At 59.2% G+C, this 461,373-nt stretch carries 348 protein-coding genes and 2 pseudogenes (2 of these 350 only partly in view); 173 read left to right on the plus strand and 177 right to left on the minus strand.

Features of this window, described 5'->3' with window-relative positions; genetic code table 11:
• From TERRO_RS13180 to TERRO_RS13195, 4 genes are all read left to right on the plus strand, one after another.
• Positions 1-633 carry the 3' portion of a HEAT repeat domain-containing protein gene (locus TERRO_RS13180; RefSeq protein ID WP_014786186.1) on the plus strand. 300 nt of this gene lie to the left of the window's left edge, so only the last 633 of its 933 coding nucleotides appear in the window; its start codon lies beyond the left edge, outside the window; it ends in the stop codon at positions 631-633.
• Entirely contained in the window at positions 630-983 is a 354-nt protein-coding gene (locus TERRO_RS13185) for an MmcQ/YjbR family DNA-binding protein (protein WP_014786187.1), read from the plus strand. Before TERRO_RS13180 ends, TERRO_RS13185 begins: the two co-directional genes overlap by 4 nt.
• A gap of 52 nt (positions 984-1,035) precedes the next feature.
• Positions 1,036-2,466, plus strand: a complete 1,431-nt coding sequence (locus tag TERRO_RS13190) for an L-serine ammonia-lyase (RefSeq protein ID WP_014786188.1) — start codon at positions 1,036-1,038, stop codon at positions 2,464-2,466.
• Positions 2,467-3,065: 599 nt separating this feature from the next.
• Complete coding sequence (locus TERRO_RS13195; protein ID WP_014786189.1) at positions 3,066-3,785, plus strand: RsmE family RNA methyltransferase; 720 nt, start codon at positions 3,066-3,068, stop codon at positions 3,783-3,785.
• 52 nt (positions 3,786-3,837) lie between these two features.
• On the opposite strand, the gene TERRO_RS13200 is transcribed toward TERRO_RS13195, so the two are convergent.
• The 6 genes from TERRO_RS13200 to TERRO_RS13225 form a co-directional block, all read right to left on the minus strand.
• Complete coding sequence (locus tag TERRO_RS13200) at positions 3,838-4,038, minus strand: hypothetical protein (protein WP_014786190.1); 201 nt, start codon at positions 4,036-4,038, stop codon at positions 3,838-3,840.
• Positions 4,039-4,043: 5 nt separating this feature from the next.
• On the minus strand, positions 4,044-5,207 hold the full coding sequence (gene dnaJ / locus TERRO_RS13205; protein ID WP_014786191.1) for a molecular chaperone DnaJ: 1,164 nt from the start codon (positions 5,205-5,207) through the stop codon (positions 4,044-4,046).
• A gap of 154 nt (positions 5,208-5,361) precedes the next feature.
• Positions 5,362-5,931, minus strand: coding sequence for a nucleotide exchange factor GrpE (locus TERRO_RS13210; RefSeq protein WP_041593280.1), 570 nt, complete (start codon positions 5,929-5,931; stop codon positions 5,362-5,364).
• A gap of 93 nt (positions 5,932-6,024) precedes the next feature.
• Entirely contained in the window at positions 6,025-7,116 is a 1,092-nt protein-coding gene (gene hrcA / locus TERRO_RS13215; RefSeq protein WP_014786193.1) for a heat-inducible transcriptional repressor HrcA, read from the minus strand.
• A 74-nt stretch (positions 7,117-7,190) separates the two neighbouring features.
• Positions 7,191-8,021: an Mrp/NBP35 family ATP-binding protein gene (locus TERRO_RS13220; protein WP_014786194.1), complete on the minus strand. Its 831-nt coding sequence runs from the start codon at positions 8,019-8,021 to the stop codon at positions 7,191-7,193.
• 110 nt (positions 8,022-8,131) lie between these two features.
• Entirely contained in the window at positions 8,132-8,650 is a 519-nt protein-coding gene (locus tag TERRO_RS13225; protein WP_014786195.1) for an acyl-CoA thioesterase, read from the minus strand.
• Between the two features lie 62 nt (positions 8,651-8,712).
• On the opposite strand from TERRO_RS13225, the gene TERRO_RS13230 reads away from it, so the two are divergent.
• The 6 genes from TERRO_RS13230 to TERRO_RS13255 all read left to right on the plus strand — a co-directional run bounded on the left by TERRO_RS13230 (position 8,713) and on the right by TERRO_RS13255 (position 16,396).
• Positions 8,713-9,024 (plus strand): tetratricopeptide repeat protein, encoded by a 312-nt coding sequence (locus TERRO_RS13230; RefSeq protein WP_041592577.1) that lies wholly within the window; start codon positions 8,713-8,715, stop codon positions 9,022-9,024.
• A gap of 48 nt (positions 9,025-9,072) precedes the next feature.
• Positions 9,073-10,131, plus strand: coding sequence for a hypothetical protein (locus tag TERRO_RS13235; protein WP_014786197.1), 1,059 nt, complete (start codon positions 9,073-9,075; stop codon positions 10,129-10,131).
• 66 nt (positions 10,132-10,197) lie between these two features.
• On the plus strand, positions 10,198-11,724 hold the full coding sequence (locus TERRO_RS13240; protein WP_014786198.1) for a magnesium chelatase: 1,527 nt from the start codon (positions 10,198-10,200) through the stop codon (positions 11,722-11,724).
• A 154-nt stretch (positions 11,725-11,878) separates the two neighbouring features.
• Positions 11,879-13,129 (plus strand): vWA domain-containing protein, encoded by a 1,251-nt coding sequence (locus TERRO_RS13245; RefSeq protein ID WP_014786199.1) that lies wholly within the window; start codon positions 11,879-11,881, stop codon positions 13,127-13,129.
• A gap of 183 nt (positions 13,130-13,312) precedes the next feature.
• Positions 13,313-14,152, plus strand: a complete 840-nt coding sequence (locus tag TERRO_RS13250; protein WP_157178343.1) for a hypothetical protein — start codon at positions 13,313-13,315, stop codon at positions 14,150-14,152.
• 120 nt (positions 14,153-14,272) lie between these two features.
• Positions 14,273-16,396, plus strand: a complete 2,124-nt coding sequence (locus tag TERRO_RS13255) for a catalase (protein ID WP_014786201.1) — start codon at positions 14,273-14,275, stop codon at positions 16,394-16,396.
• A 91-nt stretch (positions 16,397-16,487) separates the two neighbouring features.
• On the opposite strand, the gene TERRO_RS13260 is transcribed toward TERRO_RS13255, so the two are convergent.
• The 4 genes from TERRO_RS13260 to TERRO_RS13275 all read right to left on the minus strand — a co-directional run bounded on the left by TERRO_RS13260 (position 16,488) and on the right by TERRO_RS13275 (position 20,504).
• The gene (locus tag TERRO_RS13260) at positions 16,488-17,048 is read right to left on the minus strand and encodes an NUDIX domain-containing protein (protein ID WP_014786202.1); all 561 of its coding nucleotides are present in this window, start codon (positions 17,046-17,048) and stop codon (positions 16,488-16,490) included.
• A 53-nt stretch (positions 17,049-17,101) separates the two neighbouring features.
• Positions 17,102-17,842: a 3-oxoacyl-ACP reductase family protein gene (locus tag TERRO_RS13265; protein ID WP_014786203.1), complete on the minus strand. Its 741-nt coding sequence runs from the start codon at positions 17,840-17,842 to the stop codon at positions 17,102-17,104.
• A 547-nt stretch (positions 17,843-18,389) separates the two neighbouring features.
• Entirely contained in the window at positions 18,390-19,808 is a 1,419-nt protein-coding gene (locus tag TERRO_RS13270; RefSeq protein WP_014786204.1) for an ATP-binding protein, read from the minus strand.
• Complete coding sequence (locus TERRO_RS13275) at positions 19,809-20,504, minus strand: response regulator transcription factor (protein ID WP_014786205.1); 696 nt, start codon at positions 20,502-20,504, stop codon at positions 19,809-19,811. It lies immediately after the preceding gene.
• A 146-nt stretch (positions 20,505-20,650) separates the two neighbouring features.
• On the opposite strand from TERRO_RS13275, the gene TERRO_RS13280 reads away from it, so the two are divergent.
• The 6 genes from TERRO_RS13280 to TERRO_RS23940 all read left to right on the plus strand — a co-directional run bounded on the left by TERRO_RS13280 (position 20,651) and on the right by TERRO_RS23940 (position 28,295).
• Positions 20,651-21,409, plus strand: coding sequence for a hypothetical protein (locus TERRO_RS13280; protein WP_041592578.1), 759 nt, complete (start codon positions 20,651-20,653; stop codon positions 21,407-21,409).
• On the plus strand, positions 21,409-22,710 hold the full coding sequence (locus TERRO_RS13285; protein ID WP_014786207.1) for a TolC family protein: 1,302 nt from the start codon (positions 21,409-21,411) through the stop codon (positions 22,708-22,710). Before TERRO_RS13280 ends, TERRO_RS13285 begins: the two co-directional genes overlap by 1 nt.
• An 11-nt stretch (positions 22,711-22,721) precedes the next feature.
• Positions 22,722-23,930, plus strand: coding sequence for an efflux RND transporter periplasmic adaptor subunit (locus TERRO_RS13290; RefSeq protein WP_014786208.1), 1,209 nt, complete (start codon positions 22,722-22,724; stop codon positions 23,928-23,930).
• A 33-nt stretch (positions 23,931-23,963) separates the two neighbouring features.
• A complete protein-coding gene (locus TERRO_RS13295; RefSeq protein ID WP_014786209.1) occupies positions 23,964-27,134 on the plus strand; it encodes an efflux RND transporter permease subunit in 3,171 nt (1,056 codons plus the stop codon).
• A gap of 173 nt (positions 27,135-27,307) precedes the next feature.
• Complete coding sequence (locus tag TERRO_RS13300; RefSeq protein ID WP_281047875.1) at positions 27,308-28,030, plus strand: tyrosine-type recombinase/integrase; 723 nt, start codon at positions 27,308-27,310, stop codon at positions 28,028-28,030.
• Positions 27,924-28,295 (plus strand): tyrosine-type recombinase/integrase, encoded by a 372-nt coding sequence (locus TERRO_RS23940; protein WP_425358503.1) that lies wholly within the window; start codon positions 27,924-27,926, stop codon positions 28,293-28,295. Before TERRO_RS13300 ends, TERRO_RS23940 begins: the two co-directional genes overlap by 107 nt.
• A 127-nt stretch (positions 28,296-28,422) precedes the next feature.
• Here the strand turns inward: TERRO_RS23940 and TERRO_RS13305 are convergent, their stop codons facing one another.
• From TERRO_RS13305 to TERRO_RS13320, 4 genes are all read right to left on the minus strand, one after another.
• Entirely contained in the window at positions 28,423-28,839 is a 417-nt protein-coding gene (locus tag TERRO_RS13305; RefSeq protein WP_014786210.1) for a nuclear transport factor 2 family protein, read from the minus strand.
• Positions 28,840-28,931: 92 nt separating this feature from the next.
• Entirely contained in the window at positions 28,932-29,579 is a 648-nt protein-coding gene (locus tag TERRO_RS13310) for an NADPH-dependent F420 reductase (protein WP_281047899.1), read from the minus strand.
• 46 nt (positions 29,580-29,625) lie between these two features.
• Positions 29,626-30,360, minus strand: coding sequence for an SDR family NAD(P)-dependent oxidoreductase (locus tag TERRO_RS13315; protein WP_014786212.1), 735 nt, complete (start codon positions 30,358-30,360; stop codon positions 29,626-29,628).
• A gap of 93 nt (positions 30,361-30,453) precedes the next feature.
• Complete coding sequence (locus TERRO_RS13320) at positions 30,454-31,185, minus strand: SDR family NAD(P)-dependent oxidoreductase (protein ID WP_014786213.1); 732 nt, start codon at positions 31,183-31,185, stop codon at positions 30,454-30,456.
• A gap of 116 nt (positions 31,186-31,301) precedes the next feature.
• On the opposite strand from TERRO_RS13320, the gene TERRO_RS13325 reads away from it, so the two are divergent.
• Positions 31,302-32,264: an AraC family transcriptional regulator gene (locus TERRO_RS13325; RefSeq protein ID WP_014786214.1), complete on the plus strand. Its 963-nt coding sequence runs from the start codon at positions 31,302-31,304 to the stop codon at positions 32,262-32,264.
• Positions 32,265-32,578: 314 nt separating this feature from the next.
• On the opposite strand, the gene TERRO_RS13330 is transcribed toward TERRO_RS13325, so the two are convergent.
• The 5 genes from TERRO_RS13330 to TERRO_RS13355 form a co-directional block, all read right to left on the minus strand.
• Positions 32,579-33,490: a TIGR03435 family protein gene (locus TERRO_RS13330; RefSeq protein ID WP_081490635.1), complete on the minus strand. Its 912-nt coding sequence runs from the start codon at positions 33,488-33,490 to the stop codon at positions 32,579-32,581.
• 285 nt (positions 33,491-33,775) lie between these two features.
• Positions 33,776-35,716 carry a CocE/NonD family hydrolase gene (locus tag TERRO_RS13340; protein WP_014786216.1) on the minus strand — a complete coding sequence of 647 codons (1,941 nt, stop codon included), beginning with the start codon at positions 35,714-35,716 and terminating at the stop codon, positions 33,776-33,778.
• A gap of 40 nt (positions 35,717-35,756) precedes the next feature.
• Positions 35,757-36,002, minus strand: a complete 246-nt coding sequence (locus TERRO_RS13345) for a CDGSH iron-sulfur domain-containing protein (protein WP_014786217.1) — start codon at positions 36,000-36,002, stop codon at positions 35,757-35,759.
• Positions 36,003-36,103: 101 nt separating this feature from the next.
• Positions 36,104-36,676, minus strand: coding sequence for a hypothetical protein (locus TERRO_RS13350; RefSeq protein WP_014786218.1), 573 nt, complete (start codon positions 36,674-36,676; stop codon positions 36,104-36,106).
• Between the two features lie 103 nt (positions 36,677-36,779).
• Entirely contained in the window at positions 36,780-38,405 is a 1,626-nt protein-coding gene (locus TERRO_RS13355; protein ID WP_014786219.1) for a sigma-54-dependent transcriptional regulator, read from the minus strand.
• Positions 38,406-38,567: 162 nt separating this feature from the next.
• On the opposite strand from TERRO_RS13355, the gene rph reads away from it, so the two are divergent.
• The 3 genes from rph to TERRO_RS13370 all read left to right on the plus strand — a co-directional run bounded on the left by rph (position 38,568) and on the right by TERRO_RS13370 (position 41,781).
• Positions 38,568-39,323: a ribonuclease PH gene (gene rph / locus TERRO_RS13360; protein ID WP_014786220.1), complete on the plus strand. Its 756-nt coding sequence runs from the start codon at positions 38,568-38,570 to the stop codon at positions 39,321-39,323.
• A 128-nt stretch (positions 39,324-39,451) separates the two neighbouring features.
• The gene (locus tag TERRO_RS13365) at positions 39,452-40,459 is read left to right on the plus strand and encodes a tagatose 1,6-diphosphate aldolase (RefSeq protein WP_014786221.1); all 1,008 of its coding nucleotides are present in this window, start codon (positions 39,452-39,454) and stop codon (positions 40,457-40,459) included.
• 125 nt (positions 40,460-40,584) lie between these two features.
• Positions 40,585-41,781 carry a hypothetical protein gene (locus TERRO_RS13370; protein WP_014786222.1) on the plus strand — a complete coding sequence of 399 codons (1,197 nt, stop codon included), beginning with the start codon at positions 40,585-40,587 and terminating at the stop codon, positions 41,779-41,781.
• 16 nt (positions 41,782-41,797) lie between these two features.
• On the opposite strand, the gene guaA is transcribed toward TERRO_RS13370, so the two are convergent.
• The 7 genes from guaA to TERRO_RS13400 all read right to left on the minus strand — a co-directional run bounded on the left by guaA (position 41,798) and on the right by TERRO_RS13400 (position 50,672).
• On the minus strand, positions 41,798-43,381 hold the full coding sequence (guaA, locus tag TERRO_RS13375; protein WP_014786223.1) for a glutamine-hydrolyzing GMP synthase: 1,584 nt from the start codon (positions 43,379-43,381) through the stop codon (positions 41,798-41,800).
• 89 nt (positions 43,382-43,470) lie between these two features.
• Complete coding sequence (locus TERRO_RS23420) at positions 43,471-43,644, minus strand: hypothetical protein (protein ID WP_014786224.1); 174 nt, start codon at positions 43,642-43,644, stop codon at positions 43,471-43,473.
• 63 nt (positions 43,645-43,707) lie between these two features.
• The gene (locus TERRO_RS13380) at positions 43,708-44,655 is read right to left on the minus strand and encodes a hypothetical protein (protein ID WP_014786225.1); all 948 of its coding nucleotides are present in this window, start codon (positions 44,653-44,655) and stop codon (positions 43,708-43,710) included.
• Complete coding sequence (gene leuS, locus TERRO_RS13385) at positions 44,655-47,195, minus strand: leucine--tRNA ligase (RefSeq protein ID WP_014786226.1); 2,541 nt, start codon at positions 47,193-47,195, stop codon at positions 44,655-44,657. Before leuS ends, TERRO_RS13380 begins: the two co-directional genes overlap by 1 nt.
• Positions 47,196-47,861: 666 nt before the next feature.
• Positions 47,862-48,311, minus strand: a complete 450-nt coding sequence (tnpA, locus tag TERRO_RS13390; RefSeq protein WP_014786227.1) for an IS200/IS605 family transposase — start codon at positions 48,309-48,311, stop codon at positions 47,862-47,864.
• A gap of 245 nt (positions 48,312-48,556) precedes the next feature.
• Positions 48,557-50,089, minus strand: coding sequence for a fumarate hydratase (locus TERRO_RS13395; protein ID WP_014786228.1), 1,533 nt, complete (start codon positions 50,087-50,089; stop codon positions 48,557-48,559).
• A 49-nt stretch (positions 50,090-50,138) separates the two neighbouring features.
• Positions 50,139-50,672, minus strand: coding sequence for a Uma2 family endonuclease (locus TERRO_RS13400; RefSeq protein ID WP_014786229.1), 534 nt, complete (start codon positions 50,670-50,672; stop codon positions 50,139-50,141).
• A gap of 53 nt (positions 50,673-50,725) precedes the next feature.
• On the opposite strand from TERRO_RS13400, the gene TERRO_RS13405 reads away from it, so the two are divergent.
• Positions 50,726-52,060 (plus strand): amidase, encoded by a 1,335-nt coding sequence (locus TERRO_RS13405; RefSeq protein ID WP_014786230.1) that lies wholly within the window; start codon positions 50,726-50,728, stop codon positions 52,058-52,060.
• Positions 52,061-52,160: 100 nt separating this feature from the next.
• Here TERRO_RS13405 and TERRO_RS13410 read toward each other — a convergent pair whose 3' ends face one another.
• Positions 52,161-52,607, minus strand: coding sequence for a carboxypeptidase-like regulatory domain-containing protein (locus TERRO_RS13410; RefSeq protein WP_157178344.1), 447 nt, complete (start codon positions 52,605-52,607; stop codon positions 52,161-52,163).
• A 59-nt stretch (positions 52,608-52,666) separates the two neighbouring features.
• Here TERRO_RS13410 and TERRO_RS13415 point away from each other — a divergent pair, with 59 nt between their 5' ends.
• Positions 52,667-54,079 carry an aspartate ammonia-lyase gene (locus tag TERRO_RS13415; RefSeq protein WP_014786232.1) on the plus strand — a complete coding sequence of 471 codons (1,413 nt, stop codon included), beginning with the start codon at positions 52,667-52,669 and terminating at the stop codon, positions 54,077-54,079.
• Positions 54,080-54,135: 56 nt separating this feature from the next.
• On the opposite strand, the gene TERRO_RS13420 is transcribed toward TERRO_RS13415, so the two are convergent.
• Positions 54,136-54,846, minus strand: a complete 711-nt coding sequence (locus TERRO_RS13420) for a DUF481 domain-containing protein (protein WP_014786233.1) — start codon at positions 54,844-54,846, stop codon at positions 54,136-54,138.
• 179 nt (positions 54,847-55,025) lie between these two features.
• Here TERRO_RS13420 and TERRO_RS13425 point away from each other — a divergent pair, with 179 nt between their 5' ends.
• Positions 55,026-55,631 (plus strand): c-type cytochrome, encoded by a 606-nt coding sequence (locus TERRO_RS13425; protein WP_014786234.1) that lies wholly within the window; start codon positions 55,026-55,028, stop codon positions 55,629-55,631.
• 254 nt (positions 55,632-55,885) lie between these two features.
• Here the strand turns inward: TERRO_RS13425 and TERRO_RS13430 are convergent, their stop codons facing one another.
• The gene (locus TERRO_RS13430) at positions 55,886-57,070 is read right to left on the minus strand and encodes a DUF481 domain-containing protein (protein WP_041592582.1); all 1,185 of its coding nucleotides are present in this window, start codon (positions 57,068-57,070) and stop codon (positions 55,886-55,888) included.
• 46 nt (positions 57,071-57,116) lie between these two features.
• Between TERRO_RS13430 and TERRO_RS13435 the strand changes: the two genes are divergently transcribed.
• Positions 57,117-57,824 carry a trimeric intracellular cation channel family protein gene (locus TERRO_RS13435; RefSeq protein ID WP_014786236.1) on the plus strand — a complete coding sequence of 236 codons (708 nt, stop codon included), beginning with the start codon at positions 57,117-57,119 and terminating at the stop codon, positions 57,822-57,824.
• A 222-nt stretch (positions 57,825-58,046) separates the two neighbouring features.
• Complete coding sequence (locus TERRO_RS13440) at positions 58,047-58,787, plus strand: GvpL/GvpF family gas vesicle protein (RefSeq protein WP_014786237.1); 741 nt, start codon at positions 58,047-58,049, stop codon at positions 58,785-58,787.
• A gap of 102 nt (positions 58,788-58,889) precedes the next feature.
• Here the strand turns inward: TERRO_RS13440 and TERRO_RS13445 are convergent, their stop codons facing one another.
• From TERRO_RS13445 to TERRO_RS13455, 3 genes are read right to left on the minus strand one after another with little or no spacing between them, the layout of a single operon-like run.
• Complete coding sequence (locus tag TERRO_RS13445; protein ID WP_014786238.1) at positions 58,890-60,515, minus strand: rhamnogalacturonidase; 1,626 nt, start codon at positions 60,513-60,515, stop codon at positions 58,890-58,892.
• Between the two features lie 60 nt (positions 60,516-60,575).
• Positions 60,576-60,806: an exodeoxyribonuclease VII small subunit gene (xseB, locus tag TERRO_RS13450; protein ID WP_014786239.1), complete on the minus strand. Its 231-nt coding sequence runs from the start codon at positions 60,804-60,806 to the stop codon at positions 60,576-60,578.
• Positions 60,807-60,827: 21 nt separating this feature from the next.
• The gene (locus TERRO_RS13455) at positions 60,828-62,699 is read right to left on the minus strand and encodes a bifunctional homocysteine S-methyltransferase/methylenetetrahydrofolate reductase (RefSeq protein WP_014786240.1); all 1,872 of its coding nucleotides are present in this window, start codon (positions 62,697-62,699) and stop codon (positions 60,828-60,830) included.
• A gap of 123 nt (positions 62,700-62,822) precedes the next feature.
• Here TERRO_RS13455 and TERRO_RS13460 point away from each other — a divergent pair, with 123 nt between their 5' ends.
• Positions 62,823-64,319, plus strand: a complete 1,497-nt coding sequence (locus TERRO_RS13460; RefSeq protein WP_014786241.1) for a hypothetical protein — start codon at positions 62,823-62,825, stop codon at positions 64,317-64,319.
• A 47-nt stretch (positions 64,320-64,366) separates the two neighbouring features.
• Here TERRO_RS13460 and TERRO_RS13465 read toward each other — a convergent pair whose 3' ends face one another.
• From TERRO_RS13465 to TERRO_RS13485, 5 genes are all read right to left on the minus strand, one after another.
• Positions 64,367-65,068, minus strand: coding sequence for a hypothetical protein (locus tag TERRO_RS13465; protein WP_014786242.1), 702 nt, complete (start codon positions 65,066-65,068; stop codon positions 64,367-64,369).
• A 2-nt stretch (positions 65,069-65,070) separates the two neighbouring features.
• Positions 65,071-65,991, minus strand: coding sequence for a UDP-3-O-(3-hydroxymyristoyl)glucosamine N-acyltransferase (locus TERRO_RS13470; RefSeq protein WP_014786243.1), 921 nt, complete (start codon positions 65,989-65,991; stop codon positions 65,071-65,073).
• Positions 65,992-65,993: 2 nt separating this feature from the next.
• Positions 65,994-67,010: a lysophospholipid acyltransferase family protein gene (locus TERRO_RS13475; RefSeq protein WP_245536093.1), complete on the minus strand. Its 1,017-nt coding sequence runs from the start codon at positions 67,008-67,010 to the stop codon at positions 65,994-65,996.
• Positions 67,011-67,084: 74 nt separating this feature from the next.
• Complete coding sequence (locus tag TERRO_RS13480; protein WP_041593287.1) at positions 67,085-67,774, minus strand: lipid-binding SYLF domain-containing protein; 690 nt, start codon at positions 67,772-67,774, stop codon at positions 67,085-67,087.
• 311 nt (positions 67,775-68,085) lie between these two features.
• Positions 68,086-68,751, minus strand: coding sequence for an energy transducer TonB (locus TERRO_RS13485; RefSeq protein WP_014786246.1), 666 nt, complete (start codon positions 68,749-68,751; stop codon positions 68,086-68,088).
• Positions 68,752-68,826: 75 nt separating this feature from the next.
• Between TERRO_RS13485 and TERRO_RS13490 the strand changes: the two genes are divergently transcribed.
• Complete coding sequence (locus tag TERRO_RS13490) at positions 68,827-69,372, plus strand: hypothetical protein (RefSeq protein ID WP_014786247.1); 546 nt, start codon at positions 68,827-68,829, stop codon at positions 69,370-69,372.
• Here TERRO_RS13490 and TERRO_RS13495 read toward each other — a convergent pair.
• Both TERRO_RS13495 and dcd read right to left on the minus strand, forming a co-directional pair.
• Positions 69,369-70,016, minus strand: coding sequence for a response regulator transcription factor (locus TERRO_RS13495; protein WP_014786248.1), 648 nt, complete (start codon positions 70,014-70,016; stop codon positions 69,369-69,371). The genes TERRO_RS13490 and TERRO_RS13495 overlap by 4 nt on opposite strands.
• A gap of 6 nt (positions 70,017-70,022) precedes the next feature.
• Entirely contained in the window at positions 70,023-70,577 is a 555-nt protein-coding gene (dcd, locus tag TERRO_RS13500; RefSeq protein ID WP_014786249.1) for a dCTP deaminase, read from the minus strand.
• Between the two features lie 189 nt (positions 70,578-70,766).
• Here dcd and TERRO_RS13505 point away from each other — a divergent pair, with 189 nt between their 5' ends.
• The gene (locus TERRO_RS13505; RefSeq protein WP_014786250.1) at positions 70,767-71,048 is read left to right on the plus strand and encodes an HU family DNA-binding protein; all 282 of its coding nucleotides are present in this window, start codon (positions 70,767-70,769) and stop codon (positions 71,046-71,048) included.
• Between the two features lie 8 nt (positions 71,049-71,056).
• On the opposite strand, the gene priA is transcribed toward TERRO_RS13505, so the two are convergent.
• Both priA and TERRO_RS13515 read right to left on the minus strand, forming a co-directional pair.
• Positions 71,057-73,540, minus strand: coding sequence for a replication restart helicase PriA (gene priA, locus TERRO_RS13510; protein ID WP_014786251.1), 2,484 nt, complete (start codon positions 73,538-73,540; stop codon positions 71,057-71,059).
• Between the two features lie 31 nt (positions 73,541-73,571).
• The gene (locus TERRO_RS13515) at positions 73,572-74,060 is read right to left on the minus strand and encodes a GNAT family N-acetyltransferase (protein WP_014786252.1); all 489 of its coding nucleotides are present in this window, start codon (positions 74,058-74,060) and stop codon (positions 73,572-73,574) included.
• An 82-nt stretch (positions 74,061-74,142) separates the two neighbouring features.
• Here TERRO_RS13515 and TERRO_RS13520 point away from each other — a divergent pair, with 82 nt between their 5' ends.
• Positions 74,143-75,042 carry a LysR substrate-binding domain-containing protein gene (locus TERRO_RS13520; protein WP_014786253.1) on the plus strand — a complete coding sequence of 300 codons (900 nt, stop codon included), beginning with the start codon at positions 74,143-74,145 and terminating at the stop codon, positions 75,040-75,042.
• Between the two features lie 4 nt (positions 75,043-75,046).
• Here TERRO_RS13520 and TERRO_RS13525 read toward each other — a convergent pair whose 3' ends face one another.
• The 9 genes from TERRO_RS13525 to TERRO_RS13565 form a co-directional block, all read right to left on the minus strand.
• The gene (locus tag TERRO_RS13525; RefSeq protein WP_014786254.1) at positions 75,047-76,087 is read right to left on the minus strand and encodes a uracil-DNA glycosylase; all 1,041 of its coding nucleotides are present in this window, start codon (positions 76,085-76,087) and stop codon (positions 75,047-75,049) included.
• Positions 76,088-76,176: 89 nt separating this feature from the next.
• Positions 76,177-76,416, minus strand: coding sequence for a DNA-directed RNA polymerase subunit omega (gene rpoZ / locus TERRO_RS13530; protein ID WP_014786255.1), 240 nt, complete (start codon positions 76,414-76,416; stop codon positions 76,177-76,179).
• A gap of 86 nt (positions 76,417-76,502) precedes the next feature.
• Positions 76,503-77,180 carry a guanylate kinase gene (gene gmk, locus TERRO_RS13535; protein ID WP_014786256.1) on the minus strand — a complete coding sequence of 226 codons (678 nt, stop codon included), beginning with the start codon at positions 77,178-77,180 and terminating at the stop codon, positions 76,503-76,505.
• A gap of 36 nt (positions 77,181-77,216) precedes the next feature.
• Positions 77,217-79,106: an ABC transporter ATP-binding protein gene (locus TERRO_RS13540; RefSeq protein WP_014786257.1), complete on the minus strand. Its 1,890-nt coding sequence runs from the start codon at positions 79,104-79,106 to the stop codon at positions 77,217-77,219.
• A gap of 93 nt (positions 79,107-79,199) precedes the next feature.
• Positions 79,200-80,168: an RNase adapter RapZ gene (gene rapZ / locus TERRO_RS13545; protein ID WP_014786258.1), complete on the minus strand. Its 969-nt coding sequence runs from the start codon at positions 80,166-80,168 to the stop codon at positions 79,200-79,202.
• Between the two features lie 100 nt (positions 80,169-80,268).
• Positions 80,269-80,748, minus strand: a complete 480-nt coding sequence (hpf, locus tag TERRO_RS13550; RefSeq protein WP_014786259.1) for a ribosome hibernation-promoting factor, HPF/YfiA family — start codon at positions 80,746-80,748, stop codon at positions 80,269-80,271.
• Positions 80,749-80,920: 172 nt separating this feature from the next.
• Positions 80,921-82,486, minus strand: coding sequence for an RNA polymerase factor sigma-54 (locus TERRO_RS13555; RefSeq protein ID WP_014786260.1), 1,566 nt, complete (start codon positions 82,484-82,486; stop codon positions 80,921-80,923).
• Between the two features lie 297 nt (positions 82,487-82,783).
• Positions 82,784-83,554 carry an LPS export ABC transporter ATP-binding protein gene (lptB, locus tag TERRO_RS13560; RefSeq protein WP_014786261.1) on the minus strand — a complete coding sequence of 257 codons (771 nt, stop codon included), beginning with the start codon at positions 83,552-83,554 and terminating at the stop codon, positions 82,784-82,786.
• Positions 83,555-83,722: 168 nt separating this feature from the next.
• On the minus strand, positions 83,723-86,233 hold the full coding sequence (locus TERRO_RS13565) for an LptA/OstA family protein (protein ID WP_157178346.1): 2,511 nt from the start codon (positions 86,231-86,233) through the stop codon (positions 83,723-83,725).
• A gap of 81 nt (positions 86,234-86,314) precedes the next feature.
• Here TERRO_RS13565 and TERRO_RS13570 point away from each other — a divergent pair, with 81 nt between their 5' ends.
• Positions 86,315-86,944, plus strand: a complete 630-nt coding sequence (locus TERRO_RS13570) for a hypothetical protein (RefSeq protein WP_014786263.1) — start codon at positions 86,315-86,317, stop codon at positions 86,942-86,944.
• A gap of 15 nt (positions 86,945-86,959) precedes the next feature.
• On the plus strand, positions 86,960-87,739 hold the full coding sequence (locus TERRO_RS13575) for an SDR family NAD(P)-dependent oxidoreductase (protein ID WP_014786264.1): 780 nt from the start codon (positions 86,960-86,962) through the stop codon (positions 87,737-87,739).
• 45 nt (positions 87,740-87,784) lie between these two features.
• On the opposite strand, the gene glyS is transcribed toward TERRO_RS13575, so the two are convergent.
• The 3 genes from glyS to TERRO_RS13590 all read right to left on the minus strand — a co-directional run bounded on the left by glyS (position 87,785) and on the right by TERRO_RS13590 (position 91,290).
• Positions 87,785-89,911: a glycine--tRNA ligase subunit beta gene (glyS, locus tag TERRO_RS13580; RefSeq protein ID WP_014786265.1), complete on the minus strand. Its 2,127-nt coding sequence runs from the start codon at positions 89,909-89,911 to the stop codon at positions 87,785-87,787.
• Positions 89,911-90,900, minus strand: coding sequence for a glycine--tRNA ligase subunit alpha (locus tag TERRO_RS13585; RefSeq protein ID WP_014786266.1), 990 nt, complete (start codon positions 90,898-90,900; stop codon positions 89,911-89,913). Before TERRO_RS13585 ends, glyS begins: the two co-directional genes overlap by 1 nt.
• A gap of 141 nt (positions 90,901-91,041) precedes the next feature.
• The gene (locus tag TERRO_RS13590) at positions 91,042-91,290 is read right to left on the minus strand and encodes a hypothetical protein (protein ID WP_157178347.1); all 249 of its coding nucleotides are present in this window, start codon (positions 91,288-91,290) and stop codon (positions 91,042-91,044) included.
• A 200-nt stretch (positions 91,291-91,490) separates the two neighbouring features.
• On the opposite strand from TERRO_RS13590, the gene TERRO_RS13595 reads away from it, so the two are divergent.
• The 5 genes from TERRO_RS13595 to TERRO_RS13615 all read left to right on the plus strand — a co-directional run bounded on the left by TERRO_RS13595 (position 91,491) and on the right by TERRO_RS13615 (position 98,632).
• On the plus strand, positions 91,491-94,787 hold the full coding sequence (locus TERRO_RS13595; protein WP_014786268.1) for an efflux RND transporter permease subunit: 3,297 nt from the start codon (positions 91,491-91,493) through the stop codon (positions 94,785-94,787).
• Positions 94,788-94,847: 60 nt separating this feature from the next.
• The gene (locus TERRO_RS13600; protein WP_014786269.1) at positions 94,848-96,098 is read left to right on the plus strand and encodes an efflux RND transporter periplasmic adaptor subunit; all 1,251 of its coding nucleotides are present in this window, start codon (positions 94,848-94,850) and stop codon (positions 96,096-96,098) included.
• 35 nt (positions 96,099-96,133) lie between these two features.
• Positions 96,134-97,093 (plus strand): ABC transporter ATP-binding protein, encoded by a 960-nt coding sequence (locus tag TERRO_RS13605; RefSeq protein WP_014786270.1) that lies wholly within the window; start codon positions 96,134-96,136, stop codon positions 97,091-97,093.
• 123 nt (positions 97,094-97,216) lie between these two features.
• Positions 97,217-98,062: an ABC transporter permease gene (locus tag TERRO_RS13610; RefSeq protein ID WP_041593293.1), complete on the plus strand. Its 846-nt coding sequence runs from the start codon at positions 97,217-97,219 to the stop codon at positions 98,060-98,062.
• Positions 98,063-98,071: 9 nt separating this feature from the next.
• Complete coding sequence (locus TERRO_RS13615) at positions 98,072-98,632, plus strand: DUF2059 domain-containing protein (RefSeq protein ID WP_014786272.1); 561 nt, start codon at positions 98,072-98,074, stop codon at positions 98,630-98,632.
• A 1-nt stretch (position 98,633) separates the two neighbouring features.
• On the opposite strand, the gene TERRO_RS22140 is transcribed toward TERRO_RS13615, so the two are convergent.
• Both TERRO_RS22140 and TERRO_RS13625 read right to left on the minus strand, forming a co-directional pair.
• Positions 98,634-100,529 carry a sensor histidine kinase gene (locus TERRO_RS22140; protein ID WP_014786273.1) on the minus strand — a complete coding sequence of 632 codons (1,896 nt, stop codon included), beginning with the start codon at positions 100,527-100,529 and terminating at the stop codon, positions 98,634-98,636.
• Between the two features lie 30 nt (positions 100,530-100,559).
• On the minus strand, positions 100,560-101,585 hold the full coding sequence (locus TERRO_RS13625; protein ID WP_157178348.1) for a YpdA family putative bacillithiol disulfide reductase: 1,026 nt from the start codon (positions 101,583-101,585) through the stop codon (positions 100,560-100,562).
• Positions 101,586-101,750: 165 nt separating this feature from the next.
• Here TERRO_RS13625 and TERRO_RS13630 point away from each other — a divergent pair, with 165 nt between their 5' ends.
• Positions 101,751-102,365: a nitroreductase family protein gene (locus TERRO_RS13630; protein ID WP_014786275.1), complete on the plus strand. Its 615-nt coding sequence runs from the start codon at positions 101,751-101,753 to the stop codon at positions 102,363-102,365.
• A 73-nt stretch (positions 102,366-102,438) separates the two neighbouring features.
• Here TERRO_RS13630 and trxA read toward each other — a convergent pair whose 3' ends face one another.
• Complete coding sequence (trxA, locus tag TERRO_RS13635; protein ID WP_014786276.1) at positions 102,439-102,771, minus strand: thioredoxin; 333 nt, start codon at positions 102,769-102,771, stop codon at positions 102,439-102,441.
• 186 nt (positions 102,772-102,957) lie between these two features.
• On the opposite strand from trxA, the gene TERRO_RS13640 reads away from it, so the two are divergent.
• From TERRO_RS13640 to TERRO_RS13650, 3 genes are all read left to right on the plus strand, one after another.
• Positions 102,958-103,671 (plus strand): HAD family hydrolase, encoded by a 714-nt coding sequence (locus TERRO_RS13640; protein ID WP_014786277.1) that lies wholly within the window; start codon positions 102,958-102,960, stop codon positions 103,669-103,671.
• A gap of 215 nt (positions 103,672-103,886) precedes the next feature.
• Positions 103,887-104,378 carry a (deoxy)nucleoside triphosphate pyrophosphohydrolase gene (locus TERRO_RS13645; RefSeq protein ID WP_014786278.1) on the plus strand — a complete coding sequence of 164 codons (492 nt, stop codon included), beginning with the start codon at positions 103,887-103,889 and terminating at the stop codon, positions 104,376-104,378.
• A 492-nt stretch (positions 104,379-104,870) separates the two neighbouring features.
• On the plus strand, positions 104,871-106,202 hold the full coding sequence (locus TERRO_RS13650) for a M48 family metallopeptidase (protein WP_014786279.1): 1,332 nt from the start codon (positions 104,871-104,873) through the stop codon (positions 106,200-106,202).
• A gap of 764 nt (positions 106,203-106,966) precedes the next feature.
• Here the strand turns inward: TERRO_RS13650 and TERRO_RS13655 are convergent.
• The 3 genes from TERRO_RS13655 to TERRO_RS13665 are packed head-to-tail and all read right to left on the minus strand — an operon-like array spanning position 106,967 to position 110,539.
• Positions 106,967-108,217, minus strand: a complete 1,251-nt coding sequence (locus TERRO_RS13655; RefSeq protein WP_014786280.1) for an Nramp family divalent metal transporter — start codon at positions 108,215-108,217, stop codon at positions 106,967-106,969.
• The gene (locus tag TERRO_RS13660) at positions 108,214-109,263 is read right to left on the minus strand and encodes a CgeB family protein (protein ID WP_014786281.1); all 1,050 of its coding nucleotides are present in this window, start codon (positions 109,261-109,263) and stop codon (positions 108,214-108,216) included. The genes TERRO_RS13655 and TERRO_RS13660 overlap by 4 nt, the downstream gene beginning before the upstream one ends.
• Before the next feature lie 4 nt (positions 109,264-109,267).
• Positions 109,268-110,539: a magnesium transporter MgtE N-terminal domain-containing protein gene (locus TERRO_RS13665; RefSeq protein ID WP_014786282.1), complete on the minus strand. Its 1,272-nt coding sequence runs from the start codon at positions 110,537-110,539 to the stop codon at positions 109,268-109,270.
• A 216-nt stretch (positions 110,540-110,755) separates the two neighbouring features.
• Here TERRO_RS13665 and TERRO_RS13670 point away from each other — a divergent pair, with 216 nt between their 5' ends.
• Positions 110,756-111,196, plus strand: coding sequence for an ATP-binding protein (locus tag TERRO_RS13670; protein ID WP_041592585.1), 441 nt, complete (start codon positions 110,756-110,758; stop codon positions 111,194-111,196).
• A 58-nt stretch (positions 111,197-111,254) separates the two neighbouring features.
• Positions 111,255-111,602: an STAS domain-containing protein gene (locus TERRO_RS13675; RefSeq protein ID WP_014786284.1), complete on the plus strand. Its 348-nt coding sequence runs from the start codon at positions 111,255-111,257 to the stop codon at positions 111,600-111,602.
• Between the two features lie 72 nt (positions 111,603-111,674).
• On the opposite strand, the gene pgsA is transcribed toward TERRO_RS13675, so the two are convergent.
• Entirely contained in the window at positions 111,675-112,361 is a 687-nt protein-coding gene (pgsA, locus tag TERRO_RS13680) for a CDP-diacylglycerol--glycerol-3-phosphate 3-phosphatidyltransferase (protein WP_052313469.1), read from the minus strand.
• Positions 112,362-112,565: 204 nt separating this feature from the next.
• Positions 112,566-113,861 carry a Glu/Leu/Phe/Val family dehydrogenase gene (locus tag TERRO_RS13685; protein WP_014786287.1) on the minus strand — a complete coding sequence of 432 codons (1,296 nt, stop codon included), beginning with the start codon at positions 113,859-113,861 and terminating at the stop codon, positions 112,566-112,568.
• A 718-nt stretch (positions 113,862-114,579) separates the two neighbouring features.
• Here TERRO_RS13685 and TERRO_RS13690 point away from each other — a divergent pair.
• The 13 genes from TERRO_RS13690 (at position 114,580) to TERRO_RS13755 (ending at position 133,515) form a co-directional block, all read left to right on the plus strand.
• Positions 114,580-117,822, plus strand: coding sequence for a carboxypeptidase-like regulatory domain-containing protein (locus TERRO_RS13690; RefSeq protein WP_245536094.1), 3,243 nt, complete (start codon positions 114,580-114,582; stop codon positions 117,820-117,822).
• A 182-nt stretch (positions 117,823-118,004) separates the two neighbouring features.
• Positions 118,005-119,957 (plus strand): YjhG/YagF family D-xylonate dehydratase, encoded by a 1,953-nt coding sequence (locus tag TERRO_RS13695; RefSeq protein WP_014786289.1) that lies wholly within the window; start codon positions 118,005-118,007, stop codon positions 119,955-119,957.
• A 10-nt stretch (positions 119,958-119,967) separates the two neighbouring features.
• Positions 119,968-120,801, plus strand: coding sequence for a fumarylacetoacetate hydrolase family protein (locus TERRO_RS13700; RefSeq protein WP_086011970.1), 834 nt, complete (start codon positions 119,968-119,970; stop codon positions 120,799-120,801).
• A 229-nt stretch (positions 120,802-121,030) separates the two neighbouring features.
• Positions 121,031-121,885, plus strand: a complete 855-nt coding sequence (locus TERRO_RS13710; RefSeq protein ID WP_014786291.1) for a c-type cytochrome — start codon at positions 121,031-121,033, stop codon at positions 121,883-121,885.
• Positions 121,886-121,894: 9 nt separating this feature from the next.
• Positions 121,895-123,505, plus strand: coding sequence for an acido-empty-quinoprotein group A (locus tag TERRO_RS13715; protein WP_014786292.1), 1,611 nt, complete (start codon positions 121,895-121,897; stop codon positions 123,503-123,505).
• A gap of 31 nt (positions 123,506-123,536) precedes the next feature.
• A complete protein-coding gene (locus TERRO_RS13720; protein WP_014786293.1) occupies positions 123,537-124,571 on the plus strand; it encodes a ThuA domain-containing protein in 1,035 nt (344 codons plus the stop codon).
• A gap of 54 nt (positions 124,572-124,625) precedes the next feature.
• Positions 124,626-125,693, plus strand: a complete 1,068-nt coding sequence (locus TERRO_RS13725) for a sugar phosphate isomerase/epimerase family protein (RefSeq protein ID WP_014786294.1) — start codon at positions 124,626-124,628, stop codon at positions 125,691-125,693.
• Complete coding sequence (locus TERRO_RS13730) at positions 125,690-126,844, plus strand: Gfo/Idh/MocA family protein (RefSeq protein ID WP_014786295.1); 1,155 nt, start codon at positions 125,690-125,692, stop codon at positions 126,842-126,844. The genes TERRO_RS13725 and TERRO_RS13730 overlap by 4 nt, the downstream gene beginning before the upstream one ends.
• A gap of 125 nt (positions 126,845-126,969) precedes the next feature.
• On the plus strand, positions 126,970-128,241 hold the full coding sequence (locus tag TERRO_RS13735; RefSeq protein WP_014786296.1) for an ROK family protein: 1,272 nt from the start codon (positions 126,970-126,972) through the stop codon (positions 128,239-128,241).
• A gap of 229 nt (positions 128,242-128,470) precedes the next feature.
• Entirely contained in the window at positions 128,471-129,982 is a 1,512-nt protein-coding gene (gene xylB, locus TERRO_RS13740; RefSeq protein ID WP_014786297.1) for a xylulokinase, read from the plus strand.
• Between the two features lie 65 nt (positions 129,983-130,047).
• Positions 130,048-131,370: a xylose isomerase gene (gene xylA / locus TERRO_RS13745; RefSeq protein ID WP_014786298.1), complete on the plus strand. Its 1,323-nt coding sequence runs from the start codon at positions 130,048-130,050 to the stop codon at positions 131,368-131,370.
• A 124-nt stretch (positions 131,371-131,494) separates the two neighbouring features.
• Entirely contained in the window at positions 131,495-133,234 is a 1,740-nt protein-coding gene (locus TERRO_RS13750) for a sodium:solute symporter family protein (RefSeq protein ID WP_014786299.1), read from the plus strand.
• A gap of 50 nt (positions 133,235-133,284) precedes the next feature.
• The gene (locus tag TERRO_RS13755) at positions 133,285-133,515 is read left to right on the plus strand and encodes a hypothetical protein (RefSeq protein ID WP_014786300.1); all 231 of its coding nucleotides are present in this window, start codon (positions 133,285-133,287) and stop codon (positions 133,513-133,515) included.
• Between the two features lie 218 nt (positions 133,516-133,733).
• On the opposite strand, the gene TERRO_RS13760 is transcribed toward TERRO_RS13755, so the two are convergent.
• Positions 133,734-134,909 carry a sugar isomerase gene (locus tag TERRO_RS13760; protein ID WP_014786301.1) on the minus strand — a complete coding sequence of 392 codons (1,176 nt, stop codon included), beginning with the start codon at positions 134,907-134,909 and terminating at the stop codon, positions 133,734-133,736.
• A gap of 169 nt (positions 134,910-135,078) precedes the next feature.
• Between TERRO_RS13760 and TERRO_RS13765 the strand changes: the two genes are divergently transcribed.
• Together TERRO_RS13765 and TERRO_RS13770 are read left to right on the plus strand one after the other, a co-directional pair.
• Positions 135,079-136,221: an L-rhamnose/proton symporter RhaT gene (locus TERRO_RS13765; RefSeq protein ID WP_014786302.1), complete on the plus strand. Its 1,143-nt coding sequence runs from the start codon at positions 135,079-135,081 to the stop codon at positions 136,219-136,221.
• 20 nt (positions 136,222-136,241) lie between these two features.
• Positions 136,242-137,333 carry a substrate-binding domain-containing protein gene (locus TERRO_RS13770; protein WP_014786303.1) on the plus strand — a complete coding sequence of 364 codons (1,092 nt, stop codon included), beginning with the start codon at positions 136,242-136,244 and terminating at the stop codon, positions 137,331-137,333.
• A gap of 76 nt (positions 137,334-137,409) precedes the next feature.
• Here the strand turns inward: TERRO_RS13770 and TERRO_RS13775 are convergent, their stop codons facing one another.
• Positions 137,410-138,636, minus strand: a complete 1,227-nt coding sequence (locus TERRO_RS13775) for a PQQ-dependent sugar dehydrogenase (RefSeq protein ID WP_014786304.1) — start codon at positions 138,634-138,636, stop codon at positions 137,410-137,412.
• Between the two features lie 229 nt (positions 138,637-138,865).
• On the opposite strand from TERRO_RS13775, the gene TERRO_RS13780 reads away from it, so the two are divergent.
• From TERRO_RS13780 to TERRO_RS13800, 5 genes are all read left to right on the plus strand, one after another.
• Positions 138,866-139,756, plus strand: coding sequence for an SMP-30/gluconolactonase/LRE family protein (locus TERRO_RS13780; protein ID WP_041593303.1), 891 nt, complete (start codon positions 138,866-138,868; stop codon positions 139,754-139,756).
• Between the two features lie 338 nt (positions 139,757-140,094).
• The gene (locus TERRO_RS13785; RefSeq protein ID WP_014786306.1) at positions 140,095-141,195 is read left to right on the plus strand and encodes a GNAT family protein; all 1,101 of its coding nucleotides are present in this window, start codon (positions 140,095-140,097) and stop codon (positions 141,193-141,195) included.
• Positions 141,192-142,256 carry a glycosyltransferase family 2 protein gene (locus tag TERRO_RS22145; protein WP_014786307.1) on the plus strand — a complete coding sequence of 355 codons (1,065 nt, stop codon included), beginning with the start codon at positions 141,192-141,194 and terminating at the stop codon, positions 142,254-142,256. The genes TERRO_RS13785 and TERRO_RS22145 overlap by 4 nt, the downstream gene beginning before the upstream one ends.
• A 92-nt stretch (positions 142,257-142,348) precedes the next feature.
• A complete protein-coding gene (locus TERRO_RS13795; RefSeq protein ID WP_014786308.1) occupies positions 142,349-143,347 on the plus strand; it encodes a polysaccharide deacetylase family protein in 999 nt (332 codons plus the stop codon).
• Positions 143,348-143,457: 110 nt separating this feature from the next.
• Positions 143,458-143,859, plus strand: coding sequence for a hypothetical protein (locus tag TERRO_RS13800; protein ID WP_014786309.1), 402 nt, complete (start codon positions 143,458-143,460; stop codon positions 143,857-143,859).
• A gap of 61 nt (positions 143,860-143,920) precedes the next feature.
• Here TERRO_RS13800 and TERRO_RS13805 read toward each other — a convergent pair whose 3' ends face one another.
• Positions 143,921-144,955: a hypothetical protein gene (locus tag TERRO_RS13805; RefSeq protein ID WP_041592587.1), complete on the minus strand. Its 1,035-nt coding sequence runs from the start codon at positions 144,953-144,955 to the stop codon at positions 143,921-143,923.
• Positions 144,956-145,214: 259 nt separating this feature from the next.
• Here TERRO_RS13805 and TERRO_RS13810 point away from each other — a divergent pair, with 259 nt between their 5' ends.
• The 3 genes from TERRO_RS13810 to TERRO_RS13820 are packed head-to-tail and all read left to right on the plus strand — an operon-like array spanning position 145,215 to position 149,549.
• Positions 145,215-146,729: an ArnT family glycosyltransferase gene (locus TERRO_RS13810; RefSeq protein ID WP_014786311.1), complete on the plus strand. Its 1,515-nt coding sequence runs from the start codon at positions 145,215-145,217 to the stop codon at positions 146,727-146,729.
• 37 nt (positions 146,730-146,766) lie between these two features.
• Entirely contained in the window at positions 146,767-148,062 is a 1,296-nt protein-coding gene (locus tag TERRO_RS13815; RefSeq protein ID WP_014786312.1) for a glycosyltransferase, read from the plus strand.
• Positions 148,063-148,094: 32 nt separating this feature from the next.
• Positions 148,095-149,549 (plus strand): O-antigen ligase family protein, encoded by a 1,455-nt coding sequence (locus tag TERRO_RS13820; protein WP_014786313.1) that lies wholly within the window; start codon positions 148,095-148,097, stop codon positions 149,547-149,549.
• Between the two features lies 1 nt (position 149,550).
• Here the strand turns inward: TERRO_RS13820 and TERRO_RS13825 are convergent, their stop codons facing one another.
• On the minus strand, positions 149,551-150,600 hold the full coding sequence (locus TERRO_RS13825) for a hypothetical protein (RefSeq protein ID WP_014786314.1): 1,050 nt from the start codon (positions 150,598-150,600) through the stop codon (positions 149,551-149,553).
• A 130-nt stretch (positions 150,601-150,730) separates the two neighbouring features.
• On the opposite strand from TERRO_RS13825, the gene TERRO_RS23825 reads away from it, so the two are divergent.
• Together TERRO_RS23825 and TERRO_RS13835 are read left to right on the plus strand one after the other, a co-directional pair.
• Positions 150,731-151,501, plus strand: a complete 771-nt coding sequence (locus TERRO_RS23825; protein ID WP_014786315.1) for a PEP-CTERM sorting domain-containing protein — start codon at positions 150,731-150,733, stop codon at positions 151,499-151,501.
• Between the two features lie 260 nt (positions 151,502-151,761).
• The gene (locus TERRO_RS13835) at positions 151,762-152,004 is read left to right on the plus strand and encodes a hypothetical protein (RefSeq protein ID WP_041592589.1); all 243 of its coding nucleotides are present in this window, start codon (positions 151,762-151,764) and stop codon (positions 152,002-152,004) included.
• A 31-nt stretch (positions 152,005-152,035) separates the two neighbouring features.
• Here TERRO_RS13835 and TERRO_RS13840 read toward each other — a convergent pair whose 3' ends face one another.
• The 4 genes from TERRO_RS13840 to TERRO_RS13870 form a co-directional block, all read right to left on the minus strand.
• On the minus strand, positions 152,036-153,580 hold the full coding sequence (locus TERRO_RS13840; RefSeq protein WP_014786317.1) for an oligosaccharide flippase family protein: 1,545 nt from the start codon (positions 153,578-153,580) through the stop codon (positions 152,036-152,038).
• 42 nt (positions 153,581-153,622) lie between these two features.
• Positions 153,623-155,812 carry a tetratricopeptide repeat protein gene (locus TERRO_RS22150; protein ID WP_014786318.1) on the minus strand — a complete coding sequence of 730 codons (2,190 nt, stop codon included), beginning with the start codon at positions 155,810-155,812 and terminating at the stop codon, positions 153,623-153,625.
• A gap of 151 nt (positions 155,813-155,963) precedes the next feature.
• Positions 155,964-156,614 carry an exosortase C-terminal domain/associated protein EpsI gene (locus tag TERRO_RS13865; protein ID WP_014786319.1) on the minus strand — a complete coding sequence of 217 codons (651 nt, stop codon included), beginning with the start codon at positions 156,612-156,614 and terminating at the stop codon, positions 155,964-155,966.
• Positions 156,611-157,510, minus strand: a complete 900-nt coding sequence (locus TERRO_RS13870) for an exosortase/archaeosortase family protein (protein WP_014786320.1) — start codon at positions 157,508-157,510, stop codon at positions 156,611-156,613. The genes TERRO_RS13865 and TERRO_RS13870 overlap by 4 nt, the downstream gene beginning before the upstream one ends.
• 150 nt (positions 157,511-157,660) lie before the next feature.
• Between TERRO_RS13870 and TERRO_RS13875 the strand changes: the two genes are divergently transcribed.
• From TERRO_RS13875 to TERRO_RS13905, 7 genes are read left to right on the plus strand one after another with little or no spacing between them, the layout of a single operon-like run.
• Positions 157,661-158,287, plus strand: a complete 627-nt coding sequence (locus TERRO_RS13875; protein ID WP_014786321.1) for a polysaccharide biosynthesis/export family protein — start codon at positions 157,661-157,663, stop codon at positions 158,285-158,287.
• 14 nt (positions 158,288-158,301) lie between these two features.
• A complete protein-coding gene (locus TERRO_RS13880) occupies positions 158,302-159,591 on the plus strand; it encodes a hypothetical protein (RefSeq protein WP_014786322.1) in 1,290 nt (429 codons plus the stop codon).
• Positions 159,592-159,600: 9 nt separating this feature from the next.
• Positions 159,601-161,112, plus strand: coding sequence for a GNVR domain-containing protein (locus tag TERRO_RS13885; RefSeq protein ID WP_014786323.1), 1,512 nt, complete (start codon positions 159,601-159,603; stop codon positions 161,110-161,112).
• A 3-nt stretch (positions 161,113-161,115) separates the two neighbouring features.
• The gene (locus tag TERRO_RS13890) at positions 161,116-162,015 is read left to right on the plus strand and encodes an ExeA family protein (RefSeq protein ID WP_014786324.1); all 900 of its coding nucleotides are present in this window, start codon (positions 161,116-161,118) and stop codon (positions 162,013-162,015) included.
• On the plus strand, positions 162,012-162,947 hold the full coding sequence (locus TERRO_RS13895) for a tyrosine-protein kinase family protein (protein ID WP_014786325.1): 936 nt from the start codon (positions 162,012-162,014) through the stop codon (positions 162,945-162,947). Before TERRO_RS13890 ends, TERRO_RS13895 begins: the two co-directional genes overlap by 4 nt.
• Positions 162,948-164,312 (plus strand): TIGR03013 family XrtA/PEP-CTERM system glycosyltransferase, encoded by a 1,365-nt coding sequence (locus TERRO_RS13900; RefSeq protein WP_014786326.1) that lies wholly within the window; start codon positions 162,948-162,950, stop codon positions 164,310-164,312.
• Positions 164,309-165,463: a glycosyltransferase gene (locus TERRO_RS13905; RefSeq protein WP_014786327.1), complete on the plus strand. Its 1,155-nt coding sequence runs from the start codon at positions 164,309-164,311 to the stop codon at positions 165,461-165,463. The genes TERRO_RS13900 and TERRO_RS13905 overlap by 4 nt, the downstream gene beginning before the upstream one ends.
• On the opposite strand, the gene TERRO_RS13910 is transcribed toward TERRO_RS13905, so the two are convergent.
• On the minus strand, positions 165,460-166,554 hold the full coding sequence (locus TERRO_RS13910) for a glycosyltransferase family 4 protein (protein WP_014786328.1): 1,095 nt from the start codon (positions 166,552-166,554) through the stop codon (positions 165,460-165,462). The genes TERRO_RS13905 and TERRO_RS13910 overlap by 4 nt on opposite strands.
• 48 nt (positions 166,555-166,602) lie before the next feature.
• Here TERRO_RS13910 and TERRO_RS13915 point away from each other — a divergent pair, with 48 nt between their 5' ends.
• On the plus strand, positions 166,603-167,679 hold the full coding sequence (locus TERRO_RS13915; RefSeq protein ID WP_014786329.1) for a hypothetical protein: 1,077 nt from the start codon (positions 166,603-166,605) through the stop codon (positions 167,677-167,679).
• Here the strand turns inward: TERRO_RS13915 and TERRO_RS13920 are convergent.
• Entirely contained in the window at positions 167,633-168,898 is a 1,266-nt protein-coding gene (locus TERRO_RS13920) for a UDP-glucose dehydrogenase family protein (RefSeq protein WP_245536291.1), read from the minus strand. The genes TERRO_RS13915 and TERRO_RS13920 overlap by 47 nt on opposite strands.
• A gap of 117 nt (positions 168,899-169,015) precedes the next feature.
• Between TERRO_RS13920 and TERRO_RS13925 the strand changes: the two genes are divergently transcribed.
• Together TERRO_RS13925 and TERRO_RS13930 are read left to right on the plus strand one after the other, a co-directional pair.
• Entirely contained in the window at positions 169,016-170,209 is a 1,194-nt protein-coding gene (locus tag TERRO_RS13925; protein WP_014786331.1) for a glycosyltransferase family 4 protein, read from the plus strand.
• A 17-nt stretch (positions 170,210-170,226) separates the two neighbouring features.
• Positions 170,227-171,408 carry a glycosyltransferase gene (locus TERRO_RS13930; protein WP_014786332.1) on the plus strand — a complete coding sequence of 394 codons (1,182 nt, stop codon included), beginning with the start codon at positions 170,227-170,229 and terminating at the stop codon, positions 171,406-171,408.
• A gap of 15 nt (positions 171,409-171,423) precedes the next feature.
• Here TERRO_RS13930 and TERRO_RS13935 read toward each other — a convergent pair whose 3' ends face one another.
• Positions 171,424-172,473, minus strand: coding sequence for a sigma-54-dependent transcriptional regulator (locus TERRO_RS13935; protein WP_014786333.1), 1,050 nt, complete (start codon positions 172,471-172,473; stop codon positions 171,424-171,426).
• Between the two features lie 339 nt (positions 172,474-172,812).
• Between TERRO_RS13935 and TERRO_RS13940 the strand changes: the two genes are divergently transcribed.
• The gene (locus TERRO_RS13940) at positions 172,813-174,279 is read left to right on the plus strand and encodes a sigma-54 dependent transcriptional regulator (protein ID WP_014786334.1); all 1,467 of its coding nucleotides are present in this window, start codon (positions 172,813-172,815) and stop codon (positions 174,277-174,279) included.
• Complete coding sequence (locus TERRO_RS13945; RefSeq protein ID WP_014786335.1) at positions 174,279-174,737, plus strand: DUF6982 domain-containing protein; 459 nt, start codon at positions 174,279-174,281, stop codon at positions 174,735-174,737. The genes TERRO_RS13940 and TERRO_RS13945 overlap by 1 nt, the downstream gene beginning before the upstream one ends.
• Here TERRO_RS13945 and TERRO_RS13950 read toward each other — a convergent pair.
• Entirely contained in the window at positions 174,734-175,660 is a 927-nt protein-coding gene (locus TERRO_RS13950; protein ID WP_014786336.1) for an SDR family oxidoreductase, read from the minus strand. The two genes, TERRO_RS13945 and TERRO_RS13950, sit on opposite strands and share 4 nt — an antisense overlap.
• Before the next feature lie 111 nt (positions 175,661-175,771).
• On the opposite strand from TERRO_RS13950, the gene TERRO_RS13955 reads away from it, so the two are divergent.
• Positions 175,772-176,653, plus strand: coding sequence for a glycosyltransferase family 2 protein (locus tag TERRO_RS13955; protein ID WP_014786337.1), 882 nt, complete (start codon positions 175,772-175,774; stop codon positions 176,651-176,653).
• On the opposite strand, the gene TERRO_RS13960 is transcribed toward TERRO_RS13955, so the two are convergent.
• Genes TERRO_RS13960 through TERRO_RS13970 form a run of 3 tightly spaced genes read right to left on the minus strand, consistent with a single transcriptional unit; the run spans position 176,650 to position 179,448 of the window.
• On the minus strand, positions 176,650-177,675 hold the full coding sequence (locus TERRO_RS13960; RefSeq protein ID WP_217164352.1) for a hypothetical protein: 1,026 nt from the start codon (positions 177,673-177,675) through the stop codon (positions 176,650-176,652). The genes TERRO_RS13955 and TERRO_RS13960 overlap by 4 nt on opposite strands.
• An 11-nt stretch (positions 177,676-177,686) precedes the next feature.
• Positions 177,687-178,922 (minus strand): GGDEF domain-containing protein, encoded by a 1,236-nt coding sequence (locus TERRO_RS13965; RefSeq protein ID WP_157178352.1) that lies wholly within the window; start codon positions 178,920-178,922, stop codon positions 177,687-177,689.
• 49 nt (positions 178,923-178,971) lie between these two features.
• On the minus strand, positions 178,972-179,448 hold the full coding sequence (locus TERRO_RS13970) for a CYCXC family (seleno)protein (protein WP_014786340.1): 477 nt from the start codon (positions 179,446-179,448) through the stop codon (positions 178,972-178,974).
• Positions 179,449-179,515: 67 nt separating this feature from the next.
• Between TERRO_RS13970 and TERRO_RS13975 the strand changes: the two genes are divergently transcribed.
• The 3 genes from TERRO_RS13975 to TERRO_RS13990 are packed head-to-tail and all read left to right on the plus strand — an operon-like array spanning position 179,516 to position 183,595.
• A complete protein-coding gene (locus TERRO_RS13975; protein ID WP_014786341.1) occupies positions 179,516-180,067 on the plus strand; it encodes a hypothetical protein in 552 nt (183 codons plus the stop codon).
• A 57-nt stretch (positions 180,068-180,124) separates the two neighbouring features.
• Positions 180,125-182,587 carry a DegT/DnrJ/EryC1/StrS family aminotransferase gene (locus TERRO_RS22155; protein ID WP_014786342.1) on the plus strand — a complete coding sequence of 821 codons (2,463 nt, stop codon included), beginning with the start codon at positions 180,125-180,127 and terminating at the stop codon, positions 182,585-182,587.
• Positions 182,588-182,647: 60 nt separating this feature from the next.
• On the plus strand, positions 182,648-183,595 hold the full coding sequence (locus tag TERRO_RS13990) for a glycosyltransferase family 2 protein (protein WP_014786343.1): 948 nt from the start codon (positions 182,648-182,650) through the stop codon (positions 183,593-183,595).
• Position 183,596: 1 nt separating this feature from the next.
• Here TERRO_RS13990 and TERRO_RS13995 read toward each other — a convergent pair whose 3' ends face one another.
• The 7 genes from TERRO_RS13995 to TERRO_RS14030 form a co-directional block, all read right to left on the minus strand.
• Positions 183,597-184,148: a hypothetical protein gene (locus tag TERRO_RS13995; protein WP_014786344.1), complete on the minus strand. Its 552-nt coding sequence runs from the start codon at positions 184,146-184,148 to the stop codon at positions 183,597-183,599.
• On the minus strand, positions 184,138-184,683 hold the full coding sequence (locus TERRO_RS14000; RefSeq protein WP_169315307.1) for an HD-GYP domain-containing protein: 546 nt from the start codon (positions 184,681-184,683) through the stop codon (positions 184,138-184,140). Before TERRO_RS14000 ends, TERRO_RS13995 begins: the two co-directional genes overlap by 11 nt.
• Before the next feature lie 1,094 nt (positions 184,684-185,777).
• Positions 185,778-186,929 (minus strand): sugar phosphate isomerase/epimerase family protein, encoded by a 1,152-nt coding sequence (locus TERRO_RS14010; RefSeq protein WP_014786345.1) that lies wholly within the window; start codon positions 186,927-186,929, stop codon positions 185,778-185,780.
• A 42-nt stretch (positions 186,930-186,971) separates the two neighbouring features.
• Positions 186,972-187,811: a sugar phosphate isomerase/epimerase family protein gene (locus TERRO_RS14015; RefSeq protein WP_014786346.1), complete on the minus strand. Its 840-nt coding sequence runs from the start codon at positions 187,809-187,811 to the stop codon at positions 186,972-186,974.
• Positions 187,802-188,779 (minus strand): Gfo/Idh/MocA family protein, encoded by a 978-nt coding sequence (locus TERRO_RS22160; RefSeq protein ID WP_014786347.1) that lies wholly within the window; start codon positions 188,777-188,779, stop codon positions 187,802-187,804. Before TERRO_RS22160 ends, TERRO_RS14015 begins: the two co-directional genes overlap by 10 nt.
• Before the next feature lie 21 nt (positions 188,780-188,800).
• Positions 188,801-190,342 (minus strand): M81 family metallopeptidase, encoded by a 1,542-nt coding sequence (locus TERRO_RS14025; protein ID WP_014786348.1) that lies wholly within the window; start codon positions 190,340-190,342, stop codon positions 188,801-188,803.
• A 102-nt stretch (positions 190,343-190,444) separates the two neighbouring features.
• A complete protein-coding gene (locus TERRO_RS14030) occupies positions 190,445-193,837 on the minus strand; it encodes a TonB-dependent receptor (RefSeq protein ID WP_014786349.1) in 3,393 nt (1,130 codons plus the stop codon).
• A gap of 387 nt (positions 193,838-194,224) precedes the next feature.
• Here TERRO_RS14030 and TERRO_RS14035 point away from each other — a divergent pair, with 387 nt between their 5' ends.
• The 3 genes from TERRO_RS14035 (at position 194,225) to TERRO_RS14045 (ending at position 197,720) form a co-directional block, all read left to right on the plus strand.
• Positions 194,225-195,361 (plus strand): ROK family protein, encoded by a 1,137-nt coding sequence (locus tag TERRO_RS14035; protein ID WP_245536095.1) that lies wholly within the window; start codon positions 194,225-194,227, stop codon positions 195,359-195,361.
• A gap of 76 nt (positions 195,362-195,437) precedes the next feature.
• Positions 195,438-196,433 (plus strand): sugar phosphate isomerase/epimerase family protein, encoded by a 996-nt coding sequence (locus TERRO_RS14040; protein ID WP_157178353.1) that lies wholly within the window; start codon positions 195,438-195,440, stop codon positions 196,431-196,433.
• A gap of 18 nt (positions 196,434-196,451) precedes the next feature.
• The gene (locus TERRO_RS14045; protein ID WP_014786352.1) at positions 196,452-197,720 is read left to right on the plus strand and encodes a Gfo/Idh/MocA family protein; all 1,269 of its coding nucleotides are present in this window, start codon (positions 196,452-196,454) and stop codon (positions 197,718-197,720) included.
• A 44-nt stretch (positions 197,721-197,764) separates the two neighbouring features.
• Here TERRO_RS14045 and TERRO_RS14050 read toward each other — a convergent pair whose 3' ends face one another.
• Positions 197,765-198,550, minus strand: coding sequence for a DeoR/GlpR family DNA-binding transcription regulator (locus TERRO_RS14050; RefSeq protein ID WP_014786353.1), 786 nt, complete (start codon positions 198,548-198,550; stop codon positions 197,765-197,767).
• 123 nt (positions 198,551-198,673) lie between these two features.
• On the opposite strand from TERRO_RS14050, the gene TERRO_RS14055 reads away from it, so the two are divergent.
• The 3 genes from TERRO_RS14055 (at position 198,674) to TERRO_RS14065 (ending at position 202,259) form a co-directional block, all read left to right on the plus strand.
• Positions 198,674-199,714: an oxidoreductase gene (locus TERRO_RS14055; RefSeq protein WP_014786354.1), complete on the plus strand. Its 1,041-nt coding sequence runs from the start codon at positions 198,674-198,676 to the stop codon at positions 199,712-199,714.
• A 62-nt stretch (positions 199,715-199,776) separates the two neighbouring features.
• Complete coding sequence (locus TERRO_RS14060; protein ID WP_014786355.1) at positions 199,777-201,048, plus strand: sugar MFS transporter; 1,272 nt, start codon at positions 199,777-199,779, stop codon at positions 201,046-201,048.
• Positions 201,049-201,122: 74 nt separating this feature from the next.
• Complete coding sequence (locus TERRO_RS14065) at positions 201,123-202,259, plus strand: SIS domain-containing protein (protein WP_014786356.1); 1,137 nt, start codon at positions 201,123-201,125, stop codon at positions 202,257-202,259.
• A 3-nt stretch (positions 202,260-202,262) separates the two neighbouring features.
• Here TERRO_RS14065 and TERRO_RS14070 read toward each other — a convergent pair whose 3' ends face one another.
• The 4 genes from TERRO_RS14070 to TERRO_RS14085 form a co-directional block, all read right to left on the minus strand.
• Positions 202,263-203,243, minus strand: coding sequence for a Gfo/Idh/MocA family protein (locus TERRO_RS14070; RefSeq protein ID WP_014786357.1), 981 nt, complete (start codon positions 203,241-203,243; stop codon positions 202,263-202,265).
• Between the two features lie 593 nt (positions 203,244-203,836).
• Positions 203,837-205,519, minus strand: coding sequence for an acido-empty-quinoprotein group A (locus tag TERRO_RS14075; protein ID WP_014786358.1), 1,683 nt, complete (start codon positions 205,517-205,519; stop codon positions 203,837-203,839).
• Positions 205,519-206,367 carry a c-type cytochrome gene (locus TERRO_RS14080; protein ID WP_014786359.1) on the minus strand — a complete coding sequence of 283 codons (849 nt, stop codon included), beginning with the start codon at positions 206,365-206,367 and terminating at the stop codon, positions 205,519-205,521. Before TERRO_RS14080 ends, TERRO_RS14075 begins: the two co-directional genes overlap by 1 nt.
• 71 nt (positions 206,368-206,438) lie before the next feature.
• Positions 206,439-207,188 (minus strand): 3-keto-disaccharide hydrolase, encoded by a 750-nt coding sequence (locus tag TERRO_RS14085; protein WP_014786360.1) that lies wholly within the window; start codon positions 207,186-207,188, stop codon positions 206,439-206,441.
• Positions 207,189-207,426: 238 nt separating this feature from the next.
• On the opposite strand from TERRO_RS14085, the gene TERRO_RS14090 reads away from it, so the two are divergent.
• Positions 207,427-208,407 carry an N-acetylglucosamine kinase gene (locus TERRO_RS14090; protein ID WP_014786361.1) on the plus strand — a complete coding sequence of 327 codons (981 nt, stop codon included), beginning with the start codon at positions 207,427-207,429 and terminating at the stop codon, positions 208,405-208,407.
• Positions 208,388-210,568, plus strand: a complete 2,181-nt coding sequence (locus TERRO_RS14095) for a pyrroloquinoline quinone-dependent dehydrogenase (protein ID WP_014786362.1) — start codon at positions 208,388-208,390, stop codon at positions 210,566-210,568. The genes TERRO_RS14090 and TERRO_RS14095 overlap by 20 nt, the downstream gene beginning before the upstream one ends.
• 10 nt (positions 210,569-210,578) lie before the next feature.
• On the opposite strand, the gene TERRO_RS14100 is transcribed toward TERRO_RS14095, so the two are convergent.
• The 6 genes from TERRO_RS14100 to TERRO_RS14125 form a co-directional block, all read right to left on the minus strand.
• Positions 210,579-211,361: a copper homeostasis protein CutC gene (locus tag TERRO_RS14100; RefSeq protein ID WP_014786363.1), complete on the minus strand. Its 783-nt coding sequence runs from the start codon at positions 211,359-211,361 to the stop codon at positions 210,579-210,581.
• Positions 211,362-211,372: 11 nt separating this feature from the next.
• Positions 211,373-212,389 (minus strand): metallophosphoesterase, encoded by a 1,017-nt coding sequence (locus TERRO_RS14105; protein ID WP_014786364.1) that lies wholly within the window; start codon positions 212,387-212,389, stop codon positions 211,373-211,375.
• Positions 212,390-212,491: 102 nt separating this feature from the next.
• Positions 212,492-215,278: a TonB-dependent receptor gene (locus TERRO_RS14110; protein ID WP_014786365.1), complete on the minus strand. Its 2,787-nt coding sequence runs from the start codon at positions 215,276-215,278 to the stop codon at positions 212,492-212,494.
• 198 nt (positions 215,279-215,476) lie between these two features.
• The gene (locus tag TERRO_RS14115; RefSeq protein WP_014786366.1) at positions 215,477-216,259 is read right to left on the minus strand and encodes a hypothetical protein; all 783 of its coding nucleotides are present in this window, start codon (positions 216,257-216,259) and stop codon (positions 215,477-215,479) included.
• A 100-nt stretch (positions 216,260-216,359) separates the two neighbouring features.
• On the minus strand, positions 216,360-218,402 hold the full coding sequence (locus TERRO_RS14120; RefSeq protein ID WP_014786367.1) for a M56 family metallopeptidase: 2,043 nt from the start codon (positions 218,400-218,402) through the stop codon (positions 216,360-216,362).
• A gap of 16 nt (positions 218,403-218,418) precedes the next feature.
• A complete protein-coding gene (locus tag TERRO_RS14125) occupies positions 218,419-218,802 on the minus strand; it encodes a BlaI/MecI/CopY family transcriptional regulator (RefSeq protein WP_014786368.1) in 384 nt (127 codons plus the stop codon).
• Between the two features lie 267 nt (positions 218,803-219,069).
• Here TERRO_RS14125 and TERRO_RS14130 point away from each other — a divergent pair, with 267 nt between their 5' ends.
• The 5 genes from TERRO_RS14130 to TERRO_RS14150 all read left to right on the plus strand — a co-directional run bounded on the left by TERRO_RS14130 (position 219,070) and on the right by TERRO_RS14150 (position 230,175).
• Positions 219,070-219,876, plus strand: a complete 807-nt coding sequence (locus TERRO_RS14130) for an alpha/beta fold hydrolase (protein ID WP_014786369.1) — start codon at positions 219,070-219,072, stop codon at positions 219,874-219,876.
• Positions 219,873-222,323, plus strand: a complete 2,451-nt coding sequence (locus TERRO_RS14135) for a sensor domain-containing protein (protein WP_014786370.1) — start codon at positions 219,873-219,875, stop codon at positions 222,321-222,323. Before TERRO_RS14130 ends, TERRO_RS14135 begins: the two co-directional genes overlap by 4 nt.
• A 110-nt stretch (positions 222,324-222,433) precedes the next feature.
• The gene (locus TERRO_RS14140) at positions 222,434-223,807 is read left to right on the plus strand and encodes a glucoamylase family protein (protein ID WP_157178354.1); all 1,374 of its coding nucleotides are present in this window, start codon (positions 222,434-222,436) and stop codon (positions 223,805-223,807) included.
• Between the two features lie 109 nt (positions 223,808-223,916).
• Positions 223,917-225,734, plus strand: a complete 1,818-nt coding sequence (locus tag TERRO_RS14145) for an ABC transporter ATP-binding protein (protein ID WP_014786372.1) — start codon at positions 223,917-223,919, stop codon at positions 225,732-225,734.
• Between the two features lie 25 nt (positions 225,735-225,759).
• Entirely contained in the window at positions 225,760-230,175 is a 4,416-nt protein-coding gene (locus TERRO_RS14150) for a glucoamylase family protein (RefSeq protein WP_014786373.1), read from the plus strand.
• An 18-nt stretch (positions 230,176-230,193) separates the two neighbouring features.
• Here TERRO_RS14150 and TERRO_RS14155 read toward each other — a convergent pair whose 3' ends face one another.
• The 7 genes from TERRO_RS14155 to TERRO_RS14185 form a co-directional block, all read right to left on the minus strand.
• Complete coding sequence (locus TERRO_RS14155) at positions 230,194-232,839, minus strand: hypothetical protein (protein ID WP_014786374.1); 2,646 nt, start codon at positions 232,837-232,839, stop codon at positions 230,194-230,196.
• Between the two features lie 130 nt (positions 232,840-232,969).
• Positions 232,970-234,214, minus strand: a complete 1,245-nt coding sequence (coaBC, locus tag TERRO_RS14160; RefSeq protein ID WP_014786375.1) for a bifunctional phosphopantothenoylcysteine decarboxylase/phosphopantothenate--cysteine ligase CoaBC — start codon at positions 234,212-234,214, stop codon at positions 232,970-232,972.
• Positions 234,211-235,077 (minus strand): pantoate--beta-alanine ligase, encoded by an 867-nt coding sequence (gene panC, locus TERRO_RS14165; RefSeq protein WP_014786376.1) that lies wholly within the window; start codon positions 235,075-235,077, stop codon positions 234,211-234,213. The genes coaBC and panC overlap by 4 nt, the downstream gene beginning before the upstream one ends.
• Positions 235,068-235,982: a 3-methyl-2-oxobutanoate hydroxymethyltransferase gene (gene panB, locus TERRO_RS14170; protein ID WP_014786377.1), complete on the minus strand. Its 915-nt coding sequence runs from the start codon at positions 235,980-235,982 to the stop codon at positions 235,068-235,070. The genes panC and panB overlap by 10 nt, the downstream gene beginning before the upstream one ends.
• A 108-nt stretch (positions 235,983-236,090) precedes the next feature.
• A complete protein-coding gene (locus TERRO_RS14175) occupies positions 236,091-236,738 on the minus strand; it encodes a Crp/Fnr family transcriptional regulator (RefSeq protein WP_014786378.1) in 648 nt (215 codons plus the stop codon).
• Between the two features lie 194 nt (positions 236,739-236,932).
• Complete coding sequence (locus TERRO_RS14180) at positions 236,933-238,723, minus strand: Ig-like domain-containing protein (protein WP_014786379.1); 1,791 nt, start codon at positions 238,721-238,723, stop codon at positions 236,933-236,935.
• Between the two features lie 124 nt (positions 238,724-238,847).
• Positions 238,848-242,312: an Ig-like domain-containing protein gene (locus tag TERRO_RS14185; protein ID WP_169315309.1), complete on the minus strand. Its 3,465-nt coding sequence runs from the start codon at positions 242,310-242,312 to the stop codon at positions 238,848-238,850.
• Between the two features lie 739 nt (positions 242,313-243,051).
• Here TERRO_RS14185 and TERRO_RS14190 point away from each other — a divergent pair.
• The gene (locus TERRO_RS14190; RefSeq protein ID WP_014786381.1) at positions 243,052-243,594 is read left to right on the plus strand and encodes a DsbA family protein; all 543 of its coding nucleotides are present in this window, start codon (positions 243,052-243,054) and stop codon (positions 243,592-243,594) included.
• Positions 243,595-243,708: 114 nt separating this feature from the next.
• A complete protein-coding gene (locus tag TERRO_RS14195) occupies positions 243,709-244,482 on the plus strand; it encodes a Crp/Fnr family transcriptional regulator (RefSeq protein WP_014786382.1) in 774 nt (257 codons plus the stop codon).
• Positions 244,483-244,555: 73 nt separating this feature from the next.
• Here the strand turns inward: TERRO_RS14195 and TERRO_RS14200 are convergent, their stop codons facing one another.
• From TERRO_RS14200 to TERRO_RS14210, 3 genes are all read right to left on the minus strand, one after another.
• Positions 244,556-248,062 carry a TonB-dependent receptor gene (locus tag TERRO_RS14200; protein ID WP_157178355.1) on the minus strand — a complete coding sequence of 1,169 codons (3,507 nt, stop codon included), beginning with the start codon at positions 248,060-248,062 and terminating at the stop codon, positions 244,556-244,558.
• Positions 248,063-248,283: 221 nt separating this feature from the next.
• A complete protein-coding gene (locus TERRO_RS14205; RefSeq protein WP_014786384.1) occupies positions 248,284-249,930 on the minus strand; it encodes an FAD-dependent oxidoreductase in 1,647 nt (548 codons plus the stop codon).
• Between the two features lie 83 nt (positions 249,931-250,013).
• Positions 250,014-251,330: a helix-turn-helix domain-containing protein gene (locus TERRO_RS14210; protein WP_014786385.1), complete on the minus strand. Its 1,317-nt coding sequence runs from the start codon at positions 251,328-251,330 to the stop codon at positions 250,014-250,016.
• Positions 251,331-251,496: 166 nt separating this feature from the next.
• Here TERRO_RS14210 and TERRO_RS14215 point away from each other — a divergent pair, with 166 nt between their 5' ends.
• The 3 genes from TERRO_RS14215 (at position 251,497) to dinB (ending at position 255,684) form a co-directional block, all read left to right on the plus strand.
• Entirely contained in the window at positions 251,497-252,177 is a 681-nt protein-coding gene (locus TERRO_RS14215) for an SGNH/GDSL hydrolase family protein (RefSeq protein ID WP_041592599.1), read from the plus strand.
• A gap of 94 nt (positions 252,178-252,271) precedes the next feature.
• Positions 252,272-254,464 (plus strand): alpha-galactosidase, encoded by a 2,193-nt coding sequence (locus tag TERRO_RS14220; protein WP_014786387.1) that lies wholly within the window; start codon positions 252,272-252,274, stop codon positions 254,462-254,464.
• Between the two features lie 107 nt (positions 254,465-254,571).
• Entirely contained in the window at positions 254,572-255,684 is a 1,113-nt protein-coding gene (gene dinB, locus TERRO_RS14225) for a DNA polymerase IV (RefSeq protein ID WP_014786388.1), read from the plus strand.
• Here dinB and TERRO_RS14230 read toward each other — a convergent pair.
• The 5 genes from TERRO_RS14230 to TERRO_RS14255 form a co-directional block, all read right to left on the minus strand.
• A complete protein-coding gene (locus TERRO_RS14230; RefSeq protein WP_014786389.1) occupies positions 255,681-257,801 on the minus strand; it encodes a phosphocholine-specific phospholipase C in 2,121 nt (706 codons plus the stop codon). The genes dinB and TERRO_RS14230 overlap by 4 nt on opposite strands.
• A gap of 79 nt (positions 257,802-257,880) precedes the next feature.
• Positions 257,881-261,366, minus strand: a complete 3,486-nt coding sequence (locus TERRO_RS14235; protein WP_014786390.1) for a TonB-dependent receptor — start codon at positions 261,364-261,366, stop codon at positions 257,881-257,883.
• Between the two features lie 265 nt (positions 261,367-261,631).
• Entirely contained in the window at positions 261,632-263,521 is a 1,890-nt protein-coding gene (gene htpG / locus TERRO_RS14240; RefSeq protein WP_014786391.1) for a molecular chaperone HtpG, read from the minus strand.
• A 250-nt stretch (positions 263,522-263,771) separates the two neighbouring features.
• A complete protein-coding gene (locus tag TERRO_RS14250) occupies positions 263,772-265,109 on the minus strand; it encodes an alkaline phosphatase family protein (protein WP_014786392.1) in 1,338 nt (445 codons plus the stop codon).
• A 33-nt stretch (positions 265,110-265,142) separates the two neighbouring features.
• On the minus strand, positions 265,143-268,100 hold the full coding sequence (locus tag TERRO_RS14255) for an outer membrane beta-barrel protein (RefSeq protein ID WP_014786393.1): 2,958 nt from the start codon (positions 268,098-268,100) through the stop codon (positions 265,143-265,145).
• 319 nt (positions 268,101-268,419) lie between these two features.
• Here TERRO_RS14255 and TERRO_RS14260 point away from each other — a divergent pair, with 319 nt between their 5' ends.
• The 5 genes from TERRO_RS14260 (at position 268,420) to TERRO_RS14280 (ending at position 273,566) form a co-directional block, all read left to right on the plus strand.
• Positions 268,420-269,238: a GntR family transcriptional regulator gene (locus TERRO_RS14260; RefSeq protein ID WP_014786394.1), complete on the plus strand. Its 819-nt coding sequence runs from the start codon at positions 268,420-268,422 to the stop codon at positions 269,236-269,238.
• On the plus strand, positions 269,235-270,149 hold the full coding sequence (locus tag TERRO_RS14265; RefSeq protein ID WP_014786395.1) for a carbohydrate kinase family protein: 915 nt from the start codon (positions 269,235-269,237) through the stop codon (positions 270,147-270,149). Before TERRO_RS14260 ends, TERRO_RS14265 begins: the two co-directional genes overlap by 4 nt.
• 186 nt (positions 270,150-270,335) lie before the next feature.
• Positions 270,336-271,220, plus strand: coding sequence for a hydroxypyruvate isomerase family protein (locus TERRO_RS14270; RefSeq protein WP_014786396.1), 885 nt, complete (start codon positions 270,336-270,338; stop codon positions 271,218-271,220).
• Positions 271,221-271,290: 70 nt separating this feature from the next.
• Positions 271,291-271,878, plus strand: coding sequence for a gluconate 2-dehydrogenase subunit 3 family protein (locus tag TERRO_RS14275; protein ID WP_169315310.1), 588 nt, complete (start codon positions 271,291-271,293; stop codon positions 271,876-271,878).
• Positions 271,875-273,566: a GMC oxidoreductase gene (locus TERRO_RS14280; RefSeq protein WP_014786398.1), complete on the plus strand. Its 1,692-nt coding sequence runs from the start codon at positions 271,875-271,877 to the stop codon at positions 273,564-273,566. The genes TERRO_RS14275 and TERRO_RS14280 overlap by 4 nt, the downstream gene beginning before the upstream one ends.
• A 66-nt stretch (positions 273,567-273,632) precedes the next feature.
• Here the strand turns inward: TERRO_RS14280 and TERRO_RS14285 are convergent, their stop codons facing one another.
• Together TERRO_RS14285 and TERRO_RS14290 are read right to left on the minus strand one after the other, a co-directional pair.
• Complete coding sequence (locus tag TERRO_RS14285; protein WP_014786399.1) at positions 273,633-274,049, minus strand: c-type cytochrome; 417 nt, start codon at positions 274,047-274,049, stop codon at positions 273,633-273,635.
• Between the two features lie 6 nt (positions 274,050-274,055).
• A complete protein-coding gene (locus TERRO_RS14290; RefSeq protein WP_245536096.1) occupies positions 274,056-276,230 on the minus strand; it encodes a tetratricopeptide repeat protein in 2,175 nt (724 codons plus the stop codon).
• Between the two features lie 275 nt (positions 276,231-276,505).
• Here TERRO_RS14290 and TERRO_RS14295 point away from each other — a divergent pair, with 275 nt between their 5' ends.
• The gene (locus tag TERRO_RS14295; RefSeq protein WP_014786401.1) at positions 276,506-278,353 is read left to right on the plus strand and encodes a CRTAC1 family protein; all 1,848 of its coding nucleotides are present in this window, start codon (positions 276,506-276,508) and stop codon (positions 278,351-278,353) included.
• An 11-nt stretch (positions 278,354-278,364) separates the two neighbouring features.
• On the opposite strand, the gene TERRO_RS14300 is transcribed toward TERRO_RS14295, so the two are convergent.
• The 5 genes from TERRO_RS14300 to TERRO_RS14320 all read right to left on the minus strand — a co-directional run bounded on the left by TERRO_RS14300 (position 278,365) and on the right by TERRO_RS14320 (position 286,595).
• The gene (locus tag TERRO_RS14300) at positions 278,365-278,877 is read right to left on the minus strand and encodes a hypothetical protein (protein WP_014786402.1); all 513 of its coding nucleotides are present in this window, start codon (positions 278,875-278,877) and stop codon (positions 278,365-278,367) included.
• Between the two features lie 41 nt (positions 278,878-278,918).
• Entirely contained in the window at positions 278,919-280,043 is a 1,125-nt protein-coding gene (locus TERRO_RS14305; RefSeq protein ID WP_245536097.1) for a hypothetical protein, read from the minus strand.
• An 83-nt stretch (positions 280,044-280,126) separates the two neighbouring features.
• A complete protein-coding gene (locus tag TERRO_RS14310) occupies positions 280,127-281,305 on the minus strand; it encodes an alkaline phosphatase family protein (RefSeq protein WP_014786404.1) in 1,179 nt (392 codons plus the stop codon).
• Positions 281,306-281,314: 9 nt separating this feature from the next.
• A complete protein-coding gene (locus TERRO_RS14315) occupies positions 281,315-282,739 on the minus strand; it encodes a tetratricopeptide repeat protein (protein WP_014786405.1) in 1,425 nt (474 codons plus the stop codon).
• Positions 282,740-282,860: 121 nt separating this feature from the next.
• On the minus strand, positions 282,861-286,595 hold the full coding sequence (locus tag TERRO_RS14320) for a TonB-dependent receptor (protein ID WP_245536098.1): 3,735 nt from the start codon (positions 286,593-286,595) through the stop codon (positions 282,861-282,863).
• 323 nt (positions 286,596-286,918) lie between these two features.
• Between TERRO_RS14320 and TERRO_RS14325 the strand changes: the two genes are divergently transcribed.
• Entirely contained in the window at positions 286,919-290,779 is a 3,861-nt protein-coding gene (locus tag TERRO_RS14325) for an FG-GAP-like repeat-containing protein (RefSeq protein WP_014786407.1), read from the plus strand.
• A 41-nt stretch (positions 290,780-290,820) separates the two neighbouring features.
• Positions 290,821-292,608 carry a CRTAC1 family protein gene (locus TERRO_RS14330; RefSeq protein ID WP_014786408.1) on the plus strand — a complete coding sequence of 596 codons (1,788 nt, stop codon included), beginning with the start codon at positions 290,821-290,823 and terminating at the stop codon, positions 292,606-292,608.
• Positions 292,609-292,619: 11 nt separating this feature from the next.
• On the opposite strand, the gene TERRO_RS14335 is transcribed toward TERRO_RS14330, so the two are convergent.
• On the minus strand, positions 292,620-294,212 hold the full coding sequence (locus TERRO_RS14335) for a tetratricopeptide repeat protein (RefSeq protein WP_014786409.1): 1,593 nt from the start codon (positions 294,210-294,212) through the stop codon (positions 292,620-292,622).
• A 150-nt stretch (positions 294,213-294,362) separates the two neighbouring features.
• Here TERRO_RS14335 and TERRO_RS14340 point away from each other — a divergent pair, with 150 nt between their 5' ends.
• The 4 genes from TERRO_RS14340 (at position 294,363) to TERRO_RS14355 (ending at position 299,075) form a co-directional block, all read left to right on the plus strand.
• The gene (locus TERRO_RS14340) at positions 294,363-297,434 is read left to right on the plus strand and encodes a sensor histidine kinase (protein WP_014786410.1); all 3,072 of its coding nucleotides are present in this window, start codon (positions 294,363-294,365) and stop codon (positions 297,432-297,434) included.
• The gene (locus TERRO_RS14345; RefSeq protein WP_014786411.1) at positions 297,434-298,084 is read left to right on the plus strand and encodes a response regulator; all 651 of its coding nucleotides are present in this window, start codon (positions 297,434-297,436) and stop codon (positions 298,082-298,084) included. The genes TERRO_RS14340 and TERRO_RS14345 overlap by 1 nt, the downstream gene beginning before the upstream one ends.
• Positions 298,068-298,649: a hypothetical protein gene (locus tag TERRO_RS14350; protein WP_157178356.1), complete on the plus strand. Its 582-nt coding sequence runs from the start codon at positions 298,068-298,070 to the stop codon at positions 298,647-298,649. The genes TERRO_RS14345 and TERRO_RS14350 overlap by 17 nt, the downstream gene beginning before the upstream one ends.
• An 87-nt stretch (positions 298,650-298,736) precedes the next feature.
• Entirely contained in the window at positions 298,737-299,075 is a 339-nt protein-coding gene (locus TERRO_RS14355) for an L-rhamnose mutarotase (protein WP_014786413.1), read from the plus strand.
• A 29-nt stretch (positions 299,076-299,104) separates the two neighbouring features.
• On the opposite strand, the gene TERRO_RS14360 is transcribed toward TERRO_RS14355, so the two are convergent.
• The 7 genes from TERRO_RS14360 to TERRO_RS14390 form a co-directional block, all read right to left on the minus strand.
• A complete protein-coding gene (locus TERRO_RS14360) occupies positions 299,105-299,914 on the minus strand; it encodes an SDR family oxidoreductase (RefSeq protein ID WP_014786414.1) in 810 nt (269 codons plus the stop codon).
• A 24-nt stretch (positions 299,915-299,938) separates the two neighbouring features.
• Positions 299,939-300,697, minus strand: coding sequence for an SDR family NAD(P)-dependent oxidoreductase (locus TERRO_RS14365; protein WP_014786415.1), 759 nt, complete (start codon positions 300,695-300,697; stop codon positions 299,939-299,941).
• A 9-nt stretch (positions 300,698-300,706) separates the two neighbouring features.
• On the minus strand, positions 300,707-302,038 hold the full coding sequence (locus TERRO_RS14370) for an enolase C-terminal domain-like protein (protein WP_014786416.1): 1,332 nt from the start codon (positions 302,036-302,038) through the stop codon (positions 300,707-300,709).
• Positions 302,039-302,133: 95 nt separating this feature from the next.
• Positions 302,134-303,465, minus strand: a complete 1,332-nt coding sequence (gene fucP / locus TERRO_RS14375) for an L-fucose:H+ symporter permease (protein ID WP_014786417.1) — start codon at positions 303,463-303,465, stop codon at positions 302,134-302,136.
• A gap of 11 nt (positions 303,466-303,476) precedes the next feature.
• Positions 303,477-304,484, minus strand: coding sequence for a zinc-binding alcohol dehydrogenase family protein (locus TERRO_RS14380; protein ID WP_014786418.1), 1,008 nt, complete (start codon positions 304,482-304,484; stop codon positions 303,477-303,479).
• Positions 304,481-305,353 (minus strand): amidohydrolase family protein, encoded by an 873-nt coding sequence (locus tag TERRO_RS14385; RefSeq protein WP_014786419.1) that lies wholly within the window; start codon positions 305,351-305,353, stop codon positions 304,481-304,483. The genes TERRO_RS14380 and TERRO_RS14385 overlap by 4 nt, the downstream gene beginning before the upstream one ends.
• Before the next feature lie 30 nt (positions 305,354-305,383).
• Positions 305,384-307,897, minus strand: coding sequence for a glycoside hydrolase family 95 protein (locus TERRO_RS14390; RefSeq protein WP_014786420.1), 2,514 nt, complete (start codon positions 307,895-307,897; stop codon positions 305,384-305,386).
• A 173-nt stretch (positions 307,898-308,070) separates the two neighbouring features.
• Here TERRO_RS14390 and TERRO_RS14395 point away from each other — a divergent pair, with 173 nt between their 5' ends.
• Positions 308,071-309,072, plus strand: coding sequence for a LacI family DNA-binding transcriptional regulator (locus tag TERRO_RS14395; protein WP_014786421.1), 1,002 nt, complete (start codon positions 308,071-308,073; stop codon positions 309,070-309,072).
• Positions 309,073-309,277: 205 nt separating this feature from the next.
• On the opposite strand, the gene TERRO_RS14400 is transcribed toward TERRO_RS14395, so the two are convergent.
• The 6 genes from TERRO_RS14400 to TERRO_RS22165 all read right to left on the minus strand — a co-directional run bounded on the left by TERRO_RS14400 (position 309,278) and on the right by TERRO_RS22165 (position 322,737).
• Entirely contained in the window at positions 309,278-312,649 is a 3,372-nt protein-coding gene (locus TERRO_RS14400) for a TonB-dependent receptor (protein ID WP_245536099.1), read from the minus strand.
• 439 nt (positions 312,650-313,088) lie between these two features.
• Positions 313,089-315,563: a glycoside hydrolase family 95 protein gene (locus tag TERRO_RS14405; protein WP_014786423.1), complete on the minus strand. Its 2,475-nt coding sequence runs from the start codon at positions 315,561-315,563 to the stop codon at positions 313,089-313,091.
• Positions 315,564-315,626: 63 nt separating this feature from the next.
• Positions 315,627-318,911, minus strand: a complete 3,285-nt coding sequence (locus tag TERRO_RS14410) for an outer membrane beta-barrel protein (RefSeq protein ID WP_014786424.1) — start codon at positions 318,909-318,911, stop codon at positions 315,627-315,629.
• A 188-nt stretch (positions 318,912-319,099) separates the two neighbouring features.
• A complete protein-coding gene (locus tag TERRO_RS14415) occupies positions 319,100-320,113 on the minus strand; it encodes a LacI family DNA-binding transcriptional regulator (RefSeq protein ID WP_014786425.1) in 1,014 nt (337 codons plus the stop codon).
• Positions 320,114-320,319: 206 nt separating this feature from the next.
• Entirely contained in the window at positions 320,320-321,870 is a 1,551-nt protein-coding gene (locus TERRO_RS14420; protein WP_245536100.1) for a Gfo/Idh/MocA family protein, read from the minus strand.
• Positions 321,871-322,017: 147 nt separating this feature from the next.
• Entirely contained in the window at positions 322,018-322,737 is a 720-nt protein-coding gene (locus tag TERRO_RS22165; protein WP_157178358.1) for a helix-turn-helix domain-containing protein, read from the minus strand.
• Positions 322,738-323,035: 298 nt separating this feature from the next.
• On the opposite strand from TERRO_RS22165, the gene TERRO_RS14430 reads away from it, so the two are divergent.
• A complete protein-coding gene (locus TERRO_RS14430) occupies positions 323,036-323,791 on the plus strand; it encodes an SDR family oxidoreductase (RefSeq protein WP_014786428.1) in 756 nt (251 codons plus the stop codon).
• Between the two features lie 448 nt (positions 323,792-324,239).
• Here TERRO_RS14430 and TERRO_RS14440 read toward each other — a convergent pair whose 3' ends face one another.
• Complete coding sequence (locus tag TERRO_RS14440) at positions 324,240-325,520, minus strand: DUF2254 family protein (RefSeq protein ID WP_081490642.1); 1,281 nt, start codon at positions 325,518-325,520, stop codon at positions 324,240-324,242.
• Between TERRO_RS14440 and TERRO_RS14445 the strand changes: the two genes are divergently transcribed.
• The 3 genes from TERRO_RS14445 to TERRO_RS14455 are packed head-to-tail and all read left to right on the plus strand — an operon-like array spanning position 325,519 to position 327,118.
• Positions 325,519-325,764, plus strand: a complete 246-nt coding sequence (locus TERRO_RS14445) for a hypothetical protein (protein WP_014786431.1) — start codon at positions 325,519-325,521, stop codon at positions 325,762-325,764. The genes TERRO_RS14440 and TERRO_RS14445 overlap by 2 nt on opposite strands.
• Positions 325,765-325,807: 43 nt before the next feature.
• Positions 325,808-326,539, plus strand: coding sequence for a hypothetical protein (locus tag TERRO_RS14450; RefSeq protein ID WP_014786432.1), 732 nt, complete (start codon positions 325,808-325,810; stop codon positions 326,537-326,539).
• Between the two features lie 48 nt (positions 326,540-326,587).
• Positions 326,588-327,118, plus strand: coding sequence for a hypothetical protein (locus TERRO_RS14455; protein WP_014786433.1), 531 nt, complete (start codon positions 326,588-326,590; stop codon positions 327,116-327,118).
• 220 nt (positions 327,119-327,338) lie between these two features.
• Here TERRO_RS14455 and TERRO_RS14460 read toward each other — a convergent pair whose 3' ends face one another.
• The 7 genes from TERRO_RS14460 to TERRO_RS14490 form a co-directional block, all read right to left on the minus strand.
• Positions 327,339-327,689, minus strand: coding sequence for a hypothetical protein (locus TERRO_RS14460; RefSeq protein WP_157178359.1), 351 nt, complete (start codon positions 327,687-327,689; stop codon positions 327,339-327,341).
• Between the two features lie 183 nt (positions 327,690-327,872).
• Positions 327,873-329,396, minus strand: coding sequence for a di-heme oxidoredictase family protein (locus TERRO_RS14465; protein ID WP_014786435.1), 1,524 nt, complete (start codon positions 329,394-329,396; stop codon positions 327,873-327,875).
• 262 nt (positions 329,397-329,658) lie between these two features.
• Positions 329,659-332,013, minus strand: a complete 2,355-nt coding sequence (locus tag TERRO_RS14470) for a winged helix-turn-helix domain-containing protein (RefSeq protein ID WP_014786436.1) — start codon at positions 332,011-332,013, stop codon at positions 329,659-329,661.
• Between the two features lie 435 nt (positions 332,014-332,448).
• A complete protein-coding gene (locus TERRO_RS22170; protein WP_014786437.1) occupies positions 332,449-335,196 on the minus strand; it encodes a PD40 domain-containing protein in 2,748 nt (915 codons plus the stop codon).
• A gap of 538 nt (positions 335,197-335,734) precedes the next feature.
• Positions 335,735-337,228, minus strand: coding sequence for a GH39 family glycosyl hydrolase (locus TERRO_RS14480; protein ID WP_014786438.1), 1,494 nt, complete (start codon positions 337,226-337,228; stop codon positions 335,735-335,737).
• 53 nt (positions 337,229-337,281) lie between these two features.
• Positions 337,282-338,718, minus strand: coding sequence for an arabinose isomerase (locus TERRO_RS14485; RefSeq protein ID WP_041593338.1), 1,437 nt, complete (start codon positions 338,716-338,718; stop codon positions 337,282-337,284).
• A 165-nt stretch (positions 338,719-338,883) separates the two neighbouring features.
• Positions 338,884-342,156, minus strand: coding sequence for a TonB-dependent receptor (locus TERRO_RS14490; RefSeq protein WP_245536101.1), 3,273 nt, complete (start codon positions 342,154-342,156; stop codon positions 338,884-338,886).
• Between the two features lie 309 nt (positions 342,157-342,465).
• Here TERRO_RS14490 and TERRO_RS14495 point away from each other — a divergent pair, with 309 nt between their 5' ends.
• The 7 genes from TERRO_RS14495 (at position 342,466) to TERRO_RS14525 (ending at position 352,071) form a co-directional block, all read left to right on the plus strand.
• A complete protein-coding gene (locus tag TERRO_RS14495) occupies positions 342,466-343,629 on the plus strand; it encodes a substrate-binding domain-containing protein (RefSeq protein WP_157178360.1) in 1,164 nt (387 codons plus the stop codon).
• A gap of 135 nt (positions 343,630-343,764) precedes the next feature.
• Positions 343,765-345,288, plus strand: a complete 1,524-nt coding sequence (locus tag TERRO_RS14500) for a sialate O-acetylesterase (protein ID WP_014786442.1) — start codon at positions 343,765-343,767, stop codon at positions 345,286-345,288.
• Positions 345,289-345,530: 242 nt separating this feature from the next.
• Positions 345,531-347,066 carry an FAD-binding oxidoreductase gene (locus TERRO_RS14505; protein ID WP_014786443.1) on the plus strand — a complete coding sequence of 512 codons (1,536 nt, stop codon included), beginning with the start codon at positions 345,531-345,533 and terminating at the stop codon, positions 347,064-347,066.
• An 80-nt stretch (positions 347,067-347,146) separates the two neighbouring features.
• Entirely contained in the window at positions 347,147-348,718 is a 1,572-nt protein-coding gene (locus TERRO_RS14510) for an alpha-L-fucosidase (protein WP_245536102.1), read from the plus strand.
• A 91-nt stretch (positions 348,719-348,809) separates the two neighbouring features.
• Complete coding sequence (locus TERRO_RS14515) at positions 348,810-350,210, plus strand: L-seryl-tRNA selenium transferase (protein ID WP_014786445.1); 1,401 nt, start codon at positions 348,810-348,812, stop codon at positions 350,208-350,210.
• Positions 350,211-350,341: 131 nt separating this feature from the next.
• Complete coding sequence (locus TERRO_RS14520; protein WP_014786446.1) at positions 350,342-351,037, plus strand: beta-propeller fold lactonase family protein; 696 nt, start codon at positions 350,342-350,344, stop codon at positions 351,035-351,037.
• A gap of 62 nt (positions 351,038-351,099) precedes the next feature.
• Complete coding sequence (locus TERRO_RS14525; protein ID WP_014786447.1) at positions 351,100-352,071, plus strand: hypothetical protein; 972 nt, start codon at positions 351,100-351,102, stop codon at positions 352,069-352,071.
• A gap of 326 nt (positions 352,072-352,397) precedes the next feature.
• Here the strand turns inward: TERRO_RS14525 and TERRO_RS14530 are convergent, their stop codons facing one another.
• A complete protein-coding gene (locus TERRO_RS14530; protein WP_014786448.1) occupies positions 352,398-355,814 on the minus strand; it encodes a TonB-dependent receptor in 3,417 nt (1,138 codons plus the stop codon).
• A 656-nt stretch (positions 355,815-356,470) separates the two neighbouring features.
• Between TERRO_RS14530 and TERRO_RS14535 the strand changes: the two genes are divergently transcribed.
• The 4 genes from TERRO_RS14535 to TERRO_RS14550 are packed head-to-tail and all read left to right on the plus strand — an operon-like array spanning position 356,471 to position 362,247.
• A complete protein-coding gene (locus TERRO_RS14535) occupies positions 356,471-357,949 on the plus strand; it encodes a sodium:solute symporter family protein (protein ID WP_014786449.1) in 1,479 nt (492 codons plus the stop codon).
• A gap of 41 nt (positions 357,950-357,990) precedes the next feature.
• Complete coding sequence (locus TERRO_RS14540) at positions 357,991-358,755, plus strand: 6-phosphogluconolactonase (RefSeq protein ID WP_014786450.1); 765 nt, start codon at positions 357,991-357,993, stop codon at positions 358,753-358,755.
• Positions 358,752-359,918, plus strand: a complete 1,167-nt coding sequence (locus tag TERRO_RS14545; protein ID WP_014786451.1) for an N-acetylglucosamine-6-phosphate deacetylase — start codon at positions 358,752-358,754, stop codon at positions 359,916-359,918. Before TERRO_RS14540 ends, TERRO_RS14545 begins: the two co-directional genes overlap by 4 nt.
• 34 nt (positions 359,919-359,952) lie before the next feature.
• A complete protein-coding gene (locus tag TERRO_RS14550) occupies positions 359,953-362,247 on the plus strand; it encodes a family 20 glycosylhydrolase (RefSeq protein ID WP_014786452.1) in 2,295 nt (764 codons plus the stop codon).
• A 41-nt stretch (positions 362,248-362,288) separates the two neighbouring features.
• On the opposite strand, the gene TERRO_RS22175 is transcribed toward TERRO_RS14550, so the two are convergent.
• Positions 362,289-363,104: a GntR family transcriptional regulator gene (locus TERRO_RS22175; protein ID WP_014786453.1), complete on the minus strand. Its 816-nt coding sequence runs from the start codon at positions 363,102-363,104 to the stop codon at positions 362,289-362,291.
• A 130-nt stretch (positions 363,105-363,234) separates the two neighbouring features.
• On the opposite strand from TERRO_RS22175, the gene TERRO_RS14560 reads away from it, so the two are divergent.
• Both TERRO_RS14560 and TERRO_RS14565 read left to right on the plus strand, forming a co-directional pair.
• Positions 363,235-366,507 (plus strand): TonB-dependent receptor, encoded by a 3,273-nt coding sequence (locus TERRO_RS14560; RefSeq protein WP_014786454.1) that lies wholly within the window; start codon positions 363,235-363,237, stop codon positions 366,505-366,507.
• Between the two features lie 9 nt (positions 366,508-366,516).
• Positions 366,517-367,506 carry a Gfo/Idh/MocA family oxidoreductase gene (locus TERRO_RS14565; protein WP_014786455.1) on the plus strand — a complete coding sequence of 330 codons (990 nt, stop codon included), beginning with the start codon at positions 366,517-366,519 and terminating at the stop codon, positions 367,504-367,506.
• Between the two features lie 344 nt (positions 367,507-367,850).
• Here the strand turns inward: TERRO_RS14565 and TERRO_RS14570 are convergent, their stop codons facing one another.
• Positions 367,851-368,654, minus strand: a complete 804-nt coding sequence (locus TERRO_RS14570) for an ROK family protein (RefSeq protein WP_245536103.1) — start codon at positions 368,652-368,654, stop codon at positions 367,851-367,853.
• Positions 368,655-368,911: 257 nt separating this feature from the next.
• Between TERRO_RS14570 and TERRO_RS23190 the strand changes: the two genes are divergently transcribed.
• Complete coding sequence (locus tag TERRO_RS23190) at positions 368,912-369,055, plus strand: DUF3738 domain-containing protein (protein ID WP_157178362.1); 144 nt, start codon at positions 368,912-368,914, stop codon at positions 369,053-369,055.
• Positions 369,056-369,904: 849 nt separating this feature from the next.
• On the opposite strand, the gene TERRO_RS14585 is transcribed toward TERRO_RS23190, so the two are convergent.
• Together TERRO_RS14585 and TERRO_RS14595 are read right to left on the minus strand one after the other, a co-directional pair.
• Positions 369,905-370,801, minus strand: coding sequence for a S53 family peptidase (locus TERRO_RS14585; RefSeq protein WP_052313348.1), 897 nt, complete (start codon positions 370,799-370,801; stop codon positions 369,905-369,907).
• Positions 370,802-371,928: 1,127 nt separating this feature from the next.
• On the minus strand, positions 371,929-372,321 hold the full coding sequence (locus TERRO_RS14595) for a hypothetical protein (protein WP_014786459.1): 393 nt from the start codon (positions 372,319-372,321) through the stop codon (positions 371,929-371,931).
• Positions 372,322-373,367: 1,046 nt separating this feature from the next.
• On the opposite strand from TERRO_RS14595, the gene TERRO_RS14600 reads away from it, so the two are divergent.
• Positions 373,368-376,826, plus strand: coding sequence for a TonB-dependent receptor (locus TERRO_RS14600; RefSeq protein WP_014786460.1), 3,459 nt, complete (start codon positions 373,368-373,370; stop codon positions 376,824-376,826).
• Positions 376,827-377,673: 847 nt separating this feature from the next.
• On the opposite strand, the gene TERRO_RS14605 is transcribed toward TERRO_RS14600, so the two are convergent.
• Entirely contained in the window at positions 377,674-378,156 is a 483-nt protein-coding gene (locus TERRO_RS14605; protein WP_041592609.1) for a hypothetical protein, read from the minus strand.
• Between the two features lie 141 nt (positions 378,157-378,297).
• On the opposite strand from TERRO_RS14605, the gene TERRO_RS14610 reads away from it, so the two are divergent.
• The 4 genes from TERRO_RS14610 to TERRO_RS14625 all read left to right on the plus strand — a co-directional run bounded on the left by TERRO_RS14610 (position 378,298) and on the right by TERRO_RS14625 (position 383,286).
• On the plus strand, positions 378,298-379,581 hold the full coding sequence (locus tag TERRO_RS14610; protein ID WP_157178363.1) for a Gfo/Idh/MocA family protein: 1,284 nt from the start codon (positions 378,298-378,300) through the stop codon (positions 379,579-379,581).
• 1,853 nt (positions 379,582-381,434) lie between these two features.
• On the plus strand, positions 381,435-381,569 hold the full coding sequence (locus tag TERRO_RS23830) for a hypothetical protein (RefSeq protein WP_281047876.1): 135 nt from the start codon (positions 381,435-381,437) through the stop codon (positions 381,567-381,569).
• Positions 381,570-381,584: 15 nt separating this feature from the next.
• Complete coding sequence (locus tag TERRO_RS22180; RefSeq protein ID WP_014786464.1) at positions 381,585-382,685, plus strand: GGDEF domain-containing protein; 1,101 nt, start codon at positions 381,585-381,587, stop codon at positions 382,683-382,685.
• Positions 382,686-382,992: 307 nt separating this feature from the next.
• Positions 382,993-383,286 carry a hypothetical protein gene (locus TERRO_RS14625; protein ID WP_014786465.1) on the plus strand — a complete coding sequence of 98 codons (294 nt, stop codon included), beginning with the start codon at positions 382,993-382,995 and terminating at the stop codon, positions 383,284-383,286.
• Positions 383,287-383,806: 520 nt separating this feature from the next.
• Here the strand turns inward: TERRO_RS14625 and TERRO_RS14635 are convergent.
• The 6 genes from TERRO_RS14635 to TERRO_RS14660 all read right to left on the minus strand — a co-directional run bounded on the left by TERRO_RS14635 (position 383,807) and on the right by TERRO_RS14660 (position 392,774).
• The gene (locus TERRO_RS14635) at positions 383,807-384,520 is read right to left on the minus strand and encodes a PAS domain-containing protein (RefSeq protein ID WP_014786467.1); all 714 of its coding nucleotides are present in this window, start codon (positions 384,518-384,520) and stop codon (positions 383,807-383,809) included.
• A 912-nt stretch (positions 384,521-385,432) separates the two neighbouring features.
• Positions 385,433-385,756, minus strand: coding sequence for a hypothetical protein (locus TERRO_RS14640; RefSeq protein WP_014786468.1), 324 nt, complete (start codon positions 385,754-385,756; stop codon positions 385,433-385,435).
• Positions 385,757-386,073: 317 nt separating this feature from the next.
• A complete protein-coding gene (locus TERRO_RS14645; protein WP_157178364.1) occupies positions 386,074-387,924 on the minus strand; it encodes a jacalin-like lectin in 1,851 nt (616 codons plus the stop codon).
• A gap of 117 nt (positions 387,925-388,041) precedes the next feature.
• Positions 388,042-390,270, minus strand: coding sequence for a jacalin-like lectin (locus tag TERRO_RS14650; protein ID WP_014786470.1), 2,229 nt, complete (start codon positions 390,268-390,270; stop codon positions 388,042-388,044).
• 277 nt (positions 390,271-390,547) lie between these two features.
• A complete protein-coding gene (locus TERRO_RS14655; protein WP_014786471.1) occupies positions 390,548-390,838 on the minus strand; it encodes a hypothetical protein in 291 nt (96 codons plus the stop codon).
• Between the two features lie 244 nt (positions 390,839-391,082).
• The gene (locus tag TERRO_RS14660; RefSeq protein WP_041592613.1) at positions 391,083-392,774 is read right to left on the minus strand and encodes a CotH kinase family protein; all 1,692 of its coding nucleotides are present in this window, start codon (positions 392,772-392,774) and stop codon (positions 391,083-391,085) included.
• Between the two features lie 155 nt (positions 392,775-392,929).
• Here TERRO_RS14660 and TERRO_RS14665 point away from each other — a divergent pair, with 155 nt between their 5' ends.
• Complete coding sequence (locus TERRO_RS14665) at positions 392,930-393,931, plus strand: metallophosphoesterase (protein WP_014786473.1); 1,002 nt, start codon at positions 392,930-392,932, stop codon at positions 393,929-393,931.
• 226 nt (positions 393,932-394,157) lie between these two features.
• Here TERRO_RS14665 and TERRO_RS14670 read toward each other — a convergent pair whose 3' ends face one another.
• Positions 394,158-395,192: a VWA domain-containing protein gene (locus TERRO_RS14670; protein ID WP_014786474.1), complete on the minus strand. Its 1,035-nt coding sequence runs from the start codon at positions 395,190-395,192 to the stop codon at positions 394,158-394,160.
• 225 nt (positions 395,193-395,417) lie between these two features.
• On the opposite strand from TERRO_RS14670, the gene TERRO_RS23195 reads away from it, so the two are divergent.
• Complete coding sequence (locus TERRO_RS23195; RefSeq protein ID WP_157178365.1) at positions 395,418-395,660, plus strand: hypothetical protein; 243 nt, start codon at positions 395,418-395,420, stop codon at positions 395,658-395,660.
• A gap of 434 nt (positions 395,661-396,094) precedes the next feature.
• On the opposite strand, the gene TERRO_RS14680 is transcribed toward TERRO_RS23195, so the two are convergent.
• Together TERRO_RS14680 and TERRO_RS14690 are read right to left on the minus strand one after the other, a co-directional pair.
• Positions 396,095-397,300, minus strand: a complete 1,206-nt coding sequence (locus tag TERRO_RS14680) for an MFS transporter (RefSeq protein ID WP_014786475.1) — start codon at positions 397,298-397,300, stop codon at positions 396,095-396,097.
• A 1,251-nt stretch (positions 397,301-398,551) separates the two neighbouring features.
• Entirely contained in the window at positions 398,552-399,301 is a 750-nt protein-coding gene (locus tag TERRO_RS14690) for a DUF2130 domain-containing protein (RefSeq protein WP_245536104.1), read from the minus strand.
• A 154-nt stretch (positions 399,302-399,455) separates the two neighbouring features.
• Between TERRO_RS14690 and TERRO_RS23945 the strand changes: the two are divergent.
• The 3 genes and pseudogenes from TERRO_RS23945 to TERRO_RS14700 form a co-directional block, all read left to right on the plus strand.
• Positions 399,456-399,841 (plus strand): annotated as a pseudogene (locus TERRO_RS23945) (RepB family DNA primase); the annotation flags it as partial.
• Positions 399,842-399,964: 123 nt separating this feature from the next.
• Complete coding sequence (locus tag TERRO_RS23950) at positions 399,965-400,192, plus strand: hypothetical protein (RefSeq protein WP_014786478.1); 228 nt, start codon at positions 399,965-399,967, stop codon at positions 400,190-400,192.
• Positions 400,193-400,514: 322 nt separating this feature from the next.
• Positions 400,515-400,943: a single-stranded DNA-binding protein gene (locus tag TERRO_RS14700; RefSeq protein WP_014786479.1), complete on the plus strand. Its 429-nt coding sequence runs from the start codon at positions 400,515-400,517 to the stop codon at positions 400,941-400,943.
• A gap of 48 nt (positions 400,944-400,991) precedes the next feature.
• Here TERRO_RS14700 and TERRO_RS14705 read toward each other — a convergent pair whose 3' ends face one another.
• Complete coding sequence (locus TERRO_RS14705) at positions 400,992-401,300, minus strand: hypothetical protein (protein WP_014786480.1); 309 nt, start codon at positions 401,298-401,300, stop codon at positions 400,992-400,994.
• A gap of 264 nt (positions 401,301-401,564) precedes the next feature.
• Between TERRO_RS14705 and TERRO_RS14710 the strand changes: the two genes are divergently transcribed.
• Positions 401,565-401,831: a hypothetical protein gene (locus TERRO_RS14710; RefSeq protein ID WP_157178367.1), complete on the plus strand. Its 267-nt coding sequence runs from the start codon at positions 401,565-401,567 to the stop codon at positions 401,829-401,831.
• Between the two features lie 71 nt (positions 401,832-401,902).
• Here TERRO_RS14710 and TERRO_RS22185 read toward each other — a convergent pair whose 3' ends face one another.
• Entirely contained in the window at positions 401,903-402,349 is a 447-nt protein-coding gene (locus TERRO_RS22185) for a MarR family winged helix-turn-helix transcriptional regulator (RefSeq protein ID WP_014786482.1), read from the minus strand.
• 112 nt (positions 402,350-402,461) lie between these two features.
• Between TERRO_RS22185 and TERRO_RS23710 the strand changes: the two genes are divergently transcribed.
• From TERRO_RS23710 to TERRO_RS14735, 4 genes are all read left to right on the plus strand, one after another.
• A complete protein-coding gene (locus TERRO_RS23710) occupies positions 402,462-403,382 on the plus strand; it encodes an FMN-dependent NADH-azoreductase (RefSeq protein ID WP_014786483.1) in 921 nt (306 codons plus the stop codon).
• 14 nt (positions 403,383-403,396) lie between these two features.
• A complete protein-coding gene (locus TERRO_RS14725) occupies positions 403,397-403,804 on the plus strand; it encodes a hypothetical protein (RefSeq protein ID WP_157178368.1) in 408 nt (135 codons plus the stop codon).
• A gap of 163 nt (positions 403,805-403,967) precedes the next feature.
• On the plus strand, positions 403,968-404,201 hold the full coding sequence (locus TERRO_RS22740; protein ID WP_157178369.1) for a hypothetical protein: 234 nt from the start codon (positions 403,968-403,970) through the stop codon (positions 404,199-404,201).
• Between the two features lie 89 nt (positions 404,202-404,290).
• A complete protein-coding gene (locus TERRO_RS14735; RefSeq protein WP_014786485.1) occupies positions 404,291-404,803 on the plus strand; it encodes a hypothetical protein in 513 nt (170 codons plus the stop codon).
• A 731-nt stretch (positions 404,804-405,534) separates the two neighbouring features.
• On the opposite strand, the gene TERRO_RS14740 is transcribed toward TERRO_RS14735, so the two are convergent.
• Complete coding sequence (locus TERRO_RS14740) at positions 405,535-405,948, minus strand: hypothetical protein (protein WP_014786486.1); 414 nt, start codon at positions 405,946-405,948, stop codon at positions 405,535-405,537.
• 68 nt (positions 405,949-406,016) lie between these two features.
• Positions 406,017-406,304, minus strand: coding sequence for a DUF6980 family protein (locus TERRO_RS14745; RefSeq protein WP_014786487.1), 288 nt, complete (start codon positions 406,302-406,304; stop codon positions 406,017-406,019).
• Between the two features lie 278 nt (positions 406,305-406,582).
• Between TERRO_RS14745 and TERRO_RS23510 the strand changes: the two genes are divergently transcribed.
• Positions 406,583-408,436 (plus strand): DUF6438 domain-containing protein, encoded by a 1,854-nt coding sequence (locus tag TERRO_RS23510; protein ID WP_281047900.1) that lies wholly within the window; start codon positions 406,583-406,585, stop codon positions 408,434-408,436.
• Positions 408,433-408,876 (plus strand): hypothetical protein, encoded by a 444-nt coding sequence (locus tag TERRO_RS14755; RefSeq protein ID WP_014786489.1) that lies wholly within the window; start codon positions 408,433-408,435, stop codon positions 408,874-408,876. The genes TERRO_RS23510 and TERRO_RS14755 overlap by 4 nt, the downstream gene beginning before the upstream one ends.
• Before the next feature lie 73 nt (positions 408,877-408,949).
• Here the strand turns inward: TERRO_RS14755 and TERRO_RS14760 are convergent, their stop codons facing one another.
• From TERRO_RS14760 to TERRO_RS14770, 3 genes are all read right to left on the minus strand, one after another.
• On the minus strand, positions 408,950-409,327 hold the full coding sequence (locus TERRO_RS14760) for a hypothetical protein (protein ID WP_014786490.1): 378 nt from the start codon (positions 409,325-409,327) through the stop codon (positions 408,950-408,952).
• Positions 409,328-409,425: 98 nt separating this feature from the next.
• Positions 409,426-409,737: a hypothetical protein gene (locus TERRO_RS14765; RefSeq protein WP_014786491.1), complete on the minus strand. Its 312-nt coding sequence runs from the start codon at positions 409,735-409,737 to the stop codon at positions 409,426-409,428.
• A 62-nt stretch (positions 409,738-409,799) separates the two neighbouring features.
• On the minus strand, positions 409,800-410,138 hold the full coding sequence (locus TERRO_RS14770; RefSeq protein WP_014786492.1) for a low molecular weight protein tyrosine phosphatase family protein: 339 nt from the start codon (positions 410,136-410,138) through the stop codon (positions 409,800-409,802).
• 1,460 nt (positions 410,139-411,598) lie between these two features.
• Here TERRO_RS14770 and TERRO_RS23955 point away from each other — a divergent pair.
• Both TERRO_RS23955 and TERRO_RS14785 read left to right on the plus strand, forming a co-directional pair.
• Entirely contained in the window at positions 411,599-412,285 is a 687-nt protein-coding gene (locus TERRO_RS23955; protein ID WP_014786494.1) for a Crp/Fnr family transcriptional regulator, read from the plus strand.
• Between the two features lie 855 nt (positions 412,286-413,140).
• A complete protein-coding gene (locus TERRO_RS14785; RefSeq protein ID WP_014786495.1) occupies positions 413,141-413,953 on the plus strand; it encodes a TIGR03435 family protein in 813 nt (270 codons plus the stop codon).
• A gap of 314 nt (positions 413,954-414,267) precedes the next feature.
• On the opposite strand, the gene TERRO_RS14790 is transcribed toward TERRO_RS14785, so the two are convergent.
• Positions 414,268-414,999 (minus strand): hypothetical protein, encoded by a 732-nt coding sequence (locus TERRO_RS14790; RefSeq protein WP_014786496.1) that lies wholly within the window; start codon positions 414,997-414,999, stop codon positions 414,268-414,270.
• A 137-nt stretch (positions 415,000-415,136) separates the two neighbouring features.
• Here TERRO_RS14790 and TERRO_RS14795 point away from each other — a divergent pair, with 137 nt between their 5' ends.
• Positions 415,137-415,631, plus strand: coding sequence for a hypothetical protein (locus tag TERRO_RS14795; protein WP_157178372.1), 495 nt, complete (start codon positions 415,137-415,139; stop codon positions 415,629-415,631).
• 179 nt (positions 415,632-415,810) lie between these two features.
• Complete coding sequence (locus TERRO_RS14800) at positions 415,811-416,128, plus strand: hypothetical protein (RefSeq protein WP_157178373.1); 318 nt, start codon at positions 415,811-415,813, stop codon at positions 416,126-416,128.
• A gap of 193 nt (positions 416,129-416,321) precedes the next feature.
• On the opposite strand, the gene TERRO_RS14805 is transcribed toward TERRO_RS14800, so the two are convergent.
• Positions 416,322-416,894 (minus strand): hypothetical protein, encoded by a 573-nt coding sequence (locus TERRO_RS14805; RefSeq protein WP_014786499.1) that lies wholly within the window; start codon positions 416,892-416,894, stop codon positions 416,322-416,324.
• Positions 416,895-417,325: 431 nt separating this feature from the next.
• On the opposite strand from TERRO_RS14805, the gene TERRO_RS14810 reads away from it, so the two are divergent.
• The 4 genes from TERRO_RS14810 (at position 417,326) to TERRO_RS22195 (ending at position 421,048) form a co-directional block, all read left to right on the plus strand.
• A complete protein-coding gene (locus TERRO_RS14810; RefSeq protein WP_157178374.1) occupies positions 417,326-418,165 on the plus strand; it encodes a TIGR03435 family protein in 840 nt (279 codons plus the stop codon).
• A 214-nt stretch (positions 418,166-418,379) separates the two neighbouring features.
• Positions 418,380-419,234, plus strand: coding sequence for a TIGR03435 family protein (locus tag TERRO_RS14815; protein WP_014786501.1), 855 nt, complete (start codon positions 418,380-418,382; stop codon positions 419,232-419,234).
• A 240-nt stretch (positions 419,235-419,474) separates the two neighbouring features.
• Entirely contained in the window at positions 419,475-420,215 is a 741-nt protein-coding gene (locus TERRO_RS14820; RefSeq protein ID WP_052313351.1) for a hypothetical protein, read from the plus strand.
• Between the two features lie 287 nt (positions 420,216-420,502).
• Entirely contained in the window at positions 420,503-421,048 is a 546-nt protein-coding gene (locus TERRO_RS22195; protein ID WP_157178376.1) for a hypothetical protein, read from the plus strand.
• A gap of 154 nt (positions 421,049-421,202) precedes the next feature.
• On the opposite strand, the gene TERRO_RS14830 is transcribed toward TERRO_RS22195, so the two are convergent.
• A complete protein-coding gene (locus TERRO_RS14830; protein WP_014786504.1) occupies positions 421,203-422,198 on the minus strand; it encodes an alpha/beta fold hydrolase in 996 nt (331 codons plus the stop codon).
• 563 nt (positions 422,199-422,761) lie between these two features.
• On the opposite strand from TERRO_RS14830, the gene TERRO_RS23960 reads away from it, so the two are divergent.
• Both TERRO_RS23960 and TERRO_RS22200 read left to right on the plus strand, forming a co-directional pair.
• A complete protein-coding gene (locus TERRO_RS23960; protein WP_014786505.1) occupies positions 422,762-423,481 on the plus strand; it encodes an RNA polymerase sigma factor in 720 nt (239 codons plus the stop codon).
• A gap of 857 nt (positions 423,482-424,338) precedes the next feature.
• Positions 424,339-424,914 carry an OmpH/Skp family outer membrane protein gene (locus TERRO_RS22200; RefSeq protein WP_014786507.1) on the plus strand — a complete coding sequence of 192 codons (576 nt, stop codon included), beginning with the start codon at positions 424,339-424,341 and terminating at the stop codon, positions 424,912-424,914.
• A 12-nt stretch (positions 424,915-424,926) separates the two neighbouring features.
• Here TERRO_RS22200 and TERRO_RS14840 read toward each other — a convergent pair whose 3' ends face one another.
• Positions 424,927-425,895 carry a serine hydrolase domain-containing protein gene (locus TERRO_RS14840; protein ID WP_052313352.1) on the minus strand — a complete coding sequence of 323 codons (969 nt, stop codon included), beginning with the start codon at positions 425,893-425,895 and terminating at the stop codon, positions 424,927-424,929.
• Between the two features lie 310 nt (positions 425,896-426,205).
• Between TERRO_RS14840 and TERRO_RS14845 the strand changes: the two genes are divergently transcribed.
• The 3 genes from TERRO_RS14845 (at position 426,206) to TERRO_RS14855 (ending at position 429,491) form a co-directional block, all read left to right on the plus strand.
• Positions 426,206-427,096, plus strand: coding sequence for an alpha/beta hydrolase (locus tag TERRO_RS14845; RefSeq protein WP_014786509.1), 891 nt, complete (start codon positions 426,206-426,208; stop codon positions 427,094-427,096).
• Positions 427,097-427,176: 80 nt separating this feature from the next.
• Entirely contained in the window at positions 427,177-427,947 is a 771-nt protein-coding gene (locus TERRO_RS14850) for a TIGR03435 family protein (protein ID WP_281047901.1), read from the plus strand.
• 722 nt (positions 427,948-428,669) lie between these two features.
• Positions 428,670-429,491, plus strand: coding sequence for an acetamidase/formamidase family protein (locus tag TERRO_RS14855; protein WP_245536107.1), 822 nt, complete (start codon positions 428,670-428,672; stop codon positions 429,489-429,491).
• Between the two features lie 175 nt (positions 429,492-429,666).
• On the opposite strand, the gene TERRO_RS22205 is transcribed toward TERRO_RS14855, so the two are convergent.
• The 4 genes from TERRO_RS22205 to TERRO_RS14875 all read right to left on the minus strand — a co-directional run bounded on the left by TERRO_RS22205 (position 429,667) and on the right by TERRO_RS14875 (position 433,691).
• Entirely contained in the window at positions 429,667-430,632 is a 966-nt protein-coding gene (locus TERRO_RS22205) for a TIGR03435 family protein (RefSeq protein ID WP_014786512.1), read from the minus strand.
• A gap of 250 nt (positions 430,633-430,882) precedes the next feature.
• Complete coding sequence (locus TERRO_RS14865; protein WP_014786513.1) at positions 430,883-431,923, minus strand: hypothetical protein; 1,041 nt, start codon at positions 431,921-431,923, stop codon at positions 430,883-430,885.
• On the minus strand, positions 431,908-432,639 hold the full coding sequence (locus tag TERRO_RS14870; RefSeq protein ID WP_014786514.1) for an ABC transporter ATP-binding protein: 732 nt from the start codon (positions 432,637-432,639) through the stop codon (positions 431,908-431,910). Before TERRO_RS14870 ends, TERRO_RS14865 begins: the two co-directional genes overlap by 16 nt.
• 245 nt (positions 432,640-432,884) lie before the next feature.
• Complete coding sequence (locus tag TERRO_RS14875) at positions 432,885-433,691, minus strand: TIGR03435 family protein (protein WP_157178378.1); 807 nt, start codon at positions 433,689-433,691, stop codon at positions 432,885-432,887.
• A gap of 276 nt (positions 433,692-433,967) precedes the next feature.
• Between TERRO_RS14875 and TERRO_RS14880 the strand changes: the two genes are divergently transcribed.
• The 3 genes from TERRO_RS14880 (at position 433,968) to TERRO_RS14890 (ending at position 437,082) form a co-directional block, all read left to right on the plus strand.
• On the plus strand, positions 433,968-434,354 hold the full coding sequence (locus TERRO_RS14880) for a BlaI/MecI/CopY family transcriptional regulator (protein ID WP_014786516.1): 387 nt from the start codon (positions 433,968-433,970) through the stop codon (positions 434,352-434,354).
• On the plus strand, positions 434,351-436,165 hold the full coding sequence (locus TERRO_RS22745) for a M56 family metallopeptidase (RefSeq protein WP_014786517.1): 1,815 nt from the start codon (positions 434,351-434,353) through the stop codon (positions 436,163-436,165). The genes TERRO_RS14880 and TERRO_RS22745 overlap by 4 nt, the downstream gene beginning before the upstream one ends.
• Positions 436,166-436,410: 245 nt before the next feature.
• On the plus strand, positions 436,411-437,082 hold the full coding sequence (locus TERRO_RS14890) for an MOSC domain-containing protein (RefSeq protein ID WP_014786518.1): 672 nt from the start codon (positions 436,411-436,413) through the stop codon (positions 437,080-437,082).
• Between the two features lie 68 nt (positions 437,083-437,150).
• Here TERRO_RS14890 and TERRO_RS14895 read toward each other — a convergent pair whose 3' ends face one another.
• Positions 437,151-437,954 carry a methyltransferase domain-containing protein gene (locus TERRO_RS14895; RefSeq protein ID WP_245536108.1) on the minus strand — a complete coding sequence of 268 codons (804 nt, stop codon included), beginning with the start codon at positions 437,952-437,954 and terminating at the stop codon, positions 437,151-437,153.
• A 160-nt stretch (positions 437,955-438,114) separates the two neighbouring features.
• Here TERRO_RS14895 and TERRO_RS22750 point away from each other — a divergent pair, with 160 nt between their 5' ends.
• The 3 genes from TERRO_RS22750 (at position 438,115) to TERRO_RS14910 (ending at position 442,575) form a co-directional block, all read left to right on the plus strand.
• Positions 438,115-439,365 carry a lactonase family protein gene (locus tag TERRO_RS22750; RefSeq protein WP_081490649.1) on the plus strand — a complete coding sequence of 417 codons (1,251 nt, stop codon included), beginning with the start codon at positions 438,115-438,117 and terminating at the stop codon, positions 439,363-439,365.
• 226 nt (positions 439,366-439,591) lie between these two features.
• On the plus strand, positions 439,592-439,936 hold the full coding sequence (locus tag TERRO_RS14905) for a PadR family transcriptional regulator (RefSeq protein ID WP_014786521.1): 345 nt from the start codon (positions 439,592-439,594) through the stop codon (positions 439,934-439,936).
• A complete protein-coding gene (locus TERRO_RS14910) occupies positions 439,933-442,575 on the plus strand; it encodes an ABC transporter permease (RefSeq protein ID WP_014786522.1) in 2,643 nt (880 codons plus the stop codon). Before TERRO_RS14905 ends, TERRO_RS14910 begins: the two co-directional genes overlap by 4 nt.
• Positions 442,576-442,812: 237 nt before the next feature.
• On the opposite strand, the gene TERRO_RS14915 is transcribed toward TERRO_RS14910, so the two are convergent.
• The 6 genes and pseudogenes from TERRO_RS14915 to TERRO_RS14935 form a co-directional block, all read right to left on the minus strand.
• Positions 442,813-444,030 (minus strand): hypothetical protein, encoded by a 1,218-nt coding sequence (locus tag TERRO_RS14915; protein WP_014786523.1) that lies wholly within the window; start codon positions 444,028-444,030, stop codon positions 442,813-442,815.
• Positions 444,031-445,622: 1,592 nt separating this feature from the next.
• Complete coding sequence (locus TERRO_RS14920) at positions 445,623-448,982, minus strand: hypothetical protein (protein ID WP_041592622.1); 3,360 nt, start codon at positions 448,980-448,982, stop codon at positions 445,623-445,625.
• A 376-nt stretch (positions 448,983-449,358) separates the two neighbouring features.
• Positions 449,359-450,705: a tetratricopeptide repeat protein gene (locus TERRO_RS14925; protein WP_245536109.1), complete on the minus strand. Its 1,347-nt coding sequence runs from the start codon at positions 450,703-450,705 to the stop codon at positions 449,359-449,361.
• Between the two features lie 57 nt (positions 450,706-450,762).
• A pseudogene (locus TERRO_RS23965) lies at positions 450,763-451,035 on the minus strand (winged helix-turn-helix domain-containing protein); the annotation flags it as partial.
• Positions 451,036-451,519: 484 nt separating this feature from the next.
• On the minus strand, positions 451,520-451,936 hold the full coding sequence (locus TERRO_RS22755; protein ID WP_014786527.1) for an HNH endonuclease: 417 nt from the start codon (positions 451,934-451,936) through the stop codon (positions 451,520-451,522).
• Positions 451,937-451,985: 49 nt separating this feature from the next.
• Positions 451,986-452,315, minus strand: a complete 330-nt coding sequence (locus tag TERRO_RS14935; protein ID WP_014786528.1) for a hypothetical protein — start codon at positions 452,313-452,315, stop codon at positions 451,986-451,988.
• A 238-nt stretch (positions 452,316-452,553) separates the two neighbouring features.
• Here TERRO_RS14935 and TERRO_RS14940 point away from each other — a divergent pair, with 238 nt between their 5' ends.
• Positions 452,554-453,042, plus strand: a complete 489-nt coding sequence (locus tag TERRO_RS14940) for an NUDIX hydrolase (protein ID WP_014786529.1) — start codon at positions 452,554-452,556, stop codon at positions 453,040-453,042.
• A 16-nt stretch (positions 453,043-453,058) separates the two neighbouring features.
• Here the strand turns inward: TERRO_RS14940 and TERRO_RS14945 are convergent, their stop codons facing one another.
• Positions 453,059-454,234 carry an FAD-dependent oxidoreductase gene (locus TERRO_RS14945; protein WP_014786530.1) on the minus strand — a complete coding sequence of 392 codons (1,176 nt, stop codon included), beginning with the start codon at positions 454,232-454,234 and terminating at the stop codon, positions 453,059-453,061.
• A 293-nt stretch (positions 454,235-454,527) separates the two neighbouring features.
• On the opposite strand from TERRO_RS14945, the gene TERRO_RS14950 reads away from it, so the two are divergent.
• Positions 454,528-455,130 (plus strand): nucleotidyltransferase domain-containing protein, encoded by a 603-nt coding sequence (locus TERRO_RS14950; RefSeq protein ID WP_041593354.1) that lies wholly within the window; start codon positions 454,528-454,530, stop codon positions 455,128-455,130.
• Positions 455,131-455,203: 73 nt separating this feature from the next.
• Positions 455,204-455,581, plus strand: a complete 378-nt coding sequence (locus TERRO_RS14955) for a hypothetical protein (protein WP_041592625.1) — start codon at positions 455,204-455,206, stop codon at positions 455,579-455,581.
• Between the two features lie 138 nt (positions 455,582-455,719).
• Here the strand turns inward: TERRO_RS14955 and TERRO_RS14960 are convergent, their stop codons facing one another.
• Complete coding sequence (locus tag TERRO_RS14960; RefSeq protein ID WP_014786533.1) at positions 455,720-459,262, minus strand: TonB-dependent receptor; 3,543 nt, start codon at positions 459,260-459,262, stop codon at positions 455,720-455,722.
• Positions 459,263-459,421: 159 nt separating this feature from the next.
• On the opposite strand from TERRO_RS14960, the gene TERRO_RS14965 reads away from it, so the two are divergent.
• Both TERRO_RS14965 and TERRO_RS14970 read left to right on the plus strand, forming a co-directional pair.
• The gene (locus TERRO_RS14965; RefSeq protein WP_014786534.1) at positions 459,422-460,504 is read left to right on the plus strand and encodes a LacI family DNA-binding transcriptional regulator; all 1,083 of its coding nucleotides are present in this window, start codon (positions 459,422-459,424) and stop codon (positions 460,502-460,504) included.
• A 62-nt stretch (positions 460,505-460,566) separates the two neighbouring features.
• Positions 460,567-461,373, plus strand: the 5' portion of a protein-coding gene (locus TERRO_RS14970) for a glycoside hydrolase family 2 protein (RefSeq protein ID WP_014786535.1). It continues 1,818 nt past the right edge of the window; only the first 807 of its 2,625 coding nucleotides appear in the window; the start codon lies at positions 460,567-460,569; the stop codon falls past the right edge of the window.

The following is a 461,373-nucleotide window of genomic DNA, read 5'->3' on the forward strand; positions in this document are numbered from 1 at the left end:
GCCATCGTCGCTGCGGGTGAGATGGCAAAGAACGGATCGCGCAGCTTCCCCTCCGAGATACGCGATCAGTTGAACGATCCCGATCCCAAGGTCGCCTTCACCGCCGCAAGCACGCTGTGGAAGCTGGACGATCCCTCCGGCGAAGACATTCTGCTTGCCGTTGCTGAGGGTGAGCGCTCCGGCGACTACAACTTCTGGAAGGGCAGCAAGCACAACGCGAACCGCACGCTGCACAGCCCTGCAGCCCTGGCCAAGATCGCCGCACAGCAGAGCATGGTCATCCTTGTGCCGCCCGTCGGCATGGGCATGGGCGCCTACGGCTACCTGAAGAGCACCGGGGGCACATCCCCGCAGGTGACGGCCATCACGCAGATCGCCAACGAACACACCGGGCCATCGCAGACCGCGCTGATCGAAGCCACAAAGACCAAGGACGCCGGCGCACGCCTGGTTGCAGCCGAAGCTCTCGCAACCTATCGCGGAGATGCGGTGCGCGAAGCTCTTCGCGCCCTGCTGACCGACAGCAAGGACAACGTCCGCTTCACCGCGAGCGCCGCTTACATTCGCAATGTCGACGCGGCTGGCGGCGCTGCAAAGAAGTCGCCAGCCACCGCTACCAAGAAGAAGCAATGACAAACACGGAAGCGATCGAACGCTTCCGTCGCATCGCCCTCGGCCTGCCCGGTGCAGCCGAGGGCAGTCACGCCGGTGCTGCTGACTTTCGCGTGAACGATCGCATCTTCGTCACACTCGCATACGCCGCTCGCAACCAGGGCACTCTCAAACTCACACTCAAGCAGCAGGCCGACTTCCTCGCGGAGCGCAGCGACATCTTCGAAGCAGTCCACGGCGGATGGGGTCGCATGGGCATGACCCTCATCCGCCTCGACGCAGACGAAGACATCCTCAGCGGCGCCATCACCACGGCATACCGAAACGTCGTAAGCAAGGCAGCGACAAAGAGGCGCGCCGCAAAGAAGTAACAGCCGCCGCTCGGCCTCCCCTGTCCTTCCGCAGAAGCCTAGAATCACATCTGTGACAAGCCTCTTCGAACTCTTCAAGATCGGCATCGGCCCATCCAGCTCGCACACCGTCGCTCCCATGCGCGCAGCGCTCGCCTTCCTTCGCGGCGTGCAGCGCGGCAACGTCCTTGACCGCGTCGCACGCGTCCGCATCGATCTCTATGGCTCGCTCGCACTCACCGGCATCGGACACGGCACGGACTCAGCCGTGCTGACCGGCCTCTCCGGGGAGACACCCGATACCATTGAGCCCACGCGTCACGACGCGATCCTCGCTGAAGCCGCAGCTGGCTCACTCACACTCAATGGCACACGACAGGTCTCCTTCCAGCGCGATCGCGATCTTCTCTTCCACAAAGACCAGATGTATCCCGATGCGGACACGCCGACACATCCCAACGGCGTGCGTTTCAGCGCCTTCGACGATGCAGGCGAGACGCTCGCAGAAGAGGTCTTCTACTCCATCGGCGGCGGCTTCATCATCACGGCAGAACGCTTCTCCACCAGCGGCGCCGCCACGCCGGAGTCATCGCGTGTGATCCCCTTCGCCTTCCGCAGCGCAGCGCAGTTGCTTGAAGTCGCAGCCGCCAACAACATCACCATCGCTGACCTTGTCCTCGCAAACGAGATCGCGATGATGGCAGACGAGAAGATCCTGCGACCGCGCATTGCGAAGACCGGCGACGCCCGTACCGATGTGCGCAACGGCGTCATGGCGTTGTGGGCCGTGATGAACGACTCCATCGAACGCGGCAAGCGCAACGACGGCATCCTGCCCGGCGGCCTGCACGTGCGGCGACGCGCACCGCGTCTGACGGCGCGCCTCGGCGACAAGCCATCCGGCGATCCGCTCGCACCACTCGACTGGGTAACTGTCTTCGCGATGGCTGTGAATGAAGAGAACGCAGCCGGTGGCCGCGTCGTCACATCCCCCACCAACGGAGCAGCCGGTGTGGTACCCGCAGTCGCACGCTACTATCGCGACTTCATCACGGACGCGGATGACGAAGGACTTCTCCGTTACTTCCTCACAGCCGCCGCGATTGGCATCCTCTATAAGGAGAACGCATCCATCAGCGGCGCAGAGGTTGGCTGCCAGGGTGAAGTCGGCGTCGCCTGCAGCATGGCTGCGGGTGGTCTCGTCGCTGCGCTTGGCGGGACGAATCTGCAGGTGGAACACGCCGCCGAAATCGGCATGGAGCATAACCTCGGCATGACCTGCGATCCCATCGGTGGCCTTGTGCAAATCCCCTGCATCGAACGCAACGCGATGGGCGCAGTGAAGGCCGTGAACGCAACGCGCATGGCGATGAACGAAACCGACGAACACAAGGTGTCGCTCGACCAGGTCATCAAGACGATGTACCAGACCGGCCTCGACATGCAGTCGCGCTACAAGGAAACGTCGCTCGCCGGCCTCGCACTCAACGTCATCGAATGCTGACAAAACCCTCATGGATACTGGCGATGCGCGTGAACGCTGACGCGCACCGCACGCGTCCGTAGCCACTTCAACGTGATGGCACTTCTCTTCGCGCATGCAGTGCGAGACGATCGGCCGCATGCGTCACGCGCAGCGCAGCACGCGTCGCATGAAGAAATAGACTCACGCATGATGATGCACGCACACTTTTTTGTTGACACTCTTCTCACGTGCTTCTATACATTCGTTAGCTGCAACAACACGTTGCGGCGCGCATGTCTTCTCACTCAGGGAGAGTAGAGCGACGGCACAAGGCAAAGCGGTGGCAAAGGCCGCGATGCAACAAGGCAAAGCAAGTCATAGCGGGGAGCGCGCAAGCGCTCCCCGCGTTGCGTTCACAGACAACACATCCACTCACCTGAACTTGCTCCGGTAAGAATGTTGGTGGTCCGGAAGGGCACAGCTTCAGCTGTGCCCTCAAACCTCCGCACGCTCGGCTTTAGCCGCTGAGGTTTAGCTTTCTCTCATATGAGAGAAGGCGATATCGACATAGAAGCTCCGACCGGTCGATCCAACTGACTTTCTATCCGACTGCCCACACTCTCGATACACTGCTACTGATGACGCGCCGCAGATGGATCGCAGATAAGTGGAACAGCAACCGCACCCAGGCCTCGCTCACGGGCGACCAGGCGTCGCACCTTGCGCGTGTTCTGCGCGCGCAACCCGGACAGATCTTTGACGTCGTCGCCGATGGCTTCCTGCATCGCGCAGAGGTGACCAGTGTTCACGAAGATGAGGTGGTCTTCACACTGCATGAAGAGCATGAGGCAGACTCTGCCCTGCCCGTTCGCCTGCTGCTCGCCGTCTTCAAGTTCGATCATCTGGAGTGGGGCATCGAGAAGGCGACGGAGCTCGGCGCGGCACGCATCACACCGGTCCTCGCGCGTCGAACGGAGAAGCACCTTGCGCTCGCCGCAGCCAAGCGTGTCGAACGGTGGCGCCGCATCGTTCGCGAGGCATCGCAACAGTCGCGCCGCAGTGACGTTCCGACCGTCGACGATCCCGCAACGCTGAAGCAGCTACTGCAAACGATCGACGAGCCGGTGAAGCTGCTGCTCGCCGAGACCGAAGAAGAGAACACACTACGCGCGGCGCTCGAAGCTGCCCCGCAGAACAGCTCCATCGCGCTCGCCATCGGCCCGGAAGGTGGATGGACGCCCGATGAGATGCAACTCTTCGTTGACAACGGCTGGCAGCAGGTCACGCTGGGCCCACGCATCCTGCGCGCGGAGACAGCCGCGATCGCAGCGCTCGCCATCACCTCGGCACTGCGCTAAAGCAAAAAGCCTCCGGAATCTCCGGAGGCTTTTCATGAAGCAAATCGCAACGCTACTCTTCGTGGACGAAGATCAGGCCCATCGCAACCACCAGGCATAGAACACCGCCGGCAAGCGGCATGGTGTGAAACGTCCAGTGCGGTGGATGGCCGAAGGTACTCTCGCCCCATCCCGGCTCACGCACCGCACCGAACCGCAGCAGCAACACCATGCCCAGCAGTGCCAATGCGAGTTGTCCGATGCGCAGCGCCATAACCGTTAGCTGAAGATGTCCTTAACGCGATCCATAATGCCATGCGAGTGTGGTGCGTTGTCCACCTTCATGGTGTCGGCTAGTTCGCGCAGCAACTCCTTCTGCTTCTTCGAAAGCTTGCCCGGCGTCTGTACACGTACTTCCACGACCAGGTCACCCTTGCCGTGGCTGTTCAGGTGCGGCACCCCCTTGCCCTTGATGCGGAAGCTCTTGCCGCTCTGCGTGCCCTCCGGCACCTTCAGCAAGGCAGAACCTTCCAGCGTCTCAATCTCCAACTCGTCGCCGAGCGCCGCCTGAGGGAAGCTGACCGGCACCACACAGTGCAGATCGTCTCCATCACGCTGGAAGAACTTATGCTCCTTGACGCTGAGCACCACGTACAGGTCGCCGCCAGGACCGCCCAGCTTACCGGCCTCGCCCTCACCCTGGTAACGGATGCGCGTGCCATCTTCCACACCCGCCGGCACCTTCACCGTAATGGTGTGCTCACGCTGCACGCGGCTCTCGCCATGGCAGGTCTTGCAGGGATCGGTGATGGTGACACCGCTGCCCTCGCACTTGGGGCAGGCGCGCGCCACGGAGAAGAAGCCCTGCTGATACCGCACTTGGCCGGCGCCGCGGCACTGCGAACACGTCGCAGGCTGCTTGCCGTTGGCCGAGCCCGTGCCGTTGCAGTCGTCGCACGTCTCGCTGCGCTTGATGCGGATCTCCTGCTCCTTGCCGAAGACCGCTTCCTCAAACTCCAGCGACATGTCGTAGCGCAGATCGCGTCCACGCTGTGCGCGGCTGCCCTTGCGAGCGCCGCCACCACCGCCGCCGAACATCTCGCCAAAGATATCGCCGAAGATATCGCCAAGGTCCTGCGGATCGCCGGAGAAGCCGCCGAAGCCACCCGGGAATCCACCGCCCTGCGGCGCACCGCGGCCGCCGCCGCCAAACGCGTCGTGACCATAGCGGTCATACGCTGCGCGCTTCTGCGGATCGCTCAGGACGCCATAGGCCTCCGAGCATTCCTTGAACTTGTCTTCCGCGGACTTGTCGCCGGGGTTGCGATCGGGGTGGAACTGCATGGCCAGCTTGCGATACGCGGTCTTGATCTCCGCATCGGAAGAGGTCTTCGTGACCTGCAGAATCTCGTAGTAGTCAGCCTTCACCGTGGCTCCTGCCAAAGCTATCTCCTCAGCTTGCGACGCGGTTCGTGCCGGCGCATGTTGCACATACTCTTCTCTTCCTCATCGCTCACCGAAAGGAGAACAACGAGGAAGAGATCTCGCGGCCTGGCCGCAGACATGGCATGGCCATGCCGGGGAGGCCGCACATCCTCTAAGCCTGATGCGTACTGTTGTTTACCGCGACACGCACCAAAGCGGGGCGCAGCAAACGCTCCTTGATGCGATAGCCGCGACGCACTTCATCCACCACGGCGTCATCCGGAAACTCTGTCGTCTCAACCGATCCAAGCGCCTCCATCGAGCGCGGATCAAACTGCTGACCCGTCGTCTCCACGGGCACAACACCCAGGTTCCGCACGGCATCGTCAAACTGCTTGGCGATCAGTTCGATACCCGCGCGAAACTGCTCCGGCGATCCCTGCGACTTCAGCGCCAACTGAAAGTTGTCCAGCACACCAAGAAACGACTCCGCTGCGTTACCGACGGCATAGTCGCGGAAGTCCGCGCGCTCCTTCGCCTCACGCTTGCGAGCGTTGTCGAACTCCGCCTGCAGACGTGCCATGCGATCAATCAACTGATCGCGCTCGCCCTTGACCTGGTCGAACTCGGCCTGCGACACAGTCGCAACATCGGCATCGCTGGCCGCAATCGTCTCATCGGCCTCAGCAGCCGTCATCATCTCGGCGTCGGTCGCCGCTTCTGTCTGTTCCGTTCCGTTCATGCCCATCCACTTCCTGTAACGATCTGAAATCATGTCCTGCCTTGCCCTGCTCCGCCAAACGCTGCAAAAGTCCACGCCGGCCTAACCCAACACTTAAGACTGTCCAGCGCCGTCCGCGGATTCGCCGCCCACCGACTGTGCGAACAACTGCGCCACATACCCCACTGCGTTGATCGTGTTCTCGTAGTGCATGCGTTGCGTGCCGATCACGCCCACCGTGCCGCGTCGCGAACCATCGATCATCGCCGGCGCCGCAATCAGCACCAGCCCCTGCATCTCCGGCGCGCGCTCTTCCATATCGAAGACCACACGCACGCTACGCTCATGCGAATCCACATACGCCGTCAACAGCGTCACGATGCGTTCCTTCGCTTCCAGCGCCGCCAGCATCTCGCGCAGACGCACACGGTCCGTATCGGTTCCGCCCAGCAGGTTAGATACACCTTCGACATAAAGCGTCTGCTCCGAACCACGATCGTCCGGCACCACGCGCGACCAAAGCTCCTCAGCCGACTGCAACATTCGCTGGTATTCGCTGCGCTCGCGCTCGGCGCGGGAGAGTATCTCCGACCGCACGCGCTCCACACTCCATCCACGGAAATTCTCGTTCAGATAGCGCGCGGCACTCTCAAGTTCATTTGTTGCCAAGTCGTTCGCAAGCAGCAGCACCCGATCCCGCACAGCGCCGCTGCGTGTGACGACCACCGCAAGCACCTTACGCTGTGCCAGCCGCTGAAAGTGCACATGCTCCAACTGATCCCCGGCCTGCACCGTCGCCAGCGCAACGCCCACACCGCTCGATAACAGAGCCAGCACCTGCGACGTGCGCTCCAGGAAGGCATCCGCACCCGCTACGCCAAACAGATACGCATCGATCTGCGTGCGCGACTGCTCCGGCAGCAGCCGTGGCCCAATCCGGTTCGCACCGCGAATCTGCTCTACATGCAGCCGAAACGCGCGCGCCGTCGGGATACGTCCCGCCGAGGTATGCGGCTGCTCCAGCATGCCCGCGTCCGCCAGCTCTGCCATGGTGTTGCGCACCGTCGCCGAACTCAGACCGCTGACACTGGCAATCGCCTGTGATGCCACGGGCTCGCCCGTCTGCACATACAGCTCAATCGCCGCAGAAAGAATCGCCCGCTGCCGCGCATGTAACTCCCAGCCGGTCTCGCGCAGATCTGCCATACAAATATTCTAACGCCGTCCCGCGCAAGATGTGAGTCCCGGAGACGCAGATATCGGCCTTCCGCCGTCGAAATCTACGAAATCTCCACAACGTCCTTCGACTCTTCCAGCACATCCTCCGCGCGATCAATGACTTCCTTCGCAATGTCGAAGTACGCCTTTGCGCGCGCATCTTCCGGTCCACCCAGAGCCACCGGCAGACCACGATCGCCACCCTGACGAATCGCCGGATCTAGATCGACCGCGCCCAGGAACGGCAGGTTGTACTGACGAGCCGTCGCAGCCGTCCCCCCCGCACCGAAGACGTCGATCACTTCGCCGTTCGGCAGGCGCATCTGCGACATGTTCTCGACCAGACCCAGCACTTCCACGTTCACCTGGTGGAACATCTCCAGAGCCTTGCGTGCGTCCTGCAGCGCAACACCACTGCCGGTCGAAACCACGACCGCACCCGTCAGCGGCACCGTCTGCACCAGCGAGATCACAACATCGCCCGTACCCGGAGGCAGATCGACGATCAGGTAATCCAGCTCGCCCCACTTCACCTGCTGCAGGAACTGCCGGATGATCTGGTGCAGCATCGGTCCACGCATCACCAGCGGCTTATCGCCGGGCGAGATCAGCCCCACCGAGATGAACTTCACGCCAAAGCTCTCCAGCGGCTCCATCATGCTGTCATCGGTAACCGAAGGCTGACGCGTCTGCCCCATCATCATCGGCACATTCGGTCCGTAGATGTCCGCATCGATCAAGCCAACGCGATGCCCCAGCTTCGCCAGCGCAATCGACAGATTGACCGCAACCGTCGTCTTACCAACGCCACCCTTGCCACTGCCCACAGCAATCACTGCACGAATTCCCGGAAGTGCCTGCGGCCCCTGCTGAGCCTGTCCTGCCTGTGCCATAACCTTTTACCTTCTCGTCTTCCAGATGCCGGGCGCGGGCCCGGCATCTCTCAAATCTTTACGTCAGTACGAACCACGTCGCAAAGCGACGTCGAGAACGGCACGAAATGCTACGTGTGCCAATCCATCGTCAATACCTTGCGCAACTCACGCTTCCGCGCCGTCTCTTCCGCACGATTCTCACGCCGCCGCTGCGCATCGTTATACCGCCGCTTCTGGTGCTCCGTCTCCGGCACCACCGGCTCCACAGGCACAGGCGTTCCCGACTGGTCGACAGCGACATAGGTCACGTAAGCCGTCGACACATGACGCAACTGCCGCGTCTTCGGATCCTCCACCATCGCCTTCACGCCCACTTCCATGCTCGTCTTAAAGGCGCGATTCACGCTCGCCTTCAAAATCAGCAGATCGCCAACATGCACCGGCGCAACAAAGTCCAGGTGATCCATGCTCGCCGTGACCACGGCCGTCGACCGCGCATGACGATACGCAGCAACCGCACCCACCAAGTCGATGAACTGCATCAACCGGCCGCCAAACAGGTTACCCAGCGAGTTTGAATCGCCGGGAAAGATCACCTCGCTGCGTTCCGCCTGCGACGCGAAAACCGTACTGTGCTGTTCATCCATCGCTTTCAGTGTACTTCCGACCCCATTTGCCTTGTAGCGGCATTCCAGCGTCCAATAGCCCCATGGACAAGATCGCGATGCTCACCGAAATCCTCGCCGCAAACCCGGCAGACAGCTTTGCCCGCTACGGCCTGGCCATGGAGCACCTGTCACAGGGCAACAACGACGCCGCACTCGCCGAGTTCGCAGCCACCACTGAGCACAATCCCGACTACGTTCCCGCCTACCAGATGAGCGGTCAGACGCTGGCCAAACTCCATCGCAACGACGAAGCCGTCGCGCGCCTTCAGGACGGTCTCGCCGCCGCAACCCGCACCCGCAACACCCACGCTGCCTCGGAGATGCAGGCACTGCTGGACGAACTGGAAGCATAAGGGGGCCGCCGCTGGCTCCGGTCTCTCGTGAAATACTCCCCTGAGATCATGCCAAGTCAATCAGCGCTCCGCAAAAACCTCCTGGCGATTCTTACCTGGGTGACGTACATCCTGGGCACGTTGCAGGTGGTGCGCTTCTACATGGCATCCATCCCCGGCATCGATCTCGACGCGTACCTTCACGGGACCGCGCCGCTCCCCTTTCAGAAGCGGTATCTACCAGCCATCATCATCCGGTACATGCTGCAGATCCCGCCGCTGGTGCGTTTCCTTCTGAAGCATCACATCGTGCTCTCGCCACCCGCACGCGGCTGCTCGTTGATCCTCAGCACCATCGCCCTCGGCATCACTGGCTATCTCGCCGTGCGACTCTATCGAGCGGTCTCGCCGCAGGGGCGCATGGCAGCGTTCGTCTATCCCCTGCTGCTGCTCTGCACGCTGCTCTCCTACGCGGTGCACGTCGAACAAAACACCTACCTGCCCTACGACCTGCCAAGCCTCGCCTTCTTCACCGGCGGACTGCTCTGTATCTACACGCGCCGCTTCTGGCCGCTGGTCGCTGTCGTTCTGATTGGCACGCTCAACCGGGAGACGACGCTCTTCCTCATCTGCCTCTTCCTGATCGATGCGGCAAGCGTGCCGGAGGGCGAGGCCATCACACGCTGGCGAGATCGCTTCCGCTTGGCACGGGTCTCATGGCTGCGGCTGCTGCTGCTCTGCGTCGCCTGGCTCGTCCCGGAACTCGTACTCTCACGCATGTTTGCCGGCAACGATCGCAGCCAGAACTACCTGCGCGTCGTAGAAAACCTGCACAGCCTGTACCCCGCTGCATGGCCTGCGCTTTTAAATATCTGCGGCTACATGCTGCCGTTCGTTCTGCTGTTACACCCCAGCATCCGGCCGCGACGCTTCGGCAACTACGCTCTCGTCGCCCTTCCATGGTTCATCACCATGTTCGCCTGGGGTGTCCTGTCCGAAACACGCATCTATGGCGAACTCGTTTCCTTGACCACCGTCGCGGCGATCCTCCTGATCGAACAGCACATGGCGCACGGAGCAGCCGGAACGGCCATTGTGGACGCGCCGAAACCGGCCGCAGTCGTCTGATAGGCCCGCGAAAGGCAAAGCAGCCTGCGACCAAACGGCCCCTCGACGACTCCTATACTGATACCGATGGCAAACAAGCATTCGCTCCCGTCTGATCTGCCGCAAACACTGGGTGAACTCCGCACCTCCGAGTGGACCTTTGAGCGTGTCACGCGCTCCGTGAAAGACGAGCTGCGAGAAAACCTCATCGCCAAGCTGCGTGCGAAGGAGACCATCTTCCCCGGCGTCGTCGGATATGAAGACACGGTCATCCCGCAGATCGTGAATGCCGTACTCTCCCGCCACAACTTCATCCTGCTGGGCCTGCGCGGTCAGGCAAAGAGCCGCATCCTGCGCGGCCTCACCACGCTGCTCGATGCCGTGGTTCCCTACATCGCAGGCTCCGAGATTCGCGACAATCCGTACAAGCCGCTCTCGCAGTACTCGCGCGACCTGATCGCAGCCAAGGGTGACGCAACCCCTATCGCATGGCTCACGCCCGATGAACGTTACGTCGAAAAGCTCGCAACGCCCGACGTCACCGTGGCCGACCTCATCGGCGATGTCGACCCCATCAAGGCGGCACGCAGCGGCGAGCAGCTCTCAAGCGAACTCACCATGCACTACGGCCTGCTGCCCCGCGCCAACCGCGGCATCTTCGCCATCAATGAAGCGCCCGATCTCGCCGGCAAGATCCAGGTCGCACTTTTCAACATCATGCAGGAAGGCGACGTGCAGATTAAGGGCTACCCCGTCCGCCTGCAGCTCGATGTCGCCATCACCTTCTCCGCAAACCCCGAGGACTACACGGCCCGCGGCAAGATCGTGACACCGCTCAAGGACCGCATCGGCTCCGAGATCCGCACACACTACCTCGACTCCATTGAGCAGGCCATCGCCGTCACCGAGCAGGAAGCCTGGTCCACCCGCTCCGCACTCGACATCGACGTTCCCCGCTACATCCGCGAGACCGTCGAGCAGATCGCCTTCGTCGCACGCGAAGACAAGCGCGTCGACAAGCGCAGCGGCGTCTCGCAGCGCCTGCCCATCTCCGTCATGGAACTCGTCATCTCCAACGCAGAACGCCGCGCCCTCACCCACGGCGAGACCGTCGCCGTGCCCCGCATCGGCGACATCTACACCTCGCTGCCCGGCATCACCGGCAAGATAGAACTCGAGTACGAAGGCGAGATGCGCGGCGCCGACACCGTCGTCCGCGACATCATCCTCACCGCAGTCAAGCGCACCTTCGACGGCTACTTCGCCGAGGCCAACACGCAGCAGATCGAACAGTGGTTCAACCTGGGCGGCACCGTGCAACTCTCGGACGCAGTCTCTGCCGAACAGTCGCTCAAAGAACTGCAGCAGATCCAGGGACTCTTCGATAAGCTGAAGCCGCTGTCACTCGAAAAGCGCGCAGGCAACGAAGCCCTCGTCTCCGCAGCAGAGTTCCTCCTCGAAGGCATGACCGCACACAAGCGCATCAGCCGCAACGAAGAACGCAGCTTCAGCGCAAGCGAAAAGCAGACACGCAAGGAGCGAGCACAGAACTTCGGCGAAGACCTCCGCGAACGAGACGACTACCGCAACCGATCCAAGCGAGGCTTCAACTAAAGTCGATGAGCCGGGTGCCCCACCTTCGCGAAGCTAAGGTGGGGATTCGCGCCACAGGCGCGAACCAAGCAGGAGCAACTGCCACCACGAACCTTGTCGAAACCGAACGCCCTGACCCCACGCGCGGAGCGCGTCGAGAACGGCACGAAGTGCTATGAAGCGCACACGCTACACAAAATTCAACGGCAACTTCGCAGATGGCATCGGCCTCGATGACCTGATGGAAGCGCTCAGCGACTTCATGCTCGACAGTGGCTTCCAGGACCCGCTCTCGCGCTTCCAGGAACTCAACGGCGAACACACCCTCGACAACCTGCGCGAAGCCCTGAAGCAGGTGATGGAGTCCGGCGACTTCCTCGACGAAGAAGCCCAGCAGCAGTACGACGACATGAACGAGCAGCAGCGCGAACAGATGCTCGATGACCTCGTCGAACGCATGCAGTCCGGTGACTACATCCAGCAGCAGGCCGGCGAAGCGTCGGACATGCAGGGCAAGACCGACACCGGCGAGATCGCGCAGCCCGCGCCACCACAGGGTGAAGCCCGCTTCCATGTCACCGACAAGAGCATGGACTTCCTCAGCTACAAGTCCCTGCGCCATCTGCTCGGCGGCATGGGCCGCAGCGTCAGCGGCCGGCACGATACCAACTACGAAGCCAGCGGCATCGAGTCCAGCGGCAGCACCAAGCCCTATGAGTTCGGCGACGTCATGAACCTCGACGTCAACGCCACCCTCTCAAGCGCTATGCAGCGCGAAGGCCTCACCCTCCCGCTCAACGTCGAGTACAGCGACCTCATCATCAACCAGTCCGAGTACCAGTCATCCTGCGCGACAGTAGTCATGTTGGATTGCTCGCACTCGATGATCCTCTATGGCGAAGACCGCTTCACACCCGCCAAGCGCGTCGCCATGGCGCTCTCACACCTCATCCGCACGCAGTTTCCCGGCGACTCCCTGCACCTCGTCCTCTTCCACGACTCCGCAGAAGAGCTACCCATCCAGCAGGTAGCCCGCGTCAAGGTCGGCCCGTACTACACCAACACCCGTGAAGGCCTGCGCCTCGCCCGCCGCATCCTCTCGCGCAGCAATAAAGACATGAAGCAGATCGTCATGATCACGGACGGCAAGCCCTCCGCCCTAACCCTCGACGACGGTCGCATCTACCGCAACGCCTTCGGCCTCGACCCCATGGTCATCGCCGAAACGCTCGAAGAAGTAAGCCGCTGCAAGCGAGCCAACATCGTCATCAACACCTTCATGCTCGCGCAGGACTTCGCACTGATGCAGTTCGTGCAAAAAGTAAGCGCCATGTGCAAAGGCAAAGCCTACTTCACCAGCCCCGACAAACTAGGCAGTTACGTCCTGCAAGACTTCATGAACCGCCGAATGAAGACGATCCACTAAGTTATGACGACCGTTATCAAGCTCCTCGCCTGCAGTCTTGTCCTGTCTTCGTCTCTCTGCTCCGGGCAACATACAGCCAGGAAGCTTTGGACGGTCTCGTTGCAGAATGCGAGCGACTCCGCCGGCAGCACACAATCAACATTTGAGGGAACACGTCACGTTGCCATACTCGGCGATCGAGTCGTGGCCTTGACGGTTCCGCGCTTTGGCACAGGCTTGCCTGCGCAGCTCTACTCGTTGGCGATCGAGTCAGGCAAGACTGTTACTACGGTCGATATTCCTTCGAAGGGCAATCCTCTTCTCTTCACAACAGCCAATGACAGAGTGATTGTCGGCCATTACGATTTGCAGCAATTCACCAATGATTTGAAGAAAACGGCCGTCGCCTTCTCCGAGCCCGGCCATGGCCGCACGGTTACCATTTCTCCCGACGGCACTACTCTTGTTCGAGAAATCGCACCTGGAAACGAGTTCATAGATACTGAAACTCTCCTAAACATAGGCGAGCGACTACCGATTTTCGTGCCTGTATCGGCAGGGGCAAATTTTCTAATAACAGATAATGTTCATTGGATTAGCGATTACCCGAAGGACAGATCGTTCGTTACTCTCTTGGACGCCGAAGGTCGTCAGCATCTTCTTTACCACGGCGATTGCGCTGGCCGTCCGTCGGTCTTGAACAACGACCGTATTCTATTTACGGGCTGCGGCAACGTCACGGTGCTAGATACCAGTGGCAAACGAATCTTCGAAAAGCAGATGAGCTGCAAGACGGGAGAGTTCGCAGGTGTATCACGAAGCGGTAGCCGGTTCGCGATTGCTTGCGAACGGACCAGGGGATTCGACCCCTCCTACGTCTCCTCGGAAACTTTTGACATCTATGACGCTCTTACGGGAGCTGTGATGGCCACGATTAAGAGTGAGGCTGTGCCAGAGCAACGCTCTTGGACAGCATTTTCAAGTGATGGCAAGCAATTTGTGTGTGGAACGCCTTCGTCGCTCTCACTGTACGAGATTCAGTGACGCAAGCTCGCTTAAGTCTGGCATCAGCCACAACCCGCACATTCAACGCCATTTCATCCAGACGACCACCATTCTCTTGCTCACCCGGCATCCTACCTCCTGCATCCCCCAGGAGAATCAATGCTGAAGTCCGATACAGACAAGAAGGTAACGCCCACCACCGCCGCCGTCCTCGAGAGCAACACCATCGGCCATGAAGTCGGCGACGGTGGCGAGCTGCACCAGGTAGCCGGTGGCACCCATCCCGCCATGCGCACCCAGGGCGGCGTCATCATTCACGATGACGAGAACCAGCTCAAAGCCGGCGAGCGCGGACCCTCCCTCGCCGAGGACCATTTCTATCTCGAGAAGACCCAGCACTTCGATCACGAGCGCATTCCTGAGCGCATCGTCCACGCTCGCGGCTACGGCGCACGCGGCTACTTTGAACTGACCGACTCACTGGCCGGCATCACCAAGGCCAAGATCTTCAACGAGACCGGCACCAAAACGCCCGTCTTCACGCGCTTCTCCACCGTCGCCGGCAACATGGGCTCCTTCGACGCCGCACGCGATGTCCGCGGCTTCGCCGTCAAGTTCTACACCTCCGAAGGCAACTGGGATCTCGTCGGCAATAACATCCCCGTCTTCTTCATCCAGGACGCGATCAAGTTCACCGACCTCATCCACTCCGTCAAGCAGGAGCCCGACCGCGGCTTCCCGCAGGCCGCCTCCGCACACGACACCTTCTGGGACTTCGCCTCGCTCACACCCGAGTCCACCCACATGCTCATGTGGGTCATGAGCGACCGCGGCATCCCCCGCTCCTTCCGCATGATGGAAGGCTTCGGCATTCACACCTTCCGCCTGATCAACGACGCGGGCGAGTCCACCTATGTGAAGTTCCACTGGCGCCCCAAGCTCGGCACACAGTCGCTCATCTGGGATGAAGCCGTGAAGATCAACGGCGCCGACCCCGACTTCCACCGTCGCGATCTCTGGGAGTCCATCGAAGCCGGCAACTTCCCCGAATGGGAACTCGCGGTCCAGCTCTTCGACCAGGCCTTCGCGGACAAGTTTGACTTCGACATCCTCGACTCGACCAAGCTCATCCCGGAAGAGATCCTGCCGCTGCGCGTCATCGGCCGCATGGTCCTCGATCGCAACGTCGACAACTACTTCGCAGAGACCGAGCAGGTCGCCTTCTGCGTCCGCGACGTCGTCCCCGGCATCGACTTCACCAACGATCCCCTGCTGCAGGGCCGCATCCTTAGCTACGTCGACACGCAGATCTCGCGCCTCGGCGGCCCCAACTACAAGCAGATCCCGGTCAACCAGCCCAAGGGCATCGGCTGCCCGGTCCTCAACATGCAGCGTGACGGTGCACACACCATCGCACCGCAGAAGGGTCGCGTCTCCTACTCACCCAGCTCCCTCGAAGTGGACAGCCCGCGTCAGGATCCCAGCGCAAACTCCACCTTCCACGAGACCATGACCGGCGATAAGCGCCGCGTCCGCGCAGAGAGCTTCGGCGATCACTTCTCGCAGGCGTTGCAGTTCTTCAACTCGCAGACGGAGACGGAGCAGAACCACATCATCGCCGCCTTCATCTTCGAGCTGTCCAAGGTCGAGACGCTGCCCGTCCGCGAGCGCGTGGTCTCGCAACTCGCCAACGTCGATCAGACCATTGCAGACCGCGTGGCCGCAGGCCTCGGTATGAAGTCGACACCCGCAGCCTTCCCCACCGGAGTAGCTGCGCGCACCGACCTCAAGCCCTCGCCCGCACTCAGCATCCTTGCCAAGGCACCGGCAACGCTCAAGGGCCGCAAGGTAGGCTGCCTCGTCGCCGACGGCACCGACCTCGAGATGGTCAAGTCGCTCAAGGCAGCAGCCAAGCGCCTCGGCGCTGACTTCGCCGTGATCGCACCCAAGGTCGGCGGCGCCACCAGCGCCGACGGCAAGACCATCGAAGGCGACTTCCAGCTCGCTGGCGGCCCCTCCGTGCTCTTCGACACCGTCTTCCTCGCACTTAGCGAAGACGGCGCCAAGGCACTCGCCAAGGAGTCCGGTGCCGTCGCATGGGTCTCCGACGCCTTCGCCCACCTCAAGGTCATCGGCACAACCGCAGGCGCACAACCGCTCCTCACCCGCGCCGGCGTAACACCCGATGCAGGCCTCATCACCGACGACGCAGACGCCTACCTGAAAGCAGCCGCAGCAGGCCGCACCTGGGACCGCGAACCCAACGTCCGCACCATTTACTAACCAGCACCACCGCAGCAAACAAAAGAGCCTCCCGCAAGGGAGGCTCTTTTGCATGCCATGAAGCAGGCCGTCTCAAACGGCGACGAAGGCCTTACCGCCCGCGCGACCAAACAAGATAAATCCCCCACGCAGCCAGCGTGCAGTTATCCTCCACGCGCCCATCGAAGATCATCCGCTCAAACTCCTCAACGCTCACGCGATGCGCCGTCAACCCATGCTCCTCCGCCTCCAGCGCCGTCTCACCCTGCGTTAGCTCCTCGGCCAGCCACACATGGTGCCGCTGACGCATCGCACCATACGCAATCCAGTTCGCATGCAGCTTAGTCAGCTTGCCCGCACTCAGGCCCGTCTCCTCACGCAACTCCCCACGAGCGAGCGCCTCCACATCGACATCCTCGCCCTGCTCCCAGCCACCCTGCGGAAACTCGTAAAAGCTTCCCTCAACGCAATAGCGATACTGGTGAACCAGCGTCAGAAAGTCGCCGTCAGCAGTCCGCTCCAGCGGAATCACAATGCACGCCGGATCCTTGTCCAGCACGCCATACAAACCGCGCACACCGTCCGTACGCTCAATTACGTCCTCGCGCACACGCGACCACTTGTTCTGGTACACCGTGCGACTGCTGATGGTCTTGATTGGAGGAGCTTCCATAAGTCTTCACATTGTAAGCAGAAGACCGCGAAGCCCCGGTTATAGCCGCCGCACTAGGCAGCAAAACCGCCATCGATCAGCAGGCTTGCCCCGGTGATATACCCGGCCTCAGGTCCCACAAGATAGCTCACCATCCCGGCGATCTCCTCAGCCTTCCCATACCGTTTCAGAGCCATCAGCCCAAGCAGCGTCTCGGCAAACGGGCCACTCGCAGGATTGCCTTCCGTATCCACCGGACCCGGCTGAATATTATTCACGGTGATGTTACGCGGACCCAGGTCGCGAGCCAGTCCCTTCGTAAAGCTGAAGATCGCGCCCTTCGTCAACGCATAGACCGAACCACCCACAAAGGGCATCCGCTCACTGTTCACTGAGCCAATGTGAACGATGCGTCCACCGTCCGGCATGTGGTGCAGTACCTCCTGCGTCGCCGTGAAGACACTGTGCACGTTGACCGAGAGAATGCGCTGAAAGTCAGCCTCTTTGATCTCGTCGATCGAGCCAAGAACGATGATCCCCGCATTGTTCACCAGGATGTCGATCTTGCCGAACTGCTTCGCCGTCTCGCGCACCGCAGCCCGCACAGCCTCCTGGTCCGCCGCATCCGCCTTGATGGCGATCGCTTTACCACCAGCCGCCGCAACCTTCTCAACCAGGCTGTTCGCCTGCTCACTCGACGAGCTGTAGGTAAAGGCCACGCTCGCGCCCTCGCTCGCCAGCCGCAACACAATCGCAGCCCCAATCCCGCGGGAGCCACCCGTAACCAAAGCCGCCTTACCTGCCAGAACTGCCATCAAATCGCCTCCTGAAAGTGACTGCGTGAGTTGTGGCAACATCCTACCGCGCCCAACAGGCCCAGCTGGTCACGGACTTGCAAAAATCATCCTCGGAAGCCCAAGACCAAAACTTAAACTTCCACATATGTCTAACGACGGGACGGCCCCGACAAGTTAACTGCCCGGCAGCCATTGGCTTGTGACGAGGAGCATTCATGAAGACAGATCCGCTTCAATAAGTGCATTGACCTGAATGCGTCAACTGAGATTTCAATGCACGAAAAATCAAGCAATACTAAGGCGAGTTCCCCGCGACCGAGGTGAATTCCAGTGCCCGATTCCGGAAGGGATGTCGCTCTCAGCCGATGGGACAGGCACCTGCGTACGAGAGACGCTCGACTTGGTGCAATATGCTGCGCGACGGACTGTGGCGTGTATAGCGGTCCCACAAGCTGTCTGCGGTCCGCCGCTTCCATTCGCGCTCAGGCCGATGGGAACCGGCGGTGCGCAATCTCAATGAAGAACATGGTCTACACCAGCTTCCGCTACTTTCTGCCGTAGTCTTTTAGTCGGCGTAAGCGGGAAGTCGGATGATGCAGCGAGCCCCAGCAGTCGCGGTCTTATCGAATCGGATCGTGCCGCCACTGCGTTCGATGATGAGTCGCGCGATGGGCAGCCCCAGACCAGTGCCGTTTTCACCCTGGCGAGGTTGCTGATGCCCACGAAAAAAACGCTCGAAGATCCTTTCGTGTTCGGACGGATCGATGCCGGGGCCCTCGTCTTCCACGACCAACTGAACACAATCTTCTGCAGACAGGTGGTGATAGGTGATCCTGAGCGCGGCATCTTCGGCTGAGAATTTCAGCGCGTTGTGCAAGACATTCATCAGGGCTACGCGCAACAGACCGCGACTGGCCCTGACCCTGGTTCGGCTCTCGTACACACCCGCAGTTTCGATTCGGATACGCCGGTCCTCCAGCAGCACACCCAGAAGGTTCAGGATTTCGCGGACCGGTTCGCCGATGGCGAAGACCTCCGCATCCTCTGTGCCGAAGTTTGCTTCGGTGCGGGCCAGTAGTAGCAGGCTGTCGACTGTTTCATTCAGCCGGTTGGTCTCCTCAAGAATGCTGCTCAGCGCCTCGCGATAGCTCTCAATGTTTTCTTCCTTTTGGAGCGCGACTTCACCCACGGCACGCAAGGATGCAAGCGGCGTCCGCAACTCATGAGCAGCATCTGCAGTGAAGCGTTGCAGTTGCTGAAACGACTGTTCCAACCTCTCCAGCAGGTGGTTGAAGACGAGGGCCATATGGCCTAGTTCATCTTCGGCATTTTGAATGACAAGGCGGTCACTGAGATTGTGGGCCGTGATGCTGGCTGCCCGGGCGCTCATCAGTTCCAGCGGCAGTAGCGCCCGCTTTGCAATGAATTGCCCCGCCGCTGCTGCTGCCGCGAGTACGAGCGAGAAAGCGATGAGCAGGATAAAGAGGAACTGCACCATGCGATCGCGAAGTGGCGCCAGGCTATAACCCAAACGGATGAGTACCATCCGCCCGCCCATGCCGTGAACATGGCTGATGACGAAGGCGTAACTCCCGTCCGCCAGACGCGTAATGTGTTCGTTGAAGCCGGCATCACCTTCGTTGGGCTGGCTCGGTCCTCCCAATGACAGACCGCGCAGTGTTGGGCTGCTGTAGAGGGTGTTCCCCGAAAGATCTCGCACTTCCATCATGCGATCGACCAAGAGGTGTGACTGCGGCCGCGAGTAATAGTCCTGCCGAAGCTGCAAGGTGCCATGCCCATCGAAGTAGAGGAGGCCTTCGACAGTCACAATGTCCTGCACTTCATCATGGAAGATCTGGTTGGTGAGTGTCGCGTACTGGAAAACAAAGACGATGACCGCATAGACCAGCAGCATCGCAGCCAGAACACCGACATACCAGAACGTAAGTCGGGCACGGATGCTTGCAGGTCGGCCGAGGCGCACTTATGGCTCCCTCAGGCTGAAGCCAATGCCACGCACCGTCTGGAGAAGTTTGACCTCGAATGGATCGTCGATCTTGCGGCGAAGGCGCGCCATCTGGACGTCGATGACATTGTCGAGCGGTGTGTATCGTGAAGTTTCCTGCCAGACATCGCGAGCCAGCATCTCGCGCGAAACCGTTCTGCCATTGCTCTCTGCCAAGTAGAGCAGTAGATCGAATTCACGGGCAGTAAGTTCCAGCTTTGCATCGCTGCGAGTGGCGGCTCTGGCGCGGACATCCAGCGTCAGATCCCCGACGACTAATTTCTGCGGCGGTGACGGTGGCAGCACGCGGCGAAGCAACGCCTCGATACGAGCGATTAACTCAGGAAAAGAAAACGGCTTGCCCATGTAGTCATCGGCGCCCGTTCTTAACCCAGCAACACGATCGTCAATGGTGTTATGCGAGGTGAGGATCAGCACACGAACGTCGAGGCCTTCCTGCCGTATTTGCTGTAGTACTTCCAGACCGTTGCGATTAGGGAGGGTCAGGTCCAGCAAAAGCAGGTCAGGCTGTAGACGGTGCAGGAGGAAAAAACCCTCTTCGGCAGAGGCGGCAGCGCTTACCTCGTAACCGGCGGCCTCAATGCCCGACACCAGTGCGGAGGACAGCTTCCGATCGTCCTCAACCACCAGAATCTTCGAGCGAGCCTGTACCATGCATGTTCCTCTGTCCCTACCTATGATTTCGCACCGCGCCACAGGGTACAAGCGGCCCGGTTCTCTTGTCAGATTCTTGTAAGGGAGTGTAAGGCGTAGCGATGGTCAACTTCGGGCTAGCAGGCTCCCCTGACCCGGAGGTCACCATGTCCCGCATCCTCGCTCTCCCGTCGTTACTACTGTTTTCGCCGCTGGCCGTTCTTGCGCAGGCTCCTTCGTTGGCCGCATCCACCACCCTGCCCATCACCTTCACGCGCGCCGTCGACGCGAACCACGCCAAGGCCGGGGACATCGTGGAGGCAAAGACCTTCCAACAGGTTAAGCTTTCCAGCGGTGCCGTGATCCCTTCCGGCGCGCACGTTACAGGTCACGTCGTTGAGGCGGCGGGGTACATCTTCGATAAAACGCCGTACGCAAAGCAGACTACATCACGGCTTTCCATCCACTTCGACAGCGTACAGAACGGCACAGTCTCCATTCCGCTGAACGTCACGGTTCGCGCGATGGCTGATTCGATCACCAGCATCAACGCTTACGCACCGCTGTCGAATGATCTGGACTCGCGCAGTACACGCACCCTTGTAGGTGGCGACCAGTTGTACGCCTCGCAGGATGGCATCGAGGACAAAGATGGCGATGTAGTCGCTTACAACCGTCGCGATGGTGTCTATGCGCACCTGATCTCGAACGGACGTTGCGATGGTGGATCGACGGAAGTTTCCATGGGCATCTACTCCGCCTCGGCCTGCGGCGTGTACGGCTTTACGGGCATGCGTGCGGTGGAAACGGGATCCGTCGCGCAACCCTCCACGCTGACCTTCGTCTCCGCACGACGTACCGCGGAAGTGCCGAAGCACTCCACGGCACTGCTGGAGGTTTTGCCGGTCCAGCAGGCCAGCCGTTAATGGCGAACGTTCGCGCCTCTTACATTGCGATATTCCTGCTGGCCGCGGCCGTCCGAGCGGGTGGGCAGACGGCTATAGCGCCGGCTCTTACCCTCGACCAGGCAGAGACGACCGCTATCGCCCGCCAACCGCAGTTGCTGGCCGCGCAACTGCGTGCCCGCGCCTCCTCACAGCGTATCCGCGAGGCTAGGTCCGGCTTGTTTCCGACGGTGAACTTCAACGCAACGGGAGCACTGGTCGCTGACACGGGTACATCAACTGCTGCAGGCAACGTCACTACGTCTGCCGTCTCCGACCGGTTTGCCTACGGCGGAAATCTTACGCAACTGGTAACAGATTTCGGCCGAACGAACGCCCTTGTTGGCAGCGCAAAATTTCAGTCCGCCGCACAGGCTGACATGGCAACGTTGACGAAGGCGCAGGTCCGCCTGAATGTGCGCGAAGCGTACTTCGGCGTGCTGGGCGCGGAGGCTGTATTGCGAGCCGCGCAGGCCGCACAGGCCAACCGTCATCTCATCTCGCGACAGTTGTCCGCACTGGCGCAGAGCGAGTTGCGCTCCACGCTGGATGTGAACTTCGCGAATGTGTTGGAGAGCGAAGCGGACCTTGCGGTGGTGCAGGCGCAGAGCGTAGTAGCGCAGGACCGCTCACGCCTGGCAACAGCGATGGGACAAGGGAAGCCCGTCACCGAAGCTCTGACGGAGCCGGCAACCATCGCCGACACATTGCCACCCGCGCCCGATGCGTTGCAGCAGCAGGCACAGACGCAGCGTGCCGATCTAAGTGCGGCACAGGCATCGCAGCAAGCCGCGCATGAAATGGCTCTCGCCGAGAAGCGGTTGAGCTATCCCTCGCTCAACGTGCTGGGGGCAGCCGGTCAGATCCCTTTCCACGACCACACGCTGCATGACCGCTACGCTGCTGCTGGCTTCAACCTAAACATCCCCATCTTCAACGGCAACCTGTTCGCCGCACGGCACGCTGAGGCGGAGCTTGAGGCCACCGCTCGTCAGCGAGATGTCGAGCAGGTACAGCTCCAGGTGAATGAGCAGGTGCGTGACGCCTGGTATCGCGCCGATGAGGCCTATCGAAGCCTGAGCGTCACCGCCCGACTCGTCGCTCAGAGCAAGGAAGCATTGCGACTGGCGCAGGACCGGTACGACGCGGGCCTGGGCAGCATTGTGGAGTTGAACGAAGCGCAGCTCAACGAGACGTCCGCAGAGATTACTTCAGCGGGTGCAACTTACACCTATCTGTCACGACGCGCAGAGCTCGACTTTGCAGCAGGACTTTTGAACTAAGGGAGCCGGCTTTGGTTGCTATCAAGAAGGTATTAACCGCGAGTGCGATCGCTGGTATCGCGGTCCTGCAGGGCTGCAAGGCGCCGGCACCGACTGCGGCTCCAGTGGTAACGGTGCCGGTTGCAACGGCCGAGGCAGCAAGCCTCGAAAACAATCTCGTTCTCTCTGCAGAGTTTCGCCCATTTCAGGAAGTGGACGTGATGGCGAAGGTCGCTGGCTACGTTCGGGCGATCAACGTCGACATCGGGAGCCACGTACAGCAGAATGCTGTACTCGCTACGTTGGAAGTGCCGGAGATTCAGGACGACGTTGCGAAGGCCAGGGCAGGCGTTGCCGCTGCCGAGGCCAATGTGATCACGGCCCAGGCCGCCATTCAGCGCGCGCAGGCTGGGGCCAATATTGCCTCGCTATCGTTCCAGCGCATCAAGGACGTGGCCGCACGCGACCAGGGCCTGGTGCCACGTCAGGAGATCGATGTCGCGCAGTCCAAGCAGTTGGAATCATCCGCCCAGCTTGCCGGTGCGAACTCGTCCCTGAGGGCCGCGGAGCAGCAGAAGCTACAAGCCGAATCGGAGTACGCACGGACCGTCACGATGATGCAGTACGCTACCATTCGTGCGCCCTTCACAGGTGTGGTCACCAAGCGCTTTGCAAACACCGGCTCCATGATCCAGGCCGGTACCTCCTCGCAGACGCAGGCAATGCCGGTGGTCACACTCGCACAGAATGACCGTCTGCGCCTCACGCTGCCCATCCCGGTCAACGCAGTCTCAGACGTGCGTGACGGACAAACAGTCGACGTGGAGGTGGGCAGCCTGCACCGCACCCTGCAGGGCAAGGTCTCGCGCACCGCCGACTCCATCCAGATGGCAACGCGCACCATGAACACCGAAGTCGATGTGCCCAATCCTGATGGATCACTTGTGCCCGGCATGTATGCCGAAGTGCATTTGCATCTTGCCAATCGTCCTGCGGCACTCAGCGTTCCGTTGGATGCAGTGGATGGCCTCGGCACGAGTGTGCAGCAGGTTTACACGGTACGCGATGGCGTGATCCATCAGGTCTCCGTGAAGGTTGGTCTGCAGACAGCGAATCGCGTTGAGATTCTTTCCGGTCTGAACACCGGTGACAAGGTCATAGTTGGCCGCCACACCGGTCTGTCGGACGGGCAAAAGGTGGATCCGCAGCCTGCTGCTTACGAGTCCGCAACAAGCCATTAAGCACCACAGCCCCAGAGAGGAAACGCTCAAAGCATGTCGGGATTTTCCATCCGCAACCCCTATCTGATCGTGGTGCTGTGCCTGGTCGTGATGATCCTTGGCACGGTCAGCGTTGGCAGTATGCCTGTTGACATGTTTCCACCGGTGAATTTGCCGGTGGTTGCTGTCGCTACCTTCTACTCCGGCATGCCGCCGCAGCAGATTGAAACCAACATCACCTATCACCTGGAGCGACAGTTCACGCTGGCGGCCGGCATCGATCACATGGAATCGCGCTCGCTGCCCGGTGTGTCGCTGATCAAGGTGTACTTCCGTGCAGGCACTGATCCGGATGCAGATGCTGCAAGCATCTCTTCACTGGCGAGCAGCGATCTTCGTGACATGCCGCCGGGCACCTATCCGCCCATCGTGCTCAAGCAGGATGCTGCAAGCACGCCCGTTGCGCTCGTGACTCTCAGTGGCTCCGGCTTGAACGAGAGCACGTTAAAAGACGTGGGACAGAACTTCGTCCGCAACCAGCTTGCGAGTGTGCAGGGTGCGTCTGTCACGCAGCCATTCGGTGGCCGCTGGCGGCAGATCATGCTGTATGCCGACCCGTACAAGCTGGAGGCCAATCAGCTTAGCCCCATGGACGTGGTGCGTGCAGTCAATGATGCCAATGTGATTCTGCCCGCAGGCGACGTACAGATCGGTCGCTACGACTACAACATCTACACCAACTCCATGCTGGGTGGCGCCGCAGACATCGCGCAGGTGCCGCTCAAGATGGTTGGCCAATCCCCCGTCCGCGTAGGCGATGTCGCAACGCCGCAGGACTCCTTCGGCCTGCAGTACAACATCGTCCGCGTCAACGGTCAGCGTGGCGTGTATCTGCCCATCTTCAAACAGGGTGGTGATTCGAACACCATCGCCATCGTGAACGGCGTCAAGGACACGCTGAAAACTCTGGTGGATGTACCCAGCTCTTTGAAGACGGACGTGGAGTTCGATCAATCCCGCTTCGTCAAGGTGGCCATCACAACGCTGGTGCATGAGGGCGGCGTAGGCCTCTTCCTCACCTGCCTCATGATCCTGATCTTCCTGGGCAGCATGCGTGCAACGGTCGCGGTCTTCTTCTCGATTCCGCTATCGCTGCTGTCAACATTCTTCATCTTGAAGATGACGGGAAGCTCCATCAACAGCATGGTGCTTGGCGGCCTTGCACTCGCGCTCTCGCGCCTGATCGATAACTCCGTCGTCGTGCTGGAGAACATCTTTCGGCACATGGAAGAGGGCGAATCGCCAGTCGTCGCAGCCGAAAACGGCGGCAAGGAGGTCGCACTGCCCGTGCTGGCCGGCACGCTCACCACAGTGGTCGTCTTCTTCCCCGTGACAATGCTCTACGGCGTCAGCAGGTTCCTCTTCTCCGCTCTCGCACTCGCAGTCGTCATCTCGCTCTTCGCCTCTTACTTCGTCGCACTCACCGTAGTGCCGCTCTTCTGCGCACGCTTTATCAAGAGCCCGCACGGCGAAGTCATTCATGAGTCGGCTGAGGACGAGCAGCCAATCTCAGCAGATCCAGCGAGTACGCATCACGGTCTGTGGGCCCGTTTCAATGCCAGCTTTACGCGCGGCTTTGATGGTCTCCTGCATCGTTACGATCGGGCAGTCGCATGGGTCCTTGAACGTCCATGGCAGACGCTCGGCGCTGCAGGCGCCCTGTTTGCTGTGTCGCTGCTGCTCTTCCCGTTCATGGGCCTGTCCTTCTTCCCGCGTACGGATGCCGGTCAGTTCGTCATCAGCTTCAAGGCGCCCTCAGGCACCAACCTGCAGGCCACGGAAGGGGAAGCAACCAGGATCGAAGCCATCGTCAAGCGCGTTGTGTCGAAGCATGATCTCGGCATTGTCGTCACGAACATCGGTGTCGACCCAGGCTTCTCTGCGCTCTTCTCGCCGAACGCTGCCATGCACACAGGCTTCACGCAGGTTGCGCTCAGCGAAGATCACAAGGCGAGCAGCTTCCACTACATCGATGAAGTGAAGGCTGCAATCGCGAAAGAGATTCCCGAGGTACAGACGTTCTACTCCTCCGGTAGCCTGGTTGACGGCGTCCTGAACATGGGCGCTCCGGCTCCCATCGATGTGCGCATCACCGGCAATGACGTCAACGCGGACTATGCTCTCGCGCAGAAGATCGCCGGCAAGATCCGCGGTGTGCATGGTGTTGCGGATGTCTATATCCCGCAGGACATTGACTATCCTTCGCTACGCATCTCGGTCGATCGCACGCGCGCCAGTCAGTTACGCCTCACGGAAAAGGAGGTTGTGTCAAACATCATCACGGCACTCACTTCCAACCAGATGATTGCACCCTCGATCTGGATCGATCCGAAGAGCGGCAACAACTACTTTCTGACGGTGATGTACAAGGAAGGCCAGGTAAAGTCCATTGAAGACCTGAAGGCCATCCCGCTGCACGGCGCGAACATCACACAGCCCACACGGCTCGATATGGTTGCGAAGATCGAGCAGTTCAACGCGCCAACCGAACTCGACCACACGCAGATTCGTCGCAATCTTGATGTCTATGTCCGTCCTCAGGAGGAAGACCTGGGCACGCTGACCAAGCAGATCAAGGCGATCGTGGACCAGTCCAATCCGCCGCACGGCATCAGCGTTGCACTCACCGGCAGCGTCAAGTCGATGAACGAATCCTTCCGCAGCTTTGCCATCGGTCTCACGCTCTCGATCGTTCTTCTCTTTCTCATCCTCGTCGCGCAGTTCCGCTCGTTTGTTGACCCGTTCATCATCCTGCTGGCCCTGCCGCCGGGCATCACCGGTGTCATCGTGGCGCTGCTGCTCTGGGGCACAACGCTCAATGTAATGTCGCTCATGGGCGTCGTCATGCTCGCGGGTATCGCGCTTTCGAACAGCATCCTGATCGTAGAGTTCGCCCATCACCTGCTGAGCCTGGGGCACAGCGTGCGCGAAGCGATCACCACCTCATGCCGGGTACGTCTGCGGCCCATCCTGATGACGTCCCTCGCAACGCTGATCGGCCTGCTGCCCATGGCGCTGAAACTCGGCGAAGGGAGTGAGTCCTACGCGCCGCTTGCCCAGGCGCTCATCGGAGGCCTTACCCTGTCCGTCGCGTTGACGATCTTCCTGGTACCCGCGGGCTTTTATCTTGCCTACCGGAGTCGGAATGAAAGCAGTGCGGCCTGAGGGCTTCAGCGGCCCCTCTCTCAAGCAACAATATAAGACCGGCAGAGCTTGGCAGAGGTGTTGCTTCTGAGAAAAGCCGTGGCTGTAGGAATCGCTTGGAGTGGTGCGAAACGCCTGTGTGTTTGTCCTGCCGACCAACCCTGAGCTCTTGGCAGGCGCGTAGAGTGTTGGGCATGTCTGCGGCAGAGGAGGCCGCCAGTATGCTCAAGAGGTCCAAAAAACATGTTGTGCGGAAGACGGTTCTTCGCCTGCCAGATCTCGATCACGCGAAGACCTCAGTATTGAACAGCTTGAGCTCCCCGCGTTCGCGGCGCAACTACAAGTTTGCGATGGAGCAGTTCATCGACTGGTACTGTTCAGAACCTAGACTAGCCCTGAACCGGACAGTCGTGCTCCGCTTCCGCCTACACCTCGAATCGCTCGGATTAGCCGCAGGGACGATCAATCAGAGGCTTGCGGCGGTCAGAAGGCTGGCCTACGAAGCGGCAGACTCGGGTCTGCTGAGTCCGGAACTTGCTGCGGGCATACGGCGCGTTAAAGGCGTCAAGCAACTTGGATGCCGTGCGGGCAACTGGCTCAATCAGGATCAGGCTCGGTTGCTTCTTGAGAAAGCGAATGGCCAAGGGCTACGCCACATTCGGGATGTCGCTATGATCGCGATCCTGCTCGGTCGCGGTTTGCGCCGAGCAGAGTTGTCTGCACTTCGCAGAGAAGACATACAAATCCGACAGGGCCATTGGGCGATCGTTGATTTAGTTGGCAAAGGGCAACCACGTCCGCACCGTTCCCATGCCCGGCTGGGTAAAGAATGCCATAGACAGATGGCTGACAGCTGCATCCGCCGCGACGGGACGAGTGTTCAGGGCAGTCAGTCGTCACGGAACCGTCTGGGGTAACGGTATATCCGAAAACGTCGTCTGGTACGTAGTCCGGAGCTGTGCGATGCGCCTAGAGCTCGACCACCTCGCGCCTCACGACCTTCGGCGAACCTGCGCAAAACTCTGCCATGTGAGTGGCGGCGAACTGGAGCAAATACAATTTCTTCTCGGGCACGCCTCCGTTCTTACGACCGAGCGTTATCTCGGTTGCAAGCAGAACCTGGAAGAGCCGGTAAATGACCGCTTCGGCTGCCTGTTCACTGGAGCTCTCGAAGCGCGATAAGACCTGTTTTCGCCAACCGAGAACGCCTCGGCGGATTTGGTTCTGAGAAGCCGGCCTCGGGATACTTATCGTGTCTGAGTGAGTGCATCGGCAAGATGCACTCACAAGCATTCGCCACCTGCGATGGCTAATGCGCCGATCTGGTGGCCGGCTCGGAGGCACGCGCAAGCGCTTGGGTATCGATGTACTCCTGAATCCTCGTCACCTTGCCATTTCGGACGGTTATGTCGAAGATCCACTCGTCCTTGAATGGCTTCCTGGTGGCCCTGATCTTTCCCGTAGCGACGCCGATGGCCAGAACCCGGTCTCCCTGCGCAACGAACTCCGGGGGCTTCGGGTACGACATCTCGACCGTCTGGTTGGCCTTTTCAAGTGCCTCCTGCAACCCCGCGTGTCCGCGGTAGGTTCCGGCCAGCGGCCAGTCCTCACCTGGAACGATCCACTCAAGATCTTCGGAGACCAGCGCCAGCAGGGCCTGCTTATCGCGCTGACCGATCGCGGCGAAAAAACTCTTCACAACTGTGACGTTCTCGTGTGTGCTCATCGCACTTCCTCCCATTCTGTTATGCCGGTGCATGGCTGAGGTGACCCTCCATGCAGGAGGGGTACTTTTCGGAGCCAATGACAGTCGATGGACTACTGCTGCTTCCTGAACAAGTCCTGGAAGATGAGTGGCCCCCAGGTGCGACCTCGTGCGTGCACGAGGGCACCGCCCTCGTTAAGCCTGCCCAGTTTCACGGGTGCGTACCCGAGCTGTTTGGCAAGATCCGCCACGGGAGCGACTGCGTCTTCGTCGTCGCTCGACAGAAAGACCACACGGTAGCCGCCCTCGACCACTGGATTCGTTGCGAGCGTGGCAGCAATCAGGTGATTGAAGCCTTTCACCAGCCTGGCGCCATTGAAGGCCTTCGCAAGGAACGCGGAGGACGGCAGGCCGTCCAGTTCCTCAGGCGGGACAGGGAACGAGTTCGTCGTGTCAATGATCGTCTTGCCCTTCCAGCTCGGCAAGGCCTTCGCAACGGCACTATGCTCGCCGAACGGGACCGCGAGGAAGATCGTGTCCGCCTTGAGAGCTTCCTGCAGCGACCTGGCAACGACCGTAGGTCCGATGGCCCGAGCCTGCGAGGCCAGTTCCTCGGGCGGCCGACGGCTTGCGACGGTCACGTCGATGTTCTTACGCGCGAACGCTTGTGCGAGCGCCTGGCCTATCTTGCCGAATCCAACAATTGCATAGCTCATAGTTTTCTCCGATACCTGTTGGTGTTGCTCTCCCGCTGATGGAATCCGGTGAGTGCGTTAGCGAACCGCCACTCACCGGGGGCCGCCGATCTTAAACGGCCGTCATGCCACCATCGACGAACAACTCCACCCCGTTCACGTAGCTGGAATCGTCAGAAGCGAGGAACAACGCGACCGTCGCAATCTCTTCAGGCTGTCCCATCTTGCCGCGCGGAATGAGCGACTCGAAGAACTCCCGCGCCTCCTTGCTGAGGACCTCTTCCTGCATCGGCGAGGTGACAGCCCCCGGAACCAGCAGGTTCACACGGATATGTCTGCCCTTCAGTTCGTTGACCCACGTGCGTGCGAAGGAGCGTAACGCCAACTTGCTCGCGGCATAGACACCGAAACCGGGGAAGCCTTTTGCGGAAGCATTGGAGCCGGTCATGATGATCGATGCGCCATCACTCAACAGCGGCAACGCCTTCTGAACCGTGAAGAGGGTGCCGCGCACATTGAGGTCAAAGGCCGCGTCGAAGTGCTCCTCAGTGATCTGGCCCAGTGGCAGTGGTTCCCCTTTGCCGGCACTTGCGAACAGGATGTCGATCTTGCCCTTTTCGCGCTTGACCGTATCGAAGAGGCGGTCCAGATCGTCCAGATTGGCTGCGTCACCGCGCACGCCCGTTACATTCCGGCCAATCGTCTTGAGCGCCTCATCCAGTTGCTCCTGCCGACGGCCGGTGATGAAGACATAGGCACCTTCTTCCACGAAGCGCTTCGCGCTCGCCAGGGCCATGCCGCTCGATCCACCCGTGATGACTGCTACTTTTCCTTCAAGCTTTCCCATAATTTCCCTTCAGTTTGCCGTGCGATATTTCGTTGGATAAAGTTCCTTCTTGGTGGTTCGGGAGATCAACCACCTTTGGCGATGCGGCACGACTCAGACCGCTGAGAAGCCGCCGTCGACCGCAAAATCCATGCCGTTCACATAGCTCGAATCGTCGGAAGCCAGGAACAGCGCTGCCGCTGCAATCTCCTCAGGACGACCCATCTTTCCGCGGGGGATCAAGGACTCGAACATCTCCCTCGTTGCCTGGTCCAGACGCTGAGAATCCGGTGTGTCCACCTGCCCCGGGCTCAGCACGTTCACGCGGATCTTTCTGCCCTTCAGTTCGTTGAGCCACGTGCGTGCAAAGGAGCGCAAGGCTGCCTTGCTAGCCGCGTAGACGCCGTAGCCAGGAAATCCTTTGACCGATGCGACCGATCCGGTCAGGATGATCGATCCGCCGTCATTGATCAGCGGCAACGCCTTCTGCGCCGTGAACAGCGTTCCGCGTACAATCAGGCCGAACTCACTATCGAAATGCTGTTCCGTAATCTCGCCCAGCACTGCGGCTTCGCCTTTGCCGGCACTCGCGAAGAGAATGTCGATTTTGCCCTTTTGCTTCTTGACCGTATCGAAGAGGCGGTCCAGATCGTCCAGATTGGCTGCGTCTCCGCGCACGCCCGTCACGTTCCGGCCGATCAGCTTTACGGCCTCATCGAGCGCCTGCTGCCTGCGGCCCGTGATGAAGACGTAGGCACCTTCTTCAACGAACAGCTTGGCGCTCTCCAGGGCCAAACCGCTCGACCCTCCCGTGATAACTGCAACCTTACCTTCAAGCTTTCCCATACTTGCTCCTTTGCGTGCCGTAACATTCGTACACAGGAGTAGATTCATCTTGCGATGGACGAGAACTGTTCAGAAGTCCAAAACTTTTGTCTATTCGTCCAAACACGGAGGTTTCATTGGACCCGATATCAGATGTCTTCCGAACGCTGCACGTAACTGCATTCGGTCAGCACAGGCTGGAGGCTACCGCCCCTTGGGGACTCAAAGGGGGAGGAGCGGAGAGCGAACAGAGAGAGCCGGATGCTGACAAAAGCAGCTCACCGACAGACCTGGCGCACTTCGCCATGCTTTCGCGCGGCAACTGCTGGCTCAATGTCGAGGGCATTACGGAGCCGATACCACTGACGGGTGGTGACTGCATGTTGCTGACCCGTGACACTCCGATCATCATGCGCGATAGCCCTCGAACGCATCCGAAGTTGAGTTTCCGCGACATTGCGGCCCGGGCTGAGAGCAACGTCGGTCATTGTGGAGGTGGCGGCGCGCCGACGACGATCGTCTGCGGCTCTCTTAGTTTCGACCGCGCAAGTCTGAAACCGATCACCCAGCTATTGCCGAGCTTCATTCTGATCAGGGCTGATCAGGCACGCACGTTTGCTCTTCAGAACACGATGCAGGCGCTGGCGTCGGAGATGGCAGACCAGGTGCCGGGGTCTGGGATTGTTGCGACACGCCTGGCCGAGGTTCTATTCATCCAGGTACTGCGGGCGTACATTGCGTCGGACCCGGGACGCAACAAGGGATGGCTTCGTGCCGTGTTCGATCCTCAAATCGGCAGCGCCCTGACTGCTTTTCACGATCGTGTGGGTGCGCCCTGGACAGTGGAGTCTCTGTCCGAAGCGGCGGGCGTGTCACGCTCCGCATTCGCAGTGCGCTTCAAAGAACTGCTGGGACAAACACCGCTGGAATATGTGACGGAGTGGCGAATGCAGAAGGCGATGCATTTACTCGAACAGAAGGACAGGAAACTCGTCGACATTGCCCGGTCGGTCGGTTACGAATCGGATGCTGCCTTCAGTAAGGCGTTCAAGCGTGTGGTTGGAACCAGTCCAGGGGAATACCTCAAACGTGGGGAGTAAACCACGATCGCTCCCCGTGACCGTGCTTCTCGTCAGCGGGAGACTACTCGACGAGTGAAAATCGCCAATGCGCTCATCGAAGTAGGACGATACAAAACACCGGTCAACCACAGTGGCAGTCTCTGCCGATAACTTTCGCCTCTGAGTCGCAATCTTCCTCGGCGCCTGGCCCACCCGCCCACAGCGGAAGTCGCTTGACACCCCGCGATACATCAAGACAGCGAATGAGGAGGGCCAACTTGCCCTCCGTTCTTACTCTGTGCCAATGCGCATAAATACGGATCAACCATCCGAATTGGCGAGTCGTTAGAGATCTAATTCGGTGACGGTCGCTCGATGTGGTCGATGATCAGGCACTCCACTTTGTCCTTATCGGAAGTCAGCTTCAACCCAAGCTCTGCCTGCAACGACGAGAACACCGAGGGTCCGATATCCGCTGAGTTATCCGCGGCGAGTCCGGCCTGCCCCAGGTCAAGCGCCATGTCATAGATCCCGGTGAGCCCCGTCTTGTCCACCACGGGGCGTCCCGCGGGTCCGGACAACAGCAACGCCAGCGTGCCTATGGTGGCGCCGTAGATTTCGATGTGCCCGTTGGCCGGGTCGCGAACGAAAAATCCGCTACCACCGGGAACCGCCACTGCACCGGGATGCATGACCCGGGCTTGCTCCCCATCGCCGGATTTGGCGGGCTTCAGCTTCGGTCCATTCTTCGCAATTCGCAATGCGAAGATCGGCTTGTCTGTCATCTCGCGATGGACCACCAACTTGAATCTCTCGGCCAGCAGCGTCTGCATCATCGCGTGCAGCATCCTTGTCCGCTCCACCGGATCTCGCCAGGCCTCGGCGTCCGAATCGCCAATATGAGCGTCGATGTTATAGCGCTCCTGCGATAGCTCTCGCGGCATCGCTAATATGCGGTCCTGCACCAGGTATCCCAGCGGATCGCCCGATCTCGGGATATGGGCCGCGCCGACTACCACCAGGAGCGGGCAGTTCGTCATATGAATTCCATTGCGCGTCGGCTGCACCTGGTCTGGACTACAGGTGCCGGTGTTGCTTACGTTCTGGCGGATGGAAGCCACATCGAAGCTCATTGGCCGCCCCGCTGTCTGGGCGCTCACGGGCACCGCCACGAAGACAACCAAAGCAGCCGCCAAGGACTTCGCAACGAACCAGCAGCGCTTCACTTGAAAGCCGTCCATGCCCGCAATAGACCGGCATGGCATCGAAAAGTTTCAAACGCTTCGAGATTCTGCGCGCGCCCAGCGCTCCAGGAGCGGATCATGACCGCGAAGCCGAGGATAAAGAAACCGAAAGCCCTTGACACCCGCGATACAATAAAGACAGCGAAACGGGAGGGCCCAGTGGCCCTCCCGTTCTTCTTTTGAATCGCTAAGTCCTTTGAAATCTAATTTTTGCGTGTAACTCCAATGGAATCTAATTTTTGCAAAAACGGGAATCGTCAACTTGTTTCGAATCTGATATTTACGAGAAACAGGGGGAGGGTACCCTCAGTTGGAACCGCTCACCGGTTCAGAGGAACCCGTCCTCGCCTCGACCGTCACGTCCGCATCCGGCCGCAGTACGTCCAGGTGCGAAGGATATTTCGGCGTCGCGTAAACCGTAATCGTCGCAGGCTTGTAACTGCTCAACGGAGCAGACATGATGTTCGGCACAAACGTCTGCGGATTCCGGTCATACAGCGGGAACCACGTCGACTGCACCTGCACCATCATCTTGTGGCCCTTAAGGAAGGTGTGATCCGCACCGTGCAGGCTCCACTTGTACTCCTGCACCTCGCCCGCTTTGATCGCCTCAGGCTTCTCGAAGCTCTTGCGATAACGGCCACGGAAGATCTCATCCACAATCATCAACTGGTAGCCGCCCATGCCCCCCGGCGCATCGTCCGGATAGACATCGATCAGCTTCACCACCCAGTCACCATCGGTGCCTGAGGTCGCAGCAAAGATGTCCGCAACAATGTCCCCGGTCACAGTCGTATCGCGATCCAGCGCAGGAGATGTAAAGCTCGCCTGATCCTTGCGCGATGTTACAAATCGCTGATCGCTCACAAGCCACGTACGCCAGGTCGACTTATCACCGTAAGTGGACTGAATCGGGCGCTCGCGGTAAGGAATCGGGTTCGAAGGATCGGAGACATACTTCGCCATGTAGCTCGCCTTCGGCGCGCTGAAACCAAGCGTGTTGTTCTCACCCAGGTAAAGCTTCGCCGGCTTGAACCCAACCTTCGGCGGCCACTGCGCGTAATGCTGCCACTGGTTCGATCCCGTCCGGAAGCTCGCCGTATCTTCCAGATCGAAGCCCTTCTTGTCCTTCAGGTGCAGCTCGAAGAACGGTGCCTCGATCGTCTTCCGATACTCGACGCCCGTCGGCTGCCCAAAGTCGATCGCGCCCAGCTTGTTGCTGCTTGATCCCCAACCGCCGTGATTCCACGGTCCCAGCGCCAGGTAGACCTTGTGCTTCGGATCGCTGGAGTCCTCATGCGCGTGCAGCGCAGCGTACTCCGCCTGCGTACCCCACATGTCCTCCTGGTCCCACCAGCCGCCCGTCTCCAGCGTCGGAACTTCAGGTTTTTGCAGATGTGTCTGAACCGCCATCGCCTTCCAGAACGGCGAGTACTCCGGCTCAGCCAGGAAGCGCTTCGCCGTCGGCAGCTCCGTCATCTTCGCGTCAGCCGCAGCGTTGGCAAAGTTACCCTGCTTCAGGAAGTACTCATACGTGTCGCCGTTGTAGCTGACACGCTGATCATCCTTCGCACGCTCCAGCTGCAGCACATAGTCATATCCGTAGGTCTGTCGGAACGCACCATTGTGGAAGAAGTCATCACCCATCCAGATGTCCGTCATCGGAGCCTGCGGCGAGATGGCCTTCACCGACGGATGGTGATCAAGTCCAGCCATCATCGCCAGAAATCCCGGATAGGAAACACCCAGCACTCCAACTCGACCGTTGTTGTTCGGCAGGTTCTTCAGCATCCACTCCACAGTGTCGTAGGTGTCGCTGCTCTCATCAACCAGCTTGGGATCGGTACGATTTCCCGGCACGTGCAGCAAAGGCCGATTCATCACGAACTGGCCCTCGCTGCCGTACTTGCCGCGGATGTCCGCGTAGACGAAGATGTAGCCGCTCTGCGCCAGCTCCGGCTTGCTGCCGTTGACGCCCTCGCTGCTGCCACGCGCGCCGTACGGTGTGCGCGACATCAGGATCGGCAGCGGCTCTCCACTCGTCTCAGAGCCTTCGGGACGCACGATCACCAGGTGCAGCTTCACACCATCACGCACCGGCACCATGGCCTCAGTACGCGTATACGGTCGTGCCGCCACTTCCGTACTGCCCGCTCGCTGCGCAGGCTGCTGTGCCGCGGCCTGGACGATGGAAGGAAGCAAACAAGACACAGCAACGGCGGCGACAGCGAGCGAGCGGTAAGCCATGAAGGAAGCAGCTCCTGGTGAGATTCGTACAGCGATCAAACTACTGACCGGTCAGATTGCCCGGTGACGTCATGCACTGAAAGCCCACGCGATTGTGTGCGCCGTCGCAGAACGGACGCTTCTCGCTTGCGCCGCAGCGGCACAGTGAAATGGCCGGCTTGCCGGTCAGATCCCACTCTTTGCCATCGGCGTCAGTCAGCAGGATGTGACCTTCCACGCGCAGTGGTCCATTGGGTTTAACGGTGATCTTGACGGGTGCGACGGGTGCGGGCGTTGCGATGTCCATACTGCTCCTGGGGCCGAACCACAAGGTGGACGCGTGCCAGACAAACGCACGTTCCCGCCTCGCGATTGGGTGTTTTGGGCAGCATAGCAGACGCCGATTCATCACGGCACCATCCCGCTCTGTCCATAAGTGGGCGAAGGCAGCCGCGCAGCCCGTGGCGGCGGCGGCACGTTCCCACCGTCGCCGGAGCGGAGGCGCTCACGCAGCGAAGTTGCAAGCTCCTTCATCAGCCGCGCCTTATCTGCCACCGCAGGTGTCAGGAATTTCTCGCGAAGGATGAGATCGCTCTGCAACAACAGCCCCGTAATCGTGGACTGCAGTTCACGCGATACCGCCGCCGTGGCCTCTCGTCGGCCCACCGCCTCGGCCTGTTCGCGACCATCCAGCAGGCTTCGAAGCAGGCGCACCACACCGTTCGCACCCAGGTTCGCAAGGTTGATCTCCAAAGGCACAGCACCCTCGGCGTTCTGCCACACCATCTCTGATGTGGTGATCTCCGCCTCGGATAAAGATGTATCCAAAAGGACAGCCGTTACACGGTCGCGTCGCAATCTCGCCAGTGCCGCTCGGCGGCTGCGGGCAATCTCAACTACGGCATCTGCCTCCCGCGAGAGAGCACGTGCCAGGTTCTCGGCGCCGTCAATCGCGGTCACGATCAGTACAGTCTTCTCCATATTTCCGCCTCACTGCTCGACGGTTCACAGAAATCGGGAAGTTACCTTGGGGATTCACTTACAAGACAAGTTCTACAAACTGTCGCCTTAATCTCGCAACTCGTTAAGAGTCAGAGATGCCGTACTCTTTCAGCTTCCGGTAAAGCGTCGTTTTTCCGATGCCAAGTAATTTGGCCGCCATCAACTTATCGCCATGTAACTGGCGGATCGTGTTCAGAATTGCTTCACGTTCCAACTCTGCGATCGACACAATCGCCGGCGCACCTCCTTCCGCACGAGACTTGCTCTCGGCGTTTCGCCGTTCATCCACCCTCAGAACGTTCGCGGCCAAAACATCGATTGCCGCCATACTCTGCATCTGCGTGGGCAGGTCTCCCATGTGAAGCACGGGCCCGCTGGACAACGCGCAAGCACGCTCTACCGCGCCTTCCAACTCCCGCACATTTCCGGGCCAGCCATACCCGGACATCACCCGCATCGCATCGGCAGAAAACTGATAAGCAACTGCACTCTCCCGGCGCATGCGCTCCAGAAAGTGTTCCGCCAGAAGCGGAATATCCTCAGGGCGTTCCCGCAGCGGAGGCATGTGCAGACCCACGACGTTCAACCGGTAATAGAGATCCTTGCGAAACAATCCCTGGTCCACCAGCGACGACAGGTTGCGGCTGCTGCCGGCCAGGATCCGCACCGTCAACGGCACTCCCTGCCTTGAACCGGCCGCTCGCACCTCTTTATCCTGCAGCGCGCGCAGTAGCTTCGCCTGCAGGTCCAGCGGCATCTCGCTCACTTGGTCCAGGAAGAGCGTGCCGCCCTCCTCGGACGTCAGCAGCGCATCCTTACTGCGGTCAAAGCCGGTATACGCACTACGCGAGTAGCCGAAGAGTTCACTCTCCAGCACGGCCGGCGCCAATTGGCCGCATTCCACCACCGCGAAGCGTCGGCTGCCGTTCGGCCCGCTCGTATGAATCGTGCGGGCAACCGTCTCCTTGCCCGTCCCGCTCTCGCCCAGTATCAAGACGGGGTGCGTCGACAGCGCGACCTTCGCCACAATCCGGTAGAGCTTCTCCATCGCAGGCGAAGAGCCGATCAACCGTCCATGGCCGTTTTGCCCGCGCAGATGCTGTTGCACCCGCCGACTCTCAAGTTCAAAGCTGCGCCGCTGCCCCGCTCGCTCCAGAACGCCAGTCAGCTCATCCATAGCGAACGGCTTGGTCAGGTAGTCACTCGCGCCTAGGCGGATCGCCTCCACCGCTGATGAGACCGTCGCAAAGGCGGTCATCACTACGATCGAAGACCGCGGACGTCGCATACGGATCTCTTCCAGCAGAGACAAGCCACCCGCCGGCATCTTCAGATCCATCAGCACCACGTCAAGCGCATGTACTCGGACCGCCTCGCGTGCCTCTTCCGCCGAATTGGCTGCGTGCACGGCAAAGCCCATTCCCGATGCAATCTCGCAACAAGCCTTCAATACCGGAGGATCGTCATCCAACACCAGCAGTTGCACCTTGGCCATATCGTGCTTCCGTATCGGGTTCTCAGCCGCATGAGGACGCAACAGCTCCAGGCCATGGACCCCACCATTGCGACTCACATGGTGAGAATCGCCGTTCGGGTTTGATTCCAGCAATTGCCAATCTCGTAGTGGCGTAACCAGTTCCGGGCGGAAATCTTCCGCTAACGTCCCAGCTTTGCCGACAATGCGCACGCTTTTTTTGGTATCTGACATTCGTTCGTGTGTTACCTATAATCCGGTTTCGCGACGCAATAGTAATTCTGAAAAGTAACCTAAATGCGGATCGCAGACGATTGTGCAGGTCACACATCGCCAATACGAGTTTCCCAAAATGGAACTGATCCCCATCGCTCGTCCGTGCGAGATACTGGTACCGTGACTTCTTCCACCGAATTTCCTCAGACCGTCTTCCGTTCCGGTGGCCGGGCCGCTACTGCGCTCCGCCCTACCCGCCTGGTACCGAACTTCGTCGCAACCGCCGAAGGTTCGGTGCTGATCGAAGCCGGGAACACAAGAGTTTTGTGCAACGCAACTGTAGAGCCCAGTGTGCCGGGTTGGCTACGTAATAGCGGCAAAGGCTGGGTTACGGCGGAATATAGCATGTTGCCGCGTGCCACGCTAACGCGCACACCCCGTGAGAGCGAGCGAGGCAAAATCGGCGGACGCACCCACGAGATCCAGCGCCTCATCGGTCGCTCGCTGCGCAGCGTCGTCGACCTGAAGGCCCTTGGCGAGCGCTCCATCATCCTCGACTGCGATGTCCTCCAGGCAGATGGTGGCACGCGAACCGCCGCCATCACAGGTGCCTGCGCTGCATTAGCTCTTGCACTCAATCGTCTGGTTACCGCGGGCACACTACCCAAGTCCCCGATGAAAGAACTCGTCGCCGCGACATCTGTGGGCATCGTCGACGGAAACGTGCTGCTCGACCTCGCCTATGAAGAAGACTCCCAGGCCGACGTCGACATGAATGTCGTCATGACTGCCTCCGGTGGACTGGTCGAAACACAGGCCACGGCCGAACGCGAGCCCTACACTCGCGCCCAGCTCGGCCTGATGCTCGACTATGCAGAGGCCGGCATCAAAGAACTAGTCCTTCTGCAGCAACAACTTCTGCAGGGTCCCGCCTAATACCGCAGGGACCGGTCATGTTCGATTAACAGTACAAGCCGTCGTTTATCGCGAATTCTTCTTACCCATGCGAAACGTACGCTGTCTAGAATGAGGGGGTCGAATCCCCGGAAGGAACTGCCATTCTCATGAAGCCAACTCCAGGAAAACTTGCCGGTCTTAAGGCCGTATCTGACTCCCGCGGCGTGGTCGCGGCCGCAGCCATGGACCAGCGCGGCTCCTTGCAGAAGTCCATCGGCGCCAACCGCGGCGGTGAAGCTACCGGCGACGATCTGGTCGTCTTTAAGGAACTCGTCACCAAGGTCCTGACCCGCTACGCATCGGCCATCCTCCTCGATCCGGAATACGGCCTGCCTGCATCGCGCATGCGCAATGACGCGGGACTCCTCCTTGCCTATGAGAAGACCGGCTATGATGCCAACACGGCTGGTCGGCTGCCCGATCTTCTGGACGTATGGAGCGTTCGCCGCCTCAAGGAAGCCGGCGCCGACTGCGTCAAAATCCTGCTCTACTACACCCCCTACGAAGACGCTCGCGTCAACGATCTGAAGCACGCCTGGATTGAGCGCATCGGCGACGAGTGCCGCTACCACGACATCCCCTTCTTTATGGAGCCCATCGGCTACGACGAAAACGGCAAGGGCGAAAAAACGCTTGAGTACGCCCGCAAGAAGCCATCCGTCGTCACCAAGACCATGGAGGAGTTCGGCAAGGAGCGCTACGGCATCGACATCCTGAAGGTCGAAGTTCCTGTCGAAATGGGCTTCGTCTCCGGCACAACCTCCTTCAAGGGCGAAGCCGCCTACACGCGCGAGCAGGCCGCACAGCTCTTCCGCGATGCCGAGTCCGCCACCGACAAGCCCTTTATCTATCTCTCGGCTGGCGTCACCAACCCGGTCTTCATTGAGACCCTGGCGCTCGCCGGCGAAAGCGGCACCAAGTTCAGCGGCGTCCTCTGCGGCCGCGCCACCTGGTTCGATGGCATCAAGATCTATGCACAACAGGGTGCACCCGCCTTCGAAGCGTGGTTGAACACGGTCGGCGTAGAGAACATCAAGAACGTCAACGAAGCCCTCAAGGTCGCGACGCCCTGGTACAAGAAGATGGGCTTCAACTCCATGGAAGAACTCGGTTAGAAAGCACCGACAACAGCAACGAGAAAGAGCCCAGGATTTCGGGGCTCTTTTTCGTTGCGTGCTGTAGACTTCTCTTCGAAAAGAACAAGCCGTGCATCGGAAGATGTTTCCGACGGGGATACTCGATGGTGACTCGGGAAAAGGGCGTATGGATCGCTGTCGGAACCGCCGCGGCCCTGCTCCTGGCTTTTGCGCTGTGGTGGAAGTTTTCGCCCCAGCCACTGCCTGATCCAGTCACCAGCAATACTTTCTCCGGCTTCGATGATCTACAAAGTCAACTGGCAACACGTGTCCACCAGTACCTTGATCCGAAGAACAGTGCTCCAGACTTCGACGTCGTAGTATCCGGCGCAAGCATGGACGAAGGCACCATCCTTCGACCCTCAACCACGCTTGCCGTAAGCTATGACGACTGCCTGCCGACGAGCGGAAAAGTGCGGGAGTTTTCCGCTCCCAATCTGTTTCCCGTCTACCACCTGACCCGAGACGTCGCAGTCAAGGCCGGCTTTGATGACAGTCGACTGGCCAAACTAAACCTGAACGTCGGTAGATCGACAGACGTTCTCTTCTCCATCGCAGACGTAAAGTTACGGATGCTGGACGACAATGCCATCGATACGGTCACCGGCACCGGCGCATGCCTGCAAGACATTACCAAGTCGGGGCTGGTCTGGTATGTGAAGGGCTATATCTCAGGCAAACGCACCTTTCGAACTGCGGTGCAGAATGCAGGATCGTTGAGCGAACAGGGCGGCCCGTACAAGATCCAGGTGGATGGCAGCCCGCAAAACCAGAGCCTTAGCATTACCGATTCGGAAGGTCAGCCTTTCTTGGCGCTCATCTCGGTGGTCCCCAGAAATCGTGACGGCAAGCTGAAAACGGTATCGAGCGCACCCGCTGTAGCCGCAGACTCGCCCAAAAAGGTCGAGGTTGGGATAACTCACGTACTTCCGCACAGTCCCGTGAGTGCGGCACCACCGCCAGTCGCAGCGCCGCCCCCGCTCGCCCCGACTGGAGCCGCAAAGGGACGAATCTTTGTCCAACAGGACCAGGCGGATGCGGCGGGCGCCGGGGCAGTGATTGTTGAAGCACTTCGTAGAGGCGGCTATGATCCGATCTCACAGGTGGAGAAGGTGCCGTCGAGGAAGATGCCGAGCGTAGCGCAGATCCGCTACTTCAACGATGGCCCGGATGAAGCGACTGCACGATCCCTGCAGAGAATCCTCGTCGCCACTTATCCCAGCGCCAGGATCGTCCGAGTCGGTGTGCCTTCACCGCAGGGGCAATTTGAAGTGTGGCTTCCGAGAGCAGCAAACCACTGATCGCTGCAACTTTCTTCTATTCCCACTCAATCGTGCCCGGCGGCTTCGACGTGATGTCGTAGACAACCCGGTTGATCCCGCGGACTTCATTCACGATCCGGCTGCTGATGGTCTTCAGCACCTCGTACGGAAGCGGCACCCAGTCGGCGGTCATGCCGTCTTCACTATGCACCGCACGGATCGCGCAGGTGTAGGCATAGGTGCGCTGGTCGCCCATCACACCGACGGACTTCACAGGCAGCAGCACCGCAAAGCTCTGCCAGATCTTCTTGTACAGGCCCGCCTTCTTGATCTCAAAGACAACGATGTCATCCGCGTTCTGCAGGATCTCCACACGCTCCGGCGTGATCTCACCCACGATGCGTACAGCAAGGCCCGGTCCTGGGAAGGGCTGACGATCCAGCACATCGTCCGGCATGCCCAGGTCGCGGCCAACGCGGCGCACTTCATCCTTGAAGAGGTCGCGCAGCGGCTCGATCAACTTCAGCTTCATGTTCTCGGGCAGACCACCAACATTGTGGTGGCTCTTAATCGTCTGCGACGGCCCCTTGACGCTCGATGACTCGATCACATCGGGATACAGCGTTCCCTGCACCAGCCACGCGATCTCATTGCCCTTCGCGTCCTGCTGCAGTTCGCCGTGCTTCTCCTGCTCTTTCAGGATGCGCGCAGCCTCGTCGTCGAACACCGTGATGAACTCACGACCGATGATCTTGCGCTTCGTCTCCGGATCGGTAATGCCGCCAAGCTGCTGCAGGAAGCGCTTCGATGCATCGACCGCAACCACCTTCAGACCCAGCTTCTCGCGCATGTTCGCCTGCACCTGTGCGAACTCGTTCTTACGCAGCACGCCGTTGTTCACGAAGATGCAGGTCAGACGATCACCAATGGCCTTCGCAACCAGGACGGCCGCAACGGCCGAATCCACACCACCCGACAGCGCACAGATTGCATGCCCGGTACCCACCTGCTTGCGGATGGCATCGACGGTTGTCTCGATGAAGTGCGCGGGAGTCCAGTTCGCCTGCGCGCCGCAGATGTTCAGGACGAAGTTCTTCAGCAGCGCTGTTCCCTGCTTGCTATGCGCAACTTCCGGGTGCCACTGTACGGCGTACATGCGCGTCGCTTCATTCGCAATGGAGGCGAGTGCGTTGTGCGTCTTCGCTGCTATATTGAAGCCCGTCGGCAGGTCTACGACGCTGTCGCCGTGCGACATCCAGACCTGCAGCTCAACGGGCAGACCCGCGAAGAGCTTGTTCGTCTGCACGACCTCGACCACGGCATCGCCGTACTCGCGCTTATCCGACGGCACGACCTTGCCACCCAGATGGTGCGCCATGAACTGCATGCCATAGCAGATGCCCAGCACGGGCAATCCCAGGTCCAGCACGGCGGCATCGGCCTTGGGAGCGTCTGCGTCATAGACAGAGCTGGGGCCGCCTGAGAGCACAATGCCAATCGGATTGAGCGCTGTTATGGCGTCAAGCGGGGCGGTGCAAGGCAGAACCACGGAGAAAACATTGAACTCACGGATGCGACGCGCAATAAGCTGCGTGTACTGCGCACCGAAATCGAGGATTACTACGGTTGAGCTGTCCACTCTGCGATTGTAACGGTGCGCAGACCACACAGCATCTGTGGAAGCGCGGCTATCGGCCGATGCCTCAAGCCGCGCTTAACCTCAGCACCCTATTCGGACTTGTCTTTGGTGCGTGTGTTCGTCACACCCGTCACGATACCCGCACCAACCATTACAACGACCAGGCCGATGATCCACTGCTGGGGAACGTGTGCAAGATGCAGCAGAAACGCAGCACCAACGATGACGATGACATAGCCAAAAACATAGAGACCAAACGACATGGAAATACCTCAGCGTGCGAGAGTGAAGCAACAGACGCTGTGATGCATTTCATGCGATGGAAGTCACTCGGCGAGAACGCCTTCTTTACGCACAGTCTCCGACGAAGCCTGCCACAGCCGAAGGTAGCTGCTCACCCGGGCAACATGAAAGAAATCGGAAGCCAGGAAATACCAGATCGCCACCGCAAAGTTCCACCAGAACAGGAACTCATCGGTGATCTCCGTCTGAAACGGCAGCGGGCAAGCCGAGAAGACCAGCGCCAGTACCAGCAGAGCAATCTTCACAATGCTCAACACCATGTTGATCTCGACAAGACCGCCACGCATGCGTCCCACGTGCAGCGAATCACGCAGACTCGCCATCGGTCCCTGCCCTTTGATGGCTGAGAGCAGCGGAGCCAGGCTGAAGACCCACCCCACGGCAGCCGTCACCACGAATAGTCCCAGTGACAGCACGATCACGCCGCCCACGTAGGCCATCATCGCCGGCTCGCCACCGGCTGCAATCGGCTGCAGAATCGCCCACGCCGCCAGCGCCCGCACGCCCGCCCACCACACTCCAAACGACAGAGCCAGCGGCAGCACACGCAGCAACTGCAGCAACATCAGCGTCCCGGCGTTCGGCCGCAGCGACCGATCCATACGCTTCAGCAGCACAGTCCGGCCAAGCCCCGAAACAACCGCCCAGACCACCAACAGCAACGGAGCGAGCCAGATCGCCGACCGGTACAGCCCCGGCCCAACCACCTGAGCAAACGCCGCAATCGTCGTTGAGGCCTTCATCGGATCAGTGAGCAACTGGTTCACCGTCACCGCTTCCACACCCGTGGAGCGCCACGGCACCGCCGCGAAGACCTTCACCACCTCGCGATAGATCAGCAGCAGCGCGGGCACGCCGAAGATCCAACGCCACGCAACCTCAATCGCTGTCAGCGAGGGACGCGCACGCACCCATGATAGGTTCTCGACGAATCCCTGTGTCGCACGCTGCTGCGTTGCCGTCGCCACCATTACCCCTTCACGACAAAGTTCACGAGCTTGCCCGGTACCGCGACAACCTTCACGATCTGCTTGTCTGCAAGGCGTGCAGCCACCTTCTCATTCGCGTGCGCCGCAGCCTTGATCGCTTCGACATCCGCTTCTGCAGCGATCTTGATCACAGCCACCAGCTTGCCGTTTACCTGCACCGGAATCTCGATCTCGTTCTCACGAGCGAGTTCCGCATCGGCCTTCGGCCACGGCTGCCGGAAGACAACACCGTCATGCCCCAGCTCCGTCCACAACTCCTGCGCCAGGAATGGCGCAAACGGCGCCAGCATCAGCGTCAGCACACGGAAGACCTCTCGCTGCGTCGCCGGCGAGATGTCGCCGTTATCCATTGCAGCTTCATTGGTCACGATCTCGTTGACCAGGATCATGATGCTTGCGATGCACGTGTTGAAGTGCCAACGGCCGCTGAAGTCCTGCGTCAGCTTTGCGATCGTCTGGTGCACTGTGCGCAACAGCTTCTGCCCATCGGTCGACAAGCCTTCCATCGTCACCGTGTGCTCGCCCGCACGCATCGCCGGCGCATACTTCGTGGCCAGCCGATGGATGCGCGACAGGAAGCGGTACACACCTGCCACACCTTCCTCCTGCCACTCCAGATCACGATCCGGTGGTGCCGCGAAGAGTGAGTACATGCGTGTTGCGTCTGCACCGTACTTCGCGATCATGTCGTCAGGCGAGACCACGTTGCCCTTGCTCTTCGACATCTTCGCGCCGTTCTTGATCACCATGCCCTGCGTGAACAAACGCTTCGCAGGCTCGCTGTTGTTGATCAATCCGATGTCGCGCATCACCTTCGTCCAGTAACGCGAATAGATCAGGTGCAGGATCGCGTGCTCAACACCGCCAATGTACTGATCAATCGGAAACCAGTAGTTCGCAGCCTCACTCGCAAACGGCGCCTTGTCGTTCTTCGCATCGGTATAGCGATAGAAGTACCAGCTCGAATCCACGAAGGTATCCATCGTGTCCGTCTCGCGGCGAGCAGGTCCATCGCACTGCGGACAGGTCGTATTTACAAACTCCGGCACACGGCCCAGCGGCGATCCATCCACATCCGCAAGATCGATGTTGTCCGGCAGCAGCACCGGCAACTGATCCTCAGGCACCGGCTGCATGCCGCACTTGTCGCAATACACCACAGGAATCGGCGTGCCCCAATACCGCTGGCGCGACACGCCCCAGTCCTTCAGGCGATACGTCGTCGTAGCCTTGCCAAACCCGTTGGCCTCGGCATACTTCGCCATCTTCTCCTGCGCCTCAAGCGCAGCCTCGCCCGTCCACTCACCACTGTCGATCAGCACGGCCTCAGCCTTGCCCGTATACGGCAATGCGAGATCATCGGTGTCAAGATTCGGCGCAACCACGCGCTTGATCGGCAGGTCGTACTTCGTCGCAAACTCAAAGTCGCGCTCATCATGCGCAGGCACTGACATGATCGCGCCCGTACCGTAGTCGGCCAGGATGTAGTTCGCGCACCAGATCGGCATCTGCTCGCCCGTGAACGGGTTCGTCGCATACTTGCCGGTGAAGACACCATGCTTCGGCAGCTCGCCCAGCATGTCCGTATCGCGAGCCGTCTTCTGCTCGGCCACCATCGCATCCAGAGCTTCGCCCAATTGCGCGTCGCCCGCTGCAAACACCTTGGCCAGCGCATGCTCCGGCGCCAACTGAATCGACGTTGCGCCAAAGATCGTATCGATGCGCGTCGTAAAGACGGTGATCGTATCCTGCGTGCCGGTGACGTGGAACTGGACCTCCGCGCCTTCGCTGCGGCCGATCCAGTTGCGCTGCATCGTCCGAACCTTGTCAGGCCAGCCCTCCATCGAGTCCAGGCCGTCCAGCAACTCATCCGCATACTTCGTGATGCGGAAGAACCACTGCGTCAGGTCGCGCTGCTCCACGAGCACGTCTTCATGACGCCAGCAACAGCCGCTGACCACCTGCTCATTGGCAAGGACGGTGTTGCAACTCGGGCACCAGTTCACCTTGCTCTTCCGCCGGAAGGCCAGGTCGCGCTTCAGCATCTCCAGGAAGATCCACTGGTTCCAGCGGTAGTACTCCGGCAGACACGTCGTAACCTCGCGAGCCCAGTCATAGCTCAGGCCCATGCGCTGCATCTGCTTGCGCATCTCCGCGATGTTGTTCAGTGTCCACTCGCGCGGAGCGGTCTTGTTCTTGATCGCGGCATTCTCAGCCGGCAGGCCGAACGAATCCCAGCCCATGGGATGCAGCACATTGAAGCCGTTCATCCACTGGTAACGAGCCAGCGCATCGCCAATGCTGTAGTTGCGCACATGTCCCATATGCAGCTTGCCCGAGGGATACGGCAGCATCTCCAGCACGTAGTACTTCGGCTTGCCGCTGCTATGCGGCTCCGCGGCATAAAGCGCAGGATCAGCGTCCCACGCAGCCTGCCACTTGGGCTCAATCTCGTGCGGCGCGTAGCGCTTCGGTTCATCGGTCTGGGAGGCAGAAATAATTTCGTCGGGCATCACGATCATTGTATGGTTCGCTCTCGGTGGCATGGAACTGGGAGGGGGTACCCCTCCCTCCAGAAACGCTAAAAATCAGATTCCAAAGGAGTTGACGTCTCCCGAAACGGCAAAAATTAGATTCGAAAGGGCTTACACGCAAAAAACAGAAAACAAAGGAGTTACCAGCTAAAAAGAAAGCGGCAGGGCGTTTGCCCTCCCGCTGATCTACAGAGTTAGTTTATCGCGGCTGTCAAGCGTTTTCTGCGTGGAGGCGTGCCCTTTGGGCCGCTCAGGACGCACAGGCCGCACGGACGCACAGGCCGCACGGACGCACGGGACTCACAGGACGCACAGGACGCACGGGACGCACAGGCCGCACGGACGCACGGGACTCACAGGACGCACAGGACGCACGAGGACGCACAGGACGCACAGGACGCACAGGACGCACAGGACGCACAGGATCAGAGGGCTGAAGGCCCGCGACATGTCAGCTCAAGGCGAAGCACTTATTTCCGCACCAACAGATCTGCGGGCTAGAGGTCGCACGCTAACAGCTCATGAGAAGACCGCAAGATCTCCACCTCGCATGAGATCAGCGCGCTGTAGGCGCGCGACTTCCCAGTCCAGGGCAACGCCCTGGGTCACCGCTCGCCAGCAGGATGATCGGGCTGAAGGCACGCGACAAAATGCTCACGACCAAACGAATCTCTCGTCGAAGTCCACATCGTAGGCTGCGAACAACGCGCGCATCTCCGCCTGAAAATCACGCCGCACGTGATGCGTCGCCTGGTTATCGATGTATTCGATCAAGGCCGCCTTGTCCCGTAACCCAACAGAGAACACGGCATAGCCCTTCTGCCATGCGAAGGTTGAGAACTGCGGATCTCTCGCCTTGATCCATTTTGAGGACGAGACCTTCAGGCGCTCGACCAGCTTGGCAACCGATTCAGTTCTCGATAGGAAGATGGCGAGATGCACATGGTCCGCCACTCCACCGACGCGCAGCAGAACATTGTCAGACTGTACGGCGCCCACCAGATAGGCATGCATTTCCAAACGGATCGAATCGTCTAGCCAGGGGCAACGATCCTTCGTACTGAAGACGATGTGAACCAACACCCGCGCGAGAGACTGCGACATGGCGGCAGTCTAGCCAGGGCCTTCACCACCTTCATCCTGTTGGAGAACCTAGGGCGGGAGGCATTTTGTCGCGCGCCTTCAGCCCGCTCGATTTATGGCCGATTTTGACCCAGGGCTTCGCCCTGGGCTAGGAAGTCGCGCGCCTACAGCGCGCTGGTCCATGCGGAGACGCTGGCCCTGGGCTTTAACGTTCTTCTACCCTCGCAACATGCATTCAAGGGTTCGAAGCGTCGCGGACTGAGCGTCTACTGCAGGATCGGTACGCCCGCCAAACTCCCACCACCGGCAATCCGCGCCGACCACTCCGCTGGGCCCGTCGTGTGTACGCTGGTTCCATCGGCGCTGACGGCCACCGTTACCGGCATATCGACCACCTCAAACTCATAGATGGCCTCCATTCCCAGATCCTCAAACGCGAGCACTCGAGAAGCCTTGATCGCCTTCGACACCAGGTAAGCCGCGCCGCCCACCGCCATCAGGTACACCGCGCCGTTGTCGCGAATCGCATCAATCGCCTCCGGCCCGCGCTCACTCTTGCCCACCATGCCCAACAGATGCGTCGTCTCCAGCATCTGCCGCGTGAACTTGTCCATACGAGTGGCGGTCGTGGGACCGGCGGGGCCGACGACCTCTTCCCGGACAGGATCGACCGGCCCGACGTAGTAGATAAAGCGATTCGTGAAGTCCACCGGCAGCTTCTCGCCGCGGTTTAGCATGTCGATCATCCGCTTGTGCGCGGCGTCGCGGCCCGTCAGCAGCTTGCCGTTCAACAGGACGACCTCGCCCGCCTTCCAAGTCGCCACTTCTTCCCGAGTGACCGTGTCCAGGTTCACGCGGCGCGCATTCAGCGGGTTATAGGTCAGCTCTGGCCAGTCGGCCAGTGATGGCGCCTCCAGCTTCGCGGGCCCGCTGCCATCCAGGTGAAAGTGCGCATGACGCGTGGCTGCACAGTTCGGAATCATCGCTACCGGCAGGTTCGCCGCATGGGTCGGCGCATCCAGAATCTTGATGTCCAGCACCGTCGTCAGGCCGCCCAGCCCCTGCGCTCCAATGCCCAGCGAATTGACCTTGCGATACAGCTCAATCCGCAACTCTTCGATCTTTGAGGCAGGCCCGCGCGCAATCAACTCCTGCATGTCGATGGGGTCCATCAGCGCCTTCTTGGCCAGCAGCATCGCTTTCTCGGCCGTGCCGCCAATGCCGATGCCCAACATGCCCGGCGGGCACCAGCCCGCACCCATCTGCGGCACCATCTTCATCACCCAGTCTGTGACTGAGTCGGACGGGTTCAACATCGCAAACTTGCTCTTCGCCTCGCTGCCGCCACCCTTCGCCGCGACGATCACGTCCACACCGTCGCCCGCAACCAGCTCCGTCACCACGCACGACGGCGTGTTGTCCTTCGTGTTCTTGCGGCTGAACGCCGGGTCCGCCAGCACCGACGCACGCAAAGGATTGTCCTTATCGCCATACGCCCGGCGAACACCCTCGTCGCACATGCCCTGAATATCCAGCGTGGCATCGGCAAACTGCACGCCCATGCCAATCTTCAGGAAAATCGTCACAATGCCGGTGTCCTGGCAGATGGGCCGGTGGCCCTCCGCGCACATACGGCTGTTGATCAGGATCTGCGCAATCGCATCCTTGGCCGCAACCGACTCCTCCAGCTCATACGCACGAGCCAGATTCCTGATGTAATCCGCCGGATGGTAGAAGCTGATGTACTGCAGCGCGTCCGCCACGCTGCTAATAAAGTCTTCCTGCTTAATCTGGGTCATCGCAGATCTATTGTATTTCCTTGGAAATACAAGGAGCGCGTGTCACGGTTCAGGCCACGTCCAAGGTGGCGAAGATCGACCGGATGTCGAGATGCAGTGGGACCCCCTGCAGTTCAAGCGTCCCCTCCGAACGTTCCAGGAAGCCACCCGCATTCATCACGAACACCACACGAGCCTGGGGGTCAACGATCCAGACCTCTGGCACACCCATCCGCAGATAGTCTTCACAACGGCGGCGCATACCCATGACCGTATCGCGCGGCGACAGTACCTCGACGCACAGGCGCGGCGCCTCGCGGATGATCTGCGTCTTCTTCCAGCCTTTGGGCAGGAGACATACGTCAGGGACGCGGAACCGGGTGGCCGAAACCTGGACCCGAGTCTCCATACTGGAGCGAAAGCCTTCAGACCGCAGGCCCTCGAGGACCTGCATGATCGCGAATTGGATATCCGCGTGATCGAATTCCCCCACGTTCCGTTCCTCCAGAACACCATCCACGTAGTCGACGTCCGGCCGGTAGACCGATCCGAGGTACTCGCCAACCGGGATGTGGGGAACCGAAACTGCCGCAGTTGCAGCCATGACTGCCTCCGTGACCACAGCCTACACCTGCCCAGTGCCTAGAATGAAGCTCTATGACACCCATCGGACAGCTTCTGGACCAGCTTCAAGCGCGCACAACCACCAGCGTCGAAATCACCGAGCGACACCTGAATGCTGCGGAAGATACGTCCGGCGAAGGCGCACGCGTCTTTACGCACATCGATGCCGACCAGGCGCTTCGCGAAGCCGCAAGGACGGACCATCTCCGCGAATCCGGCACAGACCAGCCGCTTCTGGGCCTCCCCGTCTCGGTCAAAGATCTCTTCGATGTCGCAGGCGAAGTCACCACCGCCGGCTCCGTCGTCCTTGCCAACGCAGCACCTGCGGCAAAGGACTCTTCTGTCGTCGCACGCCTCCGCGCCGCGGGGGCGGTCCTTATCGGCCGCACCAACATGACGGAGTTCGCCTACAGCGGCCTTGGCCTCAATCCGCACTACGGCACACCCGCCAATCCGTGGGATCGTGCCAACCGGCGCATCCCCGGCGGTTCGTCTTCGGGAGCTGCCGTCTCCGTCACGGACCTGATGGCCGCCGCGGCCATCGGCACCGACACCGGCGGCTCCGTCCGCATCCCCGCGGCACTCTGCGGCCTCGTCGGCTTCAAACCCACTGCCAGACGCGTCCCCATGGACGGCATCGTCCCACTCGCGCGTTCCCTCGACTCAGTCGGCCCGATCGCGCCCACGGTCGAATGCTGCGCACGGCTCGACGCGGTCCTTAGCGGCGACTTCTATCGGCCGCTCGAAACAAAGCCACTCACCCGCATGCGTTTCGGCATCCTGCAGGGCTACGTCCTCGAAGGTCTCGATGAACCAACCGCCTTCGCCTTCCAGGAGGCGCTGCTCGCCATCCAGTCAGCCGGAGCCCACACCGACCCCGTACATTTCGACGCCCTCAACCGCATCCCCGCCAGCAACCAGACCGCAGCGGCAGAGGCCTTCGCCTGGCATCGCAACCTGCTCGAATCCAGCGGTCATCGCTACGACCCGCACGTCTCCGCCCGCATCCTGCACGGCGCAGGCATGCTCGCCGCAGACTTTCTCGACCTGATGCAGGCACGCCGCGAGATCATCGCCGAAGCCGAAAATCTCTTCGCTCCCTACGACGCCATCCTGCTGCCTACAACGCCATGGATCGCGCCGCCAATCGCCGAGCTCGAAGCAAGCGATGACGCCTACTTCCACGCCAACGGAGCCATGCTGCGCAACACCAGCATCTTCAACTTTCTCGACGGCTGCGCCCTCTCCATCCCAATCCACCGGCCAGGCACAGCCCCCGTCGGACTCATGCTCGCGAACAGCGCGGGACTCGACCGCCAGGTCCTGGAAGCAGGAGCAGCAATCGAAGCCATCATGAACCAACGCTAGAAGCACCTCAAAACAGATATGCCCGGCGCGAAGCCGGGCTACCCATACCTCTCACATCAGCAAGAACTCGTGCGAAGCACGTCGAGAACGGCACGAAGTGCTATTCGACTTTTAGGTCTCGGGTTACTTCTGTCTTGGTGTCGAACGAGCTGATGACCTTCTCCGGGCTCTTCTTGTCGGCGGCCTGCGCCCACAGCTTGAAGTCGTCTTTCAGAGGCACCTGCACAAAGCGGAACTTGCCCGTCTCGTCGACAGAGACGCTCTGCAGCTTGGACGTGCGTTCATTCTTCAGGTAGACCATCGCACCCTTGATGACCTCGCCCTTGCTGTTCTGCACAACGCCCTGCACCGCACGCATCGTCGGCGGCGGCAGATACTTCTCGTTGCCGGAAACACCACCGCGACCAAGACCCCAACTGGTGCCACCGGTTGGCGGTCCCACCTGCTGCGCCATGCCTGCGCTACCTGCAACCGACAACACTACCAAACCGGCAGCCAGAGCCAGACGTACAGGGTGGCCGCAAACTATGCGAAAGGGGGTCTTCATGCAATCAAGTTTAGCGCCAATTCCAGCCGCGCACATCTAACTTTCCAGTGAGGCAGACCGTGTCCGGATTCACAGGAGCAACACGCCAGGAAAAAGACTCCCTTGGCTTCGTCGAAGTGCCCGCAGAAGCCCTCTACGGCGCGCAGACCGCCCGCGCCATCGTCAACTTCCCGATCAGCGGCCTGCGAGCCAGCCCCTTCCTCATCCGCGCCATCGTGATGGTCAAATACGCCGCCGCCAAGGCAAACGGCGATCTCGGCCTCATCACACGCCCGCAGGCCGACGCCATTATGAAGGCCGCGCAGGAGATCCTCGACGGCCAGCACCTTGACCAGTTCGTCGTCGACGTATTTCAGGCCGGCGCCGGTGTCAGCTTCCACATGAACACCAACGAAGTCCTCGCCAACCGCGCCTCGCAGATTCTCGGCGGCACCCTCGGCGAGTACCAGCACGTCCACCCAAACGACCACGTCAACTACGGGCAGAGCACCAACGACGTCTTCCCCACCGCCATGCGTCTCTCCGCCTCGCTCGCCCTGCAGCAGCTCGACCCCGTGCTGCACTCGCTGGCGAAGGGCCTTGAAGGCAAGGCGAAAGAGTTCGACGGCATTCTGAAGTCCGGCCGCACCCACATGCAGGACGCGGTCCCCATCCGCCTCGGCCAGGAGTTCGCCGCCTATACCGTCACCATCTGCCGCGCGAAGGACAATCTGCAATACGCCGACTCAACGCTGTGGGAGGTAGGCCTCGGCGGATCGGCCGTCGGCACCGGCATCAACACGCATCCCGAGTATCGAGAACTGGCCATCCACTATCTGAAACAGATCAGCCACGTGCCCGTCTGGCCCGCCGACGATATGCGTTACGCCATGCAGTCCTGCGCGCCCATGGCCACAGTCTCCAGCGCACTCCGCACCCTCGCGCTCGAAGTCATCCGCATCTCCAACGACCTCCGCCTGCTCTCCTCCGGCCCCAACACCGGCTTCCGCGAGATCGACCTTCCCGGCCTGCAGCCCGGCTCCTCCATCATGCCCGGCAAGGTCAATCCGGTCCTGCCCGAACTCGCAGCCATGGTCGGCTTCCAGGTCATCGGCAACGACGCTGCAGTCGCCATGGCCGTCCAGGGCGGCCAGCTTGAACTCAACGTGATGATGCCCACCATGGCTCACAACGTTCTGCAGTCCATCACCATCCTCACCAACAGTCTGCGCGAGCTAGACCACCGCTGCATCCGCGGCATCACCGCCAATGCCGACCGCTGCGCCTTCTACGCGCAATCCACCGTCTCGCTCGCCACCGCACTCAATCCCTACATCGGCTACGCCCGCGCCGCCCAGGTCGTGAAAGAGTCCATCGCCACCGGCAGGTCCATCATCGACATCGTGCGCGAAGAAAAGCTCCTCACCGAAGACCAGATCGCAACCATCCTCGACGCTCGTGCCATGACCGAACCGCGCCCGAAAGAAGCCTGACCGCAACAGAAAAGGGCCTCGCATCAGCGAGGCCCTTTCCTAAATTCCCAGCAACCTTACTTCTGCCGTCCGAACCGGTACACCAGGCCCACATTGACGCCCAGGTTGTTCTGAACGGTGTTGCCAAAGGTCGTGCCCAGGTACGTCGGCTGCACGCGCAGGGCAAAGTTGTTGTAGATGTTGTAGTCCATCATCGCGCTCACTGAGAACGCAACCTTCGCGTTTGAATCGGGCCACATGCCCAGATCCTCAGACTTCAGGCCCTTGGCATCGCCGCCAAACTTGCTCAGCGCAACGCCCACGCCCGCCGTCGCGCTCAACGAGTACTTCTCGCGCGTCATGAAGCGGTACTGCGGACCAGCCGTCAGCGTGTATTCGCTGACCTGCGGGCTGAACACACCGTTCTTCACCTGCAGGTTGTTGATCTTCGCGTCGCCGTACATGCCGCGAACATCCACCGCCACCGACAACGTCGGGCTCAGGTTGTAGGTCGGCGTCACGAAAAAGTTGATCTGGTTGATCCGCTGCTGGTCTTGGCCCGTGCGGAAACGCAGGAAGCCGCCGCCGCCGGCGATTTCCCAGCGGTGCGTGTAGGCATCCTCAATGTTCCGCTGGATGCGCGCCCGGCGATTCGCGTTCACGCGACGGCTGCGGCCGGGTGCGGGCGTGCCATTGGGCGCGGCCTGGGCAAAGGCTGCGGTGCTGACGAAGAAAAGTGCGGCAGTGGCCAAAAGCGCGCGCGGCGCAGGTTCGGTGAAACGGAACATCAACCAATACTCCTCAAGTGGCCCGCGGGCTTGGTACGTTGATTCCAGTGCGTTCTGTTTAGACGCAGGCGCCAACGCTTTCTGCGCGGGCATCGGTCCCGCCAGACCACAAACCCCATTAGAACATCCGGGCGCGGCAGGTGCACGCTTCTGCGCCCGAACGAAGACAGAGGAATCACTTGGCAAAGCAGACCAGACCACCGGCAAGAGGTGCGCGACGCAGCAACAACAGCGGCGGCGCGGGCAAATTGCTGCTCGGCATGGTCATCGGCGCAGTCCTGACACTCGCCTGCATCGCCGCCTACATGCGCTTCGGCAACCCGCCCGTCGGCACCACCGACGCCAATGCCCTCTGGGAGCCGCTCGTCGCCTCCGTCCCGCTGAACGCGCGAGCACACGCCGAGGCGAAGTCCGCACCGTTCCCCGCCGATGAGGATGTCTTCGAAGGCGCCGCGCACACCTACCATGCACAGTGCGCCAACTGCCACGGCGCACCCGGCCACGACGCCCCGCTCGGCCGCTCCATGGTCCCGCACGCACCGCAATTCTTCGCACCGCGCGACGCCCACACGACTGCCGCACAGTCCCCCGGCGAACTCTACTGGAAGACCGCGCACGGAGCCCGCCGCAGTGGCATGCCCGCCTACGCCAAAACCCTCACCGACACCCAGCTCTGGCAGCTCGCCCTGCTGCTCCACAGCACCCGCGACGAACTACCCGACCCGGTCCGCCGCATCCTCACCGAAGGCATCCCGGCCCCGCAACCAACCGTAGTCAAACCCTGACGCACATCGACTCGCACGCGTCTGGCGGACTGAGGCGCCCATCTAGCCCACTGAGGCGACCTGTCTAGCCCACTGAGCCGGCGCGTCCAGCGGACTGAAGGTCCGCGACTTCCTAGCCCAGGGCGCAGCCCTGGGTTGGCGAACGCAGAAAGATCCCGCGGGCTGAAGGCACGCGACAAAATCTCTCAGCGAAGACGCAAACACGCGCAAGAGAACGAAAGGCCCGCCCCATCTCCCAGGCGGGCCCACAATCCCTACCGCAGCGAATAAGTAAGCCCAGTCGAAAAGGTAAAACTATTCTTCTGATACCCAGACGTCGGGTTATTGATGAAGCTGTCCGTCGCGGTCACATTCATCCCCAGACGCCGAAAGACGGGCGCCAGCAGCGTCGTCGTCCCGTTCGCCGAATACGCATTCAGGTTGTTCCACGCAGGCAGGATCGCCGCCTGCTCCGTGAACGTCATCTTCAGCGGTAGCGTCCGGCGATAGCTCTCCGTAAACGTCGATCCGATCAGGTTCTGATTGATCGACCGATCGAAGAACTGCTGCTTCTCGTAATGCACATCGGCCTTCAGATCCAACTGCTGCACGGCGGTGTTGAATGCCGTCCATCCAAAGCCGCCACCGTAGATCTGCTGAAGATCCATGCTCTGCGAGTAGTTGTGATCGAACGATGTCGCTGCCAGCACATAAAACGTCTTCGTGAAGTACTCATCACGCTCTGCGTCTGCATGCATGATGCTGGTCTTCGACTGGGCATCGGTCGTCGTCCCCGCCAGCGCAGCCGGCGTTGTCAGAACGCCATAGTTCTCCTGAAAGTTCAGGATCGTCTTATTGCGCGCGCGGAAGAACGTCAGCACCGGCACCTGCCGTATCAGCGAAAATCCACCGGCGAGCGAACCGCCATGGATCGTCGACTGCGAGAAGGTCGTTCCCAGATTGACCGTCCCGCCCCAGCCCTGCCACGGACTCACCGTGTGTGCCAGGTCGCGCTCAAAGGTCTGCGCGTCGATCAGGTAAGCAACATCCTTCACGGGCACGCTCGCGCCGGTGTTCCCGTCATTCGTCACCACGGACACATCGGTGCCGTTCATCACAATCTTCCCGGGCACCACCTTTTGCGATACCGCAACCGGATCATTGTGTTTTAGAACAGCAAACGCACCCTGCGTCCGCAGTTCCTTGATCTTCGAAAGAGGTACCGTGATCTCGCCGGTCATGTCGCTTTTGAATACCACGTTGTCGCCGGCGCTCCGCTGCAGCGTCCCACTCAGCTGGTCACCGTTGGTGAACACCAGCACATCCTTCGCGGGCGGCGGTGCCTCCGTTGTCGCCTGTGCGACAGCCATCGTAGTGCCGCCAGACAGCACCGCGAGAAAAACTGCGCACACAACACTCCGCCGCAAAACTTCGTCTCCAAAAAACATCTTGTTACCCATGGTAGGTAGCATAGCTGGGGGACCTCCCAAATCCTTCTATAACGCCATGGCACTCGTCAGCACAATCATCGGCCAGTTCCCGCAGATCGTCGAGCGGATTCCGCTGCCCCCGCGCGCCATCATCTCGCAGGTCTTCTTCCACTACTTCGAGATCGCGGCCATCTCTCTCGGCGCACTTGGTGGAGCGTTATCCCTGCGCCGCGATCGCAGTTCGACCTACGATGTCATCGGTCTTCTCGGGCTTGGCTTGCTCAGTGGCGTGGGCGGCGGCATTATCCGCGATGTGCTCCTCGGCGACGGTCCACCGCTGGCCCTGCAACATCCCTCTTACCTCGCCTACGCGCTCTGTGGCGCCACCATCGCCATCGTCTTCGGCCATACGGTCGGGCCCCGCATGCTGGCATTCATGAACATCGTCGACGCGCTTGCGCTCGGACTCTTCACTGTCGCCGGCAGCACTCGAGCCATGAACGCAGGACTGGGCTTCCTGCCCTGCCTCATGCTCGGCGTCGCCACCGCCGTCGGTGGCGGATCGCTGCGCGATCTCTTCAGCGGCCGCTCGCCAGCCATCTTTCAGGAGGGCGAACTCTACGCTCTCGTCGCCACCTTCTCCGCAGCAGCTTTCCTGGGCGTGCAGCGTATCGGTGTCCCGGTCAATCGCGCCGCAGGCATCGGGACACTCGTCGGTTTCGGCCTGCGACTCCTCGCCATTCGTTACGGCTGGCGCACCCGCGCCGTGCGCATTCTCGAATAAGCTTCCACATCGAAGAGAAAACGTTTTCACGGCTTTCTAAGAAAAGCGAAGCTCCCCGGAAATTCCGGGTAGAAGACGCTTGCCAACCGTTGTTTTGTGCGCTTACTATTCGCTTCGTTCAGGGTATGACAGCAATCGCCTGGAACTCCCCAGGACCGGGATGGTCCTACGTATGTGCGGCCGACCCGCACAACGTGTTGTGCATTTGGGAGAGTTACGCAGATGTCGTGGTACGCATATTGCATCGCGGAAAGGTCATCCTTTCCAGAGCTTCTTCGCCACCGTCGCCCCATGCCGCTCACGGGGATATCCGGACTATTCGGCAACCAGACCTTTGTCTTCCCCGCCAGTGACCTCGCTGTAGTCGTATCCGAGCACACCCACGAAGATAACGCCCGCATGGATCAGCAGGCACAGCGCGATCATGCGCGCGTCATCGCTGAGTGTTTCCGTCACTCCACCGTTCTCCCCTTCCGTTTCGGCACACACTTCGACGACGACGACGCCCTCCGCCGCTCTGTCCGCTCAAACCACCGCCACTTCATCCATAACGTGGAAAGACTGCGCGGCAAGGCCGAAATGCACCTCAAAGTTCTCGTTGACGACACCTGCCCGGAGACACACAAAGTCCTCTCCGGCACCGTCGGCAAGGAATACCTCGCAAGCCTCCGCGAAAACGCCAGCGCCCAGCGCGAACGTCAGAGCAAGGCACGCGCCCTGCAGCTCCAGATGCACCGCATGTTCCTGCCCGACGCCGAAGAAGTCACCTGCAAGCGCGCCGGCGAAGGCAAGATGCTCCTTGACATCGCACACCTCGTCGATCGCAAGCACGTCGAGCGCTACCAGAATAAGTACACGTCAGCCACCGACCTCCTAAAGGACTGCCAGATGCAGCTCTCAGGCCCCTGGCCGCCCTACCACTTTGTGCAAAGGCAACAGCCCGCGCACCACCCCACCAACTAAATCTAGTTGGTCCTTAGCAACAGAGAAGCCCGCTCAAACGAGCGGGCTTTTCTGTTTCCACGAATCAACACGCCTTCGGAGAGCGGCCTCTGCTGTGCCTAACTACAACATCCGCCCTGCCGCATCCGCAATCACAGCATCCTTCGTCGCCCTGCTCCATCCCACCCGCACATCCTTCACATGCCGCAGATCAAACGCGTTCGGCGTGGGCGCGGTTACCGCGAAGAAGTCCGCTCGGGTCACGTCCTCCAGGACAAACGAAGGCCGCGCATCGTTCGACATGGGCTGGATCTCTACATGACTCATCTCAAGATGGCGCACATGCCGCAGGAAGAAACCACCCGCAGGCATCGGCCCAAACATCGCCGGATCGGGATACTTCTCGACCTCTTCCGGCGGCATGATCCTTGCCTTCTCGGCGGAAGCGCCACCCTTGTGCTGCATGTAGAAGTTACTGATCTTGATATCTTCGATCGGGAAATCGGGAATACCCGACAGGATGTTACACAGCGTCGCGTCCGAGTTATACGAGGTGATGTTCTGCACCACGATGCGGCGCAGCGTTCCCACCTTCGTCTCGGGCTTGGGACCGCGCAGACGAGCGCCCAGACGGAAGAACAACGGCCCGGAGATCAGATCGCGCATCGTGATGTTGCTGATGGCAATGTCCTCACACAGCGCGCCATCCTCGCTCTCGAGCGAGAGGCTGTTGCAGCCGTCGAAGACGCAGTTACTGATACTGATGTTCTTGAAGCCGCCATTCGACTCTGTGCCGCACTTGATTCGGCCGGTGCGATAGACCATCGGCGCATCTGCCGCAAAATGCTTGTAGGTTCCATCCAGCACGGTGCCCAGCATGTAATTGCCGCTGACCGTGCAGCCCGTAATCGTGACATTCTCCGTCGCCCGCGCGTAACCCAGCGCATAACTCGACTTCGGACAGATACCGTCATCCCACGGCGAATTCACCGTGCAGTTCGACACGTGCACGTTCTTGCAACAGTCGATATCCATGCCGTCACGATCCGTGTCGATCAGCAGCCCATCAATCACCAGGTTATCGACGCCCGTCAGGAGCAGGCCGAAGTGTCCGCCCTTCAGCAGACGGAACTCCTTGAACGTAACGTTGCGGCAGTTCTTCATCGCAATCGCCTTGTTGCCCACGCCCGCCTGCTCCGCGCGGTACACCGGATAGTCCCCGCGAGGTGCGCGGGCCGCACCATAGGAAAGGCCCTTGCCATAGATCAGCCCCGGCCCGGTGATCGAGACATTCTCAATCCCCTCGCCCCAGATCAGCGAGTTGTGCCAGTGGTTATGTCCGTAGTCCTGATAGGCGTCGTAGCTCGTCACCGGCTCGGCCGCGTCATAGACGCCGCCCATCTGCCCGGTAGTCTCGCCGGGCTTCGGCGACTCCGCCGCCAGGATCACCGCGCCCTGCGACAGGTACAGATGCACATTGCTCTTCAGCCGAATCGAGAAACAAAGGTACGTCCCGGCCGGGAAGACCACCGTGCCGCCACCCGCAGCGCTGGCCGCAGCAATCGCCGCGTTAACACCAGGCGTGTCCAGCGACTTCCCGGTTCCCGTCGCACCGTAGGTCCGCACGTCGAAGAACATCGGCGAGGCCACCGGCGGCGCCCCCGAAGTCTGCCCGGTAGCGAGACTTGGAATGAAGGCTGCAAGGGCGAGCGGGGAGAATTTCAGGAGGTCGCGACGCTGGTTGTTCATAGCGCGAGAATCGTAGCAGAATCAGGCACTGAATCGATTCAACTGCGCGCGGGAACGGCGCTATTCGTCCTCTTCCAGCACCAGTGCTTCCGCCTCGCGCTGCTCGCCGCGGCCGCGCTGCAACAGCACTTCCACGCGTCCTTCCGCCGCCTCCAGCTCCTTCTTGCAGGCATCCGAAAGCTTAACGCCCTGCTCAAAAAGCGCAAGCGATTCTTCAAGCGCCAGATCACCCTTTTCCAGGCGTTCCACCACTGTTTCCAACGTCTTCAACTGTTCTTCAAAGGTAGCCATCGTCGTCCCTGATCTTACGCGCTACAGCATCGCTTCCAGCACTTCCGCAGCAGCGGCATAGCGCGCGAACGGCGCACTCACCTGCACACCCTGCACCATCCCCTGCGCCTCCGCCAACATCTCCTGCGCAATGCGAATTCCCTCAGCACGCGAATGCTCCGGCGATGCAGCGTTTGCAGCCATCCGCGACAGAATCTCGTCCGGCATGCTCACCTTCAAATCGTTCTTCATGAACTCCGCATTCTTCACACTGGTAAGCGGCCAGATGCCCGCAACAATGGGAATGCGGAAGCCTTCGATGCGCTTCAGAAAGGTCTCCAGCAGGCGCATGTCGAAGACCGGCTGTGTGATGCCAAACTCCGCACCAGCCTCAACCTTTGCCGCAAAGCGCCGCACCTCAGCGTCCAGATCCGGAACGCCCGGATTGGCCGCAACGGCAATGACAAAGCCCGTGCTTGAGCCGATGGATGCGCCACCAATATCGAGCCCGTGATTCATATCCCGCACGATGCGCGTCAGTCCCACGGCATCGACATCGAAGACCGCCGTTGCATCCGGGTAGCTGCCCATCTTCGGCGGATCGCCCGTCAGGCAAAGAATGTTGCGCAATCCAAGGGACGACGCGCCCAGCAGATCGCTCTGAATGCCAAGCAGATTCCGATCGCGGCACGTGTAGTGAATGACCGCCTCAATGCCGACCTTCTGCTCGATCTGCAGGCACATGCTGCCCGCGCTCATGCGAGTGCTCGCACGCGGGCTGTCGGGAACATTGATCGCGTGCACGCCCAGCTGCTTCAGCATCCGCGCGCCTTCGAGTTCACGCGTTGCGTCGATGCCCTTCGGCGGCACAATCTCCACCATGCTGACAAACTCACCGCGCGCAATTCGTGCACCGATCAGCGAACGCTCTGCAAGCGGCGGCGGCGCAATCTCGCTTGCCGTTGGCTTCGCACCAGCAGACAGCACACCCTCCGCCTGGGCCTGGATCGCCTTCACGCTGGAGCGCATGGCTTTGATATGTTTCGGCGTCGTACCGCAGCAGCCACCGATCAGGGTTGCGCCCAGGCGCATCGCCTTCCGCGCAAAGCTGGCGAGGTACTCCGGCGACGAAAGATAGATGCTGCGGCCGTCCACGCAGTTCGGCAGACCAGCATTCGGCATCGCTGCAATCGGTAACTTCGTTACTTTGCGCATGCGTTCGATCGTGTCCAGCACCTGCATCGGCCCATCGCTGCAGTTGCAGCCGACGGCCCGCGCGCCCCACTCCTCAAACAGACGTGCAGCGTCCTCCGGCGACGTCCCATCCGCGACGATGCCGGCATCCGTAACGGTCACCATCGCGATCACCGGCAGATCCGGCGCGGCATCGCGTGCCGCCTGGATCGCCGCCTTCGCCTGCGCCATCGACGTCACCGTCTCCACGACAAACAAGTCGACACCCGCAGCCACCAGCGCATCGACCTGCTCACGGTAGGCGGCCAGCATCATCGCCGGATCCGCGTCTTTCTTGTCGAATCCGAGCGAGCCCAGCGCACCCGCTACAAAGGCCTGATGCGCATGCTTCTCCCGAACGCCATCCACGGCGGCGCGTGCGATGCGGACCGCCGCGGTGTTGATCTCCGCAACCTTGCCCTCCAGCCCGAAGCGCTTCAAACGGACGGCGTTGGCGCCGAAGGTGTTGGTCTCGATCACCTCTGCACCCGCTACGAGGTATTCCTCGTGCAGATCCCGCACCATCTGCGGGTCAGTCAGGTTCAGTTCATCGAAGCAGCGGTTGATGAAGATGCCGCGCGCGTAAAACATTGTGCCCATCGCACCGTCACACAGGACGGGTGCAGGACCGAAGAGTCGTTCTACATCATGGGTCTGGGGCTGTGTTTTGGTCTCGGACATGTCTGGTCGCTATCCTTCATCCTACTGCGTCATACACATGTTCCCCATCGGCTCCGGTCTGCTTTGGTATACTTCGGCAGGGCGCGGCAAGGGAGAATTCCCGCAGCACCGTTGAGGTTTCCGTTGAAAAGTGTTTCCGTTGCGCGGTCTGCAACCGCCCTTCTATTTGCTACCGCTGTCACATTGCTGACGGGTTGTGGATACCGCCCTTACAAGACCACTGAGAATCAGTTCGCCGGCCGGCCTGTTCCGCCCTCGAGACTGACCCAGCGCGTGATGGTCGCTATCTCTCAAAACAGTGCGCTCTCCGGCGCGCTGCAGATTCTTGACGCCAAGCGCGACATCCGTTCAAACGTCTACGTGGCGAACAGCACCACGACGATCTCGGCGTTTAGCGGCCAGGCGCAGTCGATCATTAACTACCCAGAGCAGACTCGCGGCTTCGTCTACAGCAGCGACGGCAATGTCAACACCATCAACTACTCCACGGAAGCTGGCCTTGGGCCGACGACCACGAGTACGGGTGTGGTGTCGTCGTACTTCGTTCCGCTGGACACCCAGTCGGTCTACACGGCGACAGAGCGCACCGGCACGGTGAACATCTCCACGCCCGCGACTGCCTCTGCCACGGTCAATTCGATCAATACAAACCTCAGCTTTGCTGTCCCGAGCGTCTATCGCATCGTCGCGAATCCTTCACATACCGTGATCTTGATGATGCTGCGGAACTCCAACATGGTCTATCGCCTGTTGCAGTTGAACGCCGACCAGGTGGCGCCGCCGAATGCGCTGACCTGTCAGCCCGTGAACAAGCCCACCTACTGCGTGGTCCCTGTAGGCGCCACGCAGAGCGACGGCAGTGTTCGTGAGCCCTCGTTCCACCGCCCGGTCAACGCCTACTTCTCGCCCGATGGCACACAGGTCTACTTTCTGAGCTGCGGTCGTGAGTGCGGCGGAACTGCCGCCACGGGTGACGACGTCCCCGGCGTAAACTTCGCCAACCTCGCCAACCTGCGCGTCGACTATTACCCGCCCAGCGCCGCATACACCTCGCCGGTTGTCAGCACGACGAACGTACCCGGCGGTGTGACCGCTGCGCTCTCGGACGGCAACACGCTGTATGTCGCAGGCCAGTCGCTGCAATCGGATGGTTTTTTCGCCGGCAATCTGTCGGTCATTCCGCTGTCGACCAAGACGGTCTCACAGACCTTCTCGATCTCCGACGGTGAGCACACCAAGATGCTCTTCGCCGATAACAACACGCTCTGGATCGGCTCCAACAACTGTGCCAGCGGTGAGCGTTATCACCTGGGACAGAACTACAACTGCCTGACCCGCTACGACATCACGAATAGGGCTGCCGCCATCGTGCCGGCCGTAACGCCCAACGGCGCCACTCGTGTTCCCTATCCCAACGAGAACCTGGACCAGTACTACTACGGCAGCCTGACTGGCCTGTGCTGGGTCGAGAGCCTGAACAAGGTCTACACGGCCTACGGCGGTCAGGTCCATGCCTTCAACACCGTCGATGGCTCCGAGATCGACAACACCAACATCACAGTCCAGGGCACGGCGAACGACGTTGCATACATTGACGCATCGACCAACGTTGCCAACTAAGAACTGCTGTCGCTTCAAAGAAGAGCCGCCCATCCGGGCGGCTCTTCTCATTTGGAATTTGCGGTCGGCTCTTCAGCGGCGGGTTTAGTCTTGCGGAGGTGCAACATCTTGGTCGCTGATATCTCCGGGCGGAGCGGTGACATTCTGGCGATGAGCCACGCCTCAGCATCGCTGCCCAGAGCGTCCTCGCGCAGTTCGAAGACAGGCTTCCCCTGATAGACCGCCGGCGCGATCCCCTGCCATTTTGCTCTCTTCAGATCTGTGCCATTCGGCACAAACAGAGCATCTGCTCGATCCAGATATCGCAGCGCCGACGGCTTGAAGTCGGCGACCGTTGGATCCAGCACCGCAAGGTAGAGATCGGGCCGAAGGAACCGCAGGATGCTGTTGGACTCCACCAGCATGTTCTCCGCCTTTGCAATCTCCTTACGCAGGCGCGGCATTGCTTCGCTCAAGGAACCTGCCGCCAGGTCGCCCTGTTGCGTGCGCACCCACAGGACACGCACAGCGCCGGCAACCAGCATGCGAGAGGTGTCCGTACCGCTGATGCGGCTTCGCTCCTCGCTGAACGCAATCGAGTGGTCAGCGGTCGCGCAATCGCACGCTTCACCATTGGCAGAGCAGACACCATGGCCGTACTGCGTGATCTTCATAGCAGTCCAGCGCATCTCTGGGAACGCGCCGAGAACCTGAGTCGACAGCGTCGTCTTGCCGATGTTCCGCGTGTGTCCACCGACGACGACCAGCATCTCTAGTTTCCTCGGCTAAGCCGCGCAAGATCGCGCAGGTACTGCTTCAGCGGACGCGCCGGCCGGCCCCAGAAGACCTGGCCCGCACCATAGAGCTTCTTATTGCTGAGCACTCCAGCACCGCCGCCCAGTATGACGCCGGGTCCGACGATCGCATGCTCTCCCATACCAACCTGACCGCCAAGAATCGCGCCATCTTCCACGACGCTGGACCCGCTGATGCCCGTCTGCGCCGCGATGATGACATTGCGGCCCAGACGAACGTTGTGGCCGATGTGGACCAGGTTGTCAATCTTCGTGCCCGCGCCGATGCGTGTTTCACCCAGCGCCCCGCGGTCGATGGTGCTGTTCGCACCAATCTCAACATCGTCCTCGATGACCAGGGCGCCCTGCTGCGGAAAGAGGAGATAGCTACCATCGGGCCGACGCGCATAGCCGAAGCCGCGCGCCCCCAGCACGACGCCAGCCTGCACCTGCACGCGCTCGCCAAGTACGACGCCGTCCTCGATCACAACGCGCGCTCCAATGCGACTCTCGCGGCCGACGCACACGCCCCGCCCAATTACCGACCCCGGACCAATCGACACACCTTCCGCGATGGTTGCCGTGTCTGCGACGCTCGCTGTCGGATCGATCTCCGCAACCTCTCGCGGGCGCAATCGATCTGCCACGATCGCAAAGGCAAGGCGCGCATCCGGAACTCGCAGCATGCGCGAATTGTTCTTATCCGCGGCAATCTTCGTATTCACCAGCACCAAGCCAGCGGTCGACGCCAGCGCGTCCGTCAGTGCAGCAGCTGATGTCGCGAAGACAACGGCGTCAGGCCCGGCAGACTCCGGCGCGGCGACACGCTCAATCTCAGCGTCGGCGACACCTTCGGCTGGAACGTCAAGCCACTCCGCGATCTCGTGTGTCTTCGCCATTGCTACCGTGTCTCCGTCGAAATGCCAAGCATCTTGTCGTCCGTGTCCGCCTTCGCAGGCCCAACATTTGCGGCCCGACCATAGATGGGCGGTTCGCCCGGCGGCCGTGTCTTCCAGCGGCGATGCAGCCACAGCCACTGCTCCGGGAAGCGCCGAATGTAGGCCTCGGTGGTCGCTACAAAGAGAGCTGTATTTGCAAGCGCGTCCGCTTCATTGTCCGCCGTGTGCTGTAGCTTGAGTTCCTCACCAAAGTGAAGCACGTAGCGATTTTCTTCCTCAGACCACAGAAGAAAACCGGGTACAACAGCCGCCCCCGTCTTACGGGCGACCCGCGCGAGGCCGCTGGCCGTGCAGGCCGGCACGCCGAAGAAGGGCACAAACACGCCTTGCGGCGGCGTCATGTTGGTGTCCATCAGGATGCCCACCGTCTCGCCCTTGTGCATGGCGCTGATCAGGCCGCGGGCAAAGTCATCTTTATGCAGAACGCGGTTGCCATGCTGGCAGCGGATCGCGTTCACCATGTTGTCCACCAGTGGATTATCCAACCGACGGATCACCATCCCCATCGGATGTCCCAGCAGCGAGTGCACGAAGCTGGAGAGCTCCCAAGCTCCGAGGTGGCCGGTCAGTACCAGGACGCCTTTGCCACGCGCCTCGGCCGCCAGGAAGTTTTCCAGGCCTTCATAGCGCATGACGTGCTCGCGAACGAATTCCGGGGTGTACTTCGACATCTGGCAGAACTCCGCCAACTGCCAGCCCAACGACCGAAACGTCCCACGCAGCACAGCGCTTCGTTCCGCCGGAGACAGCTTCGGAAAGGCCAACTGGAGGTTACGATCACCCGTGCCCGAAAGCCGTCCTGCAAGAGCACCCGCTGCTCCGCCAATCGCTGCACCCAACGAACGAGCCAGACCGCGAGGGAGGAAACGCAACAGCGAGACGGCGCCCAGCACGGCTGCATATTCCAGACGCTGGCGTGCGGTCACGGTTTTTCCCGTCGATGATTGCGTCAGGCTCAAGGCTCCAGTGTAATTCGTCAGCAATAGCAAAGGGCCCCGCGAACGGGGCCCTCCAATGCTCGGTCCGTCACAACCTACTGGCGGCTTGAAACGAAGTACTTTGCCACGGTGCCAACGAACGGCTTCGCATCAGGCGGAGTCGGTACGTTACCGGCCAGAACCGTGCGGAACGGCAGAGCCGAACCGTAGAAGGTGCGCGTATCGTCCTGGTTCTGCGAGAGAACAGTTCCGTCCAGATCGATACCGGCGAACAGGCCCTTCGAACGCGAGTAGGTGAGGAACTCAGCATTCAGCTTCCAGTCGGTACCAGCCTGTGCGTTGCGGCCAACTGGGCCGGCCGAAGCAGCAGCGTCGCCGCCAATCTTGAACTTGTTCTTCAGCATGTGCTGCAGACCGTTCTGGTTCATCGCAACGAGTACCAGGTCCGTGGACTGTCCACCAATCTGGAAGCCGAAGCTTCCGCCGGCGAGCTGCACGAACACAGGTGCGCTCCAGCCATGACCGGTGCGGCACGTCGCCACACCCTGACCGTACTGTGCGCCGACAACGAATGCGCCCTTCTTGAAGGCCGGGATCACGACGACACAGTTTGCGCCACTAAGAATCTGGCTGGGGATCGACTTGTCAGGCGTACCCATGATTTCGTGCAAAATGTTCTGCGAATCGGTCAGGCGCTCATCGAGCTTTGCCTTGTCGGCAGCCATGGCAGGGAGTGCGGTCGCTACAAGCGTCAACGCACACAGTGCAGCTTTGATACGGTTCATCGTCATCACCTTTTCTGCGGCACCTTCAGGCAGGCGCACACATCACTTCCTCAGATGGAAGTGAGGCGGGTCAAGTTGTATGCGATCGAAATCGCTCCAACAGCAACGAACAAATTGGTCTGCTGGAAACCAGACATAACAAAAAAATGGGGGCTGCAGTTTGGGTTCTCACCCTCGCCGACAGCCCCTCTTCTCCCAGGTCTGTGTTACGTAGGTATACGATGCGGTGTCCGGAAGTAACGTGCAAGTTACGGAGGTCTGTGGACTGACAGCGGCACCGAAGTCCCATTTCGCGTCACTGGAACGCGTTCCTATTCTTCCAGCGCGAAGCACTCCCATCCGCAGTCCGCGTCGCGACGGCGGTCGAAGTGAAAACGCAGCTCCCGCTCACTGCGGACTGCGATGCCGTTGCGAAGAGCTTGATGAAAGACCCAGCGCTCTACGGTAGCGACGACCAGATCATCGATCTGCGCTCCCATTCCGCGGCGCGCGTGTACCTGGGCTACGTGCCCGGTATCGTCAATCTCGACGTCGACAATCACGTCTCCCGTTACCCCTGCGCCGGATAGATCCGGCTTTTGACCCGGGAATGCCTGTACGTACAACAGACTGACGGTCCCGCTTCCAAGCGCATCGTTTCCCTGCACCGTCGGCGCTGCGTTCGCATCCTGGGGCATGGCGGGAGTAGGAGTCGTCTTCGGATATTGAGAGTGAGTCGTCACGCGATGAGGAACTGGCGGAGCCGGCTTGCCGGGGTTGTAGGTCACCATGACATGCTGCCCGGTACTTGTGCCCGCAGGTTTAAGACGCGGAGCACTCAGCCACCAGGCATTCACCAGCACGAACACCGCACCCAGGTGGAGAAGAGCGGATAACGTCTTCGGAAAGGAAGTGATCGTCCACTGCCTGCCACTCGAACGCATCCACGCAGCCGTGCCCGGGACAGCAGGACGTTGGGTATCGGTGACGCGTGGCATGCGGCCCATCCTATCCCAACGGCACAAGACAACGCTGCTCGCCTGCGATTGCGGCGGTTGAGTAGACTGCTCCGCATGAGATCGTCTCTACTTCTTGTCGCGCTGGCTCTGCCGCCAGCCTTGCTTTCGCAACAATCAACCCACAGTACCCGTGGGGCGGCCACCACCACGCTTCCTGCGTTCTCCGGCACCTGGGTGCTGAACCCCACGCGCAGCAAGGTGGTTCAACGTTCGAATGGTGAGAGCCGCGCCATCATTCAGTACGACGGCAAGACCTGGCACCACATCCACACGCATCAGGCAGACGAAGAGGGTAAGCCGGACGCGTGGCAGACCACGCTCATCGTCGACTCACCCACACCGCACGTCGTGCAGGGTGAGGACATCACCTTCCGCTCACGCATTCAGCGCGTCGGCACCGCCATGTTGCTGACGGAGACCGGCACCACACTGAATGGTCAGAAGACCACAAACAGTGTGCGCTACACGCTGGAAGATGGCGGCAAGACGCTGGTGGAAACGGAGACAGCCGTGGGTCCGCTGGGCAAGCAGGTCAATATCTACGTCCTGGAGCGTGAGGGCTCCGGTGCCACCGGCGAGCATGACAAGAAGGTCGACTAGGTTGCGGATCCGCCGTCGATCTGCATCTCGATGGCGCGAACGGTTAGCGCAACCCGGTTCGCAACGCCGAACTTCTGAAGCAGCCGGCCCACATGCGATTTCACCGTCTTCGTCTCAACGCCCAGTGTTGAGGCGATCTCGCGATTGGCGCGACCGTCAATCAAGAGGTCAATCACCTCGCGTTCGCGTGGTGTCAGCTTAATATCCGGCGGTCGCGGTTCATCCGGCGCAATTGTGTCGATCAGGCTGGCTAAAACCTTCCGCGGCGCCCAGATGGAACCGTCCGCAACTACTTCTACAGCCATCGTGATCTCACGCGGGCTGGCCGTGTACTGCAGATAGCCCTTGGCGCCACCCGCCACGACACGCTGAATGAACGATGGATCGGTGCGGCTGCCGAGAACGATCAGCCGCAGGCCCGGCCTCGCACGCCGGAAGGCAGCCATCATCGGGAACAGGTCTTCCTCGCGCGTGTCGATCAGGACCATCGACAGGTCACCCTCGCGAAGAGTATCTGGCGCGGTCAGTTGCAACAGTTCACAATTTTCGGACAGCAGCGCACGCAACCCCTCAACGCGGAGTGGATCGCTTGACAACACGCCCACACGAAGTCGCGTCCTCGTCTTTTCTGCCGTTGCGTTCATGCGCCCCTAAAGTTTCGGCAGGACGATTCCCTGCTGCTTTTGATATTTGCCGTTACGGTCAGCGTAACTGGTCTCGCACACTTCGTCCGACTGGAAAAACAGAATCTGGCACAGGCCTTCATTGGCATAAATCTTCGCAGGCAGCGGCGTTGTGTTTGAGATCTCCAGCGTAACGAAACCCTCCCACTCTGGCTCAAACGGGGTCACGTTCACGATGATGCCGCAACGCGCGTAGGTGCTTTTTCCAACGCAGATCGTCAGCACATCGCGCGGAATGCGAAAGTACTCGATCGATCGCGCCAGTGCAAATGAATTCGGAGGGACGATGACGCTCTCTGCTTCCACGCTGACGAACGAGCGCTCATCAAACGCCTTCGGATCAATGATGGCGCTGTTTACATTGGTGAAGATCTTGAACTCACGCGAGACGCGAAGGTCATATCCGTAGGACGACAGACCATACGAGATGCAGCCTGCGCTTACCTGCTTCTCACTGAACGGTTCGATCATGCCGTGCTTGACGGCTTGTTCGCGGATCCACTTATCGGCCTTGATCGACATGCAACTCCCTGCCACTAATACACGCGTGGCGTATGCTTTTCGTTTCGTGTCATCTTACGACAACTACAGCTTCCATCTTCCCACGTGGAACTCTCCGCTCGACAATGGTTGACACCAGCGTCCGTCGTTCCTAACATCGGACGAAGCGCCCAGTGATAGCGGCCGCGAGAGCCGGAAAGGGACAGCAACGTGATCAAGCAGGACCTGATCCAACGAGTAGTCGATCGCACCGGTCTACCTCGCACACGCGCCGAGCAGGCCGTCGAAGAGATTCTGAAGGGCATGAAGAAGGCGCTCACCAATGGGGAACGCATCGAGCTTCGTGGCTTCGGAGTCTTCACCGTCAAGCCTCGCAAGACAGGCATCGGCCGCAACCCGCGCACTGGGACGGAAGTCGATATCGAACCAGGCCGCGCCGTCCGCTTCAAGCCAGGCAAGGATCTTCAGGTCCTCGACAAGCCCACGACGTAGCCGCCGCTTTACATCAGACTGATCGCGTCCACATCCACCACAAGCGCCTTGCGGGGAATTCCCTGAGCCTCTGCGTGCTGCAGCATGGCACGCAGACCCGCCTGCAGGTCACTGCGCCTCTGCGCCTTCAGCAACAGGTGGAAGCGGTAGATGCGCTTTAAACGCGCCACAGGCGCTGCCGCAGGACCCAGAACGCGCACGCCTTGCACCGTTCGCCCCGCGAACCAGCGGCCAAGCTGCCCGCTCCAGGCCAGCGCCTCATTCAGCTCCTGCGACTGCACCAGCACGTTCGCCAGCACGCCGAACGGCGGGTAAAAGAACGGCCTGCGAAACTGCATCTCGCGCCGCGCAAAGCCCAGGTAGTCATGCTCTGCCGCCATGCGGACGGCGTAGTGATCGGGATGGTAGCTCTGCACCAGCACCTTACCCGGCAGATCGCCACGGCCGGCACGTCCACTTACCTGCGTCAGCAGTTGAAAGACACGCTCGGCCGCGCGGAAGTCCGGCATGCCCAGCGCATGATCGCAGCCGACGACACCGACCGTCGTCACGCCGTGAATATCGTGTCCCTTGGCGATCATCTGGGTACCCACCAGCAGGTTTATCTCTCCCGAGTGAAGGCGTTGCAACAGGCGTTCCATGTCGCCGCGGCCCCGCACCGTGTCGCGATCCATGCGGCCGATACGCGCCGCGGGAAAGATCTCCTGCAGCCGCTCTTCCCCCTGCTGCGAGCCGGCGCCCATGTAGTACAGGTGTTCGCTCTGGCACTTCGGGCATGTCTTTGGCACGGTGCGACGGTAGCCGCAGTAGTGACACTCCAGCCGCTCGCCCGGTTCCGCGTGTAAGTCGGAGTCCACGACCGGCTTGTGGAAGGTCATGGCGATGGCGCAGTTCTCGCACTCAATCTTGTCGCCGCACGCACGGCACATCACCACGTAGCTGTAGCCGCGACGGTTCAGCAGGATGATCGCCTGCTCGCCGCGGTCCAGCGTCGCCTGCGTCTCTTCAATCAATCGTCGGCTGAAGATATTCTCCGCGCCGGTCTGCGCAAACTCCGCACGCATGTCCACCAGTTCCACCGCGGGCAGCGGACGATCCATCACGCGCTGCTCCATCTTCAGTAGTGCGTAGCGGCCATTCTGCGCGTTGTTCCAGCTCTCCAGCGACGGCGTCGCCGAGCCCAGCACAACCGGGATGCCGAGCAGCTTCGCACGCATCACCGCAACATCGCGACCGTTGTAGCGCGGCGTCTCTTCCTGCTTGTAGCTGCCGTCGTGCTCTTCGTCGACGATGATCAAACCCAGCGCGGGCACAGGCGCAAAGACCGCAGAGCGTGTCCCTACGACAATGCGCGCCTCTCCCCGACGAATGCGGTGCCACTGCTCTGCGCGCTCGTCCGGCGACAGTTGCGAGTGCAGCAGTGCGACCTCATCGCTGAAGGCAGCGTGCATCTGCCCGGCCATGGCGGGCGTCAGGCCGATCTCCGGCACCAGCAGGAGCGACGCTTTGCCTGCGTCCAGCATGCGGCGCATCGCTGCGAAGTAGACGGCGGTCTTGCCGCTGCCGGTGATGCCGTAGAGCAGGTGGGGCTTGAAGCCGCCTTCGCTCATGGCTGCGGCGATGCCTGCGAGCGCTTCGGTTTGCGTTTCGTTGAGTGCATGTTCGTGCGCATGTTTCTTGCCGGGTGCGTGCACGCCGCCTAAATGAAACGATTCAGTCGCTTCTTCCACGCGCACCAGGCCGCGCTTCACCAAAGTTGCCAGTGTGGACTGCGGAACACCGAACGAACGCAGATCCTGCACACGCAGCCGACCGCCCACCGCGCTTAACTCCACCATGATCTTCATCTGGTTGTCGTTCAGCTTTGGCAGACGAACGTCGTCCACCAGCACGGCGATCTTCTCCAGCCGACGGGCGTCGCGCTCATCCGCTTCTACCTCGCGAGTGAGCCAGCGCTTCTTTACCATGCCCTCGAGCAGCGCCTTGTTCGCACCGGTGGAGCTGCGGAGTGACGTCAGTTTGACGGCGCCACCGCTTTCGAGCGCGTTGAGGACGGCATACTCTTTGTTCTGATCTTCCGGCGTTAGCTTTGAGCGGCGCGACGAGCCTTTGGCAGCGCCCTCGTAGAGCACGCGGCGACCCTGCTCGGCGATGCGGTAGAGCAGCGTGCGACGGATCTCTGCATTCAGCGGCAGCATGCCGCGCAGCACCTCGCCCAGTGGGGCGACGTAGTACTGCGCGATCCACTCGGCCAGCTTCATCAGTTCATCGGGCAGCAGTGCCGCGTCGTCCAGCACCTGCTGTACCGGCTTGATCTCAAAGCCATCGGTGGGCTGGACGCTATGGACGCGAATCACAACGCCCATCAGTCGCTGCCCGCTGAACGGCACCAGCACGCGCGCGCCCACGGCAGGCGCGTCCGCGCCATTCACCGAGTAGGTAAAGGCCCGCTCCAGCGGCACAGGTAACGCAACATCGACAAACAGGGGCACAGCTCTAGTTTAGGTCGTTTGCGGGTCCGCGCTAAATGAGGTCGATCTTCATGAAGACATCGGCGCGGTCGTACTTCATCTCCGGCAGCTCACTCGGCAGTACGTGCCGGAAGCCCAGAGATTCGTAGAGGTGCACGGCGTTCTTCAGCTTCGTGCTGCTGCCCAGGAAGACCGTGTGAGCCCCCAGGTCGCGCGCCTGCTCCAGCATGTACGTGAGCAGTCTGCGTCCGACGCCCTGGCCGCGTGTCTCCGGCGCCACGGCCATCTTCGACAGCTCATAGATGCCGTCGCCGAAGCGGATGAGTGCCGCCGTCCCAAGAACCCGTTCGCCGTCTACAGCCACGTAGACCTGGCCGCCGGTCGCGACGATCTTGCCCTGTGGATCGCCTAGGGTGGCGGCATCCTTTGCTTCAATCCGGAACCACTTCGAGATCCACTCTTCATTCAGCGTGCGAAAGGCTTCGGCATCCGCTGCGGTTGCCATGGGGCGCATCGTCAGTTCGATCGTGGTCGTGGTCATTGCGAACTCCTGTTGCTCAAATCTAGCGTCGCTGATGGTGGGCGTCCAATATCTTGATCGTCTTGATTGATACTCTGCAGATATGAATGCAGACATCGAGTTACGACACCTGCGTTACTTCACAGCGGTAGCGGAAGAGCTCCATTTCGGCCGTGCCGCGCTGCGGCTGCACCTGGCGCAGCCCGCGCTATCACAGCAGATTCGCAAGCTGGAGGAGATCATCGGTGCTCCGCTCTTCCTGCGGACCTCGCGCTCCGTAGCCCTGACCGCCGCGGGTGAAATCTTCCTGCAGCGCACGCGCCGCACCCTGCGCGGCGTGCAGCACGATGTGGAAGAGGCGCGCAGCATCGGCCGAGGCGAAAGCGGATCACTGAACGTCGGCTTCATCGGATCCGGCATGCTGGGCAGTCTGCCCGCGGTGCTAAAGGGCTATCGCGCCGCCTATCCACGCGTCCAGTTGCAACTGCATGAGTCCTTTACCTCGCGCGTGGTTGCGGGACTGACCAGCGGAACGCTTGACGCGGGGCTGCTGCGCGACAGCGATCCGCATCCCGATCTGCACACGGAAGTGCTGTTCTCCGAGCGATTCATCGCCGTAGTGCCCGCGGATCATCCGCGCGCAAAACAGCGCAGCATCGCCGCAACGGCCCTGCGCAACGAGCCATTCGTCTTCCACGCGAAATCTGCGGGCACGCTGGCATGGGATAAGCCCCTCAGCCTGTGCGGCGAAGCCGGCTTCCGCCCACGCGTCGTCCAGGAGGCGTCGAACTGGGTGAGCATCCTGGCGCTCATCTCCGTTGGCTTCGGGGTGTCGATCGCGCCGGAGTGCGTGAGCAGTGTCGCGATGGACGGCGTCGTTTGCCTGCCGTTGCGCGGCGCGACCGAGGTCAGCCAGGTGGAGCTGGCCTATCGCAGGGGCGAGACGCGGCCCATCGTGCAGGGCTTCGCGCAGATCGCCCGCACGATTGCAGGACAGCGATGAGTTTCTAGGCGCGCGCCGGCGGCTTTAGATCGAGTTCGACCATCACGCGCTGCAGATCCTTCCACGCCTCGCCCTTCTGCCGCGGATCGCGCAACAGAAACGCCGGGTGATAGGTGACCGCGCACTTTGCACCGCGGACGTCGTGCCACTGACCACGCAGACCGGCCAGCGGCTGCTTCAGGCCCAGCAGGTACGTCGCTGCCGTCGCACCCAGCGCCACGATGACCTTTGGCTGCACGATGTCGATCTGCTGCAGCAGGAATGGTGAGCAGGTATTCGCCTCCACCGGCTCCGGCACACGGTTCTTCGGCGGCCGGCACTTCACGATGTTCGCAATGTAGACCTGTTCGCGCTTGAGTCCCATCGCGTTAATCATGTTGTTCAACAGCTGGCCGGCCTTGCCGACAAAAGGAATACCACTCTCATCCTCATCGGCGCCGGGTCCTTCCCCGACAAACATCAACTGGGCGTTCGGATCGCCGTCTGCAAAGACGATGCTGTGACGACCGGCGTAGGCCAGCGGGCAGCGTGTGCAGTCGCCGATGATGTCGCGAACCGACTGCAGCGCGGCTGCCTTGTCCTGGGGTGTAATGCGAGACGCCGGAAGAGGGGCGAGCTGGTTGAAGCTGACAAGCGGCATGGATGGCGGAGCGAAGGGTCCAGTCTCTGGGATGAAATCGTCGAAGGGCGCGGAGGTCGGCGGCGCAATGGCCGGCGCTTCCGCACGCATGGGCGCTGCCGACGCTGGTGCTGCGATGACAATGTCCGGTCCCGCTCCGGGCCGTGACGCGGGCGTCGCAGGACGCACGGGTGCAGGCCGTTGCGGAGCTGCGGGTGCGGACGGACGGCTGAGGGGCGGCGCAGCGGCGCGAGGTGCAGCCACCGGCGCTGCGGTCGCGCCTGCAGCGACAGCAGGCGCAAGGGTCTTGAGCCAGGTTTGCAGTTCAGAACTGTCCGCCGGGTCGCCCTGGCGGTACATGTCATAGACGCCCATGTCGCGCAGGTAATCGATGTAGCCGCGAAGAGCCTCTGCACTCAGATCCATATGCTGATTCTAAGACCGCAGAAGGTTACGCCGCCCGCAGCGGGTGTTGCAGGAGAGGAAAACGCAGCCGCAATCAGGCTGCGAGCGGATTACAGCGCTGAGAGTGCGATCGCCTTGGGCGAGGGCATGACGACGAAACGCACGTGACCTGTGCGGATCTCATCCTGGGCCACGCGGCAGGCCTTCATGCTGGTAGTCGCCATCAGCGGCAAAGCACCGGACTGCAACTGGCGTGCACGACGTGCAGCGCCCTTTACCAGGCTGTATTTGTTGTGGAGTGCATCGGGACCGAACATTGCATCGTGACCGCTCAAAGCATCGTGGCTCATCACTTGCCTCCGTACCGCATAGGCAAATGTAACGCAGAATTGACGCAAACTGGCGCAGACACGAAGTTTTATCAGAAGTAGCAGTTTCAAACTGGGAAATCGGTCGCCGCGAACTCGTCCAGCACCCGTTGTAACCGTGCCGGCGAGGACGATGTGCGGCAGCACTGCGAGAGCGTGACGGCAGACTCATCGGTATCGCCACGTGCCTGCAGAACGATTGCGCGTAGCTCGGCGGCCGCCGTATCGAGCACATCGTTCACGATCGCGAACTCGTACCTGTCCACGTACTCCAGTTCGCTGCGTGCCTGTTGGAGACGCCGCTCGATCACTGCCTCGTCCGTCATGTGCTCGGCTGCGCTGCGATTGCGCAGGCGGGTTTCCAGCACGCGCGGGCCGGGCGGCATGATGAAGATCGACACGGCTGCGGGCATGCGCTCCATCACCTGCATGGCACCCTGCACATCGATGTCCAGCAGCAGGTCACGGCCATGCTCCGCGGCCAGCGCCAGCGCGGAACGGGCCGTGCCGTAGTAGTTGCCGAAGACCTCGGCCCACTCCAGGAACGAGTCGGTCGCGATCATCTGCTCAAAACGTTCGCGCGTTGTGAAGTGGTACTCGCGACCGTCCTCTTCACTGCCCCGCGGAGAACGTGTGGTGTAGCTTACGGAGAACTCGAGGCCCTCAACGTACTTGCGGAGTTCGCCCACCAGGGTGGATTTACCCGATCCACTGGGCGCCGAGATGATGAAGAGAATGCCAGCCATGATGATTGATTGAATGCAGTTTATACGCCCGCGGCGTTACAGCGCAGGCGAAGCGGCAATTGCGTTCAAAGCATCGCCTGCTTCCATGCTGGCGGCGTCCTCTGCCGCGTCCGCAAACTGCATGGAATACAGCCGGTGATAGACGCCGCCCTTCGCCAGCAACTCGGCATGCGAACCCGTCTCGGCAATGCGTCCGCGTTCGATGACAATGATGCGATCCGCACGGCGAACGGTCGACAGACGGTGCGCGATGACCAGCACGGTGCGGTGTGTCATCAGGTTGCTCAGGGCCTCCTGCACCAGCGACTCGCTCTCAGCATCCAGCGCCGAGGTCGCTTCATCCAGGATGAGGATTGGAGCATCTTTCAGGATGGCGCGCGCAATTGCCAGCCGCTGCCGCTCGCCGCCGGAGAGACGGAAGCCCTTCTCGCCGATGACGGTGTTGTAGCCGTCGGGCATGCGCAGGATGAAGTCATGTGCCAGGGCGGCACGGGCCGCGGCTTCGACGCGCTCCATCGGCACATCCGGCTGGCCATACGCGATGTTGTTGCGGACCGTGTCGTTGAAGAGCACGGTCTCCTGCGTCACGGTGCCGATCAGTTTGCGAAGGCTGGCCACCTGCACATCGCGCAGGTCGGCGCCGTCGATGGTGATGGTTCCATCCGTCGGATCGAAGAAGCGTGGGATCAGGTTGACCAGCGTCGACTTGCCGCCGCCGCTGGGACCGACCAGCGCAACGACCTCGCCACGCTGCACGTAGAGGCTCAGGCTGTGCAGCACCTGGTGGAAGTCCTGCGCATCCTCTTCATCGCGATAACCGAAGCTGACTTCGCTGAAGCGGATGCCCTCCTGAAATGCAACGAGAGGGACAGCATCCTTCTTCTCCGGCACTTCATCTTCTTCGTCCAGGAACTGAAAGATCTTCTCGCTGGCGCCCAGCGCCTGCTGAAAGTTGTTGTAGTACATCGCGAACTTGCGAACCGGGTCGTACAGCGTGAAGACCGCAATCAGGAAGGTGATGAAGCTGCCGGCCGTCATGCGGTGATGCACGATGCGGTCGCGACCGACGAGCAGCAGCAGCGCAATGGCAACGGATCCGAGCGCGTCCATCAACGGCGACGAGATGGCACTGACCCCGATGGCACGCATGTTCGCGCGCAAGAGACGGCGAGCGGCGCGACGGAAGCGGTTCATCTCCCACATCTCCATACCGAAGGCCTTGACGATGCGATTGCCCGTCAGGGTCTCATGCAGGATGTGCTGGATGTCCGAGAGCTTGTCTTGTCCGCCACGCGTGGTGCGGCGCACGCCCCGACCGATTCTGCGCGCGGAGAGGAAGATGACGAGCGTGAAGCCGAGCAGTACCCAGGCCAGTTGTCCGCCTGCGATGATGACCACGACCGCCGTGAAGACGAGCGTAAAGAACTGCTGAAGAAAATCGCTCAGCACGGTCGACATCGCGACCTGCACGCGTTCGATGTCGTTGATCAGCGTGCTTAGCAACGAGCCTGTCGTGTACCGCTGAAAGAAGGCGACGGAGCGCCGCAGCACGGCGTTGTACAGATCGTTGCGCAGATCCGTGATCATGCCGAAGCCGGCATAGTTCACCAGGTACGTGCCCGTGTAATCGCAGACGGACTTCACGGCCGCCGAGACCACCAGGGCAAAGGCGACGATCGTCCAGGCGTTGTGAAAGTGGTGCGGCACAAAGCGCTGCAGGTTGATGACCCAACCCAGGTGCGGCACGGTGAAGATCAGGATGTTGACCGGCTGCGCGTCGGCGCTGAGCACGTTGTCCAGGATGGGCTTGACGAGCAGGATGCGAAGCGCGGCCATCGCTCCGACTACGGCCATGAGAAAGACAGACAGGAGCGTCGGCAACAGGTACGGACGCAGGTAGCGAAGAAGGCGCAGGATACGTCTCATCGAGCGCTCCGCGTCGTCTGTGGCTGAAATGGCACGATCTTCATCTTATCGTTTCGACAAGATTGTTGTCGCAGTCTTTAGAAGCCGAGCGAGCTAGCGCGGCATATCGCGATGACTTACCTTGGCGCGATACCCGGCCTCGGTGAGCCGCTTCTTCATCTCTTCTGCAAGCGCAACCGACCGATGCTGGCCGCCGGTGCAGCCGAAGGCGATGGTCAGGTAGCTCTTCCCTTCTGCGACGTAGTGCGGCAGCAGAAACTTGAGCATGTCCGTGGTGCGATCCAGAAACTCTTTGGTCTGTGGGAAGCCCATCACGTACGCGGACACCTCCGCATCGCGGCCGGTCAACGGACGGAACTCTGGAATGAAGTGCGGGTTCGGCAGGAAGCGCACATCGAAGACCAGGTCCGCTTCGGGCGGCACACCGTTCTTGAAGCCGAAGCTCATGGTCGAAAGCAGCAGCGTCTGCTCGCCCTTCTTGCGGCTGAACTGTGCGTTGATGTGTGCGCGCAGCTCATGCACATTGAAGCGCGACGTATCGAGCAGCACATCGGCCACGTTGCGGATGGGCTCCATGCGCTTGCGTTCCGCGGCGATGGATTCGCTGACCAGTTCGTCACGTCGCAGCGGGTGCGGGCGGCGGGTCTCCGAGTAGCGCCGCACCAGGACGTCGTCCGATGCTTCCAGGAAGACGACGGACGTCGGCAGCACCTTGCGAACCTGCTGCAGGATGGCTGGAAATTTGTCGATCAGGCCCTCGCGTACGTCGACGCCGAGGACAGCGCGCTTGATCTCGTTGGAGCCCCGCACCAGGTCTGCGAACTGCGGGATCAACTCCAGCGGCAGGTTGTCGACCGCGTAGAAGCCGAGATCTTCGAAGGTCTTGAGGGCGGAGAGCTTGCCCGCGCCGGACAGGCCCGTCAGTACTACGAGTTCGCCCTTGGCAGCGGCGGCCCGCTTCACGGCTGCTTTGCCGGCTGGCTGCGGAATGTTCACGGATGTAGTTTCAGCAGATGCCTTGACCGCCGACTTCTTCACAGAGGGTTTCGCAGGCTTCGCCATGCGGAAATGCTAGCACTGCCGCACGGCTGCTCCATCACTCCCGCAAAAGAAGAGCGCCCGCGAAGTGGATTCTCCGCGGGCGCGTTCGGTACTCGGTTCCTTATGCGGCTTCGACATCCTGCTCGTCGCCGAACTCGCCATCATCGATGGCCGCAATGGCCTTGCCGACGCCGGTCTTGCTCTGCGCCAGGCGCTTGGATTCGGGATCTGTCTTGCTTTTCACTGTGTTCGTCTCGTCCGAATCGGAGGTCTGGAGACGGATCGAGCCTGTGGCGGTGTGCTCCGGATGGTGACTGTTGGTGATGACCTTCTTGCGGGCCTTCACCGCTTGCGCTTCCACCTTATCGATGGCTTCCTTCAGCGCGATATCGACATCCTTGGCAGAGGTGCGTGAAGAGTAGTCGCCCAGGGTGTTGCGGACGGTTACTTCCACCTCGCATCGGTTCTTCTCGCAGCTAAGCACTACCTTGGCCACACACTTCGGTCCAAGTATCTTTTCGATTCGTGCCAGGCCCTCTTCTGCCTGCTGCCGTAGTTTCGCCGTGACTTGCGTGCCTCTACCGGTGATCTCAAGATCCATCCTGATACCTCCTTACACCTGTCCGTAGGATGCCGTGGGTTGTCCTTCATGAGGCCTGTGAACACCACATGAAAGCGACACCTCGGAGAGATGTTTTTAGTCCTCCCGGGCGGACGAGTCAAATTGGAAGGACCATCCAAGTGCCAAGGTCGTTTCCCCTGGCAAGATGGCGTTACTGACGCTGGCGACGCTGGTGCGTGCTTGGGATGTTCATGTCCTCGCGGTACTTTGCTACCGTCCGGCGCGTGACCTGGATGCCCTGGCGTTGCAGCTCTGCGGCCAACGCGTCATCGGTCAAAGGCTTGCGCGGATCCTCATCGTCGATCAGCTTGCGCACCTTTTTCTTCAGCAGGGGCAGCGGCAGATCGCCACCCTCGGGTCCGTTGACGCCTTCGGCGAAGAAGAAGCGTAACTCGTAGACGCCCTGGGGCGTGTGGACGTACTTGTTCGCTACCGCACGGCTGACCGTAGAGGGATGGACGCCGATCTCCTCGGCGACTTCCTTGATCATCATGGGCCGCATGGCATCGACGCCACGTTCCAGGAAGTCGCCCTGCCGGCGGACGATGCATTCGCAGGTGCGAACGATGGTGTTCTTGCGCTGCTCGATGTTGCGCAAAAGCTGGATCGCGGAGCGGTAGCGTTCCTTGACGTACTCCTTGACTTCGCGCTCCGTCTCTTTCTGACGCATCATCTTGCGATAGCCGGAGTTCAACCGCAGCGCGGGCAGGTCTTCCTCGTTCATCACGACGGTCCAATCATCTCCGCGCTTCACGAAGGCGACGTCCGGCTCGATGAGCCGCGTCTCGGAGACGTTGTAGCGCAGGCCGGGCCGTGGGTCGAGCTGCCGGATGCACTCGATGGCCGAGGTCACAGCATCCGCATGGGAGGCGAGCAGCCGCATGAGTTCGCGCAGATCGCGTTTCTGCAATAGCAGCAGGTGGTCGACGATGATGCGGCAGGCGAGCTTCAACTGCACGCGACGCGCCTCAAGGGCAGGCAATGGCGAAAGATCCTGGGCGCTCTCATCCTCGCCGGTTTGCAGGGTGTGGCGCCGCGCTCGGACGATAGCTGCCTCTACCTCGCGCAGCCCCGCCTGCACCTGTAGAAGAAGACACTCACGCAGGTCTGCCGCACCTACTCCAGTGGGATCCAGAGACTGGATAACCGCCCGGGCCTCTGCCAGCAGTTCCGGCGTGGCGATACCGCGCGTGTCGTGCGATGCCAGTTCCTCGTCGCTGACGAGCAGGTAACCATTCTCCTCAAGGTTGCCGATGATGACTTCCGTAGCCGCCCGCAACTCCGGTCGCAGGGACATGCTGCCGATCTGCCACATCAGGTGATCGCTTAACGTGCTGGGCTTGGAAAGGAAGTTTTCAAACGACGGCGCGTCGACATCTTCGAACGAAGGTCCGGCAACCCGGAAGCCGGGATCGAGGTACTCCTGGAAGTATTCGCCCATGTCGATCTCGTCGAAGGGATCCTTCTCGACGCGTTCGGTTTCGGTCTGTTGCTGCTCCGCGCTTAACTCGCGGTCGCCCTCGCGCCCAGCCTGCTCTTCGTACGTCTGTGCGTTCTCCTCGATCTCTTCAAGGACGGGATTTTCAACGACTTCTGCGTTGATCATCTCCTTTAACTCAAGTTTGTTCAGAGCGAGGACGCTCACCATCTGCACCAGGCCGGGGGTGAGCACCTGACGCTGTGAGACTCGCAGATTCAACTTGGGTTGCAACAACAAAACGTACCTCTCCCTGGGCGCCGGGCGTGCGACCCCGCGGGGCAAATGCCTCGCGAAGCCGAATCGGCGAATACCCGCAGTCTACTCCGGAAAGAAGCGCCACGCACAAACGATGGCACGCTACGTGCATACGAAAGTTTCCCCATTTGTCCCAAATGGGGATTGCCACGGAGAACGGTCTTTGCTTATGCGTTGGAGATGTGGACGGAACCCTTGCAGAATCAAGGTTTACAGGAACTTCTCGAAGCGGCCGAAGACCGCTTGAACAGGTGCCCCGGGACCCAGGACTGGCCTGCGCTACATCCGGAAACTCTCGCCCAGGTAGATCCGCTTCACCTCAGCATCGCGTCCCAGTTCCCCGGGGGTGCCGTGGCGGAAGATCCGGCCTTCCGTGATGATGTACGCGCGGTCCGTCACGCTCAGCGTCTCGCGCACGTTGTGATCGGTGATCAGGACGCCGATGCCGCTGTTCTTCAAGCCGTGGATGATCTCCTGAAGATCCAGCACGGCGATGGGATCGATGCCGCTGAAGGGCTCGTCCAGCAGGATGAACTTGGGATCGATGCAGAGGCATCGAGCGATCTCCACGCGACGGCGTTCGCCGCCGCTCAGCGCATAGCCCTGTGTCTTGCGCACGTGCCCCAGGTTGAGCTGCTCGATCAGGGAAGACGTACGGTTGCGGCGCGCCTCCCAACTGAGCGGCTGCGTCTCCAGGATGGCGAGAATGTTCTCCTCGACCGTCAACTTCCGAAACACACTGGGTTCCTGCGGCAGATAGCTGATGCCGAAGTTGCGGGCTCGCAGGTACATCGGGACGCGGCTGATGTCCTCGCCGGCGATCAGCACCTGTCCGCTATCGGGCCGGACCAGGCCCACAATCATGTAAAAGGTCGTCGTCTTGCCGGCGCCGTTGGGGCCGAGCAGACCGACCACCTCACCCTGCGAGATGGTGAGGTTCACGCCGCGAACGACCTCACGGCCGCTGTAGCTCTTGGCGATATTGTCCGTCGACAGCGTCAGACGTTGCCGGACGGGGGCCGGCGAAAGTGCATCCGCAGAGGTGCTCATGGGTTCCACTACTTCGACGGCCGATGGGACGGGAGGGTTCACAGTTTCTCTTGCTTGTTCGGAATCAGTGCTGCAAACCGGGATTGCCGGCGTAGCAGTGTTGTGATGCTTTGTGACGGATGTCAGCTTCAAAAGTGCGGAAGCCAGTGCTGCAATCGTAAAGGAAGGTCACTTCCCCTTCGCCGGTCGCGCAACTTCCGTTTCCGTGCGGACGCGATGGCCATCCTGACCGGAGACCTCGACACTGTCATCCGCACCATGAAAGATCACACTCGTGCCGCTCAGCGTTCCCCGCTGGCTGTCGATCACCTTTGGCGGAACCGCCGCGGTACCCGTGAGTTCATACCGCTGGTCAGCCGCCGTGTAGACCAGCCGTTCGCCCGTACCGCTGCGCCCCGGCTGCTGCAGATGCACATCCCCCGTCGCCGTCACCGTCTGGAGGTTGCCCGACGGCAGCGCAGTGGCAGCCGAACCGCCGCCCTGCAAGGGCGTCGCCGCAAGCGTTGCAACGGCGGACCGCGCCGTGAGTTGCGAGCCCGGATTGTCCATGCGAACGCCGCCGCCGATGTCTGCATGAGCAGGGCCGCGTGCATCCGCGGGGGTGTAGACCAGCGTGCCACCCGTGATGCGCAACGCACCAGTCGGAGCCAGCGACGACTTGCCAGCACCAGCCTGCACGGGCAGCAACATACGAACGGTACCGGCAGAGGCATCGCCCGCCGCGGCGTGCGCGAAGAGTTTGCCGCTGGCACGGTCCGTCTCGATCACCGGCGCTTCGATCTGTGCCGTGGAGCTCCACATACGCGCCAGCTTGCCCGCCGTGCCGAAGAGCTTGGCAGCCGAGCCGCCTCCGGCTACCGTGGCGTGGTCAGCCAGCAGATGCACCGGATCGGCCGGGCGCTTCTCCTCTGCCTTACCCGTAGCGCCGGACGCAACGTAGACGCCACGCACAGCGCCAAAGGCCTCTGCATCGCCGCTGCCCTGGTGCAGCACAATGCGGTCAGCCGCAAGCTGCAGTCCCGGCGATGTGACCTGCGGCGAGCCCGTCAGAATCAGACCGCCCGTCGCGTCATCAAACTCCGCGCGCGCAGCCGTCGCCCGCGTCTCACCCGCAGTCTGCGTTCCCTTCGCAGGCGAACGCTGCGTCACCACCACGTGCCCTACCTGCACCGCCGTCTGCACTTGGCCCGTGGGCGATTTCGCTTTGTCCTTCGCAGAAGAGCCCGGCGCGAAGAGCGTCGCATGCAGCTCGTCACCCGAACTGGTGCGGACCGTGCCGGCGCCGTCGTCCTGCACCAGTTGCGTGTTGCCGGTCCCAGTAATTTCCGAGACGTACGTCACGCCACCGCGTTGCGCCGTAACCGCGCGCAGCGAAGTACCGCGCAGAGTCGAAACGTGGATGGTCGAAGGTCCCCCCGTCTTGGCGGGCGCGGAGACAGCCGTCCGCACCATCGCGGGCCCCGACGCGGTAGCCTCACGCATCTGCATGCGGCCTGCGGCGTCTGGCGCCATCGCGGTCACAAGCCGTTCCGCCGTCAAGGACCGCTCGACACCGGGCGCCACCTGGTCTAGACGAACGTGCCCGTCGAAGTTCGCCGAGGTAGCAACGCCCGCAAGGTTGAAGTGAACCTCCGCCCGCGCCGCGCTGCCAGTCGATCCGGCGGTATTCGCAAACTGCACGCCACCCTGCATCAACACGTCGTGCAGCTTGCCAGCATCGCCCATCTGCGCGTCCATCTTCGGTGACTGCGCCGTCATGCCGCCCTTACCCTCGAGCGTGGCGTGGCCTTCCGAGTGAATGCGATCGATGCCGCCGCTCGTGGCGAGCGTAATGAGCATCAGGTCACCCGATGCCCGGTTGTCGTCTGTAGCGATCCGTCCAGCGTGAAGTGTGGCCCGTTGCGACGCGCGATCCAGTTCGGCCGCAGCCGCGCGTACATGGATGACCTGCCGATTCTGCATGCCATTCATCTCGACCGCGCTGTGTAGCTTCAGCGTGCCCGTATCGCTCTCATAATCCGCACCGGTGGCCGAGCCGCGCATGTCGCCATAGACGATGTGCAACGGCTGGTCGGTCGCAGCGATGCCCAGCTTCTGCAGGAAGGTCAGGCCGCTCGTCGTGACCTGGATGCGCTTGGATCCATTCCCCGGCGGGCTGTCGGGCTTCGACGGGGCAGCGTCCGAGGTGGCCGCATTCTTCGCCGAAACCTCCGACTTCACATCCCCAACCGAATTCACAGAAGGCGTAGGCGCCGCCAGGTCCAGGTAGACATCGCCCGCGGCGCGCACCACGCCATTGGGCTGGTCGTATTCAAACTCTGCGCCACGGATGCTGTCGGTGCGATTCGAACCGGGCGCACCGTACATGGTGATCGCAACATCGTGCAGCGTGGTCTTGCCGTTCTCACGCTGGATCGCCTTGGCTGCGTGGATCGTGAAGATGGTGTGGCCCTTGACCGACTGCGACCAGGTAAAGCCGTTGGTCTCGCTCTTGATATCGGCGCCCAGGCGGTGCGGCAGATCCATCAACAGCTTGCGCGTCTTCCAGCGCGTGTAGCCGATCAGGCCGGCCAGCACCAGCAGCAGCGTGATCACGCCGGCCAGCAGCCATCGCCGCACGCGAGTCACCGAGATACTGCCTGCCTTGCCCCGCCTGCCGCCCATCGCCATCGTTGTCACTATCTTCTCAGAGGGACACACCAGCCGGGGCTGCAAACACTTACAGGAAGCCAAACCTCCCCCCGCGCATCCAATCTCTCTATGGCAGATCAGCTCTATCTCAGCCTCTGGTTCCCAAACTTCCGTTTCGCTTCCCTGCCGGAGAAGCTCATCGCCGTCCTGCAGCAGTTCGGCAAGGTCAGCGGCAACTATCGCGTCAGCGTCGCGTCCGCCATCCCGCTGGGATGGAATGAGTCGCCCGTCTTCCAGCGCATCTTCGTGCTCGACGACCGTTCCGAACCCAGCGAAGAGTCCCTGGCACAGAACGCCGTCGCCGAAGCGACCGAAGGCCTGCACGACGACTCCGCCTACGAGTTTGAGGTGAAGTGGCAGCTGTGGCAGCCCGTCGTCGCCGGCGAAGGCCTGGACGCTACCTGGAAGCTGGAGCCCGCAACGGTCAAGATCACCGGCTTCGGCCCGGAGTTCGACGACGCGACCTTCGAGCAAAACGGCCACATCCGCGTCGACTTCGGCCTGGACACACCCTTCGTGCAGGAAGAAAACGACCTTGACGAAGACGGCAAAAAGCGTCTCGCGCAGAACATCGAGATCCTGCTCGCCTTCGTCCTCAGTGTGGAGAAGCACTGCGGCATCTCGTCGCGCCTGTTGTGGACGGAGAGCGGCGAACCGCTTGCCGAGAAGCTCATCGCACGCCTGCAGCGCGTCAACTAACGAAAGGATCTCTCCATGGACCTGGGTCTTCGCGGCAAGCGTGCTCTTGTAACGGGATCGACCGCCGGCATCGGTCTGGCGATCGCAAAGTCACTCGCAGCAGAGGGTGCAACGGTCTACGTCAACGGCCGCACCCAGGAACGCGTCGATGCGGCGGTGCGTGAGGTCGGCAATGACTCCCAGGGCATCGTTGCGGATCTGGCAACGGCCGCTGGCTGCGACACGCTCTTCGCCTCGCTGGCAGAGATCGACATCCTCGTGAATAACCTCGGCATCTTCGAGACGAAGCCTTTCCTTGAGATCAACGACGAGGAGTGGCTTCGCTTCTTTGAGAGCAATGTCCTGAGCGGTGTGCGTGTCACGCGGCAATACTTGAAGGGCATGCTCGACCGCAAATGGGGCCGCGTGATCTTCATCTCGAGCGAAAGCGGCGTGCAGATTCCCGAAGAGATGGTGCACTACGGCGTCACCAAGGCAGCACAGATCGCGCTTGCACGCGGCATCGCCGAGTCCATTCCGGCAAGCGGTGTAACGGTCAACAGTCTTCTGCCCGGCCCGACCGAGAGTGAAGGCGTCAACACGATGATCGCGAAGATGGCAAAAGAAAAAGGCGTCTCAGCCGCGCAGGTCGAGAACGACTTCATCCGCGACGCACGGCCGTCGAGCCTGATCAAGCGGCTGGCAAAGGTGGAAGAGGTAGCAGCCATGGCGACGTACCTGTGCAGCGAACAGGCCAGTGCGACCAACGGCTCGCCCATACGCGTGGATGGCGGCGTTGTGAAGAGCGCTTACTAGATCCAAAGAGAAAGAGGGCGGCTCCTGGGAGCCGCCCTTCTCTGTTTATCCCGCGATCACGATCTCCGAGAAGTCCGCGACCTTGCCGTAATCCATCAGGATGCGTTGCAGCAGGCCAAGCCGGGCAGCGCGCAGTGACGGTTCCGGAGCCATCACCATCACCTTCTCAAAGAACTGATCGACAAACGGTCGAAGTTCTGCGATCGTCGCGAGCGCCAGCTTGTAGTCACCGTCCTTGCGCAGGCCCTCGACCCAAGCGGCACGGCGACCGCTCTCCTCTGCCAGCGTGCGTTCCACCGGCTCCGTCAGGAACTCGCGGTGTGCGCTCGGCGTAAAGACTTCGCCCTTCGCCTTCGCCTGGTCGACCAGGTTCTTCATGCGTTTGAAGGCTGCCGCAATCGCGGCAAAGTCTTCGCTGCTGCGCGCTGCGCTGACGGCGTCGACGCGTGCGATGGCATCGCGCACATCGTCTGGGTTGGCAGCCATGACAGCCTTCACCACGTCGTAAGCCGTGCCGCGCACCTCGCGCAGATACCACTCCAACCGCTCAACCAGGAACGCCTTTACGTTGCCGCAGAGTGCCTCATCGGCGCCGGTCGCAGCCGTCGCAACCTCACCCAGCGTGAGCGGCAGCGTGCTCTCCGCCAGCATCTTCACGATGCCGTTGGCAGCGCGCCGCAGCGCGAAGGGATCCTTCGATCCAGTGGGCTGCAGACCCAGGCCGAACATGCCGCTGATGGTGTCCACCTTATCGGCGATGGCAAGCAGCAGACCCTCGTTCGTGGACGGAATCGCATCGTCCATGCCGACGGGCTGGTAGTGCGCGTAGATCGCATCGGCGACCACGGTGCTGTGGCCCTGCGCCTTGGCATAGAGTCCCCCGACAACGCCCTGGAGCTCGGTGAACTCCTTCACAAGTTCGGTCGTCAGATCGGTCTTCGACAGCCGCGCCGCGGTGTCGAGCGCTTCCAGATCCAGTTGATTGCCTACGGACTTCGTCGCCGGCTTCGTCAGCCAGTGTTCTTTCGCGGTGATACCAAGCTTCGCTGCAACCGCGCGCACGCGTTCGGACTTGGCTGCATAGCTGCCGAGCTCCTTCTGGAAGGTGACGTTCTCCAGCAGCGCGACGCGTTCCGCCAGCGGCATGCGCTGATCGAACTCATAGAAGAAGCGGGCATCGTTGAAGCGGGCGCGCAGCACGCGCTCGTTGCCGTGACGGATGATCTCCGTCGCCTTCTCGCTTGGCTCGGTGTTCAGGACGGCGAGGAAGTAGGGCGCAAGCTTCCCTGCTGCGTCTTCCACAGCGAAATAGTTCTGGTGGTCGCGCATCACGGTGACCAGCACTTCCTGGGGCAGCGGCAGGAACTCTGCCTCGAAGCCGCCAAGGATGATGCTCGGCCATTCGGTCAGGTGCGTGACCTTGTCGACCAGCGGATGATCTTCGCGCCAGCGCGCTCCTTCGACCTGCCGCATCACTTTGTCGAGCGCCTTGCGGATCCGTTCGCGGCGATGCTCGACGTTGACCATCACCTTCGCTTCGTAGAGCTTGTGCGCGTACTCCACCGGTGAGGCGATCGTGATGGGCGCGTAGCCATACAGCACGCGGTGTCCATAGGTCACAGCGCCCGCGGTCGTGCCGGCCCATTCGACCGGAATGACCGCAGCATCGAGCAGCGCCAGCATCCACTGAATGGGCCGCACAAAACGCTCGGGCTGGCCCGGACGCCAGCGCATATTCTTCGCCCAGTAGAGACCGGCGATCTCTTTCGGCAGTTCGGCCGTGATGACCTCGGCAAAGCTGCGTCCGGCACGCTTCGCCGTCGCGGCGAGATACTCGCCCTTGGCGTTGGTGATCGTGCGCAGAGCATCGACGGCAACGCCGGCCTTCTCTGCGAAAGCCTCGGCAGCCTTCGTCGGCTTGCCATCCTTGTACGCAGCCTTCACTGGCGGTCCAAGCAGCTCTTCTTCGACATCCGCCTGGCCTGCAAGCACGCCATTAACAACCACGGCGATGCGCCGCGGCGAGGAGTAACTCTCCGTCGTGCTGCCCTCCGCAACCAGGCGTTCGCGCGTCAGCAGATCCGTCACACGCTTCGCAAGCTCAGCCTGCGCACCCGGCAACATCCGTGCGGGTACCTCTTCCAAACCAATCTCAAAGAGAAAATCAGCCATTACGCACCTGCCTTGTCGTTCAAGGCCGCCACACGATCGCCCTGCTCTGCAAACGCCTTCGCGACGCCGACGATCAGCGTACGAATGCGAGCCATGACGCCCACGCGTTCCGTGACGCTGATCGCGCCACGCGCATCCAGCGTGTTGAACAGGTGCGAGCACTTCAACGCAAGCTCATACGCACCCAGCACCGGGAAGCGCTTCAGCCGGGTGGCATCCGCATCTTCCGGCATCGCCTTCGCCGCTTCCAGCAGGCCCAGGCACTCTGCCTCGTACAGACCCAGATGCTCCCACAGCTTGCTCACGTCAGCGTGGTCGAAGCTGTAGGCCGAAAGCTGCTGCTCTTCAAACAGACGCACGTCGCCATACGTGGTGATGTTGCCGGTGTCCGGCTCCTTCGCCCACTCAATGTCGTAGATGGATTCCTTGTCCTGCAGGAACTGCGTCAGGCGCTCAAGACCATAGGTGATCTCGCCGCTGATGGGGTCCAGATCCAGACCGCCGCACTGCTGGAAGTAAGTGAACTGCGTGATCTCCTGGCCGTCCATCATGACCTGCCAGCCAACGCCCCACGCACCGCCAACCGGCCACTCCCAGTTGTCTTCCTCAAACTTGATGTCGTGATCGGCCAGCACAATCCCGATCGCCTCCAGGCTCTGCAGGTACAGCTCCTGGATGTTGAGCGGTGGTGGTTTCAGGATCACCTGGAACTGTGTGTGCTTGTAGAGGCGGTTCGGGTTCTCGCCATACCGTCCGTCCGCTGGGCGGCGCGAGGGCTGCGCGTATGCAATGCGAACCGGCTTCGGTCCCAGCACCCGCAGAAACGTATCCGGAGACATGGTCCCGGCGCCCACCTCAACGTCATAGGGCTGCTGCAGAACGCAACCGCGCTCCGCCCAGAAACGCTGCAGGGCAAACAGCGTCTCCTGAAAGGTCATTGCGGCGGGCAATTTCGAGGGGGACTCAGCGACTTCTGCAACGGCAGACATGGTGGTTTCGAGCTCCTAACGGTGTCTCACCAGTCTACCGTGCGCAGACAGGAGATAACCGTGAGCAAGAACACAGAGGCGCACGAAGCGGCACCCCCGCCAAGCCCTGAACCGAATCCGACGATCGAAGCGCCAACGCGACTAGATGTGGATGCCCCAGCTAAGTTCGCTGATCTGCGTCTCAATCTCGAGCAGCGCGGCTTCCAGTGCAGAACGGCGGTGCGGGCTGGAAGTACGCTCGCTCAAAATCCGTTCGCGCTGCAGATTCAAGCCCTGCAGCTTGCGCTGGCGATCACGTTCCGTGATGCGGTTCTCGTCTGCCGTTGCGACCTTTTGAGCCTCAGTTTGTTCCGGCAGATCGACGTCTTCTTTTTCCCAGCCTCGAGCCATAATGCCCATTCTACGCCTCGTCGCCGCGGACCGCTGCAAGCTTTGTCGCGAAAGAACATGCGCACACAGAGCGTTTATCGACGGATTGGGCCAACACTATCCGCCGACTGCCCCGCAGATCGTCCGACATTTGGCACAATGGACTGCACGGCATTTCGCCGTGCCTTCAAATGCAACCGTAGCTTCGGAGCCCGTCCGCCATGTGGATCGTCCGCCTCGCCCTTCGACGCCCCTACACCTTCGTGGTGATGGCCGTGCTGATCCTCGTCCTGGGCGTGGTCTCCATTGAGACGATGTCCACCGACATCTTCCCCTCGATCGACATCCCCGTCGTCACGGTCATCTGGCAGTACAACGGCACCAGCCCGGACGAGATGGAAAAGCGCTTCACCACCATCAGTGAGCGCGCCATGACGACGACCGTCAACGACATCGAACACATCGAGTCGCAGTCCGTCTCCGGCATCTCTGTCATCAAGATCTTCTTCCAGCCCGGCGTGAAGATCGAAGCCGCCGTGGCCCAGGTCACCGCCGTCAACCAGACGATCCTGCGCGTTTTGCCCACCGGCACCACGCCGCCGTTCATCCTGCAGTTCTCCGCATCGAACGTGCCCATCCTTCAGGCCGTCATGTCATCCGACCGCCTCTCGGAGACGGACCTCTACGATCTAGGAGCGCAGTTCGTTCGTACGCAGCTCGCAACGGTTCAGGGCGCACAGGTGCCCAACCCCTACGGCGGCAAGGCGCGTCAGGTCTCCGTCGATCTTGACCCCGGCGCCATGCAGGCCAAGGGCGTCTCCCCGTCGGATGTCGTCACCGCGCTCACCGCACAGAACCTGATCCTGCCCGCAGGTGACGCCCGCATCGGCGACCGCGACTACCTCGTCCGCACCAACGCCTCGCCACTGATCGCCGCACAGCTCAACGACATCCCGATCAAGCAGGTGAACGGCGCCACCATCTACATGCGCGACGTTGCCCAGGTGCATGAGGGCAGCGCCGTCCAGCTCTCCATCGTCCGTGCGGACGGTCGGCGCGCCGTGCTGCTCACCATCCTCAAAGCCTCCTCGGCCTCCACGCTCGACATCGTCAAGCGCGTGAAAGCCGTCCTGCCGAAGATCCTCGCGAACCTGCCACCGCCCGCGCCTGACATCAAGATCCTCTTCGATCAGTCGATCTTCGTGCAGGCCGCGCTGACCGGCGTGGTTAAGGAAGCTGCCATCGCCGCCGGCCTGACTGCCGTCATGATCCTGCTCTTCCTCGGATCCTGGCGCTCCACCGTCATCATCGCCGTCTCCATCCCGCTGTCGATCCTCGTCTCCATCATCATCATGAAGGCGCTCGGCCAGACGCTGAACACCATGACGCTCGGCGGCCTCGGACTCGCCGTCGGCATCCTCGTCGACGACGCCACCGTCGAAATCGAAAACATCCATCGCAACCTTGGTCTCGGCAAAGAGATCGAGCCCGCCATCCTCGACGGCGCCGCGCAGATCGCCGTCCCCGCCTTCGTCTCAACGCTTGCGATTTGTATCGTCTTCGTCCCGGTCGTCTTCCTCTCCGGAGCAGCGCGCAGTCTCTTCACACCGCTTGGCATGGCAGTCGTCTTCGCCATGATGGCCTCGTACTTCCTCTCGCGCACCCTTGTGCCGACGATGGTGAAGTTCCTGCTCGCCGCCGAAGTTGAGGTCTATGCCCTCGCCGAGGCCGAGCACGGCGACCACCCGCTGACACCCACCGAAAAGGCGGAGATCGAGGAGAAGCGCCGCGGCCTGGGTGCCATCTGGCGCACGCACTTCGCCTTCAATCGCGTCTTCGAGGCCATCCGCGCACGGTACCAGCGCTTCCTCGACTGGGCCCTGGCTCACACCACCTTTACCCTCGGCTGCTTCGGCCTCTTCATCCTCATCTCGTTCTGCACCATCCCGTTCATCGGCCGCGACTTCTTCCCGGATGTGGACGCAGGCAGCTTCCGTCTGCATGTACGCTGCCCACCCGGCACACGGCTTGAGCGTACAGAAGAGATCTTCGGCCAGGTCGACCAGACCATCCGCGACATTATCCCCAAGGAAGAACTGGGCGGCATTCTCGACAACATGGGCGTGCCCCAGGGCTTTAACCTGGCCTTCGGCGACGGCTCACTGACCGACGTGCAGGACGGCGAAATCCTCGTCAGTCTGAATGCGGAACACCACAAGCCCACCGCCGGCTACCGCGCGAAGCTGCGCGAAGTCCTGCGCAAGAAGTTTCCGGAAGAGGTCTTCTACTTCCAGGCCTCAGACATCGTCAATCAGATCCTGAACTTCGGTCTGCCCGCGCCGATCGACATCCAGATCAGCGGCCGACTCGCCCAGGCAAACTACGCCACCGCACAGCAGATCGCCAAGGCCGTCTCGCAGGTACCCGGCGCCGTCGACGTACACGTCCACCAGATCATGTACGCCCCGGAGCTTCGCGTAAACGTCGACCGTACGCGCGCCCAGCAGGTCAACCTTACCGAGGCCAGCGTCGCCAACAGCATGCTGACCGCGCTCTCCGGCTCAGGCCAGGCCGCGCCCAACTACTGGCTGAACCCGACCAACGGCGTCAACTACCAGGTCGTCGTGCAGGTGCCGCTCTCCCAGATCAACTCGGTCGCCAGCCTCAACAGTCTGCCCATCACATCCGGCGTCTCAACAGGCACACCTCCACAGTTCAACGGCGGCACACCAACGCCCAGCAACACGCAACTGCTCTCAAACCTGGCACAGATCCAGCACTCCGCCAGCCCCGGCATCACGAACCACTACAACGTGCAGCCGGTGTACGACGTCTTCGTCAACAAGCAGGGCCGCGACCTGGGCGCTGTGGCGACGGACGTCAACAAGGTGCTGAAGAGCTTCGAGCCGAAGTTGTCCAAGGGCGCCACCATGACCGTGCGCGGACAAGTCAAGAGCATGCAGGACAGCTTCACCGGCCTCGGCCTCGGCATGATCTTTGCCGTTCTGCTGGTCTACCTGTTGATGGTCATCAACTTCCAAAGCTGGCTCGACCCCTTCATCATCCTCATGGCGCTGCCCGGCGCAGCCTGCGGCATCCTGTGGATGCTCTTCCTCACGGGCACAACGTTCTCAGTGCCGTCACTGATGGGAGCCATCATGACCGTCGGCGTGGCCACGGCAAACTCCATCCTGATGGTGACCTTCGCAAACGATCAGCGGTCGCTCGGCCTCAACAGTCTGCAGGCAGCATCGGCCGCGGGTTTCACGCGCCTGCGCCCCGTCATGATGACAGCGCTGGCCATGATTCTGGGCATGCTGCCCATGTCGCTGGGCATGGGCGAAGGTGGCGAGCAGAATGCGCCGCTGGGCCGCGCGGTCATTGGCGGCCTGCTTGTCGCAACGGCCACCACGCTTGTGATCGTCCCTATCTTCTACTCGCTGCTGCGCAAGGCGCCGCCGCTGGGTATGCAGGTTGACGCCAATACCGAGCAGGAGGAGTACTTTGAGCATGCATAGCCAGACGCCTTCCCTGCCCACTTCAATGAATTCCGTACGACTCCAAGGAGCCGCGTAAGCATGGCGCAGAACTTTACCGACGCACCGGCCACCGCCGGCGAACACAGCCCCTTGAACACCCCTACGACACCCGAGCCCGTGGGTCGCGGCGCAATCATTGCGGCAGGTGCCTTCTTCCTGCTGCTGATCGTGGTCGGCATCGCCTTCCTGCTGCCGAAGCTCCGCCATAAGGAGACGCTGCAGGAAGATGTGCGTGCCAACGCAGGCCCGCCGCCCGTTGCCGTGACTAAGGTCGCCCTGGGCCAGGCCACCAACGTGCTCGATCTGCCCGGCAGCGTGCAGGCCTTCTCGCAGACGCCCATCTACGCCCGTACCAACGGCTACATCACCAAGCGCTTCGTCGACATCGGCGACCACGTCAAGGCGGGCCAGCTACTTGCCATCATTGAAGATCCGCAGACGGAACAGCAGCTGCGCCAGGCGCGCGCAACCGTGCTGCAGCTCAAGGCGCAGGCGGTGCAGGCACAGGCCAACGCCAAGCTCTCAACGCTGAACAACGTGCGGAACCAGCAATTGCAGAAGGAAGGCGTCATCTCGCAGGCCTCTGCCGATACCTTCACTGCGCAGGCCGGCGCGAACGACGCCACCGTGAACGCCGCCTTGGCCAACATCGCCGCAGGCGAGGCGAACGTGCGGTCACTCGAAGAACAGGCGAGCTTCTCGCGCGTTACCGCACCCTTCACGGGCGTCATCCTTTCGCGCGGCATCGATGTCGGATCGCTGATCACTTCAGGCTCCGCCAACTCCGTCACGCAGCTCTTCACCGTCGGCCAGTCGGGCACGGTGCGTGTCTTCGTCAACGTGCCGCAGGCCAACGCCCCTGACGTGCTCAGCACCGCGACCGCAAAGGTCACCTTCCGCGAACTGCCCGGTCAGGCTTTCAGCGGCAAGGTCACGCGTTCGGCCAGCTCCATCGACATCGCGTCACGCACCATGCTGACCGAGATCGATCTGCCTAACCCGAAGAACCTGATCCTTCCGGGTATGTTCGCGACCGTCAGCTTCAACACGCGCGACGCGAAGCCACCCGTACTGATCCCGGCGAATGCGCTCTTCGTCCGCACCGCCGGTCCGCAGACCTTCGTGGTCGATGCCAACAACATCACGCATCTCCGCAGCCTGACGCTTGGCCGGGATTATGGCAGCTTCACGCAGGTCCTCACCGGCCTGAAACCGGGTGATACCGTTGTGCTGTCGCCATCCGATGCCGTCGTCGATAACATCAAGGTCGATCCGCAGCTATTGAAGTAAAGCCTTCAGCATCCCCGCTGAAACCCAGGAGCAGTGTGAGCAGCGACATTCAATCCCCAGGCATCGTCAGCCTGCGTGGCCTGCGCAAGGTCTACGACGGCAAGCCCCCCGTAGTCGCCGTCGATGGTATCGACCTCGATGTTCGTGAGGGCGAAATCTACGGACTGCTGGGCCCCAACGGCGCCGGTAAGACGACGACCATCTCCGTCTGCACCACGCGCGTTCTGCCCACGGCAGGCACCGCGCACATCGCAGGCATCGACGTCGTACGCAACCCGAGCGAGGCGCGCCGCTTTATGGGCGTGGTGCCCCAGTACAACACGCTCGAACGCGCCTGCACCGTTGCGGAGAACATCCAGTTCCACTGCCTCTACTTCGGCTTCTCAAAGGCAGAAGCGAAGGCCCGCACCGCGGAACTGCTCGACCAGTTCCATCTCTCAGAGCGCGCTGGATCGTATCCCGCGCAACTCTCCGGTGGCTTGGCGCAGCGTGTACAGATCGCCCGTGCCATCGCCCATCGGCCGCGCGTTCTCTTCCTCGACGAGCCCTCTGCAGGCCTCGATCCGCAGAGCCGCATCGCCATGTGGGAGGCCGTGCAGCGCCTGCACACCGAAGGCATTACCGTCGTCCTGACCACGCACTACATGGAGGAGGCCGATGAACTCTGCGACCGGCTCTCCATCGTCGACAATGGCCGCGTCCTCGTCGAAGACACACCGCAGGCGCTGAAGAACTCCGTGGGAGCCAGCACGCTGTATGAACTGGATCTGCGCGAGCCGACGGAATCGCTCGTACCGCTGCTCAAAGCGCTGCCGCACGTCACCGGTGTTGAGACAACGCCCAAGGGCTTGCGTGTGATGGCTGGCAACGCCGATGGCCTGCTGCCGCAGGTTGTCACCGCGGCGACGCCGTATGGACTCAAAGATCTCAGCATCACCGAACCGACACTGGAGACCGTCTTCATCCGACTGACAGGCCGCGATCTAAGAGAGTAAGCGGTCTGAGGAAGTGATCGGCTGCCGTCTGAGGGGCAGCGCTTTCGGAGGGGCATGGCCTAAGCCATGCCATACAGCACCATCAAGTTACGGGCATTAGCCCCCGAGGGATTCAAGCGCGCCATGACGACCATTAGCAAAACGACCTCGCCGGCAACGCAATACCTCCGCGCCTTCCTGGGCATGTTCCTCCGCGACCTGCACGTGCTGCGCCGCGAGATCTTCCCGTTCATCATCCGCATCGTGATGAACCCGCTACTCTTCCTCTTTGTCTTCACCTACATCATGCCGCACATGAGCAACGGTGCCGCGATGAATCCGACGCAGGGCATGGCCGCCAATGCGGGCGCCAACTTCTCCACGGTACTGCTGCCGGGCTTGATGGCTGTCGCCATCATGTTCAGTGGTATCGCCGCCGTGGCCCTGCCACTTGCCGTTGACTTCGGCTCCACACGCGAGATCGACGACCGCGTCATGTGCCCGCTGCCCACCGCAATGGTTGCTATCGAGAAGATCATCTTCTCCGCGCTGCAGTCCGTGATCGCTGCCGCCATCGTCTTTCCGCTGGCGTACTACATTCCGTCTACGCCTGTGTACGCGCACGTGACGAGCTGGCCCTTCCTCATCGCTGTGGTCGTGCTGGCATCGCTGGTCGCCGGAGCGCTCGGCCTGACCATCGGCACCAGCGTGAAACCCGCACAGATCGGCCTCATCTTCGGCGTCGTCGTCATGCCCATCACCTTCCTGGGCTGCGTCTACTACCCCTGGAAAGCACTGGGCGCCATCAAGTGGCTGCAGATGGGCGTTCTCTTCAATCCCATCGTCTACATGAGCGAAGGTCTGCGCGCGGCACTGACGCCTTCCCTGCCGCACATGCATCCCGCGCTGATCCTGCTGATGCTGACATTCTTCCTCTGCCTGCTCACATGGATCGGGACACGAGGCTTTCTGCGCAGGGTGATTGGATAGTTAAGACATATGCCGAAAACACGTTTGCGCACGCTCTTGTTTGGCTCAGTTCTGTTGCCAACCCTCGCTCTTAGCGGCGTCCACATCGCCCACGCCGCAACAGGGGTGTTCCAGAATCCCACCGCCGCGCAAAACCATGATGCTGCCGTGCAGTTCGTAGCGGTCATAGGGGCCCGAGCCGCCCTGCTCGGAGTCAAAGAGAATGCCGTCGAACAAGGCAAGCTGGCGATGCGACAGAACTATCCGAAGTATGATCCGCAGTTTATCGAGGAGTGGGGCAAGCGTTCCCTCGCTCGCTACAACGTGGACGACTACCTCAAAGTGATCGTTGGGGTGTATGAGAAGTACTTCACCACGGAAGAACTGAACGAACTGAGTGCGGCGAGCAAAGCCCCCGGCGGGATTGCCGGTGCCAAGCTCGCTCAACCGCTACGAGATAAGCTCGCGGCGAACACGACGTCGATTCAGAGCGAAATCATTGGCGGCTGTACGCAGGTCGGCGCAAAACTAGGCGGAGAGATTGGGATAGAGATCGGCAAGGAACATCCTGAGTGGATCAAGCCGAACTAATCTAGACCAGGTGATCCGCCAGCGCATGCGCCGCGCTATGCACGATCCGCGGTCCGCGAGGCACACCATCCCACGGCAGATAGATCGAGAAGACCGTGCCGGATGAGCGGTCATTCTCAAACCGTGCCCGTCTGCTGCGCACCAGTACCGCGGCGTGGTGACGGTCCAGGATCTCCTCGCTGGCCCACAATCCGAGCCCGGTGCCTGTGTTCTCTTTCGTCGTGAAGAAGGGCTCAAAGATCCGCTCACGCACCGTATCCGACATGCCGACACCGGTATCCGCAACAGTGATACGAACACCCCGCCGGCCGTCGACCCATGCAGGCCTCGCACGAAGATATAGCGACCCGCCGTTCGGCATCGCATCAATTGCATTGCCTACCAGGTTCGCAAACAACTGCCGCAGCTCGCCTGCAAAGCCGAAGAGCATGATGTTGTCCGCAAAGCGCTGATGGATCTCGATCTTCGGCGACTGCATCCGCGCATTGTGCAGCACCAGCACGCTCCGCAGAACATCGACAACGCTCACATCAGAAGGCTGGTTCGACTGCCGGTAGAACCGCAGCGTCTGCTGCGTGATCTCGCCGACACGCGACAACTCCTGCTGCGCCATCGCCGCATACTCCATCACCAGGGCTGAACTCGCACCGCTGGTGCGGATCAGATACAGCAGGTTACTGACGGCCTCCAACGGATTGTTGATCTCATGCGCAATCGAAGCCGCAAGCCGCCCAGCCGCTGCCTGCTTCTCGCTGCGGCGCATCGACTCCTCCGCCTGCACGCGCTGTGTCACTTCACTCGCGATCACGCCAACCCAGCGGATCTCGTCGTTGACCATCACCGGAAAGTAGCTGACGAGCCACGACCGCGAAGACTCATCGCCCGGCATCACGCCCGTCAACAGATGCTCGGCGACCGGCTCTCCGGTCCGGAAGACACTCTCCACCAGCAGCTCCACCTGGTCTGCCAGACGAGTCGATCCACCCCGCGGAATCAGATCCCGAAGCCGCTTGCCAAGGTGCTGCTCCGCAGACATTCCATGCATCTTCGCCAGCCGATCGTTGATGCGCACATAGCGCAACTGGCGATCATAAAAAGCAAAGCCAATGGGCGCGCCCGTCAGCATCGCGTCCAGCAGATTCAGCGTCTCTTGCGTTCCCCGTCGCTGCCGCGCGATCTCGTTGACCATCGCGTTGAAGCTGGCCGTAAGAGCACCCGCCTCATTGCGAGCAACCACCTTCAGCGGAAAGGCCGAAAGATCATTCGGATCGTTCTGCACCTGCAGCGTCGCCAGGCTCAACTGCCGCAGCGGACGCGTCATCGTCGGCGCCAGCAGGTACACCAGGAACAAATTGCCAAAGAGCGCACACGCCGCGTAGATCAGCAGGCTCTGCAACACCGTCACCGGCGTCTGAGTCACCACACCATTGTCCTGCGTCATCCACACGATGCCACGCACAACGCCCGCCGTTACAACGGGCTGCACGCCCTCATCGTCGCCGTCATCCTGCCGCATCCGCACATAATGCGCGTCGCGATTGAGCAGGGGCAGCAGAGCCCGTTCGCGCGGCGTCAGCTCCGAAGGCATATCGGCACCGCTGATGCGCAGTGTCTTGCCCTGCGCATCCGTAATGCGTGCGGCCCGGATCGTTGACGTCAGATTCACCGCACGAACAACATGATCCAGCAGATCCGTATCGTTGTCCGTCAGCGGCTCAACCAGCAGCCCCGCAATGATGCCCGTCTGGCTCTGCAGACGATTTCGATCATGTGTCTTACCATCACGAAATTGCTGCCGCACGCTGAAGAACAGGAAGATGCTGAAGACCAGCAACTGCACGATCACGGTGCCGCCGATCAACTGGCCCATGATGCTGCGCGGCGCCCTCAGTCTCATCAGTTCTCTGCCCTCATTAGCGTTACTGCCTCAAGCCTGCTGAAACTTCGCCGTCAGATCACGTGCAATCAGCTCGCCGTGGAAACGTCCGTTCTCAATAAAGATCTTGTTCGTGCGTTCCCCGGCAACGACCACGCCCGCCATGTAAATGCCCTTCACGTTGGACTCCAGCGTCGTCGGATCGCACTGTGGACACCGATCATTCTCCGCATCCAGGTGAACGCCCATCCGCTCCAGAAAATCAAAGTCCGGGTGATACCCCGTCAACGCAAAGACGAAGTCGTTCGCAATTGTGCGATCGCCTTCCGGCGTACTCAGCGTCACGGTATCTTCCGTAATCTGTTTCACCGTGGACGAGAAGTAAGCCGTGATCTCGCCGTTCTTCACACGATTATTAATGTCCGGCAGGATCCAATACTTCACATGGCGGTGCATGGCGTCGCCACGATGTACCAGCGTCACCTTCGCTCCATGGCGCCACAGATCCAGAGCAGCAATCGCAGCCGAATTCTTCCCACCAATGACCAGAACGTTCAGCCCGAAATAAGGGTGCGGCTCGTTATAGTAGTGCTGCACCTTGCTCAGGTTCTCACCCGGAATCCCAAGATAGTTCGGCAGATCGTAATACCCGGTCGAGACGATCAGCTTCTTCGCCTTGAAGACCTGCAACCGACCGAACCGATCCGTCGTATGCACACTGAAGTTCCCATCGGAACCACTGATGTGGCCCACCAGGTGGTACTGCCGCACGTCCAGCGCGAAATGCTCAGCAACCTTGCGGTAGTACTCCAAAGCCTCGCTGCGCGTCGGCTTCTGGTTCGGACTGCTGAAGGGCATGTTGCCAATCTCGAGCAGCTCCGGCGTTGTAAAGAATGTCATGTGCGCCGGGTAGTGAAACAGGCTGTTACACAGGCAGCCCTTGTCCACCAGCACCACGCTCAGGCCTGCATTCTGCGCATCAATGGCGCAAGCCAGGCCCGTAGGTCCGGCACCAATCACCAACACATCAAACGCAACGGTCTCCTGCGCGACAGTTCCCTTCGAGATCTCTTCCATAACCCTCAATTGAAGCACGCATCCTAACGATGCAGGATATTGAGCGTACGACATTCCGAGCCCCCGCCGGATGTACAGCATCGCAAACGCTCCGATATCCGGCCATCCGGCATCGCCGTTCCACCTCGCGACATCTCAATCGAAATACCACTGAGGAGTTCTCCCATGCCCGACACAAACGCCCTCGAGCAAGCGAAACGCGGCACCGCCGACGCACCCGTGCACGACCTCATCCTCAGCCGCTGGAGCCCCCGCTCCTTCGCCGACAAGCCCGTCTCCGATGCCGATCTCAAGACCATCTTCTCCGCGGCCGCATGGGCCGCATCCAGCTATAACGAGCAGCCGTGGCGCTTCCTCGTCGGTCGCAAAGGCGACGAAACCTACACCAAGATCTTCAACTCGCTGGCGCCGCCAAACCAGGCATGGGCAGGGTCAGCGCCTGTCCTCTACTGTTCCTTCGGCAAGAAGACCTTCAGCGCCAACGGCCAGCCCAACGGCTATGGCCTGCACGACACCGGTGCCGCCTCCGCAACCATCTCGTTGCAGGCACAGGAACTAGGCCTGCACACGCACGGCATGGGCGGTTTCGATAAGGAAACGCTGCGGGCCTTCTTCGGCGTACCCAGCGACTTCGACGCAGGCGCATGCTGGGCCCTCGGCTACCTCGGCGATCCACAGAACGTCCCGGAAGACTTCAAAGCAGCCGAACTCGCACCACGCACCCGTAAACCCCTCTCAGAGTTCGTCTTCAGCGACTGGGAAAAGCCGGCCGCCCTCTAACCCGAAAAGATTCACCCAGACGCAGAAAGGCCCGGAGTCTCCTCCGGGCCTTCTCCTGCAACTTCGTGAAAACTTATGCCAGGACCTTGATGATGGTCTTGTCGATGGTGTCCTTGGGGACGAAGCCGACGATCTGCTCAGCAACCTTGCCGTCCTTGAACAGCAGCAGTGCGGGAATACCGCGAATGCCGTAGCGGCCAGGCGTGGCGTTGTTGCGATCCACGTCCATCTTCATGACCTTAATCTGGCCGTTGTACTCGGTGGCAACCTGGTCCACGACGGGTGCCAGTGCGCGGCAAGGACCACACCAGGTGGCCCAGAAGTCCACCAGAACGGGTGTGGAGCTCTTCAGCACTTGCTCATCGAAATCAGCATCGTTAACTTCGGTTACAAACTGTCCTGCCATGGTATCCGCCTTCTCTCAGGATTTCGCTTGACCAGAACGCTGCATTGTGTGCAGCCTTGCGATCATCCACTTAAATAGATGCAAGCCCGCAGAAAGAGTTTCATATCCGTCAAAGTGACGTCTTTCGCGCATGCGAAAGCACGACGTCCCTTGGCCGGTTATCGCTGGGCTGCGATCATAGAAAGTATGACTTCCACAGTACCTGCGCGCACCCTTTCCAGCCAGCAGTTTCTTGACGCTGTCCGCGCCGGCCAGCCTCGCACGGCCGTATTCGACTTCGACGGCACCCTCTGGCCCGGCGATGCAGGCTCCGGCTTCCTGCACTGGACCATCGCGACCGGCCTTCTGCCGGAATCCGCCACACGCCAGATCCTCGACCGTCACGCCATGTATCACCGCGGTGAAGTCGACGAAATCACCATCTGCGGCGAGATGACCTCCATCTACAGCGGCCTCAGTCAGAAGGCCATCCGCGCCAGCGCCGCGCGCTACTTCACGGACCACGTCAGACCGCGCCTCTTCCCCGTTATGGTCGGCCTCGTACACGAACTACAGGACGCCGGCGTCGAGGTCTGGGCCGTCTCCTCCACGAACAACTGGATGATCGAAGAAGGCGTCCGCGAACTGCGTATCCCCGCCGAGCGTGTCCTCGCCGCCGCCGTCGCCGTCGACGACGATCTCGTCACCTCCACCATCGTGGATATCCCCAGCGACGAAGGCAAGGCAGCATCGCTCCGCCGCGTTGGCCTCACGCACCCCGACGCCGTCTTCGGCAACAGCGTGCACGACTTCCACATGCTGGAGATGGCAGGCATGCCCTTCCCCATCAACCCCTCCCCTGCCCTCGCCTTAAAGGCCGCCGAACTCGGATGGCCCGTCTTCTATCCGGACGAGGCATAGGTAAGACCGCTCTAGTACCTATCTCTTTGGCCGACAATCGCTTGAGGGCATGTCGTACAGCATGTCCTCAGGCGATGGAAGAGCGTGCCTTCGCGGATGCGCGGTGATGCATGCTATGCCGTGCAGGCCACGCCTGCATCTACACTGCTGTGACGGTAACTGTGCAGACTTCACGCAGCGAGCCGCACGGTCAGGACTTTGGGGACGGCTGAGGGTTGAAGAAGAAAGAGGCAATCCGCAGGCTCGACGCACGCCGCAACGGCGCAGCAGGCCCGCGCCCGCCCAAGGCCCTGCGCATGGTCGTCGCCGCACTCATCCTCCGCACGGATGAAAATGGCTGCGAAGAAGTCCTCATCTGTCAGCGCAAGGCCGACCAACCCATGGCACTCAAGTGGGAGTTTCCCGGCGGCAAGATCGAAGCCGGTGAAGGCCCGGAAGAGGCGCTCCACCGCGAACTAAATGAAGAACTCGGCATCTTCGCCGAGATCGGACCGCCGCTCACCCGCATCCGCCACAACTACCGCAACGGCGGCGCGGTCGACCTGCAGTTCTTCATCGTCCGCAGCTTTACCGGCGCACTGGAAAATCGCATCTTCCGCCAGATCCTCTGGTCCGGCTTCGGTGCCCTGCCCGAATACGACTTCCTCGCAGCCGACCTCGGCCTAATCCGCGACCTCGCCGACGGCAAACTAAAAGTCTCCGACTAATCTCTGACGCGACGAAGCTTGGGTGCCCCATTCTTTCGCGGCTCTATCGCGAAAGGGTGGGTGATTCGCGCAAAGCGCGAACCAGCGGAAGCATGGACAAGCCACTGAACCGAATGTCAGCAAATGAAGTATGCACCCTGATCGAAGCTCAGGATCGCGACGAAGCTTGGGTGCCCCATTCTTTCGCGGCTCTATCGCGAAAGGGTGGGTTATTCGCGCAAAGCGCGAACCAGCGAAAGCATGGACAAGCCACTGCACCGAATGTCAGCAAATGAAGTATGCACACTGATCGAAGCTCAGGATCGCGACGGAGCTTGGGTGCCCCACCCTTTCGCGGCTCTATCGCGAAGGGGGGTGATTCGCGCAAAGCGCGAACCGCAGAGCCTCGAACATGCACCGAGTTCAGCTGCTCAGCGACAAGCGCCAAAGGCGCGCCCCATCACGACCCCAAAAATCAAAGCAACCAAACCACACGCTCTGCTATAAGAGCGCATGCGCCGCCTCCTGCTCTGCCTCGTTCTCCTGTTCGCCGCGACGACCCTGCACGCCTCCACGACACCTGCGGAGAAGCTCGCAAACGACGCCGCCCAGCACGAACTCGACAGCTCGCCCTGCGACGGCAACATCCCCTCCTACAGCCTCACGCCTGAGAATCTCGCGAAGGGCCAGCACCTGGAGCACGTCGGCAACCTGATGCACTTTGGCGGTGCCATCTGGGGCATCGTCTACCTCGTCCTTCTGCTCTCCACCGGCGTCGTCGGCGCCCTGCAGAGTGAGGTCACGAGCCGCTTCCGCAACCGCTGGCTGCAGTGCTTCTACTTCCTCCTGCTCTTCGGCATCATCACGTCGGTGCTCGATCTGCCGCTGGCTCTCTACGGCCACTGGCTGCGGCTGCACTACGGCCTCTCCGTGCAGGGCTGGGGCAGCTGGATCGGCGATCAGTTAAAGAGCTCCGCAATCGGCTGGTTCATCGGCGGCCTGTTGACCATGCTGCTCTTCCTCATCATTCGGAAGCTGCCGCGCTCCTGGTGGTTCGCCTTCTGGCTCTGCTCCATCCCCATCATCCTCGCCGGCATCTTCGTCACGCCCTACGTGATCGATCCCGTCTTCAACAAGTTCGAACCGCTCTCGCAGTCACACCCCGAACTCGTTCAGCGGCTGGAACAAGTCGTACACCGGGGCAACATGGACATCCCGCCCGAGCGCATGTTCCTCATGAAGGCATCGGCAAAGGTCACCACACTCAACGCCTACGTCACCGGCTTCGGCGCCTCGAAGCGCGTGGTCGTCTGGGACACCTCCATCACCAAGGGCACACCCGACGAGATCATGTTCATCTTCGGACATGAAAGCGGGCACTACGTCCTGAACCACATCGTGCAGGGCCTGCTATTCTCCATCGTGATCCTGCTGCTGGCGTTCTACCTCGGCTATCGTTTCGTCACGTGGGCCATCCGCCGCTTCGGTCCGTCGTGGGGCATCGCCTCGCAGGTCGAATGGGGCATGCTGCCCATCTTTCTCCTGGCCTTCTCCCTCTTCAGCCTCGTGCTTGAGCCGATCACCTCGACCGCCACACGCAGCCGCGAACACGACGCCGACGTCTACGGCCAGGAAGCCATTCACGGCCTCGTCGCTGATCCTCAAGCGGTCGCACGCGGCGCCTTCCAGGTCCTTGGCGAGACCAGCTTCGACGACCCCAATCCCTCGCAGTTCATCGAGTTCTGGACCTACGGCCACCCCAGCATCGGCCGCCGCGCAGCCTTCGCCACACACTACAATCCCTGGGCCGCAGGCATGCAGCCGAAGTACTTCCAAAAGCCGTAGGCGCCGCAAAACCTGTCAACCCCCTAAACCACTCATCTCCCTCATTTCAAAGGAGATTGAGTTGGCGGGCTATTTCGCGGGAATCACTACAATAGAGATAGAGGAAATCACGGACAAGATCGAGAAGTAGAGGGTTCCTGCGGACCAGATCGAAGCAGCCAACGGAAGCAGCGGACCAGATCGAAGCAGTCGACGGAAGTAGCGGACGAGACCGAAGCAGTTGACGGAAGTAGCGGACGAGATCGAAGCAGTCGACGGAAGTAGCGGACGAGATCGAAGCAGTCGACGGAAGTAGCGGACGAGATCGAAGCAGTTGACGGAAGTCGCGACCAAACCGGGAAGAGGTCGATGGGACGACCGGGGCAAGCCCGATTCTAGAGAACCGGAGAATACCTCCGACCGGAAGGGCACAGCTTCAGCTGGGCCACCCACGACACCTTGCGAATGGGCTTTAGCCCCTGAGGTTTAGCTTTCCTTCGATCGCTGGGCCTCAACGAAGCAAAATATCTCTGCCCGGAAGGGCACAGCTTCAGCTGTGCCAACCACTAGGCCCGTGCAATGGGCTTTAGCCCTGAGGTTTAGCTTTCCCGCGGAAGTCGAGCATTTCAGCCTCCCCGAAAGTCGGATGGACAACACTCCGGGACCTAAGTCCAATGGAATCTAATTTTTGCGCGTAACTCCAATGGAATCTAATTTTTAGCGGAAACCCAAAAACTCAACTCCTTTGTTTTCTAATTTTTACGAAAAATACCGGGGGGGGAGGGTCATCCCCGCAACGACTGCCAGACCAGCACCAGCGAAAGCCCTGTCACGATCGCAGCTGTGCCCCAGGCGATGATGTTGAACCAGAGACGGTTGTGGTACTCGCCCATCAGTTCCTTGTTGTTGATCAATCGCAGCATGAAGTACATGACCACCGGCAACAGCAGGCCGTTCAACACCTGCGACAAAATCGCCATGCTGACCAGTGGGAAGTTGGGGATCAACACCACCGCTGCACCCGCAACGATAAGTCCCGTGTAGAGCCAGTAAAAGACCGGCGCCTGCTTCCACGTTCGGTTCAGGCCACTCTCGAAGCCAAGGCCCTCGCAGACTGTGTACGCAGTCGACAGCGGCAGGATCGAAGCAGCGAACAGCGAAGCATTGAAGAGTCCAGCAGCGAACAGCAGGAACGCGTAGTCACCCGCAATCGGTCGCAGAGCCTCCGCAGCGTCGGCAGGCACGTTGATCTGTCGCACGCCATGAACGAACAGCGTCGCGGCACACACCACCACGATGAACCACGCCACCACGTCCGTGAAGATGGACCCGATGATCACGTCGAGCCGCGTGGCCTTGTACTGCCGAACCGTCACGCCCTTCTCCACGATGGACGACTGCAGATAGAACTGCATCCACGGTGTGATCGTCGTTCCGATGACACCGACCGTCATGTAGACGTAGTTGCGATCCTTCCACGCCGAGCGGCTCGGCAGCTTGACCGTCTCGACCATCGCAGCATGCCAGTCCGGGCGGCCAAGCACGCCGGCAACGATGTAAGCCAGATACACCACCGAAGCGAAGAGAAAGATCTTCTCCACGCTCTTGTAATCGCCCTTTACCACCATCGCCCACACCAGCGCAGCAGCCGCCGGCACAGCGATGTACTTACTCACGTGGAACAACTGCATCGATCCGGCAATGCCCGTGAACTCCGCGATCACGTTGCCGAAGTTCACCACTACCAGCAGCATCATGACCACAAACGTCATGCGCAACCCGAACTCCTCACGGATCAGGTCGCTCAGTCCCTTGCCAGTGACCGCGCCCATACGAGCGCACATCTCCTGCACCACGATCAGCGCAAGCGTGATCGGAATCATCGTCCAAAGCAGCGAGTAGCCATACTGCGCACCCGCCTGCGAGTAGGTCAGGATGCCACCCGCATCGTTGTCCACGTTCGCGGTAATGAATCCCGGCCCAAGCGCCGCTAGGAAGAAGAGGATTCTGACTTTCCAGCTCTTCAGCATCTTCATGCGGCACGTCCCTGGCGCCCAACACGGATCGTCTGCACACGCTCCAGGATCCGCTTCACCTGGGTGTCGTTGTCATACCCGCTCGACCACGCGCGCCGCAACCCTGCAAGCGCAATGCGATTCCGCGCCGCCTCGTCCGGCAGGTACTTTCGCACCTTCGCTGCCAGTTCGTCGTAGCCGGTAAAGAAGACCGCCTCCTCATCCTCGACGAAGCGTTCGCTATGTCCCGGCGACCGCTCCGCCAGCAGAAAGCCACCACACGCAGCGATCTCAAAGCTCTTGTGCACAAACTCGTCCTGGTTTCCATGCGTCAGAAAGCTGAGGTTGATCTGCGACCGCCAGATCGCCTCCCGGTAACGCTCGCGGAACAACTCACCCTCGCGATACAGCGTGTCATACAAGCCTCCAAGCGGACCGCGCCAGTGCTGCGGACCACCTGAGATCACCACAGGAAGCCCCTCCGCGTGCAGCCGCATCAGCGTCTGTGCGCGGTCGTCATACGACGTGCCAATGAATGAGACACCACGATCGCGCCGTGCGTCCGTATAAGGCGGGTCCGCCGGAAACTGCATCGTCGGCTCATACGCCGTCTGGATCTTGATCACGTCGCGAGCGCCCGCGTCACGGTAGCTCACCACGTTTACGTCACGCTGCGTGCAGTGCAGGTCGTAGTGAGGAATGGTCTTCGCATACAGCCGCCAGCCCGGATCGCGCCGCGGCCCGAAGTAGTTGTCAATCATGTACGAGACGGTCGTGATGCCTCGGGCACGCAACGCGTCCAGCGTCGCCGGCCGCATCCACAGCACCTTGTCAGCCCACACCATCTCCGGCTGAAAGCGCTCTGCCTCCGCGAGGATGTCGTGATTCAACCGGCTCACGTCCGGACCGATCGAGGCACGGAACTCAAGCTTGCGCAGCAGCGGATGCTTCGCGCGATACGAAATGGTGTCGATCGCCGACACGTCATGGCCTGCGCGCACGAGTGCCGCGCGCCGATACTCGGCAGTGTCGTTCGGAGAGAGCTGTGCAACGTACAGTATCCGCATCGTGTCAGCGCCCCGCCCTTAGCAGCGCGATCACATGCTCTGGATAGATCACACCGGCGAGCTGCCGGTCATGCTCCAGCACGGCCAGCGAACGCAGGTTGTATTTGTCGAACTGTTCCGCGATCTGGCGACTGCCCGCGTCGATGGAGCACGTATGCATGCGTGGCTCCCGGATGGCCTTCAGAGGTGTCGAACGCTCGGAGAGCATCATGCGCGCAAGCGTAACGACCCCCGTCAGATGCTGCTGCTCGTCCAGCAGGAAGATCTCATTCACCGTTTCCAGATCCCCCTCGAAGATGCGCAGAGCATCCACGGCATGCTGCACATCGGCAGTGTCCAGCAGCGCGACGTAGTCAGTCGTCATGCGTCCGGCAGCCCAGTCCTCAGGGAATTCCAGGAGCTCCTCGACGTGCGCACGCTCTTCCGGCTCCATCTCGTGCAGGATCGCCTCAGAGCGCTCTTCGGGCAGCTCGGCCAGCAGGTCGGCCGCAGCTCCCGGATCCATCTCTTCGACGATGTCGGCAACGCGGCTGGACTCCATGCCCTCAAGCAGCGACCGCTGCAACTTTGGATCGATCTCCTCCAGAGCCTCGGCAGCAATCTCCTCGTCCAGCGAGGTGAAAACTGCCTCACGCTCTGCCGGCGCCAGTTCCGCGAGGATGTCAGCGATGTCTGACGGATGCATGTTCGACAGCCGATCGCCCTCGATCTTCAGGCGGACGCGACGCGCCGGATCGCGGTCGATCAGATCCACGAACTCCCAAGGAATGACCCGGGCCTGAAAGCGATGCGCCAGCGACTCGATCAGCCCCTGCGGCAAGCCCTTCAGCAGCCGTCGCACGGCGCCGCGCATCCCCACCTCAACCTCGGCGATGCGGAGCTTGCAGACGGAGTCCGCTTCGACCTCCCAAACCAGGGCCACGTCGTTGACGCGCACGACCTTGTGGCCGTGAACGTCGATGATCTGCTGGTCCAGCAGATCACGCTCCAACAGCACTGAAGATGGTGTCAGCTCCATAAGCGTCTGCTCGGTCGTGGAGCGGATACGGATCTCTCCGGCGTGACTGAACGTGAGGTCTTTCAGCGGCACGCTGTAGACCTGCTTGTCGCGCACCTTGCCTGAGGCTGAGAGCACAAGGCAACTGACATGTGTCCCTGCTTCCTCGGACTTCAGGAGGAACTCAGCGATGCGGCCCCTGGAATTACCCTCCGCATCGAAGACGCGGGTGCCCATCATGGAAGACAGGGTGGTTCGACGGATCGTCTGTTCAGTCATCGATCTCGCCTCCCTGTCCTCAGAAATTTGGGTTCCACTTCGCAGTCTACCCAAGCCTTCGCATCCGGGCGAATACACGCAGAGAATGCGCTCGACGCAGTGGCCGTCCCGCCTTTCCGACGCATCCGAATCTGTATGTTTCTTGACTTTCCTCGCCGCGGGAAGCACACTGCGAGGGAAGACCGGACATTCGCACAACCGCTGTACCGGAGACCGTTGCCGAACACGCCCACAACCCGCACCAGCCTCACCCTGGCGTCGACGCTGGAGACAGTGGACCGCGTGGAGCACGAAGCGGAGAGCTTCGCTGCCCGCTTCGGGTTCAACGAGGACGACGTATCGAGCATCGCCATGGCCGTGCGCGAAGCCACGGTGAACGCCGTGATTCATGGCAACGCTTACAGCCAGGACAAGCAGGTCACCGCAAGTTTTGAGGCTACAGAAAACGAGCTGGTCTTCCGCATCAGCGATCAAGGAACGGGCTTCAACGAGGAGAGTATTCCCGATCCCCTCTCGCCAGAAAACATCCTCCGCGGTTCAGGGCGTGGGGTCTTCCTGATGAAGGCATTCATGGATGAGGTACACTTTCGCCAGCTATCGCCGGGTACCGAACTTACGCTGATTAAGCATCGAACGCCCGAGCAACACGCAGCCTGAATCTTTCAATTCAGTAAAATGCAATACATTTCGCCGATCCTTTCGGCAGGAGAGCACGATGAGCATGAAGGTAAGCACGCGCCAAGTTGACGGCGTAACGATTCTGGACCTGAGCGGTCGCATCACCCTTGGCGAAGGCTCCGTTACCCTGCGCGACGCCGTGCGCGATCTCGTCGCCAAGGGCGACAAGAACATCCTGCTGAACCTGGGCGACGTCAGCTACATCGATAGCTCGGGCATCGGGGAGCTCGTCAGTGCCTTCACCAGCGTCAAGAACTCCGGCGGCGAACTGAAGCTGCTGAATCTGACCAAGAAGGTCCACGACCTGCTGCAGATCACCAAGCTGTACACCGTGTTCGATGTCAAGGATGACGAGACCTCGGCCGTGGGTTCGTTCACCCGCTAAGCATCAGCTCTTCCGTAACTGAGAAAGGCCGTCGCTCAAGCGACGGCCTTTCAGCTTCTACGAAGGTTGCTCCTAGACTCCACCAGCGGTAGGGCCAACGGTCACGACACTCTTCTTCCGGCTGAGCACACTCGCGCGCTTACGGCGGTTCTTCGCACTGGCGTGGTCGATCTTTCCCCAGAAGCCCACAAAGTAGTCGATCGCGCTGATGATCGACACCGCCGTCATCCAGTAGATAGCCGTCACCGCAATCACATGCACCGGAACGAAGAACCATCCAGTGTCATGTTGCCAGCCGGGACCGATCCACCAGGCATTCCAGCCATGATCGAGAATCGCGGCAACGACCGATACGATCTGAATCACCGTCTTCAGCTTGCCGATCTCGCTGGCGTCGATGGTGAAACCCTCATTCGCCGCGATGGATCGCAAGCCGCTGACGAGAAACTCACGGCCGATCACCAGCACCGCGATCCATGGAGGGACGATGCGTGGGTTGAAGCTGATCAGGCAGACATAGCCCGCCGTCACAAGCAGCTTGTCGGCCAAGGGGTCCAGCAACATACCCATGGTTGTGATCTGGCCGCGGCGCCGCGCCAGGTAGCCATCCAGCCCGTCCGTGATGGACGCGGCAATGAAGAGCGTCGAAGCGATGATCTCCTGTTCGTGACCATGCGCAGGGAAGCTGCTGGACAACAGCCAGATGAGTAGAGGCACGCATGCAATGCGGCTCATCGTCATGGAATTGGGAAGATTCACCGGGTACCCGAACGCCTTCATCAGGCCCCATGCCTGAAGTCCACGTCAAGATGATTCTTGCACATGGCCGTGTCTTCCTTATACTCGCCGGCATGGACAGCCTCCTGGTCAGAGCGCGTTTGCTCAGACGACAGGCTGCGGCTCCCCAGACGCAGGATGCGCGATGCCTGAGGCATTCGCGCACCCTGTTCACTCTGTAGAGCCTTACGCGTAGATACCGCGCTGTTTGGTCGTGTAGGCCACGCGGTCGATCGCGAGCATGTACGCAGCAATGCGGTTATTCACACCGTGGTCTTCTGCGTAACGAATGACGTCAATGAAACTCTGCACCATCAGACGATCGAGGCGGTCGTTGACCTCCTCTTCCGTCCAGAAGTAGCCCATGCGATCCTGCACCCACTCGAAGTAGCTCGCGGTCACGCCGCCGGCGTTCGCAAGGATGTCCGGTACGACAAAGACTCCACTCTTCTCGAGGATCACGTCGGCAGCAGGCGTGGTCGGTCCGTTAGCACCCTCGACAAGGATCTTCGCCTTCACTGCGCCAGCGTTGCGGCTGGTGATGACATTTTCGTGCGCGGCAGGGATCAGGATCTCGCAGGCGGTGGTCAGCAGTTCGTCGCTAATCGCTTCAGTAGCGCCGGCGAATCCGCGAATGCTGCCGGACTTTTTCCGGTGCTCGGCGAGCGCCGGAATGTCAATGCCATCCGCGTTGAAGAGACCACCGTCCCATTCCGCAATGCCGATGACGCTGTAGCCCTTTTGTCTAAGGAGCAGCGCAGCGTTGGAGCCTACATTGCCGAAGCCCTGAATGATCACGCGGCAGTCTGCAGGCTTCATTCCCAGGTAGTTCAGTGCCTGGTCGCAGGCGATGGAGACGCCGCGGCCGGTAGCGGCGCTGCGGCCGCGCGATCCGCCGATGTTGATGGGCTTACCGGTCACCACGCTGGTCACCGTCTGCCGCATGTGCATGGAGTAGGTATCCATGATCCATGCCATCGTCTGTTCGTTGGTGTTGACGTCCGGAGCGGGCACGTCCTTCTCCGGTCCGAAGACTTCGATCATCTCGGCGGTGTAGCGCCGCGTCATGCGCTCGAGCTCGCCCTGGCTCATCTTTTTCGGATCGCAGATGACGCCGCCCTTGGCGCCGCCGAACGGGATGTTGACCACGGCGCACTTCCAGGTCATCCAGCTTGCGAGCGCGCGGATCTCGTCGAGGTTGACGTCGGGCGCGTATCGGATGCCACCTTTTGCGGGGCCGCGGGCTACGCTGTGCTGCACACGGAAGCCGGTGAAGACCTCGATGCGGCCGTCGTCCATCATGACTGGAAAGTGCACGATGATCTCGCGTGCAGGCTGGCTCAGGACCTTCCAGATGCCGGTGTCGAGGTCGAGTTTCTTTGCTGCGAAATCAAAGCGGGCGGCTTGCGCCTCCCAAGGGTTCAGTTCTTTTTCGAGCGCGGTTTCTGCTTTGGTTTGTTCGACTTCCACGAGTGCTGCCATGCTTCTGCCTTCTCTTTCTTCTACCCGCGGTGTTGGTCGCGGGCTACTTCTGTTGGACGTCTTCCGGGGCACGATGATGCGTGAAACATCTGCAAATCCGGCATAAATGCCGGACTCTGTGTACCCGAAAGGGACATGGTCTGCCCTGTCCAAACCGGCCGAGTATAGGCCTGTGCTGCGGGCAGTGGCAACCGCGCGGAAGTGTCATTCCGGGTGCTTTCCGACACACTTCCTGCCAGGAATGAATCGTCTCAGTCGCGTTTTTCCAAGATGTATCGACGCGTGGCCTTAGGAAAGGCCCGAAGCGTGGACCGAGGTCGGCGGCTGGCCTTAGATCGTTCTGAGACGAACAAATAAATTCGAGCGTCGTCCGAGGTCTGCGCTGGTGCGACCACTGTCGATCCTTCCTTGTCCTTGCTTCGGGGATGACTCCGCTTTTGGATGTACTGATCTTTGATTCGCCGTGAAAACTATTGCAGGAAACGCTTGACAGTCATTGGCTCGACTCTTATATAGTTTGCGCCGCGTACAAAAGAGCGAATGTCCGGGCGTGAGCTGTTCTCCATGACCTGCAAACCTATCCCGCGGCCTGCACGTTGGCCTCACGGAAGAAGACTCTGATGTTCGCGTTTGGAAAGTTGCAGTTTGAAGTTTGTTAGGGGGTCGTATGAAGCGCGCAATAATCAGTTCTCTCGTCTTAGCCTGTGTGTCCACTTGCGTGGCAGGTGCCCAGGCGACGGATCGTCAGTTAATCAGTGGAATCGTCACGGATCCGAGCGGAGCCTCAGTCCCCAATGCGGAGATCACCGTCACGAATACCGCAACTGGCGTCAGTCGCTCGGTGACCAGCAATTCGGACGGAAACTTCACCGTTTTGAATCTGACGGTCGGAACCTATGACATCACCACCACGGTGCAGGGTTTCAAGAAGTCGGTGATTACCGGCGTCAACGTTGACGTTGGCGGCAAGCCGTCTGTGCCTGTAGCCCTTGAGCTCGGTCAGGTTGGCGAGTCCGTGCAAGTCACGTCCGATTCGGTCATGATCCAGACCACCACCTCGGAGATCGGCGGCGTTGTTACGAGCCAGGAAGCAACGCAGATCCAGTTGAACGGCCGTAACTACGTTCAGCTCCTAACGCTGCAGCCCGGTGTGTCGCAGACGGTAGCCAGCGGCTTTGCCATCTTCGGTACCTATGGTGTTAACGGCAACTCGCAGTCGGTCAACGGTATCCGTACGGACGCCGCGAACTTCTTCATCGACGGCGTGGACAACAAGGACAACGGCGGCGGCGGCAACAACTTCGTCAACATTTCGCCGGACTCCTTGCAGCAGTTCCGTAACGTGGCATCGAGCTACGACGCAAGCTATGGCGGTACGTCGGGCGCTACAGTGTCCGTGGCCATCAAGAGCGGCGGTCGTGACTTCCATGGCAGCGCTTACGAGTACATCCGTAACAGTGCTGTTCAGGCATTCCCCTTCCGTGCTCTCTCCACCGGAACGCAGGCACCGATCAAGGCGCCCCTGCGCTACAACGACTTCGGTTACACGATCGGCGGTCCGATTTTCATTCCTGGTCACTTCAACCGGAACCGGGACAAACTGTTCTTCTTCGCGGCCCAGGAGTACAAGCGTCTGCGCACCTCAACGGTGACGAACGCAAGCGTCCTGACGCCTGCCGCTATTGCGAATGCCATCGCTACGGGCCCATCGACAGCTACCGGCCGCGCTCTCGCAGCCGCGACACTGCAGGATCCAAGCGGCAACTTCCGCTATCTGAGCCTTGGCAATAACAATCAGTCGGAGTACCTGGTCAAGGTCGATTACAACCTGAACGAGAAGAACCAGATCAGCGGTCGTTTTGTCCATGACAACGTGCTCAACGTTGGTAACCCGACCAACTTTGTTATCTATGACCGTACGATTCCCGGCCTGACGACATCCGTGAACTGGACGCACACGTTCAACTCGCGGATGGTGAACTCGGCCGTCGGATCTTACTCGGGCAATATCATCAACGAGGGCGGCAACATTCGTGCGAATCCACAGTTTGGCAAGTCGATCAATCGTGCTGACTACGGCCTGACGTACGGTACGCTTTACAACGCTTCACCGATCATTCCGCAGATCACGATCTCCGGTCTTGGTAATCCTGGCGTCTCACCGCGGCAGTTTGATAACTCGCAGCGCATCTACGCAATGAAGGATGACTTGTCGATCGTTCTGGGGAACCACTCGTTGAAGACGGGTGCTTACTTCTGGCGCGCTCGTAAGAACCAGACGGCTCCGCCACAGTTGAACGGCGCGTTCACGTTTGCAAACGTGGCTGGCCTTGTAGCTGGTAACTTCACGAACTACACCGAGGGCAGCAGCATTCCGCAGGTGCAGGCCAGGTTCTCACAGTTTGAGACGTATGTGCAGGACGACTGGACGGTAAGCCGCCGGCTGACCGTGAACCTGGGTCTTCGCTGGCAGTACATGCCGCCGATCTCGAGCTGGCCAAACAACACGGCCTTCTTCGACCCGTCGTTGTACGATCCGACAAAGGCAGCGACGGTCAGCACAGCGAACGGCACCATCACCAACAATCCTGCCCCTTACAACGGTCTTGTACTGCCCGGCACCGGCTTCTCTGATAAGGCGAAGCAGGTCGTATCGCCGGCTGTTTACAACAACCCTGCCGTACAGGCGCTTTTCCGCGGCAAGCCAGGCGGAATCGTTCCGACCAAGTACAACACCTTCGCTCCACGTGTTGGATTTGCGTATGACCTGACCGGCAAGGGTGAGACTGTGCTTCATGGCGGCTACGGCATGTCCTACGAGCGCGTCGAGGGTAACTACATTTACGGCGCCGTCTCTCAGGTCCCGTTTGTGGCTGTGGCCTCGTTCGCGAGCGCGGGCAGCGCCGATGGCCTGGCAGCGCTCAGCTCTTCCCCGCTGCCGCAGACGATCAGCAACTCTGCTGATCCGAACCTGGCACCGCCGCGTATTCACAACTACAGTGTTGGCGTGCAGCACAGGCTGTTCAGCAACACTTCGCTGGAAATGAACTATGTTGGCTCCCGTTCGACCAACCTGACGTACCGGAAGAATATCAACCAGGCGGCGGCAGGCTTTGAGCAGGCGACCACGGGAGCATCGGCACAGCGCAATGCCTTCCGTCCTTACAAGGGGTACGGTGAAATCTACCAGTACACCAACGGTGCCCACTCCAACTACAACTCGCTGCAGGTTCGTATGCAGACGCGCTTCAGTAAGGGTGGCCTGGTTACGTTGTCTTACACCTGGTCCAAGGCTCTCACCATGGGATCTGCCTTCGATTACCAGCCGCAGGACAGCTATAACCTGGCAGCAGACTACGGCCCAGCAAGCTACAACCAGCCGAAGATCTTCGTTGCGAGCTATGTGTATCCGCTGCCCTTCTGGCAGCATGAGCACACCTGGTACAAGCAGGCGCTCGGCGGCTGGCAGCTTTCGGGCATCACCCGCATTGCCAATGGCCTGCCCATCAACGTGGTTCAACCGTCGGGCCTTTCTGTTGCCGGCAACCTGGTCACGACGTCCGCTGTCGCGCAGCGTCCGGATCGTGTCCCCGGTGTGAGCCCCTACGCAAAAAACGGCAAGCAGTACTTGAATGTCGCGGCATTCCGTGCGCCCGCGCCCGGAACCTACGGCAATCAGAAGTATGACGACATCATGGGACCGCTGTTCAATAACTGGGACGCGGCCGTGCAGAAGAACATCACCTTCCACGAGGGAATCGGCATGGAACTTCGCGTCGAGATGTTCAATGTTCCGAATCACCTCTCGTTCTTCAATGTGAACGGCACACTTGGTGCACAGCAGCCGAATGGCTCTTATCAACAGAACTTCAACGGCAACACGTTCCAGAACTCGTTTGGACAGGTTACAGGCACGACCGATCCGCGGACGCTGGAAGGTGTGGTTCGCTTCCACTTCTAAAGCAATTTACAACCGAGGAGGAGCGGGCCTGGCTAACGTCCAGGCCCGCTTTTTCTTTGCCAAGGGTAGAGGTAGAATCCACTCGTCGGTAATCGTTTACCCAAACGTCTTCCCTTACGAGTTCTGCATATACGCTTGACCTGCCGAACGTCAGTTCGAGCCCAAGAGATTTGAGACAACCGTTGACACTGCAAGACCTGATGAATGGCGGCGAAGACTGGTCGGCGCTGCGTACGCATGATCGCGGACCCGAGGGCATGCTACCCATTACGCCGGAGATGCTGATCCAGCAGCCATCCGGCAACCTGTTTGGCCTGTCGCAGAACGCTGGCATGGGTTGGGACGTGGCGCGGCTGCGTGATCCTGAGTACCTGATCCTGAGCACGCATGGTGGTGTGCGCGCGGAGGACGGCACGCCCATTGCGCTTGGGTTTCATACAGGCCACTGGGAAGTCGGCCTGCTGGTCGCGGAGGCCGCGCGCACGCTGCGCAATCAGCATGCGATTCCGTTTGCCGGCGCCGTGACCGATCCGTGCGATGGCCGGACGCAGGGCACTGCCGGCATGCTGGATTCCCTGCCCTATCGCAACGATGCAGCGATGGTGCTGCGCCGGTTGATGCGGTCGCTGCCGACGCGGAAGGGTGTGATTGGTGTGGCGACCTGCGACAAGGGACTGCCCGCGATGATGATGGCGCTGGCCTCATCGGGCGCGTATCCCAGCATCCTGGTACCGGGCGGCGTGACGCTGCTGCCGGATGAGGGTGAGGACGCGGGCAAGGTGCAGACGATTGGCGCACGTTTTGCGCAGGGGCAGATCTCGCTGGATTATGCGGCGGAGATGGGCTGCAAGGCGTGCGCATCGCCGGGCGGCGGATGCCAGTTCCTGGGGACTGCTGCGACGGCGCAGGTGGTTGCAGAGGCCATGGGCATGTCGCTGCCGCATACAGCGCTGGCGCCCTCAGGGCAGCCAGTCTGGCTGCGCGCTGCGAAGCAGTCTGCCATGGCGATGCTGCGGATGACGGCGATGGGGATGGGCACGCGGGATGTGTTGACCGATGCTGCGATCCGCAATGCGATGGTGGTGCACGCGGCCTTTGGTGGATCGACGAATCTGTTGCTGCACATTCCTGCCGTGGCGCATGCCGCGGGATTGAAGCGGCCGACGGCGCAGGACTGGATCGCGGTGAATCGCGCTGTGCCTCGGCTGGTGGATGCGTTGCCGAATGGGCCGCAGGGCTATGCAACGGTGCAGGTGTTCCTGGCGGGTGCGGTGCCGGAGGTGATGCTGCATCTGCGTCGTGCGGGGCTGCTGGATACGTCGGTGAAGACCGTGAGCGGCGAGACGCTGGATGCCAACCTGGACTGGTGGGAGACGAGCGAGCGACGCACACAGATGCGCGAGCGCCTGATGGCCCTGGACGGCATCGATGCGGGCGATGTGATCTTCTCGCCCGATGGGGCGCGTGCGCGTGGACTGACGCCGACAGTGTGCTTCCCTGTTGGCAACCTGGCACCGGATGGATCGGTGATCAAGAGCACGTCGATCGATCCGTCGCTGATCAATGCGGATGGAGTGTACCGGCACACGGGTCCGGCGCGTGTGTTCATCACAGAGGCGGCTGCGATCCATGCGATCAAGGACGGCAAGGTGTCGCACGGCGATGTGATGGTGCTGATCTGCGGCGGGCCGATTGGCGCGGGGATGCAGGAGGTCTACCAGATCACGTCGGCGTTGAAGAACCTGCCGTTCTGCAAGCATGTGGCCGTGCTGACGGATGCTCGGTTTAGCGGTGTTTCGACCGGTGCGTGCATTGGACACATCTCGCCGGAGGCTCTGGCCGGTGGACCGGTGGGCCGCATCGTCGATGGCGACACCATCAGCATCATGGTGGATCGGAACAGCCTGCATGCAACGGTGGATCTGCTGGGCGAGGGTGATGAGACATTCAGCGCAGAAGAGGGAGCGAAACGGCTGGCAGCACGCGCGCCACGCGCCGATCTGCAGTCGCACCCGGATATGACAGACGACACACGCCTGTGGGCTGCGCTGGTGCAGGCCAGCGGCGGTGTCTGGGGCGGATGCGTGTATGACGCGGACGCGATCACGAAGAGACTTCACACGGCACACGACTAACAAAGGGAGCATGGCATTGAAACTCTTTCGGACGACACAGGGCTTCTTCGTTGAAACCGATGGCACGGCCTACAAGATTGAGGCTGAGAACTGGGATGAGCTGCTGAACAGTACAGAGCTGATGGAGCGGGCAGCGGCTGCGACGAGTGGCTCGGCTGTGATGCTGGACGCTTCCACGATCCTGGCGCCGGTTACCTCGCAGGAGGTATGGGCCTCCGGCGTGACGTACTACCGCAGCCGCGATGCGCGCATGGAAGAGAGCAAGGCCGCGGGCGGCGGGGACTTTTATGACCGCGTGTATGTTGCGGAGCGTCCCGAGTTGTTCTTTAAGAGCGCCGGCTGGCGCTCTGTGGGGCCCGGGGACGATGTTCGCATCCGCACGGATGCTACGTGGTCGATCCCGGAGCCGGAGCTGGTGCTGGTGGCGAATGCGCGTGGTGAGCAGATTGGCCTGACGATCGGCAATGACATGAGTTCGCGCGATATTGAGGGCGAGAACCCGCTATATCTGCCGCAGGCGAAGGTCTACAACGGTAGCTGTGCGATTGGTCCCTGCATCCTGCTGACGGCAGGTGCACCGCTGGACCGGTCGATGAAGATCCTGCTGGAAATTATTCGCGGAGGCCATGATGTCGTGACCGGGAGCACCACTCTGGCGGAGCTGAAGCGCGAGCCTGCAGAGTTGCTGGAGTATTTGTTCCGCGAGTTGAGCTTCCCGTTTGGCGCGCTGTTGTTTACCGGTACTGGCATTGTGCCGCCGAACGAGTTCACACTGCAGCCGGGCGATGTGGTGCGTATCAGCATCGACGGCATTGGCACGCTGGAGAATACCGTCAGCGCTTGATGCTGGCGGTTTTCACTGCGTGCGGCGTCGATGCTGCGCACAGAGTTTCCGCGGAAGTTTGGCGGCATAACGAGCGAGGCTTTGTGGAGCTTGCGTGTGCCGTGGTTTGCTTGACAGAGTTTGAAGCCGCTGCATATAGTCTTCGCCAACAACTAAATCAGATCTTGCACGTTTTGCAGCAAAGCCCGGCGTTTGTCTCGGGATTATGAAGCACAGGAAGTGGATTGCAATGAATCTCTTGTCTAAGACGACGCTGGCCGCGCTGGCGATCTCCGCGGCGGCCGCGCTGCCCTTCCTGCCTGGAGTTTCGGCACAGAATGCGACACCGGTTCCGGCCGGTCCGCCGCGTACGCCGGTCACGGTTGGTTCGCAGGGACCGCCGCCCGAACATGCGAAGTTTACGGCTACGCAGATCGATGCGGGCGGCAGCCTGTTCATCCAGAACTGCGCCTTCTGCCACGGCAAGGATGCGGGCGGCGGTGAGAGCGGGCCGGACCTGACGCGGTCAAAGGTCGTGAGCGGCGACAAGAATGGCGAAGGCATTGGCGCGGTGATCCGCAACGGTCGCCAGGAGAAGGGTATGCCGCGCTTCAGCCTGCCGGATGCGCAGATCATGGAGTTGGTGGCGTTTGTGCACTCGCAGCAGGACAAGGCGATGTCGCAGACGGGCGTTCGTAAGGGCGTGGAAGATTCCGACCTGCTGACGGGCAATGTGGCGGCGGGCAAGAAGTACTTCGAGACGACGGGAAACTGCGTGAGTTGCCACTCGGCTACGGGTGATCTTGCACATGTGGCGAAGAAGTTTACGGGTCTGCGACTGGAGCAGGAGATGCTTTCGCCTCGCGATGCGAAGACGAAGGTGACTGTGAAGACTCGCACGGGCGTGACGCTGACGGGCATCGAGACGTACAAGGATGAGTTCGTGATCGGGATGACGGACACGTTTGGCGTGTATCACTCGTGGCCTGTGACGGCGGTGACGTTTAAGGAAGAGAGCCCGGTCGATGCGCACGTTGCGCTCTTCAGCAAGTACACCGATGAAGACGTTCACAACCTCTACGCGTACATCAACACCCTGAAGTAAGTGCAGACGATGACACTGATGAAAGCCGGTTTTTCCATGACCTTCCTGCACTCTGTGCGCGCCTTTGCTCTTGCCGCCGTGGCTGTAACTTCTGTCTCTGCAACTGCGCAGGGCGTGACCGATGCGATTCTTAAGAACCCTCCGCGTGATAGCTGGCCTGGTTTTCACGGGGATTACAGTGGGCAGCGGCACAGCCCGTTGACCGAGATCTCGCCCGCGAACGTGTCGCAGATGACGCTGGCGTGGACATTCCAGACGGGTCTGGGTGGCGGCGGGAACACTATGAAGTCGACGCCGATCCTGGTGGATGGGGTTCTGTACTTCACGATGCCGGACCATGTGTGGGCGGTGGATGCTCGCACTGGTCATACGATCTGGCACTATGCTGCGCCGCCGAACAAGGCGTTCCACATTGGTCAGCGTGGCGTGAGCATGTTGAAGGACAAGCTGTATTACATGACCAGCGACGCGCATGTGGAGGCACTGGATGCCAAGACAGGCAAGGTGCTTTGGGATGTGATGGTGGCGGACTCGAACAAGGGTCAGTGGTCGACGATGTCTCCGCTGATTGTTGGCAACCATGTGATGGTGGGCGCTTCGGGCGACTTCGATAACCTGCAGGGTTTCCTGCGGTCGCTGGATCCTGAGACGGGTAAGACGCAGTGGCAGTGGGATGCTACGCCTCCGGTTGGAACGCCGAAGATGACCAGCGGCGGCAATATCTGGATGACGGGCACTTACGATCCGGAGCAGAATCTGATGTTCTGGGGTACGGGCAATCCGACGCCGGTGTTGAACGGTACGGTACGTCCTGGCGACAATCTTTATACGTGCAGCATTGTTGCGCTCGATCCGGAGACGGGCAAGTTGAAGTGGGCCTTCCAGCCTTCGCCGCACGATACGCATGACTGGGATGCGGTTGAGATCCCGGTGCTGGCGGATGTGACTGTCGAGGGCAAGCCGCGCAAGGTGCTGATGCAGGCTTCGCGTAACGGTCACTTCTTCGTGATCGATCGCGTTACAGGCAAGAGCATTCTCACGACGACCTTTGGGCCGGTGAACTGGACACTTGGCATCGACAAGGAAGGTCGTCCGATCCCGAATCCGGCGAAGGAGCCTGCGCAGGATGGCCGGCTGATCGCACCGGACGAGGGCGGCCTGACGAACTATCGTTCACCCAGCTTCGATCCGAAGACCGGCCTGTTCATTGTGAGTGCATCGCCGAGCTACAGTCTTTACTTTGCGAAGCCCGCCGACGGCACGTATGGATGGGCTGGTGCTGATTACAGCCTTTGGTCCAAGGGCGAGCTAATTGCGATCGACTATCGCACGGGCAAGCCGCGCTGGACGCATCCACTGGGCCGTCGTGCCGGATCTGGTGTGATGACGACTGCGTCCGGCCTGACCTTCTCGGGCGATGCTTCGGGTAACTTCCTGGCGCTGGATACGGCGACCGGCAAGACGCTGTGGCATGCGGGCACGGGCGGGAACATCGCATCGACACCGATCACGTATGAGCTGGACGGCCACCAGGTGGTTCTGTTGAGCAGCGGCAGCATCCTGTATGCCTTTACCCTGCCGGAGCATCACGCGGCGGCAGTGAAGACGGCGAAGAAGTAAGTAAGAGCATTCGTACGATCCGGGGGCGGTTATGAAGCGTTTTGCGTTGGCAGTTACAGGTGGCATGTTGTTTCTGCAGAGTGCGAGCGCGATGGCCGCGCCCCGTATCCACGTCCTTCTGCTCGATGGTGAGAGCGCGGCTCCGTACCATAACTGGGCCGCGATCACGCCGATCCTGAAGAAGGAGCTGGACGAGACGGGCCTGTTCGACACCGAGGTGATGACTGCTCCGCCGAAGGATGGCGACTTTTCGCAGTTTCATCCGGCCTGGAGCAAGTACCAGGTGGTGGTGTTGAACTACGACGCTCCGGACGAACGCTGGGGCGCGGATGTGAAGGAAGGCTTCGAGACGTTCATGAAGAACGGCGGCGGGCTGGTCACCGTCCATGCTGCGGACAATGCCTTCCCGAAGTGGAAGGCCTTCAACGAGATGATCGGGGTCGGTGGCTGGCGCGGTCGCGATGAGAAGTCCGGACCGCACTGGTACTACCAGAACGGTAAGCTGGTCTCCGACGATAAGCCGGGCCGGGCTGGCATGCATGGCCCGCGTGCTCCCTTCAAAGTGACGGTGCAGGACACGACAAACAATCCCATCCTGAAGGGTCTGCCGAAGACCTGGATGCATCAGGGCGACGAACTGTACGCGAATCTGCGCGGACCGGGCGGCATGACGGTACTGGCGACGGCTTACTCCGATCCCACGAATCGTGGAACGGGCTTTGAAGAGCCGATGGTGATGGTCTCGCAGTTTGGCAAGGGTCGCGTCGTTCATGCGGCCTGGGGACACGATGGTGTCGCACTCAGCTCTGTCGATGCCGTGACGATCTTTCAGCGTGGTGTGGAGTGGGCTGCGACCGGCAAGGTGACGCAGCCGGTGCCTTCGAACTTCCCTACCGCGAATACGGTGAGCTATCGCGCGGACCTGGAGGCGATGGATCCGAATGCGAAGAAGGGCCTGAATCCGCTGGATATGACGATGCCTGCACCGCCTGCCCGGCCTGGCTTTGCTCCCGTTTCGGGCGCTGGCGCCCCTCCCGTGACACGCCCAGTGGGTCCGACGCAGTAAGATGTCCCGCGGGAGACACATCGTGACTCCACTCGCACCAACGCAAGGATAGACATGAAGACGATCAAGGGACCAGGTATCTTCCTGGCGCAGTTTGCCGGCGATGTTGCGCCGTTTAACACGCTGGATAACATTTGCCACTGGGCCGCATCGCTCGGCTATAAGGGCGTTCAGATCCCGAGCTGGGACAAGCGTCTGTTCGATCTGCAGAAGGCTGCAGAGAGCAAGACCTACTGCGACGAGCTGCTGGGTACTGTAGCCTCACACGGGCTTGCGATCACGGAGCTTTCGACGCACCTGCAGGGACAATTGGTCGCCGTGCATCCGGCGTACGATCTGCTGTTCGACAACTTTGCACCGGCCTCCGTCCACAACGCACCGGCGGCACGGACCGCATGGGCGGTGGAGCAGTTGCACTTCGCCGCGCGCGCCTCAAAGAACCTGGGCCTGAAGCAGCATGCGACCTTCTCTGGCGCGCTGGCGTGGCCTTATCTCTACCCGTGGCCGCAGCGTCCTGATGGTCTCGTCGAGACGGCGTTCCGTGAGTTGGCTAATCGCTGGCTGCCGATCCTGGATGTCTTTGACGAGAATGATGTGGACCTTTGCTACGAGGTGCATCCGGGCGAAGACCTGCATGACGGCGCGTCGTTCGAGATGTTCCTGGATCTGGTGGATGAGCACGCGCGTTGCAACCTGCTCTACGATCCGAGCCATTTCGTGCTGCAGCAGCTGGACTACCTGGAGTACATCGACCTGTATCACGACCGGATCAAGATGTTCCATGTGAAGGATGCAGAGTTCCGGCCGACGGGACGGCAGGGTGTGTACGGCGGATTCCAGTCGTGGGCAAACCGCGCGGGACGTTTCCGTTCGCTGGGTGATGGCCAGGTGGACTTCGGGGCGATCTTCTCAAAGCTGACGCAGTACGGGTTCGATGGCTGGGCGAATATGGAGTGGGAGTGCTGCATCAAGAGCAGCGAACAGGGTGCTCGTGAGGGTGCGCCGTTCATTGCGAAGCACATCATCCAGACCGCAGATAAGGCCTTCGATGATTTCGCGGATGCGACGACGGATCACAGCGTTCTGCGCCAGTTGCTGGGATTGAAGGAAGAAAAAGCATGAGCACGAAGCTAAATCGCAGACTGCGGCTTGGCATGGTGGGCGGTGGTCCCGGAGCCTTTATCGGCGCCGTCCACCGCGCCGCTGCGCGACTGGACGACCGCTTTGAGCTGGTGGCAGCGGCGCTGTCGTCCGATGCGGAGAAGTCACGCGCTTACGCGAGCGAGCTGCGTATCCCTCGTGTGTACAGCAGCTTTCAGGAGATGGCGGATGCCGAGGCAAAGCATCCGGAACCGATCGATGTGGTCGCCATCGTGACACCAAATCACATGCACCATCCGATTGCGAAGGCGTTTCTCGCTGCGGGTATTCACGTAATGTGTGACAAGCCGCTGACGACGAACCTGACCGATGCGGATGACCTGGCCGCGGCGGTTGCGTCGACCGGATTGATTTTCGGTGTGACGCAGAGCTACTCGGGTTATCCGATGGTTCGGCAGATGCGCGAGATCGTGACGACTGGCGGCATTGGCGCGGTGCGGATGATCCAGGCGGAGTACGCGCAGGGCTGGCTGGCAACGAAGCTGGAAGACACCGGAGCAAAGCAGGCTGCGTGGCGCACCGATCCTGCGAAGAGCGGACCGGCGGGCTGCCTGGGCGATATTGCGACGCATGCCTTCCATACCGCGTGCTTCATCACGGGATTGAAGCCGAAGGAAGTTGCTGCGGATCTTTCCACGTTTGTGGAGGGGCGACGACTGGATGACAATGTCCAGGCGATGCTGCACTTCGAGGGTGGAGCGAAGGCGAGCCTTTGGTCGTCGCAGATTGCGATTGGTGAAGAGAACAATCTGAACATACGGGTGTACGGCGAGAAGGGTTCGCTGACGTGGCACCAGGAGAATCCCAACTACGTGCAGCATGCACCGCTGGGCGAGCCGACGCGGATCCTGACGCGTGGCGGCGCTGGCGTTACGGCTTCGCCGGCTGCCGGGACACGGTTGCCGACGGGACATCCTGAGGGTTACTTCGAAGCTTTTGCGACGCTGTACAGCGATATTGCGGAGCAGATTGTGGCGAGGCTTGAAGGGCGCGAGGCGGATGCTTCATCGCGGCTGCTGCCGACCGTTGCCGATGGTGTTGCGGGTGTTCGGTTTATTGAGGCGGTGCTGAAGTCATCAGCGAATGCCTCTGCCTGGACTCCACTTTCGTAGTTTCAGCATTCACTGACGCTTCGAATGAAATCGCGTATCGTTGCGCGCAGGGTTGACGAGGTCGCCGCGGTAGTCTCCACTTCGCGGCGGTCTTGTCGTACCATTGGCGAGAGTTAGCCACAACGATGAGCGAACGAACACACGAGCCATCCCGCAACGACCGAACGCGTGGCATTCGCCGGATCGACCTCGCTTCTGTTCAGCCTGTGTCCAGCGATATTGCGCGGGACATCAATCGCGACATCATTCTTGAGCTGATCCGTTTCAACCAGCCGCTGGCCCGCGCGGATCTTTCGCGCCTGTCCGGTCTGCGGCCGAGCACTGTCTCCGCCATTGTCGAACAGCTTATCCAGGAGAACTGGGTGCGCGAAGGTGCTGTCATCAAGGCAGCGCGCGGACGCCCGTCGACGATGCTGTCTGTGAACAGTGCGATGGTGACGTTTGCGCTGGACCTGCGGCCGGACCGGGCGATCCTGGCCGTGGTGGACCTGAGTGGCCGCTTCCTTTCCCGCGAGATTATTCCCAGCTCCAGCGATCTGCGGCGGACGGTATCGCAGATCGGTAAGCGGATGCGTGCGCTGCGTGCGGAGCATGCTGGCAAGTCGTTTGAGGGTGTGGGCGTGAGCATCCAGGGCCGCGTGCATCCGGTGACGCAGCGCGTGTTGCTGGCGCCGAATATGAAGTGGCAGGACTTTGACCTGAGGGCTGCGCTGGAGCGCGAGTCAGAGCTGCAGGTGGAGCTGGACAACGATGCGAACGTCTGCCTGCTGTCTGAGCTTTGGTATGGCCGTCTGCATGGTGCGAAGAACGTTGTGCTGGTTGCGGTGGCCGAGGGCGTTGGAACGGCGATTTTGGCGGGTGGTGTGATGCAGTCCGGCTTCAACGGCCTGGCGGGTGAGTTCGGCCATGTGTCAGTGGATCCTGCGGGTCCGCTGTGCCAGTGCGGGCAGAAGGGTTGCTGGGAGATGGTGGCGTCGTCGCGTGCGCCGATTCGCAACTTTAATGCAGCGGGCCGGCGCAAGGTGGGGGACATCTACGAGCTGATGCGGCTGGCGGAGGATGGCGACGCGACTGCGATCAAGGCCATTACCGAGCAGGCAGTTGCACTGGGGCGTGGTCTGCGGATGATTACGGCGGCGCTGTCGCCGGAACTGATCCTGGTGGTGGGCGATATTACTGCCGCATGGGAGCGTTGTGGGCCGATTGTGTGGAAGGAGCTTGCTTCGTCGATGCTGGCGGGTGAGGCTCCTCGTCTGCACGCCGCGGGCGATGCGGAGCTGGCTCGGCTGAGTGGTTCCGCTGCCATGCTGATGCAGCGCCATGCGAGTTATCACCGGTCGACTCACGATGAGTCGAGTCCTCGGCCTTCAATGATTGCGGCATCGCACTCGTCCTGACGCGCTGCCCTGTTTCGATTCGTTACTGTCGGTAAATCCTGCTGAAGTATTGTGGCTAATACCGTGCCGCAGTATGGCGGGTTGTCACGGCTACAGATCACGCCTGTTTGCATTGACAGCCGCACATCGCAGCAATATAGTTTGGGCCATAAACTTAATGCCGTTTGCGAATCATCTGAAGCGCAAAAAGCACCACGCAGGCGACGGCTGCCGATGCATAGGACATGGAATGATGAAGCCCGATCTGTACCTGGGTATTGATTGTGGGACCCAGGGTACGAAGGCACTCCTGATCGGCGACGATGGCACGGCCCATGGCCGCGGCTATGCCAAGCATGACCTGATCGAACGCGCGAACGGCGCCCGGGAACAGCAGCCGCAGTGGTGGGTGGATGCGTTGCGCACGACTGTGCTGCAGGCTGCCGGGAATGATGGCGCACAGGTAAAGGCGATCGGCGTGTCAGGCCAGCAGCATGGGCTGGTTGTGCTGGACGAGAACAAAGAAGTCATCCGTCCTGCAAAGCTGTGGAATGACACAGAGACTGCGCCGCAGAATGCCGAGCTGGTGAAGTTGCTGGGCGGGAAGAGCGAGGCGATCCGTCGCTTTGGGATTCTGCCGTTGACGGGTTACACGGTGTCGAAGCTGCTTTGGTTGCGGGAGATGGAGCCTGAGAACTTTGCGCGGGTTCGGCATATCCTGCTGCCGCATGAGTATCTGAACTTCTGGCTGACTGGCGAGATCTTTGCGGAGTACGGCGATGCTTCCGGCACGGCGTTCTTCGATGTGCGGACACGCGGCTGGATCGGCGAGATTCTGGACCTGATCGACGGTGGTACGGGGCAGTTGAAGGCTGCGTTGCCGCCCTTGTTGACGGTGGATCAGATCGTCGGCAAGGTGAAGGCTGATGTAGCTGCGGAGCTGGGATTGTCGACCGATTGCGCTGTTTCGAGCGGCGGTGGAGACAACATGATGGGCGCCATCGGCACGGGCAATGTGCGCGAGGGTGTGGTGACGCTGAGCCTGGGTACGTCATCAACGGTCTACTCGTTCCGCGAGGCGCCGTTGCAGCACCCGGATAGTAGCGTGGCTCCGTTCTGTTCGTCATCGGGTGGGTGGTTGCCGCTGGTGTGCACGATGAATGCGACGAACGTTGTGACGCAGACTCTGCACCTGCTGGGATGGACCGTCGACCAGATCGATCCGACGCTGGAAGATACGGTGCCGGGCGCCGAAGGTATTACTTTCCTGCCGTTCCTGAATGGCGAGCGGACGCCGGATCTGCCGGGCGCTCGCGGCAGCATCGTTGGGCTGAATGCAACGAACTTTACGCCAGCAAACCTGGTGCGCAGTGCGATTGAGGGCGTGACGTTCGGCATTCTGAATGGGCTGGACCTGATCCTGGAGGGCAAGGCTGCGACGAAGATCCTGGTGATCGGCGGCGGTGCGCGGTCGAGCGGTTGGCGCCAGATGCTGGCGGATGCTACGGGCGCGACCATCCAGGTGCCTCTCGAAGAAGAGGCGGGCTGCCTGGGCGCGGCGATCCAGGCGATGTATGCCTTTGGGCAGCAGAGCGGCCGTGCGACGACCTTTGCAGAGTTGACCGAGCGGCTGGTGCAGGTGGATGAGACTAAGTCCGCCAGCGGCCGGCCGGAATTTTTAGCGCTTTATCAAGCAGCGCGGCAGACGTATAACGCCGTTCTGCACGACCAATACCCCGAACTTCGCCTGGCCACGACTTAGCGTCACGTCAATCCTTCCCCGGCCCGGCACCGAATTCACTTCACGCAAGATTTGGAGAACTTACATTGGCTAACACTGTTTTCAGCAACTTTCCGGCAGTGAAGTTTGAGGGCGCGGACAGCGCCAATCCCCTGGCTTACCAGTATTACGACGCAGAGCGCGTTGTAATGGGCAAGCCGCTGGGCGAGCATCTGCGCTTTGCCGTCGCTTACTGGCACAGCTTCGCGATGTCCGGCAGCGACCCGTTTGGTGGAGCGACGATCGATCGGCCGTGGATGGCTGCGGGCGACCCGATTGCGCTGGCAAAGGTGAAGGCGGATGCTGCGTTCGACTTCTTCCGCGTGCTTGGACTTCCCTTCTTCTGCTTCCACGATGCGGACATTGCGCCGGGCGGCGAGACGTTGAAGGAGACGCTGGGGAACTTTCATACCATCGTCGATTACCTGGAAGAGAAGATGGCGAGCAGCAGCACGAAGCTGCTGTGGGGCACGGCGAACCTGTTCTCGCACCCGCGATTCATGGCCGGTGCTTCCACGAACCCCGATCCGGATGTCTTTGCGTGGTGCGCGGCGACCGTGAAGCATTGCATGGATGCGACGAAGCAGCTCGGCGGATCGAACTATGTTCTGTGGGGCGGTCGTGAGGGCTACGAGACGCTGCTGAACACCAACATGAAGCAGGAGCTGGACCAGATGGGCCGCTTCCTGTCGCTGGTGGTGGACTACAAGCACAAGATCGGTTTCGATGGTCAGATCCTGATCGAGCCGAAGCCGAAGGAGCCGACGGCGCACCAATATGACTTCGATACGGCGACGGTGTATGGCTTCCTGAAGAAGTACGGCCTGGAGAACGAGGTTCGCGTGAACCTTGAGGCGAACCATGCGACGCTGGCTGGTCACAGCTTCGAGCATGAGATTGCAACGGCGGGAGCGCTTGGCATCCTGGGTTCGCTGGATATCAACCGTGGCGATGCGCTGCTGGGCTGGGATACCGACCAGTTCCCGAACGACCTGTGGACGATGACGATGTCGATGTATCACGTCATCAAGGCGGGCGGCCTGGGCAAGGGTGGCTGCAACTTTGACGCGAAGGTTCGTCGTCAGAGCTTTACCGAGGAAGACCTGGTTGCCGCTCATGTGGGCGGTGTGGACATGTGCGCTCGTGCTTTCCTTTCGGCTGCGAAGCTGGTTGAAGAGGGCAAGTACGATGCCCTGCTGGATGACCGGTATGCGGGCTGGAAGACGCCTGAGGCTCAGGCGATGCTGACCGGCAAGGTGTCGTTGGATGAGATCGCAGCGAAGGCGGAGTCTTCGGCGATCAATCCGCAGCCACGCAGTGGCAAGCAGGAGCAGATTGAGAATATGCTTGCGCGCAGGATCTACTCGTAGTTCGAACTGTTGTGAAATGAGGCGCTGTTCCCGGCAATGGGGGCAGCGCCTTGCATTACCCATGCCGCCCGGAATCGCGGTCATGTAGATACCTTTTCGTAGATACCTTCTTTAAGGGCCAACCATGCCGCTGCCGTTTCTGTTTTTCGCCCTGCCCGAACGGGCTTCCCTGACGCATCTCGCACCGCTCGACATCCTGATCCTGGTGCTGTACTTCTGCGTCGTGGTGTTTGTCGGCTTCTATGTGAAGGGCTCGACGAATACCAGCGAAGAGTTCTTCCTGGCCGGTCGCGAGATGACGGCGTGGATCGCGGGACTGAGTTTCGTTTCAGCGAACCTTGGTTCACTGGAACTAATGGGCTGGGCCGGATCGGCTTACCAGTACGGCATCCTGGCGATGCATTGGTACTGGGTTGGCGCCATCCCCGCGATGCTGTTCCTGGGCATCGTGATGATGCCGTTCTATTACATCTCCAAGACGCACTCGGTTCCCGGATATCTGAAGCTGCGCTTTGGTGAGGGTGCTCGCGGCCTGGCTGCTGCCAGCTTTGGCATGATGACGATTCTGATGTCGGGCGTGAACATGTATGCCATGGCCGTGGTGATGCATACGGTGCTGGGCTGGAACATGACGTTCTCAATCTGGGTGGGTGCTGCGACGGTTGCGCTGTACGTCATGCTGGGCGGTCTACGTTCCGCCATCATCAACGAGGTGCTGCAGTTCGTACTGATCTGGGCGGGTGCCGGACTTATCCCCATCCTTGGCCTGATCGAGGCGGGTGGGTGGACGAACCTGAAGGCGCAGATTGCGCGCAACGTTGGATCGACCGACTACACGCACATGTGGTCGACACTGGGTCACTTCAATACCAACCCGATGGGCATTCACTGGACGGGCATCGTCTTCGGCCTGATGGGTGTAATCAGTTTCGGTTACTGGACGACCGACTTCCTCGTCGTCCAGCGCGTGCTGTCCGCGAAGGATCTGCGTGCGGCAAAGATGGCCCCGGTGATCGGTGCTGCGTTCAAGATGGCAGTGCCTTTGATCGTCATCATCCCCGGCCTGATCGCGCTGGCCGTATTGAAGAATGGCGATGGATCGCTGATGCACCTGGTGCCTTCGGACGTGGCTGCAGCGCACCCCGGCATGCATGCCTATGACGAAGTGCTGCCGCTAATGCTGGTTCGCTACTGCGGACCGGGATTGCTGGGGCTTGGCATTACGGCGCTGGTCGCGGGCTTTATGAGCGGCATGGCCGGCAACGTGTCTGCCTTCTCGACGGTGTGGACGTACGACCTGTACGGCGCGTACATGAACAAGAAGGCCAGCGACAAGCAACTGGTGTCGATGGGCCGTATGTCGACGGTGGTCGGCATGCTTGTCTCGATCGGTACGGCGTACCTGGTGGCGCACGCGAGTTCGATCATGGACTACGTTCAGGCTCTGTTCAGCTTCTTTATCGCGCCCCTGTTCGGCACGGTGATCCTGGGCATGCTGTGGAAGCGTGCGACGGCTGCGGGCGGCTTCTGGGGCCTGCTGGCCGGCACGCTCAGCTCGATCGGCATGTTTGCGTACGTGCAGACGGGCGGCCGTGCTGCGCTGGCACACATTGCACTCTCTGCCGATGCGCAGCCGATGGCCGAGAACATGTATCGCGCACTGTGGAGCTGGTTGATCTGTGTGCTGGTCACGGTTGTGGTCAGCCTGATGACGAAGCCGAAGTCTGAGGCGGAGCTGAACGGCCTGGTCTACGGTGCGACTGTGATTCCCGATGATGGTGCGCGCGGCCTGATGCAGAAGCCGGTGTTCTGGGCCTGCGTCGTGATGGTTGCGCTGATCGCCTTCAACATCTACCTGTTCTAACGTCGCGGCGTTTCATTCGCAGCATGCAATAAGGCCGAAGGAGGCCGCACATGGCAGAAGGTACAGGCAGGGGCGAGGCACTAAGCATATGGTTCTTCGTGGGCATCATGACGCTTGCGTATGGGCTGGCGCTGGTCCCGTATGGAGTCTGGGCGTGGATGACCGGCAACGAGGCACCGACCGTTTTGCATGAATTGCACCCCACGGTTTGGTGGGGTCTTCTGCTCACGGTGTTTGGTGGGTTTTATACGATCAAGTATCGGCCTGGTTCCGGGAAGTAATTTCCCGGGCTTGTGGCGTTCGTGCTTCGCGCGAACACTTTTGCTTCATTGCCCCCATTGTGAATGCTTTGGTGGGCCGGCACACATGCAGATCCCTCCGCTTCGCTGCGGGATGACAAGTTTGAGAGGGGTGCGGATGCCACCCTCAAGACAGTCCAAGTAAGAAAGGAAGGCAGCGCTGTAGCGCTGCCTTCCTTTTTCTCTCTATCCGTAGCCGATCAGGCGTAGCTGGAAACGCTGCCTGCGTTCTTTGCTCCGCGGGCGGCAGCTGCCTTCTCGACGTAGCCGCTTTCCTTCAGGGAGAGGAGCGGGCTGGCGGGCAGACCGCGGTCTTCGCGCCAAGCCTTTACGGCGGGGCGGACATCGGTCCAGAAGGCGTCGCGGAAGCATTCTTCGGCTTCGACGAGGGCGCAGTTGTCCTGCAGGGTTGCGAGCGTTGCGCGGTCGACTAATGCGGCACGTGCAAAGAGCTCCTGGGCGGTGACGACGCTCTGCACCATTGCTTCCATCTTGCCCTTCAGGTTGTGGCTTTGGTCGATCATGTAGGCAACGCCCTCGGTTGCTGCTGCGGGTGCGCTGAGGATCTCGTGAAAGATTCGGAAGACCTGGTAGGGATCGATGGAGCCGATCGTCAGGTCATCGTCCGCGTACTTGCGGTCGTTGAAGTGGAAGCCTCCGAGCGCGTCGACGTGCAGCAGCCAGGCGACGATCTGTTCGATGTTGGTACCGAGTGCGTGGTGGCCAGTGTCGACGAGCACCTTGGCGCGTGGGCCAGCTTTCCGAGCGAGGTGCAATGCCATACCCCAATCGGCGATGTCCGTGTGATAGAAGGCGGGCTCGAAGGGCTTGTATTCGATCAGCAGGCGTTGGTCTTCGCTGGTGGCTTCGTGAGCGGTGACGAGGATCTCCTCAAGCCACTCGATGCGGCGCTTGATGGATTGCGTGCCGGGGTAGTTGGAGCCGTCGGCGTCCCAGATGGAGATGTCGCGTGAGCCGAGCGCCTTTGCGATCTCAATGGACTCAAGCAGGTGATCGAGTGCGTGGCGGCGGATCGCCGGGTCCGGGTTCGACATGGAGCCGAACTTGTACTCCTGCGCCTGGAAGAGATTGGGATTGATGGAGCCGGCCTTCACGCCGTAACGCTGCTCCAGTTCGCGGATCTTAGGCACGTCGGCGACGCCGTTCGGCATGTCCCACAGGACGTGGAGCGCAACCGTCGGGCTGGCGCCAGTGAGCGCGTGGACCTGGCCTGCGTCGGCGAACTTCTCTTCGATGGATGTGGCGGCCGCGGCCTGCGCGAACTTGCCGAAGCGCGTACCCGTGTTGGCGAAGCCCCAGGAAGGCACCTCGATACGGAAGCCGTCCAATGCCGTGGTCAGTGCCTGCGATGCCATGTACGTCACCAATTCCCTTCGATGGGCGACCGCTACGGGACGCCCATCACACTGTACCGAAGCTGCATGACGAAGTTCAATAGAGAGTTATTTTCCTATTTGGATTGCGGTGCGGTAGAGTGGGACGCATCCGGCCGGCATTCGGCACACTGCACCAACGCGAGGCATTATGGGCTCCAATCCTTTTATCGGCATTCTTTATCACTGGATCGGCGGCTTCGCGTCGGCTACGAATTTCATCCCGTTCCGTGGTATCAAGCGCTGGTCGTGGGAGATCTACTGGATTGTGCAGGGCGTTGCCGCGTGGATCATTGCTCCGTTGGTGATCGCTTCCCTGTTCGTACCGCACTTTCTGTCGATCATCCAGGCCGCGCCGCATCGTTCGATCGGCTTTGCCGTGCTCTTCGGGATGCTGTGGGGTGTTGGTGGACTTACCTTTGGGTTGTCGATCCGGTATCTCGGTATTGCGCTTGGGTACGCGGTTTCTCTGGGGCTGTGCACGGCCTTCGGCACATTGATTCCGCCGATTTATGCGGGCGAGATGCACACGATCCTGAGCGAGCGTTCCGGACAGGTGATCCTGCTGGGCATCCTGGTGTGTCTGATTGCAGTTGCGATCAACGGCGCAGCAGGCTGGTCGAAGGAAAACGAGATCACCGAAGAAGAGAAAGCTGAAGCGGGTGAGACGGATTTCTCACTGGGCCGAGGTCTGCTGGTGGCCGTGTTTGCGGGCATCATGAGTTCGTTCTTTGCGTTTGGTCTCGCGGCGGGTGCGCCGATTGCTGCGATTGCGAAGGAGCGGCTATTGGCCGAGGGTCACCTGGACCTGTGGCAGAACCTGCCGGTGCTGGTGGTGGTGCTGTGGGGCGGCTTTGTGACGAACTTTGTGTGGTCGGTGGTGCTGATCCTTCGTAACAAGTCCGCACGGCAGTTTACCGGTGCGACGGGCGTCAATCCCATGCAGGCTGCGCAGCATGCCGGGAGCATGGCGGATGCGGACACAGTGGACGGACGACTGACCGCATCGCGGCTGGCAAAGAACTACTTGTTCGCAGCGCTTGCGGGCGTGGTGTGGTACTTCCAGTTCTTCTTCTACTCGCTGGGCCAGACGAAGATGGGCAAGTATGACTTCTCATCCTGGACGCTGCATATGGCTTCGATCATTATCTTTGCTACGTTGTGGGGCATCTTCCTGAAGGAATGGACGGGCACGTCACGCCGTACGAAGACGCTGGTGGCGCTGGGCCTGACGTTGCTGATTGGATCGACATTGATCGTGGGCTATGGCAACTACCTGAAGTCGATTCAGTAGGCGGATCACTCGGAGCGACCGTGGCGAAGGCACAGAAAAATCTCTACCTGATCCCTGTGCTCTCAAAGAGCCTGGACATTCTGGAGTTGTTGCAGGCGGAGTCGCGTGCGATGACGCTGGACGAGGTGCATCGGCGGACCGGGACTTCGAAGGCGACCGTCTATCGCGCGCTGAATACGTTGGTGCATCGCGGGTACCTGGCGAAGACGTCGGAGGGCGCCTATCGGCATGTGGCGCGGCCGAGCAAGCTGACGTTTGGATTTGGATCGCAGAGTGAAGAGCTGCAGTTTTCGAATGAGGTGAAGAAGAGCCTGGTGGCAGCGGCTGCGAGTGCGGGCGTGAACCTGGTGATTTTAGATAACAAGTATGACGGCGCTACGGCGGTCCACAACGCGGAGACGTTCGTTGAGAAGCGCGTGGACCTGGTGATCGAGTTCCAGGTGGAGCATGAGGTCGCGGCGATCATCGGCGACAGGATTGCGGCGGCCGAGATTCCGTTTATTGCAATTGATATTCCTCATCCGAATGCTACGTTCTTTGGCGTGGATAACTACCGCGTCGGCATGGCTGCGGGTGACCTGCTGGTGAGTTATGCGACCGACGTGTGGGGCGGAAAAGTAGAGGCGGTGCTGGGGCTGGATCTGCCGGAGGCTGGGCAGTTGGTGCAAGGGCGGATCCTGGGTGCGTTTGAGGCGATCCGCGCGCAGTGGCCGGACCTTCCGCAGGAGGCGTATGCGCGCATGGATGGTCGTGGCCTGCGCGAACGGAGCGACCGCCTGGTGACTGCTTATCTTGAGAAGAATGCGAAGCTGCGGCACATACTGATCGCTGCGGCGACGGATGCGAGTGCGCTGGGTGCGATCGATGCGGCGCGGCGGCTGAAGCGGGAGCGGCATATCGCGATTGCCGGACAGGATTGCATTCCCGATGCGGTGACGGAGATGAAGCGGCGGACGTCGCCGATGGTGGGGTCTGTATCGCATGAGCCGGCGAGCTATGGCCCTGCGCTGATCAGCCTGGGGATGGCACTGCTGCGCGGGCAGACGGTGGCTCCGTATAACTATGTGAATCATCGCGTGGTGACACGGGCTTCGCTGCTGCGTAAGGATTAGGCATTGGTGGTTTGCAACAAGCGAAGGCCCTGACGCATTGTCAGGGCCTTCGCTGTTGCTTGTTGCATAGGACGACTCACTTGGGAGTTACGCGATAGACGCCGCCGGGGTTGGCGTCTTCGAGGATCCACAGAGCGCCGTCGGGTGCCTGCTCTACGTCGCGGGCGCGTAGCTTGCCGAGGTCGTAACGTTCGGCCGGCGTTGCGCCGCCCTTGCCGTCGAAGGTGATGCGATTAAGCGTATGGGTGGCCATGCCGCCCATGAGTGCGGAACCCTTCCACGCCGGGAACATGCTGCCGGTGTAGAACATGATGTTGCCGGGCGCGATGATGGGCGTCCAGTAGATGACGGGCTTCACGAGGTCCGGGCGGGTGTCCGGGCTGGGGATGGGCACGCCGTTGTAGTTGGTGGCGTAGGAGGCGAGGGGCCAGCCGTAGTTCTTGCCGGGCTGGATGAGGTTAAGTTCATCGCCACCCTTGGGGCCGTGCTCGACCTCCCACAGCTTGCCGTCGGGCGAGAAGGCCAGGCCGTAGGGCGTGCGGTGTCCCATGCTCCAGGTCTCAGAGGGCGTCATGTTGGCCCCGGGGAAAGTGTAGGTGCGGACGACCGCTGCGGTCTTGGCTGCTTCGGTGTCAGAGGGCGGGTCGATGACGGGAACGGTGGGTGTTCCCTTCTTGCCTGCCATGGGGTTGCCGGGAGCGGGCTTGCCGTCCAGCGTGAGGCGGAGGATCTTGCCGAGGGGCTGGTTCGGGTCCTGCGCGGGCGTGAAGCGCTGGCGATCGCCGGAGGTGAGGTAGAGGTACTTGCCGTCGGGCGAGAAGGCTACGGCTGCGCCGAACTGGCCGCCGAGGCCGCGTTCACCGTCGCGCCAGATGACTTTGAGGTCGTCGAGGCTTGCGGTGCCGTTGCCGAGCGTGAGCTTGGCACGGGCTAGAGCGAGGCTGGAGCCGCTGGGTTCGCCGGGTTCAGAGTAGGCGAGGTAGACGGAATGATCGGTAGCGTACTTCGGCGAGAGATAGACGCCGAGCATGCCGCCCTGTCCCTTGGCGAGAACCGCGGGGACGTTGGCAACGGCGGTCTTTTCGCCCTGCTGCGTGACAAGCCAGACGGGGCCGACTTTTTCCGTGATCAGCATGCGGCCGTCGGGCAGGAAGGCGATGCGCCAGGGCAGATTCAGCGTGGTGACCTGCGTCATCGTGAACGGCAGGTTGGCGTCGGACTTCTGCTCGCCTGCATTGATCTGCGCGTGTGCCTGTGTGGCGGCCATGGCCACAAACAGACCCGCGATCATCATGTGCTTCATCTTTGTCTCTCCCTTGGTCGGTGCTTTCTTTTACGTTATCTCGCTTTGATATCGGTGCGCACATCGTTACGTGCGTCGATAGGCGAAATCCCGTATCGGCAATGGCGATGCAGAAAAGTTGGATGCGCTGCAACGCATGATGCCGCGCGTAAATTACTATGGCTTCCGTTCCTGCAACGGTGTAACAACGCGGTCTGAAGAAGCGACTTTGGTCGCCAAGGGGATGTGCATGGTTATCGCAACTGTTCGGCGTGTTGGAGTCTGTGTCGCGCTGCTGGTCGGCATGGGGCAATCTGTGCTGATGGCGCAGATTCTGATCGGCGATGCGAAGTCGCAGCCGGAGAGCCTAACGGTTGCGCCGGGCGGTGTGTTGCTGGTGGGCAGCGCGAGTTCTCCCTTTGTCTATAAGGTTCCTGCAGGCGGGACGGCTGCGGAGAAGTTTGTGGATGCTACCGCGGACGGCCCGGGTACGTTCTTCCTTGGCATGCTTGCCGATCCTTCGAGCAAGACGCTGTGGGCGTGTGAGCTGGCGCCTGTGCCGCAGAGCACGCCTGCGAAGCGTCATTCGGCTCTGCGTGGTTATGACCTGACGACTGGCGCGCCAAAGCTGCGGTGGGATCTGCCGGGCGAAAACACGACCTGCAATGACTTTGCGCTTGGTGCCGATAAGGCGCTTTACATAACCGACACGGCGATGGGCCGCATCTATCGGCTGCCTGCGGGCGCATCAGCGGCAGAGTTGTTCCTGGAGCACCGTGTCCTGGTGGGCGTGGATGGCATTACGTTCCTGGATGGGGTGCTGTACGTGAACAATGTCATCTTCAACAAGCTGTATCGGATTCCGGTGGATGCTGCGGGCAAGCCTGGGCAGCCGGTGGACATCTGGATGGATCAGCCAGTGAAGGGCGTGGATGGTATGCGCGCGGCGAGTGGCAAGCTGTTCGTTGCTGAGAACGGCAGCGGCAAGATCTCGGCACTTACTGTGAACGGTGAGAGAGCCAGTGTGACGGTGCTGAAGGAAGGGCTGAAGACGCCGACCGCAGTGGAGCCTGCAGGTGATGTGCTCTGGATCGCGGAGCGCGGCGCGGGGAATGCGGTATCGATCCCGATGCCGAAGTAGCTTGTTGCAGTACTTTATAAATCTCGCAGCTTATGGCAGCCAACTTGCTTCTTGATCCCGCGTGACTTACAGCATTTTCCGATCGGGCGGGGAGAAATAAGACTTAGTGTGAACGCCGATCAGTGCCATTGCGTGGTCTGATCGTTTGCGGCGATGCATACTGAGTACATTCCATGAGTTCAGCGCAGAGATTCCGGGTGATCAGTACCCCGTTTGTAGAATCGTGCCAAAGAGCAGCCTCGGCTGCTGGTCGCTGCTTTGCGCCTTGCGAAGGCGCGCTCGTTGATCGGGAATCCGCGTTTCGACATCATGCCGATCCTGAGGCCAGACACTAGGCCATGCTTCCGACGACAGCGAGTATCCGCGGTATTTCTACGCGAGTGGATGATGCATGGCGTGCAGTGGAGGCAGATACCCTCCGCTCCGGTACACTTTTGCCGCTGTGGCATCGCGCGGCGTGGGCGGCGACTCAGCCGCAGAATTCCTCTTTCCTTGTCGATGTACCAACACCCACTGGTCCGAAGACATCGGTGGTGGTGCAGCGGGATAGCAGCCGCAGCCTGCCCGGCCACGTGTTGCTGCGCGTGCAGCGTTTCGGTCACGGCTGGCCGACAGACACTTGGGAGTCGACGATCCGTCAACTCTCTGAGATTGCACGATCTGACAAGAGCGTCCTGCGCCTGAACCTGGAGATCTTTCTTCGGGGTGATCAGGAGTCGATGCGGGAGATCCTGCGGGCAAAGGGTTTCGTACCGGCACCGCCGCGCAGCTATCACCACACGTTGACGCTGCCGGTCGATCAGTCGGACGAGGTCCTGCTGTCAACGCGGAAGTCGTTGCGCAAGCGTTTGCGCGATGGGGAGAAGTTTGGCGTGGTGGTTCGTGCACTGACCGACACCCAGTTCGCAGGGGCGCTGACGGCATTGCAGCAGAAGGCCATGGAGCGGAGTGGAGGAAGTTTCCGCATACCCGACTGGCCGGCGATCCTGAAGTTTTCCGTTGAGAATCCGGCGCTTTCGCGCGTGATTGGTCTATTTCCCTCGGCCGAAGAAGTTGAGGCGCAGAACATGCTGGGCTTCGCGTGGGGATGCATGCACGGCGACCATGCGGAGTACCGTGCGGCGGGATCGGCTGACCTACGCCCGGAGCACCGCAGTCTCTCGATCAGCCACCCGCTGCTGTGGGATCTGGTTCGGTGGACACGCGACAGCGGCGGGACCTGGTTCGATATGGGTGGCGTTACGGTGAGCGAGGGCGGAGACGATCCTTTGGCGGGTATCTCTGCGACCAAACGGATCCTGAGCGACACCGTGGAAGAAGTCGGTGAGGAGTGGATGCTGGAACCGCAGGTGTGGAAGAGCCGGCTGGCAAAGAGCCTTGGCAGCCTGGCAGGCAAGGCTGCGTCACTGGCCAGGCCGCGAACGGGGAGCGCCCGATGAGCGGACAACTGGTGAGCATCCTGGTACCGACGTACAACCGTGCGGATTGCCTGCTGGAGACGCTTGATTGCGTGCTCGCGCAAACGCACAAGGACTGGGAACTCATCCTCATCGATGACGGCTCGACCGACGGGACAGGCGACCTGGTGGCAGCTCACTTCCACGGCGACACCCGGTTGCGTTACATCTACCAGCAGAACGCCGGCGTTTCGCACGCGAGAAATACGGGATTACGCGCAGCCAAGGGCGACTTCATTACGTTCCTGGATTCTGACGATCTTTGGATGCCCTGGAAGCTGGAGGCACAGCTCGCCTGCATGGCCGCACGGCCAGAGGTCGGCATGGTGTGGACGGACATGGAAGCCATCGATCACGAGGGCCATCTGCTGGAATCCAGGCACCTGCGCACGATGTATAGCGCCTATCGCTATCACCACATGGAGACGCTGTTCGAAGGCAATCTGCCTGCAGCCGCTGTACCAGGGATGCCTGCGGCAGCGTACCAGCAGGAGACGCCCGTGCGCCTCTACTTTGGGGACATCTTCGCGCCGATGATCCTTGGCAGCCTGGTGCACACGTCGACTGTGATGCTGCGGCGGGAGCGTGCCCTGCTTGTTGCTGGCTTCGACGAGACACTCAAGCGCTCGGGTGAGGATTATGACTTCCACTTGCGCACCTGCAAGGAAGGCCCGGTCGCGCTACTGGACGCGCCTGCCATTCGGTACCGTAAGGGCCGAGCGGATCGCCTGACCCGCCACACGGACGCCAGCGCGATCAACTTTCTGGCTACCGTTGAAAAGGCAGTGGCAAGCGATACGGAAGGCCGCCTGCGCAAGCAGGATGTGGAGCTGGTACGGCGCGAGGCGAATGAGTGGATCGCTGAAGAGAAGTTCAAGCTGCGCGATGGCCGAGGTGTTCGTCAACACGTGTTCCGGGCGCTCCGGCGCAATCCGCGGAAGCGCCGTCTGGTCGTTCTGGTGGTGTTGAGTTACATCCCGCCGGCGTTGCTCGACCTGGTGCTGCGGAGCTATCGCTCCGCAAAGGCCAAACTGCGAGGCTAAATTCGCTGGTAATTGCCGGGTTCTGTCGTATGCTGGCCAACAGTGGTCACCTTCTGGCTGCACTATGGTCACCTGCTGGCTGCACTACGCCCATGTCCAAACGCCTGTTGCTGTCACGCATTCTGAAGAGGTCGGGTGTCTTCGCCCTTCTTGACGCCCTGCCGTCTCGTCCGGGTGTCATCGTGCTGAATCACCATCGGATCGGCGATGCCAGCAAGACCCGTTATGACCGGGGCGTCTTCAGCCAGACGGCCGAGGGGCTCGGGGAACAGGTCCGTTTCCTGCAGAAGCGTATGCCGATCGTTGCGGGCGAGGAGCTGGAAGAGTTGCTGACCGGTAAGCGCCCGCTGGACCGCACCTACGCGGCGATTACCTTTGATGACGGCTACCTGGACAACTACACCAACGCCTTTCCTGTCCTGCGGAGTCTGGGTGCTCCCGGCATCTTCTTTCCCGTGATTGAATACGCAGGAAGCGATGCCGTTCCATGGTGGGATGAGATCGCCTATCTGGTGCGGAACACGGACCGCCCGGTGCTGGAAGTAAGTACGCCCGTTCCCTTGCGGGTGCAGGTGGGATCAGACCGTGAGGCCGCGATCCGCCCCTTCCTTCGCCACTACAAGAGGCCGGAGAACCAGGACAGCGCCCGGTTCCTGCAGGAGCTGCGTGAGAGTGCCGGTTGCAGCCTGCCCGAGCCAGGACGCAGGTTCCTGAACTGGGGCGAGGCACGCGAGATGGTGGCGGCAGGCATGGAATTTGGCTCACACACCTGCTCCCACACGATTCTGAGCCAGCAGAGCGCGGAGCAGCAGCGTTGGGAGCTGACGGAGTCTCGCCGCATTCTGGAGAAAGAGCTTGGCCTGCGGATTCATTCGCTCGCCTACCCGGTCGGTTCCTCGAGCGCATTCACCGATGAGACGGAGAAGATCGCGATCGATGCTGGATTCTCGTTAGCGTTTGCGTTTCAGGGCGGGTGGAATCGGTCAGGGTCGATCCGTCCGTCCCATGTGCAGCGTATTTCTCCTGCGCCGATGATGGTGTCACTGGAATCCCAGGTCTTCGGTTTGACGAGGGCAATTTGGACGCCTTAATCACACGAAAGTTGTGGCATTAAATTACCACTATGTTCTAGACAAGTACCAATGCTGGTCCTAGGATCACGGTAATCCCTCCTATAGCAAGGATGGATACGAGGTCCCCAATGCGCCAAGCGATTGTCTGTGCTGCCACGATCCTGTTCTCTCTTTCCGCTGTTGCCCAGACCAAGGTCTGCATGGGCGGCAATCTCGATTCGATGTCGAGCACAGAACGTCATTCCTGCGAAAAGCAGGTGCAAATGACGCGTGAAGCCGCGGTAGATGCGAAGGTGTCGGGCGATTGGCACTTTGTAGTGGTCTGCGGCGAGGACGGATGGAAAGACTACATGGCCTTCTCGCAGCAGGGTGAGGCTCCGCTTCGCACTGCCACCTCGGATACGGATGTTGCAGCCAAGACCATATACCTTCGCGGGACACGGCTGGAGTCTGCGGATGCGGCTGTGCAAATTATTGCGAACTCTTTGCGCAAACCAGCTGGCGACGACATTGTGCTCGCCCGGAACTAACGGCTTCGAAAGAAAGACGGGCCACCCTCGATCCGGGTGGCCCTTTCCATTGCGGGTGAGGCTACTTCAGCTTTGCGTCGGGGTCGACCTTGCCGGAGTTCGGCACATATTCGAGATCGGCGATGGCGCTCATGCTGACGACCTCAAAGTCGGTGAAGGTGACCTTGCCGAGATTGTGGAGGTCGTCATCATCCCAGCGCACATCAGGCGTTCCCGAGAGGAAGAGCGGAGAGCCGTTGTCGGCAAGGATGGCTCCGTACGTTTTCAGCGCGTTCAGGATCGCCTGGTTCTTCTGCGAGTAGCCAGCGGTGTTGAAGCTGGCCTTGAGGCGGATACGTGCGCCCATGGGCAGCAGGGTGTTGCTGGCGTTGCTGCTGGCGTAGTGACGCGCGGGCCATACGAAGGCCGAGCGGGTGACGGGAAGAGTGAAACGAAGCGCATGGTTGATCTGCCCGGAGGCGGCTTCGTCATAGCGGACGAGGGCAGGCATGATCTCGAGGCCGGCCGCGTCGGCAGAGTTCAGACCCATCGGCGAGTTGGGCGGAAGCGCGCGCAGCTGGTTGCTGGTGAGGTCGACGTAATTGCCCGAGTACGCCTGGATAGTGCCGTTCGACTTGCGACCCACTGTGCCACCGGAAGTGATGGGGCTGACGTTGTACATCTCGTAGAGCACGCACTTGGGAGCGGAGACTACGGTGAGGAAGTGGTGATCATCGCCGGACTTTGGATTCGGTCCACCCTCGACGAGCGCATTGGCGCTGGAGCCTACGGGATACGGTCCTTTGTCGCTGTCATCCTTGTCTTCGAAGGTGGTCTTGACCTTGGTGGCCTTGCCGTCGACGACGTTGATGGGCATGCCGTTGGAGGCTTCGCGGCCGAAGTCGGGGTGCAGGGCGTAGCCCTTACCAATGGTGTTGATGAAGACAGCGGAGTCCTGATCGACCGGAAGGCCGTTGATGGGAGTGTTCCAGATATTGTCAGCGGGATAGATCATGCAGCCGCCAACCATGCGAGCCTGGGCGGGCGTGAGTGTCTGAGCCTGGAGCGCGCCGGCAACGGCCAGCGACGCAAGGGCAAGGGCAAGAAGCTGTTTCATAATCACCTGCGAAAATGGGTAGGGCCTGGAGAGAGCCGAACTGGTCTGGGGATGAGAGAGCGTAACAAGATGCAATGCGCATGTTTTTGCGGACTTTCTTGCCGACTCAAGGCGAATATTCGACTTGAAATCGTCATCCCAATCTGCTGTTACGGCGCCGCGCGGAAGATAGTACATAACTGGGCAGAACGTTCCCGGTAGAACGAGTGCCTGACTTTCAGTGGAGCGCTTGCTGCCGCTGGCCACCTGGAGATTTTTGTTGAGCTTTGCATCTGCCGTAGACACATCGACTGGAACGAACGACCACCGCACCACTTCCTTATTCAAGAACTGGAAGTGGCTGCTGCTCGCCGTGCTGACCCTGCTGGTGCAGGTGCTGCCTTACCTGTCCCACCGCTGGGTTACGGACGAGAGCTGGTATACGGGGCCGGGCTTTTCGATTGCACATGGGCATGGCGTTGCGGATCCGGCGATTGGTCCGAACGACATTGAGAATCACTTCGACGCGAGGCCACCCGGCACAGCGCTGGTGATCTCCGGCTTCTTCCGCGCCTTTGGTACGGGGCAGGTGCAGGCTCGCATGGGGTCTGTGGTTGCTGCGGCGATCGTGCTGCTTGCCGTGTACTGGATTGGGATGGAGGTACTGGGCAGGCGTGGCGCGGTGGTTGCCGTGCTGGTTGCTGCTACTGATAATTTCCTGGTGGCGAGTGCGCGCACTGCGCGACCCGAAGCGCTGACGACGATGGCGGTGGTGCTGAGTCTATGGGCGATGGTTCGGTATGCGCGGGCCCCGGGGCGCGTGACCTGGGCCGTGGCGTCGGGACTGCTGATTGCGCTCGCTGCGATGTTCCACATTACCGTGCTCGGATTTGTGATTTCGTTTGGGCTGCTGGCTATCGTGATCGATCGCCGCAGTGGCCGCTTTCCTCTGCGGGGCGCGCTGCTTTACACGGTTGGTTTTGTGGCGGGACTGGTTCCCTTTGCGGTCTGGATCCTGACGAATCCGTTGGGCAAGACGGGCTTCCGTGCGGAGTATCTTGCGCGTACGCATGAAGCGCTGGCGATGAAGCTGGTGCATGAAGGTAAGCGTTACGGTGACATGCTGGGCTTGCATCAATTGCACGGGCATGGGCTGGAGTGGGTGCCGGTTCGACTGGTAATTCCTGCATGCTTTGCGATCGCAACGTTCCTGCTATGGCGGTATCGGCGGTCGTGGCTTTGGCTGGAACTGCTGCTGGTGGTTCCGACGATCTTTTGGTTTATCGAGACTGCGAATAAGTCGTCTCGCTACTTTGCGCTTGCGGCGCCTTTCATTGCGCTGACGGTCGGTGCCTGCGCGGCTGCGACGGTGGATCGACCGCGCTGGCGCAAGGCGGTGGTGTGTGGCATTTCGCTCTTGGTGGTGATGCAGTTTGCCTCGAACCTTGTTCTGCTGCGCGCGGCCAGCCGTGCCGACTACAACAAAGTAGCCGATGAGTTGAACAGTGTGGTGCCTGCGGGCGAGCCTGTTTACGGCACGATTACCTTCTGGCTGGCGATGCATCAGCATCCGTATCTCTCGTATGAGCGGACGACACCGCGGATGGCGCAGGAGCGGTTTGGTGTGCGTTACTTTGTGCTCGGTGACCGGATGATGACGCAGGGTGAGCCGTGGGATGCTGAGTTCTACGCGGACATGAACCAGTACCTGGCGGACCTTGTGCATCGAAGCACGTTGGTCGGTCATTTCCCTGATCCTTACTACGGGGATCTGACTGTTTACCGGACGCGATAGGAGCGATCGATGGCCAGGAGAGCGTGGATGAGGGTGCATGATCGCAAGGCTTAGGATCGAGGCGGAGGACTTCCTCCGCTACAACCCCGTCGTCCGTAATTCTCTTGCCCGGTACAAGATTCTGCGCGCGGCGAAGGCTGATGCGAGCAGCACTGGGGCGGCTGTCGATGTGTTGCGCGAGCTTTGCGCGGCGGCGCGGCTTGCGAGCGATGATGCGCTTGTTATGCGTGCTGAGGCTGAGATTGCGCGCGTTTTGAATCGAATCAATCCATCGGAGGTTCGCTGGGAGACGCTTTTGCCGGATCCGACCTCGCGGCGGATCACCAAGGGCATTATTTTGAAGCCCTATGTCAGCGATCGGGAGAAGGGTGTCGTCTTCGTCTCGTTCGAAAACCAGATGGCGCGGATGGCGTTGGCGACGGACCTGGCACGGTTTGCGAGCCGGTACACGCTGGTGGTGTCGCCTTCGTGGTGCCCGCCGCATTCGGTTTTTACGTACCTGTTCCCGCGGGTGTACCCGGACAAGATCATTTCGCTGATCAGTAACCGGAAGGATCTGATGTACTTTCCGCGGATGGACTCGAAGTACAGCATGGTGCCGTTGTATGCCTCGAACTGGGTGGACGATCATGAGTTCCGGCCGGTGCCGAAGGCTGAGAAGACGATCGACATCTTTATGCTGGCGAACTTTGCGAAGTACAAGCGGCATCATGCTTTCTTCCGGGCGCTGCAAGATGTGCCGCGGAACTTTCGCATTGTGCTGAATGGGCAGAGTGAGCCGGGGCGGTCTCGCGAGACGATTTTGAATGAGGCGGGTGCTTATGGTGTTCGCGACCGCTTTGAGTTGCGCGAGAATGTGACAGACCAGGAGTTGCACGACAACCTGGTGGGAGCGAAGACGAGCGTGATCCTGTCGGTGCGGGAAGGGTCGTGCGTGGCGGTGGTGGAGGCGATGTTTGCGAATACGCCGGTGGGGATGCTGGAAGATGCCGAGATCGGGTCGCGCGTCTTCATTACGCCGCAGACCGGGCGGCTGCTGCGGCATGCTGGGCTTGGAGCGCAGATTACGGATTTCGTGAACAACGCGCACACCTATGAGCCGCGGCGCTGGGTGGAAGACAACGGTGTGGGATGTGTGGCCAGTTCTGCCGTGCTGAATGATGCTTTGAAGGAAGAGGCTTTGGTCGCGGGGCGCGATTGGACCGAAGACATTGCGACGTTGCGGTGGCGTCCGAATCCGCAGTACTACCGGCCGGAGGATGCGGCACGGATGCAGGAGGCGCACGCGGATATTGCAGCTTGCGGACTGCTGATGGGACTCGAGGCCCGATGACCGCCTTACCCAGAGATTGGTGGAGCTGAGCCTTGGCCTTTTTCTTTACGCTGCTCTATATCTTGACGGCGTTTGTCAGCCCGCCTGTGCTCTTCGGCGACTTGCATGTCTATCACATTGAGCTGATCGTGGCACTGCTGGCGCTGGCCACTACCCTGCCCGGTGTCGGGCCGTCGAAGTTGTTTCAACAGCCGCAAACATGGGCGATCTTTGCGCTATGGATCCTGATCGGCGTTTCTGTCGGCATCAACGCGTCCATCCGTGAGGGCGCTACGGCGTTCTATGGATTTCTGCCGGTGATGTTCGCGTACTTTCTGACTGCGGTGAATTGCAGGTCGAAGCGGCACCTGCAACTGATGTTCCTGGCGCTTTTCCTGGGCAGCTTTTACTTCATCGTGCATGGCTTCCTGGACCTGCGCGCGAATGTTTCGCCGAGTCTTTATCTGTATGGCGAGGGCGCTCTTCGCCGGTTGCGCGGTCTTGGGCTGATCAACGATCCCAATGACTTCTCGCAGATGATGGTGAGCTTGATCCCGTGCGTCTTCCTGTTCCGACGCCGGAGTGCTTTCCTAAACATTTTTGTGATCGGGATCCCGGTGGCGGCGCTGGTGACGGGCCTCTACCTGGCGCACTCGCGTGGTGCGGCGGTTGGGTTGATGGCGATTGTGATCCTGTCAGCGCGGCGCAAGATCGGAACGGTGCCGGCGATTGTGGTGGCGGGCGCGCTGTTTGCGGGATCGCTGGCGTTTGGCTGGTCGGGCGGTCGCGATGTCTCTGTGGAGGCGGGTGCTGACCGGCTGGATGCTTGGGTGATGGGCATCGAGTTCATCAAGACGCATCCGCTGCTTGGAATCGGGAACGACCGGTTCGGCGAGTTGAATTACATTACCGCGCACAACTCGATCATTCAGTGTGCTGCGGAGGATGGTTTCGTTGGATTCACCTGCTGGGTGATGTTCATCTTCGTGAGTATGCGGACGGCCGTCCGTTTGAGTTCCGCGGGGAGTGGCTCGGGTGAGGATGAAGATGAGCCGGCCGTCGCGGCTGCTGCTGTGCCCGCCTCGCCGAAGGACGCCTGGGCCATGATGCTGGCTCGAGCGAAGGAGCCAGCGGCGGAGAGCGTCAGTGCTCGCCCGGCCGTTGCGGCTCCCTCACTTGGTACCGGCGCCGCCCTCCGTTGGGGAGCGGTCAACCAAGGTATCGACATGGTTGGCGATCCGCGGGAGATCCAGACGATGGCTCGGCTGCTGCTGCTGGCGCTGACGGGATTTCTGACGGCAGGCTGGTTCCTTTCGCGGGCCCTGTCGCCATGGATGTTCATGTATGGCGGCCTGCTGTTCGCGCTGGAGCGCATGGCCGCGAGCCGGCAGATTGTCCTGAAGAAGGACCCCTTCTCCTTTGTGCTGAAGTGGTCCGTCATCATTGGGCTTTCGCTGCTGACGCTGGTCTATATCACCCTGAAGGTCCGGTCGAAGATGGGTCAGTAGGCTACCGTGTCGATGCCGAGAGTGGATCGGCGCGGGCAGAGTCATCGAGCATCTGCAGGCTGGTCTCGTCCACGGCTTCGAAGTCGGAGGCCTTGATGTTGGTGAGTTTGTGCAGCTCGTCGTCGTTCCAGCGCTTGTCCGGGACACCACTGATGAACATGTCGCCACCGTTGTCGGCGAGAAGCATGCCGTACTTTTTCAAGGCGGTGATGATGACCTTGTCGGCCGCGGGGTAGCCGGAGGCGTCGAAGTCTGCGCGGAGACGGAAGCGTTCGCCCATGGGCGGGAAGTTGGCGTCCCGATGCGGTGAGGCGAAGTGCCTGGCAGGCCAGACGTACGCTGCCTGGGTGCGTGTGGTGGTGAAGCGCAGCGCGTGCCGGATCTCTCCGGACGCTACCTCTTCATAGCGGACGAGGCCCGGAAGGATGGGAAGTCCTGCGGCGTCTGCCGAGGTCTTGTCGAGCGGGCGGAGCGAGTTACTTTCCAGATCCATGCGGATGCCCGAGGCCGCCTTCCACTTCCCATCCGACAGCTTCTTTGCGGAGAAGAGCTCGTAGAGCATGCACCGCTGTGCTTCGATCACGATTACGTGGCGGTCTCCGTCGTCTTTCGGGTGTGCGCCGCCCTCGATGGGTGCGTCTGGCGGAATCGGGTAATTCCCGAGGTCACTGTCATCGTGATATTCAAAGTCGATGGGGATGCGGCGTGTCGTGGGAGGCACCACCGTGAAGGGAATGCCGTAAGAAGAATCGGTCCCGAAGTCGGGGTGCAGACGGCTGATGGGGCGCATGACTTCAAGATAGGCGGCTGAGCGGGGATCCTTTGGTAACGCGTCGATGGGCGTGTTCCAGACATTGGAGGCAGGAAATACCGGACAGCCGTCGATGGTGGGGCCGGTGGCTTCCCTGCCGGATTGCTTCTGAGCCAGCACGATTGAGCCGTGGTCACCCATCTCAAACGGGGGAAGTTTGCGTTGCAGGAGGAAATAGAGGGCCACTACGGCCGCGAGGCCGAGGACGAAAGTTTGGCTGGAACTCAGTTTCGATGGCAACGGTGCTGCACCTCAATGGCTTTACTGAAGGATAGAATGCAAATGCGATTTCGCACACCGCATTTGGGCATCTGGATGACTGATTGGCCACTTGATTGCAAACATAACCGTAGTATAAGAAGAGGTCTACATGCGTAATCCCGCCTTGATCACCGCAGTACTATTCATCGCCGTCGGCGGTTGTGCGGAGAGCATCTCCAATTCGCCGGAGTGCGAGCGGTGGATTGCCGATTACAGCCATAAGCTGGCCGAGTCGCAGCCGGTTCAGGAGATCACCCGGCAGAAGCGGACGATTAAGCAGTATGTCCACCGCACGATTGGTACAGTAAGTCCAAAGCCAAAGATGGTGCGGACGGTATCCCCGATCGATCCGCTGCGCCCGGGACTGACGCCGAAGCAGATGATGCGCCGTTTCCAGGTGCTGTGTGGCGATCTGCCGCCGGTTGCCACGGCCATGTTGCTTCCGCCCGTGACGCCTCCCGCACCGGCCACGCCTGCGATGATCCCCGGCACGTTTGTACCGAGTACCCCTGCTTCCACTCCCCCCCTGACACCAGCGACACCAGGTAGCCCGATTATTCCTGGTGGGACCGGCCCCGGTTCGCCGACCAACCCAGGTGGCGGCATACCGCCGACTCCCTCTACGCCTACTACTCCGACGACTCCTACCACTCCGACGACACCCACTACACCCACTACGCCGACGACACCCACGACGCCGACGACCCCGACGACGCCAACCACTCCTACGGAGCCCACTCCGCCTGAGTTGCCCCCGACGACTCCGCCGGAGGGTCCGCCCGCACCGCCGGTGCCCGAGCCTGCGACGTTGACGCTGATGCTGTCTGGTTCATTGGTCGCAATCGGTTACGCCGTCCGCCGTAGAGCCCTAACCGCGTAAAAAGTTTGCCATAGGTGGTAATGTTTTGCCCTATACGGAGGGCGAACATTGCCGCCTTCTTTTTGGCCTACCGATCCGAGCTCGGATCCGGGTGAAATTTTCCCAAATCGGGTCATTTCTTCCATGCCTAACATAGCCCGCGTGCAGAATATGCAGAGATTTGCACTGTGCGCAGCTAAATCGCTTGGATTTTTTCGAGCTTTGGTCACGCAAGTGCAATGACATAGACGAACGCGAGTGTCGCGTTCGTGGAGACCACAATGTTGAATAAATGGACGATGGCCGTAACGCTCGCAACTTGCTCGATCGCACCTGCTGTCGCACAGCAGCATGTCCGTTCGGCTGTTACGGCACCGGCAGTCGCAGTACGTTCTGCCAATCCAATGACGAGTGAGACCAGTGCAGTCTTCTCTCGCAATCCTGAGTTTGGCATGCTGCTTTGCCTTGGCGCTGTCTTTGTTGGATCTGCAGCTCTCTTCTCGGCGCGTCGCTCCGAGCTGTAACCAAATCCGGCTGACGCCGGCGTCCCCTCCCTTAGGGCAGTTCTTCCACAATGGTGACGCGGCGCAGCAGCCAGGAATAGGTCATTTGGACCGGAGCGGCAAGGACGGTAGGACTCGCGTCCACCAGAACCTTGAGCCGCTCAAGATCTTCCCTCTCTAACCAGCGAAATAGCCAGGCGCAGCCCAATAGGAGCACGCCTGCTACTCCTGTTCCCGCAAGTAATCCGGGCAGCGGCGGCAACACGCGTGCGACCGCGTAGGCGCAGATTGCAGCAAAAGTGCTGCCGATCGTTACCTTACCCAAAAACAGCCAAGGCATGCGGATGCGGTAGCGCGAGATGGCCAGCGCCCAAAGTGCCGTGACTGCAATGAGTTGCGCAACGCCGCTACCGATGGTGGCTCCGACGGCGCCGTGTTGCGGGATGAGCCACCATGCGACGGCCACATCGACCACGGATGCGAAGAGTGTGGCCCAAATGAAGTATTTCTGCCGTTCGACTGCCTCAAAGAGCGTTTGTACAGGTGTCAGGAATGCCTTGGGCAGGCAGGTAAGCGGCGCCATGGTGGCGACGAGGATCGCGCCGCGGTACTGATCGCCATACATGGCAACAAGTAACGACCCGGCCAGCGCGGTGGTAACGATGTGGAGCGGCAGGGACGTGAGTCCGAGGTAACGAGCGGACGACGCGGTCATGGCCGGGATGCGGCTGCGGTCCCGGCCGTATTGTGCGAAGACCGTGGCGCCGGTGGCGGAGGCGAAGACGGTCGGGAAGATCAGGAGCTTCTCGGCGAGGCTAAAGGCTACGGAGTAGAAGGCGATCTGCCGTACGTCCGGCGACATGTGCTTGAGAAGAAAGATCTCAGACCGATCCCAGACGATGAGCGTGAGCATCATGCCGGTGATGCTTTGCCATGCGAAGTGGAACATGCGCGGGCGGAGATCAGGCGGGAGCGAGACGTTGTCTGAGGGCCAGCTTCGCACTTTGCGGACGGTCGGGAAGAAGCGGACGGCGAAGTCGACGATGCGCATGCCAAGCATGGCCGAGGCGATGCCGACGACGCCCCAGTGGAGGACGACGGCCAGAACGGTAAGGACGAAGAAGGTCGCGGTGCTGGCGACGGAGGCGGGGAGGTTCGCGGAGAGATCTTCCGAGGCGACGTTGGCCTGCGCGGAGATGAAGTTGACCATGGACGGCCAGACGCCGATGACGAGCAGGAGCGCGGCGAGGCGAAACTCAGTGGGCGAGTTCCAGAGCACCCAGACGATGGAGGCCGCAGTCATGACGGTGGCCATGCCGATCTGGATGTAGAGCGTGCGGAAGTAGATGAAGCGGGCGGTGGACTGCTGGCCCGATCCCAGGTATTCCGCCATGTATTTGCGAGTCGTGGCCGGGATGCCGATGCTGCCAAAGCTGCTGGCGATGTTGGCCATCCACATCACGTAAATGATGTAGCCCATGCGGGATGGGCCGAGCGCCCGCGCAACGAGGACCGAGGTGATCAGCGACGCCAGGAAACTGATGAGGTTTTCGAGACCGTACCAGAGCGTGTTGCGAAGAATGGTTTTGCTGTTCACCGCGCCTGCGTCACTTGCTGAAAGAAACCCATGGAGTCCATGTTAGATGCCTTTACCGGAGAGTTTTGCCAGGGATTGCTGCGCCTGGAGGGAGAGTGGAGTGCCGGGCGCGAGGGTGGCCACGCGGTTGAGGTGGACGGCGGCTTCGGCCTGTCGGCCGAGCGAGGCCAGGACGACACCGAGGTGGTACTGAACGGAGGCGTCCGAGTCGTCGAGCGCTGCGGCCTCCTGGAGGGGTTGAAGGCCGGAGGCGGGCAGGCCTTTGCGGTAGTAGATCCAGCCAAGAGCGTCTGCGGCGGCGACGGATGCCGGCCGGGCACGGTAGGCGGCCTGAGCGGTGGAGAGGGCGACGTCGAGATTGCCGCCGGCCTCCGCGGTCAGGGCCGCGATGCTGGCGGAGACTTCGGGCTGGTCGGCCTTGAGATTCAGTGACTTGCGATAGAAGTCGAGCGCTGCCTTGTTGTCTCCAGAGGACTCGTACAACATGCCGAGGGCGGCGGGTGCCTGGGGATCGGTGGGGTGTGCTGCGGCCCAGCGGTTCCAGAGATCGACCGCGGGCGCCAGTTGGCCAGTGCCGAGGATTACGCTTGTGAAGGTCTGGGCGGCGCTGCGGTTGTCGGGGTCGAGTTCGGTGGCGCGCTTTGCACTCGCTAGGGCTGAGGATGTGTCCGCGGCGGCGAGCTGCGCCTGTGCGAGCTGGTCGTAGAGTTCGGCGGAGGCGGGCGCGCGCTGGAGCTGCTGCCGAACACGCTGGACGGCGGCGGCGGGCTGATGGGCGCGGACGTCGAGGGTTGTGAGTTCGGCGATGGCGGCGGGATCGGGCGAGAGCTGGAGCGCGTGTTCGAAGGCTTCCCTCGCCTTTGCTGCATTTCCCTGGGCAGCCTGCGCGCGGCCGAGTTGGACCAGCGCGAAGCCGTTGGCTGGCTTGAGCTTGAGGGCCATTTCGAGGTCGGCGATGGCGGCTGCGCTGGCATTGGACTGGAGGTTTGCGACGCCTCGCCAGAGATAGCCGTCGGCGAGATTGGGGTGGGCGAGGAGCATCTGCCGCGCGGACTCTTTCATGTCGGCGGCGTCGCCGCGGCGGTAGGCGAGGTCGGCCAGGCCGGACTGGGCTTCGAGGTTGGAGCGGTCGCTGCGCAGGACTTTGCGGTAGGTGTCTGCGGCCTTCTGCTGGTCGCCGAGGCGGTCCTGCGCCCTTGCGAGGAGAATGCCGAGGTCGACGCTGTCAGGCTCGTTCTTGCTGGCGGTTTGCAGCAGTTGCAGGGCGGCTTCGTTCTTGCCGTCGTGCATGAGGAGGTAGGCGTTGAGGAGGATTACGCCGGGGTCGGTCTCGTGCTGCTGGACGAGGTCCTCGATCATGGGGCGGGCGCGGTCGAGGCTGCCGGCGTCGATGAGGACTCGGATATAAGTGAGCTTCAGGGAGAGGCTGCCCGGGTGACGCTGGACGAGCGCGGCGTAGGTCTGCTGCGCCTGGGCCGTGTTGCCGGTTTCTTTGTAGAAGCGCTCGAGAAGGGGCGCGGCGGCTGGGTCGTTTGAGAGGTCGTCGGTTGCCTTTTGCAGGGTGGCTTCGGCCTTGGCGCGGTCGCCGGCATGGATGTAGAGGGCGGCGAGGTCAGCGCGGGCTGGGACGCTCTGCGGGACGAGGAGGATGGCTTCCTGCATCTGCTGCTCTGCGCCCTTGATGTCGCCTCGGCGTTCGAGGATACTTGCGAGACTGAAGCGGGCGCTTACGTCTTTTGAATTGAGCAGGATGGCCTGTTGAAGTTCACGCATTGCTTCGGGCTGTTTTGAGGGGTCGGCTGCGAGGAGCTGGCCGAGGGCAGTGTGGAAGTCTGCACGGTTTGGTGCGAGGGCTAGTGCTGCCTGGATTGCCTGCATGGCGGCGGACCGGTTGCCGGAGGCTGCGGAAGAGGCGGAGAGAAGGGCTTGGGCGTCTGCGTTGGTTGGCTGCTTGTAGACGACCCAGCGAGCCTGCGCGGCTGCGGCTTCGGTCTGGCCGGTCTGCAGGAGGAGCCTTCCGACGTCGACGCGGGCGTTCATGTTGGCGGGCGCGAGTTGAAGGACCTGGCCGAGTTCGTAGATGGCGAGCTGGATGGAGCCGCTCTCCTGGTAGGCCTTGCTGAGTTCGTAGTGGCCGTCAACGGAAGAGGCGTTGAGGCGGATCGCGTTCGAGAACTGGATGGCGGCTTCGCGCGGTTTGCCTTCGCGCTCGTACTGGCGACCGCTCTCCATGTAGGCGAGTTCACGGCTCTTTGCGCTACGGCAGCCGCCCAGGAGCGACAGCGATAACAGCAGAGCTGCGGCGGCGCTTCTTCGGCTTGTACGTGCGATCGGCAGGAGGTGACCTCGTTATGGGGATGCGCTCGCGGCGCGAGCGAGTTTCTCAGTCTGGTAGATAGGTTGAAAGTAACGGGTTAAGGCTCGCGGTGAAGCTTACAGCACGGGCTCGAGCGGCGGACTGCGGTTCGCCGGGGGCGATGGGTGTCATGATGCGCAGGAGTGCACCGTCTGTCCGGCGGTCGCGGATGGATTGGAGCAGGAGGTAGCCCTTGGCGGCGTAGTCGCTTGCGATGTCGCGGCCCTGGCTGCGGTACCAGTAGAGGACTTCGTACCTTGCGGTGCCGTTGGTGACGACGTACTCGGCGACGTGGTGGGGCTTGCCGGTGGTATCGGTGAGATCGAGTTGGCCACCGGCTTCAAAGGTCCAGCCGGCGCCGGGGAGGCAGTTTTGTGGCGAGTGAATGCTCTGGCCGCTGCGTTGGGTGGGAAAGTAAGCGATGAGAAGGTCGATGGGCGGGGCCGCCGTTGCGGCTTCGCGGTAGTTGCGGTTGAGGAAGCTGCCGTCGCCGAGGACCTGCAGGACGTCTGGCGCCATGGGCAGATCGGTTCCCTGCCATTTGCCGATTGTTGTTGAGAGATCCTGCAGCGGCGTGGCGGGGATCACCAGATCGCCCTCGCCCCGGATGCGGAGTGTGAGGGCGGTGGCTGCGAGGAGCAGGACGAGGGTGGTTGCCTTCCAGTTCACGCGGCTCATGTGGGGCGGCTCGCGCGGGCAGATATTACGGAGTGCAGGACCAGCAGCAGCAGCAGCGAGAAAACGAACATGAGCAGGCCGGAGAACTCGTGGAAGAAGCCCAGTGCCGTCTCTGGGCCGCTGTGCTGGACGAGCAGGCCAGTGCCGACGATACGGAGCATGTTGGCGCAGACGGCGACGGGAACGCTGCAGGCGATCACGAGCCAACGTCGGGCGGGGCTGCGTTCCGCAAAGTAGCTGTAGAGGACCGCGAGGGTGAAGAGGCTCATGAGCGAGCGGATGCCGCTGCATGCCTCGGCGACCTCGAGGGAGATGGCGGGCAGTCGGATGATGTTGCCCTCGCGGAGGACCGGCACGTGGAAGAGCGGCAGGATGAAGCCGGCCGCGGCGGAGGCGAGGAGTTGGAGCGGCAGCGCGATCTGGTTGAAGAGGACCTGCGGGATGGGGATGGCGAGCAGGCTGACAGCGAGCGGGAGGCGGAGGTGCAGAAGCATCTGGCGGCCGCAGAGGAACCAGATGATGCCGGCGGCGACGAAGAGGAACGAGATGCGGGCGAGAAAGAGCTCGGAACCGAGAACGCCGAGGAGCAGAAGTGCCAGACCGGGGAGAAGCAGCCAGAGTCCCGACCAGGAGGGAGCCGGGACGATCTGCCGAAGTTCCGTTTTACGGGACCATACGAGGTAAGTAATGAAAAACGGGATCAGGAAGCCGTGCGAGAAGTCTGGAAGGATGTACCAGTCGTGGACGAGCTTAACCAGAACGCTGAAGTAGAGGCTGGCGAGTAGAAAGAGTGTCAGGGCGGCGAGTGCCTTATCCGGAGTCGACAGCGCACCGATGCTCTCCGCAGACGCTATGGCCGGGGCGTTAAGAGGTAAATATTTGCCTTTTCCGAGCATCTTGAGTATTAATTCCCGCAACTTACTTTTTATCAGCCCTTACTCGTTGCAAACGATTGCATTACGTATTTGAGATGAACTTACACGTTCCTTTGGCATTCGCATTGCTCTAAAACAAGATGCGCACGAACAAGGAGCGCACAGGATCTCATGAAGTATTTTCACTTTCTGCCGTGCATTTCGCTTTCCATCGCTGTTGGCCTAGCCACAGCGCAGCAGGTCCAACCCGTGGTACCGGCGCGTCCGCATGACGCAGCGGTGGCCCCCGTCACAAGCGCTGCGGTCGTTGTTCCTCCTGCGGGCTACCGCATCGGGAACGAGGATGCGCTGCAGGTCAGCGTCTGGAAAGAGCCGACGCTGTCCGGTCCTTTGCCGGTTCGGCCGGACGGGATGATCTCGCTGCCGCTGGTTGGCGATATCGCCGCTGCTGGCAAGACGCCGCAGGAACTGTCGGAGGCGATCCAGGACCGGCTGAAGAAGTACATCCAGGATCCGCTGGTGACCGTAGTGGTTACGGCTGCGAACAGCCAGAAGATCTACGTGCTGGGCGAGGTGCTACACGTGGGCCAGGTACCGCTGACAAACGGGCTTTCCGTATTGCAGGCGATTGCCGCCTCGGGCGGGCTTACCGCCTACGCCAATGCAAAGAAGATGTATATTCTGCGGACCGAAGCTGGTAAGCAGGTCAAGATCCCCTTTGACTACCGGAAGGTCGTCAAGGGCGAGGGTGGCCCACCCCCTTCGCTGCTGGCCGGCGACACGATCGTGGTGCCGTAGTGATAAAGACCACGATGCTTCTTCCCACAATTCTTTCCCTTACCTGTGTGACCGCGATGCACGCACAGGCGGCACCGAGCGTTACGCCCACGATCTCTGCTCCTGGTACCGTGCCGAGCCTTTCCACAGCTCCCATTGCCGGCGAGTTCTCGTACTCGCTGACGGGATCCGAGTCGTACGTCACGGGCTACCAGGGCACTTCGAACTCAGGATCCTCTACCAACATTTCGGGCCAGGCGACGTATGTCTCGAACAGCGAGACGCATCCCCTGAGCCTGATCTACTCCGGCGGTTACTTCTTCGGGAATGGCGGCGACCTGAACTCGTCTTCGTATCAGAACGTTGGCGTGTCTCAGCTTTTGATTTCGCGCCGCTGGCGACTGGGCATTGCGGATACGATCACGTTCCTGCCGTCGTCGCCGCTGTACGGCGTCTCCGGTGTTCCCTTCTCGGGCGATATCGGCACGACGCCGATCACGACGGGCGGAATCCCGACGCAGTCGATCCTGACGAACTATGGCCAGCAGGTGAGCAACACGGTCAGCGGCAGTGTCTCCCGTGACATTACGGGCAAGACGTTTGTCGAAGGTTTCGGTTCGTACACCGTGCAGCGTTTTTTGCAGACGGGTCTGAACAACAACAGCGTGGGTGCTTCCGCTTCGCTGGGTCACCACTTCAGCGCGCGGGACACGGTGTCGGGCAGCTACACGTATGCGAAGTACAGCTTCTCGACGCCCGTCTCCGGCTTCAACAACTTTGCTTTTTCGTCGAACGGCGTCAGCGCGAGCTACAGCCACGCATTCAATCGCAAGCTGAGTCTGCAACTGTCGGCGGGTCCGCAGTGGATCAGCAGCAATCAGCCGGCGCTGATCCCGGATCGCGTCCTGTTCGCGAGCGCTGTTTCGATCGGCTACCAGGGCGAGCGGACGCGCACGACCATCAGTTACAACCGGTCGCCGAACATTGGATCGGGCGTATTGCTGGGCGCGCTTTCGGACAATATCAACGTGACAGCGCAGCGTAACTTCTCGCGTAACTGGACGGGCGGCATCACGGCGAACTATGGCCGCGCCTCCGGCCTGGCGGCAGTGCCGGGAGAGAACATCCAGACCAAGAGTTTTTATGGCGGCGTGCAGGCGACGCGGCGACTGGGTGAGAACTTCTCCGCCTTCGGTAGTTACAGTGCAGCCACGCAGTCTTCATCCGGCCAGGCAATCGCCCGCAACGCTTTTGATGGGACGGCTCACATTGTGACGGTTGGCCTTACCTTTGCGCCGCGCTCCATGCGCTTCGGCCGTCCCTAAGGAAACAGAATGCTTGGACATCGCCCCCTGAAGTTGGAAGATTACGTAGCGATCGTGAAGCGTCGCGCGCTGTTGATTGCAGCGCCGGCGATTCTTCTGCCGATCCTTGCGTTGTTGGTCTCTGCGACGATCCCGCCGCAGTTCGTATCGCAGACGCTGGTGCTGATCGAACAGCAGAAGGTGCCGGATGAGTATGTGAAGCCGGTGGTTTCATCGGACCTGGATCAGCGGCTGGCCTCGATGAAGGAGCAGATCCTGAGCCGCTCGCGTATTGAGCCGATCATTCAGCGGTTCAATCTGTTCCCGGGCGCGACCGCTGACGATCGTCTGGACCATGTACGGAAGAACATCGAGATCAAGCCGATCAAGTCAGAGATTGCTGGTGCGGGTGCTCTGCCGGGCTTCTTCATCTCGTACCGCGCATCCGATGCGCACACGGCACAGCAGGTGTGCGGTGAGATCACCTCGCTGTTTGTGAATGAGAACCTGCGTGCTCGGGAACAGTCGGCGCAGGGCACAACTTCATTCATTGAGAGCCAGCTTGCAACAGCGAAGGCCAATCTGGATCAACAGGATGCAAAGCTCGCAGATTTCCAGCGTAAGTTCATTGGCCGGCTGCCGGGTGAAGAGAACACGAACCTGAACATGTTGAACAGTGTGAACTCGCAGCTGGCGGCGGCGACGCAGGCGTTGTCACAGTTACAGCAGCAGAAGGCTTACCAGGAATCGATGCTGACGCAGATGACGCATGACGTGTCGCTGACTGCGCCGGTCGCGAGCAAAGCCGCACCGGATGAGCGTCAGACACAGTTGAATGCATTGCAGGCACAGGCAGATGACCTGAGCACGCGTTACACGCCGGACTATCCCGATTTGATCGCGGTGCGCCGCAAGATTGCGGATTTGCGCCGCGAGATCGGCCGGTCCCCTGCTTCGGCAGCGAGCGCGGCGGGACGTGTTGCGGACCCGGCGGGTGTGCAGCAGCTTCGTGCACAGATCCAGGCGACGAACCAGGGCATCAGCGCGAAGCAGTCGGAACAGGCACAGTTGCAGGGCGCGATCAATGGCTACCAGGGACGCCTGCAGGCTTCGCCACAGGTGGAAGAACAGTACAAGGCACTGACCCGCGATTATCAGACCGCACAGAAGTTTTATGACGAACTGCTGGCGAAGATGAACCAGTCCAAGATGGCGACGGACCTGGAGCATCGTCAGCAGGGCGAGCAGTTCCGCGTGATGGATGAGCCGAATCTGCCGAACAGCCCGGAGTATCCGAAGCGCAGCCGCTTCCTGCTGGTTGGATTGGCAGCGGGACTGTTGCTGGGTCTTGGCGTGTCGGCTCTGCTGGAGTATCGCGATACCGCAATCCAAACGGAAGACGATGTCTTTGCTTTTACAAAGCTGCCCACGCTTGCCGTCATCGCGCGGTCCGATAGTGCCGCGGATGCGGACGAGGTGAAGATCCCCGCGTGGAAGTTCTGGATTAATCAGAATGCCCCGTTGCCGGAAAAGAGGGGCTGACGCATGTATCGCGATTTCTTTCAGCTTGAGAAGTTTCCGTTCAATAACAACCCGGACCCCAGCTTTCTTTGCATGTTGCCGCATGCGCGCGAAGCGCTCGCCTGCCTGGAGTATGGCGTCGCTGCGCGCAAGGGTTTCCTTGTGTTGCTGGGCGAAGTTGGTACGGGTAAGACGACGCTGCTGCGTAGTGCGTTGAATACGCTGCGTGGCACGGCGGTGCACACGTCGTTCATCTTTAATCCGCGGCTGGAGACACTGGAATTTCTGCAGTTCATGCTGTCGGACTTCGGCCTGACTCCTGTCAACGATACGAAGGCCGGGATGCTGCTGCAGTTGAATCGCTGGCTTGTGGAGCGGTTCGCTGCAGGCGATACGTGCGTGCTGATTGTGGATGAGGCGCAGTCGCTTTCGTCGGAGTTGCTGGAAGAGATCCGGTTGTTGACGAACCTGGAGACGGACACGCAGAAGCTGTTGCAGATTGTGCTGTCTGGTCAGCCGGAGTTGGAGACGAAGCTGCGCGAGCCGGGTCTGCGGCAGTTGCGGCAACGCATCTCGCTGTGGTGCAGGACGCAGGCGTTGTCGCAGGAACAGACGGGCGAGTATATCGAGCAGCGCCTATCGATTGCGGGCGCGAAGGAAACGATCTTTCTGCCGGACACGATCAAGACGATCTATGAGTTCAGCCGCGGTATTCCCCGCCTGGTGAACCTGCTGTGCGAACACTCGTTGATTCTGGCCTATGTAGAGAAGCTGAAGCAGGTACCGGCATCGCTGGTGTTTGCGGTTGCTGTGGATCTGGATCTGGATAATGGACTGGGGGCCGCGGCAGGGATTACTGCCGGGTCAAGGCGTAGCGAAGTGCCTGTGGTGGCTTCATCGCCCGAAGGAAAGGGGCGCGAATGAGCAAGATTTATGAGGCGCTGCTGCGTGCGGAGTTAGAGCGACTTACTCCGGAAGAGCAGGCAGAGTACGAGCGCGATCCCGAATCGTTTCCGAGCATTGCTTCCATCCTGGGACGCGCGCAGGAGCCGTCGGCTATCGACTCGCTGCGCGAAGAAGCGAACGTGGTGCGCGAGCACAATCGTGCGTTGCGTGAACTGGGTGAGGTTAAGCGGACGACGTGGAGTCCTGATCTGGAGAAGCTGCCGGCGCTACAGAGTCGCAGTGCGTTCACGGAGCAGTTCCGCAGCCTGCGTTCGCGGCTCTATGAGTATCGCGGCTTCAACAAGCTGAAGACGATCCTGGTGAGCAGCGGCATGCCGAAGGAAGGCAAGACGTTTGTGGCCGCGAACCTTGCGCTGAGCCTGGCGCGGTACAAGAACAATCGCGTTCTGCTGATCGACGCGGATTTGCGCCGTAACTCGCTGCATACGTTACTGGGTTGTTCTGCATCGCCGGGTCTGTCGACTTACCTGACCGGCAATGCGACGGCGCTTGAAGTGATGCAGCGGTCTGACCTGGAGCCGGATCCGAATGCCGAGCATCCGCCGGTGTTGAACAACATCACGTTTATCGCGGGTGGCGCGGGCGGTGAAGCTGCGGCTGATCTTTCCGGCAACTCGCGCTTTGCCGAGTTGATTCGCTATGTGTCGCCGCACTTCGACTGGATCATCGTCGACTCATCGCCGGTGAATGTTGTTTCGGACGCAGTGAATCTGGCACCGGCTTGCGATGGTGTTTTGCTGGTAGTTCGTGGCGGTCAGACGCCGTACGAGAGTGCACAGCGCGCGCAGAAGGAATTCGCTACGGCCAATCTGCTGGGCGTTGTTTTGAACGGTGTTGTGGATGTGCCGCACCAGGCCTACTACGGGTATGGAACGGAGCCCGAGAAGTAAATGATCCGGTTCCTGAACGTCTACTACCCCACACGCTCGGTGCTTCAGTTATTGTCTGAGGCTTTCATCATCTGCTGCTGCTACCTGGCGGCGGCGGGACTGGTGCTGCGTTCCGACACGGTTAAGGTTCTGACGTATGAGCATAACCTGGCGAAGGTGTTTGGGCTGACGCTGGTCACTGTTGCTATTGCCTACTACTGCGATCTGTATGAACCGCAGATGATCTCAGGGCCTGGTGAAACCCACTTCCGCATCCTGCTGGTGCTGGGGCTTGTCAGCTTTCTGGCGTCGGCGGTGCTGTATCTGTTCCCTTCGTTCGGGATTGCGCGTTACATCACTTCGGCCGGAATCATCCTGATTGCCGTTGCGCTGATCGTCTGGCGGCAGGTCTTTGAGTGGATGCAGGAACGGGAGATGTTCCGCGAGCGCGTGGTGATCTTTGGCAGTGGCACGTATGCGCAGGGATTGGCAAACCTGATCAATAGCCGCCGCGATGTTGGCATGGAACTGCTGCGACCGATGGACGCGGATGGAAATCCGTTGAGCGCAGGCGCGATCGTCGATTGGATCGAGGCCTATCCAGAGCCGATTCATCGCATTATTGTTGCGATGGAAGATCGTCGTGGCGGGCTGCCTGTGGATGAGTTGCTGGCGGTTCGTTTTCGCGGGATCCAGGTGGAAGAGGCGAGTGCGCTGTTTGAGCGGCTCTCCGGCAAGATTGAGTTGAGCAGTTTGCGGCCCAGTAGCTTTTTGTACAGCGAAGGCTTCCGGATTCAGCCGTCGCAACTGGTGACCCGGCGACTTGCCTCCGTGCTGGCCGCGGGTCTGGGACTTCTGACGTTCGCTCCCTTCTTTCCGCTGGTCGCACTGCTGGTCAAACTGACCTCGCCCGGTCCTCTCTTCTTCAAGCAGATACGGGTTGGCGAGGGAGGAAAGCCGTTCAACGTGTACAAGTTTCGCAGCATGCGGACGGATGCGGAGAAGGGTGGCGCGCGCTTTGCGAGCAAGAACGATCCTCGCGTGACGAAGATCGGCATGTTCATGCGGAAGACGCGCATCGACGAAGTGCCGCAGCTATGGAATGTGCTGCGCGGTGACATGGGTTTTGTGGGACCGCGGCCTGAGCGGCCGGAGTTTGTGCCGTGGCTTGCGGAGCAGTTGCCGTACTACAATTTGCGGCACCTGATTCGTCCGGGGCTGACTGGCTGGGCGCAGGTTCGCTACGGCTATGGCGCGACGCTGGAAGAGAGCCGCGAGAAGCTGCAGTACGACCTCTACTATGTGAAGCACTCATCCCTGGGGCTTGATCTGCTGATCATGTTCGAGACGATCAAGATCATTCTGCGTCGCCGGGGAGCTCAGTGAGAACGCTGTTCTTCGTCTCGCTCGCGATGGTGGTCTACACCTACGCGGGCTATCCCCTGCTCATTGCACTGATGGCGCGACTGCGGCCCAAGCCGTGGATTCACGGAGGGGACACGCGTTCTGCGAGTGTGATTCTGCCGGTGCATAACGGGCTACGGTTGCTGCCGTGGAAGATTAACAGCCTGCTGGCGATGGACCCCGCTGTCATCAAAGAAGTCATCGTTGTGCTGGACGGCTGCACCGACGACTCCGCGGCATGGCTTGCGACGTTGAACGATCCGCGTCTTCGGCCGGTAGTGATGACGGAGCATGGGGGCAAGGCTGCTGCGCTGCGTCGCGGTATGTCTGTGGCGACCGCTGAGCTGTTGCTGTTCGTGGACATTCGTCCGGAGGTTACGGAGGAGTCGGTGCGGCAACTGTTTCAGAACTTTGCCGATCCTGCCGTGGGTTGCGCTGCGGGTGAGTTAAGGATTCGCGTGGATGCGGGCCACGCACAGGCAGCCTCTGCCGTGGGTGGACTGTACTGGAAGTATGAGCAGTGGATCCGTAACTCGGAGGCTGCGTATGACTCGCCGGTGGGGGTCTATGGCGGCTTCTATGCGATTCGCCGTGAGCTGGCATGTGATCCGCCGAATGGTCTGATCCTGGACGATATGTTCCAGCCGCTGAACATCATCCGGCAGGGCTATCGCAGTGTGGTGGATCGCGAGGCGCTGGTCTACGATCGTTGGCCGGCGACTGCGACCGGAGAGTTTCAGCGCAAGGTGCGTACGCTGGCCGGGAATTTTCAACTGGTTGCTGAGAATTCGTGGACGCTGTCTGCGAAGAACCGTGTGCTGTTCCAACTGATCTCGCACAAGCTGATGCGGCTGGTAGTTCCCTACTGCCTGCTGGCGATGCTTCTGAGTGCGGGCAGCCTTGCGATGCACTCCGCGGGATGGGCCTTCGTCGCGATCGCCGAGGCTGCGCTGCTGCTGGTTGCGTTGCTGGGACTTCGGATGCGCCTGCCGCTCGTCGGCAAGGTCTCAGCGGCGCTCAGCGCCCTGCTGTTGCTCAATGCGGCCGCCGTGCAGGCATTGTGGACATACGCATTCACGCGCGGGCCGCTCTGGAAGATATGGAACGCGACAGCGATCCCGGACCAGCGCTAGGGCCTCTCGTCGTCCGTAAGAGGGCGCCGGCCGGAGCGATAGAGCCTCGCGTAGGCGGATTCCATCTGTTCCAGCGTAAATTCGGTGCGGTAGGTCTCGCTGGCATTGGTGCCGAGTTGTGCTCGCAGAACGGGATCTTCGATTAAGCGGAGGATCGATCCTGCCATGGTGGCTGGATCGCCCACCGGCGACATCAAGCCGCCGCCGGAGAGATCGACGATCTCCTTCATGCCGCCGACTGCGGTTACAACAGCCGGCAGTCCGAGCGACATGCCCTGCAGTAGGGACATGGGCAGACCTTCCGAGGTGGAGGACATCGCTACGGCGTCAGCCGCGTTGAAGAAGCGCTCCGTCTGCATCTGCTCGCCCCAGAAGGTGACGACATCCGACAGGTGCAAGTCGCGCGCGATGGACTCCAGGGAGGCGCGTACGGGACCGTCTCCGACGATCCAGAGGCGAAGGCGCGGTTCCTTCGTGTGGGCGATGGAGACGGCCTTCAGCAGTGTGCCGAGGTCCTTGATGGCGGCGACGCGGCCAACGAAGAGCAGGGTGAAGAAGTTGTCGTCGCGCAGGACGGAGGCGGAGGTCTGCACGGGGGCTGCGCCGTTGTAGACGCGGACGATTTGATCGAGGCGAGCGAGCGGTGCTCCACGAAGGTTGTTGCAGGTGATGTCGCAGATGCCGACGATCCAGTCGAGGCATCGCGCGACGAGGTTGAACTTGATCTCGGCCGCAGTGTCGTAGGGAGGCGAGACGAGGCTGTGACGCGTTGCCAGGACACACGAGGCGCCTGCGAGGCGGGCACCCAGCGCCGCCTGCAGTGTCGGTGCGGGATTGTGGCAGTGCACTACATCCGGTCGCATCTTGCGGAAGAGCCGAAGGTATCGTAAGACTGTCTTTGCGGGATGCGCCTCACCCATGACATGGGTGTTGATGCCATCCTCAATGAGTCGTTCACCGAGGATTCCGAGCTTGCTGTAGGCGCATACTGTTACATCGTGGCCTTTTTTTTGCTGAAGGCGGCTTAGCTGCGCAACCAGCATCTCTGCTCCGCCCATCTCCATGCTGTAGACAACGTGCACGATCTTCATCGGTAGTCTTGACGATACGCGAGCGAGACGACGCCAATGGATGAGTGAATGAAACTTCCGAAGCATGCCGAGCTGTGGCTTGCGCCGTATCTGCGAAATCGTTTGGAACACGCTTTGAACCGCACGCCGGCGAAGCGGTTGTGGGTTGCTCTGACGGACCACTGGGAACCGTGGGGCGGCAAGGCCAGCGAGGCAACCGCGACTGCGCGCGTGAAGGCGTGGACGGATCATTGGCCGCAGATCGCGTGGGGGGCGCCGCCGGACGATACGGGACGGCCTCCCTGCTACACCTTCTTCTACCCGCAGGAGGAGTATCACCCAAAGACGCTCAGCGCGCTGGAGCCCATGGTTGCAGATGGTGTTGGAGATGTGGAAGTACACATCCACCACGAGCACGATACGGCCGAGACCTTCACCGAGAAAATCGTCCACTACTGCAAGCAGCTACGGTATGAACACAACATGCTGCGCGAGCGGGATGGCCGGATCATCTTTGGCTTCATCCACGGCAACTGGGCGCTGGACAACTCTTACCCCGACGGACGGCTGTGCGGCGTGAATGGTGAGATCTCCGTGCTGTCGAAGCTGGGCTGCTATGCCGACTTCACCATGCCTTCCCTGCCGTCGGTGACGCAGGGTCGCATCGTGAATGAGGTCTACTGGGCCACGGGATCGCCTGACCGCAGCAAGAGCTACGATCGTGGCGTTCGCGCGACAGTTGGAGGCGGGCGGCAGGGAGAGCTGATGCTGGTGACGGGGCCGCTGGGCATCCGGTATCGCGGACGGGTGATGCCTCGGCTCGAGACCGGCGAGATCGCGGTCTACGACCCGCCAACGGCGTACCGCGTCGAGCGTTGGCTGGACCTGGCTCCGCGCATTGGCGAGGACATCTTCCTGAAGCTGCACGGGCATGGCGCGCGCGAGGATAACGCTCGCGCGCTGCTGGGCACGGCCGGCCTTGCACCGATGTTCCGGTGGTTGAGGCAGGCCGCTGACCGCCGCGGCATTGAGCTGCGATGGGCCAGCGCCTTTGAGATGGCCTCAGCGGTGGAGCGGCTCACGAACGCCGCTCCTACTGCTAATTCGCCGCTTGTGGACGTGCCGGCTTCAACGAGAGCTTTGTAAGATCCAGCACGGGTAGACCGCTGTTGCGGATGGCCGCGGCGGTCTCTGCCGTGGGCTTCTGCGCGATCACGATGGCATTGACGCCAGCGAGGAGATCGCTGAGCGAGCGTTCCATGAGGCGACCGATGTGCGGCAACGCTGAGACTACGAAGCTAAGGTTGCTGCCGTAGATCTCATCGAGGCGGATGTGCGGATCGAATATGCGCGTCTCGCGGCCCTTGCCCAGCAGGTGCTCGACGATGGTGATGACGGGGCTCTCTCGGAGATCGTCGGTGTCTTCCTTAAATGCGAGACCGAAGATACCGATGCGCTTGCCTGGCAGCGCGAAGATATCGCGGATGCTGCGGCGAAGATGCTCATCATTCGCCGGCAGGACGGACTCCAGCATAGGTAGCTTCACATCCAGGCGCGATGCACGGAAGGTAAGTGCTCGCAGGTCCTTCGGAAGGCATGAGCCGCCGAAGGCAAACCCGGGCTTCATGTAGGCGGGCGAGATATTCAGTTTCACGTCCCTGCACATGGTTTCCATGACCTGCATAGGATCCACGCCAAGTTCCGAGGCCAGCGATCCGATCTCGTTGGCAAAACCGATCTTCACGGCGTGGAAGGCGTTGCAGGCGTACTTGATCATCTCTGCCGTACGGAGTGAGACTACAGCGCCTTCGATGGGCAGACTGTCATAGAGACCCGCTACGAGCTGTGCGGCGGCCTCTGTGGTGCCTCCAACGACGAGCAGTGAGGGTTCCAGGAAGTCCTTGACCGCCGTGCCCTCGCGCAGGAACTCAGGGTTCGAAGCGACGGCAACGTTCGCGTGCGACGCGAAGATGGTCTCCTGCAGGCTTTCGCATGTGCCGGGGAAGACGGTGCTGCGCACTGTGACGACGAGCGGACGATCGCGCGGCTGCATGAGCTCAGCGATTTCGGCGCAGACGCGGCGCAGTTGGCTGAGATCGATGTTGCCGTTCGCCTGCGAGGGTGTACCGACGCAGAGCAGAACTACGTCAGCGTCTGCGATCGCCTGGGCATCGAGCGAGCCCGCGCGGAGGCGACCTGCTGCTACATTCTGCTGAATGAGCTCTTCGAGACCGGGCTCGTAGAAAGGTGAACGCTGCTGATTGATGGTGGAGACTTTGTATTGGTCACGGTCAACACCAAGGACCTTATGACCAAGTGATGCGAGACACGCCGAGCTGACGCAGCCAACATAACCAAGTCCCATCACGATTACATTTTTAGGTGAAGCGCTTTCCATGAACATCCTTGCTGCGGCCGCATAAGCAGCGAACGCACGTAAGTGTTATACGTAAAAAGGTTTGAAGGAGTTGTGCCGTCAGTTATGAAGATCCTCTGGGTCAGTCCCTTCTTCCTTCATCCCACAGATCGCGGCGGGCAGATCAGGACCTTAGGCACTCTTAAAGAGTTGCACAAACGCCATGAGGTCCATTTCTGCGCGCTCAACGCGTCGAGCAATACTGAGGGTCCAGCACGCGCGGTTGAGTACTCCACACGCTCCTTTGTTGTTCCGCACGATCCTGTTCCACGAACATCGTTTCGGATCATTCCTCAGGTCCTGCAGGCAATTCTTTCGCCATTGCCACTGGCTGTGTCACGTTACCGTTCCGTTGCCTTGCAAAAGCTTATTTCGCAAAGGCTGAAGAATGAGCGGTATGACTCGATTGTCTGTGACTTTCTAGCGTGTGCGCCGAACTTTTCAGAGATGGCGCCCGTCGTGCTATTTCAGCACAATGTGGAAACAACCATATGGCAACGCCACGCGGAACAAAGCACTTCTTTTCTGCGCAAGCGCTTCTTTGCCATGCAGGCAAAGAAGATGGCCGCCTATGAGGCCGAGACATGCCGACGGTCGCGGTTTGTGATCGCGGTGTCGGGTATGGATGCGCGTCGCATGCGGGAGGACTTCTCGGTTGAGCGCGTTGCCAGCGTTTCCACGGGTGTCGATGTCGAGAGCCTGGCACCGCCGCCCCATGCGGAAGCCGTTGGGGACCTGATCTTCTCCGGGTCGATGGACTGGCTGCCGAACATCGATGCCATGGAATACTTCCTTCGCGAGATCCTGCCCTTGATACGGGAAGAGTTGCCAGCGACCACGCTGACGATCGCAGGCCGAGCGCCTGACCCGCGAGTGGTGCGGGCGGCACAGGGTATGGAAGGCATCACCATCACGGGCAGCGTTCCAGATATGCGTCCGTATTTATGGGGATCGAAGGTTTCGATCATTCCACTTCGCATTGGCGGCGGAACCCGCCTGAAGGTGTACGAGAGCATGGCTTCGGGCGTGCCAATTGTATCGACGAGTATTGGAGCTGAGGGCTTGTCGTATACGCCCGGGCATGACCTGCTGGTTGGCGATACACCGCGCGAGTTTGCGCAGCAGTGCGTGCGGATGCTGCGCGATGCGCAGGACCGAAAGGCTGTGGCGGACCATGCGATGAAGCTGGTCCGCGACAACTTCTCGTGGGCTGCTGTAACCGAAGGATTTGAAGCGATCCTGCAGGACAACCGCCTGTGAGAGAGGAAAACCTAGGCATGAAGGAATCGACGCGGCGGAAGCTGCGAGTCGCGGTGATCACGGACTACTTCCCTACATCTGTACAGCCCTGGGCTGGGCACTCTGCCTACCAGACGTTGCTGGAGTTGGCTCATCGCTGCGAGATTGAGGTCTTCTATCCCGAGTCGGTGTACCCGAAGATGCTGACGCCGCGCAGCCGCACCTACTCGTCGATGGACCGAACGTATGAGCCGCCGGGGATCAAGACGCACTACCTCCCTTTCTGGGCGATGCCGGTTATATCGCGGCCTTTGAATGGATGGCTTGCTGCACGTGCAATACGGAGGAGTGTCGCCGCCTATCAGCCGGATGTGATCCTGAGCTACATCGTGTACCCTGCCGGCTTTGCGGCGGTTCGTGTCGGCAGGCACATTGGTGTGCCTGCGGTGCTGACTGCGATTGGGTCGGACCTGAACCGGATCAGCGGTTCTGTCGTTCGACGCATGACGCGGTATGCTCTGCGCCATGCTGCGGGCGTGGTGACGGTAAGCCGCGATCTGCTGCGGACTGCGCTGATGCTGGGCGCTCGCGCGGATCGTAGTGTCGCAATCCTGAACGGATGTGACACAAAGAAGTTCCGGCCACGGGATCGCATTGCTGCACGCGGGATGCTGGATGTTCCCCTGCAACAGGAGATCGTGCTGTACGTTGGCCGACTGGACCTGCGAAAGGGCCTGATCGAGCTGGTCGAAGCGGTGGCTCTGCTGCGTCAGCGTCGTCCGAAGGTGCATTGCTACATCGTGGGTGAGGGATCGGACCGCACCGTTCTGAACGATTGCGTTGCGCGGTGTGGCATGGAGTCACACATCACGTTTGTGCCGTCGTGCGCTACGGAGCGTGTGGCGACATGGATTGCTGCCTCGGATTTGCTTACGCTTCCTTCTTATAAGGAAGGGTGTCCTAATGTGATTCTGGAGAGTCTTTGCTCTGGGCGGCCGGTGGTTGCAACGGATGTTGGCGGGATTCCGGAGTTGATGGATGAGGCGAGCGGTAAGCTGGTTAAGCCTAAGAATGTAGAGGAGTTAAGCCGGGCTTTGGACGAGGTGCTGTCGCGGCGATGGAATGCGGATTCGCTTGCGGACAAGCATCACCGGAGCTGGCAGGACGTCAGCGACGACCTATACGAGGTGCTGGCGAGGGCTGCCGATTCCAATTCCTGAGGGAAATGAATCGATTCAGTAGTTTGCAGCGCGCAGTGCGCTCGAAGGTATGGTGTGGACCTTGGACTGGTTGTCCTGGGCCGCACCGAAGTCGCTGAGCTTGTAGAGCAGCGACCGGTAGCTGATGCTGAGCCACTTGGCGGTCTTCTGGCGGTTCCAGCCGTTTGCCTGCAGCACTTTGAGGATGATCTGGCGTTCCAGGTCCTGGGTGACCTGCCGGGTGATCTCTTTGAGTGCGACGGGGTGGCTGACGTCCACTTCATCGAGGGCCCAATTGCGTGTGACACCATTTCTGGAGTCCATGAGTTCGCGGGTGATGACCTCTTCCGAGCCCATGATGACGAAGTTGCGGAGCAGGTTATCCATCTGCCGGATGTTGCCGGGCCAGTAGTAGCCCTCCATCATCTGCAACACGTCCTGGGACAGCAGCGGCCGGGAACGCATGGCTTCACGGGAGTGCTTTTCCAGGAAGAACTCGACGAGGCCCAGGATATCTTCGGAACGTTCGCGCAGGGGCGGCAACATCACCTTGACGGCGTTGATGCGGTAGAGGAGGTCGATGCGGAACTTTCCGGCATCGATCAGGCCCTGCAGATCGACCGTGGTGGTTGAGATGACGCGGACAAATGTGCCACCGACAGAGCCCGTGTCGTACTGCTTGAGGACGATCAGGAGCTTGGACTGGGACGGAAGGTCGAGTTCGTGGATGCCATCGAGCAGGAGGGTGCCCCCCTCGCGAAGGAGCGTTGCGAGTTCGGACTCTACCGCGTCGCCTTCGAGGAGACCGTCGAGGAGGCTATCGAGCACGGAGGTAATTTCTTCCGGTGAGACACAGCTGAGCTTGGCAAGACGGCCCGGGTTGCGGGACTGGAGATGAAGCAGCTCTGCCACTACATCTTTTCCCGTCCCGCACTCTCCCTCGAGCAGCACGGGGAGGTCTGTCTGCGCCAAAAGCTCAAGATTCCGCCGGATCTGCTGCATGTGCAGGGTCCTGCCGAAAAATGAGCTCGCGAACGTAGACGAGGGCGAAAGAAATGGCCGCTTTGCGGGATTCAATAGTGTCATCGTTACTGCCTAAAAACTGTTGTGCACATGAACAGCCATTCGCGCTGAAGTGCAAAGACGGCGTCACAAACCGCCAATTTGCGCATTAGACTAGGATGATTAGTGCTACCTGACTTCCCATTTTGCCGACTTAGGGTAAAAAGTTACCCTTTTGGTGATTATTTGCCCCCTTCGATGCATCTGTCAGGGATTTTTGAGCATTGACCTTTCGAGGCGGTGAACAGGCTCTTTTGTGCAACGCATTGCAGGTATTGAATATCTAAGAATTAGGCGGTACTTTGTGAACACTCGACGCCGCCCGTAGCGATCCATTTACCACTTCTCTTCCCCGGAGTTACCTTGTCCACATCCGCACTGCTCCCGCAGACCCGACGGTCACCCGTACTCGCTCAGATCGTTGTGTTTGATCCCAACGTTCTGTTGCTGGAGTACATTCGCGAAACGCTTGGCGACGCCTACAATTTGCATCTTTTCTCGGAAAAAACTTCCCTGTGGCGAGAATTGACGTCGGACCGCAAGCCGGACATGCTGATGTTCTCCTGGGATAGTTCGCACCGTTCTCTGCCCATGCTGCAGCAGGTGATGGGCCAGGCCGGATCGGTGCCGGTGCTTGTGCTCGCATGTACTCCCGATGCACACGAGATGCGCCTGATGATGACGATGGGCGTTCGCGCGGTGGTTCTGAAGCCGTTTGACCAGGAAGATCTTCAGCAGGTGATCGAGAAGCATCTGCGTCCGGCCGGTCCGGAGACGCCGTACCTGATGTCGCAGCAGAAAGACGTTGAGATCGCCCTGGGCGACGACCGCTACTTTGTCCGCTCAAGTCCTGCAATGCGTGCGCTTGAACAGCAGGCCATGGTTATCGGTGGCTCGGATATCCCGGTGCTCGTGCTTGGAGAGAGCGGTACTGGTAAAGAAGTGCTGGCGCTCTTCCTTCATAAGAGTTCCCTACGCAGCAAGCAGACCTTTCTGAAGGTGAACTGCGCGGCCATGCCTGCGGACTTGTTGGAGAGCGAACTGTTTGGCTACGAGCAGGGCGCGTTTACCGGCGCAGCGAAGGCCAAGCCCGGCAAGTTCGAGATCTGCAATGGCGGCACGATCTTTCTGGATGAGATTGGTGAGATGCCTGCATCCCTGCAGGCTAAGTTGCTGCATGTGCTGCAGGACGGCACGTTCACACGGCTGGGTGGCAAGACACCGCAGAAGGTGGATGTTCGTGTCATCGCAGCGACCAACATCAATATCAAACAATCGATTGCAGAGAAGAGCTTCCGCGAAGATCTGTATTACCGCCTGAATGGCTTCTCACTGACGCTGCCGCCGCTGCGCGAGCGTAGAGAAGAGATCCAGTTGCTGTCCGACTACTTCATGCGGCGGGCTGCTGCGAAGTACAGCCGTGCCACGCTGCCGTTCACGGAGCGCATGAAGCAGGCGATGACGGAGTATTCGTGGCCGGGCAATCTGCGTGAGTTAGAAAACATTGTTTCTCGCTACCTGATCCTCGGCGACGAGGCTTCCATCCTGTCTGAGTTGCAGCCGATCGCTTCGGTGCCGCACGTCCATGCACTGCCCCAAGTGGTTGAGGTTGCTGCACCTGTCGTTGAGGTGCCACGTACAACGCATACTCCCGGCGAAGGCCTGAAGAGCCTGGTGAAGAGTCTGAAGGGTGATGCGGAGGCGATGGCCATACTGGAAGCTCTTGAAGCGAATCGCTGGAACCGGAAGGCAGCGGCGAAGAATCTGCAGATCAGCTATAAGGCGCTGTTGTATAAGATCAAGAACTACAACCTTGGTGCAACGAAGTAATGGCAGAGCCTAACAAGATCGTAATTAAGTTACCTGACGGACCTGTCAAAGGTTATCTAGCAGAAGATTCACTCCAGAGCCTGCGTGCTGCTTCGGAAGAGCCCGACGTGGTGACAGTTCAACTCGCTGAGAACGGCGATGCCCTGGAAGTTTCCCTGCAGGACGCGAAGGGAATTTTCTTCGTGAAGGATTTTGATGGCAGGGTCGATCATGCGGATCTGCGCTTTCACGATTCGACGACTCCCGCACAGTTTCTCTGGGTGCGGTTGACGTTCCTAGATGGCGAGGTCCTGGAAGGCATGATCCAGAATGCCTGCTCCTACGTCATTTCGAAGGGCATCTGGATCACGCCGACCGATCCGACCGGCAACAACCTGCTGATCTACGCTTCGAAGTCCCACTTACGTCACTTCGAAGTGCTAGGTCTTCGCCAGAAGTCGCACCGCAGGGCTACTTAGCCCTTGCGGAGCATCTTTCCGAGACCATCCTCAAAGCTTACGGTGACGCGATAGCCCAGTTCGTCCTGCGCGCGTGCGATGTCCGCCACGGAGTGGCGGATGTCGCCTTCGCGCTCGGGCTGGTACTGTGGTTTGCCCTCGAAGCCCATGATGCGGCCGATGGTTGCGAAGGCATGATTCAGAGTCACGCGGTGCCCCGTGGCAACGTTGTAGACGCGGCCTGAGACATGGGCCGGAGCGCTGGCTGCGAGCAGGTTCGCCTGCACGACGTTGTCGACGTGAGTGAAGTCGCGACTGGTCTCACCATCGCCAAAGATGGTTGGGCATTCGTTCTTCGCCATGAGCGAGATGAAGCGAGCGAGGACACCCGAGTACTGGCTGGTCGGATCCTGCCGCACGCCGAAGATATTGAAGTACCGCAGTGCAACTGTCTGAAGACCGAAGACCTGCGCATAGCTACCCATGTAGAGCTCGCTGGCGACCTTCTGCACGGCGTAGGGCGAGACCGGCTCCGGGATCATATCTTCGCGCTTGGGGAGCACGGGATTGTTGCCATATGCGGCGGAGGATGCGGCGAAGATGAAACGCTTGACGCCTGCTTTGCGTGCGGACTCCAGCATTTGAAGGGTGCCGCGCAGGTTTGGGCTGTCTGTGCCCAAGGGATCCGCTACCGACTTCGGGACCGATGGTATGGCTCCTTCGTGGAAGACGTAGTCTACATCGCGGCAGGCTGCTGCCGTTGCTTCTGCATCCTGCACGTCACCCTGGATGAACTCAATGCGGTCGCGCACAGCTGCGAGGTTTTCCATGTTGCCTGAGCTGAGATTGTCGAATGCTCGAACCTGCGCACCCTCTTCTACAAAGCGATGGACCAGATGCGAACCGATGAATCCGGCCCCACCCGTAATCAACACACGTGACATCTTGCTCCTGTCGTTCCCATTGTTCGGAAGCTCAAAACCAAATACCGGATCACGATACCATTTACGTGCGGTACGGCAGAATGCCGCGTCCGGGGCATGGAGGGAGCATCTTTGGGCGTCAGCGTCGTGATACCGGCTTACAACGCAGAGCCTTACCTGGAGGATTGCCTGCGCAGCGTTCTTTCGCAGACGCACCCAGTTGAGGAAGTGCTTGTCGTTGATGATGGCTCCACAGATGGCACCAAGCGCATCGTTGAGTCGTTTGGATCTCCGGTACGTTTGCTGGAACAGAAACAGGGCGGGCCAGCGCGCGCGCGGAACCTGGCAGTGAGCCAGGCGCGTGGCGAATGGATTGCGTTTCTGGATGCCGACGACATGTGGGTTCCGGAGAAGGTGCAAAAACAACTGGACGCACTGGCTGCGAATCCTGACGCTGTGTTTTGCTATACGGGCCTGCTGGCCCTGAAGCTGGACGGATCGCGAGTGCCGGTGCCGCCGCCGGCGCTGGCACACGTTGATGCCATGCTGTCGCTTACGAATGTTGGGATACCACCGTCTGCCGTGATGCTACGTCGCGAGACCTTGTTGCAGGTCGGCGGCTTCAACGAGATACAGCGTGGCTGCGAAGATTGGGACCTTTGGTTTCGACTGCGTAAGCTGGGAACGTTTTGCGAGGTTCCGGAGGCGCTGACGGTTTACCGTGAGTCGCTGGGTGGGCTTAGCTCAAATGCCGAGCACATGTACCAGGATTTCCTGCGGATGCTGGATCGCGTTCTGCTGGCAGACAAACACGGGTGGAAGCGTTCGCTGTGGCGTCGCAGGATCATGAGCTACCAGCAGTACAAGGCTGCGATGACGGCACGGCACGCCGGGCAGACGGCGGTGGAGCGGAAGTTTCTGGCCGCGTCCCTGCAAACGTGGCCATCGCCGCTGTGGCATCCAGAGCGGTTTGCTGCTTCGCTGGTCCATCTTCGGCGATCGTTGTCGTCCTAGCGGGTGAAGCCGCCAGGATTGACGCGGCCGGAGTCTGGGAGCAGGCGCAATGCTGACTCATCGACTGCTTCGAAGTCTTCAGCCTTGATCTGCGAGAGCTTATGCAGATCGTCGTCGCTCCAGCGTGAGTCGGGGACGCCGCTGAGATAGAGCGCGCCACCGTTGTCGGCTAGGATCATGCCGTATTGCTTGAGCGCCGTAGCGATGACGCGCGCCTGCGGCGGCAGCCGCTGTACATCGAAGCTGGAGCGTAGACGGAATCGCTGACCGAGTGGCGCGTAGTTGGTTGAGACAAGCTTCGAAGCAACGTGGCGTGCGGGCCAGACGTAGGCTGCCTGCGTCTGCGGCAGGGTGAAGCGGATGGCGTGGCGTATCTCGCCAGTGGATAGTTCGTCGTAACGCACAAGGCCGGGCAGGATGGGCAAGCCTGCAGCGTCCGCAGAGGTCTTGTGCTCGGGACGCAGGGCGTTGCTGGTCATATCAACGACGATGCCGGAGCCTGCCTTCCATCCATCCCCCTTTCGCTGCGCCGCGAAGATTTCATAGAGGACACAGCGGCTCTCATCGACAAGAAGTATGTGGCGGTCACCCATACCCTGCAGGCCGCCTTCAATGCGCGGATCTGCGGGAATGGGATAGGGCACATTGTCACTCTCTTCCGCGTAGTCGAAGGTGACGGTCTGGCCCACGGTGCCTGCGGGGATCGGCGTGACAGGGATGCCGCTGATGTCTGAGGTGCCGAAGTCCGGATGCACGCTGTGCAGTGGGCCGATGCTGTCGATGTAGGACTGCGACAGTGGTGCCCTTGGTAGTTTGTCGATGCGGGTGTTCCAGACGTTGTCGGCAGGAAGCACAGGGCAGGAGCCAAACATCGGGCCGCCTGCAGCGGCTGTGTACTGCACGGAACCTGTGGGGGTGGTGGTGCGTGTGACAGATTTCGGCTGGAGGAGCACGTAGACCAACAGGAGGACGGCAGCGATGACGCCGAGGCCGATCCAGTTCATCTTTCGCTGTGATGTCATGCTCTCTTGTATCAGGCTGCGGTCAGGATGCAGTTACGTCCAGCTTCTTTCGCTGCGTAGAGCGCGCGATCAGCACGGTCGAACATGTCCTCGATGGTATCTTCTCCACCGCGATAGCTTGTGATGCCCAGGCTGACTGTGATGCGGCAAAGCTTCTCTTCGCCACGCACCTTCAACTTGATGGGTTCCTCGATGTTCCTGCGGATGCGTTCCGCGACGAGTTCCGCGGCGTCGACCGTGGCGCGCGGAAGAAGTGCGACGAACTCTTCCCCGCCCCAGCGGCCAAGGACGTCGATGCCTCGGACGGAGTCCTGCATGCGCTCAACGCAGACGCGGATGACTTCATCCCCGGCGTTATGCCCCATGGTGTCATTCACCCGTTTGAAGTGGTCGAGATCGACGATCAGCAACGAAAACGGAACGCCGGTACGGAGGCTTCGAAGATGCTCCCGTTGCATCCATTCGCGGAAGACGCGGCGGTTGGCGAGGCGTGTGAGCGGATCGGTGCCGGCCATGTTCTCCAGCTTCGATGTGAGCTGCAACGTCGTAAGCCAGAAGAAGCCGGAGATCACCCAGAGAGAACACAGCAGATAGCAGAAGAGCGAGATGTTGTCATACCAGTTGCCGGTGAGCGGGCTGCGCGGCACCCAGTAGTGCACCATGATGACGATCTTGACCGCCTGAAAGACGGCAGACAGAAACATGCCGACCAGGGTGAATCGCAGGACATGACGCAGGTGCAGCTTCTTGAGACTCCAGAGGAGCCACGCATTGCGGCTGATCTGCGCCAACATCATGGCGCTAAGGAAGGTCGCCCTCAGGCGGTAGTCGGCATGTTCGTAAGTGACAAAGGGCAGCGCCAGCATGCTGAGCGCGACGATGGCCAGGTTGAACTTTGGTATGCGGGCTTCGTTTTCGAGCAGTTCGATGAGCGATAGCTCGATGAGAACGTTTGAGAGCAGTTTGAGTTCGCCCGCAAGTACGACGGAGAGAATGAGCGGCAGCGGGCCATAGCAGGCACTGAGAAAGAGGCCACCACCGCTGAGCGCGGCAGCGCCGGAGAGCCATCCGAGGCCGCGCAGGGACGAACTACTGAGTCGAACGGCGAGCAGCCACAAGCTGCCGCTTAGCAGCAGGATCGCGGCGAAGATAAACAACACCCGCATCTCAATTTGGGGGCCGGAGCCAAAGATCAGTTGATAAATGTCAGACCTGCCTGGGAACGGACACCCTGGAACCATATTCATGCAGACCCGTGTCTTCTTCTCATGACACGAGAGGGTCAGCTCGATGTAACTAAGGTTGGAGTGGCTCGAGCATCTCGTCATTCACGGCAGCGAGATCCACTTCCTGCCAATCGCCACGTTCAATGCCGGAACGGATCTGTGCAATGGTCTTGCCTGCGCGATGCTGCTGGTAGGCGTATGCCGCCTCAGACATACAGGTGGTGCATACGGCGGCGTGGGAGCCCTCAAAGCACGAGTGAAGGCTTTTGTGCCCCATGGCGCGATCACAACGGCAGTAGCAGGGCATCTGATAGAGGACTTCGGGAATGGCGTCGGCCATCTTGTAGCTGGCGGTCTGGTAGGGACGCGAGAAGTAGACGCCATTACGCTCGGCGTCTGCAAAGAGTTTCGGCATAGGGCTGCGTGATGGATTGGCGTGGTAGGCGGGGATGTCGGGCTTTGCCCACTGCGCTGTTGCGGCAAGCGTCAACAGGGCGAGCGATGCAACGCCGAATCCTCGGTAGATATGGTCTTTACTGAATCGCATACTGGCCTCGCCCTTATCTTGCATTTTGACAGCCAATTGGCCAGTTAGCTGCATACTGAATGGTTGTATGAATGGGAACTCAAACTCCGCTAATCCTGAAACCCAGATGTATTCTGCCGAGCGTTTACAGGCGGATCCATTCGAGCGAGCTCAGGCCGGCCTGCGGACGATACTTGCGGCGCATTTCCACGCGAACCGGCGTCAGTGGGGCCTTACGACGCTCTGCCGTCAACGTATTGTGATCTCGCCAAAAGAGAGCACCATTTGCGATATCTGCATCCTTGGACCGGATGCCCCACTGGAGCGCGTTGTGCGTTCTCCGCCTATGATTTGCATTGACGTCATGTCGGAAGAGCCGCTGGCGCTGGTCCAGTCGCGTGCGGATCTGTATGAGAGTATGGGCGTCAAGCATATCTGGTTGCTGGATCCAGCTTATCGTGCGGCATGGCGGGCTACGTCTGCAGGTCTGTTTCAGGTTCGGGATGATCAAATGATGATCTCCGGCACTTCGATCGGGTTCCGACTCAGCGGGGTTTTTGATGAGCTGGAAGAGCTTTTGCGTCCACCGCAAAGGCTATCAGTATCATCAGCGATTGAACGGACACGCAACCGATCGTAAAAGTGTTTTCGGATATGATTTCTTAAATTTGCGCAAACAGGGAAAACTGTTTCCAATATGAGCAAGAGTTTTTCCTTTCAGCTTGGCATAGTCGGTGCTGGACCTGGAGGTCTTGCACCTCTCTTTGCCGCCGCACGGTACGGGAGACTCGCCGAACTGCTGTTGGGCGGAGTTCTGATCGTTGAAAAGGCGTCTGCCATTGGTGCAGGACGGCTGGATGGGTACACGATCCCATCGGACAGCCCCGCCGAAGCGTTTCTGGATGCGGTCGAAAAGTCTGCCGAGCCGGAGTTGCGCGAACTGCTGGAAGATCCGACGGCCAGGGCGCTGGCTGAGCTGCGCGGGCAGACGGTACCGCTCCGAATGGCGGCGGAGTTCCTGTCTGTCGCTTCGCAGCGGCTTTGCTCGTTGGTTGCGCGGTCTCCGGGGAGCGCTGTCCTGCTGGAGCACGAGGTCGTTTCCGTCCAGCAGAGCGGCGACCGCTTGTGGAAGGTCTGCGTGCGCGACTTGCAGACTGGCCGCGAGCAGGTGTTCCGGTGCCGTTCCGTCCATATGGCTACCGGAGCTCATCAGCCTGCCGATCGTCTGTATACCGAGCCGGTAGGCGATGCGCCTCTGTCGCCTCGCTTTTCGGACAAGCTGATGCAGTCGGGCGTGTTGTTTTCGCCGCGTGGCATGGAAGAGGTGCGGGAGCGGCTACGCGAAGCGGAGAGTCCGCAGATCGTGATCGTCGGCGGCTCGACGAGCGCGGGAGCGGCGGCCGTGCAGCTTCTGCGGCAGGATGCCGTTCCACTGCAGGCTGGGAGCGTCGCATTGCTGCATCGCAGTCCCCTGCGGCTGTTTTATGCGTCGGCTGAGGATGCAATCGCCGATGGCTACTCCGACTTTGAGCCAGAGGACGTCTGTCACATCAGCGGTCGCGTCTTTCGGTTGTCGGGCTTTCGATTTGAAGCGAAGGACCTGTTCCGCGGTGCACTTGGACTGCCGGGGCGCACGCCTGACCCACGGCTGAAGCTGATCGCATTGAAGAGCGAAAGAGCGACGGCGGAAGAGGCTCTTGAGCGAGCGGACCTGATCATTGCGGCGATGGGATACCGTCCGCGCATGTGTTCCGTGCTGGATGGCGATGGCATGCAGATCCCGCTGCACGAGCCTGTCTCAGGCGACTGGGCAACGGTGGATCAGCGTTGCCGGGTGCTGAACGTGGACAAGAAGCCATTGGCCGGGCTCACGGCGATGGGCCTTGCCGTGGGACCAGCGGCGAGCCATGCGCTTGGTGGCGAGGCCAACTATCGCGGCCAGGTGAACAGCCTCTGGCTATGGCAGAACACGCTTGGGCTGCGGGTGGTGGAAGAGGTTCTGAAGCGGACGACTGCGACGACTTTGCCGCTGATGCGTCCGTACGTCCCTACTCTCAGCCGGCACCTGACCGAGTTGCAGGCGATCGAGGAGTCAGGGACCTATTCCAACTTCGGTCCGGTGAACACACGCTTTGAGCAACAGATTGTGTCTTCTCTCTTCGATGGCGAAGGTCATTGCCTGACGGCTTGCAACGCTACGCTGGCACTGATGCTGGCGATAAAGAATGCGATCGGCGAGGCATCGCCCGCAAAGCGCTACGCACTGATGCCGTCGTTCACCTTCGCCGCGGCCGCGCAGGCTGCACTGTGGTGCGGTCTGACTCCGCTGTACTGCGATATCGAGCCGGGAACGTGGCTGCCCTCCCGCGAGAGTGAGATGTCGTTGCTTCAGGAATACGCGGGAGAGATTGCTGTCATTGTGCCGAATGCGACGTTTGGCAACAACCTGAGCCTGGAGCATTACGAAGCGATCTCAGAGAGCACGGGCATTCCGATCGTGGTCGATGCGGCTGCTTCCCTTGGCTCGCTCAACTGCCGTGGCGAGGCATTTGGCAAGGGGTCTTCCTTTCCCATCGTGTTCTCAATGCATGCGACCAAGAGCTTTGCGACGGGCGAAGGCGGACTGCTGTATTGCTCGCAGGCGAGCACCATTGAGCGGCTGCGCACGATGGCCTCGTTCGGTTTTGGAGAGCGCCGCACCGCCACCATGCCCGGCCTGAACGCAAAGATGTCCGAGGTTGCTGCGCTGACGGCTTCGCTGCAGTTGCAGGCATTCCCAGAGCTAATGCTGGAGCGTGAGGCGATCTCGCGGCGGTACGCGACGGAATTACAGGGCCGTGTGGAACGCCAGGTCACGTGTGGAAAGCGACAGGCGAGAACCTTCGAGAGCGTTTTGCTGCCGCAGCACCTGGCGCCCTTCCGGTCGCAGATCATGTCACTGCTGCAGGAGCAGGGCGTGATGACCGGATCGTACTTCTGCCCGCACCTTGCGCAGCAGGTCTACCTGCGGGAACGGTCCGTGTGCCCGCCGCTGCCAGTCAGTGACGATATCGCCTCTCGTGTCCTGTCCCTGCCGCTGCTGCATGGAATGACGGCGATGGATGTGGGCGCGGTGGTGGAGACCCTGTTTCAGGCTATCGATACCTTCGCTTGGACGTGAAGCGCGTGTGCCGCACGCATGACAGAGGATGTAGTCTGAGGCCCTGAGGCGAAGGAAGACATGACGTCGTTCGAGACCGGTGGAGTGCGCACAGCAACGCTAGCGATCGTGATCCCTGTCTATAACGGCAGGAAGCATCTTGAAGAGACGCTGCGGAGCTGCCTGGACCAGGTGTGCACGGCCGATGAAATCATTGTGGTCGAGGATGGATCGCCGATGCCGTCGCGCGACATCGTGGAGAAGATGCCGGGCGTGCGGTATGTTCTGCAGGCAAACGGAGGCGTTTCAAGCGCGAGAAACCATGGGGCATCTTTGGCAACGGCCGACTGGATCTGCTTTCTGGATCAGGATGATGTCCTATCACCGGATCATCTGGAACAGTTCTCGCAGGCGATTCAGGCAGGTGTGAAGGCGGATCTGTTTTACGCGCCGCGGCTGGTGCTTTCCTGCACCGACGGTGTCTGGACAACGCGTCCCGCTTCCGCCCCGACGACACCGGCGGAGCTGTCGCGGGTGTTGCCGACTCGTTGCCCCTTTCCACCGAGCGGGATCTGTGTCCGCAAAGCAATCTTTGACGATGCGGGTGGATTCCGGTCACGATACGACCTTGCCGAGGATTGGGAGTTCTGGCTGCGGCTGACCGCTTTTGGAGCCAGGTTTCATCTGCTGCCGAATGCGACTGTCTGTTACCGCGTCCACCTGGAAAGCAACAGTCACAGGCCGATCCCGATCCTGACCGCAAACCTGCGTGTGATCCGGGAGCAGATTGTTCCGAATCTTTCCTTCTGGAAGAAGCTTTGGATGGGGAGGCGCCTGATCAGTGCGCAGGAGGCAGATGCAGCGATCCTGTTGCGGCAGATGCGCCAGAAAGGCGCGACACGACTGCTGGTGCAATCGATTGTGCGCTTCCCGACCGGCGGCTGGCGCCGCTACAAGATTGCGACTCATATGATTACGCGCAATGTCGAAGGGATGCTGCGACGCAGGAGTCGGAGGGCTCGCGCCTGACTTACTTTGCTGCAGCCGCCTTCAGATGGATGTGAAGGGCCTGCAGCTTGTTCGTCAGAGCTTCCGTGTCGATGAACGATTCATCGGGCGTGCCGATGTTGGTGATGTTTCCTGAGCCGAAGTGAATGCTGTAGTCGGACGGATGGTATTCACCGTTTCGCTGTATTGAGAATGCGGGCGCGACGCCATGAAGCGTGACACTCTTCTCCCCAGCGCTGATCGACGCCTGCACTACGCCGAGTGTGGCGATCAGGTGAAGATCTTCTTCCGGTTGCTTGCTCTTTACCTTACGCGCCAGCGTGATGTCTAGCTGCGCCGCGCCTAGATTGATCGCGATGGTTGGGTGCAGTGGCACGGCGATCCGGAAGCGTTCGCCCGGTTCGAGTGTGAGGACACCTGACGCGTCCAGATCCTTCTCCGCCGGTGCTGCTGCGTCGGCCTTGTTCGTGTTTTCAGCCGGCCTGGCCGGTGATACCTGCGCGGCGAGCGAACTGCAGCCAATACAGAGGAGCAGAGCGAAGGCACTTGTGTAACTGTGTCGATCAATTCGCAATGAGAGCTCCCGACATTTCCAGCTTCAGAAATCGTTGTGCGCTAAATGCAAGTTCTGCCACGCCCTCCGCGAAGACTCCGAAGAGCGGCCCGTCGAGCTCTGATGTCATGACACTCATGATTTCAAGCGGTCTTCGGGGACTGGGTCTGTAGCTTCGTTCTTCAATCAGCGCGGAGAATACGTCACACAGTGTCACCATTCGGACAAGCCTGCCAATCTTCTCTGCGTGAAATCTGTGAGGATATCCTGACCCGTCCAGCCTCTCATGGTGGAGGTGAACGAGTTCCAGTATTGCAGGGTCCCAGCCATCTTCCTTGAGTAGCCGATACCCAAACTCTGGATGTCGTTCCAGTTCGATGCGCTCGGCAGAGGTGAGGGGGCCATTTTTTTGAAGGATAAGTCTATCGATCAAGACCTTGCCGACATCGTGGAGAAGCGCGCCGGTAACGAGGAGTAGCTCGTCCCCTGTCGACAGAGAGACCGAACGGGCAAAGACGGACGCGATTGCGCCTGCAAGCAGGCTGTGCTGGAACAATTGCAGATCATGCGACTGCATTTTGTTGAGCCAGTACTCGATGCGCGGAGTCTGCCTCGTTTTCTGGAAGAGACACAGCCCCAGTTCTAGCTCGCAAGACATATAGAGAAATGGTTGCACGTTCCTGGAAGAAAAAGAGCAATTTTGTTTCTGTTGTGTCGAAAATTATCGTCACTATGTCGGGAATAATGCATTGTGGAAACTTTGCGTGAAGTTTCGCACAGGTGCTGGTCACCCGCAGGATGAAAATGCCTGCGGATTGCTGATGGGATTTACCGGCGTTCCGCCGCTTAGTAAGAGACAGTCTGCGTATCCGGAGCGCGCTACCGCGGGGCGCAGAAGCACGCACACCGGGCCCGACATCCTGAGATGTGGCCAGTCGTTAGGAAAATACGTGGTGACTTTTCCGGGCGCAGTCGATGAGCCGATACAGCAATGCCCCCTTGCGGGGAATGCGCGACAGTGACCGATCTGGCATTTCTGGCTTTGTTTGAGATGGATGGACTACCGGATTGCGGCGAGGGGCTTTGGCTCCTGAAGCAGTGGGTCCAGAGCGACGGGATTCGGCTTCCGTTGCTGTGAGTCATCCTGGCGGCTGAAGCCGCGTGGGCTGGAAGGCTGTGATTTTATCTCGGCGGCTGAAGCCGTGGCTTTGGAACTTGGCTTTCTATCTCGGCGGCTGAAGCCGCTTGATCGGCGAAGATTGAGAGCCATCCCGGTCTGCTATCTCGGCGGCTGAAGCCGCTTGATCGGCGAAGATTGGGAGCTATCCCGGTCTGCTATCTCGGCGGCGAGGCCTGGTCCTTTCCGGGCACCCTACAGATTCTGCTGCCGCGGCCTGAATGGCTGAACGTGGGAACGTTGCGCCGCAAAGGTAATCCTGTATTCCTAAAGTTCCTGGAGCACACAGTGTCGAGTGCTGACTGCAACCGCGTGTCGATGCAGTTCCCTGAGCCACCGCCAACGAAGCGGGTGCCGTTGGTGTTTGGGCCCAGAGTCTGATCCGTTCGACCGGGGCGCACGCAGCAAAAGTAATGGGCAGGCCAGCGAAGAATTCGCATGAGCCTGCCCATGACCTGTTTGAGACTAAGTGCTTAGAGCGCTGCCATGACCTCGCGGTAGAGGTACTGTGCGCCTTCGATGCCGTCCCACGGACCGTCTTCATACTCGAGCGCGAAGACACCTTCGTAGCCGCTGTTGAGCATGATGCGGACGTTGCGCTGGACGTCCGGGTTCTCCCAGCGATCCCAGAACTTTGCGTGGCAGGTGGTGTGTGCGTAGGGAGCCAGGTCTGCGAGTGCGTGGTACAGCAGGTACTTATGCTCCCAGTTGCAGAAGTCTGGCGAGGCTTCGCAGTACGGGTTGTTGACTTCGTCGACGATGATCTTAATGTTGATCGGGTTTGCCGTCAGGCCCCAGTGGTTTTCGAGGGTGACCTTCACGCCGAGTTTCGCTCCGTATTCCGCCATCTCCTGGAAGGACTCGATGCACTTGGTGAGGTATTCCTCGATCTTGGGGTTCTTGGGATAGCTGGTCTCGTTGGGTTCCGGCCACGGCGCAATGCGCGGGCCGCCGCTGTTTACACGCATGCTCTTTGCACCGATGATGGCAGCGCCGTCGAGCCACTTCTTGGCGACTTCAACGCCGGCACGACGCTTTGTCTCATCCAGTTCGCAGATGTCGCGCGGTGCGTTGTTGGAGATGTGATGACAGAAGACACCTTCCGCCTTCTGCTTTGCCGCCATGCGCTCGAGCCATTTGCGGGAGTTCGGCTTGGAGGGATCAAACTCTGTGATGTCGCGCGGCTTGCCGTCGTACCCGTAGATGGTCGACTTTACATACTGGCTTTCATCGTTGGCGTCACCGAAGAGGCTGGACCACATATCCATCTTGGTGACGCCTTCGAAGGTCTTCTTGGTGAAGGCAGGAAAGTCGAGCATGGTGATGCTGCCGTACTTTGCCTGCATCTTGTCGACGGTGGGCTTGTCGCCGACGTTGCCACGGTTCTTGAAGATCCAGCGAATGGGATAGCTGTTCGACGCGATGCGGGCGACCTTCTCGCGGTCGCTGAGTGCACGCTTTACACCGGCGTGCGTGATGGGCTCAGGCGTGCCGCCCTTCGGCAAGTTCTGCGCTGCTGCTTCTGCCGCGGTACCGGCGAGCAGAGTGGCTGCAACTGCGCCACCTGCTCCCCGAAGAAAGTTACGGCGGTCGAGGCCGTTCGTCATCTCAGTGCGTGAACTCATGTGTTTCTCCCTTGCCAGATCGTTCATTTGGGTACCACGCGTTTAGGCGAGTGCTTGTTTCCACTCGCGGAGCCGCTTCACTCCGAGCTCGATGTCCGCCTTCCGCTTTGCAGCATCTGGCTCCTCACGCTCGATGGTCAGCAGGCCCGTATAGTTCATTCTCTTGAGAAGTTTTAAGAAGCCCGGGAAGTCGACTTCGCCTTCGCCGAGGGCAACTTCGTTACCGAGTTCGCCCGCGGCCTTGGGTGAGCGGCCGTCCTTGCAATGCACGGAGAGTACGTGTTCCTGCAACATCTCGAGCGCCTGCAACGGATCGTCGAGGCCGTAGAGGATGATGTTTGCGGGATCGAAGTTTACCTTGATGTTCGGACGCTGCACGTCGCTTAGGAAGTGCAGCAGTGCGGCTGCGCTCTCCTGGCCTGTCTCGAGTACGAAGTCCTGTCCGTTGGCTGCGCACGCGTCGCACAGCTCTCGAGCGATGCCGATGAGTTCGTCGTAGATGGGTGACGATGCGTCTTCGGGGATAAATCCGATGTGGCAGGAGAGCGCCGTGAGGCCTAGTTCCTTTGCGAAGGCAGAGACCTGCTTCGTGCGAGCGATGCGTTCCTTTGCATAGCCCGGTGCGGTGAAGCCTACTGTCTTGTGCACCTGCGCGAGGTTGGCGTAGTCCTCGCCTTCGTATGAGGCGACCGCGCTGCTGCAGAAGACACCTGCGTCTGCGATTGCCTTCTTCCACGCGCTTGCCGATGCCTTGCAGTCCATGCCGGGCGGCACGCCGAGTTGGCATGCGTTCAGGCCGAAGCCCTTCAACTCATTCAGGTGTGTTGCCGGATCTTTCTCTGCCCAGAACACAAGTCCAAGCTCCATTGCTTCTACTGCCATGACAATTCCCTTCCGTTCTCATCCCTGGACTGCTCCAACAGGAGCGCCAGTTGCACTGCCTTTGCCGACTCAGCCGGCAGACACATTGTGGGTAGCTCTGCCTTGCGGCAGCACTGTACAAAGTAGGCGATTTCATCGAAGTAGGCATCCTGTTCGGGCTGCTCGACTTCGTGGGTTTCGCCGTTACGTGTCAGATGCAACTTGCCGTCTGCGAAGGTGAGCTTGCTGTCCTTCGCCTCGATGGTGAAGCTTGCAGAAAAGGCGACTTCGGGTTGCATCCATCCGCCCTCGACCACAACATGCAGGCCACCGGAGTAGTTCATGGAGGCACGCATGGTGTCGACTTCGCCGATGGAGATTGCGCTCACGGTCATGGGGTTGCCGAACCACTGCAGCGCTTGATCGAGATCGTGACTGAGGAGATCGAGGACGGCGCCGCCGCTGACCTCTCGCTTGCCGAGCCATTGGCTCCACTGCGGATAGCCTGTGCTGCGCTGTAGGGTGCAGGCGGTGACGTCTTCCCTGCCCACGGTGCGTACGAACTCGAACGCGTACTGATACGGGAACATCCAGCGCAGGACCTGGGCGATCATGAACGTCCGGCCAGACTTCTCAGCGAGGGCCAGAAGCTCTGCGCAATCGGCGGGGGTGAGGGCCATGGGCTTTTCGCATAGGACATGCTTGCCGTTGGCAAAGGCACGCTCGATCACCTGCTTGTGCAGGTGCGTTGGCAGGCAGATATCGATGGCGTCGATCGTTGGATCGTCGACGATCTCCTGCCATTCCGGTGTCCAATGCACTGAGTCAGGCAGGGGGCCTGCCTTGAGATCGAGATTGCCGCGCACTGGACCGTCTTCGGACGGACGAGTTCTTGATGCAACTGCAGCTAACGTGACACCCGGTATCTGCCCAATGGCAGCGGCATGTGCGCCGCCCATGAAGCCGTAACCGATCAAACCAATCTTCATTCGAAACCTATTTCTTTGTTGCTACGCGTGATGTGGCGCGCGAATCGAAGTGTAGACCTTTGGTGTAAAGGTCAGATCATCCACGAAGGGGAAAGTCGGTGGACGGTACTTGTTTTTCGGCAGATGGACGATGTCCTGGGGGATCGCGCCATCGGTCAGAGCCATGATGTTATTGCCGTTTGCGAGCTGCTTGATCTGTGGCTCCAGGTAGCCGGACTTTACGACGACGATCTTCGCGGCCTTGGGGTCGATGCCGAGTTTCGTGAAGTCGACGATCTCATGATACGGACGGCGGTAGGCGCTGAGGATTAGCGTGATGCCGTCGATCTGCACGGCGGCCTCGCGCTTTGCGGGATCCACGTTCTGGAGTAATGCTTTCACCTTTGCCGTGACCTTGACCGGCTTGCTGGCATAGGGGTCCAGGGTGGCGCCGATGGTAAGCGGGATGGTCGCGCCGACGCCGGCCTTGTAACAGGCCTCGGTAGCGGGGCGGTCGGCGATGCCGCCGAAGACGACATCCTTGGCGTTTGCCTTGATGAGAGCTTCCAACACGGTTGCCTGGTCACCGTTGCCACCGCCGGTGGGGTTGTCGCCGGAGTCCGCGAGGACCAGCGGATGCTTCGGGGACTTCATTGCTTTCACAATGCATGCGTCCAGGTCACAGACTTCGTCGCCAAAGGCGAACTGTCGGCGCGCGTCCCAGTACTGTTGCGCTAGGTTCTTCGCAACCTTCGCTTCGTTTGTGGGGTTTGTGCCGGTGACGACGACGGATGCGCCGCCTCGGGGTTCATCCGCCCAGACATAACCGACGAGCATGGAGACGTCCATGACGCCGGGAGTCTTGTTCAACGCGGGCAGTTGTGCCCACAGATGCTTTGCCGGCTCCCAGCCAGTGCTGCTGCGCTCGCCCGGCATCATCACCGGGATGGTGGCCCACAGGAGCGTCGGGCGAATCTTCTGCTGGATGCAGTTGACGAGCATGTCCGTGGCGCGCAGCATCGTCTCGTCGCGATCGATGTGGGGCGCAGTGCGGTAGGCCGAGAGGCAGTCCAGCGCGTCGATGATGCGTTTGCTGATGTTGCCGTGGAGGTCGTAGCTGGCGGACATGATGCAGTCGGGTCCGACGAGTTTGCGCGCGGCTTCGTACCAGTCGGCCTCGGCATCCTGCATGCCGTCGACAAACATCGCACCGTGCATGGGCAGGTAGAGACCGTCGAGAGGCAGAAGCGCCTTCAGGCGATCGAGAAACTCTGCCTTGATCTTGTCGTACGCATCGCGCGCGATGGGGCCGCCGGGAACGGCAGTGGCCACCAGCGTCGGCATGAAAGGTACATCGGGGTAATGCTTCTTCAGAGGCAGGAAGCGAGGGCTGTTATCTGCTTCTTTGCCGCGCAGGATGGTGAACTCGTCGTAGCGTGTCCGGATGTGACCGTAGGTGCTGCTCTCAATGCTGATACCGCCGTAGGCGATGCGTGGCACCTTTGCTGCTGCGAGCGAAGACCGCGTGGCAACGGTGGCAAGAACAGCCATGGAACCGGCCTTGAGGAACGAGCGACGCTGCATAACGATCTCCTGCGGTGCGGTAGTGCTGAGCGATGCGGTGGATGCTTCCAAAAGAAAAGTTGGGCGGCTCACGAATGAGCCGCCCAACGGTTGAGGTGAAGGTTAGAACTTCAACCTTGCCGCGAACTGAATGAGACGCGGGTTGTAGGCGTTGGCTGTGCTGGTGATGGTGCCGAAGGTGCTTACCGGAGTGAAGCCAGCGACCGGATAGCCGTTGCAGTTCACGTTGGTGGCGCCGCCACAAGCTTGCAGCTGAAGCGTGGAGTTGGGGTTGACGAACTGAGCTGTGTTCATCACGTTGAATGCTTCCGTGCGGAACTCAAGCTTTACGCGCTCGTAGATGTCAAAGTTCTTGAACAGCGACAGATCCACGCGCTGAAGGCCAGGTCCGTACAGCTGGTTGCGGTGCTGGTTGCTAACCGTACCGGTGGGCTGGAAGGCGAAGTCATTGGTATCGAACCAGCGACCAATCGTTGCATGACCGACCTTACCGTCGCCGATCATGTTTGCACGATCACCACTGCCCACTGTCGGACGGGTGCCGCTGCGATTCACGTTGTTGGTGACGGAGAAGGGCATGCCGGTGTTCCACACCACAAGCCCGTTCGCCTGCCATCCCTTGATCAGGAAGCTCTTGATGCCATGCGAAGCTTCACCGAATGGCAGCAGGTAATTGAACGTTGTCGTTACACGGTGACGAACGTCGAGATTACCGTTGCCGTACTCCAGAGTTGGGATCAGGTCCACGTTGGAACCATAGCCGTTGCCACCGTTGTTGCTGATGGACTCCGAGTTATCCAGCAGGTGGGCCAGGTTATAGGAGACCTGCAGATCCAGTCCCTTGCTGAAGCGGCGCTTCAAAACGGCCTGGAATGCGTGGTAGCTGCTTGCGCCCGTGCTGCGATAGAGCGGGATGGAGGTGACGTTCGGCGCAGTGGCGACGAACTTGCGGCGCGTGTTGAAGTCCGTGGTCGTTGCCGGTGTGTTGGTGGTGGTATCCCCTGGCGTTACGAATGAACGTGCGCCATTGGCAACCGAGATCGTGTTGAAGTCGGAGAGATAGTAGCCGTTGTGCCGACCGAGTTCACCGACATAGGAGAGCGTGCCAACGAAGCCAGCGAACTCACGCTCTGCTGTCAGGTTGAACTGCTCAATGTAGGTAGAACGGAAGTTCGGATCGAGCGCCGCCGTGATGCTACCGCTAGGGTTGGTGGCACTGTTCGGTGCGGGAGTGGGGAGGCCGCCCGCGAACTTCGCATATTGGCCTGGGTTAGCCAGGCCGATTGTCGTAGCCTGAGCGACAGCTTGCGCTGGCGTGTACGCGCCCCATGTTGCCGTGAAGGGCTGATTCACCAGTGCTGACCCGGAGGTCGTGTTTTCCGGAGCAAAGGTCAGGCCAAAACCACCGCGAATAACGGTCTTCGCAAGCGGTGTGTAGGCAAAGCCGAAGCGCGGTGCGATGTTGCTGTAATCCGTCCGAACATTGCCGTGCTTATCGACACCGGTCGTACCCGCAACAACGATCCGTCCGACGTTGATGTCGAAGTTAGACAGGATGTTGTTCGTTTCGGTGTAGGGCGTGAACAAGTCGTAACGAACGCCCAGGTTGATTGTGAGGTTCGACGTCAAGTGGTAATCATCCTGGATGAAGCCATGGGGTTCCCAGGTGCGGTTGCGTGGCGTGTACAGAATCGAGTTACGGCCACCGCTCAGATAATCGCCCGACAGCAGCGTGGCAAAGGTTGCGAAGCTCCAGTTACCGTTGGCGGTATCGGTTTGTGTGGTCGCGTCCTGACGACGGATAACACCTGCACCGATCTTGATCGTCTGTTTGCCGTGGATGTAGTTAAGAATGCCCTCATACTGCCAGGTGTTCTCGTGATAGATGATCGGAGGTCGGTTGCCCAGCGTGGAGGCAGTTCCTTCGTTCACGGTGATCGCGGAGAGTTCCGTGCTGCGCGTGTCGGTGTTAATGTTCGGGTGTCCGAACTTGGAGTTAATCGCGTTGCCGTAGTTCAGTGGCAGCTGGGAGTTATCCAGCACCGTGAAGCCAGCCTTCAATTCCACCAGAACATTGGGCGTGAAGGTGTGGATGTAGTTCAGGTGGGCCTGGTGTGCGCGCGTGACTGCCGGACCGGGGTAGTTGGCAAGGTTGCCACCCGGCTCGACGATGCCAGCCGCAGCCGTGTTCACAGCCGGGAAGAGCGTACCGATCTTGGTGTCGACTGCGTTGTAGGTGTAACGCATGAAGAACAGATCGCCGTTGCCGAAGTGGTGATCGAGACGACCATCGCCCGTCTTGTTGTACTGCGAGTCGGCACGAGCACCCACGTAGTTACCGGAGGTGAGATTGTTCGTTGGCAGCGGGTACAGATTGAAGTACTGAAGGCCAATCCTGTCGAACGATCCAGCAGGGCTGGCAGCGACTGTCGCGCGCTGTGCCAGTGTCGGAACCGTGGTGGTCGTGGGGTTCTGGTTCTTGATGATGTTCAGGCCTTCGTAGTCAGCGAAGAAGAAGGTCTTGTTCCGGAAGATGGGGCCGCCGAGGCTGCCGCCGAACTGATTCTGGCGATACTTCGGCTTCGGGATGTTTGCGCCGAACTTGAACGGATTTGCATTCAGCTTGTCGTTACGGAAGAACTCATACGCCGAACCGTGGAACTGGTTGGAACCGGACTTCGTGATGACGTTGATGATGGCGCCGGCTGCGCGGCCTACTTCCGCCGTGAAGACGTTGGTCTGAACGCTGACTTCCTGGATGGCATCGACCGAAGGACGGACACCGATGGAGCCGATGACGCGCTCGTTGTTGTCGATACCGTCGATCGTCTGGTTGTTGATCATGTCAGCCTGACCGTTCACCGACACGGACGAGGTCTGACGGCGATCGTCAGGACGGTTACCGGAAGCAAGGCCATTGTTCAGACCCTCTGTTGCGCCGGGCGTCACCTGGACGAGGTTCATGAAGTTACGGCCGTTCAGCGGCAGTTCCTGCGTTGCCTTCTCGGTGACGGTCGTGATCATTGCGGCGGAGTCGGTACGCAGCGCCGGCGTGGTCGCCTCGACGTTGACCGTCTCACCTTCCGAGCCGGCAGAGAGATGCGCATCTTCACGAGCGCGATCACCTGCGGAGAGGTTGAACGATGAGATCTGGAAGCCCTTGAAGCCTGGAGCCGTGGCCGATAGCGAGTAGGTGCTGGGCTTCAGAAGGGTGAAGGTGAATTCACCGCCCGAACCGGACTTGAGTGTGCGCTGCTCGTGCGTGTTGACGTCTGTCAGCACCACGACGGCATTCGGAATGACCGCACCCGTGGGATCCGTTACGGTACCCACGACGTCAGCAGTGGTGTTCTGCGCCAGCATGGACGTGGTTGCCATGGCTGTGAATGCGCTCGCAAATGCGAGATTGCGCAGTGAACTCTTCAGGACCGGCGACAGGCCGGTACCGGTGTGGAACTTGCCTTGCGGCTTACAGCGCTTCGAATGATCTTCCATTGTCCGCCTCCAAAATGTGTGTGCAGCGTGATGTTTGTTCCGTACGCGTGTGCTTGTGCAGCGTTGCCCCGCTTGCCGTGGACGGCAGCGGGTTCTGGAAAGGAACCGGTGGAAAGCAGATGCAGCTCTCCTCAATACAGGGTGCGAACAACGGGGCGCAACCATGAGCATCGTGTTTCGATGTCTCTTGCCCCCTTTATTTCACCGCGTGAAAGAAATAGAGCTAGGATTGGTGCGGCTGTTGTAGTATTTCCAGGACATCCGGTCAACAATGTTTTGGTAGGTGGATGATATCCACGGACCCTTGGCTGGTCAAGCAAGGATTTACAAGAAGTTCATCCCACTGTCTTAAAGACGCCCTGACTACCAGATGGAGAACGCTTGAAGGTGTCTTTTCGTTCCGCGAAAACTGCGGTTATCGCGGCACTGCTGCAGAACGATCAGCTATCGCGCCTGGAGCTCAGCGAGCGGGCGTCGGTGAGTCCTGCCGCGATCACGGAAGTCACGCAAGGCCTGTTGAAACAAGGACTTCTGCTGGAGACGCCAGCTGCCACCATGGACAAACGGCGTGGCAGGCCGGCGGTACAGCTCTCGCTGCAGGCTTCTCACTCTTGCTTTGTTGGGGTGAGCCTTGGGGAAGAACAGACACAGTTGGCGATAACGGATCTGCGCGGCGAAGTTCTGGCCAGCGAAAGCTTCGCGCCGTGCCTGACACCTGCGGACATTCCGGACGTGGTTCGCGATAGTTTTCAGAAGGCCCTGCGCAAGGCAGGCATTGCACGCACACGCGTGCGTGGTGTGGGGATCGCAGTCGCCGGCATTGTGGATGCGGACGCAGGCATCTGCCGCTACTCGGCTGGTCTGGACTGGCGCGATGTGCCTGTTGCGTCCATGGTGGGCAAGGCGCTGCGGCTGCCTGCGTGGGCGGATAATGATGCGAACGCAATTGCGATGGGCGACAAGATCTTTGGTCGTGCACGCGAGTACGACAACTTCTCAAGCATCGTCCTCGGCAGCACGATCGGTTCGGCCCATTACATGAACGGCATGCTGTATCGCGGACACGACGGCAGCGCGGGCGAGATTGGCCACATCACCGTCAATCCTGATGGACTGCTCTGCCGGTGCGGTCGCAACGGATGCCTGGATACGGTGGCTGGAGGCTTCGCGCTGCGTCAGGAGGCGAAGGCCAAGGGCATTGCCGTCGCCGGCATGCGTGAACTTGAGGCGCTTGCCGTACAGGGCAATGCCACAGCGATCCAGATGTTGCGCACCGCAGGCAAAGCACTGGGCAGCGCTATTGCAACACTGGTACACCTGAATAATCCCAAGGCCGTGGTCTTCACCGATATGGAGGGCTTTGAGAACGGCATCTTTCGCACGGCGACGCGGCAGGCGATTGAGAACGGCATTCTGCCACGTTTTTTGGGATCGACTGAGATCGTCTTTGGTGATGTGGAACCCGAGGCCTTGCCGTGCAGTGCAGCATCCATTGCAGCTTTCAATTACCTGATGACGCTTTAGCAGGCGTCGTCTGACTTTGCAGATTCTGTAACCCATCGGTGATTGCCGGTGCATACCAACAGCAGGGGGAATGACGATGCGACATAAGCAGGAGCAAACAGGAGATGCCGTCAACCAGGGACGGCGTGATCTGTTGAAGTACGCTGCACAGACAGCAGTGGCCGCGGGACTTGCCGGCACGGGTGCTTTCACAGGCCTTGGCTATGCGCAGGCGAAGAAGCAGCCCTCACACGCGCCCATGGCACTGGGACTGCTGATCAAGCCCTTCCCGGATCCGGAAGCTCGTATCAAGCTGGTGCACGATCTTGGATTCAAGACGTGCTTCCTCTCGCTCGACGGCTTTATCGGTAAGTTCACGCCCGCGCTGGCAAAGCAGTTTGGCGACCTGCTGGATAAGTACCAGGTGACCGCAACGACGGCCGAAGTTGTGAATCCGCAGCCGCTGAAGTGGAACTTCATCGAAGGTCCTGCGACGATCGGACTGGTGCCGCGTGCGTATCGTCAGGCACGTATGGATGCTTTGAAGCAGACTTCCGACTTCGCCAAGATGCTTGGCATCGGGCAGATTCAGACACACTGCGGCTTCATTCCGGAAGATCCGAAGGACGAGCTGTATCAGGAGACGGTCGTCGCGATTCGCCAGCTTACCGAGCACTGCGCCGCCAATGGTCAGAGCTTTCTGATGGAGACGGGGCAGGAGACACCCATCACCATGCTGCGCATGATTAAGGATGTGAACAATCCTGCGATCGGCGTTGGTCTTGATACGGCGAATGTCATTCTTTACGGCAAGGCCAATCCAGTCGATGCGTTGAAGGTGCTTGGACCGTACGTCAAGGCCATGCATGCCAAGGATGGCAAGTGGCCCACGGATCCAGCGAAGCTGGGCGAAGAAGTGATGATTGGCAAGGGTGATGTGGACTTCACTGCGGTCTTCAAGGGACTGCACGCAGCGGGTTACAAGGGCGCGGTCACCATCGAGCGCGAGACCTCAGGACCGCAGCAGGTTGCGGATGTGAAGGCAGAGAAGATTTATCTCGAACGCATTTTGAACCAGGTCAACCACGCGTAGGGGAAACGGAGAGCACCGATGGATCGCAGGAAATTTCTACTGGGTAGTGCAGGTGCCTGCGGGCTCCTGTTTGTGAAGCCGAGCACCGCCTTTGGCTATGCTGCGAACTCTGCGGTGCGCTATGGCCTGCTGGGTTGCGGCAAGCGTGGCACGTCTGTGGCTACGTCGTTCGCGAAGAATACGGATGCACGCATCGTCGCGCTGGGTGACATCTTCCCGGATCAGCTAGCGAAGGGTAAGACGCACTTCGATGAAGTGAATAAGGGACTTGGCTTTTCTGCCATCGATCCGAAGCTGACCTTCCACGGCCATGACGCGTACAAGGCGATGGCAGCAAACCCGAACATCGATGCGGTGCAGATCTCCACGCCACCGTTCTTTCACGTGGAGCACATGGATGTTCTGACCGCCGGCGGCAAGCATGTGTACTGCGAAAAACCCGTGGGCGTGGATGTTCCGCAGACGCGCCGTGCGCTTGAGATTGCGAAGCGCATCGACGGCAAGGTGAGTGTGGCGGTCGGCTTCCAGATCCGTAAGGCACCGCCATTTGTTGAGATTGCACGCCGCATCCAGGCAGGCCAGATCGGCAAGATTGCATCGCTGAGCGGATACTACAACGCACCGCCTGCTACCTATCCCGACCGCGGCAACATGCCGAAGGACGAACAGCGCCTGCGCAACTGGCTGTGGGACAAGACACTTTCCGGCGACATTCTGTTGGAACAGAATATTCACGTCATCGACGTCTGTAACTGGATCATGGGAGCGCATCCCATCAAGGCCGATGCGCGCGCGAGCCGTAAGGTGATTCAGAACTTCGGCAACATCAATGACAACTACGAGGTCATCTTCACCTATCCCGGTGGCGTTGAGTTTGTCTTCAACTCCACACAGTTCAACCAGAATGGCTTCTTCGACGTCGCAGAGCACTTCTTCGGCAGCGAAGGCCTGGCAGAGGCGCCTTATAAGGGACCGCTGCGCATCCTGGGCAAACAGCCGTGGGCCTGGACGAACAGTGCAGAGCCCGCTGCAAAGGACACGAAGTTTGCGGCTGATGGAGCCTTCACCGATAACCTTGCCGATGCCGACAAGATGAAGGATCGCGACTTCATCGACAGCATCACCGGCCACAAGTATCAGAATCAGATTGAGACGGGTGTGCAGACGGCGCGTAGCTGCATGCTGGGCCGCAAGTCTGCTGAGCTTGGCCGTGTTGTTACGTGGGACGAGATTGAGAGCGATCGCGAGGAGTACCACCTCGGCATCGACATCTCAAAGTTCGTCTAAGTCCATGGGCGGTCCGGAGAGTAATCTTCGGACCGCTTCAACTTCTAACAACAGATCACCTGCACGCCGCGCCTCTCGAACTGTTTTCGCTTCACAGCGGAGAGCCCAGTGTCGGTGACGAGTACATGCACGTGGTCAAGCGGGCAGATGATGCTTGGGCCGGACTTCCCGATCTTCGAGGAGTCGGCTACCACGATCACCTGTTTGGACTGTTCCAGCATCTTGCGGGAGACGATGGCTTCTTCTATCTCAAGTGTGGTCGCACCTCGCTCCAGGCTGAAGCCTGTGACGCTGAGGAAGACCTTGTCGAGACAGATGTCTTCGAGTGTCCGCAGTGCTTGCGGACCCGCCAATGCGAAGGCCCACGCCCAGGCGAGTGTGCCGCCGGTCAGCGTGGTCTTGATGGAGGGCTGGTTGCACAACTCCATGCCGATGTTGATGGCGTTCGTGACGACGTGGACACCGGCGCGATGCCGCAGTGAACGACCGACCTGCGTTGTCGTCGTACCCGCACTGATGCCAATCGTCTCGTGCTGCTGGATGAGTTCCGCGGCGGCGACACCGATGCGTCGTTTCTCGTCTGCGTGCCGCGTCTCGCGCGCCTGGAAGGATGTGTCGTGGCGGAAGGGTTCATACAGCAGCGGCTCGACGAGCGCGGCGCCGCCATGGGTACGCAGGATCAGTCCACGCTGTTCCAGACGCGTGAGGTCGCGCCGGATGCTGGGCGCGGAACAACGCGTCTGTTCCACCAGGTCTTCCACTGAGACAGTGCCTTTGCGCAGCAGCACCTTCATGATCTGGTCGGAGCGTGCCTCAGTTTTTGTCGACATGATCTCCTGCGAACCGGTGGCTCAGCGGCACTCGATGAGCGCTCACGCGATCAGGATACAACGATGCATTTTGCTCGCCGGCGCCTGTAGCATGACGAGACCTAACCCTGTTGGAGATAGAGCTTGAGTCGTACCTTGAAACCCGTTCGCGTTGCACTGCTTGGCTATGGCTATGTGGGCAAGACCTTTCACGCGCCGCTGATTCAGGCGGTCGATGGACTGGAACTTAGCCTGGTCGGTTCCAGCAGACCTGAAGCAGTGCATGAGCGCATCCCCGGTGTGCGTGTCGCCGCGGTTGCTGACGCAGCGATCGATGCCGATGTGGATCTTGTCGTTATCGCAACGCCGAATGACTCGCACTTCCCTCTTGCTGCGGCGGCGCTTCGTGCGGGGAAGCACGTAGTCATCGACAAGCCATTCACCATCACACTGCAAGAGGCGGAGGATTTGGCTGCTATTGCGCAGGAGCATGGCAGGCTGCTTTCGGTGTTTCACAATCGCAGGTGGGATAGTGAGATTCTTGCGACGGAGCAGGTGCTGCAGTCCGGCGTTCTCGGCGAGGTGACTCACTTCGAGTGCCACATGGATCGCTACCGGCCTAATGTGCGGCAACGCTGGCGTGAAGATCCTGGCCCCGGCGCGGGGTTGTGGTTCGACCTTGGACCGCACATGATCGATCAGGCTTTGCACCTGTTCGGCATGCCGCTGTCTGTGCAGGGCTCACTGGCTACGCTGCGGCGCGGCGGGCAGACGGACGACTGGGGCCATGCCATTCTCTTCTACCCGCATATGCGCGTAGTGCTTCATGCTTCGCTGCTGGTATCGGGTGGCGGGCCGCGGACGCAGATGCATGGCACGCTTGGGAGCTGGGCGAAGTTTGGCGCGGACACCCAAGAACCGCAGCTGCAGAGGGGTATGAGTCCGCTTGATCCTGAGTTTGGGATAGATCCGGATGAGGGCGTTTTTTACGAGGGGGCGAGTGGCGCGCAAACTCGAACACCGAGTCCGCGAGGCTGTCAGCAGCGCTTTTACGAGGGCATGCGGGACGCGATCACATCTGGCGGTCCTCTGCCGATCGGTACGCAGGAGGCTGTGGCCGTGATGAAGGTCTTGGAAGGTTTCTATGTTTCAGCACGTGAAGGTCGCGTGGTGGAGTTTGCTTGAACGTTGATCGTCCCGTAACGGATCGATCCGAACTGCGATAAGCTGCACCGACAGAGGTATTCATGGCACTGGGAAGCACGGAACAGGCACAGCCGGCGGTATCGGCCAAGGGAGGCAGCTACGCGCTGCCGCTGGCATTAATTGTGGCGTTGTACTTTGGCATTGGCTTTATCACCGCCATGAACGATGTCCTGGTGCCGCACTTCAAGGACCTGTTCCAGCTTACGAACGTGCGTGCCCTGCTGGTGCAGTTCGCATTTTTCGGGGCGTACTTTCTGCTGTCGATTCCTTCCGGAAAGATCGTCGGGCGGATTGGTTATAAGAACGGTATTGTTGCTGCGCTCGCGACCATTGGTGTTGGGCTTCTGCTGTTCCTCCCGGCGTCCATCGTGATTGCGTATCCGCTGTTCCTGTTTGCGCTGTTCCTTGTTGGTTGCGGGCTTGCACTACTGCAGGTTGCGGTGAATCCGTATATCAGTGCGCTGGGTGATCCGAATAAGGCTGCGTCACGACTGAACCTTGCGGGCGGATTTAACTCCGTGGCCGGCACTCTGGCGCCGCGTGTGGGTGCGATCTTTATCTTCGTTGCGGCTGGAGCGACGACTGCGGAACTGGCGCACTCGGTGCGCATGCCCTATGTCGTGCTGTCGATGCTGGCGTTTGCACTTGCTTTGATCACCAAGGTGATGCACCTGCCTGACTTGATTCCGCAGCGCGATCCGAGTGAAAAGGGCGGCGGCAGCGCATGGGATTTTCGGCATGTGCGTTATGGCGCGTTTGCGATTTTCTCCTATGTTGGTGCTGAGGTTTCGATTGGCAGCTTGTTGATTAACTATCTTGGCCAGCCTTCGATGGGCGGACTTAGTCATGCAGACGCTGCGAAGTATGTATCGCTTTACTGGGGCGGTGCGATGGTTGGGCGCTTTATCGGCGCCTGGGCGCAGCGGTATGTGGCGCAGGCTCGGGCGCTTACTTTTGTGGCTTCGCTGGGTTGTGTCTTTGTTGCCGTGGCGGTGTTTGGACATGGTCCGATTGCGCTTTGGGCCATTGTTTCCTGCGGTTTATTCAATTCCGTGATGTGGCCGTGCATCTTCCCGATGTCGATTGAAGGTGTGGGTAAGTACACGAGCCAGGCGTCCGGAATCCTGGTGACGATGGTGGTTGGTGGTGCGGTTGTGCCGGAGATTCAGGGTTTCCTGGCGGATCATTATGGGTATCAGCCGAGCTTTTTGATTGTGTTGCTCTGCTATGCGTATGTGCTGTTTTTTGCCCTGTATGGCCACCGTCCGATGCGTGTGAATGGTGCGCCAATCCTGCCTCCGGCGGTGGTTTAGTGCAGATTTGAATCGTCTCAGTCCGTTATGATTGATTCAGGCCCAAACGATCAGAAATTGAGGTAAGTGTCTCCATGTCCGACACCGCAACACCTGCTCCCTTCCCCCACTGGATGCTCCGCGAGATCCACGAACAGCCGGAGACCCTGGCTGCAACCCTGGCGACCTTCGCCACCGCAGATGGTTTTGTTGAGGAGGCGTGTGCGCCAGTGCGGCAGTGGCTGCGCGACGCGAAGGGCGAGATCGTGATTGCGGCCAGCGGTTCCAGCCGTCACGCGAGTCTTGTGGCCGAACTCTTGATTGAAGATCGCAGCGGCATTGCGGTCGATGTGGAATATGCGAGCGAGTACAGCTACCGGTCAGAGCACGCGCTGAAGAGCGCTTCTGTCCTGGTGGTTTCGCAGTCGGGCGAGACGGTGGATACGTTGCTGGCGCTGCGCAAGGCGAACAAGGCCGGTCACCAGACGATGGCGATCACCAATGTTGCCGGATCGACGATGGCGCGTGAGGCGACGGTGTCGATGCCGACCGCTGCGGGTCGCGAGCGTGCGATCCCTGCGACGAAGAGCTTCACGGCGCAGTTGCTGAACCTGTATGTGCTTTCGTTGCTGGCTGCCGAAGAGCGCAAGGCTCTGACCGAGGCGGACCGTGCGCGTCTGCTGGCTGAGGCTGCTGCCCTGCCCGAGTCGGTGCGCCGTCAGTTGCCGATCTGGGAGAGCACCGTTCGCAGCATTGCGGAGACGTTGCACAAGGCTCGTACGTTCCTGTTTGTGGGTCGCAGTGTTCACTATCCCATTGCCCGCGAGGGTGCGCTTAAGCTGAAGGAGTCGTCGTACCTGCACGCCGAGGGATATCCGAGCGGTGAGCTGAAGCATGGGCCGAATGCCCTGGTCAGCAAGGAGTCTCCGCTGGTCATGATCGCGACCGTCGATCGCTCGGATAGTGAGTCCGTCGAGCGCTATGAGAAAGTCGTGCAGTTGATGAGCGACATGCGGACGCAGGGCGCGATGATCGTGGCGATTGCCAACACGGGCGATACGGCCGTGGCTGAGCTTGCCGATCACGTCATCCCCGTCGACGAGGCCACCGAGGCGTTGCTGACGATCTGCGAAGTGATTCCGTTGCAAATCTTCTCGTACTGCATGGCGATTCAGAACGGCATCGACGTGGACAACCCGCGCAACCTGAATAAGGCTGTTCTGGCGGAGTAATCGCTAGCGCTCCGCTGCGAAGCGTACGCCGATCTGGCTGCGCGCCTGGTCGAGGATCGCCATGGTTGCACGCGAGTGCGCATGCGAGATCACGGGGCTTTCGGTCGCACCGGAGCGCAGCAGATCGCAGAAGTGTTCGGTCTCATATTGGAAGCCACTGCCTACGGCAGGTTCGTGCAATTCGACGAGCCTGCCGTCGTTGTATGTGAGGGTGATGGTGTCCGGTCGCCACCATGGTCCGGGCATGGTGATGGTGGCGTGCTCGGCGGTGATGGTGGCGCCCGCTGAGGCGTCGCGGTCGAGGCCGCTGAACCATTCTGCGTTTGCCTGTTTGTGCTTTGTTTGCACGGTGGCGAAAGCGTCCACGCCGCTCTGGCCCACGATCCCCGCAGCCTGGACCGCGTCTGCCGGGCCGAGCCAGTCGATGGAGAGGAAGGCGTGATAGGCGCCGATACCCATCAGGCTGCCTCCTGCGGTTTCCAGACGCCACGAAGGATGGTGCGATTGGGTCGCCGTTGCGAAGCCTGATTGGACGTCGGTGATGTGGCCGATGGGATCGCGCCGCAGGTGCTCGCGCAGCTTGCGATAGACGGGAAAGAATGGGGGCTTCATGGCTTCCATGAAGAGTTGTCGCTGCTGTTGCGCGAGGGTGAGGATTGCCTCGAGTTCCCTGCTGTTTGCGGTGACTGGCTTTTCGCAGAGGACTGCTTTGCTTACCGCTAGCGCTGCCGTCGCTATGGCTGCGTGGGAGTCGGGTAGCGTGGCGATGTAGATCGCATCGATTGCGGGATCTTGCAGGAGATGGTCGAGTGCCGAGGCCTGCGTTGCTCCGCAGGATTTTGCCAGGGTGGCGGATGTCTCAGGGTTGCGTCCCCAAACGGCAGCTACGGATGCGTCCGGCACGTGAGGGATGGCTTGTGCGAAGCGGTTCGCGGCGTCGCCGGAACCGGCGATACCCCAGCGGATTGTCTGTGTGTTGGGCATCTGTGTCTCTACGTTGGGGATGATGACGGGTGTGGGGCGGTTGTTCCGTTACGAAGATATCCAATTCGTGGCTACCTCGGTGGCGGTATTTGTATTTTGTCGCGGGCCTTCAGCCCGCGATCTCTTGATCGTTTACGGGACCCAGGGCTGCGCCCTGGGCTAGGAAGTCGCGGACCTTCAGTCCGCCTTTCTTACGCGATGGGAGAACTCGTACCTGCGCTGGATTGCGGGTCGCGCTTTGCGCGATAACCCACCCTTTGCTTCGCAAAGAATGGGGCACCCGGCTTCACTTGGGCCTGGGATGCCGCGGGCCTTCAGCCCGCGATCTCTTGATCGTTTACGGGACCCAGGGCTTTGCCCTGGGCTAGGGAGTCGCGGACCTTCAGTCCGCCTCTCTTACGCTGGGAGAACTCGTACCTGCGCTGAATTCCGGGTCGCGCTTTGCGCGATAACCCACCCTTTGCTCCGCAAAGAATGGGGCACCCGGTTCTCGTGGCTTGGATGAAGGGGCTGCTCGAAGGTCAGCAGAAGCAAAATCGGAGAGCCGGAGTGCCGGGCTCTCCGATTGTTGTTTGGGGTTGATGTGGTGCGGGTTAGTAGAGCAAGAAGGAGTAGAGGGTGTCTCCGACTGCGGCGAGGATGTACTGCTTGCCGTCGAGCATGTAGGTCTGGGGCGGGTTGCTAACGTTGCCGATGCGTGCACCCCAGAGGGCTTTGCCGGTGGCTGCGTCGAAGGCTGCGAGGTTTCCTGCGCCGTCGCCGCTGAAGACGAGGCCGCCAGCGGTGGCGAGGAGACCACCGCCGCCGAAGCCCTGAGTGTAGAGCTTGTGGCGCCAGCGAGCCTTGCCTGTCTTGTAGTCGATACCGATCAGGTAGCTGCCATTCGTGCCGATGGACAGTTCGTCCTTGCCGCCGAGGCCCATGGACCCGCGAGGATCGGGATCGGTAAGGTAGGCCATCGAGAAGGTGTCTGCTGCGTACTGGTAAAGGAGACCCGTCTGCGGGGAGTATGCCGGTGGCTGCCAGTTCACGGTGCCGCCCGAGTTTGGCGAGATGAGTGTGCCGCCGATGGCCGCATCCTTTTCAGGATTGGTTTTGGGGCCGCCATGGGGTGTGAGACCCTCTGCCCAGTTGGTGGTCTGTCCGTACTTGCTGGTGAGCAGGTGCTCGCCAGTGATGCGGTCGACGACGAAGAAGTAGCCGTTGCGCGATGCGGTGAGAGCCATCTTGCGTGGGCGACCGTTGAAGATGCCGTCAACGAGGACGGGAACCTGCGACGAGTCGTAATCGTGCGTGTCGTGGGGCGAGGTGGAGAAGTACCACTTCAGCTTGCCGGTATCGACGTCGAGTGCGACGAGCGAACAGGTGTAGAGGTTGTCACCATCGCCGCGCTGGCCGGTCTGCCACGAGGGAGTCGGATTACCGGTACCGGTAATGTAGAGGTTGGTCTGCGGATCGTAGGCGCCGGGCATCCAGATGTTGCCGCCGCCGTGGCGTGCTGCATCGAGGCTCTTCCAGGTGTCGAGACCGGGATCGCCTTCTTTCTGCGGTGTGACGTAGAACGTCCACTGCAGGTCGCCGGTCTCTGGATCATAGGACTTCAGGAAAGCCGGTGCATCGATGTCGTTGCCGGTGCCTGCGAGAACGTGATCCTTCACGATCATAGGTGCGGGTGTGGAGAAGTAGCCGCCCTCTACCTTGGCGATCTCGCGGTGCCAGCGTTCCTTGCCGGTCTTGGCATCGAGTGAGACGAGATAGTTATCGGGCGTCTCGAAGAAAAGGTAGTCATGCCAGAGGCCGACACCGCGGCTGGCGATGTGGGTGCCGCCGCGTGCCTTCCAGTAGTAATGCCAGAGGGTCTCACCGCTACGCGCATCCACGGCCCAGACGTTGTCGGGCATGGAGGCGTAGAGGATGCCGTCGACCTCAAGCATGGTGGCCTTGATGGAGCCGCCGGAGGAGTTGAAGCCGGTGGGGCTCTCGCCGCCGGTGTTCGAGCCGGGACGCACGCGGCTGTAACCGGTGAGCGCAACAGGGTTTTCGCCCTGCGTCATCTTTGCGGTCCAGGCCGGCGTGAGGTTCTTCACCGTGAGGCGGTTGACCGCAGTGAGCGAACTGTAACGCCGTGCGGTGTAGTCGCCGCTGTGGGAATACCAGGATTCGCCGAGCGGCTTGAGGAGGTCCTGCTGGGTTACGTTCTGGGCAGGTGCAATGGGCGTAAGGGCAAGGGGAGCCAGCACCATTGCAGCAGCGAGAGAGAGAATCCTATGCGCCATCACTTCAGGGTCACCAGATAAGCCGTTATGTCGTGAATGTCGTTGTCGGCGAGGACGGGCCAGAGATTGCGGTGCGCTTCGAGCGGGTCTTTTACGACGACCTTTGGGATGTCACCGTTGCGGCGAATGGTCTTGACGCTGCCGTCCGGCAGCTGCAGGGTAACGAGGAAGTCATCGACGTGGATGAGTGTGCCTTCCACGGGCTTGGCACCCGTCTGCGTCACCGTGACCTTAATGGTCGGCTGGGGTACGCCGAGGTGATTACCGCGTAGCCATGCTGCCTGCATGGTCTTAGGGTCAGAGACCTTTTTCGCGTAACCCTTCAAGTCGCCTTCTGCCGAGTGGCAGCTTGCGCATTTGGCTTCAAAGTACTGCTTGCCGTGTTCGGCGTTGCCGACGACGACGTTGAGCTTCTGTGTGCCATCACCCGGTGCACGTCCCTGGCTGCCGATCAGGGCGAGGTTACTGCGGATGAATGCCGCCACCGCTGCCGAGTCGTCGTTGCTGATGGCGTACTTGTGATTTGGGAACATCTTGTCCTGGCCCTGGATGATGGCGGTGATGTTCTCACCATTCTTGTCGGTCAGGGCTCCCTGGGATCGCAGGATGCTGGGTCCGGGACCACCGCGCAGATCGGCCGCATGGCAGGACTGGCAGTTGGCCTCATAGGCCTTTTTGCCGCGTGCGACGGCCTTGGGATCTTCCTTAGGCCGCAACGGACTGGAGTTGAAGGTCGAAGTTTCGATGTGCTGAGCGAGGCCGCGCAGGGCGAAGCCGGCCGGCAGCATAAAGACTGCAGCCGCAGCGACGCGTAAGCGAAGGCTGCGGCTTGTGTTCCATCCACGCATGAAGAGGTCCTATGGTGCGAGGTAAGTACGGTTGGCGCGCATCTGAGCCGCGCCGCAAGACGTGAGATGCATTAACGCTTGGAAAGGTCTCGGATCCAGATGTCCTTGAACTGCATGTTGCCATCACCACCGGCGTGCAATTGAAGTGCGATGGTACCGTCTGGTGCGCCGGGCTTCGGGTCGGTGAAATCGACCATCGGGACGCCATTCAGGCGGGAACGGTAACGGTTGCCGACGACCTCGACGAGGTAGTCGTTCCATTCGCCCTTGCGGACGACGCCTTCGTTTTCCGGCGAGGGCCAGACGACCCAGCCGCGGCCGTCCTCGGCGTAGACGCCGGCGGTGTGATGCATCATGCTGCAATCGATCTCAAACTGGAAGCCCTGGGTCGCATCGACTCCCTGGAAGCCGGTGTGGAAGAAGACGCCGCTGTTGCCGTCGCCGCCGCACTTGAAGCGGAGCGAGAGCTGGAAGTCCTTGTAGTTCTTGTTTGTCTGCAGATAGCCGTAGGCCTTGGTGAGGCCCTTGCCGTGAAGGATGCCGTCGCCTTCGACGGTCCAGCTCTCAGCACCGACGGGGCTCCAGCCGGCGAGATCCTTCTCGTTGAAGAGCTGAATCCAGTCGTTGCCCGGGGTCTTGGGATTGATCGGTACGGGGGCGTTAAGAGCTGCGGCGGACTTTTGCTGTTGCGCGGGCAGGACGGAGATGGAAAGCAAGGCCGCGAGGGCGATGCCGCCCGCCACGAACATTTGCCGGAACCGGTTCGCGGTGGACACAGAAGGTGTAGCAGCGGCGGTCGCTAGAGGTGCCGGTTGGTTCATGGGAGAAATCTCCTGGCTCTGAAGTTCCCACAGAATACATGGCAAACCAGCGATGACGGCGGGGAAAGTGATCGTTTCGCCACCAGGCAATCAGAATTGGAGAGGCCGGTGCGTTTTGACGTTTGCGCACCCTGAAGAGGTGGGCTGTTCCAAGGTGGGCGGGAATCGACGCCCTGCAATGATGACGATGGACGCCATATCGTTCGGGCAACTTACGTCCCGCACAGTAAAGTGACACATGGCTTATTTTTTGGCGATCGATGCAGGCGGTACAAAGACCGACTTTGTGCTGGCTGATGAGATGCGCGTCCTTGCCCGGCATCGGACCGGCACGATCAAGCGTCTTCGGACAGATACAGACACTGCGCTACTCAACCTGGATATGGGGCTGGCGGAGTTGACCAAGGCGAGCGGCGTTCCCATGTCGGCGGTGCTGCGCACGTGCCTGGGCACGGCGGGCGAGAGCGTGCCGCTGGTGGCGGACTGGCTTCGGCAGACGGTGGCAGAGCGCGTGGGCGGCAGCCTGCTGCTGCTGGGCGATGTAGAGATTGCGCTGGACGCGGCGTTTCAGGGCGGGCCGGGTGTGCTGGTGCTGGCGGGTACAGGATCGAACGTGGCCGGACGCACGCCTTCTGGCGCCCTGGCGACATGCGGCGGATGGGGACCGATGCTGGCCGATCAGGGATCGGGTCATGCGATTGGCGCGCATGCGTTGCGTGCGATCTTCCTGGCGATTGATGAAGGACGGACGACCGATCTGCAGGATGCGGTGCTGGCGTTCTGGGATCTGGGTTCGACCGACCTGCTGGTGGAACATGCGAACCGCACGCCGACTCCTGATGTTTCGCGGCTGACGCACCTGGTGGTGGAGTGCGCTGCCAAAGGTGATGTCGTGGCGCAAGAGGTTCTGAAGGCCGAGGGTGAGGCACTTGCTTACCTGGTGCGGCTGTTGATTCGCCGTTTGCGCACGCTGCAGGGCGATGCGACGTTTGTGCCGAAGCTGGCCTTTGCGGGCAGCATTATGGAGCGCGTGGCGCCGGTTCGCGAGGCGATGCTGGCTTCGCTGCGGGAGGAGTTTCCGCAGTTGCAGGCGAGCGAAGGTGTCGTGGATCCGATTGAGGGTGCTCTTTGGCGTGCGCGGGATGAGCAGGCGTTTGCTGCTCGCGCGAGTGCCGTTGCACAGGAAGCCAAGGGGACGTATGCCGAACAGGCTGTTTAGTGGTGTGGCTCGGGCGCTGGTGGGCTGCTCGCTTGCATTAGCAGCGGTTGGGTCTGCGCAGGTGGCGGGCGATGGCACGCACATGGGCTGGTCGGCCTATGGCGGTGCCGAGGATGGCTCGCAGTATTCGGCGCTGAAGCAGATCAATCGTGCGAATGTGAAGTCGCTGCGGCAGGTGTGGAGCGTTCCTACAGGCGATGCTCGGCTGTATGCGTTCAATCCGCTGGTGATTGGCGAGACGATGTATGTGCTGGCGCAGGACTACAGCGTGGTCGCGCTGCATGCGGCGACAGGCGCGCAGATCTGGGCGCATCCGCTAAAGCCGAAGACGCCGCTGGTGACGAATCGCGGATTGAGTTACTGGCAGAGCGCGGATGGTAAGGATCGCCGGCTGATTTTGGCGGTCGATAACCATCTGGAAGAGATCGATGCCGCTACCGGTAAGTCCATTACGAGCTTTGGCAAGGATGGGCTGGTGGATCTGCGCGAGGGACTGGGGCGCGATGTGCAGCGGCTGACGCTGGTGCAGTCCTACAACCCCGGTCGTGTGTTCCATGATGTGATCATCTTTGGCTCGGCGACGAACGAGGAGTATGACTCGGGGCCTGGCGATATTCGGGCGTTTGATATTCGTACCGGGCGGCCTGCGTGGACGTTCCACACGATTCCGCATCCGGGCGAGTTTGGCTATGACACGTGGCCGAAGGATGCGTGGAAGACGGTGGGCGGTGCGAATGCCTGGAGCGGCATGGCGCTGGATGAGAAGCGTGGCATTGTGTATGTGCCGACGGCGAGCCCGAAGTACAACTTCTACGGTGGTAATCGTGCGGGCAACAACCTGTTCGGCGATTCCCTGCTGGCGCTGGATGCAAACACGGGCAAGCTGCTGTGGCACTTCCAGATGGTGCATCACGATATCTGGGATTACGACAATCCCAACACGCCGATGCTGGCTACGGTGAAGCACAACGGAAAGCTGGTCGACATCGTCGCGCAGACGAGTAAGACGGGTTATCTGTGGGTGTTCGATCGCGTGACGGGCAAGCCGTTGTGGCCGGTGGAAGAGCGCGCGGTGCCGAAGTCTCCGATGGCCGGCGAGGTGACGTCGCCGACGCAGCCGGTGCCGACGAAGCCGGTGCCCTTTGCGCGGCAGACGTTTACATCGAAGGATCTGAGTCCGTATCTGGAACCGGAAGAGCATGAGCGGCTGAAGAAGCAGATCGATTCTGCTCGCAATGAAGGTTTGTTCACGCCACCTTCGACGGACGACACGGTGGAGATGCCGGGCAATAATGGTGGCGCAAACTTTGGCGGTACGGCGATCGATCCGGCGCATGGGTATCTGTACGTTGTGTCGAAGGATCTGCCGGCGATGTTGAAGCTGCAGTTGCCGCCCGCGGCTCCTGCGGGCAACACGGCGGAGGCTCGCGGCGCTGCTGTCTATGCGAATACGTGCAGCCTGTGCCATGGCATCAATCGCGAGGGTAAGTTGCCGGTCATTCCGACGCTGGTTGATATCCACAGCCGGTTGTCCGAGACACAGATTCGCGAGACGGTTCGTTATGGCAAGGGCATGATGCCGTCGTTCGGCAGTCTGCCGCCTGCGCAGGTGGATGACCTGATGAAGTTCCTGAAGAACCCGGGCCTGCCCATGACACAGACGACGACTACGGCTTCAAGCACGGCGGATCCGAAGACGCTGCGGTATCGCAGCGGCTTTGGTTTCATGTTTGCCGAGAGCGGTCTGCCGGTGATTGCTCCACCGTGGACGACGATCACTGCGTACGACCTGAACACCGGCGATGTGCAGTGGAAGGCGCCGCTGGGCGACGTGCCGGAGCTTGCCGAGAAAGGCATCACCGGGACGGGATCACACTTCCCCAAGGTGGCCCCCGTGGTCACGGCGGGTGGGCTGATCTTTACCGGGACGCGTGACCGCAAGGTGCGCGCGCTGGATGCGAGCAACGGCAAGGTGTTGTGGGAGGCAGAGGTGCCCTCAGCGATCGAAGGCATGCCTGCGATCTACCAGGTGGCCGGCAAGCAGTATGTTGTCTTCTGCGTGTCGGCCCGCGCGACGACGCGCACCCATGCCGTGCCAGGGCATCCGGCTTCGGTGGATCCGGTCCATGGATCGTATGTTGCGTTCGCGTTGCCGAACTAAGCGATCGCTCTTAGACCGTGTGGACGATGTGGCTAAGCGTTCGTACGTCTTCGACTGAGATTTTGCCTGTGGGCGGTTGCCAGAGGACATCGCCCACGACTGGTGCGGCCTTGGGGCGCAGCGATGCGTGCAAGTCGAGGCCTGCGATGGGTGCAAGTTGCGGTGCGGTCTGCAGCGTGACGCCGCCGCCTGCTGCGATGCGGATGCGTCCCCCGGCCTGCTCCACAAGACGGGCGAGTGCATTGCGGCCTTCGGTGACGGTGGGCTTACCGCCGGAGGTGAGGATGCGATTGCAGCCGAGATCGATCAGCACTTCGAGCGATGTTGCGAGATCGTTCGCCTGATCGAAGGCGCGGTGGAAGGTGACGGACTTCCCTGCTGCTCGTTGCATGACTTCTGACATCTGGACACGGTTGACCTGGCGTTCTGCCGTCAGCATGCCGACGACGATGCCTGCAGCACCGGCGTCGATGGCTGCGTCGATGTCCGTGCAGATCATGCGGAACTCTGCGTCGGAGTAGAGGAAGTCACCGCTGCGTGGGCGGATGAGCACGTGGATGGGCAGCGCGATGGATGCCAACGCCTCGCGAAGGAAGCCAGCGCCGGGTGTTACGCCGCCCTCTGAGAGCGCTGCGCACAGCTCGATGCGATCGGCTCCGCCTTCCACTGCAGCCTGGCAGGCCTGCAACGTCTCCACACAGATTTCCAGTTCACGCTTCATCGGCACGGTGCAGCTTCCCTCTTGTTCGAGCTTTGCGGTCTCTTCCACACTACCGCACCGTGCCAACGGCATTCCGTATTCGCTTATGCGCTTTTCAGGATCTGCATTTTGCCGTCCGGCGTCTTGGTAAGGGCGTGGATGATGCGGCCCTGTGCGTCCACGTGACGCAGGGTGAGTGTCTTGTCCGTGACCGAAAGATGGCTGAAGCCGTAGACCTTTTGCGCATACGGTCCGCGTGCCTTGGGATCGATGGCGAGATCGTAGAGGTCTGCGCCACCGCCGCCGGAGAGGAAGTGTGTGGTGGGATGCCCTTCGAACTCGAGGTGCTGCAGATCGTGATCATGGCCTGCCAGGTAAGCGTGCACACCATGCTTCTGGAAGAGCGGATCCCAGTCGCGGATGAGCGTGGCGTGGTCGCCGTGTGGGCCGTCGGTGTAGACGGGATGGTGTGCCATGACGATGGTGAAGGGCGTCAGCCGCGGCTTCGCGAGTTCTGCTTCCAGCCATTGCAGTTGCGCGACGCGCTCGTCTTCCGTCAGCGTGAAGTTACGGTTGGGTGTGCCGTCGCGGTTGGGAGCGATGGGGTGTGGCATGTTGCTGTCGAGCGCGATGAAGTGGATGAGCGGCTTCTTCTTCGGGAAGTCAAAGCTGTACCACTTCGCCGGCATCGTCCAGCGCGAGTGGCCGCGGCGTGCGTACTCCAGCTCTACGTCTACCTTGCTCATGGGGAACATCTGGTAGTCATGATTCCCGAGCACGGCGTACGCCGGCCCGGGGAAGACGCTGGCCGGATACATGTCTTCAAAGCCGGTCTTCCAGCGCGGGGAGTCGACGCCGCCGGGCAGTTCTTCATACCAGTTGTCGCCGAGCATCAGCAGGGCCTGCGACTTTACACGGTTCGTGCGAGCGTACTGAACCATGCTGGCGGCGACGATCGTCTGGTCTGCGGGGCGATGGTAGCCCCAGTCGCCGACCATGAGCAGTTCGGCATCGCCGTGAGCGCCGACGGCACCAAAGGTCGGGAGCGGCGCGATGGCGGCCGCTGCGCTGAAGGCGACACTCTGCCGCAGAAAGCTGCGGCGGCTGATCTGTTCCGGCATGAAATCTCTCATCAAGCCGCGTTATAACACCCGGCTGATGAATATTTGATCGCAATGGGCCGGGATCTTTACGAATTCGGTAAGTCACCGGCCCGGTTGTCCTTAGAAGCCGTAACGAATGCCGCCTTCGACGCGGCGACCGTTGTCCCCCTGATAGGGCCGCCCGAACTGTGGGGAGCCGACGATATTGCCGACCGCGGTGACATTGAGATGATTCAGCGCGTTGGAGCTGCGGATGTTGGCCGTGAGCGTTTGTGCGTGCTCAGCCTTTGGGTTGCGTGTGAGCCGGAAGCTTCGCTGCAGGTTGGTGTCGAGGTAGACGGTCCAGGGCTGAATGCCGGCGTTGCGATTGAGTGTTGCGCCTGTGCCAGTTGGTGAGAGCAGGCCGAACTGCGTGGCGTAGGCACAGTTGTTTGTTACGGCCGTGGAGCAGACGGTAGCACCGGAGGGCGCCAGCCGGGGCCGGTCCGTGAAGTTGCCGTCGCCATTGTTGTCGAAGCCCGTGGTGATGTTGTACGGCCGATCACCCTGCGCGTTCAGTGACCCGCTGAACTGCATGGCCCAGGGCAGCTTTGCGGTCGCATTGCCGAAGACACTCCACAGCGCATTCCCTGCGCGGCGGGCGTATTCCCCGACATTGGTGCCGGTCGTCTGCGGCGCTGTGAACGGGTCGTCGTTGTTCGTGTCGACGATGGCCTGGCGGGTGCTGCCCACGGTGAACTGCAGGCGTTTGAGCGACTGATTGCTGACGCTCATCGAGATCAAGTTGCCATAGCCGCGCCCGCTGGAGTTCCACTGCTGGATGTTCAGGTTGGGCGCAAGGGGACGTGGCCCGAGTGGCTGGCCATTCGTGGGTGCGTTAATGTTTTCCGTACGGGTGTAATGCCACATCTGCGCGAGGTTATAGTCCGCGGAGACGGTCCAGCCTTTGCCGATGGTATGACTGAAGCCGATGTTCTGGATGCTGTAGAAGAGGTTCGGAAGATGCGGCTGGATGGTGCGAATGGATTGGAGCGGCGTGGCTCCTGTGAAGGGGTTGCAGGTGTTGGGATCGAAGCTGCCGGGGCATGATGGCGAGTAGATGAGGCTGGTGACGCGGTTGGTGCCGTCCATGCCAAGGAGTTGGGCGTAACTGTGCGCGCCGAAGCGACCGGAGAAGAGGCCGGCGTGCGCGTGCAGCGTCCACTTCGAGTTTTTGTCGGGCGCCCAGGAGACGCCGAAGCGCGGGTTGAAGTTGTTGTGCACCATGGGCTTGCTCTGCGTGTAGTAGCGCAGACCAATGGCGATGTGCAGGCGCGGGAGAACCTTCCAGTCGTCCTGGAAGAAGAGGGCAAGACGGTACTGCGTGAGGTTGAGCGTGGGGTTTCCGCTGACGTTGAAGTACTGGGTTGGTGCGCCGCCCGCATAGCCATTGAGCGCACGCACATACTGCTGCACACCCGTGATGGTCTCCTTTGCGGAGGTGGGTTGGTGGTTCGCGTCGAGGACGGGCGCGGTGCCGCCGCCAAAGAGCCATGTGCCGTTGAAGTTATTGGTGTAGCGGAAGCGCTCGCGGAGGTACTCCGATTGCAAACCCACCTTGATGAGGTGCTTCGACAGGCTGATGATCGCGTCGTCTTCGAAGGTGGCATCGATCTCATGATCGCGCTGGGCACCACTTGTGTTTCCGCCGGTGGTGAACGCGCCTGCGACCTGGACCTGGGGCGCAAAGGAATTCGGGAGGACGTCGCGACCGTCGAACTCGATCCCCAGACGTGCTTCATGCATGACCTTTGCAGAGATGGTGGTCACGTCGGTGAAGCGCAATTCGTTGTCGTAGGACACATTATTAAAGCCGCCCTGGAGCAGCGTGTTGCCGCCTGTGCCAACGTTCATCCTATGGTTGTGCCATGCATTGAAGCTTGCGATGAACGTGTTCTTGGGGCCAAGCTGCCAGTCGACCTTCGCCATGCCGATCCACATGCGTTGTGGCGACGGTACGTTTTGAAGGATTGGTGTCTGGACACCAGCGGCGTCGACACCGACGGCGTTGACGGTGGCGAAGTTATCGATGGAACGATGCTCGAGATTGAGAAGAAAGTCGGACCCTTTTTTCAAGATGGGCCCGGTGAGTTCAAAGCCGTAGCGCTGCTTACCGATGGCTGCACGTGTGACGGAGAAGGGATCGCGTGCATTCATCCACTGGCTTGAGTTGGTCGCAAAGAGGGCGCCGTGGAAGGTGGGCTGTCCAGCCTTTGTGTAGACCTGGATCTGGCCACCACCGAAGGGCGGGTTACGGAACTCGGCGGAGAAGAGGTCGGGGTTGACCTTGATATACGCGATGGAGGATTTGGGTGGCAGCGTTGTGTTGTTATCGCCACCCTGGAAGCCATCGACCGAGATGGCCGCACTGGATGGACTGCCACCCCCGGCTGCGGCCATCTGCTGGAGTTGGCGAAGTAGATCGTCCGGATCGTCCGCGAGCGTTTGCAGACGACCCGCGGTGAGGGTCTGCGAGGGACCCGTTGAGACGGGAGAGTTTTCCGCGACGGTGTTGTCGTCGTTATCGCTCACGTCGACGGTGGTGGCGACCTCCGCCGGCACCATGCTGACGGTGATGTCCGTCGATGTTGGAGCTTTGACTTCCAGGCTAAGCGGTGCGAAGCCATCGAAAGTAACATGCAGCGTGTGGCGGCCAGCCGGTACGCAGGCGATGCGGAAACGTCCGGAGGAGTCGCCGAGGATGGCGGCGGTGGAATCGAGCTGAATCGATGCGCCGGGAATGATGGCTGACGTTGCATCATGGACGATACCTGTGAGTGGTGTGCAGCCGGTTTGCGCTGCTGCAGACGCACTGAAGACGAGCGCGGGCGCAACGCCCGCAGCGAGGGCATATCGAGGTCGTTTCACGGCTTACTCCTGGAACTTTGGCTACAGGTCGTTCGATCTACAGGCGAAGATCTGCCCAGGCTTCTTCATGAGGCGTGACGATGAGTACGCAGACTGGGTGGAGTTGGTTCCTGTCGCTGAATACGAATGCGTGGCGCCGTAGGAATGCAAAATTTGGCAGAGATACAGCGAGGTGCGCGGCGGGGCCGCGCCTCCTGTTTACTCTTCGAGCTTGAAGATCTTGATCTTGATGAGTTTTGCGAGTGTGAGGTCGTTGAGGCCACGAGCTCGCATGCGTTCGACGAAGGGCCGGTCGATCTTGAAGATGGACATCTGGATGAGTTCCGACTCGTTGGGCTGAAAGCCCATGGCTTTGGCGTCGCGTACTTTATCGGGTGTGACGCCGACGGCCTTCATCTCAGTGAGTTTGCCGGCGCGCAATTCCGGGTAGCCTGCGGCAGCCATCGCATGGATGTAGTCGGCATCGACGTGCAGCGCGCGCAGGCCGGTCAGTTTATTGGTCGAGAGTTCGGTCACGCCGAGCGACTGCATGGACTTCGCCCAGGCGGGTGTGACGTCGATCATGAGAAACGCGAGCTGTTTGTGCGGTGTAATACCGTCGAAGCCCATGGCGGCCATGGCGCCTGCGAACGACGGGCTGGCGTTGAAGCGGAAGCGGCCGGAGAGTACACCATCGTGCACGATACCGTCGCACGCCAGGTCGCCGGAATCGCCTGTGACGTGTGCGGATGCCTTGGCCCCATCCGCCTGGAGAGTTTGCGGTGAGAGGCCGCTCAGACGCTGCCAGTCGAGACTTTGATTCGACATCTCCATGCAGTTGCCGGAGTTCTTGTCGCAGTTACTTTCAGACAACATGACCTGCGCGGTGGATGGCTTCTCCGTATGTTGCGATGCCGAGACCATGCAGAGGCCCGTCATGGTTTGTGCGACGCAGGTAAGTGGCGAAGCGAAGACAAGGAGCGAGAGTAGAAAGCGGTTCATCGTGTCACCTCGTGTATTTCGTTGCATTAGAAAAATGGACGCAGGTGTCCTTCTGCGCGCCGGGGTGCGCAGGGACTCTTTAGGGACTTTGCTTGTGTGGTTAGTTCAGCAGGCCGGAGATCTTCAGCTTGGTGAGTTTGTCCAGGCTGGCGCTGTTGAAGCCGTTGGCCTTGGCCTTTGCGATGAAGTCTGCATCGATGTGGAAGGCCGTTGCCTGACGGATGGCGTGGCTGTCCGCGTCGGGGAAGGTCGACTTGAGCCACTTGGCGTATTCGGGCGTCATGCCCTGCGCACGCATGGAGATCAGCTCATGCGAGTTCATGCCGGAGAAGCCTGCCGCTGCCATGGACCGGGCGTACTCCGGTGTGACTCCGACGGACTTCATGCTGACGGCTTCGTGCAGATCCGCTGGAGGGATGCCACTTGCCTTCAGTGTTGCGATGTACTCAGGCGTTACGCCGACGGACTTCATGCTGACGACGTCATGCAGGGAGGGTTTGCCGAGGCCCAGCGACTCGAGTGACTTTGCGTAGTCCGGGGTGATGCCGAGTGACTTGACGGTGATTGCTTCGTGCAGGTTCGTTGGGGCAATCGCAGAGCCCTTGAGGCCGGCGAGATACTCCGGCGTGATGCCCATCGACTTGAGTGCGATGAGGTCGTGCAGCGAAGGTGTGCCAAGGCCTGTCTGCGCCATGCTCTTTGCGTACTCGGGTGTGACGCCGACGGAACGGAGCGCGACGATCTGCTTGAGGTCCTTATCCAGATCCAGCGGATAGCCGGCTTCGCGCATCCGCTGCAGATACTGGAGGCCGCCGCCCTGCTGTGCTGCGTCCGCAGAAGGTTGCGGATTCGGATTGGGTTGCGGGTTGGGATTGGGTTGCGGATTCGGATTCGGATTCGGGTTTGGTTGCGGGTTCGGGTTTGGGTTTGGGTTTGGCAACGGCTCTACGGGCGAGACTGGCGATGGCTGCGGTGCCACTGCAGCGATTGCAGCAGGCCGTGGTTCGGCTACGGGAGCGACGGCTGCTACCGGTGCCGCTACGGCGGTGTCAGCTAGCGTCGGCACTGCAGCAATCTGTTGGTGATCTGTCTTCAGGCCGTGGGCCAGGTGCGGTGCTGCGTAGAGTCCTGCAAGGATCATGCTGACTGCTGCCATGCGGATACCACTCATTGATTTCTGCTCCATCGCTTTTTCTCCCATCACTCTGCGGACTCGGTTCAGAAGCGTTCCACCATCGCCGTGCAGCGCCATGGCTAAGTTGAAGTGTTGTGCTCGCTGCTCTTCCAGGTTCAGCAGCGCCTCGGCGTACACGACGGGATCGGCGCATGCCTTCGCTGCAATCTCGTCGCAGCAGACCTCGCGGAAGTCGCGTGCCCGGTGACTGACCCACCACATGGCCGGCTGAAAGAAGAAGAGACATTCGACCGAGGTCTGCAGCAGGTTGCAGAGGTAATCCCAGCGGCCGACGTGGGCGAGTTCGTGCGCAAGCACCGCCTCCAGTTGCTCGGGCGTCAGGGACATCGCTGCGCTGAGCGGCATCAGCACCACCGTTCGCCAGATGCCGAAGACCATGGGCGAGACGGCTTCGTTTGAGACACGCAACACCACGCGGCGGCTGAGCCGGAAGCGCACCGAAAGGCTTTCGAAGCTGTCCCGCAGATGTTGCGGGATCTTCTCCTGGGCTCGCATGCGGAGACCGCGCAACTGCCACCAGCCACCGACGGCGCGGAGCGCGAAGACCAGCACGCCCGCGAGCCAGAGTGCATCCATCCAGGGCAGCAGCAGGCTGGCGTGTTCCGCGATCCATAGCTCACTGTTCCCCACTGCCGGTGCTGCCATCGGTAGCTGTTGCATCAGTGCGGCGTGCATGGTGCCCAGTTGCGAGACGGCGAACTGTTGCTGATTCTGTACCGTGTGTGCGACAAGCTGTTCCTGCTCGAGGAAGGTAGCCGCGGCGACGAGTGGCATCAATGCAAGCGCACCAAGAGCGATGCCGTAGCGCACGCTTGCGGCTGCGCGCGTGGTGCAGCGGTCGACGAGTGCGTAGACGATGGCGATGGCAGTGCTCTGCCAGCAGAAGTGCAGCAGCGTCCAGCCCAGCGCGACGACCTCGCCCGAATGAAACGCGTTCAGAACGCCCATCCCGTGCCTCCCTCTCTTAGGAACGCTTCTTTGCGATCAGCTTGCGAATTTCATCAAGCTCTTCTTCGCTTGCCTGCTCCATCTCCAACGCACGCAGTGCGAGCTGGCCGGCGCTGCCTGCGAAGAAGCGGTTGCTGAGTTCGCGCATGAAACGCTGCTCTGTTTCTTCTTTGGCGACGGCCGGGCGATAGACGTGCGCCCGCTCGGTTGCGTCGCGTGCCAGCAGTCCCTTGTCCAGCATGATCTGCATCAACTTCTGGACGCCGGTGTAGACGACCGGCCGGTGTTTGTTCACTTCCACAAACACGTCACGCACGGTGGCGGGGCCACGATCCCACAGAATGGAGAGTAGCTCCAATTCCCCCTCCGTCGGCTTCGGAATTTCATTCGAGTTCTTCATGAGCCTGACAATATCCGAAGGTCTTCGTAGGTGTCAACGAAAATCTTCGTACGATGATTGTCGGTGATATCGGCCAGGCGATTCACGAACAAGTCGTCTGCCCGGGGTGCGATCCTCCTTGACCGGGCTATCAGGCCCAACGCGATTACTGGACTGCGCCGCAAATTGAACAATTCGCATCATTTGCGCCCAATCTTGACACGTTCGGGGGAGTGCGGTTGCCGGTGGTGGAGCATAGGCTGAATTTGCAAAGAAGCGAAGGTTTCATTGAAAAAGGAAGCATCCATCACGGTCCAGAACAATGTGCACGAGACGGGAGCGGGAGAGCCGATCCTGTTTGCGCATGGGTATGGTTGCGACCAGCAGGTCTGGCGGTTCGTCACACCAGGGTTCTCGGACCACCGGACGATTCTCTTCGATCACGTCGGCGCCGGTGCATCCGATGCGGCAGCGTTCAATCGCTACAAGTACAGAAACCTTGACGGTTATGCCGATGACATTCTTACGCTGTGCGATGAACTGGAATTGGAAAAAGTCACGTTCGTGGGTCACTCCGTGAGTGCGATCGTCGGGATGCTTGCGGTGATCAAACGGCCTGAGATCTTCTCGCGACTGGTGATGGTTGCGCCGTCGCCCTGTTACATCAATCAGGCTGGTTACGTGGGTGGATTTACGCGGCCAGACATCGACGCGCTGCTGGAGCTGCTGGACACCAATCACCTTGGCTGGTCGGCGGCGATGGCACCCGTAATCATGGGCAACGCGGAACGGCCGGAGTTGAGCGACGAACTGGCTGGATCGTTCTGCCGGATGAATCCGACGATCGCACGGCATTTCGCACGGGTAACTTTCCTATCCAACAATCTGGAAGACCTGCCGAAGGTTGCGATCCCAACGCTGATTCTGCAGTGCGCTGACGACTCCATCGCGCCTGCCACTGTAGGCGAATACATGCATGGCGTGATGCCGGAAAGCCAGCTTGTAATGATGCAGGCAACTGGTCACTGCCCTCACCTTAGCGCCCCAAGGGAGACGATCGCCAAGATCCGATCCTTTCTGAATCAGGCTGTATGAGGGCCGTACCGAACGGTCTGACCCGCGAGGAAGCGGTTGCTCTCTATGAGGGTGCGCCCTGCGCTTACGTATCGACCGATCTGGACGGCAAACTACTTCGTGTGAACAACACCTTTGCCAAATGGCTGGGCCATAGCAAGGCAAGTCTGCTTTCGATGCGTCTGCAGGATGTGCTGACACCCGCCAGCAAGATTCTGTATGAGACGCACTACCGGCCGCTGCTGCAACTGCGGGGCGCGGTTAGCGATATCGCATTAGAGTTTGCGAGGTCCAGCGGAGATACGATGCCGGTCATCATGACGTCCGTGGTAAAGGACGCAATGCTGACGCAGGCCGCGCACGTGACGACCACATTTGTCGACATTACCGAGCGAAAGCACTATGAACGCGAGACGCTGGAGCTAAAGCGCAAAGCGGACAGCCTGGCGGATGTGGTGCGTTTTTCTGACCAGGCGATTCTCACGACTTCGTTCGACCTGTCCGTTGAGACCTGGAATGCTGCGGCGATTGCCCTCTTCGGTGACAGGCTCGATTACGGTACGCACCTTGAAGCATTGATGCCTGCAGAGAATGTGAAGCTCCTGCGGGCGGCCCTGGCTGCGTCTGCTCCCGTTACCTTCGAGATCACCGCCCCCCCAGACCAACTGTGGGAGGTGAAGGCCTATCCCGTGTCGGAGGGGCTTGCGGTTTTCTTTTCCGACATCACGAAGGAACGAACGTCGCAGCTGGAACTGCAACGAGCGAACGAACGATTCAGCCTGGCGACGATGGCGACGACAGAGGGCATATGGGATCTGGATTGCTGCAGCGGCAGCGTCTATTATTCAGGGCGTTTCCGTTCGATCCTGGGCCTGCCCGAAGAGGAGTTTACAGGCACCATGGCGGACTGGATGGAGCTTCTCCATCCGGCAGACGTGGAGCGCGCCCAGAACGCATGGCATGAGTTACAAGGGAACAACACGGCCACACTTGAAATCGAACTCCGACACCGGCATGAGGATGGATCGTGGCGCTGGATCCTGTGCCGCAGTCTTTGCCAACGAGACGAAACCGGAAAGCCGACGCGGCTGACCGGGTCGATCAGCGATATCACCGCTCGGAAGATTGTGGATCCGTTGACGAATCTGCATAACCGTTTGTCGCTGCTGGAGCAGTTGCAGTGGCGGATCGAGCGTGAGGAACATCACGATCGCTGCTATGCCCTGCTGTTCATCGATCTGGATCTGTTCAAGCGCATCAACGATAGCCTGGGGCATCTGAAGGGCGACGCCCTACTGGTAGAGGTCGGCCGGCGACTTGAGGAGACGGTTCAGATGGTGCCGGGCAGCATTGTCTCGCGGCTGGGTGGCGACGAGTTTGTGGTGCTGCTGGGCGATGTGACACATGAAGAAGATGCGCTTACGTACGCGTCCATGCTGGAGTATCTGCTTGAGGTTCCGATCGACTGCCATGGACAGGAGGTCTTCATCTCGGCAAGCATCGGCGTTGCGGTTGGGCACCCGGGGTCCTATACGAAGGCGGAGCAGGTGCTGGAGGACGCCGATGTCGCGATGTATGCAGCGAAGGCCAACGGCAAGGCACAGTCTGCCACCTTTACGCAGAAGATGCGTGCGCGGGCGACAACACGACTGGCCGATGAGGCCGACCTGCGAACGGCTGTTGCGGAGCATCAGTTTGAGCTGTACTACCAGCCAAGCGTGGACCTGAAATCTGGAGCGATCCTGGGTTTCGAGGCGCTGACTCGGTGGAACCATCCCACTCGGGGCCTTGTCTCACCGGCGTTTTTCATTCCGCTTGCGGAAGAGACGGGATTCGTCCTGCAGATGGGGCGGTGGGCGCTGGAGACAGCGATTCAGCAGTTGGCGGAGTGGCGACGTGACGGGTTGGTGCCGCCGACGGCGACGATGGCAGTAAATCTTTCGGCACGGCAGTTGAACGATTGCCATCTGGTCGGAAGTATTTGCGGTTTGCTGAAGGCCGCCGGTCTACCGTCAGAGTGTCTGGTGCTCGAGGTTACGGAGAGCATGCTGATGGATAATGCCGAGGGTGCAGTGGCAGCGCTGCAGGCCATTGCGAAGGAAGGGATCCGCCTGTACATGGACGACTTCGGGACGGGGTATTCCTCACTAAGCTATCTGCACCGTTATCCGTTTCAATGTCTGAAGATCGATCGGTCGTTCATCGAACGCATGGATGATGATCCGCAGAGCATCAAACTCGTTTCGGCAATCATGGCACTGGGCACTACGCTTGGTATGTCGGTGATTGCAGAGGGTATTGAGACGGAAGCGCAGCGCGGTCACCTGGTCCATATGGGATGCGAGCAGGCACAGGGCTTCCTGTTCTCGCCTGCGGTGCAGGCCCATGCGATTGTAAGAATGGTTTCGCAGGGTCCCTTCCCTTTTCCAGCGGACCGATCTGCTCTTGCACTGCCCGCCGTCGACTGATCGCGCGCTGAGGTCACCTTTCAGAAAATGTCGTGTGCACTTTTCAATAATGTGCGCGCAGAGACCAATCTGTGGAGACGTTACCTCAGTCCGAAGCATCTGTAGTTTGAGTGAACAGGCGGCAGGCTCTTCGGACAATCGGCAAACTCTCAGCGTCTGCGGCGTTTGCCGGGCCGTTGCTGGATGCGTCCGGTGAAGGCAAGGCTGCCAAGGGGCCCAAGCTTCAGCCGGAGCGGCGCACCCCGACGGCGCATAATCCCGTCGCCAATCAGCCCACGAACTTTGATCCGGAGAGCACGCGGCTGCTGGAAGAGTTGCGGGAGCGTGCCTCTCACTTCTTTCTGGAGCAGGCCGATCCTTCAACCGGCCTCGTCTACGATCGCGCGCGTGCCGACGGCAGCGCAACGTTGCGAACGCAACCGCTGGCGTCGATCGCGGCGACGGGCTTCGGTCTGAGCGCATTATCAATCGCGATTTCCCACGGGTATCTGCCGGAGGATCAGTGCGCACAGCGGATTATGCTGACGCTGCAGGTTGCCGCGAACAAGATACCGCACAAAAATGGCTTCCTGCCGCACTATCTGAATGCACGCACGTTCGAGGTGCTCAGTCCGCAGGAGTTTTCCTCGATCGATACTTCGCTCTTCCTTGCGGGTGCGCTGCACGCCGCGCGTGGGATGAATTCGGCGCGCGCCGATGCTCTGGTGAAAAAGATTTATGACCGCGTGGATTGGCGATGGATGACCAATCACGAGGAGACGCTCACCATGGGCTGGGAACCCGGGCGGGGCTTCCAGACGGTGCGTTGGAACTCCTATTCGGAATGCCTGCTGATGTATCTGCTGGCGATCGGTTCCTCAACACACCCCATTCCCGCGTCGAGCTGGGACGCGGTCACACGCAATACCTATGACTTCGGCGGCATCCGGTTCATCTCGAGCTTTGGCGCGCTGTTCATCCATCAGTACCCGCACATCTGGCTCGATCTTCGTTCGACGCGCGACCACTACGCGAACTATTTTCAGAATTCGATTGCGGCGATGCGTGCCCATAAAACGTGGTGCATGCTACAGCACGGTCGATTTGACTGGGTGGATGAGCGGATTTGGGGATTTTCCGCGTCGGACAATCCTCGCGGGTCTTACTCCGCGTGGGGTGCACCCCCCGTTGTGGGCGACTGGGATGGGACTTTGAGCCCGCATGCCGCGGCTGGCGGTTTGGTTCTTCTGCCTGAGGAGTGTATCGTCGCCCTCAAGACGTTTCGCACACTCTATCCCCGCTCCTGGGAGAGATACGGGTTTGTGAATGCGTTCAACCCCGGCAGCCCCGATGGTGGATGGTACGATCCCGACATTATCTCGATTGATCTTGGCCTTGGCATGTTGATGGTGGAGAACCTTCTCACCGGCAGTGTCTGGGCAGCTTGCCGGCAGATCCCCGAGCTGGCACGATCCATGAAAGCTGTCGGATTTATTCCGGCGTAAGGCTCACTGGTCGAGTCTGCGGGGATTGATTTCACTTCCCACGCGGTCAGTTGCGCAAAACCCGCATCCAACCTTTCAATCTCATCAACAGCGGAGTGCACTGGTCGCAATGACAGAAGACACAGACACAGGGCAGCCTTGGCGCGAGCGCATTGTCGCGTTACGCAACGTCCCCCTTGTCCTTAAGATCCTTTGGGAATCAAGTCACACGGCGGTCATCTGGGGCGTACTGCTCCGCATCGTCGTTGCTGTGCTGCCCTTTGCTGCGGCAAAGATCGTGCAGTACATCATTAATGACATTGCCGAACGCGTACACGGCAAAGCTCTCGATCCCCTCTTCTGGTACTGGGTTGGCGGCGAAATCGGCCTGAACGTCGCCATCGGTCTGCTGATGCGGGCAATCGACTACAGCGACTCGATCCTGGCGAACAGCTATACGCACTACGCTTCCGTAAAGGTGATGGAACAGGCGGCCCGGCTTGACCTGACCACCTACGAGAACCCCGCCTTCTATGACAGGCTCGAACGCGCACGCGTCCAAGCAACCGATCGACTCGTGATGATTCAGCAGATCGGACGGCTGATGCAGCAGTCCATCACGACGCTCGTCTTCTCGGTTGCGCTGATGTTTGCCTCCCCGTGGCTGGTGCTGCTGATGCTCGTCGGCGTGCTGCCGTCCTTCCTGGGTGAGACGCACTTCGCCTTCCTCGGCTATGCGAAGAACTTCCGCCAGACACCGGCGAAGCGGCAGATGGATTATCTGCGAACCGTTGCAGGTAGCCGCGATGGTGCGAAGGAGATCAAGCTCTTCGGCCTGAGTGCCTACTTCACATCCCGCTTCCAGGCGCTGGCAAGCCAGATCTTCCGTGAAGACATGGCGCTGTCGCGCAAGAAGCTGATGCTGGGTGGCCTGCTCGGCATTATCAGCACCATGGGCTATTACAGCGCCTACCTGTTCGTCATCATGCGCACCATCCATGGCGACTACAGCATTGGTTACTTCACCTTCCTGACGGCCTCGATCCAGCAGGCTAACTCGAATCTGCAGCAGGTATTCTCCACTGCATCCGGTATCGCGGATCAGGCGCTCTTCCTGACGGATCTGATTGAGTTCTTCAAGATGGAGCCAACGGTCTTCTCGAAGCCGGACGGCCTGTCCGCGCCGCGGCCGATCCGTGAGGGCTTTGAGTTTCGCAATGTGTCCTTCACTTATCCGGGAACCAATCGCACGGTGTTGAAGAACTTCACGTTCACGCTGAAGCCTGGCGAGCGTGTTGCACTGATTGGTGAGAACGGGCAGGGCAAGACGACCATCGTCAAGCTGATCACACGCCTCTATGACCCCACCGAAGGCCAGATCCTGCTGGATGGGAAGGACCTGCGTGAGTACCGTCTGGACGATCTGCACCGCGAGATCGGTGTGATCTTTCAGGACTTCATGCGTTACGAGATGACTGCGCGGGAGAACATCGCCGTCGGTCGCATCGATCATGAGAACCAGCAGGATGATATTGAAGATGCTGCTCACCGGAGCCTGGCAGATACCGTAATTGCAAAGCTCGGAGGCGGTTACGACCAGATACTTGGGCGTCGTTTCGAGGGCGGTGTTGAGCTCTCAGGCGGTGAGTGGCAACGTGTCGCGCTTGCACGTGCCTACCTGCGCAATGCTCAGTTGCTGATCCTGGACGAGCCGACTGCCGCGCTGGACGCACGCAGCGAGCTTGAAGTCTTCGAACGCTTCGCTGAGTTAACGCAAGGCAAGATGGCACTACTGATTTCGCATCGCTTTTCGACGGTCCGTATGGCGGATCGCATTGTTGTCCTTGGTGGAGGACGCCTGATCGAGGAAGGCAGTCATGCCGAACTTATGAATCGGGCTGGAGTGTATGCCGAGATGTTCGAGCTGCAGGCAGCGAGTTATCGCTGACAACCATGGATCGAGAGAGATTGTGATGCCGGAAGTGCAGGGCGAGGCCCCTTTTCATCAACCTGAGTTTATTGCCGAGACACATGAGACCGCCGGCATCCCGGAGGAGCCGAGCGTGTCGGAAGACGCGTTTCGCCTTACGGCCAGCGAGCTGGTCTCTGCGTGGCAGGGTGCGGGAAAGCTGGAGAAGACAGGTGCGGACATCGGTCACCGCATGCAGAAGCTGCAGACGCGGCTGACCTCTCGTCTGGCAGAGTGCAAGAAGATCGCAACGCCGAATGTGTTGACGCCGCAGCTTGAGCTGCTGGAAAGCACGCGTATGCTGCAGAACGTGCTGGAAGGCGCGCGGGATGAAGAGAAGCCCTTCCGCCAGTTGACCGCAATGGACACGCGCGAGGGCGATCGTGTGCCACGCGTGATGCGCGTAACAGAAGAGTATCTCGACACGGCCGGTGGCATCTGGTCGATGGAATCTCTCGCAGTCTTTCTGCGCGCTGTGCAGGAGCGGGAAGCGTTGCACCTGAGTGAGATCCGCTCGCTCCCGGTCTTTCTCAAACTCGCGCAGCTTGAGTTCATTCTTGACCGGGCCGACGAGACGTTCGCCAAAGAAGTTCCGCCGATCGAAGCTTCCCCCTTCTCTGCCCCGCTGCATTCGCTTCGCAGGCTGAATCAGTTTGAATGGCCGGAAGCGCTCGAACAATTTGTCGCCTTCTCCTCCGTACTAGCTGGTGATCCGGACGGCGTGTTTCCAAGAATGGAAGAGGAGACCCGCGGACGTTACATGACGCGCGTATCGCAGTTAGCCAAGCATTCACGCCTGTCTGAGTACGACGTCGCGCTGACCGCCATCGAGCTTTCAATCAAGGCGTACGAAGAATCAGGTGAGGATCCGCGGTTAGTCCGTAGACGGTCGCATGTTGGGTATTACCTCTTCGAAGAGGGCCTGCCCAATCTCTCCGCCAGGATCGGATACCACGCACCGTTGCGAGAACATCTGCGCCTTGGCATGAAGCGCTACGCCGACGATGTTTACATCGTGAGTATCTTCTTCCTCACAGCGCTCACTGTTGCGGCACTTACACTGCCGCTGGTCCCCCACCATGCATTTCAGTGGACGATGACCGCGCTGTTTCTTGCGCTGCTGCCTGTGACGCAGGGCGCCATCGACATCGTCAACAACATCGTGACGTCGCTGCTGGAACCGCAGCCGCTGCCGAAGCTGGACTACACCACTGGCATCCCGCAGTCTGAGAGCACCTTCGTAGTGGTACCGACGCTGCTGCTCAGTGAAGTGCAGGTGCTGGAACTGTTTGAGGAGCTTGAGGCACGATGGCTCGCAAACACCGATCCCCATCTGCACTTTGGCCTATTGACCGACCTGCCGGATTCAGTAACACGTCCTCTCTCGGAAGATAGAAACGATCTGGTCGATCTTGCGGTTCGATTGACCGATGAGTTGAACGCGAAGTACTCCCATGAGGGTGGTGGTGCGTTCCTGCTGCTGCATCGTCATCGCGTCTTCAACCAGCGCCAGGGCGCATGGATGGGTTGGGAGCGTAAGCGCGGCAAGCTGCTGGATCTGAACAAGCTGCTCTTCGGCGAGTTCGATAGTTTCCCTGTCAAGGCGGGGCCTACCCATCTGCTGCGCGAAATTCGTTACGTCATCACGCTGGATTCCGACACGCAGTTACCGAAGAACACGGCCGCTCGCATGGTCGGCACGATGGCGCATCCCCTGAATCAGGGCATCGTCGATCCACAGCTACGCGTTGTGACGAAGGGTTACGGAATCCTTCAGCCTCGTGTTGCAGTCAGCGTCGCTTCGGCTTCGCGCTCACGGCTAGCGGCTATCTATTCCGGTGAGACTGGCTTCGATATCTATACGCGCGCTGTCAGTGATGTGTACCAGGACTTGTTCGGCGAAGGTATCTTCACGGGTAAGGGCATCTACGAAGCAGGGATCCTGCACGAGGTGTTGAACAAGCGCTTTCCGCAGGATGTGTTGTTGTCCCACGACCTGATCGAAGGCGCCTACGCGCGAGCCGGTCTGGTCACGGATATTGAAGTTGTCGACGATTACCCGTCGCACTATTCCGCCTACAACCGGCGAAAACACCGCTGGGTACGCGGCGATTGGCAGATTGCACGATGGCTGCGCAACCGTGTCCCGGATGAGTCGAACAGGCTGGGTGCGAATCCGATCAGCCTCATCTCACAGTGGAAGATACTCGACAACCTGCGACGCAGCCTAGTGGAGCCAATCACATTCCTCCTGATCGTATGCGGTTGGCTTCTGCTGCCCGGCGGTCCGAAATATTGGACCATTGCGACGCTCGTATTGATCCTGTTCCCTGTCGTCGTGCAGTTAGTATTTAAGTTGCTGCGCGCTGCGGTGAATACAAGCTGGGATGGGTGTGTCGATGCGGTAGAGACCTTCTATCGCTCGCTTGGATTTCAATTACTGAACCTCGCATTCCTCCCGCACCAGACGATGCTGTCCGTGGACGCCATCGTCCGATCGTTAGTGCGCACCATGGTCACCGGCAGAAAGCTGCTGGAGTGGGAGACCGCGGCACAGGCAGAGACGGTGCGGACACGCAGCGCCCTGGATGTTTACCTGCAAGCTTCACCGTTGCTTGCGTTCGCCATCGGCGGCTTGATTGCCCTGCGGGAGCCGGGCAATCTGCGTTGGACAGCACCCATCCTCTTCCTCTGGATCATCGCTCCATTCGTAACGGGATGGCTAAACTCGCCGCCGCGAAAGCTGGAAGGTCCGCTGGATGCCTCTGACCGGAGATTCGTGCAGAAGCATGCGCTCTTGATCTGGCGCTTCTTCGCGGAGTTCGGTGGTGAGGAAAACCATTGGCTGATTCCGGACAACGTGGAAGAGCAGAATCTTCACCAGGTGCATACTCTCTCACCGACGAACCTGGGTATGTTACTCAATGCGCGACAGGCCGCGCTGACGCTGGGGTTCATCTCACTGCCGGAGTTCACGCGCGCCACGCTGGGCACGCTGGACACTTACTCTCGGTTAGAGAAAGTGAACGGCCATATCTATAACTGGATCGACATCCAGACGCTCGAGGCGAAGCCGCCATTCACCATCTCGACGGTCGATAGCGGCAACCTGCTGGCCAGCTTCTATGCCCTGCACGGTGGCGTGCTGGACACGATGAAGAAGCCTTTCCTTACGGAAGATCCGTTCGTGGCGCTGCACGCAATGATGCAGGCTGAGGGTGGTTCCCTGCCCTCTGATCTGCGCGGTGCGGTGAAGTGGCTCTTCCATCTGGATCCCGTACGACCGAACGGCGACTGGATGATGGAAGAGGCTGAGCGCCGACGAGTCGCACTGCGAATCTACGTGGAGCAATACCTACCATGGCTGCTGCCTCGCTTTGAGCCGCTACTGTCTTTGGATCATTTCCGGCATCCGGAAAACGATGTCATTCCCACCTTGAACTGCGCAGTGGACTATATCCGTGCCTGCGCCCAAAGGATCGACGGGTTCGCTCGTGCCGCAACTGGCAGCGATGAAGAGCTGACACTGGAACTCCGCACGTTGCTCTCAACCGCCGAGGCAAACGCGGTCAACCTTCTATCGCAGATGACAGCGATATCGGAGCTGAGCGAACGCTATGCCAACGAAATGCACTTCGGATTTCTGTTGGTCAAGGCGCGTCAACTGCTCTCAATCGGTTATGACGGCAAGACGCAGGAACTACACTCGGCTTGCTACGACCTGCTCGCGTCCGAGGCTCGAATCGCAACCTTCCTCGCGATTGCAAAGGGCGATGTTCCGCAGCGAGTGTGGTTCCGTCTGGGTCGCGCACATGTGCTGGTTAAGGGCCGCGCAACGTTGTTGTCGTGGACCGGAACCATGTTTGAATACCTGATGCCGACGCTTTGGATGCGGCACTACCATGACACGTTGATGTCGCGGGCGATCGACTCTGCCGTCGTGATCCAGCGAAATCATGTGAAGCGCATTCCGTGGGGCATCTCAGAGAGCGGCATGGCGCGCAAGGATGCTGCAGGTCGCTTCGGGTATCAGGCCTACGGCATTCCGTCGCTGGCGTTAAAGTACGGAGCGGAAGACGGCCCGGTGATCTCGCCTTACTCGACGTTTCTTGCTTTGCCGTTCCTGCGACAGGGTGCCATTAAGAATCTGCGCAAGATGGAGAAGATGGGCTGGGTCGGAAGCCACGGCTTCTTCGAGGCAGCCGACTTTACCTCTGGCAATAAGCAGCCTGAGTTAGTACGAAGCTGGATGGCTCATCACCACGGCATGTCGCTGCTTGCAGCAACGAATCTGCTGTCAAAGAACGCAGTGCAAAGCTGGTTCCATGCAAACCCACGCGTGCGCGCTGCAGAGCTTCTTCTGCACGAACGCCCATTGGGCCGCGCTGCTCTTCGCAAACTCGAGAAGACCACCGCCTAACAAGCGGTGGCCAGCCACCTACGGATTGGCCGGGGCAGCGGACTTGTCTGCTGGTGCGGGCACAGGTGTCACCGGTGCTGGGGTTTGCGGGACTGCCGGTGCCGGTGTCGCCGACGCGGGCGTCTCGGGAGCAGCCGGTGCTGGAGTCGGCGGAGGAACTGGTACGGCAGCTTCGGGTGCAGCAGCGGGCTTGGGCATCGGCGTAGGCAGTGTGATCGATGCTACGGATGCGGGGTCGTCGCGCAGCTTCAGATAAAGCGTCGTGCCGTCTGCGGGAGCCGGCGCGGTGAAGCTTGCGTCGGAGAATCCGGTGGGCACATCGGCCGGCTTGCTGAACTCTTTGTCTCCACTGAACGACTGCACCAGGAAGAGGCTCTTGCCGTCGAGCTTGCAGGTGTTGGTGGGCGCCGGCGTGCACTGGATCGCAGTGATCTGCGGCACACGCACCAGCGTGCCGAGTGGAGCCCATTCCCCCGTAGTGCCATCGCCTGCAACCGGACGCATCTGCAGCTTGCCAAAGGCCGAGGGCCCGAAGGCCTTGAGCGGTTCAATCGTCGCAATAGCCGTGTGATCGTCCTGCAGGACAAGGTGTGCGTCCGCGAGTGACAGCATCGTCTTCGCTGCGCCATTCACTGTTGCGACTTCGATCTTCTCAGCGTGGTCGAAGGCATCGCGTGTCTGTATGACAAAGTTCAGTGTGCCCTGCAGCGCGATCTGATCCTTACCGCTGAGCGTTACCGGGATCGTGCCCTCTCCCTGCAAGGGCGTCGCCTTCATGGACAGCAGCGTCAACGTGGGACGGGCCGCGGCAAGCGAAACCTTCACCGGCATGGTGCGACCGTCCTTCAGCTTCGCGGTCGCCTCGGTACCGTCCTTGGGCGAGACACCAGCCTTGCCTTCCAGGTTGAGCAGCTTGTCTGTGTTGCCGCTGGCAGCGGGCGTGAAAGCCTGATCGGCAATCTGCACGGACGCGATGTTATTTACACCGTCGCCGGTGAGTGTGGCGATCTTATCGCCAGCGTGGATCGTCACGGCTTCGAGACGGATGTCCCCGGCGTACGCGACCAGTGGAACCTTGTCCGGCGTCGGTGCGCCGAACTGTTGCACGACAAGCGAGTAGTCGCCGGCCTTTGTCTGCTTTGCCGGGACGTTGAGGTCAAGGGTGTCCTTGCCTCTGTCGCCCTCAGCAGGCTTAAAGCTTACGTCGACGTCCTTGTCCTTACCGGTCGTGAGCGCAATCTTCTGAATGCAAGCGGTGCCGTTTCCTTGCAACGACAGGTGTGACTCCTGGCCTGCGATGACCTGTGTGTTGCCGACCACCTTCCAGTTCTTGCCATCGACCTGCTGCAGCGTCAATGTTGGTCCATCGAAGGAGTCGAAGCCCCACAATCCACGCACGGTGCCTGTTACGGTCAAGTCTGTCGCGGCGGCCGGCTTTGCTTCCGCTTTGCTCGGCTCACTGGCAGTTGCGTTGAGCTTGATGTCGTTGAGAGGTTTGCGACCTCCATCATCTTTCACGACGACCAGGCCACCTTCAAAGGCATCCGGCTTCAGCGGCAGATCCGTTGGTGCGCCGGTCCGATTCAGGTGCAGCATAAGGTCATGCGCATAGCTGGTGGAGTAAACAAGCGGCGCGCCATCCAGCAGCAACGTCAGGTTGGGCTGCAGCAGGCACGCCACCTGATTCGCTGCATGCGCATGTAGCGGCGGCGGGACTGCCTTCTGGATCGCCGGCAACCCGACGACCATTACAGACTTCGGATTCACGAAGGACGGCGGAGAATTCAGCTTGAGGTTAAGCGTCTCCGCATCCGGAAAACTAAGTGCGGGAATGTACTGGTATTGCGCGGTGTGCAACGTGCTCACCAGATGCACAAGGTCGACGACCGCGCCCACATACGCGGAGTACACACCGGCACCTGCAGCCTGCGTTGCAGAGGCCGCATTGACAAAGTCAGACGACGGCCCAGTCGAGAGCGCTTCCGCTACGGTCTGCCCGTGTCCATCGCTCAGGATCAGCGGAGCGCTCGTCACTGTCAGGCAGTTCAACTGCTGTTCCACCGGCTGTTTGTAGCAGTCAGCATTCGGCTTCAGCGCAAGCGTCGATGCAAGCTTCGCAGAACGCTCCTGCACAGCCTTGGGATCGTTCGCAGGAACGTTCTTCATCGCAGCAAGATAGCGATCGGTGCGTTGCTGCTCAAAGGACGCCTGGTTCAGATCCGAGTCCGCGCGGATGAACTGCCCGGGCTTGCCCTTCACGGCAGAGCGCAATGTCTCGAAGTCGCCACCGGTCTCAGGCGCTATGAAAAGGAGCGCCTGCTCCGCGCCCTCGGGCACCTCGACCGTTGTCCCCTCTGCGGACTTCTTATCCCAGGTCTCAATCTTCGTGAACCACTTGTCCGGCGGCTCGTTGGTAGTGCCACGCAGAAAGGCAACAATCAGCAGTAAGTGGTTCGACTGAGTGGGCGGCAGGTTCGCCTTGACCCATAACTTATCGCCCGTCATCAGGTTTGGCACCTGGCTGATCGGGAGCGTCTTCCCCCCGCGTGTCACACGCACACTGATCTTCGGCCCAGCCAGATCAAATCGTGCTGCGTCGTCTGCGTGAAGGGCGAGTGGAGCAACAGCAGCGAGAGCGCAAGCAGTGGTACGCAGAAGTTTCATCACTTGCGTTGGACGCAATCGACTGAAGGCGTGTTGCGGGCCGTAGGTAAGAAACGGCAAGAAATGACGTAATACCCACTTACAGCGACGCCACTCTACCGCGAAGGTTGTAGGCACACTGTCGGCGTGACTACTTTGCAGAACCCGCGAGTTCTGCTTTCCCTCGTAACTGTCGAGCGATGGACGTTGCGGAGTTGAGAATTCGCTCTGCCATTTCCCGTTTGGTGGAGAGAGGAATCACCTGCTGCCCTGCCTCAAAGATCAGCGTGCCAGCATTGTGATCGGCATCAAAACCACTGCCTGCCCGCGAGACGTCATTCGCAACAATCAGATCGGCACCCTTTTCGCGAAGCTTGCGTCTTCCCTCTTCAACAACGTGCTCTGTCTCCGCAGCGAAGCCAACGACAACGGTGCCCGCACGGCGTTGCTGAACGATCTGTCGAAGTATGTCCGGGGTCCGCGTCAGTTCGAGCGTGAGCGTCTCGGTCTTCTTGATCTTCTGCGCAGACGGTGACAGCACCTGGTAGTCCGAAACAGCAGCAGCCATAATGACCATAGATGCTCGCGGCAGCTCTGCGAGCGCTGTCTGCTCCATCTGCGCGCCTGTGGTCACGCGGATGTGAGTGCAGCCGGCGGGCACCGGCAGCGTCGTCGATGCGCTGATGAGAATCACTTCGGCTCCGCGTGCGCGTGCCGCCGCAGCGAGCGCGAATCCCATCTTGCCGCTGGAGCGATTGCCGATGAAGCGCACCGCATCGATCGGCTCGCGCGTACCGCCCGCCGTGATGAGTACTGTCTCTCCCATCAGATCCGTTCCCTGTTGTGCGATCTGGAAGACGCGATTCGCGATCTCAATCGGCTCTGCCAGCCTGCCAGCACCCATCATGCCGCATGCAAGTTCACCGCTGCCCGGTTCGATGATCTGCACATTGCGCTGGCGCAGTGTTTCCAGGTTTGCCTGTGTCGCAGGATGCGCCCACATGTTGCTGTTCATTGCGGGCGCAATCACGATCGGAAGCGTTGTCGCGAGAGAGACAGCAGAGAGAAGGTCGTTCGCAAAGCCGTGAGCCAGCGTTGCGATGAAGTTGGCTGTGGCCGGTGCGATCACCAGCACGTCTGCATCCTGCCCAACGTGAATGTGCTCAATGTCGAAGGTGCCTGACTCGTCTGCAGCAACATCACTGTTGATTGGCTGCCACAACGATGTCATCACCTGGTTGCCGCTGAGCGCCGCGAAGGTAAGCGGAGTCACGAAGCGCTCGGCGTTCGCCGTCATGATGACCTGCACGGTCGCGCCGCCACGTCGAAATTCGCGGGTCAGCTCTGCTGCCTTATACGCTGCAATACCGCCACACACGCCCAGCAGGATCTTCATGCGCGCGATCCTTCCACAACTACGAGAGCGTTATCAATCAGCCGTGTCGTGCCCACCCACGCAGCTACCGCTACCAGCGCCTGTTCCGGTAGTTCCGTCACGCTCTCCAGTGTGTCCGGATTCACAATCTCGGCGTAGTCAACGCGCAACGCACTGGAACGAGTCAGCTCTGCGATCAACGTCTCACGCAGGTCTACGATACTGCGCTCTCCGCCTGCGATGGCGCTCTCAACCGCACGAAGCGATCGCGAAAGAGCCAGAGCTTCCGTGCGCTCTGCACCTGTCAAATATCGATTCCTCGAACTCATCGCAAGGCCATCCGCCTCGCGGACCGTAGGACAGACGACGAGTTCCAGGTCGAAATTAAGATCACGCACCATCGCGCGAAGCACTGCGACCTGGGCTGCGTCCTTCTGACCGAAGAAGGCGCAGTCCGGCTGCACAATTTGAAAGAGCTTGCAGACGACCGTCGCGACGCCACGGAAGTGTCCCTCGCGCGAAGCGCCATCAAGCCGCGCGCCGATCACCGGCACATCGACCAGCGTCTGCATCGGCGTCGGATACATCTCGTCCGGACTGGGCGCGAAGAGGATGTCAACGCCCGACTTCTCAAGCAGCAGGCGGTCCTGATCGAACGTTCGCGGATAGCGTGTGAAGTCTTCATTGGGTCCAAACTGCAGCGGGTTCACGAAGATCGTCGCAACGGTGCGATCACACGACGAACGAGATGCACGTATCAGTGAGAGGTGCCCCTCGTGCAATGCACCCATCGTCGGCACTAATCCAATTGTCCGTTGCGTCGATCCTCGCTGATAGATCCTTGCTGCGGAACGCATCTCGCTGGGCGAGGTGATCAGGCGCATGAGACAGCGACCTCCTTGGTTTCTGTAACTGTGCTCTCTACGGCGAGCGAGACTCCGCTGGGCATGTGATAGCTCTCTGCGTCATTCGGAAAGCTTCGTCCGGTCACTGCATCGCGAAAGCTCTGTAGACCTTGCTCCATCAATTCGCGCACATCGCCGAAGCTCCGCACAAATTTGGCCTGCTTCGTGAACGAGAGTGAGAAGAGATCATGGAAGACCAGGATCTGCCCATCGCACTCCGGGCCTGCTCCAATGCCAATGGTCGGGATCGTCAACAGTCCGGTGATCTGCTCCGCCAGCTCACGTGGAATGCCTTCCAGAACGAGCGCGATCGCGCCTGCATCTTCAAGAGCCAAAGCATCGTCACGCAACTGCGCCGCTGCAGCCTCTGACCGGCCCTGCACGCGGTAGCCGCCCATGCGATACAGCGACTGCGGCGTCAGTCCGATGTGGCCCACCACGGGTATCTCCGCCTCAGTAAGTGCGCGCACACGCGACGCCTGCGAGGCTCCGCCTTCAAGCTTCACGGCTTCGCTCCCCGCTTCCTTTACGAAACGTAGAGCGTTGCGCAGTGTCTCTTCGACCGAGACCTGGTAGCTGCCAAAGGGCATGTCCACTACGAGCATGGCCCGCCGCGTTCCACGCCGCACAGCGCGCGCGTGATGCAGCATATCTTCCATCGTGACGCTCAGCGTATTGTCATACCCGAGCACCGCCATACCCAGCGAATCACCTACGAGGAGCAGGTCGATACCGGCCTCGTCGACGAGACGAGCCGTAGGGTAGTCATACGCAGTCAGTGCTGTGATGGGGGTGCGGGCTTGCTTGCTTTGCAGCAGCGTTTGAGGGGTGACCTTTGCCACACCCATGGGACGCACGGCGTCCCGAACTTCCGTCATACTCATCGTCTTCTCCAGTGCCACTCCGGCGTGAAGCCGGATGCAGCCCGTCTAGGAGAGTATAGACAAATTCAACGAAGAGTGACGTGCCGCGGTGGCCCGCATGCACTCGACCTACTCATGCAGGACGACGTTCAACAGCGACTTATGCACGGTGATGCGACCGTCATATTCGATGAAACCAAGCTTGCGAAAACGATTCATGAAGAAGCTGACGCGTGAGCGCGTCGTTCCAACCATCTCAGCCAGCGTCTCCTGCGTAATCTGTGGGATCAGCATCTCCTGCTCATCTGGCTTGCCGAACTCTGCCATCAGTAGCAGGATTCGCGCCAGGCGTTTTTCGCTTGAGTTGAAGAGATGGTCTACCAGATCCGCCTGGGTACGCATGCTTCGAATCAGCAGAAGCGCCAGGAACTTATCCGACAGTGTCGGCTGCTCATGCAACGCGCGGATCATCTCCTGCCGTTGAATCTTCATCACCGTGCAGGAACTCAACGCGGTCGCGGTTGCCAGGCGACGCCCCGGGATCGAGACGAGTGACTCTTCGCCGATAAACTCCTGCGCACCAATCAGGGTAACCGTTGCTTCCTTACCCGCAGTGGAAACAACGGTGATCTTGATGCGGCCATGCTGCACATAGAAGATGCTGTCGGCCGCATCTCCCTGCGTGAAGAAAGGCTGCCCTGTCTTGAATTGCAACAGCTTCCTGCCGACACCCGCAGTCGCCAGAAATGAATCGGCATCGAAAACCAAAGTGGCCATTGCAGTAGTCCCCTCGAACCGTGGAACTCCAGCACGTGGCGTCGCGAGACGTCGACAAAAAGTCGGCGCACACTGTCCGAGACTGACCGCTGTGTTGTATCTGGAGAGAGAAGCAGGGCGGTTGGGCATCTCTGTGCGTTCCGCCCTGCCATTCCATCGATTTGATTCTCGCTACCGAATGCTGGTTGCTTACACTATCGACGCGCCTTCCGCAACATCTTGCGCTGTCCAGGACGCTGCTCACTCAGCAGTGTCATGGAGTCAGACGCGTTGAACGGATACTGACGGACCGAGTGCTGGTTTGTTGTGCTAAGGGTCACGTCGACCCGGCGATTGCTGGCAAGGATGACCGTCTTCATGTTCTGCAGCAAGCGATTCCGCGCATCTTCGCTCAGCTCCGGTGTGCGAGTGATCGCCTCGCGAACCTGTGCGTCGCTCAGGTTCTGCTGATCGCCGCGCGCCTTCACTTCGATACTCTCCGCACCAACGCCATGCTCCACAAGATACTGCTTGGTCAACCCGACACGCAGTTCGGAGAGCTTCTGGTTGTACTCTGCAGATCCTCTCGGATCGGCATGGCCTTCCAGAATCAGCTTCGCCTGCGGCTCAGTCTTCAGATACTGGCTGAAGTCTGCTGCAAGTGAAAGCAGTGTCTTATGCTGACTTGGCAGCAAACCACGCTCCGGCTTCGCAACCGTGGGCTCTGCCGTTGGGAAGTAAACGCTGCGCAGCGAAAGCCGCTCCTCCAGCTTCACAAACTCCGGCGAGCGCTGCGCGCTGAAGTTCACCGAGCAGTCCGATGTGCCTCCACGTCCATCCGTGACACGCACGCCCACTGAGTATCCGGCGTTGCCTGCAGGACTTGTCTGCAAAGTCACGGCCGGTCCATCGCCGCGCAACATGCCTGCGTTCGTCGTCCACGTGTACTGCAGCGGATCGCCGTCCGCATCGGTGGCGTTTGCCATCAGGTGCGCAGTCTGTCCCGCCTCCAGGACGTGCTCTGCAATCGAGCAGGTCAGCATCGGCGAATGATTTGGCGCCATGGCGATCATCACTTCTGCAGAGCAGTCGGAGGATCCTCCACGGCCGTCATCCACCTTCACATTGATGGTGTGCGAGCCAACTGCACCACCGGCCAGATCCCACTGCACGTCGGAACCTGTGCCCTGGACCTGTCCGTCACCGGCCATCCATGCATAGCGCAGCGGATCATTGTCAGCATCCAGCGCCTTTGCATGAACGGAAACAATCGAACTGCCACCGGCGTAGATGACCGGCTTATCGACCGAACAGACCGACACCGGTGCGCGATTCGCCATGGCCACGGCAGCATGGCCGCCAAAACGGAAGACCAGGCCGGCAGACAGGCGCAGATCGTTTTGCATACGACGGTTGCCAGTCGTGGTGTCCGCAAAACGAGTCATCAGGTACTCTGCCTGCACAGCGCGCAGAGCGACGTGCTTCGAGAGCTTCACATCCAGGCCACCACCGGCCGTCATCGCAAAGGTGCCCTGCTCCGGAATTGCCGTGCAGGCCGTGGTGCAATTCTTCAGCGTGACTGCCGTCGCATAGGCGCCACCGGCCAATACCTGCGCAAACGGTGTAAAGCGCTCATGCGCACGATACGAGAAGCGCGGTCCGAAGAGGAAAGTGTAGACCGAACCCGACGAGTCCACGATGCGCGTCGGCACAGCGCCCGGGCCAGACAAACGCAGCTCGGAATCACGATACCCGGCAAAGTCTGTGACCAGTCCGAAGTAACGGTTTACGTTATAAGCGATCGAAGCATTGCCGCCGTTGAGCATCACCAGGCGGTTTCCATCGGCAAGCGTCGGTGCAGCACGCAGGTGGGAGTAACCGATAAACAATTCAGACTTTGGGTAGTCCTTCTTATCCTTGTCCTGGATCTGCGCAAAAGAAGCTGCGGGTAAAACAATACCGGCGGCGAGTGCTAAGCCTGCCGAAACTTGAAATTTGTAATTCATGCTGTGTCTCCTGGACTGCACGTTGCAACGGTCGTCAATCAATTCACTGCTTCGTTCCGAGGGGGCGGGAAGACTGCCAGGTGCGTACGGCTGCCGAAGCTTCAGCAGCCGTCGCACCCGGCCGTTACGGAGCAGGGACGTTGATGACGGTGTTGACGAGGGTGACCGGCCCGGTAAGTACCAGAGCTCTGCCGTTGATGGTGGTAACTGCCGCAACACCTGCCGTCGAGACCGACACGCCGGACTGCGAGATCACCGTACCGCTCAAGGTGCCTCCGCCGACAATGCCGTTGATCGTTGCTGCTGTTCCCACCTGCCAGAACACGTTCTTGGCCTGTGCTCCGTTGACAAGCAACACGCTTCGCGGCGTCTGTGGCGTACCCACGGTGAACGTCGTCGACATCTGGAAGACCCAGAACGCATTCGGGTCGCCCTTGGCATCCAGGGTCAGATCACCCTGCGTGATGCCGTAGCTACCCGGTGCGGAAGCGTAGATACCAGGTGCCAGTGTGCGGTTGCCAAGTTCGCCGGCAGATCCACCACCGCAACCCGCGCAAACCGAAACATCCAGTCCGTTGGGAAAGGCGACCAAGGCGTCATAGGCTGTCTTCGCATCCAGTGCGGCCTGCGCGGCAACTGCTGCCGTGATGGCCGTACCTTCATTCGGGCAGCCCACAGTGGGTGGCGGTGCCGACGTTACGATGCTGCCATTCACCAGACCTACGTTCAGCGGAGTCTCCGTGTAGATGCAGTTCGGAGTGTTGTCATGGAAGCCAGTGATCAGTGTGGAGACACCGGTCGTGCCGATGTTTCCGTTGATGACCGTCAGCGTTCCATCGTTCGTCATACCCGCGCCGCCACCGAAACCACCGAAGAGCGATGCGGTTCCCAGGTTGACCGGCGGTACGACAACAACAGCGCTGGTTGAGAAGTTCCATGGATTCGCGAGTGTGCCCGCGGCCAGTGAGTTCCCTGCCAGATCCTTCGCACCAGTCGTGACCGTAGCGACGTAGGACGTACCCGCAGTCAGCGGAGCCGAAGGTGTCAGCGTTGCGATGAAGGTCACCGCGTTGTAAGCAACTGTGCCTGCAACGTTGGTCCCGCCACCCGTAGCAACAGTGAACGTGGCTGTCGTGATGGTCAGCGGATCCATCGCTTCACTGAAGGTTGCGCTGATCGCCTGCGAGAGCGGCACGGCCGTTGCGCCGTTTGCAGGATTGGTCAGCGTGACGGTGGGCGCCGTCGTGTCAGGCGCTGCGCCTGTCGTGAACGTCCACACATAGTTTGCAGCGAGTGTGTTGCCGGCAAGGTCCGTTACACCCGTCGTGATGGTCGCCGTGAACAGTGTTCCCGGAGTCAGCGCAGCGGTCGGTGTAAACGTGGCCGTGTTGCCCACCGCAGCGTACGTCACCAGACCGGCGACCGGCGTGATGCCAGGACCCGTAACTGTGAACGTGGTTGCTGTGAACTTCGTCGGATCCATCGCTTCACTGAAGACAGCGCTGATCGCCTGGTTGAAGGGCACGTTCGTCGCACCGTTCGCGGGAATCGTTGAGATCACCGTCGGTTTCGTCGTGTCCGGAGCCGCACCCGTTGTGAAGGTCCAGGTGTAGTTGTTTACCAGCGCCACACCCAGAAGGTCCTTTGCTCCTGTGGTGATCGTCCCGACATACGTCGTGCTGGCAGCAAGAGCAGCCGTTGGCGCGAAGGTAGCCGTCGATCCGGTAGCAACATAAGTCACCGTACCGGCAACAGCAACACCACCCGGTGCAGTCACCGTGAACGTCGTTTCGTCGATCGTCGCCGAATTCATCGCCTCACTGAACGTCGCAGTCACCTGCTGGTTGAATGGGACACCGGCTGCCTTGTTCGCAGGGCTCGTTGAGATAATCGTGGGCGGCGTTGGCGCCGGCACAGTGCGGAAGCTCCAGACATAGTTCCCACCAAGCGCTGTTCCCGTTGTGTCCTGGGCGCCAGTCGTGATGGTCGCTACGTACGTCGCGCTGGGCAGCAGGGCCGCCGATGGCGCAAACGTCGCTGTGTTGGTCCCCGACGCATACGCAACCGTTCCCGCCACAGCAACACCAGAAGGACCGGTAACTGTGAAGGTGGTCGCAGTAAGCGTTGCAGCATTCATCGGTTTGCTGAATACCGCGCTCAACGTCTGCGTCAACGGCACGCCAGTAGCGTTGTTCACCGGCACGGTCGAAACCACAACCGGCGGTACAGCACCGGCAACCGTCGTGAACGTCCACGCATAGTTGCTTGCCAAGGCAGTACCCGCCACGTTCTGTGCGCCCGTCGTGATGGTGGCAACATACGTGGTGTTTACAGCAAGCGCAGCGGTCGGCGTGAAGCTGGCCACAATACCGGAGTAACTAACAGCACCGGAGACCGATGTTCCGCCGGGAGCGGTCAACAGGAAGGTAGTGTTGTTAATCGTTGCGGCATTCATCGCAGTACTGAACGTCGCCGACAGCACCTGTGCCACCGGTACACCAGCAGCATTGTTCGCAGGAACCGTGGAGAGAACCGTGGGCGCTACCGGCGGTGTCGCCGCAGCCGCCGTCGTGAACGACCACGTGTAGTTATTCGCAAGCGCCGCACCCGCAGTGCTCTGTGCACCGGTCGTGATCGTCGCCACATACGTTGTGTTGGTTGCAAGAGCAGCCGACGGCGTGAACGTTGCAATCACACCCGCGTAGCCAACGGTTCCAGCAACTGCGGCTCCACCGGGAGCCGCAAGACGGAACGTCGTCGTGTTAATCGTCGTGGGATTCATCGTTGTGCTGAACGTTGCCGCCAGCGTCGCTCCGGTCGCCACGTTCGCAGCACCATTCGCAGGAACCGTCGTGAGAACCGTCGGTGCAACGGGCGGTGTCGGCGTAGCTGCCGTAGTAAACGACCACGTGTAGTTGCCGGTAAGCGGAGCGCCCGCAGTGCTCTGTGCGCCAGTGGTGATGGTCGCCACATAGGTCGTGCTGGTCGCCAGCGCCGCAGAAGGTGTGAAGGTCGCACTGAGACCGGCATATCCAACGGTTCCAGCCACTGCAACTCCACCAGGAGCTGCAACGCGGAACGTCGTCGCATTGATCGTCGCGGGATTCATCGCGGTGCTGAACGTAGCCGACAGGCTCGAGCCAGTGGGGACATTCGCAGCGCCATTCAACGGGCTCGTCAGCGTCACCACGGGGCTCACAGGCGCGATCGTCGCGGCCGTCGTGAACGTCCAAACATAGTCCGCAAGCAGCGAGTTCGCCGGGCTAGCGGTATCTGTCACGCCGCTCGTAATCGTCGCCGTGTAGGTCGTGCTCGTTGCAAGGTTTGCGGAAGGTATGAAGGTAGCGGTGTTAGTGCCCGCCGTGTAAGACACAGCGCCTGCAACAGCGACGCCGCCCGGACCAGCTACGCGGAAGGTCGTTCCGCTGATCGAGGCCGATGCCATTGCCTTGCTAAAGGTTGCGGTGAGTGGTGAACTCACTGCGACACCCGTGGCGCCCTGCGCCGGAGTCACAGCTATCACGGTTGGGCGGGTGCTGTCAGGAACAAAGACAGTCTCTTGCCCGCAACCAATTACAAACAGCATCATGAAGACCGCTGTAAGTATGGCAATGCTATTCCTACACTTATTCATATTGACCTCGAGCCCGCCGAAGCTGTGCCTGGATAAACTCATCTGGCGCATGGGGGACGGCTCTTACCTATCTCAGGAACTTAAAGAACTCGAGGAAGTCGATCTGTGCACTTTTGATCAGTCTTGATTAATTCTTTTGCGGGCATCGAATGACTTTGAAACTAGTCGTCACGGCCTATCGGGCTTGAATCCGAAACAATCCATGACGGCGTGGCGAGCCCGACCTCAGGCTACCTACACGCACGAAAGTCAGTATCCATAGGACTTTCGACTCATGCGCTGCATAGTGAGCCGACTGCGCCACCGCGCAGTCCGAGCGCCGCAAATCCTGCGCTTTCCTGGCGAACCAAACCCCAAACTTATCCCGAAATACTGTGACGCAGGGTGCGAACAATAGTGTTATCCAGATAACACGAAAGGGTTATTGATAACAGATCGCCATCTGCGCATTGCTGAATAATCCTTGTTATGGAACGGCAGTAACAGCGCAACCATCCCGTTCTAAAAACATCGAATTAATTCCGACAATAGCGCCCGTGTGAGCAAACCGATACAGCATTCACTTTCAAACACGGCGATCCTCAACGGATGGCACACACAGGCCTAAGTAGCCGCTGTGTGCCATCCGCGGTTCCCGACTTATACCGCTATGGGTGCACTGAAGGTTTGCGGTACGGAAGAACAAGAGGCATAGATGAGCAAATTAAAGCTCGCTGTAACGTCGAACGATCATAGGAAGGGCGCAGTGGATGCGCCGTGTTGTCTCGTGGAATACGGTGACTATCAGTGCCGTTCGTGCGGCGCCGCGCAACTGATGCTCCGCGATCTGCAGATGCACTTTGGCGAACGCCTCGCAATTGTCTTCCGCAACTTTCCGCTCAGCCAGCTGCACCTGCAGGCAGAACCTGCCGCAGAGACCGCAGAGTTCGCTGCAGTCCATGGCAAATTCTGGAAGATGCACGATCTCCTCTTCGACCACCAGGAGCATCTTGGTGACGAACTTTTCCACGACCTCTCAGAAAGGTTAGGACTGAGCGATCCCGAATTGCAGATTGCCTTGGACCATCGGTCGTTCATCGAGCGCATCGAGGCTGATCTTGCAGGTGGCATCCGCAGTGGTGTCCAGGGCACCCCGGCATTCTTCATCAATGGCGTCCGCTTCGATGGCGCGAATGATTACGACTCGATGGTCAAGGCAATCGAGCAGACGCTCCTCCACATATCTCCGCTAACTTAGGGATCCGTATCAGGAGCTCCCTTTAGAAGCACTGGATCAACAAAGCGGAAGTGGCGTGAGCAAAACAGCACACCTCAGCCGGACTGTCTGCCCTATCTTTGGCATAGGTGGTCGATGCCCGGATCCAAGATCATCAAATTCGATCCAACCAGGTATTTTTCCGCAGCGTCGCTCACACAAAAGCGCGTTCATATCCAGGCGGATCACACCTTCTATGTGCAGGGTGACCGTGCGGACTCGATCTATTACCTCGAGACTGGAAGAGCAAGACTCATCGTCGTCTCAAAACGCGGCAAAGAAGCTACGATCGCCCTGATCGTTGCGCATGACTTTCTTGGTGAGGAATCGCTGGCCGGCGCCGCAGCGCTACACCCTGCCACCGCCATGGCGATCATCGCCTGCACAGCGCTAAGGTTCGATCGCAGGGAAATGCTGACGCTCCTGCGTCAGGAACATGAGTTCTCCGACCTGTTCCTCAAGTTCGTTCTCATGCGCGCCGCCCGTACGCAGGAAGATCTCGTCGATCAACTCTTCAACAACAGCGAGAAACGGCTCGCCAGAACGCTCCTCTTGATGGCGCAGTTCGGTGACTCCAGCGCGCCACAGACGCTCATCCCACCCATCACCCAGGAAGCACTGGCGGAGATGATCGGAACAACCCGCTCCCGCGTCAGCTATTTCATGAACCGGTTCCGGAAGCTTGGCTACATCGAATACAACGGACGCATCCACGTGCATAAGTCGCTGCTCAACGTGGTGCTGAACGACCGCCTGCCAGAGCAACGCACCAGCCGGCCAGTCGTGCTCGATCAGAAGCGGACGGAGGTCGAAAAGAGACCGCGTGCAAAGCCAGACCTCGGCGTCAGTTCTACCAACGCCATATATTAGCGAATAAGGAAGACCCACAAAAAGAAGGCCGCAGCCAGAATCGGCTGCGGCTTCCCTGCTCGTGTAGACAACGTTAGAAGTTAAGCTTCAAAGCCACCTGCACATTCCGCGGCAGATTGTACTGCTGCGTAATCTGCCCGAAGGTCGCGGAGTTGAACTGCTGATTCGGCAATCCAAACCAAACCTTGTTCATGAAGTTGAACGCCTCCAGTCGGAACTGCAGCGCAATCGTGTCGTGGATCGGAAACTCCTTGATGGCAGAGATATCGTCTTGGAATCCGAAGGGTCCACGAAGCTGACCGGAGACGCGCGGCACGTTGCCCAGCTCAAAGGCCTGCGCCAGTCGGAAGCCCGCGGGATTGAAGTAACCCTGCGTCTGACCCACCGCGGAACCGCCACCCAGTCGCTGGCGAACGCCACCGGCAGTCAGCGGGCTCACACCCGGCACAAAGCTCGGACGGCTGCCTGAATACGCTGCACCGCCTGTCTGCGTCACGCCAAGCGCATACCCACTCTGGATGTAACCGATGAAGTTCAGCTTCCATCCACCCACAGCCTGATTCGCCCAGCCTGGCAGGTTACCGCCGAACCGTTGGCCGCGGCCAAAGGGCAGCGTGTAATTCAGGTTGCCGACAACGCGATGCGGAATGTCCGTCGGTTGCACGGAACGCTCCAGATCGTAGCGGTAGAAGTTCTGCACGCCCGGCGTACCGTTCGCATTGAAAGCACCCGTCGTGACATCGACCGTGTTACCCAGCAGCTTCGACCATGTATAACTCACAATCGCTGACAGGTTCGAGGTCTTCATCGTCATGAAGGCCTGGAATGCGTGATAGGTCGACGATGCAATATTGTATTGACCCACATTGAGTGAGCCGTTCGTAAGGCCAGTATTCGGACCATACTGCGGATAAGCTGCCAGCAACTGCTGGCGCTGCACCGTCGGCGATGCCAGGTTCCCACTGACTCCGGGCTGGCCGTACAGCGGGTTTGCGACCTGTGCCGTCAGGTATGCCGACTGCACATTGCCGGGATCACCAACAGCTCCCCAGTAACGCGGCTGCAGATCGTTCGGACGATATCCAATCGGCAGATGCGTTCCCTTGCTCCCCGCGTAGTTCAGGTGCAGCACAACGTGGCTTGAGATCTGCTGCTCCACACCGAAGTTCCACTGCGAGTAGTAAGGCAAGGGGTTCTTGTAAAGCAGACCGGAGACGCTCGTACCGGCGCCAACCTGCACACCCGCAGCCGATCCAGCCGGCAGCAGTACGCCACCCGGAAGCGGATTATCGATCAGCGTCGTAGGCCGCTGCGTATAGGTATAGGTCTGCTGCGTCGTCTGCGAAAAGCCCAGCGTACCGCCGCTATAGATGCGCTGTGTCGACGGCAGATACAGCAGGTCATAGCCGCCGCGCACGACGGTCGAAGGATTCGGGTTATAAGCAAAGCCCACGCGAGGACCGAACTTGTTGTAGTTATTCCAGAAGTTACGCGGGTTCCCGTTCACGCCAACGTACTGTGCTCCGCCCGTAAACGGCAGCGCAGCGCTCGAGAGCGGGTTCGCCGCTTGCAGATCCAGTGCGGCCCATGCGTTGTGACGATCCGTGAAACCTTGGTCGCGATCGTAGCGAAGACCCAGGTTCAGCGTCAGGTTGTTGCGAATACGCCAGTCATCCTGCACGTAGATCGCGTGATACCACTGCTGCAACGCGAGCGTCGACTGGCGCTGAATCGCTGCAGTCGTAGGTGTGCCCAACAGCATTGCCGCAACCGTAGCGAACTGTGCGGGAATGCCCGACACGCCATTCGCCGCGTTCGCACCACGCGTCAACGTAGAGTCGAACGTCATGTTGCCCAGCGGATTGCCGAAGCCCTGTTCCATCTCATTGACCAGGCGGCCTTCGTATCCAATGGTCATGCTGTGCTTGCCAAGCTGCCACACCAGAAACGGCACAAGGGTGTGCGTGTAGTGGTTCCACTGGTTGGAGTTTGCGGCGGTGCCAATCTGCTGAAAGCCATTCAGCGCAACCACGGGGGTGCCCGTCGTCTGCTGCTCGGACTGGTAATTCGCTGAGAAGCCGAACTCACTCGCAGGGATGGTAAAGTTGCCCGGCAATTGAACGTTCCGCTGCGCTGCAAAGCCGTACGTTATCTGCAGCAGCATCGTCGGTGAGATCGTCCAGCTATCGCTCAGTGCGAACAGGCTGCCGGAGATCTGCTGGTGAATGCTGTTCGTGCCGCTATACGCACCCGTAAACAGATCGTTTTCGTTGTGTACGTTCGTGCCGCGTGTGCCGCGCATGAACGCACGGTTCGAAGCCGAGAAGTTGTGATCGATGCGGAAGTTGAACTGGTCGTCCTTGTCGCTGGTCGGCTGCGCAATCGTATAGTTGTTCGTCAGTCCCGGCTGGTTTGGCAGCGGATACAGAGCAATCAGCTTTGCCGCAAGCGGGTTCAGCGTGGTGACACCCTGCCCCGCACCGAAGCAACCGCTCGCGTTGCAACCGGCTGGCAGCGGGGTCCGGACGTAGTTATTCCCGACCTGCGTTGTGCTGTACGGGTCATAGACCAGGTTCCCGGTATTCTCCGTGAAGATACCCTTCCGCATCAGGGCGGTCGGCACCGTCAGCGTCTGCGCCGCGTACGTCACGTTGCGCTGGCCTTCATAGCCAAAGGTGAAGAAGGTCTTGTCCGTATGGGGGTAGAGCTTGGGGATGAAGACAGGTCCACTTACAAATCCACCGTACTGGTTGTAACGATGCGGGTAGCGGAAGTCCTTCCGCGACGCGATGGGATAGACACCCGAACGCTTCTGGAAGTAGTTCGCCGCATCCAGCTTGTCGTTCCGCAGGAAGTCGTACAGCGTGCCGTGCAGCCGGTTCGTTCCGGTCTTCGTCACGATGTTCAGGAAGCCGCCGCTCGAACGTCCGAACTGGGCACCCGGGTTGGAAGTGATCACCTTGAACTGGTCGACCACCTCCGCACTGGGCGTAAGTGCAGGCTGCCCCTGGCAGCACAGTGTCACGGAGATACCGTCGATCAGGATCTCGTTGTTGCCGGAGACACCACCGTTCGATGAGAAGTTGTTCGTCGCCGCCGCAACCAGCGCGCCACGCGTCGTGCTGACACCCGTACCGAAGCTGCCGCCGGGGTTGATGCCGGGACTCAGCTGGGCCAGCGCATAAGGGTTACGGCCGTTCAGGGGTAGTTCACTCACCTGTCGCGCGCCCACCGTATAGCTCAGGGTCGAGTTGTCCGTGTTGAGCTGCTCCGCGGACGAAGCCTGCACGGTCACCGACTCCGCGCTGCTGCCAATCTCCAGCGCAATGTTCAACTGCGCGGTCTGACCCACCGCAAGCGTCACCGTCGACTCTGACTTCTTAAAGCCGGGAAGGATCGCCGTCAGCTTGTACGTTCCCGTCTGCAACGCCGGGAAGATGTAGATGCCGTCCCCGTTCGCACGGGTCTGCTGCGTTATGCCTGTCTCTGTCTTGGTGATGCTCACTTCGGCATTCGGCACGACCGCGCCCGCGCTGTCCGTAAGCTGACCCGTAACGGATCCGTTTGCAATCTGTGCCACGGCAGGCATGCAAGCCACCGCGATCAGGAGGAGAAATAGGAGTTTCTTTGCTGCGTGTCTCATGGAAGGCCTCGAAATCAAAACAGGGGAGGACAATTCAGCGCGCGTAACACTGCCGCTGGATCTGAGCAGCGAGTCTCGTCACCCGTAACAGCAACGTCCAGTTCCAAGCTGTTACGTTACTGTTACGGATGAGCGGAATCAGCTACTTACAGCTCTATCTATGGTTCTGGGTGGATCTTGGAGATGGCGTGATGGGCCTGCTGATCGAAATGCAGGATGCTGCCGTCCTTCCGTAGGAGCTCCTGCAAACGCTCCACCGGCACCTGCTGGACCGGCACCTTGCTCTGAATCGCAAGGGCGGCGGTCACACCGGCGGCCTGCCCGATCATCATGTACTGTGGCTCCATCCGAACGGACGAATAAGCCACGTGCGACGCAGACAGGCACACCGGCACCAGCAGATTCGTCACTTCATCCTGCTTGGGCAGCATGGCACCGAAGCTGATCTCATACGGCTGCACCGCGACCTGCACGTCGCCTTCATTAAAGACAGAGCCATCCGGCATGGCGACCCGCTGCACGTTGTGCGAGTCGCTGTTGTAGCTCCCCATCGCGATCGAATCCGGCTTCGTCCGGTCCGTCTGCAGGTCCGCCTGGTGCATGACATAGACGCCGCTCATCCGCCGGCCCTCACGGATGTAGAGCTGGCGCGGCCACCCCTTGGTGTCCGTAAACTCATCCTTCGCCCGTCCCCAGGTATTCGTGTCGTCACGTAGCGACTTCGGGACCGAAGGGTCCGTGGCCAGGAAGTAGAAGAACGCCTCCGTATATCGCTGATGCTCCGCCCAGATCCGCTGACGCTCCACGTAGCTGGCATCGGGGTACGTCCAGCTCTTCCCGATGTAGTCGGTCGAGAACGGACCGTTGTTGTTGAAGTCGCATTTGTGGTTCGCGAAGCAGACGGGGTTGGTCACCGAGCGCAAAACCGGGTCCTTTCCGGTGTGCTCTTTGTAGCTTTTCAGGTAGCGCGTCAGGAGTGCGAACTGAGACGATTCATATCCTGCCGGTTTCGTCCACGGAAGACGGTTGGAAGGGTCATTTGTGAGGATCAAACGGAAGTTATAGGCCTGCACTTTCTTGTCCGCGCTCTCCGCCGGTCCAAGCGGTCCAGGGTCCACCAGCGGCATCAATTTGCCGCTCTCATCCATGGGACTGACCTTCCAGAGGAACTGGTGCTTCGGCGTATCCGGCCGCACGCCCGCAAGACTTTCGTCGAAGGCCTCGCGCCCCTCACGCCCCACCACATAGGTGACGTGAGCCTCCGCCATGGCGTCCCCTTCATAGCTGCAATCCGCGAAAACACGGCCTTCCCAGCGCTTTCCATCCTCAGTAACCAGCGCGGAAACCTCCTTGCCGCGCATCTCCACACCGCCCTTTTCCCTCAGCCGCTCACCCAGCCGAACATCGACCTTCGCGTCCTTCAACCAGCGATTGAAGATGGCTTCACCCACTTTCGGCTCCGAAAGCCAGTCCGTCGGATGGTCGAGATCCTGCTGCCCATAGGTCGCCGCAGCCTGCTTGTAGAACTCCCGCGTGTAGCCGCCAATGATCGGGAAGTAAGCATAGTCCGTAGCCGACAACCCACCAGTGACCATGCCACCAAGGTGCCTCGTCGGCTCCAGAAGAACAACGTGAAGTCCCTGCCGTGCCGCTGCATACGCAGTCATGACACCGGAAGCAGTGCCTCCATAGACCACAAGATCAGCCGGCGCGCCGGCAATTTTCGGGCGGGGCGTGACTGCAAATGCAGAAGCGGTGATGGACAGAAGAAGGGTGGGAACGAAGTAACGAGGGAATGCCGTCATGGCTTACCATCCTGCCACCTGACGCGGTCGATTGTAAGTTTCGGGGGGTATGTTACGGGCGGTTACGCCGTCGAATGAACAACTTAAAGACCCTTCGAAGGTGGCGCCTTGGTGTAAGCGTGCAGGGTGACCGGCCAGCTGCGGATAGGCTTGTTCCCTTCCAACTCGGTCATCGTAACCATCTCGAAGAACTTCGGCGACCCGTGGGCGCGCCACAGACGCTCTACCGCATTAGAACCCGCGTTCGACGACAGCAAAGACACCATGCCGCTGGTATCGCGCGACTCCAGCATCAATACCTTGAGCCCCGGGGCGCGGCCGGGCAGCAGAGCGATAATCGATGGCTCCACATGCCTTACCGAAGAACTCACGTACTTCGGACTGCCCTGAATGACTCGCCAGTAGGCAGCGTCCTCGCCCTTCTCCGGATGGGTATTGATCACCTTCTCCTCACCCGGTGTCATGACGAAGTTCATGCTCTCGATGTACTCCTGCATGGAGCGGAGGGTGTTGTCGGTGCCCAGCACGATGACGTTGGACTGCTCCAACGAGAGCAGCGACGAGTCGCGGGTGACCTCGAATGAGACACGCTTCGACTGGCCAATGCTGTCGAGGTACCGCGAGATCTGGATGCCCGCCAGCGTATCCCAGGTGACCGTGTAGGACTGCTCAAGGCCGATGGGCCCGAGCTTTGCGGCGAGCGCTTTCAGGTCGGGGTCGCGCGCAACCTCATCGAATGCGTTCACCTTTGTAGATCGCACCTTGAGCCAGGGATGGTCCGGAAAGTTGAAGAAGACCGGCGTTGGCAAGACGATCTTCACCGGCGCATCGCCCTCAAGAAAACTGCGCCAGAAGCTGTTCGGCTCAGAAGGCTGCCGCAGTGCGTTTAGCTTCAACTGCCGGCCCTGCCAGAATGCCAACGCAGCCGTCGCAAGCAGCAGCGTCACCAACAAGCCGCACAGGCCGCCCAGGACAGCCACACTATGCAGACGCAGCCAACCGCCTACACCCAGCGGTGCAATTGCCAACTCAGGAACAGGCTCTGGCTTTGCAAGCACTGAAGTCTGGGCGATCAACTGATGCGTTCCCGTGGGGATGACCAGCAACTCCGGTTCGCCGGTCTCGACGTAATAGTCCTTCAGCTTGCGGCGAAGACGGGAGATGTGGACACGGATGCTTGCGTCGGTATTCGGATCGAAGTGGCTGTTGCGGCCAAGGGCATCCGTTGCGATGGCGTACTCGCTCAGCGACAGGTGCCGATTGAGCCACAAATATTGCAGCAGCTTGCGCTGTGTCTCCGCTCGGGCAAACTGTGGGCTGTTCAGGACGCGCTGCACCGCCTCTTCAACGGAGCGGTCAGTCTCGTGCTCCGTCTCGGGAGGTAGAAGTGCAACAGCCATGCGGTGGATTCTACAGAAGCTGAAATTGGACTCACAAGGCGCAGCCCACCCTAAAGGTGCCGTTAGAGTAGTGGCGGATGGCGCAGAAACAGTTTCGTAACGGTCTGAGACTGGACGGACGCAAGTGCGAGCCTGCACCATGCAGGGGAGATGCGGGTGATCCGAGATGTTCCGATGGTTTTCGCTGTGCCTTATCGCCATGCTCTTCACGCAGCAGTCCAGCAGCATCACTCGAGTGGTTAACGGAGGCATCCCCGGGCAGACGACCGCTGAGATCGACGAGCGCGTGGACGTCGGACTCAGGACCGACTCCCCACGCGTGGTCGTCCTCTTCGCCGGCATGAATGACGCCGTCAATGACAAGAAGTTCCTGTCGCCACAGGTTTCCCGCATGCACCTGGCGAGCATCATCCGGAAATGCCGGCAGAGCGGCGCACGTGTGCTGCTGGTGACGGTGCACCAGCCCGACAGCGTGCGATTGATGCAGAGACACAGCCGTGAAGCCTATGGCGATCGGCCCCCGCAGCAACGTATCCGCGACCTGAACGCAGAGATTCAATCCTTGGCGGCCGCCGAACACGTCCCCATCGTGGACTTCGCACAGGCTTTGGAAGGCCATGGCGGTGCAACGGCTGAGTGGAGCACCGACGGGGTCCATCTCACCGCGAAGGGCTATGTACTGCTAGCGGGCGTGGTTTCCGAAGGTCTGCACAAGATGGGCGGCGATCTCCAGGGTGTGCTCTGCCTGGGAGACAGCCTCACCTTCGGTATTGGAGTGCGCCAGCCAGGTGCGCCTGATAACAACGAGACCTATCCCAGCATTCTCTCGATACGACTCGAGCAGTGACCTGTCTCTGACGAGTGAATGCCGTCTCGGCGGCAGCTCTTGTCCGGATCGGGAGTATGGAAAGCTGTGGCGAGACTGATATTGTGGTCACGCCATGCACATCCGCCAACTCTCGATTTGCCTGCTTCCCTTCGCATTCGCCGCTACCCACCTATCCGCCCAGGTACGCGCTGTGCCCGACCGCCAGCAGTGGTATCTGACTGCGGGAGAGAGCACCTATGTCGTTGGTGTGGATGAGCAGAAGATGGTCGAGAGTCTGTACTGGGGCCCGGCACTCACGCCGAATACTCTCCTGCCCGCCGCGCACAGTGCCAGGGAACGCGCATCCTTCGACGGCCCGGTGAACACGACGCCGCTGGAGTATCCGGGGTGGGGTGCCGGACTCCATCTGGAACCCTCCCTGAAGATCGACAGTCCGAATGGTGACCGCACACTTGTGTTGCAGTACGAATCAGCCAAGGCCGATGCAGACCATCTGGAGATTGTCCTCAAGGACGCATCGCAGCCGCTACGCGTCCATCTGCACTACCAGGTCTTCCCTGAGGGTGTACTGGCACGCTGGTCGACGGTGGAGAATATCGGAACGAAGGCCTTTCATATCGAGCAGGCAGCATCCGGTACGCTCAATCTGCCTGCAAACACCGATTACACCCTGAGCCGACTGACGGGGATGTGGGCCGGCGAATATCAGCTCCACACCGATGCACTGCCCTTTGGTGCCCAGCAGATTGAGAGCCGACGCGGCAGCACCGGCCATCAGGCGAACCCGTGGTTCAGCATTGGCCGGGAAGCAAAGACGACCGAGACCGCGGGGCCAGTCTGGTTCGGAGAACTGGGCTGGTCTGGATCGTGGCGCCTTGACGTTGAGCGCACGCCGCTGAATCTCGTGCGGATCACGGCTGGTTATAACCCATTCGACTTTGGCTACAACCTCGCTCCAGGGAAGTCGCTCGATACGCCTCACCTTTACACCGGGTACACGAACGCGGGCAATGGGGAGGCCTCTCGTATTCTGCACCGCTTCCAGCTTGCCCACATCCTGCCGATGGGCCCCGATCCGAAGCCACGTCCCATCATCTTCAACTCATGGGAGGCAACAGAATTCCATGTCAGTGAAGAGGGCCAGGTCGCACTTGCGGAGAAGGCTGCGAAGATTGGCGTCGAGCGCTTTGTGATGGATGATGGCTGGTTTGGCAAGCGCAAGGACGACCATGCCGGGCTGGGTGACTGGTATGTCGATAAAGACAAGTTCCCCAACGGCCTGAAGCCACTGATCGATCGCGTGCATGGACTCGGCATGAGCTTTGGCCTGTGGGTAGAGCCGGAGATGGTGAACCCGAACTCCGATCTCTATCGCAAGCACCCGGACTGGGCGATGCACTTCCCGGATCGTCAGCGTACCGAACAGCGCAACCAGCTGCTGCTGAACCTGGCCAAGCCTGAGGTGAAGGCATACGTGCTGGACTGGCTGGACAAGCTCGTTAGTGAGAACGACATCGCCTTCCTCAAATGGGACTACAACCGCAACTGGAGCGAAGCCGGTTGGGACGGTGCACCCGCAGGCGCCGACGAGAAGCAGATCTACATCGCTTATGTGCAGAACCTCTACGACATCCTGGAAAAGCTGCGCGCGAAGCATCCGAAGTTGGAGATTGAGTCCTGCTCCGGCGGGGGAGGCCGCGTCGATCTCGGCATCCTGCGCTACACGGATGAGGTCTGGCCGTCCGACAACACCGATGCCTTTGATCGCCTGAGCATTCAGGACGGCTTCTCCCACGCCTACACACCGCAGGTGATGGTCGCCTGGGTGACGGACGTTCCAAACTCGCTCAACCGCCGCACGGTGCCGCTGCAGTATCGCTTCCTGGTCGCGATGCAAGGAGCACTCGGCATCGGCAACGACCTGAACAAATTCAGCGATGCCGACATGGCACTCGCCACGAAGCTGACTGCGCTCTATAAGGATGTTCGGACGACCGTGCAGCACGGCAACCTGTACCGGCTGCAAACGCCGCCGTCGAATGCGACGCAGGTGCAGTATGTAAGCCGCGACGGTGGGCAAGCGGTGTTGCTCGCCTACCTGCATTCTCAGCAGCTTGGCCTGGCACAGCCGCGCGTCCAGCTGCAGGGTCTGGATCCGAATGCGACATATAAGCTGCAGCCATTGGACGCCGCGAAGTTTCGCGGTGAACTGACAGCCACGGGTGCTCAGTTGATGGGTCAAGGCCTGGATCTGCACCTGACAGGAGACTTCGACAGCACCGCGGTCGTCCTCACGCGCCAGTAGGGGTGCGCCGGATACCTGTTCTAGTACGTTGAAGCGATTAGGCGAACATTTGGCGAATATGGCACACTGTTTCTGTGAGTGCTTCTGAAGTTGTGCACACTCCCGGGATGTCACTCCTCGGAACGCGCAAGATCGTTCACGTGGACATGGATGCTTTCTACGCGTCTGTGGAGCAGCGTGACGATCCAGCGTTGCGTGGGCGTCCCGTGGTGGTTGCGTGGAAGGGCCCCCGGTCCGTGGTGTGCGCTGCCTCGTATGAGGCGAGGCGCTTTGGGATCCGTTCCGCGATGCCCGCGGTGCGCGCCGAAAGGCTCTGTCCCGAGGCCGTATTTGTGCCGCCGGACTTCACTCGTTACAAAGCGGTGTCCCATGCAGTTCGCGCGATCTTCGAGCGGCATACCGATGCCATCGAACCGCTATCGCTCGATGAGGCCTATCTCGATGTCACAACGAACAAGACCAGCCTGCCGACGGCGACTCTCATCGCGAAGAGCATCCGGCAGCAAATCTATGACGAGCTAAACCTGACCGCGTCAGCGGGCATTGCTCCGAATAAGTTCCTGGCGAAGATCGCGTCCGATTGGCGCAAGCCGAATGGGCAGTTTGTGATTCAGCCACACGAAGCAGAGGAGTTCCTGCGGACATTGCCTGTCGGTAGGATTCCCGGCGTCGGCAAGGTGACGGAGGCACGGATGGCGGAGGCTGGCATCAAGCTGGTGGGTGACATCTACGCCATGAGCCTTGCGACGTTGGAGCAGCACTTCGGAAGCTATAGCCTCCGACTTCACGAACTGGCGCGGGGCATCGATCACAACCCGGTCGTTTCGAACCGGGTGAGGAAGCAGGTTTCAGCCGAGGACACTTTCCCGGAAGACCTTCCGCTGACCGAACTTGAGGCGCATGTGTGCCGCCTGGCGGAGAAGGTGTGGAAGGCATCAGAGGGTAATGCCCGCCGCGCAAAGACGGTTGTGCTGAAGCTGAAGACGAAAGAGTTCAACTCGCTCACAAGAAGCCTGACGCCTCGCACGCCAGTCTCAACGTGTGAGGATCTCATCAGCACAGCCCTGGGGCTCCGCGACCGGGTCGACCTTCCGGCGCAGCAGCTTTATCGACTGGTCGGCGTAGGCCTGACCAACTTTGAGTTGAGGGACGATTCCGTGGCGGATTCGGAGCCGGCCGAAGCGGTAGAGCCGATCGAGTTTCTCCTTCGGCCGGTTTAAGCCTGCGAGAAGAAGGGATCGCTGTGGCTGTGCTCGCCGTTCTCAATGCGACCAGCGTAGCGACGAAAGACGGACGGCTGTTGATTGAGTGCGCCGATCTCGATCGAGAGATCGTACCAGCCTCCGGAAGTGCTCACATCGACGGGAAGGCTCATGTTCGCTCCGACGTCGACGCTCTGGGCCTTTGTGAATTTTGTATAAGACTCACTCAGCTTCAAGTGTTGTCCAGCCGCATCCTTGCTAACCACCGACACCTGCAGCGATCGATTTGCGTCGGCTGCGACGGTGACCACAGGTAAGCTGGTGTGCGCGATGCCGGCCTGATGCGCCAGGAAACCGCCGGGGCCGTACGCGGCAAGGTCGTATCGATGACCGTCGGGCACCATCCAGAAGTCCTTGAGCGTGTCCCCTCCCGCTACCGTGTATCGCCTTGGAGGAGCGTCCGCATCCGTGCGGTCATAGACGTAGAAGGCGGCACCTGCCTTCCCGCGGTTTGCGAGTTCGAGCCAGACACGATCGGCTTCAACATGGCAATTGACGGTCAACGCGTACGGCAGGGCCCGTGATGGACGTGTGCCTGTCTCTTGGACCGGCATGACCTGATCCTTCGGAACGGAGTAGGGCTCATGCAGCGAGACGATCGGCTTCGGCGCGGGAAAGGACTGATGCTTCTCGCGGCCCGGGTTGGAAAAGTCGAAGGCGGAGGTCAGGTCGCCGCAGACCGCGCGACGCCATGCGCTGATGTTGGGCTCGTCGACGCGGAAGCGCTTCTCCAGGAACTGCAGGACCGATGTGTGATCGAAGACCTGCGAGTTCACCCATCCACCGCTGCTCCATGGCGAGACCACGAAGAGAGGCACGCGGGGACCGAGGCCTATGGGCTGCCGCCCCCCAGGATCGGCGCCGGGCACCAGTGGATGACTCTTGTCGGTGAGGCGATCGACATCAACAAACTCGTCCTGCAGGCTTGCGTGCAGGCTTTCGGAGACCATGCCGCGCGATCCGGGCTGGAGGCTGGACGGTGGCATGGGCGGCACGACGTGATCGAAGAGGCCATCATTCTCGTCGTAGTTGATGAGGAAGACGGTCTTGCTCCAGACCTCGGGGTTCTCTGTCAGCGCGTCCATCACCAACGACAGGTAGTAGGCACCGTCGGTCGGCGATGCTTCCGGGTGTTCGGAGTACTTGTAGGGAGGCACGATCCATGAGACCTGCGACAGCTGGCCCTTGCGAATGTCTTCGCGAAACTCACGCAGCGTATGGTCGGTCACACCGTTTCGTACGAGGCGACCATTCGGGTCGGCGCCCTCTTTGACCTGATAGTTCGCGAAGAACTCGAGCGAGTTATCGGTGTAGTTGTCGACCGGCTCGCCGGGGACTCCGGAGCCGCCCTGGTAGAGCTTCCAGGAGACACCGGCCTTCTCCAGCCGCTCAGGATACGTGGACCAGGTATAGCCGTTGACGTGGTGCCGTTCTTCCAGGCCGGGGCCATTCTTGCGCTTGCCGTACGCGTTTGCGGCGTCGATCGTGCCCGACCAGAGATACACACGGTTCGGCGCCGTATTCCCATGCACTGAGCAAAAGTAACTGTCGCAGAGCGTGAAGGCATCGGCGAGGGCGTAGTGGTAGCCAAGATCCTGGCGGCGCAGGTGGCCCATGGTGAGGACATCCTGCTTCTGGTTGATCCACTGATCCCAGCGGCCTTCGTTCCATGCCAGGTGACCGGAACTCCAACCGTGATCGGTGCCCGCTTGAAACTCCGTGGTGCGCTGCGGATTGATGTAGAACGGCAGCACGTGCTTCGCGTCCGGATGCAGGCCGCGATCCTTGTATTTCTTTGTATGCACGCCTGCGACGGGCTGGTGCCATACCGGCTTGCTATTGGGCAGCAGCGCCGGGCGAGGATCGCCGAAGCCGCGCACACCGCGCATGGTGCCGAAGTAATGGTCGAACGAGCGGTTCTCCTGCATGAGGATCACGACGTGCTCCACGTCGCGGATGGTTCCCGTGCGATGGCTGGGAAGGATCTGCATCGCACGAGCGATGCTCGGCGGTACCAGAGATGCGCTGGCAGCCGTGGCGGCCATGGTGCGGAGAAAGTCGCGGCGTGTCGTCATAAGAAGAGCTTCATCCCAAATATTAGACGCGGCAGCCGGTATCGTTGGCCGGCTGCCGCGTGTGGTGAACAGAACCAGGCTAGAACTGAATGCGTGCGGAAACCTGTCCAGTACGCGCCCCGCCAAAGTCGCCATCTACGGACTTCGTAATCTGACCGAAGGCAGCGCTCGACAGATTCATGTTGGGGTACGTCAGGTTTGCCTTGTTGAGGATGTTGGTGAACGTACCCTCCATGCGCAGACCGACCCGTTCCGTGATGGCAAAGTTCTTGCTGAGACCGGCTGACAGATTCACCAGACCTGGGCCGACCAGGGAGTTGTTCTGCAGGTTGCCGAAGCGTCCGATGGGAGCGAGATCGCCCGCACGTCCGCGGCCCGTGTTGCACTGCGAGCCCGGTGTCCATGTGGGATTGCCGGGGCAGGTGAAGGCGCCGGCATTGAACCAGTGCGCTGCACTGCGGCTGACAGGCACAGGGCTTACACCGACGACACGATCCACCTTCTGCTGGCGTCCCGGCAGTGCGCCGCCAACCGCGGAGCTGCTGAGACCCGAGCCGGTTCCCGAGGGATCGCCCTGACCGCTGGGGAAGTATGGCGAGAGGAACGGACCCGTCTGCCATACGAAAATGCTGCTCAACTGCCAGCCGCCGATCGCGAGGTCGGTAAGACGGTTCATGTTGGCACCGAACTGCTTGCCACGACCCACCGGCAGGGCATACAGCAGCGTGGTATTCCAGCGATGACGACGCGTGCCTGCAGCCTGACCGAAGTCAACATCCGGGCTGCCACCCCAGCTTGCGCGCGAACCGCCACTCTCGCCCGCGAAGGTGTTCGAGTTCGGTCCCTGGTTGTTGCCCAGGTTCTTCGCGAAGGTATACGTCGTGTCAAAGGTCAACCCGCCGCCCACCGCGTGATGAAAGTCCACCTGGCCTGAGTGGTAGGTCGACGACGCGCCAGTCGAGCGAGTGTTGATGACGCCCCAGTTGGGGAACGGACGCGCCGACAGCGGCTGGTTGTAGGCCGAGACGGTGTTTGAGTACGGCATGTCATTCAGGTTTGGCGCCCAGACCAGGTGCTTCGTGGTCATGCCGATGTACGACACGCGCAGGCCGTATCCCTTGCCCATGTCACGCTCCACCGAGAGCGAGAACTGATGCGAGTACGGATCCTTCCAGTTAATGTCGTTCGCTGTACCGAAGTAAGCCTGGCCAAAGCCCGCACCGCCCGTGGAACCGGCACCTGCGAAGATCTGCGGCCATGCGTACGACGCGCCTGCGGCCGTCTTAGTGTTGCTGTACTGCACCGTGTTCGCCTGCAGCGTTCCGGTAAGCGAGTAGAAGTTAGAGCCGAGCAGCGTGATGTTGTACAGACCGTAGCCGCCGCGCAGTACCGTGCGATTGTTGCCCAGCGGACGCCATGCAAAGCCAAACCGCGGGGCGAACCGCAGCTTGACCGCCGTGCGCAGACCATCAGGCAGGCCGGCCTGTGAGTTATCAACGGTCGGCGTGCATGCTGCGCCGTTGGCAGCGGCAACGCCTGAGCTCGCTCCCAGGCCGCAGGAGTTAAAGCTCGCAAGATATGGCTGCGACACGAGCGCGCCCTTGCCCGTGGGGTAGACGACGCGGCCTGACTTCGCCACAGACGGATCAAAGTTACCGATGTTACCGCTGGGATCGTGATATGCGGGATGGTACTCGTAGCGAAGGCCGTAGCTCAGCGTCAGTTGATCGGAGACGTGCCACTGATCCTGCGCATAGAAGTGATAGTGCTTGGCGCGGCCGTCGTTATCGGACTGCACGACGTCGTAGAAGGTCGTGTTCGGTGTGCCGATCAGGAAGTCTGCGAACTCGTTGCCGGTAAAAAGCGCCTGCGAGTAGTCGAAGGTGCCGTAGTTGTCGGCACCGTTGAAACCGAGCGGCGTGACCGCCTGCATGCGCCGGATATCCAGGCCAAACTTCATGCTGTGGCGACCCTTGACCCACGTCAGGTTATCCACGAAGACGTGTGTGCGTGACTTGGTCTGCGACGTAAGGCGCGCCGCATCCAGGCTTGTCAGGTTGCCGAAGTTCAGCTGCGAAATGCCGTTGTAAAAGAGGTTTTGCAGACCCTGCAGCCCTGTCCCGTCGGTGAAGCCGCGGCCGTCGAAGCCGTTGGTGTTGCCGTTCGTGTCAAAGGTAAAGCCATAGCGGAACTCGTTCACAAGGTTGGGTGTGAAGTTGTAGTTCCCTGCCACCAGGAAGATGCGGTCCTGGAATGTCTGTTTGCTGGACTGCACGGCAAGCGGCTGCGGCTGATTCTGCTCGTAGTTCTTCCAGGTAAAGCGCGCAAAGACCAGCGCCTTCTGTCCGAAGTACTGATCGCCGCGCACGTCAAACTGGTTCGAGAAGAGCGACTGATCCTTGTTGGTGCTGTAGTCGATCTGGCCGGGGACGAAGGTGCTGGTGTCTCCGAGATTTGGATCCGGGAAGAACTGCAGAAACTTCTGCGAGACGGCATTGATCGGCACCGCGTTCAGAGGGTATCTACCGCCGGTCGGCGTGGTCAGATTGGATGTGCCGAAGACGCGTGTGAAGTCGCCGCGCTTCATCGCCGCAGTAGGTACTGTCGCCGTGTAAGGCTGCGTGCGTGGGCTGCGATAGCCCTCATACGTTCCAAAGAAGAAGGTGCGGTTGTGTCCGTTGTATAGATGCGGGATGACAACCGGTCCACCGAGTGTGGCGCCATAGTCATTCGTCACCAGCTTCGGCTTATTGAGTGAACCCCAGGGCGTTGCGTTGAGAGCCGAGTCCTGGTGATACCAGAAGATGGCGCCATGAAGCGCGTTGGTACCGCTCTTCGTGGTGGTCGTCACTTCACCGGGTTGACCAAACTCGGCCGGGTTCAGCACGCCGTCCACACGCATCTCTGAGATAGAGTCGCCAGAAGGAAAGGCGTTCTGAAGCGGTGTGTTTCCACCGGTTGCGCTGCGCGTTGTAATGCCGTCTACAGTGACGTCTGTCTGAAAAGGAAGACCACCCTGCACAGAGAATTGGCCGTTCGTATCACTCTGCACGCCGGGCAGCGTCTGGATCATGTTGAGAGGGCTGGTGCCGTTTGAACTGGCACGATAGTTTGCGGGAAGGTCACGGACTTCGGTCGCGGAGAGCGTTGCGTCGATCGACGCAGAATCTACTTCAATGGTGCCGGCCGCATTCGCATCGACAGTCGTCTCCTGCTGCAACGAGCCGATGGAGAGCGTGGCATCGGCACGCAACGATTGCCGTGCCGTCAGCCGGAGATTCTTCAAGACCTGTGGGCTAAACCCTGCGGCCGAGATCTCGACCTGGTACTTACCGGCGCTAATGTTGATGAATTGGAACTCGCCGGAGCTTCCTGAAACGTCGGTACTGGTGGCGCCGGTCTCCGTATTGGTGAGACGAACGGTGGCTCCGCTGACTGCGGCGCCACTGGGATCTCTTACGGAACCGAGCAGCGAGCCCTGCGTGGACTGGGCGTAACTTGAAAGCACAGAAACAGACGACATCACAGCGATGGCCGCTAACGAACGCGAGTATCTAAAACTCATGACTCTCCAAATAAGTTCAGCAAAAGATGCCCCGCTCATAGGGGTGAGCGGAACACAAGCAAAGGGGGCTGCCCGAGCGGGCAGCGGGGATGCATTTTGCAAAGCTTAGGTGGAGCAGGCGAGAGAGCGGAGAAGGGGCAGTTAAAAGGCGGTTAACGGGAACGCCAAATTCAGCCGGGTTCTCGGCAGATCGGAGGCGCGATCACCGGACATCGGGCAAAACGCAAGCGCCTCCCTTACAGGAGGCGCTTGCGTTTGGTGAGCCCTAGATGGACTGGTTAAGAACACGGTTCAGGCGTTGTACGAAGACGGCGGGGTCCTTCAGTGGCACACCTTCGAGCAGAAGTGCCTGGTCGAAGAGAAGCCATGCAGCATCTTCGACCCTGCTGTTGCTGGGGTCCGTCAGCAGCTTGCGGATGATCTCGTGATCCGGGTTGATCTCAAGGGTTGGCATCGGCTCGGGCAGCTCTTTCTGGCCCATGGCGCGCATCATCTGACGCATGCGGGCGCTGGGTTCGTCCTCGTCCGACACGATGACGGAAGGACTGTCCGCGAGACGCGACGATGCCCGGACATCCTTGACAGCGTCGCCGAGCATTGCCTTGATCTTTTCAAGCAGCGGCTTCAACTCCTCGGATTTCTCAGGTGCGGTCTCGTCCTTTAGGTCTTCAGAGGCCGTGGCAGAGTTGACTGCCTTCAGATCAAGATCGCCATACTTGGGAACAGACGAGAAGACGATCTCGTCGATGTCATCGTCCAACAGGAGTACTTCAATTCCCTTCTTCTTGTAGATCTCCAGCAGCGGCGAGTTGCGCAGCATACTCTCCGACCCACCCGTGATGAAGTACAGCGCCTTCTGATCGGGCTGCATGCGGCCTTTCACCTCGGCGAGTGAGGTGAGGCCATCCGCTTTAGTGGTCTTGAAGCGGACGAGGTCGAGCAAGGCATCGCGGTTCGCAAAGTCTCCGTAGATACCTTCCTTCAAGGGCCGGTTGTACTCCGCGATGAACGGCGCGTACTTCTCCGGATCGTTCGAGGCGATGGTCTTCAGCTCAGAGAGGATCTTCTTGACGCTGGCGGTCTTGATGCTGGTGAGCACCTTGTTCTGCTGCAGGATCTCGCGCGATACGTTGAGCGGCAGGTCCTCCGAATCGATGATGCCGCGTACGAAGCGGAGGTAAGGCGGCAGCAACTCTTTCGAGTCATCCATGATGAAGACACGCTTCACATAGAGCTTGATGCCGCCCTTGTAATCGGCCTGGTAGAGGTCCATCGGGGCCTTGGACGGGATGTAGAAGAGCGTCGTGTATTCGAGCGTGCCCTCGGCCCGTGTGTGGAACCAGAAGAGCGGATCTTCCCAGTCTCCTGTGATGGACTTGTAGAACTCTTTGTAGTCCTCATCCGTCAGCTCTGAGCGGGAGCGCTGCCACATGGCGCTGGCGGCGTTGACCTGTTCGGTGACGCGAGACTTCTCTGATTCTTTCTTCTCGGCATTCCAGTCGCTCTTCTCGTAGGTGAGGAAGATGGGGAACGCGATGTGGTTGGAGTATTTCTTGACAATCTCCTGCAGGCGATAGCCGCTGGCGTATTGCGCGCCCTCTTCATTCAGATGAATGAGGACTGTGGTGCCGGCGGTGGGGCGGGCATCGTCGCCTGTTGCTTCTTCGAGTTCGAAGCCGGTCTTACCGTCTGAGGTCCACTTGAACGTCTTGTCTTCGCCGGCTTTGCGCGAGAGAACCTCGACCTTGTCCGAGACCATGAAAACGGAGTAGAAGCCGACGCCGAACTGGCCGATCAGGTTGGAATCCTTCTTCGCATCTCCGGAGAGTTGCGCGAGGAAGTTCTTGGTACCGGAACGTGCAATGGTGCCGAGGTGCGCGACGAGGTCTTCCTCGTTCATGCCGATGCCGGTATCCGAGATCGTGAGCGTCTTGTTCTCTTCGTCGAGCGTTAGATCAATGCGCGGCGCATCGATGCCATTGCCGACGAGGCTCTTCAGCTTGTCGTCGGTGAGCGTCAGGTGCCGCAGCTTGTCGAGCGCATCGGACGAGTTGGAGATCAGCTCGCGGAGGAAGATCTCTGGGTGCGAGTAAAGCGAATGGACGATCAGCTGCAGGAGCTGACTAACTTCGGTCTGAAACTGTTGCTTAGACATGGCACCTCTATTATTGCCAAGAATCGCGGCGAGGTGAAGACAGATTGCGTCCTCGCCATCATTGCCAGCTCAAAGGCCCGCAGGATGAACCGGCAAAGGAACAAAGCGCTTAAGAGTGTGGCGCATTCCGGATGGCAAGTCTTCAGAGAAAAGGCTGGCTGTCGGGCGGAACAATCCGCAACAGCCAGCCAGCAGGCCTGCCCCGTTCAAGAAATCAGCGACGAACGAATCCTTGCCTTCAGGGGGCAGCTTAGCGAACCCTAAGTGCAGGCATCTTGGCCGTAGGCAGCTTGATCGAGAGGATCTGCGCGAGGGTTGGGGCGATCTGACGCATATCGACGACGCCGAGATTGCGCCCAGCCGCGATGCCCTCCCCCTGGATCAGGAACGCAGACTGCATCGCGGGCCGTGATGGCAGGTAGCCGTGCATGCCGGTCGATGGAGCATCCTGAACCACATCTCCACTGAAGGCGTTGCCGGGGTCGAAGCCGTCCGCGTAGTCCACCAGGAAGGTTGCGTTCGGGAAGCCCCCACGCGCGACGATCTCGTCGTGAGTGAGAACGGCTTCGATGCCATTGGCGGGGTCAGCCTTGGCAGCGTCGAGCGCATGCTTCACCTTCGCGACGAGCGCTGCATCCTTCGGGTTCTTAAGGATGATGGCGTTCGATCCGCCCGCGGGCCATGCCTCGGCCTGCCAGTCGGTGATGGTGGGCTTGGTTGAGCCGGCCTTGGGCTCACCGAGTTGGATGAGGCCAGCCTTCGCCAAGAGCACATTCAGGTTTACGCGGTGATCGACGCGGAGGAAGCCGTGATCTGAGACCACGACAACGATTGCGTGCGGATCGGCCGCGAGAGCCGCGTCGCGGATCTGACCGATCTGGCCATCGAGCACTTCCAGCGCAGCGTTTGCCTCTGCACTGAAGGGGCTGTGTTCGTGTTCCTGATGATCCATATCGGTCAGGTGAACGAGTGTGAGGTTGGGCTTGTACTTATGCAGGATCGCGACGGTCTCCGCAGTCTTCGTGACGTCCTGATCGATCTCTTTCGAAGGATGGACGCCGATCTGATCGAGGATATCGGCGGGGTGGTAGGGAGACCCGGAGGGACGATCCGTATGTTCGGACTGGGTGCCTTCCGCGATGTTGTAGTCGATGGGCGCACCGACCGTTACGGGCCAGCCTACGTTGGCGGTCTTCAGCCCGGCGGCGTCGGCAGCCGTGTAGAGCGTTGGCACTTTGATGTCTGCGAAGTCCCAGTACCAAGTGTTGGGATGCTGCTGCATCGGGTCGAAGACAGTGTTATCCAACACACCGTGTTCTGTGGGCCACACACCAGTGACCATGGTGGTGTGGCTGGGATAGGTGACGGTGGGAACGACGCCGATGACACCCTTGGCGTACGTTCCCTGCTTGAGGAAGCTGCGCAACACGGGCACGCGCAGGTGGTGCGCATCGGCCTGTGTTATGTACTCAGGCTTCATGCCGTCGATTGAGATGAGGACCACCGTCGCCGGTCGGGCCTGGGCGCATAAGCTACCCGCCACCAGGCATGTACCGGTGATGAACGTTGCTAAAAACGAAGTTCGCATGTGTTCTCCCTGAAGTTCCAACAGCGTGTGGTGTTAGCGGGTAAAGCGAATTCCCAACTGGAACTGGCGGGCGGTTTCGGCGGATGTTGCCGTGTTGAAGGTGGCGTTCGGTGTCGCGCCGGGACCGTAGGTCTTGTTGACATTGGTTACGTTGAGTTTGTTCGGCGCATTGAAGACTTCTGCGATGAACTGGACCGTGCTCCGATCGCGAACACGGAAATCACGTGCGAGCCGGAAGTCGAGTTCCGCATACGAGGGCAGACGGTAGGCGTTGTAGGTAGAGCCGACGGGGCGGTCGTTGAAGAGCAAGTCTCCGTTGTTATCCTGACCGGTGAGCGCAGAGAACGGCAGCCCGGATTGGGCCACCATGCGCGACGTCACTGTCCAGCCGTTGGCAAGTAACGCAGTCGCACGATTTGCAAAGGAGAAGTGCGTGTCGTAGACGGCAGTCAGCGTGAAGCGGTGCGGCTGGCTGAAGTCGCCAGGGCCCACATCCTGCGAAGGGTTTGCGGGGTTGGAGGGTGTTGTGAGGACACCGAAGTTGGTGAAGGCGTTGGACGAGTTGAGGTAGGACAGGCCCTTCACGTTCTGGTAGTTGTATGCGGCCTGGAAGCTGAGGCCGCCACGGGCGCGCTGCGTCAACACGGCGACAAAGCCGTTGTAGTTCTGGTAGCCCGCAGAGGTTGCCGTGTAGATATTGCCAAAAGCCGGGTTGGGACGATTGGTGGTGCCGCCGTAGAGCGGTCCGCCGTTCGGCGCGGTTCCTGTGACGGCGAGATTGGATGGGGTCGAGTAAGGCAGGCTCTGTGCACGGTTGCCAAAGTAAGACAACGCAAGCGACTGACTCTTCATGAGCTGGCGCTCGATCGTTGCGAAGTAGCTGTGCACCATGGGATCGCGGAACTCTGATGCGAAGGTGTAGAGGTCCGAAGGCAGAAGTGCCGCATTGCCGGTGATGGACACAGGACCGGTGGTGAAGGCAGGTGCGCCAGCCTGTGTGGGTGTGACCGTCAGATTGCGCACAGCAACGCCGTTACCCCGACGGAAGGTGTTGAAGGTCTGCGCTACGGTGGTGTTGTAGTAGATGCCGTAGCCGGCACGCAGTACGGTCTTGCCGTCGCCTGTGGGATCGAAGGCTACTGCGAGACGAGGCGCCCAGTTGTTGTAGTCCTGCGGGATGTTGCCGGTTGCAGGGTACGCCGGGTTCGCGACGCCGTCGGGACGCAGGAAGAGTTCATAGCGCATGCCGTAGGTCAGCTTCAGGCGGCTGTTGATGCGCCAGTCGTCCTGCAGGAAGTAACCCTGGTTGACGACGCGCGATGTGGTGAACTCCTGACCCGTGGCACGCGTGTACTGGGTGTACGTGTAAGGGCGACCGGTTGCAGGGTCGATGGTGCCTGACTGCGCATTGATGGCCTGCTGCAGCGGCGTGACCGCGGCCCGCGTGCCGTTCGCGGTCAGACCGGTGAAGGTGAAGGTGCCGTTCAGATTGCGCGTACGTTCCTTGAACGATGCGGGCAGAATCTCGATGCCAGCCTTGATCGCGTGATTGCCGCGGTTCCAGGTGAAGTTATCGACGATCTGATACCCCGACTCGTACGAAACGAATGTGCCGTCCTGGTTGCCGTTGTAGCTGCCGACACCAGAGATGGTGATCTGCGGCGTCAGCGGGCTGATGACGCCGTTTGAGATGTCGCGCTTGATGCCGAGGAAGCGGAACTCATTCAGCTTGTTTGCACCGAAGGTCGTTACGAGCTGCGCGGTGCCGGACTGCGGACTTTCGTCGAAGCGGCTGGCTACCTGACGGGTGATTTGACCGCTGCCCAATGGGCTTTCGCGATCACGATAGTAGTTGTAGCGAAGCACCAGGCGGTTGGACTGGTTGAGGACGAAGTCAGACTTCACCGTGATGGTGTGGGCGCGGAAGCTGCCGTTGAACGACGCGATGTCCTCAGGGGCAATGCCCAACTGGGCTGCTGCAGAGGCCTGCGCTGTGCCGCCGAAGGTGGAGACCTGCGGCGCATCCTGCTGCCAACGTTCATAGCTGCCGAAGATGAAGCCCTTGTCCTTGCGGATGGGGCCGCTTGCCGTGCCGCCGTAGTTATAGCGCGAGAACTGCGGTGTCGGGGTGGCGTCGGACAAGAGGAAGGGGCGCGAGGAGAGTGCCTTGTTCCGAGCGAAGAGGAAGCCGCCGAAATGCACATCGTTTGTTCCGGACTTTGACACGGCATTGAGTAGCAGTGCTGCCTGGCGGCCAAACTCTGCCGAGTAGTTGGTGACGACCTGGACTTCGCTTAATGCGTCTTCGCTGATGACGAGGTTACGAGCGCCGCCCTGGACGTTGTTGCTGACACCGTCGACGTTGATCTGCCGGAAGCCGAGACCGCCGAAGGAGACCGAGGGTGTGCCTGTGCCGGATCCACCCGTGGAGAGTGGCGGCGCGTTGACGACGGGGTTGACCACGAAGAGATCGAGAAAGCTACGGCCCGGGACGGGGATGTTCTGGACTTCGCGCGCGGTGTAGATGTTGTTGTAGGCGTTGGTGCGACCGGTTTCGATCACGGGCGTGTCCGCGGTGACATCGACGGTGGTTGCAACGGAACCGACGGGCAGTGCGACACGCAGCGTCTGTACCTGACCGGCCGCGAGGGCGATGCCGGTCTGCTGCTGCGGCGAGAAGCCATCTTTCGCTGTTAGTACGGAGTACGTACCGGGCGGCAGGATTTGAACGCGGAAGTAGCCGTCGTCATCGGCGGTTGCTTCGCGCACGAGGCCGGTCTGCGTGTTCTGCACACGTACCGACGCGCCGGCGAGAGCGTTGCCGTCCATGGCGCGGACGTAGCCTTCAATGTTGCCGTCGATTGCCTGGCTTTGTGCATACATTGCCGGCGCCGGAACACAGACGGCAGCGACGAGGCTTAGTGCGGGTAGCAATACGGTGCGTGAGGAAGCGGAGAAGAAGAGACGAGAGAGAGGGACTGACTTGTTCATACGTTGGCACTCCTGGCCGTGTTCCCTAGGGCTGGTGAAGTCAGCGGTGCAGAGCGGCTCCGATCCCCAGGGGCTTCGAAAGCAGTATGTTGGGCGCACTGCAGCGACCTCCGAAGTGCAATGCTCCGGTGGCACGTCTCCGGCAAGGGTTTTCAGATTGCCGGCCGCTGAATTGATATGCAGCGACGCTACGGCGTGAAGATGAACGGCTCGTCACAAAAGGGTGAGTCAAAGATGAATCGCGTCAGACGTCAGACCTCTGACATCTAACGACCGATTTCATTTGGGCGGGAAGCGTTGCGTACCGTACTCTGGCACCATGCCTCCCCGCAGCATCGATCCCAGTGCAAGTGCAACCCTCAACGACCGTATCTGGAGCGGCATGCCGCGTGAGAACCTTGCGACGCGTGTGGCGAATGCCATTCGGGAGCAGGTGCAGCAGGGCGCACTGCAGCGTGGATCACAACTGCGGAGCGAGGTAGAGCTTTCGCGCGACCTGGGCGTGAGCCGGCAGACGCTGCGCGAGGCTACGCGCATGCTGACGCTTGAAGGCTTACTCACGATCCGGCATGGCATGGGCACGTTTGTGACGGATCCGCCCGTCACACTGAGCAGTCCGCTGAACTCGATGCATTCGATGTCTGCGTTGATTCGCGCGAACGGCGGGGAACCAAGCATTCGAGAGCTAAAGGTGCGACGCCTGACCGCGACAGCAGAGGTTGCAACCGCGTTGCAGATATCAGCCAGCTCGCCGGTAGCAGAGATTCTTCGCGTGCGGTTGATCAGCGGGAAGCCACTGGCGGTTGCGTACGACTACATCGCTTTGCAGGAGAGGCCGGAGGAGACGCTGCAGCTGATACAGAGCTTCGACGGCGGATCCATCTATGACTTCATGCGGACCAAGCTGCAGATGCCATTGCTTTCCAGCGAAGCGTCGTTGACGGCCGTAGCAGCCGGCAAACGCCATGCCGACCTGCTGAAAGTGAAGCAGGGATTTCCCTTGCTGCTGGTGCGTGAGATTCATATGACTGGCAAGCAGAGTCACGGCCTGTACAGCACGGTCTTTCATAATTCCACACTGATGGAGTTCACGCTCGTTCGTCCGGGAAGTCCCGGCAACCACGTCAGCAAGGTATGAGCGACCACCCTGCGGTGTTCGGGAACTTTGCGATAGACGATTTGGTCTTTGCAGACGGCAGCACGCGATGGGGCGTGCCCGGTGGCACTGCGGCCTATGCGGCGCTGGGGGCAGCGTTGTGGACGGGTGGCGCAACGGCAGTCGCACCGCTTGGGGGGGACTATCCCCAGTCCCTGCTGACGCGTGTCGACTGCTCACGCTGCCGGATCATTCCTCACACGATGCGCAACTGGGGCCTGTACGAGGACGATGGCACACGACATTTCGTCAGCCGCAACCGCGATCGCGACTGGTCAGGCTTCTGCCCTACGAGCGAAGATGCTGCGACCGGAACGCAATCGACCGCGCATCTTGCAGCGATGCCTCTGTTGCGAACCCAGTCGCTTATCGCGCATTTGAGGCAGCAGGGCGCGAGCACACTCTCACTCGATGTAGACAATCACGACCTGCAACAGGATGGTTCGTCGGCGCAGGCGCATATCGATCTGATACGGCTTGTCGATCTGTATCTGCCCAGTCAGCAGGATGTCGCGAGACTGTTGCCGGGACTGCCGCCCACGGTTGCGTTACGGAGGCTGCGCGATTACGCACCCAACACCTCGCTGATCGCGATCAAGATGGGCGAGGCGGGCGTGCTTGCACACGTTGCCGGTAGCGATGATTGCATCCGCTTACCGAGTGTTGCGCGCGCCGTTGTCGATACTACCGGGGCGGGCGACGCGTTCTGTGGAGGTGCGCTTGCTGCTTACGCCGAGGGTCTTGGGCCGCTGGACGCGATCGTTCAAGGCTCCGTCTCAGCAGCGCTCTGCGTGGAGGGCTGGGGATGGGAGGGCCTGCTGCAGGTATCTGAGGACGTCAAACGTGAGCGGTCAGCAGACGCCAGAAGCCGCGTCGCAAAAACAACGTTTTAGAAATGTTGACGCTGCGGCACGTAATGCTCTTTGCCTCCAATCGCCTTGTGCATCGTGTCTGGCGACAGCTAAGATGCAGGCCAACGATCTCTTCATCGTCCGCCTGCAATAGCGGTCAAGATGGAGTACCGAAGCCGCCATTTAAGCGCGCTTTATTCACCGAAACTGCCTGCACAGGAGTCACCCATGCCAACTATCTCGCGCCGCGCCATGCTACAGCGGAGCCTTGCCGGCGCAGCCTTTGCAGCGAGTCCCGCATTGTTGCCTGGCCAGAAGCAGGACGCCGCAGAATCGGGTGCTCCGCTTGCTCGCAAGGGCAGGATCAAGCAGTCCGTATGCAAGGGACCCTATCCAGAACTCAGCGTGGATGAGCTGTGCCGCTACGGCGCTCACATCGGCCTGAAGGCCATTGATCTTTTACAGCCGGAGGACTTTGAGACCCCGAAGAAATATGGACTGACGTGTGCCATGGGTTACGCCGGTGCAGGCACGATCAAGGATGGCCTTAACAATCCGGCGAACCACGCATCGATCGAAGCAGCCCTGCGGAAGACGTTACCCGCGGCGGTGAAGGCGGGGGTTCCGAACCTGATCACATTTTCCGGCAACCGCAATGGCATGTCCGATGAAGAGGGTGCGAAGAACACCATTGTCGGCCTGAACCGTATGAAGCGAATGATGGAAGATGCCGGTGTAACGCTTTGTATCGAATTGCTGAACAGCAAGGTGAATCACAAGGACTACATGGCAGACCACACGGAGTGGGGCGTCCAGGTGTTGAAGGAGGTTGGCTCCTCTCATGTGAAGCTGCTCTACGACATCTACCACATGCAAATTATGGAAGGTGATCTGATCAACACCATCCAGAAGAACATTGCGTACATCGGCCACTTCCACACGGGCGGCGTTCCGGGGCGGAATGACTTGAATGATAATCAGGAAGTTCAGTGGGATGGCGTGATGCGTGGTATCGCTGCGACCGGCTTTCAGGGTTATGTAGCGCACGAGTTCAAGCCGCTTGGCGATCCACGTGCAGCCCTGCTGCAGGCGGTGAATCGTTGCGATGTGTAATGCAGGAGAACGGCTGGCGTTGCTTATCGGCCGCGTTTGAATCCGTCAACGGAGGACAAGGAATATGAACATGCAACGACGTGACGTCCTGCGACTGCTGGCCTCTACCGCCGTGATCTCGGCCCTGCCGGTTGAGTTGATGCAGTCGCTTCAGCAAGCACGGGCGCAGAGCGGTCCTGGGGGCAGCCTGCGTACGCTGAATGCGCACCAGAACCTGACCATCACAACCATGAGCGACATCATCATTCCCGAGACCACAACGCCGGGAGCGAAGGGTGCGAAGGTCAACGAGTTCATCGACCTGTTGCTCACCGAGTGGTACGACAAGCCGGACACGGATCACTTTCTACAAGGCATTGCCGAGGCGGACGCGACGAGCCGCAAACGATTTGGCAAAGCCTTTGTCGACTGCACCACTGCACAGCAGGTGCAGTTGATGAAGACCTGGGACGATGAGGCCATGCAGTATGCCCGGGCGTTGAAGGCGAAACCGACGGGGCAGATGCTGCCTCCACCGGCGAATTTCTTCTACACCGTAAAGCGCCTGACGCTGGTGGGTTACTACACCTCAGAGGTCGGCTTCTCAAAGGAACTTGGAAAAACCATCATTCCCATGAAGCATGCGGGTTGTGCACCGCTGTCGGAGGCGCGCTCGTGAACATCCTTACGAATAAGTCCAACACATTCGACGCGATCATTATCGGCTCGGGCATGAGCGGTGGCTGGGCTGCCAAGGAACTAACCGAGAAGGGCATGCAGACGCTTGTGCTCGAGGCCGGCCAGAGCATCATTCCAGAGCGCGACTACGTGGAGCATGTGCCGGTCTGGGATATGAAGTTCCGCGGCTTACGCGATCGCAAGTACGAACAGGCTTTCCAGCCCAATCAGCGACATATCGGTGATGAGTGGAACTCCAAGTTCTTCGTCAACGACGTGGATAATCCGTATACGACACCGCCGGACACGCCATACCTTTTTCTACGCGGGCGCCATGTGGGCGGTCGTTCCGTGATGTGGGGCCGTCAATCCTATCGCTTCAGCGAAATGGACTTTGAAGCGAACCACAAGGACGGCCATGGTGTTGACTGGCCGATTCGCTACAAGGACATGGCTCCCTGGTACGACTACGTCGAAGACTTCATTGGCGTGAGCGGACAGGCGGAAGGTCTGCCGCAACTGCCCGATGGCAAGTTTTTGCCGCCGTTTGAGATGAATTGCGCAGAGATCGCGATGAAGCATGCGGTCGAAGCAAAGTTTCCGCAACGCAGGGTGACGATCGGCCGCACCGCGATTCTTACGGTCGACCATAAGGGCCGCTATGCCTGCCACCAGTGCGGTCCGTGCGATCGAGGATGCATCACGCGGTCGTATTTCAGCAGCGTCAATTCGACGCTGCCGGCTGCGCAGCTTACGGGCAAGATGACACTTCGGCCGATGAGCGTGGTGCACAGCCTGATCTTCGATTCGGCGACACGTCGCGTCACGGGTGTTCGGGTGATCGATGCTGACTCACGGCAGACGATGGAGTATCACGCTAAGGTGATCTTCCTGTGCGCATCGACACTGGAGTCCGCACGCATCCTGATGAATTCTGCCACCAGCGAGTTTCCGAACGGGCTTGCCAATTCAAGCGGTGAACTGGGCCACAACTTGATGGACCACATCTTTCACGCTGGCGCCAGCGGCACGATGCCGGGCTTTGAAGATCACGTTCAACTGGGTAACCGCCCGAACGGCATCTATATTCCCCGCTTCCGCAACGTCCATGACAAGTCGCCCGACTTTGTGCGTGGCTATGGCTTCCAGGGCAGCGCATCTCGCGAAACCTGGGGACGCGGAACGGAGATGGCCGGGTTTGGTGCGGATTTCAAGAACGCGCTGCGCGAGCCGGGTCCATGGCGCATCTCCATTGGCGCGTGGGGCGAGTGTCTGCCGAACCATGACAACTACATGGAGCTGAATCACGACAAGGTAGACGCATGGGGCGTTCCCACGATCAAGATCAATCACAAGTGGCGCGCCAATGAATTAGCCATCTTCAAGGATGCGCAGGTGACTGCTGCCGAGATGCTGGAAGCGGCAGGTGTCAAGGACATCTCGATGTCGACGGTGCCGTCTATACCGGGCGAATGCATTCATGAGATGGGAAGTGCCCGCATGGGGCGCGATCCAAAGACATCCGTCCTGAACGCACACAACCAGGCGCACGATGTTCTGAACCTGTTTGTGACGGATGGATCTTCGATGGCGTCTTCCGCGTGCCAGAACCCTTCCCTCACCTACATGGCGTTGACCGCAAGAGCCTGCGACTATGCCGTGAGCCAGATGAAGAAGGGCGAACTCTAAACGCCGTAGAACAACTACTCTCCGTCTTTAGCCGAAGCCTCGCAGCGAACTCGCTCGAGGCTTTTGCTATTTCGATGGTTCTGGTGAGGCAAGGAGAGTCCAACCATCTTCGGCACGCAGGAACAGAATGAGGGAGCGGATTTCGTTCTCTGTGAGCGCATCCGCGAAGGGCGGCATCATTTTGCCGCCGTCGTGGATCTGGTGGAAGATCTCTTCGTCGGTCTTCCGTTTGCGCACTTCGCGCAGGTTTGGCGCTTTATCTGTGCCGAAGCCTTGCGGGCCGTGGCAGAAGGGGCATCCCGATGCCTTGAAGAGGGCGGCACCGTCTTTCGCGGAAGGTGGAGTTACCTGGTCTGACGGGGCGGCAGATGCCTGCCCTTCAAGGGGAATGCTCGACGTACATCCGGCAACGATCAAGGCGGCGCAAGCAGTGAGCGCTCGCAGATTGCATACGTACTGCTGCTTAATTTTTTTCGGGGACATGACTCTTTACGGCGTCTGCTGTGATGGCAACATACCCTCAGTCAGCGTGGTGTTGGCGATTGTCTTTCCTTGCGCATCCAAGTCATGGATGTGCCAGGGGACGGACTCCTGCGCGATCTCACCGTGCTTCCGCAGATAGTCGAGCGCGTAGGTGCTGGCGGTGGGGTCGTCTTTCTGATCCGCGAAGTAGGCAGCCTGCTTCGTTGCCTGTTCCTTCATGCCGAGGCGGCGATACAGGATTGCGAGGTTGTAGTGTGCGGCGAGATCATCGGGATCAATGCTCTGCACCTTCTCGTATTCCTCGCGGGCTTCGTCATAGCGGTGTTGCTGGTAGTAGCTGAAACCAAGCTCGCGGTGGGCATCGCGCGAACGCGGGAACTGCTCTTCCACCTTCTTTAGATTCGCAATGGCTTCGCTGACCTGTCCCTCGTTCCGCTCGATCAGCGCGAGATAATAAAGGGCTCTCGCGTTATTGGGAGCAAGTGACAGCGCCTTGTTCAAGCTTGGCAGTGCATCCTCATACTTCTCCCACTGAATGTTCGCGATGCCGATGTTGGTGAAGGCGTCGGCGTAATCCGGACGCAGCCTCGCAACCTGCTGGAAGGCGTGGACACTTGCCGCATACTGCTGCGCATCCAGCAGCGCAACGCCGTAGTTGTTCCAACGCATCCACTCGGGATTCTCGTCTTTCAGCGGCTGCACCGAGGGGTTCTCGCCGAGGCTGAAGATGCGCGTGGTGCTGACCATGTCGACGATGGGCTGGTTGTAGCCGGGCTTCAGCGCGAAGTTGATGAAGTGCTGATCGAAGCGACGGTAACGCACGGTCGCCGTGACGCTCAGCGGTCCCTTGGTGCCTGCGGGCATCGTGAAGCAATAGCGGACTACCTGGGAACGTCCGCTTTGCAGACCGTTGTTGTAGGCGACCACGCGATTGTTCCAGACCTGGTGGAGATCGTTCAGCGTGCTGGTGTTGTTGACGAGTCGGTTGGTGAAGCTGTGCGCGGCCGGATCGAGGTCGCCGCCCGGTTCGATCTCGCCGCTTTGCTTCACGATCTTGCCGTCCGCGGTGCTGACGGTGAACTGCACCCAGCTCTCGTACATGTCGCGCTGTTCCGGCACATGCGAGTGAGCGATGCCCTTGTTCTGGATGACGACGGACACTGTGACGCGCTCGCCCCCCTTGAGGCGGAAGGGCTTGCGTCCCAGTGGTGCGATCTGCGGCTGGCCATCGACATCAAGCGCGAAGAGATCGACGTTGAAGACGCCATTCTCGAGGAACTCTTTTACGCGCCGAAGCTGCTCAGGATAGTTGTAGTACGTCGGGATCAGCGTGTTGGCGCCCAGCCATCGGTGGCTAGCAAGCTTGCCTTCCTTCGCACCGGGGTCGCGGCCGGTAAGTGCCTCGCGCGGCATGTGGCAGGTTCCGCAGTTTGATACCGCGGGCTTGACGTAGAACGGCAGTGGGGACTCTTTGGCAAAGGACGAGTTCTGCCATTCGTCATACGGCGTCATTGCTCGCTGCCACTTATAGTCATTCAGCTCGTGTGGGAGCGCAGCCTTATGGCAGGCTGCACACATTTCGCTGGTGCGGTAGAACGGCTTCATTACCGCTGCTTTATGCCGGTCCAGATGTGACAGGATCTCGATGTCAGAAACCTTCCGGTGAATGGGCTGACCATCTTCGTCGAGCAGAACTGCTGCGGGCGCTAAAACGTAACTGCCCGTGCCTCGGGCATCTACTTTTTGAATGCTGTGACAGACGGAGCAAGTTACTCCGTCCTGGTCATAGGGGCGCTTCTTGGTTCCGCCCTGCGTCAGCACGCCGGCTGTCATAGCGATGGGGTCGTGGCAGCCTTCGCAGTGCCGCGAGAACTCGATGCCCTTACTGTCATTCAGAAGGTTGACGTTCTTGAGATACCACGGCGCGCGATTGGCGTTTGAGTGTGCCGATTCGCGCCACTGCTGGTGCGCTTCCTGGTGACAGTGCCCGCAATATTGTGCGGTGGGAAAGTCTTTTGGATCGATGAACTGGCCGTTGTCCGTCGTCATGTTAGACGGCATAAAAGGAAGGTCTTTTCCGTAGCGGAAGTTATAGGTCGCGGCGATCTTATCCGTGTAAGTCTTACGCGCCTGTGCGTGAGTCTCTTCGTCCGTAGCCGCCATGGCCGCGGCTGGACGCAAAACATGATGCGTTGTGTACAAGCCTACAAGTAAGACGGCTCCAGCAACCATAGACGCGAGGAAGCGGCTCGCACTTTGATCGATATGCACTGGAAGATATCTCATGACGCTCAGGACCTATTGGGTTTCGGCGGGGGAATCGTAACGCATTTGTAGAGTCATGTCACTCAGAGAAATTGAGCGGATCGCGCAGTTCCGTAACAGGAAACGTGCGAAGAAATCCTCGACCGAAACGACGTCGCAGTATAAGGTGGTTTCTCGATAGAGGGTCTAACGTGTCACGCTCGTCCATCGTCTGCACCGTACTGTTGTCTGTCTTGCTGGGCGCACCGGCAAGGGGTCAAAGCGCATTGGAGTCGCACACTCCTGGCCCACAGGAGGGAGCGCAATCCCCTGCTCGCGGTGGCTCGTCTACGGCGGGTGTCTTCAAGCCAAATTACGACAGCAGCAATCGGCCGATCACGGCCGGCGGCACGGTGAAGAGCGGGCCGCATGTCTTTCAGAACGTTGCGACTGTAGCAGGCCTGAGCACCTGGAAGCACGTCATGGGTGCGCCGGATAAGCCTTATCTGCTGGATACCATTGGCTCTGGTGTGGCGTTGCTCGACTTCGATGGCGATGGCTGGATCGACATCTACCTGGTGAACGGATCGACCCGCGATGCCATGGCCGGGAAGTCTCACGCTCCACATGCTGCGCTCTTCCGGAACAATCACGACGGCACCTTCACCGACGTAACAGCGAAAGCTGGCGTGACGAACGATCGCTGGGGTTTCGGCGCGGTTGTCGGCGACTTTGACAATGACGGGCATCCCGACATCTACGTGTCTAACTTCGGACAGAATCGCCTGTATCGGAATAATGGCAATGGTACGTTTACCGACGTTGCGGAGAAGGCCGGCGTGTTGCTGGGTAACTGGTCTACCGGCGCGACGTGGGGAGACTACGACGGTGACGGACGTCTTGACCTGTTCGTGCCGGGCTATGTGCACTGGGATGAAAAGGATCTTCCCAACTCCGGGATGGGTGGTGTGACGTACAGCTTTTGCACCTATCGCGGCGTGCGCGTCCTGTGTGGGCCGCATGGTCTTCATGGCGAGAAAGACCACCTGTTCCACAACAATGGCGACGGCACGTTTAGCGACGTCAGCGAGAAAGCCGGCGTCGGGGATAAACCTGGCTACTATGGCCTGTCCTCCGTGTTTGTAGACATCAACAACGATGGCAAGCCGGATCTTCTGGTTGCGAACGATTCGACGCCTAACTACCTTTATCTGAACCGCGGCGACGGCACCTTTGAGGATGCCAGCTATGCATCCGGCTACGCGCTCAACAAAGAGGGTCGAGAGACTGCGGCGATGGGTATTGCAATTGGAGACCAGCGCCACACGGGTAACCTGGACGTCTTTCACACGACCTTTTCCGACGACTACAAGCCGCTGTATGAGAACGACGGGAAGGCAAACTTTACCGACATCAGCTACGACGCAGCGTATGCCGAACTGACGATTCCCTTTCTTGGTTGGGGTACCGCCTTTATCGACTTCGATAACGATGGCTGGCAGGATCTGCTGACGGTCAACGGACACGTCTATCGCAATGCGGACACGAATCGCTGGGGAACCTCGTGGGCAGAGCGCCCGCTTCTCTTCCGTAATGACGATGGCAAGAAGCTTGAGCCGGTGGCGGCGGTCGATGGGACGGCACTGGCTGAGGTGTTCACAGCGCGTGGTCTTGCGGTGGGCGACCTGTTCAACGATGGCCGCGTCGATGCCGTAATCAACAACATGGACGGTGCACCTGCCCTGCTTCGCAACACTGCGAAGCCCAATGGCAACTGGCTTGGCGTGGTTCTCGTCGGCCGCTCGCCGGACAACGCCGATGGGATCGGGGCGTCAGTCTATCTGACGGTGTCGGGTAGCCGGCAACGTGTCGATCGTTTTGCCGGTGGCAGCTTTGCTTCCAGCAGCGACCCGCGCCTTCACTTCGGACTTGGCTCTGCAAGCAAGGTGGACCAGCTTGAAGTCCACTGGCCAAGCGGCAAGATCGAACACTTCCCGGTCGCCTCAATCAACGCCTACGTCACCTTGCGTGAAGGCACCGGCACACCCGCAGCGCAATAGCGCTGCTAGGTTTAGCGCGTGCGCTGCAGAGTGACGAAGTCACGACCGACGTAGAGCTTCAGTCCGTCCGCGTTGGCACCTGGCATCATCTGTAACGGCCGCGGCCGCGTCATTGCTGCCTCGCGCGTAATCGGCACTTGGAATAGCTCATTGCCGCCGAGGTCCAGGACGATGAATCCCTTCTCCGGCAAGAATCCACAGCCGTATGCGCCCGGAGCGATGCGCTTGCCGCCCGCTTCGAGCGGGACGTCTGTCAACAAGTAGAACTGATAGGTTTCGCGCTGTGCGGTGGAGTAGCCGCTGGTGTCCACAATGCCCGCGAGTGTCACCATGCCGTCGCTGTAGCGGAATGCTGCACTGTTGCGAATCTGCACAGTGGCCGATTGACTACGGAAGAAAACCTGCGAAGGCATCAGCCTCTCCACTTCCGCAGGTGGTTGCACGCCCGGTGCCGGGGCTGTCTGGCCGTAGGAGGCTGCCGGGATCACGCACACGGCCAGCACCAGACGCATCATCAATCGCATAGATCTCCCTACCTCAACCTGCGAGGCCGCACTGCTCACAACTATCCTAAGGAATGACGAAGCAAGGTTCCCAGATCCATGCGCGATCTGGACTCGACGCCGCGCGGCATGACGGGGCCCACGGCGATCGCCGTACTGTGACCCTCGAACCAGGCGATGAAGACAGACCTGTCCGCGGCAGGCAATCGCTGCTGATCGATCCACTGGTAGTAAGCGCCCATGTCCGCGTCAATTAACGAGCCGAGTGGGTCTACTGAGTCGTCGCCCGGCTTGTCTGAGAGCAGTTCATGCATGGGTCTCTGCCGCTGCCGCGGCGCATAACGCACCAGCAAGCTGACTGCCTGTGCGCGGCGCAGGACTTCGCGAGCCGTCCACTGGGCGAACGTGGTGCTGAAGATCTGTGTTCCGGATCCTTCCGTCAGCAACTTGATCTGAAAACGATTCAGGACGGGGTCGCCCTTCATTCCCAGATTCTCCGGCTGCAGCCGTATCAGGTTCGAGCGGAGCTGTTCCGGGCCCATTCCCGGCTGGCTGACCTGCTGCGCGATGTATTGCAGCAGTGTCCGACGCGCTGGACGCAGCTCCGCATACGAGACCGAGACCACGTCAGGGCTGTGCTGCGCAGTCACGCCACCATCGACATACCAATGACCATAGGGCTCTGCATGGGTAGCGGCCCGCGCAGAGAATGCGTCCAAAATCTGCTGGAGCCCATTGGCAGGATCCAGACCGCTGAAGAGCGTACCGTGAGGGCGCAGCCTCTCGAAAAAGCGGCCCTCATAGTTTTCGACACCTTGCCCGATGACAGCGACACCAAGTCTGGGTATTGGTGGTGCACTGATCGATTTCCGGGTTGCTTGCATACGCGTGCCGAAGGCCTGTGCGGTCTCGCGGAAGCGATCCATCTGATGGGACGACCAGAGGTAGCTCGACAGACTTTCCAGAAAGTGGGCCGGCTGGTTGACCCAGTCTTCCTGTTCCAGGGCTGCCGTGATCCGTATCTGTGCGAATGCGTGGAACCATTCCTGAAGCTGGTTCGCGGAGAGGCTCGCCAGCGTACTGAGCTCCCGTTCGATCTCTGTGCGCTCTGCAGGAAAGCCGTAGTCGTACTCGATGATCTCTCGCAACAGGCTTGAGAGGTAACTCAGCGGCAGTTGCTGCAGCAATGCCAGATGCTGCAAGCACAGAGCCCGCGCCTGCTCTGGATATCGAGTGAAGGAATCCGGTTTGAGTTCGGATGGAAGCATGGCTATAGCAACTCTCGGATAAGGCTGCCATTGGAAAGGCCCGCAGAGAAACCCATCATGGCTCCAAGGGTCGGAACGAGATCGATGGACTGCACGGGCCGGTCGTAGACGACGCCATGCCTTACGCCCGCGCCGAGCGCCATCATCCACGTTGTGCGTGATGCGGCCCCGCCCGTGCGGTGGTGCTGGAAGCCATTGGCTCCGGCGTCCGTATCTGCATCTCGACCGAAGTCGGGCAGGATCAGCAACGTCGTGTTGCCTGCGTATTCCGGATCCTTCTGAACGCTGTCCCACAAGTCCGCGCAGAGCCGGTCTGTCCGTCGGATCGCATCGACGTAGAGCGAGTAGGCGCCGGAGTGAGCTATATCGATGTCATGCAGGGTGATCCACAACAGGCTTGGAGATTCCTCTCGCATCAGCTGTTTCACGATGTACATGGAGAGTTCATCCGGGCTGGATGCCGTACGCGCGTGTGCCGTGAAATCGCTGACCGAAAGTTTGAGGATTCGGTCGAGCTGTTGCAGTTCGACCTCGCTGCCGCCCAGTCGAGCGGCGTTAAAAGGGTTCTCGTAGTTGTCCTGCAGCAGGTGCGCGAAGTCTCCCGTGCGGCCTGCGGATGCTGCCTCCAGCAGATGCTTCGGCAGGATGACACCTGCGCCATGTCCCGGGCCGAAGGAACGGCTGTTGCTTTCGCCGATCCGGTTGAAACCATTGCTCGGCGCGACAACCCACGTGTCGCTGCTGGGCCGCTTCAGGTCCTTTCGAAAGTACTCGAAGACGGTGGGATGTTCGGGCGGCGTGACGGCGAAGTTGTTCAGTGTTTCGTAGACGCCGGTGGTGAGGCTGGCGGTCGCGACATAGTGCCCGAGAATGCCGGCGTTTGTGACGTGCGTAAAGAAGCTCGATTGGGGTGCCAGCATCTGCAACATATTGGGGATGTTGTGCTGGCCCTCTGGTGCGAAGGTCTCCTGGTCGCGAGCGCCGCCGCCGAAGGTGACAACAATCACTTTGCGCTTCTTCTGCGTGGCCTGACCGTAGAGAAAGGGACTGCCGCTGACCAGCGCCGAGCCGAGCGCGACACCTGCGACATCGCGCAAGAAGTCCCGGCGCGTGCGACCGATGTAGCGTGCCAGTTCCGGCCCATTCGGTACAGGTGCGATCTGGTGTGCGCGATGAATCATGCGTCGCTCCTAGGGCTGCGCCGGGCCGGCGGGACTGCCACTGACGACAAACTGCTGCACGTCTGCCTTGGCCTTGTCTTCGGCTGCATGATTTTGCGCCTGCAGACGTTTGAATTGGTCAAACTCATTCTCCGCCTTGTCCTTTAAACCAGCGTGCAGGTAATACCGGCCCATTCGAAAGTGAGCGTCGGACGAGAGCGGGTCAAGTTGCAGGGCTCGCTCATACTGCGGCAGTGCTTTCTCATACTCACGCTGCTCGGTGTAGAGGATGCCGAGCTGCAGATGTGCGTCCGCAAGTTTGTCATTGAGCGTGGTTGCTTTTTGAAGCAGAGCCTCCACGGCCGGGTAGTCCACACCTGTGGTCCCTTGCCGGTTGCCCTTCCAGAGACTCATTCCGTAGTAGAACTGGGCGAGTCCATTGCGCGGCTCGAGTTCGGCATAGCGGCGAAAGTGTTCGATCGCGGCTTCGGCCTGACTGGGGGCGCTCAGGTAGGCCTTGGACAGGTAGAGGTAGCAGCGTGCATCCGAGGGACTGGCGTCGGCACCGCGCAGCAGCACGCGCACTGACTCCTCGAAGTCTCCGCGGGCATAGAGAGACATGCCAAGACCGACGAGAATCCGAGAGGAGTCAGGGTAGCGCTGAGCACCGGACCGGAAGACCTCGATCGCTGCAACATAGGTTCGGTGCGCAAGAAGCTCCGTACCCCATGCGAAGAGGTTCTCCTCACTTGGATCCTGATGTGCCGCAGCCGCGAACTCATTGACTGCATCGATGAATCGGCCCTGCTTCTCGGCGATCTGCCCGGCCAGGTTATGAAGATCGCCAGATGGCCGCTTCCGCAATAACGTCTCCGTCAACCGCTGCGATGCGACAACCTGGCCGCTCATGAGATACGCCAGTGCCAGGTCGTAGCCTGTGTCGTAGTCGTCCGGGTGGAGCTTCTGCGCAGTTTGCAGCAGCGGAATCGCTGAGTCGATTCGGCCCGATTGCAGATAGAGGCCTGCGAGGTGACGAGCAGCGTCGTAGTTGGTCCGATCAAGCTCGAGCGCTCGTTTGTACTCCGGCTCTGCTGCCTCAGGCTGGCCGGCGTGAACGAGGCTGGTTGCGAGGTTGGCATGGGCGAGTGCAGATGCGGGATTCAAGGCAACCGCCAATCGCAACTGTTTTAGAGCGTCCGGCGTGCGGGACTGCGCCGCGTAGGCGAGACCGAGCATCTCATGCGCTTCAAAATTCCGTGGTGCTTTTACGATTATCTTTTCAAGAACTACGGATGCTTCTCGATAGTCGCCTTTGTCGTAGGCGGCGGAGGCAGCACGGAGCTCGGCGGTTGCCGTGTCGTTGGAGCGTGTCTTTGCCGGCTGCGCATTGGCAGCCATGGCACAGCCGACGAGCAGGATGCGAATGACTGCGAACGACCTTTGCTTCTGATTCACGCTACGCCTGCGCTGAGGACTTGCATTTCTAGTAGCCTGGACGACTTTCTCTGTTGCTCGAAAATGAACTTGGAGCGTGCCGGGATCGACACGCTCCAAGAGTACCCGCCAGCGATGCTGGTTAGTAGTAGAACTTCAGTGCAAATTGGATCTGGCGAGGATCATAGGGAGCGTCGCGCGTGGAACCAATCTCACCGAAGGTGGAGCTATTGAAGTTGAGCGAGTTACCCACCGCGACGACACCGTTACCACCGAAGCCCGGCGCGTTGAAGTTGGGGTGGTTCAGGATGTTGAAGAACTCCGAGCGGAACTGGAGCGAGTACCGGTCTGTGAACTGGAAGTTCTTGAAGAGTGAGAGGTCGAAGCGCTTGAATGGCGGTCCAAAGGTGGTGGAAGGACCAGCGCCGAGGATCTGACCTCCGGTAAGCGGGATGCAACCAGCCGGCGAGTTCGGGATGGGACCGTTGAAGCCGAGGACGCAGGGCTGCTGGAAGGCTGCCGGATTTCCGAACCAGCTCAGCTTCTTGTTGCTGTCGAGATGCAGACCCAGCTTCTGGGATTGTCCTGCGACGTTGACCGAGTTGCAGTTGGTGCCGGAGGTCGTGGATGTCGGGCAGCTAATCGAAACTGGCTGGCCACCCTGCAGCGTCACGATGTACTGGACGGTCCATCCGCCGACTGCGGTATTCATGGCACGACCTGCTTGCGCGAGGAACATCTTGTTCTTGCCGAAGGGCAGTTCATAGGAACCGCTGCCGTGGAAGACGTTACGGATGTCGAAGGCCGCAAGACCCCAGTCGATGCGTGTCCCAAGTCCAGGGACATACGGTGCCCGGAAGCCGTTGACGCTGCCGCCATTCAACAGATCGGGGGAGTTGGTCATCGTCTTGGAGTACGTATAGGTCAGCAGGAAGGAGAAGCCGTGCGCGAAGCGCTCTTCCAACTTTGTTTGCAGGCCGTTATACACACTGGCGCCGAGTGTCTGCTGATAGCTACCGCCACGACCGAAGTCAGGGAATGGCACGTAGTTACGGTTCGTTGGAGACTCCGGCAGTGAGTTGTTCCGCGTAAGGGAGGTGTTCGCAGGGATCAGCTGCGACACGCGGTTGTTGCCGATGCCCACTTGAAGATGGCTTGCGTGGGTGTAGACGTATGCGACGGTCGCGGACATGTTATGTGTCACCGCGTACTGCAGACTCAGGTTCGAGCTAATGGTATTCGGTGTCTTGAAGTCGAACTGCAGACCCTGCAAGCCGAGACCGGAGGCGTTGACTGCGAGCGGTGTGAAGGCTCCGCAGGAAAGGCCCGATCCGATGGTCGCACTGCCACCCGGTCCTGCGGTCGCGCAGGTTCCGTAGGGATTCGATCCGGAACTGAACGGAGCAGAGTCCGAACCGTTGTTCTGGAAGTTGAAGTTGTAGACGAAGGGATAGTTTTCGCCGATGTTCGGACCGTATCCCGCGTTCTGGAAGGCGTTGAAGAAGAGCCCGATACCGGAGCGGACTACGAACTTGGGTGTCGCCTCCCACGCGAAGCCGAAGCGTGGTGCAAAGTTGTTCTTTTGCGTCTGCACGAGCGCCTTACCGTAGGCATCCGTCTGCAGTAGCGCGATGCCATCCTTGGCCAGCAGGTCAAGGAAGCCATTGCCATTCAGTCCTGGGTTGTTTGCGGTCGACGACAGGGCGCGGTTTGCCTTACCGGTCGCAGGCAGAATATAGGTCGGTGTGCCGTTCGGCGGTCCACCCTGCACGAAGTTTGCCTGGGCGCCGTTCGCCTCGGAGATGGGGCTGAAGTAATCCCACCGCAGACCCATGTTCAGTGTCAGGCCCGGAGTGACTTTGAAGTCATCCTGGAAGTAGCCGGCCCAGTAGCTGCGAACGTCGTAGGTCTTACTGATGTTCGACATCTGTACCTGGTTCGCGCCACCGATAAAGCTGACGCCATTCGGCACCGTGGTAGCCCGCGGCGTTACGAGGAACTGCGCGCGGCCCGTCTGATCGCCGCCCTGATTTGGTACACCGGCAAAGTTCCCGGTGAACTGGAAGTCACCGCGAGAGTAGGCGGGCTGCAGCGTGTTGAAGTGAACGTTCTGATACTCGAAGCCGGCTTTGAAGCTATGCCGACCGTAGACTTTTGTGAAGTCATCGACCACCTGCAGCGTCTGGCTTACTTCATCGGAGGGAAGGAAGTCGTTGCTGCCCAGGTTGCTAAGGCCGGAGATGCTGATCGACGGCAGGCCGCCGTTCAGATTGCCTTGGGGAACGCCCTGGATGCCGTACTGCGCGGGTATGCCCTCGACTGCACCCACCGGACCGGTCCGCGTGGTGTGCAGGTGATTAAAGCCGATGCGCGCCACGTTGATGGTGCTGGGCGTGAAGACATGAGTGAAGGCCAACACCGACTGTTGAGACTTTGCCGTCTGATTGCCCTGCTGGAAGCCACCGCCATCAGCGACACCGCCGAAGATGCCGGGGATGAAATTCGGATCGTCTACGTAGCTGAAGCGACCGAAGATCTGGTTTTTGTCAGATGGGTTGTAGTCCACACGAACGTCGAAGGCGTTACGGCGCTCATAGAGAGCGGGGCTGTTCGTGTAGTTCGAGGTAAACGACGAATTCAGCGGAGTTGGGTAGAGGTTCATCAGCTTGACCGCGTTCGGATCGAGCCGTCCTGCAGGGATCTGGTTCAGGTTGCAATTCGCTAGGGTGAAAGTTGCCGTGGAGGGTCCGCAGGAGCCGAAGGGATCGCGGACGAAGACGGCACTGGAGCTGTTATTCGTTCGTCCCGAGACCGGATCGACCGCCCCCGCCGCCACAGAGCGCGTCGTTGCAGGGTCCAGGATTGTGCCGTAGGGGATGCTGCGGCCGACGCCGTCGATGCGCGCCGCGCCGGACTGGCCCGTGATGAGATCCGAGAGGTTGGTATAGCCGCTGTTCCGTTCGGTCAGTGTCGGTACGCTACCCGTTAAGACCGTTCCCTGCACGCGGCGCAGTCCCTCATAGTCTCCGAAGAAGAACGCCTTGTTTTTCCAGATGGGACCGCCGGCGGCAGCGCCGAACTGGTTCTGACGCAGCTTGCCCTTCTTAATTCCATTGTTGTTTTCAAACCAATCGGCGGCGTCGAGTTTGTCGTTGCGGAAGAACTCCCAGATGGCGCCGTGCAGCGAGTTTGTGCCCGACTTGACGGTTGCGTTCAAGACCGCACCAGCCGAACGGCCAAGTTCGGCGCTGAAGTCTGCGGTCTGAACCTTGAACTCCTGGATAGCGTCCACGGGCGGCAGGATGACGAAGTTTGTGCCGTTCAGGAAGTCTGCTGCGTTGGAGTTGTTGTCGATACCGTCGAGCAGGTAGTTGTTTTGCGAAGGTTGCAGCCCGTTGGCGGTAAAGGCGCCGGAAGCAGCGTTACCGCGTGTGTCTGCCTGCGAGGTATTCACGCCGGCGCTTAACTGTGCAAGGAAGGTAAAGTTACGGCCATTCAGCGGAAGACTCTTGATGGTTCGTTCATCGATGACCTGTCCAACCGACGACTCATCGGACTGCAGTTGCGGCGGAGCAGTGGTGACGGTCACCGTCTCATTGGTGGAACCGGTCTTCAATTGAACGACAACCTTCAGATCCTGACCAACCGCCACTGTCATGTTCTGCTGAGTCGTACTGGAAAATCCCGGTGCGGCGACCGTGATGGTGTAATGACCGATTCTGACTGGCGAGAAGGTGTAGGTACCACTGCTGCTTGAACGCGTCTCCAGCGTGATGCCCTGATCCGTGTTTCGCAGCGTCACCTGCGCATCCGCGACAGCGGCTCCAGTCGTATCCAAGACCGTCCCGGAGATGGAGCCCTGATCGACCTGGGCCATTGCAGGCGCGGCTACAGAGAGACTGAGCGCCGCAACGGCAAAGCACCGACAGAGCGAGAACTGATGTCGTGAATCGCGAAAGAATGGCATCCGAAAGATCCTCCGCATTTCCTGACCAGAGTCAGATACATGTCCTGACACTTGAAGACAGGGAACGCTTGAATGGGCTATCCGAAGAACGCGGCAACATTAGTGCAAGGAGGAGCGCGGTGTCAACCGAAAGTTTGAGATATCCATAATCGCTTATTATGGCCGCTACCAGGTCCAGGGAAGGTTGTCGGCGATGCCCGCGTACTGTACGCTACCGATTCAAGCCCTCTGACATGGCCTCAAAGCCCCCAACGCTCGACGCCCTACCTCCACTGTGGAACAGACGAGCGGTCCTGAAGCAGCTTGGACTGACGCCGCTGCTGCTGCATGCATGGCCAGCCTTTGGTGCAGAGGCCTTCGAAGCCCCGGCGGGCGGCTTCGCGCCTGCCAACCTCTCGTTCAGCGAGCCGCGCCTGCTTCCCCACTATCCGTCGCGTTCTCCATTGGAGGACGTCCTCCGCCGGGTGCGCCCGGGCACAGACGAATTCGTGACGGAGGGTCATGCCTTCGAGATTCAGGGAGAACTTGATCGGTGGGCAGGAAGCTTTCGTAGCGCGCGATGGGCGGACCTGAAGCTTACCCTGCACACCTCCGTGCAGGCTTCGTCCTTCACCCCGCATCAGGAGACGAAGCTGCGGCAGGACACCATAAGGACTAGCAGGCGGGAGTATTCGCCGTCGCTGCAAAGCAGCGGGCCGGAACAGGTCATACGTGCTCTGCAAGCCGCGTATGGCGTGGGCAAGAGCATCGACCGTGCGAGCTTCGAGATCACGGCAATTCAAGAGATCAGCCAGGCGCCGCTTACGGTCGCGGTGGCGGTCCGCCACGACGTCCTCCTGGTTTCTTCGAGCGAGCGGGAGCAGCGTGTCGGCACTTGGGCGATGACTTGGTCCCGCGAAGGGACTGCATGGACGGTCCGTCAGTGGCGCGCAGAGAGCGAGACCGTGAGCACCGTTGGCGGGCCGGGCTATGTCGATGTCACACAGGCGGCCTTCTCCAAGGCGCCATCGTACGAAGCCCAGTTGCGATACGGCTCGGACCATTGGCGCAGCGTGCTGGACGGTGCCTGTGGCATCGATGTCTATGGCAACAACGGCGTCGCAGCGGGCGATTTCGACGGCGACGGTCATGACGACCTGTACGTCTGCCAGCCGGCGGGATTGCCGAACCGGCTCTACCGCAATCGTGGCGATGGCACCTTCGAAGATGTCACGGGGAAGGCAGGCGTCGGTGTACTCGACAACACGAGTTGTGCACTCTTTGCCGACTTCCGTAACAACGGCCTGCAGGACCTGCTGGTGGTCTGCGGCGGCGGGCCGTTGCTCTTCCTGAATCAGGGCGATGGATCGTTCCGTCAGAAGCCAGATGCATTCCAGTTCGCGCGAACGCCGGAGGGTACCTTCACGCACGCGGCCATTGCCGACTACGACCGGGACGGGCGACTGGACATCTACTTCTGCCTGTACAGCTACTATCTGGGCCTGGATCAGTACCACTACCCGGTCCCTTATTTCGACGCACGCAATGGACCGCCGAATTTTCTGTTGCACAACGAAGGCGATGGACGCTTTGTCGATCGCACCGAAGCCGCCGGCCTGAATGTCGACAACGATCGCTATAGCTTTGCGTGCTCGTGGTCTGAGTCGCCGACGAATAACTTTCCTGACCTGTATGTCGTGAACGACTTCGGGCGCAACGTGCTCTACCGCAGCCAGGGAAATGGCACATTCAAGGCAGCGTCTACCGACTCAAAGGTCGAGGATGTGGGCGCGGGTATGAGCGCCGCCTGGACGGACATCAACAACGACGGCAAGCCAGACCTGTACGCAGCAGATATGTGGTCTGCAGCCGGCCAACGCGTGTCGCAGCAACCGCAGTTTCAACCCGGTGCTTCGGATGCCATTCGCTCTCTATACCGCAAGCATGCGGAGGGGAACGCGCTCTATGAAGGGACAGCGGATGGTGTCTTTCGCAATGCGAGTCTGCGGGCAAATGTCAGCATGGGACGCTGGGCTTGGGGATCGGACTTCTGGGACTTTGACCACGACGGCTACGCGGATCTGTATGTTACCAACGGTTACATCACGGCTGCGGAAAGTTCAGGAATCAACGACGATCTGGGTAGCTTCTTCTGGCGCCAGGTCGTGGGGAAGTCACCGAACGATTCCACACCGCTGCTCGCGTATGAGCACGGCTGGAATGCGCTGAATGAACTCATTCGATCCGATCGTTCGTGGAGTGGTTCAGAACGAAACGTGATGTACGCAAACAATCGCGACGGGACGTTTACCGAGGTTTCTGGCGTGCTCGGCATGGACCTTCTCGAGGATGGACGCTCCTTCGCCTTGGCCGACTTCGATGGGGACGGACGCCTCGAGGTGGTCGTCAAGAATCGCAACGCACCGCAGCTACGGATCGTCCACAACGCCATGCAGGATATCGGCGACTCTATCGTTTTCCGCTTGCGTGGAACGAAGAGCAATCGTGACGGCATCGGGACTTCGGTCACGGTCGAGACGGGCGGTCTTCGTCAGACGAAGTATCTGCAAGCCGGCAGTGGGTTTCTCTCACAACATTCGAAGGAGTTGTTCTTCGGTCTCGGCCGATCACCAGCGGCGATCCGCGCGGTTGTTCGCTGGCCCAGCGGCCTGACGCAGCACTTTGAGAACCTGCGGGCCAACCACCGCATTCAATTGGAAGAAGGCTCGGAAGCATTCACGAGTGTGCCGGTCGCCGCTGCGTCTGCCGCGTACGCCCACGCCGGTGCACCCGAGCGTGTTGCCGCGCAAGAAACTCCCTCCAGTGATATACAGACGTGGTTGCTGGATCCGCTCAAGGCACCATCGTTCACCGTGCCCGACCTTTCGGGTAAAGCGGTAAAGCTGGATCAAGCCGATGGAAGAATCTCGCTGGTTGTGTTCTGGGCGACCACATCGCCCGGCAGTCTGAAGCTGCTGACGCATCTGCAACAGCGCCATGGTGGTCTGCTCTCGAGTCGGATTGAGGTCTTCGCGGTCAATCTGGATTCGCCGAGCGATGCTGCCGCTGCACGCGCTGCCGCACAGAAGCTGAACCTGCCGTTCTCGGTGCTCCTCGCGACGGAGGAGGTCGCTGGCACTTACAACATCCTGTACCGCTATCTGTTCGACCGCCGTCGGGATCTGCCGATTCCCTGCTCGTTCCTGGTTGACCCAACTGGCATGGTGGTCAAGCTCTATCAAGGCGATTTCACCGCGGAGCAGGTAAGAGCTGATGCGCAGGGTATCCCCCCGGACGCGGCGGCGCGCTTGAAGAAAGCGCTGCCCTTCGCGGGGACGCCGTATCTTGCCGACTTTCACCGCAATGACTTCACCTACGGCGTTGCCATGTTCCAGCATGGCTACCTGGAGGCGGCGGCGCTGTACTTTCAACAGGTCGTCACGGCCAGGCCAAATGATGCAGAGGCTTATTACAATCTGGGCACGTTGCATCTGCGGCGGAACGAGTTTGTCGAAGCTCGCGCAAACTTGAAGACGTCCCTTCGACTGCGGCCTGACTACCCGGAGGCCTGGAACAACCTGGGCATGATGGCAGCGCAGGAGGGACGTAACGAGGAGGCCGCGCAGAACTTTCTGCAGTCGCTCCAGTTGCGGCCAGGCTACGCGATCGCTCTCCTTAACCTTGGCAACGTGTATCGCCGCCAGGGAGATGCTGCCAAAGCATCGGATGCCCTGAATCGTGCGCTGGCGTTGCAGCCGGACGATCCGGAGGCCAACTACGGCCTCGGGATGCTGGCGGCTCAGCAGAACCGAGTAAGCGTTGCCGAGGGCTACCTTCGCAAAGCGATCGCGCTTCGTGCGGATTATCCGGAGGCGCTGAATAATCTTGGCGTGCTGCTGGTGCGGAAGCAGGACTACGATGGCGCGGCCCAGCAGTTTCAGACGTGTATCCGCCTCGTTCCCACCTTCGAACAGTCTTACTTCAATCTTGCTCGCGTGTCCCTGCTGCAGCACGACAAGGCGAAGGCGAGATCAGTTCTGGAGGATCTGCTCCGGCTGCGGCCCGACAGCGCCGCAGGACGCCAGGCGCTGCAGACTCTCGACGCGGCCCCTTGATACTCCACGACGACACATCGGATTCGGTATAGTCCCTGCATATGTTTCTGCCGCGCAGACGCTTTCTTGGAACTTCGGCCCTCCTACTCGGCAGTGCGCTTACGGAAGCGCTCGCGGAGCCGCTGTGGCGATGGGATTCCGAGACGCTGCAGGCTGCCGGTATTCCCGCGGCCGCAAAGTCTGATGCATCCTCTGTTCAGTTCGTCGATGTTGCAGAGCAGGCCGGCCTGAACGTCACCAATGTATGGGGCGGCGTCGATCACAAGCGTTCGATTCTCGAGGCGAAGGGCAGCGGCATCGCCTTCTTTGATTACGACCACGATGGCTGGCTGGATATCTACCTGACCAACGGCGATCGACTGGATACGAACTGGCCTGCGGGAAAAGCTCCAACATCGCACCTGTACAAGAACAACCGCGACGGTACCTTTACTGACGTGACGGAAAAGTCAGGTCTGGGTGTGACGGGATGGCAGACCGGCGTGTGCGTTGGCGATTACAACAACGACGGCTGGGATGATCTCTTCTGCTGCTTCTGGGGCCACAATCGCCTCTTCCACAACAACGGCAATGGCACCTTCACCGATGTTACGAAGAAGGCCGGCCTATGGCAGGACAAGCATCGTTGGGGTTCGGGATGCACCTTTCTCGACTACAACCGCGATGGCCATCTCGACCTGTTTGTCTGTAACTACATCCATCTCGAGCCGCAGGATATCCCGAGCCCGATGGATCAGCATTTCTGCCAGTGGAAGGGTATTCCGATTCTTTGTGGCCCGCGGGGTCTGCCGGGCGGCGTCAATATCCTTTATCGCAACAATGGCGATGGCACCTTCACGGATGTCTCCGAGACGTCGGGCATTCTGAAGCCCGGCCCACGTTATTCAATCACGCCTGTCTCTTATGACTTCGACAACGACGGTTGGCCCGACATCTATGTTGCTGTCGATTCGCAGCCGAGCATTCTCTTCAAGAACAACCATGACGGCACCTTCACCGACATCGCGCTGGAGGCTGGTTGCGCCTACAGCGATGCCGGGCATGAGCAGGCCGGCATGGGCCTTGCCGTTGCTGACTACGACTGCAATGGCTGGTTCGACATTTACAAGACGAACTTCGCCGACGACGTCGTGAACCTCTACAAGAGCAATGGCGACGGGACTTTTACGGATGTGGTCTTCGAAGCGGGGCTTGGAGGCAACAGTCAATTCGTCGCATGGGGTTGCGGGTTTCTGGACTATGACAACGACGGATGGCAGGACGTTCTGCAGGTCAATGGCCACGTCTATCCCGAGATCGATGCTCATAAGTTCGGGCAGACGTTCAAGAGCCAGCGGCTGCTGTACCGCAATCTTGGCAATGGCCGCTTCAAGGATGTGTCATCGCAAGCGGGTGCAGGTATCAGTGAGCACTACTCCAGTCGCGGCGCTGCGTTTGGCGATTACGACAATGATGGCGGCGTGGATGTGCTGGTTTTGAATATGAATGATCGGCCTTCTTTGTTGCGGAATAGTAGTGCGAATCGGTTGAACTGGATCAAGTTGAAGCTGATTGGGACGCACTGTAACCGGACTGCGATTGGGGCTCGGGTGCGGGTTACTACTGGCAAACATACGCAGATGGATGAGGTTCACAGCGGCGGCAGCGTGATGTCGCAGAGTGATCTGCGGCTGCATTTTGGGGTTGGCAAAGTCGATCTGATTGACGTGATTGAGGTGACCTGGCCGACGACGCGGAAGGTGGAGACCTTCCGGCAAGTCAAGGTGAATCAGATACTTACCATTCGTGAGGGTGATGGGATTTTGCCGCCTACTAAGGCGAAGGGCTGATCGCTGCCACCCTATTTTAGGTTGGGTGTTTCCTGCAGGACTACGAGGAATTGCTTGACGCTGCGGCGTTCCTGTTCGGTTTGTTCGGCTCTTTTTTGTTCGATTGCTTCGTGTTGCGCGCGCTCCTGTTTTGCTTCGGCGGGCTTGCCGGTGCGCTCGTAGAGGACGGCTAAACGGAAGTGCGCTTCGCCCAATTCGGGGTCGGATTGGATCGCTTCCTGATAGAGATGAATCGTCTCAGTCACGTTTTTCTTCGTTGCGGCGATTTTGCCGAGTTCCAGGTAGGCTTCGGCGTATTTCGGGTCGAGTATGACCGTCTGTTGCAGCAGGGTTTGGGCTCGCTCGGAGGTCGCCGGATCGCCGCGTCGCAGAAGCGCCGTGGCGAGCAGGTAGCTTGCATGCGGGTTCCTGGGTTGCAGTTTGAGGAAGCGTTCGAGTCTCTCGAGGACACCGGGCAGAGGGACGGGCGAGGCTCCGTCGGCCTTGCCTAATGCCAGATAAGGTTCCGGCTCGTTCGGCTGCAGGTCCGAGGCTTCGCAGAGGCGCTGGGCCGCTTCTTCGTACCGCGCTTCGGAGAAGAGGGCCGAGCCCCAGCCGGTGCGGAGGCGCGCGGATGCAGGGTGGAGGGCTGCGCCGCGTGCGAAGATCTGGCCGGCCTGCAGGATGGCGCGATGCAGCAGGAGTTCGGAGCCCCAGGTGAAGTAGTTCGCTTCGCTTGGGTCGAGTTGCGCGGCTTGCGCCATCTGACGCACGGCAGAGAAGGGGTCGCCGGATGCCTCATCGAGTTCGCCGGCGAGCCGGTGGTAGTCCGCCCGGTCGGCTGACTTGAGGGCGCGCGCGATGTGGGCCTTTGCGGACGGGATATCGCGCAGGCCTCGGCATGCGAGTGCCAGATCGTACTCGACCTCCGGTTGTCCGCTGCCGGCGGTGGAGGCTACCTGCAGCGTCTTCTCGGCTTGTGTGTAGTTCGAGGTGTGGAGGTAGTACTCGCCCAGGGCGAGGTTTGCGGCGTAGCTCTTTGGGGCGGCCTGGACGGCCTTTTGCAGGCGCTGCTCCGCTTCCCTATCGCCGCCGTTGGTTCGCTCCATCGCGTGCAGTGCTGCCGTCGTGCGCGCGAGGTCTTCGCTGGTTCTGAGCGTTGCATCGGAGCCGTGGCCGCCTACGGCCGTCCAGTCTGTGACGCCGGCCACGGTGAAATTGGGGGCGTCCGAGAAGCCCATGTCGTCGCCGGGTGACTTTGCCGACGATGCTTCCGCGAGGACGAGTGTGATGGGCGTGGAAGGGATTTGCGGCACCGTGAGCGTGGAGGCGCGCTTGCCGCGCAGCTCCGCTGTGATCTGGAAGGGGCCGTTTCCCGCGGCGTGGAAGGAGAAGGAACCGGACGCGTCGGTATTGCTCTGCATGTCGGTCTGCGTGTGAAGCTTCACGGTGACACCCGGCAGCGGCCGTCCTGCGCTGTCGACGACTTTGCCTGTGATGGTCTTCGCGTTCTCTGCGGCCTGGCTAAGCGGTTGCGCTGCCGCGAAGGACGAGGCGGGCACGGTACAGCACGCGCAGGCGAGTACGCATAGGAGACGGATTTGCTTTACGGGCCGAGGGCTCATGGACGATGCGGCAAGTATAAGGCGGCAAGTATAGGGCCGCGCTTGAACCCTTTGCGAGAAAAGGTGAACTGGTATGGGTAGCTGTGAAAGTATGAAGCCGGCATGATGAGTTCTCGTTGGAGTCTTTCCCGGATACCAAAACTCATCTGCATGGTGCTTGCCCTTCTGCCGGGCGCGGCTTGCGGTCTGAGTCCGACGTCTTCCCCGCAGAGGTATTCGGTACAGGGTTGGAACACCGAGAGCGGTCTGCCACAGAACTCAGTCCATGCCATGCTGCAGACCACGGACGGGTATCTATGGATGGCAACGGAGAACGGGCTGGCCCGTTTCAACGGGTATCAGTACCGCGTCTTCGGTCGTGAGACGCAGCCGCAGCTTGCCGGCAACGACATACGCGCGCTCTTCGAGGATCGGCAACGCGCGTTGTGGGTTGGGACTGCTACGGGACTGACGCGGCTGAGCGATGGTGTCGCTCACTCTTATACGACGCGTGAGGGTCTGCCCTCTGACGCGGTGCGGTCGGTCCTTCAGACGAAGGACGGGAAGATATGGGTACTTACGTCCGCGGGCGTGGCGACGATCGCAGAGCCCGCGACGACCGATGCGGGTAAGCTGCACTTTCAGACCGTAGCCACCGGGCCGGCTGCAGTACAGACGATCGCCGAGGCGCCGGAGGGTGGCGTGTGGGCCGCGACCGATCGTGGCATCGTGCGCATCGCCGATGGTCGTGTGCAGCCGGAGATGCGGGGCGCATCGCATGCACCTGTGCAGGCGCTTACGTGCGCGCTTAACGGAGACTGCGCCTTTGCTTCGACTGACGGTGTCTTTCTCCTGCGCCATGGCGCGTTGCAGCAACTCGCGCTGCACGCTGCGCTGCCGGCTGGCGGCGTCCGTTCGCTGCTGATAACACCGGACGGCGTGTGGGCTGCGGGCGAGAGCGCATTGCTGCTGTTGCAGCCGCACCGCAGTCGAGTGTTTAAGGCGGGAGCGGACTTACCGGGACGGCAGATCGAGTCGCTCTTCGCAGACAACAGAGGCGCGGTATGGATCGGCACGGATGATGGCGTGGCGCGGTGGTGGGGCGAACGGATGGAGTCAACCGGCGTGGGCAATGCTTCGGCGGTGCTGTCGTTCTATGAAGATCGCGATGGCGATCTTTGGCTAGGGACGGAGACGACCGGCGTCTTCGAGTTGCGCGATCGTCCGTTCGATCTGATTGGGCGGGCGCAGGACCTGGGCGATGGGTCCGCAACATCCGTCACTGCTGCGGGGCCAGGTTCGTTGTGGGTGGGCACGAGTGCAGGCGGTCTAAACCGTGTGGACGGTCAGGCGATTGCGCAGCACGTGCTTACGCTGAAGGAAGGATTGGCGAGCAACACGGTGCTGTCGCTTGCGACGAGCCCGAAGGATTCGTCCGATGTGTGGATCGGAACGCCGGACGGGCTTAGCCACTGGGAGAAGGGGCACCTGACGAACTACACCGTGAAGGATGGACTGACCGACGACTTCGTTCGTTCGCTGCTGGTAGCGAATGATGGGAGTACATGGATCGGCACACGGCACGGCGTGACCCGTTGGCGGAACAAATCTGCTGCGACCTGGACGACGAAGCAAGGGCTTGGCAGCGACCTGATCGGTGCGATGGCGGAGGACGCTGCCGGTGATCTATGGGTGGGTACGCGCGGCGGACTTGCACTGTTCCATAACAATTCTGTACACAACTACACCGTCGCCGATGGCTTGCCCAGCGACACCATTACTTCGCTTTCGTTCTCAAAGGGTGGTGATCTTTGGATTGGCACGAACGGGAGCGGGCTGGGCGTACGGAGCGGGCGCAGCTTCTTTGTCTTCCCTGCTTCGGCAGGTCTGCCGAAGGCGATCTTCGCGATCCTGGAAGATGATGCGGGCTTTCTGTGGTTGAGTTCGGAGTACGGTCTGGATCGCGTTGCGCTGACGGACCTGGCGGCATACCGTTCCGGCAGCAGCCGTGTTCTTGCGGTGACGCACTTTGGAGCGGCTGACGGACTGGAATCGTCGGAGGGTTCGGCGACGGGTCATCCTTCCGCGGTGCGCCTGGCGGATGGACGACTCTGCTTTGTGTCTCGTCGTGGTGTGCTCACGGTCGATCCTGCGCTGCTGCCTGTCACTCGGTCTGCGCCGCCGATTGTGATTGAAGAGATGACGGCGGATGACCGTGATGTGACACCGGAGGAGCTGGCATCGCTACCACCGGGCGTCTCTCATCTCTCGATCAGTTTTGCAGGCATTCACCTGACTGCACCGCAGCGTCTGCATTACCGCTACATGCTGGAGGGATTCGATCGGAACTGGATCGACGCAGGGACACAGCGGACGGCGTTCTATACAAACCTGCCTCCGGGGAGCTATCGCTTCCGCGTGAATGTGCGGTCTGCGGGTGGACCATGGAGCGAGCAGGGCATGAGCAGCATCACGGTGGGACTGCGGCCGCGCTATTACCAGACGGGATGGTTCCGGGCGCTGCTGCTGTGCGCCTTTGCGCTTGGGTTGCTTGGTCTGTATCGCATGAGACTGCGGGCCCTGAACGCGCGCTTCCAGGCAGTTGCCGAGGAGCGCAGCCGCCTGGCACGCGAGATCCATGACACGCTGGCACAGGGATTTGTCGCGGTGAGCGTGCGACTGGAGATGCTGTCTCGCATCCTGCATGGTGAACGGCTGGAGGAGTGCCGGCAGGAACTGAATGAGACACGAACGCTGGTGCAGGAGGGACTTGCGGAGGCGCGTCGATCGATCTGGAATCTGCGTGCGGAGGATGCGGATCGTGTGACGCTGCCAGCGCACCTGGAGCGGATAGTGAAGGACACGATTGAACGCGGTGTGGACGCGGAGTTGGAGATCACCGGAGCGTATCGCGCACTGCCATCCACGGTTGAGGCAGAGCTAATCCGGATGACGCAGGAGGCCGTGTCCAACGCCTTGCGGCATGCCGATCCGTGTACGATCTTAGTCCGGTTGCTTTACACACCACGCAGGCTGCGACTTGAGATCCAGGACGATGGTTGCGGCTTCGATGTTGCGAAAGCACCATCGAAAGAGAGTGGACACTATGGACTGACAGGACTGCGCGAACGGGCGCAGAAGATAGGGGCCACGTTCATGCTGGAAAGTTCGCCGGGAAATGGAACGGCAATTCGTATTGAGACCGCGATCGTAAAGGATCGTGAAAAGGGATCGAGGTCCTGATGGCAGCACCGATCCGATTGCTACTGGTCGATGATCATCACGTGGTGCGTCGCGGCTTTGCGGCACTGCTTCGTACGGAAGCAGGCTTTGAAGTTGTTGCGGAGGCGAGCGATGGCGAAGAGGCCGTGACGCTGTTCCAGCAGCATCAGCCCGACGTGACGTTGATGGACCTGCGTCTGCCTGGCATGAGCGGCGTGGATGCGATCAACAAGATCCGTGAGCAAAACCCTACAGCGAAGATTATTGTCCTGACGACCTTTGACGGGGACGAGGATATCTGCCGCGCACTGCAGGCGGGTGCGAAGGGTTACCTGCTGAAGGGTATGTCGGTGGAGGAGCTGATCGAAGCCATTCGCGCCGTGAACGAAGGCCGGTCGCGGATCCCTTTTGCCATTGCAGAAAAACTTGCCGAACGTATGGGCACGCCGCGTTTGACGAAGAGCGAACTGAAGGTGCTGCAGAGAATTGCGGAGGGCCGCAGTAACAAGGAGATTGGAACCGATCTGTTTGTTACGGAGGCGACCGTGAAGACACACATCAACAGCCTTCTTTCCAAGTTGAAGGTCAACGATCGCACACAGGCTGTGACCGCTGCGCTTCAACGAGGCATCCTCCACCTGAACAAGATTGGCAATGAGAATGATCGATGAGAGTGTGTCTTCGAGACGTCGCGGGTCTATCCATCGCAGGCAGGTCGTCAAGCTGCTGGCTCTGAGTGCAGGCACGCTGCTGGCCGGGCGGTTGTGGGCGCGAAGCCCACTGAAGACATGGCGGCAGGCGAGCGATGCGGAACTGCGCGAGATACTGCCAGCGCGCGCGCCCGTGGGTCACGAGCACATTGAGACCGAGATGCGCACCGCGTCCGGCATTACGGATGGACATGGTGAGTTCGTCGCTGGCGTGGTGCTGATTACTACGGGTTATGCGGCGAACGGTAAGTACTCCCACTTTCTGACGACACAGATACCCCTTGAAGTCGGCACGCTGGCGCTGGCGCCGGGTGAGTACGTGCTGGGTTGGGAGCATGGCGACACGATGCTGAATGTCCACTTCTACGACGCGAATACGGAGGCGTTGCGCGGGTCGGCAGAGGCGAGGATCATTCCAGGATTGACGCGCGTGGAGTCGTTCCGGTTGTGGTCGCCGCAGACGAAGTCGATCCTGCAGATTGGCCGGTTTGGCGTGCGGTATGCGATCGGCAAGAGCGCGCAGTGAGCAGTGAGCTGCCGTGAGAAGATTGTCCCGGAACGTATCTTAATTTCGTGCTGGAAGCTATGAGTAGCGGCGGCGCAAGGATAGTGCATGAAGCGTTATTGTCTGGCTCTCGATCTACACCCTGATCCCTCTTTGATGGAGGAATATGTCAGGCTGCACAAGAGCGTGCAACCGGTGATTCAGAAGAGTATTCGTGATGCCGGCGTGATCGATATGCAGATCTTCATGCTTGGCAATCACCTGTTCATGATCATGGACACGGTGGACGATTTCACGTTCGAAAAGAAGGCCGCGATGGACGCGGCCAATCCTGCTGTGCAGGAGTGGGAGCGGCTGGTGAGCCAGTTCCAGAACGTCGATCCAGAGCATGATCCATCGGGTAAGTGGCGGGTGATGGAACAGATCTTTCAACTGGATCCGGCTTAGCCCACCGGCGCTCGCTGCTTGTTGATGTTCTACGGTTCCTTGCGGATCGCTACGGAGGTCAGTGCGCGATCGAGATGGACGTAGCCACCATCGACGTGGAGCCACTGGCCGGTGGTGTGGGAGCTGTAGACGGGCGAGAGCAGGAAGACGACGGTTGCCGCGATCTCGTCGGGTGTTGTCATGCGTCGACCTAACGGAATTTGCGTCTCGATGCGCTTGAGAGTTTCTGCGGGATCGGCGAGGGTCTGGAGCCAGGCTTCATAGGCCGGCGTCATGACCTCTGCGGGGATGACTGCGTTGACGCGAATGCCCTGGGGCAGTAACTCCGCGGCCCACTCGCGTGTGAGGCTGAGGATGCCGCCCTTGGAGGCGGCGTAGCCTGAGGTGTTTCCCTGACCGGTGAGCGAGACCTTGGAGCCGATGTTGATGATGACGCCGGACGAGGCCTGCAGTGCGGGTAGCGCTGATTGGGTGAGGACGTAGGCCGGTACGAGGTTGGTGCGGAGGCTGTTGAGGAAAGCTTCGGGTGTGCCGTCGGCGAGTCCGACGCCGTCATTCAGGGCGGCGTTGTTGACCAGCGCGTAGATGGATCCGTGGCGAGTGTAGACCGTTTCGATTGCCTGCTGACAGGCGGCGACGTCGTTCAGTTCCATCTCGATCAGGTGGCAGGAGTGGCCTGCGGCCTGCTGCGCCTGAACGAACTCCTGCACGCCGGGCGAGATGCGCGTGAGGATGGCGACGGTGGCTCCCTCTTCAAGGCAGAGCCGTGTGATGGAGGCGCCGATACCCGAGGCGCCGCCTGTCACTACGATCACCTTGTCTTTCAATCCCAAGTTCATCCGCAATGATCCTTTGCTGTTCCGTTACCGCAGGTTGTTGAAGCCGCCGTCGATTGCGACGTCAGAGCCTGTGATGAAGCTGGCTGAGTCGGAGCAGAGGTAGAGGGCGAGTTGTGCGATCTCTTCCGGCGTGCCCATGCGTCCGATGGGCTGGCTGGCCGCGAGGGTGGCGAGCATCTCTTCTTCCCTGCCGGGATAGTTCTTCGCGAGGAAGCCGTCGACGAACGATGTGTGGACGCGCGCGGGTGAGATGCAGTTGCAACGAACGCCGAGGGGCAACGCGTCTTTGGCGACGGAGAGTGTCATTGCAACGACGGCGCCCTTGGTCATGGAGTATGCGAAGCGTGCGCTGAGGCCGGAGGTTGCGGCGATGGAGGCGATGTTGACGATGGCGGAGCCGCGGCTCATGAGCTTGAGTGCGGATTGCATGCAGAGATAAGTGCCGCGGACGTTGACGCGGTAGAGGCGGTCGAAGTCGTCCGGGTTGGTGTCGAAGATGGTGCCGATGTGCGCGACGCCTGCGCTGTTGACGAGAAGTTCGAGGCCGGCGATGGATGCGAAGGCGGCGGCGATGCTGTCTTCGTTGCTGACATCGCAGGCAATGGGCTGGCATTTGCCGCCGGTCGAGGTGATGTGGTCGGCGACGCCCTTTGCAGCGGTCTCCTGCAGATCGAGTGCGTAGACCTCTGCGCCGGCTTCAGCGAGGGCGATCGCAGTTGCGCGACCGATGCCGCTGCCTGCTCCTGTTACGAGGGCGCGTTTTCCATCCAAACGAAAACTCATGATGATCCTTTACTTCGGTGTGGCGGTTTGTTGCGCTTCGGGCGAGAGCCAGTAGGTGCCCGAGGGGAACTCGTATTCCCGGAGACTTTCCGGGTAGATTTCGATGCTGAATCCTGCGGTTTGGGGAAGCATATAGCGGCCGCGTTGGATCTGCACGGGTGTGAGGAAGTGTTCGTGGAGGTGGTCGACGTATTCGACGACTCGGTCCTGGAGGGATGCGCCTGCCCAGATGAAGTCAAAGGCGGAGAGGTGCTGGACGTATTCGCAGAGGCCGACGCCGCCTGCGTGGGGGCAGACGGGGATGCCGAACTTTGCGGCCATGAGGATGATGGCGAGGTTCTCGTTGACGCCGGCTACGCGGCAGCTATCGATCTGGCAGACGTCGATGGCTTCGGCCTGGAGTAGCTGCTTGAACATGACTTTGCTCTGGCAGTGTTCGCCTGTAGCGATGCGGACGTTTGTCTCCTGACGGATGCGGCGGTGGCCCAGGATGTCGTCGGGGCTGGTCGGCTCTTCCATCCACCAGAGGTCGAGTTCTGCGAGCTGGCGGGTGCGGTCGATTGCCTGGCCTACGTCCCACTTCTGATTGGCGTCGACCATGAGTTTGTGGTCCCAGCCGATCTCTTCGCGGACGATGTGGCCGCGGCGGAGATCGTCTGCGGCGTCGCCGCCTACCTTGAGCTTGAAGTGTGTCCAGCCTTCGGAGAGGGCCTGCTGGCAGAGGTTGCGGATCTTGTCGTCGCTGAAGCCGAACCAGCCAACGGAGGTGGTGTAGGCGGGCAGACCACTCTGCAGGAGTTGGGCGATGCGGTCCCGCTTGGTGGGTTCATTGCGGCGCAGGATTTCGAGCGCCTCTTCGGGTGTGAGGGCGTCGGTGATGTAACGGAAATCGATGCAGGCGACGATCTGTTCCGGCGACAGATCTGCGAGGAGGCGCCAGACGGGCTTGCCTTCAGCGCGTGCCCAGAGATCCCAGACGGCGTTGACGAGTGCCGCGGCGGCGAGATGGATGACGCCTTTTTCCGGGCCGAGCCAGCGGAACTGGGTGTCGCCGGTGAGTTCCTGCACCCATGCGGCCATGTTCGCGGTGATGTCCGAGAGGGTGCGGCCTACGAGGAAGCGCGACAGGTAGTTCACTGCCATGACGCAGAGTTCGGTGCCGCGGCCGAGCGTGAAGGTGAGGCCGTGGCCTTCGAGACCGGTGTCGGTTTCGAGGATGCAGTATGCGGCGGAGTAGTCCGGATCTTTATTGACCGCGTCGCTGCCGATATGAAACCGGGAGGTGGGAAATCGAAGATCGAGAGTGCGGACGGCGGTGATACGAGGATTGAGAGTTGACACGGTATTTCGATATCCCTTCCGGCGTGTTCCTGTTTATCTTCCGCGAGGTTGCGGTGAGGCGGCAACCTCGCGGTGCGGTGTTCGGCCGCTGGAGATTACACCTCGAAGGTGGACTGCATGGCCCTCCGCCGCTGATAGCCTGCCATGCCGAAGGCGTAGGCGAAGACGACGAAGTAGCAGACGAGCGGGACGAGGTAGGAGATGGCCGTGTTGTGGAAGAACTCGCCTGCGCCGCCCATGGCGAGGGTGAGGACGCCGCCTCCGATGATGGTCATGACGAGGAGCGATCCTGCGACGTTGGTGTTGGGTCCGAGGTCTTTGATGCCCAGGGCGAAGATCGTGGGAAACATGATGGACATGAAGAAGCTGGTGGCGAAGATGGCGATCAAGCCTGCCTGGCCGGGGTGGAGCGCTCCGAAGGCGAGCAGAAAGACATTGGCCACTGCGTAGCCCTGCATGAGACGGCTGGCCGGGATGCGCTTCATGAGGAGTGCTGAACCGAAGCGGCCGATACCGAAGGCGGCGAGGGTTCCTGCGAGCAGGAGGCCTGCGCTGCGCTCGGAGGCGTGAGCGTACTCCTGCGCGTACTTGATGAAGTAGCTCCAGGTACCGACCTGCGCGCCGACGTAGAAGAATTGCGTTGGAAGAGCGAAGAGGAAGTGCCGCTCGCGCAGAAGCACGCGCCAGTTGGCGGAGTTCCCTGCGTCCTCTTCGCGCGATCGCACGAACTTGGGAAAGCGTGTGAAGGCGATAAAGATGGCCCAGAGCAGAACGAGACCCGCGAGCACAAGGTACGGAGCGACGACGCGCACGGTCTCGTGATGCAGATAGGCCGCGTATTCGCCGGAGGCCTTCATGGCTGCGACCTGGGTTGGCGTGAGTTCAATGCCGGAGAAGATGAAGCGCGTCCCGACGAGTGCGCCGGTGATGGTGCCGATGGGATTGAAGGCCTGCGCGATGTTGAGGCGACGCTCAGAGGTTGCGGTGGGACCGAACTGCGCGATGAGTGGGTTCGCTGCCGATTCGAGGAACGAGAGACCGCTTGCTACGACGAAGAGCGCCGTGAGGAAGAAGGCATACCGACCTGCCGATGCCGCCGGCAGAAAGAGACAGCAGCCCACCGCGAAGAGCAGGAGCCCTACGATCAAGCCGGCACGGTAGCCGTACTTGCGCATGAGCAGACCTGCGGGCAGCGCGAAGACAAAGTAGCCCAGGTAGAAGGCCCATTGGACGAGGCCTGCTTCAAGCCGTGTGATCTCAAAGCTCTTGGAGAACTGGCGGATGAGGACGTCGTTCATGCTGTTGGGGATTCCCCAAAGGAAGAACAGGCCGCAGATCAGGAGGAACGGAGCCAGAGTGCCGGCCGGGAGAAGATCCGTGCCGGGCACGAAGTGCTTTGGGTTGTTGGTAACGGGTGCAGAGGGCATCGATGGTTCTCCTAAGCGCTGACCTGCACGAGGATTTTGGTGATCCCGGCGGGTGCATTCGACCATTCAGCAAGCATGCGTGGCACGTCTTCCATGGTGATGACTGCGGAGATTGCCTTCTCCGTAGGGAATTTACCGGACTCCAGCAGGGAGATGACCTCGCGGAAGTCTTCCGGTTGAGCGTTGCGTGAACCGAGGATGTCGAGCTCTTTCTGCACGAAGAGTTTTGTCTCGTACGCCACGGGTTCCTTTGCGTAGCCGATGTAGACGACGCGGCCTGTGAAGGCGACCTCTTCCACGGCAGCGCGGAAGGTCTCGGGCAGACCGATGGCTTCAATGATGACATCGGGGCCGCGGCCTTCGTTGAGTTCGCGGAGGCGTGCACGGAAGTCTTCGCGACCGCTGTGGATGAGATCGGTAGCACCTGCGAGGCGAGCCGTCTCAAGCTTGGCATCATCGACATCGATGGCGACGGTGCGCGCACCACGTCCTGCGGCACCGGCGATTGCACCGAGGCCTACGCCTCCGCAGCCAAAGACTGCGACCGTATCGCTGGACGTGACGCGGCCACGTGCTACTGCGTGGACGCCGACGGTGAGCGGTTCCACCAGGCTGAGCGCGCGCAGTGGCAGCGTTGACGGATAGAGTCGTGATTCCGGGACGGAGAGAAGCTCGGTGAGGGCGCCGTCGCGCTGCACACCGAAGGTCTGGTTGTTCTGGCAGGCGTTGTAGCGGCCTCTGCGGCAGGACGCGCACTGACCGCACGAGGTATAGGGCGACACCGTTACGTGCGTGCCCTCAGGACACGTGGGCGTGCCGCGCAGGACCGTTGCAGCGATCTCATGACCGATGACGCGCGGGTAAGTCACGAGCGGGTTACGGCCGCGATAGCTGTTCAGATCTGTGCCGCAGAGGCCGATCATCTCGACTTTAAGCAGAACATCGCCGGGAGCACCCTGCGGTTCTGCGATATCCACCACGCGAGCGTCTCCGCTCGCAACAAGCGCTACTGCCTTCATGCCTTCTCTCCCATCTGTTCCTTGATCAGCCGGGAGGTATCCAGGCCATAAATTTTGATCGCGTTGCTGCCCAGGATCTGCTCCTGCTCGGTGGCGCTGAGGTCAGCGATCCAGCCGCGAACCGTGTTCCACCACTGGGGGTAACTTGCGCCCAGCGTGAGCACCGGCCAGTCGGAGCCGACCATGATGCGGTTGGGGCCGAAGCTTTCGAGCGCTGTGTCGAAGTAGGGCTTGAGTTGGTCGTTCGTCCAGCCCTTCCAGTCGGCCTCAGTAACCATGCCGGAGATCTTGCAAGAGACGTTCTCGCGCTGTGCCATCTTCACGATCGAGTCTTTCCATGGCGCAAACTCGCCGTCGCGGATTGCCGGCTTGCCGATGTGATCGAGAACGAAGCGTTGATTCGGGTGGCGATCCAGCAGGCGTGTCGCCTCGTCGATCTGATTGCGGTAGATCAGGATGTCGTAGACGAGGCCGGTGCCACCAAGGCTTGCGATGCCTTGATTGAAGGCATCGGAGTCCATGAAGCCCGCCGGTCTTCCCTGCGTGATGAAGCGGGCGCCGCGCAGCAGTGCGTTCTGCTGGAAGCGATCGACGATCTGCTTCATGTCCTGAGACAGGAATGGGAACCAGCCCACCACGCCGAGGATGGGCGAGAGCGGTTCGTCCGCGAGCGCGAGCAGCCACTCGGTCTCTTCCAGGGTCTCCCTTGCCTGCACGGCGACGGTGCCGGCGACGGATGCGCTGATGAGGCATGCCTTCAAATCCTGAAGGAGGAAGTCCTGGCGCAGTACCTGCATCTCTTCGGATATCCAGTCGTATTCTTCCGCACGATATCGCCACAGATGGTGATGCGTATCGATTTGAATCATTCAAAAAACCTCAGTGGTGCCGCAGGGGGATTAATCGAAACGCAGGTTATACGACTTGCCGGCGTGTGCCATGAGCGAGACCATGCCGGGGGCTGGTTCGGTTAGATCCGGACTGCTGTGCAGATGCAGGCCGGGTGGCAGGGCGATCTCAAACCTGCCGTCCTGATGCGCGACCCACGTGACGGCATCGAGTTTTCCGTTGCTCCAACGGAGGCTGAGTTCCTGATTGCCTCGGACACGCAGACCGGTGATGTGGCCCTGCTGCCAGGCGGTGGGTAGTGCGGGCATGAGGTCGACCTCGCCGTGATCGGCGTACCAGCGCGATTGCACGAGGGCCTCGAGCATGCCGTTGGCACCGCCCAGATTTCCGTCAATCTGAAAGACGCCGGGCGGGTGCGTGTCCATCAGGTTTGGAAAGGTAGATTGCCGGAAGAGGACCTGCAGACTGTCGTAGGCCTGCTGCCCGTTGTGCAGATGATCCCAGTAGTTGACGACCCAGGCCCGCGACCAGCCTGTCTGGCCGCCGCCGTTGGCGAGCCTGCGTTCGAGCGACACCTGCGCGGCCCTGGCGAGATCGGGCGTGTGGCGGAGGTCGATCTGCGTGCCGGGAAAGAGCGCCCACAGGTGCGAGATGTGCCGGTGTCCCGGTGCGTCCTCCTGATAGTCCTGCTGCCACTCCTGCAACTGGCCGAGCGAGCCGACGTGGAATGGAGGCAGGCGGTCGGATGCCTGACGGACCTGCTGGAGGAAGGCTGCGTCTTCCCCGAGGATGGTTCCGGCCTGCATGGTCCGCTGGAAGAGCTCGCGGACGATCTCGATGTCCATGGTGGGTCCCATGGTGAGCGAGTGGCTGGTGCCGTCGGCGAGCTTGTACTTGTTTTCAGGCGACAGTGACGGGCCGGTGACGAGATGTCCGGAGCCGTCGTCGGTCAGGTAGTCGAGAAAGAACAACGAAGCATCGTGCAGCAGAGGCCATGCCTGCGACCGCAGGAACTGCTTGTTGCCGGTGAAGGCGTAGTGGTCCCATGCGTGGAGCGTGAGCCATGCGCCACCGTCGGGCCAGATGCCGTACTGGTAGCCGTCGATGGGTTCGGCGTCGCCCCAGATGTCCGTGTTGTGATGGATGACGAAGCCCTTTGCTCCGTAGTATTCCTTCGCAACCTTAACGCCTGTTCCTGACGCTGGATCGCGCACCATGCCGACCAAGTCAAAGAGTGGCTGATGCATCTCGCTGAGGTTGGCTGCTTCGGCGAGCCAGTAGTTCATCTCGGTGTTGACGTTGATCGTCCACTTGGATCCCCATGGGTTGCTGAGACCCGAGGCCCACAGACCCTGGAGGTTTGCTGCGAGACCACCGGGGCGGCTGGAGCCCAGCAGGAGATAGCGTGCGTACTGGAAGTAGAGCGCCTGCAGACCGAAGTCGTCCTGGCCGGCGGCGACGCGCTTGAGGCGTTCGTCCGTGGGCATGGCAGCCAATGCTGCGTCGACGGGTCCGAGGCTCAGGGACATGCGATCTATGTACCGGAACTGGTCTTTTGTGGCGGCTGCGCTCAGGGCCGCGAAGTTCTTCTTCTGAGCGCTTGCAAGGATGTCGCCGCAGAGTGTCGCAGGGTCGCCGCCGAGAATGGGTCCGCCTTTGAAGTCAGAGGCGGCTGCGATGAGAACGGTGAGTTCCTGCGCCTTCTCGACGACGATCCTGTCGCCGTCTGCGTGGACTGCACCACCGTGCGTTGCGAAACGGGCCTGCGCCTGGAAGTGGGTTGCGTTCTTTGTCGTCGCACTTTGGGTAAGGACGAGGTCGCGCTGACCCGATGCGCGGATGGCGAAGTCGCCGGGGCGGTCCATGCTGGCGGTCAGCGAGATGGCGTTCGGCCTGTCGGCCGTGAGGTGCATGACGATGACGTGGTCGGGCGCTGAGGCGAAGATCTCTCGCGTGAAGTGGACGGGACCCTGGCGATAGGTGATGCGGACGACGCCGGTCTTGAGATCGAGTTGGCGGTGGTAGTCCGCGATGGCTTCACTGCTGGATGAGCGGAGGTAGAGGTCGCCGACGGTCGAGTAGGGTGGCATCGCCTTTGGATTGGCGATCATGGTTTCCTGGGCGAGCTTCTCTGCCTCGGCGATCTTTTTGCCGTCGGTTCCCTTCGATTCGAGGAGGAGAGCGCGTACGCGGCGGAAGCCCTCGGCGGCCCTGGGGTTGAGGCGGTCGGCACGGCTGCCGGCCCAGACGGTGGACTCGTTCAGTTGCAGGTGCTCGTCCTGGCCGCGGGTCTTGTCGCCGGAGAGGATGTCGGCGTTCTTTGCGGCATCTTCGAGGTCGCCGTTGTTGGGACCGGTGTTGGCGCCGCCGAAGACCATGGCGCCGATGCGACCGTTGCCGATGGGTAGAGCTTCCGTCCAGACCGGGGCCGGTGCCCGGTACCAGAGTCGGGCGGGCTCCTGCGCCTGTTGCGCCGGGATGGACAGGCAGCCGGTGGCGGCTGTTGCGAACGCGATCAGGAGTCTTGCCGTTGGTCGAGTGCGATGGAAACGTGTTTCCGGCATGCCTTCTCCCGATCGAGGTGGTTACGGTGCAACTGACAACGTTGTCAGTTCTGGATATTTTGCCGCGCGGAAATACGGTAGCAGCGGGAAAGTCTGGCTGTCAAAAGGTTTTACCCGGTTGGTGCGGGTGCGCGACGCTTCAGTTTTTGCGCGGTATGCTCCAACGAGGCGCGATGGACGATTTCGAACGATTACCGACACTGACCGATGTGGCGAAGGCTGCAGGCGTGAGTCCGTCGACTGTTTCGCGCTACTTTCGCGGGTTGCATATCCGTGAGCCGCTGCGGGAGAGGGTGCGGGCGGTGGCGACGCGGCTGGGGTACGTTCCGGACCCGACGGCGGTGGCGTTGCGAAGCGGCCGGACCAACACGATCGGAGTTGTGTTGCCGCAGGTAGCGAATACCTTCTTCAGCCGGGCGTTTCAATTGATGGTGGAAGAGGCGAGGGCGCGGGGGTGTGCGGTGCTGTTGCTGACGCACCAGGAGGAGCAGGCGGCGCAGGAAGAGTGCCTGGCGACGCTGCGACGGTACAAGGTCGATGGCGTGATCCTGACGGCAGTGCCGGGCACGACGATGGATGGGGTCCGGAAGATGCTGCCGCGGACGCCGGTTGTGGCGTTTGATCGCTGGTTTGCGGATGAGGTCGACACGGTTGTTTTGAAGAACTTTGAGGCGGCACGACTGGCTACGGATCACCTGCTGCAGCATGGTCATACGCAGGTGGCGTGCATAACGGTGAAGCCGGAGATCGATAGTTTCAAAGAGCGGACGCGGGGATACACCGGTGCCATGGTAGCGCGGGGGCTGCGGCCACAGCTTGTGTCAGCGGATGATTATGACGAGTTGCGCGACCGCGTCGGCGAGATGTTGCTGGCATTGAGTGAGCCGGGGGCACTGCTGACGTTGAGCAACACGGCGACGTGGAGCGTGCTGAAGGCGTGCGAGGATGTGGGTGTCGCGAGCAGCAGTCGTGCGCTGGTGGGGTTTGATGACTTCGACTATGCTTCGCTGGTCCAGACGCCGCTGACGGTGATTCGGCAGCCCGTGGATGACATGGTTCGGCGAAGCGTGGTGGCGGTGTTCGAGCAGATCGAGGATGCGTCGCGGAGAGCTGCGCCGAAGAGGATTTCACTGGACGGCGAGTTGGTGTGTCGCGCGTCCTGCGGTTGCGCTTGAGCGGTCGAGTCGCCTAGTCGTCCGCCATGGTTTCGAATGAGGGCGGGAGCAGGATCTGTATGGTGTCGCCATCTGCACGCTGTTTGCTTGCCAGAATTTGTAGATAGCCCGGCACTCTCCAACAAGGAAGGTGCCGGGCTAAGTTGACTTCACGAGACGTCTGAACAGTTATGCAGGCTCCCTGATCAGGGAGTTCTTCCGCTGTTTAGAAGTTGTAGTGGAGCTGCAGTTGGATGACGCGTGAGGCGCTGCGCGTGTTGGTGATCTGGCCGAAGTTAACGTCGGTGACGTTGCTGTCCGGGTTACCGTAGCTTGCGATGTTTCCTACATTGAAACCGTCCGCACGGAAGCCGAATGCCTGGCTCTCGGTAATGTGGAAGTCTTTGAAGACCGACGCGTCGATGCCGAGATAGCCTGGGGCGCGCTCGGATCCTACCGATGCCGTACCAAAGCTGAGGGCGGCGGCAGGACCATACGCGCAGATACCGTTGTCAGTCCCCGCGCAGGGAGTCGCGGAGGGATCCGTGCCAAACCAGTTATCGACGGTGCGGTTCTTCACCTTGAGCGTGCGGTAGCGATTGGCGCGCATGCCACCGAAGCTATTGGTGTCGCTGGTATTGCCCGGACCGTTGATGGTGAGGGGAAAGCCGGAGTACGCGACAACAGAACCGGAGACAGACCATCCGCCGAGCGCGAGGTCAGCGATGCGGTTGATGGAGCCGCCATAGCTCTGGCCACGCCCAAAGGGCACGGCATACACGACCACTGCCGATACGTTGTGCGCGATATCTGAGCCTGCGAGACCATAGTCTGCAGCGCTGTTATAGCCGTCCTCGTAGGCGCCGTTCTGGCCTCTGATATTGGCAGCGGTGTAGTTACCAGCGCTATTCGTCAATGCTTTGGAGTAGGTGTAGTTGATGGTGTACGTGAGGCCGTGTTCGCCTCGTTCCCGTAGCGTCACCTGGCCCGCATTGTAGTTAGACATCGCGGCAGACTCTGTAATGAGGAGAGCACCGGTCTGTCCGACCAACGCTGCGAAGGGTGCCGTGGTGGCAGCGGTTACGACGCCTCCATTAGCGTTCAGCGCCCTAGCCTGCGCAAGCGTGAGCTGGTTGCCGTTGCGATAGTCGGCAAGGTGCTGGCCGGTCTCGCCAACATAGCTGACGGCGAGCGACAGCCTGTTGTTGAGCTCGTATTCCGTCGTGAGGTTGAACTGATGGATGTAGGCAGGGCGCATATTCTGCGGCCATGCGCCGAAGCTCGCGTTGGAGTTGTTGATATCGCTGATGGTGAAACCGTTGGCGGCGTGCAGAGGAGCACCTGGCGAGTAGGGCACGCCATTCGCAGCAGCTACCGGCGTCGCTGCGTTTGGCTGTGCGAAGGCGAGGAAGGGATTCTGGTAAGTGAGACGCTGGTTGTTCGCATTGCCTTCAAAGAAGCTCGTGGTTCCATAGCCGCCGCGCAGCACAAAGCGTGGTGTGGCCTGGAATGCGAAGCCGAAGCGCGGCTGTAACTGATTGCGTGCGGGCTGATAGCAGGAGATGTTGTCGCAGACGATGGAACCGGCGGGCGCGCCAGCGGGCACAGAGCCGGCGTACTCCACGGTGCCCTTGTTCGGACCGTCGAGCAGCACGTTGGCGGTGCGATTGTGCACTTCGTTCCAACGCTGGTCATACTCGTAACGAAGACCGATGTTCAGCGTGAGGCGATCGGTGGCCTTCCAGTCATCCTGAAAGAAGCCGGCAGTGCGCCATTGGCGGTTGCCAACGAGCCCGCTGCCACCGGGGATGGCAATGCTCTCTGAGTTGGCGCGATCGAGTACGAAATCCGCACCGCTGTAGCCGGTGTTGGTGCCATCGCCGGTGAACTGGCCACCATATGAGAAGCTGCCCAGCGAACCCTGTGCACCACTAAGTGCGTAGTTCTGCTGATAGCGAATGGCCTGCGCGCCGATGGTGAAGAGGTGCTTGCCATGCTGAATGGTTACGTTGTCTTCATAAAAGAAAGTGTTGTCCCGCAGGATCTGCGGTGCACCCGGCGTACCAAAGCTGCTGAAGTTATCACTGATATTTATGTTGGAGAAGCCAACATAGCGTTGCGTGCCGAACGGGATCCCAACAACCTTATTGCCTGTGAGTCCGAAGAGGCCCGAGGGATCGGTTGGAACACCCTGATCCCAGCGGACGCGCGTGAAGCCGACGCGCCCCTCGTTCACGATGGATGGAGAAAAGGTATGCACCCATGTTCCGCCACCTAACTTTGTGGGGAAGACGTTCTGTGCGGGAAATGAGATAGGCAGCAAGGCAATGCTGCCGTCGGACCCGGTGGACTGCGCGTAGAACGCTGTGACTTTGTCGTTGTTCCGCGGATCCCATTCGATCTTCAGGTCGCCCTGATTGTTCACGATGAAGCTGCGGGTGAAGCCGATGTAGTTGTTCTGGATGAGGCCATCAACCGGGGTCGCATTGGGAAGCGGATAAAGCTCAGGATGCGCAAAGAGATATTGCGCGACGGGATTAACAACACGCACACGATTATTCGCGTAGGGTGCGAGATTGTTCTGCGTGTCGTAGAGCTGCTTCGGCACGGCGGAGAAGTCACCACCGCGCATGGCAGCCGTGAAAACGCTAGCGGAGCTGGTGCCACCCTTATGCTGACGCGTGCCTTCGTAATCGACGAAGAAGAAGAGCTTGTCATGCAGAATAGGGCCGCCGAGTGTGCCGCCAAACTGAGTCTGTGTGTAGGGGTTGATCGGCTGAAAGTCGGCGGGATCCGGGTGGTTCTTGTTCGCCCAACTGTTGGCGTTCAACTTCTGATTTTGAAGATAGGCATAGGCCGAACCATGAAACTGGTTTGTGCCGCTCTTGAGCACAGAGACGATGTCGCCACCGTTCACATTGCCATAGTTTGCGCCGGCGTTCGCGGTCACGACGCGGATCTCGGCAAGGGCGTCGGGCGCAGGGTTGTAACCGATCAGGTTGTTCTGGCCTTCGTTGATATCAATGCCGTCGAGCGTGTAGTTATTCGCCTGGGCGCGGTTGCCGTTGAGCGCGACGATGCCGTTGTTGAATGTGTTGCGCTCCAGCGCATTGCCCCCAGTGAGGCCGTTCGGATCCGTGTTGACGGCACCTGGCTGGAAGAGCGTCAATGATGAGAAGTTCCGGCCATTCAACGGAATGGTGCTGATCTGCTTCTCACTGAGTGAGAGGCCGATGGCGCCGTCGGAGGTATTCAGGATGGGTGCGGCGGATGCCTCGACGTCGACCGTGGTGATGCTGTTGACGGAGAGCTTTGCGTCGATCTTCGCACTCTGATTGATCTCCAACTGGAAGACCGGCGTGGCAAAGGTCGCGAAGGAAGATGCATTGACCTCAACTTTGTATCTGCCAATAGGGAGGAAGCGAATCGAGTAGACACCAGCGCCGTTGGTGGTGGCCTCTGTGCGCACACCGGTATCCGCATTAATCGCAGCCACAACTGCGTTCGGAACCACGGCGCCTGATGCGTCTTGTACGGTACCGCTGACAGATCCCGTGGTGGTTTGCGCCTGGCCAAGGCCGCATGACAGTGCAAGCACTGCAAGGGGAAGGGGTTTCCTGAAAGTCATTGCATCCTTTATTTATGCGTCAAAGGTTTTCATCGCGGCTCTACTGCGTTGTCCCCATAGTTGCGCGTAGTGGAGATTAGCTCTCTGTCATACGTCGCACAACGATGCGGCGCACCATGGCGTCGCACGGCGCCCTTATGCAAAGCATCGGCAGATGCATCGAAGTTCTTCCGACGCAAAGCCGGCATCGTCTGAATGTGGAAGGTGCTGCGGAGGGACATGTGTCGGGAGGGGGCGGATGCACCTGCACCCGTCCTTTCTCAGCGTGAAGGGCAATCTCTCCGAGGTCGCACGAAAAGCACGAAGGCACCGCCCTCGCGAGACACTCGCCTAAAACGCTCGCAGAATGCGGCCGCCATCGCAGTCGACGAAGCTTGAGCAGAGCTCGGAGCTCGATGGTGAGACGCTTCTAAATGAGGCTCACGCGATAGCGACCGGCAGCGGGAAAGTTGATTGACAAGTCTCTCTTATCACCTGCAACGACTGCCTTTCCGCTCGTCCCGTTAAATGCGATTGGGCGTTTTGTTCCCTCTGGCAAGAGCACCCGAGCAGTCATAGCACGCTTCACGCTGAAGGCGAGTTTGGAAAGGCGCCCCTGTTCCCAAGCGATGTCTACGGTGACGTCGCCGCGGGCCTTCAGTCCGGCGACTGAACCAGTGTGGATGGCCTTTGGAAGAGCGGGCAATATTCGAATGGTGCCATTGTGGCTTTGTAAGAGCATCTCCGCAATGGCAGACGTCGTTCCGAAGTTCCCGTCGATTTGAAAGATCGATCCCTTCCCTGCGGGATGTGTGTCGAGAAAGTTTGCAGCACTGCTGTGCATGAGGTGCATCTGCAGTGAGTTCCACAGCTGATCACCGTCACCCATACGCGCCCACAGATTAGAGGCCCAGGCTCTGCTCCACCCTGTGTACGCGCCGCCGTGCGAGAGTCGACGCTCAAGCGACACGCGCCCTGCTGCCATCCATTGTGGTGTCCGCTCACTGTCAAACTCACTTCCCGGGTAGATGGGATAGAGGTGAGACATGTGGCGCTGGCCAGGCTCGGGCTCAGGAAAGTCCACGGACCATTCCTGCAGTTGTCCATATTGACCGACAGCATAAGGAACCAGCTTCGCGCTCTGCTGTTGCAACTGGTTTGCCCAATCGTGATCGACATTCAATACCTTTGCAGCCTCGGCGCAGTTACTGAAAATTTCGCGGATGAGAGCAATGTCCATGGTGCAACCAGCACTGACGCTGGCGCGTTTGCCGTCGGGCGCCGTGAACTGGTTCTCGGTCGACACCGAGGGACAGGTGGTAAGGTTTCCCTGGTCATCCGGTATCAACCACGAGGAACAAAACTGTGCAGCACCCTTCATCAGGGGATAGGCACGAGTCCGCAGAAAGTTCTGGTCCTGCGTGAAACAGTAGTGATCCCAAAGGTGTGCGCAGAGCCAGGGAGCGCTCATGGCAAAGTTCGCCCAGGAGGGATCGCCCTCACCTTCTCCTACCGGACTGGATAAACTCCAGATGTCAATGTTGTGATGTGAGACCCAACCGGGTAGGCCGTAGTTCGTCTTTGCCGTGCGAGCACCTGTCTCTGAGAGCGATTGCAGCAAGTCAAAAAAAGGCGCGTGAAAGTCTGAGAGGTTGCAGGTCTCAGCCAGCCAGTAGTTCATTTGTATGTTGATATTCGACGTCCAATTGCAGCTCCATGGCGCTCGCAGATCATCGTTCCAAATGCCCTGCAGGTTGGCCGGCTGCGTTCCGGGCCGAGAGCTACTAATGAGCAGATAGCGGCCGAACTGGAAGTAGAGTGCCAGCAGCGACGGATCAGGATGCGCAGCGAAGTCGCTCAAGCGCTCCGCAGTGGAACGCGTGAGGTCCTGCTTGCCGAGGTCGAGGAGTGTGCGGCGAAAGACAGCACGGTGTGCGGCTATGTGGACTCGCTCAAGTTGAGCGGCCGTCTTCCTGGACGCGTTGGCAAGTGTCTGTTGAACGCGACCCATGATCTCTGCCATCGGCTTGTCCGGAAGCAGTCCATGACCGCGGAACCCCGTTCCTGCCGCAAGCAGGATGACTACGGATTTTGCGTTAGCAATCTGTAGCGCGCCATCCTTTGCGTTGGTCACACCATCGCTGTGGATGGATGCCCCTGCGGCAAAGAACATGCCCTTCCCCGGCGTGTCCGAGTATTGGATTGGATCCTGCGACTTCACGTAATTGGGACGACTTACAACAGGAGCTTTCCCTTTCAACTGCAGCGCATGACCGGCGACGCTAACCTCATGTCGCAACTTGCTATCGAGACGAATCTCCATTGTCACTGGCTTTGTGGTTTCGATGAGCATCACCAGAACGTCATCTGGAAATGAGACGAATGCCTTTTTTGACACGCTTACATCACCCAGCCGATAGGTAGTCTTAGCGATCGCCGTGTCCAGATTTAAGTCTCGGCGGTAATCCGCCAGTTCCCCCTCCTGATGAAGCGTGACGTGGAGTCCGCCCAGCGGTTGGTATGCGGCGCTGTAGGGGCCCTGCATCTCTTTGCAGAGGGTATCGGCGAGGTGATAGTCCTTATTTTTCAGGACGGCTTGCCGCACTAATGGAAGTTTGCTCTTTGCCGCAGGATTGTTCCCGTCCTGTGGGTAGCCGGACCACAGCGTATCTTCGTTGAGCGCAATGTGATCCTCCAATGCGCCGCCGAAGACCATGCCACCGAGACGTCCGTTGCCGATTGGAAGCGCATCGATCCATTCCGCCGCCGGCGTGCGAAACCACAATTGATAGGGTGTCTCTTCTACGACCGGGGCATGGGACTGTGCAGAGCCTATGCGTGTGAGAGCGCTCGATGCTGCTGCGGCGATGGGGAAGAACTCCCTGCGGCTGATCCTGTGTCCCAATGAGATGTCCTATCAAGAGTTGAGAGGGATGCGTCACGATGATGACGCATCCCTGGTGTGCATTTAGAAGGCGAACTTCACGCCGAGCCGGAAATAGCGCTCGTCCGTCGTTCGTGATCCGGGGCTTGTCGAAGTGATGGTTCCGAAAGCTGCCGAGGAGACGTTGCCGTTGGGGTTAGAAAAGTGTGGAGTATTTGTGACGTTCAGAGCCTCCAACCTTCCCTGCATGGTGAGGTTCTCAAAGAGGGCGAACGTCCGGAAGATGCTGAGGTCAGCACCGGAGTAGCCCGGACCGCGCAGAGAGTTGAATCCCGCGGTGCCGAAACGTGCTGTCGTCACTGGTGCGAAGGCACTTGTGTCGAAGTACTTGGCGGGACTGCCGTAGATTGCGACCTGTTCCTTCAACTGATCGGCGCGTTGGGTGCTGCCCGGCGCATTGAGTGATGCGCCACTTGCCGATGGGCTGAACGGTGAACCGGAGTAGAAGCTGACAATGCCATTGATCTGCCAACCACCAAGGATGGTGGAGACAAGTCCATTGTCACTGAGGAACATCTGGTTCTTGCCGAATGGAAGGACAGCCGTACCGGAGATGCGCAGATTGTTCGTGCGATCGCCAGGCATGCGAGCGTAGTTCAGGCGGTAGTACTGTGGGATCGGGATTGCCGGTCCGCCGTCAGCATTGGCATCGCAACAAATACCCAGCCACTTGGACCAAGTGTAAGCGACCTGTATCTGCGAGCCGTTGCTTAAACGGTGCTGCAGAGTTGCCTGCAGCGAGTTATAGTTCATGCGCTCGTAGGGATAGATCACCACTTCAGAGCCGGTGCTGCCCGTACCAAGCGTGCCGTTGTTGAAGGGCTGGCTGGCTGCACCACCGCCCGGCAGACCATAGTTGATGTTGTAGCGCGTGTGCTGATGCACGGTGTGGGAGCCGACGTACCCCACACTTCCAAGCCATTGATGTCCGAAGTCACGCTCGAACGTCATGTTGTAGGACTGAACGTAACCACGGACGAAGTTCTTCGGGGATGTGGTGAAGGTCACACCCGCTGGCAATGGGATAACACCGGATGAGATATCAGGCGGCGTAATCGTGGGGATACCGAGGCTGAGTGAGCGGTAGGGTGTGTAGGAGTTCGGTCCAGAGTAGGAGGTCGTGATCTCGGTGGGATAGCTGTAGAGTCCGTCACGAACCATGTTGATCTGTTCGGGATTCAAGCTGTAGCCGGCACGCAAAACATCCTGGTCTGTAAGTCGTACCGCAATTCCCCCTCGGGGTGAGAAGAGCGTCTTCTGCACGTGGATACCGCAGTCGACCGGGTTCGTGCCCTTGCCGCAGATCTTGTATTGCTTCGTGTCCAGGTCGAAGAACTCGATGCCGCGGTCCTCACGAGTCGGCACAGGGTAATACTCCCAGCCAGATCCTACCGCGAGCGTGATGCGTGGATGTATCTGCCACGTGTCGCCGATGTACGGATTCAGAATCCATGTGCGGAGCGTCACGTTTGGAACCGTTTGCAGACTGTTGGCCGCGGTGTAAGGAAGCCCCAGAACGAAGTCGGCAAAGCTGTTGTACTGGTTGGGTGCCGATCCGCCGTTCAATGCTGTGGCGCCGCCGGTAAAGGAGAAGCCAGTGGGCTGCACTTCACTGTGATTCATGTGCTGCCGGCTCACTTCCATGCCGAAGCGCACGTTGTGCTTCCCCTTTGTCCAGGTGGCATTACCGGTGTACTGAAAGATGGGATCGTTATAGATCAGCGCCGGATAATCATAGCCGTAGTTTGAGAAGTTGCTGACGTTGAACTGGGGAATGGAGCCGCCAGAGGGCAGATCACCCAGGTTCGTACCGGGGATACCAAGAACGTCCGATCCGTAGCGCGTGGACGAGTTTGGCGGCGACAGTTGCTGGCGCGAATGCGTCAGGCCGAAGACGCCATCGAGCACCAGGTGCGGTGTAACGATGTAAGTGGCGGAAACCGAGAACGCGTAGACATTGCCACTCTCTTCCGCGGCATTGGAGCCGCCGAGGATTGGACCGAATACGGTGCCCTGGGTCTTGCCGTAGGGATAGTCACTGAATCGGCCAAAGATGTGTAGTTTTGAGCTGGCGTTCCAGTCCAGCTTCGTGTCGATCTTCTGCAACTTGTAGTAGCTCGGAGTATTGACGTAGTAGTTATTGGAAATTCCGCTGCCGAGGTTTGGCTGGGGAATGAGGGCAATCAGCTTTTGCGCGATTGGGTTGAAGCGGCTGCCGGGGATCACCTTTCCCGCGAACGCTGCGCGCCCCGCACCGCTTGCATCCCCTGTGGCCGGATCGTAGATGGGACTCGCAGAGCCGCTGAAGTCTCCCGCACGCATTGCAGCCGTAGGAACAGTCGCGATATTGATGTTGCCCTGGTGAAGGAAGTCTCCCTCGTAACTGCCAAAGAAGAAGAGGCGATCATGCAGGATCGGGCCGCCGATCGTTCCGCCGGGATTGTTGTCGATGTACTTCGGCAGACGCGAGGTCTTCGGCAGAAAATACGGTCGGGCCTTCATCAGATTATCGAGGTGATAAAGATAGGCGCTGCCGTGGAATTTATTGGTACCGCTACGCAACTGCACATTGACCGCGGCTCCATTTGCCATGCCCTGGTCTGCACCTGAGGTCGATGTGACTACATTCACCGTCTGAATCGCGTCGCTGGACGGCACCGCTGTTGTATAGAACTGCACCCACGGATTGGTGGCGCTCACACCGTCGATGCGGACGTTCGTGCCGCTTGCGCTGGTGCCATTTGCGCTGATGACCATGGATCGCATCGGATTGTTCGTTCCGCCATTGTTCGCCGACGGCGGTGCGACGCCCGGAACGAGTGCCAGCAACCCCTGGTATGTCCGTGTGGGCTGCGGCAGCGACTGCAGTTGTTCCGACGTCACTTCCTGATGAACATCGGCGCGATCCGTCTGCAGCGCGGCCGTGGTCGTATTGACCTCGACTGTCTCGTTCGAGCCGCCGGTCTTCAGCGTGGCATCGATACGGACCGCATTGTTGGGGTTCACGATCACGCCGGTTGCCTGGTAATCGCTGAATCCCTGGGCGCTGATGGACACGGTGTAGGCCCCTGGCGGGATACTCGGGAGTGTGTAAATGCCGGCGTCGTTGGTAGTCGCTGTGCGAGTATCTCCGGTGGCGCTGGAGACGATGTGAACCTGCGCGTTTGGCACAAGTGCACCGGATGCGTCCGTGACAGTGCCTACCAGCGTTCCGTACAGCACCTGTGCAGGACATAGCTGGGTTGCAGCGAGGGAAAGCGCTGCAGCGATGAGCGGCAACCGAAAGGGGTGACGACGGGGAAAAGACATGCGATACGCCTCCATAAGGTACTGCGTCCTTCCCACACGCCGGGCAGCTTCCCTGGCCGGTAGGAGGTTTTTGTTCTGATAGAGGGGGAATGTACGCGCCTCGCCACGCGAGTGTCAACCTTGACGTTAACGTTACAGTAGATGGCGCTCGATGCCCGGAATCGGTGACGGTTCCAGCGGCAGCAGTTCTAGTGGCAGGATTCGCGGAGGATCAGTTCGACCGGCTGGATCGACGTCCGCGGACGGCGCACCTTCGGATCGGAGCTGAGGATGGATAGCAGCATCTTCGCAACGCGCATGCCCAGTTCCCTGCTCTTTTGGTCGACACTTGTCAGCGGCACCCGCAGATGGGTGTCGTAGTGAAGATTGCCGCAGCCAACTACGGCGACATCCTGCGGCACGCGCAATCCCGCCTCCAGAATGGCATCGATGGCGCCAATCGCCAGCGGATCGCTGTAGCAAAAGACCGCGTCCGGCCTTGGATCGACTGCAAGCAGGCGAGTCATGGCCAACTTGCCCTCCAGATTGCTATCGACATCGACCGTGGACGTTTCGACAACGTACCTGTCATCGAGCTTTCGCCGAACCTCTTCGAATGCCTTCCGATAGCCCTGATAACGCCCGCGCCCAATCGAGCTTGCAGGACCGCGGATGTGAGCGATTCTTTTACGTTTCTTCGACAGGAGATGGGATGTTGCGAGATATCCCATCTGGACGTTGTCGGAACCGACGAAATCGCACGGAAAGTCTTCAAAGGACCGATCAAGGAGAATCAGTGGCGTGCCCTGCTGCTGGATCTGCCCGAAGAGTGCAGGCGGTTCAGAGGCACAGGATGCGACCACCAAGGCATCGAGCCGCAACGCAAGCAGGTGTTCCATCTGCTGCTCTTCCAGTCCTCGATCTTCTTCGGAGGAAGACAGGACCAGGTAGTAGCCCTTCTTGCGAAGTTCTGCCGCGAGAGATTGTGCTATTTCGACAAAGTAGGGATGCAGCAGATCTGGTACGACCAGGCCTACGAGTTGACTCTTGCCCGTGACAAGGGAGCGAGCCTGAAGGTTCGGGCGAAAGTTGAGTTCCTTTGCCTTTTCGAGTACCTTGCGGCGTGTCTCAGCGCCGATATCGCTATGACCCCGCATCACCTTGGAAACCGTGATCACAGAGACGCCAACGGCCACCGCAATATCTTTAAGCGTTGCCCGCATTGCTGCAGTCTACCTCAGTCGTCTCAACCAGTCCGCGCGATGTAACTCTGTTGCGCCGCGGTCGAGGACACCACGGCGCAAACAGGAAGACAGCACATATTCGACAGCTCGCGCAAAGCGCGCAGCCCTTACGAGTGCGCAGACACGTCCCTGCTCCCGCCTCACCGTTGCCGGTGATGACGTATCAGCATATCCACCACGCCATCTTAGGAGAGAACCCAACCAGAACGGTTCTCTCGCCGAATGAATGGCGCGGCCTGCGGGCAATTCTTCGCGATCATCCTGGGTCCATCCCATTCGATCTTCTGTCCAGCCCGAAGGGACACGCAGCCCAGCAGCATGATCTCTACGAGCCGTGCAGCAACATCGAAGCGTGAATAGCATAGCTCCGGCTTGTTTTCCTTCACGGCATTGAGCCATTCCAGCGCGTGCGCCTGGACCAGGTTTCCGGCGTTGCGATTACGAGGCAGTCGCTCTGGATACTTCGCCATGGCAGGGTGCTTCAGGTAATTTACAAATTCCTTATCGCCCTTCAGCTTGATGAAGAAGTTCGTGCCATAGTCGTCCGGTGAGAAGACCATGCCTCCATCGCCGATCAACAGGCAGCCGCTATCGGGAAGCTTGCCCTGCAGCGCGACGATGTCAGCAGTCAGTTCTGCCGGCGGCTTATTTGTCAGATCGTGTCCGCCACGAAGCGCCTCGTTCGGCTGACCGCCGTCGTACCACCACAGCGTGAGTGGATCGTGTTCGACCTTGCGGTTGTGATGGAACAGATGAGGATGCTCAAGCGGAACGCGGGCTGTGCGCTTCGGGAAGGCGAAGCGGATCTTGGAGCCGACGGGATACGACTCCTTGTTCATCTTGCCGAGAGGGATCGCTTCAATCTCCGTCGGGTAATCGAGATCCAACGCACGGAACGGCATGTTCACGGTGTGGCAAGCCATGTCGCCGAGCGCGCCGGTGCCGAAGTCCTGCCAGCCGCGCCAGTTGAACTGCGTGTACACGCCGTTCTTATCCTTGGGATTGCGATTGCCAACGTACGGCCGCATGGGAGCGGGTCCGATCCAGGTATCCCAGTCCAGAGTGGCTGGGATGGGATCTTCGCCGACCGGCCGATCCATCGCCTGCGGCCACACGGGACGGTTGGTCCAGACATGCACCTCATGCACCTGCCCGATGAGGCCGTCCTGGATGGTCTCAACAGCGCGACGCAGGCCTTCGGACGCGCTGCCCTGGTTGCCCATCTGGGTGACGAGCTTCTTGTCATGCGCCATGGTGCGGAGGTAGCGCGCCTCATAGATGGTCTGCGTCAGCGGTTTCTGACAGAAGATTGCCTTGCCCTTCTTCATGGCGAGCGTTGCAGCAATCGCGTGCATGTGATCTGGAGTAGAGATGGTGACGGCATCAATCTGATTGCCCATCTGGTCCAGCATCTGGCGGAAGTCCTTGTAGAACTTCGCGCTCGCATACTTCTTGGTCTGCGTCTCGTACGCCTCGGTTCCCGTGTCCACATCGCACAATGCGACGATATTTTCCCCAGCGCAGGCGTCGGTGTCGCTCCTACCCTTGCCGCTGAGGCCGATGCAGGCAACGTTCAGCTTGCTGTTGAGATGCTGTCCGCGCACAATCGCCGGCATCCCCAGCGCAAGAGCACCAGCGGCCAGCGAGGTGGTTTTGAGGAATTCACGGCGATCAACACGGGAAGGAGCGGCAGCGTGCGGACCGATCAGGAGCAGGGATTCACTGGACTTAGACACGGGCACAGGATACACATGCGACGTTACTGCCGCCAAACTTGCAGGTTCCTTGCCGCGACAGGGCATATCGATTGTGATCAGCGGAGCCGACTGCGACACTGCGACAAAACTAGAGTTCCGTGCGTGCTCCGGTGCATCGCTCGGCGATTACTGATCCAGGACGAGGCCTCTTCGGAGTTGGCCAGGAGTCACTGACCGCTCTTTCGTCATCGCTGAAGTCAGGTGCGTCTGACTCGAGAAACCTGCCTTGAACGCGATATCGGTGATAGACGATTTCGTGGTCGTGAGTAGTTCCTGCGCAAGATCTAGACGCAGATTCACCAGGAATTTATGTGGAGTCTGCCCGGTCTCGGCTTTGAAGCACTTCAGGAAGTGGTTAGCCGAGTAGCCCACAACATCAGCCAGACTTTCTACCGTGATTGCCGTGCCGATTTCGCTTCGCATGTACTGCGTGACCTTGTCGATGGTCTTTTTCGGCATCCGCCGTTGGCGGCGTTCCGGCCGTGCGGCTGCGGAAGAATGGTTCCGAATGAGTTCCATTCCGAGCAGCGTGAGCAACGAGTCTGTGTACAGGCTGGAGGGCTCGTGATGCGGCTGCATAAACTCCGAACGAAGCATTTGGGCGATCTGTCGTATCCGGTCCGAGACGAACGGGAGAGCATCGACTTCCAGCTCCAACCGTGTGGCGCCGACCTCCTGCTGAGCAATCTTGCTTAGCCAGTCGGACTCGACCGAGAACACTGCCACCTCTTTGTGGTTGTGCCAACGCGCCCAGTAGTCAGCGCCGGCCGGCACAATCTCGCATGAGCCTGCGTGCGCATCAACGGTTCGAATACGAGAGCCTGCCAGCCTCGTCTCGCGTCCCACGCACGTGGTGAAGCTGCAAAGGATGAGGTGTCCAGTCAACTGATGGGAGATCTCGGCCGGCTGATGCCGATTGATGGCCGCCATGCCGTGGTCGGTCGTGGAGCTTGGTCCCCACTTAGGAACAGGAACTGCCGCTCGCTGCGCCGGCCTTTCTTTCTTCAGGTCCGGACTCAAAGGACGCTCTCCACAGCGTGCTCAGTTTAGCACCGTAATCTGCAAGAACCGGGGTTTCCTGAAAGACCTCCTGGCCTGCCATTTCCTACTCTGGATTTGCGCTTACAAGCGCCAGGAGATCACGATGACGTATTCACTCGCAGGTAAGACCGCCGTAGTCACCGGAGCCACGCGAAACATGGGACGGGCCGTAGCGGTCATGCTCGCGGGCCATCAGGCGAACGTTGTGGTTCATTGCCGTTCCAAAGCCTCTCTGGCTGAAGCGGAAGAGACCGCGCGCCTGGTAGAGAGCGCCGGAGGCCGGGCCGCCGTATACCAGGGTGAGCTTACCGATCAGCAGTCGGTTGAGGCTGTCTTCGAGTTCGCCGACCGCACTTTTGGAGAACTGGGTGTGCTGGTGAACACCGCGGGCAAAGTCATCAAGAAACCGATTGCGCAGATCACGGAGCAGGATTATGACGACAGCTTCATGATCAACGCAAAGGTGCCTTTTTTCGCCATGCAGTCTGCAGCGAAACGAATGACAGCGGGTGGTCGCATCATCAACATCGGAACCACTCTTCTTGGTGCAACCACTGGTCTGTACTCGATCTACGCCGGCAGCAAGGCGCCCCTGGAAGACTTCACGCGCGCCCTTGCAAAGGAGATCGGTGCGTCCGGAGTGACTGTCAACACGATCGCCCCCGGTCCGCTCGACACGTCCTTCTTCCACCCTGCAGAGACAAAGGAATCGACAGACTTCTTGAAGCACATGAGCGTTACCGGCGAGCTTGGCAAAGTGGAGCAGATCGTTCCGACGATCGAGTTTCTGATCTCACCGGAAGCGCAGTGGGTCACGGCACAAACGATCTTCGTCAACGGTGGTTTCGTGGCGCGCTAGGCGCACGCAAAGGTCGAGAACGCTGCGCGGCCGAGCCTCGCTGCAGCGTTCTCGACCATCACGATGGGGGCCTAGACCTGGTCCGATTTCAGCGAACGACACGGATCTATTCCGGCTGCTCCTACTATGACTGCCGATCGCCGTTGAGCAGATGTGCGAGCCCTGTCCGCAACTCGGCAAGTTCGGCTCGCGCACCAAGCTCCTGATAGGTCGCCGCAAGTTCCTCCAGTGCTGCACACAACGCCCGAGTCGGGATGTGGCTGGAGAGCGATTTCCCCAAAGTTCCTACCATCCGAAACACTCCTCCCCTGGAAGAAGCGGGCAGCGTCGGAAGGCTTACGCTGAGTGACGAGACAATTAGTGCAAGGCTCTGGTGCTGGTGAGACTCCGTGGCGGCAACCATCAGGCTTTCGATCGAATCCAGTACCTGCGCGAAAAGCGGATCATCTTAAAAGATCTGTGTTGCCGTCGGTTGGGCTCGCTGCACTGGAGTCGCCCATGCGTGTAATAGTCTTTGCAACGCGTGGATCACGATCGCGCCGACAGCCGGATCAGAGTGCGCTGTCGAAATGGCGGTCCAGCCGATGGTCGCCAGGTGATCGAGGCTATAGGCCGGATCGTGTGTGATGTCGCGTTGCACACGAATCATAAGTGCTTCGAGTACCCGGCGTGGAAGCTCAGTGACATTCGTCGCTCCACCAATCCACGCAACCCGTGTACCCGCAGGAAGAAACGAGCCGATTGGCTTGGTTAAGTACAGGCGCGCTGCGGGTTCTGAGGCGAGAGCACGTTCGAGCGCCTTGAAGTCAACTTTGACCAGATAGCCATCCGCAGGACAAAGGATGGGTATTTCTGCTGCAGGCTGTACAAGGGGAGCCGCGGCGGCGAGCAGTTGCAACTGCCGTACCCGAGCTTCCTTCGCAGCTTCAACTATGGTGTCGATGACCGTCATCGGCCGCGTCTGATCGACCGTTCCGTAGATCAACACGATAAGAGCAGTCAGCGCCAGCGCCCCAAGAAAGGTAGAGACCATGACGCCAAACACAGGGGTCTTCGTGTGCGTTGTTTGCACCAGAGTGATGAGTACAAACAGCGAGACGCCGACAAAGAAACCGAACCACGCGCGATTTGATTTGCGGCGAAGATAATGATCAACGATCTGCGAGTTCAACACAGTCGCGCCCTGTTGCACTGCCAGCAGAAGGATTGAAAAGGTTAGTGACGTGACGGTGAATAGACTGCCTGCAATCGCTGTCAGAACTCCGATGGCCGCCTGCGTGTCGCCGACATACTGACTGAGCCACAAGCGGAAGAACCCCCATGTCGCCTGCGGACCTGCGTGGTTGTCGAGCCAATCCACCAATTCCGCAAGAATGACAAAGCCGACGACAATCAGCGAAGGGATGATCAGAAATTCCCACACGGAATCATTACGCCGCTTTATTAGTCCACGCACTCCGACGACTCCTTTGGATGGGTAACACTTGATCTGCGGTACTCGATATCTTTCAGAGCACAAGGGATCTCCATCAGTTGCTACGCCGGCACAGAGAACGAGACGCGAGTCTCCCCAGGAGGACCCGGTTGCCGTAAATCGGTCGCTCCAGGAGCGCGTTGGAAGCGACTTAGAGGAGGCAAATGGCGCCTGGCCAAGAAAAAAGGGCAACGAAGTCATAGCTGAGTCATAGGCTTTCTTTGAGCGCACATGCGCTTTAAGGAGCAATACCATGACTCAGAAGTCCCTTTTCGTGTTCGCACTGTCACTCGCACTCGGCACCTCGGCCCTCTCCGCTCACGCAGCATCCACCGCAGTAAGCGGTGCGAACCCACGCCCCCAGGCCGTCAGCGGCGCAAATCCCCGTCCCCAGGCAGTCAGCGGTGCGAACCCACGGCCACAGGCGGATAGCAATGCGGTCGCCTCATCCCCGGACGTGAGCGTTTGGGCAGTCCTCATGACGGCACTTGGTCTGTAACAAACAGCAGCCTTCGGGTACCCTTTCGGAAGAGGGGGTATCCGTGAAGCTGTCTCTTTTAGAGATCGCCTTATGGGCGGTGAACTCGGTCCTCAATGTCGTCCTGCTTCTCGTGCTGTTTTTAAAAGGGCGCTGGAGGATCGTTCCCTGGTTCACCACCTGGATCGGGTACGGATTGTTCTACGCACTCGCTTGCTTTCTCGATTACAGGCTCGGCTCCAAAGAAAGTTATCGTGTCGTCTATTGGGTCGGCGCCCTGGGTGACTTCCTGCTCCAGATCGCAGTCATTGCGGAGATCGCTCGATCTGCTTTGAAGCGAGAGGGAAACTGGGTGGAAGGGGCTAAGAAGGCGATTCTCCCGTTCCTTGCATTCGGGCCGATTCTAGCGGCCGGGCTGGCGACATGGATAACGCCAGCTGCGAGCAATGTTCTTGACGGACTGGCGTCGCGCGCAAGCCTCTTCTCCACAGTGCTGGTTTGCTTTCTATTTGTCGCGGTGGTCCGAGCGACGCAGAACCTTGGTCTTGATTGGCGAAGCTATATCGCGCGCGAAAGTTTCGGGCTTACGGTGTGGACGCTGGCCGCCTTCGTGATCGATTCCCTTCATGCCTACTGGCGCACTATGGGACACTTCGGACTCCTTGAAAATACGAGGAACTCTGTATATCAAGGTGTTCTTTTGTTCTGGTGCATCGCCTTCTGGTTACCGGAACCCGAGACGCCAATTATGCCCGCACGCTTGAAAGATGACTATCAGCGCCGAATACAGCGATAAAATGATGAGCGGTGACTCTCACCTCGTCCATCCCCACTGGAGTGTTGCATGCTTGTCCTGATCGTTCTGTTTGGCTTTCTCGCCTCCTATGGAGTGATTCAGGGGCGCTTCTATTGGCGACGACGCAGAGTCCATAGAACAAGTGTTGAGGAGCTTGCAGCCCGGATCCGACCCGTGGACATGGACCTGATCAGCGAGATTGCGGCAAACTTCCTAAATCCTTCGCAGCTGCGGTTACGCTTGGAACCTCCCACAATGTGGCGTGATCTTGGTGAGGAGAAAGGCCTGGCGGTCCTGGCGGCAAATGCAGACGCGATGCTGGATCTTGCAACAATAGCCTCGAAATGGGATCAAGTTGAAGGACGAATCATCGCGGAGATGGTCCGTCGGGACGGCGTCCGGCTCAAGCGCGCCGTGTGGAAGATCCGAGTCGCAACTCTCTTCGGGTTTTGTGAGGTCTTCGCACCGTTTCAATTGCAGGAAGCTGCCGCAGCATACTACCTGATGCGAACACGGTTGCTGACCCTCTACGAGGGAGCACCTTTCGGTATCTCATTCCCTTTGGCCGCAGCCCTGTAAGCTATTTCCAATCGAAGCGTCGCCGATGTCTACTATTCCGCAGTGATGAGGATGTTGTGGGCGTTTGGCTGGTGTGGAGTTCAGGATCCGCCGGGCCTCGCTTGTTACAACGAACCTCTGTTCGGATAAGGACGCCGACGATCGGTTCGAATCGATCGTTAAGTCGCGACTTCGCGGAACGCTGCTGTCGGTAGACTCCCTGAGTTGCAAGTGACGAGCCTCAGCTGGAGCCGCCAACCTCCTGGTGAGTTGCTGACTTATCTCGCCTATAGACACCCACGACCTTCACGGAAACGCCCTGCGAATCAGAGGAGATTGTCGTGATGGTCATGATCCGGCCGTCCTCAGACAGCACGCGCTCGCTGGTCGCAGCTACCTGGAAGGCACTCTTATAGGTTGCTGTCACAGTGTTCTTCTCGCGGCGAAGGCTTACAGGCAAAAGGATTCCTTTGGTGCCTGTGACCATGGCGGGCTTGCCGTCGTAGCCCGCGGTGTAGTCGACATCGAATGCCTCACCGATTGCGGGTTGCGTATGTGAGTGGTAATGCACGCCGCGGACTTCTCGTGTCATCTCGATGGTCATCTGTTTCGGGCACGTGTCTGCCGGGTAGCGCGAAGCCGACGGATCGAGTATCCATCTTCCAAGAAAAGGGTCCGAGGCGGCGTCAGCGTCTCGGACGAGTGAAGGACTTAGCATGATGATTGATAAACAGAACGCTGACAGTGGTTTCATCGTGACTCCGGATCTCTGCTGCTAGAGAGTCCTTAGAAAATCCAGGATGGATTGCTTGTCGACTTCCGGCAGCCTGTTAAAGCGGCTGACGGTCCCATTCGCCTCGGAGAAGCCGTACCTCGCGGAGTCGCGATCCTTCGCAGGGTTGTCGCCGCCGTCGAAGCCGGGAAAGGAGAAGTGATCCTGGATGGCAGTTGCCAGGTCCGAGGTCCGGCCGTCGTGCAGGAAGTAGATGCGCTGCCCAAGGCCCCAGAGAGGCGTAGTCCGAAACTCATCCGGTCCCGCGTTGCCCTGCACGATGTTGTCTGCCATCGTTGCGCCCATGTGGTGCACCAGCAGATCGGAGTATAGGTTTACGCTCTGTCCGCGGAGGGCCACCGTGTGAGCACCGATCTCATCCCACTGGCCAGAAGGGTTCGCCGTGCCTGGCGTCTGCATGGACGGGGTGTGGCAGAAGGAACAGCCGATATCCTTGAAGAGCTGCCTACCGCGCGATGCGGAGGCCGACATGGGTGCGGGCTGTGGAGCATCCACGAAGCGCATGAACTCTGTGAACATGAGCCAGGCGGGCATAATTTTGAGCGGGTTGTTGTAGGACACACCGTCGGTGCGTGGAACGTCGAAGGGCTCGTAGGCCTTGTTGCACTCCGAGTCTTCATTGCGGGAGATCGGGAAAAGATCGTTACTGATGCCCATTTCCACGTTGTAGGCTTCTCCGGCGAAGACGGTTAGTGAGGCGTTCTGCGCCTTCCATCCGAAGCGGCTGATCGTGCCGGTGTTCGGGTTGATGTTGGGTCGTCCCTCGATGCCGAGCGCCCGTTTTTCTTCCCGATCGGCACGCATATTGTCACGAATGGTCGAATCTTGAATCGATTCAATCAGCCCAAGTCCGAATAACTGCAGCGGGATGCGAAAGGCGAGGTTGCGTTCCCGCATTTCCTTGTCAAAGTCAGGCTGGCGGACCCGGCAGGAGGCCGGAATATCTGATCTGCCGGCGAGCGTGAAGAGACTGTGAACGCCACCGTCTCGCGCACCGTCCCTACCAAACTTGAAACGCACTTCGCGGAAGGCGCCGTTGCGCTCTTCGAAACTGGGGACGATGTTGTTTGCGCCCATGCGGCCGGCGACTTCAAAGGCAGCGTTCTTCCGCTGGGCACTGCCACCGATGGCGGGCTGGGAGTGGCAGGTGAAGCACTGGTCCGCGTTGAAGACCGGTCCCATGCCCGCCGAGTTGATGAGCTTCTTCGGCGAGAACGGATTGCTTGGATCGGGATCGATCGGAAGCACACCCTGCGGTTGCTGCACGCAGGTGTCGCAGGTTCCCTCAAGCTCGGAGACTCGCAACAGACTCTCTGTGAAGAGAGCGATCTCGTTTTCGTTCAGGCCTGGAACCGGGTTGGGAATCGCGCTCTTCGGATTCGGACGTGGGCCGGGATCGCGTGCGCGAAATCCGGGTGGTGTGTGCTGTGCGAGTGCAAGTTTGCAGGGTACCGAGAACGAAAGCAGCAGGATTAGAGAAGGTAAAGCAGTGTAGACGGGCTTCACGGGTCGATCTCCTTGGAATGGCCTCCGCGGGAGCACGTCCGAAGCAGGTGCACGTACGTAGCGCAAAGCAGGCACCTGGTGTTGTCGTGCGAGAGGGGTGCCTACACAATGCGCTGCCGGTGCTCGTTTGCGTCTTAGAAAAGCGCTGTGTTTGTCTTAGGTTTTTCTTAGTGACGCCATGTGACGGAAAGACATGACGTAAAGAAACGCAGTGCCCTCGGATGGCTACTGAACCGGACGATGGCCTCGCTTTGTTTTCGAGTCACAGGACCCGAGATTGTTCCCGAGTTACTTGTTGCAGTATGGGGAGTCCGGCGTCGGCGCCGCTTAGGCGTTGGAGAAGCTTTTGGTAGTTAGCCCTCGCATCTTCCCGCTTTCCCTGCGCGACATAGGCTCTCGCAAGATTGATCTGAGCCAAATTCAGGAGCGGGTCACACAGCACAAGCCCGGGATGATCGACGATCTTCTGGAACTCCGCAGCCGCCTGCGGCGCCTTACCCATTGCAAGGAAAGACAGACCGCGAAGGTAGACAGCATTCAGGGGCAGGCTTACTTCAAACTGGGACGTAGGTTGAAGCAGATCAATCGCCTGCTGCGGCTGATTGTGGCCAAGGGCCAGCGCTGCCTGAATCGTGGGGAGATACTCGTAGCGGACAAGCGTGTCCTCCGGGAATCTCCGCCGGAGATCGGCGATGAGTCGTAGAGCTTCGTCATCGTGCTTCGTCATCGCGAGGACCAGAGCCGCAGAATATTCGACACTTCTTGCCGTCGATAGAAGCAAGGAGGCGCGCGCTTCTTTGACTGCCGCCTCGGGATAGCCATAGAGCACGTCTGTGGTCGCCTGAGCCACCGTGAGTTCGGCCTCTGTCTCCTGCCTTTGTCCACGCCGCGTGATTCCAACGGCCTGCTCCTGCAAAGGGCGCGCCTGCGTCATTTTCCCTGCTTGCGCCTGTGTCGCTGCGCGGTAGTGCAACAACCACGGATTCGTCGGTGCAGAATCCGATGCCCGCTTCATTGCGTTCTCATCCCCTTTTAGAAAAGCCATCCGGTAGGCAGTACTGACAAAGCCGGGCAGGAAGAGTTTTCTCTGCGCTGCCTGCTGAAGGATTTGCTCCGCTTCGCCGACACGATTGAGCGCGATCAGATTAACCGCGGCATTTCGATAGCCCACGACGAAATCCGGATCGACGGTCATCGAGTCGGTCGCCTCCTTCAGCGCCCGGTCGTATTGTCCATACGCGGGATACACGATGGCCGAAAGAAAGGCCCTGGGATATACATCGCGTGGGTACATCTGAATCCACGCCTCGCAGGCGGCCTTCGCTTTTTCGAGATTCCCCGTGACTAGCAACTCGTACGAGACATCGATCGAGAGACGTTCGCGATAGCTTGCCCGCTCTCGCAATCCATAGGCCTTCTGAGTGCTCTGGATAGAAGCCGCTTCCTGCCCCAGGTCTGCGTACATCCGGCCCAGCCACACATGCGCTTCGGCGAACGCAGGATCGAGTTCCGTCGCCTGCTGAAACAACGGTACGGCGGCAGCGCTACCCTTTGTATTGAAGTTCCCGATGCCGCGACTGAAAGCCCGCAAAGCGTCTAAAGAGGGCGTCGTGGCTTCCGCGAGTGGTGTGTCGAGGTCATGGATCGTGCCGCTGGCTTCGCCGATTCGTGTGCGAAAACGCGTGGCGATCTGGCTAAGGGCGTTCAGCGCATCTTCTTTGCGTGCAACCTGAACCTGTTCCGCATCGAGCTGTTCGCCCGTGCTGCAGCGTCTGGCCTGCAGGCCAATGACATATTCTTTGCCCAGCCTGTGGATGGATCCGTTGAGTACGACCGTACCAGCGATGCGTTGACAGACCTCACGAGCTGCTTCCGGTGTGAGTACGGCATCGGTGTGCAGGCCCATCATTTTGAGCGTGTTTCGTATCTGGCTGTCGCTGGCCAACCGCAGGACGGGTGATTGTTCCAACTGCACGAGCATGCCCTGACGAAGCGCATCGTCGAAGGCGTGATCCTCGGTCGTGTTGGTGAAGTCCGCGAGGACGATTGTGTCCTTCGTACTCAGGGACGCGCCCCGGCTCCGTCGCTGCACGAGGAAAGCCCCGAGGGCCACTGCGCCGAAGACAAAAGCAGTCAGGATGCGTGTTGCTGTCTTTTGCTTCTTCGCGGCTCTGGACTCAGGTGCCTGAAGAGGAGCCACGGTGCTGGGTGCTGTTGACGGCGTTGGCTTGGCTACCGCATCGGATGCTCCGGGATCGGCAACGACAGTCGACGAGAGAACCGTCATTGCAGGGTCAGCGGACGAAGGCCTGATCTCGACTGGCGCGATGAAACGGTAACCACGCGTCGGAATGGTCTCAATGTATCTGGGTGCGCGCGGATCGTCTTCCAGGTGTTTGCGGATGACGGCGATGGCGCGGGTGAGGGTCGTTTCCTCGACGTAGGTGTCCTTCCACACTGCCTCCAGGAGTGTCTTCTTCTCCAGGAGTTTGCCCTGGCTGCCGACCAGAACGAGCAGCACTCGAAGCGCGCGCGGCTCGATCGCGATGCGCTGGCCGTCACGGCGGAGAGAGAATTCCTGTTCACTTAATTCAAACTTGTCAAAGCAATAAAACAAGTAGACCTCTCGGGGATGAGGCAGGCGAAGAAATAGCGCACGCAAGTGTTGGCGGCAAGCAGTGACGGCTTCGGGTGTTCGCGACCAGCTTACTACTGCGCCGGGAATCTCCCTATTTCCTGTTGCGCCGTGCGTCTCGCCAGCTCAGATGTTCCTGCTCAGCGTCTCGCTGGCTCAGCAGCCTGGATCAGGTGACCTAGCGACTTATCGGCAATGAACCAAAGCTCGCCAGGGCACCGGGATACTATTAGAGGGCGCGGCAACACTAGCAGAAACGCTGCTGCGGCTCAGCCCGCCACGCCGCAATGAACGGCGTGATGAGGACACGTACAGCGATTAAGTACGGATAATCGGCTTTCCGCAACAATGCTCCGGGATCAAACACTTCAGCCGTGGTGTCGTCACACCACGGCTAGGTTTTCCCGATGCCGCTTTTCAGTAACCGGTCTGGGCCAGGTACACCTGTCCACCGCCCATGAATGCGACATAGTGACCGTCGGCACTGATAGATGGATAGATGAAGACAAGCTGTGTTGCCCCCACCACATTGTCAGGATCCGCCGACGCCTTGCTGGTAGACGGCGAACAGCCCGCCGGAGCGCCAAGGCAGGTATCGCGCACCATTGGGGTTTCGGTGAAGGCACCTGCCGAGTTCCTGCCCTCCTGAATGTAAACGACGTAGCGTCCGTGTTCGCTGATGCTGCGGAATCCGATGAAGCTCCTGGAAGTGGCTGCTGGATCGGTGGCGAGAGTGGTGGAGGGTACGCAGCCTGAGGGGGCACCGACGCAGGTGTCGCGGACATAGACCCTGGGAGTGTTGGTCGAGACGCTTCCCGCAATCATGTGCGAATCGGTCGAACTGAAGACGACGTAGCGTCCGTCTTTGCTGAAGGAAGGTTCTTCCGACGCCAGGGCCTCATTGGCAAGGTTGCCGTCTCCTTCGGTGCCGTCCGCCCGGACGTCCATGGCCGTGTAAGTGATCGTGCAACCGGTGGGTGCGCCGATACAGGTGTCCTGCAGGAACAGATGCAGCGCTGTGCTGTACGTGGGAATGATGTCGTTCCCGGCGGTGCGGAAGAGGATATAGCGGCCGCCGCTGCTGATATCCGACTGGAAGGGTTGCCGGGGTGGCGTCGCGCCTGACCCAAGCGCTACGCGTGTCGAGCTGGGGGTGCATCCCGCCACGCCAGTACAGGTGTCACGCACAAAGATCGCCCGCGAGCTCGTGTTGTCGGGATTGGTGACGAGTGCCGAGAAGACGATGTATCTGCCGTCTGGACTCAATGCGGAGCAGCAGGAGCTTGGCGTTGCGAGGTTCGGGTCACCGGGGATGTAGTTGATGTGTGTGACAGACGGGCTGCAAGCCGAGGCTCCAATGCAGTTATCCCGGAGATCGATCCGGCGGAAGTCCGTCGCTTCGAACAGGGCATATCGCGCGTTACTGCTCAGGACCAGATACCGGTACGCCCCATTTAAATAGAACGTTTCCGGATCCTGGGTAATTCGCGCAATCGAGGGCACGCATCCCGCCGGCGCGGAACCGACACAGGTGTCCCGCAAGAAGCCATCCGTCTGCCGATTCGTATCGCCGGCGAAGATGTCCGTCGCATACGAGGCGAACGTCACATAGCGGCCATCCTGACTCAAATTGGGTGGAGAGTTCCCCTGGTTCACATTTGAGTTCCCGCCGTTATAGCTAGTCGACAGAAGCTGCACGATCTTGCCGCTGACCGGGGCTGACACCGCGAAGGTCACTGCGTTGGAGAGACCGCCCTCGTTGGAGGGATTCTCCACCGTGATGGAGATGGTTGCAGCGGACGTAAGATTTGCAGCGGGTACAGCAGCCTCAAGTAGTGTGCCGTTCCGGACCGTCGTTGTCAGCGCCGTCCCGTTCCACTTCACAACGGAGCTGGCACTGAAGCCCGAGCCGTTGACGGTGAGCGTGGTGGCCGGAGCGCCCGCAACCACACCTGTCGGCGACAGAGACGAGATCACCGGTGCGGCCGGCGTAACGGTGAAGGATAACGTGTTGGAAGCGGGTGCGGTCCCTTGAATTACGGACACCGTCACGCTCCCTGCGGCAGCCAGGTCTCCTGTTGTGATCGCCGCCCTTAGTTGGGTTGCGCTGACAAACGTCGTCGGCTTCGTCCCACCGTTGAAGGAGACGGCAGCTCCTGCGGTAAAGCCGGTTCCAATGACCGTCAGATCAAACCCGGCACTCCCCGCGCGCACGGATGTTGGGGAAAGCGACGCGAGCGAAGGAGCCGTGGCAACGACTGTGAAGGGTAACTGGTTGGTAGAACGAACGCCCGCCTGCACCACGTCTACATTCGTCAATCCTGCCGAAGCAAGATCGGATGCTGGAACGGCAGCGGACAACTGGGTTGGGCTGACAAATGTCGTTGGACGGGCAGACCCAGCCCACGCGACCGTTGCTCCAGAGATGAAACCGGTGCCGTTGACTGTCAGGGTGACTGCGGCGCTGCCCGCTGTCGCGGTTGCGGGCGACAAGGACGTCAACACGGGACGTGCGGACGTGATGGTGAAGGCGAGGGTGCTCGACGTGTCTCCGGTATCGGTGTTGGCGACCGCAACCGCAGCGCTTCCCGGCGTCGCCAGGAAGCTGGCTGGGATGACTGCGGTCACCTGCGTCGCACTCACGACGGTGGTCGTGACGATCCGGCTGCCGTTCCAGACAACTTGCGAGCCCTGCCGGTAGCCTGTGCCGTTCACGGTCAGCGTGAAGCCGCTGCTGCCCGCGGCAGCCGAAGCTGGGCTGAGGGTCGTGACGGTGGGTAGGGGGAGAGTTGCGTTCACGGTGAAGGTCGAGGCTGACGACTTCTGGCCGTCGGGGTTCGCGATGACGATCTGCGCCGTGCCGGCAGCAGCCACATCGCTTGCCGCGATGGCCGCGCTGAGCTGCGTGGGGCTTGTGTAAGTGGTGGTTCGGCCGCTGCCGTTCCACTGCACAGCAGAGCCGGAGACGAAGCCGGACCCGGTCACGGTCAGAGAGAAACTTGCAGCACCCGCAGTGATCGTCGCAGGACTGAGCGACGAGATGCCTGGTGCCGCTGCGGCAGGCGTGGATTTGGCGGAGTCACCGCATCCGGCCACGATCGCAAGAGAAGCAAGGAGAAGGAGATAAAGATTCAAACGGAAGGGAGAGCGGCGCGCTGTGATCATTTCTACTCATTCCTTGGAGGGCCCAGGGCGGGGGTACTAGAGGGGATACGGCACCGGTCGCACGGATCACTCAAAGGGTGACCCAGGGTCAAGCACCACACGGTTGAGTCAACGGCTCGGCTGTAGTGTGTCCGAGGCGACCGGTGATGTCTATGACCAGGCCCTTAGCCTTTTGTGATGTTTTCCTTAGAGGAAGACATCGTCTTACGTCACGACGCTCCCCATAGGAGGCAGCAAACGGTAGCGGAACTCCTGCAACGCATAGGGAGTCATGAATGCCGGTCAGACGATAAGGCGGGGTCGCCGCCTGGCGACCCCGCGTGAGACTTACGAGTCGGTAGATAGCCTATTGAATGCTGCCGGTTACGTGCCTCCAGCTGCTGACGAGATTGCCGTTGGTTGCCCCCGATCCAGCAGCGCCGCCCTAACTTCGGGTGAGCCTTCGCGAGATCAAGTGCTGTCTTGCTCTTTCGCCGCGAACGCAGCCAGGGCGAGAGGAACCTTGCCCTCTCGCCCTGGGATCTGTCTTCAGCGCACCTCAATTCCCTAGTGTGACAATGGCCACTTCAAATGGCTCGAGAGAGAGCGTTGAACTGCTTGGGGTCGCAGTAGCAGGAGGCTTATCTCCAGTCGAGGGGGCGGTATAGGCGATGGATCGTACGGATGATCCCGCAGGGAGATTGACCGTCGCGGTGGTTTGACGCTTGTTGATGAGAAGGATCTTTCGGCCCTTCGCCGTGTCGAATGCCTGGGCCGCGATCGCGTGGTCACCGCCAGACGTTGAGACCAGCTTGTCGCCGGGACCAAGGTTGTCCAGGATCAGTTTCATGGTCCAGAAGCGCGCGTTGGGTTCCGAGGTGTTGTAGTTCATCATCGATACGCTGGGGTACTGCGTGGGATAGCCCACGAGCTGCGATTCGCCGATCACATCCACGCCGAACTTGGCAGCCTCTTCATAAAGATAGGCGTACATCGCGCTGGCAAGATTCCAGTAGAGCGGCGGTTCAGGCGGCATCTTCTCCCCATGGTTGCTCTTGTCATCATTGGCCAGAATTACGCCCAGTTCATCCAGATCAGTCTTCGTTGCGGGGGAAAGCTCATGCTTCAGCTGTTCGATGTAGCGCGCCGTATGCAGGAAGCCATCGGCCTGATCGAAGAAGGTGAACTGCATCGCATCGAAGGGCTCGTCTGCCGGTGGCGTCGCGTAAAAGTGATACGTCACGAAATCAATTGAAACTCCTGGTGCGTGGTTCTTTGGGTCCAGGAAGTAGCGGTACATCTCGCCGTGGGTAGCCGGTGCGGCGGAAGCGCACGCCATGAACTTGAGATCCGGATCAACCTTGCGCATCTCGGCGGAGACGACGTCGTAGAACTTTGTGTACTCCTGCGGTGTCCAGTGGTGCTCGAAATCGATCTCGTTCAACAGCTCCCAATAAGCGAACTTGTAGTGGTACTTGCTGGCGTGGAACTTGCCGTTCTCGTCGGTGAAGCCACCCTTCTCATACCAGGAGAGCAGCCGTGCGTAGTACGCAGCTGCTTCCTTGTAAGTGGGATCTTTAATCTCCGTCCCCTGGGTGTAGTCCCAGTAGACCTGGTTCGGATCCTTCGGGTAGGTCACGGGCTTGTCGGTCTTCCACATCCATGCGGGCATGGTGCTGAAGTTCATGATGACGCTGTGGCCGTTCTGCGCCTTCATCAGGTCTTCCACCATGGGGTCGAGTAGTGTGAAGTCCCACGAGGTCTTCTCGGGAGTCGGTGGCTCCAGCTCAGCGACACCCAGCCTTGGGTACGGCAACCACGGGACGTAGCGAACGTAATCAGCGCCCGCTGTCGCGATCGCTTTGAAGGTTCCGTCGTGCATCTTCGCTCCGCGCTCGAGCATAGGGTTCACTACGACCTGGTAGCTCGCTGTGGAACGCGACGTGGTGACTACCTTTCCCCAATCGATTTTCACGTTGACAGTGCTTTGCTGTGCAGATGCCAGCGCGGGCGAGAGGGCGAGGCCAAGCGCGAGAGTAAGGATTTGCTTCATGTAGTTCCTCCGTTCGTGCACGGGAGCACACGACTGCTGATGATGTGTAGCGTTTAGCAGACCTGGTGAAAGTTCAGCCCCATCAGATCTGCAATCTTTTGAAGCTGGCTCGCACGCCGGCCGATGCCGACCGCGCAATGATGTGCCGGGCCACGCGCGTTCCACTCTTCCGAGAAGCGGCGTGCGCCAATCGGGAAGCGATAGCGCGAATTGGTGTTGCCGATCTCGAGGATCGGGCCGGGAACGCTCTCTCCTTCCGCAACCAGAAGAGAGAAACCGCGCTGCTTGTCCTCTACTACTGAGAGCAGAGTGACCGGGCCGTGTTTGACTGCCATCTCTACGGAAAGGCCTCGGCCCACCTTGCCGTGATACACGCGCAAGGGACGCACGCGGATGCGGTCCTGCGCAATGTGCATGTGACCGGGACCGTCGTGCCCCATCAGCACCAGGTCTTCCAGGAAGTCCATGGCGTAGTACTCCGTGAAAGACCCTCCCGCACCAAGCTCGTCGAGGATCTTCATCGCGAGAACGTTCTTCACCTCGTACTCGCCGGCAACGGGCGTGCCAGTGCCAGTGAGCATGGACGTGCCGAGGATGATGGAACTCATGGTGTTCTCGTTTTCGGCGATGCCGGAACCCATGTAGTAGTAGGCGAGCATGTCGAGCGACTTCTCACCGACCATTCGTTCCAGCGCAACGGCAGTGGCAGCGGCGCGCGTAACTTCGTCTGGAGCGCAGTCTTCATCGACCGCAAAGAAGTGATGGATCTGCTGCACCTTCTGTGCTGTCTCTTCCGACGTAACATCACGCCTGAGGGCACTCAGGTGATCGACTTCAAGCATTTCAATGACTGTGCCGAACCGCCCGCTCACCTGTGCAAGGTCCGTCGCGATGTCGAGCATGCCACCGTAATAATGTCCCATCAGCCCAAGGCGGCTGTGCGCCATTGTCTTCACGACTTCGGCAGCTTTAAGCCACTCCTCCAGGGTGTTCCAGCACTCGGGGTCGCGCTCTAACATTCCGGTGACTTGATGAAACGGAATATCAAGGCGACGCAGGACGTTCGCAATCTCTGGCACGGGGCAGGCTGCGCAGTAGGCGAGCCATTCGCCCGTCATTGCCGTGCGGTCGCCCATGCCGTTGAACTTCACATAATCAATCGCAGCCTCTGGAACAAGGTTCAACAAAATCACCGGTACCTTGGCGCGTTGAATCACCGGCAGCACCGTTGCCGATAACGTGTAAGTCGTGACGTAGATCAGCAGGATGTCGATGTCCTCGGTGCGGCAAGCGTGGCCGGCCCGGATTGCCTTGTCGGTCGAGTCCACGAGTCCCAGCGAGACGACCGTGCGCGCAGCGGTGGTGACCTTCTGCTGCACAACTTGCAGATAGCCCTGGAGCCGTTCCTTCAGTCCGTCAAATTGCGGCCAATAGGCGTCGAGGCCCAGGCCGATCAGGCCGATACGAAGCTGCGAATCAAAGGTCTGCAAAGTACTCTCCTCCATGACCATCGTTTGTGGGCCGCCGTGCGATGAAGCTTCCGCCGTGCGGTCAATCGATGGATCGCAAGTGCCACAATTCATATCAGGTCCAGTCCACGAGGGTAAAAAGAGCGATGGGATGCACAGCCGCATCCCACCGCTGGGTCAAGCGTTTTAGAACTGGAAGCGGCCACCGAGTTGCACGATGCGCGCCGCACGCGTTGACGTGATGGCCCCGAAGCCCGGTCCGAGTGAAGTACTCGCAGAGCCGAATTGTGTGTGGTTGAAGATGTTGAATGCTTCGAATCGCAACTGGAACTTCGCTCTCTCTGTGAGGCTCAACGACTTGAACAGGCTGGCATCCCAGTTCTGAAAGCCCGGCTGCTGCAGCGAATTTCGTCCTGCGTTGCCCGGTGTTCCGAACGCAGGCTGCGCGAAGGCTGCGGCGTTGAACCATTGCAACGGCGTGTTACGACCGGCGCGCGGATTGCCGACGAGATTCGGACGGGACTGGCTGAAGTCACCGATGTTCAGGTTGTCGCCCGATAGTGTTGGCGTGCTGTACTGACCGCTGCTGAAGCTGGTGATGCCGTTAAGCTGCCAGCCTCCAACGATGTAATCCAAGGCAAGCGGAGCACGCGACAGAAAGTGCTGACCACGTCCGAAGGGCAACTGCAGCGCGTAGCTGATGACCAGGCGATTGGGAACGTTGTAGTCCGACACTCCACGGTCATAGCGGAAGAAGTCACGCGACAAGGCAGAGAAATCATCCGTGATGCCGATATCGATGGCCTTCGAAAAGGTGTAAGCGACAAGGAATGAATTGCCGTGGCTCATGCGCTTCTCAAGCTTCGCGGTCAGCGCGTTGTAGTTCGAGCGGCCGTAGTTACTACTGACGAGGATGAATCCGTATTGCGGGAAGGCTTTGCGGGAAGACAGAGGAACTGTGCCCGTCGGATCGATGGCACCGATGTTCGCGTTCTTACGCTGTGCGAGCTTCTGACCGCTGGAACCCGCGTATTCCAATTCCAGTAAAAAGTCCTTCGCGAACGACTGTTGAATGTCCAGACCCCACTGATTGATGTACGAGGTGCGATTGTTCTGGTCGAGCGTGAAGATATTGGCATTGGGCGGCGGGAAGCTGTTGGAGACACCGGCGAATGGATTGAAGATGGAAACGGGCGTGGTGGAGCTGGGTGTATTGCTCTGCGAGGTATAGAAGGGACTGCCCTGGTTTTTGAACTGTTCTTCGTTGAAGTTGTCGGTCGCGTAATACGTCCCGACACCTCCGCGCACGACGGTGTTCTGCAGGAACGCTGGTCTCCAGGCAAAGCCCACGCGTGGTGCGAAGTTGTTGTAGTCCGGCTTGACGATCGAACGGCGGATCGATGTGCCCGCGTACTGGAACTGACCGGTCGTGGTATCGAAGAACTGACTGCGATTACGGGATTCAATCGGAGGTCCGGCGTACTCATACCGCAGACCGAGGTTGAGTGTGAGTGATGGAAGAACCTTCCAATTGTTCTGGGAGTAAAGACCGTAGTAAGCCGTGTGAAGGTATTGTGTCGAGTCACCCTGGGCTGCGGTGATTTCGTAGGGCTGGCCCAGCAGAAAATCGCTCAGACCAAGACTGCTGACGCGTTTGCCCGCAGCGTCGCGCACGGAGTAGCCATTGCTGTACGACAGCGTTGGGTTCGATGCAAAGTCCGTGATCTGCGTGAAGTTTTCATGGATGTACTGGACTCCGTTCATGGAGGTCAGCTTGCCGTGCGTCCATGTGACGTTGTCAGAAACCTGGTAGTACTTGTCGTCGGCTCCGATCACTTCCGCAATGGAACCGACAGGACCAAAGCCTGCGATCCCGAAGATGGGCACACCATACGTCGCAGCGTCTGCGCCGTTGGCGTAGGGCAAGCCGAACAATCCACCGGCGTAGTTCGGTCCGAAGGCGCTCTCGGCGTTGCGGAAGGTCGCGGAGTCGTTCGCACCAAAGCGAAACTCATTCACAAGAGTGGGCGTGAAGGTGTGCAGATACGTCGCGGTCCATAAGTGATCGTTCAACGGGACGCTGGTTCCACCGAGCGGATTAATCGCGGGATTGAACAGATTGTCATTGCTGTTGGACCAGGTCGCGTAAATGCTGTCGCGCTCCGAGAAGCGATGGTCCAGGCGAACGTTGTACTGATTGATGATCTGATTCGATCGCGGTGTCGCAATGGTATTGAAGCTGGGGAACGCGGCACCACCTGCCGCGAGCACATTCGGTCCGGGAATGAATTGCAGAGCCTTTTGCGCCGTGGGATCAAGCTGGGCTTTGGGAATCACATTGCCCGCGAAGGGCTGACCCGTGAGCGGATTCAGGATGTCAACGCACTTGATGGAAGCCCGATTTGTCGCGCAGAAAGGTGAAGTGGTCGGAATAAGTCCCGTGCCCGCGCTGTCATCTGCGAGATTGCCCTGGAGCTGTGCGACCGACGGATACAGAGAGGTCAGGGTCTGCCCCTGGATGAGCCGGAAGCCCTCGTAGTTGAACATGAAGAACGTGCGATTGCGGCCGTTATAAACCTTCGGAAACCACATCGGCCCGCTGAAGGTTCCACCGAAAGTGTTCTGGTTCAGCGCGGGCTGCGAGATCGCCGCCTGCTTCGCAAAATAGGTGTTCGCCGCATAGGCGCGATTGCGATTCAGTTCAAAGAGCACAAGGTGAAACGGGTTCGCACCGGAGAGGATCTCGGTGTTGATGATGGAGGCAGCATGGCCGAACTCCGCACCGAACGTGGTGCGCTGCACGCGGAACTCCTGAATAGCGTCTACTGATGGCCGGATGCCAGTGTTACCAAAGCGCGAGTTGCGTGTCTCAATACCGTTCACCAGAAAGCTGGTGTCGCTCTCACGCAGACCCGCAAGCGAGACCGTCGTATCGCTGCGGCCAGTCCACGTTGTCGCCGGTGAATTGCCGGCGCCAATGGGTGCAGCGCCTGTCGTGAGCTGTGTCAATTGCATGAAGTTGCGACCGTTGAGCGGCAACGTCTGGATGCTGTTCTGATTGATGACCTGCCCTACCGCCGCACTCTCGGAGTTGAGCAGCGCAGCCTCACTCGCGGAGACGGTTACCGATTCACTGCTGGCACCGATCTGCATGTGGACGTCGAGATTCACGCGCTGCCCGATGACGACCGTGATGTTATCGAGCTGCGTCACCCGAAACCCCTCATGCGCCACAACGAGCTTGTAGTTGCCGGGCTTTAGAGAGCTGAAGACGGCAAGACCGTTTCCGTCGGTCTTCAGGTGCGTTTGCTGCCCCGTATCCACGCGCGTCAGCGTCAGGTCTGCGTTGGGAATGTTCCCGCCGGCCGGATCGGTGACCGCGGAGATGATGTCGCCCGTGATGGACTGTCCGAGACATGCCTGCGTTGCAGACAGAGCAAGCAGACTGGCAAGTAGCACAGGCCGTTGAAGCCCTCCCAAGCCGCTGAATAGCCTCCTCCGGGCGGGCTCTCTTTCCGCGCTACATGGTTGAAGTTGAAACATGATGCCTCCTGAAGCTCAGGGGCCGCCGAGGGCGTCACCTCTGAGAATGGCGGCCATCCTAGCGATGCTGCTGCAGCGCATTCAAAGACAAACATGGCCGTGGGCTGATTTCACCCAGCGAAATCACGCCGCGGTGAAAAGCCCAGTTAAACGCGTTTTGATTGAGGTTTGTGTTTGCCATTGACGAGGAAAGGACCTCGCGTGGTATTTTGCGGTGCGAAAGATATGCAAGCCATGGCCGTCCCCTCCATCCCGCGCACTTCCCACATCCACTCCGTGGTGCGGGCCTGCGAGATCCTGAAATATCTACAGCAATGCACGGATGATGTGAGTCTCGACATCGTGTGCCGCCACACGCAGATGCCGCGACCCAGCGCATACCGCCTGTTGACCACGCTGGTGAGTTGCGGCATGGTCGAGCGCGTCTCCAAGAATTGCTATCGGCCGTTGCGTGCAGCACGCAGCAAGCGTCTTCGCATTGGCTACGCATCGCAGACGGAAGAGTTCTCGTTTTCTCGGCTGGTCTCTGACAGCATTCGCAGCGCGGCCTACCGAGCGGGCGTTGACCTGTTGGTGCTGGACAATCACTGCTCGCCTAAGGCAGCCATTCGTAATGCGGGCATCTTTGTGCGGGAACGCATGGATCTCGTCATTGAATTCCAAACCAATCATCAGAGCGCGTCGCTCGTCGCTGCGCGCATTCTGGAGGCAGGCATACCGCTTATCGCGATCGAGGTGCCGCATCCCGGCGCGACCTACTACGGTGCGGATAACTACCGGGCAGGTGTTCTCGGCGGCCGCGCACTGGGCAAGGCCTGCCTGCAGGAATGGAAGGGGCGCGTGGATGAGGTGGTGCTGATGGAGCTTCCCACGGCAGGACCGCTGCCCCGCTCACGCATGACTGCAACACTTGCCGGCTTGCGCGAGGTGCTGCCGCGCTTCCCGGATGAGAACGCGATCTTTCTCGATGGCAAAGGGCGCTTTGAGGACAGCCTCGCCGCAATGCGTAAGCATCTGGGCAGGACACGCGCGAAGAAGATCCTGCTGGCAGCGCTCAACGATCCAAGCTGCCTGGGAGCATTGCAGGCGTTTGAGGAATGTGGACGTCCGCAGGACTGCCTGGCTGTTGGACAGAACGCTAGCATCGAAGCCCGTCGCGAGATGCGGAGGCCGAACTCCAGACTGATCGGTTCCGTCGGATACTTCCCGGAGAAGTATGGCGACTCCATCATGCAACTCGCAATGGATGTCGTTGAACACCGCGAAGTACCCTCCGCAACCTTCGTCAAGCATCGGCTGATTCACGCGGGCAATGTGAATAGTGCGTATCCCAATGACCTGGAAATAGGCTCCGCGGACGCGGATTCCCTGCTCTACAGCAAGCGGTGATGCCAGTAACCGTGTGCTTGGAAGAACCCTTTGGGCTTGGCATGCTTCTGGTAAGGACCGAACTCAAAAGCTGACCCGATGAGACTCGTCTTTCCGGTCCATTATGATGTTGCATTCCTTCTTTTGAGGTTCTCGATGCGTTTGCTCATCGCCGTTCTCCTGCTGGCTAGTGCCACAGTCATGCAGGCGGAGGTCCGCCTGCCCAATGTCTACTCGGACCACGCCGTACTGCAACGGGAGATGCCGATCCACATCTGGGGCTTCGGCGCACCGGCTGAACACATCACTGTGCAGTTCCACAACCAGAAGATGGAAACCAACACATCACCGTTGGGATTGTGGGAGCTAAGCCTGCAGCCCGAAAAAGCGGGTGGTCCCTTCGCGCTACACGTGACGGGCGACATGTCCGCCGCTCCGGTCGACCGCACCGACCTGCTGATCGGCGACGTCTGGTTCGCCTCCGGCCAGTCAAATATGGAGATGCCGCTGAAAGGGTTCAGCAGTGCGCCGGTGAAGGATTCGGAGAAAGAGATCGCCGCTGCCAACTATCCAAAGATCCGTCTGCTTGTGCAAAGGAAGCGGGCCACCGCCTCACCCATGCTCGAGTCAGACGATACATGGAAAATCTGCACGCCAGAGACGGCAAAGGATTTCTCAGCCGTCGCTTACTTCTTCGGCCGTAGGATTATGCAGGAAGAGAAGGTGCCCATCGGTTTGATCGACTCCACCTGGGGCGGCACGCCGGCCCATGCATGGATCAGCACTGAGGGGCTCGCCTGGTCCAATCTGCCGTCCGTCGCTCTTGATGCCGGCAAGATCGTCCGCGAACAGGGAATGGCCGATGGCCTCCGCGCGAACTTTAAGTTGCAGGACGAAGCTATGAAGGCGGCGGGAAAGCCTCCCGTTTCCAGACCGAAGTTCACAGACCGTGCCGGTGCCTGGAACCCTGCTGCTCTTTTCAACGGAATGATCGCTCCCTACACCGGCTACACCGTGCGCGGTTTCCTCTGGTACCAAGGCGAGACGGACCACGAAGGCATCAAGGCGCTGAACTACTCACGCGTCTTCCCGGCCCTGATCCAGGACTGGCGCAAGCAGTGGGGCGAGGGCGCGCTGCCTTTCCTCTTTGTGCAGATCGCCAGCTACGACTCACCGGGAGACGAATGGGCCGATGTACGTGATGCGCAGCGCCGCACACTGGAACTGGCAAACACCAGCATGGCCGTGGCGCTCGATATTGGACTTGAGAAGAACATCCACCCGCCAGACAAGCAGACCGTGGCTGCGCGTTTGGCGCAGTCGGCCCTGGGCATCAGCTACGGCCACAAGGTAGAGACAGCATCGCCCAATCTGGCGAGCATTGGCTTGGAAGGACGCAACATTCGTGCGTACTTTGCACACGCCGACGGCCTCACGGCCAAGGGCGAAATCACAGACTTTCAAATCGCCGGTTATGACGGCAAGTTCGTCAATGCCACCGCCAAGGTGGAAGTTATCAGCGGCCAATCGACTGTCGTCGCAACGGCACCCTCAGTGGAATCCCCCAGATACATCCGCTATGGGTGGGCACCCTACGTGCGGACGTATCTGTACAACTCAGCCGGCCTGCCGATGGGCACCTTTACCAGCGAGAGCGACGCGGAGATGCAGATCAAGTGACTCAAGATTCGGAGAGGCGGTGCCGGACTCTTTGCGGTCAGTCACTCCGGGGCCCTTACAGCAAATCGCGCTTCGTTCGAATATAGGAAAATAAGTCGCTTAGGACTTTTGTCCGAATGACTGCCGGACGCCTGACTGGGATAATGCTCCATAGCGCGACTTGCTAATCTGCACGGAACGACACACCGACCTGCTGCGGCTTCCCCGGTGCGGGGGCCGTCTTCTGGTCAGCAGGGATGAAGATGATTGAGACTGTCACCCGAAACGACTCCCTCTACCCGGCGCTTTGCCGCGGAAGAAACGCGCGCTTTCCTTACACCGACGCCGAGGGCGTTGCTCGCGTCGAGTTGTGCGCGACCGCGGACGATGTCGCGGTCGCGCTGCGACGCGCTGTGGATGCGGGTCTGCGGCCCACAGTCCGTGCCGGCGCGCACTGCTATGAAGACTTCGTCGTAAACAATCCAAATGGCGTTCTGATTGATGTTCGCAAGCTGAGCCAGGTCTCTGCGGCTCCGGGCGGCGGGTACCAGATCGGTCCCGGAGCGTTTCTGGGTGAGATCTACAATGCCTTGTTCGAGCAGGCTGGGCTGAATCTGCCCATAGGAAGCTGCTATACCGTTGGAGCGGGCGGGCATATTTCCGGCGGCGGTTACGGTCTACTCACGCGGCAGCAGGGACTTACCGTTGACTTTCTGACGGCTGCGGATGTCGTCACCGTGGACGCGCATGGCAAGGTCGTGTCGCAGCGTGTGGATCGTCACCATCACTCCGACCTCTTCCGAGCGATTCGCGGGGGAGGTGGCGCAAATTTTGGCATCATCACGAACTTCTACTTCGACAAGCTGCCAGCAGCTCCCAAGCATTTGATCAGCGGAGGCGTGTCCTTCCCCTGGGACACCATGACCGAAGAGCAGTTCATCCACATCGCGCAGACCTTTGGCAACTACATGGCGACACGTGGACAGGAGAAAGACACATGGCCCTTATTCACCATGATGGGCCTCTCCCATAAAGCACCCAACGGCCGTATCAACATCGGTGCGCACTGGCACGACATGGACGGGAAGAGCGATCTCAGTATTCCGACAGAGTTCCTCGATCTCTTTCTGAAGTGCGGGGATGCGTCATCTGACAGCGACCCGCAGACGAACGCAAATGCGCCGGTGAGCCGTTTCCAGCTCTCACCCTGCGTTGAAGGAAAGCACCGCTTCAACACTACGCCGTGGCTTGAGGCGACGGTGGGACGAGGTAGCGGTGGCAGCAGCGGTTATGGCACCACACGCGGTAAGTACAAATCCTGCTACATGAAGCAGAACTTCACGACGGCAGAGCTCAAGCGCATGTACGCATGGCTGACGCGCGATATACCGAACGTCAACACTGGCTGCATTATCTCTGTGGATTCTTATGGAGGCGCCGCCAACCAGGCGCACCTGGTGCATGAGACGGCCGTTCCGCAGCGCAGTTCCGTTATGAAGCTGCAGTTCCAGATGTACTGGCAAAAGCCGGAAGAAGATGCGATTCGTCTGAAGTACTTCGACGATATGTACACCGACATCTACTCGGCAAATGTCGAGGGGAAGCATGCCGGCACACCCTTTGAGGGGCCGCACTACGAAGGTTGTTACATCAACTATCCGGATATCGATATGGCCCGGTATGACTTCTGGCCGCAGCTTTATTACGGAACTGGCGATCTCTATCCGTTCTTGAAAAAGGTGAAGAAGAAGTACGATCCGCACAACGTCTTCCATAACAGCATGAGCGTTCGCGCATGACCATGGCAAGGATTGCAGGAACAGGTATGGTTGGCCGTCTCCTTTGTTCTTCTCTTTTGCTATGTGTCCTCGCGCCCCCTGTGGCCGCCTTTGCCCAAAGTGCCGCACAAGCCGGCAACAAGCCCGCGCGTCTGGAGTGGTTTCGCGATCAGGGCTTAGGTCTCTTCATTCACTGGAGCGCGGACTCACAGCTCGGCACCATCATCAGTCACTCGCTGGCGGGTGCCAGCGACGAGTACGTGGAGCGCTATTATCGCGATCTGCCGAAGACGTTTGACCCGACGCACCTGGAACCGGACGCGCTCGCCCGTCTGGCGTCTCTCGCGGGTTTCCGCTATATGGTCTTCACCACGAAGCATCACAGCGGCTTCGCCATGTGGAACACGAAGACGGAGCCGTTCAGCATAGCGCACACACCCTACGGCAAGGACATCACGCAACAACTCTTTACGGCGTTCCGTGATCAGGGATTGGCGACCGGCGTCTACTTCTCACCCGATGACTTTCGTTGGCTGCACGAGAACGGGAAGCAGATTCAGCGGCTGGTGCCGGAGGTTCAGCCAAGCACGAATCCCGGACTGCTCGCGTTGGACCAGGCTCAGATGACGGAGCTGATGAAAGGCTACGGTCCAGTGTCCGTTGTCTTCTTCGACGGCGAAGCCAAGGGTTTGCGCGAGATCGCATGGAAGCTGCAGCCCGATACGGTCGTTACCCGGGGCGCCATCGAAACACCGGAGCAGAACGTGCCGGGCGCGCCGCTCCCGGGCGCCTGGGAAGCGAATATGACGATCGGCAGCGCGTGGGGTTTTCAGCCTTCGGATGAGAAGTTCAAATCCGTGCAGGATCTGTTGAACATCTTGATCCAAACGCGTGCACGCGGTGGCAACCTGCTGCTGAATATCGGCCTTGAACCGGACGGTTCGCTGCCGAAGGAGCAGGAGGACCGCATGCGCACGCTTGGCTCGTGGATGTTCATCAACTCGGACGCCATCTACGCCACGCGTCCCTGGGTTGTGACCAACGAAGGCAATCTCTGGTTCACGCAGTCGAAAGACCACCGTGAGCTCTACGTGATCGCGCAGGGCGAAGAGAACACTGCGCAATGGAAGCGCGGGACGACCCGTGAGTTCGTTCTAAAGACAGTACGTGCGACGCCGAAGACCACGATCGATCTTCTTGGGCAGAATGACAAGCTGGTGGAATACCGGCCGGGTGTCGATCCGAAGAGCACCTTTCATCAGGAGGCCGACGGTCTGCACATCCGTGTCATGCGTGCGCAACGCCTGCGAGACAGCGACGAATGGCCCTATCCATCCGTGGTCCGTCTTACGAATGTTGCGGAGGCCTTCAACCCGCCGACGGTTCGCACGCTGGCACCGACGCGTTCCGGCAATACGGTTACGTTGCGCGGCGAGTGGAAGAATGCCGTGGATGCGCCGGGCGCGCGGTTTGGCTTCGACTATCGCATCATCACCGGTGAGGACACGCAATCGCGTTTACATGGCTGGCAGCACCTGCCCTTGCAGCCAACGTCGAAACCGGGCTCTTACACCGCTGAGTTTCAGCCCGCTGCGGGCGAACAGTATGAGGTGCGAGCCGTACTGGCGCATCCGTTGCTGACCATCTACGGAGAGCCCGTCGCCCTGCCGTAGACGCGAAAGTAGGTGCGAGTAGGTCTTTCGTCTCAGAACATCCGCGCGATTTGCCTTGACACTAGAGGCTGCCCTGAAAGGAATACTTCTTATGAGTTGGAACACTGTCTGGAACCGGCGCACGTTTCTCTCTGCCCTTGCCGCACTGAGCGGCAACGCGATCGCACCGAGAGCCGAGGCGAGCGTGGCCGAGGGATCGAAGATGGCCGGCATCGACGGCAGCCCGATCGTTCCGATCACGTCAGGCCTCGGCTCGACCGGCGATATCTACGCCGAACTCGGCGTGACGCCGCTGGTGAACATCAATGGCACCGTCACGGTGATCGGTGGCTCCGTGATGAAGCCCGAGGTGATGGAGCTTATCCGCCGCGGCAATGAGCACTTCGTTCTTATCGACGAGTTGGAGAAGGCTGCCGGCAAGTTCATCGCGAAGCTCTGCAAATCGCCCGAGGGCTGTACCGGTCTGGTAACGGGCGGCGCCGCAGCTGCTCTGGTCGTGGGCTACTCTGCGTTCATGACGGAAGATCTGGAAGACCGTCTCGTCTCCGTGCCGGATACGACGAATTTTCCGCGCAATGAAGTCATCATTCAGAAGTCTCATCGTTACGCCTTCGATCACCAGATCCGGCAGACCGGCGCAAAGCTGGTCGAGGTCGTCACCCGCGAAGAGATGATCGCGGCCATCAATCCGAAGACCGTCGCCATCCACTTCACTAACATCCTGTCGGATCACGGCAAGGTAAGCGGTCCCGAAACGGTAGCGATTGCCCGCGCGCATGGCATCTACACCTTCAATGATGCAAGTGCCGACGTTCCTCCGGTTCGCCGCCTCTGGGATTACCCGGCAGTAGGTTTCGACCTCACGACCTTCTCCGGTGGCAAGGACATCTGCGGACCACAGGCCAGCGGCATGCTCATCGGCAAGGAAGAACTCATCCGCTGGTGCCTGCTCAATATGAGCCCGCAGGAAGATCGCATTGGACGTTGCTGCAAGGTCGGCAAGGAGACAATTTTCGGCTTCCTGAAGGCGCTTGAAATCTTCGTGAACCAGGACGAGAACGCAACGCTGCGCATGTATGACGAGCGCGCCGAAACCATCTCCCGCGCCGTCGCACCCTTTGGCGTGACTGCCCTGCCCCGCCAGTACAACCCGGATGCCCTGGGCAACGTAACGCCGACCTACTCGTGGCATGTTGACCCGAAGAAGCTCAACATGACCGGACACGATGTGCTGCAGGCTTTGGCGGACACGCGTCCGGTTGGCATCGGCACCTTTGGCGCAGATGCAAGCGGCATGCGCGGTCGCAAAGCAAGTGACCCGAAGAAGGAATCCGCGGTTCAGAAGGCCAAGTCCGATGTACCTACGCGTCCGCGCCGTGAGCAGGTTGATCCGCAGATGTTCGGATTTGCCGTCTGGCAGTTGAAGCCGGGCGAGGATAAGCTCATCGCCGATCGTCTGGTGGAGGTCTTCAGCAAAGCGCGGAAGGCCTAGATCAGCGGCGGTCGACCTCGGAATAGCCTGATCCATGTGCTGATCGTTCTTCTTTCGGAAGGCGTGAGGAAGAAGTACGATCAGCATGAGACTCGTTCTGGCCATCGAAGATGGAAGCAAAGGAGCGTGCAATGCTTAAGTCGCTTGTAAGCCGGCGTGGCTTTTTGAACGGACTCGGCGGCGCTGTCGCTGCAACCGCCCTGCCCGGTTTCGCTGGCCTCGCGTATGCGTCAGACCGAAGAGTCGCATTTGTGGCGGCGACTGACGGTATCCACACGATGGAGCCATTCGGCACCGGTTGGCGCTCTCGTTCTTTCATCGCTGCGGATGCGCCGCGCGCGATGGTTCTGTCAACGGACGCGAAGACTTTGTATGTCGCGAATGCCCCGGAGACTTACAGGTCGCTGCCGACTGGATCCGTCACCGCTTACCGCGTGGCAACAGGCGGAACGCTGCGCAGGATTGGGTCGTCGCGACTCGCGCTCTCCGCAGTGCATCCGCACGCATTGGCTGTCTCACCCGATAACGGCTTGCTGGCGATCGCAAGTGAAGGCGGCATTTTGTCTTTACTTGCGGTGCAGCCAAATCGTCATCCCGGACAGGTGATCGCTGCGCACAAGACGCTAATCTCCGAGCGACTCACGGTGACGTTCGACATGGATAGTCTTCTACATCTTGGCAACGGAAGTACCGGACGCACTTTCCGTGTGTCCTCGCGCGACGGCTTTGAACTTGTTTCGACAGGGCCAACTGCATCCGTAGACACCGTCGCCCTGGACACCTTCGGCATCGCGGACGCAAAGGCGGCTCTGTGCGGATACGCATAACGGCGGTAGCACTTCTCTGCTGTTCTGTTTCCCTTCGGTGTCTTGCGTCGGCTACTCGCACCATGGATGCAACGGCTTCAGGAGTCAAGGGGCCGTGCGCGACTCTCCCGCACAGCGACCACCCCTCAGCTCGGATCAGCAATGGCCAGGTTGATCTGGTGGTGTTTCTGCCGGATGCGAAGGATGGCTACTATCGTTCGTCACGCTTCGATTGGTCGGGCATCATCGGATGCGCCAGCTATCGCGGTCACACGTACTTCGGCGAATGGTTCGACAAGTACGACCCTATGAGCAATGACGCCGTCACCGGCCCTGCCGAAGAGTTTCGCGCGAACGACGGTAAGGAACTCGGATACGCTGAAGCGCCCGTCGGTGGCGAGTTCGTGAAGCCAGGCGTGGGTGTGCTGACAAAGACAGAGGATCGTCCGTATCGCTTCGGCACCGTCTACCCCATCGTCGATCACGGCAGATGGAAGGTGAAGGTGAAGGCACGAACAATCACCTTCACGCAGCAGCTCCGTTCCCGGACCGGCTATTCCTATGACTACACAAAGGTATTGGAACTGGACGCGACTGGCTCCACCTTCACGCTGCGGCACAAGCTCAAAAACGTGGGCACCAAGCTAATCGACACGAACGTTTACGATCACGACTTTTTCATGCTGGACGGCAAGCCCACGGGCGAGGACCAGTCCGTCACCTTCGGATTTACGCCAGTTGCGAAGGAGCCGCTGGGAGATGCGGCCGAGATCCGCGGCAATCAGATCCTCTTCACAAGAACGCCTGGAAGAGACCATGCGGCGCAGGGATATCTCACCGGATGGACGGGTAGACCAGGGGAGTACAGCGTCCGCGTGGTGGACGGCAACACTGGCGTCGCTATAACCCAGACCTCAAGCTCCCCAATCTCACGCGGCTACTTTTGGTCCACCGCTAAGACAATCTGCCCGGAACTGTACATCCCAATTTCTTTGCCTCCCAGGACTTCGCAGAAGTGGGATATTCATTACACCTTAGAGGCACCGCCTGAGTAATTCGTACCCCTGGCGGATCCATCCCCTCTGCTAGTGATCTGTCGCCCAAGCATTTATTCGTCGTTGCATTGTTATTGTCCATGCTTGAACTGACGAAGCGTCCGCGAACACCACCGGTGCACCGGCCTTGAGAATCAGGTTATCCGTGCAGCTGAGTCAAATAGCCTGCATAACGTTTCTTCTGCAGGATGAGCGAAGACGGTATCGTCAAAATCCGTTCCGCTAGATAAAGCCATTTCCCCGACGGATCGTCGAGCGATCAAGGTTCAAAGGCAAGCACGGGGTTGCACCATTCAAGTGCAGCCCCGTGCCGTTGATGCCGGCGTTTAAAACACGTACTTTGCTGACAGCTGAAGCTGACGCGGTCCGCTGCGGGCTGTGGTGATTTTGCCGAATGTAGCGCTGGTTGCGACGCGGTCGGGGTTGCCGTAGCTGGCAATGTTGAGCACGTTGGAACCATCTGCACGGAAGCTGAGGTACTGGTGTTCCGTGATGGCGAAGTTCTTGAAGAGAGAAAGGTCAAACTGCTTGTATCCGGGAACGCGTTCAGTTCCGGGACGCTGCGGGCTAATGACTCCGTTGGCCGGCTGGCCGTAGGCGCAAACGCCGTTATCAACACCCGCCGTCAGGCAAGGCGTGGCCGATGGGTCCGTACCAAACCAATTGTTCACGGAGCGGTTGACATACTTGATATTGCGGTACTTGATCATGCGCTGCTGCGCGGAATTAACACCGGAGTTGACGGTTCCAGAGCTGATGGTGGTTGGGAAGCCGGAATACACGAAGCCAGCCACCGCAACCTTCCAGCCTCCTACGACCTCGTCGAAGATGCGGTTCATGCTGCCACCGAACATCTTGCTACGGCCAAACGGCAGTTCATAGGTCAGGTTGAAGTTGACGTTGTGCGTGGCATCCGTACCGGCCGGGCCGTACTCCAGCGAGTTGTCGTTCGGGTTCTCGGCGTAGGCGCTGTTGTTATTGACACCGCTGACGCCGTAGAAGCCGATGCTGTTTGTCAGCGAACGGCTGTAGGCGTAGTTAGCCGTGAACTGCAGACCGTTCTTGACGCGCTGGCGGAAGGTGGCCTGCAGGGCGTTGTAGTTCATCATGGAGCCGGAACGGGTGATCTGCACGAAACCACTCTGCCCTGCCAGCGCGTAGAACGGGGCCTTATTCACGGCGAAGCAGGCAGCGCTGTTATACGCAAGCAGCGTCGTGCCGGAGAAGCAAGGCGTTGCCAACTGGTTGCCGCGGACAGCCTGGATCAGGTGGTATGCGTACTCATTCACATAGCCGATCTGGAACGAAGACGTATTGCTGAGCTGGTACTCCGTCGTGAGGTTGACTGCCTGCACAGTGGAGGGCCGCAGGTTGGGGTCCCACGCACGAACGGTCTGTCCGCAGGCGGGATTCGTCGTATAAGCACAGGCCGCGCTCCCCACGGAGAAGGCATTTTCAGCCGCTACACTGCTGCCCACGTTGCCAGCGGACGGGGCCGCACCGTTGAAGGAGAACGAGCTTTGGAACGGCGGATTGATGGTTAGCCGGAGATTTGCGCCGGTGCCTTCCAGATAGGTTGTGGTGCCGTAGCCGCCACGCAAAACAAAGCGCGGGGTGGGGTTCCACGAGAAGCCGATGCGCGGCATGAAGTTGGTGTAAACCGCGTTATAGAGTGCGCGACTATTGCCATTGACGCCGGCAAGCTGCAGCGCTCCGGTGCTCAGGTTCACGTTGCTTTGCTTGTTGTTGACTTCGTAGATTGGCTGATCGAACTCCCAGCGGACGCCAAGGTTCAGGGTCAGGGTGGGAAACGCCTTCCAATCATCCTGGAGGAACAAGGCATCTCGCCATTGGCGCTGGCCAGTGTGGCCCGCTAACGTTCCGCGGCCTGCAGAGAAGACGCGATCAAGGTAGAAGTCTGCGACTCCGTAGCCGGTGGCGGCGAGCGCTGGATTGTTTGTGCCCGTGCCGGTGGTGAAGTTGCCGTTGTAGGTCAGCGTGCCCTGTGCGCCGTCATTGCCGGTGTAGACGCTGTTCTGCTGGTAACGAATGAACTGCCCCCCCATCTTGATGATGTGGGCACCTCTTTGCACCGTGAGATTGTCCATGTAGGTGAAGTTGTTCATCAGGTTGTCAGAGTAGATGGCAGCGTTGCCTACGGTGGTGAGCGCCGTGACACTTTGGGCTGTAAAGCCGGGAACGAAGCTACCGCCGGCGACGCCGATAACGCTGTTGCCCGCGTTGTTCCCGAAGATACCGGTCGTGTCAGCGGGAACGCCCTGGTGCCACACCGTGCGAAGGAAGCCGGTACGGAATTCGTTTTGGACGCGCGGATTAAAGGTGTGGACGTAGTTGATGGCCACGCTCTTAGTGGGGTAGCTGGACGCCGTGGGGAACTGGATGGCCAGCGGCAGTGTGTTGGTATCGCCAGAGAGGCCGGAGGTCCAGCGGACAAAGAAGGTGTCCTTATCGTGGTAACGGTAGTCCACCTTGATGTCGTACTGATCGTTGTAGATGCGGTTCTTGGTCACACCACGGAAGTTGTTCGTGACCACAGTGCCTGGGACGGCCGCCTGGTTCGGCAGCGGATATAACTCAGGGTGCGTATACAGGTACCGCGCTACAGAGTTGGGCGCTGCCGTCGGTAGACGGTTGTTAGCGTACGCAGGCGATCCGGCAACCAACGGATTGTAGAGCTGAATGGGACGTGTGATGAGCGCGGCATCGAGCAGCTCTGAGAAGTCGCCACTGCGCATCTTCGCTGTGGCTACGCTTGCAGTGGCCGCGCCGCCTGTGTGGTAACGGACGCCTTCGTAATCCGCGAAGAAGAAGAGTTTGTCCTTCAGGATGGGACCGCCGAAGGTTGCGCCGAAGATGTTGCTGGAAAGGCTGTTCTTAGTGGTTGCGGGGCTGGTGAGGCCGGCCTCCCACTTGTTGGCGTTGAAGCTTTCGTCCGTGATGTAGTAAAAACCGCTGCCATGGAATTTGTTGGTGCCGCTTTTCAGCAACGCGATGATGTCGCCGCCGTTGACGTTGCCATACTCTGCCTGCGCGTTGGCGCTCACAACACGGACCTGATCCAGGGCGTCAGGGCTGGGATTGTAGGCGATGGTGTTATTGATCGTCTCGTTGATTTCAATACCGTCCAACAGGTAGTTGTTGCTCTGCTGCCGGTTGCCGTTCACGGATACCTGGCCGCTGCCGCCGGTGTTCCGTTCAAGCGCGTTGGCGCCGGTAAAGCCCGTGGGATTGGTGGCGACCGCGCCCGGAACGAACAGGGTGAGGGACGAGAAATTGCGGCCCTGCAGCGGGATGCTGTCGATGGCGGTGGTGTCCAGCGTGGTGCCAAGTTCCGCACTCTCCGTGTTGAGCAGTGGCACCAGAGATTCCGCTACCTCAATCGAGGTCGCGCTTCCCGCCACTCCGAGCTTCGCGTCAAACTTGGCGTCCTGACCGGCTTCCAGAGCGAACGGTCCCAGTGTCTGTGGCGCAAAGCCGGCCGACTCCACCGTGACTTTGTATTGACCGACCTGAAGGAAACGGATGTTGTAAACGCCAGCGGAGGACGACACCGTGTTGCTGCTGACATTCGTCTGCACGTTGGTGACTGTGATCTTCGCTTGCGGCAGTACTGCGCCGCTGGCGTCGGTCACAGTGCCACTGACGCTGCCGGTGATGGTCTGTGCGTGAAGACAACCAACCGAGGCCAAGGCCATTGGTGCCAATAACAGGGTGCGCTTCATGCTTCACTCCTCCGAACGGGACGTGCGTGTGATCTGCTCTAATTACACAAAAGCAACGGCTGAACGATTTAGGTTTTCCAGATATTACATTCCCGCTAATGATTCGGCACAGAAGAATCTTCGTAGCTCTTCTTCGTTCGCCATGACGGGCGCAATTAAGGGGCCGTTGGATCAAACTGGAGAGACCGTCCGCAATTCCTTTCCCGTGGATGCGCGCCTTCGCAGACGCCTGATGATCTTTGGGCGCCGCAATCGCGTGCGGCCTCATGGCCTTCAACCAGCACTACGACATTCCCTATTTCGTGCTCGCTGCGGGGACAGCAGAACTCTGACGTCACCTGCCAGTGGGTCGCCTCTTTCCCTGGAGCCATCGTTCACAGACTCAACAGATACCCAAACGACAAGCTCCCTCCTCGTTGAAGGCTTGGAATACCGTTGCTCGAAGACTCTTGCGACGCCCGGTGGGCAACGCCGATACTTTGTTCCCTGTGGCCACCGGCTGCGATTCGAGGCATTTCTCTTGGATCTGCGGTGGTATTTGTCCACATTCTCGCTTCGCGCCGTGATCGCATCAAGTTTTACTGAGCGATGCATGGCTCTTGTGATATATCAGTATGTGGCAGCTTAATGTTCACCTAAGCACCTGATCGGAGACGATGCGAGCCCTTGACCAGATAGCCTTGGGTCTTTACTTTCTGCTGATGCTGGCGGTCGGGATCGGCATTCGCCGCAAGGTGAAGAATGCTCGAGACTTCTTCACGGCCGGTGGCAAGATGCCGTGGTGGCTCTCCGGCATCTCGAACCATATGTCGGGCTATAGTGCAGCTGTGTTCGTCGGCTACGCAGCGATCGCGTATTCAGATGGTTTCAGCATTTACATCTGGTGGGCCTGCAGCATAGCGGTGGCACTTCTGATTGGATCGTTTGTGTTTGCACCGCGCTGGGTCCGCCTGCGCATTCATACCGGCATGATCTCGCCGTTGGAATATCTGACGGTACGGTATGGCCACCGCACCAAGCTTTGTCTCGCGTTGAGCGGATCGTTGTTGAAGATCTTTGACGTGGGTGCGAAGTGGACGGCGTCAGCACTCTTGCTGCAGATGTTCGCGCACGTCGACCTGAAGTGGGGCGTGCTGCTGACCGGAGGCGTGACGCTCATCTATTCCGTGATGGGCGGTCTGTGGGCGGATGCCGCGACCGACCTGAGCCAGTTCATCATCCAGTTGATCTCCGGTATTGCCATGTGCGCCGTGGTGCTTTATCGACTGGGCGGTGTGTCCGCGGTCGGTGGTATGTGGTTTCGGCTGCCGCCGGAGCATCGGCAGTTCTTCCACGGACAGTACACATTGGGCTTCGCACTGACGTTCCTGCTGGTGAACTTTCTTTCCTACAACGGTGGAACCTGGAGCCTGGCACAACGATTTATGGCGTCGCCAGATGAGGCATCGGCGCGGAGGTCTGCACAGCTCTCCTCTGCCCTTTACCTGGTGTGGCCGTTGGTGTTGTTTTATCCGATGTGGGCTGCGCCGCTGCTGCTGCCGCACATCGCAGATCCGTCGCAGAGCTACGCGACCATGGCCCAGATGTACCTGCCTGCGGGAATGGTGGGACTTGTACTGGCCGGCTTGTTCGCACACTCTATGGCGATGACATCGTCTGATGCGAATGCGGTCTCCGCTGTCGTGGTGCGGGACATCGCACCGGCCTTTCTTCCGCAGCGTCTGCTGGCTACTGAGAAGCAGCAACTGCTGGCGGGCCGGTTGTGCACGCTGTTCTTCCTGGGTGGCAGCATGGTCATTGCGTTGCTTGCGAACCACATGGGTGGCGTGCTCGGACTGATCCTGCTTTGGTACGGTGCGCTGGTTGGTCCCATCGCGGTCCCCATGCTGCTGGGTATGCTGCCTCTGTTCGCTCGCTGCGGTGCGTTTTCTGCCGTCTCGTCCTGGCTCTCTGGCGTCGTTGCCTTTGCTGTCATCCGCTGGCTGATCCCCTCCAGCGTGGACGGTAACACTGGCAGCCTTATGCTGGCGGTGGGTGGCCCCGTTGTGGTGTCCCTCTTTGTCTATGTCCTGACCGGGCTGGCACGGCCGGTCCACAATACACGCGCCGACGATCTCATAAAGGTCATGCGCTAACCGGGCGTCCTCGGACGCTCTTCAAGGTTGAAGAAGCACGTATGACAGTCATCACGCCAGTCCGGCATCCAGTCGTTCACGTTTCATCCACACCGCAGGAGATGGGGCGGCTCGCTGCTTCGGACGTCGCGCAGGAGCTTCGCGCACGCCTCCACACGCAGGCTGTGGTGCGCATGATATTTGCGGCGGCACCCAGTCAGAGCGAGATGTTGCAAGCGCTCGCGCAGGAGAGCAGCATCGATTGGAATCGGGTCGAAGCGTTTCACATGGATGAGTACACGGGCCTGCCGGCGGATGCGCCGCAACGATTCGGTGCATGGCTCACGCGTGAGTTCTTCGGTAAGGTCGAGCTTCGCGCAGTTCACCTGATCGATCCCGGTGCGGATGCCGAACGCTGCTCGGACGAGTACGCGAAGCTCATGGCGCAGGATGCTATCGATATTATCTGCCTGGGCATCGGCATGAACGGACACATCGCGTTCAACGATCCCCCTGCGGACTTTGCCGAGCCTCGGGATGTCCGCGTTGTGGAACTGGACCGTCTGAGTCGCGTGCAGCAAGTCGAGGAAGGTCTCTTTCCCACATTGAATGATGTGCCAACGCATGCTGTGACACTTTCCATTCCAAGGCTCTTGCGAGCAGACAAGCTTTTCTGCTGCGTACCGGGCAAGTTGAAGGAGGCCGCTGTGACACGTGCGCTTACCGGCGAAGTCGATCCGGGGTGCCCTGCTTCTATCCTTCGGACCCACGCGGGGTGCACTGTCTACCTCGATGCGGAATCTGCGGCAGGACTGACGCAACGGTGAGCAGCGTACGCAATCTCCGTGGTCGCGATGCCCTTACACTCGAGACGATCGAGATTGAGGTCCTGGACACACGCGTCGCGTCCATTCGCCCGTACAGCGGAAACGTGGACGATCTGTGGCTGGCGCCCGGTCTCGTCGATCTGCAGGTAAACGGCTATGGCGGAATCGACTTGAACGCTGCCGCCTGCGATGCGCAAGCGATCGAACGACTGACTCTGCTGCTCGCCTCACGTGGCACAACGGCTTATCTTCCAACGGTCATCACAGCCGCGCATCCAGAGATGGAGTCGCGGCTGCGGACCATTGCAGAAGCTCGCCGCAACTCCACGGTCGTCGCCCATGCGGTGCCGGGCGTCCATTTGGAAGGGCCAAGCATTTCTCCAATCGATGGCTATCGTGGTGCCCATGCCGCGGAGCATGTTCGACCACCATCGCTGACAGAGTTTGAGTCGTTGCAGGTGGCTGCAGATGGCCTGATCAAGCTGGTCACTCTGTCACCGCACTGGCCGGACGTTGCGACGTACATCCGCGCTCTGCGCGATCGTGGTGTGACGGTGGCGTTGGGACACACGCATGCGTCCCCGGAACAGATTTGCGCTGCGGTTGACGCAGGAGCACAGCTTTCGACACACCTGGGGAACGGCATCGCGGCCGAACTGCCACGTCATCCGAATCCGATCTGGACACAGCTCGCAGAGGATCGACTGACCGCAACGTTCATCGCGGATGGCGTGCATCTGCCAGCGGACGTGCTTCGCGTGATGCTGCGTGCGAAGGGCATCGAACGGTCCGTGCTTGTCTCCGATTCCGTTGCACTTGCGGGCAGCAAGCCAGGGCTGTATCACTCCCCCATTGGCGGTGATGTCATCGTAGGTGCGGATGGCTCCGTCCGCATGCGCGACACAGGTCTGCTGGCTGGATCGGGCATTGCTCTGAAAGATGCGGTGGCGCTCGCCGCTGGACTGCCTGGCTCTTCTCTGCGAGATGCCGTGCGGATGGCGACTGAGATTCCCGGCGGTTTCCTGAATGCACCGTGCGGAAGGCTCGCCGTTGGTTCGTCGGCGGACCTGCTGCTCTTCCGTTGGTCCGCTGCGGACGACACGTTAGCTCTGATTGAAGTGCTGGTAGAAGGCCGCTCGATGTTGGCATTGCAGAACAACTGAAGAACGCACCCTGAGGGAGAACGCATTGAAGACGATGTCTCGCACCAAACGCGCACTGTTGCCGGTCGCATTCTGTTCGGCTTCGATTTTTGCTACTTCGCAGGCACAGACTGCCATCTCCGTAACGCCTGCGCCCGCACATGTGGAGACGTCTTCAGGCATGCTGGATCTTCGGCGGGGTCTTGCGGTTCATACGGCATCCTCTGATGCCGACGCAGCTTCCGTGACACGGTATCTGCAGGGCTTACTCGCAACAACGCACACACCTGCCCTGCTTACGACTTCAAAAAGCAAGGCACCGCAGCTTACCTTCGTGCATCGTGATGCACGCAAGCCCGCGCAGGGTGGGAACGACGAGAGCTATGCACTGGATGTCACGCCGGCCGGCGTGACAATTACCGCGGCAAGCCGTGCTGGTTACCTCTACGGCGCGATCAGCCTCTGGCAGATGATGGCTCATGCGCCGGGATCGATCAACGCCGTGCACATTGAAGACGGGCCCCGCTTCCGGTGGCGCGGCATCATGCTCGATTCAGCACGTCACATGCAAAGTGAGCAGTTCATTCTGCAGTTGCTCGATTACATGGCTGAGCACAAGCTCAATACCTTCCACTGGCACCTGACGGAAGACCAGGGCTGGCGCATCGAGATCAAGCGATACCCAAAGCTCACGTCGGTCGGCGGCTTCCGTCCGCAGACCATGCCACCCTGGCAGGCCGGTTCGAACGCAGCAACCGGCCCTTACGGCGGCTTCTACACGCAGGATCAGATCCGCCATATCGTGGCTTACGCGAAGGAACGCAACATCACGGTCGTGCCCGAGATCGAGATGCCGGGCCACGCCACTGCTGCACTGGTTGCCTATCCGGAATTGGGCAGCGCCAAGGGTCTACCGGGCATGCCCGTGGGATGGGGGATCTATCCCACACTCTTCAACACCGACGATGCCACCTTCGAATTTCTGCAGAACGTACTGACCGAGGTGATGGAACTCTTTCCCGGAGAGTACATCCACGTTGGCGGCGATGAGGCATTGAAGGACCAGTGGAAGGCCAACCCGACCGTTCAGGCGAAGATGAAAGAACTCGGCATCCATGATGAAGATGCTATGCAGAGCTGGTTCATGGGTCGCATGGAGAAGTTCATCAATGCGCACGGTCGAAGGCTAGTGGGCTGGGATGAGATTCTGCAGGGCGGCCTCTCCCCCAACGCCACGGTCATGTCCTGGCGAGGTATGGAAGGAGCTGTTTCCGCAGCGAAGCAGGGCCATGATGCGATCCTGACGCCGAACCGTCCGCTGTACTTCAATTACCGCCAGAGCGATGCAACGGACGAGACCGCTGGCCGCGACCCAGTAAATTCACTTGCTGACGTCTACAACTTTAAGGCTCTTCCCGCAACGCTCACAGCAGCCGAGCAGGCGCATGTACTCGGCGTGCAGGGTTCCATCTGGAGCGAGTATGTGCTGACCGAGGACCGCGTTCAGCACATGCTTTTTCCGCGCGCCGCAGCACTCGCCGAGATGGCATGGTCCCCGGACGATCGCCGCGACTACAAGGACTTCCTGCACCGGCTGCCTGCGGATCTGCAACGCACACAAGATGCCGGAATGAAGCCCGCGCTCAGTGTCTTCGAGGTGCAGGCACATGCCACTCCAACGGGTACCGGCGACCATGCGAGCCTGCAACTGGCCACGCAGGGAAACCTGGGCGAGATCCGCTACACGCTGGATGGATCGCCTGTGGTGAAGACCTCGCCCGTCTTCAGCGGCGCGCTGCAGGTTCCGCTCCCCTCCGAGGTGCATGCGCTCGCATTCGACGGCAGCACGGCGCTCGGCCTGCCCATCGCGCAGAAGATTACACTCGCCTCGACCCTTCGGCGCGACAGCCGCGAACTGGATGCCTGCACAGGTTCCGCCGGCATCCAGATGGAGCAGGATCCACCGCGTAACGCGGAGCGTCCCGTCTTTCGGGTGGTCTATTCCAATCCGTGCTGGATCTATCGCAAGGCAGATCTTGATCGCTTTAGCGGCGTGACATTAGGCATGGGGAGCATCCCGTATATCTTCCGGTCCGGCAATCGCCCAATGCCGGCGCCCAGTAATACCATCACCACGGCGAAGGTCGTAGTTCACGTGGATAGCTGCAAAGGCCCGGTGCTGACGACTGTGCCGCTTGCACCGGCGTGGCGTAAGGATGGCGTAGTGCCATTGCCGTCCGCAGCAGTCACCGGTACTACAGGCGTTCACGATCTCTGCTTCGCGGTGGAGAATACGGAAGATCCAGGCACGGTGTGGCTTCTGAATTTCATACAGCCCACACCCAGATAGAGGATCGGTCAGGAGGAGATGCAAGGCTCCTCCTGACCGCGTTATGCGGATTTACGTTTCGTAGATTTCTTCGCTGCCTTCTTCGCGGCTTTCTTCGCAGATTGCTTCTTTGGCTTCACAACCACCGCTCTCTGTGGTGCGGATGTCTCACGTGCCATTCGGCCAATGGGTGGCAGACTCACGCTGAAACGGCGCGCAATCGCCTCCTGGATCTCGCTCATACCCCACCGGATGTGATTGCCCATAGCGAGACTTGCAGCGTCCGGATCGTCCCCGGTGAGTACCGCCGCGAGTTCCGTGTGCCGGCCTGCAGGCAAGGAAGACTCCGCGTTGATATCGAAGAGCCAGTTGAAGACGAGCAGCTGATTTTTCTCCAGCATCTCGCACAGCAGCGTACTGCCGGCCCAGTGCGCAATCTGCATGTGGAACTGTAGATGGAAGGACTGAAAAGCATACTGCGCGGAAGGATCCGAAGAGACGCGGCCCGCCTCTTCGTCCAGTCGATGCGCCATGTCCTGCAGACCGCGCCGCTCCAACTGGCTGGCGCGCTCGCAGAACAGCCGAGCCGATTGTGTCTCCAGCGCCTCTCGAATGATGTAGCGATCTCGAATATCGTTCGGCGTTGGGATCCGCACACGCGTACCCACGCGCGGCTTACTCTCCACCAACCCTTCGCTCTCCAGCCGCTGCACCGCTTCCGTCACAGGCAGAAAACTCATGCCCAGCTCTTCTGCGAGTTGTCGGCGCGAAAGCACACCACCCATAGGGATCTGACCGCGCAGGATCTTTTCGCGAATCTGTAGATAGGCTTCGTGCGAGAGGCTGGCGCCGAACGGGACATGAGTTGTGACTGTCATAGGATCCCGCTCAGTTTAATCCCGCAACGGCTGCTGGATCGATGCAATTAATCAATTGACACCACTGACCAATACTGATATTTCAGTACCTGTCACCTAAAATTTATTCCTTCTTCACTTTGGAGAGCCCATGCGCACCAGGACCTTACTTCCCCTTGCAGCCGTTGCGGTTCTTGCGAACGTAGCCTTCGGCCAGGTTACGAACACGTCTGCCGTCGGCGTTGTGACTGATGCGTCCGGCGCAGCCGTGGCGAATGCGTCTGTGGTGCTCCTCGACGTGGACCGCAACCAGACCTACACGGCGACTGCGAATGAACAAGGCGAGTTCCGCATTAACCTGCTTCCGTCCGGTCGCTATCAGCTCACCATCACTGCGGCAGGGTTCAAGACGCAGGTGCAGAAGGACATCACACTCTTTGCAGGAGTCGCTTCCACCCTGGACACCAAGCTGCAGATGGGCGCTGCCAGCGAACAGGTGGATGTCATCGCCGGTGCGGCAACGGTGAACACGGCAAGCGCAGAGATTGGCACGACCATCGAGCGTCGCCAGATCACAGAACTGCCACTGGTCGATCGCAATCCGTATACGCTGCTGGACATCACCCCGGGCGTCCAGTCGAACGCAAACTCCATCGTGCTGGGCTTTCCGGAGCAGCGCACCAAGATCAATGGTGGCGTGGACGCTGGCACCGGATCCGTCAACTATTACCTGGACGGCGCTACAAACATGACGGCCCTGCGTAACACGGGCAACATCGTTCCCAATCCAGATGCCACGCAGGAGTTCCGCGTTCAGACCAGCGGTTACGGCGCAGACCAGGGACGTTTCTCAAGCGGCGTGATCAACGTTGTTACGCGCTCCGGCACGAACGCTTTCCACGGTTCGATCTTTGAGTTCTTCCGTAACGATGCACTGAAGGCGCGCGACTGGGGCTCGTCCGCGTTGCCGAAGGCACCGCTGAACCGCAACCAGTTTGGCGCAGCCGTTGGCGGCCCTGTCCGTAAGGACAAGACATTTTTCTTCGGCTCCTACGCCGGCCTGCGGCAGACATCGAGCACCTTCCTCACCGGTGCCGGCGTACCAACGGCGGCAGAACGCAACGGCGACTTCTCCGCCGATCCCATCGCGCAGCGGCCGATTGATCCGGTGACCGGTACCTTCTTTACCTGTAACGGTGTCTCAGGAGTGATCTGCGCAAACCGGCAGGACGCGGTGGCAAGACGCGTGATCGACCAGTACATCCCACAGGCGAATGTTGGCACCAATCAATGGAAAGGCTACTTTCCAACGCAGTACACCACGGACGAGTTTCTCGCCAAGATCGACCAGACACTGAGCGACCGCAACAAGGTGATGGTGGAATACTTCAACACCAGCGGTAACACGTCGCAGCAATCCGGCAGTCCGAATCTTCCATGGTCCACCATCAACTACCAGTGGCGTCAGCAGAACGCCATCATCAGCGTGACGAGTGTCGCGACCCCGAACATTGTGAATCAGGTATGGTTGGCCTACACACGCAACCTTGCAGGCCGGCTCAACACCCCCGCGACCTCACTCGGCGATCTTGGCAGCACATATACGATCCAGGGTCCGAAGGCTTTGCCGGCCATTGCGGTAACCGGTTTCTTCAGCCTCGCGGAAGGCATCGCCGGCCCGAAGGCTGGAACCAACTTCTATTCGGTACGCGATCTGATAACGTTCACGCACGCCAAGCACTCTCTGCGGATGGGTGGTGAGTTCGCGCTGGACAAGGATATCCAGATCGCCACGCAGCCAAACTACGGCACGTTCACCTTCAACGCAACGATCACCGCCGGCAGCACCGTTGCGCCGGGCACGGCGGGTCCCGCCGTGAAGTATGCGGGTAACGCATTGGCGAGTTTCATCATTGGCACCCCCGCCTCTGTGGTGCAGGCTTCGCCCACATACGGCTATACCAACAGCTTCAACACGGCCTTCTTTGTGCAGGATGATTATCGGGCCACCCGCCAACTCACGCTGAACATGGGAGTGCGCTGGGATATCCAGACGCCGCCCACCGATCCTCAGAACAAGAACACGACCTACGTTCCGGGAGCCAGGTCCGTCGTTTACCCGAATGCACCGGTCGGTCAGCTTTTCCCGGGCGATCCAGGTGTGACGCGTGGCATCGTCGCGGTCAAGTATGGCCATGTATCGCCGCGCTTCGGCTTCGCGTTCGACCCCAGCGGACATGGCACCACATCGATCCGCGGCAGCTTCGGCATGTACTTCGGCAGTGTCTCCGGCAACGAGTGGAATATCCCGCAGAACTATCAGCCCTTTGCTCTGAGTTACAGCTATCCCAATGCCGGTGTCATTACGGGCGCAACCCTGGCTAACCCATACCGGATCAATACCACCGGCAACATCGCGAACCCGTTTCCGTTCACCTTCGGCTTTGTCACGGGTGCTGCCGCATCCGGTATCGGGCAGAACTTCAAGTGGCCGTATACCTATCAGACGAACGTCTCCATCCAGCAGCAGGTCACGAAGAGCCTTGGTATCCAGGTGGCCTATGTTGGTTCGTTGGGCAAGCACCTTCCCTTTGGCCCAGATGTGAACGCACCACGGCCGAACGCGACAGCCTCGACGACAGCCGCCAATGTGTTGTCACGTCGCCCGAATCCAATCTATGGACCGGTCAACCTGATCGACTCCACGCAGAGTGCTTACTATGACTCACTGCAGATTGAAGTGCGGCAGAGGCTTGGCAGTTCTCTCAGCGTGAACGGTTATTACACCTGGAGTAAGACGATTGACACGGTGGACCTCGGCAGCACCACCAGCTTTTCTGGCGCGCAGAATAATTACAACTTGACCGCGGAACGCGGCCGCGCCTCGGACGACTTTCGCCACATGGCTTCCGTTGCCATTGTCTGGAAACCAACGGTCTACCGGGGCGATCGCGGTCTGCTGCGCGCCGTGCTGAACCAGTGGCAGATCTCGACCATCACCAAGCTGCACAGCGGGACACCTTACACAATCCTGAACGGGCTGGACGCAAATCTGGACGGCAGCAGCACCAATGATCGTGCGCAATTAGTGGGCGACTTTCACCTGGCAAATCGTAGCGTCAGCCAGTGGTTCAACACGACGGCATTCCAGCAGAACGCTGCGACGACAGGAGCTGCTGTCGACGGCAACTCGTCACGCAACATGATGACCGGGCCTTTCTACAAGGATGTGGATCTGTCACTCATGCGCCAGTTCCCTCTCTTCCGCGAGAGCAGCCTGCAGATCCGCGCAGACGGCACGAATGCGCTGAACCTGACCAGCTACAACACGCCGGGTGTCACGGTTGGCGCGGCGGCGTTCGGCAGAATTACCGGCGCTGCAACCACGCGTATCCTGCAACTCGGTGCGAAACTCATCTTTTAAGGAGCTAGTGTGGAGACAGGTCGCAGAGTAAGACGCGCATGGTCTGCATGGGGTCTGGCCGCATTCATTGGGCTGGGCTCGGCAACAGGCCATGCGCAGCAATCCGCTGAACTTCGCTTTGGGATTGTGGGCACAGACTCGACCCATGCCGTGGAGTTCACGCGCATCCTGAACGACGGCATGGCAAAGGACCATGTCCGTGGAGGACGTGTGACTGCGGCTTATCGGGGTGGCAGCGCGACGCTTTCCATCAGTCGTGACCGTATCGTCAAGATTTCAGACACGCTGATGCACACGTGGTCGATTCCTTTCGTCAACTCAATCAGCGACCTATGCGCAACGTCCGATGCACTTCTGCTCCTCAGCGTAGACGTCAGCCAACGCATGAAAGAAGTGGCGGAGGCGGCCCGATGTGGCAAGCCGATCTTCATCGACAAACCGCTTGCCGGTTCGCTTGAGGACGCCGTCGCTTTAAGCAAGCTGTTGGATGAGCGCCACATACCATGGTTCAGCAGTTCATCCCTTCGCTACGGCCATGAACAACATCTGCAGAACCTGATCGGCGCGGAGACATGGGGCCCGGGTAAGTTCATCGACGGCTTTCCATTGGATTTGACTTACTACGGGATCCACTCCATCGAATCGATCTTCAGCCTGATGGGGCCGGGTGTGGTGGAGGTCGCGCAGTCGCGCACAGCGGACACGGACATTCTCCGGCTGACATGGGGTGATGGCCGGATCGGTACTGTCCGCCTGATCCATCCCGAATCGACCTACGGCGCCCTCTTGTTTCACAGTGGCGGCAAAGCTGAACTGCTGAACCTCTCCTCTGAATACGCGCCCTTGGTCGGACAGATTCTTGAGTTTGCGCGAACCGGGAAGTCCCCAATCCCTGAACACGAAACGTTGGAAATCTTTAAAGTCATGGCCGCCGCTCAAAAGAGCTTGGGTCGCGATGGCGCATCGATCCGAATCGAGAGTTCGTCCGCGAAGCACTAGCCTGCTTCGCACATTCTCCTCCCGTCGTAGCACATGGAATAGGTTCTGACCGAGTTCTGGTGAATCGGACGCGCGTCTCCCCCAGGCCTTGGAATTAGTCCTGGTTGGGTACGCGCAGCTGAGTCGATCGTCATCTGCGATGTCCCAGATCGGGGAGGGAATTTCAATTTGGCAAAGCGGATGATCCGGGTCGCCTGGATGTTGCCTTGCTGATCCGTGGCCAACTTTGCTGATGATTGGATACACGGAAGCAATCTACGGCGAGAGCCTGCCGTCGTTCAAATTCTCTGTAGGGCAGAATAAACAGCGCTCGTTACACCCCAACTCAGCTGGCCGCATCATGTTCAATCACCTGCTCGGCCAAAGGAAGAGGGCGCGGCCCATAAAGCGAAGCCACCTTGAATCGCGTTGCTATTCGCGCCGCAGGAAGTGCCTTTTGGTAGTTTCTTCATCAGCTTCGCATTGCCGCCGCCGAGCAGCACAGAATCACAAACCGTAGCGGCACGTAAGAGAGCGACAATCTTCAAGACGGATTTGCGCCACGCCTTCTTCCCACGCCGCTCCAGACCAGCAAGGCCGATGTACTGCTCGTAGGTGCGGCCTTTCTTATATGGGAGATGAGCGAGTTCGAGGGGAACGATGGTGCCGTCAAAGATGAGACAGGAGCCGAGACCTGTACCAATCCCAAGAAAGAGCATCCGACCACCGCGGTAGCCGCCAAGTGCCTGCATGGCAGCATCATTGATGAATCGGATCTTCTTGCCAGGGAAAGCTTGTGCGTACGAGAAGCCTACCCATCCGGCGGCAAGGTTGTGGGGTTCGGCCAAGGGCCCGTCCTTTGCGACCGGCCCTGGATAGCCAAAGGAGATCGCGTCGTACTCCCAACCTTCGGTGGCAGTGCGCACCTGATCGACCATATTCTGAGCAGTCATCCCGGGCCCGGAGACGATCTTGAGGGGAACGACATGGTCGCTTGAGGCAACCTTGACGTGAGTGCCACCGATATCAACAACTAAAATCTTCATCAAAAGTAGGATGCTCCCGAGTGACGCAGTGCAAGTCATTAAAGGCTTTGCAGACACCAGGTCTGACGCCGGCCCAGCGGCTTCTGACTTGCTTTTCAACTTCGCTGCCAGCCGAATATACACATGCGGCTCTTGCGAAAAATTTCAATCGAAATGAGATGCCGATTATGCTCGAGCGGCCCTATCGGATGAATCCGCGCTTCCAAAGGAGACTCTGCCTTGCACTGATAGCGCTAGCGATAGGCGTCGGTGGCGTGTCTGGAACAGGGCGGGCAATTGCGCAGAATGTAAGGAGCGACGCAACGCCGAAGGGCTTTGAGACGATCTCGATCCGACCGGTGCCAGAGGACAGCTTGGGAGTTCTATCGGCGCCCGGAGGAGTGGGATTTCGCGCAGAAGCTATGCCGCTGTCGGTGCAGATGGCATTCGGCATGAACCCGAATCAGATGGTTATGCCCGAATGGACGCAGGGTACGAAGTTCGACATTGTCGCAAAACAGGCTACGAAAGTCGTTTACGCCTGAGGACATGAAGCCGCTTCTGCTAACAATACTGTCGAATCTCAAAAGCTACGTCATAGTTTGCGACATAGCGATCCGGCAGGATACTGATCCACTATGCGCAAACTATTGAACTATTGGCTCCGCAGGTAGGACTCGAACCTACAACCCTTCGGTTAACAGCCGACAGCGCTGTACGACTCGAACGAGAAGATCATAGACATCGGCAGGACCGTGCCACCATCGTTCTTACGCCTGAACGCTACCAGGCAATGTTGGAAGAGGGCTTAAAGCTACACAGCACGATTGCGCTGCAGTCAGCAGGAGATCAGATCGTTCGAATTGGCGTGCACGATCTCTCGACAGACCGCGTGGGAACCCTGCGATTGAGTGGAGACGATATACGGGCAGCAATCTCCGCAACTTCAGTTCCCTGACTGGTCCAACTTTTGACACGGGTTGGCTGACGCGGTGAACGCTTCTCTTCATGGCTTGGCGCCACGGGAGAGACTGGGACAACATGAAGATCTTTCTCTCGACTGCTTGCAGGTGCCAGAAACAGGATGCGATCGTTCCTCCCAGCCGCAGCAGGATAGCTACCCAAAGCTCTAGAGAGATCGCCGAGAAATTGAGCCGGGCCGAACATCAGAAGTGGGTTTCGTCGCATACGATGCGAGCCAATCCGCCTGATGAGGGGCAGATCTAGCGGGAGCCGAATCAGTTACTGCAGATTGAAAGGGCTGGGAAGATTCTCATCCGCACGACGCTAGGTGGCTTTGGTCTTCTGTCTTGATTTGGTGCTGGAGGCCGTGGCGAGCAGGCTGATGATGGCTCTGCCGATTGGCGATCCAAGGCCGGTGCAGGCGTCCCACCCTACTGCGGCTTTGAATGCTCCGTTGTTGCCTGTGGTGATATCGCGGAAGGCTTGCGACCCTTGGCTCCGTAGAGTTTTGGCTGCAGCAGGCCGGCGGCGGATTTGTTTTTGGCGTTGGCCAGCGCGATGAGTCCGGCCCAGAGTGGAGCGACGGCGCTGGTGCCTCCGATGACCATGGTCTGGCCATCGACAAGAATCTGATACCCGGTGGTTGGGTCTGCGTCTCCGCTCACGTCTGGCACGCCGCGGCCGCTCTTAGTGGCAGCGATGCCTGCCTGCCAACTCGGCTGGGCGAAGGCTGTGCTGATGCCGCCGCCGGTTGCGCCTTCGTTGCTAGCGCTTTCGTTCCACACTACTTCAGACGTGATGGTGTTGTTGGCAGCGACGAGCTTGGTGCCGCCGCACGCCAGTACGTTTGGGCTGCTTGCTGGAAAGTCGACGTGATTGGCACCATCGCCCACGCCGTCCGCGGAGCCGTTGTCACCAGCGGCTACAGTGACCGTAATGCCGAGCGCCGCGGCTGCCTTGCACGCAGTGTCCAGCGCGCTGCGCGCCTGCGCGGTCCAGCTTGATTCTGGAGCACCCCAGCTGATGGAGATTACGGTGGGCTTGTTCTTGGTGTCGTGTGTCGCAGTCGTTATGGCGTCCACGAAACCCTGATCGGTGTTCGGCGCGAAGTAGACAGCAATCTTCGCGCGGGGCGCGACGGCGGCGGCAACTTCAATGTCCAGCATCACCTCTCCGTCGGCGCCGTCAGCGGTGCTGGGGCTGTTCTTACCACCATTAACCGGCACCGCGACAACCGTGGGCGCTGCTATGCCCAGCGACTTGTCCGCCGCCCGGTAGCCGCCGCCCAGTTCAATCAGCGCGATGGTCTGGCCTGCCGCGGATGCCAATCGAGAGGAGAATAGCGGTCCGCACGTCGGAGCATGGAGCGTCAAGTCGCGCCGCACTCGGCGTGAATACAGGTCAATTCTTTCGACTGCCGGTTATGGACGGAAATTGGAGGCTGGTCGCAATGGCCTGCCTTCGCGTCCACGGCGCACAATCTTCGCCCTCAGCCGCGGTAAGCAATTGCACTCGATTGCTCAAACCAACATGCACATAATGACTCAGGAATGGCGTCTGCGGCAGAGGCTTTGAACCAAGATCAGCGCGCACAGCTTGCTCGCGACCGGCATCAGTACCTCCCTGCAGAACGGCGGCAAGCTCGAGATCGTCAGCAGACTGCTGCCCATCCATCCGCTTGGACTACCGGGCTTGTGTGACCGGCGTCACGATCAGGTCGACATAGATGGAGTGAAAAGGATTGAGTTCCAGAGATGCAACACATTCCTTCAACGACTGTTGAGAGAATGTAACAGGTCCAGACGACTAGTTAAAACGCCTGCGAAGCTGATTAGGAGCTAATAGGCTGCTTGGCCCATCTTTTGTGATTTGATTAGTACTAGTGCTTACCCCAGTGATCAGACTTCAGTTTTGCGAAGTTCTGCCAGTTTCTCCAGACCGGCGGAGATCCGAAACTTCCGGAGCCGGCGGGTTTACGGAATGCCGCGCTGACTTGCAAAAGCGTCTGAGCGGCTACGAAAGACGGCCAGTAGAACGGGTGACCGCTCATAGAGCCATGATGTCGGAGGCTCGCGAACACCCCAAATAGCATCGTCAGGAACGCCACCCCCATTAGAACGTGCCACCAACTACTACTGGTGCGGCTGCGCCACTCGTCCACTGCCTCAGATGACCAACGGCCATTCTGGACCGCATCACGAAGGCGCGAGGCAGCGAAGAACATCATGACCACGCCACCAAAGAACAGGACTGCTACGCAAGCGACCTCAGTCCAGAATGTCAGCTTTGACGCTGGCCGGGGTATTGAATAGATGAGAGCAAATCCAACCGCGCTGATAGCCCCACAAGAGAGCGTAAACGCCACGAGTCGGTCTAGCGAACGGTAAAGCGATTGTGGAATGTCCAACAGACACCTCCTCGAAGCCACCCCTCAGGTCAGAGGCGCTTGACCAACCTAGTGATTTCCAAGAATGGAGTCGTAGATGGCGGCGAGTTCCTTCATGTGGGAACGCACCACCATTTGATCCGCCAAGGCGTTTGAGACTGGGGCCTCAGTACCCCCTTTGAACTGATCGTATGCTGCACTCTGGACAGTCTTTCGATAGACGTCCCAGTTTTCCTGAAGCCGGTCGAATTCTGCTGCTTGCTGTGCAGGGGTGAGCGCTTCACCAGTTGGACCAACCACCGGTGCCGGAGCATCAGCATCCGCGAGCGCCAGAAGCGCGCGTAGGTTTCTGGTCATGGCCTCGTAGTTCGCGGTCGTAATCTGCGCCTCCTTTCCAAGGCAGGTCACAGCATCAAGAGTCGAACTGGCATCTTTGCAGTCGCCCGCCTTCTCGCGGGCCATCTCCACGATAAACGCTGCTTTTGCCGCAGAACTCAGCCTTGTGCGAGCGGCAAGGTATGACTCCCTTTGCAGGCGCTAGGGGATCGTGAGCTTGCACCACGCGGAGATTGAGCCTGGAGACCTGGAATTAATGGAACGAGCATGACTGAAAACAGTAATCCGAGAAGAGGTCTTAGCACCGTACTCCCTCCGACCTCCATGAACGTATCTGGGTGCAGAAAACCTGTCGAGGTCCTTACTGGCCCAAGCACGTCGGGCGGCCAGTGGAAGAGATCACTCACGACTACTACGGTCAGCAAACAATGACGGGATGAGAACTCCCCGGGCTACCGGCTCGCATCGAAAGTGCCGCCATTGAAGTCGTTAGGGCGCGATCGCGTTGAAAATCTGGCGGGGCTGACTGAACGCCACCACCCGCCAACTTCCTCACGATTAAACGTCTGTTGTACTTGCGCTGTTCCGTAACTATAAGCCGCGCATCATGGGAAAACGAATTCTGATGGTGCTCATTTTGCGCCAGCTTTGATTTACGTAACCTTCAATCTATCCGCGGCTTCATCAATGAACTCTCCCTCTGGCGCCTCATCTTGGGCTCGGTAAGGTGATGAAGTGTACGTCGCGAGCCCCATAGTGTTTTCTGTGAAGGCTTGATAGAGGTCAGCCAAAGGCAGGTAAATCGTATATCAACAAGCAGCTGTCCTTTATGCGATCGCCCCTCTCATCATGTCCTGTTCTCCTAAGAGCAAACAATCCTGTCATGGCCCACCAAACTATCTATCGTGCGAACCCTGAAATTCAGGCAGGTTCGAACATCATTTGGTTGAACTTGTCGAGAAAGCGGAACCGAAATATCTTGAATGCCTAAGACACCTAGCCTGGTTCGGGCATTGTGTCGTCAACGCTTGTTAGAGACGACATCTTGCGCTGTAGCCTTGGAATTCGTTGACTTGAACCCACCGGATGCGTAAAAAACCAGAAGCCTAGAAACGCCACCTAAAGGCGTCCTGAATACATAATGGCTTTCGTTTTAACAGTTTGGAGGCACCATGTTCCGCAAGCAATACCTCGTCAGGCCTATTGTTTTGGCCGCCGTAACTATTCCCTTCGTGTTGAATGCCGCTGCACAATCTGACAGTTCTTCGCTGTCTGGAACCGTAGTCGATTCTAGTGGTGCGTTGGTCCCCAACGCCAAAGCAACGATCCACAACGAAGCCACTGGATCCGACAACGTTGTCACGACCAATGCAAGCGGTAATTTCACCGTCCCGAATGTTCGCCCGGGCAGCTATACCGTGAAGGTGGAGGCTCAAGGTTTCCAGACAGCCACCCTTAGCGCCGTGAACGTCGACGCAAGTATCGGCAAGCATGTTGACATTAACCTGAAGGTCGGCGACGGTGGCGTGTCCGTCAACGTGGAAGCCAACGTGAATACCGTTCAGACCGAGAGCGCGGTCGTTGGTCAGCTCGTTACGCAGGAACAGGTCAAGAGCATCCAGCTTAACGGTCGCAATCCGATGTACCTTGCTCAGATGGAGCCGGGCGTGGTGCGAAATGCTCCGATGGCATCGTTCTCGTTCGGCTTGGACAACGGCCTGAACATTGGAGGTGCGCGGAGCCAGGAAAGCCTGCTTACGCTTGATGGTGCACCCATGGTGCGGACGCGCTCCAATGGTACCTCTGTCGGTGTCGCCGACGTCGACAGCACATCACAGGTGCAGATCCTGACCAGCAGCTACCAGGCGGAGTACGGCCGTTCAGCTGGTGGACAGGTACGCATGGTCCCCAAGAGCGGTACGTCGGACTTCCATGGTTCGGCGTTTGAGTATCTGCGGAATAACTTTTTCAATGCGAACACCTGGCAGCGTAAGTTGCCCGGCAATGCGCTCAACATTCAGCAGCATCCGCAGTCGTTCCGTTACAACCAGTTCGGTTTCAACATCAACGGCCCCGGCTACATTCCCGGCTTCCTGAACAAGAGCAAGACACACCTCTTTTTTCTCTTCGGTCAGGAATATACGAAGTACGTGCAGGACGAGACCGTCTTCCGCAAGGTGCCAACGACGCTAATGCGTAACGGCAACTTCAGCGAACTGCTAGGACCGAATATCTTCTACAGCGGTGTGCAGCAGATCGTCGATCCGAATACAGGTCTGCCCTATCCCAATAACACGATCCCGGCGGCACAGCTCAGCCAGAACGGTCTGGGCCTGCTCCGTGCGTTCCCGAACCCGAACGCCTCCGGCAGCAACTACAACTGGCTCGATTCTGCACCAAACATTCAGAACCAGCGCAAAGACACCCTCGTCGTTGACTGGATTCCGTCCGACCCGCACCGCATCCGCTTGAGCATCCTGAACTACGCGTTCAACCAGGTGTCGCCACACAACGGCAACTTCAATCTGCTGCCGCAGCTCTGGCAGCGGCCGAATCAGATCGCAGTTCTTCACTACTCGTGGAACATCAACCCGACGATGGTGAATGAAGCAATTGCTTCAGCTGCGTCCGACCATGTGACGATCGACATCGATCAGACCAAGGGCGGCGCGAATCGTACTGCGTTCGGCATCAACTATCCGTACCTGTACTCGGCTGCAACCAAGAACATCCCGAACAAGATCCCGACCGTGCAACTCCCCAACTTTGATCTGCTGGATGGCACGCCCTATCCGTCGCGTTCGGGTGGCATTGTGTATAGCTTCGCGGACAATCTGACGAAGGTATGGGGAAACCATACGGCAAAGATCGGCGTTGTGGCGGAGTACTCTGGCGAGAACAATTTCGACCAGATCACCGTGTCGAACACACCCGGTTCCACCAACAACCAGAACGGTAAGTTCACCTTCACAGATACGCGCACGGGCGGCGTAACCAGCAATGCCGGCGTTGCGAATGCTGCCCTCGGACTCTTTGATTCTTACGGCGAGATCGGCCAGCGTTCGTACACGCTGTACCGCTCCTGGATGTACGAGGGTTTCCTGCAGGACACCTGGCACGCGACATCCAAGCTGGTGATCGAGGCGGGCGTACGTTACAGCTGGTACAACCCGTACTATGCCAAATGGGGCAATCAGTCCGTCTTTAGCCAGAAGGACTACAGCAACGGTCTTGCTGCAACGGTTAACCCGGTTACGGGTGTTGTTACCGGAACCGATCAGCAGCGCCTTAATGGCGTTGTGATCCCGGGAAGCGGATTCCCTAGCAGCGCCAATGGTCATGTCTCTGCGGACATCCTAAACAATGGATATGCATACCTATTCCGCGGCTATAGCGACCAATACTCTCCTACGGTCAAGACAAACATCCAGCCACGATTTGGACTCACCTATCAGGTGCATCCCGGTATGGTGGTCCGCGCAGGCGGTGGCCGTTATGTTCAGCGCCTTGGCATCACCGACAACGTTTTCACCGGTGGCAACACGCCGTTTCAGCCATCGTCAACTGTGCAGCTCGGCCGCGTCGACGCACCCGGTGGAGCAGGAGCGAACAACTTCCCGCTCAACTACTCGTCGCAGGCCTACAACTACCCCAGCCCCGAAGCGTACAACTGGAACCTGACCGTGGAACAGGAAGTACCTGCCCTTGGTGTGCTGACCATGTCCTACGCTGGCCGTAAGGGCATCCACCTGGAAAACATACTGAATGCCAACCAGCTTCAGCCAGGCACGGTGCAGGCAAATCCCGGCATCAACCAGGATGCTCTCCGTCCGTACAAGGGCTTCTCCAACATTAACCAAGCCACTAACACTGGCGCATCGAACTACAACTCGCTGCAGGTCAACCTCCGCCGTCGCCTGACAAAGGGTCTGCTCTACGGTGTGGCATACACATGGTCGCGTTCGTTTGATTTCGGCTCCAGCAACGGTACGAACCTGCCGAATGCGTTCGACAAGAACATTAATTACGGCCGCAGCGACTTCGATGCGACCCATGTCTTTCTTGCAAACTTCGTCTACAACATCGATCAGTTCAACCACTCGGAGCACCTCATCAACCGTGCGGTTCTGGGTCGGTGGCAGTTCTCCGGAACGCTGCAGGCGCAGACTGGGCAACCTCAAAACGTAACGACCAGTGTGGACTTTGCGGGCGTCGGACCTGGTTCGGGCGCACAAATTATCCCCCTGACCAAACGCGTGCAGACCTATAAGGGTTTCGCGGGCCAGACAGGAACGGCCAAGTGGTTCGACACGTCGGCCTTCGTTACCTCGAACGCTGTGTTAACGACGCAATACGCAGGTAAGTTTGCTGGCCGCGGATCTCGTAACCAGATTATCGGTCCCGGTTTCCAGAGCTACAACGCAGCTTTGAACAAGAGTTGGACGCTTGTTCCGGGCCACGAAAACACGTTGCTCACCTTCCGTGCCGAGGCTTTCAACCTGCTGAATCACCCCACAGCGGATAACCCAGACACTGGCTACACATCAGGCACCTTTGGCCAGAGCACCACAAAGGGCCAAACCTACGGCGCAGACCGTCAGTTCCAGTTCAGCCTGCGCCTCGGGTTCTAACAACTAGCGATACGTCAGTTAACCCGGGTTTCGCTAATAGCGGAACCCGGGTTTTCTGCGAGCCTGCTAGTGGCCGAGATTGCCAGGTATCTCAATCGCTCGCTCTTGCTATGACTAACTGCAGTGCAGCAGCAGTCGCTTAGGCTCATCTGCCCGGCTAAGCACTCGTCCCACTTGTACCGCACTTCATTGACCACCGCGGCGCGCATCGATCTCCCACGCGTTAGTTCTCCGGCGATCGCGCAGCGTAGTTGTTCCTTGGTGTCGGATTTTACTATCACCGGCAGAACAGTAGCAGCGCTATAGCCGCTTGAGTGCGAGCCCTCTGACTGGTCTAGTTTTAGACACGTGGCGGCTGCCTCGGTCAACGCTTCTCTTCATGGCTTGGCACCGCGGGAGATACGGCGGCAATATGAAGATCTCTCTCTTGACTGCTTTCACGTATTAGAGACAGGATGCGATGGTTTTGTTCCGGCTGCAGCAGCATAAGCCACCCAAAGTTATATAGAGAGAGGCTACCGAGAACCCGGTCGCCTCTTTTCCGCGCGCGATGAATGCGACGGCCTATAGATGCTTCAAGCCTTTCCAAGGCTTGTAGTGAAGAAGTGGGGAGCCAAAGTCATCTTGCTCTTCTTCACTGTTTCTATGTTCGGATCCGATCCCACGCAAGTCCCGCTTCCACGCCGCCGGACGGGCGTTCACCTTCTCAGCCTTGCGACTTCCGTCCGACTAATCGACCGTGCTGAACCCAGCAGCGGAAACACCAACCTTTGCGGGGATGGGACCGAGATAGAGCGTTTCGCGAATGAGCAGACCGACGAGCAGCTCGTGAGTTCTGCGAATCCATCTAGCTTGAGCTCGCCTGCCTGCCAAAGAGCTTCTGGCGCATCATCGCCTCCAGGTTTTCTGGAGAAGCCAACGGGCTCGCAGGCACAGCCGTGACTTCTTCCGTCGAGCTACTCGGTACCATATAAACGACGACTCCGTTAAAACGTGGCGCAGCAAGCGCTCGCGGTTCAGGAACAAACGGCTTGATCGCGCGGCGGTACTCCCGTTTCTGTTTAGGGGGCAACACTGTTACCGCCGGTTCTGGTGTTCTTACAGACGTGTCCCGTGTCGTCGGTAACAGCAGAGCGTTTTGAACAGGGGCGTCCTCAATCGGCTGGTCAGCCTTCGACCGCACTAAAGAAACTCTCTTTGTCGGCCGTTCTTTCGAGCGAATGTGATCGATGCGAGATGCCGACAGAACTGTGCTGGCGAGGATATTCCGTACTTGGATTAGCTTGTGGAGCTCCGCATCAATCTCGCGGAGGATTGCCGAATATTGCATAGCTCAAGCATAGAGACTTTTGAGCCACAGTACTATCGCCCGAATTCTATCGACGCAGACCGCGGCGCTTGGCCGCGCCTTGGCACGCTATGGCATGGCCTGGCCGTCTCCGTTTGCTTGAGGCGTCGCATCCCACATCTCATGGTTGAGAGCGAGAACGTCGCAGCGCACGAGGTGATAGGCACATCACGGCGCGACTTCCTTCGGAGAACGGGCGGAGCTGTCGCTGCCGTGACAGCATTGGGAACTTCTGCAGCGCAGGAGAAGCCGAATGCAGCGAACGAGGTTCAGCTATCGCAGATTCATGCGAGCAGCGAGGCGCCGGAGAAGGCTCCGGGGCCATTTCTGCCGGCGAACAAGCGGGTCGGTTTTGCGATTGTTGGTCTTGGACGTTTGTCGATCAACCAGATCCTGCCGGCGTTTGCGAAGAGCGAGTCGTGCAAGCCGGTGGCGCTGGTAAGTGGGGACCGTGCGAAGGCTTTGAAGCTTGCCGCGCAGTACGGGATCGCGGATTCGAATATTACGGACTACGCGGGCTTTGAGAAGTTGAAGGAGATGCCCGGTGTGGATGTGATCTTCATCGTGCTGCCGAACGGTATGCATCGGGAGTTTGTGGTGCGGTCCGCGAAGATGGGCAAACACATCCTTTGCGAGAAGCCGATGGCGAACAGCGTGGCGGAGTGCGAGGAGATGATCGCCGCATGCAAGGCTGCAAATGTGAAGCTGATGATCGCGTATCGGCAGCAGTATGAGCCGATCAATCGCACGCTGGAGAAGGCTGTGCGGGAGGGAAAGATTGGGACGCTGCGCAGCATTGTGGCTTCGAATTCGCAGGACCAGGGCGATCCGACCCAGTGGCGTTTGAACAAGAAGCTGGCGGGCGGCGGCGCGATGCCGGATGTGGGGATCTATTGCCTGAATGCGGCGCGCTTCCTGTCGGGGATGGAGCCCGTAGAAGTTTTCGCAACCATCGTGCAGCCGAAGGATGATCCGCGATTTCGCGAGGTGGAGGCGCGTTGCGAGGTCATCGCGCGGTTCCCGAACGACGTTACGGCGACGTTCACGACTGCGTATGACACGCACCGTTCCACGTTTCTGCGGCTGGAGGGGTCCGATGGTTTTGCCGAGATGGATCCGGCCTTTGGGTATCACGGAGCGAAGCTGCGGTTCGTGAAGTTGATGGATGGCAAGGATACGGAGATGGCTCCGTCGATCGAGGAAGAGGATCAGTTCGCGTTAGAGATGGATCACATGGCGTCATGTGTGACGAACAACCAGCAGCCCCATACCGCGGGTGAAGAGGGTTTGCAGGATCAGCGGATCATTGAGGCGATCTACAGGTCCGCTGCTACCGGCAGGAGTGTGAAGGTGGTGCCGCCCGCGGGCTCAACGCGTGGACCTGCGCTGCCTCCCGTGGAACGTTAGTCCCGGTTGCCCACAGCATGCAGTCTAGGTAGGACTAAAATTTCGAGCACCACAGGGCAAGATGTTCAGGACTTTATAGCTCTTCTAATCTAGAAGAGTGCCGAGCGGCTTCATCTTAATTCACGTACCTTGTGATGAGTGATCATCTTTGCACGACTGCCTTTTAACCAGGGCAGCGCAGCCCTCTTCGCTCGGCGTGCTAACGCCTGGCAAGACTGGATCATTACAGGAGATGCGTACGGTCGCGAGTACCGAGTAAGTTCTGAGTAGAGCTGTGACATTGAACCGCGCGAAGGCAGGGACACGATAGTCTCGCAGAATCAGGTAACAGCCATGGCGAGCGTTTCCCTGCTGTTGTGCTGCTAGGGCCAGAGTCATGCTCAACCTGATTCAAAGTCTTGCAACCGCGCTACACTCGGCTTCTTAGCTTTAAACTTTGTTCACGTCGCTGGGAAGCGACGTCAGTCTCCCGTTCTGCCTTGCAAGCTTCACAGTTCCGTATGTGATCCTTCAACCAAGATCTCGTCCACCTGACTGCGTCCCTCGCTTGCTCAAGTTCAGACTCGAACCTACGACTTGTACGTCGAATCCTTGGGCGCGAGGCTTCAACTCGACGAACGTAGATTTCGGCGTTTCCGACTACCCTTCTCCACAGAGCTAACGCAGAACATTCCATCGGTCGCAATCTTACAAGAGGTTCACAATAGTCGCCTCGGACGTGAAGTCCAGCCCTTTTTAGGGCAGCAGTTTCGCGGCATTATCACCTGTCGTAGGAGGTCGTCGCTACAGAGGTATCCCCTAGGGCTAGGATCGTAGGCGGCCTTCACAGTGCTGTGTGTGGAGCCGTAGCGGAGAGTGATCCTGGCCCGCGACAGCGCTAGCGCCCTGTCATCAACGTGCCCGAGGGCCTGTCTGCCTACCTTGCAATGGTCGCCCTGGAGTCTTTGCGCGGGTCCACGATGCCCCTTGGGCAGCAGCAGCCTCCGGGAACTGCTCGATTGATAGCGCACATCACCCGCTGACATAACAGTTTTTGGCGTATCAGTGCCTCTAGCTCGGCTGGAGAACTCGATGGGCTTGCCGGCACGACCGAGACAGCCCTTGTTGAGGTGCCCGGCGCCATGTAAACGACCACCTCGCTTGACCGAGGCGCAGCAAGCGCTCGCGGCTCGGAAATATAGGGCTTGGCTGTACGACGGTACTCCCTCTTCTGTTTAAGAGGTAATACCGTCACTAGGGGTTCGGGGATGCTTACAGCTTCGGCCCCTATAGCGGTCATCAGGCGGATGCTCGGAATGAGAGGGACCGACTCGACCGGCGCTGTGTCTTTAAGTGGCATGGAAGCAACTCGTTTCGTCAACCGCTTCTTTGGACGACTGCGATGGAGATCTGGGGTAGGTTCGACTATGCTCGCGAGGATCGCCCGCGCTTGGCTTAGCTTGCCGAGCTCCGCATCAATCGCGCGGAGGATTGCTGAATAATCCACAGCTCAAGCATAAGAACTTTCAAGCTATGCAGGATCGTCCGGGATATGCCCCTTGGTCCTAGCGAACCGTGCGACGTCAAATTGCGTGACGGAAGCGGCGATGGCACAGATTAATGACAACTCTTAGAGATGCTTATGAAGAGCAAGTCACCAGATTGAGCGCGACTCGATGCAGAGCTTCCCCAGGCGGGCACCGTGGCGCCAGAATGAAGCACCCAAATGAGCGGTGGACCCCACTGATGTGAAAGCCAAGGTATCTCTCCTGCTGGAGCCATACGTAAGATGGTCGCTTGTCCTTAGTGGTATGGGCAAGAGGTCCGGAACAATGAACAATCCAGACTGGAGTGGCCTTGGCCTGGGTGCAGTTATGAGAAGCGAAGAACACCTCCGCAGTGCGATTGATCGTCTCTCGACCCTGAAGTTTCGCAGACCGGAGTTCCCTGGAGGTCTGGAACTCGAGTACCAGCTCGAGGCGCAGGAGTTTCGCGCCAAGCGAATGTGACTTGACAGTTCGATATTGATCGGGATCTACCTCGTCTTTGTGGCTGCCACTGCATTCATTTCGCGAGATAGCCACCAGGGTCTCGTTCAAGTCCGATACTTCGCCGCTCTGTTGCTAGTCGTAGCGTTCTTCGGCATCTCGCTTTCCCGAAAGAAGAAATGGCCGTACGAGGCTTTCCTCTTGGTCGGTTCAGTCCTTGCCGGCACAATCGAAATCTTAGGTAGCGTGTGGACTGGTGACAGCAGCGAAGCGCACGGGCAAGCTGCCATCCTGTTCGTGCTCGTGACCACAAATACCGTCTTGCGGCTCCGTCCGACCTATGCCGTGATAGCCCTCATGTGGGGTCTAACGTCAGAGGGACTGATCCTTGCGTGTGCACCGACTGCGCTTTCAAGGAAGCAGATCTTTGAGGCTGCCTTTGTGTTGACGGTCAGCTTTCTGACAGCAATGGCGAATTACAGTCAGGATCGCGAAGCGCGTCTTGCTTTCCTGAAGTTTTGTCAGAAAACCGAGATGGTCGGCAGCCTCTCTCGGCAAAATCAAGATCTTGCGCTTGCCGCACAAACGGACAGTCTGACCGGGATTTTCAACCGCTCCTCTTTGGACAACAGCCTTCGCCAGATCTGGTCCCACCCCACTCTCAGCACTGCAGAATGTTCGATCATAATGACCGACATCGACCATTTCAAAAGCATCAATGACAGGTATGGACATCTGTACGGCGATAGGGTCATCAAGCGAGTCGCACACCTTCTCTCAGAGGCGCTGCGCGGCCGCGATGACGTCATCGCTCGCTACGGCGGGGATGAGTTCGTCCTAATCCTGCCCAATCCGTCGGTTCAGCCCGCTCTTAAAGTCGCCGAGCGGCTTCGTGCCTTGGTGGAGCTGGCTGGATTACCTTCGTTGCGCAGCGACGATCCCGACCTGCAGGGCTTGCGTGCCACGATCTCCTGCGGCGTTGCGTCCGGCTCGCCCGATGTCATTGCGGATCCTTATATCTTGCTGGGCGAAGCGGATGAGGCTCTGTACCGAGCGAAGCGGGAGGGCCGGAATCTCGTTGGCGAAAGGGCCGACCAAACGGCAGAAGCTAAACCCAGCGACAGCGTCATGGACTAGCGGGACAAGCGAACATTATCTTTCAGGCCAACCCTCCGGTTCATTCGCCAAACGAGGGCGAGAACTCGTTTGTTCGGCGTGGCGAGTACAAGACATCTCTGGTAGGGACGCTTTGTCGTGCCATGCGACTGGTTACGGAATACGCGTTTCGCAACCGATGCGGTTGTGCATCCGGCTATTGCACCTGCTACCTCTGCTGGCGTCGGCCAGGCCAAGGCGGGCTCGTGTAAACGAGCACAGCCATTCACACCGGAGGCAACACCTATGAGCTACATTGACAACAAGCTACGATTACGATCGAGGGTCGATGCTGAATTACAAGAAGATTGTCGCGAGAGGGACGCTGGAACTCGTGGCGATCGATAGCGACTTCCGTGTTTCAATTCCTGAAGCTGTGGCAATCCTGGCGACGGAGCCAAGCACGGTGTGGGTCGGGGTCGTGATCGACGCAGCCTACAGCACCTCTCGGCTCGACATAGAAGGCGCTGACGTTTTCTTCCGCATCGGACACCTCATCGGACGAGGCTTCGTCGTCCGCGCCAAGCCGCTTGCAGTCCATAGTGCCGGGGTAGTAGCGGGTATGACGTTCGATGAGGCGTAAGTGCGCGGGGGCGCTACTCTCTTTGTCAGGGTCCGAATGGGCGAGCCTTTGCAAGGGCTCCGGCCGCACAGTCTCGGAAACCCGACTTTCAGGGGAGAACACTCGCGTTACCTCTCACAGCTAAAACGGCGACCGGGACAACGGACGATATGCGACATACGTCTTAAATCTTGTCCAGTGGAGAGCAGAACGTGCTCCGACCTATTTAGGATCGATCTCATTTAAAAACCACTTGTTGAGCATTTTTCCCGTTAACGCGGGGGATGTGTATGTGCGCGTGAGCTGCATCACGTTGTTCGAAGTCACACTCAAATGCGCGAAACCATTCACCTTGAGCTCGCAAGCGTCTCTGAAGCGCCGACTCGGTGTCTTCCTTTCGGAGGATGCGGTCCGTGACATTCTGTCTCTCATTGAATCTGGCGAGATTGTCCATCGCCAGATCTCCGATGCGGATGCACGGGCCCTAGGCTTTCTTACACTTCTGCAATGACTGACGCTCGATGGATTGATTTGCGCGAGGTCAGCTTAGCAGCTCGATAGCAGCCACTTCGGACACAGTGCCTTGTACGAGTTGGTGGACCAGGCTTGTGTCTACCCCTAAGACAAGAATGCCCGTGATGGTTCCATCGGCTGACCTACGGGGCCTATAGGCATAGTCGATGTATTTTTCTTCAAGAGCCTGTCCTTGTGTCGGGGCGAACGAAAAGCGAGTGCCACGCTCCACTAGCGGTTCCCCGTTCCTGTACACGCGATCAAGTCGGTCTATGCAAGCCGTTCCGGCGAGTTCAGGAACACCCTCCACAACGCGTTTGCCGATAAGTGCGCGATTCCCGAGAAGCTCGCGATATGCCTGATTGACCAATTCGAAGACGTGATCCGGGCCACTGAGCAGCGCAAGAAATACTGGCGCACTCTCGAATAAATCAGCCGTCCTCTGGCGCTCCTGCTCTTCATCGCTCTTCGGCAACTCAAGCCCGGCGTTCTCTCGCTCTGAGGGGGAAACGTTTCTGCTGTCTCGATATGGTCGCTGGTTTATTTCGCGCCCTACGACTGCAGGGACCGCCCACGACTGCTGCTCCGCAAGCCATGCCGAGTGCTCAGATCGAGCAATCTTCTCGGCTATTGCGACGATGAGAAGATCGTCTAAAGAAGTGCCCTCAGTTTGTGACAGTGATTCCAGGCTTTCGCACAGAGAAGGTGACAGGCTTTGCAGCAGAGCTTTGGACTTATTCATCGATATCTCTTATGCACCAAGTGCGATTCAAATCCTGAAAACCCAATCTAACAGGCTGAGGGTATGACCGACTAGGGAACAGCACGTTGTTTTGCGTTTGCGAGGCGAGAGCAGATTCCGCTGTTGCTAGGCGCACACTCGTACGACGGCAGGCACCGTGAGGCGTAGGTCGAAAAGTCGTTAGCAAACACGTTTCAGCAAAACGACATTTCTCGGAGATTGGCAGATTACTAGGGAGGTCGCATTCTCGTCAGTGACGAGATCTGTGTCTGTTGTTACCGATGGGAAGTGCTGGTGCGCTGAATCTAACTGACTGCAGGATGTCGTCTAGTGCCTTCGAAGAACTTTAGTTTCTGCGGCGGTGAGGCTTCGAGTTTTCTGGTCGTCGGTCCCCTTCGTAATCACATCGAGTTGCTCCTCGAAGAGGTAGCAGGTACCGCCCCGCCACGTGGCGCAAGCCTCTTGGCTTTCGGCCTTCATCCCGACGCGCCTGTGGCCAGGTGAGAAAAAGGCCGGCACACAGCGACAACATGAGCTTTGGTGCCGACCTGCCTGGAACACGGTGGTGAACCACTATGGAGCGTTTAACCCGGCCCGACGCGTCGCAGACTCTGCAGCGGTAGCTACCGCGCTACTTGCAAGCGTGTCTTTGCGTGCCCGCAGGTCTGGCATAGTCATGAGCACAGTTTCCCGTAAGAATGTGGCCCCGCCTAGGCGGGGCCATTTGATTTGCTATTGGAAAGAGGTAGGCGAGCGTTGCAAACACTGACACGTTGCCTTCTTCAGGCCTGTCGAATACAGGGCCTCCAGCAAACGGAGAAAGATTAGCTTTGAAACGCGGGCGGGTCGATCCCCACGATACAAACTGCTCGTCGGACGTCTTGGCACTGCAATCTTTGAATGCCAACTTAGCTATTGCCCTGAAAGAACCTGCCATTCAGTCTCGGCATTATTAAAGGCTTTGAGGACGTCACGCGTATTGTCTGTCTTCACGCAGTACAAGCCTACGTTCTTCTTCATGGCCAAAAACTGAGCATTAATGTTTTCTTTCTGATCCCGATTCGGGACTGGATTCTGCCGCAGGATCGCAGCAACCTGTCCGGCTTGCCCCTGCAGAGCTTCAAACGCAAGCTGATGGCCTGTTTTGCGACTAGACGGTGGCCCCGCATTGACCTTTACGTATTGCGCGCCAGAAATTGAAGTTAAATCGTTGATGATGTCGTTTACACCTGGCATAAATCTTCTCCTGTGATCTTTTACTGATGAGTTTCTAATGCTTAAACCCACGTCGTCTGCTCGTGCTAGCAACCTAAATCAGCTAGTACATATCGCATTCCCTCACGAATTGCCATTGCCTTACCTCCATGCTGTTTTCGACTTACTAGCAACGCAGCGAATTTTAAAGGCAGATTGCTGCTTGTAAAGAAATAGCTAATTGGCGGGATGCGCGTTTCAATTGGCTAAACTCGCTCGCTCGCTTCGAAGATCACCTTTTTGGCTGAGCCACCACTTCGGCGCTACCGGACCGTTCGATCTCCAGCCAAGTCTGAGGTTCACTGATCCTCGAACAACGTCTGCTCCAGCGAAAGGAGGATTTGGCGGTGGGCGTGAGGAAGGTCGGGGTGGAGATCATAATAGAGGACGCCGAGCGCATCCGGGAATTTGCCAGCGCGGCCATAAAAGCCGCGAATACGGGGGTGTTTGAAGATATGGGTCCGCTTCGCACCCTTAGCGCGCCCAACCGAGGACGCCTTGTTGTCACCTTTTCTGGTGTGGAAAATTAAGTGATCTAGGGTGCGGTCCCAGCCAACTTCAAGGGCTACAATTTCGTCCCGAGGATCGAATGTGTAACTACTCTCCTGTTCTAAACTCCAGCCATGCCAAAGGCCGCATCGTTTTGCCCGTTTGTTTTGATAGCGAAATCTAACTGAGTCGATCGTTTGGTTCATCCGGGTGTCGAATCCAGAGATGCGGGTGTGGAGATTTACGAATTGCTTGTCGGTCCATCGTTCACCGCCGTCACCACCCACCATAGCGCTCTCCTTCAGGATGCACCGGTTCTCGAAATATTGTCGGAGGAGGCGCTGTGTGTTCGCTTGAACGTCTACGGGCAGATAATCTAAAATGGTGCGGATTTCCCCTTTGAAGCCGATCACTCGCCACCACAAAGGCTCTGTGGCGACGCTAAGCAGCCATTCCTGTCCACCTTCTTTGCCCGCTGTTGACGAGCTATGCTCGCCAAAGCCGCCAATAGTCTTAACCGAGATCGTCTCCCCTCCACTTGTAACCGTTCGTTCGGCAGCCCGGCCGGTAGACAGAGTGTGCTCCGTCGTGAAGAGGCCAGACGTTGCGCTTCGAAAACCAGCCTTAAGATCGTTCTTGGCAGTTGTTTTAACGAGGCGCTTCGATGACCGGGCCACAATCTTCGCTCCGACGAGAAAGTGCGTTGCGACAAACAGACCGGAGACGGCCAGAAGATCCAGCAGCTTGACAGCGTTGCCCGTCTCCACCACCGTGCGGATCCGGTCGACAAAATGCGGAGACAGCGCCAGCCCTTCTAAGACAACCTCCAGCTTGGGAAGTGCGAGAACTCGACCAAGATGAACTGACTCACCGGATTGGAAGCGGTGATTCGATTCTTTGGCTTCGCTAGCTGCCTCGATGCCGAATAAGAGGGGCATGTTCAAACCGAGGTTCGTTCGTTCCGTAAGCTGCGTCTCCCACATTTCAGCTTCCCGCTGAAAGGAGCAGCAAACCCTGTCTTCACGCGTCTGTTGCGCGCTAAGGATCTGCACCTTCCCGCAGGTGAGGATACGCTCGTTGCCGAACTCGACATCCTCCTTCCCGAACCGCAGTGCAGCACACGTAGCTTTCCCCAAAGGTATGGGATAAAGTCCGCAATTCTGAAGCAGAGTCTGCATTTCGTCTGCGCTCAGCATCTGCGTTTCAAGCTCTTCGGATGTGGCGACAGGGGCAGCGGCATGCCGGACATTCAAATCGGTGCCGGATGCCGCTGGAGGCTGGCCCCCCGCAGGCGCTGAAGCCTTGAGACTTAGGACGTGGCTCGATGCTTCTACGATTGGAAGGTCATCCTTCCAATCTTCGTATAGAAACAACTCTTTCGACTTGTCGAGCGACATGATCTCGATGCAAGGGCCCGATGGGCCAGCGACGACGATCTCTGTCACCAGGGTGTTGTCTTCCCTAGTGTTGTCAGCGATGTTTGTCCCCCTGTCGAGGACTGGCACACCCTGGTCAAGAAAGACGGCGTCGTGTGTGAGGATCTTCTCTGCCAACAACTGGACGCGAAGCGCGGCCAAAGTCATGGATGCGAGAGCGGTCTCGTCTACGAAGGGGATTGTCAATGATTGCCCGGATGGCCTCGGCACGATGGTCAATTTCAAGGATTAGGTCCCCTCGAATCTGCTGCTGATTGATTAGGTTTCCTCGCAGATCGTTCCTGCCGGTCGTTCGAGATCAGGTGACCTACGTACGACCGGCAGTGCGACCTTGGAGGGTGCTCACCGAGGCGAGAAGAGGTAGCGTTCTAACGACAGGAGGGCCGATTTGTGGATGCCACCCAAGTCGTTCGAAAGGTCATAGTAATAGACTCCGAGCGCATCGAGGAATTTGCCAGCGCGACCGTGAAATCCGCGGATTCGCGGCTCCTTGAATAGGTGGCTGTAGACGGCTCCGCCCTTCTTGCCCTTCGCATCTGAGGTGTTGGCGCCACTTTGTGTGTAGATGAATATGTGATCCACACTTGTCTCCCAGCCGACCTCAATCCCAACTACCTCGTCGTTGTTACCGAAAGTATAGGGGTGCTCCGTCTCCTTGCTCCAGCCGTGCCATTCCCCGGTGGTTTGTTTACCGTTGCCCCTATCTTCATATGTAAACCGGATCGAGTCGATGTTGTTTCCGAACAGGGCATTATACCCGGCTATCCTGTTGTTGAACTTTGCGAGGCTCTGCTCGCTCCAAACATCCCCGCCAGAACCGCCAACTGCCTCGGATTTCCTCAGTACGAGCTGGCTAACGAAATACTCGCGCAGAAGCGTTTTGGCATTTGCCTTGAGCGTCTCGTCGGTCAGATAGTCGAGCGTGGGACGGATCTCTTCATCCTTGAATCCAATAACCCGCCAGGTAAGGGGCTGCGTCGAGATCGTATGGAGCCAGTCTCCCCCAAGCTTTGCAGTTTCGGATGAGCTCCCCTCGCCGAATCCACCGGTGGTCTTCACCACGAGCTCGTAACGCTGGTCAATCTTTGTAATGTCTGACTTCTCGCCCTTCGTCACGCCGCCGCCTGCACCCAGTTCGACAGGAACGCCCTGCGCTTCAAATGCTCCGCTGGCGGAAGCATTGAAGCTCCAGCCAAGTTCATCACGTTCGTTTTGGTCCGTTAAAGTCTTTGAGGACGTGCAGACAATTTTGCCGCCAAGCACAAAGTGCGTCGCGACAAAGTGCCCGTACTTTCCGAGAACTTTCATTAACTGCAGCCCGGACTTCTGCGCCACCGCGGCGGATACAGCATCCACGAAGATTTTCGCGAGTTCTACTCCTTCAAGAATCACTTCTGCCTTGGGCAGCGAGAGCACCTTGCTGAGGTGGGCGGTAACACCTTTCGCAAACACTTGCTTGGTCGTCGAGTGCCCTCCCCCAGCATTGAGGCCGAAGGTGAGCGGCACACTCACGCCCAGTTTGCTGGCTTCGACCATGTATGTCTGCCACTTGCTGATTTCTTCCGAGTAAGAGAAATTGACCGTGTCCTGGCGTGAGAGTTGAGAAGACTCGAGCCGGATAGTTTTGCAGGTTATGACATTCGAGCCGCAAAACTCGATGTCATCGCGCATGGCGAGGGCTGCACACGTTGCATCATCTCCCTTACGAGGGTAGAGACGGCAGTTAATCAGTAGTCTCTCCCGCTCGGCCTCTGTCATATCCGAAAGTTGACGCGCCTTCGCCGAGGCCGGCAATTTGATTGCGATAGACCCGAAGCCGTCCTTTTCCTCAATAGTCTGATCTTTCGCGAAGGTGTAGTCCGTTAGCGTGGGCGCGGTGAGGTCCACCTTGAAATCGGCCGCTTTGATCGCGGGGACGTAGTCTCTCCACTTGTCGTTCTCGATGGACTTAGCGGCCTCGGTCTTTGAGAGCAGTTCGATAGAGTACTTGTCATCAAGCGTCTCTAAAATTTCGGAAACCTGCCTGCCGACGGCTCGATCTTTGTCAATGACGGTGCCCTGTTCAACAAACAGATCGCCTTCCAGTATGAAGCCCCTCGATACCAGCTTTTCCGCAAGTGTCTCGAGCTTCATCGCATAGAGCTCACTCTTGAGGATTTTTATGATTTTGTCTTTTCCGCCGATCCCTGAAGGCTTCCGAATGACGTTCAGGGGGATGATCGGATCTGGTGCGGGTTGGACTACGGGCGGGGGCGCAGGAGCATTCTTCTCGGCGATGTAAGCCGCGGTGAAGATGGTAATAGGTTGCCTGATCTTTGCTCCGGTCTCATTCCCTCCGCCATTAATGATCTCGTCTAAAGTGAAGAGCGACTCTGCGCTAAGGTCTAGATCCTTGTCCTCTCCCGGGTCTTTGAAACGGTCCTTCCCATCTAAAATAGAGGCGTCCTTGGAAAGGTGAGTGCGGAGATTGGCAAGGGTATGCTGCGTGATATCTCCGTCGTAGGCGCTGTATTTCTTCTCCGTTTTACCGTCTGCAAGTTGACGTACAAGGTCCAGTCGAATCGGGGGCATGAGGTCCTTTCTAATTGCGGCAGTTCTTACTAAACATGATTAAGGGGCGGAACTTAGAAACCAACGCGCTTCACGTAGTAAGCGCGGCGAGATGATTATTCTCGATGGGAATCGAGGCGTGAGAGACGACAAGAAGCTAAGGCGATGATTACGACAGGAATAGCAAACGCGTATGAAATACGCTGGTATCGCCGTCGGCAGATCGCTCTATGCGACCAAGCTGTCCGATCCGCTTGAGAGGCGACCCACGCCCTTCGGAAGACTTTCGTTGGGTGTCCTAAGAGCAACTGCCTTCTTCGAGCAGGTAGACTTTCCCGTAAACCTCGATGGTGGCTTTGCCGAATCTGGGAAAGCTGCCTTTGCTATTGAAGATGCTAGCGATGGCCACAGCCGCATCACGGTAAAAGCCGGCTTGATCCTTGTTGTAGGCACCATCTAGATGCGGATCGGGATTGAACTTGTAACACTGGGCCGTCTTGCCTGTGGTCCATATTTTGATGCAGCGAGTTCCGGTTCTTACCTCGGCGTAACGAAATTCGTTCGCACCCACTTGAATGGGGTTCGGCATGTAGCTCTCCTTTTACGCGGCCTCTGAGACCTGTTGCGCAATTTAACAAGGTCTAGGGCGACTTGCAAGGGAGAGGTGATTGGCCGACAGATCCTTCAGCATTTCTAGCGCTGTGCGGGATGGGTAACGATACACGCCGTCGTGGGAAGTTGGCCTGCAGGTCGCGAACGCCGTTGCGCTTAGGGGGAGTGAAGGACGTGCGAAATCTCACCTAGACCTATACGAAGATGAGAGCTGCGTACCATCACTCACTCAAGTATTCGCTATCCATGTAAGCAATCCGCTTTGAGAGCCAATCCTTCAGATAGTTGATCTCTCCGCTATAGCTGCCGGCCGCTTCTGGATTGGGCCAGACCTTCTGATACAGCGTCGGCCAGCGCGCGTAATTGTTCTGTGAGGCCTGCTGCAGCGTTTCCGCATTTGCATCAATGAAGGAGGACAGACTGTCTACCTGTGGACGAATAGCAGTCCATCGAGCCTTTACCGCCGTCGTAAACGTCGGATCATTCTGAAACAGCCCCACAAACCACGGGTGCTGTGTCTTCACCCACGGCACAGTGGGGTCTTGGATTGAACCATAGTTATCGTTACCGCTCGAGATGTCAAAATCCCAGATCGGCCCCATATGGAAGAGGGCGCTATTGGCATCTTTATAGAAGTAGTCCGACGAGTATGCATCGGCATCCTGGTTCCCCATCAGCTCGTTGGTGATAAACCAGTCCACGACAGAATCCTGATCCCACTTCGAGCGCCAACCAGCATTGGCATCGGGAGCGGTCGTAGTGAAGAAGCCAGCCTCCGCTGTATTGACTAATGGAGTGATGTAGGCTTCCTGATCTGCTGTAGGAGGATCGGGATCGTCCGAGCTGATATCAAGGCCATGCGGAGTAGCCCAGTGATAGCTTGCCCCTTCATGAGCATCGATTTCGAGAAGGTACCCCTCCTGGGTCGGGTCCGTGCTCGCGTCAGAATCCGCAATAGCCACACGACTGCCGTTAACGTCCACGTTCTCTATCAACTGATAGGTGCCTTCGTATTCCCCATTCAGCGTCAGTTCCACAAATGCTGAGCGCGGTGCCCACGGCGCACCGGTAATGTTGGAGACTTTCGATGCAAGCGCATCGCGCAACATGGTCTTATCGTCATAGTTCGCAAGCAGAACCCAATTTTTCTCGCTGGGCATGTTCAGCAATTTGCTTTTGGAGGGCAGCTTAATCCGATAGGGCTTTTTGGGCATTCCCCACGTGCTATTGCCGTGCCCCTTGATGGTCATGCTGCCACTGAAGCCATCGTCGGGCTTCCTGGGATCGATCAGCGTCATCGTTGCGTTTGTATAATCGTCCTCGCTCGTCACCTCCACGTTGCCCGCTGTCTCGATGTCGAGAGTGGGCAAGTCCGTGCTGACCGGCTTGAATGCAGGATTGCTCAGGTTTACATCTAGATCTACGCCGAATGCTTGGCTGCCGCCAGTGCCACTTCCGTTCAAGTTGAGCGTGCTGGTAGCGATGTAATACGGAGATGCGCCCGTAAAGCATTCTGTAGCAGCCGAGAGCGAACTCGTGAAGATTAAGTTTGCTGTACGTCCGATCGGCACCTTCACTGGCGCCGCCGTCACTCCCGAGGGCAATCCACTCACCTGCAGCGTCACTATGCCCGCGCCGCCATTTTTGCTCATAACACTGACCGGCAGCGTCACGGTCTGGCCGGGATACATTGTGAACTCTGTTCCAGATGGCACGGCCAACGTGAAGTTTGGATCGCCGCTTGTGACACCTCGGCCAAGGCTCCCAGGGGCGCCACAATTTGCAGGCGTTCCAGCCGCGCTTCCAGGTGAACCTGTTGCAACGGCAACTGTTCCGCATCCCATGGCAACAATGCTGAGAAAGGCCGAGCCAACGGCAAGCAGACACTTCGGTGCGATCGCGGATGTGTTCATAGTCTGCTCTCTGACGAGTCCATCAGCAGCAAAGACGACAGGAATAGCTAAGCTCGTTCTGTCGGCGCGTATTGACATGCCCGGAGAGCGCAGATACTGCTGCCAAGGTGCAAACGTAGAAGTGAAGTTGCTTGTATACCTGGTGAACAACTGCTATGGACTTACCTCTTACCCGCCGCGGCTTTCTCAAGACGACCTTTGCATTCTCCGCGGCAGCGATGCTCGCCGGCTGCGAAACCATCGTTCGTCCTCTTGTCGAGGCACCCATCAACGTCATGGCTCTCGGAGATTGGGGTTGGGTGGGCGATCTAACGGCGCAGCATCAGGTGGCTAGCGCGATGCAAAGCTACGTCAGAACACATGCCCTTTCGCCCAATGCGCTTCTCATGCTCGGCGATAACTTTTATGGCGAGCTTCCAGGCGGCGTCTCCGATCCCCGCTGGCAGTCCCAATTTGAGACGATCTATCCGTCGGAATCGTACAACTGCCCTGTGTACGCCGTCCCTGGCAATCACGACTATCAGAACGATCCACAATCGAAGTATGAGGCGGAACTCGCCTACTCAGCACTCGGCACGTCCCGCTGGACCATGCCAAGCCGCTACTATAAGGTCCTGCTCCCAGCCAAAGCCCCTCTCATCACCTGCATCATGCTCGACAGCAATATGGGTGACGAGCCAGCCCAGCCACACCCCAGAGGTAACTACTACGCGCAGACGGATGCAGAGCGCCGCGAGCAACTCGCGTGGCTAACGCAGACCTTAGCCGAACCGCTCGAAACTCCATTTCTTGCTGTCATCGCCCATCACCCCCTGTACACGAATGGGGCACATGGCGACAATCAAACCCTTATCCGGGACTGGGATCCGCTCTTGCGGAAGGCGGGCGTTCACTTGTACCTTGCGGGTCATGACCACGACATGCAGCACTTGGAGTTCGCGGGGCACCCAACATCCTTCGTGCTTTCTGGAGGTGGTGGCGCCGCCCTCAATCGGCTCAAGAGTCCTAGCGATGGCCCTTTCGCTGCCGAGGTACATGGATTTACCCATCTTCAGATCTCCGAAGACCTGGTGACCGTAACCCATCTGGATGAGAACGGCAACACCATCCACAGCTTTAGCAAGACTCCTTCTGGCGTTGTCACGTTACTATCCTGAGTGCATGTTCAAGCCAGATGCACTTGGACAAACCCTGCTCATGACCTCACTCATACTGGCTGCATTCGCATTTACGCCGGGGGTGCTTGCCGCTGCGCTAGTGGTCATTCTTGAATGTCGTCCACTCCGTGAAGTGATCTAATCCAAGCTCCTTTCCAAGCCGACGGGTGGTGCGTATGCGTCCATATCCCTTGCACTGCCAAACGGGATGTGCGAGACACAGGATTTATGGCTGCGCATAGTAGCCGGTCCACGTCCGAGCGACGATCCCAGGTTTGTCCGTCTGCACCTCTATCGAGTGGTATTCGTTTGGGTGCTCCGCTTCAGAGGTTTCGAAGCGCAGCTCGTACCAGGATCGACCATCCGCTAAGCATTGGCTCGAATTGCCAGTGACATCGCTGCTATTAAGCACAAGTCCTCCACTCTGTACGGACAGCACTTGCAGGCTCAAGTCCGCAATGTCAGCTTGCGAAGACGAGTTGATCCCTTTCAAGAACGACTGGTAGTAACCGGCCCGAGCCAGATCCTCTTCTGGGCCTAGTGGATTAACGCTGTAAAGCGTCACATTGCTCCTCCTCATGTCCCGCTTCAGCGCCACGACATCATCGAACACTTGCTGCTGCTGTCGATTGGAGAGATCGATGCGCGGTCCGGTAAGCAGCGGCCAGCCTGGTGAAATCCACAGAACCAGTTTTCGTCCTGGCAGAGTGCCGCCGTAGGCGATAAGTTGCTTTAGTGCTGTGAGCGACATCCCGAACCGTTCGTCCGCGCCCCAGATACCGGAACTCCGGCGGATCTCCCGCAGGCCAATCTCCGCCTCGCCGAGACCTACATCAAGAGCATTGCCGTCTGTCGACAAGCCCCTCTGAACTTGCGCTCCTTTATCCGTCAGAATGACAATCGAGGTGGGCTGTGCAAGATGACCCTCATTTGATCTGAGGAACTTCGTCACTTGATTGCGCACAAACGCAACGCGCGTGTACCCAATGTTCACTGCGTCGATGACGATGAGGGCGGACATCGGCTCCTGTTTCGCCTCCACCTGCTTCACAGAAATGATAGGGCGCTGCAACTTGTTGTCGAGGAGCCTGAAGTCGCTGGGAGTAAGGCCAGGAACCGGCTCACGGGTCTGCGACGAAACCACAACATTGAGAATTGTGGTCCGGCCTCCGGCCGCTGATGTCTCAACTGCCTGCTGTGCCAAGCTCTGGAGCGTGAACGCCGCAAAGAACAAGCCGAGAGTAAATGTGCGGATTGACATACCTGTCTCTGAGTGACTCCACCCATCCAGCGTTGCCGGCGACATATGGTGACGTCAGCGACATCTCCCGCCGACATTTGAGCTGTGCGTGCCGGGAGTGCTGACCTTCTGTCAGGGTGAGGATGAGTTCCCTAACTGCTCGTCGGATTATCGCGCAGCAAGCATCGTTAGAAACTTGGCGGTGGCACGGCACTGGGCGAGCACGGATCTTGCACCAGCGGCCCCTTGAAGCCCAATCTCTCCAACAAGCTAGCTGAGCAAGATCAAACCTTTTTGCTTCGACATTTCAGCGATGGGCAGACCCCGGCGTATGCACTCGCTTTCCGCAGCATCTACGAAGCGGCTCCAGCCTTTTCCGCAGGCGCCCTGCCGAGATGCGAGTTCTCTTGCGGCAGCAAGCCAGTAGACCACAGCAACGTCGCTGTCCTCGATGAAGAGGTCTACCTGCTCAGACTCGTGCGCTTCTGACCATCTCACATCCATGTGGCTGAGGCTAGCAGCGCGACGTTGTTCTCCACATAACACTTTCGGGCCTGGAGGATGCTACAAAGGACTGGGTTGTCTGGATGCAGCTCACTCCGTCGCTAAGGTTCGCGTAACGCTATCGAGTGAAGAAGAACGCCTTTTTATCCGAGGCGAAATTGTTATTCCACGCCGGTAGGCAGAGACACTCGAGCAGCTCTAGCCAGACCTCCAGCTGTTACCTCATATATACGGGTCGTACCAAGCGCATTGGACCGCGTTGTTGCTGGGCTCACGTTTGCACTGCTGATCGATCCACGGCGGGCCAGTCGTTAACAGGGCAGCGATACCGCGCGGCTGCGAACTCGGCACCTTCCCAAGTCCGACACGAAGGCATCGGCACTCAACGCGGTTCGATGGATCTGCGGTGAGGGAGGGTATCACCGTTCTGAGCCCTGCAGGGCCCGATCTCCAGCTTTGACCGGCAGCTTCGTTTCCAGAAGCATGGCCCCTGTCGCAACAATGATTCCACAGACTGCGAGCACGCTCAGGGCTAAGCGGAGGCCAGCGATCGTCGCGATACCTCCGATGATCGGCGGTCCCGCCAACAAGCCAAAGTATCCAACCGTCGATACCGCGGAAATGGCTGGCCCCGGACCGAGCCTTGTATCGCGACCGGCAGCACCAAGAATCACCGGCACGATATTCGCGGTTCCTACGCCTGTAAACATGAGCCCCACGGCAGCTAACGTGTACGACCGCGAGAGCAGCACCAAGCCTACGCCCCCAGCAATGAGTAGTCCGCTTGCCTGGAGAATCCGCCGACCAGAGAACTTACGCGCGACCGCGTCGCCGCAGAATCGCGTTACAGTCATGGTGATCGCATACGCTGCATAGCCGGCAGCGGACATTGATAGGGTCGCGCTGATATCGGAATGCAGGTATACAGGTGCCCAGTCCGCCACTGCTCCTTCGACCAGCAATCCAAAAAAAGCAAGGATGGCTAGGCGCATCAGAGCCGCGTCAGGCAACACGAACTTTGCAGCCCTTTGAGAAGGGGTCTTATCACTCACTAGTCGAGGCAGGGCGCCCGCGCACAGCAGGGCAAGAATGGCTGCAACAAGGGAGAGGTCCGAACGAACGGTGCCATTGTGATGCAGCAGGGCTCCAGACAGTGCAGCTCCTGTCAAGCTACCGACACTCCAGCAGCCCTGCAGAAAACTCATGCTCGAATGCCCATAGTGCTCCTCTACAGCAAACGCCTGAGCGTTGACCGATACATCCAGTGCGCCCTTCACGGCGCCGTAGAAGCCAGCAAACAAGATCAACGATACGAAACTCTCCGACTGCGCCAGCAACAGCATGGATGCGCAGTAAGTAACGGCCACCATGCGGATCACGACCCGACTCCCAAACCTCGCGATCATCTGACCGGTCAGGGGCATGGCGAGCAACGACCCAACGACCAGGCTAACCAGGACAAAGGTCAATGAGCTGTTCTCCAAATGAAGGATCTGCTTGAAAGCTGGCACGTGCGACGCCCAAGCGCCAAAGCCTATGCCATCCACCAGAAAGAGTGTCGCGAGTGAGAGACGAGGCTCAGCCGTTCTTAGTGACCGGAGCCATGCCCTCTCGGATTCTTGCATCGATCTCTTAACCTTCACTGATCCAGCATGTAGTGCGGTCGCGATTCTGTCCAATAGGAGACTTGATCGGTTCTGATCATCAGCGGTCGCTGGCGGAAACCCGCGCCGCCTATGATCTTGCGCATGACCCCATGGACCGGACGCGTCATCTTATGCATCAACCTCCGCACCTCTATGACTTGAGTCGCGGCTTTCTGAGCAAGCAAATGAGACCTAAACTCGACGAAGCCTGATTCGGACATTAGGGGCATTGATCTGCCGGCTGAAGAAGTGGTACTAGCAGCTATCCCGAGCAACGAGCCGTAAGCGACCAGTAGAGTCAAATCGCGAGAGAAATGCACCGCGTGGCCGACTGGAGGGACGACACATCTCGCCACTCGGGTTCAGACGTATTCTGCAAGCGTCTAAACCTTTGTGGACATGCAGCAAACAGAACTAATCGAGTACATCACTGAAGGCATCATCAGATGTCTGGACAGGGATTACATCTTCGTTCCGTCCGAAGCTGCAGATGATGTTGCGCAGCTTGCACTTCTACGGGAATACGTCGCTTTAGGCTTCGCGGCTGAAAGACAGTTGCGGATACCTCAATAAGGCAGTTGAAGAAGCCTGGGAACGCGCAAGTAGCGTAATAAGTGAGTGCGCCCTTCGCCAGTCCCTAAACCATGCCTTTGCCTTACAAGTTCCAGAAACTTGCGGCGATCGCGCTCCGCTTCAGATGATTAGCCAGCAGACGCAAAGCGCCGGGCAGATCCCGTCTGCGCCTCTGTCCATTTCTCCAGACTTTCACTCATGGCCTTCTGCTGCGGCCTTCATCTTGGCGATAGCAGCCTCAACAGCCTCGTCCGAGATGCCATGTGATTTTAGGCGCCGACTGAACTCCTGAACGATGTTGTCTTTGCGTTGCTGCGCTGCCATCTCGGCCGATGCCTTAGCTCCCTGCTGTTGATGTTGTTCGCGCTCTTCGGGAGACGCTTTCTGGCTTAGGTTGCTCCACTTGAAGGAGCATCATTGTCTCCTCAAATATTGAATTCTTGCGTGCCTTTGTAACAACAAGAGTCGTACATTCACTACAGTCTTTGTCGCGTCCCCGCATCAAGGACAGCAGGAACTTATGCCTGCCGCATAGACCGCACAGCATCTGTTTAGTGAAGCAGCAACAGACGACTGAGCGTTCAACAACAGTAGTTTGATTGACGGTCCGAATGCATATGCAAAGCTACAGCGCCGAATAAGGGCGGTGCGTCCGCGCTATTCCAGCAACAACGTTTCACTCAGCGCCTGGATCTCCGCAAGGTCGCGCCCGGCTATTCCTTGTACGTCTCCAAAGATCCCTGCTGTCGAATCAAGCAGCGTATGCAGCTGTGCTTCACGTTTGGCCCACCGCCTCATCGTCGCTTTCTTCTCGTCCGCCAGATCCTTCTGCATCTCAGACCACCGCTCTGCAATCGCTTCGATCCGCCCCCGAAACTGCGCGCCCATCAAGTAGGCATAGAGCAGCTCACTCTTTGCCTGTTGACCCTCCGCATTCCGTCGCTGACCGGCAAGTTGGAGAAGCGAAGCTCGTAGAGCTGTCGCAACCGGAATGGTACAGCTGAGCGAAGAAATCCATACGCCGTCGACCTCATTGAAGTGCTGCACATCAGGCGGCATGGCTTGCGAGACGATCACCGCTAGATCGGCGCGTGCACTGCGTTGATCTCCTCTGAGCTTGGGGAGCCATGCCGACTGCCAGATTTTGGTCCGCTTGAACTCCCAAAGGATGCGGCCGCACTCTCGACCGGAACTGTCGCGCACGATGTGAACTGTATCGCCGCCGAACTCGCCCTTCGGGACGGGTTGCAACTCATCGAAAGGAAACTGGCGCCTGAGTTGGTCCTCCAACAGCAGCTCGAGCGTTTCGCCTTGGGACTGCTGAGAACCCTGCTGCGCCTTCCGGCTAGCCTCCTCAAGTTTGGTCGCAAGATCCTTGATCTGTCGTTCCTTCTCGCTGAGCTGCAAGCTCAGACGCTCGCTCGCCTCGCTTGCAGCCGCGGCACGCACTTGATCCAAGCGTTCACTTACTTCCTGTTCTACCTTGAGCGGGATCTCTCGTTCGCGATCCTGAAACTCCCGTTCCCGGCGCTTCAGGTCTGCTTCACCTTGCTGGGCAGTCGTGAGCTTTGCGGACAGCCTCTCAGTTCTCAAGTACCGCAATGCCCGTGGCTCCCATATCTATATCCGTCCTTCTGGCGAGCATCGCTACACCGCCCTCGACGATCTCTCCGAGATCTCGCTGGCGAAGCTCACAGCTGACGGCTTCACTCCGTGCGCCGTCGTCGAAACCAGTGCCGGCAACTTCCAGGCTTGGCTCAAGCACCCGGTAGTCTTCCCAAAGCTGTTAGGAACCTTCGCAGCTCAGACGCTCGCAGCAGCCTATAACGCTGACCCAAGCGCCGCGGACTGGAGCGCTTCGGCAGGCTGCCCGGCTTCACCAACTGCAAGCCCAAGTACAAGAAGCCCGACGGCCTCTTTCCCTTCGTTCGCCTCAAGAGCTACAGCGGCAAGCAGTATCCGCAAGCACAGAACTTCGTCCAAGAGATCACCGGGCTCTACGAAGCACGGGAACAGGGGCGCCAGGCACGGCGCCTGCAGGCTTCTCTTGCTCCCCAAAGGGGACGGAGGTTGTCCACTCTTTCGCTGGAACGCTTCCGCACCTCAAGCAAGTACCAGGACCGGCCTGCCGCAGCAGACATCGCCTTCTGTGTCGCCGCTTACGCGAACGGCATGGATGAAGCTCGGATAGAACGTGCCCTCGAAGACGACTATCTCTCCCGCGATCCCAGCCCTTCCAAGCGGGCTTCCTACATCCGGAGGACCATGACGAAGGCGAGAGACTGGGCTAACCGCTAAGCCGCTATTCTTCATCACCATCGTCTTTTCCAGCATGGGTCGTGGAGGTCGTCTCTGTTGTTCTGAGCAGGCTTCTGCAAACTACCGTCCATGAGTGAGAAGTTGAGCAGGATGGCTCCCTCCCGGTTTGCATTTCTGTTTGCATTCAGCGTGCCGCGCCAAGAGCATCCACGCCCTTCGGACGCACGCTCTCCCTCCTAGAACCCGCTACGCGCCTCTTCGAGGTATGGACTCCTTGCCCCAGGCAAGCTGGGGTCCCTTTCCATAGCTTCCAGTCAATCGCCGAGGGAGTGGATGGCGACGGCACACCCTCCGGGCAAGCATGTACCGCATCCAGCGGACAAACCAAGAGAAACGGAGCCAACACCATGTTCAACAAAGTCATCCTCATCGGCCGCCTCGGACAGAACGCAGAAGCCAAACTGCTCAGAACAAGAACGAGTACGTCATCCTTAACATCGCAACCCAGGAGAGCTGGAAGAACGACAAGGGCGACTACGAGAATCGCGCCGAGTGGCATCGCGTCTTTGCTTGGAGCAACCTCTCGAAGTTCGCAAAAACACTCCAGAAAGGGCAACTCATAACCCTCGAAGGAACGCTTCGTTACCGCGAGGTCACTGAAGATGTCGAGGGTGTGCCGTACAAGCACCGGCTCGCTGAGATCCATGCCATCAGCATGAAGCGGCTCTCGAAACTCGAAGCCGCTGATGATCCCCCGATGGAGCCAGCGAGTAAACAAAAGGGTGGATGAGCTTCTTGCTCATCCACCCTTCAATACTTTGGAGTCGGTACGGACTTGCTACTTTGCGGATTCCTTTGCCGCCGCCCAACGCCTCTTCTGAGCAGCTGCGATGCGTGCCTTACCCTCCGCACTCAGGGTGCGCTTCGCCACAGCCTTCACAGGCGCCACAACCTTCTTCGGCCGGCCTGGACCACGCTTAGGAGCTACAGGCTTTGCAATAACGTTCGCAGGGGCAGCGGCCTTCTTGGGACGGCCCGGGCCACGCTTAGTTGCGGCTGGCTCGGAGGAGCCACTGAGAAGAGCGCGGGCTTGCTGAAGCTTGGCAATTTCGGCATCGATAGCGGAAACGATCTCATTGGTATTCATTTGCTTAGGTTAAATGCGGCAAATTGAAACGGAACCATTTCTCGCCAGCAGACTAAATCATGCGTGCTCAACATGGAGGGTCACACCGCCCCACTAAGGTCTGCACCTTCAGTCAGGATCTCCGTCTCAACCGGCAGTAAAGGGTTGCGTATGTACATACGCAACTCCTCTAGTCGAGCTCCGGTAAAAAGCCGTTTGTCCGTTTAAATGCGTTCTTTAAAGCGGGCTCACTTAGCGCCAACCACGTGCTATGCTGGGCCAATCATGAGGCGAAGAACAGCCGAACGGATGACGCTCTCGCTCTTTGCGGAAGAGGAAGACCTAAGCGCAGGCGAGCTGCAGGATGCCGTCCTCCGTGGCGTCAATGAGATCGCTGAAGATGAGGGCCTTCGACCTCTGCAGTGCTTCACGATCAAAATGCCGTTGCCGCTCGATTTGGAATTCAAGCGAGAGGTGCAGCTGCTGCGGTCAATCTCTAACCCAGAGACTAAGCAGCACTTCACCATGACTGCTTCGTCAGTTATGCGATAGCAGCAAATCGAAATTCCCATGTTCTTCCCCACTTACCTAAATGTTGGTGGGATTAGGAGAGCGGTAGGGGACTAAATCCCCGCCGCAATATCGATGAACGCCCGGGTTGCAGCGTCTAGATGAGCCTCCATTTCGCGGGCTTTGCCCTTGCCCACCAAATTCGTAACAGCTTGATTAAGTTCTTCTCTCACCTCCACGCAGGCAGCTTTCACGGACTCACCCCGCGACGTCAGTCTGACAACCTTGGCGCGCGTATCGGTAATGTCCGGAACTTGCTCGAGGTAACCATCACGCTCCATCTGCTTCACCTGCTGGCTCATTGCTTGCTTGGTCACTCCCGCACGCTGTGCAAGGGTAGTTGACCGCGTGCCGTTTTCATCAAGGAGCCACAACAGACTGGCCGACGCAAACGGGAAGTTGACGTACCCGCGCTGGCCGAGTTGCGTCACAACGGCGGCCGCGTGAGCACGCGTTGCGGTCAGTAGGGCCCGAGCGACGTTAGGAGAAAATGTACTCATTAAATTGATGGTAAACCTGGTTGACTAGATGGGCTGCGCGTGCGAGTCTAGTTAAAGATAGTCAATAGCATTGACTGTCTATCGGACCGTTATACGGCCTGAAAGGAATCATATGGCAACCCTTCTTAATATCCAATCAAGCCCCCGCGGCATAGGTTCGCTCTCTCGTATCCTCAGCCAGGACTTTGTCACCGAGTGGGAGAAAAACCACGACGACGGACAGGTGGTGCTTCGTGATCTCGCAGAGATCCACCTCCCCTTTGTCGGAGTGCCCTGGATTGGCGGCATCTTTGTTCCCCCAGAGCAGCGATCGGCAGAGCAGCAGCATGCACTTAAAATCTCTGACGAGTTAATCGCCGAGTTGTTTGCAGCTGATCACATCCTGATCGGGACACCGATGTACAACTTCACTGTTCCGGCAAATCTTAAGGCCTGGATCGATTTGATCGTGCGTCCGAGAGCTACGCACTCAGGGCCGCCAGAACGCAAAGGGCTTGTCACGGGAAAGCGCTGCACAATCATCATTGCTTCGGGCGGTATATACGATGAAGGCCTCCCCGCGGCTGGCTCAGACTACGAGTCCGGTTATCTCAAGCGTATCCTCAGCTTCATCGGGATCTCAGACGTTGACGTTGTGATGGCAGGTGGAACTGTCGCAGCTACCATGGGTTCGGCCACTATGGAAGGCTCTGATTCACTTTCGGTGATGAGCGCCGTTCAGCCGCGAAAAGAGCGCAGTTTCCCGCCTCGGTCGCCGCTGAATGAAGTAGCGCGACCTCTTAAATCCTTCATTCTTCAGCAACAGCTTAGGCAATTCCATATCAGAGTGGGAGGCTTCACCAAAAGTGAACCAGAACCAATAAATGTCGCTTTTTTGTCACGCTCTTTGTCGTATCCACTCGTGACGACAACGCCTGGGCAAAGCCGCGGCCGACGTAAGTTCTTGATTCTGATAGACCGGCTTTCGAAGCACGACAAGCAATGTGAGAGATTTACGACATTTAATGTGATCAGCCAACGACACGGAATGTGAAAAGCTACAGCACGATGTATGAAGCGAAAATGGAATCGCCATCAACTCCGAGGTTCAGAGGCGTAGGAAGGCTCCCCGGCGTATGGGCGGGTCTTTGCTGCGGATCTATTTTTCTTCTCTTCGCGTTCCAAGGCAAGATGGGTATTGCAAGAGCTGGAAGCTTCTCTGTCGCCGTACTGTTCGTTGTCGGATACGCGGCATGGAACTTTCGGCGCATTCGCGCATTCTGGTGCGTCATGGCGGCGCTCACAATCATTCATCTGGCGATAGTGGTGTTTGTGCCATGGGGAGATGAGCGTTTGCCAGGGGCGGTCGTTGTCCCCTTCAGCATGATTGATTTTCTTCTGAGCTTCGTCTGCGCATATAAAGTCCTGATGCGACGCATCAGCGACGGACGGTCGTCAGCGCAGGCTGCAACGTAGTCCATTGGATCCAATCGCGCTAGTTCGGGTGACGCGGCGCGACGGAAGCAGAAGGACCTCTCGTTCCCGCAAAGTCGGGTTTTCGGAAACAGCGGCTTCGGGAGTTTCCGAAAACGCCGTTTTAGGGGAGCAGCCCGACGTCTCCCGCGTTAGCATGGCCGACATGGCGACATTTATCCGAGCAATCTTCTCAGTCCTAGTGGCGCTTGCAGCTTTCGTTGTCTCGTTTTTGGTAATCTTCGTTCCCATGCTGTTCCTAGACATGCACTACGCTCCCCATGACGGCCAGGGAGGGATGAGCGGGTTCTTCATCGGTATTCCGGTGGCGACCATCGCCTCTTTGCTTGCTGGGCCGTTGTGCTACGTACATGCAAAGCGGAAAAAGTGGTTTGCCTGAACGAAAGGCCCACGTGTACGGTTTCCGAAAACGCCGTTTTTCACGAGATTGGCTGTTAGGAACTCTAGAATCGTTCTCGAGAGGCTGCCATGAAGAGGATAAACGGCGCGCAAAGGGGCAATAGTTACAACCACATCCGCTTCTTTGACCAAGATGGACTGCCTTGGACCTCTCGACTTCGCTGGGGAATCATCCTCTTCTGGGTCGCATCAATTTTCGCTTTCCTCGCTCCTCTCGTCGGAATTTATCTGAGCGTTTGGCTGTTGTCTAAAGGACGGTCGGCCCTTTCGCTCATCCTCTATTTGGCGTTGTCGGTGGTTTGCGTACCAGTGTTTCTCGCGTCATTCCCCTCGCGTGGAGTGATGTCGAGCGTTGAGATCGCCTTCGATGTGTCACTCATGGTCTTGTGGCTGGCAAGTGCATTCTCGCTTAGGCATGAAGTGATCCTCTATTACTCGGGCCGCGAGGGCATTCCGTTCCCGCTCAACCCAATCCTTACCGCGCTCCTCGGACCTTGGTATGTTGGTGGCCATCTTAGGCCGGACTTTCCATTTGACGACTCCGGCAAGGTAGGCGAAGGCATTCTGAAATTGACCGTCTGATGAGTCATCGGAACGCAGCCTCCCGAAAAGTCGGGTTTTCGGAAACAGAAGCGTCGGGAGTTGCCGAAAACACCGTTTCCCGGGAGCTACCGTCGGGGAAAGCCGCTGTAGGAGATGTGTATGCCCTTCCAAGAGTCTTCTTGTGTCAGGGATTGCAGCCGTGCACATCCAGTGCAGCTCAGTCTGAGCCTATCTTCGGCAAGCCACTCTGCGAGTACATGAGTACCAGCTGTCTCAGATGATCCATCAACTTGATTCTCCGCAACGTACACATCGTCCCCCCAAGGGCGAAGGCGCGGGCGCAGAGCGACATAGACCTCATCGGGGCCCGCAGTCGCGCCGTCCAACCGAACGTATACGACAAAGTTCCCGTGAGGGCTTTTCGTCACTTGCGTTAAACCGACAGTCCTTTCGAACTGGTAAAACCAAGCGGCCAACAGAAGTATCGCGGCCCCAACTGCAGCCGTTAACCACTTCAAGGAGCTTCTCAGAATTCCCATAGCTTTTCTCCCCCGAGTGTACATTTCGTCTGCACGGGCTGGTGTGCGATGGGACTACCTGAATCCTGCCTGGATGGAGAGCAAGAAGTTCTTCCTTCAAAGTCGGGTTATCGGAAACTGCAGCCAGACTCCGATAATCCCGTTTCTCGGAAGAACCTCTACGGGGCCAAGAACCATTCAGTTGTTTCTCGCCACTCAGCGTCCTCGTGCCAAGCCACCTGAATCCACTCGTCATGCGAGGCATAGAAGCGAAAGTCTGTGGTCGTGCTCGCGCCTGCCACATCGAAGATGTGAAATCAAACCGAGATGGAGGATGTTCCGAAACTCATTCGCCTCAGCAGCCGTGAAGACGTGGAAGTGAGCGTCTTTCAACGAGCGACGTTCACCCAAGTAGCGGCGGTAAGAATAGAACAGATCCATGTTCTGTGCCAAGGGCCATACATCCCAATCGGTAATGTCTAGGCAGGCGATAGCACCTTCGCTCGTGACGAGGTGGTTGGTAAGCATGTTCGCGTAGGCACACCGTCTGCCCACATCCTTCGTGACCTCGGTTCGGAAGGTGTCAGGTGCAAGGCGAGTCAGGTGTTCACCTAGATTGTTGGCAATGAGGAATCGCTTTGCTTCCTCTGGATTCAGCACTTGCATTTGTGAAGTTTAGGCCACGAACACCTTGTTCGTACGGTGGCTCCCGGAAAGTCGGGTTGTCGGCAACTTCAGGGCTGGGGCCGTGCTTTCCACCATGCATCGGAGAGGAATTCTGTAGGAATGGCTTCGTCGCCCATCTCGAAACCTAGGGATTCAATCTGCCTAAACCAAGCGTCACGAATCCTACTGGGAAGCATTTTGCCACACCACGGACAATGCTCAATGACGATGAAGCTGGACCCCCCATCGAGCACGCGAATGCCGTACTCGCGGAATTTCGGTACATACAATATGGCCGTCTCGCCCGCAGCGAGATTGGTCGCCATCAGTTCGCAGCAGTGCTTATCCAGTCTCATACCGGCCGCTAAATGATAACCTCCCGCGAAGTCGGGTTTGCGGAAACTGCGAACTCGGAGGTGCCGAAAACACCGTTTTGCGCGAACGGGTCTACTGACGACAAGCCGACTACCGGTATAAATCCGCTCAGGTATTGGACGTATGCTTCTGTGAGCGCAACGGCGGGCTGGGAACAAAGTGCCAACGTTTGGGGTCTAATAATGCGAACGGACGTACATCGCGAGGCTCTATGGTAGGCATCTTGGCAGCGCTGCTCCTCATAAACAGCAGTTTCCTAATGCCTGATGACGCGCACAGTTCGTACCCTTCGATCTCTTATGAAGTGGCGCGGGCGCACGAAGTCAAGCCGCATCGCCGGACAATACCGGTCGATGGGGTCAGGCCCGGATTCAATCAACTACACCTAACGCTAATCGTGTCACCAACGGGTGATGTGACGAAGGCAGACGCAAGCGGAAGTGACGCAGACCTAAAGTTTTGGCCCTCTCTTCAAGGAGAAGTTGGACAGTGGCGATTTGAACCGTTTGAGAAGAACGGTATTCCGGTCGCAGTCGAGGTAGAGGAGTACATCGACTTAGTGCCACCGGAGCGCTTGCCCAAAAGGCACGTGACCGCTCCAGCGATTCGGCCAGATTCCAAGGTGATCATCACACTGGAGAGGACGGGATGCTTTGGGAGTTGCCCTTCTTACACTGTGGCGGTGTCTACGACCGGTATTGTCTTCGATGGCCGAAGCTTCGTAGTTGCCGAGGGCAAGCATGCAGACACTGCAGACGCGGACGAGGTGCGAAAGCTCGCTAAACGCATCGTCGAAACGGATTTCTATTCCATGGATGACAGCTATACTGCTTTGGTCACGGACAATCCTACTAACGTATTGGCTGTCTCGATTGATGAGCACCGGAAGCAAGTTGTTGACTACGTCGGGGCGTGGGAGGGCATGCCCGCTGTCATCACTGAACTCGAAGAACGCGTGGACACCTTAGCGCGAACGCAGCGCTGGATTGAAGGCGACGACGGTCTCGTTCAGGCGTTGAAAGCTGAAAAATTTGATTTCCAGACCTTTGCAGCCCAAACAATGTTGAAAGCAGCGGCGGCTCACGGCCGGACCGCTACGGTTCAGCAGTTCCTCCAAGCTGGGGTTCCGCTCAAACCAATTCCTAGGCCAAAGCTCGGCAAAGAAGAGCCTGGTAATTCCTTTCAGCCAGTCGGACTGCTGACCTCCGCCAGCCACCATCCCGCTGCACTTCAAGAACTAATTAACGCTGGCGCAAGCCGTAGCGATCAAAGTGACAAAGACCTGGCGCTGGTCGGCGCTGCTCAATCAGGAAACGTCGAAGCTGCGCGTGCCCTGATCGCTTATGGAGCCAACCCCAATGCTGACCTGAAGAAATTGACGATTACGCAGGAGGGCGGCGGGATGACGATGCAGGGATCTGGTTCCGGAAGCGTCCTGATTTACGCCGCTGAATCCGGGAATCCTGCAATGGTTCGCGAAGTTCTTCAGTACCACCCAAAGCTGGAGACACATGACCGGGAAGGCAAAACCGCTATGTTTTCAGCGGGAAATTACCGATCCAGCGATCAGGATGGGGCAAGGGTTGAGTGTGTACGCCTACTGGCGGAAGCTGGAGCCAACGTCAATGCCCGCGATAACGACGGAAATACTCCTCTACACGAGACGTTTCTCACCGATGTGGAGGAGGAACTGCTGAAGCTCGGCGCGAACGTGAATGCTCGTAACAATGATGGGGAAACTCCTATCTTTACCACCGTGGACAATGATGGAATCCCACTCTTTATCGAGCATGGTGCCGATCTCAACATCCGCAACAAAAAAGGCGAAACTGTAATGGAAGCAGCTCAGAGCAAAGGGCCGCTGCGGCAGGAAGCGCTACGCAAAGCCATGCAGAGCGCGTCACCTCAAAAGATCCCTGCCCCGCTCAAAACCCGGAACTCAAGTCGGCACCGTTCGCGTGGACACATAAGTTTTCGTGCGCCGTTGTCGTCCCTCGCACGCCCTTGTTCCACAAAAGTCGGGTTCTCGGAAACAGGTGTCGGGACTCTGGAAGCGCCGGCATTCACGCATGAGAGGGCGACACAACGCTGCAGCCTAAAATTTGAACTATGAAACATCGAATCAGTCCGAAGCTTGCGTATGCAACAGCTGCCGTACTGTTCCTTATTGCCGTCATTCCGGTGCCAGGACTGGTCGCTCCAGACTGGACGGTCACCACCCTAGACGCCTCTCACAGGCCCATTTCAGGCATTACGGTCCGGGAAGTATGGAAGCACTACAGCTTGGAAAGCATCTCCCACGAGGAGGATCACGTGACTAACAGCACGGGACAGGTGCATTTCGCTCGGCGACAGCGGCGGAGCAGCGTTGCGGGACGCTTTCTTGGCTGTCTAGGGCAAGTCCTCAGTACCGGGGCAGAAGCCAGTTGTGGCCCTCATTCCTACCTCGTGGCCTTTGGAAAAGGGATCGACACGATGGACTGGCAAGATGCCGAACAAGAGAATGGAACTTCAGAACCATGGCAGAGCTCCACTCTGATCCTGAAGCATTAGGCCGTTCCCGAAAAGTCGGGTTTTCGGAAACAGCGGTCCAAGAGCTGCCGAAACGCCGTTTCGGAGAATAGGATCACCGCTTGGATGAGTCCTCGTAGGCGTACAGGTCGGAAATCTTTGGCACCTTGAAAGGCTTATCCGAGCCAGCCAGGGAGTAGACCTCCAAGGAGCTTAGCTGTTTTCCCAAGGCGAACAGCATGACTCCAACTTCCTGCCCATCGACAGTGCCGAGATGATCACTGATGATCCTTTCCCCAATGCGGCTCAGAGGATTGCCTTCAACCTCGAAGTAAACCGTAGGGCACCCACATTTACATCGAGCCATGACGGTAAGGCTCTGCAAGTCATCCGCGTACTCTTTTGCTTCGGGCTCACCATGCTCAATGAGCCAGCCAACAACAGCAGCTTCCTCTTGGCTGATTGATCGATGCAACGGTTCAAGATCTTTCATACCAACCTGACGCTAAACATAAATTTCTAAATCGGGTTTGCGGAAACAGACAATCATTATCCTCCGTCAGACTCCCTGAAAGTCGGGTTTTCGGAAACTCATGATGGAAACGCCATAAAGAACGCGCAGACGCCGGTGACCCCGATAGCCATGAAGAGGGCGCGTCGGCCAGTATCACCACCAGCTTCGAATCTTAGGGAGACGACGGCAAGTGGGACCGCCACAACTGCGCAAACGATCTCGCCTAAAAAGTAGATGGCCGATAGATAGGCAGAGACGATGTACGAGGAAAACGAGAGTCCTAGGATCAGCAGCAGGACTGACAGCTGGATACTGGCAAGCACCAACGACACTAGAGCAAGGGTCGCGCCTACGTTCTCTCGCTGCTCACCGAACCATGCGGATCTCATCCGGCGATGATACTTCTCCCCACTTGTTCCCGAGAAGTCGGGTTTTCGGAAACACCTTACCTCTAGCGGACGGGATGGCTGACGGGTAGGTGAGGGAGAACTCTCTCCTTCAGGAGTTCGACGAGCCGAGGATCCATGTAGCTGTACTCATCTCGAATGCCTAGAACGATGAGACGCTTCGCTCTCAGACGTGCACCGAATCGTTGATTCAGCCGCCGGCGATGAACACCTTCCATCGCAAAAATCACGTCAGCCCAATCTACGAGATCGGTCGATACCTCCTGCTCGGAGTCAGAACCGGTTCCTGCTGACAGAACTTCGTATCCATCCAGCATCGAGAAGACGGCTTCGGCAGTAGGGCTACGTAACCTGTTGCGGCTGCAGACGAATAGCAGGTTCATGCACTGCAAATACTACAGGCGGCGCTCCATCCTCGAAAGTCGGGTTTTCGGAAACACCGACGCTTCCCTGCCAACTGGCGACCGTGCGACGGTTACTTGGGCCTTCTCATTCGTACCCATCTGTCAGGCGGCAGGCCTTGCTGACGATATCGTCGGTGTCGGGATGTTTGGCTGGCAGGTCATGTCTCAGCGTCACCTATTCCGAGCACAAGTCCACAACCGGTTCAAGACACGTTTTACTCACGACACAGGATGTCGGTCAGTTTCTGCAATGACCCGTTCATGTGTGCCAGACAAAGCTGCAAGTCATCATGGGAAACGTTGGGGCGGCTCATCAGGAAGTGGACATCGTGCATGGCCTCGACCTCGGTGCGGCACAAGTCCAAGACTTCCTTTTCGCTCAGAAGCTGTTTTGGTGACGTCTCCATTTCGCTTCCGATGCCCGGTCGGCCAACACAAGATGCCAACTTAGTTCGCGCCTATTTGCGCACTCAAGGCCTCGTGCGGGCGAACGTCGGATGGCCGACACACGGATTCGTGCGAAGCGGAAGACAGTAGATTAGCCTCAGTACCTTAGGATCTCGTGACCGTCTTCTCTTCGGTGTCCGGACGTGTTTGCGACGTCCGATTTCCCTATTCCGCTAAAGTCGGATTGCGGAACAGCGACCTCGAACTTGCAGATAACGCCGTTCGAGAGTGAATCTTCGCTTCGCCGCTCCAAGTCGCCGCCGCATACCTAGAGACTACGTTGCTTGCTCGGCAGCAATATCGCCTAAGCGGCGGTCATCAAGCGCCTCGTTAAACGCGGCCCACCACACAAGCTGCTCAAGCCTAAGGTCTTTGCAAGAGTGTGCAGCTGCCGTTGCTTCACATTCGCTAGTCAGGTGGCTGTTTGCAGCGGTGCGGAAGCATCTCAAACAGATCCAATCTTCCGACCCATCTGCGTCTCTTCGGCACATAAAAAATGGCTGGATGGGCATGAACTCAGACGATACCTCCAGCCCGTAAGTGTCTGCCCCGCGGCCGACATATCGTGTTGTCTTGTTAATTAAGGACGAACTCTTTAGGGCACTAGCTGGCACGCAAGCTGACTCCGAGCGATGTTCTTCGACCGAAGACCGCACGCGCACCATCCGCACCGAACAGGTCTCCGTATCCACGTCAATGGCCTCGCGTGAATGGCTAAAATCGGTGGCCGGGGAAGTACTTACCGAAAACGCCCCATCGCCCTGCGTTGTTCATCAGCCGGGAAGAAAACGGGAGAGACGCAGGTCGTTTACAGTTTTGGCCGGATGTGTCGGCTGTGAGACATCTATGATTCAGGGGGCATGAGAAGGTCGAATACTGCCTGTAAGCAACGATCACGCTTTCCGGCATGTCACCAAAAAAGTGAGAGGGATATGCGCCCTACTGGAAATCTTTTGCTCGATGGTCTTTCCATTCCATTGCGGGAGACGATCATGTCGTTTGCGCGTCCATGCCCCTTGAAGCCGCAGACCCTTCTCGTGACATCTGATGCCGATCCAAACAACCTTGTCTTTCTTACCTCCGGTCTCGCTTCTCTTGTTGTGACAATGAGCGACGGCCGAACATGTGGTGTGAATATGGTGGGCCGAGAAAGTCTGATAGGTGCTTCATCTCTCTTGGGAAGCGGTACAAGTCATCCCACTTGCGTCATGCGCACCTCTGGTAGCGGCCTGCAGCTGCCTAAGCCCTTTCTGCGGCGGCTGCTGATTGACTCACCGGAATTCCAAGAACAGATTCTGGCAGCAGTTCAAAGGGAGATAAACAGCACCGCACAAACATCAGCTTGCAATCTGCGACACCAGGCGAATGCGCGACTGGCGAGTTGGCTTCTCAACGCGTCGGACCTCATGGGATCGTCCGTTTTCTCGATGGAGCAGAAGCATATTGCGGAGATGCTCGGCACAGCTCGCACGACGATATCTCTCCTTGCCCAGCCGCTCACCTCTCGCGGGCTAATCAGCGTAAGTCGGGGAATCATTCGCATCTTCGACAGGCCAGGTCTTATGGAAGCAGCGTGCGAGTGCTATGAGAAACGCAGGCATTTCTGTCTCCCTGCAGCGGTGCTCGCGGCTGCCACGGAGCCGGCTTTCCATGAGACCGGATTTCGCCCTGCAGCATGAGAGAGCGGCTGGAGACGCAGCTCCGGTGCTGGCCCGCTGTGGACCAGTTGCATCGGTGGACGTTAGGCTTGATTGCTCGTACGGAGATGGTGGCGAAAGTATGACAATTTTAAGGTGTTTGAGGCGTCTTTCCCGATTCACACTGTCGCTCGAAGCGCGACGTAGAGCGAGTCATCGAATTTGTAGAGTCTGCCATACCAAGCTCCGTAAACGAGCTTTGGAGCCATACCAGACCGGCGGCTATTGCTGCAGTGATGTCGAGGCGTGCAAGCGGTACCGAAGGCTGCATGCCATGCAAATCTACAAAGGGCCGGAATGCCGAGCAATGCTACGACCAGAAGCAGCAAAAGCTCCATTCAGCTGGCGACACCCGGTCGTTGGGGTAAGCATGCATTGGCGGGGGAAGTTTCCTACTGCTGAAGCTACCGTTGTCACTATGAGCAAGCGGTTGCCCTAGAGGTGTCACTTTCAGCCTTTCCTAGCGTGATGTTTCAGCGTTATCTGGCGTATGTTCTGCGACGGCGAAGCCGATTTGATCCGCGTCGGAAGTTGGCTTACATTCTCAACCGCGCGTTACAAAAGCGAATCAGGGGACTGCTTGCATCGCTGGCCGGCTATCCACCGGATTACTCACAAGAATGCGACATCTCAGGACTAACCCAAGCTCTTCGTGTCACATGCGCAGGTTACTGACCAAAGCCGCCAAGGCGGGCGTTTGCTGACGTTGGCTCGGATAGTAGAGCAAAGCCCGATCTTTTGACCGTCTAAGGGAACACACCTGGCCATTGAGTCGAGTACACTTCTCTCGAGCAAATTGACAGACATGAACCCTGTGTCTATGAGGAAGAGGTCTGTGTGCGGAAGAGCAGAACCCTGGTCATTGCGAAGATGGCGCTCGCGACTCTGTTCTTTGCTGCCTTCTCTACTTCTGACGCGCAAGACCTGCGGGTCTTCTACGACGTGACAACAGTGAAGCCACATGCGCCAGGTGATTCCAAACTTGACTGGCGTTCTAGCACAGACAGCTTCGCGGCGAACAATGTAGACCTGAGGAGCTTCATTGCGAGTGCTTGGGATGTACGACCAGACCAAGTCGCCGGTGGTCCTTCGTGGATTGGCGATGAACACTGGGACATGATGGGTAAGGTCACAGAAGCCGACCCTGCTGCGATCCAGAAGCTTAGCAAGGCAGACGTTCTGTCGATGCAACAGAAGTTTCTCTCGGACCGCTTCCACCTGCGCATTCATCTTGAAACTCGAACCAATGCCGTTTATGACATGGTCCCGATCAAGGGCGGGATCAAACTCCAACCTCTTGGCGCGGGTGCGGACGGCACACTACCTAAGCGCCTCGGGATTAGTACCCGCAACTCGGAAGATGGCGGGGTGACGCTACTCGGGCGAGGAGTGGGGATTTCCGGCCTGATAAGGAATGTAGCTTCAAACCTGCATCGGACCGTGATAGACAAGACGGGACTGCCTAATGATGCCCTGTTCGACTTCACGCTTCACTTCGCACCGGACGCAGGCATGGGGGCTTCGGTTCAGACTGATGCTTTGCCTATGCGTGAAGCCCTAGAGCAGCAACTTGGACTTCATATGGAATCGGCCCGAGGCCCCGTCCAAGTTGTGGTGATCGATTCCATTGATAAGCCGACCCCAAACTGACATCAATTTGGCTCTGCAACCACCTTCCGATTCGGAAGATGACGACTCTGAATACAACCGCAGGGTGGATATGACTGATTTTCCCGAGCCAGTGCTAGTCGTCCGCTTTTAGGAAGTCGTGACACATCCGCGAAAGCCGTTCGGGAAGGTTGCGATTAGTCCTAGTACAACGCCGTTGTGGGAGGTTGGCCTTTGAGGTGAATCCATCATTCCAGCAATGCGCATCTCCTTCGCAGCTTCGGTGACGACCGACCAAATGGCCCAGCCGCGCCGATTTGTTCACAAGACTTGGCTCTGCAGCACCGTAGAAAACCCTATTGCTGCGTCAAGCGCCGATAACCTTCTCCGAGGTTGGACGGCAAAGTTGGTGCTTCCGGCTCAGGTAACCAGAAGGCGATACACCAGAACAGAAGGACACCCTGATACACAGAGTTCCTCATGTTTTCAAGGAGCCCGAAGTGCTCCGTCGTGCGCCAGTAAGCATGCAGCGTGTCAATAGCGAAGGCGGACAGTGTCCATACCGTTAGCCCAAAACTCTCGCGCGCGATGTAGCTGCGCCAATCCAGACCAAGTTTCTGCATTGCACGAATCACCGCGACAAAGAGAAAACAGACAAGCACCGTGGAGAAGAGGCTTGCGCGCGCCGCCAAGCCATCAAGAACATTACTCGCTGCTGGCGTTATATATATCGTGAGCACAACCGCGAATGTTGGCCCGAGAGTAAGGGACGGAATGAGCGCCTTTTTTGCGCCTTCCACCCATTGTCCATCTCGTTTGAGAGCAGATCGAGCGATCTCCGCTACGACTGCGATCTGGAGTAGGAAATCGCCCAAAGCTCCGATCCAATACACCACGCGGTAGCTTTCCTTGGATCCAAATCGGTACGCCAAGAAGCACGACAGCGTATAAAGCAAACCGTAAGCGATCCAAGTGGCAAACCACGGCACGACCCGCCATCTGACCTTCAGCGTCAGCACGAGAACCAGGACCAAACGAAGCATCGGGTCGAGCGCCCAAAGCGCGATGTCTAAAAGAGACAGCTTCACCGATAGCCCCTTCCGAAAGGGTATCCGATCTGCTGTTTGCGCAGAAGTAAGGTTCCTCGGCCAGATCACGCATGAGCTTAGGACAGGTTCCGAAAACACCGTTTTCCGGGCGCGGCGCAACTTGTATGCTGGGTCCAATGAAAGCCAACACGCTGCCGTTATCCCGTGCAAGAGCTAACAGCATTGCCGTTGTAGTCACCTTTGCTCTTTTCTTCGGAGCGTTATGGGCTGCTTTATACGGCTTACATGCTTTCAGTCCCTTTGATTACGGACGACTGAAAGCCGCTTTAGGTCTTTCTACTGTGGTCGCAATACTCGGCATGGGGGCTTGCGTAGCGTTACCGAAGTCCGGAGTGATGAGGTTCCTTGAGCAGGGCTCTGTGATCAAAGCGTTCGGTTGGCTTAGTGTGATCCTCGCGCTCGACTCTATGCTCATTGAGCCCTACGTCAGCTACCTCGCCCCGCGATTCGGGCTTGATTACTCTCTTCGATGGCAGTTTCAATTGATTGTTGCGGGTCTGCTTGCGTTAATAGTAGCGATCACGAAGCGGACTTGGCGGTGGGTTCCGTTCTCACTTTTGGCAACTGCCTTCGGCTTGTTTTGGCTTCTAATGATTCTCGTGCCGGAGTAGGTTGCCGGTCCTTCCTTGAAAGTCCGGTTTTGGAAACAGTGCGGGCCAGAGAGTTGCCGAAAACACCGTTTTGCGGGAACGCGCGCTCAAAGAGCGGGTATGCATGTGCTGGTGGGGTTGCGGATACTGGTCACTTGGTATCGTTAAGCCGACAGCCTGTGTTGCTTTGCATGAGGACAATGATGGGTCTCAGTCTTGGCGAACGTCTCTTCATCCCCTTGCTGTTTGCGGGGATCTACTCGATCTTGGCGGTCGGCTTCATGGTTTCGGTTGGAGGACGCACTCCCCGGCTGAAGATCATTGCAAGGTACTCCATACTGCTGATCCTAGGCATCATGTACTGCATGTCTTGGCATGAACAACTAAGTGCCCTGACCGGATGGGCAAACGCATGGATCGGCGCAGCGATCATCTTGACGGCAGTGATCTTCGCAGGCTGCAAAGCGACGCTTTCGCGACGAACGCACCATGATGTTGCAACTGGCGTGAAGGGGTGACGTCAACGCACTCGCTGTTTCCCGGAAAGTCGGGTTTTCGGAAACAGTGCCGATTGGTGTCGACAAACGCCGGCGTCGTCACGTGTGCACTGACCTCGCAAAGTCGCGTTTCCGGACTAGAACGGTTGCAGTTGCCAAAGACGCTGTTTCGCGGGCTAGCGTACTGGACTAGCTGATGAATCTCAGTCCGTCGCTAAGGCTTCGCGTAATGCTGCTCGGGTGTTTCTGCCTTCTGGCGTGGAACAACAATTTTTGCTTCGGACAACAGGCGTTCTGCTTCGCTCGATAGTCTCGGGGGAACATACTCAGCCGAGAACGTATAGGCGCCTGATCGCAGCACGCCAAAGCCAAGTGGCCAATTCGCTGGAAATCGATGAGACTGCCCTGGACGCAGTACTATCCACTTCTCTGTGAGGCTGCTAATTGTCATAGGCGGCGTTGGGTGCATGCCTCCACCAGGGCCACAGCTGCCCAGTCCAGCACCAATCCCTTGTTCACTGCCGTTCGCCGGCATAAATTTCCACGGAAAGCGAATGAATCCGTTTGACGAAGGAGTGATGCAGTCGAGTTCTGGCGGCGGAATGCTAAGGTTTCCACCACTGACATTAGTGAACACGAAGGTGAAGCCGGTTGGCACACCATCCGCAAGGGAGGTCGCCAGAAGTTCGATTGCGATTTCAGGCTGCGTTGCCCGATCCGGTTCTGACCAGATGCACTCGTGAACCATCATCAAACAAACCGCCAGACAAAAGGCCCTCATTTTCATGGTCGCTCTTAGTGGAGTTTATCAATCCTCTTCCCGCAAAGTCAGGTGTTGGCAAGCGGTGCGGATTGGGAACGATAAACGCCGTTGTAGGATGTTGGCCTTTGAGGCGAATCCCTCAATCCAGCAATGCGCATTGACGCATGTGCCGACATTACGCATTTCTATAATGCGATATCGTCGTTCACAGCGACGGTGATGTTCTGCTCCCAACTAGAAAGCGTTCGGTTGTCGGATCGAGGCGTGCCCCAGGAATTTGATCTGCTCCAAATCACCACCGGCTTTGCGGCAGTGCTATCACTTTAAGGACGTTACCCTATACGGCAGCAGACTACTTCGACCTGAATGGCGATTCATCACCCATGAAGAGACACGCGTTTTTACCGGACGGGAAGTGTACGGTTCGTGCTCCAGGCATAGTGTTCGCACTGCTGATGGCGCTTGCAGTTCTCAACTACTCATTCTGCGAGGCCCAGCATCCCTCTCCCGACTCGCGAGCAGTCGGCCACAGCTTCGCGACTGTTTCCATAAAGCCCAGCAGTGGTGATGGGAATTTGGACTTTGGACCAATTGGAACTGGGTACCGGGCACGCAACTCACCTCTGTTGTGGGTCATCATGCAGGCGTACTACCCACAAACGATGGCGTATTGGAGGAAGGAACGTTTGCTGAACGCTCCTGACTGGGTTCAGTCCGTGAAATTCGACATTGACGCCAAGCTAGAAGATAAAGACTTGGAAGGGTTCGCAAAGCTGACGAGCGATGAGAAAGCACGGGCCCTGGCTCCCTATCTTCAGGCCATGTTGCGTGATCGTTGTATGCTGCAGATCGCGGAAGGCCAGAGCCCTGGGAAGTACTATGCGCTTACAGTTGGTAAGAGGGGCCTGACAATCGACGACAAGACACCGCCTATCGCCGGAGGCATCCCTCTTCCTGACGGTGGAAGCTACAAGCCGATCTACTCAGAAGCTGTTAAGCAGCACGTGCTGACATTCTCCGACGTTTCCATGTCCGATTTCGCTACTGTGCTCACTGGCCTGATTGGTGAAGACGGCTTGCCGATCCACGATGAAACAGGGCTAGTAGGACGCTTCAACTTCACCCTATTTCCAACAGATGCTCAGTCCATCGACCGTGCGGCGGAGAATGAGCCGACGGGCACTGCCCCCAGCACACGATGGAACATCGGCGCGCTGGGCCTCAGCCTTAAGCAAGCTAAAGGTAATCTCCCATCACTCACCGTGGTCCATATTGAGAGGCCCAGTGCCAATTGAAAGAGACATCGGACCATCCTACTGCTCAGCCGCGCACATGTCATACAGTGCTACCGACATGTCTCAAGGTGGGTGCGGTATATTCATCCATCATCCGCCGACACGCTGATGAGCTGAAACCGGAGCGCTACGACACGACGGATGTATCGCCTACCGAACGTGGTCACTCCGCGTCCTAAGGTCTGTGACCTAACGCTTTAATCGGAGCATGAGCATGAGACATCGTTTCCGCAACACCCTTTGTCTTGCAGCGATCCTTCCCCTTTGCTTTGTCCAGCGATCCTCAGATCTCTTAGTCCAAGGTCCTCATCCTCTAAGGATTCCAACGGGCAGAAGCGAGTTGATACGATCATTCGTTTTCGATGTCGCCAGCATTCGACAATCTGATCCTGGGATGCCAGTGCGGCAACATTTCAACAGCCCTAGCCACGTTGGCAGCGTTGACGCTGTGATGCGACTCAGTCAAGTGATCGGCGAAGCGCTTGATGTCAACTTTAGGTTTCAGCTTGCCGGCGGTCCGGACTGGCTTGATCAACAGACCTTCGTGGTTCATGCAACTGCCGAAGCAGACGTCGATCGCCAACTTGCCTTGATGTCGGATGAAGAGGCCAAAGCTGAAAAGCGTCGAATGCTACTCCGCCTCTTGCAGGACCGATTCGGATTTATCTACCACTACGAACAACGATCGGGCTTAACCTATTTCCTGTCTGTGCAGAAGGAAAACTCGGGCTTACAGCCTGGAACCGGACAGCAACCAGGGTCTGGAATCGTCTCCAGCGGCGCCCCTTCTGATATCCGCCTCACGGCCCATAACGCAAAGATGAGCCAGTTCGTAGGCCTAATGAGCTACTACCTCAAAGCGCCGGTAGTCGATCAGACTGCTCTGAACGGAACTTACGATTTCAAGGTCCATTTCAATGCGAGACCGGATCTGCAAAGTGGCGATGTGGATTCCGGACCTCTGCCGGAAAAAGCTCTGTCGAGTCAGCTTGGATTGAAACTGGTACGCGGTAAGGCACCAATGCGGATCGCTGTGATCGATGCACTGAAAGAGCCGTCGCCAAACTAGTGGTGTTGCTCCACTGAACCTGCAGCTAGTTGTGCAGCATGTGAACTGCCAAGCTCTAATGAGCTTCATCGATCAGATGACTCCATCTGATGGGTAATGAGAAACGCCGATCTCGTCACTTGAGACCCGTTGGGCCATTCAAGTCGGAAGCTCGGACCGGATTACTTCCCATATTGCGACTTCTGCCGGTCTCGTGAATGTTCGTGAGGATTTAGGGTCAGCCACAGCAAGAATGAGATTATGACGCACATGATCTCATCACGTCAGTTTTTCGCTATCTACTCGGGGGCAGTCACTCTTGCCTTTGCAGGTGTGGTCCTGCTCGGTGCTCGGAGACCCGCTCAGAACACGAGCTTCGATCAGATCACCGTTCACCGTATTAACGTGGTCGAGCCAGATGGAACCACCCGCATGGTTCTCTCAAACAACGCCGAGTTCCCTGGTGCGTATTATCTGGGCAAAGAGTACCCCAGGACGGATCGGGACGCCACAGGGATGCTCTTCAACGATGAAGAAGGCACTGAGAATGGGGGGCTAATATTTGGTGGCAAGAAAGACAAGAACGGCGTCACTCACAGCTGGGGCCATCTCAGCTTTGACGAGTACCAGCGAGATCAAACGATGGTGCTTGAATCAAACAGCGATGGCGCTTCGAGGAACACCTACTACGCCCTCAACGACGATGATCGACCGTACTCGCTTACTCCCCAGTTCTCGGCCGAATGGCAGCGCGTTAAAGCTATGCCGCCAGGACCGGCCCGCGTCGCAGCGAGTCAGGCATGGCACACCAAGTATCCAGGTGGCATTGTGAACAGAGGCTATTTTGGGCGCGGGCGAGACAAGTCTGTAACGCTCAGCCTCAAAGATCAGCAGGGACGTGAACGCCTCGTAGCCAGCGTAGGACCGGACGGGGCGCCACGGATAGACTTCCTGGATGCGAGTGGGAAAGTCATCCGTTCGATTAGCAGCGACACGAAATGAGAGCTCGCGCGGAGCCCCCTTGAGTATTTTGACCAGCCTGGACCAGCCCCCTCAACTGACGACAATGCGACTTGTCGTTCCCAAGAAAGGAGCTAGGAGACGCTCGGGTCCTGGAGAGGACGAACGCTACCGGAAAGCATATCTGGGTGGGGGCGATTTACTGGAACGATCCGAGTGAACGCGGTGTCTAAACACACATGCGCGCAGGTATTGCTACATGTCTCCTTATGCTTTCCATCCGCCTTTCCGCTCATGGCCAGACGACTGCGTCCATTCCGCCGAGTCCGATGCATCGAATCTACACGGAAGACCAGGCAGACCTTCCCGACAGCGGCGGAACAGTCTCCTACGAGCAGTACATGCAGCGCGTAACAAAACGCATGGCTGATGTGCGGCAGTTGCTCACGGACGGCAAGCTTACGACTGGCCGCGATCTTCGAGATGCGTCCCTGATCTTTCAGCATGGAAACACCGAGGCGGACTGCTTGTTTGCGCACGTGCTGGCAATGGAAGCTCTGCTGCATGGCGACATCGGTGCGAAATGGGCGGCGGCAGCAACGCTGGACCGGTACCTTCAGCTGATTGGCAAGTCGCAGATCTTTGGAACGCAATATCCGTCGGATGCGAGTGTTCCCAAGGTGACCACGAGCCCGACGGCCGAGCGCCTCTCCGGAAGAAGCCAGCAACCCTACGATCCGCGCCTTTTGCCTGACGGTGTCCGGCAGGACTTTTGTGTTCCGACCGTAGAAGAGCAGAAAAAGAATGTAGCAGTGTTCAACACGGGCGCACGTCCGAGCGGCACAGCGATGCGAAGTGCCGGTTGCATGAACTAAGAAGTACTCTGGACCAAAAGACCGCTTCGCCGCCGATAAACCCAACTCATCTAACGAACTCCCACCTCTGCAGTGAAGCTAATGTGAAAATGCCGTCGTCCGAGAGCATTCGTTCATGCCGTTGGTAGGCGTAACGTTAGTCTGACTTAGGAGACTACCGTGGAAGCGAATCGATGAATTTGTGGATCTCATTCAGTACATCGTCTTGATTCGAAACGAAGACCGAGTGAGTCGCATGCGGAAGAATAACTACGCGCGCTGTAGGCACGTCTTTTCGCAGAGTCGCGATATAACGACGCGTGCGTGCGACGTCCGACGCGTCAGCTCTTGCCTCAACGTTTGGATGAGGCTCACGTGCAGGGCCACGATGCCTCAGAGCGAAGACCGCTAATAGAGGCACACCCACATTCGTAAATTTCTCTTGTCCGGCCATCATTGCTGAAAAGGAAGAGGGAACCGGTTCTTTGTCTGCATCAGGAGGCGGCGGGTAGTCGCGCAGCTCATTCTGTCGTTCCATCAAATCGCCTTGCAGTCGGGGTAGTTCCTCCAACAAGCTCCGAATGATAGCTGACGCGTTGGCCGGGCCTTTACCAGGCACCAGTTGCGCAAGCTCTTCCCGGACTATCCGGGAATCGATCAGCAGATTTCCTTTGGATGGATCGTAGAACGCATAGCCGTAGGCTGCGTCAAGATAGACCAAGCCTGCCACTCGGTCAGGAGCACGGCTACCGACAAAACTCAGTTCCTCCCCGGCAAAAGAGTGACCAATCAGCACTGGGTTTACGAGCTTTAGGGCGTCCAGCACGGCCACAAGATCTGTTCCGAGCTGCGAGGCGGAATAGTTTGTACCGTCTGGTACTGGTGAACTGGAACTGCCTGTGCCCCTTGGGGTGATTCCCAGAACGTGGTATCTCTCCGCCATCCTCGGCGCTATCGTATCGAACACATGGGCTGTCCCACCAAGACCTGGGATCATAACGACCGGTTTCCCGGTCCCACCCCAATCTATGACCTCCAGACTGACAGCAGGAGCTACTTCAATGAACCGAGTGCTGTGAGGCGTTGTGTCCGATTCCTGCTTCTCCAGAGGTTGTGCTGCGAGACAAAACATCATTGCAGGGAAGCAAAGAAAAGACCGAATCCATCTCATGCGCCAGACTCCATATCAGCTAACTGCTCCAGCATCGCTATCAAGGAGTTCAAGCGAGTGCTTGTTGCCTTATATCGCAGATGCATCCGCTCGTCTTCCTTGAAAGTTGGTTTTTAGGAAACTGTGCGGATTGGCAACGATACACGCCGTTCGCGGAAGCTGGCCTGCACCACCGTCAGCAACGATGAGTGACCTCCAGAAATCTGATCTGCTTTAGGGGGGCGAGGCCGGAACGTGCGCGGCGCCGCGCTCGATCCCAGGCTCCTTCGCCTTCGGTGACGACTCAAAGTGACTCAGACTCGCCAATGTTCGGAGATGCCGTGCAGTAGGGGCTGGAGTGGCTGACTACCGACCTTCCCCCGCAGCCTGCCAATTATTGATGCCTGCTTCTTTCCGACATCGGATGCCAGGGAGCCCGGCCACTCACCCTCGCAAAAGTTTCTTTGCCATGATGGGGAAATCCATGCGTTTGAGGTGCATACCTTTTAGGAGCAACAAGCGTCCAGCATGAGAAGCACAAGCAGCCGGGGTACCTGCACGCAAGTCAGACTATCGAGGGTGATTTGACCAAACCTCCGTCACCTTCATTCGGGATAGTTCCTGCTGTCCTACTCCCAGAGCGTGAATCACGATCCACCGACCCTGCCCTAGAGCGCGGAAGCTTCCTGTTCTCAGCATTCAGCTCGATCCGGCTGAACCTGAGTTCGGATGAAGATCTCGCAAGGCTACTTCTAGAGGGGTCGGCCGAAGCACTAGCTGTGCTTTTCCGCAGGCATAGTCGGCTGGTTTACGGGATCGTTCGGAAGGTGTTGAGAAATGACGCCGAGGCGGAAGACACTTTACAGACAGTTTTCTTTGATGTGTTCCGCTCCATTCACCAGTTCGAAGCAAGCCGCGGCAGCTTTAAAACGTGGCTTCTCCTCTTCGCGTACCACCGGGCATACAACCAGCGGAGATTGATGCATGCCAGACGCTACGAAGACACCGATGCTCTCCAAGACCTGAGCCCTACTCAGCTCGGGCAGGTAAATTTGCACTCTCGATACGCTGTCTCTGAGCTCAGCTTTGCCATGAAAGAGGCCCTGCAGAAGCTTAAACCTCAGCAGCAGCGCGCCATCGAGCTCATCTACTTTGACGGCCTCACCCCAGAAGAAGTCTCTCTACAGACCGGAGAGACCGTTCGCGCTGTTCGGCACAATTTGTACCGAGGAATAGACGCTTTACGCGCTTTGCTTTCTACCCCTGATAGGCGACCAACGGAATCTCAGCGAGGTACACCTTGAACGATCACAGTCACTTTGAAGAGCTTTGCGCTCTCGAGATGGTCGACCAGCTTACGCAGCAGGAGCGCCTAGAACTGTCAGCGCATTGCTCCTGGTGCTCCGATTGTGCGGCCTGGTTATCTGACGCACACAACATAAGCAGCCAGCTCCTTGTTTCACATCAGGCAAACACGAAGATCGAAGCGTTGCCAATGGGTGCAGACGCGCGGTTTGCAGCCGAAGCTAACCGCCGGGGCATCCCCTTCGCACAGCCCAGACGACCTGCCTCACTGTCACCGCTTACGCTTGCGGTGGCCGCAGTCACCCTAGTTGCGATTGGCATAGCAACTGGTCTCTCGATCCACAAGATAGCTCCCGCCGTCATCCAAGAAGCTTCCGCTCAAAAAGAGACGACACCACGGGTCGCAGAGAAGGTTTCCATGCTGCCAAAGTCACCCGCCTTCGAAAATTCTTCGAGGCGGACGCCTTCGCAGAGGCGGATATCGCGTCTCGCTAAAGACGCAACACGCCCAGTTCTTCCGGTCACAGATTCGTCAGGCGCTACGCGGCCTCAACAGCGTGAATCATTCCAAATGCGTCCTGTCATGTTCGACTTCGGCAGCTGCTGTCAGTTTGTCGCCCAGAGGGTGGCGCTGGTCTCGCAACCAACAAATGTGCCGGCGATGCGCACCCTACCTCGTTTCGGAGAAACGTGGCCCCCTACGGCGCCGTCCGAACGCGCTTTCCGATACGAAGCTGCACTGCTTCCCTACAGCTCTAGTTTCCGTTCGTGGCAGGCGCAAGGTCTCGCTTTCCGACCGCAGATCCCGTCGTTTTCCTTCAACCTTGAGCACACCCGGTAACTCTGAGGATTCGCTATGAAGGCCGCTCTACTTGCATCAGCTCTTGTCCTGTTCTCATCCGCCTGCGTCGCGCAAGCTGCTCCTAGCTCCCCTACAAACGGCATCGTCACGATAGCGTTCAATACTGCCGTCCTACAGACGAACGAGGCGCAGCGCGAGCTATCAAGCCTCCAGACCAAATTCGCCCCTCGGCAGGCTCACCTTGAAGCTTTGAACGGGGAAATCGAAGCGCTCCAGAAGCAAGCGGCTACAGATCCCACAAAGGTCAACTCGATCAACGCGAAAGAAAAGCAGCTCCAGCGGGAGGGTGAAGACTTTAGAACCGAGTCCCAAACGGCGTCCGAACAGACCTTCCAGGCTGTTGCGCAGAAGGTGTACGCCTTTCTTCAGGAGTTCTCTTCGCAGCACGGATACACCGCCGTCATCGAACGCGGCTCGGATGCCTCCCCGGTCGTTTGGTACGCGGCTGCCAATCTTGACATTACGAAGACGGTCGTTGACGCGTATAACGCGAGAGCAGCTACGAGCAATACCGCCATACCGAACGCTCCATCTCCGCGTCAGGGAGCTCGTCAGCAAAATAAGCAGTGATCAATGGGCCGGTCACTGATCCAGCGCGACTGTAAGTAACTGGTCAGCGACGCTGTTCGCGGCCTCACCCTCCACATTGCTCAAGACCACTACTGCTATACGCCTATCCGGTACATAGCTCAGGCTGGTCTTGAAGCCCGCAATGGCGCCTCCGTGGGTCACGATAGTGGTTCCGGTCTTATTGGCAGTCACATAGACACCAAGGCCATAGCCGCCTTTACCAGGGGTCGTCATCAACTTCAGAGAGTTCTTGTTGAGCACTTGTCCGCCAAAGAGAGCGCGCTCCCATTTGAGAAGATCCTGCGTCGTCGAGTACATCGAGCCTGCTGCCCAAGGTACAGACATCGACAAAGACCTTACCGAAAGCAATCCCGACGTCCCCGGTCGATAGCCTTGAGCACGCTTCGTTAGAATCAGTCCGTCCACATCTAGCCCCGTGCTCTTCATCTCGAGCGGATCGAAGATCCTCGCCTGGAGCTGGTCGCCATAACTTTTACCGGTCACTTTCTCGATGACTGCTCCAAGGACCTCGAAACCCGAACTGCTGTAAGCCCATTTGCTGCCTGGTTCAAAGTCCAGCGGCTTGTTCTTGAAAAAATCTAGTTCCTCATCAACCGTATGCGACGTCATTCCCCATGCCGGCATTTCCTTGAAGCCGGTGAAGTCCGGGATGCCTGATGTGTTTCCCATCAGCTCTGCCAAGGTCACTTTCTGCCACGTCTGCGGCGCGTCCGGTAGATACTTGCTGACTGGATCCTTAATATCGAGCTTTCCGTCTTGCTGCAACAGCAACACCAGCGCCGCGGTGAACTGCTTGGTCAACGACCCTATTCGCAATCTAGTGTCGGGGGCATTGGGAATATTCCACTCTAGATCAGCCGATCCATAGCCCTGATTAAGCAGCACATGATCGCCCTCTGAAACCAACACCGTCCCCATGAAGGCGTTCGAGGCTGCGTAGGATTTAACGATCTGATCCATACGCTTCTCTACAGGTGTCGCTCCCGAACCGGGCGTACTCTGCGGGAAGGCCGAACTGGCACACGCAAGAGCTGTAGCTAAACTCACAAGTGCTCGCAAACTAGGCTTCATCTACTACCCCTGATTGGACCATCGCGGCCCTCTGAATCAGCTTAGGTGATATCAGACTCATCGGTTGGTATCGAGAATCGCCCTTGTGGGATGTCGGCCGGTTTGCCGCGCCTCGACGGCGGTTTTGGGCCGGATCGCTGACGAGAATGCGACTTCCCGTTCCTAATGCGACACGCATCGTTGTGCAGTTACGATATCCATGATGATGGAGTCGATCAGAAACGACCACGTTAGAACCTGGCTCTGTTCGCTCATGCTGTTGGGGTCTGCCGTAAGTTTGAAGGCGCAGCAGAGCGGTCCGGCAATCCCAGCAAGCTATGTGCGTGTGGACGGGATAACGTACGCCCAAGGCAAATCGGCTCCCTTGCTTGCGGACATGTACGTGCCGAAAGGTCCCGGCCTACATCCGGCGATCGTCTACATACACGGCGGCGGTTGGACCGGGGGCAGTCGGACAGGTTGGGATAAGCTGATCGCGCCTTTCGCGGAGCACGGCTATGTCGGGATGGCAATCGACTACGACCTCAGTCCGGGTGTCCGCTTCCCGATCGCCCTTGAAGAATGCAAGGAAGCCGTTCGTTGGCTTCGCGCCCATGCCATCCAGTACCATGTCGACCCGAATCGCATTGCGGTCGCTGGCGGCTCTGCCGGGGGAGAGCTGGCTGCACTTGTGGCGTTAACAAACGGCGATAACCGCTACGAAGTCGGCGCATTCAAGAACTTCAGTTCAAGTGTGAAAGCGGCCGTTCTCTACAGCGCTGACCTTGATCTGACGAAGTTCTCTGACACGGACGACGCAGTACACCCATACCTCGGAGGTTCGTGCTCGGCGCAACATGCTCTGTGCCTAGAGGCTTCTCCACAATTCCACCTCCATGGCAATCTGCCTCCCATATATATCGGCCAGGGCAACGCTGATGAGGACGTTCCGTACTCCCAATTCACCAGCTTCGTTGATGCCTATAGGAAAGCGAACGGAGCCATCACTCCCTTCACCGCGGAAGGCGGTCCACACTCGTATGCTGTAGACCCTCGTTGGTTTCAAGCAAATGTGGATGCCGTCTTGAGTTTCCTTCAGAAAAACTTGTAGACGTCACTTTCCTTGCTTGAAGGATCACCAGAATGGTCATACGGATGTCCGCGAAGTGTCTGCTCCAACTGACGGTCTTGATGGGTGCAGCTATCCTACCGCTGGGCGCACTGGCTCAGGCTGCTCCAGAAGCGTTGCGACCGTCTCTTCTGTCGACATTCGAGATCGTGTCAATTCATCCTATGAGACAGGATGACTTGCGTCCGGAGCACATCGACAATCCATCCAGACGCGGGTATCTAAGCGCAGTTAATGTCAACCTGAAGTCATTGATGGAGATCGCCTACGATATCCCTGATCTAAGGATGTTCGGTGGGCCGACTTGGCTGACATCAGAAAGGTTCTCCGTCGAAGCCAAGGCTGATCCGAGGTTAGACGAAGTGCTCTCTGCACTTCCGAACGATCAAGCGAGGCAGACGAAGCGAAAGATGATTGCGGCCTTGCTCATTGCGAGATTCAAACTGGCGGTACACGCTGACGCAAAGGTGATGCCCGTATATGCGATGGTTGTCGCAAAGGGCGGTCCAAGACTTCGCGGCAGACAGTACGACGGCGACTCGCAGCCCGCAGGCAGCGAGCTCATCAACATACGACCGGGCAACAACACGCTGCAGGTTCTCGCCTATGAACTTTCATGGCGACTTGGACGACCCGTTCTAGACCGCACGGGCTTGCAGGACAATCAGGCGGTCACGTTACGTTGGCGAGACGATGAGGGTTCATCAGATGAACTTAACGCCCCTTCGCTCCTCAATGCCATGCAAGAACAGCTTGGATTGACGCTTGAGTCCACGAAGGGCTCCGTACCAACCCTATTGATCGATCACGCAGAGAAGCCTGCCGAGAACTAGGACGACCCTCGTGACGATGCTGATCGCGTCCATCCGTTAAATCGCACCCCTAACTAGTACCGAGAAACGCCGTCAGCGGAAGTTCGCCGTGCAACCGCCATCGCAGCACGCCGTCTCGCTGAATCACTGACCGGATGTGACTTCGCGTTGTTAGGGGTCAGCGTTAGCGATTCCGGCGCGGGAGGCCCTTCAGTCGATCAGCCGTCGTGCTCTTCTCGGCATGCGGTAGCCTTGCTGGGGAACGTTGGGAGGCTCGAATGCTCAGACACGTTTGGTTGGTGGTCTTCGCTTGCAGTTTTGCGTGCGCGCAGGAGAAATCCATTGCTGGAGACTGGGTTCTTGATTTCGACTATCTCGGAAGCAAGATGTATGACCGTGCTCTGATTCAAAACGAGAATGGAAAACTCTCGGGAACTTTCCTTGGCCAGCCGTTCACGGGAACACGGACCGGAAACAGAGTCGTGTTTCATTCCACATCGGGCGGCGGCCATGGTGAAGCCACAGTTGAAGGCGAGGGTTTCCGCGGAAGCGAGATCATTCCTTCGGGAACTCAAGACCCTCATCCGCTGGTGCTGCAATTCATCGCGACGCGCGTTCCATCACGCCCTCAGCGATCGCCTAAGACACACAACTTCACGCCTTCTCTGTTCTATCGCAGTCTTTCAGCCTTCAACCCGCCTGCGCTGCATATTGCTCCAGGCGATTCCGTAAGGACGGAGACGGTGGACAACGCCGGCATCGATGGGAAGAACGTTCGCCGTACAGCTGGAGGCGATCCCCTCACTGGGCCTTTCTACGTCGACTCCGCAATGCCCGGCGATGTTCTCGCGGTCCACATTGTGCACCTCACACTGAATCGCGACACTGCTGGCAGTTGCGACGTGATCTCTTATTCCGCGATGAACCGTGACCTCGCGGTGATGACAAGAAACAACAGAAGCGCAGTAACGTGGCATCTGGACCGCAGTCGCATGGTTGGGTGGCCCGAGGGTCGGAGCGGTCATCTTTCGGACTTCGAAGTCCCGCTCCGTCCGATGCTCGGAGGGATCGGAACGGCATCAGATCCCGGCCCGCCAGCGACCTCTACTCTCGATTCTGGCAGCTCAGGCGGCAACATGGACTTCAATGAGATCGGTGCTGGGGCGACGGTGTATCTGCCGGTCAATGTACCTGGGGCACTCTTGTACCTCGGTGACGCCCATGCCCTTCAAGCCGACGGCGAACTGAACGGCACAGCTCTCGAAACCTCGATGGACGTTGAGTTCTCGGTTGATCTTCTCCCGCACAAGAGCATCAAGACACCGCGAGTCGAGACAGGGGATCACATCGCCGCGCTAGGCTTTGACGGAAGCGTCGATGGCGCTCTGAGAGCCGCCACGGACGGGATGGCAGATTGGCTTACGAAAGACTATGACCTGACACCATCCGAGATCGGCCAGATTCTGGGGGTCGGAGCGGAGTACCGCGTCGCGGAAGTCGCAGATCGCAACGCCGGAGTTGTTCTGGAAATACGAAAGAGCCTGCTCTCGAAGTTGCACAAATAGGCGTAGTGGACCGCCCTGTTTGTACGAGCGCCGCATGTACAAGCGAACTGCTACGACCACTGCAGCTTTTAGCTGCGAGCTTCAGCCCAACCGTCGAGCTCTAATTCGCGAGGACTTAACGCGCTCAGGCCACTCCGAAACTTTCAGGAGGGTTAACGCGCAGATAAAGCCTTCGCTAGTTCTCAGAGGGATATTCAACATGGTCCACAACGAAGAGTGTGGCGGTTCCTGTCTCTTTCTTTAGCCTTAAACCAAGCTGATCATTCAGCGCTGAGACGAAGCTGGGGCCTGGGACTTCCTCTGAGCCGGCTATGGGCCTCACTTCTTCGAGGTACTCCGGTGTGAATTCTAGGACAAAGTCATACGTACCGGAGAGGCCTGTTTTATCGAGGATAGGCCGGTCCAGGTCAGCGGCGCCGGTGAGCCAATCGGCAATGGCGGGCATAGTCATGTTGCGGCCACCCGTCAGCGAAAGGTAACGAGAACGTTGGGTCTGGCCGCCATCGCCGCACCTTCCGGGCCACCTGCTCACAAGATCACGCACCGGTGTCGCCGCAGGCGGCATGAATGGGGGACGTGCGCAGGGTTCCTGGAGGCTGACGTGCTGCTGCAGTTGAGTGATCGATTTCTTGTGGTGTTCTGAAACGTATAGGCCGTACACGTTCGTTTGGGCTTGCTCTCGATGAGCCTTTAGTTGGAAGCGGTCCTCCAAGACAAGACGCACCATCCCGCGGAGATCATCTTTTGAGGCTTCGAGCTTATCGGATTGGGCGAGAATGTCGAACCGATTATCTTTTGCCCATGAGGGTAGCTTTTCCATAAGCCCACCGTATGATTCGGTGACCTTCATCTTGTAAGCAAAGATGATGTACGCAACGAGCGGCTGATTTATCGCGGTGAATTTCCCGCGCGTCGGCGCGAAGGTGTCGCTGCGGTCCAACGGGACATTCGCGGAGGGTTTGTCACCTGACTTGTTCTCCTTCACGGAGACCACATCGAATCTTATTGGCTGCGCCACAGGCGATGGCGGTCTCTGTGCGAAGACCCACGCCTGCGGTGGCAAGACGAAGAACAGAAGAACTGAAGCGTGCAGGTACGCGTAGTATCTTGCCCGCCGATTCATCACCACAGAAGCTGTCATGTCAGATCCCGGCCGAAACCAGATCGAATGCTAGCACTTCGCACCCTGCGATCTTACAAAATGGGGCGTCATGTTCACGCATCCGGAGCCTGCCTCCGTATCGGGCGGCTGGGGCCTTGGAAGGCGGGTTGCCATGTCGTCATTTGGAATCTGGGCCCAATTTCACGCTACGGAAAAGGCTCCTGAACGCGGCACTGTAAGAATCCGATGCTCAATGAGTGAATCGGTTTGGTATTTTCCAGAACCTGGGCTAAGCGGCCAAATAGCGTTTCCAGAGCATTTCGCCCCAGAATACCGAACCGACGTAGAGGGTGAAGGCAACGGCTAAGACCCAGACTCCCATTCTTGCTGCTCCAATTCCACCCACGCCACCCAACAGAATCTGTGCTGCACCGAAACGTGGGTCTCCTCCGACAAAACGCCATCTACGCTGGTTCGCCCGCTGTCTCAGAGACGGGAAGCGTCCGACCGCGATCACGACGAAGCCAAATGTAAGACCTGTGCGTAGATTCAGGAACGAAGTCATAACGGCGAGCGGGATCAGGAAAGTCATGTCCTGTGTGACGAGCAGCTTCCAACCTGCGATCGGCAGGAGACGATAGCGCAGCAACGCTCTCCCTTCGTCGAGGCGCAGCGTGCGTTGCGTAGTCGTGCTCATGGCAAGACCCACGAACAACGACAGCATCGGAAATGCTTCAGGCTCTGGTGCGCGTCCGAAAAGTCGATAGAGGGTTCCGCTAATAGCTATAAGCAAAGCGGTCCAAAAGTCGAGGGTTCCACGCAGCTCGCACCAAGACTCCTGCATGATTCCGCCGAGCTTCAGAGGCGTTTTGATTAGGCGGAAACCAGCCGGCATGCTCAGTGCGAACGGCAGACGGTCAACGGCGTATACCGCCGCATGGACGATGAGTGCCAGTAAAACGAAGAATGCGCCGGCAGCTAGGCCCATCCAGAGTAGGTAGCCAACAAACAACAGGATGAAGAGTGGATTCAGAACAAAGCTTGTCAAGCTGAGTAGGAGTCTCTGTGTCCCTGTGAGCGGCCAGGTACCGACCCGCTCCGGTGGCAAGCGATGCTGGGTATCAACGGAAAAAGTAAAGAGGAGAGGCACAAGGAGAACAAGTTGAAAGAAGGACGTGCTCCAGAAACGTGATTTAGATCCTCCCCCCTGCGCGGAAAGAATGAAGAAGATGCAGAACAGGAAGTTGTTGAATCGCACGGAGGAAGAGCTGCTCAGCTCCTTGACCATCAGTTCCTTGAGCAAGGACAACAGGGCTAGGAGCTGAGCCAATCCGGCACCTCCGACTGTGGCTTACCGATGATGCCGAAGTACACCTCCTCAACTGCTGCTTCTGTTGCTGACGGATCGAAATCCGCTTCAATCTGACCTTTGTGAAGAATGACGACACGGGTGGCTATCTTTTGCACTACGGACAGAATGTGGGAGGTGAGCAAGATCGTAACGCCATCTCGGGAGAGTTGACAGAGCAGCATCTGGATGACTGCGGACGATGCGGGATCGATACCCTCAAACGGCTCGTCCAGAAGCAGAACCCTCGGCTTGTGCAGGAGGGCCATGGCTAGGGCGGTCTTCTTCCTCATGCCGAACGAACCATTGCGTGCCACGGTGTGGCGTCCGTGGGTTAGATCGAGCAATGCCAACAGGTTCGCGGCTCGCGCCGCCGTTTCGCTTTTGGTGAGTCCATAGATGGGTCCGATTGCCATCAGGTTTTCGATGATGGTCAAGGATTCGAACAGCCCGAGCCCCTCGGGGACTACACCTAAGTTCCGCAGGATTTCAACTCTATGGTCACGTAAAGCCAGTCCAGCGAGGAACACGGAACCACTGTCTGGCTCCTCCAAACCTGAGACTAAGCGTAGCAGCGTGGACTTGCCGGCACCGTTGGCCCCCAACAAGGCACAGATTCCCGGTTCTACAACGAGGTCTATGCGTTTGAGAACGGGTTTAGAGGCATAGCCTTTCGTGGCAGCCCTGCATTCGATCACCCTGTTTCCCCCTCTAATCAGTAAACACTCGCCAGGCAACAGCTTTCTCTGAGTATCCCGCGACCGATCAAAATCCGATGTCCGGGAGGATCACCGTCAACCGAAACAGAAGCTCGAGTTACGCTAACAGGCCAATGTACTCATCGCGTCTGCAGTAGTCCTGCTAAACGCCGTTGTAGGAAGTTGGCCTGCTACCACTCGCCTTTCGTCCAACACGTTTGTTCCATCCGAAGCTCGTGACGTGCTCAGTTGGGTGATGGTCTCTCAACGTGGTCAATGATGAAGTACGGAACGGGACCAGTACCCGCTACAAGGCGTAGCCCGAGTTGTTCCTGCAGGGCTGCGAAAAGCGAGGGCCGGTTACGCAGTTCAGGTGGTAGCGCCTCGGGATCAACGGCCTCCGTCGAATCGGGCAAAAAGGAAAGTTTGAAGTCATACGTACCCGTTAAACCCGTCTCGTCGATGACAGGCCGCTCCTTGTCCTGGATCTGCTGTCCAAGGAACCAACAGAAGTAGGCCATGGATACACCTTGTCCCCGGAACTGACCGACGCCGACCGGCACGACTGGGATGTTCATGCCGGGGCCGGCCGGATTGTCGTGCATCTTGCTTGCGGCGCCATCCACCTGAAGGTTAAAGACCTTCCCTTCATGCGACACCTTATGCATCTGCAGACCGAATCGATCCATTAGCAGACTGCGGAACATGGCTTGGAGATCCTCCTTGCTGTGGACTCCATCGGCGTGAGCATCTATGTCAAAGTATTCTTCGTCGAGCCACTTGGGGCCCCCCTGAACCTGTCGAACGGGCACCTTGTACATGAGAGCAATCATCAACCGCACGGGAAAGTTGCGGGCCATGTAGCCGTTGCCACCCGGCAGAGGCTTGATCATGCGGTCTACGGAATCTCCTTCTGCGTGAGAAGGCTTGATGGTACTCACTTCGAAGGCCACGTTGCCCTGCGTACCTTGGACTTGGCAATGAGCACACATCGGCATGAGGCCCACTAGTCCGAGGAGCATGGAGCGAGAAAGTCTATAGATGTCGATCACGTTCAACTCCTTATAGGTGTGCCGGAGCTTCTCAGCCTCGAAGCAGGCCAAGTTTTCTCTTCTAAGCACAGACGTCTTGCTAGCGATTAGCAACAGTAATTGAACGCATAGCACATGTCCGTGTCAACTAAAGCTTTAGGAGTCCACTTGGCTAAGGATTAATTAGCAGGCGCCAAAGACCTTAGATCAGGCCCATCTTTGCGTTCCTCTCCCCTATGATGCTATCGTGCAACACACAGATGTAGTTGGTTTGCCTACATGTGTTGGGAGGGTTCGATGACTGCGCCAAAACTTAGCAAGCTTGAGCTCCGGATAATGTCAGTCCTTTGGGAGAAGGGCGACTGTTCTGTCAGAGAAGTCCAAGAGGCCTTCCCCGAAGAAGAGCGACCCGCCTTTACTACGGTCCAAACGACCCTCTACCGCATGGAAGCGAAGCAAGTGGTTGCTCGCGCCAAAAAGATTGGCAATTCACTGATCTTCACACCGATAATTTCCGAGACCGCCGCCCAGCGCCGGCTAATCGACGAGCTGCTATCTCTCTTCGGCGGTCGCATTCAGCCAGTTGTCGCTCACCTAGTCAATTCAGGAAAGTTCACATCGGACGATGTGAAGGAAGCTCAGAAGCTCCTGAGAGCGTTGGCTGCGAAGGAGAAGGCTTTATGAACCTTCATTATCTGTCCTCCGCACTCAGCGCTCTCAGTCCGAACATGAAAAACCACCTCTGGCAATCCACTTTCTTTGCGGCTGGCTGCGCGTTGATGACGTTGGGAATGCGCAAGAACTTGGCGCGAGCGCGCTACTGGGTGTGGTTTGCAGCATCGATCAAGTTTCTTCTACCCTTCTCCATGCTGATGAGCATCGGCGCCGCTGTGATGCCGCATCGTCACACCGCGCCTGTTGTTCGAGCGGTTTACGACTTCATCGACATCGTGGGACAGCCGTTCTCCACCACGTTCCCGTCCGTCACAACTGCTTCTAAAGCCGTCCCAGCGCCGGGCCTGGAATGGTCATGGTCGCTGTCTCTGTCCTCGGTGTTGGCTGCGACCTGGACGCTCGGAGCGCTGTCGATCATGACCACCTGGGGGATCTACTGGTGGCGGATCAGAACCATCGTTCAACAGTCGACTGAAGCGACGGACGGTCCAGAAATACTCGCACTTCGTGAGCTTCACGTCGAAGGTTGGGGTCCAGCAGCAGAGGTCAACCTCCGGCTGTCGGAAGCGAACTTCGGACCAGGTGTCTACGGCATCAGCCGCCCAACTCTCATCTGGCCCTCCCGCATTTCAGAACGATTGAACGATGCTCAGCTTAGATCAATCCTCACCCATGAGCTGTGCCACATAAAGTTCCGTGACAACCTCACAGCCTGCCTTCATATGGTCGTCGAGGCTGTCTTCTGGTTTCATCCGCTGGTGTGGTGGCTAGGCTCACAACTTGAACTAGAGCGGGAGCGCGCATGCGATGAGCATGTTCTTCAATTGACGAAAGCTCCTCTGACCTATGCGGAGAGCATCCTCCAGGTCTGCGAGATCTGCCTTGAATCTCCACTCGAATGTGTCTCTGGCGTCACCGGAGCAGATCTTAAGGAACGGATCAAACGGATTATGACAAATCGCATGGGTGAGCGCCTCACCCCACTCCGTAAGGCTATGCTCACCGCCGCAGTTCTTGGAACCTTTGCGGTGCCGATCATCTGCGGTCAAGTAGCGAACAGCCCTGGTGCACCGGCCCAGGGAGGGTCATCCCGGCCTGACCAATCTTTCGAAGTAGCGACCATCAAGCCCGTCGAAAACAGCGCAAAGACGTCCAGATTCATAAAGCTAGAGGGGACTAAGCGCGTGGTTATCCGCGACTACAATCTCAGGCTGCTCATTGCAGCTGCTTACAACATGAATCCGAAAACGATCTCTGGGGGCCCGGAATGGGTCGACTCTGATTACTTCGATATTTCTGCGTTAGCGCCTGGATCTGGACAGACCAGTCCAACTCGCGAAGCACAAATGTCAATGCTCCGCAATCTGCTAGAGGATCGCTTCAAGCTGACATACCACCGTGAGCAGAAAGAATTCTCGATATTCGCGCTGGAAGTAGCGAAAGACGGACCCAAACTTAAAGCTACGAGCCTGAGTCCTACTGACCCATCGAGCGTAGGTCCAGGAATGGTCTATCCGCAAAAGATTGTCATGCCGGCCCGCAACGCTACGATGAATGACTTCACCTCTCTGCTACAGAGAGCCGTGCTTGATCGTCCTGTCGTCGATATGACGGGGCTTACAGGTAGGTATGACTTCACTCTGGAATGGGCACCTGATGAAAACCAGTTTGGGGGAGAGCTTCATCCGGCCTCAGAAGATGCTCCTAGCCCTCCTCTTTTCCAGGCAGTGCAGCAACAGCTTGGGCTAAGGCTTTATGCACGCAAAGGGCCGGTCTCAGCTATGGTCATCGACCAGGTTGAGCATCCAGCACCGAATTAGCGCGATATTCTCCGATCAGGTCGCCATTCACTGGCTCAAGGGAACACAGGCCTATGCGTTCGAGCGGATTCACCATCTGGCTCGCGGTCGGACGTGATCGACGAGGCCGAGAATCCTTCGCCAAAATTGCACATAAACGTGCTTCATGGAGACTTGCCGCGCTACCGTCATCGCCGGACCATGTGCGCTGGATCACTGACGAGAATGCTACTTTCGAGACCGATTGAAGTCTTTAAAATGCAGGGATGATGTCGCAAGGCTTTATTCAGGCTGTCTTCACTGGCCGTCCGAGAGAGATCGTGGATGACCGTGGCACCTGGACATCCTCGATTTGCCGCGACCGCACGGAAGGATCCGTCGAAGTATCTCTCCAAGGTTTGCTAGGAGACAAGGTCGCTCAACCGTACCACGGTGGACCGGGAGCGGCGATATGCGTCCATTTAGCGGACCACTATGCGTTCTGGAAGCGGGAGTACGGAATCGAGCTCCCAGCCGGAAGCGTGGGTGAGAACATCACCCTTGCGGGACTCAGGGAATCCGAGATTTGCGTCGGTGACGTCGTTCGTGTCGGAACCGCTCTCGCCCAAGTGAGCGGCCCTCGTGTGCCTTGCGCGAATCTGGCACGGCGTATCGGTCGCACAGACTGGGTGAAGCTGACGATTCGAGAAAATCGAACTGGCTTCTACATGCGGGTACTGGAACCGGGACTATTGCAAGAAACGGATCGCTGGGTGCTTGAGGACCGATTGAATGCTGCTGCTTCCGTACCAGACATCAATAGCTGCATGTATCTGGCGTTTGATCGGGGTCTCGCGCAAGCAATGCTGGACATGGCGGGCTTAGAGGAATGGTGGAAAGAACAAGCTCGCCAGAAGCTAGTGAGCGCGGAACACTGGACCTCGTCGATGCAGGATTAGCAGCAGATAACGAGGCTTTTCACCTCGGGTTGCATATCGCTGTCGAGAGGCCGACAAGTGAGGCCAACCTACGGAGCTCGCGCGATCACAATGGGCTGGTAGTACCCAGTAGCCGATGGCATCAGCCATTCCACCCCCGCAAAGCCCGCGGAACGCAGCGCTGCGGCCACTTCGGCTCGAAGCATGCATCTATACCGAGAGGCGAAGTGGAGAACTTCCCAGCCTTCGTCCTGCTGTAGCGATATGTACAGGTGCAAATCGTAAGAACCAGGGGTAACCCAGTCCCAGACCTGATGAACGATCCGGCGCGAGCCGGGTTTGCCAAAGAACGAAGGCCCCTGGAACTCCGGGCGTGTCTGAATCAGGTTGTCATAGTCTCGAATGCTCGCGATGAACAAGCCGTTGCTGCAGAGTACACGCGAAAAGGAGCTCGCCGCTGCCGTCATTTGATCTGCAGACAGATGAGGCAGCGCATTATCAAAGGCCCCCAGAACATCGAAACAACCTGAGGGATACCCCGCAAGGCCGGTCATATCCGAAACTTCAAATTGGATGGCGAGTCCTCGCTTTACCGCTTCGCTCGACGCTCGTCGGATGGCCGTCCGGCTAAGGTCCGATCCGGAGACCTCATAACCTAAAGCTGCAAGCCCAACGGCCTGAGTTCCGATCCCACAAGCACAGTCATGAAGACGGATTTGCTGAAGGCCGAGCTTGTTCTTAATAAGCGCATCGAGGACGCCTGCCTGACGGGCGATGGCCGCATCCCAATCTTCGAAGATCAGATGATAGGCGTCGGCTAGGGAATCATAGAAGTGCTCCACCCCGCCCGACATCGCTCTTGAGACAGCGTTTGTCTGCCGCCGCTTCGGCAAAGATTCTTGAGTTCCTCGATCCATAAGTAACGATAAACGCTGTTATAGAAAGTTAGCCCGCACTCAGGGTATTACATTTCAGCGATGCGCATTCGCGACGACGAGAGCCCGAAGCTACGACAAGAAACTGCTGGAGCAGTACCTTTACACTCCTACACAGATGATCGATCTTGGTGGGAACATTCTTCGCTTTTACCCTGCTGTGTTTGGTTTGGCGGTTCTGTCAATAAGCGGGTGTAGAGCCAATCCAATTCGCTTGCGAGCGGCCATCCCATCGCTCCCTGCGATGACTACCGCATGCTTTCCTTCGACCACGCCTGAATTTGGTTACGTCTTGGATGGACACAACGTGTCGATGTTTAGCGTCAACTCCTGTACGGGGCTTTTCACGCCCACCATGCCTGCTTCGATCTCCATAGGGATTACAGACCCGGAGACCGATTCGGAAATAGTGGCTACTGATCCGAAAGGAAGATTCGCCTACGTAGCGAACCCAGCACCCGACCAGGAGAGCCAATCGACAATATCTATGTACACCATCAGCCCCACCACCGGGGTACTCAAGCCCACGTCGCCAGCTTCTGTACCGACGGGATGGTACCCACAAGAAATGGTCATTGACCCCCTTGGACGATTTGCATATACCGCAAACACTCGCGGTAGGTCGATCTCCATGTTCACGATTGATCAGTTGACGGGCGTGCTCACACCAACCAGGCCATTTTCCATATCAACAATTCTTCCCGGCCAGTCAGCTTCTGTCGTGGCAAGTCTCGCCATCGACCCTAAAGGGCGTTTTCTGTATGCCCCCGCCTCCGTGACGACCGGCGCTGCGGTATCCATGTTCACCATTGATCAATCGACTGGCATGCTTATTCCCACGTCACCCGCTTCGTTGCCGGCCGACGGGTACCTGTTCGACGCTAAGGTCACGCCAGATGGAAGATTCCTCTACGTTTTGAACAATGAATCAGATGGCAAATCTACAAGAGCTGCTTGGGAATACAGCATCAACTCCGCAACAGGAATGCTGTCGCCAATCGTAGCTCCTGGTGTGCCCCTTGTCGTTGCAGGCTCAGGAGTCACCTCAGTAGCGATTGATCCGAACAGCCGATTCGCCTACGTTGTGAACCGAGCCAGCAATAGTGTGTCGATGTATTCCATCAACCACAACACGGGTGCGTTAACACTGAATAGAACTCAGAACGCTCCGGATGGAAGCCTCTCAATGGCGGGGGCACCTGTGCCTTTTCGCATCACGTTCGACCCTGCTGGCAAGTTCGTCTACGTGACCAACCAGAACGGTGCCGTTGCAGTCTACACAGTCGCTCCAGATGGCACACTCGTCAATGCCGGTACGACTGGCCCTATCCGCGGAGCATTATCGGTCGCAATCGCACCCCATCAGTAAACACGGACTCTGTTCAGAGCGCCTGACTCAATCAACTATTGCGTGGCCAGCGGCCATGAACCACACTTCTATCTTTTCAAGATACGCACTGCTTCTCGTGCTGCTCGGCAACGCCATGGCAATGGCCCGGAGCCAGGCTCCTCAGATAGAAAGCTGGCGGCTCTATTCCCCTTGACACTCGACAGGAGCAAGCGTAAATCTATTGTCGAATGCCGAGGGGAAGCAGATGCCGCCATCAATAGACCTGTTGCAGGGAACATTGGATCTATTGATTCTTCAGACCCTAGCGCTTGAGCCAATGCATGGATGGGGCATGGCGCAGCGTATCCAACAACTCTCGAAAGACGTCTTGCAGATCGGGCAGGGTTCGCTTTATCCAGCGCTCCATCGGCTCGAGTACAAGGGATGGATTGAATCGGAGTGGCATACCACGGAGAATAATCGGCGGGCGAAATATTACCGGCTGACCCAGACCGGCAAGACGCAGCTTGTGACGGAGCTGGCAACCTGGGATCGACTGTCGTTAGCAATCGCGTCTGTCCTTGGCCGAGTCACGGAGACGTCCTCATGATCTCGGAACTCCTGACGCGGCTGCGCTTTCTGATTCTTCGTAAGAGGCATCGCGAATTCGATGACGAGATCGAGTTTCATCTCAACGAGGCGATTAAAAGCAAAATTGAGGATGGACTGGAACCGGTCGAAGCTCGCCGCCAAGCGCTAATTGAGTTCGGCGGGATCGAGCTTACGCGGGAACAATGCGAGCGGCAGCGTCCCGGGTGGTGGATCGGAACGGTAATCCAGGACGTTCGTTATGCATTTCGCGGATTTGGCCGCAATCCGCTCTTTACGATCAGTGTCCTGATCACCCTCGCACTTGGTATCGGCTCGACGACTGCGGTCTTCAGTGTTGTCGATCTCATCTTGTTTAGGCCTTTGCCCTACGCGGAACCGAGTCGAATTGTGTCGCTAGGGTTCGTGCATCCGCTGGAACGGCAGGAGTTTGTGATGGGTCGCTTCTATGAGGAGTGGCAGACGTATCAGACCCCTTTCTCGGCCCTCGCGGCGCAGAGCACAGGCGTCCATCATTGCGACCTCATCGAGAATGAGCCAACACAGCGAAGCTGCATTTCATTCCAATCGACCTTTCTTCCTTTATTCGGGATCTCCCCGGCTCTTGGACGCAATTTTCTGCCCGAGGAGGATCGGGCAAACGGACCTCGGGTGATGATGGTTTCTTACGGGTTATGGAGAGGACATTATGACGCCGACCCGCACATCCTGAACCGAATGATTGATGTAGATGGCAATCCTGTCCGAATTGTGGGCGTTCTGCCCAAGGACTTCGAGTTTCCCACTCTAGAAGCTGCAGATGTCGTATTTCCACTTGCCCTCAATCCCGCGGTCCAGCAGACGGTGAATGGCGGCTTCGGAGAATCTATGCGGCTGTTTGCGCGCCTCAAACCCGGCGTCAGCGTAGCGCAGGCGTTCGCGCAGATGCAGCCTCTCTTCAACGGCGATCTCAAGTGGTTCCCTCCTAGCGCTAAGAGCGAAACTCGGCTCAGCATTCGAACGCTTCGAGATCGTCAGATGCAGGAATCGCGACTGGTTGCGTGGGTTCTCTTTTGCTTTGTCCTTGCTGTCTTGCTCATCGCATGCGCGAACGTATCGGGATTGATGATGGCGCGGGGGGCCGGGCGTCAGCGCGAACTCGCAGTTCGTTCTGCGATTGGCGCGAGCCGGGGGAGGCTCACTCGCCAGGCGTTGACGGAGACACTTGTGCTCTCATCGGCGGGAGGCCTAGCGGGACTGGCCGTTGCGCAGGCGCTCGTACTCGTGTTCGTCCACCTTGCCCCGGCCGGCATTCCGTTCATCAGTAAAGCTCATCTCGATCTCCGTATCGGAGTGTTTGCCGCCCTGATATCGTGCCTCTGCGCAGTGATCGTCGGCATTGCTACTGCGCTACAGAAGCCAAAACTGGCCGCGCTGAACGCGAAGACATCCATGTCGCGCCATCATGCTTTTTCGAGGCGTGTTCTGGTCACGACGCAGATCGCCGTCAGCATCGTCCTGCTGTCCGGTGCGGCGCTATTGATCCGCAGCTTCATGAAGATCGAGGAGCAGAATCTCGGGATGCGAACGGATAGAGCATTGACCGTAGAGGTTACAGTTCCCCAGTTGCGCTACAACACAAATCAAAAGGTCATGGACTTATATCTTCGTCTCGAATCATCGCTGCGAAGGCTACCCGGTACCCGCGCGGTGGCCGTCACCGACTCGACTCCACCCGGAGGGTGGCAAGACGGGTTTCGATTCTCCGATTTGCATGTGGAGGGCAAGCCACCGACCCCTGCAGGAACAGGCGGAACTGTCGTGGGCCGATTCGTGACGCCCGACTACTTTCGCGCACTAAACATTCAGATATTCCGCGGGCGCAATTTTGCAGATCAGGATCGCACCCAACAGCAGCGTGAAGTGATCCTTAGCCGGTCATTGGCCGAGCGCCTATTTCCGGGTGAGGATCCCGTGGGAAAGCGATTCCTGGATACTGCTGTCAGCGGTGCTGGCGCTGTAGTCATCGGTGTGGCAGATAACGTGAAAAACAGTGGACTTACTGAAGAGAGTAATCCTGAGATGTACACCCTGCGGCGAAGCGTATCCGGCGACTGGAGCGGAGACCATTTGATGCTGATCGTGGATAGCGCAATGCCGACGGCCATGCTTCAACCGTGGGTCCGATCCGAGGTTTCTGCGATCGATCGCACTATTCCGCTAAGAATGGAGCCTCTGAACGCATCCCTTAGGCGACTGGCAGACCGGCCACGCTTTGAAGCAACGCTGCTCGGATTTTTTGCGCTGACGGGCTTGGTGCTTTCAATCGTGGGCCTTTATGGCCTCATCGCGTACATGACGGCGCAGCGAGCACAGGAGATCGGGCTGCGCATGGCTCTCGGCGCAACACAGTCTAATATCCTGCGTCTCATTGCAAATGACGGACTACGCATGGTGCTCGTGGGATCGGCGGTGGGGCTCGGCATTGCGTTGGTGACCTCGCACGTGCTTAAAACGATGCTGTTCCAGGTCAGCATCTATGACCCGTTGACGTACATCCTCATCCCCCTACTTCTCTCGTCGGTGGCACTTGTTGCAATTCTCATCCCCGCTCATGCAGCAACACGCGTCGACCCGGCGATCACACTGCGCGCCGAATAGTTGATCGGCCTACAGAAACTAGCTTGCCTGCGGGGCGGGACCGGCCATTCATCCGTAACGAGAAACGCCGTTAGCGGCACATGAGCGCCGCCGTTCCTTCAAAGTCGGCTTCCGGAAACAGTCCGCAGGAGGAGTTGCCGGCAACGCCGTTTTGCGGGAAGAGTGAAATTACTGACCAGAAACTTGGCTCGTCTATATAAGTTCCTTTTGGCAATCGGACCCGGAGTCCTCGGGGGTCTACCAGGTGCTCACGGCCATGAGTTGCGGTGGCCCTGCGGTTGCGTTTACCACGTCTACTTTCAGAACCACTTCTACGTTGATTTTGGGGTCGTTAACAGCAAGAGGCAGCATTCGCAGATAACGCTCTTGCGTCAGGAAGGTACCCGCTGCTTCTGTCGCGTACTTTCCGGCACCGGCTGCAAAATAAGTCAACTCGCCGGTTGCTGGGTTGTGGACACGCCCCGCAATCGCATAGTCGACGGTCCAGTCTTTGTACTCAGCGACCCACGGAATTGTCCAGCGTTTGTGGTCTTTAGAAACACTGTCTTCGATCCAAGCTCCGCGGTGGTTAGATCCTTCGTCGCTTCTGCCTACTTTGTAGCGCAGCGCGGAGGAGAGGCGTAACGTCCATGGATTGTTAAATGCGCCCAGTAGGACAGCGTTCCGACCCATCAGATCTGGGTAGGTCGCCAGGTTTGCCGCGATCAACCGCGAATGCATGCCATGCGTGTCCAGTAACGCAGAGATGGCTGCGTACGATGCAGCATCGGGCACCGCGACGGTAGGCATGTCCGTGGCGCTGCTCGGTGTCTCCAACCGGCGACGCATATAACCAATGCAGATGACTGTGTCTTGGTTTGACTGGAACACCGGCCCCCAGAATGCGCGAACAGCATTCCTCGCTCGGAAACTGCGCCAGCCGGTGAGTACTAAAGCGATTAGGGCGCCAGCAAAAGCGACTTCTACAAGAAGCTGCTGCCACCGCAAGCGGTGGAGCGGTCGCGGTGATTTTGCCCAGACGCCCAGGGAAATGGGCAGCGATCTCGCGACGTCGGTTTGGGGCGCAGCTTCTGCTGTGGCTTCTGGCGTGTCTAAATTGATCTCAGGCACGTACGATCCGGGGTTCAATCCGATTCTTACGCCTGACGATTCATTTGCTGCCTGATAGTACTGAGCGAGTCGTTTACGAACCTCAGACGCAGTGTTGCGTACAACTGGATCTGAACCGGTGTCGTAATCTGTCGCACGTCCGAAGAGCTGGTGACCGATCAACCGCTCCTTTAAACTCGACGGCTCATCCCGGACGGCTCCATCTACTAAGAATCGCAAGAGCTTGCTGCATCTCGCGCTGTTGCGGAACGAGGCATGCGAAAGAATCTGCGCAACTTCGCTTTCGATGCGAGCACGTTCAGTCAGAGTAAAGGGGGTCTTTTCGGTCTCGCTTGTTTCACTCATTGCATTTGGCCGAACTTGAGGCAGATTTCATTCTAGACGTGCTGAGGCGGAGGGCATCACCGGGGAGTACCGTACCGTACTGCGCCTACTCCGGTCGATCAATTTTGCGTATTAAAAGAGGTGTGCGGTCGCTTCGGCACCTTTCCTGCGGTTGACCCCCGGGGACGGGTGCCGAAGTTGATCGCATCTTATCGGCGCAAACCTGAAGATTCGTTTGGCTTGTTTCGAACGGACTGCGTTCCGTAACTCATGCCAAGCAGCGGTGGCCCACTCGTTTGTGGGCTGATCGGAGCAGTGCCTCCTTGAAGGTCGGGTTTGCGGAAACTACGCTTCAAGTTGAGTCGAAACCTGTTTCCGTGCCTTGACTAGGCCTTCGCAGACGTAGCCGACGATGTATGCCCGAGGCGTCTGTTCAACCAAATCAGCATTCTGTACAAGATCACTGATCGCAAGCTCGACGGCGTTCCTTCTAGTTCAGCATAGGGATGGACCGTGTCTGAGCGTAGCCGAACGGTGGGCTTCCCGAGAAGTCGGGTTTGCGGAAACCTCACCTCTCTATGCCGGGGCAATCGATCAAGAATCGCCCAACCCTTTGTCGTGAGGGAACTTGGGATTCGATGAGGTGCAATCATAGGACGCACCCACGCACCCGTCCAACGACAAATATCTGCACAAAATCTACGACAACGAATACTGACGCTACAGCCCAGGTGGTAGGAATCTTCCACCCTGTCTCCCAGCATGGGCGTTGGCTGTGCGAAGTGAGGAGTTCCATCGGTCGTATTGCGTTAAAACGTCTCTTCAGTGGACTTGATATTGCGGAAGAACCTCCACCGGTTTGATCGTTTCTTTCCCACTGGATAGGACTTCAAGTCGAACGAATCAAAGGTCTTCGTATTCGATCCAGGGGATCTGATACGAAGACCCCAACTGCCTAATGGATCTTCCTATCCCTTGGGCTCCGTTGAGTCGCTTCACCAGAGGTAACCCACAGAGACATTCTGCCGCGGATCCTTGCCGGTGAAGGAGAGGGTAGGCTCCCCCGGTCATTCGTATTAAGAGTTGCGACTGCCTTCCCTCCGAATCGAACAGAGACACACTCGGTCGCGTGTCGTTATTTACGACGCCAAATGATGCGCTTTCCTTCCCCTACGAAGCGACGATTTGAAGATTGCGAACCCGAAAGACATCTACTCTCTGTTCCCGTCGTATTTTTGCGGTGAAAGCAAGCAGGGACACGGCTGCAATCAGCAAAACGACTTTAATCGCAGTGAGAATCTTTGTCATTGACTGCATCCCTTCTGGAGCAGGTCCGGAATGTTATGAGTGTCCGAAATGGATTGAGAGACCGAGCGCGTTCTGCAGCGAGGCGTCGCGACGTCGCACATCGTGATGACAACATGAAAGTCGTCCGTGGCTCCAGCAACAACGACCTGTATGTTGACTGATGGGGCATGATCTCCAACACCGACGTCCTCGCTGGATGAGCCAACAGACTCAACTATCACGCAGCGAAACCCACCCCAAAAGGGCGGGTTTCGCGGAAGACCATTAGCAATCTCAAGGATCCTTGCAAAGCGCATGGCACAAGTTTAATAGTTGCTTGGGTCATTCGGGAAAGCACCGTCAGGAATTAAGAAGGGATAGTCCGAGCTATCATAACTGGCTCCTTCGAATGCCTTCTCATATGCATCTCGAGCGTTCTGGCCGTCCCTACTCTCGATTACATTTGGGAAGCGTTGGAAGACGAAGGGCTTGTAGAGACCGAGAGAGTTACTGTTGTCGGCACTCACCGGTATGAAGAGGCCTGTGTCCTCGAAGAAGCTGTTGGCTATACCATCTGGAGTACAGCCACTCGCTCCCTTTCCGGGGGTGAGCATCCAAACATCCCACCAGTTATCAAAGGGCCATTTATTGATGGTATTGGAAGGGGTTCCAATGCCGTCGATCGGGGCGCCCGGTATAAACGTGAACATGTAGGTGCCCGATGGCTGGTTCGCAGAGTTGTTGCGGTTGCTCTGTCTATCCGCAATCCATCCCGCCATGCCGCATGTACTGTCGCTTGGAGTGAAGATCCCGCCATAGTTCGGATTGATACCTGGAGAGCTGTAGGTATGGTGAGTTATCGAGAATGCGGCTGGAAGCAGCGTCTGAACGAATTGTCGACGCGCGGTACGGTCAAATGCGGTCAGTAGATTTTGGTTTGCCGTGGAGTCCCACGGTTGGCTGTTGTTCGCCAGGGATGAACCGAGCGCACTTAATCTTCCCCAGTCCGCGGTAATCCTCTTGAAGTTATGGCCGACCGTGCCAAGAATTTGCGTGTATTGATCAGCCAGATTGCCGGCAAGATGGCTCACTGCGATGAGGTCTTTGTCCTGCTGAGCTATCGGAACTCCATCAGGCTTTGTTGTGCTCGAAGCTGACAGATCCAGCGTGGCTACGCCGAGCGCTGCGGCCACACCGGCAGCAGGAATCAGGGCTCCTGGCACTACAACATCCGTTGTCGCGCCGAGACTCAGCGCCCCGAGTTGCAACACGGGCCCCATGGTTTTCAACGCGTCACCCGCCCAGGTTCTCCAGTTGTTTGCAGCCACTGTTTTCGTTGCGATTGGTCCCTGTGTACTGCCCAGAATCGCGTCGGCCTCTTGCTGCAGAATTAAGGACTGATTCGACTCCTGTGCTTGTAGCAAGTTGAGGAGATTGGTCTGATACTCGCGCAGATTGCCGAGGTACTGCAGCTCCAAGAGAATCTGCTGTTTGGCAGCCGTAAAATCATCCGCTGTGAAGCCCTGGGTGCAGGAATCAGCCGTGCAGTCCGTTGGGCCCCGCATTGCTTGCAGACGAGCGAACCAAATCGCAGGATTCTGGTTCAGATTGCTATATGCCAAACGCAGGTCGCTGCAGCTTTGCTGGCAGAGCAGAAGTTGCTGACTAATAAATCGGTAGGCTGCTGTCTGCCCTGAAGTCCCGGATGTACCAGTGAGCGGCCACTCCACGGAAGGCGTTAGTGGCGCTGCAAGGAATGTGAGTGACGAGTTAGGGAAGAAGTTCCCATACTGCGTTTCCATGGATGCGCGATAATAACCATCGTTCTCCTTTTTAAGGAGACCTGACATGCGTGAAGGACCACCACCGGCAATCGTCTCTCGATTGATGTGACTGCTCTCCTCCACACCAAGCGGATTGGCTGTGTTGTTGCCAGACATCCACCATTGACCGACAAGATGATAGTCATCTTCCAGGCCACCATCAGCTACAACTTTCTGCTGGGAAATCGTTGCGTCAAAAGCATTGTATCTGTAGGACGGGTGTGACAATGAATCGAAGAGAGCATAGTCCCCGCCGATGTCTTGAACGGCCTGAGCGGCTTTATCCCAAGTGTCTTGAAAGGGGAAACTCCCTTTTGTTAAGTCTCCTGACTGGCAATGACCTGTCGGAGTCTTCACATAGTTCTGATCGCACTCATGGCGCAAGCTACCAACACTCTGGAGGAAGAATATAGCCCGTCTAGAGTTCAGCGAGTAGATATCCGAGGTCAGTTGCGCCAAGGGACTGATGGTTCCACCATCAGTAGACGTGCATTTGTTGGACTGACAGAGACCTGGGTCCGTGGAATAAGTACCGTTCAACAAATTCCTAAAGGTGGTTGCATCAAACGCAACTAGATGAAAACCACCGCTCACTGCGCGGTTGTTCGTATTTTCAACCAGCGTTGCCGAGCCTACGGAAACACTCGATGTCCCATCGGGGAACGGACTTGGGCTTTTAGCAGAGACGCTTAATTCTACGGTGCTTCGCTGCTTAGAAATGCTGCCGTCAGCGTAAGTTGTCAAACCCATCGCGAAGCGAACTGGGGGATCCGCATACGTAAACGTGTAGTTATCATGGTTGTCGAGGATGAACTCCCCTCGGATGCCGGCCTCCTGTACAGGTAGGGCGGGTAAATCACCTGAAGCTGGAATGGTCTTTGCTCCAACATATCCGGTTCCGCGAAGGGTTGGACCGATACCGTCCGCGAAATTCGGGATCGCGGTACTTGGCACGTAATAATTGGAGATGCAGCCGTCAACTAAAGAAGCGCAGGCAACCCGCTCGTAATTCAAACCTGGCTTGAGAACGCTCGATCCTACGTTTCCTACAAAAGAATAGCCCACGTCGGCCGGATTGATTTGATTCAACAAAAGCGTGTTGGTACCCCCGATGTGGAGGAGCGCCTCTTGAAGAGAACCGCATGTTGAATCTGAAGGTCCAGCGGTATTGAAATCACATTTATGTTTGCCGTTCCAGGCCTGCAGGCTTTGGATGATCAGGACACAGCCCTCCAACCCGCATTTTGATTCGGCTGTGAACTTCGCTGTGGATGGATCGATGTCATTCGCAAACTGTGTCGTCTGGTCGAGCGTCCCGTCAATCTGGTAGAAGGTGTTCGAGACCAAGCTTAGGTCAGTCCTACGGAGGAGCAGCACTTGGAATCCGTTTAGGTCTGTGCTGTTGTGATTGCTATCCTGGACGCCGTATGCCTTCTTACCAATGTAAATCTGAAAAGTGCCGTTCTGTTTAACTCGTGTCTGGATGCCCACCACGTCCGAGACCGGTTGTCCGATTGAGTTTGCCGTCACTACTTCGGGACTCTTGAAATCTGCGACGAAGGGATCGTAATTGAAGGTTGAGCGGGCAGTCACCGCCCCGGTTACAGCTTTGATCCGATTTACTCCTACATAGACGTCCTCAGACGCCACTAGGCCTTCGTAAATCCCGCCCGTAACAGTCGCGGCAAGTTTCGCGGTAACGTCGTGGCCGTTGATAGAAATGGCTGTGTTCGTTGTGGTGGCGCCTGCTGAAAGTGTGACACGCAGGATCAGCGGTAGGGCGGTCACCTTCGTGCCGTCGCCTGGGGCGGCGATGACTACCTGCCCTTGTACAGCGGGTGGTTGCGGTGCGATTGGCGACACTGGCGTAGCAGTCCCCGGGCCTGTTCCTCCACAGCCGGCGAGGGCGAGCAGTAAAGCACCTAATGGGAGCGACATGGAAGAACTGCCGTGGGAAACAAGGGCGCTGATGGCGGCACCCGCACTTCTGACGATGCGAGGCATCGATGACACTGTCGGCAACATAGCACCTGTAGACACAAGAATTTGATATGGGAGAGAGGCAGAGCAAGGCTACAGGGAGTTGCGCTAGCTCAGAGGTGAACTAATCTGAACAGGCAAGTATCCAAGAATGAATAAGTTAGCCGAATTCAAAAAGCTAGAAGCACACAGTTCTCATGCGACCCGCCTTGACGATCTGGAGGGTGACGAACCGAACCCCTTCAACCGGCTCATCTGATCAGAGCTTTTGGAGGTCCATCGCTTGCAAAGTCGCTATGAACACAGGATGTTCGCGAATGGGATCGAGCACTCGCATCCGTCGGTATAGCGCGAAGTTTGCGTCACGCTCATTGACGACGCACTCGACCGCAAGCAGCGCAGCATCATCATCTCGGACAGCCATGGCTGCAACCGCACGGGCAGTGGGGGACACGTACCGATCCCTGCCGATCACACTAAGCTTGCCTACGGCTCGCACCGCGTCTTCCATCCTGTTTTGGCCCGCATAGGCCTGCGAAAGCAGGCTTACGAAGGTCGGATTGTCGGGAGCGAGTCTTAGTGCTTGCAGGAAACTCACTTCCGCTTTTGCCCAGTGCTCCGTATTGAGCTGGTCTATACCCAGATAGATCCAGGGCGTGAGAAAGTCGGGCATTGCTTCCGTCATCCCCTCGAGCATCGCAACCGCTTCGCTCCGTCTGCCTTGCATTAATCTACCTAGTGCAACAGTGGCACGGCCGACGGCGTACCGCGGATCAAGCGCCAGGACCCGTTCCAAGCAACGCGCCCCCTCGTTGAACTCGCCCATGGCAAGCAGCGCGACACCGTAATCGCAGTAGGTTTCCGGATCACTCGGGTTCAGACGGAGTGCCTCTTCGTAAGCGGCACAGCCGTCGAGCCAGCGCCACTGATAACGCGCCTGTACGCAGGCGAGACTAGACTGCGCTTCCGATATTCGAGGATCTAGTTCAACCGCCCGGCAAGCGTGATGCTCCGCTAATCGCCAAAGATGACCTGGCTCTCCCGTTTCAAAAATGGTAAGGAATCTGCAGGTGCGCGACAGACTCGCATGCGCGAACGCGAAATCTGGGTTCAGCTCGCATGCAACTTCGAAACGTGTTCGCGCAGCGGAGAGCGATCGTGGGCTGCGCTGTGCGAAAAGAAACCGGCCGTCAAGATAAGCTTCGTAGCCGACAGGATCGAGGATGGAAGGTTCGGCAAGCGTTCGAGCCATGCAGTCCGACCGTTCTGCTGGACTCCGCCGCTTAGGCAGAGCCGTCAACGCAGTGACAATGTCCCGTACGAGTCTGAGCTGAACTGCAAGGCTCTGTAGGAGATCGAATCGGTAGGTGTCTGACCACAGCGGCTCATCGTTCTCGACCTCTGTCAGCTGGGCTGTCAGGAGGATCTCCTCGTTCCACTGCTGTGCGGCGATCTTCAGCAGCAACTCCCCTGTCGGGGCTCCTGCCTGGACGTGGGCCCGGTATTTTGTGGTCTGGGACAGCGCGCCCGCTATCTCTCCTAATAATCCGTGCAGCCTCTGTCTTATCTTTTCGTCGAGGTAGCCGGGAACGAGTTGAAGCTCCAAGATCCCCGGTGCGCTCCAGGACGCTCGATCCGCAAGAGGTAACAAGAGCCGATAGCCCTTGCCGGAAACGGTTTGGATGGAAACCGCATTCCGGCCTTTTCTCTCAATGCTCTCCCGAAGCTTCCGGATCGCCGTGTTGATCCCATGCTCGTGGTCCGTGTATGTGCCGCCCCACAGGGTAGTCCGTATAAGATCCCGGCTGACTAGTTCTCCTGGTGCCCTCAACAGCAAATCCAGTACCTTTAAAGGCTGTGATTGAAGACGAACTCGGGCTCCCTTGTAAAGCAGCTCACCGCGTTCTGGATAAAAATCGAATTCTCCGAATCGCATTTGTCGCCTTTTACAGAACCGTTAGACTTGCCGAAAGCGCCGTTTTGGGAAATGTCCTTGTTCGCCACTAGAGAGGCACAGTCGACGGACGAGTCCTCGTTAGCTGCACCATCAAGAAAAGCCCATGCCGGCATCTACGGCAAGGGGCTTTCGAGCAGTTCACACTGGCTCCTGTCCCTGCAGATGCCGCGACCATTGAAGGCGTCCTCGAACAGGATGTCGGTGCTAATAGACCTGGAGGGTTCTTGCAGTGTGTGGTGTGGTTGAGCAAAAGGCGGGAGAGCCTCCGAAAACTCCCCCTGTCAAATGATGAGTTAGAGCATACACCCGAGTGTCGCGCAGCCGACATAGCTGTAGGTCTTGCGGTGTCATGAACGCTGCCCGGTCATCATGTTGCGCGAGCGAGCACTTATCATGAACGGTTTGCCCAGTTTCCCAGGTGGACCGACTGTCGATACGGCGGGCACGGTGTTCGCGGCGGCGGTCAGAACATCGACATATGCTGGGGTCGTATGTGTTCCTGCTGAAAATTTAAGACTTGTTGCTCATGCCCGACCGGGTGTTGTTCTCTCCACAGCTTCAGCAGCAACGGAGGCATAGCGGACAGAACCGCCATGGTGCGGTGCACCTTCGCGTGACAACCAGGGCAGAGCGAGAGCATGAGGTGCAGTACGGACCCTCCGGGTACGCGATGATGCACGATGATGGAACGCTTGTTGCGCCTTGGAGCGTCGCACACGCGGCAGCGGTACTGATCACGCTCTAACACTGCCTCACGCAGGCCACCAAAGTACTCCTCATCCTGACGGCGCAGGGTGTAGCAGGTTGCGCACAGCCCAATCGCGAGGATCTCATCTCGTCCGCAGCGGCAGTGCAGAACTCCTTGTGTAGATGTCTTCATGACCTCTCCCTATCCCAGGCCGGAGAAGCGTCAAGCACCACAGACGCTTCTACCGGAACACTTCGGCTCGCATCACGTCTTCAAGACCGAGAGCGATGTCAGCTTCGATCCATGCGATCTTCCACTCCTCCGTGCGAGACGTGTCGAAGGGTAGGCCTTCCCTGCGGGCCTGGCTCCCTGTCCCGAAGAACGGCAATGGCTCTTGCTGGATGCTGTCGCGGCCCAAGGGCTTCTTGAGTTCACGATCAGCATCCGTCCAGCCGCTTTGCCAGCTTCGAGTTGCCGTGAGGCTGAAGCTCTGGTTCTCGTGGCGTGCTGCGTATCCAGCTTCGTACTCCTCTGGATGTTGCACGATTTGCCCGGCGGGCTCTTCCGCCATGTGTTCGGAATCCCCATAACCACCTATCTCTGAGCCCTGTGCTGCGGCCCCAAAATGCAGTGAATTGATTCTACTTCGCCGTCTATTCGCCTAAGCGCGATCTCGTGACTTCTTTCACTTTCCGTTGCTGTCGAGGAGAAGAGGAGCGGATTCATACCTGCGGTGCATTGGCCGGACAATGAGGTCTGGTCAGCTGCCACTCGGTCGCTGACCAGTAGCAGACGGCATCCAAGCTGCCATGTCGAGAACCACAAGCGCGGGTTTGCTGATGTTCCGGCATCGCAACGGAGAACTCGAAGTCTTCCTGGTCCATCCCGGTGGTCCCTACTGGGAGCACAAGGATCGAGGTGCATGGACCGTGCCGAAAGGACAAGTCGAGGACGGGGAGGGTCTGCTGACCGCTGCACAGCGCGAGTTCCAGGAAGAGACCAGATTCCTTGCTGCACCGCCTTTCCTCAGCCTTCGGTCTGTACGACAGAAGAGCGGCAAGACGACTTTTGTGTGGGCCTTCGAAGGGGACTGTGATCCTGCTGACCTGGTAAGCAACACCTGCAGCGTTGTCTGGCCACCTCGCTCCGGACAGGAGATCACCATCCCAGAAGTGAATCGCGGCGGTTGGTTCAGCTTAGCGGATGCGCGGTCGCTCATCCGCGAAGAGCAACGTGTGCTTCTGCAGCGACTCAGCGGCGCTCTCCTCGCAAACGAGCCCACCATCAGTGCTCTCTAAAACATACCGTTTCGAATCAAGCTTCCGAAAGCGGTGGCATCGACTCGGTGCTCCCGAAGCTGCGAAACAAAGCCACAACCCGGTCGCAGGCATCCGGTGCATAGAACATCTCGGTGTTCACCATCGTGTCAGCCGACATCTGCCTCATGCGCGCAAACATCTCCGCCTCATACGCAGCGATCGCGGCGGCGGGAGTCTCGTCGGCGAGCAGCAGCTTCGACAGCACCAGGGCATCCAGCATCGCCATGTTGACGCCTTCCCCTGCGTAGGGTGGCATGACGTGTGCGGCATCCCCGATGAGAGTGACGTTGGGCCTTGGCGTCCAGTGCTGATCTGCCGGACAGACCAGGAGCGGCCGCCAGACCGTCGACACGGCTTCCCGGAAAAGCGGTTCCCAGATCTCGCTCCAACCTTCGAAGTTGGCACGGAACCACGCAACACGCTGCTCTCCCCCGCTGGCTTCCTCAAGGCTCCGTCTCACGGATGTGTCGTGCGTCTTCAATCCTGCATACAGCAGCACACTGCCGTCCGGCTTAGTCCCCATGCCGATGGTTCTCTCGTATCCGAGAGCGATCAAAGCCGATCCCCCGAGGAGTTCCCACAGTTCCGGTATGGTCTGCTGCGCCGCAGGAACCAGCCCCTCTACGAGTGCCACGCCAACGTACTCCGGTCGAATCGGCGTGACCAGCTCACGCAGGCGGGAGTTCGCGCCGTCGCTACCGATCGCGATATCGGCAACAGCGGTCTCGCCGTTCCCAAAATGGAGGAGCACCTGCTCTCCGTCCAACGCTGCAGACTTCAGCTTGCAGTCCCATTGCACCGTGCCAGGCCGGAGTGAATCCAGCAGAAGATCCCGCAGCGGTCCACGTTCGATCTCAGGGCGCTGTCCTGCGCCGGACAACTGGCGGGGATGATCGTGGAGAACGGTTCCCTTCTCGTTGGTCAGGCGAAGGCGATCCAGGTCCGGACGGTGGTTGGCCCAGAACGCATCCATCAGGCCGGCCGCCTCCAATGCGGCCAGACCAGAGTCTTCGTGGAGGTCCAACGCGCTGCCCTGCACCCGCGCACTCCGGCTCTGGTCACGTTCGTACACCGACACGCTCGCTCCGCCTTCCTGGAGCAGCCGGGCTAGCGTAAGGCCTCCTGGCCCTCCGCCCACAATGGCGACCTTCTTACCGCTGATGGCGCTCATAGACCTCTAGCCTATCCGCAGAAGCGTGAAGGGCTTGTGGCGCCGGCCGCAGGCGAACTCAGCGAAAGCTGGAGCCGACATGGGGAAGCGATGCTGTTTGACGTATCACTAGGGTCTAGGACTTGCCGCGGGGGGCGTATCAGAATGCGGAAACCGATCCGTATGAGACGCTTTTCTGGCGCTATTGTTACGTCACACTTGGGTATACCCTATTACGATACCTCGGCGTCTCTTCCATCCCCGCTACAAAGACTTGGCTCGCGGTACTCCAAATGAGTACAATCGTTCTCATAATGAGTACGGAAGCTTCAGCACTCGGGGATTTGTTGTTCGGAAAAACGAGGAGCAGGCTTCTCGCTACTCTTTACTCCAAGCCGGACACGCATTTCTTTGCCCGGCAGCTTGCTAGACATATTCACGGCAGCGCAGGAACGGTCCAACGTGAACTGCTTACCCTCGCGTCCGCTGGGCTAATCGTCCGCAGTAGTCGGGAGAATCAAGTCCTTTACCAAGCCAATTCAAGACACCCAATCTTTCCAGAACTTCATTCTTTGCTCGCAAAGACGACGGGAGTGTTTTCCATACTGTCGGAGTCAATAGCTCCGTTTGCTCAGGAGATCGAGTTCGCGTTTGTTTACGGTTCTTTTGCTCGCGGCGAAGAGAAAGCTGAAAGCGACATCGATCTAATGGTTATAGGAGAAGTGACCCTGGATGACCTGCTTCACTCCCTCACATCCGTAGAAAAGAAGTTGGGCCGACCGGTCAATCCAACGGTTTTTGCTCGGCAGGAAGTTCGAACAAGGATCCACACTGGCAATCACTTTCTCAAGGCTCTTCAGAGTGCGTCGCTAGTCTTTTTGATCGGGAGTGAAAATGACTTTAGAGAGATACGTTGAGAATGCGTGGCTGCGACGTGAAGCCACGAGCCCCCAAGAGATCGCGGATCAACTTGGTATCGTGTCACGCTCTATGGGCGATGCGGCCGTAGAAGAGATCTCGGACGATCTCCGGTTCTACACCACATTTAACGCAATCCTGGCGCTTGCGAATACAGCCTTGCGCGCAAGCGGATACCGGGCGGCAACACAGTCAGGTCATCACACGCGCATTCTCGAGACGCTTGAGTTCACAGTGAACGCAGACAGCCAGCTGCGCCGCAAACTTGTGGTGTTCTCGAAAAAGCGTAATAGCGCGAGCTATGACTCTGCGGGTTCCATCTCGAATCAAGACCTCGAACAGATTCTCGCAACAGCACAGGATTTGCGCCATACCGTTGAAGATTGGCTGCAGCAGTTCCATCCAGAACTCCTAAACACATCGACTCGTCCAAAACGGCCCGGTCAGTAACCGGCTGGAGAGTTTAGCCCTTGTGCACGAACTCGCGCACGAAAGGCTCCACAGCCAGAACGCCACACCGTAACCGCAAAAGCGGTAGTCCATATACATCGGCTACCGCTTGTTCATGATGGGCCTGTACTCTCCGCCTCAGAAGTTGAAACGCGCTCCGAACTGGAACTGCCTTGGCGTATTCGCCGCGCTGGTCACTTGGCCAAAACCAGCCAGCACAGTCGGATCGTTAACAGCATCCGGATTCCAGAAGACGTTCGGATACGCATACTGAACCGTGTTCGTTACGTTGTAGCCAGCCACCTCAAGGCGGATTGTGTTCTCATGCGGTAACGTAAAGGTCTTGTAGATGGAAGCATCCAGATTGTGCGCGCCATCCGTGCGGACGTTGGAGAGATACGCCGGCGCGGTACCGGCGGCGAACTGCGTGGAAGGTTGTGAAAAGCAAGACGGACTAAACCACTGTTCCGCAGTGTGAGTTGCCCCGCGATTCGCGTCGCACACCAGGTTCACACGCTGGTTGAAGTACGGGTTGCCGGTACCAGTAGGGGATGCGATTGGGACGCCACTGCTGAGATACACAATGCCGTTCAGAGTCCACCCACCTGCGAGGGAGTCAGCGACTCCATGCAACTGGACCAGCTTACCCTTGCCGATCGGCAGGTCATAGGAGAGCTGTGTGTTGAACTGCAGCTTGACGTCCTGCGAGGCAACAGAGCGCTCGAGCCGAAGGTCACGCCAGTCCTGCGGGCCGGCGGAGTGATAGCCCACGAAGCCGAGCGGCGACTGGCTGTCATTCGTCATGATCTTGCCCCATGTGAAGCTCGTGATCGTCGTGAAGCCGTTGCTCAGACGCTTCTCAAGCTTCGTTTGCAGGGAGTTGAAGCTCGAGTCGCCGCCGGGATAACCATTCACGGTAACGCCGCTGCCGAACGATCCATTGTTGAACTGCGGATACTTCAGCAATGAGAGCCAAAGCGGGACATCCGGCGAACCATAGTAGGGGTTCGTTGCGGGTAACACCGGGCCCAGAGTATTCGGAACAGTCTGGCAACCGGCACTTCCATCGACGCACAGTGCAGTGCCGTACTGCGCGATGGTTGCGATGGGCAACTGATTAAAGTCGACAGAGCCAAGCGGAAGGAACAGACCGCGGCTGCCAACGTAAGCGAGCGTGAAGACCGTGCGTCCGGGCAATTGCTGTTCGATGCCGAAGTTGAAGTTGTAAGTCGTGAGGGTGCGTGGATTACTGATCACAGTGCTCAATCCAACGCCGATATTCGTTGCTGCACCAAGTGCCGCTCCCTGGGGCCTCACAATACCGTTCGGGAAGGGATTGCTCAGCGGATTGACCATGACCGTATTGCCATCGCTGTTGTACTGCGTAGCATTCCATGTTGTGGCAGAGGTAAAGCCATCGCTGTTGAGGGAGCTGTTCGCAACCATTGTTGTGCTGGGACCGTAGTAGATACCGCCACCACCGCGAACAACCGTACCAGGATGCGCCTCCCACGCGAAGCTGCCGCGCGGACCGACGTTCTTCCAGTCAGTCTCAAACGGAGAGCGGCGATTCTTATCCACGAAGCGCTCACCGCCAACGAGACTGACACCGTTCACCGTGTACGAAAGCGTCGGATCGAAGTACTCCATGCGATTGTGGCGCTCGGTGCGGCCACCGAAAATCTCCCAGCGTGCGCCGAGGGTCGCCGTAAAGTGCTTCGTGATGTGGAACGTGTCCTGGAAGAATGCCGCGTAGTAGGGACTTGCCATGGCAGCGAAGAGATCCTTGGTGAAGTTACTGCCCTCACCACCCGGAATGGATCCCATGCCAATCAGGAAGCTGGCGAAGTCGTTGCCATCACCGGCAAATGTTGTGGAGCTTGTTGCCGTCTTATCAAAGGAGTACGCACCTGCCGGAAATGCAGGCTGTCCGATGTTCATGAACTTCTTCTGATATTCGAAGCCGGCGCTTAGTTCATGTCGGCCTAGAAGCTTCGTAATGGACGCACTGAAATCGCTGTTCTCACTCACAAAGAGGAAATTATCGTAGTTCCCTGTCCCACCAACAGGAGCAGTGTCAGAGAACGTAATGACAGGGATCTGCTTGTAAGACACCTCGCTCGCAAGTGACTGCGGAAAGCCTGCGGTCGTGATGTCAAACGTGCTCTGCCGCGGATCGCCCGTCTGGTGTTCGTTGTGGCGCGTGAAGGAGTAACGAAGCTGCAGCAGTGAAGTAGGAGACAACGTGATGTCGTCCCCCAGCAATGCGTTGTTCGTCGTCGTGTCATTTACGTAGAACAGCGGGTTGAACATGTTGCTGCTGCCGTATAGGTTTGAGTTTCCCTGCGTGGTATTGCCGTAGGAGTAGCGGCCGAAGATCCTCTGCTTTGCAGTCGGTGCGTAATCAATGCGCAGATCTGCCTTCTGCGCGTGCAGCGGCGCCAGGCCGGACGTAGTGAAGTTATTAGTGTGGAAGGGTCCAATGCCTGTAGCGTTGGGCAACGGCAGCTTGGTGGAGAAGTATTTCGCGACGGGATCGATGTTGCTTGCAGCAATTTGATTGTTGACGAAAGGCTGACGCAGTCCCGTGACCGGATCGTCAGCTACCAGCGGGTTGTAGATGGTGAAGCTGTCCGCAGAAAAATCGCCGGTGCGCTCCGCAGCAGTAGGAACCGTATAGCTGCCAACCTCAAGCGACGCCTGCTGTGTTGCTTCGTAATCAGCAAAGAAGAAAAGCTTGTCCTTCTTGATCGGACCACCGATGGCGCCACCCTCCTGGTAACGATGGAAGTCGGACGTCGGCGCACCGGGGTTGTTGCGCTTGAAGAAGAAGTCGTTTGCTGCCACGGCATTGGGACGGAAGTAGCCGAACGCGTCCCCATGGAAGGAGTTGCCACCAGACTTTGTCACAAGACTGATGACGCCACCGCCGCCGCTGGCATAACTGGCGGGCGTATTCTGCGTCTCCACACGGAACTCCGCTACGCTATCTTCCGGCACCTGGAACGCCGGCATGATCGTTGCTGCATTGTTCTCGGCAACGCCAATGGGACTACCATCCAGCATGAAGTAGACGTTGCCCTGCAACGATCCATTGATGGTGTACGAGGCGACGTCAATGCCCGTGCGCGCATTGTTAATGCTCTGAAGATCTGACGAATTTGCCGTTCCGTTCGCAGGCGAGACGCCGGCGCTCAACTGCACCAGCTGATAGACGTTGCGGGTGAGCAGCGGCACACGATCAATTGCCTCCGCGGAGATCAACTGCCCCACCGTTGCGCTCGAAGCGTCCACCGTCGATGCAGACGCGTCCACTGTCACGACATCACTGGCGCCACCCGCGGGAAGCTTCACGTTCAGCGCGGTGGTCTGATCCACAGAGACACGAATGTTCTTCTGTACGGTCGTGCTGAATCCGTCATGCGCCGCGGACAGCTCGTAGACGCCGGGCGTGACGGAGACGAAGGTGTAAACACCCGCCCCGGAAGTGGTCGTTTTCTGAACCAGCCCGGTCTTCACCTCGCGCAATTCCACAGTCGTACCCGGAATTGCTGCGCCGGAGACGTCTGTGATGCTGCCGCTGACGCCACCGCGGCCCGACTGGGCCACAAGTGATACGCAAAGCAGCGGGCTGGCCACAGCTGCAAACGAAACAACGGACCGCACCGAACAACGTCGCATGGAGTCTCCTGGGATGAAAAGTGGGAAAACGTCTTTATTCAAACGGTTGAATACTTTATGAATAGAAGATATATTTCCGATTCAGGAGACTGTCAAGCGATTCCGCGTTGTTTTTCTGAAGGATCCACAGTCGCCCCATCCGCTCGAAGGTACTTGCATATGCCACAACGAAAAACCGGTCACGTCACCCTGAGCGATGTGGCACGAGCGACGGGATTTTCAGTCTCCACTGTGTCCATCACCTTGAGTGAAGCGCCACTTTCTGCCAACGTCGCCGCATCCACGCGCGAGATGATCCGCAAGACCGCGGCCAGGCTTGGCTATCACCCGGACGCTCGTGCGCGTTCGCTGCGCAAGCGTAGCTCCGGCACAATTGGCGTCCTTGCCTTCGATCTTTCTGACCCATTCAGCATGCCGGTAGTCCAGGGCATACAGGCAGGCCTGCATGACACGGACTATCTGCCATTGGTGATGGACGCGCAGACAGAACGCAAGGTCTTCGACCACTCCTTGCGGCTGATGCTGGAGCGCCGCGTAGAAGGCGTGATCGTCATTGCAAGCTGGGTCTTCGACGAGAGCGGTCTGCTCGCCGACGCACAGAAGAACTCCGTCCAGCTCCTCATCGTTGGCCGGGACCTTACTCAGCGCAACATCACGTCTTACCTGCTGGACAACGAAGAAGGCGGAGCCCTCGCGATGGCCCATCTTCTGGACCTGGGACATCGCAGGATAGCGGTCATTCGCGGACCCAATGAGATGTTCGACAGCGCGCCGCGATGGAATGGCATACTGCGCGCGGCAAAGGCTCGTGGTGTTGACGTCGATCTGAAGCTTGTGACACAACTGCCTTCAATCGGCACAACAGACGATGCCTTTGAAGGCGGTCGTGCCTTCGTCCGAGAATTGGTCAAGAAGCGCCGAAGCTTCACTGCGGTGGTGGCCTTCGATGACATGACGGCACTGGGTGTGGTGCGTGGTCTGGCCGAGGCTGGTATCTCTGTTCCTGACGGCTGCTCGGTCATCGGCTTTGACGATGTGCTTCCCGCGCGCGTCACTACGCCCGCCATCACCACCGTCCGCCAGCCAATGCGCGACATGGGACAACAGGCGATCCAACGGATGTTGTCGGCATTGAAAGACGGCAACGCCAGCACTAAGGCAGCGCGCTTTTACTGCACACCGGAGTTGATCCCTCGCTCGTCAACCGCTGCAGTTAAGACAAAGCGCAAGACCTCTGCTTGAGGACTCGTATGCTTTTGCCATTACGCCCCTGAACGAACAGACACAGCCGGGAGATCCATAGCATGACGTCTCGACGCCTTCTTTCCGCACTCGTTTTGCTTCTCTTCGGCACACAGATCGGATATGCAGCGCGACCTGCCTTCCATGATGGCTGGCAGTTGCATACCGCCTGCGGTCTTGCAGCTGACGGGGCGGCACTGTCCGATGGGACAGCTCAAATTCAGGACTGGACGACGGTTACCCTCCCGTCGACGGTGCTGGCAGCCCAGGTCGCAGCAAAGCAACTTCCTGATCCGTATTTTGCGGACAATCTGCGGAAGCTCCCGGGCATGGGCTATGCCGTTGGTGAAAACTTTTCAAATTTCCCCATGCCTGCGGACAGCCCTTATCGCTGTGGCTGGTGGTATCGAAAGAGTTTCCACGCGACCGTGACGAAGGGTGAACGTACCATCCTGCACTTCGGCGGCATTAACTACCGCGGCGAGCTCTGGGTGAATGGCCATCGCATCGCTGGCTCTGACGAGATCGAAGGCGCCTACCGCGCCTATGATTTCGATATCTCGAACGTTGTGCGCCCTGCAGCAGAGAACATCGTTGCTGTGCAGGTCTTCGCACCCACGGAAAACGACCTCGGCATCAACTGGGTGGACTGGAATCCTGCACCACCCGACAAGGACATGGGGCTATGGGGCGACGTGGCCCTGGTGACGACCGGAGCTGTCACATTGCGGTCGCCCATGGTGACCACACACTTCACAGATGAGACGCTACAAACCGCCGAACTGACCATCTATGCTGAAGCAGCCAACATGACCGACGCTCCAATTGAAGCGGTTCTTCGCGGCACACTGGTCGGTCAACGGATCGAG

Source organism: Terriglobus roseus DSM 18391 (assembly GCF_000265425.1).
In the GTDB taxonomy this organism is placed as follows: Bacteria; Acidobacteriota; Terriglobia; order Terriglobales; family Acidobacteriaceae; genus Terriglobus; species Terriglobus roseus.

What these genes read in the sequence shown, in the direction of transcription:
- TERRO_RS14735 (WP_014786485.1), top strand. Translation starts at nt 404,291, where the DNA reads ATGAAGAGGATAAACGGCGCGCAAAGGGGCAATAGTTACAACCACATC.
- TERRO_RS13380 (WP_014786225.1), bottom strand. Translation starts at nt 44,655, where the DNA reads ATGGTGGCGACGGCAACGCAGCAGCGTGCGACACAGGGATTCGTCGAG.
- TERRO_RS22170 (WP_014786437.1), bottom strand. Translation starts at nt 335,196, where the DNA reads ATGATCACAGCGCGCCGCTCTCCCTTCCGTTTGAATCTTTATCTCCTT.
- TERRO_RS13965 (WP_157178352.1), bottom strand. Translation starts at nt 178,922, where the DNA reads ATGAATATGGTTCCAGGGTGTCCGTTCCCAGGCAGGTCTGACATTTAT.
- rapZ (WP_014786258.1), bottom strand. Translation starts at nt 80,168, where the DNA reads ATGGCGAAGCCTGCGAAACCCTCTGTGAAGAAGTCGGCGGTCAAGGCA.
- TERRO_RS13900 (WP_014786326.1), top strand. Translation starts at nt 162,948, where the DNA reads ATGATCCGGTTCCTGAACGTCTACTACCCCACACGCTCGGTGCTTCAG.
- TERRO_RS13210 (WP_041593280.1), bottom strand. Translation starts at nt 5,931, where the DNA reads ATGAACGGAACGGAACAGACAGAAGCGGCGACCGACGCCGAGATGATG.
- TERRO_RS14755 (WP_014786489.1), top strand. Translation starts at nt 408,433, where the DNA reads ATGAAACATCGAATCAGTCCGAAGCTTGCGTATGCAACAGCTGCCGTA.
- TERRO_RS23830 (WP_281047876.1), top strand. Translation starts at nt 381,435, where the DNA reads ATGAGAAGCGAAGAACACCTCCGCAGTGCGATTGATCGTCTCTCGACC.
- TERRO_RS14095 (WP_014786362.1), top strand. Translation starts at nt 208,388, where the DNA reads ATGCCGAACAGGCTGTTTAGTGGTGTGGCTCGGGCGCTGGTGGGCTGC.
- TERRO_RS22160 (WP_014786347.1), bottom strand. Translation starts at nt 188,779, where the DNA reads ATGAAGATTGGTTTGATCGGTTACGGCTTCATGGGCGGCGCACATGCC.
- TERRO_RS13945 (WP_014786335.1), top strand. Translation starts at nt 174,279, where the DNA reads ATGGCAGAGCCTAACAAGATCGTAATTAAGTTACCTGACGGACCTGTC.
- TERRO_RS14330 (WP_014786408.1), top strand. Translation starts at nt 290,821, where the DNA reads ATGTTTCTGCCGCGCAGACGCTTTCTTGGAACTTCGGCCCTCCTACTC.
- TERRO_RS13490 (WP_014786247.1), top strand. Translation starts at nt 68,827, where the DNA reads ATGAGATCGTCTCTACTTCTTGTCGCGCTGGCTCTGCCGCCAGCCTTG.
- TERRO_RS14605 (WP_041592609.1), bottom strand. Translation starts at nt 378,156, where the DNA reads ATGCAATATTCGGCAATCCTCCGCGAGATTGATGCGGAGCTCCACAAG.
- TERRO_RS13485 (WP_014786246.1), bottom strand. Translation starts at nt 68,751, where the DNA reads ATGCCACGCGTCACCGATACCCAACGTCCTGCTGTCCCGGGCACGGCT.
- hpf (WP_014786259.1), bottom strand. Translation starts at nt 80,748, where the DNA reads ATGGATCTTGAGATCACCGGTAGAGGCACGCAAGTCACGGCGAAACTA.
- TERRO_RS13665 (WP_014786282.1), bottom strand. Translation starts at nt 110,539, where the DNA reads ATGACTGAACAGACGATCCGTCGAACCACCCTGTCTTCCATGATGGGC.
- TERRO_RS14845 (WP_014786509.1), top strand. Translation starts at nt 426,206, where the DNA reads ATGATGATGGAGTCGATCAGAAACGACCACGTTAGAACCTGGCTCTGT.
- TERRO_RS22155 (WP_014786342.1), top strand. Translation starts at nt 180,125, where the DNA reads ATGAGCAAGAGTTTTTCCTTTCAGCTTGGCATAGTCGGTGCTGGACCT.
- TERRO_RS14105 (WP_014786364.1), bottom strand. Translation starts at nt 212,389, where the DNA reads ATGCCGGAACAGATCAGCCGCCGCAGCTTTCTGCGGCAGAGTGTCGCC.
- TERRO_RS14355 (WP_014786413.1), top strand. Translation starts at nt 298,737, where the DNA reads ATGAAGCGTTATTGTCTGGCTCTCGATCTACACCCTGATCCCTCTTTG.
- TERRO_RS23510 (WP_281047900.1), top strand. Translation starts at nt 406,583, where the DNA reads ATGCCTGATGACGCGCACAGTTCGTACCCTTCGATCTCTTATGAAGTG.
- TERRO_RS14800 (WP_157178373.1), top strand. Translation starts at nt 415,811, where the DNA reads ATGATGGGTCTCAGTCTTGGCGAACGTCTCTTCATCCCCTTGCTGTTT.
- TERRO_RS13355 (WP_014786219.1), bottom strand. Translation starts at nt 38,405, where the DNA reads ATGTCAGATACCAAAAAAAGCGTGCGCATTGTCGGCAAAGCTGGGACG.
- TERRO_RS13865 (WP_014786319.1), bottom strand. Translation starts at nt 156,614, where the DNA reads ATGAGCCGCGTGAACTGGAAGGCAACCACCCTCGTCCTGCTCCTCGCA.
- TERRO_RS13520 (WP_014786253.1), top strand. Translation starts at nt 74,143, where the DNA reads ATGAATGCAGACATCGAGTTACGACACCTGCGTTACTTCACAGCGGTA.
- TERRO_RS13765 (WP_014786302.1), top strand. Translation starts at nt 135,079, where the DNA reads ATGGGCTCCAATCCTTTTATCGGCATTCTTTATCACTGGATCGGCGGC.
- TERRO_RS22750 (WP_081490649.1), top strand. Translation starts at nt 438,115, where the DNA reads ATGATCGATCTTGGTGGGAACATTCTTCGCTTTTACCCTGCTGTGTTT.
- TERRO_RS14260 (WP_014786394.1), top strand. Translation starts at nt 268,420, where the DNA reads ATGCCTCCCCGCAGCATCGATCCCAGTGCAAGTGCAACCCTCAACGAC.
- TERRO_RS13710 (WP_014786291.1), top strand. Translation starts at nt 121,031, where the DNA reads ATGAATCTCTTGTCTAAGACGACGCTGGCCGCGCTGGCGATCTCCGCG.
- TERRO_RS14455 (WP_014786433.1), top strand. Translation starts at nt 326,588, where the DNA reads ATGCTTGTCCTGATCGTTCTGTTTGGCTTTCTCGCCTCCTATGGAGTG.
- TERRO_RS13395 (WP_014786228.1), bottom strand. Translation starts at nt 50,089, where the DNA reads ATGACCCAGATTAAGCAGGAAGACTTTATTAGCAGCGTGGCGGACGCG.
- TERRO_RS14650 (WP_014786470.1), bottom strand. Translation starts at nt 390,270, where the DNA reads ATGCCCCCGATTCGACTGGACCTTGTACGTCAACTTGCAGACGGTAAA.
- TERRO_RS14745 (WP_014786487.1), bottom strand. Translation starts at nt 406,304, where the DNA reads ATGAGACTGGATAAGCACTGCTGCGAACTGATGGCGACCAATCTCGCT.
- TERRO_RS22195 (WP_157178376.1), top strand. Translation starts at nt 420,503, where the DNA reads ATGCATCGAATCTACACGGAAGACCAGGCAGACCTTCCCGACAGCGGC.
- TERRO_RS13650 (WP_014786279.1), top strand. Translation starts at nt 104,871, where the DNA reads ATGCGCCGCCTCCTGCTCTGCCTCGTTCTCCTGTTCGCCGCGACGACC.
- coaBC (WP_014786375.1), bottom strand. Translation starts at nt 234,214, where the DNA reads ATGAAGATCCTGCTGGGCGTGTGTGGCGGTATTGCAGCGTATAAGGCA.
- TERRO_RS13225 (WP_014786195.1), bottom strand. Translation starts at nt 8,650, where the DNA reads ATGGATGAACAGCACAGTACGGTTTTCGCGTCGCAGGCGGAACGCAGC.
- TERRO_RS14905 (WP_014786521.1), top strand. Translation starts at nt 439,592, where the DNA reads ATGCCGCCATCAATAGACCTGTTGCAGGGAACATTGGATCTATTGATT.
- TERRO_RS14480 (WP_014786438.1), bottom strand. Translation starts at nt 337,228, where the DNA reads ATGAAGCAAATCCTTACTCTCGCGCTTGGCCTCGCCCTCTCGCCCGCG.
- TERRO_RS13630 (WP_014786275.1), top strand. Translation starts at nt 101,751, where the DNA reads ATGCCCGACACAAACGCCCTCGAGCAAGCGAAACGCGGCACCGCCGAC.
- TERRO_RS14090 (WP_014786361.1), top strand. Translation starts at nt 207,427, where the DNA reads ATGGCTTATTTTTTGGCGATCGATGCAGGCGGTACAAAGACCGACTTT.
- TERRO_RS14115 (WP_014786366.1), bottom strand. Translation starts at nt 216,259, where the DNA reads ATGAACCGCTTTCTACTCTCGCTCCTTGTCTTCGCTTCGCCACTTACC.
- TERRO_RS14550 (WP_014786452.1), top strand. Translation starts at nt 359,953, where the DNA reads ATGTCTCGCACCAAACGCGCACTGTTGCCGGTCGCATTCTGTTCGGCT.
- TERRO_RS13260 (WP_014786202.1), bottom strand. Translation starts at nt 17,048, where the DNA reads ATGGAAGCTCCTCCAATCAAGACCATCAGCAGTCGCACGGTGTACCAG.
- TERRO_RS14495 (WP_157178360.1), top strand. Translation starts at nt 342,466, where the DNA reads ATGCAAGCCATGGCCGTCCCCTCCATCCCGCGCACTTCCCACATCCAC.
- TERRO_RS14250 (WP_014786392.1), bottom strand. Translation starts at nt 265,109, where the DNA reads ATGCGAACTTCGTTTTTAGCAACGTTCATCACCGGTACATGCCTGGTG.
- TERRO_RS13870 (WP_014786320.1), bottom strand. Translation starts at nt 157,510, where the DNA reads ATGCTCGGAAAAGGCAAATATTTACCTCTTAACGCCCCGGCCATAGCG.
- TERRO_RS13615 (WP_014786272.1), top strand. Translation starts at nt 98,072, where the DNA reads ATGCCGAAAACACGTTTGCGCACGCTCTTGTTTGGCTCAGTTCTGTTG.
- TERRO_RS14185 (WP_169315309.1), bottom strand. Translation starts at nt 242,312, where the DNA reads ATGATGCTGTTTGTAATTGGTTGCGGGCAAGAGACTGTCTTTGTTCCT.
- gmk (WP_014786256.1), bottom strand. Translation starts at nt 77,180, where the DNA reads ATGGCTGGCATTCTCTTCATCATCTCGGCGCCCAGTGGATCGGGTAAA.
- TERRO_RS23710 (WP_014786483.1), top strand. Translation starts at nt 402,462, where the DNA reads ATGGCAACCCTTCTTAATATCCAATCAAGCCCCCGCGGCATAGGTTCG.
- TERRO_RS14210 (WP_014786385.1), bottom strand. Translation starts at nt 251,330, where the DNA reads ATGGCTGTTGCACTTCTACCTCCCGAGACGGAGCACGAGACTGACCGC.
- TERRO_RS14960 (WP_014786533.1), bottom strand. Translation starts at nt 459,262, where the DNA reads ATGCGACGTTGTTCGGTGCGGTCCGTTGTTTCGTTTGCAGCTGTGGCC.
- TERRO_RS13330 (WP_081490635.1), bottom strand. Translation starts at nt 33,490, where the DNA reads ATGCCATGCCGGTCTATTGCGGGCATGGACGGCTTTCAAGTGAAGCGC.
- TERRO_RS14560 (WP_014786454.1), top strand. Translation starts at nt 363,235, where the DNA reads ATGCGCACCAGGACCTTACTTCCCCTTGCAGCCGTTGCGGTTCTTGCG.
- TERRO_RS13960 (WP_217164352.1), bottom strand. Translation starts at nt 177,675, where the DNA reads ATGACATCACAGCGAAAGATGAACTGGATCGGCCTCGGCGTCATCGCT.
- TERRO_RS14660 (WP_041592613.1), bottom strand. Translation starts at nt 392,774, where the DNA reads ATGAACACATCCGCGATCGCACCGAAGTGTCTGCTTGCCGTTGGCTCG.
- TERRO_RS14665 (WP_014786473.1), top strand. Translation starts at nt 392,930, where the DNA reads ATGGACTTACCTCTTACCCGCCGCGGCTTTCTCAAGACGACCTTTGCA.
- TERRO_RS14525 (WP_014786447.1), top strand. Translation starts at nt 351,100, where the DNA reads ATGGATGCAACGGCTTCAGGAGTCAAGGGGCCGTGCGCGACTCTCCCG.
- TERRO_RS13735 (WP_014786296.1), top strand. Translation starts at nt 126,970, where the DNA reads ATGAGCGAACGAACACACGAGCCATCCCGCAACGACCGAACGCGTGGC.
- TERRO_RS13715 (WP_014786292.1), top strand. Translation starts at nt 121,895, where the DNA reads ATGACACTGATGAAAGCCGGTTTTTCCATGACCTTCCTGCACTCTGTG.
- TERRO_RS14940 (WP_014786529.1), top strand. Translation starts at nt 452,554, where the DNA reads ATGTCGAGAACCACAAGCGCGGGTTTGCTGATGTTCCGGCATCGCAAC.
- TERRO_RS13875 (WP_014786321.1), top strand. Translation starts at nt 157,661, where the DNA reads ATGAAGTATTTTCACTTTCTGCCGTGCATTTCGCTTTCCATCGCTGTT.
- TERRO_RS13935 (WP_014786333.1), bottom strand. Translation starts at nt 172,473, where the DNA reads ATGACACTATTGAATCCCGCAAAGCGGCCATTTCTTTCGCCCTCGTCT.
- TERRO_RS14045 (WP_014786352.1), top strand. Translation starts at nt 196,452, where the DNA reads ATGGATCGCAGGAAATTTCTACTGGGTAGTGCAGGTGCCTGCGGGCTC.
- TERRO_RS14760 (WP_014786490.1), bottom strand. Translation starts at nt 409,327, where the DNA reads ATGAAAGATCTTGAACCGTTGCATCGATCAATCAGCCAAGAGGAAGCT.
- TERRO_RS13805 (WP_041592587.1), bottom strand. Translation starts at nt 144,955, where the DNA reads ATGAAACAGCTTCTTGCCCTTGCCCTTGCGTCGCTGGCCGTTGCCGGC.
- TERRO_RS14120 (WP_014786367.1), bottom strand. Translation starts at nt 218,402, where the DNA reads ATGGGCGTTCTGAACGCGTTTCATTCGGGCGAGGTCGTCGCGCTGGGC.
- TERRO_RS14390 (WP_014786420.1), bottom strand. Translation starts at nt 307,897, where the DNA reads ATGCCGGAAACACGTTTCCATCGCACTCGACCAACGGCAAGACTCCTG.
- TERRO_RS14300 (WP_014786402.1), bottom strand. Translation starts at nt 278,877, where the DNA reads ATGCGATTGATGATGCGTCTGGTGCTGGCCGTGTGCGTGATCCCGGCA.
- TERRO_RS14220 (WP_014786387.1), top strand. Translation starts at nt 252,272, where the DNA reads ATGCACATCCGCCAACTCTCGATTTGCCTGCTTCCCTTCGCATTCGCC.
- TERRO_RS14415 (WP_014786425.1), bottom strand. Translation starts at nt 320,113, where the DNA reads ATGCGGGCAACGCTTAAAGATATTGCGGTGGCCGTTGGCGTCTCTGTG.
- TERRO_RS14635 (WP_014786467.1), bottom strand. Translation starts at nt 384,520, where the DNA reads ATGAATAAGTCCAAAGCTCTGCTGCAAAGCCTGTCACCTTCTCTGTGC.
- TERRO_RS14335 (WP_014786409.1), bottom strand. Translation starts at nt 294,212, where the DNA reads ATGAGCCCTCGGCCCGTAAAGCAAATCCGTCTCCTATGCGTACTCGCC.
- xylB (WP_014786297.1), top strand. Translation starts at nt 128,471, where the DNA reads ATGATGAAGCCCGATCTGTACCTGGGTATTGATTGTGGGACCCAGGGT.
- TERRO_RS14935 (WP_014786528.1), bottom strand. Translation starts at nt 452,315, where the DNA reads ATGGCGGAAGAGCCCGCCGGGCAAATCGTGCAACATCCAGAGGAGTAC.
- TERRO_RS14065 (WP_014786356.1), top strand. Translation starts at nt 201,123, where the DNA reads ATGTCCGACACCGCAACACCTGCTCCCTTCCCCCACTGGATGCTCCGC.
- TERRO_RS14040 (WP_157178353.1), top strand. Translation starts at nt 195,438, where the DNA reads ATGCGACATAAGCAGGAGCAAACAGGAGATGCCGTCAACCAGGGACGG.
- TERRO_RS13975 (WP_014786341.1), top strand. Translation starts at nt 179,516, where the DNA reads ATGAATGGGAACTCAAACTCCGCTAATCCTGAAACCCAGATGTATTCT.
- TERRO_RS13640 (WP_014786277.1), top strand. Translation starts at nt 102,958, where the DNA reads ATGACTTCCACAGTACCTGCGCGCACCCTTTCCAGCCAGCAGTTTCTT.
- TERRO_RS13675 (WP_014786284.1), top strand. Translation starts at nt 111,255, where the DNA reads ATGAGCATGAAGGTAAGCACGCGCCAAGTTGACGGCGTAACGATTCTG.
- TERRO_RS13835 (WP_041592589.1), top strand. Translation starts at nt 151,762, where the DNA reads ATGTTGAATAAATGGACGATGGCCGTAACGCTCGCAACTTGCTCGATC.
- TERRO_RS13230 (WP_041592577.1), top strand. Translation starts at nt 8,713, where the DNA reads ATGGACAAGATCGCGATGCTCACCGAAATCCTCGCCGCAAACCCGGCA.
- TERRO_RS14010 (WP_014786345.1), bottom strand. Translation starts at nt 186,929, where the DNA reads ATGAGTTCACGCACTGAGATGACGAACGGCCTCGACCGCCGTAACTTT.
- TERRO_RS14670 (WP_014786474.1), bottom strand. Translation starts at nt 395,192, where the DNA reads ATGTCAATCCGCACATTTACTCTCGGCTTGTTCTTTGCGGCGTTCACG.
- TERRO_RS13240 (WP_014786198.1), top strand. Translation starts at nt 10,198, where the DNA reads ATGGCAAACAAGCATTCGCTCCCGTCTGATCTGCCGCAAACACTGGGT.
- TERRO_RS13815 (WP_014786312.1), top strand. Translation starts at nt 146,767, where the DNA reads ATGATCGCAAGGCTTAGGATCGAGGCGGAGGACTTCCTCCGCTACAAC.
- TERRO_RS13600 (WP_014786269.1), top strand. Translation starts at nt 94,848, where the DNA reads ATGGCGCAGAACTTTACCGACGCACCGGCCACCGCCGGCGAACACAGC.
- TERRO_RS13320 (WP_014786213.1), bottom strand. Translation starts at nt 31,185, where the DNA reads ATGGGAAAGCTTGAAGGTAAGGTTGCAGTTATCACGGGAGGGTCGAGC.
- TERRO_RS14740 (WP_014786486.1), bottom strand. Translation starts at nt 405,948, where the DNA reads ATGCAAGTGCTGAATCCAGAGGAAGCAAAGCGATTCCTCATTGCCAAC.
- TERRO_RS14070 (WP_014786357.1), bottom strand. Translation starts at nt 203,243, where the DNA reads ATGCCCAACACACAGACAATCCGCTGGGGTATCGCCGGTTCCGGCGAC.
- TERRO_RS14345 (WP_014786411.1), top strand. Translation starts at nt 297,434, where the DNA reads ATGGCAGCACCGATCCGATTGCTACTGGTCGATGATCATCACGTGGTG.
- dinB (WP_014786388.1), top strand. Translation starts at nt 254,572, where the DNA reads ATGTCACTCCTCGGAACGCGCAAGATCGTTCACGTGGACATGGATGCT.
- TERRO_RS14710 (WP_157178367.1), top strand. Translation starts at nt 401,565, where the DNA reads ATGAGGCGAAGAACAGCCGAACGGATGACGCTCTCGCTCTTTGCGGAA.
- TERRO_RS13930 (WP_014786332.1), top strand. Translation starts at nt 170,227, where the DNA reads ATGAAGGAATCGACGCGGCGGAAGCTGCGAGTCGCGGTGATCACGGAC.
- TERRO_RS14890 (WP_014786518.1), top strand. Translation starts at nt 436,411, where the DNA reads ATGATGTCGCAAGGCTTTATTCAGGCTGTCTTCACTGGCCGTCCGAGA.
- TERRO_RS22150 (WP_014786318.1), bottom strand. Translation starts at nt 155,812, where the DNA reads ATGGAGAGCGGTCGCCAGTACGAGCGCGAAGGCAAACCGCGCGAAGCC.
- TERRO_RS14255 (WP_014786393.1), bottom strand. Translation starts at nt 268,100, where the DNA reads ATGAACAAGTCAGTCCCTCTCTCTCGTCTCTTCTTCTCCGCTTCCTCA.
- TERRO_RS14085 (WP_014786360.1), bottom strand. Translation starts at nt 207,188, where the DNA reads ATGAACCAACCGGCACCTCTAGCGACCGCCGCTGCTACACCTTCTGTG.
- TERRO_RS23955 (WP_014786494.1), top strand. Translation starts at nt 411,599, where the DNA reads ATGTCGTTTGCGCGTCCATGCCCCTTGAAGCCGCAGACCCTTCTCGTG.
- TERRO_RS14965 (WP_014786534.1), top strand. Translation starts at nt 459,422, where the DNA reads ATGCCACAACGAAAAACCGGTCACGTCACCCTGAGCGATGTGGCACGA.
- TERRO_RS22140 (WP_014786273.1), bottom strand. Translation starts at nt 100,529, where the DNA reads ATGAGACTGAGGGCGCCGCGCAGCATCATGGGCCAGTTGATCGGCGGC.
- TERRO_RS13305 (WP_014786210.1), bottom strand. Translation starts at nt 28,839, where the DNA reads ATGAGCACACACGAGAACGTCACAGTTGTGAAGAGTTTTTTCGCCGCG.
- TERRO_RS14770 (WP_014786492.1), bottom strand. Translation starts at nt 410,138, where the DNA reads ATGAACCTGCTATTCGTCTGCAGCCGCAACAGGTTACGTAGCCCTACT.
- TERRO_RS14815 (WP_014786501.1), top strand. Translation starts at nt 418,380, where the DNA reads ATGAGACATCGTTTCCGCAACACCCTTTGTCTTGCAGCGATCCTTCCC.
- TERRO_RS13315 (WP_014786212.1), bottom strand. Translation starts at nt 30,360, where the DNA reads ATGGGAAAGCTTGAAGGAAAAGTAGCAGTCATCACGGGTGGATCGAGC.
- TERRO_RS14380 (WP_014786418.1), bottom strand. Translation starts at nt 304,484, where the DNA reads ATGAAGGCAGTAGCGCTTGTTGCGAGCGGAGACGCTCGCGTGGTGGAT.
- TERRO_RS14075 (WP_014786358.1), bottom strand. Translation starts at nt 205,519, where the DNA reads ATGGCGCATAGGATTCTCTCTCTCGCTGCTGCAATGGTGCTGGCTCCC.
- TERRO_RS14595 (WP_014786459.1), bottom strand. Translation starts at nt 372,321, where the DNA reads ATGGCCCGCGAGAAGGCGGGCGACTGCAAAGATGCCAGTTCGACTCTT.
- rpoZ (WP_014786255.1), bottom strand. Translation starts at nt 76,416, where the DNA reads ATGAGCCACGATGCTTTGAGCGGTCACGATGCAATGTTCGGTCCCGAT.
- TERRO_RS14310 (WP_014786404.1), bottom strand. Translation starts at nt 281,305, where the DNA reads ATGATTCATCGCGCACACCAGATCGCACCTGTACCGAATGGGCCGGAA.
- TERRO_RS14325 (WP_014786407.1), top strand. Translation starts at nt 286,919, where the DNA reads ATGGCCTCAAAGCCCCCAACGCTCGACGCCCTACCTCCACTGTGGAAC.
- TERRO_RS14810 (WP_157178374.1), top strand. Translation starts at nt 417,326, where the DNA reads ATGGCGCTTGCAGTTCTCAACTACTCATTCTGCGAGGCCCAGCATCCC.
- TERRO_RS14340 (WP_014786410.1), top strand. Translation starts at nt 294,363, where the DNA reads ATGGTGCTTGCCCTTCTGCCGGGCGCGGCTTGCGGTCTGAGTCCGACG.
- TERRO_RS13455 (WP_014786240.1), bottom strand. Translation starts at nt 62,699, where the DNA reads ATGTCCGAGACCAAAACACAGCCCCAGACCCATGATGTAGAACGACTC.
- TERRO_RS13370 (WP_014786222.1), top strand. Translation starts at nt 40,585, where the DNA reads ATGGTGACTCGGGAAAAGGGCGTATGGATCGCTGTCGGAACCGCCGCG.
- TERRO_RS14050 (WP_014786353.1), bottom strand. Translation starts at nt 198,550, where the DNA reads ATGTCGACAAAAACTGAGGCACGCTCCGACCAGATCATGAAGGTGCTG.
- TERRO_RS13265 (WP_014786203.1), bottom strand. Translation starts at nt 17,842, where the DNA reads ATGGCAGTTCTGGCAGGTAAGGCGGCTTTGGTTACGGGTGGCTCCCGC.
- TERRO_RS14350 (WP_157178356.1), top strand. Translation starts at nt 298,068, where the DNA reads ATGAGAATGATCGATGAGAGTGTGTCTTCGAGACGTCGCGGGTCTATC.
- TERRO_RS13220 (WP_014786194.1), bottom strand. Translation starts at nt 8,021, where the DNA reads ATGGCACAGGCAGGACAGGCTCAGCAGGGGCCGCAGGCACTTCCGGGA.
- TERRO_RS14320 (WP_245536098.1), bottom strand. Translation starts at nt 286,595, where the DNA reads ATGGCCCAGGTCGATCAGGGCTCCATCTCCGGGACGGTCTTGGATACG.
- TERRO_RS23940 (WP_425358503.1), top strand. Translation starts at nt 27,924, where the DNA reads ATGCCCGGCTGGGTAAAGAATGCCATAGACAGATGGCTGACAGCTGCA.
- TERRO_RS14365 (WP_014786415.1), bottom strand. Translation starts at nt 300,697, where the DNA reads ATGAGTTTTCGTTTGGATGGAAAACGCGCCCTCGTAACAGGAGCAGGC.
- TERRO_RS14640 (WP_014786468.1), bottom strand. Translation starts at nt 385,756, where the DNA reads ATGCCAGGTGTAAACGACATCATCAACGATTTAACTTCAATTTCTGGC.
- TERRO_RS13470 (WP_014786243.1), bottom strand. Translation starts at nt 65,991, where the DNA reads ATGGCGAAGACACACGAGATCGCGGAGTGGCTTGACGTTCCAGCCGAA.
- TERRO_RS13800 (WP_014786309.1), top strand. Translation starts at nt 143,458, where the DNA reads ATGCGCCAAGCGATTGTCTGTGCTGCCACGATCCTGTTCTCTCTTTCC.
- TERRO_RS14915 (WP_014786523.1), bottom strand. Translation starts at nt 444,030, where the DNA reads ATGAGTGAAACAAGCGAGACCGAAAAGACCCCCTTTACTCTGACTGAA.
- glyS (WP_014786265.1), bottom strand. Translation starts at nt 89,911, where the DNA reads ATGGCTGATTTTCTCTTTGAGATTGGTTTGGAAGAGGTACCCGCACGG.
- TERRO_RS13890 (WP_014786324.1), top strand. Translation starts at nt 161,116, where the DNA reads ATGTATCGCGATTTCTTTCAGCTTGAGAAGTTTCCGTTCAATAACAAC.
- TERRO_RS23420 (WP_014786224.1), bottom strand. Translation starts at nt 43,644, where the DNA reads ATGTCGTTTGGTCTCTATGTTTTTGGCTATGTCATCGTCATCGTTGGT.
- TERRO_RS14955 (WP_041592625.1), top strand. Translation starts at nt 455,204, where the DNA reads ATGGGCGATGCGGCCGTAGAAGAGATCTCGGACGATCTCCGGTTCTAC.
- TERRO_RS13185 (WP_014786187.1), top strand. Translation starts at nt 630, where the DNA reads ATGACAAACACGGAAGCGATCGAACGCTTCCGTCGCATCGCCCTCGGC.
- TERRO_RS13465 (WP_014786242.1), bottom strand. Translation starts at nt 65,068, where the DNA reads ATGCTGGTCGTCGTCGGTGGACACACGCGGAACATCGGCAAGACGACG.
- TERRO_RS13245 (WP_014786199.1), top strand. Translation starts at nt 11,879, where the DNA reads ATGAAGCGCACACGCTACACAAAATTCAACGGCAACTTCGCAGATGGC.
- TERRO_RS14230 (WP_014786389.1), bottom strand. Translation starts at nt 257,801, where the DNA reads ATGACGACACGCCGCGACTTTCTCCGCACCATGGCCGCCACGGCTGCC.
- TERRO_RS14520 (WP_014786446.1), top strand. Translation starts at nt 350,342, where the DNA reads ATGCTTAAGTCGCTTGTAAGCCGGCGTGGCTTTTTGAACGGACTCGGC.
- TERRO_RS14025 (WP_014786348.1), bottom strand. Translation starts at nt 190,342, where the DNA reads ATGCAGCGTCGCTCGTTCCTCAAGGCCGGTTCCATGGCTGTTCTTGCC.
- TERRO_RS13515 (WP_014786252.1), bottom strand. Translation starts at nt 74,060, where the DNA reads ATGACCACGACCACGATCGAACTGACGATGCGCCCCATGGCAACCGCA.
- TERRO_RS13685 (WP_014786287.1), bottom strand. Translation starts at nt 113,861, where the DNA reads ATGGCAGCACTCGTGGAAGTCGAACAAACCAAAGCAGAAACCGCGCTC.
- TERRO_RS14950 (WP_041593354.1), top strand. Translation starts at nt 454,528, where the DNA reads ATGAGTACGGAAGCTTCAGCACTCGGGGATTTGTTGTTCGGAAAAACG.
- TERRO_RS13365 (WP_014786221.1), top strand. Translation starts at nt 39,452, where the DNA reads ATGAAGCCAACTCCAGGAAAACTTGCCGGTCTTAAGGCCGTATCTGAC.
- TERRO_RS14765 (WP_014786491.1), bottom strand. Translation starts at nt 409,737, where the DNA reads ATGAGATCCGCATGGTTCGGTGAGCAGCGAGAGAACGTAGGCGCGACC.
- TERRO_RS13775 (WP_014786304.1), bottom strand. Translation starts at nt 138,636, where the DNA reads ATGAAGCACATGATGATCGCGGGTCTGTTTGTGGCCATGGCCGCCACA.
- TERRO_RS22200 (WP_014786507.1), top strand. Translation starts at nt 424,339, where the DNA reads ATGAAGGCCGCTCTACTTGCATCAGCTCTTGTCCTGTTCTCATCCGCC.
- TERRO_RS14395 (WP_014786421.1), top strand. Translation starts at nt 308,071, where the DNA reads ATGGACGATTTCGAACGATTACCGACACTGACCGATGTGGCGAAGGCT.
- TERRO_RS14910 (WP_014786522.1), top strand. Translation starts at nt 439,933, where the DNA reads ATGATCTCGGAACTCCTGACGCGGCTGCGCTTTCTGATTCTTCGTAAG.
- TERRO_RS22755 (WP_014786527.1), bottom strand. Translation starts at nt 451,936, where the DNA reads ATGAAGACATCTACACAAGGAGTTCTGCACTGCCGCTGCGGACGAGAT.
- TERRO_RS13885 (WP_014786323.1), top strand. Translation starts at nt 159,601, where the DNA reads ATGCTTGGACATCGCCCCCTGAAGTTGGAAGATTACGTAGCGATCGTG.
- TERRO_RS14080 (WP_014786359.1), bottom strand. Translation starts at nt 206,367, where the DNA reads ATGCGTGGATGGAACACAAGCCGCAGCCTTCGCTTACGCGTCGCTGCG.
- TERRO_RS14535 (WP_014786449.1), top strand. Translation starts at nt 356,471, where the DNA reads ATGCGAGCCCTTGACCAGATAGCCTTGGGTCTTTACTTTCTGCTGATG.
- leuS (WP_014786226.1), bottom strand. Translation starts at nt 47,195, where the DNA reads ATGATCGTGATGCCCGACGAAATTATTTCTGCCTCCCAGACCGATGAA.
- TERRO_RS13300 (WP_281047875.1), top strand. Translation starts at nt 27,308, where the DNA reads ATGTCTGCGGCAGAGGAGGCCGCCAGTATGCTCAAGAGGTCCAAAAAA.
- TERRO_RS14205 (WP_014786384.1), bottom strand. Translation starts at nt 249,930, where the DNA reads ATGACGGCATTCCCTCGTTACTTCGTTCCCACCCTTCTTCTGTCCATC.
- TERRO_RS14135 (WP_014786370.1), top strand. Translation starts at nt 219,873, where the DNA reads ATGAGGGCCGTACCGAACGGTCTGACCCGCGAGGAAGCGGTTGCTCTC.
- TERRO_RS23825 (WP_014786315.1), top strand. Translation starts at nt 150,731, where the DNA reads ATGCGTAATCCCGCCTTGATCACCGCAGTACTATTCATCGCCGTCGGC.
- TERRO_RS13760 (WP_014786301.1), bottom strand. Translation starts at nt 134,909, where the DNA reads ATGGCATCGCAGGCACTGACCACGGCATTGGACGGCTTCCGTATCGAG.
- TERRO_RS13785 (WP_014786306.1), top strand. Translation starts at nt 140,095, where the DNA reads ATGCTTCCGACGACAGCGAGTATCCGCGGTATTTCTACGCGAGTGGAT.
- TERRO_RS13595 (WP_014786268.1), top strand. Translation starts at nt 91,491, where the DNA reads ATGTGGATCGTCCGCCTCGCCCTTCGACGCCCCTACACCTTCGTGGTG.
- dcd (WP_014786249.1), bottom strand. Translation starts at nt 70,577, where the DNA reads ATGTCGATCAAGGCCGATAAGTGGATCCGCGAACAAGCCGTCAAGCAC.
- TERRO_RS14360 (WP_014786414.1), bottom strand. Translation starts at nt 299,914, where the DNA reads ATGAACTTGGGATTGAAAGACAAGGTGATCGTAGTGACAGGCGGCGCC.
- TERRO_RS13585 (WP_014786266.1), bottom strand. Translation starts at nt 90,900, where the DNA reads ATGTCTGCCGTTGCAGAAGTCGCTGAGTCCCCCTCGAAATTGCCCGCC.
- TERRO_RS14820 (WP_052313351.1), top strand. Translation starts at nt 419,475, where the DNA reads ATGACGCACATGATCTCATCACGTCAGTTTTTCGCTATCTACTCGGGG.
- TERRO_RS13880 (WP_014786322.1), top strand. Translation starts at nt 158,302, where the DNA reads ATGCTTCTTCCCACAATTCTTTCCCTTACCTGTGTGACCGCGATGCAC.
- TERRO_RS14145 (WP_014786372.1), top strand. Translation starts at nt 223,917, where the DNA reads ATGACAGAAGACACAGACACAGGGCAGCCTTGGCGCGAGCGCATTGTC.
- TERRO_RS13255 (WP_014786201.1), top strand. Translation starts at nt 14,273, where the DNA reads ATGCTGAAGTCCGATACAGACAAGAAGGTAACGCCCACCACCGCCGCC.
- TERRO_RS13660 (WP_014786281.1), bottom strand. Translation starts at nt 109,263, where the DNA reads ATGCGGATACTGTACGTTGCACAGCTCTCTCCGAACGACACTGCCGAG.
- TERRO_RS14100 (WP_014786363.1), bottom strand. Translation starts at nt 211,361, where the DNA reads ATGCCGTTGGCACGGTGCGGTAGTGTGGAAGAGACCGCAAAGCTCGAA.
- TERRO_RS14030 (WP_014786349.1), bottom strand. Translation starts at nt 193,837, where the DNA reads ATGGAAGATCATTCGAAGCGCTGTAAGCCGCAAGGCAAGTTCCACACC.
- fucP (WP_014786417.1), bottom strand. Translation starts at nt 303,465, where the DNA reads ATGCCCTCTGCACCCGTTACCAACAACCCAAAGCACTTCGTGCCCGGC.
- TERRO_RS13400 (WP_014786229.1), bottom strand. Translation starts at nt 50,672, where the DNA reads ATGGCTGCAACTGCGGCAGTTTCGGTTCCCCACATCCCGGTTGGCGAG.
- xseB (WP_014786239.1), bottom strand. Translation starts at nt 60,806, where the DNA reads ATGGCTACCTTTGAAGAACAGTTGAAGACGTTGGAAACAGTGGTGGAA.
- TERRO_RS13430 (WP_041592582.1), bottom strand. Translation starts at nt 57,070, where the DNA reads ATGGGTAACAAGATGTTTTTTGGAGACGAAGTTTTGCGGCGGAGTGTT.
- TERRO_RS13445 (WP_014786238.1), bottom strand. Translation starts at nt 60,515, where the DNA reads ATGAACAACCAGCGTCGCGACCTCCTGAAATTCTCCCCGCTCGCCCTT.
- TERRO_RS13610 (WP_041593293.1), top strand. Translation starts at nt 97,217, where the DNA reads ATGACGACCATTAGCAAAACGACCTCGCCGGCAACGCAATACCTCCGC.
- TERRO_RS14385 (WP_014786419.1), bottom strand. Translation starts at nt 305,353, where the DNA reads ATGATTCAAATCGATACGCATCACCATCTGTGGCGATATCGTGCGGAA.
- TERRO_RS14805 (WP_014786499.1), bottom strand. Translation starts at nt 416,894, where the DNA reads ATGAAAATGAGGGCCTTTTGTCTGGCGGTTTGTTTGATGATGGTTCAC.
- tnpA (WP_014786227.1), bottom strand. Translation starts at nt 48,311, where the DNA reads ATGTCGCAGTCTCTCGCGCGGGTGTTGGTTCACATCGTCTTCAGTACG.
- TERRO_RS14540 (WP_014786450.1), top strand. Translation starts at nt 357,991, where the DNA reads ATGACAGTCATCACGCCAGTCCGGCATCCAGTCGTTCACGTTTCATCC.
- TERRO_RS14850 (WP_281047901.1), top strand. Translation starts at nt 427,177, where the DNA reads ATGGGTGCAGCTATCCTACCGCTGGGCGCACTGGCTCAGGCTGCTCCA.
- TERRO_RS13280 (WP_041592578.1), top strand. Translation starts at nt 20,651, where the DNA reads ATGTCCCGCATCCTCGCTCTCCCGTCGTTACTACTGTTTTCGCCGCTG.
- TERRO_RS14655 (WP_014786471.1), bottom strand. Translation starts at nt 390,838, where the DNA reads ATGCCGAACCCCATTCAAGTGGGTGCGAACGAATTTCGTTACGCCGAG.
- trxA (WP_014786276.1), bottom strand. Translation starts at nt 102,771, where the DNA reads ATGGCAGGACAGTTTGTAACCGAAGTTAACGATGCTGATTTCGATGAG.
- TERRO_RS14430 (WP_014786428.1), top strand. Translation starts at nt 323,036, where the DNA reads ATGACGTATTCACTCGCAGGTAAGACCGCCGTAGTCACCGGAGCCACG.
- TERRO_RS13480 (WP_041593287.1), bottom strand. Translation starts at nt 67,774, where the DNA reads ATGAACCGTATCAAAGCTGCACTGTGTGCGTTGACGCTTGTAGCGACC.
- TERRO_RS14015 (WP_014786346.1), bottom strand. Translation starts at nt 187,811, where the DNA reads ATGGCAGTAGAAGCAATGGAGCTTGGACTTGTGTTCTGGGCAGAGAAA.
- TERRO_RS13575 (WP_014786264.1), top strand. Translation starts at nt 86,960, where the DNA reads ATGGACCTGGGTCTTCGCGGCAAGCGTGCTCTTGTAACGGGATCGACC.
- TERRO_RS14175 (WP_014786378.1), bottom strand. Translation starts at nt 236,738, where the DNA reads ATGGCCACTTTGGTTTTCGATGCCGATTCATTTCTGGCGACTGCGGGT.
- TERRO_RS14610 (WP_157178363.1), top strand. Translation starts at nt 378,298, where the DNA reads ATGGTTGAGAGCGAGAACGTCGCAGCGCACGAGGTGATAGGCACATCA.
- TERRO_RS14190 (WP_014786381.1), top strand. Translation starts at nt 243,052, where the DNA reads ATGAGCAAATTAAAGCTCGCTGTAACGTCGAACGATCATAGGAAGGGC.
- TERRO_RS14700 (WP_014786479.1), top strand. Translation starts at nt 400,515, where the DNA reads ATGTACCGCATCCAGCGGACAAACCAAGAGAAACGGAGCCAACACCAT.
- TERRO_RS14180 (WP_014786379.1), bottom strand. Translation starts at nt 238,723, where the DNA reads ATGAATTACAAATTTCAAGTTTCGGCAGGCTTAGCACTCGCCGCCGGT.
- TERRO_RS13795 (WP_014786308.1), top strand. Translation starts at nt 142,349, where the DNA reads ATGTCCAAACGCCTGTTGCTGTCACGCATTCTGAAGAGGTCGGGTGTC.
- TERRO_RS14155 (WP_014786374.1), bottom strand. Translation starts at nt 232,839, where the DNA reads ATGAAACTTCTGCGTACCACTGCTTGCGCTCTCGCTGCTGTTGCTCCA.
- TERRO_RS14275 (WP_169315310.1), top strand. Translation starts at nt 271,291, where the DNA reads ATGCAACGACGTGACGTCCTGCGACTGCTGGCCTCTACCGCCGTGATC.
- TERRO_RS13720 (WP_014786293.1), top strand. Translation starts at nt 123,537, where the DNA reads ATGAAGCGTTTTGCGTTGGCAGTTACAGGTGGCATGTTGTTTCTGCAG.
- TERRO_RS13950 (WP_014786336.1), bottom strand. Translation starts at nt 175,660, where the DNA reads ATGTCACGTGTGTTGATTACGGGTGGGGCCGGATTCATCGGTTCGCAT.
- TERRO_RS14445 (WP_014786431.1), top strand. Translation starts at nt 325,519, where the DNA reads ATGACTCAGAAGTCCCTTTTCGTGTTCGCACTGTCACTCGCACTCGGC.
- TERRO_RS14215 (WP_041592599.1), top strand. Translation starts at nt 251,497, where the DNA reads ATGTTCCGATGGTTTTCGCTGTGCCTTATCGCCATGCTCTTCACGCAG.
- TERRO_RS13295 (WP_014786209.1), top strand. Translation starts at nt 23,964, where the DNA reads ATGTCGGGATTTTCCATCCGCAACCCCTATCTGATCGTGGTGCTGTGC.
- TERRO_RS14460 (WP_157178359.1), bottom strand. Translation starts at nt 327,689, where the DNA reads ATGACACGAGAAGTCCGCGGCGTGCATTACCACTCACATACGCAACCC.
- TERRO_RS14625 (WP_014786465.1), top strand. Translation starts at nt 382,993, where the DNA reads ATGCTGAATTACAAGAAGATTGTCGCGAGAGGGACGCTGGAACTCGTG.
- TERRO_RS14795 (WP_157178372.1), top strand. Translation starts at nt 415,137, where the DNA reads ATGAAAGCCAACACGCTGCCGTTATCCCGTGCAAGAGCTAACAGCATT.
- TERRO_RS13235 (WP_014786197.1), top strand. Translation starts at nt 9,073, where the DNA reads ATGCCAAGTCAATCAGCGCTCCGCAAAAACCTCCTGGCGATTCTTACC.
- TERRO_RS13570 (WP_014786263.1), top strand. Translation starts at nt 86,315, where the DNA reads ATGGCAGATCAGCTCTATCTCAGCCTCTGGTTCCCAAACTTCCGTTTC.
- TERRO_RS13340 (WP_014786216.1), bottom strand. Translation starts at nt 35,716, where the DNA reads ATGGCTTACCGCTCGCTCGCTGTCGCCGCCGTTGCTGTGTCTTGTTTG.
- TERRO_RS13750 (WP_014786299.1), top strand. Translation starts at nt 131,495, where the DNA reads ATGCCGCTGCCGTTTCTGTTTTTCGCCCTGCCCGAACGGGCTTCCCTG.
- TERRO_RS14945 (WP_014786530.1), bottom strand. Translation starts at nt 454,234, where the DNA reads ATGAGCGCCATCAGCGGTAAGAAGGTCGCCATTGTGGGCGGAGGGCCA.
- TERRO_RS14840 (WP_052313352.1), bottom strand. Translation starts at nt 425,895, where the DNA reads ATGGATCAGATCGTTAAATCCTACGCAGCCTCGAACGCCTTCATGGGG.
- TERRO_RS22745 (WP_014786517.1), top strand. Translation starts at nt 434,351, where the DNA reads ATGAACCTTCATTATCTGTCCTCCGCACTCAGCGCTCTCAGTCCGAAC.
- TERRO_RS13590 (WP_157178347.1), bottom strand. Translation starts at nt 91,290, where the DNA reads ATGGCTCGAGGCTGGGAAAAAGAAGACGTCGATCTGCCGGAACAAACT.
- TERRO_RS13200 (WP_014786190.1), bottom strand. Translation starts at nt 4,038, where the DNA reads ATGGCGCTGCGCATCGGACAACTCGCATTGGCACTGCTGGGCATGGTG.
- TERRO_RS14500 (WP_014786442.1), top strand. Translation starts at nt 343,765, where the DNA reads ATGCGTTTGCTCATCGCCGTTCTCCTGCTGGCTAGTGCCACAGTCATG.
- TERRO_RS14235 (WP_014786390.1), bottom strand. Translation starts at nt 261,366, where the DNA reads ATGAGTTTTAGATACTCGCGTTCGTTAGCGGCCATCGCTGTGATGTCG.
- TERRO_RS14600 (WP_014786460.1), top strand. Translation starts at nt 373,368, where the DNA reads ATGTTCCGCAAGCAATACCTCGTCAGGCCTATTGTTTTGGCCGCCGTA.
- TERRO_RS14680 (WP_014786475.1), bottom strand. Translation starts at nt 397,300, where the DNA reads ATGCAAGAATCCGAGAGGGCATGGCTCCGGTCACTAAGAACGGCTGAG.
- TERRO_RS14440 (WP_081490642.1), bottom strand. Translation starts at nt 325,520, where the DNA reads ATGGTATTGCTCCTTAAAGCGCATGTGCGCTCAAAGAAAGCCTATGAC.
- TERRO_RS22205 (WP_014786512.1), bottom strand. Translation starts at nt 430,632, where the DNA reads ATGACAGCTTCTGTGGTGATGAATCGGCGGGCAAGATACTACGCGTAC.
- TERRO_RS13195 (WP_014786189.1), top strand. Translation starts at nt 3,066, where the DNA reads ATGACGCGCCGCAGATGGATCGCAGATAAGTGGAACAGCAACCGCACC.
- TERRO_RS22145 (WP_014786307.1), top strand. Translation starts at nt 141,192, where the DNA reads ATGAGCGGACAACTGGTGAGCATCCTGGTACCGACGTACAACCGTGCG.
- TERRO_RS13345 (WP_014786217.1), bottom strand. Translation starts at nt 36,002, where the DNA reads ATGGACATCGCAACGCCCGCACCCGTCGCACCCGTCAAGATCACCGTT.
- TERRO_RS13495 (WP_014786248.1), bottom strand. Translation starts at nt 70,016, where the DNA reads ATGAACGCAACGGCAGAAAAGACGAGGACGCGACTTCGTGTGGGCGTG.
- TERRO_RS14125 (WP_014786368.1), bottom strand. Translation starts at nt 218,802, where the DNA reads ATGAAGAACTCGAATGAAATTCCGAAGCCGACGGAGGGGGAATTGGAG.
- TERRO_RS13410 (WP_157178344.1), bottom strand. Translation starts at nt 52,607, where the DNA reads ATGAAGACCCCCTTTCGCATAGTTTGCGGCCACCCTGTACGTCTGGCT.
- lptB (WP_014786261.1), bottom strand. Translation starts at nt 83,554, where the DNA reads ATGAGCACCTCTGCGGATGCACTTTCGCCGGCCCCCGTCCGGCAACGT.
- TERRO_RS14060 (WP_014786355.1), top strand. Translation starts at nt 199,777, where the DNA reads ATGGCACTGGGAAGCACGGAACAGGCACAGCCGGCGGTATCGGCCAAG.
- TERRO_RS14515 (WP_014786445.1), top strand. Translation starts at nt 348,810, where the DNA reads ATGAGTTGGAACACTGTCTGGAACCGGCGCACGTTTCTCTCTGCCCTT.
- TERRO_RS13435 (WP_014786236.1), top strand. Translation starts at nt 57,117, where the DNA reads ATGGCACTCGTCAGCACAATCATCGGCCAGTTCCCGCAGATCGTCGAG.
- TERRO_RS13990 (WP_014786343.1), top strand. Translation starts at nt 182,648, where the DNA reads ATGACGTCGTTCGAGACCGGTGGAGTGCGCACAGCAACGCTAGCGATC.
- TERRO_RS13915 (WP_014786329.1), top strand. Translation starts at nt 166,603, where the DNA reads ATGAAACTTCCGAAGCATGCCGAGCTGTGGCTTGCGCCGTATCTGCGA.
- TERRO_RS14285 (WP_014786399.1), bottom strand. Translation starts at nt 274,049, where the DNA reads ATGTCCCCGAAAAAAATTAAGCAGCAGTACGTATGCAATCTGCGAGCG.
- TERRO_RS13525 (WP_014786254.1), bottom strand. Translation starts at nt 76,087, where the DNA reads ATGGATCTGAGTGCAGAGGCTCTTCGCGGCTACATCGATTACCTGCGC.
- TERRO_RS13625 (WP_157178348.1), bottom strand. Translation starts at nt 101,585, where the DNA reads ATGGAAGAGATCTCGAAGGGAACTGTCGCGCAGGAGACCGTTGCGTTT.
- TERRO_RS14705 (WP_014786480.1), bottom strand. Translation starts at nt 401,300, where the DNA reads ATGAATACCAATGAGATCGTTTCCGCTATCGATGCCGAAATTGCCAAG.
- TERRO_RS13275 (WP_014786205.1), bottom strand. Translation starts at nt 20,504, where the DNA reads ATGGTACAGGCTCGCTCGAAGATTCTGGTGGTTGAGGACGATCGGAAG.
- htpG (WP_014786391.1), bottom strand. Translation starts at nt 263,521, where the DNA reads ATGTCTAAGCAACAGTTTCAGACCGAAGTTAGTCAGCTCCTGCAGCTG.
- TERRO_RS13540 (WP_014786257.1), bottom strand. Translation starts at nt 79,106, where the DNA reads ATGAGACGTATCCTGCGCCTTCTTCGCTACCTGCGTCCGTACCTGTTG.
- TERRO_RS14410 (WP_014786424.1), bottom strand. Translation starts at nt 318,911, where the DNA reads ATGTCTTTTCCCCGTCGTCACCCCTTTCGGTTGCCGCTCATCGCTGCA.
- TERRO_RS13970 (WP_014786340.1), bottom strand. Translation starts at nt 179,448, where the DNA reads ATGCGATTCAGTAAAGACCATATCTACCGAGGATTCGGCGTTGCATCG.
- TERRO_RS14150 (WP_014786373.1), top strand. Translation starts at nt 225,760, where the DNA reads ATGCCGGAAGTGCAGGGCGAGGCCCCTTTTCATCAACCTGAGTTTATT.
- TERRO_RS13920 (WP_245536291.1), bottom strand. Translation starts at nt 168,898, where the DNA reads ATGGGACTTGGTTATGTTGGCTGCGTCAGCTCGGCGTGTCTCGCATCA.
- TERRO_RS13655 (WP_014786280.1), bottom strand. Translation starts at nt 108,217, where the DNA reads ATGAAGATGCTGAAGAGCTGGAAAGTCAGAATCCTCTTCTTCCTAGCG.
- TERRO_RS13700 (WP_086011970.1), top strand. Translation starts at nt 119,968, where the DNA reads ATGGCATTGAAACTCTTTCGGACGACACAGGGCTTCTTCGTTGAAACC.
- TERRO_RS13780 (WP_041593303.1), top strand. Translation starts at nt 138,866, where the DNA reads ATGGTTATCGCAACTGTTCGGCGTGTTGGAGTCTGTGTCGCGCTGCTG.
- TERRO_RS13440 (WP_014786237.1), top strand. Translation starts at nt 58,047, where the DNA reads ATGTCGTGGTACGCATATTGCATCGCGGAAAGGTCATCCTTTCCAGAG.
- TERRO_RS13910 (WP_014786328.1), bottom strand. Translation starts at nt 166,554, where the DNA reads ATGAAGATCGTGCACGTTGTCTACAGCATGGAGATGGGCGGAGCAGAG.
- TERRO_RS22175 (WP_014786453.1), bottom strand. Translation starts at nt 363,104, where the DNA reads ATGACAGTCACAACTCATGTCCCGTTCGGCGCCAGCCTCTCGCACGAA.
- TERRO_RS13895 (WP_014786325.1), top strand. Translation starts at nt 162,012, where the DNA reads ATGAGCAAGATTTATGAGGCGCTGCTGCGTGCGGAGTTAGAGCGACTT.
- TERRO_RS13925 (WP_014786331.1), top strand. Translation starts at nt 169,016, where the DNA reads ATGAAGATCCTCTGGGTCAGTCCCTTCTTCCTTCATCCCACAGATCGC.
- TERRO_RS13730 (WP_014786295.1), top strand. Translation starts at nt 125,690, where the DNA reads ATGAGCACGAAGCTAAATCGCAGACTGCGGCTTGGCATGGTGGGCGGT.
- hrcA (WP_014786193.1), bottom strand. Translation starts at nt 7,116, where the DNA reads ATGGCAGATCTGCGCGAGACCGGCTGGGAGTTACATGCGCGGCAGCGG.
- TERRO_RS13350 (WP_014786218.1), bottom strand. Translation starts at nt 36,676, where the DNA reads ATGGAGAAGACTGTACTGATCGTGACCGCGATTGACGGCGCCGAGAAC.
- TERRO_RS22740 (WP_157178369.1), top strand. Translation starts at nt 403,968, where the DNA reads ATGGCGACATTTATCCGAGCAATCTTCTCAGTCCTAGTGGCGCTTGCA.
- TERRO_RS14195 (WP_014786382.1), top strand. Translation starts at nt 243,709, where the DNA reads ATGCCCGGATCCAAGATCATCAAATTCGATCCAACCAGGTATTTTTCC.
- TERRO_RS14880 (WP_014786516.1), top strand. Translation starts at nt 433,968, where the DNA reads ATGACTGCGCCAAAACTTAGCAAGCTTGAGCTCCGGATAATGTCAGTC.
- TERRO_RS14830 (WP_014786504.1), bottom strand. Translation starts at nt 422,198, where the DNA reads ATGAGATGGATTCGGTCTTTTCTTTGCTTCCCTGCAATGATGTTTTGT.
- TERRO_RS13285 (WP_014786207.1), top strand. Translation starts at nt 21,409, where the DNA reads ATGGCGAACGTTCGCGCCTCTTACATTGCGATATTCCTGCTGGCCGCG.
- TERRO_RS14505 (WP_014786443.1), top strand. Translation starts at nt 345,531, where the DNA reads ATGATTGAGACTGTCACCCGAAACGACTCCCTCTACCCGGCGCTTTGC.
- TERRO_RS14725 (WP_157178368.1), top strand. Translation starts at nt 403,397, where the DNA reads ATGTATGAAGCGAAAATGGAATCGCCATCAACTCCGAGGTTCAGAGGC.
- TERRO_RS13725 (WP_014786294.1), top strand. Translation starts at nt 124,626, where the DNA reads ATGAAGACGATCAAGGGACCAGGTATCTTCCTGGCGCAGTTTGCCGGC.
- TERRO_RS13420 (WP_014786233.1), bottom strand. Translation starts at nt 54,846, where the DNA reads ATGTTCCGTTTCACCGAACCTGCGCCGCGCGCGCTTTTGGCCACTGCC.
- TERRO_RS13755 (WP_014786300.1), top strand. Translation starts at nt 133,285, where the DNA reads ATGGCAGAAGGTACAGGCAGGGGCGAGGCACTAAGCATATGGTTCTTC.
- TERRO_RS14265 (WP_014786395.1), top strand. Translation starts at nt 269,235, where the DNA reads ATGAGCGACCACCCTGCGGTGTTCGGGAACTTTGCGATAGACGATTTG.
- TERRO_RS14530 (WP_014786448.1), bottom strand. Translation starts at nt 355,814, where the DNA reads ATGAAGCGCACCCTGTTATTGGCACCAATGGCCTTGGCCTCGGTTGGT.
- TERRO_RS14270 (WP_014786396.1), top strand. Translation starts at nt 270,336, where the DNA reads ATGCCAACTATCTCGCGCCGCGCCATGCTACAGCGGAGCCTTGCCGGC.
- panC (WP_014786376.1), bottom strand. Translation starts at nt 235,077, where the DNA reads ATGCGCCTGATCACCTCGCCCAGCGAGATGCGTTCCGCAGCAAGGATC.
- TERRO_RS13405 (WP_014786230.1), top strand. Translation starts at nt 50,726, where the DNA reads ATGACACCCATCGGACAGCTTCTGGACCAGCTTCAAGCGCGCACAACC.
- TERRO_RS22185 (WP_014786482.1), bottom strand. Translation starts at nt 402,349, where the DNA reads ATGAGTACATTTTCTCCTAACGTCGCTCGGGCCCTACTGACCGCAACG.
- panB (WP_014786377.1), bottom strand. Translation starts at nt 235,982, where the DNA reads ATGAGTATGACGGAAGTTCGGGACGCCGTGCGTCCCATGGGTGTGGCA.